This is a genomic window from Nocardia suismassiliense (genome assembly GCF_900269665.1).
Classification (GTDB): Bacteria; Actinomycetota; Actinomycetes; order Mycobacteriales; family Mycobacteriaceae; genus Nocardia; species Nocardia suismassiliense.
Genome location: NZ_LT985361.1, coordinates 1,891,459 through 2,352,831 on the forward strand (window position 1 = coordinate 1,891,459; position 461,373 = coordinate 2,352,831).

At 67.1% G+C, this 461,373-nt stretch carries 391 protein-coding genes, 6 tRNA genes and 2 pseudogenes (1 of these 399 only partly in view); 230 read left to right on the forward strand and 169 right to left on the reverse strand.

Features of this window, described 5'->3' with window-relative positions; genetic code table 11:
- Positions 1-651: AfsR/SARP family transcriptional regulator (locus DBO33_RS08500; protein ID WP_325050795.1), on the reverse strand; the 651-nt coding region annotated here is incomplete at its 3' end.
- Positions 597-1,649: an AraC family transcriptional regulator gene (locus tag DBO33_RS08505; RefSeq protein ID WP_234390736.1), complete on the reverse strand. Its 1,053-nt coding sequence runs from the start codon at positions 1,647-1,649 to the stop codon at positions 597-599. The genes DBO33_RS08500 and DBO33_RS08505, both read right to left, overlap by 55 nt.
- Positions 1,650-1,682: 33 nt before the next feature.
- Between DBO33_RS08505 and DBO33_RS08510 the strand changes: the two genes are divergently transcribed.
- From DBO33_RS08510 to DBO33_RS08520, 3 genes are read left to right on the forward strand one after another with little or no spacing between them, the layout of a single operon-like run.
- Positions 1,683-3,194: a flavin-containing monooxygenase gene (locus DBO33_RS08510; RefSeq protein WP_107654538.1), complete on the forward strand. Its 1,512-nt coding sequence runs from the start codon at positions 1,683-1,685 to the stop codon at positions 3,192-3,194.
- A 27-nt stretch (positions 3,195-3,221) separates the two neighbouring features.
- Positions 3,222-3,722, forward strand: coding sequence for an AAA family ATPase (locus tag DBO33_RS08515; protein ID WP_407670605.1), 501 nt, complete (start codon positions 3,222-3,224; stop codon positions 3,720-3,722).
- A gap of 51 nt (positions 3,723-3,773) precedes the next feature.
- Positions 3,774-4,355, forward strand: coding sequence for a hypothetical protein (locus DBO33_RS08520; RefSeq protein WP_107654540.1), 582 nt, complete (start codon positions 3,774-3,776; stop codon positions 4,353-4,355).
- Between the two features lie 63 nt (positions 4,356-4,418).
- Here DBO33_RS08520 and DBO33_RS08525 read toward each other — a convergent pair whose 3' ends face one another.
- On the reverse strand, positions 4,419-5,360 hold the full coding sequence (locus DBO33_RS08525; protein ID WP_234390737.1) for an alpha/beta hydrolase: 942 nt from the start codon (positions 5,358-5,360) through the stop codon (positions 4,419-4,421).
- A gap of 214 nt (positions 5,361-5,574) precedes the next feature.
- On the opposite strand from DBO33_RS08525, the gene DBO33_RS08530 reads away from it, so the two are divergent.
- The 8 genes from DBO33_RS08530 to DBO33_RS08565 all read left to right on the forward strand — a co-directional run bounded on the left by DBO33_RS08530 (position 5,575) and on the right by DBO33_RS08565 (position 14,361).
- On the forward strand, positions 5,575-6,171 hold the full coding sequence (locus DBO33_RS08530) for an NAD(P)H-dependent oxidoreductase (protein ID WP_107654541.1): 597 nt from the start codon (positions 5,575-5,577) through the stop codon (positions 6,169-6,171).
- Positions 6,172-6,353: 182 nt separating this feature from the next.
- Positions 6,354-7,439 carry a sugar ABC transporter substrate-binding protein gene (locus DBO33_RS08535; RefSeq protein WP_107660085.1) on the forward strand — a complete coding sequence of 362 codons (1,086 nt, stop codon included), beginning with the start codon at positions 6,354-6,356 and terminating at the stop codon, positions 7,437-7,439.
- A gap of 67 nt (positions 7,440-7,506) precedes the next feature.
- Positions 7,507-8,280: an ATP-binding cassette domain-containing protein gene (locus tag DBO33_RS08540; RefSeq protein WP_107654542.1), complete on the forward strand. Its 774-nt coding sequence runs from the start codon at positions 7,507-7,509 to the stop codon at positions 8,278-8,280.
- Between the two features lie 47 nt (positions 8,281-8,327).
- Entirely contained in the window at positions 8,328-9,512 is a 1,185-nt protein-coding gene (locus tag DBO33_RS08545) for a sugar ABC transporter permease (protein WP_234390738.1), read from the forward strand.
- Between the two features lie 25 nt (positions 9,513-9,537).
- Positions 9,538-10,746 (forward strand): ROK family protein, encoded by a 1,209-nt coding sequence (locus tag DBO33_RS08550; RefSeq protein WP_107654544.1) that lies wholly within the window; start codon positions 9,538-9,540, stop codon positions 10,744-10,746.
- 161 nt (positions 10,747-10,907) lie between these two features.
- Positions 10,908-11,717, forward strand: a complete 810-nt coding sequence (locus DBO33_RS08555) for an SAM-dependent methyltransferase (RefSeq protein ID WP_107654545.1) — start codon at positions 10,908-10,910, stop codon at positions 11,715-11,717.
- Between the two features lie 53 nt (positions 11,718-11,770).
- Positions 11,771-13,045, forward strand: a complete 1,275-nt coding sequence (locus DBO33_RS08560; protein ID WP_107654546.1) for a diguanylate cyclase domain-containing protein — start codon at positions 11,771-11,773, stop codon at positions 13,043-13,045.
- A 218-nt stretch (positions 13,046-13,263) separates the two neighbouring features.
- Positions 13,264-14,361, forward strand: coding sequence for a CSLREA domain-containing protein (locus DBO33_RS08565; RefSeq protein WP_159080151.1), 1,098 nt, complete (start codon positions 13,264-13,266; stop codon positions 14,359-14,361).
- 160 nt (positions 14,362-14,521) lie between these two features.
- Here DBO33_RS08565 and DBO33_RS08570 read toward each other — a convergent pair whose 3' ends face one another.
- Entirely contained in the window at positions 14,522-15,778 is a 1,257-nt protein-coding gene (locus tag DBO33_RS08570; protein ID WP_107654548.1) for a phthiocerol/phthiodiolone dimycocerosyl transferase family protein, read from the reverse strand.
- 277 nt (positions 15,779-16,055) lie between these two features.
- Between DBO33_RS08570 and DBO33_RS08580 the strand changes: the two genes are divergently transcribed.
- Complete coding sequence (locus DBO33_RS08580; protein WP_107654550.1) at positions 16,056-16,556, forward strand: CGNR zinc finger domain-containing protein; 501 nt, start codon at positions 16,056-16,058, stop codon at positions 16,554-16,556.
- A 4-nt stretch (positions 16,557-16,560) separates the two neighbouring features.
- On the opposite strand, the gene DBO33_RS08585 is transcribed toward DBO33_RS08580, so the two are convergent.
- On the reverse strand, positions 16,561-17,922 hold the full coding sequence (locus tag DBO33_RS08585) for a DUF2252 domain-containing protein (RefSeq protein ID WP_107654551.1): 1,362 nt from the start codon (positions 17,920-17,922) through the stop codon (positions 16,561-16,563).
- A gap of 235 nt (positions 17,923-18,157) precedes the next feature.
- Here DBO33_RS08585 and DBO33_RS08590 point away from each other — a divergent pair, with 235 nt between their 5' ends.
- From DBO33_RS08590 to DBO33_RS08615, 6 genes are all read left to right on the forward strand, one after another.
- Positions 18,158-19,516 (forward strand): flavin monoamine oxidase family protein, encoded by a 1,359-nt coding sequence (locus DBO33_RS08590; RefSeq protein ID WP_159080152.1) that lies wholly within the window; start codon positions 18,158-18,160, stop codon positions 19,514-19,516.
- Between the two features lie 236 nt (positions 19,517-19,752).
- Positions 19,753-20,088, forward strand: coding sequence for a hypothetical protein (locus DBO33_RS08595; RefSeq protein ID WP_234390739.1), 336 nt, complete (start codon positions 19,753-19,755; stop codon positions 20,086-20,088).
- A 126-nt stretch (positions 20,089-20,214) separates the two neighbouring features.
- A complete protein-coding gene (locus tag DBO33_RS08600) occupies positions 20,215-25,065 on the forward strand; it encodes a V-type ATP synthase subunit I (RefSeq protein ID WP_107654554.1) in 4,851 nt (1,616 codons plus the stop codon).
- Positions 25,066-25,109: 44 nt separating this feature from the next.
- Complete coding sequence (locus DBO33_RS08605) at positions 25,110-25,637, forward strand: hypothetical protein (protein WP_107654555.1); 528 nt, start codon at positions 25,110-25,112, stop codon at positions 25,635-25,637.
- A gap of 30 nt (positions 25,638-25,667) precedes the next feature.
- Positions 25,668-25,952, forward strand: a complete 285-nt coding sequence (locus DBO33_RS08610; protein ID WP_107654556.1) for a hypothetical protein — start codon at positions 25,668-25,670, stop codon at positions 25,950-25,952.
- Positions 25,942-26,544 carry a hypothetical protein gene (locus DBO33_RS08615; protein ID WP_159080153.1) on the forward strand — a complete coding sequence of 201 codons (603 nt, stop codon included), beginning with the start codon at positions 25,942-25,944 and terminating at the stop codon, positions 26,542-26,544. Before DBO33_RS08610 ends, DBO33_RS08615 begins: the two co-directional genes overlap by 11 nt.
- Before the next feature lie 6 nt (positions 26,545-26,550).
- On the opposite strand, the gene DBO33_RS08620 is transcribed toward DBO33_RS08615, so the two are convergent.
- Complete coding sequence (locus DBO33_RS08620) at positions 26,551-27,726, reverse strand: ROK family transcriptional regulator (protein WP_107654558.1); 1,176 nt, start codon at positions 27,724-27,726, stop codon at positions 26,551-26,553.
- A gap of 103 nt (positions 27,727-27,829) precedes the next feature.
- On the opposite strand from DBO33_RS08620, the gene DBO33_RS08625 reads away from it, so the two are divergent.
- The 7 genes from DBO33_RS08625 (at position 27,830) to DBO33_RS08655 (ending at position 33,675) form a co-directional block, all read left to right on the forward strand.
- Positions 27,830-28,912: a sugar ABC transporter substrate-binding protein gene (locus tag DBO33_RS08625; RefSeq protein WP_107654559.1), complete on the forward strand. Its 1,083-nt coding sequence runs from the start codon at positions 27,830-27,832 to the stop codon at positions 28,910-28,912.
- The gene (locus tag DBO33_RS08630) at positions 28,909-29,646 is read left to right on the forward strand and encodes an ATP-binding cassette domain-containing protein (RefSeq protein ID WP_107654560.1); all 738 of its coding nucleotides are present in this window, start codon (positions 28,909-28,911) and stop codon (positions 29,644-29,646) included. The genes DBO33_RS08625 and DBO33_RS08630 overlap by 4 nt, the downstream gene beginning before the upstream one ends.
- 49 nt (positions 29,647-29,695) lie before the next feature.
- Entirely contained in the window at positions 29,696-30,910 is a 1,215-nt protein-coding gene (locus DBO33_RS08635) for a sugar ABC transporter permease (RefSeq protein WP_107654561.1), read from the forward strand.
- Between the two features lie 107 nt (positions 30,911-31,017).
- On the forward strand, positions 31,018-31,428 hold the full coding sequence (locus tag DBO33_RS08640) for an antitoxin VbhA family protein (RefSeq protein WP_159080154.1): 411 nt from the start codon (positions 31,018-31,020) through the stop codon (positions 31,426-31,428).
- Entirely contained in the window at positions 31,425-32,000 is a 576-nt protein-coding gene (locus DBO33_RS08645) for a Fic/DOC family protein (protein WP_107654563.1), read from the forward strand. Before DBO33_RS08640 ends, DBO33_RS08645 begins: the two co-directional genes overlap by 4 nt.
- Before the next feature lie 193 nt (positions 32,001-32,193).
- Positions 32,194-33,213 (forward strand): cation diffusion facilitator family transporter, encoded by a 1,020-nt coding sequence (locus tag DBO33_RS08650; RefSeq protein ID WP_107654564.1) that lies wholly within the window; start codon positions 32,194-32,196, stop codon positions 33,211-33,213.
- A gap of 132 nt (positions 33,214-33,345) precedes the next feature.
- Positions 33,346-33,675 (forward strand): hypothetical protein, encoded by a 330-nt coding sequence (locus tag DBO33_RS08655; RefSeq protein WP_107654565.1) that lies wholly within the window; start codon positions 33,346-33,348, stop codon positions 33,673-33,675.
- A 1,286-nt stretch (positions 33,676-34,961) separates the two neighbouring features.
- Here DBO33_RS08655 and DBO33_RS08660 read toward each other — a convergent pair.
- Positions 34,962-36,371 carry an amidase gene (locus tag DBO33_RS08660; protein ID WP_107654566.1) on the reverse strand — a complete coding sequence of 470 codons (1,410 nt, stop codon included), beginning with the start codon at positions 36,369-36,371 and terminating at the stop codon, positions 34,962-34,964.
- 117 nt (positions 36,372-36,488) lie between these two features.
- Between DBO33_RS08660 and DBO33_RS08665 the strand changes: the two genes are divergently transcribed.
- Positions 36,489-38,141 (forward strand): FUSC family protein, encoded by a 1,653-nt coding sequence (locus tag DBO33_RS08665; RefSeq protein ID WP_107654567.1) that lies wholly within the window; start codon positions 36,489-36,491, stop codon positions 38,139-38,141.
- A gap of 29 nt (positions 38,142-38,170) precedes the next feature.
- Positions 38,171-38,629 (forward strand): SRPBCC family protein, encoded by a 459-nt coding sequence (locus DBO33_RS08670; protein WP_107654568.1) that lies wholly within the window; start codon positions 38,171-38,173, stop codon positions 38,627-38,629.
- Between the two features lie 6 nt (positions 38,630-38,635).
- On the opposite strand, the gene DBO33_RS08675 is transcribed toward DBO33_RS08670, so the two are convergent.
- Positions 38,636-40,231, reverse strand: coding sequence for an LCP family protein (locus DBO33_RS08675; protein WP_107660086.1), 1,596 nt, complete (start codon positions 40,229-40,231; stop codon positions 38,636-38,638).
- Positions 40,232-40,461: 230 nt separating this feature from the next.
- On the opposite strand from DBO33_RS08675, the gene DBO33_RS08680 reads away from it, so the two are divergent.
- Complete coding sequence (locus tag DBO33_RS08680; protein WP_107654569.1) at positions 40,462-41,115, forward strand: SDR family NAD(P)-dependent oxidoreductase; 654 nt, start codon at positions 40,462-40,464, stop codon at positions 41,113-41,115.
- A 444-nt stretch (positions 41,116-41,559) separates the two neighbouring features.
- Here DBO33_RS08680 and DBO33_RS08685 read toward each other — a convergent pair whose 3' ends face one another.
- The 3 genes from DBO33_RS08685 to DBO33_RS08695 form a co-directional block, all read right to left on the reverse strand.
- The gene (locus DBO33_RS08685) at positions 41,560-42,846 is read right to left on the reverse strand and encodes a cytochrome P450 (RefSeq protein WP_107654570.1); all 1,287 of its coding nucleotides are present in this window, start codon (positions 42,844-42,846) and stop codon (positions 41,560-41,562) included.
- Between the two features lie 88 nt (positions 42,847-42,934).
- The gene (locus DBO33_RS08690; RefSeq protein ID WP_107654571.1) at positions 42,935-44,326 is read right to left on the reverse strand and encodes a pyridoxal phosphate-dependent decarboxylase family protein; all 1,392 of its coding nucleotides are present in this window, start codon (positions 44,324-44,326) and stop codon (positions 42,935-42,937) included.
- Between the two features lie 66 nt (positions 44,327-44,392).
- Positions 44,393-45,607, reverse strand: coding sequence for a L,D-transpeptidase (locus tag DBO33_RS08695; RefSeq protein WP_107654572.1), 1,215 nt, complete (start codon positions 45,605-45,607; stop codon positions 44,393-44,395).
- Positions 45,608-45,865: 258 nt separating this feature from the next.
- On the opposite strand from DBO33_RS08695, the gene DBO33_RS08700 reads away from it, so the two are divergent.
- Positions 45,866-46,414, forward strand: a complete 549-nt coding sequence (locus DBO33_RS08700) for a nuclear transport factor 2 family protein (protein ID WP_107654573.1) — start codon at positions 45,866-45,868, stop codon at positions 46,412-46,414.
- On the opposite strand, the gene DBO33_RS08705 is transcribed toward DBO33_RS08700, so the two are convergent.
- Positions 46,393-46,548 carry a hypothetical protein gene (locus DBO33_RS08705; protein ID WP_199856557.1) on the reverse strand — a complete coding sequence of 52 codons (156 nt, stop codon included), beginning with the start codon at positions 46,546-46,548 and terminating at the stop codon, positions 46,393-46,395. The genes DBO33_RS08700 and DBO33_RS08705 overlap by 22 nt on opposite strands.
- Before the next feature lie 89 nt (positions 46,549-46,637).
- On the opposite strand from DBO33_RS08705, the gene DBO33_RS08710 reads away from it, so the two are divergent.
- The gene (locus tag DBO33_RS08710) at positions 46,638-46,865 is read left to right on the forward strand and encodes a hypothetical protein (RefSeq protein ID WP_107654574.1); all 228 of its coding nucleotides are present in this window, start codon (positions 46,638-46,640) and stop codon (positions 46,863-46,865) included.
- A 51-nt stretch (positions 46,866-46,916) separates the two neighbouring features.
- Positions 46,917-47,669 carry a GNAT family N-acetyltransferase gene (locus tag DBO33_RS08715; protein WP_107654575.1) on the forward strand — a complete coding sequence of 251 codons (753 nt, stop codon included), beginning with the start codon at positions 46,917-46,919 and terminating at the stop codon, positions 47,667-47,669.
- On the opposite strand, the gene DBO33_RS08720 is transcribed toward DBO33_RS08715, so the two are convergent.
- The 4 genes from DBO33_RS08720 to DBO33_RS08735 all read right to left on the reverse strand — a co-directional run bounded on the left by DBO33_RS08720 (position 47,666) and on the right by DBO33_RS08735 (position 52,560).
- The gene (locus tag DBO33_RS08720) at positions 47,666-48,316 is read right to left on the reverse strand and encodes a class I SAM-dependent methyltransferase (RefSeq protein WP_107654576.1); all 651 of its coding nucleotides are present in this window, start codon (positions 48,314-48,316) and stop codon (positions 47,666-47,668) included. The two genes, DBO33_RS08715 and DBO33_RS08720, sit on opposite strands and share 4 nt — an antisense overlap.
- A 136-nt stretch (positions 48,317-48,452) precedes the next feature.
- Complete coding sequence (gene glpD, locus DBO33_RS08725) at positions 48,453-50,132, reverse strand: glycerol-3-phosphate dehydrogenase (RefSeq protein ID WP_107654577.1); 1,680 nt, start codon at positions 50,130-50,132, stop codon at positions 48,453-48,455.
- A 38-nt stretch (positions 50,133-50,170) separates the two neighbouring features.
- On the reverse strand, positions 50,171-51,691 hold the full coding sequence (gene glpK / locus DBO33_RS08730) for a glycerol kinase GlpK (RefSeq protein ID WP_107654578.1): 1,521 nt from the start codon (positions 51,689-51,691) through the stop codon (positions 50,171-50,173).
- Between the two features lie 41 nt (positions 51,692-51,732).
- Positions 51,733-52,560, reverse strand: a complete 828-nt coding sequence (locus DBO33_RS08735; protein WP_199856558.1) for an MIP/aquaporin family protein — start codon at positions 52,558-52,560, stop codon at positions 51,733-51,735.
- Between the two features lie 253 nt (positions 52,561-52,813).
- Between DBO33_RS08735 and DBO33_RS08740 the strand changes: the two genes are divergently transcribed.
- Together DBO33_RS08740 and glpK (DBO33_RS08745) are read left to right on the forward strand one after the other, a co-directional pair.
- Positions 52,814-53,578, forward strand: coding sequence for an IclR family transcriptional regulator (locus DBO33_RS08740; protein WP_107654580.1), 765 nt, complete (start codon positions 52,814-52,816; stop codon positions 53,576-53,578).
- A gap of 30 nt (positions 53,579-53,608) precedes the next feature.
- A complete protein-coding gene (glpK, locus tag DBO33_RS08745) occupies positions 53,609-55,132 on the forward strand; it encodes a glycerol kinase GlpK (RefSeq protein ID WP_107654581.1) in 1,524 nt (507 codons plus the stop codon).
- Positions 55,133-55,221: 89 nt separating this feature from the next.
- On the opposite strand, the gene DBO33_RS08750 is transcribed toward glpK (DBO33_RS08745), so the two are convergent.
- Positions 55,222-56,532: a fatty acid desaturase family protein gene (locus DBO33_RS08750; RefSeq protein WP_107654582.1), complete on the reverse strand. Its 1,311-nt coding sequence runs from the start codon at positions 56,530-56,532 to the stop codon at positions 55,222-55,224.
- Between the two features lie 651 nt (positions 56,533-57,183).
- The gene (locus DBO33_RS08755; protein WP_107654583.1) at positions 57,184-57,429 is read right to left on the reverse strand and encodes a cold shock domain-containing protein; all 246 of its coding nucleotides are present in this window, start codon (positions 57,427-57,429) and stop codon (positions 57,184-57,186) included.
- A 447-nt stretch (positions 57,430-57,876) separates the two neighbouring features.
- On the opposite strand from DBO33_RS08755, the gene DBO33_RS08760 reads away from it, so the two are divergent.
- Positions 57,877-58,716 carry a DUF72 domain-containing protein gene (locus DBO33_RS08760; RefSeq protein WP_107654584.1) on the forward strand — a complete coding sequence of 280 codons (840 nt, stop codon included), beginning with the start codon at positions 57,877-57,879 and terminating at the stop codon, positions 58,714-58,716.
- 6 nt (positions 58,717-58,722) lie between these two features.
- Here the strand turns inward: DBO33_RS08760 and DBO33_RS08765 are convergent, their stop codons facing one another.
- The gene (locus DBO33_RS08765) at positions 58,723-60,162 is read right to left on the reverse strand and encodes a lipase family protein (RefSeq protein ID WP_199856559.1); all 1,440 of its coding nucleotides are present in this window, start codon (positions 60,160-60,162) and stop codon (positions 58,723-58,725) included.
- A gap of 432 nt (positions 60,163-60,594) precedes the next feature.
- On the opposite strand from DBO33_RS08765, the gene DBO33_RS08770 reads away from it, so the two are divergent.
- Positions 60,595-61,437, forward strand: coding sequence for an alpha/beta fold hydrolase (locus DBO33_RS08770; protein WP_199856943.1), 843 nt, complete (start codon positions 60,595-60,597; stop codon positions 61,435-61,437).
- A 38-nt stretch (positions 61,438-61,475) separates the two neighbouring features.
- Here the strand turns inward: DBO33_RS08770 and DBO33_RS08775 are convergent, their stop codons facing one another.
- Positions 61,476-62,738: a PucR family transcriptional regulator gene (locus tag DBO33_RS08775; RefSeq protein WP_159080155.1), complete on the reverse strand. Its 1,263-nt coding sequence runs from the start codon at positions 62,736-62,738 to the stop codon at positions 61,476-61,478.
- Between the two features lie 268 nt (positions 62,739-63,006).
- Between DBO33_RS08775 and DBO33_RS42620 the strand changes: the two genes are divergently transcribed.
- Entirely contained in the window at positions 63,007-63,162 is a 156-nt protein-coding gene (locus DBO33_RS42620; protein WP_159080156.1) for a hypothetical protein, read from the forward strand.
- 27 nt (positions 63,163-63,189) lie between these two features.
- Here DBO33_RS42620 and DBO33_RS08780 read toward each other — a convergent pair whose 3' ends face one another.
- A complete protein-coding gene (locus DBO33_RS08780) occupies positions 63,190-63,684 on the reverse strand; it encodes a DUF4254 domain-containing protein (RefSeq protein ID WP_159080157.1) in 495 nt (164 codons plus the stop codon).
- A gap of 384 nt (positions 63,685-64,068) precedes the next feature.
- Positions 64,069-65,013 (reverse strand): glycoside hydrolase family protein, encoded by a 945-nt coding sequence (locus DBO33_RS08785; RefSeq protein ID WP_325050703.1) that lies wholly within the window; start codon positions 65,011-65,013, stop codon positions 64,069-64,071.
- A 384-nt stretch (positions 65,014-65,397) separates the two neighbouring features.
- Between DBO33_RS08785 and DBO33_RS08790 the strand changes: the two genes are divergently transcribed.
- Positions 65,398-65,847: a hypothetical protein gene (locus tag DBO33_RS08790; RefSeq protein WP_107654588.1), complete on the forward strand. Its 450-nt coding sequence runs from the start codon at positions 65,398-65,400 to the stop codon at positions 65,845-65,847.
- A gap of 479 nt (positions 65,848-66,326) precedes the next feature.
- Positions 66,327-66,800 (forward strand): hypothetical protein, encoded by a 474-nt coding sequence (locus DBO33_RS08795; RefSeq protein ID WP_107654589.1) that lies wholly within the window; start codon positions 66,327-66,329, stop codon positions 66,798-66,800.
- Positions 66,801-66,853: 53 nt separating this feature from the next.
- Here the strand turns inward: DBO33_RS08795 and DBO33_RS08800 are convergent, their stop codons facing one another.
- On the reverse strand, positions 66,854-68,548 hold the full coding sequence (locus tag DBO33_RS08800) for a cutinase family protein (RefSeq protein ID WP_159080158.1): 1,695 nt from the start codon (positions 68,546-68,548) through the stop codon (positions 66,854-66,856).
- Positions 68,549-69,444: 896 nt separating this feature from the next.
- Here DBO33_RS08800 and DBO33_RS42625 point away from each other — a divergent pair.
- The 3 genes from DBO33_RS42625 (at position 69,445) to DBO33_RS08810 (ending at position 71,710) form a co-directional block, all read left to right on the forward strand.
- The gene (locus tag DBO33_RS42625; protein WP_159080159.1) at positions 69,445-69,615 is read left to right on the forward strand and encodes a hypothetical protein; all 171 of its coding nucleotides are present in this window, start codon (positions 69,445-69,447) and stop codon (positions 69,613-69,615) included.
- A gap of 5 nt (positions 69,616-69,620) precedes the next feature.
- Positions 69,621-70,109: a hypothetical protein gene (locus DBO33_RS08805; RefSeq protein ID WP_107654591.1), complete on the forward strand. Its 489-nt coding sequence runs from the start codon at positions 69,621-69,623 to the stop codon at positions 70,107-70,109.
- Positions 70,110-70,255: 146 nt separating this feature from the next.
- On the forward strand, positions 70,256-71,710 hold the full coding sequence (locus tag DBO33_RS08810) for a family 1 glycosylhydrolase (RefSeq protein ID WP_107654592.1): 1,455 nt from the start codon (positions 70,256-70,258) through the stop codon (positions 71,708-71,710).
- A 101-nt stretch (positions 71,711-71,811) separates the two neighbouring features.
- Here the strand turns inward: DBO33_RS08810 and DBO33_RS08815 are convergent, their stop codons facing one another.
- The 4 genes from DBO33_RS08815 to DBO33_RS08830 all read right to left on the reverse strand — a co-directional run bounded on the left by DBO33_RS08815 (position 71,812) and on the right by DBO33_RS08830 (position 77,585).
- Positions 71,812-72,258 (reverse strand): L,D-transpeptidase, encoded by a 447-nt coding sequence (locus tag DBO33_RS08815; protein WP_107654593.1) that lies wholly within the window; start codon positions 72,256-72,258, stop codon positions 71,812-71,814.
- Positions 72,259-72,500: 242 nt separating this feature from the next.
- On the reverse strand, positions 72,501-74,009 hold the full coding sequence (locus DBO33_RS08820) for an AIM24 family protein (RefSeq protein ID WP_107660089.1): 1,509 nt from the start codon (positions 74,007-74,009) through the stop codon (positions 72,501-72,503).
- A 218-nt stretch (positions 74,010-74,227) separates the two neighbouring features.
- Positions 74,228-75,637 carry an APC family permease gene (locus DBO33_RS08825; protein ID WP_107660090.1) on the reverse strand — a complete coding sequence of 470 codons (1,410 nt, stop codon included), beginning with the start codon at positions 75,635-75,637 and terminating at the stop codon, positions 74,228-74,230.
- The gene (locus DBO33_RS08830) at positions 75,630-77,585 is read right to left on the reverse strand and encodes a primary-amine oxidase (protein WP_107654594.1); all 1,956 of its coding nucleotides are present in this window, start codon (positions 77,583-77,585) and stop codon (positions 75,630-75,632) included. The genes DBO33_RS08825 and DBO33_RS08830 overlap by 8 nt, the downstream gene beginning before the upstream one ends.
- A 366-nt stretch (positions 77,586-77,951) precedes the next feature.
- Here DBO33_RS08830 and DBO33_RS08835 point away from each other — a divergent pair, with 366 nt between their 5' ends.
- The 3 genes from DBO33_RS08835 to DBO33_RS08845 are packed head-to-tail and all read left to right on the forward strand — an operon-like array spanning position 77,952 to position 81,166.
- Complete coding sequence (locus DBO33_RS08835) at positions 77,952-79,694, forward strand: N-acyl-D-amino-acid deacylase family protein (RefSeq protein WP_107654595.1); 1,743 nt, start codon at positions 77,952-77,954, stop codon at positions 79,692-79,694.
- A complete protein-coding gene (locus DBO33_RS08840; RefSeq protein ID WP_107654596.1) occupies positions 79,691-80,323 on the forward strand; it encodes a TetR/AcrR family transcriptional regulator in 633 nt (210 codons plus the stop codon). Before DBO33_RS08835 ends, DBO33_RS08840 begins: the two co-directional genes overlap by 4 nt.
- A gap of 60 nt (positions 80,324-80,383) precedes the next feature.
- On the forward strand, positions 80,384-81,166 hold the full coding sequence (locus DBO33_RS08845) for a crotonase/enoyl-CoA hydratase family protein (RefSeq protein ID WP_107654597.1): 783 nt from the start codon (positions 80,384-80,386) through the stop codon (positions 81,164-81,166).
- Positions 81,167-81,197: 31 nt separating this feature from the next.
- Here the strand turns inward: DBO33_RS08845 and DBO33_RS08850 are convergent, their stop codons facing one another.
- The 3 genes from DBO33_RS08850 to DBO33_RS08860 all read right to left on the reverse strand — a co-directional run bounded on the left by DBO33_RS08850 (position 81,198) and on the right by DBO33_RS08860 (position 83,295).
- Positions 81,198-82,145, reverse strand: coding sequence for a sensor histidine kinase (locus DBO33_RS08850; RefSeq protein WP_107654598.1), 948 nt, complete (start codon positions 82,143-82,145; stop codon positions 81,198-81,200).
- Positions 82,142-82,396, reverse strand: a complete 255-nt coding sequence (locus DBO33_RS42630) for an STAS domain-containing protein (protein ID WP_159080160.1) — start codon at positions 82,394-82,396, stop codon at positions 82,142-82,144. The genes DBO33_RS08850 and DBO33_RS42630 overlap by 4 nt, the downstream gene beginning before the upstream one ends.
- 254 nt (positions 82,397-82,650) lie before the next feature.
- The gene (locus DBO33_RS08860) at positions 82,651-83,295 is read right to left on the reverse strand and encodes a TetR/AcrR family transcriptional regulator (protein WP_107654600.1); all 645 of its coding nucleotides are present in this window, start codon (positions 83,293-83,295) and stop codon (positions 82,651-82,653) included.
- A gap of 335 nt (positions 83,296-83,630) precedes the next feature.
- Here DBO33_RS08860 and DBO33_RS08865 point away from each other — a divergent pair, with 335 nt between their 5' ends.
- Positions 83,631-84,065 (forward strand): hypothetical protein, encoded by a 435-nt coding sequence (locus DBO33_RS08865; RefSeq protein WP_159080161.1) that lies wholly within the window; start codon positions 83,631-83,633, stop codon positions 84,063-84,065.
- 60 nt (positions 84,066-84,125) lie between these two features.
- Entirely contained in the window at positions 84,126-85,718 is a 1,593-nt protein-coding gene (locus DBO33_RS08870) for a carboxylesterase/lipase family protein (protein ID WP_107654602.1), read from the forward strand.
- Between the two features lie 20 nt (positions 85,719-85,738).
- Here the strand turns inward: DBO33_RS08870 and DBO33_RS08875 are convergent, their stop codons facing one another.
- Both DBO33_RS08875 and DBO33_RS08880 read right to left on the reverse strand, forming a co-directional pair.
- Positions 85,739-86,206: a DUF4352 domain-containing protein gene (locus DBO33_RS08875; RefSeq protein ID WP_107654603.1), complete on the reverse strand. Its 468-nt coding sequence runs from the start codon at positions 86,204-86,206 to the stop codon at positions 85,739-85,741.
- Positions 86,207-86,246: 40 nt separating this feature from the next.
- On the reverse strand, positions 86,247-86,708 hold the full coding sequence (locus tag DBO33_RS08880; protein ID WP_234390741.1) for an aggregation-promoting factor C-terminal-like domain-containing protein: 462 nt from the start codon (positions 86,706-86,708) through the stop codon (positions 86,247-86,249).
- A gap of 207 nt (positions 86,709-86,915) precedes the next feature.
- Between DBO33_RS08880 and DBO33_RS08885 the strand changes: the two genes are divergently transcribed.
- The 3 genes from DBO33_RS08885 to DBO33_RS08895 all read left to right on the forward strand — a co-directional run bounded on the left by DBO33_RS08885 (position 86,916) and on the right by DBO33_RS08895 (position 89,643).
- Positions 86,916-87,887 carry a G1 family glutamic endopeptidase gene (locus DBO33_RS08885; protein WP_159080162.1) on the forward strand — a complete coding sequence of 324 codons (972 nt, stop codon included), beginning with the start codon at positions 86,916-86,918 and terminating at the stop codon, positions 87,885-87,887.
- A 178-nt stretch (positions 87,888-88,065) separates the two neighbouring features.
- The gene (locus DBO33_RS42635; RefSeq protein WP_159080163.1) at positions 88,066-88,245 is read left to right on the forward strand and encodes an RNA polymerase sigma factor region1.1 domain-containing protein; all 180 of its coding nucleotides are present in this window, start codon (positions 88,066-88,068) and stop codon (positions 88,243-88,245) included.
- Between the two features lie 108 nt (positions 88,246-88,353).
- Positions 88,354-89,643: a hypothetical protein gene (locus DBO33_RS08895; protein WP_159080164.1), complete on the forward strand. Its 1,290-nt coding sequence runs from the start codon at positions 88,354-88,356 to the stop codon at positions 89,641-89,643.
- Positions 89,644-89,665: 22 nt separating this feature from the next.
- Here the strand turns inward: DBO33_RS08895 and DBO33_RS08900 are convergent, their stop codons facing one another.
- Complete coding sequence (locus tag DBO33_RS08900) at positions 89,666-90,139, reverse strand: NUDIX hydrolase (protein WP_107654607.1); 474 nt, start codon at positions 90,137-90,139, stop codon at positions 89,666-89,668.
- Between the two features lie 235 nt (positions 90,140-90,374).
- On the opposite strand from DBO33_RS08900, the gene DBO33_RS08905 reads away from it, so the two are divergent.
- Positions 90,375-91,001: a TerD family protein gene (locus DBO33_RS08905; protein WP_267897878.1), complete on the forward strand. Its 627-nt coding sequence runs from the start codon at positions 90,375-90,377 to the stop codon at positions 90,999-91,001.
- A gap of 10 nt (positions 91,002-91,011) precedes the next feature.
- Here the strand turns inward: DBO33_RS08905 and DBO33_RS08910 are convergent, their stop codons facing one another.
- Positions 91,012-91,671 carry a chymotrypsin family serine protease gene (locus DBO33_RS08910; protein WP_107654608.1) on the reverse strand — a complete coding sequence of 220 codons (660 nt, stop codon included), beginning with the start codon at positions 91,669-91,671 and terminating at the stop codon, positions 91,012-91,014.
- A gap of 169 nt (positions 91,672-91,840) precedes the next feature.
- Entirely contained in the window at positions 91,841-93,874 is a 2,034-nt protein-coding gene (locus DBO33_RS08915) for a M3 family metallopeptidase (protein ID WP_107654609.1), read from the reverse strand.
- A gap of 401 nt (positions 93,875-94,275) precedes the next feature.
- Between DBO33_RS08915 and DBO33_RS08920 the strand changes: the two genes are divergently transcribed.
- From DBO33_RS08920 to DBO33_RS08935, 4 genes are all read left to right on the forward strand, one after another.
- Positions 94,276-96,168, forward strand: a complete 1,893-nt coding sequence (locus DBO33_RS08920) for a sensor histidine kinase (protein WP_234390743.1) — start codon at positions 94,276-94,278, stop codon at positions 96,166-96,168.
- Between the two features lie 134 nt (positions 96,169-96,302).
- Positions 96,303-96,716 (forward strand): MmpS family transport accessory protein, encoded by a 414-nt coding sequence (locus DBO33_RS08925; RefSeq protein ID WP_107654610.1) that lies wholly within the window; start codon positions 96,303-96,305, stop codon positions 96,714-96,716.
- Positions 96,717-96,754: 38 nt separating this feature from the next.
- Positions 96,755-99,592: an MMPL/RND family transporter gene (locus DBO33_RS08930; protein WP_107660094.1), complete on the forward strand. Its 2,838-nt coding sequence runs from the start codon at positions 96,755-96,757 to the stop codon at positions 99,590-99,592.
- Between the two features lie 36 nt (positions 99,593-99,628).
- Complete coding sequence (locus tag DBO33_RS08935; RefSeq protein ID WP_107654611.1) at positions 99,629-100,132, forward strand: metallophosphoesterase family protein; 504 nt, start codon at positions 99,629-99,631, stop codon at positions 100,130-100,132.
- Positions 100,133-100,144: 12 nt separating this feature from the next.
- Here the strand turns inward: DBO33_RS08935 and DBO33_RS08940 are convergent, their stop codons facing one another.
- On the reverse strand, positions 100,145-100,861 hold the full coding sequence (locus tag DBO33_RS08940; protein WP_107654612.1) for a spermidine synthase: 717 nt from the start codon (positions 100,859-100,861) through the stop codon (positions 100,145-100,147).
- A gap of 103 nt (positions 100,862-100,964) precedes the next feature.
- Here DBO33_RS08940 and DBO33_RS08945 point away from each other — a divergent pair, with 103 nt between their 5' ends.
- The 3 genes from DBO33_RS08945 (at position 100,965) to DBO33_RS08955 (ending at position 102,860) form a co-directional block, all read left to right on the forward strand.
- Complete coding sequence (locus tag DBO33_RS08945) at positions 100,965-101,441, forward strand: DUF4279 domain-containing protein (RefSeq protein WP_107654613.1); 477 nt, start codon at positions 100,965-100,967, stop codon at positions 101,439-101,441.
- Positions 101,434-101,748, forward strand: coding sequence for a hypothetical protein (locus tag DBO33_RS08950; RefSeq protein ID WP_107654614.1), 315 nt, complete (start codon positions 101,434-101,436; stop codon positions 101,746-101,748). Before DBO33_RS08945 ends, DBO33_RS08950 begins: the two co-directional genes overlap by 8 nt.
- Positions 101,749-101,846: 98 nt before the next feature.
- A complete protein-coding gene (locus DBO33_RS08955) occupies positions 101,847-102,860 on the forward strand; it encodes a M48 family metalloprotease (RefSeq protein WP_159080165.1) in 1,014 nt (337 codons plus the stop codon).
- Between the two features lie 103 nt (positions 102,861-102,963).
- Here DBO33_RS08955 and DBO33_RS08960 read toward each other — a convergent pair whose 3' ends face one another.
- Positions 102,964-104,205 carry an FAD-dependent oxidoreductase gene (locus tag DBO33_RS08960; protein ID WP_107660095.1) on the reverse strand — a complete coding sequence of 414 codons (1,242 nt, stop codon included), beginning with the start codon at positions 104,203-104,205 and terminating at the stop codon, positions 102,964-102,966.
- A gap of 71 nt (positions 104,206-104,276) precedes the next feature.
- On the opposite strand from DBO33_RS08960, the gene DBO33_RS08965 reads away from it, so the two are divergent.
- On the forward strand, positions 104,277-105,299 hold the full coding sequence (locus DBO33_RS08965) for a helix-turn-helix transcriptional regulator (protein WP_234390744.1): 1,023 nt from the start codon (positions 104,277-104,279) through the stop codon (positions 105,297-105,299).
- Between the two features lie 4 nt (positions 105,300-105,303).
- Here the strand turns inward: DBO33_RS08965 and DBO33_RS08970 are convergent, their stop codons facing one another.
- Entirely contained in the window at positions 105,304-106,323 is a 1,020-nt protein-coding gene (locus DBO33_RS08970; RefSeq protein WP_107654616.1) for an alpha/beta hydrolase, read from the reverse strand.
- Between the two features lie 950 nt (positions 106,324-107,273).
- On the opposite strand from DBO33_RS08970, the gene DBO33_RS08975 reads away from it, so the two are divergent.
- Positions 107,274-114,050, forward strand: a complete 6,777-nt coding sequence (locus DBO33_RS08975; protein WP_159080166.1) for a non-ribosomal peptide synthetase — start codon at positions 107,274-107,276, stop codon at positions 114,048-114,050.
- 134 nt (positions 114,051-114,184) lie between these two features.
- Here DBO33_RS08975 and DBO33_RS43510 read toward each other — a convergent pair whose 3' ends face one another.
- From DBO33_RS43510 to DBO33_RS08995, 4 genes are all read right to left on the reverse strand, one after another.
- A complete protein-coding gene (locus DBO33_RS43510) occupies positions 114,185-114,361 on the reverse strand; it encodes a hypothetical protein (RefSeq protein WP_199856560.1) in 177 nt (58 codons plus the stop codon).
- A gap of 23 nt (positions 114,362-114,384) precedes the next feature.
- The gene (locus DBO33_RS08980) at positions 114,385-115,065 is read right to left on the reverse strand and encodes a baeRF2 domain-containing protein (RefSeq protein WP_107654618.1); all 681 of its coding nucleotides are present in this window, start codon (positions 115,063-115,065) and stop codon (positions 114,385-114,387) included.
- 418 nt (positions 115,066-115,483) lie between these two features.
- Positions 115,484-115,819: a DUF3140 domain-containing protein gene (locus tag DBO33_RS08990; RefSeq protein WP_107654620.1), complete on the reverse strand. Its 336-nt coding sequence runs from the start codon at positions 115,817-115,819 to the stop codon at positions 115,484-115,486.
- A gap of 145 nt (positions 115,820-115,964) precedes the next feature.
- Positions 115,965-116,432 carry a nitroreductase family deazaflavin-dependent oxidoreductase gene (locus tag DBO33_RS08995; RefSeq protein WP_107654621.1) on the reverse strand — a complete coding sequence of 156 codons (468 nt, stop codon included), beginning with the start codon at positions 116,430-116,432 and terminating at the stop codon, positions 115,965-115,967.
- A 158-nt stretch (positions 116,433-116,590) separates the two neighbouring features.
- On the opposite strand from DBO33_RS08995, the gene DBO33_RS09000 reads away from it, so the two are divergent.
- The 17 genes from DBO33_RS09000 to DBO33_RS09080 all read left to right on the forward strand — a co-directional run bounded on the left by DBO33_RS09000 (position 116,591) and on the right by DBO33_RS09080 (position 132,904).
- On the forward strand, positions 116,591-118,507 hold the full coding sequence (locus DBO33_RS09000) for a hypothetical protein (protein ID WP_159080168.1): 1,917 nt from the start codon (positions 116,591-116,593) through the stop codon (positions 118,505-118,507).
- Positions 118,508-118,543: 36 nt separating this feature from the next.
- Positions 118,544-119,623 (forward strand): glycosyltransferase, encoded by a 1,080-nt coding sequence (locus DBO33_RS09005; RefSeq protein WP_107654623.1) that lies wholly within the window; start codon positions 118,544-118,546, stop codon positions 119,621-119,623.
- Positions 119,620-121,206: a DUF707 domain-containing protein gene (locus tag DBO33_RS09010; protein WP_159080169.1), complete on the forward strand. Its 1,587-nt coding sequence runs from the start codon at positions 119,620-119,622 to the stop codon at positions 121,204-121,206. Before DBO33_RS09005 ends, DBO33_RS09010 begins: the two co-directional genes overlap by 4 nt.
- 166 nt (positions 121,207-121,372) lie before the next feature.
- Positions 121,373-123,271, forward strand: a complete 1,899-nt coding sequence (locus DBO33_RS43515; protein ID WP_199856561.1) for a hypothetical protein — start codon at positions 121,373-121,375, stop codon at positions 123,269-123,271.
- Entirely contained in the window at positions 123,271-124,095 is an 825-nt protein-coding gene (locus tag DBO33_RS09020; protein WP_107654624.1) for an ESX secretion-associated protein EspG, read from the forward strand. The genes DBO33_RS43515 and DBO33_RS09020 overlap by 1 nt, the downstream gene beginning before the upstream one ends.
- A gap of 43 nt (positions 124,096-124,138) precedes the next feature.
- Complete coding sequence (locus DBO33_RS44415) at positions 124,139-124,888, forward strand: YbaB/EbfC family nucleoid-associated protein (protein WP_159080170.1); 750 nt, start codon at positions 124,139-124,141, stop codon at positions 124,886-124,888.
- 12 nt (positions 124,889-124,900) lie between these two features.
- Positions 124,901-126,577, forward strand: coding sequence for a hypothetical protein (locus DBO33_RS09030; protein ID WP_107654626.1), 1,677 nt, complete (start codon positions 124,901-124,903; stop codon positions 126,575-126,577).
- On the forward strand, positions 126,574-127,359 hold the full coding sequence (locus DBO33_RS09035; protein ID WP_107654627.1) for an ESX secretion-associated protein EspG: 786 nt from the start codon (positions 126,574-126,576) through the stop codon (positions 127,357-127,359). Before DBO33_RS09030 ends, DBO33_RS09035 begins: the two co-directional genes overlap by 4 nt.
- Positions 127,352-127,822 carry a hypothetical protein gene (locus DBO33_RS09040; RefSeq protein WP_234390745.1) on the forward strand — a complete coding sequence of 157 codons (471 nt, stop codon included), beginning with the start codon at positions 127,352-127,354 and terminating at the stop codon, positions 127,820-127,822. Before DBO33_RS09035 ends, DBO33_RS09040 begins: the two co-directional genes overlap by 8 nt.
- Positions 127,823-127,869: 47 nt before the next feature.
- Positions 127,870-128,133: a YbaB/EbfC family nucleoid-associated protein gene (locus tag DBO33_RS09045; RefSeq protein ID WP_234390746.1), complete on the forward strand. Its 264-nt coding sequence runs from the start codon at positions 127,870-127,872 to the stop codon at positions 128,131-128,133.
- 105 nt (positions 128,134-128,238) lie between these two features.
- Entirely contained in the window at positions 128,239-128,559 is a 321-nt protein-coding gene (locus DBO33_RS09050) for a type VII secretion target (protein WP_107654629.1), read from the forward strand.
- Complete coding sequence (locus DBO33_RS09055) at positions 128,556-129,902, forward strand: hypothetical protein (RefSeq protein ID WP_107654630.1); 1,347 nt, start codon at positions 128,556-128,558, stop codon at positions 129,900-129,902. The genes DBO33_RS09050 and DBO33_RS09055 overlap by 4 nt, the downstream gene beginning before the upstream one ends.
- Before the next feature lie 14 nt (positions 129,903-129,916).
- Positions 129,917-130,222: a PE domain-containing protein gene (locus DBO33_RS09060; RefSeq protein WP_107654631.1), complete on the forward strand. Its 306-nt coding sequence runs from the start codon at positions 129,917-129,919 to the stop codon at positions 130,220-130,222.
- Between the two features lie 4 nt (positions 130,223-130,226).
- The gene (locus tag DBO33_RS09065; RefSeq protein ID WP_107654632.1) at positions 130,227-131,297 is read left to right on the forward strand and encodes a PPE domain-containing protein; all 1,071 of its coding nucleotides are present in this window, start codon (positions 130,227-130,229) and stop codon (positions 131,295-131,297) included.
- Positions 131,298-131,399: 102 nt separating this feature from the next.
- Positions 131,400-132,185, forward strand: coding sequence for an ESX secretion-associated protein EspG (locus tag DBO33_RS09070; RefSeq protein ID WP_107654633.1), 786 nt, complete (start codon positions 131,400-131,402; stop codon positions 132,183-132,185).
- Positions 132,186-132,258: 73 nt separating this feature from the next.
- Positions 132,259-132,570: a WXG100 family type VII secretion target gene (locus DBO33_RS09075; RefSeq protein WP_107654634.1), complete on the forward strand. Its 312-nt coding sequence runs from the start codon at positions 132,259-132,261 to the stop codon at positions 132,568-132,570.
- 40 nt (positions 132,571-132,610) lie between these two features.
- Entirely contained in the window at positions 132,611-132,904 is a 294-nt protein-coding gene (locus DBO33_RS09080; RefSeq protein ID WP_107654635.1) for a hypothetical protein, read from the forward strand.
- A 47-nt stretch (positions 132,905-132,951) separates the two neighbouring features.
- Here the strand turns inward: DBO33_RS09080 and eccE are convergent, their stop codons facing one another.
- Positions 132,952-134,682 (reverse strand): type VII secretion protein EccE, encoded by a 1,731-nt coding sequence (eccE, locus tag DBO33_RS09085; protein WP_159080171.1) that lies wholly within the window; start codon positions 134,680-134,682, stop codon positions 132,952-132,954.
- Positions 134,683-134,763: 81 nt separating this feature from the next.
- Here eccE and eccB point away from each other — a divergent pair, with 81 nt between their 5' ends.
- Genes eccB through DBO33_RS09105 form a run of 4 tightly spaced genes read left to right on the forward strand, consistent with a single transcriptional unit; the run spans position 134,764 to position 138,121 of the window.
- On the forward strand, positions 134,764-136,164 hold the full coding sequence (gene eccB, locus DBO33_RS09090) for a type VII secretion protein EccB (protein ID WP_107660099.1): 1,401 nt from the start codon (positions 134,764-134,766) through the stop codon (positions 136,162-136,164).
- 29 nt (positions 136,165-136,193) lie between these two features.
- Positions 136,194-137,267: a hypothetical protein gene (locus DBO33_RS09095; protein ID WP_159080172.1), complete on the forward strand. Its 1,074-nt coding sequence runs from the start codon at positions 136,194-136,196 to the stop codon at positions 137,265-137,267.
- The gene (locus DBO33_RS09100) at positions 137,264-137,728 is read left to right on the forward strand and encodes a hypothetical protein (protein WP_107654638.1); all 465 of its coding nucleotides are present in this window, start codon (positions 137,264-137,266) and stop codon (positions 137,726-137,728) included. Before DBO33_RS09095 ends, DBO33_RS09100 begins: the two co-directional genes overlap by 4 nt.
- A gap of 36 nt (positions 137,729-137,764) precedes the next feature.
- Positions 137,765-138,121: a YbaB/EbfC family nucleoid-associated protein gene (locus DBO33_RS09105; RefSeq protein ID WP_159080173.1), complete on the forward strand. Its 357-nt coding sequence runs from the start codon at positions 137,765-137,767 to the stop codon at positions 138,119-138,121.
- Positions 138,122-138,142: 21 nt separating this feature from the next.
- Here DBO33_RS09105 and DBO33_RS09110 read toward each other — a convergent pair whose 3' ends face one another.
- From DBO33_RS09110 to DBO33_RS09125, 4 genes are all read right to left on the reverse strand, one after another.
- Positions 138,143-139,579, reverse strand: coding sequence for a hypothetical protein (locus DBO33_RS09110; protein ID WP_159080174.1), 1,437 nt, complete (start codon positions 139,577-139,579; stop codon positions 138,143-138,145).
- Positions 139,580-139,653: 74 nt separating this feature from the next.
- Positions 139,654-142,539: a WXG100-like domain-containing protein gene (locus tag DBO33_RS09115; protein WP_107654641.1), complete on the reverse strand. Its 2,886-nt coding sequence runs from the start codon at positions 142,537-142,539 to the stop codon at positions 139,654-139,656.
- Between the two features lie 9 nt (positions 142,540-142,548).
- Entirely contained in the window at positions 142,549-142,863 is a 315-nt protein-coding gene (locus DBO33_RS09120) for a hypothetical protein (RefSeq protein WP_135235270.1), read from the reverse strand.
- Positions 142,864-142,983: 120 nt separating this feature from the next.
- Positions 142,984-143,730 (reverse strand): MerR family transcriptional regulator, encoded by a 747-nt coding sequence (locus DBO33_RS09125; protein ID WP_107654643.1) that lies wholly within the window; start codon positions 143,728-143,730, stop codon positions 142,984-142,986.
- A 266-nt stretch (positions 143,731-143,996) separates the two neighbouring features.
- Here DBO33_RS09125 and DBO33_RS09130 point away from each other — a divergent pair, with 266 nt between their 5' ends.
- The 8 genes and pseudogenes from DBO33_RS09130 to DBO33_RS44890 all read left to right on the forward strand — a co-directional run.
- Complete coding sequence (locus tag DBO33_RS09130; protein WP_107654644.1) at positions 143,997-145,805, forward strand: serine/threonine-protein kinase; 1,809 nt, start codon at positions 143,997-143,999, stop codon at positions 145,803-145,805.
- Between the two features lie 36 nt (positions 145,806-145,841).
- Positions 145,842-147,275: an aspartate ammonia-lyase gene (locus DBO33_RS09135; RefSeq protein WP_407670498.1), complete on the forward strand. Its 1,434-nt coding sequence runs from the start codon at positions 145,842-145,844 to the stop codon at positions 147,273-147,275.
- A gap of 48 nt (positions 147,276-147,323) precedes the next feature.
- Positions 147,324-148,919 carry an MFS transporter gene (locus DBO33_RS09140; protein ID WP_107654646.1) on the forward strand — a complete coding sequence of 532 codons (1,596 nt, stop codon included), beginning with the start codon at positions 147,324-147,326 and terminating at the stop codon, positions 148,917-148,919.
- A 304-nt stretch (positions 148,920-149,223) separates the two neighbouring features.
- The gene (locus DBO33_RS09145) at positions 149,224-149,583 is read left to right on the forward strand and encodes a hypothetical protein (protein WP_107654647.1); all 360 of its coding nucleotides are present in this window, start codon (positions 149,224-149,226) and stop codon (positions 149,581-149,583) included.
- A gap of 74 nt (positions 149,584-149,657) precedes the next feature.
- The gene (locus DBO33_RS09150; RefSeq protein ID WP_107660100.1) at positions 149,658-150,317 is read left to right on the forward strand and encodes a response regulator transcription factor; all 660 of its coding nucleotides are present in this window, start codon (positions 149,658-149,660) and stop codon (positions 150,315-150,317) included.
- A 12-nt stretch (positions 150,318-150,329) separates the two neighbouring features.
- The gene (locus DBO33_RS09155) at positions 150,330-151,730 is read left to right on the forward strand and encodes a sensor histidine kinase (protein ID WP_107654648.1); all 1,401 of its coding nucleotides are present in this window, start codon (positions 150,330-150,332) and stop codon (positions 151,728-151,730) included.
- A gap of 146 nt (positions 151,731-151,876) precedes the next feature.
- The gene (locus DBO33_RS42640; protein WP_159080175.1) at positions 151,877-153,076 is read left to right on the forward strand and encodes a hypothetical protein; all 1,200 of its coding nucleotides are present in this window, start codon (positions 151,877-151,879) and stop codon (positions 153,074-153,076) included.
- A 3-nt stretch (positions 153,077-153,079) separates the two neighbouring features.
- Positions 153,080-153,526, forward strand: a pseudogene (locus DBO33_RS44890) (WXG100-like domain-containing protein); the annotation flags it as partial.
- Between the two features lie 2,019 nt (positions 153,527-155,545).
- On the opposite strand, the gene DBO33_RS43890 reads toward DBO33_RS44890, so the two are convergent.
- Both DBO33_RS43890 and DBO33_RS43895 read right to left on the reverse strand, forming a co-directional pair.
- Positions 155,546-156,067 carry a hypothetical protein gene (locus DBO33_RS43890; RefSeq protein WP_234390747.1) on the reverse strand — a complete coding sequence of 174 codons (522 nt, stop codon included), beginning with the start codon at positions 156,065-156,067 and terminating at the stop codon, positions 155,546-155,548.
- A gap of 2 nt (positions 156,068-156,069) precedes the next feature.
- Entirely contained in the window at positions 156,070-156,351 is a 282-nt protein-coding gene (locus DBO33_RS43895; protein WP_234390748.1) for a hypothetical protein, read from the reverse strand.
- A 562-nt stretch (positions 156,352-156,913) separates the two neighbouring features.
- On the opposite strand from DBO33_RS43895, the pseudogene DBO33_RS44665 reads away from it, so the two are divergent.
- Positions 156,914-158,119 (forward strand): annotated as a pseudogene (locus tag DBO33_RS44665) (hypothetical protein); the annotation flags it as partial.
- Between the two features lie 144 nt (positions 158,120-158,263).
- Here DBO33_RS44665 and DBO33_RS43905 read toward each other — a convergent pair.
- Positions 158,264-158,791: a hypothetical protein gene (locus tag DBO33_RS43905; RefSeq protein WP_234390750.1), complete on the reverse strand. Its 528-nt coding sequence runs from the start codon at positions 158,789-158,791 to the stop codon at positions 158,264-158,266.
- A gap of 2,244 nt (positions 158,792-161,035) precedes the next feature.
- On the opposite strand from DBO33_RS43905, the gene DBO33_RS09165 reads away from it, so the two are divergent.
- The 3 genes from DBO33_RS09165 to DBO33_RS09175 all read left to right on the forward strand — a co-directional run bounded on the left by DBO33_RS09165 (position 161,036) and on the right by DBO33_RS09175 (position 186,815).
- Positions 161,036-184,129 carry a C2 family cysteine protease gene (locus DBO33_RS09165; RefSeq protein ID WP_234390751.1) on the forward strand — a complete coding sequence of 7,698 codons (23,094 nt, stop codon included), beginning with the start codon at positions 161,036-161,038 and terminating at the stop codon, positions 184,127-184,129.
- A gap of 9 nt (positions 184,130-184,138) precedes the next feature.
- Positions 184,139-186,265: a WXG100-like domain-containing protein gene (locus DBO33_RS09170; RefSeq protein WP_107654651.1), complete on the forward strand. Its 2,127-nt coding sequence runs from the start codon at positions 184,139-184,141 to the stop codon at positions 186,263-186,265.
- Between the two features lie 163 nt (positions 186,266-186,428).
- On the forward strand, positions 186,429-186,815 hold the full coding sequence (locus DBO33_RS09175; RefSeq protein WP_107654652.1) for a hypothetical protein: 387 nt from the start codon (positions 186,429-186,431) through the stop codon (positions 186,813-186,815).
- 89 nt (positions 186,816-186,904) lie between these two features.
- Here the strand turns inward: DBO33_RS09175 and eccCa are convergent, their stop codons facing one another.
- From eccCa to eccD, 3 genes are read right to left on the reverse strand one after another with little or no spacing between them, the layout of a single operon-like run.
- A complete protein-coding gene (eccCa, locus tag DBO33_RS09180) occupies positions 186,905-190,942 on the reverse strand; it encodes a type VII secretion protein EccCa (RefSeq protein ID WP_107654653.1) in 4,038 nt (1,345 codons plus the stop codon).
- A 15-nt stretch (positions 190,943-190,957) separates the two neighbouring features.
- Positions 190,958-192,346: a type VII secretion-associated serine protease mycosin gene (gene mycP / locus DBO33_RS09185; RefSeq protein WP_107654654.1), complete on the reverse strand. Its 1,389-nt coding sequence runs from the start codon at positions 192,344-192,346 to the stop codon at positions 190,958-190,960.
- Positions 192,339-193,793 carry a type VII secretion integral membrane protein EccD gene (eccD, locus tag DBO33_RS09190; protein ID WP_107654655.1) on the reverse strand — a complete coding sequence of 485 codons (1,455 nt, stop codon included), beginning with the start codon at positions 193,791-193,793 and terminating at the stop codon, positions 192,339-192,341. Before eccD ends, mycP begins: the two co-directional genes overlap by 8 nt.
- A gap of 199 nt (positions 193,794-193,992) precedes the next feature.
- Between eccD and eccA the strand changes: the two genes are divergently transcribed.
- The 8 genes from eccA (at position 193,993) to DBO33_RS09225 (ending at position 203,466) form a co-directional block, all read left to right on the forward strand.
- Positions 193,993-195,810: a type VII secretion AAA-ATPase EccA gene (gene eccA / locus DBO33_RS09195; RefSeq protein WP_107654656.1), complete on the forward strand. Its 1,818-nt coding sequence runs from the start codon at positions 193,993-193,995 to the stop codon at positions 195,808-195,810.
- A gap of 492 nt (positions 195,811-196,302) precedes the next feature.
- Complete coding sequence (locus tag DBO33_RS09200) at positions 196,303-199,089, forward strand: hypothetical protein (protein WP_159080176.1); 2,787 nt, start codon at positions 196,303-196,305, stop codon at positions 199,087-199,089.
- Between the two features lie 16 nt (positions 199,090-199,105).
- On the forward strand, positions 199,106-199,888 hold the full coding sequence (locus DBO33_RS43910) for a hypothetical protein (protein ID WP_234390752.1): 783 nt from the start codon (positions 199,106-199,108) through the stop codon (positions 199,886-199,888).
- Positions 199,889-200,023: 135 nt separating this feature from the next.
- Positions 200,024-200,290, forward strand: a complete 267-nt coding sequence (locus tag DBO33_RS09210; protein ID WP_107654658.1) for a hypothetical protein — start codon at positions 200,024-200,026, stop codon at positions 200,288-200,290.
- Between the two features lie 333 nt (positions 200,291-200,623).
- A complete protein-coding gene (locus DBO33_RS42645) occupies positions 200,624-200,842 on the forward strand; it encodes a hypothetical protein (RefSeq protein WP_159080177.1) in 219 nt (72 codons plus the stop codon).
- Entirely contained in the window at positions 200,808-201,551 is a 744-nt protein-coding gene (locus DBO33_RS09215; protein WP_267897879.1) for a cyclodityrosine synthase, read from the forward strand. The genes DBO33_RS42645 and DBO33_RS09215 overlap by 35 nt, the downstream gene beginning before the upstream one ends.
- Positions 201,548-202,738 (forward strand): cytochrome P450, encoded by a 1,191-nt coding sequence (locus DBO33_RS09220; protein ID WP_107654660.1) that lies wholly within the window; start codon positions 201,548-201,550, stop codon positions 202,736-202,738. Before DBO33_RS09215 ends, DBO33_RS09220 begins: the two co-directional genes overlap by 4 nt.
- 281 nt (positions 202,739-203,019) lie before the next feature.
- Positions 203,020-203,466 (forward strand): nitroreductase family deazaflavin-dependent oxidoreductase, encoded by a 447-nt coding sequence (locus DBO33_RS09225; RefSeq protein WP_107654661.1) that lies wholly within the window; start codon positions 203,020-203,022, stop codon positions 203,464-203,466.
- Positions 203,467-203,611: 145 nt separating this feature from the next.
- Here DBO33_RS09225 and DBO33_RS09230 read toward each other — a convergent pair whose 3' ends face one another.
- Together DBO33_RS09230 and DBO33_RS09235 are read right to left on the reverse strand one after the other, a co-directional pair.
- A complete protein-coding gene (locus DBO33_RS09230; protein WP_107660101.1) occupies positions 203,612-204,337 on the reverse strand; it encodes a TVP38/TMEM64 family protein in 726 nt (241 codons plus the stop codon).
- Between the two features lie 138 nt (positions 204,338-204,475).
- Entirely contained in the window at positions 204,476-204,670 is a 195-nt protein-coding gene (locus DBO33_RS09235; RefSeq protein ID WP_107654662.1) for a DUF5708 family protein, read from the reverse strand.
- A 111-nt stretch (positions 204,671-204,781) separates the two neighbouring features.
- Between DBO33_RS09235 and DBO33_RS09240 the strand changes: the two genes are divergently transcribed.
- Positions 204,782-205,414, forward strand: coding sequence for a TetR/AcrR family transcriptional regulator (locus DBO33_RS09240; RefSeq protein WP_107654663.1), 633 nt, complete (start codon positions 204,782-204,784; stop codon positions 205,412-205,414).
- A gap of 15 nt (positions 205,415-205,429) precedes the next feature.
- Here the strand turns inward: DBO33_RS09240 and DBO33_RS09245 are convergent, their stop codons facing one another.
- The 4 genes from DBO33_RS09245 to DBO33_RS09260 form a co-directional block, all read right to left on the reverse strand.
- A complete protein-coding gene (locus DBO33_RS09245) occupies positions 205,430-205,963 on the reverse strand; it encodes a GNAT family N-acetyltransferase (RefSeq protein ID WP_107654664.1) in 534 nt (177 codons plus the stop codon).
- 46 nt (positions 205,964-206,009) lie between these two features.
- Positions 206,010-206,543 (reverse strand): GNAT family N-acetyltransferase, encoded by a 534-nt coding sequence (locus tag DBO33_RS09250; protein ID WP_107654665.1) that lies wholly within the window; start codon positions 206,541-206,543, stop codon positions 206,010-206,012.
- Positions 206,544-206,626: 83 nt separating this feature from the next.
- Entirely contained in the window at positions 206,627-207,436 is an 810-nt protein-coding gene (locus DBO33_RS09255) for an SDR family NAD(P)-dependent oxidoreductase (RefSeq protein ID WP_107654666.1), read from the reverse strand.
- Positions 207,437-207,591: 155 nt separating this feature from the next.
- A complete protein-coding gene (locus tag DBO33_RS09260; protein WP_107660102.1) occupies positions 207,592-208,218 on the reverse strand; it encodes a TetR/AcrR family transcriptional regulator in 627 nt (208 codons plus the stop codon).
- A gap of 104 nt (positions 208,219-208,322) precedes the next feature.
- Between DBO33_RS09260 and DBO33_RS09265 the strand changes: the two genes are divergently transcribed.
- A complete protein-coding gene (locus DBO33_RS09265; protein WP_107660103.1) occupies positions 208,323-208,514 on the forward strand; it encodes a hypothetical protein in 192 nt (63 codons plus the stop codon).
- A gap of 213 nt (positions 208,515-208,727) precedes the next feature.
- Positions 208,728-210,419, forward strand: a complete 1,692-nt coding sequence (locus tag DBO33_RS09270) for an SMI1/KNR4 family protein (RefSeq protein WP_107654667.1) — start codon at positions 208,728-208,730, stop codon at positions 210,417-210,419.
- Positions 210,420-210,811: 392 nt separating this feature from the next.
- On the opposite strand, the gene DBO33_RS09275 is transcribed toward DBO33_RS09270, so the two are convergent.
- A tRNA-Leu gene (locus DBO33_RS09275) sits at positions 210,812-210,893 on the reverse strand.
- A 387-nt stretch (positions 210,894-211,280) separates the two neighbouring features.
- Between DBO33_RS09275 and DBO33_RS09280 the strand changes: the two genes are divergently transcribed.
- Both DBO33_RS09280 and acpS read left to right on the forward strand, forming a co-directional pair.
- A complete protein-coding gene (locus DBO33_RS09280; protein ID WP_199856562.1) occupies positions 211,281-220,637 on the forward strand; it encodes a type I polyketide synthase in 9,357 nt (3,118 codons plus the stop codon).
- Positions 220,638-220,648: 11 nt separating this feature from the next.
- Positions 220,649-221,086 carry a holo-ACP synthase AcpS gene (gene acpS, locus DBO33_RS09285; RefSeq protein ID WP_107654668.1) on the forward strand — a complete coding sequence of 146 codons (438 nt, stop codon included), beginning with the start codon at positions 220,649-220,651 and terminating at the stop codon, positions 221,084-221,086.
- Positions 221,087-221,172: 86 nt separating this feature from the next.
- Here acpS and DBO33_RS09290 read toward each other — a convergent pair whose 3' ends face one another.
- Positions 221,173-222,279: a PucR family transcriptional regulator gene (locus DBO33_RS09290; RefSeq protein ID WP_159080178.1), complete on the reverse strand. Its 1,107-nt coding sequence runs from the start codon at positions 222,277-222,279 to the stop codon at positions 221,173-221,175.
- Between the two features lie 101 nt (positions 222,280-222,380).
- Entirely contained in the window at positions 222,381-223,001 is a 621-nt protein-coding gene (locus tag DBO33_RS09295; RefSeq protein WP_228542308.1) for a TetR/AcrR family transcriptional regulator, read from the reverse strand.
- Positions 223,002-223,243: 242 nt separating this feature from the next.
- Here DBO33_RS09295 and DBO33_RS09300 point away from each other — a divergent pair, with 242 nt between their 5' ends.
- Positions 223,244-224,539 carry a hypothetical protein gene (locus tag DBO33_RS09300; RefSeq protein ID WP_159080179.1) on the forward strand — a complete coding sequence of 432 codons (1,296 nt, stop codon included), beginning with the start codon at positions 223,244-223,246 and terminating at the stop codon, positions 224,537-224,539.
- Between the two features lie 60 nt (positions 224,540-224,599).
- On the opposite strand, the gene DBO33_RS09305 is transcribed toward DBO33_RS09300, so the two are convergent.
- Together DBO33_RS09305 and DBO33_RS09310 are read right to left on the reverse strand one after the other, a co-directional pair.
- Positions 224,600-225,364, reverse strand: a complete 765-nt coding sequence (locus DBO33_RS09305) for an ABC transporter permease (protein WP_107660106.1) — start codon at positions 225,362-225,364, stop codon at positions 224,600-224,602.
- A 5-nt stretch (positions 225,365-225,369) separates the two neighbouring features.
- Complete coding sequence (locus tag DBO33_RS09310) at positions 225,370-226,326, reverse strand: ATP-binding cassette domain-containing protein (RefSeq protein WP_107654671.1); 957 nt, start codon at positions 226,324-226,326, stop codon at positions 225,370-225,372.
- A 99-nt stretch (positions 226,327-226,425) separates the two neighbouring features.
- Between DBO33_RS09310 and DBO33_RS09315 the strand changes: the two genes are divergently transcribed.
- Positions 226,426-227,175 carry a TetR/AcrR family transcriptional regulator gene (locus tag DBO33_RS09315; protein ID WP_325050704.1) on the forward strand — a complete coding sequence of 250 codons (750 nt, stop codon included), beginning with the start codon at positions 226,426-226,428 and terminating at the stop codon, positions 227,173-227,175.
- Here the strand turns inward: DBO33_RS09315 and bcp are convergent.
- On the reverse strand, positions 227,172-227,645 hold the full coding sequence (bcp, locus tag DBO33_RS09320; protein ID WP_107660107.1) for a thioredoxin-dependent thiol peroxidase: 474 nt from the start codon (positions 227,643-227,645) through the stop codon (positions 227,172-227,174). The two genes, DBO33_RS09315 and bcp, sit on opposite strands and share 4 nt — an antisense overlap.
- Before the next feature lie 243 nt (positions 227,646-227,888).
- On the opposite strand from bcp, the gene DBO33_RS09325 reads away from it, so the two are divergent.
- The gene (locus tag DBO33_RS09325) at positions 227,889-228,110 is read left to right on the forward strand and encodes a DUF3618 domain-containing protein (RefSeq protein WP_107654672.1); all 222 of its coding nucleotides are present in this window, start codon (positions 227,889-227,891) and stop codon (positions 228,108-228,110) included.
- Between the two features lie 64 nt (positions 228,111-228,174).
- On the opposite strand, the gene DBO33_RS09330 is transcribed toward DBO33_RS09325, so the two are convergent.
- Entirely contained in the window at positions 228,175-228,471 is a 297-nt protein-coding gene (locus DBO33_RS09330) for an excalibur calcium-binding domain-containing protein (RefSeq protein WP_107654673.1), read from the reverse strand.
- A gap of 100 nt (positions 228,472-228,571) precedes the next feature.
- The gene (locus DBO33_RS09335) at positions 228,572-229,549 is read right to left on the reverse strand and encodes a pirin family protein (protein ID WP_107654674.1); all 978 of its coding nucleotides are present in this window, start codon (positions 229,547-229,549) and stop codon (positions 228,572-228,574) included.
- A gap of 59 nt (positions 229,550-229,608) precedes the next feature.
- Here DBO33_RS09335 and DBO33_RS09340 point away from each other — a divergent pair, with 59 nt between their 5' ends.
- A complete protein-coding gene (locus DBO33_RS09340; protein WP_107654675.1) occupies positions 229,609-230,073 on the forward strand; it encodes a MarR family winged helix-turn-helix transcriptional regulator in 465 nt (154 codons plus the stop codon).
- Between the two features lie 149 nt (positions 230,074-230,222).
- Here the strand turns inward: DBO33_RS09340 and DBO33_RS09345 are convergent, their stop codons facing one another.
- From DBO33_RS09345 to DBO33_RS09355, 3 genes are all read right to left on the reverse strand, one after another.
- On the reverse strand, positions 230,223-230,732 hold the full coding sequence (locus DBO33_RS09345) for a DnaJ family domain-containing protein (RefSeq protein ID WP_234390754.1): 510 nt from the start codon (positions 230,730-230,732) through the stop codon (positions 230,223-230,225).
- A gap of 84 nt (positions 230,733-230,816) precedes the next feature.
- Entirely contained in the window at positions 230,817-231,131 is a 315-nt protein-coding gene (locus DBO33_RS09350) for a hypothetical protein (RefSeq protein WP_107654676.1), read from the reverse strand.
- 188 nt (positions 231,132-231,319) lie between these two features.
- Positions 231,320-231,913, reverse strand: coding sequence for a transglycosylase SLT domain-containing protein (locus DBO33_RS09355; protein WP_107654677.1), 594 nt, complete (start codon positions 231,911-231,913; stop codon positions 231,320-231,322).
- 752 nt (positions 231,914-232,665) lie between these two features.
- Here DBO33_RS09355 and DBO33_RS09360 point away from each other — a divergent pair.
- The 4 genes from DBO33_RS09360 to DBO33_RS09375 all read left to right on the forward strand — a co-directional run bounded on the left by DBO33_RS09360 (position 232,666) and on the right by DBO33_RS09375 (position 235,733).
- On the forward strand, positions 232,666-233,025 hold the full coding sequence (locus DBO33_RS09360; protein WP_159080180.1) for a chitin binding peritrophin-A domain-containing protein: 360 nt from the start codon (positions 232,666-232,668) through the stop codon (positions 233,023-233,025).
- 186 nt (positions 233,026-233,211) lie between these two features.
- Positions 233,212-233,493 carry a polyprenyl synthetase gene (locus tag DBO33_RS09365; RefSeq protein WP_107654679.1) on the forward strand — a complete coding sequence of 94 codons (282 nt, stop codon included), beginning with the start codon at positions 233,212-233,214 and terminating at the stop codon, positions 233,491-233,493.
- The gene (locus DBO33_RS09370) at positions 233,456-234,532 is read left to right on the forward strand and encodes a polyprenyl synthetase family protein (RefSeq protein ID WP_199856563.1); all 1,077 of its coding nucleotides are present in this window, start codon (positions 233,456-233,458) and stop codon (positions 234,530-234,532) included. Before DBO33_RS09365 ends, DBO33_RS09370 begins: the two co-directional genes overlap by 38 nt.
- Before the next feature lie 34 nt (positions 234,533-234,566).
- Complete coding sequence (locus DBO33_RS09375; protein ID WP_107654680.1) at positions 234,567-235,733, forward strand: oxygenase MpaB family protein; 1,167 nt, start codon at positions 234,567-234,569, stop codon at positions 235,731-235,733.
- Between the two features lie 78 nt (positions 235,734-235,811).
- Here the strand turns inward: DBO33_RS09375 and DBO33_RS09380 are convergent, their stop codons facing one another.
- A complete protein-coding gene (locus DBO33_RS09380; RefSeq protein WP_159080181.1) occupies positions 235,812-236,726 on the reverse strand; it encodes a DUF6973 domain-containing protein in 915 nt (304 codons plus the stop codon).
- A 275-nt stretch (positions 236,727-237,001) separates the two neighbouring features.
- Positions 237,002-237,313, reverse strand: coding sequence for a hypothetical protein (locus tag DBO33_RS09385; RefSeq protein WP_107654682.1), 312 nt, complete (start codon positions 237,311-237,313; stop codon positions 237,002-237,004).
- 609 nt (positions 237,314-237,922) lie between these two features.
- Between DBO33_RS09385 and DBO33_RS09390 the strand changes: the two genes are divergently transcribed.
- Entirely contained in the window at positions 237,923-239,296 is a 1,374-nt protein-coding gene (locus tag DBO33_RS09390; RefSeq protein ID WP_159080182.1) for an FAD-binding oxidoreductase, read from the forward strand.
- 76 nt (positions 239,297-239,372) lie between these two features.
- On the opposite strand, the gene DBO33_RS09395 is transcribed toward DBO33_RS09390, so the two are convergent.
- Positions 239,373-239,855, reverse strand: a complete 483-nt coding sequence (locus DBO33_RS09395; protein ID WP_107654684.1) for an RrF2 family transcriptional regulator — start codon at positions 239,853-239,855, stop codon at positions 239,373-239,375.
- Between the two features lie 80 nt (positions 239,856-239,935).
- Between DBO33_RS09395 and DBO33_RS09400 the strand changes: the two genes are divergently transcribed.
- Positions 239,936-241,135, forward strand: coding sequence for an MFS transporter (locus DBO33_RS09400; protein WP_107654685.1), 1,200 nt, complete (start codon positions 239,936-239,938; stop codon positions 241,133-241,135).
- A 207-nt stretch (positions 241,136-241,342) separates the two neighbouring features.
- Here DBO33_RS09400 and DBO33_RS09405 read toward each other — a convergent pair.
- Positions 241,343-241,415: transfer RNA gene (locus DBO33_RS09405), tRNA-Lys, on the reverse strand.
- Positions 241,416-241,720: 305 nt separating this feature from the next.
- Between DBO33_RS09405 and DBO33_RS09410 the strand changes: the two genes are divergently transcribed.
- Positions 241,721-242,935: a L,D-transpeptidase gene (locus DBO33_RS09410; protein ID WP_107654686.1), complete on the forward strand. Its 1,215-nt coding sequence runs from the start codon at positions 241,721-241,723 to the stop codon at positions 242,933-242,935.
- Between the two features lie 198 nt (positions 242,936-243,133).
- Here the strand turns inward: DBO33_RS09410 and DBO33_RS09415 are convergent.
- Together DBO33_RS09415 and orn are read right to left on the reverse strand one after the other, a co-directional pair.
- Positions 243,134-243,206 (reverse strand) — tRNA-His (locus DBO33_RS09415).
- Between the two features lie 55 nt (positions 243,207-243,261).
- The gene (gene orn, locus DBO33_RS09420; RefSeq protein ID WP_107654687.1) at positions 243,262-243,912 is read right to left on the reverse strand and encodes an oligoribonuclease; all 651 of its coding nucleotides are present in this window, start codon (positions 243,910-243,912) and stop codon (positions 243,262-243,264) included.
- A 208-nt stretch (positions 243,913-244,120) separates the two neighbouring features.
- Here orn and DBO33_RS09425 point away from each other — a divergent pair, with 208 nt between their 5' ends.
- On the forward strand, positions 244,121-245,947 hold the full coding sequence (locus DBO33_RS09425) for a helicase HerA-like domain-containing protein (protein WP_199856564.1): 1,827 nt from the start codon (positions 244,121-244,123) through the stop codon (positions 245,945-245,947).
- A 79-nt stretch (positions 245,948-246,026) separates the two neighbouring features.
- On the opposite strand, the gene DBO33_RS09430 is transcribed toward DBO33_RS09425, so the two are convergent.
- The 4 genes from DBO33_RS09430 to DBO33_RS09445 form a co-directional block, all read right to left on the reverse strand.
- On the reverse strand, positions 246,027-247,301 hold the full coding sequence (locus tag DBO33_RS09430; protein WP_234390755.1) for a diaminopimelate decarboxylase family protein: 1,275 nt from the start codon (positions 247,299-247,301) through the stop codon (positions 246,027-246,029).
- 181 nt (positions 247,302-247,482) lie between these two features.
- A complete protein-coding gene (lysA, locus tag DBO33_RS09435; protein ID WP_107654688.1) occupies positions 247,483-248,826 on the reverse strand; it encodes a diaminopimelate decarboxylase in 1,344 nt (447 codons plus the stop codon).
- A gap of 153 nt (positions 248,827-248,979) precedes the next feature.
- Positions 248,980-249,783 carry a mycolate reductase gene (gene cmrA / locus DBO33_RS09440; protein ID WP_107654689.1) on the reverse strand — a complete coding sequence of 268 codons (804 nt, stop codon included), beginning with the start codon at positions 249,781-249,783 and terminating at the stop codon, positions 248,980-248,982.
- A gap of 70 nt (positions 249,784-249,853) precedes the next feature.
- The gene (locus DBO33_RS09445; RefSeq protein WP_107654690.1) at positions 249,854-251,212 is read right to left on the reverse strand and encodes an MFS transporter; all 1,359 of its coding nucleotides are present in this window, start codon (positions 251,210-251,212) and stop codon (positions 249,854-249,856) included.
- A gap of 178 nt (positions 251,213-251,390) precedes the next feature.
- Between DBO33_RS09445 and DBO33_RS09450 the strand changes: the two genes are divergently transcribed.
- The 3 genes from DBO33_RS09450 (at position 251,391) to DBO33_RS09460 (ending at position 254,503) form a co-directional block, all read left to right on the forward strand.
- Positions 251,391-251,948 carry a PadR family transcriptional regulator gene (locus DBO33_RS09450; protein WP_107654691.1) on the forward strand — a complete coding sequence of 186 codons (558 nt, stop codon included), beginning with the start codon at positions 251,391-251,393 and terminating at the stop codon, positions 251,946-251,948.
- Between the two features lie 21 nt (positions 251,949-251,969).
- On the forward strand, positions 251,970-254,000 hold the full coding sequence (locus DBO33_RS09455; protein ID WP_107654692.1) for an NADPH-dependent 2,4-dienoyl-CoA reductase: 2,031 nt from the start codon (positions 251,970-251,972) through the stop codon (positions 253,998-254,000).
- Positions 254,001-254,089: 89 nt separating this feature from the next.
- Complete coding sequence (locus tag DBO33_RS09460) at positions 254,090-254,503, forward strand: nuclear transport factor 2 family protein (protein ID WP_107654693.1); 414 nt, start codon at positions 254,090-254,092, stop codon at positions 254,501-254,503.
- 168 nt (positions 254,504-254,671) lie between these two features.
- Here DBO33_RS09460 and DBO33_RS09465 read toward each other — a convergent pair whose 3' ends face one another.
- Positions 254,672-255,292, reverse strand: coding sequence for a TetR family transcriptional regulator (locus DBO33_RS09465; protein WP_107660112.1), 621 nt, complete (start codon positions 255,290-255,292; stop codon positions 254,672-254,674).
- A 192-nt stretch (positions 255,293-255,484) separates the two neighbouring features.
- On the opposite strand from DBO33_RS09465, the gene DBO33_RS09470 reads away from it, so the two are divergent.
- From DBO33_RS09470 to DBO33_RS09480, 3 genes are read left to right on the forward strand one after another with little or no spacing between them, the layout of a single operon-like run.
- Positions 255,485-256,600: a ferredoxin reductase gene (locus DBO33_RS09470; RefSeq protein ID WP_107654694.1), complete on the forward strand. Its 1,116-nt coding sequence runs from the start codon at positions 255,485-255,487 to the stop codon at positions 256,598-256,600.
- Between the two features lie 22 nt (positions 256,601-256,622).
- The gene (locus DBO33_RS09475; RefSeq protein WP_107654695.1) at positions 256,623-257,771 is read left to right on the forward strand and encodes a fatty acid desaturase family protein; all 1,149 of its coding nucleotides are present in this window, start codon (positions 256,623-256,625) and stop codon (positions 257,769-257,771) included.
- Complete coding sequence (locus DBO33_RS09480) at positions 257,772-258,089, forward strand: hypothetical protein (RefSeq protein ID WP_107654696.1); 318 nt, start codon at positions 257,772-257,774, stop codon at positions 258,087-258,089.
- On the opposite strand, the gene DBO33_RS09485 is transcribed toward DBO33_RS09480, so the two are convergent.
- Positions 258,090-258,623, reverse strand: a complete 534-nt coding sequence (locus DBO33_RS09485; RefSeq protein WP_107654697.1) for a DUF4254 domain-containing protein — start codon at positions 258,621-258,623, stop codon at positions 258,090-258,092.
- 388 nt (positions 258,624-259,011) lie between these two features.
- Between DBO33_RS09485 and DBO33_RS09490 the strand changes: the two genes are divergently transcribed.
- Positions 259,012-259,338 (forward strand): hypothetical protein, encoded by a 327-nt coding sequence (locus DBO33_RS09490; protein WP_228542196.1) that lies wholly within the window; start codon positions 259,012-259,014, stop codon positions 259,336-259,338.
- Here the strand turns inward: DBO33_RS09490 and DBO33_RS09495 are convergent.
- Positions 259,335-259,997 (reverse strand): TetR/AcrR family transcriptional regulator, encoded by a 663-nt coding sequence (locus tag DBO33_RS09495; protein WP_107654698.1) that lies wholly within the window; start codon positions 259,995-259,997, stop codon positions 259,335-259,337. The two genes, DBO33_RS09490 and DBO33_RS09495, sit on opposite strands and share 4 nt — an antisense overlap.
- Positions 259,998-260,128: 131 nt before the next feature.
- Here DBO33_RS09495 and DBO33_RS09500 point away from each other — a divergent pair, with 131 nt between their 5' ends.
- Complete coding sequence (locus DBO33_RS09500; protein ID WP_234390756.1) at positions 260,129-262,186, forward strand: CocE/NonD family hydrolase; 2,058 nt, start codon at positions 260,129-260,131, stop codon at positions 262,184-262,186.
- A 62-nt stretch (positions 262,187-262,248) separates the two neighbouring features.
- Here DBO33_RS09500 and DBO33_RS09505 read toward each other — a convergent pair whose 3' ends face one another.
- The 3 genes from DBO33_RS09505 to DBO33_RS09515 all read right to left on the reverse strand — a co-directional run bounded on the left by DBO33_RS09505 (position 262,249) and on the right by DBO33_RS09515 (position 264,914).
- Positions 262,249-263,112 carry an ABC transporter ATP-binding protein gene (locus DBO33_RS09505; protein WP_407670606.1) on the reverse strand — a complete coding sequence of 288 codons (864 nt, stop codon included), beginning with the start codon at positions 263,110-263,112 and terminating at the stop codon, positions 262,249-262,251.
- A 127-nt stretch (positions 263,113-263,239) separates the two neighbouring features.
- Positions 263,240-264,067 carry an ABC transporter permease gene (locus tag DBO33_RS09510; protein WP_107654700.1) on the reverse strand — a complete coding sequence of 276 codons (828 nt, stop codon included), beginning with the start codon at positions 264,065-264,067 and terminating at the stop codon, positions 263,240-263,242.
- On the reverse strand, positions 264,060-264,914 hold the full coding sequence (locus tag DBO33_RS09515) for an ABC transporter permease (RefSeq protein ID WP_107654701.1): 855 nt from the start codon (positions 264,912-264,914) through the stop codon (positions 264,060-264,062). Before DBO33_RS09515 ends, DBO33_RS09510 begins: the two co-directional genes overlap by 8 nt.
- A 313-nt stretch (positions 264,915-265,227) precedes the next feature.
- Between DBO33_RS09515 and DBO33_RS09520 the strand changes: the two genes are divergently transcribed.
- The 7 genes from DBO33_RS09520 (at position 265,228) to DBO33_RS09550 (ending at position 271,085) form a co-directional block, all read left to right on the forward strand.
- On the forward strand, positions 265,228-265,551 hold the full coding sequence (locus DBO33_RS09520) for a hypothetical protein (RefSeq protein WP_107654702.1): 324 nt from the start codon (positions 265,228-265,230) through the stop codon (positions 265,549-265,551).
- Positions 265,548-266,948: a hypothetical protein gene (locus tag DBO33_RS09525; protein ID WP_107654703.1), complete on the forward strand. Its 1,401-nt coding sequence runs from the start codon at positions 265,548-265,550 to the stop codon at positions 266,946-266,948. Before DBO33_RS09520 ends, DBO33_RS09525 begins: the two co-directional genes overlap by 4 nt.
- A complete protein-coding gene (locus tag DBO33_RS09530) occupies positions 266,935-267,936 on the forward strand; it encodes a hypothetical protein (protein ID WP_159080183.1) in 1,002 nt (333 codons plus the stop codon). The genes DBO33_RS09525 and DBO33_RS09530 overlap by 14 nt, the downstream gene beginning before the upstream one ends.
- A 61-nt stretch (positions 267,937-267,997) precedes the next feature.
- Complete coding sequence (locus DBO33_RS09535; protein ID WP_107654705.1) at positions 267,998-268,330, forward strand: hypothetical protein; 333 nt, start codon at positions 267,998-268,000, stop codon at positions 268,328-268,330.
- Positions 268,323-268,736, forward strand: coding sequence for a MerR family transcriptional regulator (locus DBO33_RS09540; RefSeq protein WP_107654706.1), 414 nt, complete (start codon positions 268,323-268,325; stop codon positions 268,734-268,736). The genes DBO33_RS09535 and DBO33_RS09540 overlap by 8 nt, the downstream gene beginning before the upstream one ends.
- A 105-nt stretch (positions 268,737-268,841) precedes the next feature.
- Positions 268,842-269,519: a respiratory nitrate reductase subunit gamma gene (locus tag DBO33_RS09545; RefSeq protein ID WP_107654707.1), complete on the forward strand. Its 678-nt coding sequence runs from the start codon at positions 268,842-268,844 to the stop codon at positions 269,517-269,519.
- 132 nt (positions 269,520-269,651) lie between these two features.
- Positions 269,652-271,085 carry a purine-cytosine permease family protein gene (locus DBO33_RS09550; RefSeq protein ID WP_107654708.1) on the forward strand — a complete coding sequence of 478 codons (1,434 nt, stop codon included), beginning with the start codon at positions 269,652-269,654 and terminating at the stop codon, positions 271,083-271,085.
- A 21-nt stretch (positions 271,086-271,106) separates the two neighbouring features.
- Here DBO33_RS09550 and DBO33_RS09555 read toward each other — a convergent pair whose 3' ends face one another.
- Positions 271,107-273,236 carry a putative bifunctional diguanylate cyclase/phosphodiesterase gene (locus DBO33_RS09555; RefSeq protein WP_107654709.1) on the reverse strand — a complete coding sequence of 710 codons (2,130 nt, stop codon included), beginning with the start codon at positions 273,234-273,236 and terminating at the stop codon, positions 271,107-271,109.
- A gap of 119 nt (positions 273,237-273,355) precedes the next feature.
- On the opposite strand from DBO33_RS09555, the gene DBO33_RS09560 reads away from it, so the two are divergent.
- Complete coding sequence (locus DBO33_RS09560; RefSeq protein WP_107654710.1) at positions 273,356-274,162, forward strand: SAM-dependent methyltransferase; 807 nt, start codon at positions 273,356-273,358, stop codon at positions 274,160-274,162.
- A gap of 5 nt (positions 274,163-274,167) precedes the next feature.
- Here DBO33_RS09560 and DBO33_RS09565 read toward each other — a convergent pair whose 3' ends face one another.
- A complete protein-coding gene (locus DBO33_RS09565) occupies positions 274,168-274,710 on the reverse strand; it encodes a hypothetical protein (RefSeq protein WP_107654711.1) in 543 nt (180 codons plus the stop codon).
- Positions 274,711-274,876: 166 nt separating this feature from the next.
- Positions 274,877-275,698: a M15 family metallopeptidase gene (locus DBO33_RS09570; RefSeq protein WP_199856566.1), complete on the reverse strand. Its 822-nt coding sequence runs from the start codon at positions 275,696-275,698 to the stop codon at positions 274,877-274,879.
- Between the two features lie 194 nt (positions 275,699-275,892).
- On the opposite strand from DBO33_RS09570, the gene DBO33_RS09575 reads away from it, so the two are divergent.
- Positions 275,893-276,576: a PAS and ANTAR domain-containing protein gene (locus DBO33_RS09575; RefSeq protein ID WP_107654712.1), complete on the forward strand. Its 684-nt coding sequence runs from the start codon at positions 275,893-275,895 to the stop codon at positions 276,574-276,576.
- A gap of 1 nt (position 276,577) precedes the next feature.
- Here DBO33_RS09575 and DBO33_RS09580 read toward each other — a convergent pair whose 3' ends face one another.
- The 4 genes from DBO33_RS09580 to DBO33_RS09595 all read right to left on the reverse strand — a co-directional run bounded on the left by DBO33_RS09580 (position 276,578) and on the right by DBO33_RS09595 (position 279,107).
- Positions 276,578-277,591, reverse strand: coding sequence for a YdcF family protein (locus DBO33_RS09580; protein WP_107654713.1), 1,014 nt, complete (start codon positions 277,589-277,591; stop codon positions 276,578-276,580).
- Positions 277,592-277,712: 121 nt separating this feature from the next.
- Entirely contained in the window at positions 277,713-278,036 is a 324-nt protein-coding gene (locus DBO33_RS09585) for an ANTAR domain-containing protein (protein ID WP_107654714.1), read from the reverse strand.
- Positions 278,037-278,116: 80 nt separating this feature from the next.
- Positions 278,117-278,506 (reverse strand): NYN domain-containing protein, encoded by a 390-nt coding sequence (locus tag DBO33_RS09590; protein WP_234390757.1) that lies wholly within the window; start codon positions 278,504-278,506, stop codon positions 278,117-278,119.
- Between the two features lie 121 nt (positions 278,507-278,627).
- On the reverse strand, positions 278,628-279,107 hold the full coding sequence (locus DBO33_RS09595; RefSeq protein ID WP_107654716.1) for a MarR family winged helix-turn-helix transcriptional regulator: 480 nt from the start codon (positions 279,105-279,107) through the stop codon (positions 278,628-278,630).
- 75 nt (positions 279,108-279,182) lie between these two features.
- Here DBO33_RS09595 and DBO33_RS09600 point away from each other — a divergent pair, with 75 nt between their 5' ends.
- A complete protein-coding gene (locus DBO33_RS09600) occupies positions 279,183-279,860 on the forward strand; it encodes a maleylpyruvate isomerase family mycothiol-dependent enzyme (protein ID WP_107654717.1) in 678 nt (225 codons plus the stop codon).
- On the opposite strand, the gene DBO33_RS09605 is transcribed toward DBO33_RS09600, so the two are convergent.
- Together DBO33_RS09605 and DBO33_RS09610 are read right to left on the reverse strand one after the other, a co-directional pair.
- Positions 279,857-280,522 (reverse strand): hypothetical protein, encoded by a 666-nt coding sequence (locus tag DBO33_RS09605; RefSeq protein ID WP_107654718.1) that lies wholly within the window; start codon positions 280,520-280,522, stop codon positions 279,857-279,859. The two genes, DBO33_RS09600 and DBO33_RS09605, sit on opposite strands and share 4 nt — an antisense overlap.
- Before the next feature lie 142 nt (positions 280,523-280,664).
- Positions 280,665-281,351 (reverse strand): helix-turn-helix transcriptional regulator, encoded by a 687-nt coding sequence (locus tag DBO33_RS09610; RefSeq protein WP_199856567.1) that lies wholly within the window; start codon positions 281,349-281,351, stop codon positions 280,665-280,667.
- A 170-nt stretch (positions 281,352-281,521) separates the two neighbouring features.
- On the opposite strand from DBO33_RS09610, the gene DBO33_RS09615 reads away from it, so the two are divergent.
- Positions 281,522-282,277, forward strand: coding sequence for an alpha/beta fold hydrolase (locus DBO33_RS09615; RefSeq protein WP_107654719.1), 756 nt, complete (start codon positions 281,522-281,524; stop codon positions 282,275-282,277).
- On the opposite strand, the gene DBO33_RS09620 is transcribed toward DBO33_RS09615, so the two are convergent.
- The 4 genes from DBO33_RS09620 to DBO33_RS09635 form a co-directional block, all read right to left on the reverse strand.
- On the reverse strand, positions 282,274-282,768 hold the full coding sequence (locus DBO33_RS09620) for a VOC family protein (RefSeq protein WP_107654720.1): 495 nt from the start codon (positions 282,766-282,768) through the stop codon (positions 282,274-282,276). The genes DBO33_RS09615 and DBO33_RS09620 overlap by 4 nt on opposite strands.
- The gene (locus tag DBO33_RS09625) at positions 282,755-284,782 is read right to left on the reverse strand and encodes an ATP-binding protein (protein WP_107654721.1); all 2,028 of its coding nucleotides are present in this window, start codon (positions 284,780-284,782) and stop codon (positions 282,755-282,757) included. The genes DBO33_RS09620 and DBO33_RS09625 overlap by 14 nt, the downstream gene beginning before the upstream one ends.
- 142 nt (positions 284,783-284,924) lie before the next feature.
- Positions 284,925-285,740 (reverse strand): alpha/beta fold hydrolase, encoded by an 816-nt coding sequence (locus DBO33_RS09630; protein WP_107654722.1) that lies wholly within the window; start codon positions 285,738-285,740, stop codon positions 284,925-284,927.
- The gene (locus DBO33_RS09635; protein ID WP_107654723.1) at positions 285,740-287,179 is read right to left on the reverse strand and encodes an NAD(P)/FAD-dependent oxidoreductase; all 1,440 of its coding nucleotides are present in this window, start codon (positions 287,177-287,179) and stop codon (positions 285,740-285,742) included. The genes DBO33_RS09630 and DBO33_RS09635 overlap by 1 nt, the downstream gene beginning before the upstream one ends.
- 162 nt (positions 287,180-287,341) lie before the next feature.
- On the opposite strand from DBO33_RS09635, the gene DBO33_RS09640 reads away from it, so the two are divergent.
- The gene (locus tag DBO33_RS09640; RefSeq protein WP_159080184.1) at positions 287,342-287,860 is read left to right on the forward strand and encodes a DUF6301 family protein; all 519 of its coding nucleotides are present in this window, start codon (positions 287,342-287,344) and stop codon (positions 287,858-287,860) included.
- Between the two features lie 149 nt (positions 287,861-288,009).
- Here DBO33_RS09640 and DBO33_RS09645 read toward each other — a convergent pair whose 3' ends face one another.
- Positions 288,010-288,945, reverse strand: coding sequence for a LysR substrate-binding domain-containing protein (locus DBO33_RS09645; RefSeq protein WP_107654725.1), 936 nt, complete (start codon positions 288,943-288,945; stop codon positions 288,010-288,012).
- Positions 288,946-289,054: 109 nt separating this feature from the next.
- On the opposite strand from DBO33_RS09645, the gene fdxA reads away from it, so the two are divergent.
- Positions 289,055-289,384: a ferredoxin gene (fdxA, locus tag DBO33_RS09650; RefSeq protein ID WP_107660117.1), complete on the forward strand. Its 330-nt coding sequence runs from the start codon at positions 289,055-289,057 to the stop codon at positions 289,382-289,384.
- Between the two features lie 62 nt (positions 289,385-289,446).
- On the opposite strand, the gene DBO33_RS09655 is transcribed toward fdxA, so the two are convergent.
- The 6 genes from DBO33_RS09655 to DBO33_RS09675 all read right to left on the reverse strand — a co-directional run bounded on the left by DBO33_RS09655 (position 289,447) and on the right by DBO33_RS09675 (position 293,044).
- Positions 289,447-290,442: a hypothetical protein gene (locus tag DBO33_RS09655; protein WP_107654726.1), complete on the reverse strand. Its 996-nt coding sequence runs from the start codon at positions 290,440-290,442 to the stop codon at positions 289,447-289,449.
- 293 nt (positions 290,443-290,735) lie between these two features.
- The gene (locus DBO33_RS44670; protein WP_407670607.1) at positions 290,736-290,954 is read right to left on the reverse strand and encodes a DUF6188 family protein; all 219 of its coding nucleotides are present in this window, start codon (positions 290,952-290,954) and stop codon (positions 290,736-290,738) included.
- Between the two features lie 6 nt (positions 290,955-290,960).
- Positions 290,961-291,143, reverse strand: coding sequence for a hypothetical protein (locus tag DBO33_RS09660; protein WP_107654727.1), 183 nt, complete (start codon positions 291,141-291,143; stop codon positions 290,961-290,963).
- Between the two features lie 8 nt (positions 291,144-291,151).
- Positions 291,152-291,508 (reverse strand): helix-turn-helix domain-containing protein, encoded by a 357-nt coding sequence (locus DBO33_RS09665; RefSeq protein WP_234390758.1) that lies wholly within the window; start codon positions 291,506-291,508, stop codon positions 291,152-291,154.
- Between the two features lie 1,003 nt (positions 291,509-292,511).
- A tRNA-Arg gene (locus tag DBO33_RS09670) sits at positions 292,512-292,588 on the reverse strand.
- A 69-nt stretch (positions 292,589-292,657) separates the two neighbouring features.
- On the reverse strand, positions 292,658-293,044 hold the full coding sequence (locus tag DBO33_RS09675) for a DUF4345 family protein (protein WP_199856568.1): 387 nt from the start codon (positions 293,042-293,044) through the stop codon (positions 292,658-292,660).
- 82 nt (positions 293,045-293,126) lie between these two features.
- Between DBO33_RS09675 and DBO33_RS09680 the strand changes: the two genes are divergently transcribed.
- From DBO33_RS09680 to DBO33_RS09710, 7 genes are all read left to right on the forward strand, one after another.
- Positions 293,127-295,160, forward strand: a complete 2,034-nt coding sequence (locus DBO33_RS09680; protein WP_107654728.1) for a cytochrome c oxidase assembly protein — start codon at positions 293,127-293,129, stop codon at positions 295,158-295,160.
- Between the two features lie 69 nt (positions 295,161-295,229).
- Positions 295,230-296,198: a threonine/serine dehydratase gene (locus DBO33_RS09685; protein ID WP_107654729.1), complete on the forward strand. Its 969-nt coding sequence runs from the start codon at positions 295,230-295,232 to the stop codon at positions 296,196-296,198.
- 177 nt (positions 296,199-296,375) lie between these two features.
- Positions 296,376-296,867: a single-stranded DNA-binding protein gene (locus tag DBO33_RS09690; protein ID WP_107654730.1), complete on the forward strand. Its 492-nt coding sequence runs from the start codon at positions 296,376-296,378 to the stop codon at positions 296,865-296,867.
- 88 nt (positions 296,868-296,955) lie between these two features.
- Positions 296,956-298,632, forward strand: a complete 1,677-nt coding sequence (gene ettA, locus DBO33_RS09695) for an energy-dependent translational throttle protein EttA (protein WP_107654731.1) — start codon at positions 296,956-296,958, stop codon at positions 298,630-298,632.
- A 567-nt stretch (positions 298,633-299,199) separates the two neighbouring features.
- Positions 299,200-304,149, forward strand: a complete 4,950-nt coding sequence (locus DBO33_RS09700) for an NAD-glutamate dehydrogenase (protein ID WP_107654732.1) — start codon at positions 299,200-299,202, stop codon at positions 304,147-304,149.
- An 8-nt stretch (positions 304,150-304,157) separates the two neighbouring features.
- Positions 304,158-304,613 (forward strand): acyl-CoA thioesterase, encoded by a 456-nt coding sequence (locus DBO33_RS09705; protein WP_107654733.1) that lies wholly within the window; start codon positions 304,158-304,160, stop codon positions 304,611-304,613.
- A gap of 43 nt (positions 304,614-304,656) precedes the next feature.
- A complete protein-coding gene (locus DBO33_RS09710) occupies positions 304,657-305,322 on the forward strand; it encodes a hypothetical protein (protein ID WP_107654734.1) in 666 nt (221 codons plus the stop codon).
- 259 nt (positions 305,323-305,581) lie between these two features.
- On the opposite strand, the gene DBO33_RS09715 is transcribed toward DBO33_RS09710, so the two are convergent.
- Positions 305,582-305,893, reverse strand: a complete 312-nt coding sequence (locus DBO33_RS09715; RefSeq protein WP_107654735.1) for an AzlD domain-containing protein — start codon at positions 305,891-305,893, stop codon at positions 305,582-305,584.
- Positions 305,890-306,624, reverse strand: coding sequence for an AzlC family ABC transporter permease (locus tag DBO33_RS09720; protein ID WP_107654736.1), 735 nt, complete (start codon positions 306,622-306,624; stop codon positions 305,890-305,892). The genes DBO33_RS09715 and DBO33_RS09720 overlap by 4 nt, the downstream gene beginning before the upstream one ends.
- Before the next feature lie 79 nt (positions 306,625-306,703).
- On the opposite strand from DBO33_RS09720, the gene DBO33_RS09725 reads away from it, so the two are divergent.
- Positions 306,704-307,273 carry a helix-turn-helix domain-containing protein gene (locus tag DBO33_RS09725; RefSeq protein ID WP_234390759.1) on the forward strand — a complete coding sequence of 190 codons (570 nt, stop codon included), beginning with the start codon at positions 306,704-306,706 and terminating at the stop codon, positions 307,271-307,273.
- Positions 307,274-307,293: 20 nt separating this feature from the next.
- Here the strand turns inward: DBO33_RS09725 and DBO33_RS09730 are convergent, their stop codons facing one another.
- A complete protein-coding gene (locus DBO33_RS09730; protein WP_228542192.1) occupies positions 307,294-307,998 on the reverse strand; it encodes an HNH endonuclease in 705 nt (234 codons plus the stop codon).
- 232 nt (positions 307,999-308,230) lie between these two features.
- Here DBO33_RS09730 and DBO33_RS09735 point away from each other — a divergent pair, with 232 nt between their 5' ends.
- From DBO33_RS09735 to DBO33_RS09765, 7 genes are all read left to right on the forward strand, one after another.
- A complete protein-coding gene (locus DBO33_RS09735; protein ID WP_107654737.1) occupies positions 308,231-308,656 on the forward strand; it encodes a globin in 426 nt (141 codons plus the stop codon).
- A gap of 134 nt (positions 308,657-308,790) precedes the next feature.
- Positions 308,791-310,392 carry a glycoside hydrolase family 13 protein gene (locus DBO33_RS09740; RefSeq protein WP_199856569.1) on the forward strand — a complete coding sequence of 534 codons (1,602 nt, stop codon included), beginning with the start codon at positions 308,791-308,793 and terminating at the stop codon, positions 310,390-310,392.
- 813 nt (positions 310,393-311,205) lie between these two features.
- Complete coding sequence (locus tag DBO33_RS09745) at positions 311,206-313,278, forward strand: hypothetical protein (RefSeq protein ID WP_107654739.1); 2,073 nt, start codon at positions 311,206-311,208, stop codon at positions 313,276-313,278.
- Between the two features lie 854 nt (positions 313,279-314,132).
- Complete coding sequence (locus tag DBO33_RS09750) at positions 314,133-314,564, forward strand: hypothetical protein (RefSeq protein ID WP_107654740.1); 432 nt, start codon at positions 314,133-314,135, stop codon at positions 314,562-314,564.
- Positions 314,565-314,653: 89 nt separating this feature from the next.
- Positions 314,654-314,959 carry an aa3-type cytochrome oxidase subunit CtaJ gene (ctaJ, locus tag DBO33_RS09755; protein ID WP_107660122.1) on the forward strand — a complete coding sequence of 102 codons (306 nt, stop codon included), beginning with the start codon at positions 314,654-314,656 and terminating at the stop codon, positions 314,957-314,959.
- On the forward strand, positions 314,946-315,410 hold the full coding sequence (locus DBO33_RS09760) for a DUF5130 domain-containing protein (RefSeq protein WP_107654741.1): 465 nt from the start codon (positions 314,946-314,948) through the stop codon (positions 315,408-315,410). The genes ctaJ and DBO33_RS09760 overlap by 14 nt, the downstream gene beginning before the upstream one ends.
- Positions 315,411-315,588: 178 nt before the next feature.
- On the forward strand, positions 315,589-316,392 hold the full coding sequence (locus DBO33_RS09765; protein ID WP_107660123.1) for an NAD(P)H-binding protein: 804 nt from the start codon (positions 315,589-315,591) through the stop codon (positions 316,390-316,392).
- Positions 316,393-316,456: 64 nt separating this feature from the next.
- Here the strand turns inward: DBO33_RS09765 and pepN are convergent, their stop codons facing one another.
- On the reverse strand, positions 316,457-319,036 hold the full coding sequence (gene pepN / locus DBO33_RS09770; RefSeq protein WP_107654742.1) for an aminopeptidase N: 2,580 nt from the start codon (positions 319,034-319,036) through the stop codon (positions 316,457-316,459).
- Between the two features lie 112 nt (positions 319,037-319,148).
- Here pepN and DBO33_RS09775 point away from each other — a divergent pair, with 112 nt between their 5' ends.
- On the forward strand, positions 319,149-319,985 hold the full coding sequence (locus DBO33_RS09775; protein WP_107654743.1) for a phosphoribosylaminoimidazolesuccinocarboxamide synthase: 837 nt from the start codon (positions 319,149-319,151) through the stop codon (positions 319,983-319,985).
- Positions 319,986-319,991: 6 nt separating this feature from the next.
- On the opposite strand, the gene DBO33_RS09780 is transcribed toward DBO33_RS09775, so the two are convergent.
- The 4 genes from DBO33_RS09780 to DBO33_RS09795 form a co-directional block, all read right to left on the reverse strand.
- Positions 319,992-320,477, reverse strand: a complete 486-nt coding sequence (locus DBO33_RS09780; RefSeq protein ID WP_107654744.1) for an NUDIX domain-containing protein — start codon at positions 320,475-320,477, stop codon at positions 319,992-319,994.
- A 56-nt stretch (positions 320,478-320,533) separates the two neighbouring features.
- A complete protein-coding gene (locus DBO33_RS09785; RefSeq protein WP_107654745.1) occupies positions 320,534-321,778 on the reverse strand; it encodes an RNA polymerase sigma factor in 1,245 nt (414 codons plus the stop codon).
- Positions 321,775-322,176, reverse strand: coding sequence for a YciI family protein (locus DBO33_RS09790; RefSeq protein WP_107654746.1), 402 nt, complete (start codon positions 322,174-322,176; stop codon positions 321,775-321,777). Before DBO33_RS09790 ends, DBO33_RS09785 begins: the two co-directional genes overlap by 4 nt.
- Positions 322,177-322,287: 111 nt before the next feature.
- A complete protein-coding gene (locus DBO33_RS09795; protein ID WP_107654747.1) occupies positions 322,288-323,523 on the reverse strand; it encodes an NAD(P)/FAD-dependent oxidoreductase in 1,236 nt (411 codons plus the stop codon).
- A 211-nt stretch (positions 323,524-323,734) separates the two neighbouring features.
- Between DBO33_RS09795 and DBO33_RS09800 the strand changes: the two genes are divergently transcribed.
- The gene (locus DBO33_RS09800; protein WP_107654748.1) at positions 323,735-324,382 is read left to right on the forward strand and encodes a mycothiol-dependent nitroreductase Rv2466c family protein; all 648 of its coding nucleotides are present in this window, start codon (positions 323,735-323,737) and stop codon (positions 324,380-324,382) included.
- A 45-nt stretch (positions 324,383-324,427) separates the two neighbouring features.
- Here the strand turns inward: DBO33_RS09800 and DBO33_RS09805 are convergent, their stop codons facing one another.
- Positions 324,428-325,489: a M48 family metallopeptidase gene (locus DBO33_RS09805; protein ID WP_234390760.1), complete on the reverse strand. Its 1,062-nt coding sequence runs from the start codon at positions 325,487-325,489 to the stop codon at positions 324,428-324,430.
- Between the two features lie 160 nt (positions 325,490-325,649).
- On the opposite strand from DBO33_RS09805, the gene DBO33_RS09810 reads away from it, so the two are divergent.
- The gene (locus DBO33_RS09810) at positions 325,650-326,123 is read left to right on the forward strand and encodes a ribose-5-phosphate isomerase (RefSeq protein WP_107654749.1); all 474 of its coding nucleotides are present in this window, start codon (positions 325,650-325,652) and stop codon (positions 326,121-326,123) included.
- Positions 326,124-326,130: 7 nt separating this feature from the next.
- Positions 326,131-326,943 (forward strand): Fpg/Nei family DNA glycosylase, encoded by an 813-nt coding sequence (locus tag DBO33_RS09815; RefSeq protein WP_107654750.1) that lies wholly within the window; start codon positions 326,131-326,133, stop codon positions 326,941-326,943.
- An 83-nt stretch (positions 326,944-327,026) separates the two neighbouring features.
- Here the strand turns inward: DBO33_RS09815 and DBO33_RS09820 are convergent, their stop codons facing one another.
- Positions 327,027-327,977: a GGDEF domain-containing protein gene (locus tag DBO33_RS09820; protein WP_107654751.1), complete on the reverse strand. Its 951-nt coding sequence runs from the start codon at positions 327,975-327,977 to the stop codon at positions 327,027-327,029.
- 911 nt (positions 327,978-328,888) lie between these two features.
- On the opposite strand from DBO33_RS09820, the gene DBO33_RS09825 reads away from it, so the two are divergent.
- From DBO33_RS09825 to DBO33_RS09840, 4 genes are all read left to right on the forward strand, one after another.
- Positions 328,889-328,962: transfer RNA gene (locus DBO33_RS09825), tRNA-Gly, on the forward strand.
- Between the two features lie 47 nt (positions 328,963-329,009).
- A tRNA-Pro gene (locus DBO33_RS09830) sits at positions 329,010-329,083 on the forward strand.
- Positions 329,084-329,194: 111 nt separating this feature from the next.
- Positions 329,195-330,106 carry an RNA polymerase sigma-70 factor gene (locus DBO33_RS09835; RefSeq protein ID WP_107660125.1) on the forward strand — a complete coding sequence of 304 codons (912 nt, stop codon included), beginning with the start codon at positions 329,195-329,197 and terminating at the stop codon, positions 330,104-330,106.
- A gap of 107 nt (positions 330,107-330,213) precedes the next feature.
- Positions 330,214-330,687 (forward strand): flavodoxin family protein, encoded by a 474-nt coding sequence (locus DBO33_RS09840; protein ID WP_107654752.1) that lies wholly within the window; start codon positions 330,214-330,216, stop codon positions 330,685-330,687.
- 209 nt (positions 330,688-330,896) lie between these two features.
- Here the strand turns inward: DBO33_RS09840 and DBO33_RS09845 are convergent, their stop codons facing one another.
- Positions 330,897-331,562, reverse strand: a complete 666-nt coding sequence (locus DBO33_RS09845; protein WP_107654753.1) for a hypothetical protein — start codon at positions 331,560-331,562, stop codon at positions 330,897-330,899.
- A gap of 74 nt (positions 331,563-331,636) precedes the next feature.
- A complete protein-coding gene (hspQ, locus tag DBO33_RS09850) occupies positions 331,637-331,864 on the reverse strand; it encodes a heat shock protein HspQ (protein ID WP_107654754.1) in 228 nt (75 codons plus the stop codon).
- A 309-nt stretch (positions 331,865-332,173) separates the two neighbouring features.
- On the opposite strand from hspQ, the gene DBO33_RS09855 reads away from it, so the two are divergent.
- Both DBO33_RS09855 and DBO33_RS09860 read left to right on the forward strand, forming a co-directional pair.
- On the forward strand, positions 332,174-332,944 hold the full coding sequence (locus DBO33_RS09855) for a trans-aconitate 2-methyltransferase (protein ID WP_107654755.1): 771 nt from the start codon (positions 332,174-332,176) through the stop codon (positions 332,942-332,944).
- Between the two features lie 42 nt (positions 332,945-332,986).
- Complete coding sequence (locus DBO33_RS09860) at positions 332,987-334,420, forward strand: MFS transporter (RefSeq protein ID WP_107654756.1); 1,434 nt, start codon at positions 332,987-332,989, stop codon at positions 334,418-334,420.
- Here the strand turns inward: DBO33_RS09860 and DBO33_RS09865 are convergent.
- Positions 334,407-335,051: a TetR/AcrR family transcriptional regulator gene (locus DBO33_RS09865; RefSeq protein ID WP_107654757.1), complete on the reverse strand. Its 645-nt coding sequence runs from the start codon at positions 335,049-335,051 to the stop codon at positions 334,407-334,409. The genes DBO33_RS09860 and DBO33_RS09865 overlap by 14 nt on opposite strands.
- Positions 335,052-335,119: 68 nt before the next feature.
- Here DBO33_RS09865 and DBO33_RS09870 point away from each other — a divergent pair, with 68 nt between their 5' ends.
- Positions 335,120-335,515, forward strand: a complete 396-nt coding sequence (locus tag DBO33_RS09870; RefSeq protein ID WP_107654758.1) for a DUF1801 domain-containing protein — start codon at positions 335,120-335,122, stop codon at positions 335,513-335,515.
- A 4-nt stretch (positions 335,516-335,519) separates the two neighbouring features.
- Here the strand turns inward: DBO33_RS09870 and DBO33_RS09875 are convergent, their stop codons facing one another.
- The 6 genes from DBO33_RS09875 to DBO33_RS09900 form a co-directional block, all read right to left on the reverse strand.
- Positions 335,520-336,755: a serine hydrolase domain-containing protein gene (locus DBO33_RS09875; protein ID WP_107654759.1), complete on the reverse strand. Its 1,236-nt coding sequence runs from the start codon at positions 336,753-336,755 to the stop codon at positions 335,520-335,522.
- Positions 336,756-336,885: 130 nt separating this feature from the next.
- Positions 336,886-337,287 (reverse strand): hypothetical protein, encoded by a 402-nt coding sequence (locus DBO33_RS09880; RefSeq protein WP_107654760.1) that lies wholly within the window; start codon positions 337,285-337,287, stop codon positions 336,886-336,888.
- Positions 337,288-337,583: 296 nt separating this feature from the next.
- Positions 337,584-340,199: a polynucleotide kinase-phosphatase gene (locus DBO33_RS09885; protein WP_107654761.1), complete on the reverse strand. Its 2,616-nt coding sequence runs from the start codon at positions 340,197-340,199 to the stop codon at positions 337,584-337,586.
- Positions 340,199-341,845, reverse strand: coding sequence for a 3' terminal RNA ribose 2'-O-methyltransferase Hen1 (locus DBO33_RS09890; RefSeq protein ID WP_107654762.1), 1,647 nt, complete (start codon positions 341,843-341,845; stop codon positions 340,199-340,201). Before DBO33_RS09890 ends, DBO33_RS09885 begins: the two co-directional genes overlap by 1 nt.
- Before the next feature lie 71 nt (positions 341,846-341,916).
- A complete protein-coding gene (locus DBO33_RS09895; protein ID WP_107654763.1) occupies positions 341,917-342,816 on the reverse strand; it encodes a glycosyltransferase in 900 nt (299 codons plus the stop codon).
- A 167-nt stretch (positions 342,817-342,983) separates the two neighbouring features.
- On the reverse strand, positions 342,984-345,443 hold the full coding sequence (locus DBO33_RS09900; protein WP_199856570.1) for a phosphoketolase family protein: 2,460 nt from the start codon (positions 345,441-345,443) through the stop codon (positions 342,984-342,986).
- Positions 345,444-345,555: 112 nt separating this feature from the next.
- On the opposite strand from DBO33_RS09900, the gene DBO33_RS09905 reads away from it, so the two are divergent.
- The 7 genes from DBO33_RS09905 (at position 345,556) to DBO33_RS09935 (ending at position 351,944) form a co-directional block, all read left to right on the forward strand.
- Complete coding sequence (locus DBO33_RS09905) at positions 345,556-346,131, forward strand: FKBP-type peptidyl-prolyl cis-trans isomerase (protein WP_107654764.1); 576 nt, start codon at positions 345,556-345,558, stop codon at positions 346,129-346,131.
- Between the two features lie 170 nt (positions 346,132-346,301).
- Positions 346,302-347,702: a trigger factor gene (gene tig / locus DBO33_RS09910; RefSeq protein ID WP_107660127.1), complete on the forward strand. Its 1,401-nt coding sequence runs from the start codon at positions 346,302-346,304 to the stop codon at positions 347,700-347,702.
- A 180-nt stretch (positions 347,703-347,882) separates the two neighbouring features.
- Positions 347,883-348,470 (forward strand): ATP-dependent Clp protease proteolytic subunit, encoded by a 588-nt coding sequence (locus DBO33_RS09915; RefSeq protein WP_107654765.1) that lies wholly within the window; start codon positions 347,883-347,885, stop codon positions 348,468-348,470.
- A 68-nt stretch (positions 348,471-348,538) separates the two neighbouring features.
- Positions 348,539-349,210, forward strand: a complete 672-nt coding sequence (locus DBO33_RS09920; protein WP_107654766.1) for an ATP-dependent Clp protease proteolytic subunit — start codon at positions 348,539-348,541, stop codon at positions 349,208-349,210.
- A gap of 448 nt (positions 349,211-349,658) precedes the next feature.
- The gene (clpX, locus tag DBO33_RS09925) at positions 349,659-350,939 is read left to right on the forward strand and encodes an ATP-dependent Clp protease ATP-binding subunit ClpX (protein WP_107654767.1); all 1,281 of its coding nucleotides are present in this window, start codon (positions 349,659-349,661) and stop codon (positions 350,937-350,939) included.
- Between the two features lie 363 nt (positions 350,940-351,302).
- On the forward strand, positions 351,303-351,629 hold the full coding sequence (locus DBO33_RS09930; RefSeq protein WP_234390761.1) for an STAS domain-containing protein: 327 nt from the start codon (positions 351,303-351,305) through the stop codon (positions 351,627-351,629).
- Between the two features lie 36 nt (positions 351,630-351,665).
- The gene (locus DBO33_RS09935) at positions 351,666-351,944 is read left to right on the forward strand and encodes a ribosomal protein bL12 (RefSeq protein ID WP_107654768.1); all 279 of its coding nucleotides are present in this window, start codon (positions 351,666-351,668) and stop codon (positions 351,942-351,944) included.
- Between the two features lie 55 nt (positions 351,945-351,999).
- Here DBO33_RS09935 and DBO33_RS09940 read toward each other — a convergent pair whose 3' ends face one another.
- The gene (locus DBO33_RS09940; RefSeq protein WP_107654769.1) at positions 352,000-352,452 is read right to left on the reverse strand and encodes an Lrp/AsnC family transcriptional regulator; all 453 of its coding nucleotides are present in this window, start codon (positions 352,450-352,452) and stop codon (positions 352,000-352,002) included.
- A 110-nt stretch (positions 352,453-352,562) separates the two neighbouring features.
- On the opposite strand from DBO33_RS09940, the gene DBO33_RS09945 reads away from it, so the two are divergent.
- Positions 352,563-353,180 (forward strand): LysE family translocator, encoded by a 618-nt coding sequence (locus DBO33_RS09945; protein WP_107654770.1) that lies wholly within the window; start codon positions 352,563-352,565, stop codon positions 353,178-353,180.
- 278 nt (positions 353,181-353,458) lie between these two features.
- Here the strand turns inward: DBO33_RS09945 and DBO33_RS09950 are convergent, their stop codons facing one another.
- Positions 353,459-355,159, reverse strand: coding sequence for an alpha/beta hydrolase (locus DBO33_RS09950; RefSeq protein ID WP_107654771.1), 1,701 nt, complete (start codon positions 355,157-355,159; stop codon positions 353,459-353,461).
- Between the two features lie 148 nt (positions 355,160-355,307).
- On the opposite strand from DBO33_RS09950, the gene DBO33_RS09955 reads away from it, so the two are divergent.
- The 7 genes from DBO33_RS09955 (at position 355,308) to DBO33_RS43520 (ending at position 359,540) form a co-directional block, all read left to right on the forward strand.
- Positions 355,308-355,832, forward strand: a complete 525-nt coding sequence (locus tag DBO33_RS09955; RefSeq protein ID WP_107654772.1) for a hypothetical protein — start codon at positions 355,308-355,310, stop codon at positions 355,830-355,832.
- Between the two features lie 60 nt (positions 355,833-355,892).
- On the forward strand, positions 355,893-356,468 hold the full coding sequence (locus tag DBO33_RS09960; RefSeq protein ID WP_107654773.1) for a DinB family protein: 576 nt from the start codon (positions 355,893-355,895) through the stop codon (positions 356,466-356,468).
- A gap of 38 nt (positions 356,469-356,506) precedes the next feature.
- Positions 356,507-357,178 carry a DNA alkylation repair protein gene (locus tag DBO33_RS09965; protein WP_107654774.1) on the forward strand — a complete coding sequence of 224 codons (672 nt, stop codon included), beginning with the start codon at positions 356,507-356,509 and terminating at the stop codon, positions 357,176-357,178.
- A 102-nt stretch (positions 357,179-357,280) separates the two neighbouring features.
- A complete protein-coding gene (locus DBO33_RS09970; protein ID WP_107654775.1) occupies positions 357,281-357,970 on the forward strand; it encodes a PAS and ANTAR domain-containing protein in 690 nt (229 codons plus the stop codon).
- 102 nt (positions 357,971-358,072) lie between these two features.
- Positions 358,073-358,327, forward strand: a complete 255-nt coding sequence (locus DBO33_RS42650) for a hypothetical protein (protein ID WP_159080185.1) — start codon at positions 358,073-358,075, stop codon at positions 358,325-358,327.
- Positions 358,324-358,989, forward strand: a complete 666-nt coding sequence (locus DBO33_RS09975; protein ID WP_159080186.1) for an RNA polymerase sigma factor — start codon at positions 358,324-358,326, stop codon at positions 358,987-358,989. The genes DBO33_RS42650 and DBO33_RS09975 overlap by 4 nt, the downstream gene beginning before the upstream one ends.
- Positions 358,986-359,540, forward strand: coding sequence for a hypothetical protein (locus DBO33_RS43520; protein WP_199856571.1), 555 nt, complete (start codon positions 358,986-358,988; stop codon positions 359,538-359,540). Before DBO33_RS09975 ends, DBO33_RS43520 begins: the two co-directional genes overlap by 4 nt.
- Before the next feature lie 526 nt (positions 359,541-360,066).
- Here the strand turns inward: DBO33_RS43520 and DBO33_RS09990 are convergent.
- Complete coding sequence (locus DBO33_RS09990; protein WP_107654777.1) at positions 360,067-360,279, reverse strand: DUF397 domain-containing protein; 213 nt, start codon at positions 360,277-360,279, stop codon at positions 360,067-360,069.
- Complete coding sequence (locus DBO33_RS09995; protein WP_325050707.1) at positions 360,276-361,211, reverse strand: helix-turn-helix domain-containing protein; 936 nt, start codon at positions 361,209-361,211, stop codon at positions 360,276-360,278. Before DBO33_RS09995 ends, DBO33_RS09990 begins: the two co-directional genes overlap by 4 nt.
- 289 nt (positions 361,212-361,500) lie before the next feature.
- On the opposite strand from DBO33_RS09995, the gene DBO33_RS10000 reads away from it, so the two are divergent.
- Positions 361,501-361,947, forward strand: coding sequence for a DUF4254 domain-containing protein (locus DBO33_RS10000; RefSeq protein ID WP_107654778.1), 447 nt, complete (start codon positions 361,501-361,503; stop codon positions 361,945-361,947).
- Positions 361,948-361,952: 5 nt separating this feature from the next.
- Here DBO33_RS10000 and DBO33_RS10005 read toward each other — a convergent pair whose 3' ends face one another.
- Positions 361,953-362,732 carry an ESX secretion-associated protein EspG gene (locus DBO33_RS10005; protein ID WP_107654779.1) on the reverse strand — a complete coding sequence of 260 codons (780 nt, stop codon included), beginning with the start codon at positions 362,730-362,732 and terminating at the stop codon, positions 361,953-361,955.
- A gap of 2 nt (positions 362,733-362,734) precedes the next feature.
- Positions 362,735-362,941, reverse strand: coding sequence for a hypothetical protein (locus DBO33_RS42655; RefSeq protein ID WP_159080187.1), 207 nt, complete (start codon positions 362,939-362,941; stop codon positions 362,735-362,737).
- A 49-nt stretch (positions 362,942-362,990) separates the two neighbouring features.
- Here DBO33_RS42655 and DBO33_RS10010 point away from each other — a divergent pair, with 49 nt between their 5' ends.
- Positions 362,991-363,374 carry a hypothetical protein gene (locus tag DBO33_RS10010; protein ID WP_159080188.1) on the forward strand — a complete coding sequence of 128 codons (384 nt, stop codon included), beginning with the start codon at positions 362,991-362,993 and terminating at the stop codon, positions 363,372-363,374.
- A 139-nt stretch (positions 363,375-363,513) separates the two neighbouring features.
- Here the strand turns inward: DBO33_RS10010 and DBO33_RS10015 are convergent, their stop codons facing one another.
- From DBO33_RS10015 to DBO33_RS10035, 5 genes are all read right to left on the reverse strand, one after another.
- The gene (locus DBO33_RS10015) at positions 363,514-364,038 is read right to left on the reverse strand and encodes a PPE domain-containing protein (protein ID WP_107654781.1); all 525 of its coding nucleotides are present in this window, start codon (positions 364,036-364,038) and stop codon (positions 363,514-363,516) included.
- The gene (locus DBO33_RS10020) at positions 364,035-364,424 is read right to left on the reverse strand and encodes a hypothetical protein (protein ID WP_159080189.1); all 390 of its coding nucleotides are present in this window, start codon (positions 364,422-364,424) and stop codon (positions 364,035-364,037) included. The genes DBO33_RS10015 and DBO33_RS10020 overlap by 4 nt, the downstream gene beginning before the upstream one ends.
- 13 nt (positions 364,425-364,437) lie before the next feature.
- On the reverse strand, positions 364,438-365,028 hold the full coding sequence (locus DBO33_RS10025; RefSeq protein ID WP_159080190.1) for a DUF3558 domain-containing protein: 591 nt from the start codon (positions 365,026-365,028) through the stop codon (positions 364,438-364,440).
- 184 nt (positions 365,029-365,212) lie between these two features.
- Positions 365,213-366,028: a hypothetical protein gene (locus DBO33_RS10030; protein ID WP_107654784.1), complete on the reverse strand. Its 816-nt coding sequence runs from the start codon at positions 366,026-366,028 to the stop codon at positions 365,213-365,215.
- Between the two features lie 191 nt (positions 366,029-366,219).
- Positions 366,220-366,597, reverse strand: a complete 378-nt coding sequence (locus DBO33_RS10035; RefSeq protein WP_107654785.1) for a nuclear transport factor 2 family protein — start codon at positions 366,595-366,597, stop codon at positions 366,220-366,222.
- Between the two features lie 540 nt (positions 366,598-367,137).
- On the opposite strand from DBO33_RS10035, the gene mihF reads away from it, so the two are divergent.
- A complete protein-coding gene (gene mihF, locus DBO33_RS10040; RefSeq protein WP_029895202.1) occupies positions 367,138-367,452 on the forward strand; it encodes an integration host factor, actinobacterial type in 315 nt (104 codons plus the stop codon).
- Between the two features lie 176 nt (positions 367,453-367,628).
- On the opposite strand, the gene DBO33_RS10045 is transcribed toward mihF, so the two are convergent.
- The 3 genes from DBO33_RS10045 to DBO33_RS10055 form a co-directional block, all read right to left on the reverse strand.
- Positions 367,629-368,159 carry a hypothetical protein gene (locus tag DBO33_RS10045; protein ID WP_107654786.1) on the reverse strand — a complete coding sequence of 177 codons (531 nt, stop codon included), beginning with the start codon at positions 368,157-368,159 and terminating at the stop codon, positions 367,629-367,631.
- 80 nt (positions 368,160-368,239) lie between these two features.
- Positions 368,240-369,079 (reverse strand): formate dehydrogenase accessory sulfurtransferase FdhD, encoded by an 840-nt coding sequence (gene fdhD, locus DBO33_RS10050; RefSeq protein WP_107654787.1) that lies wholly within the window; start codon positions 369,077-369,079, stop codon positions 368,240-368,242.
- Positions 369,072-371,369 (reverse strand): FdhF/YdeP family oxidoreductase, encoded by a 2,298-nt coding sequence (locus DBO33_RS10055; RefSeq protein WP_107654788.1) that lies wholly within the window; start codon positions 371,367-371,369, stop codon positions 369,072-369,074. Before DBO33_RS10055 ends, fdhD begins: the two co-directional genes overlap by 8 nt.
- A gap of 852 nt (positions 371,370-372,221) precedes the next feature.
- Here DBO33_RS10055 and DBO33_RS42660 point away from each other — a divergent pair.
- From DBO33_RS42660 to DBO33_RS43915, 3 genes are read left to right on the forward strand one after another with little or no spacing between them, the layout of a single operon-like run.
- Entirely contained in the window at positions 372,222-372,866 is a 645-nt protein-coding gene (locus DBO33_RS42660) for a hypothetical protein (RefSeq protein WP_159080191.1), read from the forward strand.
- Positions 372,863-373,702, forward strand: coding sequence for a hypothetical protein (locus tag DBO33_RS10065; protein WP_107654790.1), 840 nt, complete (start codon positions 372,863-372,865; stop codon positions 373,700-373,702). Before DBO33_RS42660 ends, DBO33_RS10065 begins: the two co-directional genes overlap by 4 nt.
- Positions 373,699-376,158 (forward strand): serine/threonine-protein kinase, encoded by a 2,460-nt coding sequence (locus DBO33_RS43915; protein WP_234390763.1) that lies wholly within the window; start codon positions 373,699-373,701, stop codon positions 376,156-376,158. The genes DBO33_RS10065 and DBO33_RS43915 overlap by 4 nt, the downstream gene beginning before the upstream one ends.
- A 71-nt stretch (positions 376,159-376,229) precedes the next feature.
- Here the strand turns inward: DBO33_RS43915 and DBO33_RS10075 are convergent, their stop codons facing one another.
- The 3 genes from DBO33_RS10075 to DBO33_RS10085 all read right to left on the reverse strand — a co-directional run bounded on the left by DBO33_RS10075 (position 376,230) and on the right by DBO33_RS10085 (position 380,224).
- Positions 376,230-377,564 carry an FHA domain-containing protein gene (locus DBO33_RS10075; protein ID WP_107654791.1) on the reverse strand — a complete coding sequence of 445 codons (1,335 nt, stop codon included), beginning with the start codon at positions 377,562-377,564 and terminating at the stop codon, positions 376,230-376,232.
- A gap of 343 nt (positions 377,565-377,907) precedes the next feature.
- A complete protein-coding gene (locus DBO33_RS10080; protein ID WP_107660130.1) occupies positions 377,908-378,744 on the reverse strand; it encodes an SDR family oxidoreductase in 837 nt (278 codons plus the stop codon).
- A 64-nt stretch (positions 378,745-378,808) separates the two neighbouring features.
- Positions 378,809-380,224, reverse strand: coding sequence for an MFS transporter (locus DBO33_RS10085; protein WP_199856572.1), 1,416 nt, complete (start codon positions 380,222-380,224; stop codon positions 378,809-378,811).
- A 187-nt stretch (positions 380,225-380,411) separates the two neighbouring features.
- Between DBO33_RS10085 and DBO33_RS10090 the strand changes: the two genes are divergently transcribed.
- Together DBO33_RS10090 and DBO33_RS10095 are read left to right on the forward strand one after the other, a co-directional pair.
- On the forward strand, positions 380,412-381,083 hold the full coding sequence (locus DBO33_RS10090) for a TetR/AcrR family transcriptional regulator (RefSeq protein WP_107654792.1): 672 nt from the start codon (positions 380,412-380,414) through the stop codon (positions 381,081-381,083).
- A 106-nt stretch (positions 381,084-381,189) separates the two neighbouring features.
- Positions 381,190-381,645 (forward strand): GNAT family N-acetyltransferase, encoded by a 456-nt coding sequence (locus tag DBO33_RS10095; RefSeq protein WP_107660132.1) that lies wholly within the window; start codon positions 381,190-381,192, stop codon positions 381,643-381,645.
- 191 nt (positions 381,646-381,836) lie between these two features.
- On the opposite strand, the gene DBO33_RS10100 is transcribed toward DBO33_RS10095, so the two are convergent.
- Positions 381,837-383,387, reverse strand: coding sequence for a glycerol-3-phosphate dehydrogenase/oxidase (locus tag DBO33_RS10100; RefSeq protein ID WP_107654793.1), 1,551 nt, complete (start codon positions 383,385-383,387; stop codon positions 381,837-381,839).
- Entirely contained in the window at positions 383,384-384,004 is a 621-nt protein-coding gene (locus DBO33_RS10105; RefSeq protein WP_107654794.1) for a TetR/AcrR family transcriptional regulator, read from the reverse strand. The genes DBO33_RS10100 and DBO33_RS10105 overlap by 4 nt, the downstream gene beginning before the upstream one ends.
- 138 nt (positions 384,005-384,142) lie before the next feature.
- Between DBO33_RS10105 and DBO33_RS10110 the strand changes: the two genes are divergently transcribed.
- Positions 384,143-385,720 carry an FAD-binding oxidoreductase gene (locus tag DBO33_RS10110; protein WP_107660133.1) on the forward strand — a complete coding sequence of 526 codons (1,578 nt, stop codon included), beginning with the start codon at positions 384,143-384,145 and terminating at the stop codon, positions 385,718-385,720.
- Entirely contained in the window at positions 385,717-386,661 is a 945-nt protein-coding gene (locus DBO33_RS10115) for a diacylglycerol kinase (RefSeq protein ID WP_107654795.1), read from the forward strand. The genes DBO33_RS10110 and DBO33_RS10115 overlap by 4 nt, the downstream gene beginning before the upstream one ends.
- Positions 386,662-386,716: 55 nt before the next feature.
- Here DBO33_RS10115 and DBO33_RS10120 read toward each other — a convergent pair whose 3' ends face one another.
- Entirely contained in the window at positions 386,717-387,391 is a 675-nt protein-coding gene (locus DBO33_RS10120; RefSeq protein ID WP_234390764.1) for an AAA family ATPase, read from the reverse strand.
- A 131-nt stretch (positions 387,392-387,522) separates the two neighbouring features.
- The gene (locus DBO33_RS10125; RefSeq protein ID WP_107654797.1) at positions 387,523-388,116 is read right to left on the reverse strand and encodes a helix-turn-helix domain-containing protein; all 594 of its coding nucleotides are present in this window, start codon (positions 388,114-388,116) and stop codon (positions 387,523-387,525) included.
- Positions 388,117-388,289: 173 nt separating this feature from the next.
- Between DBO33_RS10125 and DBO33_RS10130 the strand changes: the two genes are divergently transcribed.
- Positions 388,290-389,213 carry an NAD(P)/FAD-dependent oxidoreductase gene (locus DBO33_RS10130; RefSeq protein ID WP_107654798.1) on the forward strand — a complete coding sequence of 308 codons (924 nt, stop codon included), beginning with the start codon at positions 388,290-388,292 and terminating at the stop codon, positions 389,211-389,213.
- Positions 389,214-389,345: 132 nt separating this feature from the next.
- Here DBO33_RS10130 and DBO33_RS10135 read toward each other — a convergent pair whose 3' ends face one another.
- Positions 389,346-389,660 (reverse strand): helix-turn-helix domain-containing protein, encoded by a 315-nt coding sequence (locus DBO33_RS10135; protein ID WP_199856573.1) that lies wholly within the window; start codon positions 389,658-389,660, stop codon positions 389,346-389,348.
- Positions 389,661-389,832: 172 nt separating this feature from the next.
- Here DBO33_RS10135 and DBO33_RS10140 point away from each other — a divergent pair, with 172 nt between their 5' ends.
- From DBO33_RS10140 to proB, 10 genes are all read left to right on the forward strand, one after another.
- Positions 389,833-392,508 (forward strand): valine--tRNA ligase, encoded by a 2,676-nt coding sequence (locus tag DBO33_RS10140; RefSeq protein ID WP_107654800.1) that lies wholly within the window; start codon positions 389,833-389,835, stop codon positions 392,506-392,508.
- On the forward strand, positions 392,505-393,974 hold the full coding sequence (folC, locus tag DBO33_RS10145; RefSeq protein WP_407670505.1) for a bifunctional tetrahydrofolate synthase/dihydrofolate synthase: 1,470 nt from the start codon (positions 392,505-392,507) through the stop codon (positions 393,972-393,974). Before DBO33_RS10140 ends, folC begins: the two co-directional genes overlap by 4 nt.
- The gene (locus DBO33_RS10150; protein WP_107654801.1) at positions 393,971-394,387 is read left to right on the forward strand and encodes a DUF4233 domain-containing protein; all 417 of its coding nucleotides are present in this window, start codon (positions 393,971-393,973) and stop codon (positions 394,385-394,387) included. The genes folC and DBO33_RS10150 overlap by 4 nt, the downstream gene beginning before the upstream one ends.
- 207 nt (positions 394,388-394,594) lie before the next feature.
- A complete protein-coding gene (locus tag DBO33_RS10155; protein ID WP_107654802.1) occupies positions 394,595-394,843 on the forward strand; it encodes a hypothetical protein in 249 nt (82 codons plus the stop codon).
- A gap of 147 nt (positions 394,844-394,990) precedes the next feature.
- On the forward strand, positions 394,991-395,407 hold the full coding sequence (gene ndk, locus DBO33_RS10160) for a nucleoside-diphosphate kinase (protein ID WP_107654803.1): 417 nt from the start codon (positions 394,991-394,993) through the stop codon (positions 395,405-395,407).
- 429 nt (positions 395,408-395,836) lie between these two features.
- Complete coding sequence (locus DBO33_RS10165) at positions 395,837-398,983, forward strand: translation initiation factor IF-2 N-terminal domain-containing protein (protein WP_107654804.1); 3,147 nt, start codon at positions 395,837-395,839, stop codon at positions 398,981-398,983.
- A gap of 343 nt (positions 398,984-399,326) precedes the next feature.
- A complete protein-coding gene (gene rplU / locus DBO33_RS10170) occupies positions 399,327-399,638 on the forward strand; it encodes a 50S ribosomal protein L21 (protein WP_040732804.1) in 312 nt (103 codons plus the stop codon).
- A 22-nt stretch (positions 399,639-399,660) separates the two neighbouring features.
- Positions 399,661-399,927, forward strand: a complete 267-nt coding sequence (rpmA, locus tag DBO33_RS10175; protein WP_040732806.1) for a 50S ribosomal protein L27 — start codon at positions 399,661-399,663, stop codon at positions 399,925-399,927.
- Between the two features lie 116 nt (positions 399,928-400,043).
- The gene (gene obgE, locus DBO33_RS10180; protein ID WP_107654805.1) at positions 400,044-401,498 is read left to right on the forward strand and encodes a GTPase ObgE; all 1,455 of its coding nucleotides are present in this window, start codon (positions 400,044-400,046) and stop codon (positions 401,496-401,498) included.
- Between the two features lie 94 nt (positions 401,499-401,592).
- Positions 401,593-402,729 (forward strand): glutamate 5-kinase, encoded by a 1,137-nt coding sequence (proB, locus tag DBO33_RS10185; RefSeq protein ID WP_107654806.1) that lies wholly within the window; start codon positions 401,593-401,595, stop codon positions 402,727-402,729.
- Positions 402,730-403,483: 754 nt separating this feature from the next.
- On the opposite strand, the gene DBO33_RS42665 is transcribed toward proB, so the two are convergent.
- The 3 genes from DBO33_RS42665 to DBO33_RS10210 all read right to left on the reverse strand — a co-directional run bounded on the left by DBO33_RS42665 (position 403,484) and on the right by DBO33_RS10210 (position 405,893).
- Positions 403,484-404,725, reverse strand: a complete 1,242-nt coding sequence (locus DBO33_RS42665) for a hypothetical protein (protein ID WP_159080192.1) — start codon at positions 404,723-404,725, stop codon at positions 403,484-403,486.
- The gene (locus tag DBO33_RS10205) at positions 404,722-405,096 is read right to left on the reverse strand and encodes a hypothetical protein (RefSeq protein WP_107654808.1); all 375 of its coding nucleotides are present in this window, start codon (positions 405,094-405,096) and stop codon (positions 404,722-404,724) included. The genes DBO33_RS42665 and DBO33_RS10205 overlap by 4 nt, the downstream gene beginning before the upstream one ends.
- A 92-nt stretch (positions 405,097-405,188) precedes the next feature.
- The gene (locus tag DBO33_RS10210; protein ID WP_107660135.1) at positions 405,189-405,893 is read right to left on the reverse strand and encodes an ESX secretion-associated protein EspG; all 705 of its coding nucleotides are present in this window, start codon (positions 405,891-405,893) and stop codon (positions 405,189-405,191) included.
- A 215-nt stretch (positions 405,894-406,108) separates the two neighbouring features.
- Between DBO33_RS10210 and DBO33_RS10215 the strand changes: the two genes are divergently transcribed.
- The 9 genes from DBO33_RS10215 (at position 406,109) to DBO33_RS10255 (ending at position 417,664) form a co-directional block, all read left to right on the forward strand.
- A complete protein-coding gene (locus tag DBO33_RS10215; protein WP_234390765.1) occupies positions 406,109-408,808 on the forward strand; it encodes a phosphoenolpyruvate synthase in 2,700 nt (899 codons plus the stop codon).
- Entirely contained in the window at positions 408,798-412,307 is a 3,510-nt protein-coding gene (locus DBO33_RS10220) for an AMP-binding protein (RefSeq protein WP_107660137.1), read from the forward strand. The genes DBO33_RS10215 and DBO33_RS10220 overlap by 11 nt, the downstream gene beginning before the upstream one ends.
- Positions 412,304-412,567 (forward strand): acyl carrier protein, encoded by a 264-nt coding sequence (locus DBO33_RS10225; RefSeq protein ID WP_107654809.1) that lies wholly within the window; start codon positions 412,304-412,306, stop codon positions 412,565-412,567. Before DBO33_RS10220 ends, DBO33_RS10225 begins: the two co-directional genes overlap by 4 nt.
- 70 nt (positions 412,568-412,637) lie before the next feature.
- Entirely contained in the window at positions 412,638-413,729 is a 1,092-nt protein-coding gene (locus DBO33_RS10230; RefSeq protein WP_107654810.1) for an SDR family oxidoreductase, read from the forward strand.
- Entirely contained in the window at positions 413,726-414,646 is a 921-nt protein-coding gene (locus tag DBO33_RS10235; RefSeq protein WP_107654811.1) for a nucleoside-diphosphate kinase, read from the forward strand. Before DBO33_RS10230 ends, DBO33_RS10235 begins: the two co-directional genes overlap by 4 nt.
- Before the next feature lie 17 nt (positions 414,647-414,663).
- On the forward strand, positions 414,664-415,635 hold the full coding sequence (locus DBO33_RS10240) for a ScbA/BarX family gamma-butyrolactone biosynthesis protein (protein ID WP_234390766.1): 972 nt from the start codon (positions 414,664-414,666) through the stop codon (positions 415,633-415,635).
- Positions 415,635-416,243: a nitroreductase family protein gene (locus DBO33_RS10245; RefSeq protein ID WP_107654812.1), complete on the forward strand. Its 609-nt coding sequence runs from the start codon at positions 415,635-415,637 to the stop codon at positions 416,241-416,243. Before DBO33_RS10240 ends, DBO33_RS10245 begins: the two co-directional genes overlap by 1 nt.
- Positions 416,243-417,145 (forward strand): UbiA prenyltransferase family protein, encoded by a 903-nt coding sequence (locus DBO33_RS10250; protein WP_107654813.1) that lies wholly within the window; start codon positions 416,243-416,245, stop codon positions 417,143-417,145. Before DBO33_RS10245 ends, DBO33_RS10250 begins: the two co-directional genes overlap by 1 nt.
- 147 nt (positions 417,146-417,292) lie before the next feature.
- Entirely contained in the window at positions 417,293-417,664 is a 372-nt protein-coding gene (locus DBO33_RS10255) for a hypothetical protein (RefSeq protein WP_159080193.1), read from the forward strand.
- 27 nt (positions 417,665-417,691) lie between these two features.
- Here DBO33_RS10255 and DBO33_RS10260 read toward each other — a convergent pair whose 3' ends face one another.
- Positions 417,692-418,504: a class I SAM-dependent methyltransferase gene (locus DBO33_RS10260; protein ID WP_107654815.1), complete on the reverse strand. Its 813-nt coding sequence runs from the start codon at positions 418,502-418,504 to the stop codon at positions 417,692-417,694.
- A 71-nt stretch (positions 418,505-418,575) separates the two neighbouring features.
- Here DBO33_RS10260 and DBO33_RS10265 point away from each other — a divergent pair, with 71 nt between their 5' ends.
- Positions 418,576-419,166 carry a TetR/AcrR family transcriptional regulator gene (locus DBO33_RS10265; protein ID WP_107654816.1) on the forward strand — a complete coding sequence of 197 codons (591 nt, stop codon included), beginning with the start codon at positions 418,576-418,578 and terminating at the stop codon, positions 419,164-419,166.
- On the opposite strand, the gene DBO33_RS10270 is transcribed toward DBO33_RS10265, so the two are convergent.
- Together DBO33_RS10270 and DBO33_RS10275 are read right to left on the reverse strand one after the other, a co-directional pair.
- The gene (locus DBO33_RS10270; RefSeq protein WP_199856574.1) at positions 419,163-420,257 is read right to left on the reverse strand and encodes a methyltransferase; all 1,095 of its coding nucleotides are present in this window, start codon (positions 420,255-420,257) and stop codon (positions 419,163-419,165) included. The two genes, DBO33_RS10265 and DBO33_RS10270, sit on opposite strands and share 4 nt — an antisense overlap.
- A 241-nt stretch (positions 420,258-420,498) precedes the next feature.
- Positions 420,499-423,063 carry a cytochrome P450 gene (locus DBO33_RS10275; protein WP_107654818.1) on the reverse strand — a complete coding sequence of 855 codons (2,565 nt, stop codon included), beginning with the start codon at positions 423,061-423,063 and terminating at the stop codon, positions 420,499-420,501.
- Positions 423,064-423,159: 96 nt separating this feature from the next.
- Here DBO33_RS10275 and DBO33_RS10280 point away from each other — a divergent pair, with 96 nt between their 5' ends.
- The 3 genes from DBO33_RS10280 (at position 423,160) to DBO33_RS10290 (ending at position 426,184) form a co-directional block, all read left to right on the forward strand.
- Positions 423,160-424,440, forward strand: a complete 1,281-nt coding sequence (locus DBO33_RS10280; protein WP_107654819.1) for a glycosyltransferase — start codon at positions 423,160-423,162, stop codon at positions 424,438-424,440.
- 25 nt (positions 424,441-424,465) lie between these two features.
- Positions 424,466-425,233: an ABC transporter permease gene (locus DBO33_RS10285; protein ID WP_234390767.1), complete on the forward strand. Its 768-nt coding sequence runs from the start codon at positions 424,466-424,468 to the stop codon at positions 425,231-425,233.
- 69 nt (positions 425,234-425,302) lie between these two features.
- Positions 425,303-426,184, forward strand: a complete 882-nt coding sequence (locus tag DBO33_RS10290; RefSeq protein WP_159080194.1) for an alpha/beta fold hydrolase — start codon at positions 425,303-425,305, stop codon at positions 426,182-426,184.
- A 4-nt stretch (positions 426,185-426,188) separates the two neighbouring features.
- Here DBO33_RS10290 and DBO33_RS10295 read toward each other — a convergent pair whose 3' ends face one another.
- From DBO33_RS10295 to ligD, 9 genes are all read right to left on the reverse strand, one after another.
- A complete protein-coding gene (locus DBO33_RS10295) occupies positions 426,189-427,019 on the reverse strand; it encodes a MerR family transcriptional regulator (protein ID WP_234390768.1) in 831 nt (276 codons plus the stop codon).
- Between the two features lie 42 nt (positions 427,020-427,061).
- Positions 427,062-428,567, reverse strand: coding sequence for a flavin-containing monooxygenase (locus DBO33_RS10300; protein ID WP_107654822.1), 1,506 nt, complete (start codon positions 428,565-428,567; stop codon positions 427,062-427,064).
- A gap of 5 nt (positions 428,568-428,572) precedes the next feature.
- Entirely contained in the window at positions 428,573-429,493 is a 921-nt protein-coding gene (locus tag DBO33_RS10305) for a reductase (protein WP_107660140.1), read from the reverse strand.
- A gap of 7 nt (positions 429,494-429,500) precedes the next feature.
- Complete coding sequence (locus DBO33_RS10310; RefSeq protein ID WP_107654823.1) at positions 429,501-430,406, reverse strand: SDR family NAD(P)-dependent oxidoreductase; 906 nt, start codon at positions 430,404-430,406, stop codon at positions 429,501-429,503.
- Between the two features lie 2 nt (positions 430,407-430,408).
- Positions 430,409-431,437, reverse strand: coding sequence for an alpha/beta hydrolase (locus DBO33_RS10315; protein WP_107654824.1), 1,029 nt, complete (start codon positions 431,435-431,437; stop codon positions 430,409-430,411).
- A gap of 153 nt (positions 431,438-431,590) precedes the next feature.
- Positions 431,591-432,010 (reverse strand): hypothetical protein, encoded by a 420-nt coding sequence (locus DBO33_RS10320; protein WP_107654825.1) that lies wholly within the window; start codon positions 432,008-432,010, stop codon positions 431,591-431,593.
- Positions 432,011-432,059: 49 nt separating this feature from the next.
- Entirely contained in the window at positions 432,060-432,416 is a 357-nt protein-coding gene (locus DBO33_RS10325; RefSeq protein WP_107654826.1) for a nuclear transport factor 2 family protein, read from the reverse strand.
- A gap of 143 nt (positions 432,417-432,559) precedes the next feature.
- Positions 432,560-433,510, reverse strand: a complete 951-nt coding sequence (locus DBO33_RS10330; RefSeq protein ID WP_107654827.1) for a D-isomer specific 2-hydroxyacid dehydrogenase family protein — start codon at positions 433,508-433,510, stop codon at positions 432,560-432,562.
- Between the two features lie 222 nt (positions 433,511-433,732).
- Positions 433,733-434,707: a non-homologous end-joining DNA ligase gene (ligD, locus tag DBO33_RS10335; protein WP_107654828.1), complete on the reverse strand. Its 975-nt coding sequence runs from the start codon at positions 434,705-434,707 to the stop codon at positions 433,733-433,735.
- Between the two features lie 141 nt (positions 434,708-434,848).
- Between ligD and DBO33_RS10340 the strand changes: the two genes are divergently transcribed.
- Both DBO33_RS10340 and DBO33_RS10345 read left to right on the forward strand, forming a co-directional pair.
- Positions 434,849-435,097, forward strand: coding sequence for a DUF6364 family protein (locus tag DBO33_RS10340; RefSeq protein WP_107654829.1), 249 nt, complete (start codon positions 434,849-434,851; stop codon positions 435,095-435,097).
- Entirely contained in the window at positions 435,094-435,402 is a 309-nt protein-coding gene (locus DBO33_RS10345) for a hypothetical protein (RefSeq protein ID WP_234390769.1), read from the forward strand. The genes DBO33_RS10340 and DBO33_RS10345 overlap by 4 nt, the downstream gene beginning before the upstream one ends.
- Before the next feature lie 81 nt (positions 435,403-435,483).
- Here DBO33_RS10345 and DBO33_RS10350 read toward each other — a convergent pair whose 3' ends face one another.
- Positions 435,484-437,607: a RecQ family ATP-dependent DNA helicase gene (locus tag DBO33_RS10350; RefSeq protein WP_107660142.1), complete on the reverse strand. Its 2,124-nt coding sequence runs from the start codon at positions 437,605-437,607 to the stop codon at positions 435,484-435,486.
- A 292-nt stretch (positions 437,608-437,899) separates the two neighbouring features.
- Here DBO33_RS10350 and DBO33_RS10355 point away from each other — a divergent pair, with 292 nt between their 5' ends.
- A complete protein-coding gene (locus tag DBO33_RS10355) occupies positions 437,900-439,018 on the forward strand; it encodes a GGDEF domain-containing protein (protein WP_159080195.1) in 1,119 nt (372 codons plus the stop codon).
- An 18-nt stretch (positions 439,019-439,036) separates the two neighbouring features.
- Here DBO33_RS10355 and DBO33_RS10360 read toward each other — a convergent pair whose 3' ends face one another.
- Positions 439,037-439,978, reverse strand: a complete 942-nt coding sequence (locus DBO33_RS10360; RefSeq protein WP_107654831.1) for an alpha/beta fold hydrolase — start codon at positions 439,976-439,978, stop codon at positions 439,037-439,039.
- Positions 439,979-440,017: 39 nt separating this feature from the next.
- On the opposite strand from DBO33_RS10360, the gene DBO33_RS10365 reads away from it, so the two are divergent.
- Positions 440,018-440,500: a hypothetical protein gene (locus DBO33_RS10365; RefSeq protein ID WP_107654832.1), complete on the forward strand. Its 483-nt coding sequence runs from the start codon at positions 440,018-440,020 to the stop codon at positions 440,498-440,500.
- A 40-nt stretch (positions 440,501-440,540) separates the two neighbouring features.
- Here DBO33_RS10365 and DBO33_RS10370 read toward each other — a convergent pair whose 3' ends face one another.
- The 4 genes from DBO33_RS10370 to DBO33_RS10385 all read right to left on the reverse strand — a co-directional run bounded on the left by DBO33_RS10370 (position 440,541) and on the right by DBO33_RS10385 (position 445,239).
- Complete coding sequence (locus tag DBO33_RS10370; RefSeq protein WP_107654833.1) at positions 440,541-441,764, reverse strand: RtcB family protein; 1,224 nt, start codon at positions 441,762-441,764, stop codon at positions 440,541-440,543.
- Between the two features lie 99 nt (positions 441,765-441,863).
- On the reverse strand, positions 441,864-442,934 hold the full coding sequence (locus DBO33_RS10375; RefSeq protein WP_107654834.1) for an amidohydrolase family protein: 1,071 nt from the start codon (positions 442,932-442,934) through the stop codon (positions 441,864-441,866).
- Between the two features lies 1 nt (position 442,935).
- Positions 442,936-444,306: a type I glutamate--ammonia ligase gene (locus DBO33_RS10380; RefSeq protein WP_107660143.1), complete on the reverse strand. Its 1,371-nt coding sequence runs from the start codon at positions 444,304-444,306 to the stop codon at positions 442,936-442,938.
- 54 nt (positions 444,307-444,360) lie between these two features.
- On the reverse strand, positions 444,361-445,239 hold the full coding sequence (locus DBO33_RS10385) for a ribokinase (protein WP_107654835.1): 879 nt from the start codon (positions 445,237-445,239) through the stop codon (positions 444,361-444,363).
- A gap of 69 nt (positions 445,240-445,308) precedes the next feature.
- Between DBO33_RS10385 and DBO33_RS10390 the strand changes: the two genes are divergently transcribed.
- The 11 genes from DBO33_RS10390 (at position 445,309) to DBO33_RS10445 (ending at position 457,542) form a co-directional block, all read left to right on the forward strand.
- On the forward strand, positions 445,309-446,574 hold the full coding sequence (locus DBO33_RS10390; RefSeq protein ID WP_107654836.1) for a glutamate-5-semialdehyde dehydrogenase: 1,266 nt from the start codon (positions 445,309-445,311) through the stop codon (positions 446,572-446,574).
- A 38-nt stretch (positions 446,575-446,612) separates the two neighbouring features.
- Complete coding sequence (locus DBO33_RS10395; RefSeq protein ID WP_199856575.1) at positions 446,613-447,497, forward strand: AAA family ATPase; 885 nt, start codon at positions 446,613-446,615, stop codon at positions 447,495-447,497.
- A 4-nt stretch (positions 447,498-447,501) separates the two neighbouring features.
- Complete coding sequence (locus tag DBO33_RS10400) at positions 447,502-448,929, forward strand: vWA domain-containing protein (RefSeq protein ID WP_107654837.1); 1,428 nt, start codon at positions 447,502-447,504, stop codon at positions 448,927-448,929.
- 8 nt (positions 448,930-448,937) lie between these two features.
- Positions 448,938-449,279 (forward strand): MmcQ/YjbR family DNA-binding protein, encoded by a 342-nt coding sequence (locus DBO33_RS10405; protein ID WP_107654838.1) that lies wholly within the window; start codon positions 448,938-448,940, stop codon positions 449,277-449,279.
- Positions 449,280-449,358: 79 nt separating this feature from the next.
- Positions 449,359-451,209 carry an HSP90 family protein gene (locus DBO33_RS10410; protein WP_107654839.1) on the forward strand — a complete coding sequence of 617 codons (1,851 nt, stop codon included), beginning with the start codon at positions 449,359-449,361 and terminating at the stop codon, positions 451,207-451,209.
- A gap of 3 nt (positions 451,210-451,212) precedes the next feature.
- A complete protein-coding gene (locus DBO33_RS43525; protein ID WP_199856576.1) occupies positions 451,213-453,639 on the forward strand; it encodes a hypothetical protein in 2,427 nt (808 codons plus the stop codon).
- A gap of 47 nt (positions 453,640-453,686) precedes the next feature.
- Positions 453,687-454,328: a nicotinate-nucleotide adenylyltransferase gene (gene nadD / locus DBO33_RS10425; RefSeq protein ID WP_107654840.1), complete on the forward strand. Its 642-nt coding sequence runs from the start codon at positions 453,687-453,689 to the stop codon at positions 454,326-454,328.
- 26 nt (positions 454,329-454,354) lie between these two features.
- Positions 454,355-454,771 carry a ribosome silencing factor gene (rsfS, locus tag DBO33_RS10430; protein ID WP_107654841.1) on the forward strand — a complete coding sequence of 139 codons (417 nt, stop codon included), beginning with the start codon at positions 454,355-454,357 and terminating at the stop codon, positions 454,769-454,771.
- Between the two features lie 49 nt (positions 454,772-454,820).
- Entirely contained in the window at positions 454,821-455,480 is a 660-nt protein-coding gene (locus DBO33_RS10435; RefSeq protein ID WP_107654842.1) for a histidine phosphatase family protein, read from the forward strand.
- Positions 455,481-455,979: 499 nt separating this feature from the next.
- On the forward strand, positions 455,980-456,696 hold the full coding sequence (gene octT, locus DBO33_RS44560; protein WP_107660145.1) for a diglucosylglycerate octanoyltransferase: 717 nt from the start codon (positions 455,980-455,982) through the stop codon (positions 456,694-456,696).
- A 3-nt stretch (positions 456,697-456,699) separates the two neighbouring features.
- Positions 456,700-457,542 carry a DegV family protein gene (locus DBO33_RS10445; protein ID WP_107654843.1) on the forward strand — a complete coding sequence of 281 codons (843 nt, stop codon included), beginning with the start codon at positions 456,700-456,702 and terminating at the stop codon, positions 457,540-457,542.
- 404 nt (positions 457,543-457,946) lie between these two features.
- On the opposite strand, the gene DBO33_RS10450 is transcribed toward DBO33_RS10445, so the two are convergent.
- Positions 457,947-458,729: a DUF5984 family protein gene (locus DBO33_RS10450; RefSeq protein ID WP_107654844.1), complete on the reverse strand. Its 783-nt coding sequence runs from the start codon at positions 458,727-458,729 to the stop codon at positions 457,947-457,949.
- Positions 458,730-458,879: 150 nt separating this feature from the next.
- On the opposite strand from DBO33_RS10450, the gene DBO33_RS10455 reads away from it, so the two are divergent.
- Complete coding sequence (locus DBO33_RS10455; protein WP_107654845.1) at positions 458,880-459,950, forward strand: ComEA family DNA-binding protein; 1,071 nt, start codon at positions 458,880-458,882, stop codon at positions 459,948-459,950.
- On the forward strand, positions 459,947-461,373 hold the 5' portion of the coding sequence (locus tag DBO33_RS10460; RefSeq protein WP_199856577.1) for a ComEC/Rec2 family competence protein. The gene runs 1,099 nt beyond the window's last position; the window shows 1,427 of its 2,526 coding nt (coding positions 1-1,427); the start codon lies at positions 459,947-459,949; its stop codon lies beyond the right edge, outside the window. The genes DBO33_RS10455 and DBO33_RS10460 overlap by 4 nt, the downstream gene beginning before the upstream one ends.

Here is a 461,373-nt window from a genome sequence, read left to right on the forward strand (position 1 = left end):
CCGCGGGGGGGCGGGGGGGGGGGGGGGAGGCGCCCGGGCCCGGCGCGCGCGGCGCGCCCCCCCCCCGGCAGGCCCCCCCCCCCCCCGCCCCGGCGGGGGGGGGCGCGCGGCGGCGAGCGGCCGGGGCCCCCCCCACGGCGGGGCCCCCCGCCCCGCGCGGGGGGCGGCAACCAGCCCCCCCGGGGCCGCCGCCGCGGCCCCCCCCCGCGCCCCGGCCCCGGCGGGGGGGAGCCGCTCGACCTCCGCCACATCGGTCGCCGCCGGCGGCACGCGCAGCGCGTAACCGTCCCCGATGGTTACCAGCACCGTCGACGGGCTGCGGGCTGTCCGCTCGGGTTCCAACGTCCGGCGCAACTGCGCGACGTGGGTGCGCAGCGCGGCGATCGCGCGCGGCACCGGTCGCTCACCCCAGATGCCCTCCACCAATTCGGCGGCCGTCACCGCGCTACCGGCCCGCAGCAGCAGGGCCGCCAGCACGGCGCGACGCTGGGGCGGGCCCAGCGGCAGCGGCGTCTCCCCGCGCCACGCCCTGACCTCGCCTAATACCTGGAACTGCAACAATCGACCTCCCGAACGCTGGGAGTGTAGCGCCGTGATCACGTGCGGTGGCGCGCACCGTCGCGGCGCACTGCGGTCGGTGTAGTGCCCCACCAGCGTCGGCAGCAGCGGGTGAAGGTCGACTGTTCGGACAGTCCGAGGACGGAGGCGACCTGGCTCATCGGCATGTCGGTGGTGGTGAGGTAGCGCAAGGCTTCGTCGCGGCGCACGTCGTCGAGGATGGCGGCGAACGAGGTGCCCTCCGCGGCGAGCCTGCGCTGCAGGGTGCGCGGGTGCACGGTCAATAACCGTGCGACGGCCCCGATCTCGGGCGCGAGGGTGCCGAGCAGCTGCTGCACGGTGGCGCGCACCTTGGGCACGATCGAGGCGTCGATGCCGCCCGCCTGCTCGGCCAGGAACGCCATCGCCAAGCGGTGCAGGTTATGGTCGCCGCCGCTCAGCGGCAGGTTCGGCAGATTTCGCGGCACGCGCAGCGCGGCGTACGGGCGGTTCGTCCGCACCGGTGCGTCGAAGAATTCTTCGTAGCGGGCGATCGGCACCGTCGGACGGTAGGGCAACTCGACGGACAGCAACCCGTAGTTTTCTTCGGCCAGCCGCTGAATGGTGTGGTGTACGAAGGCAAGTCCGAGATCGGTCGCCTGGATGGGTGAGGGCAACCCCGGCTCGACGCCGTACCGCAGCGCGATCACGCCGCGATCCCCGTACGGGTCCGGCTCCGTGGTCAGGGTGAGCGAGCGGGCGTGCAGGAACAGGTAGCGCGCCGAGCATTCCAGCACGTGGGTCAGCGACGGCGAGTTCCGGATGGCCAGGGCCAGCGGGCCGAGCATGTCGAGGTCTTGCCTGCGCGAGATGCGCAAGCCGAGGTCGGGGCAGTCCAGGCGCTGCGCGGCCAGGTCCAGCACCGCGGCCAGCGCTTGGTCGGGGATGAGGAGGTCGTCGGTGTCGAGCGCGGCGATGGGCAGCCCGCAGGCGGTGGCGAACTGCTCGGCATCGCCGCCCAGTTCGGCCACGGTCGCGCGGAAGCCGCGCAGGCCGGCCGACCGGATCACCGTCATGTCGCTCAGAATCAAATAGTTGTCGCGCGAAGTCAAGAATGCGGGTCTATGCGGTCTCACACTGGAGTGATGAACGAGACCGCCGTAGCCCCCGAACACCTCGATGTCGTGATCGTCGGCGCCGGACTGTCCGGCGTCGGCGCCGCCTACCGGTTGCAGACCGAGTGCCCCGGCAAGACCTACGCCATCCTCGAGGCGCGCGACGCGATGGGCGGCACCTGGGATCTGTTCCGTTATCCCGGTATCCGGTCGGACTCCGACATGTTCACCCTCGGCTACCCGTTCAAGCCGTGGCGCGAGGCGAAATCGATCGCCGACGGGCCGTCGATTCTCCGGTACATCAACGAGACCGCCACCGAGTTCGGCATCGACCGGCACATCCGTTACCAGACCAAGGTGGTCGCCGCCGACTGGTCGAGCGAAAACGCCCGCTGGACACTGACTTTGGCAGAGCGTGACGATACAGGCGCGGTATCGCAGCGCGAGCTGACGTGCAGTTTCCTGTACGCGTGCGCGGGCTACTACAACTATGACCGTGGCTACACGCCCGAATTCCCCGGCCGCGCATCGTTTTCCGGTCAAGTGGTGCATCCGCAGTTCTGGCCCGAAGACCTCGATTACACCGGAAAGCGCGTTGTCGTGATCGGCAGCGGCGCCACCGCGGTCACCCTGGTGCCCTCGATGGCCGGGCAGGCCGAGCGGGTGACCATGTTGCAGCGCAGCCCGACCTGGATCAGCGCGGTCCCCGGCCGCGACAAGCGCGCGGACAAGATTCGTGAGCTGCTGCCGCCGAACCTGGCGCACCGGGTGATTCGCACCAAGAACATCCTGTTCACCATCGGCTTCTACCAGTACTGCCGTCGCCGCCCGGCAGCCGCGCGCAAGCTTCTCACCGCGTTGACCACGCGAATCCTGAAGGACAAGAGCCTGGTAGCCGAGCACTTCACGCCCACCTACAACCCGTGGGACCAGCGCCTGTGCGCCGTCCCCGACGCCGATTTCTTCAAGGCGATGAAGAAGGGCAAGGCTGAGGTCGTCACCGACCACATCGATACCTTTGTGCCGGAAGGCATTCGGCTGAAGTCCGGCCGAATCCTGGAGGCGGACATCATCGTCACCGCCACCGGCCTGCAGATGCTGCCCTTCGGCGGCATCGTCCCGCGGGTCGACGGCCGGCCGGTCGCCCTCGCCGACCAGTTCATCTGGCAGGGCGCCATGTTGACCGGACTGCCCAACTTCGCCGTCTGCGTCGGCTACACCAACGCCTCGTGGACCTTGCGCGCCGACCTCAGCTCTCGCCTGGTCTGCAAGATCCTCAACCATATGGACCGCCGCGGTTACGCCGCCGTCGTTCCCGAGCCGGACGGCAAACTCAGCGAACAACCGCTGATCGAACTGGCCGCAGGGTATATCCAGCGCTCGATCGATGACTTCCCGCGCCAAGGTGACCGGCACCCGTGGAAAGTCCGCCAAAACTACCTGATCGACTCGGCGACCACCTTGCGCACCGACCTGAACAAAACCCTCACCGCCACTCCTAAATCGGCTGTGCGCGAGCCTGTTCCCGCTGCGGTCCGCTGACGGTCCTACCATGACCGAGTGACGGTGATTCTGGTAACTGGCATGTCCGGAACGGGTAAGTCGACCACGCTGAACCATTTGGCGCACCGTGGATACAGCGTGGTCGATACCGATTACGGCGACTGGATCGAAAACCTTTCACTACCGGACGGCATCGGTGCAGAACCTCATTGGCGCGAAGACCGCATCGATGCCTTGCTGACCCGGCACGAGGACTCCGGCGTCCCGCTTTTCCTCGCAGGCACGGTCATCAACCAGGAAGTCTTCTACCCCCGCTTCGCCGAAATAGTCCTGCTCACCGCCCCCTTACCGGTAATCCTCACCCGCATAACCACCCGCACCACCAACCCCTTCGGCAAAACCCCCGAAGAGCGCGCACAAATCGAGTCGGATACCGCCGAGATAGAACCCCTGCTCCGCGCCGGGGCCACCATAGAAATCGACACCCGAAGGTCGATAACCCAAGTGGTAGACCAACTCGTAGCGCTCGTCGGCTTCCCGTCTGCACCGGCGAGCTGCTGCGAATAAATCTGGTGCCACGTGTTTTGTATCGATGCCCTCGGGTATCGATCACTCGCCGTGGAATTGACCGCGGTGCACCACTCCCACGAGATCACTGTTGATCGAAAGGAGAGGATTCACATGGCAACACCCAGGAAAATCGGCGTTATTTCGGCCGTCGCGGCCGCGCTTGCCGCGCCGCTGGTTGCCGCACAACCTGCGGTGGCCGACCCGATCGGCGGCTGGTGCCCCGGCGGTGAGATGCGATTCAACACCAACCCGCTCGGGATGAATACCGTGCCGGCTCGGGCGGGCTTCCAGGCCAACCTCGGCGGCTGCACGGGCACGCCCGCAGCCGACGTCGCCTTCCGCAGCGAGTTCAACGGCAACGCGAGCTGCAACGATGCCCTCGGCTTCCTGGAGGGCACCCTCGAATGGGCGAACGGCGAAGTCAGCCGTGTTTCGGGTCAATGGCACGTGCCGGGCGGTAACCCCGCCGCCGCTGTCACGAACACGCTGAACATCGTGGACGGACCGGGAGCCGGCGGCAAGCTGCACGTCGACCAGGCGCCGGTAGACACCCAGCCCCTTGTCAACGCCTGCATGAACGGGACGATGCAAGGTGGCCGGATCCCCATCAACACCCTGCACTTCAACTGAGCCCCCGATAGTTGACCCCGGCGCGAGACCGACCCTGTCGGCTCCGCCGGGGTTGCCGGCCGATCAGGCGACGCCGATCGAGCTGAGGAGCATCGGGAGGGCGTTGCGCATCTGGACCTTCCAGGCATCCCAGTTGTGGCCTTGGGCGGGGACGTAGCGTTCGTCCACCCGGGCGCCCAGTTCTTGGAGGCGGTCGACGAAGCGGTAATTCTGTTCGTAGGCAAGGGATTCGACGGCGTCGCCCTTGCCGTAGGAGACGAACAGCGGGATGGTGGTGAGTTTGGCGGCTTGGCTGTACGGGTTGTTGGCGACCCAGATGTCGCGATGGTCGCGGTAGTCGCCCCAGACTCGTTTCCAGTCGGCGGCACAGCCCTGGCCGGGTTTGTCGGGGTCGCCGGGTGCGCCGGAGGCGTGCAAGGGGTCGACGTTTCCGCTGAAGCTGGCGGCGGAGGAGAACCAGCCCTGGTGGGCGGCGGCGAATTTCATGGCGCCGAGACCACCCATGGAATTGCCCGCGATGGCCCGGGTGGTGTTGGCGTGGTAGGTGGACTCGAGGATGGTGCGCACGTCGTCGAGCAGGTACCGCTCCCACGCGGGCGGACCGCCACGCCCGTCGTTGTACCAGTCGGAATAGGCGCTGCACCAGCTGGTTTCGGGCAGCACGAAGATCGCTTCCTTACCTGCGGTGAGCGCCTCGAGGTTGCCTTTGTCGGTCCAGGATTTGTGGTCGTCGAACCCGCCGTGCAGCACCCAGACGGTCGGCCAGCTGCGCGAGGATTCCTTGGTCCAGCCGGGCGGCAGCAGCAGGCGGACGACCTTTACCGACCAGTCGGGACCTTCGAGATTGGGGGAGGAGATACCGATATCGAGGATGCGGTCGCTGACCCTGGCTTCCCAGCGCACCGTGCCTGCCGCGGCGGAGGCCGGTGCTTCGACGGCGAAAGGTGCAGCGAGGCCGGCGATTACGGTGGCGATTGCCAGAATGATTCTGCTGAGTCGTGGCAACGGATGATCCTTTCCTTCGAGGATCGGCTTCGAGCGCTTCGATCCCCGAAGGGGAATCTAGAGCATCGAGACACTCTACGAATAGTGTTGTTCGCAAATTAGTAGTATCTCACTATCCCCCCACGTTCGGCCGAATGATATTGCTGGTCAGCGCATCTCGGCCGAAGGGCACCCCCACCGCCGCGGCGCTATCACCTCCGGCACAGTGTTCCGCATGCGTATAGCGGTATACCTCGCCCATCCCCGGGCCGACAGTTTCAACAGGGCGCTCTTCGATGCGGTCGTAGACGAGCTGCGGGCCCGGGCGGTCGAGGTGGTGCCGCACGACCTGTATGCGGAAGGCTTCGACCCGATGTCGTCGGCGGCGGAGACCGACACCGTGCACGGCACGCGGTCGGGTGACGAGCTGGTCCGGCAACACCAGAACGAACTGGCGGACCTCGACGCCTTGATCTTCGTGCACCCGAACTGGTGGGGCATGCCGCCGGCAATCCTGACGGGCTGGGTGCAGCGGGTGCTCACCCCTGCCGTGGCTTACAAACTGGACGACGCGTCCGGCCGGCCGGTCGGATTGCTACGACTGCAACGCGCCTTGGTGCTCAACACCTCCGACACCACCATCGAGCGAGAGCGCGACGTCTTCGGCGACCCGCTGCAGCAGGTCTGGGCGGCCTGCGTGCTGCCCTACGTCGGCGTGCACGACGTCCGGCGCACAGTTTTCCGGATGGTCACCGACTCCGTCGACGAGACGCGCGCCGCCTGGCTGCGTGAAGCTCGCGAGCTGGCCGCCGCCCTGGTGGCGGACGCCTAGGACGACCTGCGGTCGGGCAATGGCCCGATCTTGACGTGTCCTGATTGTTATCTCGAACAACAAATTGGTCGCTTGAACAGGTTGTGCTGTGGGTCACAGTCGAATATGTTGCAGCGAACAACATTCGCTCGACCTCGACCGCCCGGGCACTCCGGGGCGGTGGTTCCACGAAAGGCCCCCTCATGCGTAAGGGCATTCTCGGCGTTGCGGCCGTCTCGGTCGCCGCGCTCACTTCCTTGACTTTGACTGCTTGTGGTGACGACTCGACGGGGTCGGGCGGTGGCGGAGCCAAGATCGGGGTGATCCTGCCGGACAGCAAGACCTCGGCCCGGTGGGAGACGGCGGACCGGAAGTACCTGCAGCAGGCCTTCGATGCCGCGGGCGTCAAGGCCGACATCCAGAATGCGCAGGGCGACAAGAACGCCTTCCAGACGATCGCCGATCAGATGATGACCAACGGCGCGTCGGTGTTGCTGATGACGAACCTGGACAGCGGCACCGGCAAGGCGGTCATCCAGAAGGCGAAGGCGCAGGGCGTCACGGTCATCGACTACGACCGGCTCACGCTGGGCGGCGGCGCCCAGTTCTACGTGTCCTTCGACAACGTGAAGGTCGGCAGCCTGCTCGGCGAGGGCGTCGCGAAGTGCCTGACCGACAAGAACGCCGCCAATCCCGTGGTCGCCTACCTGAACGGCGGGCCCACGGACAACAACGCGACCCTGCTGAAGACCGGCTACGACGCGGTGCTGAAGCCGAAGTTCGACGCGGGCCAGTACACGAAGGGCCCGGATCAGGCGGTCCCGGAATGGGATAACACCCAGGCGGGCACCATCTTCGAGCAGATGCTCACCAGCCAGCCGAACATCGGCGGCGTGGTGGCGGCCAACGACGGTCTCGCCAATGCCGCGATCGCCGTGCTGAAGAAGCAGAAGCTCAACGGCCAGGTTCCGGTGAGCGGCCAGGACGCCACGGTCCAGGGCTTGCAGAACGTGCTCAAGGGCGACCAGTGCATGACCGTGTACAAGGCGATCAAGAAAGAAGCCGAGGCGGCGGCGGAGCTGGCCATCGCGCTGACCAAGGGTCAGCCGGGTCAGGCGAACGGCAAAGTGCAGGACCCGGAGGCCAAGACCGACGTGCCCTCGGTGCTGCTGGAGCCCAAGCCGATCTACGCGCAGCAGGTGAAAGACGTTGTCGCGGACGGCTATGTGACCAAGGCCGAGCTGTGCACCGGCGAGATCGCGAAACTCTGCGCGGACAACGGCATCTGATCGCACCAGCCCCTTCCGCCTTCTCGATGAGGGGACGGCGGAGGGGGCGCCTTCTAGGAGCAGCACCATGACAGACACGCCCGTAGTCGAATTACGCGGCCTGGAAAAGAGTTTCGGGCCGGTCCATGTCTTGCACAACGTCGCTTTCGCCGCCTACCCGGGTGAGGTGACGGCACTGGTCGGTGACAACGGGGCCGGAAAGTCCACGCTCGTCAAGTGCATCGGCGGCACCCACCCGATCGATGCGGGCGAATTCCTGTTCGAGGGCAAGCCCGTTCAGGTGCACAGCCCGCGTGACGCGGCCGCGCTCGGCATCGAGATCGTGTACCAGGACCTGGCGCTCTGCGACAACCTCGACATCGTCCAGAACATGTTTCTCGGCCGGGAGAAGAAGACCGGAATCGTGCTCGACGAGTATGCGATGGAGGAGCTGGCCGGAAAAACCCTGGCGAGCTTGTCCGTTCGCACGGTCAAGAGCGTCCGGCAGCAGGTGTCGAGCCTGTCCGGCGGCCAGCGGCAGACGGTGGCGATCGCCAAGGCCGTGCTGTGGAACAGCAAGGTGGTGATCCTGGACGAACCGACCGCCGCGCTCGGCGTCGCGCAGACCCAGCAGGTGCTCGAGCTGGTGCGCAGGCTGGCCGACCGCGGGCTCGCGGTGGTACTGATCTCGCACAACATGAACGACGTATTCGCGGTCTCGGATCGCATCGCGGCGCTGTACCTCGGCCGGATGGCCGCCCAGGTCCGCACCTCCGACGTGACCCACGGGCAGGTCGTCGAACTGATTACGGCAGGCCGCAGCGGCGCACTGGGCCTGGACGCGAATGGAGCAAAGGGATGAGCGCCATCTTGACTGAAAAACCAGCTACCGCACCAGTTTCCGACTTGGTGAACACTTACGTCGGACGGGTGCGCAGTGGTGACATGGGCGCGCTGCCTTCCGTGCTCGCGCTGATCATCCTGTCCTGCGTCTTCTGGGCCGCGCGCCCGGTCTTCATGTCCGAGGCCAACTTCGCGAACCTGTTCACCCAGGGCGCGGCGATCGCGGTGATCGCGATGGGCCTGATCTTCGTGCTGCTGCTCGGCGAGATCGACCTGTCGGCCGGTTTCACCAGCGGCGTCTGCGCGGCGGTGCTCGCGGTGTTGCTCACCGACCGCGGCTGGCCCTGGTACGCGGCGGTCGTGGTCTCGCTGCTCACCGGGGTGCTGATCGGGTTGACGATCGGCACCATCGTGGTGAAGATCGGCATCCCGTCGTTCGTGGTGACGCTCGCGGCTTTCCTTGCGCTGCAAGGTGTCGCGCTGAAGATCATGGACAACGGCCGCAACATCTCCATCCGCGACGACACCATCCTCGCCGTCGCGAACAAGAACGTCCCGCCGTTGCTCGGCTGGCTGCTGTACGCCGTGCTGGTCGCGGGGTTCGCGTTCGTGCAATACCGAAAGCTGCGCGCCCGCACCAAACTCGGCCTCACCGGGGAGACCGCTCCGGTGATCGTGGCGCGGATCGTGGCGGTCGCGGTGGTACTCGGCATCGCGGTGCTCGTGCTCAACGGCGAACGCAGCCGCAACCCGGAACTGCACTCGCTCAAGGGCATGCCGATCGTGGTCCCGCTGATCGCGATCCTGTTGCTGGTGTGGACCTTCGTGCTCAATCGCACGTCGTTCGGCAGGCACATCTACGCGGTCGGCGGCAACGCCGAGGCGGCTCGTCGCGCGGGCATCACCGTGGATCGCGTGAAAATCACTGCCTTCGTGCTGTGTTCGACCATGGCGGCGGTCGGCGGCCTGATCGCGGCGTCCCGCGCCAACTCCGTCGACCCCAACACCGGTGGCAGCAGCGTCCTGCTGCTCGCGGTCGGCGCGGCGGTCATCGGCGGCACCAGCCTGTTCGGTGGCCGAGGTCGCATGCTCGACGCGGTGCTCGGCGCCGCCGTGGTCGCGGTGATCGACAACGGCATGGGCCTGATGGGCTACAGCGCGGGTACCAAATTCGTTGTGACAGGATTCGTGCTGCTCTTGGCGGCCGGAGTAGACGCCTTGTCGCGCAAACGAACGCTACTTCGTAGATAACCCATTCCGCGGCGAAGGACGGTGAATGCGCGCAGCCCCATCTCCGGATGAGATCCGCAAGAGCAACTTGGCTGTGTTGCTCCGGCACGTCCATCGCGACGGACCGGTCTCGCGGGCCACGCTCGCGGAGCGAATGGGGCTGAACCGCAGCACCATTCTGGCGCTGACGGCCGACCTCGCCGCGGCCGGGCTGGTGCGCGAGGAACTGCCGGGGCAGACCGGCAAGGCGGGCCGTCCGTCGCTGGTGGTCCGGCCGGAGTCCGAGCGCGTGTACGTCATCGCGCTCGACGTCGGCGCCGACCGGCTCGCCGCTGCCCGAGTCGGTTTGGGCGGCTCGGTCCTCGACCAGGTCGAAACCACCCGCCCGCGTGGCACTTTCGATCCGGAGGACGTGATCGCCACGCTGGCAGGCATGGCCCGCGACATGATCGGCAAGGCCGCTCGCGACGCCGTGTGTGTCGGTGTGGGCGTGGCCTTTTGCGGGATGGTGCGCGAGGAGGACGGCGTCGTCCGGTACGGGCCGAATATCGGCTGGGTCGATGTGCCGTTCGGCGCGAACCTGACTCGGGAACTCGACCTCGGGCTGCGGGTCGTCGTCGGCAACAACGCCAACCTCGGTGCGCTGGCCGAGCGGGAGCGTGGCGTCGCCGCGGGCCTGTCGGACCTGATCTATCTGCACGGTGACGTCGGCATCGGGGCGGGCATCATCATGGGCGGCCAATTGCTCGGCGGGGAGGGCGGCTACGCGGGCGAGGTCGGCCACATGATCGTCAACCGGAACGGGCGGGCCTGCGCGTGCGGGTCGCACGGCTGTCTCGAGGTCGAGGCGGGCGAGCTCGGCCTGATCGCCGCCGCAGGCCGCGCCGACCCGGCGGGCCGGGCCGCGGTCGAGGCCATCGTGGAGGACGCGGCGCGCGGTGACTCGACGGCCAGGGACGCACTGCACCAGGTGGGCGACTGGCTCGGCTACGGCGTGGCCAACCTGGTCAATATCTTCAACCCGTCGATGGTGGTCTTCGGCGGCGTGCTGCGCGAGATCTACCTCGCCTCGGCGGCCCAGGTGCGCAGCCGGGTAGCGGTCGACGCTTTGCTCGCGGTCCGTGAGCGAGTGCGGCTGCGCACCTCCGCGCTCGGCGGCGACGCAACCCTGATCGGCGCCGCGGAGCTGGCCTTCACCGAGGTCCTCACCGACCCGGTGCAGACGCTGGCCAGAATCGGCGCGGCCCGCGCCTGAAACCGGAAGCGGGCCAACCGTCGTCGGCGGCGAGCTTCCCGCTGGTCACCAAACCCGACTACTATGCGCAGACCACCGTTCGGGTGATCAAGCGCACCGTGCCCGAGTGGGTCGGCCGATCCGATGGCGGTGTTCGAGCGTGAGCAATAAAGGGGTTTTCGATGGATAGGCCGGCGTGGGCGCCCGAAGGCGTGGATATGCAGCAGGCAAGCCCAGCACGGATGTATGACGCACTGCTGGGTGGTTCGCACAATTTCGAGATCGACCGCAAGGCCGCCGAGATGGGCAAGTCGCTGGTGCCGGACCTGCCCAGGTTGGCGCTGAGCAACCGGGCGTTCCTGCGCCGCGCGGTGCGGTTCCTGGCCGATTCCGGGATCCGCCAATTCCTCGATATCGGGTCGGGAATCCCGACAGCCGGAAATGTGCACGAGGTGGTGCACGCCATCGATCCCGATATCCGGGTGCTCTACGCGGATATCGATCCGGTGGCCGTCGCCCATGCGCGCGCGATTCTGCGCGGCAACAGCCGGGCCGGTGCCATCGAGGCCGACCTGCGCAAGCCGGCCGAGCTGCTCGACAAGGCGGCCGAGACCGGCCTGATCGACTTCGACCAACCGGTCGGCCTGCTGCTGGTCGCGGTGCTGCACCTGCTCGCGGACAGCGACGAGCCCATCGCCAAGGTGGCCGAGCTGCGCGCCGCCGTCCAGCCGGGCAGCTACGTCGCCATCTCGCATCTCACCTCCGAAATGCGGCCCGAGGACGCGGGCAAGCTGGGCGCCAATGCCTCCGATAAGAATCGAATTGGTATCCATTTCCGTAATCGTGAGGGAATCGTCGCTATGTTCGAAGGATGGGACCTGATCGAGCCCGGCGTGGTCGAGTTGCCGGTCTGGCGCCCGGAGTCCGAGCGAGATCTGCACGAGGCACCGGGCCGTTCGCTCGGTCTGGCCGGCGTCGGCCGAAAGGCCTGAAGCGCGAAGACGAACCAGCAGGGGGTCCCTGAGTGGGGTCGCATGAGCTAGCGATGCGGTGGGCCGAGGCGCTGGACGGCGCGGTGGCCCCCACTCTCACGCGGACCCAGATCGAAGCCATGCTCGCCGGGTTGAGCGAGGCGCTCGAAGCGGTGGTGCTCGGCACCGCCGAACTCACCGTCGCCCGCGATGCCGCCTCCGTGCTGGTCGCGGCGAACTACCGCGACGCGGTGGCGGTCAGTCGTTCGGTGGTGGTCATCTGCCACGACCTGGTGGCCGACATCTGCCCGACCACCGCCGGTCCGAACTACGAGCGGATCCGCGACCGGGCGGTGCTCACCGCCGCCGAGTTCGCGGCGGGCTTCACCGCGGCCCTGCGAACGGCGGCGCTCGCCGAACAGGAAGCCACCCTGGTGGCGACCCTGGCGGCGGCGCAGGAGGCCGAGGCCAAACGGCAGCTCTCCGAGGCCAGGTTCGCCGCCGTCTTCGCGGGCGCCTCGGTCGGCATCGGCACCATCGATGTGACCGGCAGGGTGCTCGACGCGAACCTGGCGATGGCCGAAATGCTCGGTCTGCCAGTGGAACTCATGCCCGGCCGGGCGGTGGACGAGCTGCTCGGCCCGGCGAACATCGGCTACGCCTTCGCCGAACTGCAACGGCTGCTCAGCGGGGCGTCCGACCGGTTCCGGCTGGAGACCGAGCATCTGCGCCCGGACGGCGCCATCACCACCATCGACCTGTCCATGTCGGCCGTGCGGGACAGCGCCGGGCAGGTGCGGTTCCTGATCGGGGTCGCGGTCGACATCACCGAACGCAAGCAGCTGGCCGACCGGCTGTGGCACGACGCCAACCACGACAGCCTCACCGGCCTGCCCAACCGCACCTTGTTCTTCGACCGGCTGGCGAACGCGAGCCCCCCGATCGGCGTGTGCTATCTCGATCTCGACGGGTTCAAGGAGATCAACGACGTGTGGGGACACACGGTGGGGGACAAGGTACTTCGAGTGGTCGGCGAGCGACTACGCGCGGCCGTCGGCCCGGTCGACGGACTCGTCGCCAGGCTCGGCGGCGACGAATTCATCGTGCTGATCGAAAAGTGTACGGGCGCGGACAAATTGACCGAGGTATCCGGCTGGTTGTCGCAGGCACTGGTCGAGCCGATGGAGGTGGAGGGCCATCTGGTGACCGTCGCCGCCAGCATCGGCACCGTCTTCCTCGACGACGTACCCACCGCCCCGGACCAGCTCATGCACGCGGCCGACACCGCGATGTACCGCAACAAGGCCGCGCAGACCATGCGCGAGTCGCGGTTCCGGCAGCGGAAGTAGACGGCCCGCCCGAGCAGCTGCGTCTCGCGCCGACGGCCCGCTCGATGCTGCGCTGACCAGCCGGCCTCGTCGTCCTGCCCAGTGCGATTGTGCAATAACGAAGGAACTGCCGGACCCACCACGGTGCGGGTTTCGGTTCTGTTAGAACCGAAATGACTGAGACAGTGCCGCGAACGCACTGTCGACCCGGAGTAGTCGTGCCGAGAGTGGTTGGTCGGATGAAAATCTCGTCGATATCGATGATCGGTGTCGTATTCCTCGGCACGCTGTGCGCAATGCCGGATCGCGCGGCGGCGCAGACCGGCTCGGCGGGGTCGTCGCCCGAGGTGTTCACCGTGACGACCACCGCCGACGGTGCGGCGGCGAATCCGTTCGAGGGGCGGTGCCGCACCGACGCGGGGGAGTGCACGCTGCGCGCCGCCGTGCAGGCCGCGAATGTCCGGCCGGGCAGCATCATTCGGGTGCCCGAGGGGCGGTATGTGCTGACCATCCCGCCGAATTTCTGGAATACCAACGGCCCCTTCATCGATCCGGCCACCGGCGACCTCGACGTCACCGCCGACACCACCATCGAGGGCGCGGGCCAGGACCGCACCGTCATCGATGCCGGTCATCGCGATCGCGTCATGCTGACCACCGCGCGCGTCGCCCTCTCCGGTCTGACCATCACCGGCGGTAATGCCGCCGAACACGAGATTCCGCTGTTCGAGACCGGCGGCGGCGGAATCGCGAACTCCGGCAAGCTGATTCTCGATCACGTGACGGTGACCGGGAACGCCGCCGATTACGGCGGCGGCATCTTCAACATTCCCGTCGCCGACATGAAGGTCACCGACAGCATCATCACCGCCAATGCGGCGGGCGAGGCGGGCGGTGTGCGCTGCGACAACACCTGCACCTTCACCCGCACCGAGATCAGCGACAATCATGTCGTCAACCCGCGCACCAAGTGGTACCGGTTCGGCGGATTCGCGGGCCGCGGTGGCGGACTCGACATTCGGGGCGTCGGCGAGGTGCTGCTCATCGACTCCTTTGTCCTGCGCAACAGCGCCGACGAGGGCGGCGGCGGCATCAATATCGCCCCCGCCTACCTGGACAGCCTGCCGTACCAGTTCACCGATGTGGTCAATCCCGGTATGGGCAAGCTGATCCTGCGCGGCTCGACCATCGCGCAGAACACCGCGGGACTCGGCGAGCAGAACTGCAAGAAGGTGTTCGCCGTCATCCTGTCCATCGGCGCCAACCGCAGCGACGACCACTCCTGTGACCTGACCGCCACCGGCGACGAGGTGCGCCCGGACGCGGGCGTGCGCTGAAACCCGCACAACGAGAAGGGAATCCGCCATGGGTTCGTTCAATGCAGGCGACTGGATGACGATACTCGGTCAGGCCTTCGCCTGGGTGATGTCGATGCTCGTATCCGGCGCCACCGCAGGCTCCTCCTGAGGATGCGCTATCGCGGCCGGCAGGCAAATTCTAAGCGGCGCCGACTTCGCTGACCGCGTCCAGATGCGCGGCGAGCAACCGCACCCGCCGCTTCTGCTGCGCGGTCGTCTCCACCGGATGGTGGATCTCGATGCTCAGCTGGTCATCGAACGTGCTGATGATGATGGTGCCGCTGGGTTGCTGTAGTCGATGCCCGGCCTTGTCCGGCTTCGCGATCATGACCGTGCGGAAGTCGTCGATCCGCAACCCCTCGGGCAACTGCGGCCGGTCGATGCGCCCCCAGTTGGTGGCGAGCACGATGCCGGGCGCGCGCGGCGGTGGGCTGGCGGCGATATCGGGGATGTGCAGCGGTGTCTGCTGCACGACGCCGGTCGCCAGCCCGCTGCGCAGGCCGTCGCTGATGGCGCGGCCCAGTTCGACCAGGGTCGTCCCGGCGCCGACGCTGGGCACGAAGTCGGCGAAGCCGAGAACGTTCGTTCCTTCGGTGTAGCCGATCGTGGGCGTCACCCGGTTGCGCAGGTCCACGGAGTAGGTGTAGCTGAGCTCGGTCAGCGGCAGCTCGCGCAGTTCGGCCTCGGTGAGCAGGATTGCGGCCGAGGCCAGTCCGTTGATCGTCGTCCCCTCGCGGTGCGCGAGGTCGGCGAGCGCGGCGGTCTCCTGCTTGGTCAGGCGGCAGCGTGCCGTCAGTGGCAGCAGATAGGCATCGTCCTCCGCGACGGGCGGCACGACGCGGGGTGCTTGGGCGACCACCAACGGTCGCGCCGACACCGGGAGTCCGGACATCTTCTCGACGCATCGGGCGAGCAGCAGGTCCTCCACGGCGTCCGGAAACCGGTGCGGCTCCAGCGTGGGCGTGCGCCCATGGCTGACTTCGGTGTAGCAGGCCCATAACTCGGCGAGCACGGCCAGCGAGTGACAGGCGTCCGCGATGCTGTGGTGGGTCACCAGCGTGACTCCGGTGCTGTCGCCGTCCCGGACCACGCAGAGTGCGGCCAGCGACGTGCGCTGGTCCAGCCGCGCGCCGCTGAGCAATAGTTCGGGGTTCCCGTCGACAACGGTGAATTCCGGTGCGCTGCGGGGTGATTCGACGATGACGTGCCCGCGCCCGTTGGCCTCGAGGTGGGCGCCGAACGCCGGGTAGGCGTGCACCACCGCCTCGTAGGCGGCCGAGAGCGCGGCTAAATTCAACCGACCGGACAGTCGCATCGAGTAGCCGACGAGGACCTCACTACCGGCGAAGATCTCTTCGCTCGGTGCCAACGGCCGGATGACGGTAGCCGTGGTCATGTCGAAATACCCTCCACATGAGACTGCCCATCGAGGCTAGCTCGAATGCCGGGAACTGCACGGTCTTTCGGGGTCATCACCTCTATGTGGTGTATCGCGCATACCGAACGAGCTGTTTCCCGTCGTTGCCACAACGAGACCATGCTCGGCGATCAGCCATTCCCCGCAGAGGCAGCGCAGGTAGCGGACGTATCCGTGTGCGGACACCAGCATCGGTGTCGGCCAGGAACAGGAGGGGCAGGTCAGGTCCATATGCCCAGCCTGGTGTAATGACTCAGTGCACTTCAACCCTTACGGTGGCGCGGCCGCCGAACTCGCCGCCCGGCTGGTCAACGCCGGCCGTAACCAGGATCTGCGGGAACTACTCGCCGGCTCGGGCTACAAACCGCTCGGCACGGTCACGGCCGCGCAGACCGCCGAACTGCGCCGGTGGACCGCGGAACTCGCCGCGGTATTCGACGATCCCACCGTGCACCGCCTCAACGCGTTGCTCGCTAAAACGACCAGTCAGCCTTATATCTCGACGCACGACAGCCGGCCGCCACACCTGCACTTCGCGCAGGAGACCGCGCCCGTCGACGAACGCGTCAAGGCGTACACCGCCGTCGGCCTCGCCGCACTGTTCTGCGCCGACCCGAATCGCATCGGCCGCTGCGCCCGCGCCGGCTGCGCCGAGGTCTTCGTCGACACCTCGCGCAACGGCCGCCGGCGTTTCTGCTCGACGCGCTGCTCGAACCGGGTGCACGTGGCCGAGCATCGCTCGCGGCAATCGGCCTGAGCGCTCAGTACGCCTGCTTCGCCGCCACGACGCGCCCGGATTCGATGGCGTTGCGCAACGCTCGGTGGTCGTGCCGGGTCTGGTCGGCATAAGCGACGGCGAAGTCGATCATGGCGCGGTCGAAGGTGTCGCTCGACCCGAGGTAGGCGGCGATGGCGACGCGGTCGCCGGAACGAGCGTGCGCGCGGGCGAGGGTGCGCCCGCACAGTGCCGCGTAGTCGCGCAGATAGGAGCGTGACATCTCCTCGATGTCGGCCGAACCCTTCATGTCGCGCAGTTGGCGCCAGTAGTAGTGCCGCCCGTCCGGGCCGGTCGCCCAGCCGAGAAAGATGTCGCTGGCGGCTTGGGTGAGCCGCTGCCCGTGCACCACCCGGTGGCCCTGATTGCGGAACCTGCTCGCCGCGGTGTGCGGCGCGAGAACCGACTGTTCGGCCTCCTTCACCTGCAGGAACAGCGGGCTCTTGGTCGTTCGCCCGGCCAGCAGGGCGACGAAGCAGCGGGTGCCGACACTGCCCACACCGACCACCTTGACCGCCAGGTCCAGCATCTCGTGCCGGTCGAGCAGCACCCGGCGCTCCTCGGCCACGCTGCGGCGGTAGTCGGCGAACACCCGCTGGATCATCTCGGCGTCGAACTGCCCGATCGGGATCAGCAGGGGCGGGCGGTGCCGGATGCGCGGGACCCCGTCGGCGTCCGGCTCGGTCAGCTTCGTCAGCGCCTGCAGATTGGTTCGCGTCCGCGCCTCGGCGAGCGCTTGCTCGACACCCTTGCGGCGCTTGGGTTTCCGAGCCAGCGCCGTCAATTGGTCGGCGTCGATCATTTCGTACCAGACGGCGAGTTCGCCGAGCTCGGCCAGCCGGATCATCGCCGCCCGATAGGCGCGGGCCGCGGCGCCGACCGCGGTTTCGGCGTCGGTATCGGCGAACCCGTTGGCCCGTGCGGCCACCGCGACGCTGGCCGCCAGCCGTTTGACGTCCCATTCGAAGGGGCCGGGCAAGGTCTCGTCGAAGTCGTTGAGGTCGAAGACCAGCGCGCGTTCCGGTGAGGCGAACAGGCCGAAGTTGCACAGGTGCGCGTCACCGCACAATTGAACGGTCAGCCCAGTGTCGGTCGAGGCGGCCAGATCGGCGGCCATGATCGCGGGCGCGCCCCGCAGGAACGGGAACTGCCCGGCCGCCATCCTGGCGTATCGGATGGGTACCAGCTCGGGTACCCGGGTTTCGGCTTGGCGTTCGAGCACACTGATCGGGTCCGCCCGATCGGCAGGCGGCTCCCACACCCCCAGCGCCCGCCGTCCGGCCCGCTTGCGCGCCCGCCGCCCCAGTTCGGCCGCGCCTGGTTCCACCATCGCCAAGGTTTCCGCCATCGTGCCAGTTTGTCACTCTATGGCAACCAACGAGCAAATACGACGCGGGTGTCCTGGCAAATCTGGAGCGAGTCGGACAGCACGGCCGCAGTCCCGCGTGGTGTGTTCCGGGTGCTGTCCACTAGCGGATCTGCGGCGCGGCAAGCGGGTTCGATGATCGGCACCGAGCGGTTGCGCATCGGCGGACGGTGATCAACAGTGGTGTGCAATGGCGGTGGAGCGACGGGAGGCCGGCATGGACCACACGGACGTGGTTGTCGTCGGTGCCGGATATGCGGGATTGGCCGCGGCGCGGGCAGTACGGGCGGGTGGCCGCGCGGTGGTGGTGCTGGAGGCCGCCGGACGTGCCGGTGGCCGGGCATTGACCGACCGGATCGCGGACGAGTGGGCGGTGGACCTCGGCGCCCAATGGATCTCCGGTGCCCACACCAGGTTCGCCGCGCTGGCGCAGGAGTACGGCGCAGACACCTACCCGGCACCGTGCGACGGCGCGAATCTGCTGGTCGAGGGCGCCGTCCGGCAACCCTTCCGCGGGGCCCGGCCGCCGCTGCCACCGCTCGTGCTGGTCGTGCTCGCGCAGGCCATGTGGCGGATCGAGCGGCTCGCGGCGCGCATCGACCTCGCCCGCCCGTGGACCACCCCCGGCGCCGACCGGCTCGACGCGATGACCGCGGCGACCTGGTTGCGCCGCAACCTTCCCGAGCGCCGGGCCAGGCATATCGCCGAGGTGATGGTCGGCGAGGAACTGTGCGTCGATGTCGGCAGCGTCTCGATGCTCGCCCTGCTGACCACCATCCGCGCCGCGGGTGGCGTCGAGGCGGGCGTGACAGCCGAGACGGTCACCCGCTTGTTCGTCGACGGTGCCGACGGCCCGGCCCGCGCGATCGCCGCCGAGTTGGGCTCCGCGCTGCGGCTGAACGCCCCGGTCACCTCGATTCGGCAAGTGCCGGAGGGCCTTTCGGTGCGCGGCGAGTTCGGCGAGGTGCGGGCCGGGCAGGTGATCGTCGCGCTGCCGCCCGCGCTGGCCGGGCGGATCAGCTACGACCCGCCGCTGCCGGCCGCCCGCGACCACCTGACCCAGCGGATGCCGATGGGGTCGGTGCTGAAGGCGTTCGCCGTCTACGAGCGGCCGTTCTGGCGCGACGATCGACTCACCGGCCAGGCGTTGAATCTGCACGACCCGGTCCCGATCACCTTCGACGCCACCCGCCCCGGCGGTCCCGGGGTGCTCGGCGCCTTGGTGCCGGGGCGCGCCGCGCACCGGCTGGCCGCGCTCTCTCCCGACGAACGCCGGACCATGATCGTCGGTTCGCTCGTTCGCGCTTTCGGTCGCGCGGCCCGCGATCCGATCGACTGGCGCGAGAAGGTCTGGGCCGACGATCCTTATGCCCGGGGCGGGTACGGGGCGTTCTTCCCGCCCGGTGTGCTGACCAGTATCGGTTCGGCGCTGCGACAGCCGATCGGTGCAATTCATTGGGCGGGGAGCGAAACGGCGACGGAATGGGCGGGCTATATCGAGGGCGCCATCCGGTCCGGTGAAAGCGCGGCGGCCGAGGTGCTCGCGACCGAAGGTGTCGCCGCTGTGCGCGAATAGCCGTATCAATTCCCATGTCAGCTCGCGGATTCCAGCCGTTCGCGGCGACTGGTCATCTGTCCAGTTCCGAGGGCGAATGGTAGATCGATTAATAATGCCCGTACATATTCATTTACGTTTCTCTGACGCGTCCCGCGATACCTGAAGTCAAAAAGGCGGAGCCGACCCCGGGGAATGGCGAATTGTGATCTCCGTTATGTTGACTGAGATTCCGCCGTGCGCGAACCATGGACCGCATGGCACATTCAGCAAACCTTCAGCAAAGGGTCGTGCGGCGCGGTCGCATGCTCCCGGCCGCGGTGTTGGTGTTGTGCACAGTGCTGGTCGGCGGGTGGTTCGCCGGACCCGGCTCAGCCGCCGCGGATCCGGACCTGCCCGGTTGCACCACGGACGTCTCGGTTCCCAATGAACTGACGGTGACCTGCGACCCCGGTTCCGGAGTCGGCGAGCACGCCTTCATCCGCTGTCGCGACCTGCTCGGCATGCCGCACACCCATATCGGCGCCACCATCGGCGCGGATGGCGGCTGGTCCAGGGCCAATTGTGCCCTGGCCGAAACCGGTCCGGTCTGATCCGGGCGGGGCTTGTTTCCCCGATATCGCCTTCGCGCCGGAGCCCGCGAATCGCACTACGACAGGGCCATGGGCGCATCGTAACCAGCACGTCCTTCGGGACGGGTTCACGGAGAGGCTCCAATAATGCGCGTAGTCACCAAGGATCGCCAAAGAGAAACCAAAGCGTCGGCGCGGCACCGCAAGACGGTGCAGAAATCCCGGCGCGGTATGTATGCGGCCGCGACTTTCGCCTCCATGGCGACCGCCATGATCGGCGCGGGCCACGCCTCGGCCGATATCGAGTTGCCCGCACCGCCCGCCGATCTGAACGGCGTGATCTCCGGTGCCGGTGATGTCGCTGGGCAGATGCTCGACCCGGGCCAGCAGGAAGCGCTGAACAACGCACTCGGCGCCGCGAGCGCGGCAAGTGCGAACACTCCGTTCGGCGACCAGGTGAACTCGGCTATCGACACCTACCGGGGCGGTGGCGGACCGTCGCCCGAGCCGTCGTGGGGCGGTGGTCCAGGCGCGCCGAACGAACCCGGTGCGGTCGTCTCCGAAGTGGCGGGCCGCGTCCCCGCACCGGTGGCCGACCTCGCCGCTACCGTCGCGCAAATCGCCGGATCGGGCATGCAGCTCGATCAGCTGGCCACCTGGGCGGACAAGACCTTCCCCGACGGCCCGATGCGCGGACCGGTCAACGACCTGCTGGCCTTCGTGCAGCAGGCCACCGAAATGGCCGGCACCCGGCGCAGCAGCGCGACCCCGGCCATCGATGATTTGATCGACCAGGCGCGCACCCTCTTCGGCTTCCCCAAGGACGGGCCGGACCCGGTCAAGGGTCTGCGGGATCTGCTCACTCCGACTGTGGGACAACAGAATCCGGCCGCGCAGCAACTGCCGCCCGGTCTGCTCGCGATCGCGGCGCCGGTCATCGGCCTGTTCGCGCCGCAGTTGGCGGGTCTCGCGCCGGTGCTCGCATTCCTCGCACCGTTGCTCGCCTTGGCCTCGAACCCGGCCGCCGCGATCGGCGCGGTGTTCACCCAGATCCGCGATGCCGTGCGCGGGCTGGTGTCCGATGCCAGGCAGCCCGCGGCGCTGCCGTTGCTCGCGTTGCCGGTGATCGCGCTGTTCGCGGTGGTGCCGCTGCTGTTCGCGGGCGGTATCGGGGTCGCCGCCGTACTCACCCTCGGTGCGGTGGTGCTCGGCGCGATCCTGTTGGCCCCGTTGGCGATCGGTGCGCTGGTCATCGGCGGGCTCGTGCTCGCGGTACTGGCGATCCCGGTGCTGATCGTGCTCGCGGTGATCGCGATTCCGGTGCTGCTCATCGCGATTCCGGTCGCCCTCGTCGCGTTCGCGGTGCTGGCGCCGGTCATTCTGGTGGGTGGTATCGCCGCGATCGCGGTGGCCATTGTCGGCGGAATCGCCCTTGCCGTAGTCGCTTTGGCCGCCGGGCTGGCGCTGAGTGTCGTCGGGTTCGTGGTGCTGACCGCGGCCGCGCTGCTGGCCACCGTCTTCGTGCCGATCCTCGGACTGGTGGTGGCGCCGCTCTTGTTCACCGGTGCGCTCGCCTTCCTTGTCGTCAGCCTGATCGCTACCGCGGTCGCGTTCTTCGGTGTGCTCGGCGTCGCCGGACTCGCTACCGCCGCACTGTTTGTCGGCGTCGGGCTGCTTTCGCTGCTCACCCCGTTCGGGCTCATCGCCGTGCCGATTCTGATCGCACTCGCGGCGGTCGCGCTGGTGGCGTTCGGCGCGGTCGGTCTCGCGGGCGGCGTGATCCTGGCCGTGGTGGCGCTCGCCGGCTTGCTGATTCTTTCGGTGGCCGGCGGTGCCGCGGTGACCGTGCTGCTCGCGCTTGCGGTGGTGGCGACCGCGATTCAGCTCGTTGCCGCGGCGGTGTTCTGGGCGGGGCTGTCCGCGGCGGGCATACTGTTCGCCGCGCTCGGTGCGGCGGGTGTCGCGCTCGCGGTGGTCGGCGGGTTGATCGCCACGCTCGCGCTGGTCTTCGCCGTCCCGGTGCTCGGGCCGCTGCTGGCTCCGCTGCTGTTCATCGGCCTGGTCGCCATTCCGGCGGCGCTGGGACTCGCGGTGCTGTTCGGCGGGTTCGGGTTGATCGCGTTCTCGGTATTCGCGTTGACCGGGACGGTCCTGTTGGCGATCACCGGGCTGGCCGCGGCGACCCTCGCCGCGACGCTCGCGTTCATGGTGACCATGCCGTATGCGATCCCACTGATTCTGGTTGCCGCACTGGCTTTCTCGATCATCACGGGCGCGGGTATCGGCGTGGTTGCCGCGGCGTTCACCGTGGTGACCTGGCTGGGTGGTGGCGCCATTGTGCTCGGTCTGCTTGCGTTCGCCCTCGCCGCGGTCGCCACGGTGTTCGCCGGTGGGCTGGTGGTCTCGGTGCTGTCGTTCGTGATGCTCAGCCTCGCGGCGCTGGCGCTGATCGTGATCAACCCGCCGCTCGCGCTGATCGCGCTGCCGCTGCTGTTCGGCGGGGTGCTGCTCGGCACGCTGGCGACCATCGGCACGGTGGCCGTCGTCAGCACGCTGCTCGGCGGATTCGTCGCGGCGCTCGGGCTCGGACTGGTGGGCGCGTGGATGTTCTTCGGCGTGCTGGCGCTCGGCGTGTTCTTGGCGGCGTCGGCGCTGTTCCCGCCGCTGCTGTTGGTCACCGTTCCGCTGGCGGCCGCGGCCTTCGCGGTCATGGCGGTGCTGGCGATCGCGACCCTTGCGGTCGGCGGGGCCGGTCTCGGCGCGATCCTGTTGGCGGGCGGGCTGATTTCGGCGGTGCTCGCGGTGGCGGCGGTGCTTGCTACCGCAGCGGTCGCGGTGGTCGGGTTCGCGCTCGCCGCGGTGCTGACGCTGCCCTTCCTGATCTTCGGGCCGTTCGCGGTGGTGGTGTCGACGGCGCTGTCGCCGATCATCGCGCTCGCCTTGCTCGCGGTGTGGTCGCCGGTGCTCGTTGCCGGGTTGGTGGTCGCGGCGCTCGCGGTCGGCATCGGTTTGTTCGGCCTGGTCGGGTTGCCCGTGCTGGCGGCGCTGATCGGGATCTCGGTTGTTGCCGTCACGACGGCGCTGGCGGTCACGCTGTTCGTCGGTAGCCTGCTGCTCGACTTCGCCACGCTCGGCGTCGTCGCGGCTGTGCTCGCGCCGCTGGTCGCCTTGGCCGGACTCGGTGCACTGGCGTTGCTCGCGCTTCCGGTGCTTGCCCTGCTCGCTGTTCCGGTGCTGGGCTTGGCCGCGCTGGGTGCGCTGGGTGCGCTGGCTGTGGTCGCGCTGCCGGTGCTGGCCGTGGTCGCGCTGCCGGTACTCGGGCTCGCCGCGCTCGGTGCGCTTGCCGCCGTGGCCATTCCGGTGATCGTGGTGCTCGTGCTGCCGGTGCTGGCATTGCTCGCCCTGGTGGCGGTGCCGCTGCTCGCCTTGGCCGGACTGGCCGCGCTGGCGGCGACCTTCGTCGCAGGCACGGTCGCCGGGGCAACGGCCCTCGCGGTCGCGGTGCTCGGCGCCCTCGCCATCGGCGCCCCACTGGCCTTGCTGCTGATCGTTCCGCTGCTGGCCTTGGCCGCCGCCGGCGCCCTCGCCCTGCTGGCGCTGCCGGTGCTGTTGATCGGCGGGGCCTTGGTCGCGGCAATCGGCGTGCCCCTCGCCGCACTCGGTGCGCTGGCCTTGCTCGCGCTGCCGGTCGTACTGATCGGTGGTGCGCTGATCGGCTTGGCCGCCCTGGTCGGCGTCCCGCTCGCCGCGGTGGGAGCCGTTGCACTGCTGGCACTTCCGGTACTCCTGATCGGTGGCGCACTGGTGGCAGCCGTTGGCGTCCCGCTCGCCGCAATCGGCACCCCGGTCCTGCTCGCCGGAGCCGCACTGGCCGCTCTGGTCGGCATCCCGGTACTGGTGATCGGCGGTGGCTTGGCTGCCCTCGCCGCCGCCTTCATCGCGGTGAAACTACTGATCTGCCTGCCCCTCACCCTCGGTGCCCTTGCGCTGCTTGCGCTTCCGGTCCTGCTGGTGGGCGGTGCGTTGGCCGGGTTGGTCGCACTGATCGGTGTTCCGCTCGCCGCAGTGGGCGCGCTTGCGCTGCTTGCGCTTCCGGTCCTGCTGGCCGGTGGCGTGTTGGCTGCGCTGGTCGGTGTGCCGCTGGCAGCGGTGGGCGCGCTTGCGCTGCTCGCGCTCCCGGTTCTGCTGCTCGGCGGTGGGTTGGCAGCGATCGTCGGTGTCCCGCTCGCGGCGGTCGGTGCGCTTGCGTTGCTTGCGCTCCCGGTGCTGTTGATTGGTGGTGCGTTGGCTGCGCTGATCGGCGTTCCGCTCGCGGCCGCGGGTGCGCTTGCGTTGCTTGCCCTTCCGGTCTTGTTGATCGGCGGCGGACTTGCTGCGTTGATCGGTGTCCCGCTCGCAGTGGTCGGTGCGCTTGCGTTGCTTGCGCTTCCGGTATTGCTGGCCGGTGGTGCATTGGCCGCGGTGGTTGGACTGCCGTTGGCGGCGCTCGGGCTGTTCGCGCTGATCGAGATCCCGAAACTGCTGCTCGGTGGTGCCTTGGCTGCGGCGGTTGCTGCCGCGCTGGCACCCCTTGCCGCACTGGGCGTGGCGGCGCTGATCGCCGCTCCGCTGGTCGGGCTCGCGGCGTTGATCGGTGCGCCGCTGGCCGCGCTCGGGGCTGCGGCGGCGGTGGCGCTTGCCGTCGCGATTGCCGTGCTGCTCACGCCGGGGGCGCGGGTCGGCATCATCTCCGCCATTCGGGCCGCGCTGGATCGCAATGGGCCCCTTGGTGCTTGGGGTGGTGGCACGGCGGCGACCGGAACGCAGTTCCTCGACGACATTCCCGACGACCCGAGCTTGGAGCAACTGGCGGCTTCGTTGCAGCAGCTGCTCGCTCCACTGCCGAGCGAACCCGCGCCCGCGCCGGTCGCGTTCGCCGACCTACCCTACTCCGGAAAGGGGGCTGCCGAAGCGGTGGCGCACGATCGCGCCTCGCGGCTCGTCAGCGTTTCGCTGTGACGAAACATGCACAGTGCCAAGCCATCCGACGAAGGAGAACAGACATGACGCACACATCGGAAACCCTGCACCTGGAGTACCTCTACGGCCCGCAGTGGCAGCAGGCCGTCCGCATCATCGAACGCTCCGGCCAGCTGACCGCCGAGGAACGGGAGAAGCTGAACGCCGCCTCGAAAAAGCTGATCCAGGACAAGGTTTCGGCCCTGTCCAACGGCTCCGGCCTCGAAGGCGGGCTCAGCGGACTGCTGGCCGGCCTCGGCATGGGCGCGAATGCCCAGTCGGTGGCGGCACATCCGCTGAATATCGCGACCGCGACCGCCAAGGCGTTCGGGCGATCCCGCAACGTGCAGCTCGCGGGGATGATCGCCGGTCAGGCCGTCTCGCCGACCTCGGCGGGCACCACCGGTGACCTCAGCGGCCTGCTGGAGTCGTTCGGCTCGATCGGCGCGGTGGCCGTGGTCGGACAGGCCGTCACCGCGACGGTGCTGAGCGACCTGATCGGCCAGGGCGAATTCACCCAGGCCGTCTATGACGAGCTGATGGAGCCGTGGAGCAGCACCATCGACGCGTAACCGGCGACGAATACGAAAGGGGTTGGCACCATGTTCGATTCGCGAAACATCGGTTCCGGTGGGCTCAGTACCGATGCGCTCGGTGGTCTGCTCGACGTCGGATCGGCCCCCATCGCGTTCGGCTACTACGAACGTGACGAGGTCGCCGTCGCCACCGGCGTCGAGTGGAACACCCGGTCCCGCACCGCCCCGATCGGGTGGTGGAATCGGCACCGGCAGGTACAGGCCGGGTTCGGCATGGCATTGGTCATGACCCTCGCCTTCGTGCCTGCCGTGCAGAACGCGATCCTCACGGTGCTGACCCATGCCGCATAACGCGCGTCGCAACGGAAGGCCGGCCCGCCGAGGGATAACCGCCCTCGGCGGGCCGGCCGTGGCCGCGCTGTTCGTGCTCGTGGCCGTGCTGCTGAGCGGGTGTTCGAGCTCGGGTTCGACGGACACCGTGCGCAACCGGGTCGCCGATGCAGACAAGACGGACTGCGCCCTCGGTGGCCAAGCCGTCGCCGGTCTGCGAGATACCTTCCGGCAGTTGTCCGAGCAACTCGACGGCCTCAGTCCGGCCGCGGCCCGTGGTGATTTCGGCGAGGTGAAAACTCGTGTCACCCAAGGGATGTGGCTGTCCCATCAGGTCTCGAGCACCATCGATCCGGTGGTCGACCGGATGGGCTCGCCGCTGATCGGCAGCGCCTATGGCGACGTGGCGACCGCGGGCGGCCGCTTGCACGACTCGCTGTCGGATTTCGCCGCGGTCCTGGACAACGGCCACCCGGCCCAGCCGGTCGCCGACTCGGTCACCGCCGCCCTGACCGACCTCAACTCGTCGATGGACCGTATGCGCCGCGCCTGCCCGAGCGTCTTCGCCGAACCGAAGGGCCCGCAGTACGGCCCACCGCTCAGCGCGCGTTGAGCTCGATCACGCACTGGTAGTGCGTCTTTCGAAGAGCCGATCCCTGGCGACGGAGAGGGCGCGGGAGACGGCGCCGGTGAGTACCCCGTCGTCGCCGAGCGTGCTGGCGACGATGCGGGGATGCAGCGGTCCGAGTTCGGCCATGCGGCGCTCGATGGCGTCGCCGAGCAGCTCGAGGTTGTTGCCGATCCCACCACTGAGCACCACCAGTTCCGGATCGAGGATCGCGGCGACGGCGGTGATGAGCGCGCCGATCCGGCGGCCCTCGGACTCGACCACCGCCTCGGCCCGCGAATCACCCGCGGCCGCCGCGGCGAAGATCTCCTTGGCGGAGGCGCCGGGCAGTCCGGCCTGTTCGGCGGCGCGGGCGACACCGCCTGCGGCGGCGACGGTTTCGGTCAGGCCGCGCTCGCGGGCGTCGAGTGGGGGAGCGTCGACCTCGCTGGCCGGCAGGAACGAGACCTCGCCCGCCGCACCGCTGTTGCCGACATAGAGTTCGCCGTTGATCACGATGCCCATGCCGACGCCGGTGCCGATCGAGATGAGCACGAAGTTGCGGATGCCCACGCCCGCACCGAAGGTCAGCTCGCCGAGCGCGGCGAGATTGATGTCGTTCTCGATGGTCGACTCGACCTCGAGCGCGGCCCGCAACTGGGTAACCAACCCGGCGCGGCCCCAACCGGGCAGGTTCTGCGCGTAGTCGAGGCGGCCGGTGTTCGGGTTGAGCACGCCGGGACTGCCGATCACCGCGTAATGCACTGCGGACCAGTCGATTCCGGCCTCCTCGGCGACCTGGTCGGCCAGCGCGCGCACCCGGCGCACCAGATCGGCGGCCGAACGCGCGGTGTTGCGCACATCGCGACGGCCGATGAAATCGCCGCGCAGGTCGGCGATGGCGAGGCGAATCCAGTTCCGGCCGATATCGACTCCGGCCACCACACCCGCGCGTACATTCACGTCGTAGAGCGCGGTGGTCGGTCCCGGCCTGCCGCTCAGCGAACCGACCAGCTGCACCAGACCCGCCTGCTCCAACCCCGAAAGTGCCGCCGACACTGTCGGTTTGGACAATCCACTGGCCTTGGCCAGCTCGCCGCGCGAGGCGGGACCGTCCACCCGCAGGTAGTCGAGCAGCAGCCGCTCGTTCATCGTGCGAAGGAGCTGGGGATTGCCGACCCTACTCATCAATCCTCCTGCTCATACCACTGGACACCTCCGTGTTAGTAAACTACCTTTCTTACCAACGCTCAACCGGGCGCTCTCACTCTCCTCTCGGCACGGTGACCTCATGCGTCGAATTCAGCTCCTCACCGCGGCGGCGGCCGCACTCGTCCTGGCGGCAGGCTGTAGCTCCGGCGACAGCACCAGAGACGCGAAATCGGGCGGCGACAACCCGACGATCGCGCTGCTGCTCCCGGAATCCAAGACCACCCGCTACGAAGCCTTCGACCGCCCGCTGTTCGAGGCGAAGGTCAAGCAGCTCTGCGAGAAGTGCAAGGTGCTCTACTTCAACGCCGATCAAGACGCGGCAAAACAGCAGGGCCAGTTCGAATCCGCGCTCACCCAGGGCGCCGACGTCATCGTGTTCGACGCGGTCAACGCAGATGCCGTTGCACCGCAGGTGAACACGGCGAACCAGAAGAACATCCCGGTGATCGCCTACGACCGGTTGATCTCGGGCATCAGCTACGACTACTACGTGTCGTTCGACAATGTGAAGGTCGGCAAGGTGCAGGGCGAGGCGCTGCTGGCCGAGCTGACCAAGCGCGGCACCCTGGATAAGGGCCAGCTCGTGGTGATCAACGGATCGCCGACCGACCCCAGCGCGGGCGACTACAAGAAGGGTGCGCACGAGGCGCTGGACGGCAAGGTGAAGATCGGACGCGAATTCGACACGCCCGATTGGTCGCCCGACAAGGCGCAGCAGCAGATGGAGCAGGCCATCACCGCGCTCGGCAAGGACGCGATCGTCGGGGTGTACTCGGCGAACGACGGCATGGCGGGCGGCGCGATCGCGGCGCTGAAGCGGGCAGGCTATGCGACGCTGCCGCCGTTGACCGGGCAGGACGCGGAACTCGCAGGCGTGCAACGGATTCTGACCGGCGAGCAGACCATGACCATCTACCTCGACTACCGCGCCCAGGCGGAGAAGGCCGCCGAATTGGCGGTCGCGCTGGCGTACGGCGAGAAGCCGGTGGCACCCGCGAAAACCAACAACGGCGTGACCGACATCCCGTCGTATCTGCTGGAAGCGATCGCGGTCGGCAAGGACAACATCAAGGACACCATCGTCAAGGACGGGCTGTACACCGTCGCCGATATCTGCACGCCCGATGTTGCGGCGGCATGTCAGGCCGCAGGTATCAAATGACAGCTCCCACAACGGTTCTCTCGGCGCGCGGGCTGACCAAACGCTACGGCGCGGTCCAGGCGTTGGCGGGAGCGGATCTCGAGGGGCGCGCCGGGGAAGTGGTGGCACTGGTCGGTGACAACGGTGCGGGCAAATCGACTCTGGTCAAGGCGATCTCGGGCGTGACCGTGGCCGACGAGGGCGAGATCGTCTTCGCGGGGGAGACGGTGCGGATCAACCGCCCGCAGGACGCCCAGGCCCTGGGCATCACGACGGTGTTCCAGGATCTCGCGTTGTGCGACAACCTCGACGTCGTCGCCAACCTGCATCTCGGTGCGGAGACCCGAATCTGCAGCGTGCTGGACGAAATCGAGATGGAGCGCAGCGCCCGCGATCTGCTCGCCTCGCTCGACGTGCGGATCAAGGACGTGCGCGCACCGGTCTCCGCGCTGTCCGGTGGGCAGCGGCAATCGGTCGCCATCGCACGCGCGCTGCTCGGGCGGCCGCGCATGGTGATCCTCGACGAGCCGACCGCGGCGCTCGGCGTCGAACAGACCGCGCAGGTGCTCGCGTTGATCGGCCGACTGCGCGAACGCGGCCTCGGCGTGCTGTTGATTTCGCACAACCTGGTGGACGTGCGGTCGGTCAGCGACCGCGTGGTGGTGCTGCGGCTGGGCCGCAATGCGGGTGAATTCGAGACCGCCAACGCGACTCAAGAAGATATCGTGGCAGCGATCACGGGAGCAGCTGCATGAGAGAGCGTAGCGAACGAATGATGGAGCCGAGCGCCAGCGAGGCGGAGTCATGAGTGACATCGTTGTGAAAAAAACTGTCTGGCAAGGAAATCAGGGACGCGGGTTGGCCGATGCCGCAATGGATCGGCTGCGTCGGGGCGAGGTCGGTTCGGTACCGGTCGCGATCGGGCTGGTGATCATCGCGGCGGTGTTCTACCGGCTCAACGCACATTTCCTCTCCGCGGAGAACCTCACCAACCTGGCTTTGCAGATGGCCGCGACCGGAACCATCGCGCTGGGCATTGTTTTGGTGCTGCTGCTCGGCGAAATAGACCTCTCCGCAGGCTCGGTCAGCGGTCTGACGGCCGTGGTGATGACGCTGCTCTACGTGCGCCACGGCTGGAACGTCGTCGTCGCGGTGATCGCGGCGGTGGCCGTGGGCGCCGCGATCGGCCTGCTGCACGGACTCATGCGCACGATGCTGAGCATGCCGTCGTTCGTCGTGACGCTGGCCGGGCTGATCGGCTGGCAGGGACTGATGCTGTACCTGCTCGGCAAGGAAGGCACCGTCAACCTGCCGTTCGACCGCGGCATCGCCACCATCAGCGACACCTGGCTCGCCCCCGCGCTCGGCTGGCTGCTCGTCACGCTGCTCGTGGGTGGGCATCTCACCGCGAGCCTGATCACCCGGCAGCAACGCGTGCACGCCAAACTCGATGTGCCGGCACCGATCTGGATCGTGCTGCGCTCGGGTGGCCTCGCCGTCCTGCTCGGCGCCACCGTCGCGGTGCTGAATACCGATCGCGGCGTTCCGCTGACCCTGGTGATCTTCGGCGGTCTGGTGCTGGCCCTCGACCTGATCCTGCGCCGCACGGTCTTCGGCCGCCGCATGTACGCGGTCGGCGGTAACGCCGAGGCGGCGCGCCGGGCAGGCATCAATGTCACCGGGATCCGCATCGCCGCCTTCGTCGGCTGCTCCGCTCTGGCCACCCTCGGCGGCATCCTGGCCGCCTCCCGCCTGGTCGCGGTCAACCAGAGCTCCGGCGGCAGCGACATCCTGCTCAACGCCATCGCCGCCGCGGTCATCGGCGGCACCAGCCTGTTCGGCGGGCGCGGCCGCGCCTACGCCGCCCTGCTCGGCATCCTCGTCATCCAATCCATCACGAACGGCATGCTGCTGCTCAACGTGGACTCCTCGGTGCGCTTCATGGTCACCGGCGCCGTCCTCGCGATCTCCGTCGCCATCGACTCGGTCGCGCGGCGCGGCGCCGAGGGAGCGCGCTGAGCTACGGGCGATCCAACGATCGCCCGGCGGAGGGGCGCCTGAACGCGAATCGGGTTGTCTCGCGTTCAGGTGGTCCCGCGGAAGTATCCTGCGGCAGAGCCTGTCTCATGATTGTGATCGACGCCTTCAGAAACCCGCACCGAACAACACAGCCCAACGAAGGGCAGGCAATTGTGTACACATTCGTGTACACTTTTGTTATGTTGATTGAGACGCTGTCGGTTCGGGAGGCGCGCGACCAGCTCTCCTGCATGCTCGAGCGCTTCCGTAGGGGTGACCGCACGCCCGTCGGTGTCGGTTCTCATCGCAAGACGGAAGCCGTGATGGTTCCGGTAGAGGTGTTCGAAGAATTGACTACGGAGAGAGTGCGGTCGCTGGAGCAGGCAATGGGATCCATTCGTGCTGAAGGGCTCGAGCCGAGTCCTGATGCTGAAGCGATCGTCGAGCGGTGGACGCGTGGCGAGATCACCACCGCTCAGATGCGCGAGCTCGGTCGACGCCTGCATACCGCCAGGTGACAACCGACCCCTACGTCGATCCCAACTCTGGAGTCCTGCGGAACAGACTCGGCATAGTCGATGCTGAGCGCCTGCGGCGGGTCGAGGCGGATCTGACGCTGTTCGCATTGGCTGACTTGTCGACTCGGGTGCTGCCCGGCAATTACGACCTCGATCACCTATGCGGCTTTCATCGCGAGATTTTCGGCGATATCTTTCCTTGGGCCGGCGAGATCCGAGTGGTGGGCATCGCGAAGTCCGATCCGTTTTGTCTTCCTCAGTACATTGCGAACTACTCTGCTGAAGTGTTCCGTCAGCTGGCTGGCGAGAAGTACCTGCGAGGCTTGTCTCGTGACGAGTACATCGATCGGCTGGTGTACTACTTTGCCGAGGTCAACGCCATCCACCCGTTCCGTGAGGGCAATGGCCGCACGCAGCGGGCGTTCTTCCGCCAGCTGGGTCTCGAAGCAGGTTGGCTCATCGACTGGTCCAAGTTGGAGCCGGAGGAGAATGTGCAAGCGTCCAGGGCGGCGCTGCGTGGAGACACCGGGCCGATGTCGTCTCTTTTCGAATCTCTCGTCCGTCCGGCCTGAGGTATCACCGAGATGCGATAACGCGTCGTGGCCGGTGCTCGCCAAGGGCCTGTACAACTGATCTCCCCAGCCGGCCGCAGCCCTGTGATCCAAGTCATCCCACGTAGTAGGCTGCGGTCGGCATAGGGTCGGCTAAGGTGGGTAAACAGATGCAGATATGCGCATACGTGGCGGTGATGAAAGCGGGCGGCTAATGGGACATGAACACGAGCACGGACACGGCCATGGCAACGGCCACACCCACTCGCACGGGGTGTCCGGCGATGCCGATCGCCGCTGGCTGACGGTCGCCCTGGCGCTGATCGCCGGGTTCATGTCGATCGAGGTCGTGGTGGGTCTGCTGGCGAATTCGCTGGCCCTGCTCTCGGACGCGGCGCACATGCTCACCGATGCCGCATCGATCGTGCTCGCGCTCACCGCGATTCGCATCGCCGCCCGGCCCGCGCGCGGCAAATATACTTACGGCTTCAAGCGAGCCGAGATCCTGTCCGCGCAGGCGAACGGCATCACGCTGCTCGTGCTCGCGGGCTGGCTCACCTACGAGGCCATCCGGCGCCTGCTCGATCCGCCGGAGGTGACCGGTGGGCTGGTGGTCGTCACCGCGCTGGTCGGCATCGTGGTGAATGTGGTTGCGGCGTGGGCGATCAGCAAAGCGAACCGCTCCAGTCTCAACGTGGAGGGCGCGTTCCAGCACGTGCTCAACGACCTGTACGGCTTCATCGCGACCGCCGTCGCCGGAATCGTCGTACTGCTCACCGGATTCGCCCGCGCCGACGCGATCGCCACGCTGGTCGTCGTCGCGCTGATGGTGAAGGCGGGCCTCGGCCTGGTCCGCGAATCCGGCCGCATCTTCTTGGAAGCCGCACCCGCCGGCGTCGATCCGGATGCGCTGGGCCGCCGCCTCGTCGAGATCCCCGGCGTCGACGAGGTACACGACCTGCACGTCTGGCAGATCACCTCCGGCAACGTCGCCCTGTCCGCACACGTGCTCGTCCAACCGGGCGCCGACTGCCACGGCCTGCGCCAGCAGATCGAACGCCTCCTAGACCACGACTACGAAATCACCCACACCACCCTCCAGGTCGACCACTCCCAACTCGTCGCCACCGCCGCAGGCCCTACTGCCGACCGCCTACTCCCGGTACTAGAGGAACACTGCGACGACTCCCACGGCCCCATCCACCGCGAACGCCCCGGTCTCGGCCACTCCTGAATCCACGCCGGCCGGCCGCGCATCCCTCTCGCAGGATCATCCGCTCCTGTGGGAGGGATGCACCGTCTGTGGGTCCACCCGAATATGTTGCGCGCAGTTCCAGCGCGGAAGCGCGATTGCTAACGTCGGGCAGTGCCGTCTCACTTCCACGTAACGTCGGCCCTGAACCGAGTCTCGATCACGCGCTTCGGTCTGGACTGGCGTCGTATGGGTGCCGCACCGGGCATTGCCGGCAGCCACCGGCCCGAGCAACAGGGTTGTTTCCTCGCGCTCAATGATTTCGAGGTTGAGTGGTTCGTGCGCATGAACAACACCGGCGGGCCAGTGGACGTATGGGAGGTTCACGGGATAGAAGCCGACGATCTCGTCCTATCGCCGGAGGGCCTTCACTACTTTCCGGGAACGATCGCGGCAGCTCAGCTCCGCTTGGTGCGGCGAGACGTGCCACCTGCGCGAACCTGACCGGGTCTCGCCGTTGACCCTCCCCGCACACCCAGCTCGATGCCCTTTGACGGCCCCAGCATCCTTTCGACCACCCGCCGCCTCGCGGACGTGGGACTACCAGGTGGGTATCACTGGCCGCTCGTCGGCGCTGTTGAGTACCGCGAATACGTTGGGGCGCTTCGATCCGAGCTGGCGAGGCCTGCCCATCGACGCCGACCCTGGCGCCGTCCAAGGTGCGGGCCCGAGTTCGGCCGCTTGGCCGAACACACTGTATTGCCGATTTGAGGTTGTTTCAGGTTCACCAACGAGCGTGTGCGTGATTCGCTTTAACGTGCTGGACAACCGGGCTCAGCTCGCCGTCCAATTCGGGACTTCAACCTCTTTCAAGACCGGATCATGTTTGATCCCATCTGGAGCCTTCATAGCACCGAATACTCGATGGGTCGACCGACAGCCGGAGCGCACCAGTACTCCAGACGAGGAGAAGAACGCATGATCCGGAAGGCCATGGCCGCCGTTGCGGTGAGCTTGCTCGCTACGACAGCCTTCACTGTCGCAGCGGGCACAGCGTCCGCAAAGCCGACGACAGCCAATGTGTCGTCAGTCAACGACACCGGCCAGCAGGTAGCAAAGCCGAAGCGACCAGAGGACGTTAAGACAAAAAAGGAATGCGAAAAACGAGGATGGCGATGGCAATCAGGAGAGTGCGTGGACAAACGCGTCGGCCAGCGCCCGCCGCCCGTCGATGACGATGACGATGTAGCCGACCCGGAAAGTCAACCTCCTGTGTAGTCATTGTCACTCCATCACGCAAAATTATCGAGCCCGACCGTACGGGGTCGGGCTCGACGAGTCCACCTGATATCCAGTGCTATCCCATCGGCCCGCGCGGACGCGCCTATCGGAGTATGGGGCGACTCCCAAGGCGGGGATTGACGGTCTCCTGAGTCCTCGGCGATAACGCCCGATAATGCCGCTGGCCGCGTGTTGGTCAGACGTTCAGATTGGTTGGCCGGCAGAGCCTTCCGAGTGCACCGAGATGCCAACGAGCGCGCGTTCGCGTGAACGCGGCTTCAGCCGAATACCGTGAGTCGGTGTGGGGCGGCTGAATCGGCGGCAGCTATTTGTGGAACGTCGCCGGAAGCCGCCTGCCTGAATGGAACAACAGTGCGGGCCACACCGGTGGTGTCGTCTACGTGTACTAGCCCGGAGGACATATACCGCTGAACAAGCCGGTCCACTTCCGTGAAAGTCGACCGGCTTGTTCGGTGGAATTGTGCTGCGCGGGCAGGCTTTCGGTTCGGCTAACCGACCAGGCGGGGGAAGGGGTTTTCGGCTTCGAGGAGGTAGGCGAGTTCGAGGAGGGTGTGTTCGTTGCCGCGGGTGCCGGCGAACTGGACGCCGATGGGTAGGCCCGAGGGGCTGAGGCCGGCGGGGATGGTGATCGAGGGGGTGCCGGTGATGTTGTTGATCGGGGTGAACGAGACGTAGGTGCGCAGGCGGTCGAGCAGGTCGTCGAACGGCACTGTGGGACTGAGGTAGCCGAGCTCGGGGGTTTCGTGGCCGAGGGTGGGCAGCAGGACCGCGTCGTACGGTCCGAGGGCGCGCTCGTAGGTGGCGGCCGCGGCGCGTAGTCGGTACAGGGTCAGCGGGAGACGCCATGCGCTGCGCAGGAAGTGGCGGCGCAGGCCGAGGGTGAGATCGTCGAGGCGGCCGGCGTCGAAGCTGCGGTCGGCGATCTTGCCGGTCGAGGCGACGAATGTGGCGAGCAGACCCCAATAGTGCAGAAACGCCGTCTCCAGGGCCGCATCGAACGGCAGCGGCACCGGCTCGACCCGGTGACCATGGGATTCCAGGATGGCAGTGACCTTTTCGACCGCCGACCGAATCGGACCCGTCGGCACCGGCCCACCCACGTTCTCCAGCAGCAGCGCGATACGCAGCGGCTTGGACCCCGGACCCTCGACGTAACCGATCGGCGGAAGCGCCGGGTTGCGCCAAAACTCTTCCACCGCAGCGGTATACGCCGCAGTGTCACGCACCGTCCTGGTCAGCACCCCTTCGCTGACGATATTGATCGGCAGCTTGCGCGCCATCGCCGAATCGATGTGCCGACCCCGGCTCGGCTTCAGCCCGACCAACCCGGCGCAGGCCGCCGGAATACGGATAGATCCGCCGCCGTCGTTGCCGTGCGCGATCGGCACCACGCCCGCAGCGACCAGCGCGGCCGACCCGCCCGACGAACCGCCCACCGAATACCCGGTGTGCCAAGGGTTTCGGGTCGGCGGGGCGAACGGCGGTTCGGTGGTGGCGTTGAACCCGAACTCGGGCAGCGTGCTCTTGCCGAGCACCGTCATTCCGGCACTGAGGAATTGGCGGGCATACCCACCGTGCTCCCGCGCGGGCTTGCCCTGAAACGCCTGAGTGCCGTGGTTGCTCGGCATCCCGGCGATGTCGGCATTGTCTTTCACGAACGTCGGGACGCCGTAGAGCCTGCCGGTCGGCTCGGCGGGCAGCAGCGGCTGCTCGTAACTCTCGTACGCGACGGCCGCCAATTCCTCGACCGCGCGCGCCCGGTCCGCCGCCGCCGCGGCCAGCTCGCGCGGGCTGCGTTCGCCGCTGCGCACCAGCTCGGCCAGCGCGACCGCGTCGTGCTCGCCGAGTGCGTCGTCGGCGAAGGAGTGGATGCGGGTGGTCTGCGCGTCAGCGGTCACTCCACGAATCTAGCCACGCGCGGGCACCGGGTCGACTGTCCAAGTGGCGGCCGTCACCCGCAGGTCGGCGGTCTACGGTGGAGCGGCAACCCCGCTGGACGACCAGGAAGGAAGTTGATGGTTTCGTCGGTCTCCGACCCGGTGCCGCCGCAGGGGCGGATCGGCGCCCTGCTGTTCGCGCTGCCGCCCGCGGGCCGACGGTGGAGTCCCGGCCTGCGGTCCGCCCTGGCCTTCGCACTGCCTGCCGCGGTGGTGGTAGCGCTGGGGCAGCCGGAGCACGCGCTGTTCGTGCTGTTCGGTGCCTTCGCGGTGATGTACGGGGAGCGCAGGGCGTATCGCATGCGGGCCGGCGTGGTGCTCACCGCGGGCCTGGCGTTGCTCGCGTGCTGCGGCGTCGGTGCCCTGCTCGGGCACGGGCTCGCCGGCGGACTCGGCGCCTCGCTGCTGACCGTGTCCTTGCTGACGATCGTCGCGATGGTCGCCGTCTACGCGATCGACGCGTTGCGGCTCGGCCCGCCCGGCGCGCTGCTGTTCGTGATCGCCTGCGGCGGCGCGATGATGGCCGCCGAGGCGGGCATCTCGACGGCAGCGCTGTTGTCCTGCACCGCTTTCGGCGTCGGCGCGTCGGTGCTGGCGTCGATGGCGGGCGTGCTGCGCGATCGACGCAAGCCCGAACGGGTCGCCGTCGACGCGGCGATCAACGCCGTCGACGCCTATCTGTCGGCCCGGGCAGCGGGCCGTCCCGCCATCGACCTGCGCCATCAGGCGGGCGGCGCGGTCGCGGAGGCCTGGGCGGCGGTCTACGACGCCGGGCTGCCGAGCCGGGCACCCGATTCGACGCTGCTGGCCGACCTCGTCTCGGCCCGGCGCCGACTCGCGGGTCCGGCCTATGACGACACCAACGAGCTGGTGGTCGACCCGCTGATCTCGTTCGTGCGTCCCGGTGTCTGGTTCCGGCTGCGCCGCGCGCTGTCGTTCGACTCGCACCCGGCCATCAGCGCCTTCCGGGTCGGCGTCGCCTGCCTGGCCGCCGGTGGACTCAGCGCGCTGCTCGGCCAGCCGCGCCCGCACTGGGCGGTGTTCACCGCGCTGATGGTGTTGCAGATCGGCCCCGACCGGGTGCGCGGCAAGGTGCGCGGCATCCACCGGTTCGTTGGCACGATCGTCGGCCTGGCGCTGTTCGGCGTGGTGCATCAGCTCGCGTTCACCGGTTACGCCCTCATCGCGCTGTTGGCCGCGCTGCTGTTCTGCATGGAGTTGTTCGTGCCACGCAACTACGCGCTGGCCGCGATCTTCATCACGCCCATCGCGCTGCTCGCGGTGGGCAGCACCCCGGACGGCGCCGTCGCGCCGCTGATCCGCGACCGCTTCATCGAGACCGTGCTCGGTGTGGGGATCGCGGTGCTCGTCCCACACGTCGTCGTCCCGCGTGCACACCGGCGCACCTTCCGCTGGATCGAGCAGCGGGTCGGCGCCGTCGCCCGCGACCTGCTGGAACTGTCGCGCACCGAGCCGGCCGGTGCCCCCGCCGTCGCACTGACCCAGCAACTGCAGTTCGAACTGGTCGGCGTCGCACGCAGTGGAATCGACTCGGCCACCGAAGAGCCCGCGTGGACCGCCGAGCACTGGCCCGCGCACGCCGCCACCGCCCACCTCGGCTACGACCTGCTCGCCGCCTACTGGGAGCTACCCCCTGGCGCGCTGCTGGCCGACCCGGACCGCTGGATTGCCGAATTCGACGCGTTGACGCCGGTTTCCACGCACACCTAACGAGTGCTTACTCCTGCTAGCGTTCGAGCATGCAGGACAGTGTGACAGTGCGAATGGCCGCGCCCGCCGACAAGATCTGGGAGCTGGTCAGCGATATCACCAATACCGGGCGCTTCAGTCCGGAGACCTTCGCCGCCGAATGGCTCGGTGGCGCTACCGGACCCGCCGTCGGGGTGAAGTTCCGCGGACACGTGAACCGCAACGGCTGGGGTCTGAAGTATTGGACGGTGTGCCGGATCGACGCCGCCGAGCCGGGGCGTGAATTCGCGTTCACGGTGCTCGGCCCCGGCAATATGCCGATCAATACGTGGCGCTATCGGTTCGAGCCGGTCGACGGCGGCACCGACGTCACCGAATCGTTTCAGCTGCACAGCAACCCGGTCTTGCGGGTGTACTGGCTGCTGGCCGGTCGGGCACGTCGTAAGACGAACGTCAACGGAATGCGCGAGACGTTGAACCGCATCAAGGCAGTCGTAGAACAGGCCTAGCTTCCGTCAGTTCACACAGGGGACGGTACTGCCGATCGTCGTCGTGATCGGCTTGCCCGTGTCCGGGGCAGGTTCGGCCGGGGTGGTGGGTGTGACCGTTGTGGGCGCGGTCGAGGTGGCCGCGCTCGCGGCCAGTTCGTCGGGCATGGTGAAGTCGCTGCCGAGGACGACCTGGACGTGTCCCGGCGCGACGTTCGATCCGGCGGTGGCCGTGAGTCCGCCGAGGGTTTCGGCCAACTGGGTCGCGTCCGCCTCGGCGCCGGTGCCATAGGTCACCGTGGTCGTGGTGGTGGCGCTGCCGCGGTTGCCGACCGTGCCCTCGCGATAACCGCGAGCCGTCAGCGCGGTGGACAGCTGGCCCGCCATCCCGGCCACGCTGCCCGCGTTCAGCACGTCGACCGTGCTCGTCGGCGGGCGCGCCGGGGTGGTGCTCGGCGTCTCGACGCCGAACGCGGACCGCACCTCTTTCTTGATCGCGGCCGGGTCGATGATGTTGACGTCCTGGCCGTTGATGGTGTCGTAGCGCAGCACCGGCAGCGTCCGGAACTCGACCCCGATCGAGCCCGCGGCACCGAGGCTGCTGGCGAAGTCGAGCAGGTCCCAGCCGTCGGAGAGCACCACGTCCTGGTGCGCCACCTTCATCAGCTCGTTGAGCTTGCCCAGGTTGGTCAGCGTTCCGGAATCCTTGAGCGACTTGGCGACCGAGGTGAGGTAGGCCTGCTGCCTGCGCGTCCGGTCGAGGTCGCCGTTCTCCAGGTTGTGGCGCTGGCGGACGAAGGCGAGCGCTTCGGAACCGTTGAGGTGTTGCGGCCCGGCGGGGAACACGGCGCCGGAGTAATAGCTGTCGTCGACCGCCTTGTTCAGGCACACATCGACACCGCCGAGCGCCTCGGCCAGGTGATAGAAGCCGGCTAGGGCCACCTCGGCGAAGCGGTCGATCGGCACACCGGTCAGGTTGCGGACGTGGGACACGATGGACGCCCGGCCCGCTTCCCGCCCTGCGCGTTCCAGGGTGAGCTGGTCTTTTTCGCCGTTCGCGATCAGTTTGGCTTCCGTGGCCGCTTTCTTGAGCCCGTATGCCTCCTTGATCTTGATTTTGTCGTAGCCCGGGATACCGGACGCCGAGACGTAGCTGTCGCGCGGGATGGAGAACGCGACGATCTTGCGCATATCCGCCGGAATGTGCAGCAGGATCAGTGTATTCGCGTTGTAGCCGCCGTCGTCGCTGTCGCCCGCGTGCAGCTTGTCGAGGATCTCTTTCGGGAGGGGGTTGCCGTTCTGGTCCTTGCGGGTGTCCAGGCCGATCAGCAGGATGTTGAGGTCGCCGCCCAGCGAATGCGGTGCGTCGGCGCCGATCGCGTCGGAGCGGTTGAACCCGTTGTTGAAGTCGACCTTGGCCGACCAGGCGAAGCCGGTACCGGAGAGCACCGCGAAGGCGGTGACCGAGACGAGCACCCGCACCGCATTCTTCGCGATGCTTCGGGATCGGTGCGGGGCTGCGGCTACGCGGCGGGCTTTCGGGGCGGCGCGGCGGTGCCTCGCGCGGCGTGCGGGCGGGTCGGTGACCCGGGCGAACTCGACGGTGTCATCGTCATCGCTCATCGCTGCGGACGCTCTGTCCATCGCCGCGGCGGCGGGGTCCATCGCCGTGGACTCTGTGCCTTCCGCCTTCTTCGGCACTCGTGCCACGGATTGTTCCTCGCCGTCTCGATCGCTGTCCGACTCAGTCGAGAGTACGCACGCGCGCGTAATACCCAGATCATCGCGGGTTATGTAACGGTGAACGCGGTCATCGGGCCCGCGATGATCGGGCCCGCTCTAGGCTCGAGCCCATGTCTGCTCCCGTGCTTCTCGTGCTCGGCGCCGGTCCCGGTGTCGGATTGGCCGTTGCCCGACTCTTCGCCCGTGACGATCACGCGGTGTTCCTGGCCTGCCGGCTGCCGGAGGAGGCCGAGCCGCTCGCCGCACAATTACGCGGCGAGGGTTTCGACGCGGAGGGAGTCGGCGTCGATCTGTCCGATCCGGCCGACGTGACCCGCGTGGTGACCGAGGTGGGGCAGCAGCACGGCCGCATCGATGTGCTGCATTTCAACCCGAGCATGTTCCGGCAGGCGGACCCGTTGCAGCTGTCGGTGCCGGAGCTGATCGAGGACTTCACCATCGGTGCCGCGGCATTGTTGCCCGCGGTCCAGGCGGCGCTGCCGTTCTTCGCCGAGGGCGCGCGGGTGCTGGTCACCGGGAGCGCCGCGGCGGACAAGCCATGGAATCAGGCCGCGTCGCTCGGTGTGCAGAAGGCGGCAGTCCGCAACCTGGTCACCAGCTTGGATACTACCTTGGCGCCCAAGGGTTTTCGGGCCGTCGCGGTGCAGATCAACGGCGTGCTCGGCGAGGGAGCGTTCACCAGGGACCGGGTCGCCGAGGCACTACACGCCGCAGCGATCCGGCCCCTCGACGCATGGACACCGCACACGTCCTACGACGGCTGACCAGGCGCTGTGTCGAAGTCCCCGGCGGACTTCGACACAGGACCTGAAACGGGAGAAGGCCGAACTAGTTGCCGCGTCCGTGCTTGGGCCCGACCTTCTGCGGGGGTATCCGCTCGTACGTGCAGGCTCCTCCCGCATTCGGGGGACAGCTCAGGCACTTGTAACCGGGGATTTCCCGGCCGGCGCAGGAGGCGGCGAAATACGTCGCTCCGCTCTGAACTCGATCAGCCACTGGGCTTGCTGATGCCTCGCTCATTCCGAGTCCGAGACCGGCGGCACAGACCGCGATCGCGGTGCTGACGGCAATACGTGTGAACATTGTTCTTCCCCTCCAAGGCGACTCCCCGCCGCCGACCGTGCTGTGGATTGGCAACAAATTCTGTTGTTGCCGAGTACCTTTCGGTTGATACGACGCAAGCGTATGCACGGGACCTTTCAAGATCCTTAACGGGCTGGGGCGAACCCACCTCCGCGTGGTCGTGTTGATGGCAGGATCGCGGCAAACTCGACCGGCATGTGCGCCGGGCCGCGCAGGTTCACGTGTTCGCGGTAAACCGGCGGATCCGTGGTGAGACGGGGCATTTCGACGCGTTGCGCGAACCGGGTGAGCGCTATCCGTGCCTCCAGCCGGGCCAGCGGAGCGCCGAGACAGAAGTGCGCGCCGAGTCCGAAGGCCAGATTGCGGTTGTCGCGGGCCGGGTCGAAGCGGTCCGGGTCGGGGAATCCGGCGGGGTCGCGGTGGGCGGCGGCGATCAGCATGACCACCAGATCGCCGCGCTCGACGGCGAGGTCGCCGACCGTCAGGTCGTCCGCGGCGATGCGCGGGATGAGTTGTACCGGCGGATCGAAGCGCAACGTCTCCTCGACGACGGCCTGTGCCCGTTCGGGATTCGCGCGCAGTGCGGCGAGTTCGTCGGGGCGGCGCAGCAGGGCGAGGGTGGCGTTGGCGATGAGGTTGACCGTGGTTTCGTGCCCCGCGACGAGCAGTAGTGCACAGGTGGAGATCAGCTCGTCGTGGCTGAGCATGTCCCCGGCGTCCTCGGCGGCGAGCAGCTCCGAGAGCAGGTCCGGTCCGGGGGTGGCGCGGCGGCGTTCGGTCAGCTGCTCGAAGTAGTTGCTGAGTTCGGTTCCGGCGCGCTGTATTTCGGCGGGGTCGGCGCGGAATGCGGTGGCCTGCTTCGAGGTCGGGTCCAACGTGCGGGCCAGCAGGGCCGACCAATGGCTCAGCCGCGCTTCGTCTTCCAGCGGCACGCCGAGCAGTTCACAGATGACGGTCACCGGCAGCGGGTAGGCGAACGCGGTGACGGCGTCGAATGCTCCTGCCGCCGAGTGCTTGTCGAGGATGTCGTCGACGATTTCGGTGATCCGCGGTGCGAGCTGCTGCACCACCCGCGGGGTGAAGGCCTTCGACACCAGCCGCCGCAGCCGGGTGTGGTCGGGCGGGTCGAGGAACAGGAACGACGGTTTCGCCTGCTCAGCAGTGGTTTTCGTGGCGTCGTAGATCGGCATCGAGCCGAGCTGCAGCTTCGCCAGCGAGCGGTCCACGCTCACCCTCGGGTCTCGGAGCACGGCGGTGCAGTCGGCGTGGCTGGTCACCACGACGACCGGCGCGGTGCCGATCCGGAACGGCCCGCGTTCCCGTAGTCGCGCGAACAGCGGATAGGGGTTCGACCGCACCGCCGGGTCGAGTAGACGGACGTAGTCGGCGATCGACTGATCTGCTGAGGTCATGGGACTCCCACCTGCTGGGCCCGGCGATACCGGCTGGGTCCAGCATGCGCCCAGGCAACCGGCTCGCGCCAGGACAGCGGCCGACTGATCAGGACAAGGCCAGGGCTGCTGCGGTAATGGCCTTGGCCGCCCGGTCCACGTCGGCGTCGGTCGTGCGCCAGTTGCTGAACGCGGCCCGCAGCGCCGGTTGCCCTTCGTAAACGGTTGGCGTCACGAAGGTCTCGCCGGACTCGGCAATGGCTTCGGCCAGTGCGTCGACCCGCTCGGCGGTGGCCCGGTCGGCCAGCGTGAAGCAGACGACATTGAGGCGGACCGGCGCGGTGAGCCGGAGCAGTCCGGTCGCCGTGAGCTGCTCGGCGAGGTTGTTCGCGCAGGAGATGTTGCGCCGCACGATGTCCTGGTGACCGTTGCGGCCGTACGCGGTCAGCGAGAACCAGGCGGCGAGCGCGCGCAGCCGCCGCGAGTTCTCCGGGACCAGGTGCCCGAAATCCGGGGTGCCGGTGGGCGCGGTCAGATACGCGGCGGAATTCAGGAAGACACGCAGTTGCAGATCGCGGCGCCGGGTGAACTGGACCGCCGCGTCATACGGCACATTGAGCCATTTGTGCAGGTCGACGCAGACCGAATCCGCCGCGCCGAGACCGTCGACCAGTGCGGCGTGCTCCGGCGAGAGCGCCGCGAACGCGCCGAACGCACCATCTACGTGGAGCCAGAATGGATAACGTTGGCGCAGTGCGGCAATCGCGCGCAGGTCGTCGAAGTCGACGGTGTTCACCGTGCCCGCGTTGGCCACCACGATGGCCGGCCGACCATCCAGAGCCGCGAGTGCCTCGTCGAGCTCGGCCACGTCGACAGCTTCCCGGCCCGGCAGGGTCGGCACCAGTTGCACACTGTCCCGGCCGATTCCGAGCATGGACAACGATTTGACGATGCTGGCGTGCGGCGTCCCCGACAGCACGTGCACCGGCCCGAGCGCGCCGACCCCGGCCTGCGCCACCGAGATTCCGCGCTGCTCGCCCAGCCACTCCCGCGCGATCGCCAGCCCGACGAAGTTCGACATGGTCGCCCCGCTGACGAACGCCCCGGTGTGCTGGTCCAGGCCGAACAGCCGCCCGATCCAGTCGACGGTCTGCCGTTCGAGCTCGATGGCCGTGGAGTCCTCGCCCGACATCGCGTTCTGATCGAGCACCCCGGTGAGCCAGTCGCCGGCGACCGAGGCCGGGGTGGCGCCGCCGGTGACGAAGCCGAGGTAGCGCGGTCCCGCGCTGCCGGAGAACCCCGGCTCCCATCGCTCGCGGAACAGCGCGAGTGCTCGGCGCAGGCCGATACCGTGCTCCGGAAGTTCTTCGGGCCGCACCTCTTTCGGTGCCCGCGCGACTGGCCGGGTGTCGATGCCGGTCAACAGGTCCGTCGCGGACGCGCGCACCGCGTCCAGCAGTGCGGGTAGCTCGGCCAGGTCGTTGGCAAGGTTTTCGTCCACCCTGCCGACGCTACGAGCCGGGCACCCGTCTTGTCGGGAGCCAGTCCGAAGGTGCTGGCCTTGCCGCTACTTCAGCGCGCTGCCCTGCAGCCACTGCTCCCAGGGCACGCCCCAGTCGCCGTTCTGCCAGACCTCGAGCGGCGCGCCGCCGGTATTGCGCACCTCGACCACATCGCCGGGGAGCGAGAACTCGTAGAACCAGCGCGCGTGCTCCGGGCTGAGGTTCAGGCAGCCGTGCGAGGTGTTGGTATTGCCCTGCGCCCACATGGTCGAGGCGAGTTCGTGCAGGTAGATGCCGTCGGTGCTGATCCTGGTCGCCCAGTTGATGGTCTCCTTGTAGCCGAGCCGCGAGTTGACCGGCAGCCCGAAGGTGGAGGAGTCCATGATCACCGGGTTGGCCTTGCTCATCACCGTGTAGACGCCGGGCTGGGTCCAGAAGGTGATCGTCTTGCCGCCCACCGTCTCGCTGCCGCCCATGCCCATCGAGGTCGGCATGGTGCGCACGAGTTTGCCGTTCTCGTAGACCTGGACCTGCTTGGTGTTGTCGTCGGCGATGGACACGTGCGAGGGGCCGATGGTGAACGACGCCTTGCTGTCCTCCTGGCCGTAGAGGCCGTTGCCGAGGTCGACCGCGTAGATATTCGCCGCGACATTCACCTTCGTGCCCGGCGGGTAGTACTCGCGCGGCCGCCAGTGCGCGCGGCGGTTGTCGAGCCAGTACCACGAGCCCTCGAGCTGCGGGGTTGTGGTCACCGACAGCCGTTTCTCGGCCAGCGCCCGGTCCGGGACGTCCTCGTCGAAGTGGGCCACGATGACGGCGCCGACGCCGTAGGTGCCACCGTCCAGCAGCCCGCCGGCGGTGGTTTCGAAGTAGACCTTGGTCTGGTTGTTCGGCGTCAGCGTGCTGAACGTCGAGGTCTGCGGGCCGCTGCGGCCGGTGATGGTGAGACTCTCGGCGGTGATGGTGTAGGTGTGGCCGTAACCGAGCGGTTCGGTGGGTTTCCACGCCGTCTTGTCCGGCGTCAGGATGCCCTCGAGCTGTTTGCCCTGCTCGTTGGTCATGCTGACCGAGGTCAGCATGCCGTCACCCGCGCTGACCTGGACCGGTGCGCTCGGGTCGATATCCTTCGCGCCCTGCGCCGGGGTGAAGGAGATGGCGGGCGGCGCGGGGTCGGCCGCTCCCGGCTGCTTCGACTCCGACCCTGAACAACCGGCAACCACCAGGGCGATGACCAGGATGACAATCCCGGCCACGCTGGATCGGAAGCGGCGACTCGACATGATTTCTCCTGTGTTCGCCGTGCGCTTCCCGCTGCGCACCTCTCTCGACTTTTGTCCCGTTCAGAAGTTTACCGGCCCGCGGGCGGTGCACTTCTGGCCGCATCCGCGTCGGGCGAGGGTGTCGAGGTCGTCCTATATGCGCTTATCAGCTGGTCAGTTGGCGCGATATTAACGCTAACCGTCATTGACGACCCTTGTTTGCTCATGATTTGCTGGCTCAATATTGAGCGATCAACCGGCACGAAAGGAAGGCTTGTGATGATCAGCATGACAACCGCTCCGCTGGACCGGAGACGTGTCGGCAACCGGAGCACCGGCTCCGCCGGACTTTCCGACGCGGCTGTCGAACGCGCGGCGCTCGAACGCTTCTACGAACTGCTTTTCCTGCAGGACCACGAACAGGTGCTGGACCTCGTCACCGACGATGTGCTGTTCCACGCCCCCTGGCAGCTACCCGGCATGCCGACCATGATCGAGGGGCGCGCCGAGCTGCACGAAAGCATGCTCTGGTGGAGCACCGAACTGTGGAGCCCGGGCAGCCTGTCCCGCATCACCGTGCGCCCGTTCGCCACCGCGCACGCCTGGCTCGCCAAGGTCGAGGGTGAATTCACCGCGCTGGAGAGCGAACGGCTCTATCACGCGATGGTGCTCAGCGAGGTCCGCTTCGAGGGCGGCGCGATCGCCGAGGTGCGTCAGTATCACAACACGCTCAACCAGATCATCGCGTTGGGCGCGGACGTGCCGGGCATCAATGTGCCCGGCTACGGCGTCGGCTCGAACCGCGGTCAGGCCGAGGCCGTCGCCTGATCCGCCACCGCTGATTCCCGCATGCCCGGTGCGATGATGCCCCGGCCGACCACCTCGTCGAACAGCGCGACAGCCTTGGCCTCCGCCGCCAGCAGCGCGGAAACCCGCTCGGCCTCCGCCACATCCGTGTCCATAACTGGAGCGTAGATCATCTGGTCATCAACGGTTTCCGTGCGGATTCGCCGGGTACGGCGATAGCAGGACGACAAAGGAGGTATGGCACATGGCCATCGATCAGGAGACCGGTGCGATCACCGGCACCAAAGACAAGAACTACAACCTCATCTGGTTCACCGAACAGTGCCTGAGCAACGCCCTGCGCATGGAGCTCTACGCGCAGGACGCCGAACGTGACGGCGACACCGAGCTCGGCGAGTTCTTCCGCCGCGCCCAGCACGAAAGCGTGAAGGGCGGCGAACAGGGCAAGGCCCTGCTGGCCAAGCGACTCTGACCCTGAAAATAAGACGTGCCGCGAATGCCGCCGAGGCGGACAATTCGCGGCATGCCTCTGCTGACGGAAAGTTTGGTCGCCGCCGAAAGATTTACCCGCGCAACGCAGCCCGTGCTCACCACGGGCGACGGCTTGGTCCTGCGGCCGTGGACAGCCGATGACGCGCAGGAAGTCCTGGAGGCTTTCACCGATCCGCTGATCCAACGCTGGCATGTACGCAGCGCCGACTCCCTCGCCGAGGTTCGCGAATGGATCGACGCGTGGATCGGGACATGGAGCGCCTGCGCCGCCGCCAATTGGGCGGTAGCCGATATCGGCACCGGCCGGCTCGTCGCACGAGCCTCCTTGAAGAACTTGGAGCTGGCGGGCGGGCAGGCCGAGGTCGCCTACTGGACGGCGCCCGCTGCGCGCGGCCAGGCCGTCACGCCGCGCGCGATATCCGCGCTCACCGCATGGGCTTTCGAGGTCGGTTTTCATCGCCTGGAGCTGACCCACTCGGTGGCGAACGAACGGTCGTGCCGGGTGGCGGCCAAGCTCGGTTATGCCCTGGAGGGCACGAAGCGAAGCGCCGGGTTGCACCTGGATGGCTGGCACGACATGCACCTGCATGCTCGCATCAACGGCGGGTATCCGGCGGGCATGAGTGGAGCAGAGAAGGATCGCACGACGGCCGAGGTGCAGCAGGAAGAGGCGGACTTCGCCGGCGAGCATTCGAAGCCGACGCATGCGGAGGAGCACCCGAAGGGGGCCGAGTTGGAGACCGATGAGTCGACCCCGGACGGGCACGCCGGAATGGACGACTAGACGCGGCGGATCCGAGCCTGCCACGCCACCAGGTCGATGATGCTGCCTTCCTGCCAGCCGAGGTCGGGCCGCTGTTCCAGTGCGGGTTGGGTGACTCGGCCGCGGTAGTGCGCCGGCTGAATGTCTTCCAGTTCCCAACCCTCGGTGAATGATTCGCGAATAATCGAGTCGCTGATCTGAGGTCCGAAACCGGGGCCCGCATCGGACAGCGCGAGGATATTGACCAGTCCGCCCGGTTTGCACAGCGCGTGCAGGCTGCGGACGTAGGCCGCGCGTGCGTCTGGTTCGGTACCGAAGATGTGGAAGAGGGCGCTGTCCACGATGGTGTCGAAAGTTGGTGGGGCTTCGGCAGTGCCGAGCGCGATGGCGTCGGCCACCTCGAACTTGGCAGCCGGAACATCTTGCGCGGCAGCGTTCGCGCGGGCGAACTCGATCGCGCTGGGGGACAGGTCGATACCGAGCACGTCGTAGCCCAGCTTCGACAGCAGGATCGTGTGTTCGCCTGCCCCGCAACCGGGGTCGAGCACCCGCCCCCAGATACATCCGTCGCGCTCCAGCGCGACGATCGCAGGCTGCGGTTCACCGATGACCCAGGGGGCGATGTCGTTGTCGTAGGCGGCATTCCAGAAATCGGCAGGACGAGTCATACCTCGATGATCCACCCTGAACAAGGGTTGAGGTCAACGGCTCGTGCCGGGAATTCGGTGCCGCCGGTTACCCGGTGAGCTCGATCCGCGGCCGAAACATCAGGCCTGGAACAGGAGCTCACCGGGCGTCGCGATGTCAGGCGACGGCCACCAAACGTGCGGCGTTCGCGGCCTCGTCGTCGGCGGCCTGGTAGGCGGCCAGCTCCGCCTCGACCCGGTCCCGGTAGCGGCTGAGCTCACGCTCGGCGTCGGCGGCATCCCAGCCCAGCCGGGCGCCGATCAGGAAGGCCACTTCCGGCGCGGCGAGCAGACCGCGGTCCGACGCCTCGATGGAGATGCGGGTACGCCGGGTCAGCACATCGTCGAGATGCAGTGCGCCCTCGTGGGTTACCGCGTAGACGACCTCGGCGGCGAGGTACTCCTCGGCGCCCGCCAGCGGCTCGCCCAGCGCGGGATCCTCGGCGATCAGCTCGAACAGGTCGTGCACGGCGGAGCCGTAGCGCCCGAGCAGATGCTCCACGGTCGCCTTCGGCAGCCCGCTGCGCTGCGCGAGGCTGTCGAGATCGGCGGCCATCTCCTGGTAGCCGACCGCGCCGAGCAGCGGCAGCTTCTCGGTCACCGACGGGGCGACCGCGCGACCGAGGCCCTGCACGGCGGCATCCACTACGTCGGCCGCCATCACCCGGTAGGTGGTGTACTTGCCGCCCGCGATCACGAACAGACCCGGAACCGGTTCCGCCACCGCGTGTTCGCGCGACAGCTTCGCGGTGTCGCTGGACGCGCCGGAGACCAGCGGACGCAACCCGGCGTAGGTGCCGACGATGTCGTCGCGGGTCAGTGGATCCCGCAGTACCGCGTTGACGTGATCGAGGATGTACTGCACGTCGGCGTTGCTCGCGGCCGGATGATCCTTGTCCAGCGACCAATCCGTGTCCGTGGTGCCGATGATCCAGTGCTGGTGCCACGGGATCACGAACAGCACGCTCTTCTCGGTGCGCATGATCAGCCCGGTGTCCAGGTCGAGCCGCTCGCGCGGCACCAGGATGTGCACGCCCTTGGAAGTGCGCACGTGGAACGGGAATTCGACGCCGGTCATCCGGTTCATCTCGTCGGTCCAGACGCCGGTCGCGCTGATCACCCGGCGGGCCCGCACGGTGTGCTCGCGTCCGGTCTCCAGATCGGTGACCTGCGCGCCGATCACCCGCTCACCGTCGCGCAGCAGCCCGGTGACCTTGGTGCGGGTGAGCACGGTCGCGCCGTGCTGGGCCGCGGTGCGGGCGATCGTCATGGTGTGCCGCGCGTCGTCGACCTGGGCATCGAAGTAGCGGATGGCCCCGGTCATCGAGTCCTCGCGCAGCGCGGGCGCCAATTCCAGTGCGCGCGTGCGGGTCAGGTGCCGGTGCATCGGCAGCGCCCGCGCGCCACCGATGGTGTCGTACAGGGCGACGCCCGCACCGATGTACGCGCGCTCCCAGACCCGGTGCTGCAGCGGCAGCAGGAACGACACCGGGCGCACCAGGTGCGGCGCCAGCTTGTTCAGCAGCAGACCGCGTTCCTTCAAAGCCTCACGCACCAGCCAGAAGTCGAGCTGTTCGAGATACCGCAGCCCGCCGTGGATGAGCTTGCTGGAGCGGCTCGACGTGCCTGCCGCGAAGTCCCTGGCTTCCACCAAGGTGACGCTCAAGCCGCGTGCGGCCGCATCCAGTGCCGCGCCCGCGCCGACCACGCCGCCGCCGATCACCAGCACATCGATCTCGTTGTCGCCTAGTGCCTCGACCGCGGTGGCGCGGTAGCTGGGGTCTAATCGTGCTGACATGAATCTCTCCTATTTCCAGTGATATTCGCGTCGGCGACTCAGTCGTCTACGTCTATCCAGTCGAGGGTGCGCGACACGGCCTTTTGCCAGCGGGCGTAGCCGCGTGCGCGCTGCTCCTCGGTTCCGGTGGGGTTCCAGCGTTTGTCTTCGTGCCAGTTCTGCACGAGTTCGTCGGTGTTGCTCCAGAATCCGACGGCGAGCCCGGCCGCGTAGGCGGCGCCGAGCGCGGTGGTTTCGGCGACCACCGGTCGCGACACCGGCACACCGAGGAAGTCGGCCTGCAGCTGCATGCACAGCTCGTTGGCGGTGACGCCGCCGTCCACCCGCAGCACGTCGAGCTGCACGCCGGAGTCGGCCTGCATGGCCTCGACCACGTCGCGGGTCTGGTAGCAAATGGATTCCAGCGTCGCCCGCGCCAGGTGGGCGTTGGTGCTGAAACGGGACAGCCCGACGATGGCGCCGCGCGCGTCGGAGCGCCAGTAGGGCGCGAACAGTCCGGAGAAGGCGGGCACGAAGTACACGCCACCGTTGTCGTCGACCTGCCTGGCCAGCGATTCGCTTTGCGACGCACCGGAAATGATGCCGAGCTGATCGCGCAGCCACTGCACCGCCGAACCGGTCACCGCGATCGAACCTTCGAGCGCGTACACCGGCTTGTCGTCGCCGAACTGGTAAGCGACCGTGGTGAGCAGCCCGTGCTGCGAGCGCACGATCTCGGTACCGGTGTTGAGCAGCAAGAAGTTTCCGGTGCCGTAGGTGTTCTTCGCCTCGCCGGGCCGGAAACACACCTGGCCGACCGTGGCCGCCTGCTGGTCGCCGAGCACACCGGCCAGCGGCACCTCACCGCCGAAAGGCCCGTCGGCCCTGGTCTTTCCGAACAGTTCGGGGTTCGACGACGGCGCGATGGCCGGCAGCATGGACCGTGGAATGTTGAAGATGGACAGCAGTTCGTCGTCCCAGTCGGAGGTTTCCAGGTTCATCAGCATGGTGCGGCTGGCGTTGGTCGGGTCGGTGACGTGCACCCCGCCGTCGACCCCGCCGGTCAGGTTCCACAGCAGCCAGCTGTCGGTGGTCCCGAAGATCGCCTCGCCGCGCTCGGCCGCCTCGGCGACGCCGGGCACGTTGTCCAGAATCCAGCGCAGCTTGCCGCCGGAAAAGTAAGTGGCAGGCGGCAATCCGGCCTTGTGCCGAATGGTGTCGCCATGGCCGGCGCGCTCGAGTTCGGCGGCGATGCGGTCGGTGCGGGTGTCCTGCCAGACGATGGCGTTGCAGTAGGGCCGCCCGGTCCGGCGGCTCCACACCACGGTGGTTTCGCGCTGGTTGGTGACGCCGACCGCGGCCAGGTCGCTCGCGTCGAGATCGGCCTTGGTGAGGGTGCTCTGGATGACCGCCCGGGTGCGTTCCCAGATCTCGGTCGGATCGTGCTCCACCCAGCCCGCACGCGGCAGGATCTGCTGGTGCTCTAGCTGGTGGCGAGCGATCTCGTTGCCGTTGTGATCGAACACCATGAAGCGCGTGCTCGTGGTGCCCTGGTCGATGGCGCCGACATACTGGCTCATCGTGGTCCTTTCGAAGAAAAACTACAGAGAGAAAAGGTGATTCAGAAAAGGACCTGAGAGGCCAGCCCGGCGAGCACGCCGCCCGCCAGCGGACCGAGGATCGGGACCCAGGCGTAGCTCCAGTCGGACCTCTTGCGATTGGGCCCGGGCGACCCGGTGTGTTGGGGAAGTCGTTCGGCGGAAGAACCGCCGACACCCGCACCCGCGGGCTCACGAACCGGCGCGGCGGCCACACCCTTACTTACCGGCAGCAGCGCATGCGCAAGCCGAGGCCCGAGATCACGAGCCGGATTGATGGCGTACCCCGTCGGCCCGCCGAGCGAGGCGCCGATACCGACCACCAGCAACGCCGCCGCGAGCGGGCCGAGGCCGGTCGCGGTGTGACCGATGGACAGCAGCACCAGGACGAGCGCGAAGGTGGCGATCACCTCGGTGGCGAAGTTCCAGCGCAGCCCGCGGATCGCGGGACCGGTGGCGAACACACCCAGCTTCTTCGCCTCGTCGGTCTCCTCGTCGAAGTGCCGCTTGTAGGCCACATAGGCCAGATTCGCGCCGATGAACGCGCCGACCAGCTGGCCGGTGATGTAGGCGATGGTGGTGGCGACAGTGATGTCGATGTCGGGGCCGTATTGATCGGCGCCGCTGAAGAGGACGCCGATGGTGTAGGCGGGATTGAGGTGGCCGCCGGTTTTATAGGCGACATACACCCCGGCGAGCACGCCGAAACCCCAGCCGAAGTTGATCAGTAACCAGCCACCGTCGAATCCCTTGGATTTGGTCAGCAACACATTCGCGACCACGCCGACGCCGAGTAGCACCAGCATTCCCGTGCCGAGTGCTTCACTCAGGAAGATCGAGCCGAAGTTCACCGTTGAGTCTCCGTTCGCCCTGCGGCCGCTCATGCGACCCTGCGGACCTCGACGTTACGACCGGATCGAGGAACCGGACATAGGGCACGTTCGACAATGCTGAACGGCCGGGGTGGTTGTGGGGGGCCGCTGCCGCTACTGTCGGGCGCCCGAGGGCGTCGACATGACGCACGTCACACCGGCGCGCCGGGTGTGTTGCTCGCCGTTCACCACATGTTCGACATTGTCGAATCGAGAGGTTAGGTTTCGGTTCATGCCCGGTCCGATCCAATCGATCGAACGAGCGGCGGCCATTCTGCGGCTGCTCGCCCGCGGCGCGGGCCGCCTGGGCGTCGGCGAGATCGCCGGCGCGCTCGACCTTGCCAAACCCACCGCGCACGGCATCCTGCGCACCCTGCAAGGTGTGGGGTTCGTCGAACAGGACGCGGCGACCGGCAAGTACCAGCTGGGCGCGGCCCTGCTGCACCTCGGTACCAGTTATCTCGATGCCAACGAGCTGCGCTCGCGGGCGATCAACTGGGCCGACGCGCTGGCAGCACGCACCGGCGAGGCGGTGCGCATCGGCGCGCCGGTAGACGGCAGCGTGGTGGTCGTGCACCACGTCTTCCGTCCGGACAACACCGAACAGGCACTCGAACTCGGTGAACTGCTGCCGCCGCACGCGACCGCGCTCGGCAAGGTGCTGCTGGCCTTCGACGCGGAACTCGCGGCCACGGTGCGCGCGGGCGAGCTGCCCTCGCTCACCCGCCGCACCATCGTCGACCGCCCCGCACTCAATCGAGCTCTCGCCGCGGTGCGGCAGGCAGGCTGGGCTGGGGACACCGAGGAATTCCGGCCCGGCGAAGCGGGCATCGCGGCACCCATCCGTGCGCACGGCGGACTCGTGGTGGGCGCCATCGGCATCAGCGGACCGGTCGACCGGCTCTGCGACCCGCAATTACGGCACCGTCCCGCGCTGATCGGCCTGGTGCGCGACGCCGCGCACGCGGTCTCGCGGGACCTCGGCGCCGGACACTGACACAGCTATATATGGCACGAGAGGACACGGATGACGCAGCGGTTTGTGCTCGCGATCGACCAGGGCACCACCTCCACCAGGTGCATCCTGTTCGATCAGCGCGCACGCCTGGTCGGTGTGGCACAGCGCGAGCATCAGCAGCACTATCCGCGGCCGGGCTGGGTCGAGCAGGACGCGATGGAGATCTGGCGCAATGTCGACCGGATCGTGCCGCAGGCGCTGCGCGACTCCGGTATCACCGCGGATCAGGTTGCCGCCCTCGGCATCGCGAACCAGCGGGAGACCACGGTGGTGTGGGATCGCCGCACCGGCACGCCGATCCGGCGGGCCATCGTCTGGCAGGACACGCGCACCGAGGAATTGGTCCGTGACTTCGCGGAAAAGCCTGGCGCGCAACGTATTCGAGAGATATGCGGGTTGCCGCTGGCCACCTACTTCGCCGCGCCCCGGCTGCGCTGGCTGCTGGATACCATTCCGGGCCTGCGGGATCGGGCCGAACGCGGCGAGGTGCTGTTCGGCACCATGGAAACCTGGCTGATCTGGAATCTGACCGGCGGCGTCGACGGCGGCCTGCATCTGACCGATGTCACCAATGCCAGCCGCACGCTGCTGATGAATCTCACCACGCTGACCTGGGACGCGGAGCTGCTGAGCTTCTTCGAGATCCCCGCGGCCATGCTGCCGCGCATCCAGCCGTCGACGGCGTCGTACGGCACGACCCGCCGGGTGGTGCCCGGTATCCCGATCGCCGCCGCGCTGGGCGACCAGCACGCCGCGCTGTTCGGCCAAACCTGCTTCGCGCGTGGGGAAACCAAGTGCACGTACGGCACCGGCGGCTTCCTCATGATGAACACCGGCCGCGAACTGGTGCAGTCCTCGCACGGCCTGCTCACCACCATCGGCTACCAGATCGGCGACGAGCAGCCGGTGTACGCGCTGGAGGGGCCGATCGCGGTGACCGGCTCGCTGGTGCAGTGGGTGCGCGACAACATCGGCCTGGTCACCAGCGCACCGGAGATCGAAACCCTCGCTCGCACAGTGCAAGACAACGGCGGCTGCTACATCGTGCCCGCGTTCTCCGGTCTCTACGCGCCGCACTGGCGCAGTGACGCGCGCGGCCTGATCGCCGGCCTGACATCCTATATCACCAAGGGCCACATCGCCCGTGCGGTCCTGGAGGCGACCGCATGGCAGACCCGCGAGGTGGTCGACGCGATGAACGCCGACTCCGGTTTACAGGCCCGCGCACTGCGCGTCGACGGCGGCATGACGTCGGACAACCTGCTCATGCAGATCGTCGCCGACGTCCTCGACGTGCCCGTCATGCGCCCGTTCAACGCCGAAACCGTCTCGCTCGGTGCGGCTTACGCCGCCGGGCTCGCCGTCGGCTACTGGCCGGACCTGGAGGGCCTGCGCAACAACTGGCGCCTTGCCGCGCAATGGATGCCGCAGATGGATCCGGTGCACCGCGCGGACGAGTACGAGAACTGGCAGCGCGCAGTGCAATTGACCTTCGGCTGGTTGCGCTCGAAACGACATCGGCAGGGAGCCTGACGCGCTTCGTCATCGAGCGGTGCGTTGTCAGAGAGAGATCGGCTCCGCGCCAAGCTACGTGGCGAGGGAAGATGCCCTGACCGTGTTACCTATCCGGTGCCGGCAACCGGAGCGCGCAGCGACCCCGCGATATTCGAACGGACCCGGGCGGCGGTCCGGCGCAGGCGGCCACCTTTGAGCCCGGCCTCCAGCTCCAGCCGGACGCGACCGTTGTGCAGGGCGGTGCGCAAACCTGTTGTCACACCGGAGATTTCCGGGACGGCGAAGGTGGTTCCGGTTTGGAACTTGCGCTCCGAGGCGGTCTCCGGCGCGTCGTCCGACGTGGCGATCAGGAAGCGATCCGGGACGGCGAGCTTGTGGATGGTCCGCATGGTCAGCAGGTACTGGCGCAGCAACGAACCGCTGGTGTAGGGCAGGTCGTATTTGTCGCAGAGCGCGCGAACCCGGACAGCGATCTCGGCGTAGCGGTTGCTGGGCAGGTCAGGGAAGAGGTGGTGTTCGATTTGGTAACACAGGTTTCCGCTGGCGAAGGCCAGGGTCGGGCCTGCGTCGAAGTTCGCGGTGCCGAGCATCTGGCGCAGGTACCACTCGGATTTGGTCTCGTCTTCCAGCGCGGCGGGGGTGAACTTCTCCGCGCCGTCGGGGAAGTGGCCGCAGAAGATGACCACATAGGCCCAGGCATTGCGCACGACGTTGGCGGTGACGTTGGCCGTCAGTGCACGGCGCCAGCGCTTTCCGCTCAGCGCGGGGAAGAGCACGTAGTCCTTGAGCGCCTGACGGGAGATCTTCTTCAGAAAAGCCTTTGTCACAGCGGACTTTTCGGCCTTGGTCTCGAAACGGTCCCGGTCCGCGTACAGCCCGTGCAGGCCGATGCCCCACTCGAAGGTGGTGGCCAGCAGCAGATTCTGCAGCGGCTGGAAGAGATGGCTGGGCTCCCATGGCTGGTCCCTGGTCACCCGCATCACGCCGAAGCCGATGTCGTCGTCCATGTCCAGCACGTTGGTGTAGAGGTGGTGGCGGAAGTTGTGCGAGTACTTCCACTGGGTGGACAGCCCGACCATGTCCCACTCCCAGCTGGTGGAGTGGATCTCCGGGTCGTTCATCCAATCCCACTGGCCGTGCGAGACGTTGTGCCCGATCTCCATGTTCTCGATGCTCTTGGCCGCGGCCAGCGCCGCCGTGCCGAGCAGCCAGCCCGCCTTGTTCCGGTTCGCCGCGATGATCAGTCGGGCGACGGTGTCCAGGGCGCGCTGGAACCGGATGGTGCGCCGGATGTAGGCCGCGTCGCGGCCGCCGAGCGATTCACTGACGTCACGATGGATCGCGTCGAGTTCGGTACCGAGCGCCTCGATGTCTTCCTTGCTCAGGTGCGCGTACACAGCAATGTCGGTGATGGCCATGGGTCCTCTTCGGATGGAGCGGCTGCGCAGCCGCGGGGAAGCCCGGTCGGGCCGCCGACACGGGGAGCGATCGGCGTTGCTCAGCGGAACCGAGCTCGAAGGCCGGCCGATGCGGAAGGCCGACGAGATTCTTGGTTCGACGCTACCAGCGCTTCCGATACCACCAGGTCAACAGCGGACGGCCGCCGGAACAACGGGGTATGGCCGCGCGGAATCGCGACGTTCCGGACACGACAACATCCCAGTTCGAGCGGGATCATGCGCGATCTGCGCCGCGGACAAGGTTCAATAGAGGGGATTGGCTATTCGCGGCCGATCGGAGGAGGCTCGACGGATGAGTCAGGAAAGCGGGCAAGGGTCCGGGCTGTTCAGCCATGACACCATTCCCATTCAGGTGTATACGCCTGCCGAGAGCAGTGACGTACATCATCAGCCGGTATTCAGTAGAGCCGAGGATGGCTCCGGGTCTGCTGTCGGGGAGGTCGCGCCGCCGCACGCCTGACGCCGGACATGACGCGAGCCCCCGCATCTCCTTGAGAGATGCGGGGGCTCGGGCCGTTTCGGGCCCGGCGGGACCGAAGCGCTCGCGTTCGGTTGATGCGTCGCACACCACGACCGTGGGGTGTGCGAGACATCAAGGGCTGTGCGGGTTTACGCCGCAGCGGTGGATAACAATGCCATCGGGCGTACCGCGGTGGCCTCGACGCCGCGCGGGCGCAGCTCGCAGGTGAAAACTACGGGCTGGCCCGCGGAGAGGGTTTTGAAGCCGGGGGAGTCGATGCTGGAATACTCCACAAAGACCCCGTTCGGGTATTCGGGGGATTCGAGGAAGCCGAATCCTTTGGCGGTGTCGAACCACCGGACGGTGCCGTGCACCCAGTTCTCGCCGTCGCTCATCGCGCGACCTCGAAGGCGCTCGCGCGCTCGCCGGACCCGGATTGCATCACCTGCTGCCACCAGGAGGCGAGTGGGCTCGGGTCTGGCCACACGACGGCGGGACCCGATCGGGCAGTCTTATGCGTGGATACTTTCTGCGAAGCTCTGAACTTGTCTGAACGAACCACGGTCGGACGATCTCCTCGGAGTCGGTACATTACGCGGGCATCCCCGCGTACGCCGGATGCCCGCTACTGCGTTACTCAAACTGTAAGCACCCGAACGGATATTCGCCCGAATTCCGCTTCCACTCGGTACAACGTCACATTCCGTCGTCGGCCGAACTCGGCCGCCGGAAAACAACTGGCCGAGCCCCGTGCGGGCCCGGGCAGTGGTGCGGTGCTGCCGCCGCCCGGCGCGACGGAGTGCGGTCGAGGGGCACGACGGCGCTGTACTACCGTCGCTGGCATGCGGCTTCACGTGGGCTGTGCGATGTGGACGCACCCGTCATGGCAGGAATGGCAACCGTCTTCGGGGGATCGGCTGGCCGCCTACGCCGACCGGTGCAACGCGGTCGAGGGCAACACCACCTTCTACGCGATACCGGCGCGCCGCACGGTGGAGTCGTGGGCCGCGCAGACCGCGCCCGAGTTCCGGTTCGTGGTGAAACTGCACCGATCGATCACCCATGAGCGCAGGCTGACCGGGGTCGACGAGGAGATGCGCGCGTTTCTGTCGGCGATCGAACCGCTCGGCCCGCGCGCGCACGCCCTGTGGGTGCAGTTGCCCGCCTCGTTCGGCCCGAACGATCTCGGCCCGCTCGCGCTGTTTCTGCGCAGGCTGCCGCAGCAGTACCGCTCGGCGGTCGAGGTCCGGCATCGCGCGTTCTTCGAGAACGAGCAAGCCGCCCGGCAGCTGGAAAGCGTGCTCGCCCGGGTCGGCGCCGAGTGGATACCCTTCGACACCACAACACTTTTCGACGGACTACCGGTCACCGCCGCCGAGCAGGAAGCGTGGTCGAAGAAGCCGAGGGTGCCGCGCCGGACCCGCGCCCTCACCGAATTCCCGATCGTCCGCTATCACGGCCGCGACTCGACCGAGCGCACGGTCGACGGCTGGCAGCCGTGGATCGGCACGGTCGTCGAGTGGCTGCGCGAGGGCCGATCGCCGACCGTCTTCATCCACACCCCGGACAATGCCGAGGGCGTACCGCTCGCGCGCCGCTTCCACGAGGCGGTGCGCGCCGAGCTGCCCGAGCTCGCACCGCTGCCCGAACCGGCGCCCACCGACCCGATGACCCTCTTCTGACGCGGGCTACCGGCTGCCGATGGGCTGCTGCACCAGGCCGGCGAGCAGCGTGCCCGCACCCTGCAGCCAGATCGGCCAGCTCGCGGGATCCAAGGCCATGGAGCCCTCGTCGTGGATGGCGCAGCCGGGCTGCGCGGGGACGCCGTCGAAGCGTTCCTTCAGCCACAGCAATACCCGTGCGAGGCTGTCGATTTCGAGCGTGATGTGTTCACTGAAGTGGTCGCGGGTGTACTGCACCTGGGCCTTCGGGTCACGGCAGTACTGGTCGACGAGCGCGTTCACCGGACCGACCGGCGCGATCCAGTCGGGGTTGGAGTTGAAGATGAACATCGGCATGTCGGGAACCGCATGACCCATGCGGAGCGCGTCGAACACCTTGGTGGGCACGGGATCGTTCAACGCGTTCGGTGAATCGTAAAGCCCGCTTTCGAGATTCATGAACGGCAGGATCGCGGCGGAGTACAGGCACAGCGAGTTCTTGACCGGAGCCAAGGCTTTGCCGAACGCGTTCATGTGCTGGGCGTTGTACGCGGCCAGCTCGGGATACTCCCGCTCGACGCCGAGCAGCCCCGAAAAGATCAGTCCCGAGCCGAGATTCCCGCTGGCCATCTGGTACATCGCCTTGATGTCGGCGGGGACGCCACCTTCCGACGCCCCGACGATATTGAGCTCCGGGGCATAGGACGCCGCCAGTTCGGCGGTGTGCCCGGTGGTGATCGCGCCGCCGGAGTACCCGGCGAGGCCGACCTTGGTCTGCGGTCCGAGGCCCATCGGCTCGAAGTTCTCCGCGGCCCGGATGCCGTCGAGGGTGATCCGGGCGCCGAGCGGACCGGCGGCGAAGGCGGAGTTCGGGCCCTCGTGATCCGGCATCGCCACCGCCCAGCCCGCCCCGAGCCCGGTCAGCGGAAGCACGAACTCGAACGGGATGTCGAACTGGCCGGTGATGTTGCCCGGCACCGAAGCCTGTTGCAGCACATACGATGGCGCGCAGTACTGGGCGTTCGAGTCCTGCGGGAACTGGTAGGACAGCAGCGGGCGCGGCACGCCGCCGTTGTCGCCGCGCGGCTTCATCAGCGTGGTGACCGCGGCGATCGGTTCATCCCGGGTGTTGGTCGACCGGTAGGACAACTGCCACGCGTCGATGTTGAACGGAATGGTCGAGTAGAACGCGAGATGCACCGCGCGCGCCGCGATGATCTCGCCGGGCTGCTTCGACGCCACGACCTCGGCCGGGGGTGCGTAGAACGCGGGATCGAGTTCCGGCGGGGACGGTGGAATGGGGAACGGCAGCGGCGGTTGTACCGGAACCTGCTGCGCGACAGGGTTTTGTTCGGCCGGTGCGGCCATTGCTGGTATTCCGACAGCAACCTGCACGGAGGTCGCGAGGAGGGCGACGAGAACCGCAGTGAGGAATCGCCCGAGCCGGCCCGGGATAACGGTATTCATTGCGGCTTCTTTCGCTGGTGAGCGGTGCTGATGAGATCCGATGAAGGGATCTGTCGGGCGGAGAAAGTATTCCGGCCACGACCGCGCGCCGGTGAACGGCGCGCCGCGCTTGACCCACCAGAATTTCTGTAAGGCTAAGTAACAGCAAATGCTAAACCGAGTTATAGGTCCAGAGGCAAAGTTCTAATTCACTGACCGCTGGGCTATGCACATTGCACAATTTCGAGATTCGCTGTGCGAGGAGTACGCCTCGAGCTGCCGGGATGTTGTCCGCGTGGCGACCGACCGGGCAGCGCTGGGTTGTGCTGGATGACAACCTACGGCGACAACCTTGGTGGCTGTGCCAAGAGACGGCAGCGCCCCCGCTGCCAGACTCGTAGGTGCGTTATCCCGGTTTCGGTCGATGCCATTCCCGAGGAGCTGGACGTGCCGATGCTGTCCACCATCATTCGCACGATCGATGTGCACGGCGTACCGATCGGTTATACCGACACGGGCGACCCGAACGGCCGATCCGACAGTCCCGTCATCGTTTTCGGGCACAGTCTGCTGTTCGGCGGCTGGATGTTTCGCGCACAGATCGACGCCCTGCGCCAGCACTACCGCTGCATCGCGATCGATTGGCGCGGCCAAGGCGGCACGCAGCCGACCATGGACGGCTACGACATGGACACGCTGACCACGGACGCCGTCGGGCTGATCCGCGCACTGCGTCTCGCGCCGGTGCACTGGGTCGGTATCGGCATGGGCGGTTTCGTCGGCCAGCGGGTCGCCGCCCGGCACGGCGAGCTGCTGCGGTCACTGACCCTGCTGGACACCAGCGCCGAGCCCGAGGATCCGACCAGGATCGGCAGGTACACCCGGCTCGCCTGGGCGGTGCGCTTTCTCGGCGTCGAGGCGGTGCGCGGCAAGCTCGCACGGCTGCTGTTCGGGCCTGCGTTCCTGGCCGATCCGGCCGCCGCGGACACCGTCGCCGAGTGGGCCGAACGGCTCGACCGGGTCGACAGCGTAGGCACCCGCAAAGCGATGCTCGGCGTGATCGGTCGCGCTCCGGCCGATCGCGAGGTCACCGCCATCACCGCGCCGACCCTGGTCGCGGTCGGCGGCGACGACGTGGTGACGCCGATTGCGGCGGCGTCGCGGCTCGCGGAGCTGATTCCCAAGGCGCGGTTCGAGATCATCGAAAATGCCGGGCACTGCTGTGTTCTGGAGCAACCCGCCGTTGTCACCGCGTTGATCCAAGACTTTCTCGCCGATGCCGCCGACCGGCGATGAGCTGCCTCATTCATGGGGTGTTCGGCGGTCTGCGTGGTCTAGGCGATCGCGCGGTCCGGCTGGGGCGTCAGGATTCTGTCGCCATAGGTTTGTGCGCAGCGCAGCGCCAATTCGATATAGGTGGCCCGCTCTTCGACGGAATGCCCCAGCAATTCCTCGGATTGGTTGATGCGGTAGCGGACGGTGTTGGGATGGACGTTCAATTGTTGAGCGGCGGCGGGGGCATTGCGGCCGCAGGCCAGGTAGGCCAGCAGTGTTTCGCGCAACCGGGCGGTGGTCTCGTCGGTGTTCATCAGCGCGCCCAATTCCCTTGTCGCCATGGCACGCATCGCCTCGACGCTGCCGTCACCGGTGGTGAGGCAGACCAATTCGACGTCGCTGTAGCGGATCACCGTTGCGGCGTAATCGGTGGCGATCGCCACCCGCTGTGCGGCGATGGCCTCGCGATGACTCTGCCGGAACCCGGCGATATCCGGGGCCGATGTTCCGACGGCGACGTGCAGACCGGGTTGCTCGGCCGCGGGCAGGGCGGTGAGGTCCGGCACGCCCGCCGTGGCGAGCCACGCCCACATGCCGCGCACCCCGGACGACAGCATCAGCGGTCGCGGCGCGTCGAGCAGGGTGGCGATGTCGTTGCCGAACTTCTCCAAGGTGCGCACCGGGTCCGGGGTGGCCAGCGACTCGTCGGTCCACAGCACCAGCGCGGTTTGGTAGCGGCGCAGCGAGTGGCCGAGCTGGGTCTCGGCCTGATCGACGTCGACCGCGTCGCCGCGCAGCAGCGCACCCGCGAGCCCGAACCGCCGGGCCAGCGCGCCGCGCTGCCACTGCTCGCGTTCGTCGGTGTACACCGCGACCGAGGCCTCCACGCAGGTGTCGGTCCATTCGAGCACGCGATCCCAGAACAGCAGCAGCACGGCGCTGCGGAGCTGGTCGTCCTCGATCGCCTTGTTCAGGAAGTCGGTGATGTACTGCCAGAGCATGGCCTGCCCGACTCGATAGGTGCGCATCACCACGTCGATGCCGAACCCGCGCCGCGCGACCGTGCGCGACAGCGCGAGTACCTCGGCGGGCGGATGCACCTCGAACACCTCCCGGCTCACCATGGCCAGGAAGCTGCGCCAGTGCGAGCGGGTCGCGGCATGCAACTGCTCGGCGAGTTCGGCGTCGCCGGGCAGTTGCGCGTTGACCTCGTTGATCCGGCCGTCGACCAGGTCGACCAGCTGCTGGGTCTGCTCGTCGCTGCGGGCCTGTGCCCCGAACTGGACGAGCCAGTCGAGGGCTTCCTGATCCAAGGCAGTCATAGTGCTCATTCTGCTGCCCGGCGTATCGGGGCGCGGCGCATTCGATTACGCGACGCACACTGCGTGGTTGCGGCCGGAGGTGCGTCCGATAGGTAATCTGAGTAAGCCGCGTTTCGGCGAATCTCTCCAGCAGTCGTTCGGCACATCCGATCAGCAGTGACCCCACACGTGGAGGCCGTAATGGACGGATCGGCGATCAGCGAACTATCGAGCACCAAAGAAACCTGTTGGTCAGTTTGTATTTCGGACCCGTGGGCATAACCGGCTCATGAAACCGGAGGAAGCCGCGCGCCGCTTGCTGGAGGACATTTTGGCGCGCTATACGTCGGTCGAAGAATTCATCGGCCTACTACGCGTCGACCCCCTCGTAGACACCACGGAACTGCCGCCGATATCGGCTTATCTCTGGACCATTCCCACATAACGCCGAGACCGGCGCCCGCACCACAACTCAGCGATGCCCGATCGATCGTGGTCGGCGCGTCTCGATGTCGTGCGCGAGATCGGTCCACTGGTTGGCGAGCGCGGCGAGCCGGGACCACGCCGCGTGCACGCGCTGTTCGGGCACGTTCTCGGCGGTCATCAACAGGTGGTCGGCGAGGATCTGGGCGGCGGCCATCCGGTCGATGGTGCTGCCGAGGGACTCGGCCTGCTGGTCGTCCGTGCGCCGCGGCGGGACCTGCTTGGCCACCCAATCATCGATCACGGTGACGACTTCGCCACGGCGGCAGTCGATTTCCACCAAACGGTCCGGCTGTGCGCGGCGGGTGTGATGCAACTGCGCCAACGCCCGAGCCAGTTGAATGACCAGGTGGTCGCCCGGACGGTCCCCGGTTTGTAGTCGCAATGCGGCGGACAGTTCGTGCCAGTCCGGCAGGAGCGGCCGCCGGCCGCCTTCGCCGCACATCGCCCATGGCCTCGGTCCGTCGGCGGTCTGCACGGTCACGTGACGCGGCCGGCGCGGCCTGGTGCATGCGGCTGGCAAATGCGACCGGCTCGTGCCTCACTGCACAGACTCTGCGGCATAGCGCACGCGCGAAACCGCGTGTCCCCCATCGATCGGTGTTCCGGTTGCGTGGGCAAGGTAGGCCTTCCCTAGCGACGGTCGAGGTGCATCCGGCACCAGCGACCAGCCATATCCTCTGGGTGAGGCCGGTCGTTCTGCGCGTACCCGAGATAAGGGAGCAAAGCGCCCGGCGCCGGATGCAGCTACAAGTCTCGTCGGTGACGCGGTTCACCGTAACCCTAATTCAGGTCATTCCTGGGCCGGTTTGGCCTCTTTGGTTATGTTCGGGCAATCTGCCGGTCGGCGGTCAGCGCCGAGCTGTGTCTACAAGCTGGTCTCGGGCAGCACGGTGAAGTGGCGGACGGTGCCGGACAGGTGGGGGAGTTCGGTTGGCTCGGACCAGGTTCGGAAATCGTCGCGGCTGTCGCTGTAGAAGTACCGGGGGTGGTCCTGGTTGTAGTCGTCGAAGAAGATGCGCCAGCCGCCGCCGGGGAGTGGGATGACGCACTGGCCTTCGCGCGGCGCGCCCCAGCGCGCCCAATCTCCGGTGGCGACAAACACATACGGGCCGGCCGGGTCGGCGGCGACGGCGAGTTCGACGAGTTTGCTGGTCTCGTTCTTGGTGAACGCGAAGTAGCGGCCGTAGTGGTGCACCACGGTGGTGTCGATGTAGCCGTAGCCGAAGTGGTCGCAGGTGGGGCGATCGACGGGGGTCCGGTAGCCGGCGGGCGGACCCAGCCCGGCCAGCGGCGTGAGCGGACCCCACCAGCTCAGTTCCGGGTTATCCGCCCTCATCAGATGCGGCGTGAATCGGCACCCGTCCGACAGCGACACGATCACGTTGACGTTCCCCTGCGCGTCGACCAGCCATTCCGGCGCCCAGGTCGACGTGACGCTCGGGTCCGCCACCTCGTAGTCGTACATGTGCGTCCAGTTGACGCGGTCGTCGCTGCGCGCGAAGCCGATCGTGCGGCCCTCCCATGCGGTGGTGTAGGTGAGGTAATAGGCGCCGTCGACGTGGCGGAAGAGGGACGGGTCGCGCAGCAGGCCGGTCGGCGGACGGTAGGCGGGGCCGCGCAGTAGCTGGAAGTTCGTCGCGTCGGTCGATTCGTAGACGTACAAATCGGTTTCGCTGGAATGGGTGAACGCGGTCATCGTGTACCGCACCACCGGCCCGGTGGCCGCGGCGTGCTTCAGTGCCAGCAGGCTGAGCGGCAGGCCTGCCGCCAAGGCCAGCGCGGACCTGCGACGCATCGTCACCAATGCCACATCCCGAATTATCCAACGCTGGTTGCCTCCCGCTTGCCGACACGCCGGAGGCAGTTGGGCAGCCCACTGGACGGCGATTCGCACAGCTCTACGCCGCGGCGGCCCGACGAGTCGCCCGGCGGTCCTGGGCCTGGATCGGGTCGCCACCTCGACGGGGGAACCCACCAGGCTGATCGGCATATCGAATGGCTGTGTCGGAGAACAAGTTACGGACCCGTCCTTGGTGCCCAGCCCAAGACGGCGCACCACCCGGACTGCGATTCTTTAGGCAAGCAAGAGGATCCACCCGGCAGATCGCGTCGACCGCGTCCTGGTCGCCGGTCGTGCCGAGCCGTCACGTGCCTCAGCTCGTTTGCCGAACGCCGAGTAGCTGGAGTCGGAACCATGCCCGAGCCGTCCCAGGGAGAGCGACCAACGCCCGCCCTCCCCACCGCCCGCGAACTGCTGGACGCGATGCATGACGTTGTCCCCGAACGACATCCGGCCGCGCCGATCCTGCGCGCCGCCTGCCTGCTCGCCGCGGTGGACGAGTGGATCCACCGCCATCGCGCCGCGCTCGAGGCGAGCCCGCCCACCGCGCGTCGGGTGAACGGCCCCGGGATCGAACGCGCCGCGCGCACCCTGCGCCGCTACCTGATCGAGGGAATCGCCGCCGCGGCGCCCGGCGTCGACGGTGTCGGCAAGGCCGTCGACGAACTGGCCCGCGCCTGGGTCGACTGGCGCGACCTCAGCGCCGGCGACGACCTGCCCCACCAGGTCGACACCCACCAAGCCCTGCTCGCCGCCTGTGCCGCCTACGACAAGCTGGCCGGGCACGACCCCGGCCGGACATAACGCTGATCGGGACCGCCCACATTCGTACCGCTGCGTGGAAACGTGCGAGCCGGAGCGGTGATTCGACTTCGCGTTACCTGTGCAGACGAAGCGGTGGTGCGCAACGACATGTCACTTTTTATCGAATGCAAGGTTGCGTTTATCTGGGATCGGCACGGTCAGCGGAACATTCCATCCGGAATCGCCACGGGATTGGGATCGGGTGGGTAATCTGGTCGAGTCCCATGAAGTTCGGGACAGTTCCGCAGAGTGAGTCGTGGTCGCCCCTGCGGCTCACTATCGCTGTACACAGTCCGATGAGGCCCGGGGTTTCCCCGGGCCTCATTGGTCGTTATCGGGAAATTCTGCTGTCGCAGCGACAATTCGCCCCTGATTCTCCGATCCAGACGCGCCGTCGATCCGAATATGTCGTAGTGCCGACACGTGGCGTTCAGGTGTCGGCCGCAGGTATCACATTCGCTACGACAAAGGGGTTACCTATGTTTCACAAAACCGCGATCGCCGCGGTGACCGGGCTGTTCGCTGTCACCGCGACGCTCGCCGTTGCCACCGGCGCGGCAAATGCCGCTCCGCAACAGGATTCGGGTACCACGCCGAACGCGACCACTCTGGCGCAGAACTTCGACGCCGTCGCAGAGGAAGCTGCGGCTCCGAAGGCGATGGATGACAAGGAAGGCAACGGAAAAGGCAAGGGAAAGGGTAAGGGAAAAGGAAAGGGGGAGGGGGAAGGTAAGGGCAAGGGCGGCGAGACCGGCGACGAATCGGTAGCCGTCGACACCGAACTCGCGGCGACACTCAACTCCGCATTGCGGGATTTCCTCCGGCCACCGAATGGCGGAGCGGAGCTGGGCCTCGGCGGCATACCTGTCGACAAGTGGCTCGATATGTTCCTCGGCCCCGAGTCGGGTGTCGAGGGGGACATGCCCAAGGCCAAGCCGAGCGGGTCGGAGTAGTGATCTCCCCGCGTTACTGATTCATCCGGCAACAGGCAGGTCCGCATCGCCGATTATGCGATCGGACCTGCCTGCTGTCGTTCCGGGAGAAAGTCGGTGTCCCACCCGGTACGGACGATCCTTCGGCGACCCGAGTAGAGCAGACAGGCGCTTTCGGAAAGGAGCAACGCCCAGACGAGGTGCCGACTTGTGGTGAGACGCTTGGTCTTCGCCTCTGCGGATTCCGGCCGGATGCGACCACGCGACGGATCAGTGGTGTCCACCTGCGCACCGGTACCGACCTCGATGGCCGGGTTCTTCGGTTTCCGCTGCGGGGCAGGGGTTTTGGTCGCGCTACCGGTGGAGGGCGACCGAACTTCAGGATCAGGGATGGTAACGAGCACGCTGTCGGGCTGGGCGAGCACAGGTTCGGGTTCGGCAGGCACCGGTAGCGCACGGGCGAGTTCTACGAACCAGTCGGCGATGAATTGCGCCGAGGGGCGTTCGGCGTCGACCGCGGTGACGGCATACGCGCCGTGGCGGGTTACCGCGTCGTGGTATCTGCCCCAGACTTCGGTGTCGGCGAGCTCGATGTTGTCGCTGACCAGGCGTCCGATGGCATTGAACGCCTGGGTGAGGACCTGGGTGAACCGTGGTGCGGCGGAGCGTTTGGGCATCGCGGCGAACATCTTGGTGCCGAGGGTGGCCAGGCCGGCGAGTGGATCCGTGGCGCCGATGGCCCCGATCTGGCAGACGTCTTCCGGATGCAGCACGACGCCGACGATGCTGGTCAAGGTGTTCAGCGTGATGGTAGCGATGCGCAGCGCGGCCGCCTGGCCGGTCGGGTCGTCGATCACCGACCGAGGATCGGAGGCTTCGGCGAGTCGTTCGCTGAGCGATTTTTCGCGGGACAGGACGAGGCTGCCGGGGGTAAAGCCCTGCAGATCCTTGTCGACCACGTCGGTCGCGGTTTTGCTGACGGTGGCGGCCAGCGCGTCGGTAATCGAGGACAGCGCGGTCAGCGGGTCGTCCAACGGCAGCAGCGCCTGCCCGGCGATGTTGGTGATCATGTGCAGGATCGGCGAGTTCGCGGGGGAGTCGCAGACCAGGTCGCCGTCGATGCAGAACGACGCGACCCGGCCGGTGAGCGCGCCGAAGTCGGGGGCGAGGTCGCGCAATGGTCCGATTCCGCCGCCCGCGGCGGGAGCGGGTTGAGCTTGCAGCGCGGCCAGGCCGGCGGACACCGTGCCGGGCGCGGGATCCGGTGCGTGTCTTCCGGCAGTGCCGGGGAACAGCGGTGCGCCGGGGTAGCGAGTGGGGTCGGCGAGCAAGGCGACGCCCGCGATCCGGTCGGCGGGCACGGGGGACTCGCCGCGGCCGATTTCCTGGGCGAGCAAGGAGGCGATGTGCGCGCCCTGGGAGTACCCGACAAAAGCCAATCGGGTGTCCTGGCAACGTTCCATGACGGATTCTGTCATCGCCCGCAGTTGCTGCAAGCCGCCGGTGACCGACTGCGAGTAGGGGACTTGGCCACCCGGCACCGCACCGCCGAAGCCCGCTTCATAGGGAACGTACGCGCGATTGGTCCGTTCCGGCTCGGCCGCCAGCATCGGTCGGAAGATCGCCGACAGCATGCCGCGGTCGTCCGAAGGATTCGCGTCAGGCGATGACTCGCCCGTGCCGGGAACGCCGATGGCGTACAGGGCTGGGCAGCGCAGTGATTGGCCGGGCGCGGGCTGAGCCGTGCCGGCGCCCGCTCCGGTATGCATAGCGAAGGCCGCACCTGCGACGATTGTCCCTAGTCTCCGAATACCTGTTCTGGAGAACAGCATTCGACGCACTATCTCCACCTTCACATTGCTCTGCTCGGCCCGTGGCCGGTAGTGGTCACCGAAGGTCTGCGGCGTTCGCGGTCCGGGGTGGGCTTCGGCGCCACCCCGGACCGTGTCGAATCAGCCGCCGAGAAGCGCGGTTACGACGCTGGTGAGGCCCGAGGTGAGGGCGGTGACGACGGCGGTGAGGAGCGGTGCAAGCATGTTCTCCCTTTCGTTTCCTGTGTTTTCAAGCCACCCGGTCAGTTTTCGTGCGGTCGATCCGACGCCGAGTCTGAAATGTCGGTGCCCCGTTACGAGAACTCCAGGTGGCGCGAACAACCCGGTTGGGCGTCCAACGCTGACCATGCCGGGAACCGTCAGTGGCAGGCGTCGATAGTGTCTTCGTTACCCGAGTACGTTCGGATGGAAGAATCTTCGATCGATTTTTGATCAGCCGCTGAGCTGGCAAAATGGCTGCTGCCCTGCGGCTTCGCCGGTGACGGCCGCCGCGCGCAGGTGTTTTGTCCTTTTGGGGACAGGTGCGCTAGCCTTCCTCGGCGATCCAGCTCGTGCTCTCGTTCGGCAAATGTCATCGATCCGTCAATGGCGATCACAGGAGCAGTCATGTTGAGTGGTCTCTTCGGTCTAGTGAACAGCGTGCTTGCGGTAACGGAGAACCTGGTCGGGATTCTCACCTTCGGCATTCTGGGCTAGCGGCAGGCGCGCATTTCCGTTGGCTCCGGACCGAATTCGGGCAATACGGAGATGTGCGCCCACTGCGCATTCTGAGTGGCTCCCACCGCATTCGCCGGGGTGTACCGGCGCACGAGCAACGATCGAGGAGGTTCGCTGTGACGCGTTTGTCGAAGGAATTAGCGGCTTTTGCCGTGCTGGCGATCGTAATCTACTGTGCGGCAACGGATTCGCTGGCTTTCTGGAACCAGGACGGCGTCGGCCGGGACTGGTTCGGGGTGTCCGGCGCGGGCGCTCCGCAGGTCGATGGCGGCGGGTTCCCTTGGTAGGCAAAGTGATTCCGCTACTGCCCGGTGCCGCCCATGGCACTGCGGTGCTGGAGGTCGACGACACCCGTGAGCTGCTCGCCCAAGCACGCGCCAGAGCGACCAGCGCCGCGGGCCGGGCCAGTGCCGCGAGCAGGCGTGCGGTGAACCGGGACAAGGCGGTCGACCATGTCGCGCGCGCCCACGGCGCCGCCCGTGCCGTCGCGGCCGCGAACACCACCCGCGACGCCGCATGGCACGCGTATGTCGCCGCCAACCACGCGATCAAGGCAACCTTCTACGCGGTCGCCAGTGCCGACGCGGCGGTCACCGTCGGGGACGCGGCCGCCGCCGCGCTCACCGCCGCGAAGGCCGCCGCCTTCGCCCCCGACGACATCACGGTCGCCAATGCCGCCGCCGCGGCAGAGGAGGCCGCCGCCGGTGCGAGCAACGGGGCCTATGGTGCCCCGACTGCCGTGACGATCGCCCGGATCGCCCATCGCATGTCGCCGAACTGACGCGGGGTCATCCCGGAATCGTCGGCCCGCGCAACTGCCTGGTTGCGTTGCCGAGCCTGCTTCTTATCCGTGCTCCAGGCTCTGCACTCGCCGAGAGGACCGAGCTTGCCCGAGGTTCAGCAATTAATCGGTTAAGTTCACGGTTTATGCGCACATGGACACGGCGTGCCGCGGTAGCACTCGCGGCTTCGATGGCCGCGCTGCTGGTCCCCGGCATGGGTGTTGCTCAGCCGGAGCCAACGGCGGGGGTGGCCGCGCTCGGGCCCGACTTCCTCTGGGGCGTCGCGGCGTCCGGCTTCCAGTCGGAAGGGCACGCGCCGGGCAACGGTGGCCCCGGCTCGGTTTCGGCGCATCGGGTGTCCGCGGGCAACGATGCGCCCGACAGCAATTGGGTGCGCTACATCGAGCGCCACCCCGAGTTCGACCGATATCAGAGCGCGATCGACTTCTACAACCGGTACGCCGCCGATATCGATCTGGCGAAGTCGCTGGGGGTGAAGGTGTTCCGGATCGGAATCGAGTGGGCGCGGCTGCAACCGACGAGCCGGTTGGAGTGGGACGCCGACGGCTTCCGCTTCTACGACGCGGTGATCGCCAAGATCGTCAAGGCGGGCATGCGGCCGATGCTCACCCTCGATCACTGGGTGTACCCGGGCTGGGCGTACGACGGAGCCTTCCGAGGCAAACATTCCGATTCGCCGGACACCGGCTGGGACAACCCGGAAATGGTCGAAGCCTGGCTGGCCAACATGCGCAAGGTGGTGGACCGATACGCGCCGCGAAATCCGTTGTGGGTCACCATCAACGAGCCGGTCGCCTACATCATGCACGAGGTACGCAACAACGCCACCAATCAGGGGCGGATGGAAGATCTGGTGGCCGAGGCGCACAACAAGATCTACGACTACATTCACCAGGTACGCCCCGACGCGCAGGTGACCAGCAACATCGGCTACGTCGCCGGGATCGACGATCAGGTCAACGGTGCATTGTTCGCGAAGATCGCCGATCACCTCGACTACATCGGCGTCGACTACTACTTCGCCTACGAACCGCCGGCCTCGACGCCACCCGCCACCGTCCGGTCCATCGCGGCCATCGGGTCACCCGGTATGTGGAACCTGCCGATCCGGACCGAGGGCATCTACTACGCGGTGAAACGTTATGCGGAGGAGGCGCGCAAGGTCGGCAAGCCCGATATGCCGATCTACGTGGTCGAGAACGGTATGCCCACCGAGGATGCCAACTCCGACGACGGCAATACGCCGGGGACAGGCAACTACAATCGCAGCGACCACTTGCGCGACACCGTCTACTGGTTGCAACGCGCCAAGGCCGACGGCGTGAACCTGATCGGCTACAACTACTGGAGCATCACCGACAACTACGAATGGGGCAGCTACCGCCCACGATTCGGCCTCTACACCGTGGACGTGCTGAGCGACCCCACCCTGCAGCGCCGCCCCACCAAAGCCGTCGCCACCTACACCGAGACCATCGCCGGGGGCGGAGTCTCGCCGGACTATCGGCCCACCCGTGCGCCGTCCGGTTGCGACGTCGTCGACCCGACTCCCGGCTGCGTCGATGTGGCGGCTCCGTAGCAGCCTGCTGGATCAGGCTGGGATGGCCGACTTCAGGGTTACCGAGCGCAAAAACGGGATGCCCGTCGAGGGCATCCCGTTTCGCGTGTTGAAAGATCGTGTTACTCCACGACTTCGACTATGTCGCCGGGCTCCAAATGATTGAAGGTGGCCTCGGCGGCATCGGGGTTCATCCGAATGCAGCCGTGCGACATCGAATCGAGCGGCCCGATGTGTGTGGCGATATCGCCGTCGAAGAAGACGGCGTATTCCATCGGCGCATTGTGCATTGTGCTCCAGAAATCCCGCCGCTTGAAGTCGACGTCGAAGACGCCGACGTGCGACTCGTATCCCGGCCTGCCGATCTCGATCGGCTTCGGACCGAACACGGTCCGGCCGTCCTCCATCAGCCACACTTCCTTGGTCGACAGCCGCATGCACGCGCGCACCTTCGCCGCGGTGCACGGTGCGTAGACCGGCGCGGGAGGCGGCGGCTGAATGATGGCCGGGATACCCGGTATATCGGGGCCGCCGGGCCATAACGGCTCGGCCTGCGCGGTTGCCGTCATGGCGAATCCGGCTGACGCGACCCCGGCCAGTACCGCGAATCTAGCCGCCCGATCTCGAAAACGCCTGCTGCTCGTCAAATTTCCGACCTCTCTTCGCCTTACCGCCACGCTTTGTGCCGAATGCCCAGGGTGATAGGAATGCCTCGTCGCAACGCTCAGAAATCCGAGGTGCTGCCGATCATCGCGGACGGTGCGCGTGTGGTCAATCGTGGCGCGCGAATTGTTAGCCGAACTATCCCTGGTTAACCGAACAGCCCCCCGCCGTGCCCGGCCTGCTGGCCGCCGCCGGTGCCGCCGATGAACCCGCCGGGCGGCAGCTCCGAGGGCTGCACGATGACGAAGCCGCGGCCGGAGAACGCCAGCGTGAGGCCCTCACCGGTGCTGCGCCCGAGCAGCCTGCCCAGGCCGAACGAGTCGTTGCGCTTGATCCCGGTCTGCAAACTCGACGACCAGGCCACCGCCGCTTGCGGATCGGCGTAGGTCGGCTGATCCACCTGCAAGACCACGGGCGAGCCGTGCGTGGTGATGGCGATCCGGCCCCGCCCGGTGAAGACGCAGTTGAAAAGCCCGGCGTTACTGGCGACTCCGGCCGCACCCTGCACCCGCTGGACCCGGTAGCTCAGGCTCGAGTCGAAGGCGAGCACGTTGGACCCGTTGATGGTGAGGCCGTCGCTGCCGTCGAGGTCGATGAGGTGCACGTCGGCGGCGCTGTCGGCGAGGAACAGGTCGCCGCGGCCGGACACGTTCATCAGCGGCACGCCCTCGCCGGTGAGCCGCTGGGTGATCGCCCGGCCGATGCCGCCGGAGCCCAGCGCCTTGAACTGCATGTCGCCCTGGTACGCCACCATCGAACCGGCCCGCGCCATGACCTCGCCGTTGACGGCGACCTTGATCATCTTGCTGCCCTGCTTCTGGATGCCGACGCCGGTGACCTCGGCGTGGTTCGGGTTGAACAGATCGCTCTGCATGGGCAGTGCTCCTTGCTGAGGTGAGGGCGCGACGGGCGGGGGATACGAGGGTGCGCCCTGCGGGGGATAGTTCGGTGGCGCGCCTTGGGGTGGGTAGTTCGGTGGTGCGCCCTGGGGCGGGTAGTTCGGTGGTGCGCCTTGCGGTGCGTAGTTCGGCGGTGCACCCTGCGGCGGATAGTTTGTCGGTGCGCCAGGTGGTGGATAATTCGAGGGCGCGCCCTGAGGCGAATAGTTCGGCGGTGGCGCGCCGTGGGGCGGAGGCGGTGCCTGCGACGGGTAGCCCGGCGGCGAAACCGGTGCGGCAGCAGCAGCGCTCGGCGTGGGCGCCTCGGGTTCGTCGTCGATGTTCACCCCGAACGCCGTCGCGATACCGGCCAGCCCGTTGTCGTAACCCTGCCCGACCGCACGCACCTTCCAGGCGCCGCCGCGGCGATAGATCTCCACGCACACCACGGCCGTTTCGGTGGTGAGCCCGTCCATCGGGAAAGTCAGTGTGCCCGAATCGGAGCCGATCGTCGCCTGCAACGTGCCCGCGCGGGCGAAGGTGGGCGGTCCGCTGCCGTCGAGGCTGGCGGTGACCACGACCTTGTCGACGTCGGCCGGTAGCGCGCTGGTCTGCACGTCGACCATGTCACCACGACCGCTGCCGTGCCGATAGGTGACGCCGGGTCCGACCGGCTGGTTGAAGAAGACGAAGTCGGCGTCGGATCGGACGCGTCCGTCCGCGCCGAGCAGCAGCGCCGACACGTCGACCCCGGCCGAGCAGGCGACGGTCACCGTCATGCGATCGGCTGGCGCCGGCCGGTTCTCGCCGCGCGCGAGGGCGCTCACCGGGCACCCGCGCGGTGATCGGCGCTCGGGCCGAATGGCATGGGATTCACGGCATCAAGTCTGTCCCGACTCGGCCCCGCGCGCCACCGTCCGCGCCGTACCGAACCCGGCCGCCGCACACCTTTCGACTTCCCGCAGACGAATTCGCAGGCGATTCGATCTGCGGGAGATCAAATAGTGTGCGGCTGCGCGGGGTTCGGGGCAGTGCGGGCGAGGGTGACGCCGAGCGCAAAAGTGGCTGCGACGGTGGCCAGCAGGACGATCGCGACGACGGCGGAACCACCGACCAGGGTGGTGAAGTTGTCGATGACCAGCGCTGTGATCAGCACCAGTCCGCCGGTGCCGAGCACGGGCGCGATCACCGTGTGCCAGGCCCGGCGGTCCACGCCGGTGCGGCGGAAGAAGACGATGACGGCGACGCTGGTGAGCAGCATCAGCAGCAGCATCGCCACGGTGGCCAGGCCGGACATCCAGGTGAACAGCTGCAGGACGGGGTCGGCGCCGGCGAGTGCGAAGGTGCCGAGGAGCAGCGCCGCCGACAACGTCTGGGCGAGTGCGGCCTTGTGCGGGGAGCCGTGCCGGAGGTGGATATGGCCGAGCGCCGGATGACCGATGCCGTCGCGGGCCAGCGCGTAGCCGTAGCGGGAGATCGCGTTGTGGAACGCGAGCAGGGCGGCGAACAAGCTGGTCACCAGCAGGATTGCCATGAGATCGGCGGCGGATTCGCCGAGGAACAGCCGCGCGGCGGTGAAGGTCAGGCCTTCGGGGTCCGCGCCCGCGGCCGCCGCGACGCCATCGCTGCCGAACGCGAGCACGACCGCCCAGCTGGCCACCGCGTAGAGCACGCCGATCGTGCCGACCGCGAGATAGGTGGCCCGGGGGATGGTGCGGCGCGGGTCCCGGGCCTCCTCGCCGTAGATCGCGGTGGCCTCGAACCCGATGAACGACGCGATCGCGAACATCAACGCGACCCCGGGAGATCCGTCGAAAAACGCCGACGGAGTGAAGGAGACGGTGTCGATGCCGTGCGCGCCGCCGCGGCTCAGCACGGCCGCCGACAACGCCACAATGATGGCGATCTCGACCACCAGCAGCACGCCGAGCACCTTGGCGCCGAGCTCGATATTGCGGTAGCCCAGCACGGCGACGACGGCCATCAGCGCGAAAGCGTAGAAGTACCAAGGTAAATCGGGCCCACCGTAGTGCACGACGAGCTCTTCGACGGTCGACGCCGCCAGGCCGTAGATCCCTGCCTGGATGGCGGTATATGCCAGCAGAGCCAGCCCCGCCGCACCGAGCCCTGCCCGGGGGCCGAGGCCCCGGCGGACGTAGGCGTAGAACGCACCTGCTTCGTCCAAATGGCTACTCATCGCGGCATATCCGACGCTGAACAGCAGTAGGACGCCCGCGGCGACGAGGTAGGCGGTCGGTGCGCCCGCGCCGTTGCCGAGCCCGATCATGAGTGGCAACGCGCCGCCGACGGCGGTCAGCGGCGCGGCGGCCGCGATGACGAGGAATACGATCCCGGTCACCCCGATCGAACCGAGTAATCGTGCACCGGCAGTGGATGATTCAGTCATCGGGAGCTCCATGGCAAGGACTGGTCGAGGCGGCGCAGTGGCCGGAGCCGGTGCGCGGAACATCGAGGGTGGGGTTGCGGTCGAAGAAGCCGACCGGTTCGAGCGTGAATCCGGTGTAGGCGACCGGCATGATCGGCCAGTCCTCCGGGCGCGGAAAGTGCGTGAGGCCGAACGTATGCCACACGACGAGGTCTTCGTTGTCGAGTGCCCGGTCGCCGGACACGTAGTCGGGAAGCCCCGCACCGCCGGGATGCTGATTCACGAAATCGCCTGCGGCATAGCGCTCTTTCGGGTCGTAGCGGGTAACCCAGAGGCTCTTGGTGGCGAACGTGGCCCGCTGCGCGATGGGTGACTCGTCTGCGGCGAGCAGCGTCTCTTTGCCTTCCGGGTGCAGGACGTAGGAGACATGCTGTCCCAAGCGGTTACGCACCTCGGGGTTGCTGATGTGCCAGGTGCGGCCGACCCGGTTGTCCGCGAGCCGCTGGGCCTGCGATTCGCGGATCAGCGGGGTGCGCCGCCGCGTGAAAGCGTTGCCGTGCGGGTTGTCCGGGCCGATCGGCAGCCGGACACTCTCGACCTCCGCCACCTGGTTGCGGTGTCCATCGACCATCATGTCGAGTCGCGCGCTGAACAGGTGCTGGTGATACGGCGCACCGAGACCGGGCGCCACCTGCGTGGAGAACGGGTGGTCGGCGCCGGGATAGGCGGCGGTGAACACGATTCCGGTGGCCTTGACCTCGAAACCGATGGTCCCGTCGAGGTACAGGTACCAGAAGAAGCCGTAGTCGTAGTTGCCGACCGTGGTGAAGAAGGAGATCACCAGCCTGCGCTGGCGGCGCACCTCCCGCGAGCCGGTCCACAGGTCGGTGTGCTTCCACAGCACGCCGAAATCCTCTTCGTGCAGGCAGACCGCGTTGCTCAGGACGCGCGGCCGGCCCGCCTCGTCGGCGATGACCGCGTCGAAGTAGGTGATGTCGCCGACGCAGTCGCAGCCGAGCTCGAGGGCGTTGGCGTAGCGCCCGACGAGGTATTCCCCGGTGTCGAAGTAGTTCTGCCAGGAGCGGATCGGCGACGGATCGGCGTAGGGCACCACCATCTCCGCGATGGACGCGCGATGGATGATCGGCCGGAGCCGGCCGCCGTCGTGAAAACCGATTTGGTGCAGCACAAGTCCCTCGCGCGCATCGAAACCCACTCGCACCGACCACTTCTCCCACTCGACGAGATTGCCGCGCACGGTGAAACTCGGCCCCTGCGGCTGGCTGATCTCGATCGGTTTCTGGGTGCTGCGCAATGGGCCGGTCACGCCGGGGTCGTCGAAATTGCCGGATTCCTGGGGTATGTCGACCGGCCCGGCGTCGATCACCCGCAACACCTCGCGCGTCATGACGTCGACGAAGGCGACCAGCCCGTCGATCGGATGCGCCCACGGGTGGTCCTTCGCGTGCTGCTGGTGAAACGCCAAACCGCGTAGGATTCGCCGGCCTGCCTCGCCCGGGTAGTCGAATACGCCTGCCGACAGCGGGGCGACGCGCACCTCGGTGACGTCGAGGCCGCGGGCGGCCAGCGCGGCCAGCCAGTCGGGATCGGTCGCCAGCACCGCCTCTACCAGCTCGAACTCCTCGTCGAGCACCGGCAGCTGACCGTCGACGATCGCGTCCATGGTGCGCTGCGTGAGCACCACGCGGCGGCCGAGCGACACGGTCAGGTCCACGGCGTTCGGACGATCCACGTCGTGCAGCAGCACCCGGAAGCAGCGGTCCAACGGGGTGGCGTCGGACCAGTCGTACACGGCGTACTTGTCCGGTTCGTCCAGCCCGACGTAGACGAAACGTGTTGTCGGCGTGATCAGCCCGGCGTCGGCGACGACGGCGCGCACCTCGGCGATCTCCGCTTCGGTGGGCAGCGCGAGCGGATGATCGGCACGTTCCGGTGTCGGTGTGGGCATGCGGCCCCTCCATCCTGGTTCTACGAATACGGGAAACAAGGAGTTGTTCGCTGCGGAGCTGCGTCCGGTAAGTATATTCAGCAACTATTCGGACAATTGGTAGGCATCGGGCGCGTTCGTATTGTCGATGCTTATTTGCCGACCGGGCTCGATCTGGTGAATCTGCTAGTCGTCCGTGGTAGCGAGCGGTTGTCAGGCAAAGTTACTACCCTGATCCCATATTCGTTCGGGTGAGAATGACGGGCGTTGATGACCATATTCCGAGCATGGAGTTACGCAATGGCAAATCATTGCGCGCACCCGACCCCGGTGCGGTGTGAGAACCGACCCCTTGACGGTTAGTGACCGATCGGTTGCAATGTGAGAGTGAGCTACGACACGATCATCAAGTCCGGGCGCTGGTTCGACGGCGCCGGTTCGCCCTCCGCCACGCGGCACCTCGGACTCCGCGGCGATCGTGTCGTCACGGTGTCGGCGGACCCCCTCGACGAGACGGACTGCCCGAATGTCATCGAGGCCGCGGGCAAGTGGGTCGTGCCCGGCATGATCGACATCCATACGCACTACGACATCGAGGTGCTGAAGACGCCCGCGCTCACCGAATCGGTGCGCCACGGCATCACCACGGTGCTGCTCGGGTCGTGTTCGCTGTCGACCGTGCATGTCGGGGCGACCGATGCGGGCGATCTGTTCGGCCGGGTCGAGGCGATCCCGCGGCGCCACGTCATCGAGGCGGTCGACGAGGTCAAGACCTGGCAGTCCGCGCGCGAGTACATCGCGGCGCTGGAGGAGCTGCCGCTCGGCCCGAATATCGCTGCCATGCTGGGGCATTCGGATATCCGGACCGCGCAGATGGGACTCGACCGCGCTACCCGCAAAGAGGTCCGGCCCACGCCGGCCGAACAGGCGGCCATGGAAGCGGCGCTGACCGAGGCGCTCGATGCCGGATTCGTCGGAATGTCCGCGCAGCAACTGCTTTTCGACAAGATCGACGGCGACACCTGCCGCTCGCGCACGCTGCCGTCGACCTACGCCAAGGCGCGAGAACGCCGCCGCCTCAACGCGATTCTGCGACGGCGCCGCCGCGTACTGCAGGCCGGACCCGACGTCGCCTCGGTGCGCAGTATCGCCGCGATGACGCTGAGCAGTTTGGGCATCTTCCGCAAGCGATTGAAGACGACGCTGCTCTCGGCCGCCGACATCAAGGCGAATCCGGCGCTGGTCTACATCATGGGACCGATCGCGCGCGCGTTGAACGCGCTCGGCGGCGACTTCCGCTGGCAGCACCTGCCGGTGCCGTTCGAGGTCTACGCCGACGGCATCGACCTGGTGATCTTCGAGGAGTTCGGCTCGGGCGCCGCCGCGCTGCACCTCGCCGACCAGGTCGAGCGCAACGCGCTGATGCAGGACGAGTCGTATCGGCGGCGGTTCCGCAAGGACTACGACGCCAAGTTCGGCATGCGGGTCTGGCACCGCGACTTCTTCGACGCCGAGATCGTCTCCTGCCCGGACGATTCGGTGATCGGGAAGACGTTCGGGCAGGTCGGCGTGGAGCGCGGCACGCACCCGGTGGACGCGTTTCTCGATCTGGTGGTCGCCCACGGCACCAAACTGCGCTGGCGCACCACGATTTCCAACCATCGGCCGAAGTTCTTGACCAAGCTCGGCGCAGATCCCGGTGTGCAGCTGGGTTTTTCGGACGCAGGCGCCCACCTGCGGAACATGGCGTTCTACAACTTCGGCCTCCGCTTCCTGCGTCGCGTGCACGACGCTGAGCGTGCCGGGACGCCGTTCCTGTCACTGGAGCGCGCGGTGCACCGGCTCACCGGCGAACTCGCCGACTGGTACGGGATCGACGCGGGCCACCTGAACGCGGGCGACCGAGCGGATCTGGTGATCATCGACCCGGCGCACCTGGACGACTCGCTGGACGCCTACGCCGAAAGCCCGGTCGCGCAGTATGACAATCTGTCTCGCATGGTGAATCGCAATGACGGGGCGGTCTCGGCCGTCTTCATCGGCGGTGAGTACGTCTTCGGTGACGGTACGGCCGCGCCGATCCTCGGCACCGACCGCACCGGGCGATTCCTCAGGTCCCAGGTGCGGTGACCGCGCCACCGCGCCGAACCCAGGCCCAGCGTCGCGCCGCCACGATCACCAAACTCGTCGAGGCCACCATCGAGGCGATCGCCGAGGTCGGCTACCACAACGCCTCGCTCGGTGAGATCAGCCGCCGCGCAGGCGTTTCCAAGGGCGGCATCTTCCGGCACTTCGACTCGCGGACCGACCTGGTGGTGGCCGCCGCCGAGGAGGTCGGTCGCAGGCACATGCGCGCGTTCGACAACATTCGGGTGCGTGAAAACACCGGCCACCCACTGGATTTGACGCATGTCCTGCATCGCGCCCGCAATCAGATCCGGCAGGAGACCAATACGGTCTGGTTCGAACTGCTGGTCGCCGCGCGCACCGAACCGGAGCTGCGGGCCCGCCTCGCCCCGGTCGCCCGCGCCCTGATCGACGACGTCGAGCGTGTCGCCGTCGCGGCCCTCAGCCCTGCCGTGCCCGCCGATATCGCGCGCCTGCTGGCCACCTCGATTGTGCACATGTTCGACGGCGAGGCGATCTTCCGCTCCACCTATCCCAGACCCGAGCTCGAAGACACTCGGATCGAGTACATCGCAGGCACCTTCCAGCGGCTGGCCGAGTCGAATCGGACTCCTGAGCAACCGCCTCGCTGACCTCGACCAGCCGATTATGGTCTATTGCATAATCGATAGCCGTCTTGTTGACTGAAGCCCATGGCCGACACCGTTACCGTCGAACGCGACGGACATGTCCTGCTCATCGGGCTGAACCGCCCGGACAAGCGCAACGCGTTCACCCTGGAGATGCTCGAAGCGCTCTCCCGTGCGTACGCCCTGCTCGAGCGCGACGACGAGCTGCGCGCCGGCGTCCTGTTCGGACACGGCGAGCATTTCACCGCGGGCCTCGACCTGGTCGATGTCGCGCCCGCGCTCGCCTCCGGCGCGATCACCTATCCCGAGGACGGCCTGGATCCGTGGCGGCTGAACTACCGCTGGACCAAGCCGGTGATCGCGGTGGCACAGGGTTGGTGCATGACGCTGGGCATCGAGCTGCTGCTGGCCGCCGACATCCGGATCGCCGCCGAAGGCACCCGGTTCAGTCAGCTGGAGGTCCGGCGCGGCATCTACCCGTTCGGCGGTGCGACGCTGCGGTTCTGGCGGGAAGCGGGCTGGGGCAACGCGATGCGCTGGGTGCTGACCGGAGCTGAGTTCGATGCCGCCGAGGCCTACCGGATCGGCCTGGTTCAGCAGGTCACCCCCGACGCGGCGACGGCACTCGCCGCGGCGCGCACGCTGGCCACCGAGATCGCCGAGGACTCGGCACCGTTGGGGGTGCGCACCATCCTCGCCTCCGCGCACCGCGCTCGCGACGAAGGCAATGCCGCAGCGGCCGAGCACCTGGTCGGCGATGTCACAGAACTGTTCGGGACGGCCGACGGTGCGGAGGGCATCCAGTCGTTCGTCGAGCGGCGTAAGGCGCGGTTCACCGGCAAGTAAGGCCGAAACGCCAGGCCTTGTCGCGGGCCGCTCAGGCCAGGCGAAGATCCATCTGAATCGTGGTGCCGTGCACGCCGGTATAGATGCGGACCAGGTCGGTGAGGTGGTTGACCAGCAGCAGGCCGCGGCCACCGAATTGGAACGGGGCCGGTGGCAGGCGGCCGGCCAGGGGATTGGTGATGTGGCCCGCGTCGCGGACCTGAGCGCGGAGCTGCCTGCCCTCGATCCAGAGCGCGAGCGTGCCGCTGCCGCCGCCGTGCACCACCGAGTTGGTGATGGTCTCCGCGATCACCAACTCCAGGTCGATGATCCGGTCGTCGTCCATGCCGAGGCCGCGCGCGTAGGCGCCTGCCCGGTGCCGGGTCTCGGCGAGCGTCGCGGCATCGAAGGCGAGCACGCTCGCGATGGCGGGCGGCGGGGACAACGGCTTGTTGTACGAGGCGACGATGCGGTCGGGATCGTAGGCGCTGCTGGCGCGTTCGCCGTCGCCGTCGATCAGGGTCGGGTGCGTCGCGTGCGCGTCGACCAGCACGGCCGGGTCCAGGCGTTCGGTGTCGTAGGGGCAGAGGATGGTGACCTCGCGCCCGGTGAACGCGGCGTTGATCAGCGCTTCGTGCTGGACGCACGCCGGGTACTCGGTCGCCGAGCGCCCGGCCCAGATGGGTTCGCCGATGATCCGCACGCGGCCGGTCGGGTAGGTGTCGGCGAAAGCCCGCAGCACGCCAGGAATGATCCGGCCGGGGTTGCGGCCTTCGACGGTCATGTCCATCAGCCGCACGGCCTCGGCATCGGCGCCGAGTTCGGCGCGGATCAGTTCCAGGTTGGGCCCCGGGACCGAGACCGCGACCGGTTCGTTGTTGGCCAGTCCCGCTCGGATGAAGCCCACGGTGCCCGCCAGGTACTCCTCGGTGTCGCTGTAGAACAGCGCCGGGTGCACGAAGGGATCTGCGGTGGGTAGCGGGTCGGTGGTGATGGTCATGCGCGGTCTACCTCAATTGTGGGAAGCGACGGCCAGAACAGCTCGAGGATGCGGACCAGCGTCACGGGCGGGTTGTGCAGCACGACCCGGCGCCCCTCGGCCTCATGTTTCGTGGCTTCCACCAGTATCTGGGTGCCATGGGTATCGATGAAAGTCAGCTCGGACAACTCCAGGTGGATATCGCGTGCGGCGGGTAGTTCGGCCAGCGCGCTCTGCCACGCGTCGTGCGTCGCGAGGTCAACCTGACCCACGCAGCGTAGACCAGGAGGCTTGCTGGTCGAAAACGTCCGCAACCTGGTTGTATCCGGCGAGAGAGCGGGACCTCGTTCGGCGGGTCTCGCTGGTTCGGCCTGCACCGTCGTACCACCCCTTCTGCCTATCCACGGCAGGGAAACTTATGCACAAACTTACGCCCCGTTGCGCGGCGGCTATCAGGTGGTGGGTCGGGCCCGCCGTACTGTTCGACGGCGACGTCGTGCGCGGACGATCGCTCGTAAAGTACCGGTCAGGCTGCGGGAAGGATCGACGGGTCGGTGCAGTACGCCCGCAGTCGCCACAGCATGGCGGCGCGCGACTGCGTGAACGCGGCGTCGCGGTCCAGCAGTCGTGAACGGGTGATCGCGGCGTACCCGAGCGCGTCGAGCTCGAAGGCGAGCACGCCGGGGTCGGTGTCCTTCCGCAACTGGCCGGCGTCGAGTGCGGTGCGAATGATGGTGTGCACGAACGCATCCCATTCTCGGGCGAGGCTGACGATCCGGTCGCGCACCGGCCCCGGCCGGTCGTCGAACTCGTGCTGGACGGCCACGAAGAAGCAGCCGCCGGGCAGCACCCGGCCGGTATAGAACGCCAATCGCGCCTCGTGCAGCGCCCACAACTGACGCACGCCGGCCGGGGCTTGCATGGCGGGCTGCACCACCCGCTCCGCCCACTGCAGTCGCGCGCGTTCGATGGCCGCCAACTGCAGCTCTTCCTTGTCGCGCCAGAGCGAGAACAGTCCGGACTTGCTCACGCCGGCCTCGGCGGCCACCTGACCCATGCTCAATGCGCCGAGTCCCTCGACGGAGGCGAGCGAGACAACCGCGTCCAGGACGGCCGTTCTGGATCGGTCGCCGCGCGCTCGGCGCCCGTCGGCCGGGGGCCTGTTCGTCATGTCGATATCCTTATCCAATAAGTCCGACCGATCGGGCGCAATAATGGAGATTTGCCGTGTTCGGGTGCGGCGCCGATGAGTGTCGAGTGGGCTGCCGCCCCGGGAACCTTGCGGAAGCGTACGTCCAACGATCGACGGCGAAATGGGGGATTCCCCTGAGGCGTAAACAGTTTCGTTTCGGATATCTTCGTCGTATCGGAGTCGCAGACCGAAAAATGTTGCACTCCAATGCGTTAGACGCCCTACCGCACCAGGAAAAACTTCCGGTGGGAAGGGTCTGTCTCAATCCGAACGCGATGTGTGCGTTCCCGGTGAATCAGAGGTCGATGGTGTCGATGAGAAGTGTGCGTTCCGGTGAGACCCGACGGGTGATGGTGCGGACCGTGGTTGCCGCAACCCTGGTATTGGTACCCGCTGCCGTCCTCGCCCCGGCGGCCTCCGCCAGGCCCTGTCATTCGTCCGCCGATGTCGGGTGCACCAACCCCAACGGGACTCTCAATACGGGTTTGCACCACCGTCCCGGCGGTCTCCATGACCGTCCGGACGACCTTCACGACCGCTACGGGGCGGACGGTTACGACGTCTTCGGCTACGACAGGTCCGGTTACAACCGCTTCGGTTACAACCGATCCGGCTATGACAGGTCCGGTTACGATCGGGAGGGGTACACGCCACAGGGCTGTGCCCGCAACGGCGCGGACCGTCCGAACGCCGACCCCGCCGCATGTGAACGGTGGCGGTCGCGTCCGGCCACCGGCAGCGCTTCCTAGCGGGTTGCGATAGGGCGCACTGCGGTTCAGTCGGCCGTCACTCGACAGAGAGGCTCCGCGATGCACTCTTACTGGTCCGACAAGCTCCGGTGGCGGGCACGGCGGATGGCCGTGGCGGTCGCTGCCCTCTCCGTGGTGTGCGGGGCGGTAGTCGGCTGCAACGACTCGAACGAGCAGCAGCCGACCGACGCGGCGGTCGTGCGGACCCAGTCCGGGCCGGTGCGCGGGTCGGTGACCGCGGATGTGCGCTCGTTCTCCGGAATACCCTATGCGGCAGCACCGACGGGCGAGCTGCGGTGGAAACCGCCTGCCGCACCGGCCGACTGGTCGCAGGAGCGGGACGCCACCGCACCGGGGGCGCAGTGCCTTCAGGCGGCAGGCCCGGGGCCGCTCTCAGGCAGCGAGGACTGCCTGTTCTTGAACGTGTCGACGCCGAGCGGCACGTCCGAGCGGCCGCGACCGGTCATGGTGTGGTTCCACGGCGGGGCCTTCCTCGTCGGCAGCGGCGACTGGTACGACCCGTCGCGGCTGGTGCGGACCGGCGACATGGTGGTGGTCACGGTCAACTACCGGCTGGGTGCGCTCGGCTTCCTCGGGCATCCCTCGGTGGCGCACGAGGACGGGCAGGTCGGCAATTTCGGGCTGATGGATCAGCAGGCGGCGCTGCGCTGGGTGCGCGACAACATCGCCGCGTTCGGCGGCGATCCGGCCGAGGTGACTATCGCCGGTGAGTCGGCGGGTGCGATGTCGGTGTGCGATCACCTGGTGTCGCCCGCCTCCGAGCGGTTGTTCCAGGGCGCGATCTTGCAGAGTGGTCCGTGCGAATTGCAGGCCGACCGGCAGACCGCGGTCGCCAAGAGCGAGCAATACGCGGCGACGCTCGGCTGCCCGGGCGCCGACGCCGCCACCGCGCAGTGCCTGCGTGCGCTGCCCGCGGACAAGGTCGCCGCGACGCCGTTGCAGTTCACCGGCGAGGGCGGGGAGGGGCTGCCCGGTCCGATCTTCGGTCAACCCTTGCTGCCCGAGGACCCGCTTGCCGCTTTCCGCGCGGGCAAGGCCGCGAAGGTGCCGGTGCTCATCGGCTCGAACCACGATGAGTACACCTATTTTACCGCCCGGCAGACGATCACCGCCGAGCAATATCCCCAGCTGCTGACGGCGTTCGGCCCCCGCGCCGAGGCCGTGGCCGAGCGTTATCCGCTGACCGGTTTCGACCAGCCTGCGCTGGCCTGGTCGGCGGTGATGACCGACTACCTCTTCGTCTGCCCGATCGCGGGCATGGCGCAAGCTCTGGTCCGCACGGGCCCGGTGTACGCCTATCAGTTCGCGGACCGCAATGCCGCGCCGCTGCCCGGCCTGCCCACCCCGCCGCCTTTTCCGCTGGGGGCGTCACATGCCTTCGAACTGCCCTACCTGTTCGACCTGAAGGAGGCTTCGCCGCCGGCGAGCCCTGCCCAGAAAGACTTGTCCGACAAGATGATCCGCTACTGGGCCAGTTTTGTTCGGTCCGGCGATCCGAACAGTAAGGGCCTGCCGGACTGGCCCCGGCACACCGGTGACCAGACGCTGGTTCTCGAACCGGAGAAGTTCACCACCACCGACGTATCCCGAAACCACCACTGCGATCTGTGGTCCGGCATCCCCGCTCCGTAATTCACCCGCCTGCGGAGGTGTTAACCGGGCAACGCAATGGTGGTGACACAGGTGTTGTCGCGCAGCAATTTTGGAGACGTATCGGCCGGGATGTCGTACCAGAGGTCCACTTCCACACGATTCCCGGCGCCGAGGGTGAGCTCGGTCGGTTGGCGCTTGATCGCCATCGCGTCGACACTGGGCGGGTGCGGGCGATCGGCCGCGTCGTCGAGGTGGTAGTCGCTCGGCCGGGTGGTGCGGAAGGTGTTGTCCGTGTTGGTGATTGCCACCCGAACGCGGATGAACTGGCCCTTGGGCAGCCACTCGGCGTGCGTGCCGATGATGTAGGCGATGCCGGGCTCGACGGTCACGGCGGTGACCGTCAGCTTGGTGCAGTCCTGCGGTGTGCGAACGTGTTCGGTGGTGGTGGGCGGCGGTGGCGGCGCCGGGGCCGGCTCCGCGGCGCAGGCAGTGAAGGGCAGTAGCAAGAGGGGGAGGAGCCGACGCACGGATCTAGACTAGGTGCGCCGCGTCTCGTTGTATCGCGGATCAGTACCAATGGTGCGCTTGCCAGAATTCCCAGGCACCGATGGGGCTGCCGTAGCGCTTGTTCATGTAGTCGTAGGTCCAGCGGATCTGGGTCACCGGGTTGAACGGCCAGTCGAGTCCGTGGGTGCCCATCTTGTGCGCCGGCAGGGCCTGGCCGAGGCCGTAGGCCCCGCTCTCCGGGTTGACGGCGAAGACATTCCAGCCGCTTTCCCGGGTGATGATGTTGTCGAACGCCCAGAAATGATGCGGCGGCACCATTGTCATGGCCAGCGCCTTGACGCCGGCCCTGGGTAGGGAGAGCGAGGAACCCACCGGATGGGTTTTCCAACTGCTCGACGGTGTCGCGCAGATCGGCGGCGCATCGGGGGCCGCGCAGTCGGTGGCGACGGCGTTCGCCGGGGCGGCGCCGAGGAAAATGGCACAGACGGCTGCTGCAAGGGTAGGAATGAAGTACCGCATCATCGATTCGGTCCTTTCGTATCCATGGGTGAATCTCGAAGCCGGTAGTGCTAATTCAGCAAATCACTAGTAATCGGTGATGTGGTGCAGCTGCGCCGGAGTGTCCGCGAAATGAATACAATCGCCGGTTTCGGGTATGGAGATAATTTCTGGGGTTCGCAGGGTGTGCCATCGCAACTCGGTCATACTTTTCGGCTATCGTGGCCCTTCATGGCGACTACCCCGGGTCGGACGCGAATTCCAAGCCGGCTCGCCGCGTCGGTGGTGGGGGCGATCGTGGTGCTGCTGGTTTCGCCATCGCTGGTGCCCGCGCAGGCGGCGCCCGAGCCGGCGCCGAAACCGGCGCCCAAGTCGCCGCCGGGCGCGAAATCGGAGCAGACGCCGCCGCGCATCCGCGGCACGAACTGGGCCGGTTACGTCGTCACCGGCAGTTTCAAGAGCGTCAGCGCGGAATGGGTCGAACCCGAGGTCACCTGCTCCGACACGGGCGTGATCCAGCGCGTGGTGCCGTGGGTCGGGCTGAACGGGACGCTGGTCAACGGCAAGCAGGCCTTGCCGTTGATGCAGACCGGTTCGGAAGCCATTTGCGTGAGCCCGGCGGGCGCGCTCGCCTCGCTGCCGGGATTGGCGGTCGTCAATGTGGCCAGCGCCACCGTGGCCGACAATCCGGCGTGGTTCCGCAATGCGGTCAAAGCTGCCCAGAGTATGAACAGCCAGATCGGTCAGGTCGCCTCCGACGGGTGCGCGGTGCTGGGGACCGGTTCGGCACAGGGCGCCGCGATGTGCGCTCAGCAGGCGTATCGAATGGCGCTGTGGGAGGCCTATCCGGCGAACCCGGTGATCTATCCGGACGTGAGCTCGAACCCCGGCGACACCATGCGGGCCTCCGTCAGCTTCGACGGTAGGGCGTACACCATGACGCTGGCGAATGTGACGCAGAATTGGACGCGGACCACTGTCGCGGAGTCCGATGCTCCCGCGTTGAGCGCGGAAATCATTGTCGAAGGACAGTTGAACAGCGCGCTGCCGACATTCAGTCCGATCACCTTCACCAATGTGCGGATCGACGGAAAACCGTTGACCGCATTCGAACCGGTGGGTTATTCGATCGGCGCCACGAATGGTGAGCTCGGTCCCGGGCCGATCAACGAGAACGGCACCAGCTTCACCATCGCCAAATAGTTCGCTGCTCGGCTGCCGGCGCGGCGTCTGCTGCCGAGCACGGCGTCGCCGCGCAGTGGGCTGCGGCAGTCAAATATCAAGAGTCCAGCGATATCTCAGTCGTCACCCAGGTCGCGCTGATAGCCTTGGCCGTCCCTGGGCGGACAGCCGTTCGGCCACCCGACACTGGAGACATTGCATGGCGAATCCCGGAATGAAAGAACTCATCGCGCTGGGGCACGAACAGAAGTACATCACCCACGCCGAGATCAATGAGTACGTCCCCGAGGCCGTCGGCGATCGCGATCAGTTCGTCGGTATCATCCAGATGCTGGACGCCAGGGGCATCCCCGTCTACGAATCCGATCCGGTGGAATAACGACCCGACCGATCCGGACGGCTCACAGGTTCGAATACGAACCGGCGGTGTGCGCACCCGAGGCGTGCACGCCGGACATCGTTGTCGGTGAGACCGGAAGGATGAACTGTGGTCGTTCGAGCGCGCGGTGCACGGTCGATGGTGGGAGTCTCCGCATTGCTGGCGGGAATGGTGCTGGCGGTCGCGCCGGTGCGGGCGGAGGGGTTGCCCGCGGGCTGCGCCGGTGCGGTGACGGCAGGCAACGACACCATCACCTGTTCGGACAATCTCACGGCCGGTTCGGTGCTCGACGCGGGCGACGGTGACGACACCATCGTGATCGAGGGTGACGTACTCGAGGGCGCGGCAGTATCCGGCGGCGTGGGCAAGGACAAGATCTCCGCGCGCAATGTCGGCCGGTTCCTTTGCCCGGCAGCCGAACTCGGCGCCGACGATGTCAACGGCGGCGTTCTCGATGGCGGTCCGGGCGACGACGAGATCACGGTCGGCGGCCAGGACCGGCCCGCGGCCTGCGATGCCGCCATGCAGAAAGGCCTCGGCGGCAATGTCGGACGCCACGGTGCCGTCGTGGGTGGGCCGGGCAACGACGTACTGCGAATCGGCAGTGTCGGTTACGTTTTCCAGCCAGACGCGGCCAAGCCGGAGACGACCGCCGGTGCACACGGAGGCCGGGTGTCCGGCGACGACGGTGACGACACCATCACCATCGACACCGTCAGTCTCGGCGAGCGCCCGCCGAGCGGCACCGCGCCGGACGCGCCGGACGCCGTGTTCGGCGGAGCGGGCAAGGACACGATCTCGGTCCACCGAACCGTCGGCGCCGCCGATATCTACGGTGATGCCTACGCACCCATCCCGGACGCGGCCGGTGACACCATCACGGTGGACGAGATGACCGGCGGCTGGGTCCACGGCGGACCCGGCGACGACCTGCTCACCGGCGGCACCCTCGGCGGTGCGGGCGCCGCACTCTGGGGCGACGACGGCAACGACACCATCAAAGCCGCCGATATGTACCTCGGCGCAAGCGTTTTCGGCGGTGACGGCAACGACGCACTGTCGGCGACCTCGCTCAACAAGGACCCGAGCACCCGCGCCGCCACCCTGATCGGCGGCAACGGCGACGACAAGATCGACATCGGCACGGTAGGCACCACCGACGCCGTCGTGCTCGGCGACGGCACCGACCCCACCGCGGGCGCCGACCCCAACAGCGGCACCGGCAAGGACACCATCACCGCAATCGCCAACAACGGCAGCATCTTCGGCGGCAACGACGACGACACCATCACCATCGATGTCAACAACAACCTCGTCGATGGCAGCGCGGGCACCAACACCTGCACCATCAAGGGTCAAGGTTCGCGAGGTTCGGTTATCGCCTGCGACCAGAAGTAGTCGACTGCCGCGAAACCGGTTGTCAGGGAGCAGGTTCGAACCACGCGGGTCCGTCACCCAAGGCATGCTCGATGCGCAGCAAGTCGTGCTCGGGCAAGTCCGGCAACGCCGACACCTCGAACCACCCGACTTCCAGGGATTCGTCGTCGTTGACCCGCGCCGTGCGGCCGGTAGCCCGGCACCGGATGGTGATGTCCATGAACTGGCAGATGTCACCATTCGGATAGGTGTGCGGCGGCATGGCCCGGACGTGCGCGAGACGCTCGGCGACACAGTGAACGGCGGTCTCCTCGAACACCTCTCGTACGGCGCAGGCCGCAGGCTGTTCGCCGGGTTCCGGCACCCCGCCGATGATCGCCCAGGCACCGCTGTCGGCGCGCCGCCCGAGCAGCAGCCTGCCCTCGTCATCGAAGACCACCGCGCTGACGCCAGGTAGCCACAGCAGTTGCTGACCGGCGTCGGCCCGGATGGTTCGGATGAAGTCGGGGGTAGCCATGGGGCGACAGTATTGCGCCGGACCGCCGCACCCGTCGAATCGAGAGCGTGGCGAATCTCTGCGATTGAATCCGTGGTTTGCGGGGTATGCGGCCGGTGACGGGCTGTTTCCGGGTTCGGCCGGCAGAGATGCGGGCCGAACCCGGAGTGGCGGCGCACCCCGGCAGCGTCAATGGTGACGAGCTTCTCGATGATGAGCAGGCACGGCGGGAGCGACCGGCGAGCCCTGAGTACAGTTGGAGATAGTTAGGCGTTGCGGTAGCTGGATACCGTGCTCGCCCCTGAGAAAGGGGACACGGTTGTCCTTCCCGTTGCAGAAGCCCGATGGCACCTCACCGGAGCATATTGCTGTTTCGCTGGGATGGGATCCGTCGGATCAATCGCTGCTGGTCGATTTCGACGGCACGGTAACCCCGGGCACGCGAATCGACTTGAATTCGGCGGCTTTGGTTTTCGCGGGGGAAGTCCTGGTGGACACCGTCTACCACGAGCAACTGGTCTCGCGGGACGGGGCGATCGCGCACAGTGGGGACAGCCCGATCGGGGACAGCGCGGGGGACAACGAGGTGATCACCGTCGAGCCGGCGCGGCTGGCGCCCGAGGTGACGTCGGTCATCTTCCTCGTAACTTCCTACTCGGGGCAGAGTTTCGCGCAGATCGAGAACGCCTACCTCCGGCTGGTCGACACCACCTCGGGCCTGGAGATCACCCGCTACCTGCTCAGCGGCGGCCCGCACACCGGGCTCGCGATGGGCAAACTCGTTCGCACACCGCAGTGTTGGTACTTCCTCGGCATAGGTGAGGGGATCTACGCCCACCACCTGGCCGAAGCGGTCCCGCAGATGGCGCGTTACCTGCCGTAGTGCGGGTAGGTCAGAGCGGCTGATAGCCGGCACCGACACCGCCCCGTGCGTTGAGGTCGTTCGTGATGGCGCTGATGTTGGTGCCGACCTGCGGCCCGAGGCACCCGACGCCGAGATAGGCGTTCACCATGCCGACCAGCGTGGTGCCGACCACCACCGGTGCACCGGAATCGCCTTTCATCACACACATTTGGGTCCAGGTCTCGGTGCTGGTGGCGCGCACATCGCCCCACACGACACCGCAGCTCGTCCCGCTGGTGCTGCCGCGCTTGCACACGACCGTCGGAAACTGGGCGGGCGCACCGAGATCGGTGATGGTGGTGCCGCCGACCCCGCGCACCGGACGTACGCGCTGGGCATCGAATTCGATGACCGCGTAGTCCAATGTGCGGTCGGAGTAGGCGAATCGGCCCACCGCCGCCCCGTTGGGGTCACCTTCGACCACGACGACCGAGCCCGGCTCCCCGCAGTGCCCGGCGGTCAAACCGACGAGCCGATCGGCACTGTCCCTGCCGATGGTCGTCAAGGTGCAGCCGACCTTCGAGTCGACCAGAATGCCGGAGCCACCTCCGACGGTCGGCGGGGTGTCGTCCGCTTGGGCCTGGGCAGCGGCGGTTCCGAGCAGCGCGGTTGCGGTGGCGGCGGCGAAGGCGAGTGCGGTTCGTGTCACGAGCAGGGCTCCTCTGGATCGGCTCCCCGGTGCGGTCCGGCCGGGTGTTCGCGACATTCCCGCCTCGATCGTTTCCAAACGAGCTATGTCGCAACCGAATTCACGCACCACGCGGCGATCCTCCGCAGCGTACGCCACCGGCGTGCGCTGCCGTGCCGTTCTCGGGCCCTCAGATCAGCCCGCGGCGGGCCAGCAGCGGCTCGATCTCGGGGGCGCGCCCACGGAAGGCTTCGAACGCGGTCAGCGGGTCCACCGACCCGCCCTTGGCGAGCAGCTCGCGCCGGAAGGCCGCCCCCTTCTCCCGGATCGATGCGGCACCGTCGTCGAACCAGTCCACCGTGTCCGCGTCCAGCACCTCGCTCCAGATGTAGGAGTAGTACCCGGCGGCGTATCCGCCCGCGAAGATGTGCGCGAAGTAACCCGTCCGGTACCGCGGCGGGATCGCCTCGATGGCCAGTCCGGCCTTGCGCAGCGCCTGCGCCTCGAACGCCTCCGCATCGGCCCCGGCCAGCTCCTCGGCGCCGGGCACACGATGCCAGGCCCAATCCAACAGCGTCGCACCGAGATACTCGACGGTCCGGAAGCCCTCGCCGAATCGCTGCGCCGCGGTCATCCGCTCGACCAGCTCGGCGGGCATCGGCTCGCCGGTCTCGATGTGGCGGGCATAGTTGGCCAGCATTTCGGGCCGGATCATCCACATCTCGTTCACCTGCGACGGGAACTCCACGAAGTCGCGCGGCACCTCGGTACCGGCGAAGAACGGGTAGCGCACATCCGAGAACAACCCGTGCAGCGCGTGCCCGAACTCATGGAAGAGCGTTCGGACGTTGTCCCAGGTCAGCAGCGCGGGCTCACCGGCTGGTGGTTTCACGATATTGAGGTTGTTCACCACCACCGGTCGCGTTTCCAGCAGCCGGGATTGGCTGACCAGCTCGTTCATCCAGGCCCCGCCGTATTTGGACGGCCGCGCGAAGAAGTCGCCGAGGAACAGCCCCAGCGCGCTGCCGTCCGCGTCGAACACCTCGAAGACCCGGACTTCCGGGTGATAACCGACCAGATCGGTGCGCTCGCGCAGGGTGATCCCGTAGACCTGCTCGGCGGCGAAGAACACCCCGTCGCGCAGCACCCGCTCGAGTTCGAAGTAGGGGCGCAAGGCCTCGGCGTCGAGCGAGAACCGCTCGGCCCGCACCCGCTGCGACCAGAACTGCCAATCCCACGAGCGCAGTTCGTCGTCGGTGCCGTCCGCGCGCATCGCCGCCGCCAGCTCGGTCGCCTCGCGCTCGGCGTTGGCCACCGCGGGCGGGACCAGCCGGCCGAGCATCTCCTCGACGGCCTCGGGGGTGCCCGCGGTCTGGTCGGCTACCGCGTACGCGGCGTGGTCCGGGTAGCCGAGCAGCGCGGCGCGTTCGGCGCGCAGGGCGGCGATCCGGACGGCGAGGTTGCCGTTCTCGGGCAACCCGCGCTGCAGCGAGGCCGCCATCACCCTGCGCCGCAGGTCCCGGTCCGCGAGTTCGGCGAGGACGGGCTGGTTGGAGACGTTCTGCAGGCTCAGCGCCCACGCGCCCTCGTGGCCTGCCGAGCGGGCGTTCTCGGCCGCGGCGGTCACCTCGGCGGGGCTGAGCCCGGCCAGTTCCTCGACGTTCGTCACGATCACCGTGGCGGCGTTCCTGGCCGTCACGTTGTTCTGCCCGAACTCCGTTGTCGCCGCCGCGATTTCGGTGTTGAGCTCACGTAGCCGCGTCTGGCCCGCCGCGTCCAGTCCGGCGCCCGCCCGGACGAACCGCAGGTGATACTGCTCCACCAACCGCAGTTCCTCGGCGTCGAGGTCCAGGTCGGCGCGGCGTCGGTGCAGCGACTCGATCCTGGCGAACAGATCGGCGTTCAGGTGGATGGCGTCGCGGTGCGCGGCCAGCCGCGGCGACAGCTCGGCCTCGATCGTTTCGGTCCCCGGGGTGAAGTCCGACGAAGCGATGTTGAAGAAGACGTTCGATACCCGGGTGAGCAGCGCGCCCGAGCGTTCGAGGGCCACGACGGTATTGAGGAAAGTCGGCTCCTCATCCGTGGCGGTGATCGCGGCGATCTCGGTGAGCTGCTCCGCCATGCCGCGCTCGAACGCGGGCAGGTAGTGCTCCTCGCCGATCTCGGCGAACGGCGGCAACTGGTAGGGCAGCGCGCTGCGCTCGAAGAACGGGTTGCTCGGCATAGGGAAACCCTATGCCGGAACGGCCCGCGGTCGTCGGCGGATGTGCGGAATGCGTCGCGAGGTGGCCCGTGTTCGCCGGGGTGCTCGGCCGCCTGCGCAGCACCGAGAACCTCACCGCGTCCGCCGCTCCGCTGTGCGGGAATCGACATGTCGAAAATGCTTGATTACCAGCGTGTTTAGAAATGTAACGGGCGCCTGATTTGTCCGTTCTCCGCGTTGACAGGCGGGTGGTGCGGATAGAGGCTGCACCTGACTTTCCGTGCTTACCGGGAAGCGATCGCTTCGGTACATCGGAGGAGCTGGCTGTGCGTTCACGTCGACGATCGGAAAATGCCGGTAGCAGAACGGAAATCACCATCCGTGGGTTATTGGGGCGAATTCTGATTGTTTCGCTGGTCTTGGTGTCGGTGTCGCTCGGAGTGATCGTGGTTCGGGAGGTCGGCTCCTATCGGCAGAGCGGGGCGACCGTCACCGCGGTGTCGCACGCACTGGCGGTGCAGGATCTGGTGCAGGAGATCCAGCGGGAGCGTGGCCTGAGCAACGGGTTGCTGGGTGGTGCTGCCGGGCTGGAGCAGGCATTGGCCGATCAACGAGTGCGCACCGATCGGGCGATCGACACTCTCGACGCCGGAACCGCCGGTGCGGACCAATTACGTTCGGCTCTGAACAGATTCGCGACTCTCGCGACGACTCGAGCGCAGATCGATGGCCACCGGGTCAGCAGGCAGGCGGCTTTCCAGTTCTATACCGACGGCATCACCGTGCTGAATCGGCTGACGCTCGGCCTGGACTCGGCGCGCGACGAGCAGATCCGGCATGGATTGCGAGCGCTGTACGCATTGGGTGACGTGAAGGAGCAGACGGCCAAGGAGCGCGGCTTTCTCAATGGCGTCTTCACCGCCAACGGGTTCCGGCCCGACGAGTACGGGCAATTCCTGGAGATTCGCGCCGCCAAGACGGCAGGACTTGCCGCGTTCGCGCTCTACGCGACGGACCGCCGGCAGCGGCTGCTCGACGCCGTACTGCGTGGCGAAAATGCCACTGAGGCAGCGGAATCGGAACAGATTGCCGTCGCGTCCTACACCGGACCGCTGGTACGTCCGGTGGATCCGGGGAACTGGTGGGCGCAGATGACGGCGGTCATCGATGCGCAGCGCAGCGTGCAACAGGTGATCGGTGATGACGTCCGGCAGCGCGCGACGGTGCTGCGTAAGCAGGCCGCGCTGATCCTCGGCGGTGTCCTGCTCGCGGCGCTGATCGCGGTAATCGCCGAGGCGACACTGGTTTTCGTCAGCGTGCGGGCCATCGTGCGCCCGCTGGCGCGACTGGCCGCCGATGCCGACGATGTGGCCGATCGCCGCCTGCCATGCATCATTGCCGCTTGGCAGGCGGCTGACCGTTCCCAGCCGCTCCCGCCCGAGCCGGTGCGCGCGGCACCCGGTGCCAGCACCGAAATCACCGCCCTGACAGCGGCTTTGGACGGCGTGCAGAGCACCGCCTTCGCGCTGGCGTCGGAGCAGGCGCTGGTTCGTCGCAACACCGAGGAATCCTTGGCGAATCTCGCGCGCCGCAATCAGAACCTGGTTCGCCGCCAGCTCGGCTTGATCAGCGAGTTCGAGCGCACGGAACTCGATCCCAAGGGTCTGTCCAACTTGTTCGAGCTCGACCACCTGGCCACCCGGATGCGCCGCAATGCGGAGAATCTTCTGGTGCTCGTCGGTGAGGCGAGCCCGCGACGCTGGGCCGAGCCGATCGCGCTCAGCGACGTGATCCGCGCCGGACTGTCCGAGGTGGCCGACTATCACCCGGTGGTGGTGCACCGGCTCGATGAGGTCGCGATCGTCGGCGGGGTGGTCACCGGTCTGGCGCACATGCTCGCCGAGCTGATCGAGAACGGTCTCGCCTTCTCGCCACCGGACGTCGAGGTGGAGATCTACGGCCGGACGGTCGCGTCCGGGTATCTGCTCGCGGTCGTCGATCACGGCATCGGGATGCCGTCGGACAAGCTGGCGCAGGCGAATGCGCGGCTGCGCGGCGAGCAGGACTTCGTCGTCGCGCCGACGCGTTATGTCGGGCTGTACGTGGTCGGGCGGTTGGCGCGGCGGCTCGGTATCGAGGTCGAGCTCACCGCGTCGCCGATCAGTGGGATCGTCGCGCGGTTGCACTTGCCCGCGGAGATCATCGCGACTGATCGGGGGGAGCAGATGGTAGCCGCCGCGCCGCCGAACAGTGCTGTTGCCGCGCAGCGTGCGGGCGAGGCCGGGGTGCCCGATGGGTTGATCCTGCGGGGCTGAAAAGGTGCAGGAGTGCTGGTCAACGCGCTAGCCGAGCTATGTCGTATGACATATTGTCTATGTTCGATTTTATCTGTTACCGTCCGTCACGGAAATATGCGGTCGAGAGGTTCGAACGGACAGCGGAGAAGGTCATGAAGAGTGCCTGGGTATACGGCGTGGTATTCCTGGTTTTGGGTCTGACGGCCATATTCATTGCCCGGTTGCGCTTGAGCGAGATCCCCGACCTGGCGATCGGGCATTCGAGCGCGCCGCCGGTACTGGGGCGACTCGGCGAGAAGGTCGTCGACTACGAGATCGACGGTCCGCGTGGCACACCGGTGCGGCTGTCGTATCTGGACGAGCACGGCAACGTCAACAACGTCTCCGCCGATCTGCCGTGGCGGACCTCCTTACGCACCCGGAAACTGACCCTGGCCACCGGCATCGTGGCGCAATCGGAAGCCGACCAGGTCTCCTGCCGGATAGTCATCGACGGGCAAGCCCGGGACGCGCAGGTGGCGAACGGACGGTTTGCCGCGGTCAACTGCACGGTGCCGGTGTCATGAGCGAGCGAATGATCCGTGTGCGCGCGGTGCTCGGCCGGATGCGCGGGGAGTTCTCGGTGCCGTTCGACCGGACGCTTGCCCGGCGCGCGCCGGGCCGGCCGTTGCCCGCGCGGCTGCTGTACAAATTCTCGGTGCCGATAGTCGCGGTGTGGCTGCTCCTCGCCGGTGGGCTCAATCTTCTTGTCCCGCAACTGGAGACGGTGGTCAACGGGCACGCCAGGTCCTTCCTGCCGGACGAGGCCTCCTCGGTGCAGGCGATCGTCAAGATGGGCGATTCGTTCGGCGGGGCGGGGACGAACAATTTCGTCTATGTGCTGCTGGAGGGGGACGCGCCGCTCGGCAATGACGCGCACCGGTACTACTCGGCGCTGCTCGACCGGCTGACCCAGGACAAGAAGCACGTCAACTCCGCGATGGACCTGTGGTCCAATCCGAACTTCTCCCCGGCGAGCGAGAGTTCCGACGGCAAAGCGTCCTACGTGCTGCTCAACCTGGCCGGGAATATGGGCACGGCGCTGGCCATGGAATCCACCCAGGCGGCCAGGGACATCATCGCCGGCTATCCACCGCCGCCGGGCATCGAGGTGCATCTGACGGGTCCGTCCGCGGTCGTCAACGACGAACTCGTCTCGATCAACGATTCGATGCTGCTGCTCATCGTGATGTGTGCCGGTTTGGTCGGCGCGGTGATGCTCTGCGTCTACCGTTCGCCGATCACGGTGGCGATGCCGCTGCTGACGGTCGGCATGGGTTTGGCGGTGGCCCGGCCGGTGGTGGCCTACCTCGGCGAGCAGCAGATCATCGGCGTCTCCATCTTCGCCTCCGCGCTGCTCGCGGTGATCGTGCTCGGGGCGGGCACGAACTACGGCATCTTCCTGCTCGGCAGATATCAAGAGGCCCGGCGCGCGGGGGAAGACCCCGAAACGGCGTATTACACAGCGCTGCACGGGGTTCTGCACATCATCGTCGCGTCCGGTATCACCGTCGCGGGCGCGACCGCCTGCATGTCCTTCACCAGGCTCGCCATCTTCAGCACCTCCGGCCTGCCGTGCACCATCGCGGTGAGCGTCACCCTCGCCGCGGCCTTGACGCTGGGGCCCGCCCTGCTGGCACTCGGCAGTCGGCTCGGTTTTCTCGAGCCGCGTCCGCAGTCGTCACAGCGGCGGTGGCGGCGGATCGCGACCTCGGTGGTCCGCTGGCCCGGGCCCGTTCTGGCGGCCAGTCTCGCCGTGCTGGTGCTCGCGATACTCGTGCTGCCGACGTTCGCGCCGAGCTTCAACGAGCGCATCGCGCAACCAAGCGATTCGCCGGCGAATTTGGGGATCGAAGCGGCCGATCGTCATCTGCCGCCGAACATCATGGCGCCCAGCATGTTTCTGGTCGAATCCGATCACGATCTGCGTAATCCCGGCGATCTGATCGCGCTCGCCAAACTCACCAACGCGGTGCTGAAGGTGCCCGGAGTCAGTGCGGTGCAAGGGATTACCCGGCCGTTGACGACTCCGCTGGAGGAAGGCACGCTGACCAACCAGGCGGGTTACATCGGCAACCGCTTCACCCAGCTGAAGGACATGCTCGCGCCGCGGCTCGATGACCTGACCGGCCTCGCCGGGCGCATCGACCAGTTGAACCTCACCATCAAAGGGGTGCAGGGCGCGCTCGATACCGGGAAACAGGGGTTCGCCCAAGTGAACGGCAATGCGGTCGCGTTGCAGTCGGCCGTCGCCGGTGTCGTCGAGAAGCTGAACTCCATTCGCGATACCGCCGGGCCCGCTAAACAAATGGTGAGTTCGATCCCGAACTGCCAGGACGTACGCGCCTGCCAGGCGGCGCTCACCGGGTTCTCCCTCTTCGACGATGTCGGACGGCTCGACAACACCGTCGACGGACTCGTGAGCGGCGTTCGCACTGCCGCGCAAGCACTTCCGCAGCTCGATGCCCAGGTCGCGAGCCTGCGGGAGTTCATCGGCCAGGTGAACGGCGTGCTCGCGCCGCTGCGGGGCACGCTGAATATCCTGCTCCCGCAGATCTCGGAGATCACCCAATTCCTGGACGAAGTCGGAAAGGGTTTCACCGCAGGCGATCCCAACGGATTCTTCTTCCTGCCGAGCCAAGCGTTCGACAGCCCGCTCTTCAAAAGCGCACTGCCCTTCTTCTTCTCGGCGGACGGCAAGGTGACCCGGATGATCGTGACACCGCAGATGGAGGGCTTCAGCCGGGAAGCCATGGATCTCAGTGCCAAGATCATTCCGACGGCGCTGGAGGCGATGAAAGGCACCTCACTGGCCGGCAGCACGGTCAGCATCGGCGGGCCCGGCGGCACGCTGCTCAATATCGAGGCATTCGTCCGGGAAGACTTCATCACCAGTGTGGTCGCCGCGTTCGCCTTCGTATTCTGCGTGGTGTTGCTGCTGCTGCGCAGTCTCGTCGCGGCCATCGCGGTGATCGGCACGGTCGCGCTGTCCTACCTGTCCGCTTTGGGGCTGGCCGTGCTCATCTGGCAGCACATCATCGGTAATCCGCTGCACTGGTCGGTGGCGCCGGTGTCGTTCATCTTCCTGGTCGCCGTCGGGGCGGACTACAACATGCTGTTGGTCAGCCGATTCAAGGAAGAGCTCGCGGCGGGGATCAATACCGGAATCATCCGGTCGATGGTCAATACTGGCGGGGGCGTCACCACCGCCGGGCTCGTCTTCGGCGTGACGATGTTTGCCATGCTCGTGAGCTACGCGCACAACATCGCGCAGATCGGCACCACTGTCGGCATCGGGCTCTTCCTCGACACACTGATAGTCCGCTCGTTCGTCGTGCCCGCCATCGCCGCGCTCACCGGCCGCTGGTTCTGGTGGCCGATCAATATCCTCCGGCTGCGTTGACCCGCGCCGACCGCCACCCGTGCTACACCGGACAGCATGCGGTTGCTCATCATGTCCGACACGCACGTGCCCAAACGGGCGCGCGACCTACCCGAGCAGCTGTGGCGCGCGGTCGACGAGGCCGATGTCGTCGTGCACGCGGGTGACTGGGTCGAGGTGGGGTTGCTCGATCGGCTCGAGGCGCGCGGCAAGCGGTTGATCGGCGTCTACGGCAACAACGACGGACCGCCGCTGCGGGCGCGGCTGCCCGAGATCGCCCGGGCCGAACTGGCCGGGGTGCGTCTCGCGGTGGTGCACGAGACCGGGGCTGCCAAAGGTCGCGAGCAGCGGTGCGCGCGGGACTTCCCGGACACCGACGTGCTGGTGTTCGGGCACAGTCACATTCCGTGGGACACCGTCGCGGACAACGGTTTACGGCTGCTCAACCCCGGCTCGCCGACGGATCGGCGAAGGCAGCCCGAGCATACGTATATGACGGCGACTGTTCATGCGGGACAACTGAGTCGGGTGGAATTGCACGTCATCCCGCGCGGACAATGAGGCGATTGCGCGTCAGGGCCGGGTGGCGAGATAGATCGTATTGGTCGACCGCCCCCGGGTGAGCGGGTTGTCGAAGGCGACCTCTTCCGCTGCCACGTCGGTGAATACGGATTCGAGGACGGACCGGAATTCGTCGTCCGGCGCGTCGTCGGACCACAGGGCGAACGCGCCGCCCGGGGCGATATGCGCGGACAGCGCCCGCAGGCCTTCCTGGGTATAGAAGGGCGCGTGCGGATGATGCAGCACATGACGCGGTGAGTGGTCGATGTCCAGCAGGATCGCATCGTAGGTCCGCCCCGGACGTTCCGGATCGAACCCCACCGTGCTCGCCGCCGCCGCGAAAAAGTCGGCACATACCAACGTGATTCGATCGTCCGCCGCCAACCCAGCAGTGTCAGGCAACAAATCGCGTTCGTGCCAATCGATAACCGCAGCCGAGTACTCGATCACCGTAAGCCCCCGAACCCGCTTGTCCGCCAACGCTTCCTGCGCGGTATACCCCAACCCCAACCCACCAACAAGCACATCCAGCTCCACCCCCACAGTCCGCGCAAGCCCCAACCGAGCAAGCTCACGCTCCGCCACCGTGAACAAACTCGACATCAAATACTCATCCCCAAGCTTGACCTCGAACACATCCACCCGCGCCGTCGGATCGAACCGCCGCCGCAAACTGATCTCCCCCATCGCAGTCTCCTGCCAACCCAGTTCCTCGAAGTGTGCACTCATCGCAGTGACGATAGGCGCTACGCCCCGCCCGCTGCGCGCACGGCGCGGAGGACAGGCCACAGCCGAGGGGCATGGCTGGGCTGCCTGTGGTGGAATCTGCCTCGTGAAGGTTCGGCAGTACTGCTATTTCGCGGTCAAGAGCGAGGTCGTGTCGGCGGCGGAGGTCGGTGCGTGGTTGGGGATGGATGCGGATGCGGTCTTGGTGATGGGGAGTAAGTCGGCGGAGCGGCGCATTCCGCGCTGCCACTCGTGGAAGATCATTGAACGCGACGCCGGATGCAGTGCCGATGGAATCGGTGATCAGATTCAACGCTTGGTGGAGCGGTTGAGTCCGGTGCGCGACCGGTTGATCGAGCTGACGGCGCGCGATGAGGTCAGCTCGGTGCTGCAGGTCGTTCGCTACTTCGGTGATCCGGACGGCGTCAGCGGTGCACCTGACGGCTCGTCGCCTGAGCAGGCCGGGCAATGGTCTCGGCCGTTCGGGTGGCACCTGTCGATGGCGGTGCTGGAGTTCTTGTCGGCGACTGGAACCGAACTCGACGTGGACGAGTACGACTTCAGCGATGACTCGGATGGGTGACAACGCTGGGCCATGCGACGATGCGGGTGCGCGGGCGGCGGCAATCGCGGACAACCTGAAATACCTACTGAATCAATGGGATCCGATCGGTGTGGCTGATCTGGTGGACGACGAGTATGAATGTTTGGTGGTCCCGCTGTTGATGCGGCTGGGTGCGGGGGAGGGGCGGGCTGAGATCGCTGAGTTTCTCTGGAACGACCTCGAGGAGCACTTCGGGCTGAATCCGTATCACCATCGGGAGCATTACGGGGTGGATGGGTTGGCCGATCGTCTTGTGGCGTGGTGGGCCGTCGTCGCTGCGGCATGATCGGGGCGCGGCGGGATGTGTGCGAATTGCAAGTGGATGGACATCGAACGGTCACTGCCGGTTCAGCGGGGCGGGTGGCATCCGCTGTACCGTCGGGCATGACCTCCGAAGTGATCGCTGCGGCGAATTACCCAGGCGGAACTGCTGTGGCCCGGCGGTCTGTGGCGGATCGGGTGCGGGCGTGGACGGTGCTGCTGTTGTCGGCGGTGCCGACGGCGGCGTTGGTGACGGTGTTGCTGTACGGCCTCGGCCGGGCGGCGGGAGTCGAGCTGCCGGGTGCGCTGGCGGCGGCCTGGTTGCTGGTGTGTGCGGTCTGGTCCGCGGTGTGTTCCCGCGGCTCGGACCGCCGGTGGGCGGCGCGGCTGGTCGGGCTGCGACGACCGACGTCCGATGAGACACGCAAGCTGGTTCCTGCTTTCGAGAACGCTGCGCACAAGGCCGGTGTGGCCGCCGCGTCCTACACGCTGTGGGTGCGGGAGAAGGACCGGCGGTTCGTGGTGCCGGGCCGGACGATCGCGGTGCCCGCGGAGTCGCTGCGCCTGCTCGAACCGCGTGAGTTGGAAGCTGTGCTCGCGCATCAGCTCGCGCAACGAGTGCAGGGACGACTGACGTTCTGGCAGTTGGTGTTTCGCCACTACAATCTGCCCGTCATCTGGATCGAGCGCGCGTTGATGTCGGGTCTCGGGCTGGCAGCCGTCGGCGAGGCGATCGCGCGACGGCTGCCCGCGCGGGGCTCCCGGGTTTTCTCGGTCGGCTGGACCGTGTTCAGCAGGGTGCTCGTCGCCTGCCCGGCGGTCGCGGCGACCACGGTGATCGTCGGCCTCGCGCCCGCCGTGCTGCTGCGACTGATACCCGAGGTGGTGGCGCTGGTGCTGATACCGATCGCCGACCGCATCGAATATCGGACCGATCAGATCGTGGTCGATCTGGGGTATGGGCCGGAACTGGGTGGTGTCTTGCAGCACTCACACGCGCCGCACCCCACGCGGGCACCACTGAGCCTGCTGTCGGTCTCACTGTGCTGCCCGAAAACCCCACCGAGCAAACGGATTCGGCGTATCCGCGACCGGCTCGACGAACTGGCGCGGCGGTGGAGCCCACCCAAGCAGTAGCAGGGGCTGTGGACGCCCGCCTTACGACCGTGGCACCTGCCTAGAGCCACGAGCAGGACGGCGGCCAGTACTCCACCGAGTAGTCCCGCTGGAGAACCTGCGGTCAACGCCGACGAATCCTGTTGGCAGCAGCCAGGATTGGGCCAGCCGCAACCACGGCACCACCTCCGAGTCGGGTATCGGTGGCCAGTATCCATCGAACCGTCTTCATCGCCAGCGTCAGCACCTCGCTACCGCGCAACCGCATGTCCGCCTCGAACCGACTGACAGCCACCGTGAGCGCGGTGGTACCCGCCGCGACCTCACCCAGATTCGCAACCAAACTCGCGGCATCACGGATGGCCGCACCAGCCCCCATGCCCGCGGTCGGCGGGGTCGCGTGCACGGCATCGCCGAGCGCGGTGATGACCCCGGCCGGCCAGGGCGCGAGGTCGCGTGCCCGAGTCGAGGCCGCGTTGAATCGAAACGCGGCCACACTGTCCGGGTCGGCCCGGGCAATGACCTCGAGCGAACGTTCGCTCCAGCCGACGCGACGGAACCAGGTCAGCAGCTCCTTCTGGAGCACCCCGCCGGGAGCGTCACGCATCGCGTCGGTAGCGGCGGACTCGGGAAACATGGCTCCCCAGATATAGGTAGGCCCCACCGTGACCGCCGTCCGTAGCCCGGGTGCATCGAGCACCGCGTTACCGGCCGGATCGAGATAGCCGATGTACAGCGCCGCACCCCGCGGACCGATGGCCAGCCCGGACCGCGGCCCGAGCCGCTCTCGCTGGACCGAGCTGAGATCACCGACGGAAGTCCGCCCGGAAAACCCGATGATGCCGGCGGGCGCGTTGGTCGGTCCGCCGGCCAGATAACGAGCTACCAGCGAGTGCGCACCGTCCGCTCCCACCAGCAGATCACCTCTAACAGGTGCCCCGTCCGCGAACAGCACCTGCGGTGCACCGTCTTCGGCCCGACCGACCGCGGTGACGGTCCGACCCAGCTGGAGATCGGCACCGACCGCCTCGGCCAGCAGCGTCCGCAACGTGATCCGGTCGACGTCCACACTGGCGTCGCCGCTGAGATCCCGCCCGTGCCCGAGCAAGCGTCCGCGCCGATCCCACAGCACGTCCGGTTCCCGCAACCGCAGCGCCGACGCGGAAGCCAGCAACCGTTCGAAGATCTCCGGCGCGACTAGTTCCCGCAACGCCTCCTGCGCCCGCCCATCGAGCGTGATGTGGTAACCGCCGGTCGCGGCCACGTCGGTGTCGCGGTCGAAAACCGCCACGTCGAATCCGTTTCGACGCAGACCGGCGGCCAGCGCGAGTCCGCCGATCCCACCTCCGACGACGATGATGCGCATCTTGTTTCGGCTCCTCTGGTCGATGTCGAACAACCTTCGGACGCGAGACTGCCACCGGTAGTGGACACGGAATGTCCACCATCGGTCATCATGTGGCGGTGGCCGATACCTCCCGCCGAGCGCTGCGCTTGCTGTCGCTGCTCGCCACCCGCCGCCGCTGGTCGCTGCCCGAACTCGCCGCGCGGCTCGGCGTGAGCGAACGCACCGCACGGCGCGACATCGAGACACTGCGGTTGCTCGACTACCCGATCCGCCCCGTGCACGGGCCTACCGGTGGTTACCAACTCGGCGCCGGTCACACCCTGCCGCCGCTGTTGTTCGACGACGAGCAGGCGATCGCCGTCGCAGTGGCGTTGCAAACCGCCCCGAGCACCGTCTTCGGCCTCGGCCAGGACGCCGCCCGCGCACTGGACACCCTCGAGCAGGTGATGCCCGCCAGACTGCGCGCGGCCATGGAATCGCTGCGGCTGACCAGGCTGCAAAACTATTGGGAGTTCCCGGGTCCGCCCATCGCGCCGGATGCGCTGAAAACTGTCGGCAGAGCGGTGCGCCACCAGCACCTGCTCGTCGTCGAAGCGCTGCGGGCCGACGGCACGCGCCCCGATCCGCGCGATGCCGACTTCATCCCGCCGCGCCGCATCGAGCCCCACCACCTGGTGGTCTGGGCCGGCCGCTGGTACCTGGTCGCCTACGACCTCACCGAGAGCACCTGGCGCGTGCACCGGGTGGACCGCCTGCACCTCCAGACACCGACGGGTACACCGTTCACCCCGCGAGGTCTCCCCGGCGGCGACGTCGCCCACTTCGTCATGACCAGCCACGACCGCGGCGACACCCCCGCCGAATGGCAATGCGTCGGCACCGCACGCCTGCGGCTGGCCGCCGAGACGGTGGCCCGCTGGGCGCCCGGCGGATCCGTCGTCGAATACCTCGATCCGCAGCACTGCCGGCTCACCCTCGGCGCCTGGTCCTGGGCGGGTGTCGCGGGCATCCTCGCCACCTTCGACACCGAGCTCACCGAAGTGGAGCCACCGGAACTGACAATGGCCTGCCACCGCCTGGTGCGGCGGTGGCAGGCCATCGGGAACAGCTGAGCGATCAGGCAGTCAGGCCCATACCCTGCGCCAGCAGCGGCCAGGACTTGTGCAGCGCCTCTTCCCAGTACGGCCAGTAGTGCGTGCCGACCGGGTTGAACTGGTAGGTCGCCGGGATGTTCAGCGAGTCGAGCTTGTTCTTCAGATTGGCGGTGCAGCCGTTGACGGCCGCCTCGATGATCACACCGAGACCGAGGTTTGCCACGCCCGTCGGGCCGGGCGCGCTACCGAGGTAGTAGTTGACGTCGTCCAGCATCGGGATACCGCTGCCGCTGGAGACGTAGAGCAGGGTGCCGCGCAACTTCTCCGCGTTGATCACCGGGTCGTTCGCCGCCCACTGCGGGTCGTTGGACGGACCGTACATGTTCTCGGTGTTGCCGCCCGCCCACGTCTCGGTGGCCAGTTTCACGAACTGCTGACCGGCCGGATCGGCGATCTGCGCGCAGCCGCTGTATGCGGCGACGGACTTCCACAGGCCGGGCTTGGCCTCGGCCAGCTGCAGCACCGAGGTGCCGGAGGTCGACAATCCGGCGAGCGCATTGAGGCCGGTGGATTGCAGCGTCTGGTCCAGCAGCGGGGGCAGTTCCTCGGTGAAGAAGGTCTTCCACTTGTTCACGCCGAGCGCCGGGTCGGGCTTCTGCCAGTCGGTGTAGTAGCTGCCGCGACCGCCGATCGGCGACACGACGTTGACCTGCTTGTCGGCCAGCCACTGCAGCGCGTCGGTCTGCGCCTGCCAGCTGGCGGTGCCGATGCCGCCGTCGAGGCCGTTGAGCATGTAGAGGTTCGGTGCCGACTTGCCCTCGTCGGCCGGACGCTGCACGTCGACCGGGATCTCGGTGTTCATCGCCGCCGAGTACACCTTCAGGTGCCAGGTGCGCCCCTCCTTGGTGATGGAGGTGACGGCCGACGGCTTCTGCGGTTCGGCCGAGGCGGTGGCGCCGAGCAGGCCCGCGGACAGCATGGTGGCGAGGGCGACGACGGTGGTCCGCAGAGCAGCGGTGTGGCGTAGTGCGGAAAGCTTCATCGAACGTGCATCTATCTAGTACTCCCTATGGCTTGTAGCTTCGACCGGCGCGCGGACTGCCCCAATCCCCACCCACTGCGTCTTCCGTAGCGGCAAAACTGTTACACATCGCTGCCGCTCTGTCGGACGTAGTCGGGCTGCGCTGCTCCTACTGTAAGCGGGCGCACAACCGGCCGCGCACGGTACTCAGGCCTGCAGTGCGGCCGGGGTGACTGTTGAATCCCTACGGGCACAAGCCAAGTGGGCCGAAGCGGCTTTCATTGCGTGGGGTTGCCGGTGTTCCGTTGCGGCTGGAGAGTCGCGAAGGTGCTTTTAGCAGAATGTGGCGATCATTGCTCCGCGCAAACGTAATTAAATCATCATAGTTTTCTAATAATACTCAAATGATATATATGCGGTAGATCACCTGGTTCGCCTGTATAGTAGTTGATAGCAAATGTCAGGCAATACGTAAGCAATGGGGCTATTATCTACTCGGCTTCGCAATGTTAACTATAACTGAACACGGTCGTGCACGTCGGCCCGCCCGGCGTCGGGTCTCGGCGGAGTCGTGGTGTGCTGCCTACGCACAGGCTCGAACTGGTGGCGGCGATGAATCGTCTGTTCGGCCGAAGTCTGGTGACGCGCTGAAGCCGAGTGGCGTTCAGGCGTCTTCGAGTGCGAAATGTCGACCATTTACGGTACGATTTTCTGGAAAGAGCTATTAGGCGGCTATTTCCATCGTGGACGCTCGATGTAACGTTTACCGGTCGGGATCATGATAGGAATCCGACGGCTGGGAGCGACGGCGACGTCTCCGGTCCCGAAACATCTATACGCCACTAACTGGTCACGTGACCAATAGTCGGCGGTGAACAGTGGCAATCTGCCGAGTCAGGCAATGTGTAGGAGAGATAGGTGTGAGGGATAACGCGTCCGGGCCAGTGCGGGAACCAGTACGCACGCGCCCAGTGCATACGCGGCGGCCCAAGGCGGCGACCCTGCCTCGGCTGTTGGCGGTGGCGGTGGAGTCCGACCCCGATGGTATTGCCATAACTTTTCGGGGGTCGGCGCTGCGCTATCGCGAACTCGACGATGTCTCGTCGCGGTTGGCGCGGTTATTGATCAGTCGCGGCATCGGTCCCGGAGACCTGGTGGCGGTCGCGGTCGCCTCGCCGCTCGGCGCGGTGTCGGCGATGTGGGCGGTGGCGAAGACCGGCGCGGGCTTCGTCGTGATCGACGCGCGCGCCTCCACGCAACAGGCCGAGTACCTGCTCTCCGATACCAGGCCGGTGCTCGGCTTGACCGCAGGCACACCATGGCTCGACCTCGGCTCGAAGACGAATCAGCACGGCTCGATCGACTGGCTGATGGTCGACGACCCCGGCACGCGAAGCGAACTCGCCCAGCTGCCCGGCGATCCGGTGACACACCAAGACCGCGTGCGCCCTATTCAAGACGACGACATCGCCTGTGTGACCGCAGGCTCGACTGGTGTCTTCGATGCCGTGCCCATCACGCAGGCAGCGGTGGTCGCGATCGGCGCCCGGCCGCAACGATGTCCGGAATCGCTCACCGAGTTCTTCACCACGGTGTTTCCCCGCGCCTTCGCGCCACGGCCGGCGCAGACGCTCCCGCAGCTGTTCGATGACGTGGTGGCCGCCCACCCGGACGCGATCGCGGTCAAGTTCGGCACCGAGACACTGACGTACCGGGAACTGGAAGCGCGAGCAAACAGGCTGGCGCGCAAGCTGATTGCGCTGGGTGTCGGTCCGGAGAAGCTGGTTGCGGTGGCCATGACCCGATCGCTGGACCTGGTGGTCGCGTTGCTCGCGACGGTCAAGGCCGGCGGTGCTTACCTGCCCGTCGACCCGGCGTACCCGGCCGATCGCATCGCCTACCTGCTGGCCGACGCCGAGCCGATGTGTGTGGTGACGGGGCCGGGGATCACCCTGCCCACCGCGACACCCTCGATCGAGCTGGGCGGCAGCGACTTCGGCATGGACGCCGCGCCGATCGGTGATGCGGACCGGACGGCCGCCCTCCGCCCGGAAAACCTTGCGTACGTGATCTACACCTCCGGTTCGACGGGCCGTCCCAAGGGCGTGCAGATCCCGCACCGCAATGTGGTGGCGCTGTTCGCGAACACCCGATCGCAGTTCGGCTTCGACCATCGTGACGTGTGGACGATGTTCCATTCGTACGCGTTCGACTTCTCGGTGTGGGAGCTGTGGGGCGCACTGCTGCACGGCGGCACGTTGCTCGTCGTGGACTACGAAACATCGCGGTCGCCAGCGGAATTCATCGAGTTGCTGCGCACCGAGCGGGTGACCGTGCTCAATCAGACGCCTTCGGCGTTCTACCAGTTGGCCGAGGCGGACCGCGACGCATCGGCGAACGCCGAGGTCGTTCCATTGGCATTGCGGTACATCGTTTTCGGGGGAGAGGCACTCGAGTTCCACCGGCTCGACGACTGGCGCGCGCGGCACGCCGCGACGCAGCTGGTGAACATGTACGGCATCACCGAAACAACCGTGCACGCGACCAGCCATCAGGTGTCGGCGACCAGCCGCAGCGTAATTGGTTCTGCCCTACCGGGTTTGCAGGTCTGGGTGTTGGACGACCGCTTGAACCCTGTCCCGACCGGAGTGTCTGGCGAAATCTACCTCGCGGGTATGCAATTGGCGCGGGGTTATCTCGGGCACCCGGGTATGACGGCGGGACGGTTCGTCGCGAATCCCTTCACACCCGGGGGATCCCGGCTGTACCGCTCCGGTGACCTCGCCACGTGGAATGCCGACGGCGACCTGGTGTATCTGGGTCGGGCCGATGATCAAGTGAAGGTCCGCGGGTTCCGCATCGAACTCGGCGAGATCGAGGCCGCCCTGCTCGCGTTGGCGGCGGTGCACCAAGTCGCGGTTGTCGTCCGGACCGATTCTCCGGGCGATCAGCGCATCGTCGCGTATGTGGTCGGACAGCGGGAGGTGGCGACGCTGCGCAGCGAGCTGGCCAGGGTGCTGCCCGATTACCTGGTTCCGTCGGCGTTCGTCGCCGTCGATGCATTACTGCTGACCGCACATGGCAAGTTGGATCGGGCAGCGCTACCCGCACCGGTGGTCGAGACCGCGGTATTCCGTGCGCCGGAACATCCGCTCGAGCAAACGGTCGCCGACGTGTTCGCGACGGTGCTCGGCGTCGACCGAACCGGCTTGGACGACAACTTCTTCGCCCTCGGCGGCAACTCGCTGCTGGCCACGCAGGTCGCGGCCCGGCTCGGCGCGGCACTGGACGCACGGGTGCCCGCGCGGCTGCTGTTCACCGCGCCGACGGTGGCCGCGCTGGCTGCCGAGCTGGGTCGGCTTCTTAATGCGGGCGGCCGCCGGGCACTGGTGACAGCGCCTCGGCCGGAACGGATTCCGCTGTCGATGGCACAGCAGCGCATGTGGTTCCTGAACCAATTCGATCGCAGTTCGGCGGTCTACAACATCCCGGTCGCGGTGCGGCTGACCGGCGACCTGGCGGTCCCGGCGCTGCGCCGTGCCATCGACGATGTGATAGCGCGGCACGAGATACTGCGCACGGTATATCCACAGCACGATGGTGTGGCCTACCAGTCGATCCTGCCCGCCGAGCAGGCCGTCCTCGATCTCACACCGGAACCCGTCGAGGCCGCCGCTGTGCTGTCGCGGATCATCGAGGTGGCTTCCGCCGGGTTCGATGTCGCGACCGAGATTCCGTTGCGCGCCGGCCTGTTGCGGATCAACACATCCGAGCATGTCCTAGTGCTCGTCGCCCACCACATTTGCAGCGACGGATGGTCGATGGCGCCGTTGACTCGTGACGTGATGGTGGCGTACGCGGCCAGATGTGCTGGTGCGGAGCCGGATTGGGCGCCACTGCCGGTGCAGTACGCCGATTTCAGTCTCTGGCAGCGTGCCACGCTCGGTGCCGAGTCGGACCCGGGCAGCCTGATCTCGCAACAGGCCGAGTATTGGCGCGCCACGCTGGCCGGCCTGCCCGATGAGCTCGCCCTGCCCTTCAACCGGCCGCGCCCGGCCACGCGATCGTTCGCCGGCGGGCAGGTGCTGTTCTCGATCGACCCCGAGGTGCAGCGCGGAGTGGCCGAGCTCGCCCGTGCGCAGAGCGCGACGGTGTTCATGGTGCTGCACACCGCGTTCGCGCTATTCCTGGCCCGCTGGTCGGGCACCGACGACATCGCGGTCGGCACGGTGGTCGCGGGCCGTGGCGAGGCCGAACTCGATGCGGTGGTCGGTATGTTCGTCAACACACTGGTGCTGCGCACCCGGGTCCGTGCGCAGGACGATTTCACCGCGTTGCTCGAGCAGGTCCGCGACGATGATTTGCGGGCGTTCGAGCACGCGGATATCCCGTTCGAACGGCTGGTGGAGACGTTGAACCCGGCCAGATCCACCGCCCGCAATCCGTTGTTCCAGGTCGGGTTCGCCTTCCAGAATCTGCCGGAATCCACCTTCGAGCTGCCTGGATTGCGCGTCGCCGCAGTCGATTTCGACCCCGGCATCGAGAAGTTCGATCTGTCGCTGGCCGTCGGGGAGACCGCCGCCGGCATGGCCGCGCAATTCTCCTTCGCGCGAGAGCTGTTCGACGAAGCCACCATCTGGGTGATGGCGGGTCGGTTCACGCGGTTGCTGTCCGCGATCGTCTCGCGGCCGCGGGTACCGGTGGGCGACCTCCCGCTGCTCGCCGACGACGAGTACGCCGCACTGACCCGGGTCCAGCCCGCCCAGGCGATGACGGGTGCTCTGATGCCGGATCTGCTGCTGCGTGGTGTGCGGTGGGGCCGCGACCGGATCGCGGTGCGGGACGGGGGCCGATCGATCACGTACGGCGAACTGGATGATTCATCGGCCCGGCTGGCGCGATTCCTGATCAATCTCGGTGTCGGCCCGGAACGTGTTGTCGCGCTCGCCTTCCCACGTTCTTACGAAATGCTGGCCGCAGTGCTGGCGGTCGCCCGGACTGGTGCCGCGTATCTCCCGATCGATCCGGCGTATCCGGCGGATCGCGTGCGGCACATGGTGACCGATGCGTCGGCGGTGATCGGGCTGACCGCCACCGAATACGTCGATCGCCTGCCCGAGGAGCTGACGTGGCTTATGCTCGACCATCCGGCTATCGAGGCCGGGTGCGCACGGCGGTCCGCGCGACCGATCACCGATGCCGACCGGACAGTCCCACTGCGCCCGCACAATCCGGCGTACCTGATCTATACCTCCGGTTCGACGGGTGTGCCGAAGGGCGTGCTGGTCACCCATGCCGGGCTGGCCGGGCTGATCGAGCACACGGTCGGTGTCCTGGAACTCGAGCCGCAACATCGCCTGCTGCACTCGATTTCGCCCAGCTTCGACCCGGCGGCATTGGAGTGGATGTGTGCGTTGTCGGTCGGCGCGACCCTGGTCATCCTGCCGCCTGCGGTGATCGGCGGACCCGAGTTCGCTGCGGTGCTCCGCGACGAACGGGTGACGCATTGCAGCGTCACCCCGGCCGTATTGAGCACGGTCGATCCCACCGGTGTGGCGACCGGGACCCTGTTGGTCGGCGGTGATGTCACCGCGCCGGAACTGGTGGCGAAGTGGCAGCCGGGCCGCAGGTATATCAACGCCTACGGGCCGACGGAGGTCACCATCGCCGCGACCTTCGGCGCCCAGACCGCGGGTCGAGACATCACCATCGGCGGGCCGGGGCAGGGCGTGTCCGCGTTGGTGCTGGATCGGCGGTTGCATCCGGTGCCGCCCGGTGTCACCGGTGAATTGTATTTGGCCGGTGGGACATTGGCCCGTGGCTATCGCGCGCGGGCCGGGCTCACGGCGGAACGATTCGTCGCGAATCCCTGGGGCGAGCCGGGTGCGCGCATGTTCCGCACGGGAGACCTGGTGCGCTGGTGCGTGCCGGAACAGCAGGGCGAGGCCTCCCTCGCTCCTCGGGAGTTGAAGTACGTCGGGCGTTCGGACTTCCAGGTGAAGATCCGTGGCTTCCGCATCGAACTCGGTGAGATCGACGCGGTGCTGGGCGGCCACCACAGCATCGACTTCGCGGTCACGGTCGGCCACGAAACTCCCACCGGCGAAACGGTTCTGGTGGCGTATGTGCGTGCGATACCGGGCGCGGAGTTCGATGCGGATCGGCTCACCGCATACGCCGAGCGCAGCTTGCCACGGCATATGGTCCCGGCGGTGATCATGGAACTCGACCGTCTTCCGCTGACTCCCGCCGGAAAGTTGGACCGAAAGACGTTGCCCGAGCCACGGTTCGACGCGGTAGCGTTCCGGAGGCCGTCGACGCCGATCGAAGAGCTCGTCGCGGCGGTGTTCGCGGAGGTGCTCGGTGTCGAGCAGGTCGGTGCGGACGACGACTTCTTCGCCCGCGGTGGCACCTCGCTGCTCACCTTGACCCTGCAACACGCGCTGTCGGCCCGGCTCGGTGTCGAGCTGCCGGTGTCGGCGCTGTTCAGTGCCTCCACCGTGCGCAGCTTGGCCGCACGCATAGCCGGTGAGGATGCACCGGTGCACAGTCCGGCAATGATTGCCGCCGATGCCGTACTCGGACCGGATATTTCGGGGGTCGGCATCGCGCCGATCCACCAGGGGCGCGCACGTGACGTACTGCTGACCGGAGCGACCGGTTTCGTGGGGGCGTACCTGCTACGGGAACTACTCGACCGCACCGACGCCGTCGTGTGGTGCTTGGTTCGGGCGGACACCGTCGCTGCGGGACGAGACCGGATCTACCAGGCGTTGCAGCGGTATCGGCTGTGGGGCGACGTCCCGGAGTCCCGGATCGTGCCGGTGCCGGGCGATCTCGCGGCACCGTCGCTGGGGCTGTCCGGCACCTGTCACGCCTGGCTCGCCGAACGGATCGACGTCATCTATCACAATGGCGCTCAGGTCAATCACCTCGAGCCGTACGCCCGGCTGCGAGCCGCCAATGTCGAAGGAACCCGAGAGGTGTTGCGACTGGCGACAACTCACCGGGTCAAGCCCGTGCATTTCGTCTCCACGATCAACACGGTGATGTCGACGGTCCACGCCGACGCCGCGGTCGCCGAGGACACTCGAATCGATGCCGCCGAACTGCCCGCACAGGGTTACACCGCGAGCAAATGGGCGGCGGAGCAACTGATCCTGCAGGCGGGGGAGCGTGGTGTGCCGATCAAGATCTATCGGCCTGGCCTCGTCTCCGGTGACTTGCAGGTCGGCGTGAACAGTGCCGACGACTCGTTCTGGAACATGATCCGAGCGGCGGCGATCCTCGGCATGGCTCCCGACGTGGGAGCGGCGACGATCTCGCTCGCCCCGGTGACCTATGTGGCGCGGGCCATCGTCGAGATCTCCCTCGGCACCGCACCCGACACCGCCTACCACCTGGTGAACGAGGTACCGCTCGCGATCCGAGACATCTTCGAGTGTCTGCGTCGTCACGGAATACCCATCGAGACAGCATCTCTCGACGCCGTACAACTGCGACTAGCCGAGCAGGCCAACGCCCGCTACCTGACAGGTGACGACTCGCTGGTGCGTGCCGCACTGCTCGGCGGCAACTACGCGGGCGGCACGGCCGACCTCGTGGTGGACTGCGCCAACACCAGACGGGCACTCGCGGGCAGCGCGATCACCTGCCTGCCGATCGACGCGAGCGTGCTCGACACCTATATCGGCGCCTTCATGGCATCCGGATTCCTACCTACCCCGATCGGAGCCCCCACCGAGTAGCTCCAGCGTGCGGTCAATTCACCACCCACCCGGTCCGCGATCAGCCCCCGCCTGTCCGGGCGACCGGCCGTGGATCGGTGCTGGTCGGTCGCCTGGAGGTGGACGTACTGAGCGGGATGTTTCGAAGCTGCCCGCTAAGAGTTTCGTTCGCGGACCGGGCGGTCACCCGTGATCTCGTCGTCGTCGGCGGGTGGCTCCGGGTCGCGCCATTCCTCGGCTCGGCTGGATCGGTTGCCGCGTATGGTGCCCTCGAGTTCGTGGGCGAGTTCGTCGTCCAGCTTGGGGCAGTGCTTGCTGTTTCCCCGTTCCATCGCTGTCTCCTCGATTCGTCGGATTACCGGTGCCGAAGCAGCGCGCCCACCCCTTCCGGTGGTGCGCTCGCTTCATCGACCGGAGTGATCGTGGCCCCGCAGGTCAACGCGGCCACCGGTAGTGCTTCGTCGGCACGGCAGATGCTTGCGGTCAGGGTGTCGCCTGCCGCGACGCGCGTTTCGTCGACTGGATGGATCGGCGCAGGCTCGGTCTGCACCAGACGATCAGCCAGCGCGATCCCGTTGATCAACAGCCGGTCCACGTTCGCTTCGCCCAACGCGGCGGTCGTTTCGGCCAACCCGGCTACCGCCAAACCGTCGGGCCTGCCGCGCTCGGTGGCGTATTGCTCCAGCACACGGCGCTGTTCGCGCTCGGCCGCCTCGGTGACGACCTTGTGCACCTGCTCGTCGAATTCGCCCTGATCCGCCCCGGCTGCCCTGGCGCCCGCCTCGACGGCTACCACCTCGGCACCGTGCTCGGGCAGCGCGTCGGCGAGCGCCGCACGAGAGCTCACCTCACCGCCGATCACGATGACGCGGGCATGCACCTGCTCGGCGAGTCTGCCGACTTCGTGCGCCACCTCGTCGATATTGCGGCGGATCTTCTCGTCGACCCGATGCTGAATCGACCACGCCGCCCAGCCGCCGCCGTGGCGGATCTTGTGCAGCGGATGACCCTCGCCCTGCACGGTTTCCCCGACCACCGCGCCGCGGAGTCGACGGCGTAGATATCGGAGCCGCGACGGTCGACCACCGCGACCACATGGGCGACCTGCCGGGCCGCTCGCTCGAGCAGCGGCAGCACATAGGGCAGGCGGGCGACGCGCACGATATCGCGCGGCGGCAGCTCCGGGAGCACTTCGTCGGCGAGCAGCGCCGTACGGTCGGCGATGAGCACGCGGCCGTATCGGCCCGGTACCGGCGGGGTCGCGAGTGCCGCGTCCGCCAGCAGACGGATGGTCGCTTTGTCCGCTCCGTCCGTGGTCAGCTGCTCTTCGATAGCGCGCCAACGTAAGTCGCGCTGCTGCGCGGCGTCCTCGGTGTTGTGCGAGGCATCGAGGTACAGCGAGGCGAACGGGCCGTCCCGTTCGACGATCTCGCGAAGTTTCGCATGCTGCATGGTCACGGTCCCTTCAGTGGATCGTGGCCGAGCGACATCAGCCGGTGCCGCCAATGCGCCTGGCCGGCAACCGGTTCCAAGTCGGCTCGGCGGGCATCGGTCACCTCGCGCACCACTCTGCGCATCGCCTCGGCATCCTCGGCCACCAGATCGGTGCGCCGTTTACCCAAAATGGCCAGCACCCGCTGGCCGAGCTGCGGCCCCGAGTGGTCCGGCAACGCCTCGGCGTCCGGGCCCGCGCTCGCGGTACGCAACCAATCCCGCAACTCGCGGGAAGACATATTCACGACGCGATGGAACTCGTCCCACAAATCGTCGTCGACGTGGGTTTCCGCCATCGTGCTCACCCCGTTTCCACGATCGTCCGGCAGGGTCTGGATACCCCCGCCACCTGGACTTTTCCCAAAAACTGGCTGTCTCGTCGGCATCCCTCCTTCCGTCACGGCTACTACCCGCAAGATCCGAGGCAAAACCCGGAGCGCCTCAGCCGGCGAGACGCAACCGCACCATCGGCAACGTGCCGACCGGCTTCCCGGTCGCCCGCTCGATACTGCTTCGCAGCCTCTGCCACGCGGCCGGATGGTGGCGGATGTAGTGCTCCAGCGCATCGGCCGCGTCATCCTCGTTCATCGGCGAAGCGATCGCCGGTGCGTCGCGCAGTCGGCCGGTAGAGATACGCACCTGGGGCTGCGCCCGAATGTTGCGGTACCACTGCGCTTTCGTACCGAATCCGGAGACGACGATGTATTCGCCGGACCCCGGCCGGTCGACAACCTCGAGTACGACGTACCGCTTCTCCCCGGACTTGCGCCCGACATGCTCCAGCATGAGGACGCGGGTACCGAGAACGAACCCCAGTCCGGCGCGGTAGAGCCGGATCGGCGCGCGCACCAACCAGCGGGTCTGCAGTGCGCGTGCGCCGAGGGTGGCGATCAGGTCTGCGGGGGTCATGTCTGTTTCCCTTCCCCGGAATCGAGACGGTATGGGCGGTGAGCTCCCGAGGGTTAACCGTAGGTGTCCGATTGGTGGTTCGGGTTGCGGGCGGACTGACGTACCTGGGTGCGCGTGGTTAGGTGTCCGGCAGCAGCGGCTGAGCGGGTAGGAGTGGGATGACGTCGGGTGGGCCTGGTCTCGATCAGACCGAGTGGTCTGGTTTGTTGAAGGGTGCGCAGGGCGGCAAGTTGAAGTTGCTGAAGGTGGATGCGGGGGCGTTGCGGAAGATCGTGTCGGCGTGTGAGGCGTTCGCGGCCGATATCAAGGGGTTGATCGACTTCTTGCTTCGTGAGGATAGTTTCCCGAAGTTTTCGTGGGTTTATGATAACAAGGCTGCCGGGGCGCATTCGAATGCCGCATTGGCCGAGTCTCGTGTGACGACTTTGTACAGTATGAAGATGTTGTTCGACAAGTTCGATGACAAGCGGACGGTCGAGCTGGTCGATATCTTGAAGAATCATCAGGCGATCGTCACGGTGATGGCGAATACTTTCGGTGCGGCGCACAAGTCGTTCAGTAAGACCGATGACGATAATGCGAGTATGTTTCATCCGCCGGCGCAGGGGACGAACCATTGGCCGGAGATCGCGAAGTTCCATGCGACGCCGTCGGCCGACTGGAAATCGGGGCCGGGGTTGCCGACGACAGCGGGGTCGGGAGTGAGTTTCGATAGTAATGCGAAGGGCAGGATCGAGGGTGCGATCGAAAGTGGCGACAGCCTGTCGTTGCTCGATTTTGCCGCCATCGCCGAGATGATCGAGCGGAACGGTGGCAATACGTTCTGGATGGCCGGTGAATGGAAGGCGCTGGCCACGGTCTGGCGGCGGTCGGTGCAGAAGTTCACCGACGAGGTGGATTATGTCTTCAAGAACCAGTATTGGGAGGGTGCCGGCGCCGATCGCGCGGTGGCTTTCCTGGACAAGTATCTGCAGTCCACCGATACCTTGCAGCGCGGTATGGAATCCATGTCCAATGTTATCGGTAATACGGCAAATTTCAATTTTTTCATAAAATCGCATCAGCCGCTGTACGAGCATTACAAGTATATTGCCGGCTCGGTTTCTTCGGTTCAGGATTTTACCGATGTCAATGATGTGCTGACCAGGGCGCGGACGTTCTGGGACAAGGGTGATGCGTCGAGTGCGCAGAAGGGGTATCGCGGGGGTATCACCCAGCTCGCCGGGTATATACCCACGTTCACCGACCCGAACAAGATGCTCGGTGCCAGTGGTGACTTGCCAGGCAGCTACAACTACAAGGACCCCACCGGCAACAATGGTGGTGGCAGCGGTGGCGGTAAAGGTGGCGGCGGAACCGGTGGCGGCAAAGACGGCGGCGGTAACAGCGGCGGCGGAACCGGCAGCGGTAAATCCGGTGGCGGCACCGGGGGTGGCGGCGAAGGCAAAGGCACCGGCGGTGGTGCGGGCAGCGCGGGCAGCAAACCACCTGGATCCGGCAGCAAGCCGCCGGGTTCCGGCGGCGGAACCGAATCATCTTCCCGCCCACCATCGTCGGCGAAAGAGATGGTTCCCGGTGGGGCCACCGGTCCGGTCGTCGGCGCAACCGGACCGCTGTCTGCGCTGACGAAGGCCTTGCAGCAGCTGGCATCAGGAATGATGTCCGGCCCCTCGCTGCCGTTCGCCTCGGGTCCTTGGGATGCGTCAGGACCGACTGGTGCCTCCGGCCCGTTCGGCTTCGACATCAAGCCGGCCGGTGTGGGTGGTGGCTCGGCGGGTGGTAGCGCGGCCGGGGCAGGTAAACCCGCAAATCCGTTGGAGGACAAACTGTTCCCCCGTGCTGCGGCGCCAGGCAACTCCACTGAAGCGGTGACCGCGCGGGCCGGCATGGCTCCATCGGCCGCGATGCCCTACGGCGGTTACCCGATGGGTGGCGGCATGGGCGGCGGCGCCCCCGGCGGGCAACAGCAACAGCAGCAACAGCGCAAACGCGCGGCCTACCTGGACAGTACCGAGCACCTGGAGGAGGCGGTCGGCGAAGATCCCCTGTCGGTCCGGCCCATCATCGACCGCTGACCAGCCCATCCTTCGAGCCGAAACGTGAGCTCCGCCATGCGTTTTCATGTTGTCAATTTCCCCAATACGCAGACCACCAAGCACTATCAGCCATGCGCCTACACCCAGAAGATCCGGCGTTTCGCCGGCATGATGACGGGTCTGGGCCACGAGGTGTTTCTGTACGGCGGCGAGGAGAACGACGCGGCCTGCACGGAATTCGTCACCATCGCGTCGAAGTCGGAGCAGGCCGCGTGGTTCGGCGGCAACGATCTGTACAAGGAACCCAACAACCTCACCTGGAACGCCTACGACCCGCACTGGACCACCACCAATGAGCGCGCCATCACCGAGATCGCCAAGCGCAGGCAGGATCGCGATTTCATCTGCGTGCTCGGCGGCACCTGTCAGCAGGCGATCGCGGACACCTTTCCCGAGCTGATGACTGTCGAGTTCGGGATCGGCTACAGCGGAGTGTTCGCGAACTACCGAGTGTTCGAAAGTTACGCGTGGATGCACTCCGTCTATGGTTCGCGTTCCACGGTGCCCGGCGTGATGAGCGCCCGCGGGCAATTCTACGACGCGGTGATCCCGAATTACTATGAGGTGGAAGACTTTCCGTTCTCCGATGAGAAGGACGACTACTTCCTCTTCATGGGCCGCTTGGTCGAGGCGAAGGGTATTCAGATCGCCGTCGACACCTGTCAGCGGCTCGGCGTGAAGCTGGTCGTTGCGGGCGCGGGCGTGGCGCCGCCCGCCGAGGTCGCCGAGTATGTCGGCGTGGTCGACCATGTGCGCCGGGGCGAGTTGATGAGCCGGGCCCGTGGGGTTTTCGTGCCCTCGCTGTACCTGGAACCGTTCGGCGGCGTGCATGCCGAGGCGATGCTGTGCGGGACTCCGGTGATCACCACCGACTGGGGCGTGTTCACCGAGACCGTGCAACAGGGTGTACAGGGCTTTCGCTGCCGGACGCTGCGCGAATTCTGCGAGGCCGCCGATGCGGTCGACAAGCTCGACTACCAAGGGATTCGCGACTACGCGGTGTCCAAGTTCTCCACCGATGCCGTTGCCCCGCAGTACGAGACGTATTTCGAGCGGCTCGGCACGCTCTGGGGAGAGGGCTGGTACGCCGCGTGACAAGCGGAGCAATTCGGAGGCGGCCGAGTGTATTCCGCGCGGGCGGGCGGCGCCGGAACCTGGTGGTGCTGCGGGCCGGGGACACCTCGCTGCACGAACAATGGCTCGCCGGGCCGGAGCCGCGCACCTGGGATCTGGTCGTGAGCTATTTCGGCGACGACCCGCACCGCTATCGCGACGGCGACGTGCGCAGGCTGGACCGCAAGGGTCCCAAATGGCCGGCGCTGCATCACGTGCTCACCGTCGATCTGGCCGACACGATCGAGGACTACGACTACATCTGGCTCCCGGACGACGATCTGGCCACCGACACCGCGTCCATCAATGAACTGTTCGAATACGCGGCGCGCTATCGGCTCGCGCTGTCCCAGCCCGCACTCACCGAGGACAGCTACTACTCGCACGAGATCACCCTGGTCGATCGCCGGTTCGAGCTCCGGTATACGAATTTCGTCGAGATCATGGCGCCGTGTTTCCGCCGGGATTTCCTGCTCCGCTGCCTGCCGACGTTCAACGCTACCCAGACCGGGTGGGGCCTGGATTTCCATTGGCCCAGATTCGTGCCGGACACCTCGTCGATCGCCATTGTCGACGCGGTGACCGTCCGGCATACCCGACCGGTCGGCGGCCCGAATTACGCGGCGGCCCGTGCGGCAGGGGTGAACACGTGGGCGGAGTACTACGACTACCTGATACAGCACGAGATCGATCTGACAACGACGGTGTATCGGGGAGTCGGCGCGGGGTACCGGCAACGGGCCGAGCCGACGGCGATCTGCGTCTCCGTCGACGGGCCGCAACCCGGGCTCACGGACTGGCTCGACCACCATGCGGTCCATGCTGATCTGATCATTGTCTACTCCGATGATCCGGTCGTACGCAAACTCGCACGCGACACTGAGCACCCGGTACTGGTGTGCGACACCACGATTCCCGTGGCCGATCCGGTCGAGCGTGAGCTGGCCAATATTTCTGCTGCCGTCGCGACCGCACGTGCCGCCGGTATGGCCTGGCTGCTTCCCCTCGGCCCGCGCGAACTGTTCTATGACGACGGCAGGCGCCGCTGGCAGATCCCAGGGGCCGGACAGGTCACCTTTATCGCCCACGAGGCAGTTCCGAAACCGGACCCGGTCGCCGACCCGTTCCGCGAGTGCACCTTGTTCCGCGTCAGCGGGCGCTCCGCATTCCTCGACGCGCCCGCGAATCGCAGCGCCGTCCGGCTCGATTCGGATATCGAGCCGGTCGATGCACACAGCTTCACCGGATTCACCGGCGCGAGCGGAACAGTCACCGCGCCGATGATTTTGCACTACCCATACCCGAGTTTCGAGAGCTGGCTTGTTCGGGCCACCGAGGCGGCGAGCAGCGGCGGCGCGATGGCACGCCATTTCGCGCACTACTCCCGTGACCTGCTGCAGGTGGCCGTAGCGCACGGGAGTCTCGACGGTGCCGGTGCCTGTTTCAGAGCCGAAATCCCTTGTGACGGAATGGTCAGGCGCATGGTGGAAGAAGGCGCACTGATGCGCCTGGACGCGGTGCTTCAGCGGCCCTCGGCCGTTCGCTCGACGCGACTGAGCGCGTAGGAAGCCGTCGTCTCGTGCTGGGGCGCGGGTCCCGCGACGAACCATCGCGCGGCGTTGGTTAACGGATGGTGTACGGACCGGGCTGCGGTCGCCTTACAGCGTGACCGCCTGATTGTTCGGTGCTAGAAACTCAGGGCGGACGCAGTGAATTGACGGTAGGAGTGGGATGACGTCGGGTGGGCCTGGTTTCGATCAGACCGAGTGGTCTGGGTTGTTGAAGGGTGCGCAGGACGGCAAGTTGAAGTTGTTGAAGGTCGATAGTGGGGGGTTGGGGAAGTTGGTGTCGGCGGCTGAAGGCTTCGCAGCCGACATCAAGGGGTTTATTGATTTGGTGTTGGGGGAGCATTTTGGGAAGTTTGTGTGGACGTTCGATAATAAGACGGATCCGTCGATTAGTACTGCTGCTGCGCAGCGTGTGACGACGTTGGATAGTATGAAGATGTTGTTCGATAGGTTCGAGGAGAAGCGGACTGTCGAGCTGGTCGATATTTTGAAGAATCATCAGGCGATTGTCACGGTGATGGCGAATACTTTTGTTGCGGCGCATAAGTCGTATAGCAGTACCGATGATGATAATGCGCATACTTTTGGTGCCCCGGAGAAGGGGACGGATCATTGGCCGGAGTTGTCGAAGTTTCATGCTACTGCGCCTAACACTTGGCAGTCGGGTCCGGGGTTGCCGACGACTGCTGGTTCGGGTGTGAGTTTCGATTCGCGTGCGAAGGGGCGGATCGAGGGGGCGATCGAGAGTGGCGACTTCTTCGGTCTGCTCGATTTCGCCAATATCGCGAAGGTGATCGAGAAGAATGGTGGTAATACGTTCTGGCTCGCGGGTGAGTGGAAGGCGCTGGGGGTGTTGTGGCGGCGGTCGGTGCAGAAGTTCGTCGACGAGGTCGATTTTGTTTTCAAGAATGAGTATTGGGAGGGTCGTGGCGCGGAGCGTGCGGTGGCTTTCCTGGAGAAGTATCTGCAGGCGACGGATACGTTGCAGCGGGGTATGGAGTCGATGTCGAATGTTGTCGGTAATACGGCCGATTTCAACGTTTTCATCAAGAATCGTTCATATGAGTATGAGGATTTCGACGCGTATGACGCGGGTGGTCAGGTTACCAATATCGATGGTTCTACTGATGTGAATGGTGCGTTGACCGCGATGCGGACGTTCTGGGACAAGGGTGATGCGCAGAGTAGTCAGAAGGGTTATCGCGGGGGTGTTACGCAGCTTGCGGGGTTGATTCCGGTGTTCGCTGATCCGAACAAGCTGATGGGTGCTACCGGTGATCTGCCGGGCAGTTACAACTATAAGGAGCCGACCGGTAGTCCTGGTGGTGGTACCGGTGGCGGTGGGGGTAAGGGCGGCGGCGGAACCGGCGGCGGCAACGGCGACGGCAAGGGCGGCGGAACCGGCGGCGGCAAGAGCGGCGGCGGTGAGGGTGCCGGTTCCGGTGGCGGCAAGTCCGGTGGCAGCACCGGCGGTGGCGGCGAAGGCAAAGGCTCCGGTGGCGGAACGGGTTCCGGCGGCGGCAAATCCGGTGGCGGCACCGGTGGCGGTGGCTCGAACCCTTCGGGCAATCCCGGTCAGGGCGTCGGCCCGACTGGGCCGATGGGCCCGATCGGGATAGGTGGCGGCGGCGCATCCGGTGCCGACATGATGAGTCTGTTCTCCGAAGCGCTGCAACTGATTGCGTCCGCGATACCAACACTGGTGCAGCTCGGCAATCAGCTCGCCGCCCAGCTCGGCCCGGCCTTGCAGCAGCTGGCGAAGGCCGTGGAGAACGGCACCATGACGGTGAAGCAGGCGCTGGACGAGGCGTCGGAGCGGATCGGACGGCAGGTGCACGAGCTCGAGGAGCAGCTGTTTCCCTCGGGTGCGACCGGGCCGCTCAGCGTGTCCTTCGCGCTGCCCCCTGGTGGCGCACCGCAGTTGCGGCTCGATCTTCCCGGCCGAGCCGGCGGGCACCAGCCGGAAGTGTTCGAGGACTTCACGGCTACCAGGTCGACCACCGAGGTGGCCGGCGAAACGGCGACCGGGACACCCGGCATTACGGTGGAGGGAAACCGATAGTGGAACGCACCTGGCGCCTCAGCGGCCTCGAATATCGGGTGCTGCGCGAACGACTCGTCGACCGCGATCGCAACTGGCCGTTCATCTACACCTCACCCATTCGCGGCTACTACGACTACCAGTTCGCCAAGGCGCGGGTCTGGGGTGAGTTGCAGGCGGCGTGGGACCCGGCACTGGCCGACGTGCTGGTCAAATCGCTGCGGGCCGATATCCGGCTGGCTGTCCATGCCGACGATTACAGCGCCGCCCGGGTGCTGGATGGTCGAATCGTGATGGCGGGCCGGAAGTTCGGTGATCGCGCGGTACTCATCCAGGGTTTCAGCCCGACCATGCTGGAAAGTCAGGACGAGCTGGAGATCACCGAGTGCGATGCGGCGTCGCTGACCCGTCTGCTGGTCGACAGACTGCCGCCGATGACGGCGGGCAATCAGCCGAGGGTGGAACTGCTCGATTCCGGCGGGACAACGGATCTCGATCACTGGCACGGCCGCAGCACGCTCTACGACGAGGGCGACCGCGACGTGGACGCCCGGTGCAGGCAGTGGCAGGCGGCGCCGAAGGCGACCGTCGGCCGGGTCGTGATCACCCAGGGGCACTCGAACTTCGGCCCGGCCGGCCAGGTGACGAAATGGCTTGTCTGGGAAGACCATCCGGGCGACGGCTGCTACGCCATCGGCATGGAGACACCTACCGCCGCCGTCGCGGTCGACAGCGACGGATTCCGCGCCCTCATCGATCGGCACTGTGCCGAACTCATGCTGGTCCGCGAAGACGAGTCGCGCCGCGGGGTGGCCAGGGCCAGCGTCTACGACCACGACCGATGAGCGGCGAGCAAGTCATGTGCCGCACCCAGGAGACGGAGACCCGGTGCACGGTCCGAACGATCGGCTGAGAATGGAAGTCGCCCAGGTGGTCGACGACGTGCACCGGCTCATCAGCGGGTTCGCCGAGGCCAAACGCCTGCACCAGGCGGTGACGGCGTCGGCGTCGGCCGAGCGGGAGCGAATTGTCGTGGTGGCGGACGTGTCCGGTGCCGTGATGGAGGTCGACTTCGACGACGACATCGAGGATCTCGGCTATCACCAGATCGCCCGTGGTGTCGTGCGGGCGGCGCAACAGGCGGCCGCGGCGGTGCAGCGCAAAGCCGACGAGATTCTTTCGGCGCAGCGGGCGGCGTTGCTGGGCTTGCCGAAGCTGTCGGATCTGGTCGACGGGATGCCGGACGAACAGCAGCTGCCGCCACCGCCACCGGCCTTGCTGACCCCACCTGCCGAGCGCGAGCCCCTCGCCGTCGTCAGCGAGCATGCCGACCTTGTCGAACTTCAGGAACAGCGGGCTCGGTTGTTCGCCACCGCGTCCGCCGAGGGCCGCCGGGTGACCGTCGCGGTGAACGCCGACGGCGTGCTGATCGATCTGCAATTCTCCGGCGCCATCGCCGATCTCGGCTACGACGAGATCGCCGAGGCCATCGTCGCGGCGTCGCGTGCGGCGGTGGCGGCGGTGGCACGCAAGGTCGCCGACCTCTACGCGCCGACCGTCGAGAACGACCGGCCGCGCTACCCCGGACCGGACGTCGTGCTGGCGGGCATCGAACGTCTTCGCGACCAACTGCGGTGATCGGAGAAAAACATGGCACCTGAACCGAATCCGTCCGAAGGCACGCTCTGGGCGGGCCTGCTGACCTCGGCGAAGAACGGGAACCTGAAACTCGAACCCGGCACGGCCGAACAATGTGCCCAGCACGTCGAGAACATGCTCGAAGTCGTGGTGGGCGTGCAGAACTGGATCAATCAGAACACCGCTGCGGCGAGTCCGCACATCGCTGCGTCGGTGTCGGGCCAGCTGATGTGGACGGTGTTCAGCATGAAGTTCGGCACCGAGTTGCGTGAGCGCATCGACCGGCACCGCCAGATATTGGTCGACATGGGCAATACTTTCGTCACCGCGGGTAAGCGTTATGCGCGTACCGAGGGTGAGTCGGCGGCGAGCTTCGACGACATCTCCTTCAACCCGAAGGGCACTGCGCCCAGCGGGGCCCCACCGACCGGCACCATCCCCAACAGCCCACGCAAACCCGACCCCGTGACGAAATACGACTCGTTCGGGTTCGGCCCCGAAATGGGCGGCCAGCTGGGCTGGGAAATGCTGTACATCATCTGCAATTCGATGACCCCGCAGGCAGTGGCCAATGCCGGAGAGGTGTGGCATTGGCTGTCCACCACCCTCGAAACCGGCTTCACCACCCTGCGCACCACGATCTCGTCCACCGCGGACCGGTGGCAGGGAGTCGGCTCGCAGTCGGCGATCACGGCAACCACGGGCTACACCGAGGCCTCCAAGCAGCTCACCGGTGACATGAACCTCCTGGGCGATACCTTGGTCTACACCTCGGGCTGGCTCCAGCAGACCAAGCAGACCGCGATGCCGCCGACACCGTCGCCGCCGGTGGCCACCTCCATCTCGCAGAATATGGCGAACGAACTCAACCTGATTCGGTATCAGGAGAACTTTCAGCTCTACTACTCCGACAGCTACCCGCAGACGCTGAGCCGCGTCGTGACCTTGCCGTCGCCCGATCCGGTGACGACCCCGGCGCTGTTCGTCGGCGACGAGACGCCCGGGGTGCCGATGACCGAGCCGACGACCCCGGAGGGCGAGGCGAAACCCGAAGGCGCGGGCGGTGATTCCGGTGACAAGCCGCCGGTCGACGGCGAAGGGGGCGAAGGCAGCGGTGGTGGTGACGGTAGCGGTGGCGAAGGCGGTGAGGGCGGCGGTGGCACCGGCACGGGTGGATCCAAGCCGCCCACCATCGGCAACCCCGACCCCGGACCGAAACCGCCGCCCACCAACCCGGGCAAGCCACCGAACCCGCTCGAGGGCATCGGCAACAAATCGCTGTCGCCGCTGAACAAACCGCTCGGCGATCTGTCCACCGATCCCTCGAAGAACCCGGGGATCTTCGCGAGCACGGTGCCGCCGGTCGGCACCCACACCGGAGCTCCGGTCGGCAAGGGCGGCAGTGGAATCGGCGGCAAAGGCTTTGGCGGCCGCGCCCCGGTCACCCTCGGCGCGGCGCCGAGCCCGCTGTTTCCGCGCGCCGTGGTGCCCACGGAAGCGAAGGTGGTCGGCCGGGCCGGGCCGGGCACCGGACTCCAGCCGGGCGCGCCGTACGGTGGCGTCCCCGGCAGGTCGAACCCGAACGATGAACGCGAGAAGAGGCGTTCGGAGTACCTGAACTCCACCGACCATCTCGACGAGGCCCTCGGCGAGCCCGGACGCGGAATCCGTCCGGTGCTCGACCGGTGAGCCGCACCTGGCGGCTCACCGACGTCGAGCTGATCGACTTGTGGGACAGCATGTTTCAGGACAGGCTGCCCGCTCCGCTGTTCGCGCTGTACCGCGGCGAGAGCGCCGAGGACTGGGCACGGTTGCGCGCCGAGGCCAGGGCGCGCACGGCCGATGCCGACGACGGCGCCCTGCACGACGCGCTGATCAGGGTCGCGCGGGCCGATGTCCTGGTGTCGGCCAAGGGTTTCGATCCACGGCACCAGGACCGCCCCGACGCCTTGGTTCGGGTGCTCGGTGCACGGCAGGGGGCAGTTGCCACGCTGATCAGTCAGCTGCCGGGCGAAAGTATCTGGCACAGCGGCGGGTACGTAGTCACCGCCGGTGCCGCTGATCGGCTCGCCGGCGCCATTGCCGGGGCGCTGCCCGAGCGTGCCGCGGGCCGCCTGCCCGATACGCCGTTGGTGACCGCTCCCGATGACGGTGCCACCGACCACTATTACGGCCGGTCGAAGGTGCAGGAAAGCTACGCCGATGCCGACCGGCGCAGCGCCGAATGGCTGGGAAAGCAGGCCGAGTTCCTCGGCGTCATCGAAACCCGTTTGGGTAGTTCCATTTTCGGGCCACGCGGGATCACCCGCTACCGCATCGAATGGCACGACCTGGTCGACGACGGCCGCTACGCCGTCACCGACACGGCCGGGCCGGTCGCGACGCCCGTCGACCGCCCTCGGCTGACAACCATGATCACCGCCCACATCACCACCGTGTTGCAGACCTTGGAGGACGAGCGCCGTGCCTGAGCAAACCCGAGCCGCCGACACCGATTGGTACACCGGCGCGATCCAGTCGGCTGTGCACGACGACCCGGTGTACGAAAGCGCCGAGCCCGAACCGGCGCCGGAAGCACCCGACGTGCCGGACTTCGAAACCTTCGCGACCGGTGAAGCCTCCTTGCGCGGCGGCGACATCGTCGTTACCGCAACGGATTGCGGACTCCCGACCATGGTGCGGGTCACGCCGGACCAGCTCCGCCGCGATCCGGACGACCTCGCCGACGACGTGCTGCGGCTCTGCCGGCTCGCCACCGACCGGGCGGGCGTGCGCCGGCGGGACTACCTGAGCGGCCTCGGCCTCGGCGAAGACGCATTGCGTCTGCTCGGCCTGCCCACCCAGCAGGCGGTCGAGCAGTCCGAACTCGCCGATGAGGCCGAGCACGAATACGAGCCGCGCAGCTGGCTCGATCAGGATGGGAGCACATGGTGACCGATTTCGCCGCACTCGAAGCGGATGCGACCGCGCAGATACATCGGATGCGCAAGCTCGCCGAGGACATTGCCGCGATCCGGATCGAGCACACCAGTGACGATGCGACGGTCACGGTCGTCGTCGACGGCGCGGGCAAGCTCCTCGACCTTCGCCTGACCGAGGGCATATCCCGTTTGTCACCAACCGAATTCGACGGCGCGGTAGTGAATGCGGCATCCGTCGCGGCGCAGCGTGCGCTGGCGGTCCGCGGTGGGCTGGTCGAGGACTTCAACAGCAAGGTGAACAAACAACAGCAAGGTGAACAGTAGGATCCGCGTCCCGCGCTGATCTTGCGAAAGACCGTGTGCTCGTTAGATTTCCGGGTGAACCGCCCCAGGTATCGAGTTCGCAGATCAGCCCAGGAGGGTACCGCGATGAATGTTGTCAATGTGCAGCCGCAGACATTCCGTCAATATGGCGACATTTCCGAGGGGATGGCCGCGGCGGTCGCCGTCGCCGGTGCCGTCGATCAGGCCGCGGTCGTGGCCGCCGCCGCCCCCGTGTTCGGCTTGATCGGGCAAGAGTTCCTGGTGAGTTTCGCCTACGCGCAGGCCAATCATCTGACCGCGGTAGGCGAGCTGGTGACCAACTTCGCCGGGACCGCGCTCACCGCGCGCGCCGCCGCGCAGTCCTACGAGCTGGCCGATCAAACGAATGCGGAGGCGTTCGTCCCGCCCGCGGGCGCGCAGGCATGACGGCCGCGCACCTCGCGGCGCCCCTGTCTCCGACCGTGCTCGACGCGCTCCGCAATACCCCGGTAGCGCCCTTCCTCGACCGGCCGACCGAACAGGTGCTGGCGCACATCGGGCTGCCGTCGCTGCCCCAACTGCCCGCGCTGCCGCCGCTGCCCGGCCTGCCGCCGCTGCCGACGATCGATCCGCTGAACTTGATCAAGCCGGTCACCGATCTGTTCAGCGGCTTCGGCGACGGCAATCTGGGCGCCAACGGACCGCTCGACCCGAAGACAGTGCTCCAGCAGATCACCCAATCGATCAGCACCGCAACGCAATTGGCGACGACCGGCATTCAGTTGCTGCAGCAGATGCAGAGCGCGGGCAGCCGTGCCGCCACCTCGGCCGCGGTGCAGACGGTCGCGACGTCGACCGAGATCGCCGGGCAGGCCACGCACATGAAAGGCATCACCGCGGGCGCCGCCGGGACTGTGGCCATCGGATACCTGCAAATGGCCGCGGTGGCAGCTCGATTCGCGGCGACCACCGCCGCGCTCAGCCTGACCCTGGCGACCCCGGCCGGGCAGACCGCCCTGCTGGCGTCGGCGATCGAAGCGGGTATCGAGGCGATCGCGATCACCGCACACACCAAGGGGCAGCTGGCCGGGCAGTCCGCGCAGATGGCGCAGGCGGGTAAGCCGGTGGCGGTGCGCAAGCCGACCACCCCGAAGCTGGGCAGCCTGGGTAAGTCGTCGCAGTCGCTGATGAAGGGTGTGAACCTGGGGAAGGCGACCCCTGCCCCAGGCTCGGTACAGACGTCGGGCGGGATGTCGGCGAAGTCCGCGGCGGCCAGTTCGACCACCTCGGGCGACCAGGTCGTCCAGCAACTGGTGCAACTCGTGCAGCCGCTGATCTCGGCGGCGCGCCAGGCGGGCCAGCACGTCACCGCACAGCTGCCGCCGAAACCGGCCACGGAAACTACAGTGCCGGTGCCGAATCGGCCGCCGACGGGTGCTGCGTTGAGCGCACCGATCGGGCCGCTGATGTCCACCCCGCCGGTGACCAGCGCGGCGGCACCGCTCGGTGGCTGGCAGGCGGAAACCGTCGTCGCCACGTCGTCGGGGCCGGCGCCGGGCGCCACCACCTCGACCGTCCGGTTCGCCGGGGAGGTGTTGCCGCCCCTCGTGCCCGGCATGGGCGGGCTCGCGAGCGTGGGTGATCGGTCGCGGCCGGTCGACGGGGATGCCGACGCGCTGGTGGATGCCCGGCACGTCGACGAGCTCGTCGGTGGCCCGCCCCCGGAGACCGCGGCACCGGTCATCGGCGCGGCGCCACCGAGCAAGACAGACAACCCGTACAGCTTGTAGCAGAGGAGATTTCGATGAGTCAGATCGCATTCGACGGTGAACTCGCCCGGCTGGCGGCGGGTCGCCTCGACACCCTGGCCGACGGCCTGGAGGGCACGCTGCATCGGCGCGGCGACGCGCTCAGCCCGGCCGCGGCCGGCCTCGACCCGGTGTCGCGGCAGACCGCGCAGACCATCGGCGCGGTCGGCGGGTCGTTCCAGGAGTCGTACCTCAGCGGGGTCGGCGAACTGCGCAAGATCGCCGCCAACCTGCGCTCGCACGCCGACCTCGCCGCCGTGGCCGACGGCGACGTGGTCGATTCGTTCAAGCCACTGATGTAGCGCGATGGTCGAGCCACCGCTGGCCGGGTTCACCGGCACGAACTGGGCAGCCGTGCCCGCCGAGCAGTTGGCGCACGAGCTGACCACCGGCCCCGGCGCGGCCCAGATGGGCGACGCCGGGTTGGCCTACGCCGAGTTCGCCGCCGGGCTCGGCGAGGCCGGTACGGAATTTCGCGCCATCCTCTCGGTGGTGGGCGGCGCCTGGGGATCCGATTCCAGCGAGGACGGCCTGGCCCAGCTGGCCGGGCTGTCCACGTGGTTCGACGCCATCACCGCGGCGGCGACCGACAACGCCGCGACCGCCACCCAGCAGGCCGCCTCGTACGAGCTGGCCAAACTCGCCATGCCGCCGGTGGGCGAGCTGAACGCGGCCGTGCGCTCGGCCGAGGACATGCTGCACGGCAGCCTGCTCGGCGCACCGCTGGCCGGGCTGTTCGACCTGGCCGAACGCCAGGTCGACGCGCTGCGCGAGCAGGCAGCCCAGGTAATGCGCACCTACGAGGCGGCCGGCGAGAAGCTGGCGGTGCCGTGGACGCAGGAGCTGGCACCTGCGGTGTCGGCGGGTGCCAACCTGCTCGCCGAAAAAGCTCGGGGCCAAGGCAATACGCCTGCCGCCCCGGAGCCGCCCGCCGCGACGCCGGTGCCCGCCGAGGTCGTGCACGCGCCGGCGGTGACGATCGATCTGTCCGCGCTCGACCTGACACCGCCACCGCCGACCGTGCCGGTCGGCAGCGAATCGCTGATGCTCACCCCGCTACCGCAGCCGGGCCCGGCCCTCACGCCGGTGCCGTCTTCAGGCTCGATGCCCGTCGGCACGGCCGCGGTGCCGCCGCCGATCGCGCCGCCCACCACGACACAGTCCGCGTCGCCCGCGCAGCAGTCCGCGGCCCGGGCCGGGGTCGCCGATGCGGGCGACATCGGCGAGCAGATCGTGGTGGACGCCGGATTCACCACCGCGCCAGCGGTATTGGGCGCCACTGCAGCATCGGGTGGCGGCCCGGCAGTGGTATCGGGTGGCGGTGCCATGGGGCAAGTCCGGCTCGCGGAGCCGGTGCAGCAGGAGGTGCAGTCATGATGCGCGCCGCCGAGGGCTTGCCCGCGTCACCGCACTACGCCGCTCGAACATGCTGCAGTGCAACGGCAATCAGCGCCGATCGATCCCGAGAGGGGAGGACCGATGGCGACCCTGACCACTGACGGCGCGCTCGTCGTCGCGGCTGCGCTCGGCGTGCAGACGTTCCCCGCGGTGCTCGCGCTGCGCTCCGGCCATGCCGATCACGCGGCCGCGTCGGTGGCGCGCTCCGCCGCGGTACTGGATCTGCGGGATCGGGGCCTGCTCGACGCGGACGGGGACGTGCGCGACGACGAGCTGGCCACCGCGTTGTTCGCCCTCGCCCGCCCGGAACGCGAACTGGTGCTGCGGATTCGGCGCGGTGGGGTGCTGCACCGGGTCTGTCTGGTCCGGCGTGGGCTCGACCATGCCGTCGCGGTCCGCGTCGGCGACGAACTCGACATCCGGCCCGTGTGGGGCGACGAGGACCCGGAGCTGCTGGCCCGGCCGCTGCTCGACGCGCTCGGTTCGGCCCAGCCCGCCGACATCCCGACCTTCCGCGCCCCCACCGACGAGTTGCAGCAGCGACTCGACGAGGCGGGCACCAGCGCGACCAACGCCGTGTACCAGCTCGGTATGCCGGAAGCGGAGGCGGTCACGCTGGGACTCGCACTGCGGCAATGGACTTCGCTCGCCGAGCTGGTCTGCTATGCCCACGTCGACGGCGTCGCCGTGCGCTCGCCCGCCACCGCCGCGGTGTACGACACGGCGGTGGGCCGCATCATCGCCGGCGGCAGTATCGCCGGCGACGGACGGGCCTGGACCACCCTGGCCGCAGGCAGCGATCGCCGGCTGGCCCACGCGGTCGCCGCGCAGATCGAGGCGCTGCCGCAGGGCCGCTGGATGCCGTAACCGCCGATTTCCCGATCGTCCGGAGTGATCGCTCCGGCAGTTTCACAGATCCATTCATTCGAGAGGACGTCTCATGGCCGGTGCACTTCACCTTGATTTCGCTACTTTCCAGAAGTACGCGAACGAATATGCCGCGATCATTCCCCCGATCGACAAGACCGTCGACAACCTGGGTGTCGCGGTGGAAAGCGCGAAGAGCGGCTGGGAAGGCGAGGCCTACACCGCCTTCAACAAATTCGCCACCGAACTCCAGACGAAGATCAAGGCCGTGAACGTCGACCTGGGTCTGGTGTCCGAAGCACTGAACACCGGTGAGAAGAAGGTCGCGTCGGCAGAAGACGAGAGCATGTCCGGATTCACCACGCTGAACACCAGCTACCTCTGAATCGCACCGAACACACACCAGAGAACGGGACTTCACCACCATGCTTTACGACCCCGCGAAAATCAACGCGCTGATCACCGATCTGGAAGGGTACAAGACCAATATCACCACGGAACGGACCAACGCCGACGACTCGGCGAAGAAGCTGCTCGGCCAGGCGTGGCAGAGTGGCGATGCGGGGGCTTCCGCGTCCTTCCAGCAGAAGCACAACACCCTGATGACCGATATGGACGACCTGCTGCTCATTCTCGGCAAGGGCATCGGCAATGTGCGGGCCGCGCTGGAGAAGGCGCAGGCCACCGACCAGCACGTCGCCGACGACTTCGTCTGGTAAACAGCTGACACCGAGAAAGGCCCGTCGCCGTGGCGACGGGCCTTTTCTCATGCCGTCGGAACCAGCGCTCGCGTTTCGGTGGCGGTGGCGCCGAGGTACTCGAACTCCTCCGAGATGGACACCAGCTGGACCGTCAGGTCTTCGCCCGCGGTGCGCAGTACTACCCGGCCGGGGGTGTCCGGGGATTCGATCAGCACCACGTCGGCATCCGGGATGGCCTGTGCTTCCGCTGGTTCGCGCACGTAGACCGCGGTCGCGTCCGAGACCTGCCCGGCGGCGGTGACCCCGTCGTACACGATCATCGTGGCCGCCTGGTGCGAGCCACCCGCCGATGACATGGCGAGCGCCGCGGGGGCGCCGACCTCGTCGACCAGGTGGGCCCAGGCTTCGGGCCGGACGCTGTGCACCAGAACCTGGGCGCCGACGGCCACCGAGCGCAGCACCATCAGCTGGGTGAGCCGCAGCGACCCGACGATCTCCACCCGCCGGACCGCGGGGCCGAACAGCGGAACGGCAACGCCCGCACCGGCTTCCGTCGCACCGATCACCTGACCGCAGCCGCTGACCGGCACGGTGAAGCGAGCCATCGCCGCCGGGGGACCGCTCAGTGCGGCGGACGAGTCGAGGTGGCCGCCGTCGAGCAGCACTCGCCGCTGGTTGCCGGGCAACGCGAGCAAGCCGAGATCCTCTGCGGCAGTGTCGGGTTCGGCGTCGGCCGTGCCCGTCGTGTCGCGTCGAACGAGCGCGGTCAGCGCCACCGCGGTACCCCGGCTACCCGGTGTGTTCGATTCCGACTGCGGTGTCAAGCGCAGCCTGGTGAGGACGGATTTGCCGGGCAGCGTCCAGACCGCCGACAGCACACCGGAATCGAGCCGGGCCGGTGGGATCGTATAGCCGGTCAGCTCCATGCTGTTGTTGCGCAGCGTGCGCCAGTCCTCGGACCACTGCGCCACCTCGGTGTCGTGCAACGCGGCCGCCTCCGCCGCGGCAAGCTCGGTGGCCGTCAGCACCGAAACGCGCACCCCTCGAGTGGTGAGGCGGCTCGCGACGCGGCGGGTGGCGACCAGCGCCGTCCGGATCATGCCCTCCTGATCGCCGCCCCGGTTCTCGATCGCACCCGCGTTGTCCAGCGGATCGAAGCGCAGAACCAGCCACACCGTGCGCGATGCCGCGGCGGGTAGCGGGCCGAGCAGCTTCTTGTACAGTCCGGCCACATTGTGCGGGCCATCGGTGCGGACGCCATGCGCGATCACGTCCACGGCCGCGAGCCGAATATCGAACTGGGACACGCAACCCGCCACGTCGGCCAGGGAGATGGTCGAGGGCGAGTGCACGTCGGTCGTATCGAGCAGGGTGGGCGTCACCGCGGCGCTGTCGAGCATGAGCATGGTGATCAGATAGCGGCCGTCCCAGCGCATTCCGCACCGGCTGCTGCCGGCTTCGGGTATCGGAACATCGAACGGTTCGGTGCGCGACGGGGCGGCATTCTTGCTTCGATTGCGCAACCACAGTGCGGTGCGCATGCCCAGAATTCGCCAAATGTTTGTCTTCCGCACGCGGGCCGCACCGAGCGCGGAAACCGCGATACCGGCGCCCGCCACCGCCCACGGCGGGGCGTTCCACGCGATTGCCGAGGTAGCGGCCACGGTACCCGCGGCGGCGCACGGCAATACGATGGGCAACGGCACCCTGTCGAACAGGGTGCGGCGGCACAGCGCCGGTACCGGAATTGCATTCGACTCCGCCGGGTTGGTTCCCGGAATTTGTTCGTTATTCACTCGGCCTGTCTCCATTCAGCACAAACCCTCCATTGTGCGTTAGCGTCTCACAGGTCAGCCGAAATTGCGTAAGGAGTTGTGGTGCCTGCCCAGTTGACTACCCGCGCGCAGGTGAATGGATATCGCTTTCTGCTCCAGCGTTACGGGCACGCGATGGTGCGGCGAGATGTGCGCATGCTGCACGATCCGATGCGCATCCAATTCCGGTCGCTGATCACCGGAATTGTGCTGGCGGTATTGGTCACCGCGGGCTGCGCGATATTGTCTTTTCTGCGCCCGCAAGGGCAGGTCGGCGAGGCGAAGATCGTGCTGGGTTCCGGCACCGGCGCTCTATATGCGGTGGTCGACGGAACATTGCATCCGGCGCTCAATCTCGCGTCGGCCCGGTTGATCACCGGCAGCGGTGAATCGCCGACCTCGGTCAAAGACGCGAAATTGTCGTCGCTGCCGCGCGGGCCGCTGCTCGGCATTCCCGGCGCACCATCGGCGCTGCCCGGCCCCGCCGACCGCAGCCGCTCGGAATGGACGCTGTGCGAAGACGCGACCACCGGACTGCGCAGCACCGTGCTGGCCGGCGCACCGCGGCTCGGCGCCCAAATGCGCCGTGCCGCACCGGGTGAGGCGGTGCTGGCCACGCACGACGGGGCGGCCTACCTGATCTACGACGGCAAACGCGCGCGGGGGGACAAGAACAACGATGCGATCGTTTCGGCCCTGCCGCAACTGCGTGCGCTGCGGCCACGGCCGATCGGGACCGGCCTGCTCAATGCCAGCGTGGCCGTTCCCGATCTCGCGGTGCCGGTGATCCCGCGGGCGGGTGAGCCGAGTGCGGTGCGCGGTGGCGAGTTCGTCATCGGTTCGGTGATCAGGGTGCACGGCGTCACCGGTTCGGCTCCGTACGTGGTGCTCGCCGACGGTGTTCAGCAGATCTCGGAGTTCACCGCGCGCGTGCTGCGGACCGCGAATTCCATGGGGCTCACGGCTATTCCGAAACTCTCACCGGATGCGATCAGAGGTATTCCGGTGGTCGACAGCTTGCCGGTCGACCAGTTTCCCGGTGATGACCTGACCATCATCTCCGCCGATGCCGATCCGGTGGCGTGCGTCTCGTGGACGCGTGCGGACGGCGAGCAGACCGCGCAGTTGCAGGTGTTGCTCGGCAGCAGCTTGCCGCTGGCCGGCGGGGCCGCGCCGATGACGCTCGTGGCAAGTACCGGGGCCAACGCCGCGTACCTGCCCGCGTCCACCGGTGAATTCATCCAGGTGACCGGAGTCGAGCCGGACAGCACCCGCCGTGACGCCTTGTTCTACGTCACCGACACCGGAGTGCGGTTCGGCATCCCCGACATGGCGACGGCTGCCGTACTCGGACTCACCAAACCGAAACTGGCGCCGTGGCAGATCGTCAGCCAGCTGCCGGGCGGACCGATGCTCGACCGGCAGTCGGCCCTGATCGCGCGGGACATCGTCGCCGCCGGGTGACAGCAGGCACGGAAAAGGAAGGAAGTGCGATGCCACGGATTGTGGGCAGGTATGCCGATGGTGCGCTGGTGGTGGCGGTCGGCGGCGCCTGTGTGGTCGTCGGGCCGGACCTGGTGGACGACGCCGGTCACTGCGTGACGGCACCGGAGGAGCTGCGGGTGACCCTGGTCGGCGCCGTCACGGCCGACCCCGGATTCGCCCCCGCCGACGAGCCGATGCCGGATGGACTGCTCTCCGCAGACCAGATCGCGGCGATGCTCGATTGGGAGGTCGGGTACGTCGACGGCGTGCCGGGCGACGCCGACCGGCCTGGTCTCAGCAGTGCTGAAGTCGACCTGTATCTGCGCTATCGGCACGACACCGGCGACGCCTATCCCGACAGCGCCGCGCTGGCCGTGGTGGACCGTCCGTTCTCGCTGGACGGTTTCGCGGTTACCGAGACCGACAGTGCGACAATAGCCTTCGCCCCCGAACTCGAAGAGCCACACCTGGTGGTCCAGCTCTGCGCGTCCATGGCGCAGGTGCAAGATCTGTCCGGCGCGGAGATCATCGCCGACGCGGCGACGGACCTGATCGACCGGATCAGCTATCTCGCGAAGGTGGAGGAGTTCTATCCTGCACTCGCACAGGTGGTTACGGCAGGGGCGGTGCCCGAGTTGGCGGTCGAACTCGCCGGCGGATTCACCGAGGACCAGATCCTCGACTTCGTGCAACGCTTGGTCGCTGAGCTCGATCGGCGCAGGCCCTGGCCGAAACCCGCGCTGGTGTCGGTAGATCCGGAGACCTGGCCGTCGATGGGGGCCAGCGTGCCGATCGGCTGGGTCGACCTCGCCATCAGCGACCTGGAGTGGGCGGTCAAAGCCCCTTTCGCCGACGTGCCCGACGGTGAAAACCCGTTGCTGGTGCTGCGAATACGCGGTGGGCAACTGGTCGCGCTGGTCGGTGATGCGGAACCGAACCCCACTCGGTTCCTGGTATTGCTGCCCGATGCCGCAGAACAACAGGACCCTGCGGAAGTGACGGCGTACCTGGAGCGATACGCCGGGTTGCGGGTGGAGTCAGAAGGATTGGTGGACGTGATGGCGGAGGCGATGCAGGCATGATTCGACCGGAGAACCAGCACACGGCCAGCGATGCGATCGATTTCATCGATTCCGTCGTCGGCGCGCTCGGCAAGATGACCGACATACGCTCCGCCAGTGCCGCGTTGACCGCGTCGGCGACGGTGGAGCACGGACGGATCACCGTGGTGGTCAATGCCTCCGGCTCCATCATGGAGACGGTGTATGCCGAAGGCATCGACGAACTCAGCTACGGGCAGATCGCCCGCGCCACAGTGCAGGCGGCGCAGAAGGCGGCCGCGGAGGTCGAACGGAAGAAGAAGGAACTGCTGGGTCCGCTGTCGGCGATGCGGATGGGGCTGCCGTCGATGATGGAGCTGCCCGAGGAACTGCTCGCGCTCCGCGCCCAGCTGCCCGAACCGACGCGAGCGCCGCTGACGCCACCCGCGGAGCGCGACGCAGGCGGGTCGCGCGGTAAGAGCAACCGAATCCTGGACCGTTGAGCAACACTCGGACCGCGTGTGGAAGGAAACACTCCGATGGATGACGAATTCGCCAGTGCCGTCACCGAATTCCAGGCCAAGGTGGCGCAGGTGACGCAGGTGCAGGAGGAATGCGCGCAACTCGTCGCCACCGGCTGGGCGCAACGCCGCCAGGTCCGGGTCACGGTGAATGCCGACGGGATCGCCATCGACATCAAGTTCGGCGCGGGCGTCAAAGACCTGACCTACGACGAGATCGCGGCCGCTGTCACCGAGGCCTCGCAGGACGCGGTGCGTGAAATCGCCCAGCGGGCAAAGGAAATGGTCACGCCCTTCTCGATCGACCACGGTGAGGTGCCGAATCTCGACGGGATGCTCGGTGCGATCGCTTCGCTGCGTGAGCATTTGCGTTGAGTTCAGCGGGTGGGTCCGGGCTCAGCGGGTGAGTCCGGCCAGCGCGAGCTGGGACCAAGCGCCCGGCACGTCGGTGTAGTCCTCGGTGGTGAAGGCTGCCTCTGCCAAGTCGCTTGTCACCGAGCCTGATTCGGCGGCAGTAAGCAGGTCTTCGACTGCGGGCCGGGACGCCGAGGCGCCCAGTACGGCGCACACGATGTCGGCCACTGTCGCCGGCGTCCACACGCAGGGGATCGCCGCGCCGATGGTCGTCGGCGCCGGTGACTGTCCGCTCGACCAGTTCGTGCCATCCCACCAGTAGCAGAAGGACAGCTGCCCACTGAATGCGCGGTGATTGACGACCGAGCCGTCGAGCCAATCCGGGACACCCGCGTAGTACTCCGGCAGCTGTGCGCCGTCGTTGTAGGCCGCGTCGAGCTCCGGGGCGTTCCACAGTCCGCCGGACAGGACCGCCCGGCCACGGGGGAGCAGATGCAGAGTTGAGCCGCTGCCGTCTGTTCCTTCGAAAACTGCTGTGGCACCGGTAATTCGAGGACCCCACTCTGTACCGATCGCCACCGCCGCTGCCGCCACCGTCGCCCATCGCGCCCACACCGTCTGCGCCGTCAGGAACCGGACGGAGGTCGCAGGCCCGCGATCGAGCCTGGCCTGGTTCAGCACCTGCGGCAACGGCTGCGCGCCGGCATCGACCCGCAGTCGTGCGGCCAGCCACACCGGCAGTCGCTCGCGCGGAAAGTGCTCCAGATCGGCTCGGTAGGCAGCAGTCGGGAGCAGCCGGTCGACCGGAAACGCAACATCGCCGTACCCGAATTCATAACTGGTAGTGCCTGTTCGACCGCGTACCAAGGTCACCTGCCACCACGCCCGCTCGCCCGGTGGCACCGTGATCGCTCGCAGTGCCTGAACCAGTTCCCTAGCTTCCGTCGGTATTTCAACGACGACAGGCGCGTCATCGACCAGGAACACCGCATCGCCCGACACCGCGGCCACCGTCACCGAGAACCCCAACCGCAACTGTTCCCACTGCGGCGGTGCCGCCGGCAAAAACAGGTCGGTGATGGCGGCGGCAAGCTGATCAGCAGACCGACGCATTTCGGCCGCGTAGTCCTCGGCCGGTGCTGGCGCAGTGGCAAGTTCGGTCGTGGCGGTCGGTGATGGCGAGGGCGTGAGGGAAGTGGGCGCTGTGGTCGCGGTTGAAGCGGCGGTCGTAGCCGACGCGGGCGCATGGGTGGTGGGTGGTGCGGGTGCGGCGGTCGTGGCCGCGGTGGTCGAGGAGGGAGCGGGTGCGAGGGTCGGGGGTCGAGCGGGTGCTGGGGCCGAGGAGAGGTCGGGTGCGGTGGCCGACGCGGGAAGGGTTGCGTCGTCGCCGAACTCGGTAATCAGTGTGAAGGCCACGTCGGGGCTGCTGGGCTCGTCTGTCGCCACAGCGGGGGCCTGGTCGTGGCTTTCGGTCGGCATCGGAGTCTCCTGGATCGCAGGGTTCGGGTTCCGCTGGTGCGCCGGGCTTTCCGGGTTCGGATGTCGACTGTTGTTCACCTTGTTCCCCCATACCGCCAGAAGTCGTAGGTGGGTGGCGGCAGTGCGGTGAACGGGTCGGGCATGCCGTGGTCGAGCGGGAGCTTTCTGGACTTCGGCTTGCCGCTCATGTACCCGCCGTCGAGCATTGTTCGTTCGGTGCGGATGCTGGACTCGAAGTCGGCGAGTTGTCGCTCCAGCTTGCGCTCGGCCGCCCCGGAGGCCAGCGCGAGCTCTTCGTGGCTGGTGTTCGCCGAGTCGAAGTCGTTGCGGCGCTGATCGATATCCCGCTGGAGTTGCTCCTGGTCGGCAAAGGGATGCGCGGCTCCAGCCCTACCGGGGTCGGCAGGGTGTGCGGCGTTCGCCGCTGCCGCGGCACGCCCGGCGTCTTCGAGTTCGGTCATCGACCTGCGCGCGTCGGCCAAGGCGCGCTCTCGGGCGCTGAGGGCAGCGTCGAGGTCGGCGCTGGTCCGGGTGACTTGCTGGTCGACGACGGCCAGATGCGCGGTCTGGTCCTCGATCGCGCGGTCCTGCGTTTTCAGCGTGCTCTCCAGATCAGTGATCCGCTGCCGCAGGGTGGGCTGTTGTTCGACGGACGCACTGGCATGGTCCGTGCGCGCTTGGCGCAAATCGGTGTTGGTCGTTTCCCTGGCGGTTTTGAGGTCGGCCAAGGTGTTCCGATGGTTGCCGCGCTGTTCGACCAGGTCGTTGAGTCCCTTGCCTACCGCGCTCTTGTACGCCTTGTCGACGCGAATGTCGGCGTCGCGCAGGGTCGTGAGGTGCGCGTCGGCCGCGGCCAGCTTGCTCCGCACTGTCGCCACCGTCGGGTCCTCGGTACGTGCGCCCGAGCCGAGACTGTGCTCGATGTCGTTGCGCGCAGCCACATTATCGGCCGAGTCGGTGTTCGAAGACCTGCGGTCATGCCCGGACCCGGTGGGCGTCGCGGGCCTGATCTCGGATTCCTCACCCTGTTCCCGCACACCCGAGTTCGATGTCCGGCTGCCCGTCGAGTCGCCGCCGTGGGAGTCCGTTGCGGAAGCGCTGCCGTCGGCGTTGTCGCCGTCGGAGTTCCTCGCGGAGGCGCTGCCGTCTGCGCCCCTGCCGGGGTTGTCGCCCTCGGAGTTTCTGGGGGAGTCGATGTTTTCACTGTCCGCCTGGCTCCGCCCCGAGGCGATCGGCCGACCATCGTCGGCCGAATCGCGCTGTCCAGCTGCGGAAGTGACCGCACCGTCACCATCGGAGCTCGAGCGTAGTGGCAGTGGTTGCTCGATATCCATGCTCGGCCGCGTCGGTAACGGCAACCCGGTCTCCACCACGCCACCCTGCTGGTCGTCAGCCCCCAACCGATTCTGGATGCGCGCCCGGACCGCAGCATCGGCGTCGACGGCTTCGTCCATCCGTAGCCGAGTCTGCACAACGGCATCGAGCGCGGCCGGATCGTCCGGTGCCGCGGCCGCCCGGTCCCGTGCCCGGACGTTTTGCAGTTCCGCATCGAGCACAGCCCGCCGAGCATCGGCGAGTTCCTTTATCTGGCTGCGCTGTTCGCTGACGTGCGCGTCACGATGCGCCCGTCGATCGACCGGCCCGCTCTCCGGCGCAGCCTCCCGCGACGCCGCCCGGTCCTGGGTCCGCGCCGCCTGATACCCCTGATCATCCCGTGCCCGGATCTGCGCGATCAGGTCGTCCGAGGACGCGAGCGGCCGACCGGTCGCCGGACCATCGCCGCTCGCCCCCAGGTCCGCCCGTGCTGGACTCGACTGTGCCACAACATCATCGCCCCTGGTCGCCGCCGGCTCCTGTCCGCGCATGCCGATATACCCGCGCGGCGTTCCGATCAACGAATTGCTCGCCAGTGCCCCGATGAGCCCCATCGTCGGGTCGAACGAACCGGTGAACCCCATGGCAATACCACCACCGACGAGGGTGGCGACGACCGTCGGTACCGTGCCGGACACCGTGCCGAGCCCCGCGCCCCAAACCCCGGCTGTCGGATCCTTGCCCCGGCTGGTCAAGAACCGGGCACCGTACTTGCTCACGCCGGTCGCGACGAGCGCACCCGCGTACCAGCCACCGGTGGAGGCGGCGACCGACATGCCGAACTGGGTGGCGTTGAACTCGTCGCGGTGCCCCTTCGACATCTGGATGCCCTGGATGGTGGCATCGAGTCCGCCGGCCCAGATGAGGTTGTTCGTCGCCTTCGAGATGAGGAATTGCACTGCGTCGGCAGGGAGTTCGGCCAGCGTACGCGCGGTGGTCGGCCGGAAACCGGCGTTGACGAAGGTCCGGAACAGTCCGGGGGTCGTCTTCGCGGTTAGTGCCGTCGGATACTTCGCGACCAGTCCAGCGATGCGCCCCGGTTCGTCGGTGAGCCGAGGCAGGTACCTGAGCGTCTTCACCAGGTATTCGCCCACGTGCGGAAGGTTGCCGAGCGCGGCGAGCGCCCGATTGCTCACCCGATACAGCGAGGCGCGGGTCGCCCCGATCGCCGCGGCCTCGACGGCGGGCGCGGTAGGCGGCCAGAGCCACGCCCCCGCGATCTGCGCAGCCAGCATCGTGGTCGCGAAGATGGTCATCAGTTTGGTGGCTTCCAGCGTGGTCGCCGCGTTGCGGGTGGAGCCGCCGACCTGCCGGAAGTCCGCGACGAGCCGTTCGACTGAATGATCACCGGCCTGCAACTGGTGCAACGCCGACCTGATCTGCTCCCGGCCCGCACCGGATTCGTACCCGCCGAGGGTGCGGCCCTCGGCCGTGCGAAGCACCGGAAGTACCTGCTGTTCCAGGTCTTCGGCGGCCGTCAACCAGGCTTGGGCCATGGCGAACATGCGGTCCTCGTCGCCGTCCGGCCACGCCTGGCCGACCACGTAGGTCAGAAAACGCAGTTCCTCCGGCCAATGCAGCGACATCGGCGTCGCTCAGAACGCGGTGGAATTGCCGACATCGGCGGACTCGGAGCTGTTCGCGGCCCGGATCAATCCGTTGCCGAATTCTTCGACCGTCTGCACCATTTCCCGGCCGCCGCTCAGCAGGTTGTTCCGGGAACTGCGGTAACCTTTCTCGCCGTCGGCGAACTCCTTGCCGTAGGAATCCTTGCCCCACGTTTCGGGCCCGTGCGAGCCGATGGCTTCCGACAGGGTATTCATAGTGGTCTCGAATGCGGCTTTGGCCGCGATCAATTCCGTGCCGCCTGCGCGCACATGTGCGGGGTCGACAATTATTGTTTCCGCCAAGTTACTCGCCTCACCTTCACTGCGCCCAGATTCGGCGAAATGCCTACGCCGGTAAGTGGTTCCAATGTAGGTACCACAATTCCGTGGCACAGGCCAGAGTTTCGGCGGAAGGTGAACGGATCATGTTCCGGACGCGAACATGCCGGGGATCTCGCGATCGACCACTCGTCCGACATAGCGTTCGACCAATCTGCCCACCACGGTCGCGGTGATCTCGGAGGGCCGTGTACGTACCGAGTCAAGCTGTGCCGCAAGGGCTTCCGTATCTGATTTCGCGCGATTCGAGCGCTGGAACTGCCGGACCGCGGTGCGCACGAAGATATCGGTGAACTGCCGCGCGATGTGGTCGCAGTCGAGGCGCAGCTGCTCCACTTCGTCGAGCGCGCGATCGGTGCTCACCCCGGCGTCGAGCAGCTGCTCGAAGACCTCCAGCAGGGCAGGTTCGGCTACCCGGTAGGTGCCCGGATCGACCGGTTCGTACAGGCCGGCCCTCACCGATCGGGCCAAACCGTCAGGGACAGCGGCGAATCGGTCGGCGAGGTCGGCGGCGGCGATGAGTCCGTCCGGGGTCGTTTCCTGCGACGGCGGTGGACTGGCCGCAGTGGCGACGCCGAGCACGTCGGCAAGATCCTGCCCGCGATCCCAGGCTTCGAGCAGTCCGCGTACCCCGCTGAGCGTGATGCCGCGCTCGACCAGCCGTTCCACGATGCGAATCCGGTCGAGGTGCTCCGGACCGTAGAAGCCGGTGCGGCCCTTCATCTTCGGCGGCGGCAGCAGGCCGCGCTCGTTGTAGTCGCGCAGCGTCCGCACCGTCATCCCCGACCGCTCGGCCAGATCGCTGATGGTCAACTCTGCTTCCTTCGCCATGTCTCCAGGAAACCACAGGTGAACAGTGTCTCCGGCGTGGTCCTCAGTGCTGCTCGCAGGGTTGGTGGCTGATTGAATCGTCGCATCATCGATAGCGGGAGGTCAGTACGGCTCGGCCCACGACCTCTTGTGTGTGCCATCACATAGCGGTATGTTACGTTGAACACCGGCATGATTGTTGGGCGGGAAGGCCGAATCATGACAACCGTTAGGCCACACGGTATTCCGACGGCTCCCGCAGCGCCGGAACACCGCGCCGACCAGCGATGACGAACGAGGTGCGCGGCGCGACGAAGGTACGGCCGACGGAAATAGAAGTACCGGTGCTGGAAATCCGGGAAGTGGCCGAGCACAAGCGATTCTGCTGGAAGTGCGGTCGCCCGGTCGGCCGCCACGATCAGCACGGACCCGGCCCGCTGCGGGGTACCTGCGCCCAGTGCGGGGCCCCGTTCAGCTTCCGGCCCGCCCTGCGCGAAGGTGACGTGGTCGCCGACCAGTACGAGGTCAAGGGCTGCCTGGCCTACGGCGGGATCGGCTGGGTGTTCCTGGCCAAGGACCGGCGGGTGGGCGGACGCTGGGTGGTACTCAAGGGATTACAGAATCCGCAGGACATCGACGCCCATGTGACGGCGCTGGTGGAACGGCAATTCCTGTCCGAGCTCGCGCATCCCAGCATCGTCGAGATCTACAACTTCGTCATCCACCGGGGCAGCGACGGCACCGCGGGCGGCTATATCGTCATGGAGTACGTGGGCGGCAGGTCGCTCGACTTGATGCTGGAACAGCAAGCGCCCGAACCACTTCCGGTCGCCGATGCGATCGGCTACGTACTGGAGATCCTGCCCGCGCTCGGTTACATCCACACGCTCGGACTCGCCTACAACGACCTCAAGCCGGCCAACATCATGGCCGGTCAGGACGAGGTGAAACTGATCGATCTCGGTGCGGTCTCCGCGTTGCACTCCGGCGGGAGCCTGTACGGCACTCCCGGATATCAGGCACCGGAGGTGACGAATACGGGGCCGACGGTAGCGTCCGACATCTTCACCGTCGGCCGCACGCTGGCGGCACTCACCCTGCCCGGTAAACCCACCGACCCGCTGCCGACGGACTCGCCGATCCTGCGCCGGTACCCGGCTTTCGCGAGGTTGCTCGACCGGGCGACCGCCGACGACCCCGGCCGTCGTTTCCCCTCGGTGGCGGCGCTGTCCGAGCAACTGCGTGGTGTGCTGCGAATGGTGCGCGCCCACCACGGGTTTCGCGACGACCCGTATATCTCGACGGTATTCGGTTCCGTGCGTGGCGATTTCCGCGGCTACGACCGGTTCACGGCGGCCGACCTCGCCGCCGCACTGCCGATCCCGCTGCTCGATTCCGACGATTCCGGCTGGCGGATCGATTGGTACGACGCGATCACGGCGCTGACCACCGACCGACTCGCGCAGGCATACAAGAGTTTCAGCGAGGTCAGCGCGGTGGTGCCGGGTGAGCTCATGCCATTGCTCGCGCTGGCGGCGACGGCGGAGCTGTGCGCTGACGACGCGGCCGACGAGGCACTACGGCAAGAGTGGCACCGGCTCGCTAGCGACCACTACCGCGCCGTGTGGCAGACCGACCACACAGTGGTCGCCGCGGCGTTCGGGCTGGCCAGGCAGGAACTTCGGCGCGGTGCGCCCGTCGCGGCGATCGGTCTCGTCCGGCAGGTGCGAACCGCGGTGCCGCACAATGACTTCGCGTGCCGAGCCTTCGCCCAGTTGCTTGCCGACCTGCCACTCACCGACCTCACCCAGGAACTGCTGGACGAGGCGGCGGCCGGCCTCGCGACCTTGCCCGCCGAACGGCGCGTGCTGAAACTACGAGCCACGGTCCTGCAGAGCGCGCTCGCGTGGCTGTGCGCGGGCGGGGAGCCGAACTCGCACTGCGACAAGGTCTTCGGCCATCCGTACACCGAGCGCGGCCTGCGCGACGGAGTAGAAGCGGCCCTGCGCGAACTCGCCTTCGCGACCCCGGACCGCTGGGCCCGGTTCGCCCGGGTGGACCGGGCCAATGCCGTGCGCGCCCGCACGTGGTGGTGAACGAACGATGAACAGCACGAACAACTGGAGGTATTGGTGGCTGTCGAAACCCGCATCGAAAAGGACTCACTCGGTGAGCTCGCCGTACCAGCCGCGGCGTATTACGGCGTCCACACCGCACGAGCAATGGCGAATTTCCGGGTCACCGGCTCGGCCATGAGCACCTATCCCGCTTTGATCGCCGGGCTGGCCACGGTGAAACAGGCTGCGTGCCAGGCGAACCGTGATCTCGGCCTGCTCGACGAACGCCGGTCCGCTGCCATCATCGCCGCCTGCACCGAATTGCGGAACGGGGAATTGCTCGCTCAGTTCCCGATCGATCTGATCCAGGGCGGCGCGGGCACCTCGTCGAATATGAACGCCAACGAGGTGATTGCCAACCGTGCGCTGGAAATTCTCGGCTTCGAGCGCGGGAATTACGCCGAACTCGATCCGCTGACCCACGTCAATCTCGGTCAATCCACCAACGACGTCTACCCGACCGCGATCAAGCTGACTCTGGTGACCCACCTCCGGGTCCTGAGCGTGGTACTCGGCGGCCTGGCCGACGAGTTCGACCGCAAGGCAGCCGAGTTCGCCGACGTGATCAAGATGGGCCGCACCCAGCTGCAGGACGCGGTGCCGATGACCCTCGGCCAGGAGTTCGCCGCCTACGCCACCATGGTGCGCGAAGACCGGGCTCGGCTCGCCGAGGGCTGCCTACTGCTGCTGGAGTGTCATCTCGGCGGCACCGCCATCGGCACCGGAATCAATGGGCACCCCGACTATCCGGAGCTGGCGTGCCGTTACCTGGCCGAACTGTCCGGTGAGCCGGTCGTTCCAGCGGCCGATCCGATCGAGGCGACGCAGGACTGCGGCGCCTTCGTCCAGGTGTCGGGCATTCTCAAGCGGGTCGCGGTGAAGCTGTCCAAGATCTGCAACGATCTGCGGCTCGTCTCGTCCGGCCCGGTGGCCGGCCTGCGCGAGATCAATCTGCCTGCGGTGCAGGCAGGCTCGTCGATCATGCCGGGCAAGGTGAACCCGGTGATCCCCGAGCTGGTCAATCAGGTGGCGTTCGAGGTGATCGGCAACGACCTCACCGTCACCATGGCGGCCGAGGCCGGGCAGCTCCAGCTCAACGCGTTCGAACCGGTCATCGTTTACAGCATGCTGAAGTCGCTGAGCCATCTCAGCGCCGCCGTCGACACCCTGACCACCGACTGCATCGCGGGCATCACCGCCAACCGTCAGCATCTCGCCGACGGCGTGCACAATTCGATCGGCGTGGTCACCGCGCTGGCGCCGCGCCTGGGCTACAAGGCGTGTGCGCAAGTGGCCGAACGAGCCCTCGCCACCGGCGAAATGATCTCCGACATCGTGGTTTCCGAGGGACTGCTCAGCCGGGCAGAGGTCGGCGAGCTGCTGTCGAGCCGTCGGCTGGCCGGATTGCCACCGCTGGTCATCCACGGGACGACCGACCCGGTAGTTTGATGTCCGGGGTTGGACATCTGATGTCCGGGGTTGGACAAAGGGCACGTGATGACACTGGATATGGACCCGCTCGCAGACGCCACCGACACGGCGAGCGCAGGGGTCGGGCCGATGGGCCTCGGTCGCTGGCGTCGTCGCCTGGTGCTGCTGACCCTGTGCGCCGCCGCGTTCATGATCAGCTACGACACCGCGATGCAGAGCATCGCGGTACATACGCTGTTGCGGCAGTTGGGGCATCGGCCCGACATGGCGATATCGCTGTGGCTGCCCGCGGCGCACACGCTGGCGTACGTCGGGCTGCTGCTGGTCGGCGGTGCGCTCGCTGACCGGCTCGGCGCCAAGCGGGTCATTGTCGGTGGTTATCTGGTGTATGTCGTAGGCGCCGCGCTCCATCTGGCCTGTGCGGAGAACCCGATCGGCTTGCTCATCGCACGAACGGTCACGGGTGTGGGCGCCGCGGCCATCCTGCCCGCGACGCTGGCGATGGTGGTGCTCGTCTACGGCGAAGGAAGCCGCAGGGCGCGTGCCGTCACGCTGTGGGCAGGCTGCTCCTCGGCGGGCGTGATGATGACGCTGTTCGTCACCGCGGTGGTACTGAACCAGGTGTACTGGCCACACGCGATGGCCGGGGTGGTGACCGCGAATCTGATCGTATTCGTCGGGGTGATCGTGATACTCCCTGCTGTCCCGGCGGACCCGGCGAGTCCGGTCGACTGGCCCGCGGTGCTCACCATGACGCTGTCCGGTGCACTGCTCGCGCTCGCGCTGTACCAGGCGCCCAAGTGGGGCTGGACATCTCAGGGGTTCGCGATCGCGCTGGGCACCGGGGTGGCGCTCGCGGTGGTGGCGGCGACCATTCGGCGCGGTGGTTCGCTGCCGCACGACTGGCTACTGAGTGCCGAGCCGCGCGTGCGGCTGGTGATGCTCGCGCTCGGTGGGGCGATCCTGGCGATGTTCGGCATGGTGTTCCTGGTCATTCAGTATCTCCAGGTGCTCGGCGGCCGGGTGCCGGTGGTCGCGGGCTTGGCCTTGTTCGTGCCCGCCTGCCTCGCGACCGCGATCGGCGCGAAAGTGGGTGCGGCACTGCAGCGTGCGGGGTGTGTCGTCGCCGCGGTGATCATCGGCTCGACCGCGATCATGGACGGGCTCGCCATCGGCCTGACCGCGGGGGAGCCGGGTGACCTCGTCCCGCTCGTCGCCATGGTGACGGTGACCGGCCTGGGGTGCGCCCTGGTACTCGGCATCGCGCTGGAGGTGGTGAGCGCGGTGCATCCGGCTTCGCGCACCGGCATTCCCTGGGGCGCACAGCTGATGCTCGTTCAGCTCAGTGGCTTGCTCGGGGTGGCGATCGTCGGTGGACTCGTCGATCGCGGCTATCAGGCGCGTTTCGTGGTGCCCGCCGACGTGCTGGCCATCGGCGGCGCCGCCATCGGTCGCGATCCGGTCGGCGACGGGGTGCGGGCAATAAACATCGCGGGGGATCACCTCGGTGTGCCGCTCGCCGTCGCAGTCCGCAACGCGTTCGTGGCCGGCTATCGCGAGGGCCTGCTCGCCACGATCGGGGTGATCGCGGCGGTTGTCGTCGTTATGCTCGTCGCCAGTGCGCTTGCTCGGAAATCGAACACGGCGCAGCGAAGCCGGTAGCGCGTCCGGCGATTACCGGGGGTTTGGCACCCTTCTTTTCTAGCACGCATTTAACGCGAGTAGCTGCTGCGTTAAATAATGTTCGCAGGCGGAGCCCGTGCCGCCTGTGGTCGTCGTTTGTCCAGGTAGATGCGTTGTTTCTCAAGAAACTTCACGAGTAGGCCGACTTCTAAATAGTTTCTAAAGATTCTCAACAAGTTCTCTACGATGCCTAAGCCGATGCAAATTACATCGGTTCGATTGACGAATTCGGAATTGTGCGCATAATTGTGTCCGGAGACTTACCGAAAGGCCGGGATCTGCCATGCGGAATACCGAATCCAGTACTGCCACCCATCGCACCAACCGCCGTGCCACCGCGGCGCGCCGCGGCCCGTCGCGCACCTCGGCGGAGGAAACCTTGGCGCGCTCGCGGGCCGAGCGCGCGCAGCTCGAGCAAGGTCGGCTGTTCTGGGGGAATCTCGTGGACGAAGCCGAGCGGCTGCACGAGGAACTCGGCGCGCTGCACGAGGAACTGCGTGAGGTCTATCGGCAACTGGGTGGCCTGCGCAGGCGTTTCCCCAGCCTGCCGCCCGCGCCGCGGCGGGTCGGCTACCCGCCGGTCGCCGTCGCGCCACTGGTCGGGAACGGAGCCAGGCCCGCCGCCCCGCAAGCCACCGCATGACGTAACGACCGAGTCCTCCTGCGCCTACGGTAATCTCACTACCCGGTGGTGGCTTGCGGGAAAGGTCTTGGGTGCTGCGTGTGGTAGTGGTGGAGGACGATGCCGGGATGGCCGGTGCCGTCGTCGACGGACTGCGGGCACATGGCTTCGGCGCTGTCGACCATCTGAGCCTCGGGCTCGACCTCCTGACCTCGCACACCGCCTACGACGCGGTCATCCTCGATCTCGGCTTGCCCGACCTCAACGGTTATCTCGTGCTGCGCCAACTACGTAAGGTCAGCGACGTTCCCGTCCTCGTGCTCACCGCCGAAGGCGACGAGGTCGCCGTCGTGTCCTGCCTGCGGGCCGGCGCCGACGACTACATGGTCAAACCGCCGCGGGTCGGCGAGCTGGTCGCGCGACTTGAAGCTGTGGTGCGGCGCAGGCGGGCCACCGAACCGGACTCGTCGGTCGTGGTCACCGGCGATGTCACCATGGATCTGGCGGCGCGCTCGGTCGAGGTGGCCGGGCAGCCGATTTCGTTGACGCAGAAGGAATTCGCCGTCGCCCGGGTGCTGGCCGAGCAGTCCGGCGTCGCGGTGGGGCGGGACAAGATTCTCACCGAGGTCTGGGGTGAGAAAACCGCGGCGACCTCTCGTTCACTCGATGTTCATATGGGCGCGCTGCGTGCCAAACTGAACCGGCCCGGGCTGATCGTCACGATCCACGGCTTCGGTTATCGCTGGGCGCGCTGAGAGGCTCGCCGCGTGCGCGCCCGGCTGGTAACCGCGTTCACCGCGCTGGCCACCCTTTGCATGATCTGCTTCGCCGTCGGCATCGCCAACGAACTGGCCACGAGCCGGACCCGCGGGCTGGTCATCGACCGAGTGCAGGACGCCAGCCGGTTCGGCGTGCTGGCCGCGACGACCCCGACGAGCCTGTGCGAGGAAGCGCAGAACTACCGCGACAGCACCAGCAACGGCGTGCTCATCCTCGGCGCCGACGGCATGGTGTTGTGCAATCTCGGCATGGATTTCGCCGATCCGCGAGTGCGTGCCGCGGCCCGCGAACGGCACTGGCTCGAGATGCCGCGCCCGCTGTATCCGTGGAACACCGAGCCGCTGCTGGTCGCGCAGCCGATCGGCACGCCGCCGCAGTCCGGTGGTGTGGTGGTGATCGACGTGTCGACGTCGCAGACCCGCACCGACATCCTGGTCCGCTGGACGCAGCTGGCCTGCGTCACCGCGACCGCGTTGCTGTTGGTCTCCGGCCTGGCGCTGCTGGTGTCGGGCTGGATCCTGCGCCCGGTGTCCGGGCTGTTGCGCGAGGTCGACGCGCTCACCTCGACCCTGCCGGTGCACCACGGTCCGCCCCGGCGGCAGGCGCCGATGAGCGAAGGTCCACCCGAGATCCTGCAGCTGGCGGCCGGTGTCGAGTCGGTGACGCGGGCGGTGGCCGCCCTGGCCGCCGCTGAGCGCCGGCATGTGGTCGACACCGCGCACTCGCTGCGCAATCCGCTTGCGGCCCTTGCGGTTCGGCTCCAGGCGCTACAGCCGATGCTCGCCGAAGACCAGGCCGCCGCCACCTTCGTGAGTGTAGTGAGCGAGGTAGATCGACTGACCGAGCTGCTCGACGGGTTGCTGACCGCCGCGGTCGCCGACGCCGAGCAGGACAAGCAGGCCCACCCACCTGCCGCCGGGTGCGATGCGGCCGGGGTGGCTGCGGACCGGGTCGGCGCCTGGCACGACGCCTACGTTCGCGCAGATATCACACTTGCCTTCGAATCGCTGGTCACGACGGCGAAAACAGGTGTACCCAGCAGTGCCCTCGCGCAGATTCTCGATGTGGCGCTGAGCAATTCGGCGCGTTACGCCGGGTCGGGCGCGAGCACCACCGTCACTGTCGACAGAGAAGCCGAGTCGATCGTAGTAACGATCGCCGACACCGGGGCCGGAGTGTCGCCGGACGAAATCGACCTGCTCACAACGAGATTCTTCCGTGGCGCGCAGGCGACGACCGGTGGATCGGGTCTCGGGCTGCCGATCGCCGCCACCTTGGCGGCGCAGCACGACGGGCTGTTGTTCGTCGAATCGGCGCAGCCGCACGGGCTGGTGGTGACGGTGAGCTTGCCCGCCGTCGTCGATCCGGCCGACCTTACATTTGGGTGAACTGCTGAAGGGACGGTGAACAAACCCGTTCCGGCACGCGACTTTTGCGCGCGCCACGCCACGATGAGTGGCGTGCCGCGCGGCCACCCCCGCTCCCTCCCGCGCCGCCGCGTCAGCCCGCCGCAGGACATGAGTTAGGAATCGTGATGGCATCGCAGTCGAACAACGGCCGCACGGTTCGCGTCGACCCCGAAGCCCTGATCGACAAGGGCAAAAAGCTGGCAGAGCTGCCGAGTTTGCCGAACGGGCTCTTCGAGATTCTCGCCAAACTCAACAACAACCTGCAGAGCCTCGGGCAGCCGTGGGGCGACGACAAGATGGGCAAGCAGTTCGCCGAAGGTGATCAGGGCTATCTGAAGTCGAAGGACATGTTGGTCGGCAACGCCAGCACCGGGCCCGACGCGAAAGGCGCGGTACCCGTCTACGGGCAGTTGCTGGTGAACTACGGCCGCACGATCGAAGAAGCGGGCAAGGTGTTCGGCAATGGTGACGATCTCTTTGCCGAGTGGATTCTGAAGAACTACATCGATGAGGACGCCTCGGGTGACCCCGGACCGTACAAGGGTCCGCTCAGCTCTGATCCGAACCGCAACAACGACGAGAACCAGGACGACGGAAAGAACGGTCCGACCGGACCGCCTGCTCCGCCTCCGCCGCCCGGCGGGAATCAGGGATCGGGTGGTGGTCCGGAGACCAAGACCGGTGGTGGTCCCGGACCAGGCGGGTTGGGATCGGGTCCGGGCCCCGGTGGCTCGAACGCCGGTGGGCCGAACGTCGGTGATATGACCGGTCCGCCGGTCGCGAACATGTCTTCCTCGGGGATGACCGGCCCCAACACGCCGCACATCCCGGGTCCCGGTCCCGGGCCGGGCAATCCCAAGGACGTGCTGGGCGGCATCCCGCCGAACGCGAAGAACTTCGGGCTGGAATCGGGTCTCGCCGGGGGCGTGCCGGGCGTGCTCGGGCCGAATGCGTACAAGCCGGCCATCGATCCGGTAACCGGTGCGCCAGTGGACAAGTCGGGCAGTCAAGGCGGTAAGGGCGGCGGTCCCGGTGGGCCCCTTGGGAATCCGATGCTACGGTCCACCTCCGCGTTCGACGGTGAGAAACTGGCGGGCAAGAACGGGCAGGGTGGTCCGCAGACCCGGGCGGGCATGCCCGGCACCGGAATACCGCCGGGGATGCCCGGCGGAATGCCGCCCGGCAGCCAAGGTGGCGGCTCGGGCGACGGCAAAGAGAAGCGGCGCGAGCGGCGCAAGTCGTCGCCGCAGGTCGACGAACAGAGCGAAACTCCGGATCCGGGCGATCCGTGGCAGCGCTCCGGCTGGCGCACCGGTGATCGGTAGCGGATGTCGGTTCCCGACGCGATCTCCCAGTCCGACATCGATCTGCCCGAAGACCTGCACTGGCTGAGTTGGGCCGCCGGTGGCGAATGGCCCAAGGGCAGCGAGAACGGCATGTTCGCCGTCGCCGACGCGTGGTCGGAGGCCAGCGGCGAGTTGTCGGCGTTGGTGAGCAGCATCGAAGACGCCATCAAGGATGTGCTGAAGGCGTATCCGTCGGCGGAAGAATTGAATTCGTCGATGGTGCAGACGTTGAAGCACCTCACCGACGAGTCGGAAGACGCGTCGATGCAGTCGATCGCGAAATCGATGATGGAACTTTCCAAAGCGTGCGACAAGGTCGGTTGCGCGATTCAGGAAAACAAGATCATGATCATCGTCGGGCTGGTACAGCTGGCGTACGAGCTCTTCATGGCCTTGTTCTCCCCACTCACCGCGCCCGCGACGCAGGCGGCGCTGACCGCCTGGTATCAGGTGGTCTTCCAATGGCTCAAGGCCATGATGATGCAGATGGTGATCGCCGCCCTCAATGCCATGGGCCAGCAGGTGGTCCTCAATATCCTGCTTCAGCTCGGTCAGATGGCCGCAGGGCACAAAGACAGTTTCGATGGCAAGTCGCTGGGTCAGTACGCACTCGGCGGTGCACTGGGTGGTGCGTTCGGTTCGCTGTTCGGCAAGGTCGGCGCGGATCTGTTCAAACACTTGGGCGGCAAGGTCACCAAATCCGAATTCAACAAGTGGTATCAGCGGGTAGCCACCGGCTTCGTGCAAGGTGGCGCCGGTGGTGTCGGCGGTATGGTCGGTGGTGGTCTCGCCAACCAGATGATCAACGGCGGTCCATTCGAATTCGATCCGCGCATGCTCGGCGCGGGTGTCGGTGGTGCGTTCGCCGGTGCCGGGCGTGGGTTCCGCAGTTCCAATACGTCGACGCATGTCGATGTGCCGGAGGTAGGGAATGCGGGGAAGGTTCCGCCGTCGGTGCATGCGCCGGTGGCCGGGGATGGTCCGTCCGGCAAACCGCCTGTGTCGGAAACGCCTACGACGGTGCCGCCGAAGGATGCCGGGCAGGCTGGAGCTCCGGGTGCGAAGCCGCCGTCGGCGGAGGGAAGTTCGGGCGGGAGAAGCGAATCATCCTCGGCTGCTGGTTCTTCCGGGAACCGGTCAGCGGGCAGTGAAGGGTCCGGGCGTGCCGGGGCAAGTGACGGGCAGTCCAGCGGATCGCACGATGACGGCGCGGCTTCGGGTAGGTCGTCGGCGTCCGAGGATGGGCAGTCGGTCAACAACAACGAATCGCCTTCGGTTTCCGGGAATTCCGGGGATCGGACAGCCGGTACGGACGACGGCAGTTCCGCTTCGGCACCGAAAGGCGATGGCACATCGCAGCTTTCCGCCGATCGCTCGGAATCGTCCACGAGTCAGGGCAATCGGTCGCACGGGGACCAGACCGCTCAGTCGCCGGGGGCTGCGGCTGCGGCCACGCAAGGTAGTGGGGCTTCGCAGGTAGTTGGCGCGCCGGGTGGTGGCGCGCAGAGCGTGGCTTCGAACGCTGGTGGGGGGCCGAGCGGAGCTTCGAACACCGGTGGCGCCCAGCCCGGCGTTTCGCAGACTGGTGGCGGGCAGCCGGGGGCCGCACCGGCCAACAGCGGGTCGCCCGGCACCGGCCACAGCGCGGCTGCGCAACCCGGGTCCGGGGCAGCGCCCAAGGCAGACGCAGTGGGCTCTGCGCCGCCACCCAAGGTGGAGCAGACGGGTGCGAAGCCGGCGGTGGCCGGCGCCTCGCATGCCGCACCGTCGTCCGCGTCGACCGGCGGGTCCACTCCGCCACGATCGAGCGCATCGTCCGCCGGCGCGCCGGGTGGTGGCGCGCAGACGAAGCAATTCGACACGGCCGCAACACCATCCGGCAATCGCTCGGCGGATTCCGGTCAGCAGGTCCAGGCGGGCCCGCAGACCAAGGCCAGCACGCCGGACCCACAGCCGACCGCGCAGGGCACGAAGTCGGGTCCCGAACAATCGACCGGCGACAAGACCCCACCGCTCAGCAACAAGACCTCGTCGTCCGGTGACAAGACAGCTTCGGCGAGCGACAAGGTTGCGGCGAGCGGCGACAAGGCACCACCGGTCAAAGAATCGACACCGAACAAGTCGGAGTCGAACGCCTCGCGCAGCAATGCGGCGGGCCGTCGGGATGGTGATGACGGTTCGGCTGGCTCGCCGCGAAAGACCCGTGGTGACGGTGACGAGAGTTCGGCTGCTGGTTCGCGTAAAACTCGTGGTGACGGCGATGACGGTGCGTCGACTACATCGCGCAAAACCCGTGGTGATGGCGACGAGGGTTCGCCTGGCTCGTCCCGTAAAACCCGTGGTGACAGTGACGATGGTGCGTCGACTACTTCGCGCAAGTCCCGTGGTGACGGGAGCGAGAGTTCTTCTGCTGGTTCGCGTAAGCCCGCTGGCGATGGCGGCGATGGTTCATCCAGCACCACACGTAAGGCTGGTGGCGACGGCGATGGTTCGTCCACCACTACGCGCAAGGCTGGTGGCGATGGTGACGGTTCGTCCACCGCGGCGGGAAAGACCGGTGACGGCACCGACGGGGCGACCACCGGCGCGTCGAAGTCGGAGAAGACGAGCAGTCTGCTCGCGGACCTGAAGTCCGCTATGTTCGAACCGCGGTGGCGCCTGGTCGATCCCGGTTTGCTCGGGCCGGTGTGGCCGGGCGGCAAGTCGTTCCTGCGACAGATTCTCGGGTTCCAGCAGACGATCGAGATGTTCAAGGGCAACAAGTCTCCGCACGAGGGTCGGGAGGTCTTCCGCCAACCTGAGGCCGGAATCAACGATCTGCCGCTGCGTCCGGAGTTCGGGCAGAAGAAGCCGCCGGCTACCGATAAGGACGGCGACGGTAGCGGCAAACCGGCGCCCGAGCACCGCGGTGTCGACAAGTGGGGTTCGCGCGGCCTGTACCGGCTCAACGCAGACGAGCGCGCCGAGCACCGCTACGTCGTCTCCGAAGACGGTAAGTGGACGAGAGATCCCAGCGCTCCGAACAAGAAGCCGGCCAGCGACGATTCGGACAACTCGTCCTCGAAATCGAAGTCGAAGACCGAGTCCGATGGCTCATCGAAGTCGAAGTCGGGCAAGTCGAAGGCCGAGTCCGAGGATTCGTCGAAGTCGAAGTCGGGCAAGTCGAAGACCGAGTCCGACGACTCGTCGAAGCCGAAGGCGGCACAGGGCAAGCCCGGAGACAAGGTGGTCGGCGAGAACGGCCGAACCACCATCGAGCTACCGCGGCGCGGCCCGCTGCTCAATCGCTGGGCCGAGACCCAGGCCCCGGTGATGCGAACCGTGATCGGTGACCACCACGGCCGCTGGTACATCAGCGATCTCCCGCACGAGTCGTTCCACAACGCCGGCGTGTACGTGGCGTTCCAGGCGCACTTCGTGGACGGGAAGATGACCGCGGTCGGCGACTGGGCGGGTGCTTACCACCCGGCCCCGGCCCGGATCAAAGCCGCACTCGGCGAGCTCTACAAGGGCCTCGACCACTTCGACCAGAGTGGACGCAAGTACACATCGGAAGAGGTGGAAAAGTGGCCACCGGCGGCCGAAAAGACTCCTCAGGCAAAGACGCCTGTCGTGGAAGCCGACAGCGAGCTGCGGGCCGCGTACGAGAAGGCGGTGCAGGACGATCCGTCGGTCCGGAACAACGTCGACAAGCTCATAGCGGACGCCGGGAAATCCGGTGAAGGGTCGTGGAAAGCCTACGATGCCGAGGTTTTCGAACAGGTGGCCGCCAAGCGGTATGAGGCGACGAAGGCAGCGGCCAAGGCACTGCGCGAGCACTACGAAACCCTGGTGGGCGAGGACAGGACTGGTCCACTGGCGAAGCTCGACGAAGTCGGCCTGGCGGATCTGATCAAGAACGGCTCCGATACGGATTCCCGTGTGGCACTGATGGAACTGATCCGCCGCGGTACCCAAGACGAGACCGGTCTCAAGGACGGGAAGGCGTTGCTGCATACGCAGCTCACGACGGAAATGCTGATGGAACGCGGGCCGGTCGAGATGGGTACCGGTGAGGGCAAAGAGCTGACTGTCATCGCGGGGGCGACGCGTTCGGTCCTGAAGAACGACATCGTCTACGTGATGACCAGCGCTGATCATTTGGTCCACCACATGCACCGCGAGTTCCAGAACCTGGTCGCCGGCGATAAACACCACCTCGATATCGAGGTCCGCCGCATGGATCCCGATGCGCCGTTCGAGCAGCCGACGGAAGGCAAGAAGCTCATCGTCATCGGCACGGCGGAGAACTTCGGCTTCCGCGCGGTCAAGGAAGCGCAGATGATGATCGACAAGCTCAAAGAAGCCGGCATGCCGGATGCACGCGTGCAAGAGCTGAAAGCGAAACTGGAGAAAGCGCCGACGCTCGTCGAATACAAGAAGCTGCTCGACGATGCGGCGGCGGAAATCGGATCGGACGCTCGCTTCGAACCGTTCCGGCGGGGTGAGGTGATCGTCGATGAGATGGACGACCAGATGGTCGACGTGCAGTCCCAATATGTGCTGCAGCCGTCGACTCCCAAGGACGCCGAAGACCCTGGATTCCAGGAATACAAAGAACGAGCCGAAGGTATCTGGCGGGACTTCCAGGGAGCGGTGAACGAAAAGGTCCTGCTTCCGGAGCATTTCGGAAAGGACCCGGACCATCGGGGGATATTCGACTCGCGGCTGAGTCCGGAGGGTAAGGCGGCGCTGGAATCGCATCTGGGCAGGAAGCTGACCGACGGAGAGGAGTCGGAGTACAACGATGCCGCGCAGGCCTGGTGGGGCCCCGAGCGTCGTTCCGACTATCACGTCAGCGAGAACGGCGAAGGGAAGCCCGAGAGGATCAAGATCATCTCGTCCGCGACCAACGATCAGACGCTGGACAACCCCGAGACGCAGAGTTCCAGCAGATGGTCGGGATTCGCCAAATACCTGGAACTCAAGGAGGGCATGCAGGTCACCTCCGATTCGAGACATTCGATCAGTGTCACCGGGCATCAGGTCTTCAGCTATTTCACCCGTATCACCGGCACATCGGGCACCATGCTCACCGCCTCGGAGGGCAACCCGCGCGGTGTCGAGCGCGTCTTGCACGAGGAGTTCGGCACCGGACCGATAACAAGAGTGGAAAGGTATTTCAAGTCACAGTTCCTGCTGCATGAGCCCCTGCACTTCAGCAACAAGAGCGAAAAGTTCTCGGCCATGGCCGAAGATATTCTCAACGACGCATTCGTGGAGCGCGACGGCAAACAGGTCCAGCAGGGACATCCGCAACTCATCGTCGCCATGGACAACGCCGATGCCGCGCTCTTGGGCAAGGCATTGAGCGATGCGGCCGCGGCCCGGGGCCTCGAGGTGAAATTCGATCTGGTCGACGTCGCATGGGCCGATGGGTTCAATAGCAGAAACGCGGTGGCGGAGAAGCTGACCGAGCTCACCGATGCCGCCGGTGCGCGGGGCAAGATCCTGATCGGCAACAAGATGTTGTCCCGCGGAGTCGACATCACCCCGGTCCGGGACGCTGTCGAAAGCGGCAGACTCCTGGAAAAGATCAGCGGCGGTCCGGCCTATTCGGAACGCGTGATCGAGCAGGTCCGGCGCCGCGCCGCACGTTTCGGCGATCTGAGCAAGGGCCCGGAAGAAGGTGGCACACCGGGCGAGGCCCGCCACTACATCTCACCCGAGGACTACCGCAGCCGAGCGCCGCACAAGGGCGTCAAGGTGATCGTCTCGAGGTTCGAGGAGGCTTCCGCCGAGTACAAGAACGCCGCCGAGGCACTGAAGAATGATCAGACGCCAGAAAACCAGGCGCGGCGCGACCAAGCGGACAGCGCGCTGAAGGCGGCCGAAATTCAGCTGCGGGACGTCGCCACTCCACTACAGACGGCCGCCGTAGAACAGTTCATTCTGAGCTCGCGGAATCCGGGCGTCTACTCGGCGAACGCCCCTCCGCTCCTCGGTGATACGCCGCAACTGGATTCGCGGCCGCCGATACCGAGTCCCAGAGCGACCGACAGCTCGAACTCCGCTCAGCACGGTGATCACGATTCGTCGAACGAAGCGGTCGTGCCGCCGACACCGCAGGCGAGGCCGTCCCTGAATTGGGCTGACGAGACCATCTCGCAACTCCTCGGAGAGAATCCGACAGCGTTGTCGGCCAAGGCTTTCGACAAGAGCAGCCAGATGCAGGCCACTGTCATGGTGGTGGGAGACGCGACGCAGGCGCGCTTTGTCTGGATCCGCGGCGAGGGTGTGTGGGATCTCGCCGGCACCATGACTGAATGGTCGTCCGGTGACCTCGCTGACTTGACCTACCTCTTCAACCAGGAGGGGATGACCCGAGCGCTGTTCACGGACCAACTCCCGGAGTTGTCGCCGGATGGTCGAGCCAGAGCCGCGGCGCCGGTTAACACGGAGTCGGCACGTTCCGAAACGGACCAAGTCTCGGAATCGCCGTCACTGCTCGAAAATCACACTCGCGCAGGCGCATCGGGCAACACCGAGCTGGCACGGTCAGATGGGTCGAACGGCGCGGCCACGCCGCCGGTCCCGTTGTCGACTCACCGCGCCGGTGCCGCAGAGGGTTTCGCGATCCTGAGCGACCCGGTGCGGGCATCACCACGAACCGATTCGACCAGCACGGCCCGCGATCGATCCCGTTCATCGGACCCGGCTCTCGGCACCCGCAGCGCACCGAACCGTGCCCTGCTGGACATCGAATTCGCCGCTCGCTGGTTGCTTTCCGACCATCCGGACAACGCACTCGACGCCACCGAGTGGACAATGATGGTCGACCACTACGGGGCCGGCTCGGTCGATGACCGGATGCATTCGCTGGCTCGACTGATGGGTGTGCCGGAGCAGCAGCCGTACACCACCGACACGATGCCGTCGAACTGGCACACCATCATTCGACCCGGCATGCGGTTGGTGTATCGGACGGCCAGTGGCCGCGTCCACGCGATGACGGTCGGCGCGGAAGAGGTGCTGCTGTACGACCCGGCGACCGGACCTGCCGAGCAGCGGCTCGAGCCGCATGCGGCCGTCTCGATACTCGAACAAGACAATCCAACTCATCTCGTGGTCGATTCGATCGCCGCGAGCGAGGGCCGCGTGTTCCAGAGCTTCGCGGACCTGTACTCAGCCGCCCAGCCGTCGCGGGACTTCGAGGGTGCGCCCGAAAATCCGCTTCCGGAAACCGAATTCACCAGCACCACGCCGACTCGTTCGTTGCTGCTGGCCCAACCTCTGGACTGGCCGAGTTTCCTGGCGCCACCCGGCTCGGTGGCCCGGCAGAGGTCCGGGGTTCCTTTGCTGCCGGGGTCGCATTTCGCATTGCCCGACATCGCGATTCCCCTCCCGGGCGGCACTCGTGTGCTGCGTCCACTGCACGGTGGCGTACTGCAACATTCGAAAGATTCGGCCTGGCGGCGGCAGAACGGGAATGTGCGCTACCACCTGGTAAAAGGCCTGGATGAGCACGGTAAAGATGTGTTCGAGTGGGTCGACCCCCAGGAATTGCAGGCGCGTCGATTCGAATGGGACTCAGCTCGGAATTGCTACACGCTGCGGTTGACCTTGCCCGCGAGCGTCAACGACACCGCCTCCACCTTGCGGCTTTTCGCGAACGAGCGCGTTCGGGTCGACTTCGATGACACGCGTCCTGGCTGGATCTCGCTGCATCACAGCGGTGGCCGGACATGGGTCGAAGAGTCCGCCGCCGCTAGGCTGGGAGTGCGGCGTCCCGTTCGGCGAGAACAAGCGCTGTGGGATTCCGAGCACGGACCGCAGGCCGCGGATTTGGCGCACCTGGCCCGTACACCTGCTGGTGAGCGACTCGTACGGTTCATCGAGAACGTGCCCAATGCGCTCGAGGCTATCCAGCAGTCGATGATCCAACGCGACGACGGCACCGTGGACGTGCTGGCCTACGTCGCCGCCGAGCCACGGTGGATCCGCCTGTCCCGCTGGGTCGACGCCGCTTACGCGGGGGTCGGCTTCTCCTGGCCGGCGTTGCTGCTGAGCGCACAGGCGGCGGTCGAAGCGGGCGACCTGCTGCCCCCCGAGAAGACGCCGGCTCAGGTTCCGGAACGGTCCGGGGCGGATACCGATGTGGGCATCGAGCGAGCCGGCGCGGCGCAGACAAGTCCGGTCGGGATCGTTGTCGCCGACACGCACCATAGCTCGGTGGGCATCTCCGCCACGGCGGCCGCTGGTGCCGATTCGCGGACGAGCGAGACACCGCACGTCGCACTGGATCCTGCCCAGGACATGCCACCGGAATGGTTTCCGGTGCACAGTTCCACCGACCCCTTGTGTTCTGCGCTCGCACGCGCCCTCAATCTCGACGGCTCACACGCGCTGCGTGCCGCACTCGCCGATTGGCTGGCAGAGAATCTCCGGTACTACCGGAAAGTATTTGTCCCCGACCGCTTGAAGGAGTCGCGGAAACAGGAGAGCGCGCGCCGCCACGCCTACGACGCGGCCAACTCCGCGGACCCAGCGGGAACGTCGCTGCAAGAGAAGGAATTACGAAAGCGCTACGAACGGTGGTTCCAGCGGCAGCTCGACGGCAGATTGCAGTGGGCGATGGGTAACCTGCGAGATTTCGGGACAGACTTTGACGCACGTTCTGAGGACACGGGTGGCCTGACCGAGCAGGAACTGTTGACGTTGGCAGGTGATCAATTCCGGGCGAACCTGGTTCTGCATCACCCGGAAGGGACGATCAGTCGCGGGACGGCGGACTATTGGCGTCCGACTCTGCATCTGCGGCAGTCGCTGAGCGGTCACTACGAAATCGGGATGGACTCCGACAAATCGCTATGGGCTCCTGTGCATCCGACCCCGCCTGCGGCGGCGCCGATACCGGGGGCGATACCGCGGAAGCAGATTCCGCCGGCGCTCGATCGGATGCTGGCGTCCCGGCAGCTACCGCTGCTCGATGGTGCGGTAATCGGTAAAAGGTACACCGGCGAGAACCGGCCGCTGCGCTCCCTGACTACGCTCGATCTGGCTGAATCGATCACGATCGACCGGGGCAGGCTCGAGATCGAAACCCGGACGGTCACCGTGCCCGCTCACTACATGACTCCGAAAGAACGTGAACAGCATCGGTTGTTCATAGGCCCGGGTGGCAGGCTGTACCAAGTGCGCGACGGTGCGCCGTTCCATTCTTCGGGCGCCAGGTTCGTCATGGACGAGTTCGGCAATCTGTACTCCGGTTCGACGTCCGCAGTGACCTTCCACTCCTCCTTCCTCGCGGGACGAACGGTCACCGCCGCCGGTTATCTCGTAGTCGATGACGGCCGGGTCCAGGTGATGACCGACCACAGCGGGCACTACGAACCCACTCCGCAGATGAACGACTACGCCGTGGATCTTCTTCGCCGCCAGGGTCTCGTGCTCTCGGACAGTTTCCAGCGCAGGGGAGCCGACTACGACACCCAGATGGGACTGGGCGGGCCTGTTCGCGAACGAGTCGGCGAACTGGAACGCCAAACCGCCGAAACCGCCAGGCTGGGGCGTTGGCTGGATGCACATGACTGGGTGTTGCGCAGCCGGGAGCAGAGCGCGGATACGGGGTTTGTGCGGCAGCAGTTGCGAGCGGAACGTCATCGGCTGACCGAACAGCAGAAAGATCTGGACAGCTGGAAGCGCTTGCTCGGCAGTGGGCAGGTACGCCCGTCTCATCGGCTCGATCTGTGGGCGCATCCGGAGCCGGTAGATGCGAACGACCGAATCGTGCCGCCCGGCTTCCCGGCCGACGTCGGTGCCGACGGCACCACGGCCCTGCGTCCTGACCAAGACGCGAAGCTGGCGACCTGGTGGAACGAGCACGGCCGTGAGTGGTGGAACAGTCTGCACTTCTCCGACCTGGCGCCGGAATACCAGCGCAGGCTGGTCCAGGACTTTCCGGGCTTGCGTACTTCCGTCGAAATTCCCCTCGCCGTACGCAACACACTCAATCGGGGATACCTCGAAGCGGAATTGCGGGCGGCCGCTACCGACTCCGCCGCGCACCGTTTGCCCCAAGCGCTCGGAACGTTGATCATGCTGGTCGGCGCCGAGCTCGACGCCCAGCTCGACGCCGTGCGAGCCGGGACCGCCGCCGGCCCGGTGCATCTAGTGAATTTCGATCCCGCCGGGTCCAGCGATCCGGCCTTCCATGTCGAGTCGATCTCGCTCGCGAACGAGGCGCAGCGCAAATATTTCACCGCGCCGGATAACGATGTGACAGCTCTTCCCGGGAGCATTGCGTGGCTTGCGGCGGAGCCGCCCGGAAGTCCGGATCGGACGATGCCGTACACGACCGCGAAGTTCCTCGGTTCGGACACCGGGTTGATGGTGAGCGACACCCTGCGGCGACTCGTGCATGTCGGTGCGGCGGATTCGCTGCGGGTGCTGCGCAGGCTCGACGACAACGAGGTCGAAGTCCTGTTGCCCGATGGCGGCGAGATCGTGCTCTCCGGAATCCTGCTGGCGGCGGCATTTCGGGAGGAGCAGCAAGCCGACGGTTCGACGGTGTTGTACCCGAACGGAACCGGCGTGTTCGTCCTGAACCACGCAGCGGACGGTGCGATCAACCTGCACGGTCCCGCGTTCCCGGTTCGGTCGGTCATGGAAGACGGGGACCCGATGGTGCTGTACGTCGCGGGCGCCGAAAACTCCGGCTGGTTCGAAATCGATACCAACAGGCTCGACGTCGCGGACGGCCGGGACACCCGGCCGCTGTACGGCGACAGCGGCGTGCCGGTGCCAGGCGACCTGAGTCGAGACGCGACGGGAGACGGCTACCTGACGGCGACTCTGGTCGAGTTGGCGGCATCGAATCCCGCTCTGCTCCAGGACATGATCCGCACGACTGCAACTGATAGCGGGCGTCTGTTCCAAGTGCGGTTCTTCGATCCTGAACAGGACAACTGGAAATGGGTAGCGGTCGACGACACCTTCTACACCGGCGCCGCAGGGAACATGATGTACCCGCTGACCGATCCGTCGCAGCCGTTGTGGCCCGCCGTGATCGAGAAGGCGTGGGCGGTCTTCCGCGGCGCGGAGTATCCAAGGATCAGCTCGGCCAGTACTGAAACGGAGCTGATGCCCAGCCCACAACCCTTCATCGTGTCATCGGCTGCTGTCGCCCAGCCGACCGCAGCCGACGTGCCCGGGCAGTCACAGCTCGCGCAGTCGCCGGCGGGGCGGCCGGAAGTCGTGCAACAGGCATCGTTCGAACGGCGACGGGCTCGGGACCTGCTCGGCGGTTTCGTCAGTGAGCTCGGGCGGGCGCTGCGGCGTCGTCCGCCGACGAACTCGATGGCAACTCAGCCGACCGGCTGGTGGCGCAGGCACGCCGGGCGGGCCGGGGAACTCCTTCGGCATGTCGGCCGGAATGAGCCTGTCGGCGTGGGCAACCCGGCGGTCATCGACTTCCGCGTGCCCACTGCGGCGAGCGAGCGATACGTGCCCACTCCGGTTAGCGAGCGATCACAGTCTCAGTCCGAACGGGTAGATGGCAGTCCCTTCCGGGGCGGTGCGGACGAGGCGGCGGTAGCGGGTGCGCTGAATCCAGCGGTGGAGGGGGTTTCCGCACCGGAGGGCGCGGTGTGGAAGTCGATGCCGGGCGACGGCAACTGCTTGTTCCACGCGCTGGCGGTGGTGCTGCGCATGGAAGGCGTTGACGCGCACGAAGATTTGCGCGCCGCCGTGGTGGAAGGTTTGAGCGCGCGGGCGGCCGATGACTGGACCGGGTTCTTCGGCGACTTCATGGCGGGCGAGCCGGAACACTTGCGGCACACAGAATTCGAGCGGCAGTTGGCGAACTTGCTGAGGGGCAGCGAGTTCATGGATCCTGCGGCCGAGTTGTTCATGCCGTTCGTGGTGCGCGAGCTCGGGTTGAATGTGGATATTGCCTACCCGGGCGGCGGACTGAAAGCTCTGCGCCATGGGCCCGGGTTGCCGGTGTACACGTTGTTGCGGGCGACCGGTGACGGCGACGGGCACTATCACGTCGCGGTCGACAATAACGGAGCGGCGCTCGGTGTTCCGGAGGTCGGGCGAGTCGACGCTGACGGTGTTCGCCGGTTCGATACCAATGCAGACGGTGCCGCTTATGCCGACCGCTATCTCGCTGGGATGAAGGATTTCCAGGGTCCCGCATGGTTGAAACTTCGGCAGGCAGTGCATGCCTACGAGAAGGAGACCTGGACCAACCTCATCGTGCGCAACATTGCCGGTGTCGACGCGCGGGATGCCGAAATCGGTTCATATATCGAACAACTGAAGCGAGCTGTCCGCATCGTGGAAGTTTTGAAAGGCCAGGACCATTATGACCTGCCGACGGTTGCCGAACTCGAGGAGGACAGGGCACGGCTGGTAGCGGAGGGCGCCACAGCCGAAAGCAGTGAGCACCTGAAGCTTGTCGAGGAGATCCTGAGCGATGCGTCGCGAGAGGCGCGTTTGGAGGAGCTCGGAGAGCGAGATGAGCTGTTCTACTCGCTGTTGGACTACTTCGGCTCGACTGAGGATCTGCTATGGAAGGATGTGCTGGCACAGGTCACCCTGCTCGATCAGGCCACCGGACAGCCACTGCGGCTGCACGAGCCCGTTCAGGTAGTTCGCATCGTCGGCGACATCAATTTCATGGTCGGGGCGCAGGGTCGGCCCCTGGGGAACGGCGACCCTAGGGAGCTCATCGGTACCGTCCAGACCGAACCCGGCTACCTGTCGACCTCAGTGGGCGCGGAAACGATTGTCTCCCTTGCCGATAGCTACCGCCTGGAGTTAACCGTCCGGCCCGGTGCGAACGGCATGTACATCGGCAAGGACAGCGTCGCGCCCGGCGGTGATCAACAGGAACTCCTGCTGCCCCGCGGTACCCGCTACCGGATCACCGACGTAAGGGTCGCCGCGAACGGTCAAACGATCCTCGCGGCCGAAGTATTGCCGCCGCAGGGTGTCGCGGTCGATAACCAGGAGGGCACCGCGCAACCGTACCGAGGGGGAGGCGTCAGTCAATCCACTGCGCGGGATCGCTCCGGCCGGTCCGGACCGGCGAGGCAGCAGCGCGCGGCGGATCTGCCGTCGGTGGTTGCGCCGGGGCGCGCAGCCGGCGTGCCGGTCGAACCGGTGGCCGCGCAGCAAGCCGGTTCCGGTCGGCGGCGGACCCGTGACGTGGTGGGCGATTTCGCCGGCAGACTGAGTCAGACGCTGCGGCGTCGTCGTCCGGCGACGAACCCGGCGGCCACTCTGCCGGCCGGATGGTGGCGTAGGCGCAGCGGGCGGACCAGCGAATTCGTGCCGGACGTCGGTCGGAATGAAGCTGTCCCCGTTGACAACTCGAGTGTCGCCGAGACCCGTGTGCCCACTCCGGTGAGCGACCGGTCGCAGTCGAGGTCCGAGCAGGTCGAGGAGGCACCCATCCGAGATGGCGGGGATGCGGCAGCGGTCGTCGCAACGCTGGATCCGGTGGTTGAGGGAGTCTCTGCACCTTCGGGTGGTTTGTGGAAGTCGATGCCGGGCGATGGCAACTGCTTGTTCCACGCGCTGGCGACGGTGCTGCACATGGAAGGCGCTGACGCGCATGGTGATTTGCGTGCCGATGTGGTGACGGGCTTGAGCGCGCGGTCTGAACAGGATTGGGCCGCAGCCTTCAGAGATTTTATGGTGGGGGAACAGGAGGATGTGCGGAAGCGGGATTTCGCTTTGCAGTTGGCGAATTTGCTGAGGGACAGCGAGTTCATGGATCCGGCGGCCGAGTTGTTCTTGCCGTTCGTGGTCCGTGAGCTCGGGTTGAATGTGAATATTGTCTATCCATCTGGTGTGACCGAAGGGCTGCGTCATGGGCCCGGGTTGCCGGTGTACACGTTGTTGCGGGCGACTGGTGACGGTGCTGGGCACTATCATGTCGCGGTTGCCAATGACGGTGCGGTGCTGGGTACCTCGGATGTCGGACAGGTCGGCGCCGACGGCGTGCGCCGGTTCGATACCAACGACGACGGTGCCGCCTATGCCGGCCGCTATCTCACCGGGATGAAGGATTTCCGGGACAGGAAGTGGTTCAAACTCCGGCAGGCAGTGCATGCCTACGAGAAACAGGCTGAGGTCAATGGCGTTGTTCGCAGCATTACCGATGCCGACATACGCACAGCCATCACGGAGTATGTCGAACCATTGAGGCAAGCCGTCGACTTATTGGAAGTCTTGAAAAACGGCGTAGGCACTTCCGAACTCCCGTCGGTGCCCGAACTCGAGGAGGCCCGGGCACTCCTGATGGCGGAGGAGGCTTCGGCTGACAGCAACGAGCTTCTGAACAATATCGATGAGATCCTGAACAGTTCGTCGCCGGGCAAGCGTTTGGAGGACCTCGCGACGAAGGAAAAGACCCTCTATACGTTGATGGACTACTTCCACACCACGGAAGAGTTTGTAGCGAAAAGTTTACTGTCGCAGATCGCCCTGCTCGACCAGGCCACCGGCCGGCCACTGCGGCTGCCCGAGCCTATTCAGGTAGTTCGTATCGTCAACGACGTCAAGTTCATGGTCGGTCCGCAAGGCCTCCCGCTGGAAGGCCGCGACCCCACGGAGCTCATCGATACCGTCCAGACCGAACCCGGCTATCTGTCGACCTCCGTTGGCACGGAAACGATTGTCTCCCTGGCTGGCGGCTACCTCCTGGAACTGACCGTACGACCGGGCGCCAAGGGCCTGTACATCGGTAGGGACGGCGTCGCGTTCGGCGGCGATCAACAGGAACTCTTGCTGCCCCGCGGTACCCGTTACCGGATCACCGGCGTGCGGAAGAACTCCACGACCAGCCTGACCATCCTCACGGCTGAAGTCCTGCCACCGCATAGTGCCGCGACCGGCACCCCGGAAACCACCGCGCTGCCGTACCGGGCGGGCGGCATTACCCAGTCCACCAGGCGGGATCCCTCCGGCCGGTCCGGAATTTCACATCAGGAGACCACGTCCGGGCGGACGCGGACCGGCAACGTGGTCGGGGATTCCGTCGAAAGGCTCGGGCGGGCACTGCGCCGTCGTCGTCCGGCGACGACCCCGACCGTCACCCAGCAGACCGGTTGGTGGCGACGACACCGTAGACGGACCACGGACTTCCTGCGGCGCTTCGGCAGGAATGACGCTGTCCACGTTGGGAACCCGATCGTCGCCGAAAGCCGCGTGCCCACTTCGGTGCACGAGCAGTCGCAGTCCCGGCGCGAGCTCACATCGAATCAGCCGGTGGACGAGCCGGTCGTGGTGCCGACGGCTGACGAGCCAGTGGCTGTGCCGGTGGCCGATGAGTCGATCGCGGTGCCACCGGCCGATCAGCGTGGGCAGGTCGACACCAGCGAACCGGTCGCGCCGCCGAGCACGATCGGCGCGGGGCCGGCCGCGACGCCGTTGCGGCCACACGGCCACCACGCGGGTTCGGTGACTACGGCCGAGGGTGAGATACCCGCCGTGCCGGTGTCGGACGAGGGCCCGATTCCACTGGTTCCCCGCGGTACGGTGACGGAAACGCAGCCGATCCAGCCGCGGCGGATAGAGCGTATCCAGCTGCCGGATCCAGGCTTGGTCACCGCCGACGGACGGCCGATGGTGCCGCTGCCCGGTGGCCTGTTGAACCTCGGTGGCAACGCCGCCCGGTATCGCTCGGTGGACGGCGTCAACCAGCTGAGAGTGACTGGGGCGAACGGGACCGGCTGGGTGTTCGAGACAGCATTGACGTCAGCGGGTTTCGAGTACGACGAGAGCGCAGGACAGTGGCGGCAGTTCGCTGTCGTGGAGGGCTTGAACTCGGTCGATCGGCAGGTCCCGGTGCGGTTGGCCGAAGGCGAGCAGGTCGTGCGCGGGCGTACCGGTCGTAGTGGGAACAGACCGGGGATATGGCTGACACGTTCAGACGGCCTTCCGGCGCAGGTACGGGTATTCGTCGACCAGCTCGCACAGCTGGGCCTTCCGGAGCGGTTGCGGAGGTTGTCCGGTTCGCTGTGGGACGAGACGTCCGGTCCGGTGCCCGGCGACCTGGCACACCTGCCGGATTCTCCTGCGGTAGCGCATCTTCGACGGCTGGCCGCGGCAGATCCGGGCCGGATTCAGGCCATGATCCGGGTGACCCCGGACGGCGAGGCGAGCGACGTGCACCTGATGGTAAATGGCACCCCGCAGTGGGTGCGGATGGACCGCCGCACCGCACTACCCGGTCCGGCAGCGAACCTGTCCTGGACCGGATACCCGGCCTGGCCTGCGGTTGTCCTGGAGGCATACACGGCTGCTCGAGAATGGGCCGCCCTGGAGCAGGCGCAGCACGTGGCCGAGCCGCTTACCGTGTCCGAAGCCGATAATCAGGCCGCGCCGCGCGGCACCGCTCAATTGTCCAACGACGCTGCCGATCTCACGCCGCAGGTGGAGCGTCACGTGGCACTCCGCCCGACGGGCACGACGGAGATCGATGCCGATGGCGAGAGGTGGCTGACCCTCATCGAAACCGACACCCACGTAGAGGTGCGGCGGAGCTGGTCGTGGCTGACCGAGAATCACTACGTGTTCGTGGCGGCCGGTCGCTTCCTCCATCGTGTCGCCAGTGGGCCGATCGGGTTGGCGCCCGATGTCGAACTGAACATCACGCCGGCGTTGCGGGTGAGTCCAGCCCGCGAACATGTGCTCACCGCGGCGGTCGTCGACGAGTTCGACTCCACCAGGACCTTGCCTGCGGGCGAATCGGTTCGGATCCGCGACGATATGAATCTTCCCGGACTGGTCCGGCTGGATGCGGCCGGTGGTTCGGTGGCTGTGGGGCACAATGTCATTCAGGCGATGGGCCTGCCGATTGCACATGACCTCGAAGGCCCGGTGTGGCGTGCGAGCGGGCCGTCGATACACGACCTCGCCGGTCTACCGGATTCACCCGCAGTGCGGCAGTTACGCGAACTGGTCGAATTCGAGAGCGAGATCATTACCTCGCGCATGCGGATGAACCTCGACGGAACGGTCGATGTGCACCTCATGGTCGAGGGGATGCCGCGGTGGGTACGGGTGGATCGGGTCTCCGACCAGCCGTGGGACCTACGCCAGCCGATTTGGGCAGCGCTGATCCTGCGCGCGTTCGAGGCTGTCGCGGCGGGAACGCTTCACGCGGCGTACGGTCACCGAGCTCCGCTGATGGGCGACACCGCAATGCCGGTGCCCGAGCGCAACATCGAAGAGCTCGACCTGGACACGGTGCTGCCCGACGCCGCGCACCACGACACTCTGCCGGACGATCAGCTCGAGCAACTCCGTCTCGCGGTCGGCCCGGACGGGCGGCTGTACCGAGCGGGCGACGGCAGTCTCTTCGGCACATCGGGCCGCCGCGCGGTCCTGGTCATGGACCAGAACGCCAATCTCTATGCGGCGCAACTCGTCGGCGGCGGGGATCAGCGGGTCACCCATGCGGCGTTGCTCGGAGGTGGACGCGCCGCTATAGCCGCGCAAATCGAAGCGCGGGACGGCATCATTTCAGTGATCATCGACCGCGGTGGCGAATACCCGATTACGGCGTCGTTGAACGACGCGGCCATCGGGCAGCTGATGGCGCACCTCGGTCTGCGGTTGGCACCGGATGTCCGATTCATGGCTTTCGACGCGGAAAACGCGCGGGAGGTGGATCGGACCGCGGTCAGCCTCGGTGCCCGGCTCCGGCTCGTCGGACCGGACCTGCACACCTTCCTGTCCGCCAGGCTCACCCCGTTCGAGGGCGGGTTCCTGTTGCATCAGGCCACCACCGAGACGCGCCGTTGGCTCGGCGGGCAGGACATGCTGCAGGTTACGGGTGCTGATAGGACGGGCTGGGTGGTTGCCGACATCTTGCGCGAGCACGGTTACCGCTGGCAACGGTCCACCGGGCGGCTTTACCGCAGTATGGAGATCGACGTCATCATGGCGGCGGACGGGGAGCCGCGCAGGATCACCGTATTCGACACCGACCGCGTCCTCATACCGGCTGGTCCCCACGGAACACTGCTTCGACTGCACCACGAGGGCAACGAACTGCTGGTGACCGAACAGGTTGCGGGCCAGCTCGGACTCGCTCCCCGCACCGCGCTTCGGGGCGTGCTGTGGAACGGGTCGGGGCCGCGCCTCCGAGATCTGGACCACCTGCCGAATACCGAACAGGTGCGGGGGCTTCGTACCGCGATCGCGAGCTCCCGAAACGGCATTCGGCACAGACTGCACGAAAACGCAGACGGCAGTGTCGATGTCCTGCTCGGCGAGGGACAGCAGGCGCATTGGGTGCGCGTGTCCCGCAGCACCGATCTGCCTTGGCAACCGGACAGCGACCAGCCGATCTGGCCTGCCATCCTGCTCGCGGCCATCACCATCGACAATGCGGACAACGCTGTACGGAACAGGGCACTCGATCCCCTCGACCCGCCCGGCGAGCTTCCCCCGCCCAATTCCGTTGCCGTGCCGCAAGTTGAGGATGTGGTGCCGGGTCTGTTTTCGTCGGATGCGTTGGGTGCGTTGGGTGATGTCGTGGCCGAGAGCGGATCGGCTGCCGTCCCTGTGGTTGATGTGGTGCCGCAGGTTGAGGATGTGGTGCCGGGTCTGTTTTCGTCGGATGCGTTGGGTGCGTTGGGTGATGTCGTGGCCGAGAGCGGATCGGCTGCCGTCCCTGTGGTTGATGTGGTGCCGGCTCTGTTTTCCTCGGATGCGTTGGGTGCATTGGGTGATGTCGTGGCCGAAGGCGTATCTCCCGCGGCCCCACCGGAGCTCAGAGTGGTGTCGGGAACGACCCCAGACAACAATGATGGTGCGCCGGGTAGTTCGGACAGTGTCGCCCGGCAGTTGCCGTCCGGCCCGATTCCGCTCGCGCCATTCGTGTCGAAAATGAATGACCAGCCGGTAGCGCCCGCTCCCAGCCGTATCCGGCTGCCGCAGATCGGTGTGAGCACCGATCGTGGGCTGCCGATCCTGCCGAGCGCGAATGGTGCGCTGAGATCTCCGAACCGACCATGGAACCGGTACACCGACAATGGCACGCTCAGCTACCGCGTATCCGGGTCCAATGGCGCAGGGTGGATCCGGGAAGCGGAACTTCTCGCGGCGGGTTTCCGGCTGAGTGCGGATGGCCATGCCTTCCGTCGCGCCGCCGACTTGCCCGGAATCAACGGCCCCGTCACCGTTTACGACGGCGAGCGTGTCGACATCGATCGTTCCGGCGAGCGGCCCGATGAATACGACGGGCACATGCTCCTGCAGCTGCCCGGCAGGTCGGTATGGGTCCAGGAAATCGCGGCAGCCGTGTACGGGCTGTTTCGTCCCACGCCGCTGCGCGGTCCACTCTGGGCGGAGTCCGGCCCGCAGGCCACCGACCTCGACGGTTTGGCCGGGCCCGAGGTGGCGCAGCTGCGTGAGCTCGTGGGTGACCATCCCGAGTTCCTTCGGAACATGTTCCGCGCGAACGATGATGACACCGTCGATGTCCGCCTCGTGGCGGGTGAACGGGCCCGGTGGATCCGAGTCGACCGTTTCTTCAACCGCAGTCTTGTCTGGCCGGACGATCGCCCGATCTGGCCCCTGCTCGTCCTGATGGCGAACGAACACGCGGCCGCGCACACCGCGGTGTCGGCCGCGCAGCGCCACGATCGTCGGGCTCCCACGGAGGTGATCTGGAACGGCGAGACACGAATAATCGACGGTGTCACACACTTCGACGTCATCGTCCCCACCACGCCGGAGACGAGCGGCTGGTTCACTGAAGAAGCCCTGACAGATATGGGTGGAGACAATGATCCGGGACATCGGATGTTCGTCCTTCCGCCCGCACCGACGCTGCCGCTGCACGCGGAGGCGGACCGAACAGTGCTGAGGCAGGCCGGTCCGCCGGTCTACTCGGCAGCGCTGCCCGGAGGACCGTTGTACCTGACACCGCACGACGTGGCGGACGAGGAGGCGGTCGTACGGGCACCGGTAGGTGACCGAATCGCCATGCCTGCTTGGCAATTGGTGACCGACCTCGGTGTGTCGATCCGCCCCTTCCCGGACGGTTCGCTGGTGCGCCTGGATGCCGAGATCGAAGTCGATGACGATGACACGCCGAGGACCACCGGTGAGTGGGTGTGGGTGGCCGGCGGCAACGGTCAGGGCTGGGTCGCTGCGGAGGACCTGACTCGCGCAGGATTCGAACGAGTCGGCGATTCCCTGGAATACCGACGCATGGCGAGGATCAACACCGCGGGTGGTGTGGTGACTTTGAACGACGGCGAAACCGTCGAGGTCACAACAGGTTCCGGCAACCAGGTCCGCCTGCGGCAGGTCGGCGGCGAGACCTTCGTGGTGGATCGCGCGGTGGTCGCCGACCTCGGTCTCCGGGTGCTGCGAAGGCTCGACGGCCAACTCTGGCGACCGACCAGCCCGCGCGCCGCCGACCTGAACGTCTTCACCCGGATGCCGGGCGCGGTGAACCCGGAGGCGCTGGCGCAGTTGCATGAACTCACGGCCGCCGATCCGGCTGTCGTCCGATCCATGGTCCGCGATGCCCCGGACGATGCCGGCGCGGCCGAAGTGCGCCTGGTTGTCGGCGGTCGGCCACGGTGGGTGCGAGTCAGCCGAACCGGCGACTGGCACGGTGTGCTGAACAACAGCCATGTGATGTGGCCGCACCTGATTCTGGCTGCGCAACAGCACATCGAACAGCGCTACGCCGCATCGGCACAGCAGCCCGAGCACAGCATTCAGTTCCCCGTCGAGGAGTCGCCACCCCCCGGCTACGCCGAGGTCGATGAATCGTCGGGCCTGGCGATCGAGGATGCGGTCGATTCCGACTCAACCGATACGAACGTAGTACGCCTGCGCGGTGCGGGAGTCGACGGGCCGGGTTCGGCAGCAGGAGTTTTCGCCTTCGGTGAGGTGCGGGACAGGATCGCCGGTATTCGTGCGCCGGGTGTGGATGGTGTGTGGGAGTCGCAGCCCGGTACGGGGAATTGCTTGTGGGAGGCGTTGGCGCGGGCGGTTGGTATCGATGTAGCTGATCGGGACGCACATCGGGATTTCCGGGTGGGTGTCGTGCAAAAGATGCTGGCGAACCCGGATGCGTATCTGGGTGAGTTCATGGCTTCGAAGCCTGTGGCGGAGCGTCGAGCCGAGTTCATGCAGCAGTTGCGTGAGTTGCTGGAGGATGGCACGTGGAACAGTGATGCTGCGGACTACTTGTTGCCCTCGGCGGCCGCTGCGTTGAAGTTGAATGTGGATGTGTACGACTCGAATGGTGTTGTGACGCAGCTACATTTCGGGCCGCCCATGCAGCAGTTGAATTCGTTCATGTTGAACCGTGCTGGTAGTGGTGCGCACTATTGGGTCGCGGTGCACAGGCGAAGTGGCGCGGTCGTGGACACCCTGGACTTCCAGCATGTGCCGGGCGACCTGCATGGCCGGATCGGCCATTCGACGCGGGGCGGCATGGAGGCCTCGGATAGTTCCAGCACGCAACAGCACAGCGACCCAACCCCCGCTGCCCTCGAACACGACGACTTCTCGTGGCTGGATGACGCGGATGCGGCTATCGATGCGATGGAGCCGCAGTCTGTCGCCGCTGACCTCGGGCAGATCGACCACTCCTGGGTGGATGATGCGCGTGCCACAATTGATGAACAGGAGCTATTGTCCGCAGCGGCCGTGTTCGGGAGGACTGGAACGAGCACGGCTGTTGCGAACCCGCAATTAGATCAGGTCAGCGAGTTGCTGGGCGGAGAGCCTGTGCAGATCACCATCGAGTCCGCCGAGGCGCAGTTGCGTACGCCCAGTATAGGGGTGGTCTTTCGAGATGAATCGGGCGCGTTGGTTTATGCGACGACAAGGGCAAATAAGGCGAGCACACTGCTGGGGTTCAAGCTACCTGATGGCAGGAGCACGACTACCACGTTCGATAGACTCCGACGGTTACGGGGTGTGGGCGAGGTGTGGATTCGCCGGGACGCGTTCGACTCGATTGCGTGGGAATTGCCGACGCGCAAGCAGCCCGAAATACCGCAGTTGGACCCGTCAGCCGTAGCTGCTGCTGTGGATGCCAAAGTCGTCGAGACCCGAAAATCACCGAGTGATGAGGTTGTGCCGGTACCGCTCAATACTGCTGCAGTTCAACTGCGCTGGCCCCGCACGCGGTTTATGTATCGAGATGCTGAGGGACGATGGGTTAAGGGGTCAACATCTAAACAAGATGGTATGGAATTCCGCCGATCCATGGGGGTTGAATTATACTATCGCGAGGGTGGCAGAAGTGTCAGGAAGAAGTGGGGGGTCGACAGCTTTCTGATGAACCTGGCCAACCAAGGAGTCGGCGAGATATGGCTCAGGAGGCGCGGCCCCGACGATCGGCCGGATGTCCTGCCGGGGTTGCCACCACAGGCAGATGAAGGGCAGCGGGATCGCTTGTTGCGGGCGGGTTTGCAGGAGATTTTGGTCGAGCCTTCCGGAGATTGTTTGTATGAATCGATCTTGCGTTCGTCCGGAGCACGTCTCTTGCCGCCGAGGTGGCGGAATGTCGTCGATTTGCGACGGGAGGTCATGATCTGGCTGGTGCGGCAGCAGGTGTGGGATCGTGACGAGTATGGATTACGCGGGTGGTCACGTAATCAACTGGAGGATGCCTTGCGGCCGGGAGAGTGGGCAAATCCTGTCGCAGACATTGCACCTATCGCGCTGGGAAATATGTTGTCCGAGTACGGGATCTCGCTCCAGGTCGTGTCTGGTTCGGAGTTCCGGACCGGTGCGGATGGATCGGCCGAGTTCATTCGCGAAGGCGAGGTTCAGAGCTTCGGTCCGGCGAACGGTATGCGGCTGACGGTTCTGCATGTGGGGCGAGCGCATTACAACGCGACCATAGCTATGCTGAGTGGCGATGGAGAGGCGCTGAATTCGGAACTTCTCGAGGTCCGGAAAATGTTGCGAGGTGTGCCGGTGCGGATCTCGATCGAGAGTGCAATGGAGCAGGTGCAGCGGACTGGGGTCGAGATTGTCTTCCGAGATCGTAACGAAGTGCTGGTTCGGGCGAAGACATCAATACGAAGCAGCACGAGTGCAGTTATTCTGAATTTCAAGAAACCTGATGGGAATTCCACGCAATCCTCGTTCCGTGCGCTCAGGGAAAATCATGGTGTGCGCGAGGTGTGGGTCCCTCAGGATGTCCTGGACCCGGCTGCGGGGCAGTCGCATCTCGGGGCGCAGTCCGAGGTTATTGAACGGCAACGGAATGTCGACGATCAGCAAAACGCTATCCTCTCGTTGGAGGATAGCGATCTGGGCGCTTTTGCCACTTCGGAGCTGCTGGACGATGACGACTTCACCTGGCTGGACGATCTTCTCCCGTCGGAGGGCCCCGCTGACCTAGCGGGTGAACAGCCTGTATCGATTCAGCACGCGCAGCAGCCCCCTGCGCCGGCAGCGGTGCGCGAAATAGGTGAGTGGTCCGGGGAACACGCTCAGTGGTTCGATTTGGACAGTTCAGCTACGGAGGGTCGATCCGCGACGGTGCTCGGGCCGGATGCGCGAAATCTGTTCAGCGCATTGAGTACCCGGTCGGTGCGGGAATCGGACGCGTACGACCTCGAGCAAGGATGGTCGAGTCCCACGAAGAAGCGACGCGGGGCCGCTGCCACTGATCCGGATCCGTTGACCGTCACCGACGACCCGGAGACGAACGTCGCGGGGCTGCGAGGCGGCAAAGCCGACGAATCGATCTCCACGACAATGGGTTTGCTCTCCCCTGTAGGGGGCGAGGTGCGTGCGCAGATCGGTGGTGTTCACGCGCCAGGTGCGGATGGGGTGTGGGAGTCGCAGCCCGGTGCGGGCAACTGTCTATGGGAGGCGTTGGCGCGGGCAGTCGGTGTCGACATCACCGATCGGGATGCGCATCGCGATTTCCGGGTGGGTGTCGTACAGAAGATGCTGGCGAATCCGGATGCGTACCTGGGTGAGTTCATGGTTTCGGAGCGGTCGGCGGCGGTGCGCCGGGCCGAGTTCGTGCGGCAGTTGACGGAGTTGCTGAAAGAGGGGACGTGGAACAGTGATGCCGCCGATTACCTGCTGCCGTCGGCGGCCGCGGCTTTGGCATTGAATGTGGATGTATATGACTCGGATGGTGGTGTAGCACATCTGCACTTCGGGCCGCCCGAGCAGCAGTTGAACACGTTCATGTTGAACCGCGACGATGGGGATGCGCACTATTGGGTTGCGGTCCACGGACGTGGCGGCGCTGTCGTGGATACCGTGGGCTTCGAGCATGTGCCGGGCGAGTTGTCCAGCCGCACTGAGCATTCGACACGTGGTGGAATGGATGTTGCCGGTGGCCGAGGCGCACGGCAGCGCAGCGCGGACGAGGTTGGCGCGCAGTCCCACCACGATCCGGGGCTTTCGACAACGAGCATGCCGGAAAGTCCTCGTGCCGACACCGCGGACTTCCTCGACTTCGGCGCCGATCTGGTAGCGATGTTTGTCACCGAGCCGGGTGCGACAGCAACGCAATTCGACAGTGCGGTGGTTCCGGCAGCCGTGACCTCGGATGCGCAGCCGCCAGCAGGACTGATGGTCTCGATGCCGGCGGCTCGATTCAGGCTACCGAACGACCACGTGTTCGTGAAAAAAGCGGACGGCAATTTGGCACCGATCGGTATGACCTCCACGCTGACTGAAACGGGGACGAGCATTGTCCGCGGATTGACCATTCATGAGGTTCGCCAAACCGACGGTACTTCCATGGGAATTCCCGCTGCCGTGCTGGCTGAGGCATTCGAGTACAATTCGGCGCAGAACTCCTGGAGTCCGATACGTTCCGGGTTGTTCTGTGTCGATGACACCCACACGGTCGTACAGTGGCGCGACTCCAGTGTCGCCATTCGGATGGATTACCATGTGCCGCCGAATATCGAACTGCTTCGCCCCGACGGTGGATGGTTGCCGGTCGAAATAGAGGGCACGTTGCGCATCATGACCGGTACCGCCACTGGTCCGCTGTACCTGAATGGTGGTCCACAACCGGGGGATGTTCGACAGGGCATGATCGGGGACTGCTACCTGTTGTCGAACCTGGTCGGATTGGCCGGTCGTCATCCGGATCTGATCGTCGACATGATCCGCGAGGACGTAACAGCCCAGCAGCGTACGTTCAGTGTTCGCTTCTATGATGCGGCGAACAAAAGTCCGGTGTGGGTAAAGGTGGACGACACCTTCTACCAGTCCGCTGACGGACGAATGATCTATGCGGCACACGACGCGACGCTGCCGTTGTGGCCTGCCGTGATCGAAAAGGCGTGGGCGGTATTCCGTGGTGCGGATAGGGGATACCAAGGCATTGACGGAGGGTTGAGTGGTCTGGTCGCGGGCCAATTGCGTCCGCCTCTGATGCCGGGCATTGCTGGTCGGACTCAGTCGACACACAGTGCTCAGGAAGCAGTGGTCAAGTTTTGGTTCGAGATGGACCAGGAGACGTTGACCAGCATGCTAGGTGAGAGTGCTGGGCTTGCTCAGATGATCATAAGTTGGGAAGGTCGTCAGGCGTCGGCCGAAATATTATTCGACGAGCTTGAATGCGCGAGTCTCGAGGCAGATATCGCAGTGGCGGACGTTGGCCTGATGCCATCGGATCTGCGGACGAAGGATCTCACGGAACTCGCTGCGATTGTTGATAACGAACACATGGCCGCAGCGATCATGGATGCGTTGCCGAATTGGCCGTCCGACGGTAGCGCCGACAGCAACCTCGCAAAGTTCTTGGCGGACCAGTGGAAGGCGTCGGCGGCACCACTGTATAAGTTGTTCGACGCGTGGGAAGCGGACAGCGCGCTGACAGACACCACAACGGCCGTGTGGGTGGCGGAGCGGATCGATTACTTACTGCAGCGTGGTGACACCGTAAGCATGGGGACGCGGCAGAATGCCGGAGTCGGACGCCCGACTGCCGTCCAGCTCCACCCCGAACACTCTTATTCGGTCCTTCGGGTGAACCGAGCAGCCACGGTGAACGGTGGGCTCGGCGCGCCGACGTCGGTGGTTGTGCGTGATCCGCACAGAGACGCGGAAATCACCGTGCCGGTCGAGCATCTGAATCAATTCGAAAGAATCGGCTCGTCCGGTCCGGGCACGCTGGCGATGTACGGCTTGTCGGACGGCATCGCAACGACGAGCGCAACAACGCGCCCGGCGGTAACCGAGACCGGGCCCGGGCACGCAGCCGAACCAGCCGCCGGACCACCGCTGGTCCCGCGCGCAACTCGACCCGATGTTTCGCAGTGGGGTGAAGTTGTCGTCGAAGCTCCGGCGGTCCCACGCGCGACTCGCCCGGACGTATCGCAGTCGCCAGAGGTGATTGTGCAGGGCCCGCCTGTTCCTCATGCTTCGCGACCTGACGTCTCGGGCGCATCGATGTCGGTAGTCGACGAGGTCGCGACGGATGGCGTTGAGGACGCATCACTGTCGTTGCCCGAAGGCTGGGAGTACCTCCGCGAACAGTTCGTAGCGGCGGACACCGGCTTGGTCGCGGACCGGCGGCCGGTGTTCGCGGGCACCGATATTCGGGTGCCGGAGCGCAGGACAGCGGCCGAGTGGCTGTCCTTTGACGGCGTGCGGCCAGTTGACGGAAAGCCGATGGAGCCGGACGAGGACTACGAACCGATCTCGATCGCCGATCGCGAGAAGTTCCGGATCGTGGTGGGGCCGGACGGCCGGTTGTACTCGGCGGACGGTGCGGTATTCGACACCGTGTGGGCCGCTGAACAGGGTTCGGGAAGCACGCGCGACTTCGCGGCGTTGCAGAGCGATCCGCACGTACCGGAACGGCGCGCCATGATGGTGATGGACGTGTACGGCAATATGTACGCGCTCACGAAGGAACAGCAGCGTCGATACGGCCGCAGCCAGGACATCACCCACGCGTCGCTGCTCGGCGGTGCCCCCGCCGCTGCTGCGGCAGAGATCGAGGTGCGGGCTGGAGTGCTGCGCGTCCTGGTCGATTGGGGCTCGGAATACGATTACGAGGACGAACCGACGGATATCGTTCTGGCGGAACTGAATTCGGCGGCGCTGAGTTATCTGCGTGCTCAGCGGATCGGTTTGCGGATCGACGCGGACTTCGAGCACCTGAGTTACGCGGAAGCGGCCAATATGCCGGTACCAGTACCGGCACCGTCACCGGTGGTGGACGAGGCGCGAGCACGGGAGCGCCTGCCTGCGGCAGCCGTGCGAATCCCTGATGGTAGAACGATCACTTTCGCCGCAGCCGGGGGAGTTGTGTCGTTGGCGGGAGGCTCAACGGTCGCGGTGCGCGTGGACGAGGCCGACCCCGTTCAGGTTTCGGTGCGCGAACCCGGCGACAGCGGGGTGTGGCATCGGGTCGAGCGCAAGTTGCTGACGGACGCCGGTGTGCGGGTACCGACCGTGAAACGTGTCGCCGGTCCGCTGTTCGGGCTCGACGATATGCCTCGTGCCTCCGATGTGAAGCAAGGCGGGGCTGGTACCTGCTACTTGCTTGCCGACCTCATCGGTCTGGCGGATCGGCATCCTGAGTGGGTGCGCCAGATGGTCCGTTCACGTTCCGACGGTGACTTGGAGGTGCGGTTCATCGAGCAAGACGGGAATGGACGGACGGTATCGGCAACTGGCGAAGTGCAATTCACCGAGCCGATTCGGCGTGAGGTGTGGGTTCCGGTCGATCGACGGTTCCATGCCTACGACAGGCAGATGGCTTATGCGGCTCATGAGGACGGACAGCCGCTGTGGCCCGCGGTGATCGAGAAGGCTTGGGCGATCTATCGGGGAGGAGACAAGGGGTACGCGGGAATCGAGGGTGGGGTGTCGGGGGCGACCTCGAGCGTGCTGTGGCCTGCGAATCCGCCCGGTGCGGCAGGGCGGACACTGCCGATCAGTGTGGTGGACGACCCCGCGTTCGCCCATCCGCTGATGGTGGGTCCGGATGCGTTGGCGCAGTTGACGGGAGGCAGCTACGAGGTCGCGCACGAACTGCTGGACCTGGAGCACGACTGGCACGATTACCTGGAAAAATGGACCGCTCCCGGGACATGGGACAAGGCTGTCGCTGAGTGGAGCAGGATCGCGGGGCTCGGCCTATCCGAGAGTGATGCCAGGTCGACGCATGCGCGGTGGTTGAATGCCCACGATCCGCGCACGGCCGCCGGTTTTCGCACATTCTTGGAGGAGAAGCTGGGCGCCGAGCGCTCTCAACAACTCGAGCCACAGCTGCGGCTCATATACGCGGAAATGACGAGGTGGGAATCACCGGCGCCGTTGGATGATTCGGTCGTCAGGCAGTGGGTGGCCGACCGGATTGCGAACTTGCTGCAGCGAGGCGACACAGTGATCATGAATACTCGACCTCTGCCGGACGGTGCGACAAGGCATGCCGACACCGGCCTGTCGCACAACCACGCGCACTTTCTCTCAGGCGTGGTGGTCGAGGAACAGACGGGACGTGTGACGGGATTGCGGCTGATCGACTCGAACGTGCGGCAATCCGGCGATCGGTCCCGTGATGAAGTCGTGGTTTCGCTGCGGCACCTCAACCAGTTCGCCTATCTATCCTCCGCAGGTCCGGGTACTCGATTCGCCCATGGTTTGGATAGGGTCGCGCTACCGTTTGCCCCGTACTATGTAGGTTCTCCAGAGCAAGTTCCTGCTGACTCCCACCACTCCGCCGACTTCATCGCTACGACCAGTTCGTCTGCTCCGGACGGCGTCGAAGGTACGTCGCTCCCCGAAGGTTGGGAGACCTTCCGCGCACAATTCACGGAGCCGGACACCGAACCCGTTGCGGAACAAGACAGCCGACCACTTTTCGCGGGTACCGATATCCGCGTGCCGGAGCGGAACACAACGGCCGATCGCCTGTTTACCGGGCGGCCGATGGAGCCCGGTACGGAGTACGAACCGATCTCGTTCGCCGATCGCGAGAAGTTCCGCATCGTGCTGGGACCGGACGGCCGGTTGTACTCGGCGGACGGTGCGGTATTCGACACCGTGTGGGCCGCGGAGCGCGGCTCAGGAAGCACGCTCGACTTCGAGGCTTTGCCCAGCGGTCCGAGCGCGCAGGAACGGCTAGCCGTCATGGTGACGGACGAATACGGCAATATGTACGCGGTCACAAAGGAACAGCAGCGCCGATATGGCCATGGTCGGGTCTTCACCCATGCGTCCCTGCTCGGCGGCGCTCCCGCTGCTGCCGCGGTGGAGGTCGAGGTCCGCGCAGGCGTTTTGCGGGTCATGGTCGATTCGGACGCGGAATGTGACTATGCGAACGAACCTTCCGATATGACGGACCTGAACGTCGCTGTGCTGCTACACCTCAGTGGCCAGACTGCCGGACTGCAGACCCATGACGACTTCGAGTACCTGTCCTTCCAGGCGTTCGAGGAGCTGAGCTTCGAGGAAGCGGCCGGTGAGTTCACTCCGGTTCCGACACCGGCTGCGGTGGATATGGCGCAAGCAAAGGAGCGCATTCCTGCGGCAGCTCTGCGTATCCCTGGAGACACACCGATCACCTTTGTGGCAGCCGGGCAGACAGTGACTTTGGCGGCGGGAACCATCGTCGCGATGCGGATCGATGCGGACGACCCTGCTCGCGTTTCGGTGCGCGTCCCCGGCGGTAGCGACGGTACGTCCGTGTGGCATCAGGTCGATCGCGAAGTGCTGGTAGACGCCGGTGTGCTCGTGCCGAACATGGTGCATGTCTCCGGTCCACTGTTCGGGCTCGGCGATGTGCCCCGGGCCTCCGACGTGCAGCAGGGCGGCGCTGGAACTTGCTACCTGCTCGCCGATCTCATCGGCCTGGCGGAGCGGCACCCGGACTGGGTACGCCAGATGATTCGTACCCGAACGGACGGCGACTACGAGGTTCGGTTCATCGAGCAGGACAGCGATGGCCGAGTGACCTCGGCAACCGGTGAAGTGCAGTTCACCAGCCCAGTACGGCGCGAGGTCTGGGTGCCGGTGGATCGGCGGTTCTATGCCTACGACGGACAGATGGCGTATGCGGCACACCGGGACGGGCAGCCGTTGTGGCCCGCGGTGATCGAAAAGGCCTGGGCGACCTATCGTGGCGGGAGCGAGGGGTACGCGGGAATCGAAGGCGGGTTTGCCGGCGAGACCGCGAGTTCGCTGTGGCCTGCGGATTCGCTCGGTGCTGCAGGGCGGATACTGCCGATACGTGCCGTCGATGACACCGCGTTCGCGCATCCGCTGATGTTGGGTCCGGATGCCTTGGCGGAGCTCGTGGGCGGAAGCCATGAGGTCGCGCATGAGCTGCTGGGCCTGGAACACGCCTGGCACGACTACATGGAAAGTTGGGCCGGTCATTCGACGTGGGACAAGGCCCTCGCTGAATGGCACAGGATCGAGGGGCTCGGCCTATCTCTCGGTGCTGCCAGCTCGATGATCACGCAATGGCTGAATGCCCACGATCCGCGCTCCGCTACCGGCTTCCACACCTTCTTGACGGAGACGCTCGGCTCCGAGCGCTTCCGGCAACTGACGCCACAATTGGAGCCGGTGCTAGCGGAGATGACGCGGTGGGAATCGGTCGCCCCGCTGAATGATTCGGTAGTGACGCGGTGGGTGGCCGACCGAATCGCGAATCTGCTACGGCGCGGCGACACGGTGGTCATGACTACCCGCCCGCTGCCGGGCGGTGCGAATGCGCATGCCGACAGCGGTCTGACGGCTCGGCACTCGTACTTCGTTTCGGAGGTGGTGGTCGAAGAGGAAAGTGGCATGGTGACGGGGCTGCGGCTGATCGACTCGAACGGCGATTCGTTCCGCGACGAAGTCGTTGTTCCGCTGCGGCACCTCAACCAATTCTGGACCTTGGCGTCGGCGGGTCCGGGGAGCCGGTCCGCATACGGTTGGGACAAGGTCGCGTCGACACATGGCCCTTATGAACCGGTTCCGGAAGCTCCTGCAGTGCAAGCTTCTGCTGCCGACAGCGCCGCTGCCGTCGACTTCTTCGACCCGACCGCGTTCGGCCGGTAACGCACGGCGATGATCGAGATCCCGCAGGATCTGAAATGGCTGGGCTGGTTGGTCGGTGTCGACCTGCCCGCCGGTAACGAGGACCTGCTCTTCGCCATCGGTCGGGCCTGGAGCGAAGCATCGAAATCACTTGCTGCGCAGGTCGACCCGCTGACTCAGGTGCGACGGAAAGCCAGCGGCGCGTACACCGATGGCGCGGGAGCCGAGACCATCTCCGCGTTGTTCACCGACCTGCTCGACGGCGACGCTTCGTTGGCGAAGCTGGCCGCCAACTACGACGAACTCGGTGATGCCGCTTTCGATTTCGGCACCACCGTGCAGGCGGCGAAGCTGATGATGATCGTCTCCTACGCCATGTTGGCCGTGGAGATCCTGTGGGCGTGGATGTTTCCGCCCACCGCGCCCGCTGTGGAGGCTGCGGCGATCGCAGGAACCCGATCGGGCTTGCGGCGGGTTGAGGATCTGGTGATCACGCGGATCGAGCAGGTGATATTGCGGGCTTTTGGTGCTGTGGGGCAGCAGGCTTGGACGAAGTTGGTGGTCAAGAATCTGGCTACGTACGCGGTGAAGGGTGCGGTGTCGGGTGGGCAAGCGGTGTTGGTGGACGCGGCTATTCAGGGTGGTCAGATCGCTGCGGGTACTCGGCGTCAGTTCAACGGGAATGAGGCACTGCTCTCGTTTGGCGCGTCCTATGCGAGCGGTTTGTTCGGTCGGGCAGCTGGGCATTGGGGTGGCATCGGGTTCGACGCGTCGATCGGCAGGCTCACCAACAAGCTTGGTCGTGCGGCGGATGTGGGCCGGGGTGCGGCGATCGGTGCGTTCGCCGGGGCGGTCGGCACGGTCGGCAGTTCGATGGCGTCGGCGATGAACAGCGGTAGCTGGCAGGGGGCGTTCACTGCGAGCGGGTTCGGTCTCGGTGCGTCGGGTGGTGCGTTTCGTGGTGCGGTGGCGGGTGGTGCACGTGGCCTGTTCCATCTGAACCGGGTGCCGGGCAGTGCGGCGCGCACCGGTTTTCTCCGGCATTTCCAGCTTGATGCCGAAGGGAACGTGTATGTCCCGGCGAGCCGGGCTGCGGCGGTCGGTGGGTCGGTGAGCGACCAGCCCATTCCGCGACCGGCACCGGTAGCGCGGCCTTCGGTCGACCGGTCGGTCGAGTCGACGCCGCAGCATCAGCGCAGGCTGCGCGAGCTCGATCGGCAGGACGCGGCGAACCTGCGCGAATACCAGCGGCAGGTGCGCGCTTCCCAGCCCCAATTGCGCGCTCAGCCTTCTGAATCCGTCGAGAACCCGCTGCGGGCTCGCGCACTGGGGGCCACGGACGGGCCGGAGGCGACCGACCGGCAGCCGCAGTGGGGTTCCCGCATGTCCGACCGTGCCCAGGACATGCAGAATCGGTCCGATGTGGCCCAGCAGACCGCGGATCGCGCGCAGGCAGGTGCCGACACCGTGCAGCGGCGGGCAACCATGCAACAGACAAGAGCGGCAACGGAAGACGGCGTCGCGGAGCAAGCACGGACGAACACCGAACGGGCGCAGCAGCAGTTACGTACCGCGGAAACTCGTCTGGAAGCGTTGCGCGCGAACGACTCTCCCGATACTCGGCAGGTGGAGCGGGCCGAACTACGGGTCGCCCGCGCCCGTGTCGAACACGCGAGCGCGGAGTTCGAGCAAGCCGCCGCGCGCCTGCGGGCCGACACGCACCAGCGTCGAGCCGACGACTTCCAGTCCCGCGCCGACGAATCGCAACGCAACGCCGACCTCGCCCAGCACCGCGCCGACGACCTGCGCATGGTGCGCGTCCATCCGGATGTGATCAACCGCAGCGCCGATGCCGAAGCCAAGCCGACGGTGCGCCCGATCGGCGCGGAGAACAGTTGGTGGCAGCGGGCTTTGCTCCGTAGTGAGCAACTCGGCAAGGAATACGGCACCGGTGGTCCAGGGACGGACCACTATCAACCCAAGGGCACCGATCTGCGTGCGAAGACCCGCCCCAAACTCGATTCCTATCACCAGCCGATGATCGAACCGTACATTGCGCCACCACCACCCGACCCGGCCGTGTGGGGCCCGCCGCCGAACCCTGAAACCGACTGGCAGCCACCGGATTCAGACAACCTGGACCGCGAGAACCGTTAGACGCACTCCTTCTTGCAAACGCGCGCGTGTCAGCGCGGCAAGTCGGTGTGCGAGAAATCAGAAAGTGTGCGTCTGAACCCGAAACCCATAATTTGCATAGTGTTTCGGAACCAGTCGCCCGCAATCCCGTCTCCCGCTGCCTGTACTGGCCAGAGTGGTCCGGGTGGAGCAGAGTATCGCCATCGATTCGACTACCGACCTGCATTCCGCCGCCGTGGTGATGGACAGCGTGGCCGACGCGGTCGACCGTGCGGTGCGTGTACTCGCCGACACGCTGACGCTGCTCGGTGATCCGATCACAGTGCAGCACAACGGAAGCACACCGCAATCCACGGTCACCGCAGGCAGTAGCGCCAACCCGCCGTGGGGCACCGACTCATACGGTAAGTCGTTCGCCGATGGCGAGGCCGGTTACGTGAACCTCAGCACCGACCTGCTCCAAGGCGGATTCGACCTGGCGCACACTCTGTCTCAATTCGCCCACGGAATGAGCCGGGCCGCAGGCGATCTCGACAGCACCGAGGAAGACGCCACCGCAGCGTTCTCCTGACCGCCTAGCGCGCTGGATGGCACGCGACACCAACAACCCACGTTCAGCCGGAGGTTGCTCGCGCACATCGCCGAGCAACATCCCTCCGCTCAGCTCGGCGGTGGCAGATGGCAGATCTGAATAAGATCCCGCCCCCGCGTCCGCGACACCAACAGCCCACGCCCAGGCGGATACTGAGCCGGACGAACGTCCCCGAGCAGCACACCCTCGTCCTTCGGCGTACTCATCAAAATCCCGTCCACCGACATATCCTTCATCGGCCCGAGAACCGGATCGTAAAGCGCCCGCGCCGCACCACCGGACCGGCGCGCAATGATCACATGCAAACCGATATCCCGCGCCTGCGGCAACAGATCCAGCAGCGGCACCAGCGGATTGTTCGACGCCACCATGTCGTAGTCATCGACGATCACATACACCTCGGGCCCCGTCCACCAGCTGCGCTCCCGCAGCTCCGCAGGCGTGATGTCAGCACCGGGTAGCCGCTGCGACACGAATCCCGCGACTTCCTTCAAGGTCGGAATCGAGGTCTGCGCCGAAGTGGAGTACCCGGCCAGGTGCTGCCCGTCGATCGCCCCGAGCATGGTGCGCCGGTAGTCGACCAGGATCACCCGCGCCTCGTTCGGATGCGAATTCTCCACGATGCCCTGCGCGATATTGCGCAGCAGCGTGGTCTTGCCGCAGCCGACGTCGGCGAACACCAGCAGGTGCGGCGACTCCTCGAAGTCGAGCACCACCGGCAGCAGTTCCGATTCGCTCAATCCGATCAGCACCCGCTTGTTGTCCAGGCGCATATCCAGGTCGCGTGCGGTGGTGAGCACTTGTTCGCGGTCGAGTTCGCCGGGCAGCATCCGCACCCCGGGTGCCCGGCGGTCGCCGTAGAGCTCGGCGAGTTCGGCCTTCGCGGCGACGATGCCGTCGGAGAGCGTTTCCGGGTTCACGTCGGTGTCCAGGCGGGGGAGTGCGATCAGCATGTGCAGCTTATCGCCGGTCATGCCGCGGCCCGGACGGTTGATCGGAACGTTCACCGCCGCACGGCGATCCATCTCCGAGTCGGACGGATCGCCGAGGCGCAGCTCGATCCTGGTACCGATCTGATCCTTCACATTGGGCCGGATCTCGGCCCACCGGTTCGCGCCGAGCATGAGGTGGATGCCGTAGGACAGTCCACGGGCGGCGAGGGCGAGCACCTGGCCCTCGATCAGGTCGAAATCTTCGCGGAAGGCGGCCCAGCCGTCGATCACCAGGAACACATCACCGAACGCGTCGGCAGCGAGCGGATGCGCGGCCCGCTCTTCGGGGGTCAGCAGCGCGAATTCGGCCTTGCGCTTGCGGAATTCACGCATGTTCTCGATGCCGAGTTCCAGGAAGCGGGCCTCGCGCCTGCGCAGCAGCATGCTGAGTTCGGCGACGGTGCGCCGCACCCGGTCGCTCTCCAGCCGCCCGGCCGCGGAACCGACGTGTGGCAGCCCGGTGAGGGCGGCCAGGGTGCCGCCGCCGAAGTCGAGGCAGTAGAACTGCACCTGTTCGGGGGTGTGCGTGGTGGCGGCGGAAAGGATGATGGTGCGCAGGGTGGTCGACTTGCCGGACTGCGGTCCACCGACCACCGCGACGTTGCCTTGTGCGCCGGACAGATCGATCGCGAGCACGTCACGCTTCTGTTCGTACGGCTTGTCGACGATGCCGATCGGCAGCCACAGATTGGCATTCCGGTTGACCTGGGAACGCCAATCATGATCGGGCAGCACCAGATCCACGGTCGGCGAGATGTCGAGCGGCGGCAGCCACACCTGGTGCGCAGGCCTGCCGTGCCCGGTCAGCCGATCCACCACCACTTGGAGCAGCGACCGTTCGGGTTCGGCGGGCGGCGCTTGACCGAGGAGTTCGCTGAGATCGGGCAGTTCGACCGGGATCGGTTGCTGCTCTTCCGTGCTCGGTGCGGCAGCTTCGATGGTGGCGGCGGTGAATAGGTCGACCGTCCCGGCCGTGGCCGTCGGACCGGTGGTCCGGCCTGCGACCGGCGGCACGTAGGTCCCGGACACGTAGGTGGTGTTGAACCGCAACGGATCCGACGAATCGCTCTTCAAATAGCCGGCACCGGGCTGTGCGGGCAGATGGTAGGCGTCGGTGATGCCGAGCACCTGACGGGATTCACCCGCCGAGAAGGTACGCAGGCCGATCCGGTACGACAGGTGCGAGTCGAGGCCGCGCAGCCGGTTCTCCTCCAATCGCTGTGAAGCGAGCAGCAGATGCACCCGCAGCGAGCGGCCGAGGCGGCCGATCATCACGAACAGCTCCGCGAAATCCGGTTTCTGCGATAGCAATTCGGAGAACTCGTCGACGATGATGAACAGCGCGGGCAACGGATCGAGCGGTGCCCCGCTGGCACGGGCCTTCTCGTACTCGGTGACGTTGGCGAAGTTGCCTGCCGCGCGCAGCAATTCCTGCCTGCGGGTCAGTTCACCGGCCAGTGCGTCGCGCATGCGGTCCACCATCGAGAGTTCTTCCTCGAGGTTGGTGATCACCGCGGACACGTGCGGCAGCGGATCGAGCCCGAGAAACGTTGCGCCGCCCTTGAAGTCGACCAGCACCAGGTTCAGTAGATCGGGGGAGTGGGTGGTCACCATCGACAGCACCAAGGTGCGCAGGAACTCGGACTTGCCGGAACCCGTTGCGCCGATGCACAACCCGTGCGGGCCCATGCCGTTCTCGGCGGACTCCTTGATGTCGATCTCGACCCGGGTGCCGTCGGGAGTCGAGCCGATCGGCACCCGCAACCGCTCACGGGCCGACCTGGGCCGCCACACCGTGTCCGCTTCGAGGGTCGCCGCGTCTGCGACGCCGAGCATCGCCATCAGTCCGGGGTCGGTGTTCACCTCGGCCCCGAGGTCGACAACTTGGGCGCTGGTGGCGATCCGGTAGCGCGCCATCCCACGGCCGAAAGTGGCGGCGATATCCAGGCTTACCCGGTCGGGGCCGGCGAAGTTCTCCACGGAACCACCGGTGCGGGCGCCGATCACGTCTTCCTCGACCACCAGTTGCAGCCCGCGCCGGACGGCGAGTCCGGTCTGCGGGGCGGTCAGGTCGAGCACGGTCACCGAGTCGAGGCCGGCGTCGCTGATGATGCGTTCGGCGCCGCTGACGTATCCGTCATCGATCACCACGACCAGGTGCAGCCTGCCTGCCGTGGTCGGTGCGTTGCGCAGGAAACGGCCGCGCTCCAGGAGGTCCTCCGATAACGAGGTCTCCAGTTCCGACAGCGATTCGTACAGCATGCGGGCCGACCCGATTCGGTCGGTGTCGCGTGGATGTTGCAGGTGCGGAAGCCATTTGGTCCAGCTCCACACCTCGCCGTCGGGGTCGGCGGTGACGATCGCGAAGATCATGCTGTCCGGGCCGTGAAAAGTGGCCAGCTCCATCAGCATCGACCGGACGAGCGCGCGGCCGTGCTCGCGCGGCCCCTCCACGTTCACCGCGGGGAACGCGCGCAGCGAGATGGCAGTCGGCAGGCTGTGCACCACCGAGTGTGTGCGGACGAAGCGGCGCAGCGCCACGGTCGCCACCGGCTCCAGGTCCTCCAGCGGAACAGTCTCGGGCCGAACCAGTTTGGTGGCGAGGCGATGGCTGCCGACGCCGATCCGGATGTGCCCGAAGTCGGGGTCGCTCGGCCTGCGTTCCCACATCCGGCGAGTGCCGATCAGGGCGTGCAGGTCGATCGGGTGCGGGTGGCTCCAGAACAGGGCCTCGCGCTGGGCGGTGCCGGTATTGCGGACGTCGCGGCGCAGCTGGTCGAGGTAGCGGAAGTAGTCTTTGCGTTCCTCGTTGAGCTCGGCGGCCGGCTTCCCGCCGCCGCCGGTGCGGCTGGCGAACATGCCGACCATCGACATCAGCATCATCATCGGAAACATCATGGTGAGCGGATTGGAGAACATGGACTTGCCGCCCATGGTGAACATCAGCCCCATCATGCCCACCATGGCGACCACCATCACCACCGGCAGCAGGCGCTGCCACAGCGGCGCGGGGACCGGTGCGGTGATCTCCGGCGGTGCGTTGAGGATTACCTCGCCGCCCGGTGGCCGCGGCGGTGCGATCCTGGCCAGGCGGATGAACCCCTTTGTGCCCATGGCGAATTCCTTCGGTTAGTCATCGCCCGGCAGGACGAGGGGCCTGCGCTGTTCGCGCCGGAACGGAATGGAGAGGGCGAGCACGATGGCCAGCAGCGTCAGGCAGCTCACCGCGCCCGCGAGGCCGATGCGCCGCGGCCACGGGCTCACGAAGGCTGGTGGCGTCGGTCCCGCGATCGGGATGCCCTGGGCTGGATCGCTTTTCGGGGCGGGCGGCACGACCGCGGTGAGCGCGGCGACCGGGTCGATCAGGCCGGCGCCGATCCGGGCGTCGTGGCCGCTGCCCGGGGCGTGCGCGGTGCGGATGATGCGGTCCATCACCTGCTGTGCGGAGAGGTGGGGAAAGCGGGCACGCACCAGCGCGGCGAGGCCCGCGACATACGCGCTGGCGAAGCTGGTGCCGTTCACCGGCGCCACCTGCCCGTCGGCCTGCGGAGTGCCGTTCACCAGCCCGGTGCCGCCCGGCGCGCTGTCCAGCGACATCAGATTGCTGCCCGGCGCGGCCACGGAAACCCAAGGCCCGTACAGGGTGAAGGCCGAGGGCGACCCGTCGGGCTCCACCGATGCCACCGACAGGACGTACGGCGAGAACCACGCGGGCGTCGCGATCGTAGCGACCGCATTCCATCCGGCAGTGCCGTTCTGCTCCTTGCACGCACCCTGCTGTTGCAGGTTGCCTGCTGCCGCGACCACGACGACGTTGCGGTCGTAGGCGTACCGCGGCGACGCGCCGAGCGGGCCGTCGACTGCCTCAGCGCCGACGGGCCTGCACGACACCGCGGAGATATTGATGACCGTGGCGCCGCTGTCGACCGCGTGCACCACCGCGCTGGCGAGGGTGTCGACGGTGCCGTAACCACCCGCCGACATCGCACCGGGATCGTCGGAGCGGTAACTGTTCTTGGCCTGGTAGGCCAGGCTGGTCTGGCGAATGGTGAGGATCGCGGCGGCGGGCGCGACACCGGAGAAGCCGTCGCCGCCCTCGGGGGCGGGCCGACCGGCGATGAGACCCGCCACCAGGGTGCCGTGCCCGTCGCAGTCGGCGGTGCCGTCGGAATCGGAGACGTAATCACCACCCGGTCGCACCGACAGTCGCGGATGTGGGTTGACGCCGGTGTCGATCACCGCGACGGTCTGTCCCTCGCCCCGGCTGAACTGCCAGGCGTTTTCGAGCCCGAGCGCCTTCTGCGCCGCGGGCACTCCGACGGGTGCGGGTCCGGTCCAGATCGGTTGGGAGCACAGCAGCCGCTGCTCGGACGGAACAGGCGGGGCCACTGGGGCATTCGTGATCAGCGCACCCGGATCGACCACCGGCGGTGCGATCCCTAGTGCTGCGCCGATCGGCGCAACGGCCAGAGTCAGCGTCAAGGTAACGACGACGGCCGGCCGGACGAGCTCACGCATTCCGGGCCATGGCGTAGACGTCGAGGATCCAGAAAAGGAGCGGACCGATAATGCAGATCAGCAGGTATTCGAAGATCTCGCCCGCCCGCTGCACCACCGGCGACACCTCCATGTTCGGTCCGGCCACCCCGATCAGCATGCCGAGCCCCGCCACCAACAGCAGCGCGCCCGCAGCGGGCAAGGCCAGCTCCGGCATCCGCACACCCCACAGCACCGCGGGCACAATCAAGGCCGCGCAGCCGCCGGCAACCAGTACTGCGGCCTGGGTCAGATCGGCGAAAGCCCTTCCACGCCTAGCGAGTACGACACCGACCGCGGCGGCGAGCACCGCGCACTGCCAGCGATGCTCGGTGGCCGAGGCGACGACGACGATCGTCGCGAGCACGGTGATCGCGACGATGCCGAAGATCATCCCGGACTGAAAGTCGTTGGCCCGCCGTGATCGTTCGCCGAGGCCGGCCGCCGAGGGGATGGCGGTGGCGCCGACCGCGCCGATGCCTTCGATGGTCGGCCGTGGTTCGTGGTCGCGCGGGTCGATGGCCCCGCCCGCGGTCGGTACCGGCGGCACCGGGAGCCGCGCGGCCGCGACCGCGATCCGGGAGGCGAGGGTGATGCCGAGCAACGCGAAGATGATGATCCCGGCTGCGACTTTCAACGGTGCGACGTCCCAGATCGTCACCGTGCCCGCGGCGCCGACGCCGAACGTCGCGACCGTGATGACACCGGTGAACATCGTCGTGCGCACCGGGATCGCCCGCATCGCGATCACCGCGAGCAGCAGGGTGGCGGCGGCACCGAACAGCAGGTGTGGTGCGCCGGGGCGGCCGGGCACGAATGCCGCTGTGCCACTGCCCATCAGGAGCAGCCCGCACAGGGCCAGCGCGGTGGCGGGAGCGGTCGCCGCGTACTTCTTGGCGACCAGCGCGGCGCCGATCAGGATCACCAGACCGATGCCGAGGCCAGCCGAGCCGGCCAGCACCGACCAGCCACGCGCCGCGGCGAACAGCAGCAGGAAACACGTGCCGACCACCGCCGTGATTGCGCCGCCCATCCCGGCCCGGCCCGCCGACTCACCCGACCAGCCGCTGAAGGAGTCGTCGGTCAGCCGGGCAACCGCGTCGATCACGTCATCGAACAGCGGCGGCGACTCGACCGAATCCACCGCGCGCAGCACCAGCAGGTCACCGTCGAACACCTCGGCCTCGGTGAGCGTGCGCCCCGGATCGATCGCGGTCTGACCGGGCTGGGCGAGGGTCCAGTGCTGGGCGGCGAGCGGCCCGTTGTCCTCCAGTTCGGACAGATCGGGATTGCGAGAAGCGATGAGCGCCACCACATCCGGGATGAAATTTGCGATCGCGACGGTCGCGGGCAGCACCACATCCACCTGGGTGTTGCCACCGATCACCGAGACCCGGCACAGTTGCGGCTCGATCGCCGTGGACTCCATCACGTTCGGGAAATTAACAACGGAGTCGCTCGGTCGCGCGGGCTGAGCAGTGAGTTTCCTCAGTCGTAACCCTGGTCGGGCGCTGACATGCGGTTCTGTGGCGGTGGTGGTCTCGCGCGGTTAATCCCCGGTGAATGCCGCATGCTCGCGCGCAGGGTAAGGCGTGACGCGGCACCGTATTCCGGCTACGTTGCGCCGCATGTCAGCGATTCGTTCAGCCCAACAGGTCTTCGATGCGGGCGTGCTGTCGTTGGGTCTGATGGTCGACGGCCAGCAGGCCACCAAGAACCTCGAATACGCCAAGGTGGCCTTCCGCCGGGCCACCGAGCTCGACCCGGACATGTGCGACGCGTGGCTGGGCCGCCTCGCCGCGGGGGATGCGTCGAACGAGGTGTTCGGACAGCTGCACCGCACCTCGACCACCTCGCTGATGCGGGAACAGCGCAGGCTCGGTTTGCCGCCACGCCAGCTGGCGGGTCGCTTCCAGATCGGCCAGTACATCGACTATCCGGTCGCCGGTTTCACCGAGATCTGGATCGCGCATGCCATGCGGCTGCTGGACGACAAGCAGTTCGACGAGGCCCAGCATGTGCTCGACGAACTGGACGAGCGCCGCAAGAAGATCACCGACGACCCCGATGGTGCGCTGGACGACCGCCTCTGCGCTTATGCCCGCGGCGTCCTGTACTTCACCGCTCAGCTGTGGCCCGACGTGATGGCGGTGCTCGCCGGGTCGGCCGAATGGCAGGACCAGTACATGGCGGTCGGCGCACACGTCATGGTCGGCACCGCGTGCGCGCACCTCGGTCTGTTCGGTGAGGCGACGCGCCGCCTCGAACAAGCCGAGCACGGGCCGATCCCGGCCGCCCGCACCGCGGCCATGTATTGCCGCGGTCTCGCACTGCGCGAACAAGGTAACGAGGACGAGGCGCGGTCGCTGTTCGAGACGGTGTACAGCCAGGTGCCGGGCTTCGCCTCGAACGCCCGCGCCATGAGCGATCCCACCTTCCGGATCATGGTCACCACCCGCGAGCAGATCGAATCGCGCACCAACCGTTGGGATCCCGCGACCGCGCCGTCCCTGGATGAGGCTGCCGAGCAGGAACACCAGGACCGGGCCGAGACAATTCTGGCCACCGCCCGCGCGGAACTGCAGGCCCAGATCGGATTGTCGGCGGTGAAGGTTCAGGTCGCCAAGTTGCAGTCCTCGGCGACCATGGCGAAGATCCGCGCGGAGAAGGGGCTCAGCAGCATGCCGCGCGGGCAGCACCTGGCCTTCACCGGTCCACCCGGTACCGGCAAGACCACCATCGCGCGGGTGGTCGCCAAGATCTACTGCGGGCTCGGGCTGCTCAAGACCGACAAGGTGGTGGAGACCAAGCGCTCCGATTTCGTCGGCCAGCATCTGGGTTCTACCGCGATCAAATCCAATGCGCTGATCGACTCCGCCATGGACGGTGTGCTTTTCGTCGACGAGGCGTACACACTGATTCAGCAGGGGCTCTCCGGTGGGGACGCATTCGGGCGCGAGGCAGTGGATACTTTGCTCGCGCGGATGGAGAACGACCGCGACCGGTTGGTGGTGATCATCGCCGGGTACGACGGCGAGATCGATCGCTTCCTGGCCAGCAACGACGGGCTTGCCTCTCGTTTCGCCAAGCGGGTGAAGTTCGACTCCTATTCGCCCGATGAACTCCGTGACATCGGCAAATTCATTGCCAGTAAACGTGATTCCGCACTTTCGGACGAAGCAGTCGAGATTTTGCGGGAAGCGTGTGTGCAGCTGTACGCGGCGGAACGCACCGATCAGAGTGGTCTGCCGCGGCGCGGTGTCGACATCGCGGGTAACGGGCGGTTCATCCGTAATGTGATCGAGAGTGCGGAGGAAGAACGCGAATATCGTTTGGCCATGGACGAATCCCTCGATCCACGGACCCTCGATGAAGACACTTTGATGCGGATCGAGGGGGACGATATGCGGAAGGCGCTGGATATCGTGCTCGCCACGTTGACATGACGCGTGGCGTTGCCTGCTGGAACGCCTTGTTCAGCGCGGCGCTGGAGAGGTGTTCGTCCCCGTCGGCAAACCTGGAGTCAGGTCTGCAGGCGGCTCAGGCCTGCGGTCTTAGGGCGGCGTAGAGGCACTCCGGACGGAGCTGAACAAAGCAGAGCGCAGGATGAGGGATTGACAATTCCTGAGTAAGAGGTGAGGATACTGCCAGTGCCATAGCTGCGCTCTCTCCCGCTTTCCGGGAGCTCTTCTATCCCAAAGATTTTGACGATAGTCCAACCGAAGCCCTGATCCTGACCCGGATCAGGGCTTCGGTCATTCGCAGGTCAGCCACCCTAGCTCTCGGCACCGACTGTGCTGTGCGACAGGGCAATCGGTCCGGCCACTCACATCCACACACGAGGTGACTCTGTCATGTCCAAATCTGTCGCCGAACGACGCATTCCGGCAGCTGTCCGCAGCTCGGCGAACGTGCTGTCCGAGGAAGGGAGGTAGGCAATGGACAACTCAGAGATCGCCAGGCGCTCTGCATGGTTCAACTCCGTTGCCCTGGCCATGGACAATCCATCTGCTGACCAAACCGGCGATTACGGTACGCGAGTACACAATTTCCACCGGATGACTCCGACCTCGGCAGGGCGTCTGCTCCAACGTCTCGACGCCCGCAAAGCATTGTCCATAGTCACGGAACAGATCGCCGCATCCAACGCGGCTGCGGCCCCCGTCATCTCGAGCACATTGTCCGAGATCAAGCCGGTCAGCGCGGTCACCGGGCTCGGCGCGCCTCCGGTTTCACCGGAGCAACAAATCCAGGACAACAAGGACCGGCTGGAAGAGAACAAGCTGCGGGGCAACCAGGCCCCACCGCCATCACCGCAACCAGTTCCTCCCGCCCAGACGAATCCGACCGCGCCGGTGCAGAATTCGGTGCCGCAGAACCCCTCATCTCCGGCACCAACACCGGCTACAACCCGTACCGACAAGCCAGTCGATGACAAGAACCCACCTCCCGCGCCCCCGCTTCCTGCGGCCCCGACCACCGGCCAGCCGGCAACGGCGAGCCCCAACACCACGGACCCGCTTATCGAACAGTTGCTCGGGACTACCGGCGCCATCGAACAGCCCCATGCCGAAGTCGGCTCTTTACCTTGGATATTGGCGGAAACCAAGAAGCCCCCACCACAAGTCCAACCCCCTCCGGTCGTCAACACCGCCACTGCCGACGTAACTGTCCAGCCATCAGCCTTGGCATCCCCCACTCAGGCCGAGTTGGATGCCGGCCGCGTCGAACGGATCCTGCCCGACAGTGTGGGACCGCCGGAGCGCGGCGGCACACCAGTGGAATGGACCGACGGCAACGGTACCCAGGGTTCGCTGCGGATCGACGAGTACGGACAGCGTCATTGGCGATTCCTGCAATCCAACGGCCGGCTCATCGAGGTGACAGAAGGCGGTGGTAGCGACGGAGGTGATCGGCCGTGGACCCACACCAAAATTACCGAAGCCGAGCAGCGGACACCACGCGTCGATACCTACGGCACCACTGGTGTCACTGCCTATGTCGACACCACCGATGGCGTGGACACCCGCTATCTGCGCTTTCAAGGCGGAGACTTCGGCATCGAAGAACATCACGGCGGCAGCGACGGTCAGGACCGGCCGTGGAGCAAGACTACCCAGGCCACCGATAACGGTGACTACATCACCACCAAAACCCAGAACGGCACCCGCTGGCAAAGCCCGGCGGTGGACGACAAGATCCACACCCGCTACGTGGGCAACGACGGAACCCGAGCCGAACAGGTCATTTCCCTCAACCCCTGGGAGCCTGGCTGGGGATACGTGACCTTGCCCGGCGGGGTGACTCAGAGTTTCACCACCCGCGACGGCGCGGTCACCGGTGGCAGGTACACCGCCAATGATGGCACCGGGCTGGGCGCCTACCAGGTGGTCAACGGTGTCACGACCTTTTTCGCCAGCCCGGAGAACATTGCGAAGAACTGGAACACCGAGGGCATCACTGCCTTGCGGGTAGAGATCGGTCCCGACGGCAAACCGAGAACCTACTACCGGGTGGTAAACGTCCCCGACGAGCAAGTCCGCGACGGCCAACCCGGTGATCTTCCTGGCTGGGTCAGCACTGGGTCACCAGAGAAGGGCCCAGCCTTCGAAGGACTCAGGAATTCGATCAACGTCCTCGGGGACGTCGTCGGCGAAAGACTCGTCGGACCATTCATCACGCTGTCCCACCCCGTCGCCACGTCGCAGGGCCTCATGTTCGTGCCTTACAAGCCGCCACCGGACAAACAGCACACACCAGGTGAAGTGTTCTGGGCCGTCGTCGACATCCTGACCGTCGCCACATTGTTCCTTCCGGTACCTCCGATAGCGCCCTTGCTCTCGCGTGCCGCCCTCGCCGGACGCACCGCGCTCACCGGCACTGCGACCGCGGGGCGCGCAGTGCTATCCGGTGCGGCGATAGTCGGGAAAGCGGCATTGTCCGGCACGGGAGTTATCGGGGGCGCTGCCCTGGCCGGGACGGCGGCTGTCGGGCGCGCAGTGCTGACCGGAGCAGGCTCTCTCGGTCGCCCTGCGATCGCCGGTCTTCAAAAAACAATTTCTGCTGGGGCGGCGCGCCTCGGCCCGCTGAATCGATTCTTCGGCAGCGGACTGGACGACGCCGCTCCTGTGCTGGTTCGCCACGATAACAACTTCTCTTCGACAGTCAACGATTTCGGTAGGACTCCGCTGAAGAAGTCCTACATAGATGATGGCGGAAACCTCGTGCCTGCCAACAAGGACGGCAATACAGAAGCATGGCAGCACATTTTAGGCGGCAAGAATAAAGCTGCTAAAGAAGACAGTCCCTACACGTCGTTCAGCGTCAAAGATGGCAGCGGAAAGGTTTACGGAAGTCAGGAAATTGCCATCGACGTCGGCAAACTGCAAAAGGCAATCGATAGAGGGGATGTCCACAACGCTCAGATACTTTCCCCGAAAGAAGTGCAAGCTTCATTGCAGCAGGAGATCAACAGGTTGGCCAAAGGTCAGAATATCGAGATCAACCTACCGGTCAATGCCTCACCTGATGATGTCAAACGATTCGTGGACGGGCAGGTGCATCGGCTGGCGGACGACGGCATCACCATCAGCAGGAAGGACGGCGAGCGCCTGATCGGTCGTGTACAGGCCATGCTCAACACCCGGCGAGATAACGAGTGGCTGATCAAGGGCATCGTGCCGCAGAAGTTCATCAAGGGCCCATATAATGTCACCCCGAGCTGAAGTTGTTGGAGGAAACATGTCGGACAAGTCGATTCGCGACTTGCTGTTCACAGATTTTGATGGCGCGCCGGTGGACGATCCCGATGATGTCATCCTCGAAGCGCTCGACGACCCCCGTTATCAGCAACGAATCGCGCCGCTTACGGAGTTTCTCGCGGAAGAATCGAACCCGCCTTACGAGCGCTTCCTCGCGTGCTGTGCACTGGCCTCGTGGGGCGAACGTGCCGGTTACCGCGCGATCGTCGACGCAGCGCGGGCAGGCAGCGAAACAGCATGGTACGGCGCGCTCATCGATCGCCGGTACTCTGCGGATGAAACGTTCACCCAACTAGCCGACGCCGTACGAGTCGGCAAGGACTTCGCGCGCGAAAAGTCTACCGAGATAGAGCGGTTGGCTGCCTTGCGGGCTCTGATCGGCATCGCCGACCGTCAATACTTCGACTGGCAGCTCGCCGGGGCGATCGATGACACCACAGCTGCCGCTATACGTGATGATGTGGTCGCCACAGTGCAGCGCGCCATCGCTGCGCTGACCCGTGGCGAGCGTCCGTCCTTCGACCTCGGCAGTCAGCTGGCAGGCTTGGTGGTTTCGGTCGCGACCATTGACGAGTCGACGGCCATCCAACTCGGCTACGAGCTGGCGCAAATCTCCACCTCACCGGGCACTCTCATCCGTCTCACCGCTATCAGCTCACATGGAACGAGTCCGGACAGTCGCTTGTTCGGCGAGTACCTCGGCAGCGTCGGTGATGAGCAAGTCAGGGCCGCGCTCGTGGACGCTTCCGGGAAGCCGAAATGACCGCGGCCGAGTAGCCGTGAGCTCGAGCGTGGCTTCTATACCCGCGATGGCCCCGACGGCAACGGCGATTGTGCCTAGCGGAGGTCGAGGCCGCTACTCTGGATTACGTACGGCGCGCTGGGGGAGGTAAGTGAAATGCCGCAACTGCGAAGGTTTCTCGTGGAAGCCGCGTATGCGATTCCGTTCGTGGTAGCGGTGGCATCGGTGCTGATGTTCGTACTCGGGTTCGACGGGGTATGGGTAGTCATGGTGTCGGTGCTGGTCGGCATGTTCATGGGCAAGGCCGCCGAAGGCTTGGTGGGTGTGGTTCGGGCGTATCGGTCTGCGGCGCAGCCTGTTTCATCGGAACCGGTCTGGCGGATCTGGCAGCGGCGAACGCGTCATGATGGTGATCTGCCGTAAGCACTGCGCCGTTTTCGGACGTCGTTGTCAGCGTGGGAGCTGATCGGTCAGTCCGAGTCGATCGGCGGATATGACCCAGCCTTGGCGTGGTCGCAGGAGACGGCAGGACCAGGGTGGTGGCTACTTTCAGGCGAAGACTGGGCTTATGTCGAGATCGCGGACGATGTGCTTGTCAGCGTGTCTGTCGGCATCGTGCACCGGAGATGCACCGTATATGAGGTCGCCCGCAGCTACCGAGCTGACTTGAGCAACCCGAACTGGACGCCGGATCAGTTCCGCCGGGATCCGGCCCCGACGGGCGAGCCTGGTGACCCGGCACGGAATTGTGCGATCATGAGAATTCGGCCCGCGGGTGCGCTGCGGGCGTTGGATCTCTCACCGTTGCCGAGGCCCGGTGAGCACCGCGAGGATCTGAAGCACTCGCGAGCGATGCAGGGGCTCGGGGACAACGGCGTGCACCACTGCCTCGGCAGAGCGGGTAATTCGGTAGATCCCCTTCGGCGAAAGGCGCGCAATCGTGACGTCGGCAACGCTTTCCAGATCTGCAGCTGAAGTATTGAAACCCATTGTCCAACAGGGCTTTCTGGTTCAGCCGTTCACTCGGCACTGTCAGGTGGTCCAGCACGATGGTGATCACGCGGTCATCGGTGTGTCACCAGGAAACAGTTACTTCTCGGGTCAGCGAATCCGGGATCTGGCCAAGTGGGGACTCGCCCACTTCGACCGAGTCGACATCGTCTACACCGATGTGTATGTGGCCGAAATGTTCGAAGCCACAGGGTATTCCGCGCTCGACGCCCGTCGTAAGGCAGACAAGAACATTCGTGGCGTGCGGGCCAAAATCGTTGCGGCGGTGGATGATGCTGATCCCAAGGGGACTCGGCTGTTCGCGAAAGCGATGTCGGAATTCAGGGCCAGCGAAGCGTACCGGGACTTGCACGCGGATCTCGTCAGGCGATCGGCCGACGACGAGGAATTCCGCGCCGTGTGCCATCAACTGGTGGCGCGGTTCCTGTCCTCGAAGGTGCTGGGGGGTCGCGCACCTACGCCCCGCCAGCACGAGGTGTGCCTCGACTACATCCGGGCCGAGGCCCCACTGTTCCTGGACACGCCCGCGATCCTCGGGGTGCCCTCGTCGCTGAACTGCTATCACCAACTGCTGCCGATGGCGGAACTGCTGTACGCGCGCGGGTCCGGACTTCGCGCCTCACGGAACCAGGGCCACGCCATCGTCACTCCTATCGAAGGAGCAGGCGCATGACAACCTTCGACACCTTGCTCGCTTTCCCGTTCTCCGCCCGCGGTGACCGAATTCCCCAGGAGGTCAACGCACTCCGCGAAACAACGCCTGTCCGCAAGGTACGCACCATCGCCGGTGACGAGGCTTGGCTGGTGAGCTCCTATGCCTTGTGCAAACAGGTTCTGGAAGATCGCCGGTTCTCGCTGAAGGACACCTCCGCGCCGGGAGTGCCGCGCCAGTACGCCCTCACCATCCCACCGGAGGTGGTGAACAACATGGGCAACATCACCGGTGCGGGTTTACGCAAGGCGGTGATGAAGGCCCTGAGTCCGAAATCACCTGGGCTCGAAGAGTTTATGCGGACCACGGCCACGAATCTGGTCGACGCCCTCGTCGCCGAGGGCGCGCCCGCCGATCTACGCAACGATTTCGCCGACCCGTTCGCAGCCGCCCTGCACTGTCACCTCCTCGGCATTCCACAGCAGGACGCATCCAAGCTGATGCGCAGTCTGCACATCGCGTTCATGAACTCCGCCGAACCCATCCCGGCCGCCGAGCTCAACTGGAATCGGGATATCGCGTACATGGTCGAACGTCTCGACGACCCGGAAACCTTCGGCCTGATGGCCGAACTCGCTGCCCTGCGCGATGATCCGGACTACGCGCAAGTCTCCGAACAGATGCTGGCCACCGTCGGAGTCACCTTGTTCGGCGCCGGCGTCATCTCCACCGGCGGCTTCCTCACCATGGCACTGGTGTCACTCATCCAGCATCCGGAACTGAAGGCGCAACTGCTCGCAGACCCGGCACTGATCCCCGCCGGAGTGGAGGAGTTGTTGCGCATCAACCTATCCATCGGCGACGGCCTGCCACGACTGGCGACCGAAGACGTCCAACTCGGTGACGTCCTGGTCAGCAAGGGTGAGCTGGTCCTGGTACTGGTGGAAGGCGCCAACTTCGACCCCGCCGCCTTCCCCGCACCCGAGACTGTCGACTTGAACCGCCCCAACGCCAGCGCCCACCTATCCTTCGGCGGCGGTCAACACTTCTGCCCCGCCACCGCCCTGAGCCGCAAGCACGCCCAAATCGGCCTGGAAGTCCTACTGAACCGCATCCCCACCCTCGACCTAGCCGTACCCATCGACCAGCTCGTCTGGCGCACCCGCTTCATGAAACGAATCCCAGAGCGCCTACCCATTTTGTGGTAGTCGCCGCCGTCCGATAACTCCCGTCCGAGGCGCGCCGCCTTCGACGGGAGTTGTCGGGTGAGCCCGAGGGTGAAGTCATCGAAACCTGCGTTGCTGTCGGTGAATTGACAGCCCACGACGCCGGCGGGTATCCATACGCCGCGCTCAGCTATGAAGTGTGGTGGCCGTCACAGGTGGCATGGTGTCGAGAACGATGTGTCCGCTCCGTCCCAGGGGCACGAGCGGCCACAACGGGTCGCCTGACGACGTACCAGGTTTCCGTTCCAGAGAGGACTTTCATCATGGCTGTCGCCAACGACCTCGACCGCGCCACCGACTCGCAGTGGGATTGGGTCGCTGATCAGACTCGGAAGTATCTGGCTTCAAATGGCACCGAGGGACACGAATCGAACGGTGTCTACACCCTCGTGCTGGCCACGACCGGACGCCGGACCGGCGTTGCGCGCCGCACGTGCCTGATCTACGGCACCGCAGGCGATGATTTCGTCGTCGTCGCCTCCAAAGGCGGGGCCGATGAGGATCCGGCATGGTTCAAGAACCTTCTGGCGGATCCGAGTGTCGGGGTGCAGGTCGGCGGCCGTCGATTCACGGCTCGCGCGCGGGTCGCATCCCCGGCTGAGCGGGAGTCCCTTTGGGTTCGAATGGCAGGCATCTTCCCGCTGTACGACGAATATGCGCAGAAGACGGACCGCGAGATCCCGATCGTCCTGCTCACTCCGCAGGACTGACCCACCCGCATCAACACCACCGTCCGGGCAACCGTTGGATCACTGATCGCGTGCGGCTTCCGCGTTCTCGATCGGTGGATCAGTATGCACAGCATCGGATCTAGAACACGCGGAGCTGTTCTGCCGAAGCTCGTTAGCGGTGGACCTAGGCGGCGGGGTCGCGCTTCGGACCGGCGTCCGGAACGGCGTCTCGACGTTCGCCGTGCCTACGCCAGCCGCGGTGTAATGCGACGGCACCGAGGATCGCGGTGACACACCACACCGCGATCGCGGTGTAAGCCAGGGGCGCCGACAGGTCGCCGATCGATGCGCCGAGTGCGGTGTAAACGAAGGCGCGCGGCGCCGAGCCGATGAAAGCGCCGACAGCCATCTGCCACACCGGAACGCCGAACGCGCCGAAGACATACGAGGCCAACGCGTCTGAAATCCCGGGCACGAAGCGCTGTCCGACCACAGCCCAGAGGCCGCGTCGCTCGATCTGCGCATCGATCTGCTCGGCGCGGCGGACCCCGATCAGCCTGCGCGCACTCTCGCGGCCCGCACGCCGCCCGAGCAGGCTGGCGATGACTGCCGTGCCCACGGTCGCGCCGAGCGTGACGAAGGTGCCCACGAGTGGACCGAACAGCAGACCGCTGCCCGCGGCCAGGATCGTGCCGGGGACGAAGATGGCGCCGAGGGCGGCCGAAACCACCACATAGACCAGCGGCGCGACCGGGCCGGTCGACTCGATCAGATCGCGCACGGCCTCGACGTCGATTACGCGGGCGACGGCGACGAGATAGAACATCACACACAGGAACGCGGCGAACAGCACGAGGCGGGCGATGTCCAGTCGCCGACTGATGCGGTAGGGGCTGCCGTTCTCGGTCATGATGCGGGCCATCTTGCCGCATGCCGACCGGACCCTCGAATCGACGGCGGATGTCCGCGGCATAGGGCAGCGATTCCGTTGCGGCGGTCCTGATGTCGTGCGCGCCGATATGTGGTCTATCGCTTAAAGCCCGAGGATCTACGTGAGGGATTTGCCGCCAACGGATTTGAAGAGTCCGTAGAGGACCTCCAGTCCACCGAGGACCATCAAGACGATGCCCAGCTTGGTCAGCGTGACGACCGGCGTCTCGACATCACCGGTGAACTGCCACAGCACGAAACCGATCACGAGGGTTATGCCGCCCATGAGCACGGCTTTGAATCCTGAATTCATATCCACCTCTTCAAGTAGTCCATACGACTGTACTGTACAGTCGTATGGGCCGATGAATCGTCAGGTCACGATCATCGCCACCGCGATAGTTCCCGAGCTGGAGGTCAATTTTTGACGGACAACGCGCACGCCCTGCGCCGCGCCGAGCTGCTGGAAGGCGTCCTCGATGTCGCGGCGACCCGCGGAATGGAGGCGGTGAGCGTGCGTGAGGTCGCCGCGCAAGTCGGAGTGTCCCCGGCGAAGGTGCAGTACTACTTCCGCACCAAGGATGAATTGCTGATCGCCGCATTCAGGCACGTCGAACAGCTCCTCTACGACCGCGCGGCGCAGGTGAGCAACGAGCACGGCGTGGCAGCGGCACTGCGGGCGGTCATGGTGGATTGGCTTCCGGTCGACGCGGCACGGGCGCGGTTGGTGAAGGTATGGATCGCGTTCCTCGCGCGTGCCGTCGTCACCGACGAACTCGCCGCGATCGAGTCGGCCTATCAGCGGCGCACCCAGGCGCAACTGATCGAAGCCATCGAATCCGGTATCGAATCCGGCGAATACGCGGCCGAGGTCGATCCCGCACTCGAGGCGCGACTGCTGTCCGCACTGGTCGAGGGGCTCTCGGTGCGCATGCTGACCGACCCGGTCGGTCTGCCCGCCGATACCGCTATCGCGACCCTCGACGCGCACCTGGCCGTCCACCCCAGGCGGGCAGACCGCCGCGCCCCGTCGCACGCGCAACACCGCGCTGACTGAGGTGGCTGTGGGCGCTCAGAGCCTGGGCTTCACCATGTGGACCGCACCGCTGATGTGGTTGGGCGGCAAAGGATCCGGTGTGGGCAGGAGTCGGTAGCCCGCGTTCTGATACATGCGGATGTTGCGTTCGCTGCGTGCGCCGGTGAACAGGATGAATTGCTCGACGTGCGGGGGAGCGAGGCTTTCGATCAGGCGCAGCAGGTGGGAACCGGCTCCTCGGCCGGTCAGGTCGGGAGCGACCATGAGCCGGCCGACGTGCCAGTCGCTGCCTTCGACCTGACCGCGCACCGCGGCGACCAGACGCCCGCGTTCCCGCACGACCAGAGTCGTCGATGTGGTCGCCCATGCCAGTACCTCGTTGTGGGTCTCGTGCAGTGGGGGGAGGTCGAGCATGTCGTTGAGCACTGCTTCCGGGACCCAGCAGCATCGTTGCAAGACAACGAGTTCGGCGAGATCGTCTGCGGTGAAGAGGGACAGTGTGGAGTCGGGGAGCACGTCCGACAGGGCGTCGCGGGGTAGATCTATCTGCTGCGGCGACTGTGCGGCCATGGGCGGTTCCTAACCAGTGGTGCGGATGGACAATGCGGCGTGCCAGTCAGCGCATCGGCTTGTGGAAGATGAGGAAATCGCACGGGGTGGCGAGCAGCGGCACCAGGTGCGGATAGCTCTCCTCCAACTCACCCTTACGCTCGAGGACGTACCCGAGCCGCAGATACCAGCCGCGCAGAAACTCTTTCACCGGATGCGCCCAACTGCGGGGCACCAGTAGCTCCAGCTGCGCCGTCCGCGCGCCCTGATCGACACAGTGGCGCTCAGCGAAATCTACCAGGACACTGCCGATTCCGGTGCCGCGCTGCTCGGGCGCGCACGCCAGCATGCCGAATTCGCCGATGCCATCGGCCAATTGCCGAATGCAGACGGAACCAACGATTCGGCCATCTTCATCGCGCGCCACGGCGACATGACCCTCGGTGATCAACCCGGCCAGCTCGGATGTCGTTGTGCGGCTGGCGCCGTCACGCCACAGACCCGCTTCGGCCACCTCGTACACCCGATTCACCAGGTCGGTGAGCTCCGCGAGCAGCGCGGTATCGCCCGCCGCCTCCGTCGGCACCATCTCGATGGACACCCTCGAAACTCCTTCTCGCATCGTGACGTTTCCCGCGCCCACGATCACACGGCGACGGCGGCAGCCGTGGCTTGTAGTCGGCCTTATGGCAGGCCCATGGTTCTGGTCAGCAGCGTGTCCATGGTTCGGACCGGCAGCAGTCGCTTCAGCGCGACAGTGATGTGTGCGTCGGCACCGACGAGGTAGCGCGGGCGGGGACGGCGTGCGGTGAGCGCTCGCTCGACGACGGCGGCGACCCGCTCCGGCGCTCCGGCACCAGCCTCTATCTTTTTGTTGAACCGAGTGGCGGCATCCATGGCCCGGCCGTACCGGCGCTCCGCCGTCTCGCCCATGATCGTGCGGTCTATCTGCACTGCTGCTTCGGTTTTGGCCCGATTCCGCGATGTGAAGCTACCGGGATTGACCACGACGACTGGCACACGCCAGGGCGCTAGTTCCTGGCGCAGCGAGTCCGCGATCGCCTCAACGGCGAACTTCGAGGCGCTGTAGGCGCCGAGGAGCGGGGTAGCGACGAGACCTGCGGTCGAACTGATCATGACGAGGCGTCCCCGTCCAGCCCTGATCGCAGGCAAGAACGCCTGGGTCGCGGCTACGACCCCGACAACGTTGATCTCCAGTTGCTCGCGCAAGCGGTCGAGAGGTATGTGCTCCATGGGTCCGGCGAAGGTGACTCCCGCGTTGTTGATCAAGCCGCTCAGCGGCCCGACATCCCTCGCTGCCGCAGCCAGCTGCGCAGCGTCGGTGACGTCCAGTGCTACCGGCCGGATGCACGGGTGGGCTGGCGCGTCGGCAATCCGCCGCACTCCGGCCACAACCTCATGCCCACTCTCAGCGAGTCTGACGGCAACCGCTCGACCGATGCCGCTGGAGGCGCCCGTTACGAGGAATGTCATTCTGACCTCTAGTTCGATATGCGTGTTGAAAGTGACGCGCAGGGCCCGAGTCGGTCTTTACTACTGGTCGAACCTAAAACGCGGCGACGACCGGCGAAACCGCCAGTTGGCCGAATAACTCCGCCGACTGGATGGCCGGGCCAGCCGATAGGTCCCTAGCTGAAGTCAGATCCTCGACGCCCGTTCACAAATGAGTCCAGCCGAGCGAAAACTATGTGTTCGGCTTGACCGGCAGTGATGTTGCCGGTCAGGGTCAGTCCGGCAAGGCCTGTGGACAGGGCGAGGAGTTCGCGTGCGGCCGCTGCAACGTCGAGACTGGTTGCGACCGTGCGGCTCAGAAGAAGTGCGATCAGGTCGATCAGCCCGCCGTAGCCCTGGGTCACCTGGACGGCGAGACTCGGGCGCGGCAGCGCGTGTGTCTCGAACGCCTGCATGATTCGGAACAGTCGGCGGTCGGCGGCTGTTCGCGGAATAGTCTCGGCGAGGATCGCGCGCAGCACCGCGATGGGGTCGTCGGTGCCCGCTGCCGCGACTCGCTGTTGAACTCGGTTGCCGCCGGCCTCGGTGATGCTGGTGAACGCTGCCGCGAGCAGATCGTCCTTGGTCGGGAAGTAGTGCTGGACTCGGCCGATGGAGACGCCGGCCTGCTGGGCGACGTTCCGGATGCTCACCCCTTCGACCCCTTCGGTATCCACGATCGTGAACACCGCCTCCAGGATCGACTGCCGTCGCTCGTCGTGCGCGGTACCCAGACCCCGCACTGCCGCGCCCTTGCCGCCCACCACCAACTCCTTTCCGTATCGATCGTATTGGTTTGACTCTAGTCAAAGCCGCAGCTAGCCTTGCGACATCAAAGCAATACGCTCGTATTGATAAGGGAGAAATGATGCTCGAAACACTGGGGTTGCTCCTGCTCATTCAGGGCATCGGCGGGCTGATCAACAACCTCGCGGGGGGTTCGAAGAGTTGGTTCGTACTGAACTATCTCGACCTGCCGGACTGGGCTCGGCTGGCCGGCTACCTGATCCTGATCGCCGTCAGCGCTGTGATTCTGCTGTGGCGCAAAGCTTTCCGCTGAGCGTGTCAGGCACCTGGCTATCCAAGCCCGGTCGCCGACGCTGAGATGGTCTCTGGCCGTTGATCTTCCGCAGACCCGCGCTGGTCACTTCAAACCGCGCGGGTCGCGGCGATTCAGTGCGTTGTGGGCCGGCAGGCCCGTCCCTGCCGGAGCATTACCGACCGTGGCCTCCGAGCAGGCATCGGTGTCAGAGGTGGATGTGATGATCGGACGATGCACGTTAGCCCCATCGAAGAGTCCTGGCGTCGGATCGACTCCTGGCTCGCCGCGCATGCGCCGCGCACCTTCTCATCTTTGCGCCCACCCGCCTCGCAGGCGGCCATCAGCGCCGCAGCTACCGAGTTGGGGGTGGAGTTCCCCGCGGATCTGATCGCGTATCTGCGGCACCACGACGGAGTCTCGCCCGGGGAGAGGGGTTATGTCTCCCCGGAGGAGGGCGGGTTCAGCTTTCCCGGCTTCGAGCCCTACACCCTCGCCCAGATCCTCTCCTCGGGTCGGAGCCAACAGGAGTCGTGGGTCAGGTACGAAGGGGACCCGCTGATGGAGGGCTTCTGGCACCACGATTTCGTACCCTTCGCCCGCAATATCAGTGCCGACGGGCTGGTCGTGGACTGCCGTCGAGGCGAGTCGTTCGGCGCGGTAGGCCGGCAGCGGGAGGCTGAGGGCGTGAGCTTCGGGGAATGGAGAAGCCTGGCGGCCTTCCTGGAACAGATCGCCGACTCCTTGGAGGGCGGAACCGTCATGACGGTGGGGCTGTCCTATGTGCCTGTCGTCGACGACGGGATGCTGCTGTGGGAGTACGCTCCCGAACGGCCGGCCGAGCCTCGGTCCCTGTTCGACCTCGGGCTCGTCGACCCGGTCATCGCCGCGCCGGGCCGGACGACTTCCCACGCCACGCTGAACCAGAACTGGCCCAGCGGTTACGACAATTTCTGCCTGACCTTCGCGCAGGACTTGGACGAGACCGAACTGCTGCGCCGGTTCGGCGCGCTACCCGAGACCCGGCGCCCACGGTGGCGGGAGGAGGCAGCAATTTTAGAACAGCGGCAGGACGCTCGCGTGCTGCTGCCGGTGGTCCGCGTGGGAACCCACGGCGGTTGGGCGTTCGGCATCGAGGAAGGTCTTCATCTTTTCGAGGGCATACGCGACGAGGTGCTGCGCCGTGTGTCCGGTGGCACCCGCGTGGTGTCCCTGAGCTATTGGGACGACGGCACGATCTCGGTGTCCCTTTTCGACAACGGCGAACTGGTGACGAGGTACGACACCCGATCGGCTGTCCCGCACGGCGCGGGCGACCCGTTCGAGGTCTTCCCCGGTCTGCCGACGCCCGTTCCGGAACCCACACCCGAGCAGCGGCGGGAACGGCTGCTGGCGGTGTGTGACGCGGTCGTTCGCCGCTGTGGCATCCCACTGCCACCGCCCGGCCTGGCCGGGGAACTCGACAGCGCGCGCATCCTTCCCCTGCTCCCGGACAACAACTTCGGGTACCCGGAGGACAACTTCAAGACACCCGTGCCTGACCGGTTTGCCTCCCTCGTCGACGCCGCGACGCCCGAGCGCCTGCGCCGCGTACTCGCCGCACAGATGTCGTCACTCGCCGCCGAGACCGGACTCGATACCTATGCCGAGGTCACTGCCGCACTGTCCTTGCTGAGCGAGGAGGATCACCCCGGCGTTGCCGAGGATTCCGCCCTCGACCTGCGGCTGCGCCGCGTGCATGCCGAGGCTCAAGTGATCTTCGCCGAGTGGAAGGACCGGTCTGTCTGGCAGGACCGCGCCATGGCCGCCCGCGCCCTGGCCGACGCGCTCAACCTGTCGGCCCGGGAATCTCTGGGCTTGGTCGCGGGGCTGCGTCAGGACCCCCATTGGCGGCAGGATTTTCGCAAGCAGTTGACCGACGACTGATTCCTGCTTTCGTGAGCTCGTCGACGGACGCCGCTACTTCCAGGCGAATGCTGGGCTGGCACCCTAGCGCGCAAAGGATGTGCTTGTCAGCGAATCGGCGGTCATCGTTTACCGGCGACACACCGTTGGTGGGGGCGACGTCAGCTACTCGGACAATCTGGGCGCGGCGAACTGAACGGTGGATCAGTTCCGGTGGGGGAGTTTGGCAGAACCGGCGCGGATGGTCTGTATATCCATGTGGAAGCGCCTGTGGGTATCGCAGGGGAGTGCTGCTTCCGGCAGGCGGACGGCGCGTTTGCGCTGATAAACGCGGGTAACCGGCGGTGGTGACCGGGTGTTCGAGAACCCTCGGACACCCGACCTGCGGTTGCGTCACGCGTGACGCAAAGCTGTGCGCGAGAGGGGACTTGAACCCCTACGTCCGTGGACACCAGAACCTAAATCTGGCGCGTCTGCCAATTTCGCCACTCGCGCGTGATGGTACGACCGTGCAAACTCTACCGGGCTTGACCGACTTCGCGAAGCTCCGGGCGGGCGTGGCGTACTGGTCGGTAACCCTACCAGGGATTATAACGATTAGATAACTGTCAACATGAGGAGAGCTCATGTTTCGTACGGGTTAGTAACCCGGTAGACCAGCGTGTTCAAACATGAGGAAGGGTCATGTTTGACTTCATTCTGGTACGGATGTGCACGAATACTCGGCGGTATGCCCCGTAGCCGCCGAGCAAACGTGAGGATTTCCTCATGATTTTGGCTATCCTCGCCCGTATCAGGCCCCAACGCTGAGGAACACCTGCGCACCGGAGGGAGCGGCGTGTCTCGCAGGGCGCGTCGCCAGGAAAAGGAAGTCGAATCGTCTTGACGATCAACGAGAGCACCGAGACCGGTACCGGACAGAGCGCGAAGGTTGGAGCCACCCACGGGGGTGGGGACCGCTCGCCGCTGTTGGATCGGCTGCTGAGCGGGACGCCCTACGCGCTCGCCTTCGGGGGACAGGGCGCCCAGTGGCTCGAGGAACTGGAAGAGATCGGACGCGACAGCGCGCTGGAGCCCGAATTGACCGCATTGGTCAACGAGGCGGAAGCGATGCTGGAACCCGTTGCGGCACAGCTGCTGGTGGTCCGTCCGGTCGGTTTCGATCCGATCGGGTGGATGCTGGAGGACGAACTGGTCGACACCGACCAGGGTGAGGTTTCCGCGGCCCCGTCGCCGCAGATTTTGCGATCCGCCGCCGTGTCGATGCCGGGCGTGCTGCTCTCTCAGGTGGCGGCCATGCGCGCGCTGCGCTTGCAGGGCCTGGACCCGACCGAGCAGGCGCCGGTGGCGATCGTCGGCCACTCGCAGGGCCGCCTCGCGGCGACCGCGGTCGAGGCCGGCGGCAGGCGCGATGCCGAGCTGCTGGCGATCGCGCAATTGATCGGCGCCGCAGCCGGTTTGGTGGCACGCCGCCGCGGGCTGATGCCGGTGGGCGAGCGCTCGCCGATGGTCGCGGTGTCCAACGTCGACCCCGAGCAGCTTCGCGCCGTCGTGGCCCAGGTGTCCGAGGGTGTCGACCCGGCCGCGGCCGCGGTGGTGTCCATTCGTAACGGACGCAGGCGCGCGGTGCTCTCCGGCACGCCCGCCCAGCTGGAGCGAGTACGCCAGCGCTGCGCGCAGATTCACGACGAGCAGTCCCGCGAACGCGACACCAAGGTGCGCGGCGGCGCCATCTTCGCGCCGGTCTTCGAGGACGTGTCCGTCGATGTCGCGTTCCACCACCCGGCGCTGGCCGACACGGTGGACCTGGTCACCGGATGGGCCAACCAGTGTGGCCTGGATGCCGCGCTGGCCGGTTCGCTCGCGCAGGAGATTCTGGTCGACCCGATCGACTGGGTGCAGATCGTCGACGGCATGGTTGCCGCTGGCGCGCAATGGATTCTGGATCTGGGCCCGGGCGATCTGCTGTCCAGGCTGACCGGCGGTTCGCTCAAGGGCACCGGCGTCGGCATGGTCGCCGCCGCGACCCGGGCCGGGCAGCGCAGCCTGCTCACTCCCGGTGCCGCGCCGGAGCGGTCCACGCCGTGGACGGCGTTCGCGCCGAAGCCGGTTCGGCTGCCGAACGGCCGGATCGTGGTGGAGACGGCGTTCACCCGGCTTACCGGTCGTTCGCCGATTCTGCTGGCGGGCATGACGCCGACCACGGTCGACGCGAAAATCGTTGCGGCAGCGGCGAACGCGGGCCATTGGGCCGAGCTGGCCGGTGGCGGTCAGGTGACCGAGCAGATCTTCGCCGATCGTGTCGCGGAGCTGAAGACGTTGTTGCAGCCGGGCCGCGCGGTCCAGTTCAACTCGCTGTTCCTCGACCCGTACCTGTGGAAGCTGCAGCTCGGCGGTAAGCGGCTGGTGCAGAAGGCGCGTACCGCGGGTGCCCCGTTCGACGGAGTCATTGTCACGGCGGGCATTCCGGAGCTCGAGGAGTCCGTCGCGCTCATCAACGAACTCACCGAGGTCGGCATCTCCCATGTCGCGTTCAAGCCGGGCACCGTCGCGCAGATCCGCGCGGTGCTGCGGATCGCCACCGAGGTGCCGGACTATCCGGTGATCATGCACATCGAGGGCGGCAAGGCCGGCGGGCACCACTCCTGGGAAGACCTGGACGACCTGCTGCTCGAGACCTACGCCGAACTGCGCAACCACGAGAACGTGGTCGTCTGCGTCGGCGGCGGCATCGGAACCCCCGAGCGCGCAACGGAATACCTGACCGGTGAGTGGGCCACCGCGCACGGCTACCCGGTGATGCCGCTGGACGGCGTGCTGGTCGGCACGGCCGCCATGGCGACGCTCGAGGCCACCACCGCGGCCGAGGTCAAGCAGCTGCTGGTGGACACCCCCGGCACCCCCGACTGGGTCGGCGCGGGCACCGCGTCCGGCGGAATGGCCTCGGGCCGTAGCCAATTGGGCGCCGACATCCACGAGATCGACAACGCCGCCTCGCGCACCGGCCGCCTGCTCGACGAGGTCGCCGGTGACGCCGAGGCCGTCGCCGCGCGGCGCGAAGAGATCATCGAGGCGCTCAACGCCACGGCCAAGCCGTATTTCGGTGACGTCGCGACGATGACCTACCTGGATTGGCTGGAGCGCTACATCGAGCTCGCGGTCGGTCTGGACCGCCGCAAGGATTTCGACTGCGGCAGCGACATCGGCGACGCGATCACCGACGCCACCCGTTCGGTCTGGCTCGACATCACCTGGCGTGACCGTTTCGCGGAGATGATGCGCCGCACCGAATCTCGCCTGCATCCGGCCGACCGCGGCGAGATCCCGACGCTGTTCGCCTCGGACGAGGACTTCGAGAACCCGGTCAACGCGCTCTGCACCTTGAAGGCGCAGTACCCGGCCGCCGAGCAGACCCTGCTGCACCCCGCCGACGTCCCGTTCTTCGTCACCCTGTGCAAGACCCCGGGCAAGCCGGTGAACTTCGTGCCGGTCGTCGACGGCGACGTGCGCCGCTGGTGGCGCTCGGATTCGCTGTGGCAGGCCCATGATCCGCGCTACTCGGCCGACCAGGTCTGCGTCATCCCGGGCACCGTCTCCGTCGCGGGCATCACCCGCGTCGACGAGCCCGTCGGCGAACTGCTCGACCGCTTCGAACAGGACACCGCGTACTCGCTGGTGCGTGCGGGCGTTGTGCCGGCGGCTATCGACGCGCGCCGAGTGGCGGGCGTGACCACCGGCCCGATCGACACGGTGCTGGCCGCGCCGGACATCGAATGGTCCGGCCGCACCACCGTCAACCCGGTACACCGGCTCGGCGACGTGGCCGACTGGACGGTGGACGGCAAGGGCGCCGTGCACCCGCCCAGCGGTGCCACGCTCACCGAGACCACCGGCTCGGACGCCGACAACTCCTACGTCGAGCTGACCGTTCCGCTGCTGGGTAGCAACGTGGTTCGCATCCGCATCACCGTGCCGACCACCACCTACAACGGTGGCGCTCCGGTCGTCACCGAGGCCGACGCGCACGACGCCATGACCGCGATGCTCGCCGTCGCCGCCGGGCAGGATCTGCCCGAGGTGAAGGGCAAGGTCGCCCACCTGAACATCGCGTGGTCGCCGGACCTCGTGGCCGACCACGCCGGCGTGACCGGCTCGGGTCTGCCCGCGGCACTGAGCACGCTCGGCCGCACGGTTCCCGACGTGCTGGTCGGCGCCTGCTGGCCCGCCGTGTTCGCCGTGCTGGGTGCGGCCAGGGCCGCCGACGGTGCGAGCGTTATCGAGGGCATGCTCGACCTGGTCCACCTGGACCACCAGATCGAGCTGGCGGGCGAACTGCCCACCAGCCCAAGCGTTCTCGCGGTGCGGGCGGAGGCGGGCGAGACGCTCGACACCGACCTCGGTCGCGTCGTCGAGGTGCGGGTGCGCATCGCGGGCATGCTGGACCGCCCCGAAACCGGGCTGTCCATGCCGACCGTCGCCACCCTCACCGAACGGTTCGCCATCCGCGGCCGCAATGGCGCAGGTGAACTCACCGATCCTCCGCGCGCGGCGGGCACGGTGTCCGATGCCGCCATCGACACCCCGCGGCGCCGCCGTCGCGACGTCACGATCGTGGCGCCGCGCACCATGCACGCGTTCGCGGCGGTCTCCGGCGACCACAACCCGATCCACACCAGCGACTCCGCCGCCAAGCTGGCCGGTCTCGGCAGCCCGATCGTGCACGGCATGTGGCTCTCGGCCGCGGCCCAGCACGCGGTCTCGGCGATCGACCCGGAAAGCGCTGTTCCGGCGCGGACCGTAACGGCGTGGACCACCCGTTTCCTCGGCATGGTTCGCCCCGGCGCGGAGATCGACGTGCGCGTCGAGCGCATCGCGGTCGACGCGGGCAGCGAGATCGTCGAGGTATCCTGCCGGGCCGCAGGCGATCTGGTGATGACCGCGACCGGACGGACCGCGGCGCCCAGGACGGTCTACGCGTTCCCCGGCCAGGGCATTCAGCGCAAGGGCATGGGCCTGGACGCGCGCACCCGTTCCAAGGCCGCCAAGGCGATCTGGGACCGCGCCGACAAGCACACCCGCGACGCGCTCGGCTTCTCCATCCTCGCGGTGGTCCGGGACAACCCGACCTACCTCAAGGCCCGCGGTGTCGAACACCGGCACCCCGACGGCGTGCTGCACCTGACCCAGTTCACCCAGGTCGCGATGGCCGTGCTCGGCGTGGCCCAGGTGGCCGAGCTGCGCGAGGCCGGTGCGTTCGTCGAGGGCGCGATGCTGGCCGGGCACTCGGTCGGTGAGTACAACGCGCTCGCCGCGGTCGCCGGGGTGCTGCCGTTGGAGGCGGTGCTCGAGGTCGTGTTCCAGCGCGGGTCGGCGATGCACGAGCTGGTGCCGCGGGATGCGCAGGGCCGCAGCGACTACCGGATGGCCGCCATCCGTCCGTCGCAGATCGGCCTGCCCGACGACGAGGTGATCGACTTCGTCACCGGGATCGGCGCGCAGACCGGGGAGTTCCTCGAGGTCGTCAACCTGAACCTGCGTGGCTCGCAGTACGCCATCGCGGGCACGGTCGCCGGGCTGGAGGCCTTGGAGACCGAGATCGACCGGCGCCGTGCGGAATTCGGCGGCAAGCGGGCGTTCATCCTGGTGCCCGGCATCGACGTGCCGTTCCACTCCACGGTGCTGCGCAAGGGTGTGCCGGAGTTCCGGCACAAGCTCGAGCAGCTGCTGCCCGCCGACCTGCACCCGGAAATCCTGATCGGCCGCTACATCCCGAACCTGGTGCCGCGTCCGTTCTCGCTGGAACGCGAATTCATCCAGGAGATAGCGGATCTGGTGCCGTCCGAGCCGCTGGCCGCGGTGCTCGCCGACTTCGACAGCTGGGCGGCGCGCCCGGTCGAGTTGTGCCGCGTAGTGCTCGTCGAGCTGCTGGCCTGGCAGTTCGCCAGCCCGGTGCGCTGGATCGAGACCCAGGACCTGCTGTTCACCGACACCGCGCACGGCGGCCTCGGCGTGGAGCGTTTCGTCGAAATCGGTTTGGGCGCAACGCCGACGGTGGCGAACCTGGCCAGCCAGACGCTGAAGCTGCCCGCGTTCAGCGGCGCGACGGTCGAGGTGCTCAACATCGAGCGCGAGGCGGGCATCGTCTACTCGACCGACACCGATCCCGCCCCCGTCGATGAGCCCATCGAGGAATCTGTCGAAACCGCTTCGGCCGCAACGGCTGCCGCACCGGTCGCGGCCGCCGCGCCGGTCGCCAGCTCCGGCGGACCGCGCCCGGACGACATCGCGTTCACCGCCGCCGACGCCACCCGCGTGCTCATCGCGCTGTGGACCAAGCTGCGGCTGGACCAGATCGGCCCGGTCGACACTATCGAGGGCCTGTGCGACGGCGTCTCCTCCCGCCGCAACCAGCTGCTCGTCGACCTCGGCACGGAGCTCTCCCTCGGCGCCATCGACGGTGCCGCCGACGCGGACATGGGTGCGCTCTCGGTCACCGTCGAGCGCCTCGCCCGGACCTACAAGCCCTTCGGCTCGGTGCTGTCCGACTCGATCGGTGACCATCTGCGCAAGGTGTTCGGCCCGTCCGGCAAGCGTCCGGCCGCGATCGGCGAACGCGTGAAGAAGGTCTGGGAGCTCGGCGACGGCTGGGCCAGCCATGTCACCGCCGAGATCTCCCTCGGCACCAGGGAAGGCGCCAGCGTCCGCGGTGGCGATCTCGGCGGGCTGGTCAACGGCTCGCTGGGCGACGCAGCCTCGGTCGACGCGGCCATCGACGCCGCCGTGCAGGCGGTCGCCGCCCGCCGCGGTGTCGCGGTCTCGCTGCCCTCCACCGGTGGTGGCGGCGGCGCGACCGTCGACGCGGCCGCCCTCGGCGAGTTCACCGAGCAGATCACCGGCCGCGACGGCGTGCTCGCCACCGCAGCCCGGGTCGTGCTCGAACAGCTCGGCCTGACCGAACAGGTGTCCGCGCCGGAGGCGACCGACACCTCGCTGGTCGACCTGGTCTCGGCCGAATTGGGTTCGGACTGGCCGCGTTTGGTCGCTCCCGCGTTCGACGCCCGTAAGGCCGTGCTGCTCGATGACCGCTGGGCCACGGCCCGTGAGGATCTGGCCAAGCTGTGGCTCGGCGACGACGCCGAGTCCGCGCAGCTGCCGGTCGACGGCTACCTCGGCGCGGGTGAAGCCGTTGCCGCGCAGGCGAACTGGTGGCGCGAGCGGGCCAAGCACGAGGCCCGTTCGGTGCTGGCCGGCGTGTACGAGCGCATCGCTACGGCGGCGCTGACCGCCGACGATCGCGGAATATGGTCCGCGGACACCGCGGTGATCACCGGCGCCAGCAAGGGTTCCATCGCGGCGGCGGTCACCGGGCGGCTGCTCGGCGGCGGCGCGACCGTGGTGGTCACCACGTCGAGCCTCAACGACGACCGCCTGAGTTTCTACCGGAAGCTGTACCGGGACAACGCCCGCCGCGGTGCCGCCCTCTGGGTGGTGCCCGCGAACATGGCCTCCTACCAGGACATCGACGCGCTGATCGAGTGGGTCGGCACCGAACAGGTCGACAACGCCGGCGGCGCGAAGGTCAAGACCAAGGACGCGATGACGCCGACCATGCTGCTGCCGTTCGCGGCGCCGCGGGTGGCCGGTGACCTCGCCGACGCGGGTGCCCGCGCGGAGATGGAAATGCGCGTGCTGCTCTGGTCGGTGGAACGGCTGATCGGTGGCCTGTCCACCCTCGGCGCCGACCACGACGTGGACGCGAAACTGCATGTGGTGCTGCCGGGTTCGCCCAACCGCGGCCTCTTCGGCGGCGACGGCGCGTACGGCGAGTCGAAGGCCGCGCTCGACGCGGTGGTGGCCAAGTGGCGCGCCGAGAAGTCGTGGTCGACTCGGGTCACCCTGGTGCACGCGATGATCGGCTGGGTGCGGGGCACCGGGCTGATGGGCCACAACGACCCGATGGTCGAGGCCGTGGAGCAGGCGGGCGTGCAGACCTGGTCCACCGCCGAGATGGCCGACGAGCTGCTCAAGTGGTGCACCTCGCGCGCTCGCCAGGTGACCTTGGCCGGGCCGCAGCAGATCGACCTGACCGGGGGACTCGCCAAGGCCAAGCTCGATCTGCCCGCACTGGCCAAGCAGGCCGCGGAGCAGGCCGCCGAGGAAACGGTGGAAGCCGATGCGGCAGCCACGATTTCGGCACTGCCCGCGCCGCCGACCATGTCCTCGGTGTTGCCGGTGCCCGAATGGGGCACGGTCACCACCGATCTCGCCGACATGGTGGTGATCGTCGGAGCGGGCGAGCTCGGCCCGTACGGCTCGGCGCGCACCCGGTTCGAGATGGAGGTCGAGGATCAGCTCTCGGCCGCGGGCGTGCTCGAGCTCGCCTGGACCACCGGCCTGGTCACCTGGGAGAACGATCCCAAGCCCGGCTGGTACGACGCCGAATCCGGTGACTACGTCCCCGAATCCGAGATCGCCGAGAAGTACCACGACGTGGTCGTCGCCCGCTGCGGCGTGCGCCGCTACGGCGACGACGGAGCCATGATCGACAACAGCGCGCCGCTGATGACCTCGGTGTTCCTGGACCAGGACCTGACGTTCACGGTCGGCGGCGAGGCCGAGGCCCGCGCCTTCCATGAGGCCGACCCCGAGCACACGGTCATCGCACCGGTGCCGGACGCGGCGGACTGGACGGTGACGCGCAAGGCGGGCACCGAGATTCGGGTGCCGCGCCGGGCCAAGCTGTCGCGCACCGTCGGCGGCCAGATCCCCACCGGCTGGGATCCGACCATCTGGGGCATCTCCGCGGAGATGGCGAACTCGGTTGACCGCGTTGCCCTCTGGAATGTCGTCTGCACGGTGGACGCGTTCGTCAGCTCCGGTTTCAGTCCGGCCGAGCTGATGAGCTGGGTGCACCCGAGCCTGGTCGCCAACACCCAGGGCACCGGCATGGGCGGCATGTCCTCGATGCGCTCGCTCTACGTCGACAACCTGCTCGGCGAGTCGCGGCCCAACGACATCCTGCAGGAGGCGCTGCCGAACGTGGCCCTCGCGCACGTGGTGCAGTCCTACGTCGGCAGCTACGGCGCAATGGTGCACCCGGTGGCGGCGTGCGCCACCGCCGCGGTGTCGGTGGAAGAGGGCGTCGACAAGATCCGCCTCGGCAAGGCCGAGCTGGTCGTGGCAGGCGGCTTCGACGATCTGGGCATCGAGGGCATCGTCGGCTTCGGTGACATGTCGGCCACCGCGGACTCGGCGGCCATGAGCGCCAAGGGCATCAGCGACCGGTACTTCTCCCGCGCCAACGACCGCCGTCGCGGCGGGTTCGTGGAGTCGCAGGGTGGCGGCACCGTGCTGCTGGCCCGCGGTGACGTGGCGGTGGAGATGGGCCTGCCGGTGCTCGGTGTGGTCGCCTTCGCGCAGTCCTTCGCCGACGGCGTGCACACCTCCATCCCGGCGCCCGGTCTCGGCGCGCTCGGTGCGGGGCGTGGCGGGCGCGAGTCCCGGTTCGCCGCCGAGCTGCGCAAGCTCGGGGTCGGGCCGGACGACATCGCGGTGGTGTCCAAGCACGACACCTCCACCGCGGCCAACGATCCGAACGAGTCCGAGCTGCACACCCGGCTGGCCACCGCCATCGGGCGCTCCGAGGGCGCACCTCTGTTCGTCATCTCGCAGAAGAGCCTGACCGGGCACGCCAAGGGCGGCGCGGCCGCGTTCCAGCTGATCGGTCTGTGCCAGGTGCTGGAAACCGGTGTGGTGCCGCCGAACCGGAGCCTGGACTGCGTCGACGAGAAGATGCAGGCGTACCCGCACCTGGTGTGGGCGCGCGAGCCGCTGCGCTTCGGCGAGCGGTTCCCGCTCAAGGCCGGCCTGCTGACCTCGCTCGGCTTCGGGCACGTCAACGGTCTGCTCGCGGTGGTGCATCCGGAGGCGTTCATCCAGGCGATCGACCCGCAGCGGCGCGAGGCCTACCAGCGGCAGGCGCAGCAGCGTCAGCTCGCCGGGCGGCAGCGGTTCACCGAGGCCATGTGTGGCGGCGCTCCGCTGTACGAGCGTCCGGCGGACCGTCGCATGGGTGGTGACGGCACGCCTGCCAAGCAGTCGCGCCAGCTGGAGGCGGATGTGTTGCTGTCCACCGAGGCTCGCCTCAACGCGGATGGCGCCTACCGGGCCGACGGGTTCGGGTGCGGCACCGGCCACACTGCGGCCGGTTCGGGCACGGACCGCCAGAGCAGGTCGTAGGCTCCCGGCATATGACGATCCTCGGTATCGGCCTGGACTTGGTGACCATCTCCGAGTTCGCCGAACAGCTCGAACGCGCCGGAACCACCATGCTCCGGGAAAGTTTCACCGCGGGCGAGCGGCGCTACTGTCAGAGCAAGGGGACCGATCCGGCGCGTAGTTACGCGGTGCGCTGGGCGGCGAAGGAAGCGGTGATCAAAGCCTGGGCCTCCTCCCGCTTCGCGCGCCGCCCACAGATCGGCGACAATCCGTATCCGCTGATCGAGGTGGTCAACGACGCGTGGGGCAGGCCGAGCATCAAGCTGCACGGCCTCGCCGCCGAATTCCTGCCGCGCGCACGGGTTCACCTGTCGTTGACGCACGACGGCGACACCGCCGCCGCGATGGTGGTGCTGGAAGATCCGGGTGAACTGGTCGACCTGATCGAAGGCCGGGAAACGCCCGCCTGAGCGTCAAACCTGTACAGCCGCACACCAACTGATGCTCTGCAGCCGAAAACGCTTGCGGTGCAGGACATCAGGAGGTGTGCGGCTTTTCAGCGTTCCCGGCTGAGGCGGCGACGTTGCAAAGCCCACCACGCTTCCAGGGCACGATCGGGGTCGGTGAGATCGATACCGGTCAGGTCTTGGAAGCGGCGGAGGCGGTAGCGCACGGTGTTGGTGTGCAAGCCCATCTCCTTGGCGGTGCTGTCCACCCGCATGCCGTTGCCGAGGTAGTGCGCGACGGTGTCGAGCAGCGCTGCGGCACTGTCGTTTCGGCCGAGCGGTGTGAGGTAGCGGCGGACCAATTCGTCGCCGACCTCGGTATCGGCGAGCACCGCGGGCAACAGCCCGAGATCGGCCAGCTCGTAGACGCCGGTGCGTTCGAAGGCCTCCGCGGTGGCCATCGCTCGGGTGGCACGGCGAAACGACGGCTCCATCCGATCCAGTCGGGCGGGCGGGCCGATGCCGACCGCGGTGTCGATCTCCCTGGCGGGCATGTGGTCCACCACGCCGGCGATGTCGCCGTCGACGAGGGCGAGCAGGCCGTGCGGCCGATCGCCGGACGGTGTGTGCTCGAGCAGCCGAGCCACCCGGTCCGCGGGCAGCTCGGGATGCGGGCGGGCGCGGATCGCGCGGTATTCGCGATCGGAATCCAAGCCGTATCGTTCGACCTGGACACGGATCTCGGCAGGGCTGAGCGTGCCGAACAGGATGCCGCGGACCAAGTCGGCGCGGCGCTGCTGGTCGTGGCGGGTTCGTTCGAAATCGGCATCGATATGTCCGCGCGCCACTGCGAGGATCGCGGTATCGGTGAGCGCGAGCAATTCGTTGGTCAGGCCGAGCAGTTGACTGTCGCCGATGCCGAGCCTGCGGCCGGTGACGACGACCTGGTCGATGGCGATCCGCACGGCCAGCCGCCAGCCGCGGAACATTTCGGTCACCGGGATCCCTTGGCGGCCTCGTGTTTCGCCGTGCGCGGTGAACACGGCGAGTTCGTCTGCGGTCAACTCACGCCCCTCGGCGAGCACTCGCATCAGCTGATCGATGGTGCGGCGGGTGGCGGGCGCCAGCGTTTCTGAATCCAACTGCGCATACGCGGGGATTTCCGCGCGCAGTCGCTTGATGGCCAACGCGGTCAGGTCTGCGGACCGCGCGGACATCTGAGCAAACAGCGCGCGGCGATTCGCAGACGGCCCTGGGCTGGACATACTCCTGGAGGATAGCCCCTGTTTCGGATTCAGCAACTAGGCGGCTATGCGACTCAGCGTCCGCTGGCCGAGCGTGATTCCTTCTCCGCGACCAGCAGATACGCCACCATCAGGCGCTTGAGCTCGGACACCGCCTCGGCGTGGCTCTGCTCGTCCTGCACCGAGAAGTTCAGCATCGAGTAGACGACGTGCACCAGCACCTCGGCCATCATGGTGCGCCGCGCCCGCGGGGTGCGCGGCGTCAGCGGCCGCAGCATCTGCGAGACGACCTCGGCGAACTCCTTCTCGTGGATCGCGCCCGTCGCCCGCGTCGAGGGCGTGGATTGCATGGCGAGCCACACCTCGCGCCGGGACGGGTCGTTCATCCACAGGTTCGCCAGATGGTCGACCAGCTGGTTCATGTGCCGCAGCCAGTCCAGCGACGGGATCTCGCCGTGGAAGTCGGCGAGCTCCTGCGAAACGGCCACCAGGTCTTGGCGATTCAGTTCGCAGACGATGACGTACTTGTTGGCGAAGAATTGATACAGCGTGCCGATCGGCACCTCGGCGCGCGCCGCCACCTCTTCACAGGTAAACGATTCGAACCCGACCTCGACGAGCAGTTCGCGCGACGCCTGCAACAGCGCGTCGAACTTGCGTTTACTGCGCTCCTGCGTCGGCCGTCGCCGCGGCATGAGCTCCTGTGGGTCGTCCTGCAGCTCCAACGCAGGGTCCAGACGTTGGTGCTTCGACCTGGTCTCTGCGCGTACTTCCACGTATCCAGGCTAACGGTACGGACACACCCACGACACGCGCACGGCTTCTGCGTGTTCATCTTCTGTCCGATTTCACTACCCATCCAGATCGAATGTGGCGCCGAACACATACCGAGCGCGCGTGGCTTCTGACGCGCGAACGGACCAGGAGGGCGCGACCTGTGGTAGCTCGATCAGTGGTAACTCTCGGCGTTTCCACCGAACGTGGCGCCGTGCACGCGGTAGCTTTCGCCGACACCGGCGCACGGCTACCCGAGCGCGTGCTGCTGCATCGGGTGAAACGGACACTCGGCGACGGCAAAGCGGACTTGGCGGAAGCGGTCGAGACGGCGTTGGACGAACTCGCCGCCGAACTCGGCCAGGACCACGAGATCGTGGGCGCGGCCGTCACCTACCGGGACGCCGCCGAGCGGCGCGCCATCGTCACCAGGCTGGCGTCCGGGCAGTGGCATACGGCCTCTTTGGTGTCGGCCAAGTCCGCGCATCTCAGCGTGGCCGGAATGATGACCTGGCTCGACGAATTCGATGATCTGCTGATCTGCGAGGTGGTGCCCGGCCATCAGGCCTTCACCCTCGTCGACCGCGGTCGCCGCCGGGTGCTCGCCTCGATCAGCCAGGCGGGCGGCGCGACGGCGGACTCGATGGGCGCCGCCGTGACGGCCGCCTGGGACCAGTTCGAGGCGGCGGCGGTCCGGCCGGACGCGGTGGTGCTGATCGGTTCGGCCGCAGGCAAACCCGCGGTCATCGCGGCCGTGGACGCCTTCGGCGCGCCGGTGATCCCGTGCAAGACTTCGGCCGCCGCGTCGGCCGCCGGTGCCGCGCTGTATGCGATGGCGGACGTGGACGGCGTCGGTGAGACGGAAGAACGGGTACGCCGCGTCCGTGGCGGCGCCGCGGTGTTCGCCGCGGCCAGCGTGCTCGCGGGCGGGCTGGTGGTCGGCGGTGTGTACGTCGCGGGCGGTTCGTCGCGGACGTTGCCGGGTGCGGTGGTGAAGGACGCGCACGTCACCGCCGAATCGAAGGTGGTCGTCAGCGGGTCGGGCGCGGACAAGCCGGACCGGATCCGGATCGATACGCCCCGGGTCGAGGGGCCCGTGCTGGACCGGCGCGCACCCGTCGTCGCGGCGGAGCCGGAGATAACGGTCGTCACCCTCGATACCGTCGAATCCGAGCCGCAGTACTCCGCCCAGCTGTGGGGGAGCACGCCGCAGGATCGCACGGAATCGTTGATCCCCGCCGAACCCGCACGCGACTCCGAAGCCAAAGCCACGACGCCGCTGACGTCGGGCTCTGGTGTCCCGGCGGCCACCAACAAGGTCGGCGCCCCGAACGGGTCGCTGCTCTTCCCCGGCGAGTCACCGCCCCCTCCGGCGTTCACCGCAGAGTCGTATACCTGGTGGGACAACCACTTCCGGATGATGGTGCAGTGGGCGGCTCAGCAGATCATGTCCACCTGAGCCGAAACGACCTGCGGCGCAAGGTCCGTCCCCTCCCGCAATCGGACCTTACGCCGCAGGTCAGTTCTTGGTCCTGCGCCGGAACAGCGCACCCGCGGCGAGGTATCCCGCCAGCCCGATGCCCGCGCACCACAACACGGCCAGCAGCGCGCTGTCGCCGATCGCGGTACCCATCAGCAGACCGCGCAGGGTTTCGATCACCGGCGTGACCGGCTGGTTCTCGGCGAACCAGTGCAACCCGGTCGGCATCGACTGCGGCGGGACGAAGGCGCTGCTCACGTACGGCAGGAACATGAAGAAGAAGGTGGACCCGCTGGCGGCTTCGGGATTCTTCGCGAGCAGCCCGAGTGCGGCCGCGACCCAGGACAGCGCGAGCACGAACATCGCGATGATGCCGTAGGCGGCGACCCAGCGCAGCGGATCACCGGTCGGCCGAAAGCCGATCGCCACCGCGACCAGGATTACCAGCGTGGTGGTGACCAGATTGCGCAGCACGCTTTCCACCACGTGTCCGGTCAGCACCGACGACCGGGCAATGGCCATGCTGCGGAATCGATCGATGATGCCGTTGGTCAGATCGGTGGCCAAGCTCACCGCGGTGGTGGCCGATCCGAAGCCGGCACACAGCAGAATGATGCCGGGTACCACATAGTCGATGTACGCGCCGCCGACGTTCATCGCGCCGCCGAACACGTAGGCGAACATCATCAGGATCGCGATCGGCACCGCGACGGTCGTCAGCATCGTGTCGGGACTGCGCACCGTGTGGCGCAGGTTGCGGCTCAGCATGGTGACCGAATCCTGCACGGCCAGCCGGGTATTCATGATCGTCACAGCACTGCTGCTTTCTGCGTGGTGGGGTGGCCGGTGAGGGCGAAGAACACGTCGTCGAGGTCGGGGGTGTGGATGGTCAGCCCGTCGATGGTGATCGCCTGGTCCTCGAATTGGTCGAGCAACTGTTTGAGCGTGCCGACGCTGCCGTCCGAAGGCACTTGCAACGCCAGCTGTTCGGCGTCGATCTCGGCGCCGGGCACGGCGCGGGCCGCGGCGGCCAAGCCGTGCTGGTCGGCGAAGCGCAGCTGGATGTGCCCGCCGGGGGCGAGCCGCTTCAGATCGCCCGGCGTGCCCTCGGCCACGATCTTCCCGTTGTGCAGCACCGCGATCCGATCCGCCAGCTGATCGGCCTCCTCCAGGTATTGCGTGGTGAGAAAGATCGTCACGCCGTCGGCCACCAGGTTCCGGATCACCTGCCAGAGTTCGCGGCGGCTGCGCGGGTCGAGGCCGGTGGTCGGTTCGTCGAGGAAGATGATCCGCGGCGCACCCATCAGGCTCATGGCGAGGTCGAGCCGTCGGCGCATGCCGCCGGAGTAGGTGGCGACGCGGGCATCGGCGGCGGCGGTCAGTTCGAATCGGTCGAGCAGAGCGGCGGTGCGATCGGTGATCTGCTGTTTGCCCAGATGCAGCAGCCTGCCCATCAGCCGGAGATTCTCGGCACCGGTCAGCACCTCGTCCACCGCGGAGTACTGACCGGTGACGCCGATGAGGCGGCGCACGGTATCGGCCTCGTGCGCGAGATCGTGGCCGCCGACCCGGATCGCACCACTGTCGGCACCGGTCAACGTGGCCAGGATGCGCACGATGGTCGTCTTGCCCGCCCCGTTCGGGCCGAGCAGCGAGAAGACCGTGCCCGCCGCGACTTCCAGGTCGATCCCGGCCAGCACCGTCCGGTCGCCGAAGGTTTTGGTCAACCCGCTGATGCTGACAGCGGGTGTAGATGGGACTGTCATGTGGTTCCTCGGGTCAGAACTGTGTATGAGCTAAACTTAGTTTAGACGGTACACAGTTTTTGGTCAGAGGGAAGAGGCAACGAGAAAGAGGGGTCGACAGTGGTGGACACACCGAAGGCGGTCAGCGGCGTGGCGGCGCAGGCCAAGCCCTTCGCCTTGATGTGGGGTCTGGACGAGCAGGGCACGCGCGGGCCCAAGCGCGGGCTGAGTCTCGATCAGGTGATCGACACGGCGATCGAGGTGGCCGATGCCGAAGGGGTGGCGGCGCTGTCGATGAGCCGGGTCGCCAAGCGGCTCGGCTTCACCACCATGTCGCTCTACCGCTACGTGGACAGCAAGGACACCCTGCTCGTCCTGATCTCGGATCGCGCGCTCGGGTTACCGCCGGAACTGCCGGTCGGCGTCGGCTGGCGGGTCGGGATCGAGGCCTGGGCCGCAGGCATATCCGAGGCGCTGCGACGGCACCCGTGGTTCGTGGATCTGCCGCTGGCCGCGCCGCCGATGGGGCCGTGCAACATGGCCTGGCTGGACGCGGGCCTCGGGATGTTCGCCGACACGGCCGTGCCCGAGCCGATGAAACTGCAACTCGTCATGAATGTTTCGTTGTATCTGATCGGCCGGATGCGCGTCGCCAAGGAACTGGCGGGGAGCGGGGACAACGCCGAGTACCCGGCCATGTTGAGCCGGGTACTCGACCCGCAGCGCTACCCGGCGCTGACGCGCGCCCTCGCCGCCCAGGCGTTCGACGATGACGACGTGGAGTGGGACGACGGGGGACTGCGGTTCGGTCTGGCCCGGCTGCTGGACGGCTACGAGCAGTTCGTCCGAACGTTCGAGCAGCAGTCCTAGACCGACAGGTCGCGGCGCAGCTTGGCGACGTGCCCGGTGGCCTTCACGTTGTACTGGGCGACCTCGATCTTGCCCGCCTCGTCCACCAGGAAGGTGGAGCGGATGACCCCGGTGACGGTCTTGCCGTACATGGTCTTCTCGCCGAACGCGCCCCACGCGGTGAGCACGGCCTTGTCCGGATCGGACAGCAGCGGGAAGGTGAGCTGCTCGGCGTCGCGGAACTTGGCCAGCTTCGCGGGCTTGTCCGGCGAGATGCCGAGCACGGTGAGGCCCGCGCCGTCGAGTTCGGCCAGGTTGTCGCGGAAATCGCAGGCCTGTTTGGTGCAGCCGGGGGTGCTGGCGGCGGGGTAGAAGTACACGATCACCTTGCGGCCGCGGTAGTCGGCGAGCGACACGTCCTTGCCGTCGGCGTCGGGCAGCGTGAAATCGGGGGCGGTATCGCCGGGGGAGAGTCGTTGGTTGTCGGTCACGTCCTGCACGGTAACCGACGGCTCGGACACTCTGCCGACAGACGGAACGACACTGTGCGGACCGACAGAACCGCGCCGCGCGCACCTCGGCAGCACTGTGCGGATCTATAGAACGCCGCGTGCCCCGGGTCGGCGCCGCGCGGACCGATACACTCGGCCGGGAGCTGAGGGTGACCCGCGAAGGCCGAACACGCACCGCGATTCGAGCCCCGGCGCGGCACATCAAACACAGGAGGCCTGAACGTGGCGAAGGATACCGAGCGGATCGAGCAGGAGATCGAGGCCGCGCGCACGCGGCTGGCGAGCACGCTCGACGAACTCGCGGTGCGCGCGGATCCGCAGCGGATCGCGAGCGACAGCAAGCAGATCGTGCTGCGGAAGCTGAACGAGCCCAAGGTGAAGTACAGCCTGATCGGTGCGGCCGTCGTGGTGGTCGGGCTGGTGCTGGTCAAGATCTTCCGCTGAGTCGGCGCCGAACAGCAGAACACCCGGTGTGCCTGGCACACCGGGTGTTCTTGGTTCACGGGTATCAGACCGTGGGGCAGGCGAACCCGTCACCGTCCGGATCCAGGTGCGGGCCGTAGCCCGGTTCGCCACGAAACAGTGGCGCCCGGTTGGCGCGCTTGGCGTCTTCACAGTTGGCGAAGGCACCGCCGGCCGAACCGGTCTGCGTCAGACCAGCCGAACCGGTTGCGGCCGAGCCGGTGTCGACGGCCGACGATCCGGTTCCGGAGGAACCTGAGGGAGGCTGAGCCAGCGCGGTCGGCGCCGCAAGGAGGGTCAGTCCCGCGACGGCAGCGCTGAGGGTAAGCCGGCGAACGTTCATGTATTCCTCTAAATAGTTGCTGCGATGGATAGGCGTCCGACCGGACGCCGCATCCACTGTTGTGACGCCTCGCCCGCTTGTCAACCGCGTCGGCCGAGAACTAGGGCATTAGGGGATGGCCCGCCACGTGCTCGGCGGGGATGTTTCCCATGCGTCCTGCCTGGTAGTCGTCCATGGCCTGGATGATTTCGGCGCGAGTGTTCATTACGAACGGCCCGTATTGCACAACGGGTTCTTTGATCGGCCGGCCGCCGAGCAACAACACCTCGAGGTCGCCGCTCCGATTGTGTTGGTGCGCATCGGCACTCACCGTGATCGCGTCGCCGGGACCGAAGACGGCCAGCTGTCCCTCGCGCAGTGGCCTGCGTTCGGCACCGACGGTGCCGCTGCCGGACAGCACGTACGCCATCGCCGTGAAGTGTTGCGGCCACGGCGTTTCCAGCTGTCCGCCGGGGCTGATCGAGGCGTGCGCGTAGGCGATCGGGGTGTAGGTCGAGCCGGGGCCGTCGAATCCGCCGACCGAACCCGCGATGAGCCGGACCAGTGCGCCGCCGTCGTGCGAACTGACCAGGGTCAGCTCACCGGCGCGCAGATCCTGGTAGCGCGGTGCGGCGAACTTGAGCGCGCGCGGCAGGTTCACCCACAGTTGGATGCCGTGGAACCAGCCGCCCGTCATGACCAGCTGCTCGGTGGGCAGCTCGTCGTGCAGGATGCCGGAGCCCGCGGTCATCCACTGCGTATCGCCCTCGCCGATCACGCCACCGCCGCCGTTGGAGTCGTGGTGGACCATGGCGCCGTCCATGACATAGGTGACGGTCTCGAAACCGCGGTGTGGATGCCACGGCGCGCCCTTCGCCTCGTGCGGCTCGTAGGCGACCGGACCCATCTGGTCGAGCAGGATGAACGGGTCGGCGGTGCGCAGGTCCACGCTCGGGAAGGGCCTGCGGACCTCGAACCCCGCACCCTCGCGCTGTTTCGGCGCGCTGACCACGGCGCGCACCGGACGTTCGCGCATGGTGTCGGTGGGCTGGGGCAGGCGCGGCAGGATCATGAGGTCGGGGACGGTGATGGCGGGCATCGAAACCTCCTGGGGGATTTGGTGTCCATGTCAACCAAATGTGAGTAGACTTCATTCCCATGGAGTGGCTGAGTGACGACGAGCAGGCGACGTGGTCGGCCTACATCCGCCTGCGCCAGCGGCTGGACGCGGCGATCGCGGAGGGATTGACCCGGGACGGGCTGTCCGCGGCGGACTACGAACTGATGGTCGCCCTCTCGGCCGCACCGGGTGACTGCCTGCGGGCCAAGGATCTCGCGGCCGAGGTCTGCTGGGAGAAGAGCAGGTTGTCCAAGCATCTCGCCCGCATGGACGCGCGCGGGCTCGTCGATCGGCAGCCGGTGGCGGAGGATGCGCGCGGGGTGCTGGTCAAGCTCACGGCCGAAGGCCGCCGGTTACTCGAACACGCTGCCCCGAACCACGTCCGGCTGGTGCGTGAGGTCTTCATCGACTGCATCACCCCCGAAGAAGCCCGCGCCCTCCAGTCCCTGTCCGACAAAGTACTTGTCGCAGTAGAGGAAACCCACTCCGCCGTAGGCGCCTGAGTGCTTCCAAGATCAGGGGGAACTGAGGCCGGTGTTTCCCGAGAAGCGACCTACCTTAGTTCCCCCTGATCTTGAAACGGTCGCTCAGTGACCGCTGCTGGGTCGGCGCAACCAGCTCGGGGCAGTGGCGGCTCGGGCGGGCTGTGAGATCAGTTGTTCGGCGCGGCGTTGGGGTTGCGGAACAAGCGGCGCCACCACGAGGTGGTGTTGGTGCGAGTGACTGACGAGGGGATGCTCGCGGAAGTGCCCGCTGATCGCTTCGGCCGACGCTCGGCCCGCCATTGCTCGATGATCTCCTCGGTATCGACCGGGGCGATGCGGACGTAAGGCCCGTGCGGCAGGCGCAGCCAGTCGACCACTCGCTTGTTGAGCTCACGCACGGTCTCGCGGACCTCGCGCTCGGAGTTCAGGTCGCGCACAGTCTCGGGCAGTCGTTCGATATCCCGGCGCAGCAGCAGCGACGGTGGCAGGAGCGCGTCGCCGCTCACTCCTTCTTTACGGAGGTAGCCCTTCAGCCACCAGTTCTCGTCGTCGCTGCCGCGCGGAATCGGTTTGCCCGCACCGGGCAGATTCTCGAATTCACCGCGTGCTGTTGCCTCGCGGATCTGCTTGTCGATCCACGATTCGAAGTCCAGTTTCGCTGGTTTGCGCTCGGTCATCGCGTCACCTTTGACGGCGGGTGCATTGCCATCATGCTACCGAACGGGCCGGTGCGGACGCCGAAACCGGTGTCCGGCAAGGAATCACGACCAGGGTGTGATCGGCGGCTTCACCCACAGCAGCTTGTCGTCGCTGTGCTCGCGCCGCGCCGCCGGATGGCCGGGGTGCCGGGCGGCCCAGTCGTCCTTCTCCGTCAGCAACTGCGCCACCGTCGCCCAGGTCTCCTCGGTGCTCGGTGGGTTCGTGTCGGCCGCCCTGGCGAGCTTGCGCCGGGTCGCCGCGGGCATCGCCAGCAGTTCGGGTCCGGTGATACCCAGGTGCCAGACGTAGCTCGCGAGCCGCCGGGCCTTCTCGGCGCGGCTCTTGGCCGCCGTGTCGCTGTGCGCGTAATCGGTCATCGCGGAAGTCCAAAGGTCGGTGGTGCACGACCCTATCCCGGAGGCGGGGCGAGCTGCGACGACGCCTCCCCGCGGTCGGGCGGGGAGGCGTCGTCGTTGCCTGGCCACGCGTCGCTGCTTGGCCAAGGTCGCTGCGTGGCCAAGCGATCGTTGCGCGGCCGGACAGGATGGCGTCGTTGCCGCGTGGGTCAGTACGCGCCGTTGACGTTGTCCATCGAGCCGTACGTGCGCGCCGCGTAGTTGCAGGCGGCGACGATGTTGGCGACCGGGTCGTAGATGTCCCAGGAGGTGCCCTCGACGTGGTATGCGCTGAAGGTCGGGTCGATCACCTGGAGCAGGCCCTTGGACGGGATGCCCGCGGCGGCGTTGGAGTCCCACAGGTTGATCGCCTGCGGGTTACCCGTCGACTCGCGCATCACGTTGCGGAAGATGCCGTCGTAGCTGCCGGGGATGTTGTTGGCCGCCATGACGTCGAGGGCCTGGCGGATCCAGCCGTCGAGGTTGTCCGGGTAGCTGGGGGCCGGTGCGGGCAGCGGCGCCGGGATCGGCTCGGGCACGGGGATCGGGATCGGCAGCGGCGCGGGCATGGGTGCGGGGGCGGCGACGGGCTCGGCGGCCGGGTGCTGCTCGGCGACCATCGCGATGCGGGACGGGACGCTGTCGTCGGCCACCGAGACCGCGGAGGAGGCGGCAACGGCCACGACGCCTGCGGCGGCGATGGCAAAGGTCATGCCCTCGCGAAGCGTCGAGCGGCGGAGCGGGAAGAAGCGTCTGTCAGGCATTACGAAATCGGTTCCTTTGTCGGGGAAAGTGTCGATCCGGGCGCGCGCAGGCAGCACGGATCCAAGGCGGGCACGCGGTGGGCGCTCGCCGGTACGGCTGTGTGCTGTTGTCGGGTTTTGTTGTGGGGGACGCTGTGGTCCCCGGAACGCGACGGTTCAGTGGTGCGGTGCCGGGGCGCTCACTGCGAGCCCGGCCGCGATGTCGCGCGGGACTCCGCATCCTCGATGCGGAGAGAAAGACGGCCTCTCGGCGCGCCCATTCGGCGGAAGGTTGGGGTTAGCGGGTCCATTGCCGGATCCCGATCCGCCGACCGCGGCTGGCTTGGGGCCTGCCGTTGCGGTCGTTTTCCGAATGTGTGTGAACAACTCCTCGGTGTAACCAAACTCCAGGTCGCTTTATGACCTGATCGCAGAATGGTCACGCTAGGTGAACGTACGGTAAACGAGTTGTGAATGAGAGGTGCTACCGATCTTGGAACACCTCCCTGGTAGTTGCCGAACCGTTACCTAAGCAGGGAGTTTGCTGCTAAACCGAATGTGCGACACGTCACAGAAGTTTTCGGCTAACAAACCGGACATCTGCTGCCGGACCGGGATGTTCGTCCGGATTGAGACCGGTGAGACATCGCGGAAAACGGCCAGATCACGGCATTTCCGTCGGAAGATCCGATCCGGTCGGTCTGCGGGACCGAATACAGGTGAGCCGCTAGCCGCCGATGCCTCGTGACCGGGGAGACAGGGAACCGCCGTCCATGAAATCGAACAGCCTGGCGTGCCGCACCGGCGTCCTTGCCGCTGGGACCGTGCTCGCGGTGCTGCCACCCCTCGGCGTCGCAGCCATGACGCTAGGCACCATGGCCGCGGTGGATCTGCCCGAGGGGACCGGGCGCGATGTCGCCGCTCGGCAGTACGCGGTGGTGCCGATCGAGGCGCGTTCGGACTTCTGCGACGGCAAGAGTGCGGGGCATTACGTCGATCCGGCCGACCGAGCCGTGTTCTATCGGTGCGTGAGCTCCCGAACTCAACCCATGGCGACGTATCAGTTCCGCTGTGCGGAGGATGGGTGGTACGACGAGCGGCGATTGGTCTGTGTGGGCCGAACTCCCCGCTGAAAACCCCGGCGCTGAAGTGTTGCGCCGAAGACCATGTGCAGAGCCGACATTCAAGAGGACAACTGGTTGTCCTGCGAATTTTCGGCATGTCACCAGGTCGCCGCTGCGACACTGACGGTGCCGGACCTGTTCAGCGTTTCCGGGTCGCGGTGTGGGTGCCGTTCGGGTGGACAGGAGCGTGATCGCATGTCGCAGAGGTCGAATCAGCGCGGATCCCGAGGTGAGGACGCGGTACTCCTGGCGGCGGGTCTGGCGGATCTGGCGCTCAGCCGGGTAGGCCCGGTGGTGAATCGAGCACTGGGATTTCTACGGCGGTCCGACTTGACCGGCATGGCCGGCGAGGCGGAGAGCGATCTGAAAGCGCGTGGACGGCTGGCGCTGGACCGGACCTCGCTGCTGCCGCCCGCGCACCTCGAGATCCTCGCGCAGCATGTCGTCGCGCGCGAAACCGGTTCCGGTGCGCCCTGATCGGCACGACGCCTGCGCTTTCAAGGCTCGCGTCGACGACATCCTCGAGGAGTTCGTCGGACAGGAACGCGACCAGCTGCTCGCCATCGATCCGCGACTACGTCCGGTGGCCGACCAGCTGGTAGCGGCGAGTGGGCAGGGGAAACGGCTGCGGGCGGCGTTCTGCTACTGGGGTTGGCGCGCGGCCGGGCAACCGGACAGTAACGCCTTCGTCCGGGCCGCGGCGGCACTGGAATTGGTGCACGCGGCGGCGAGCGTGCACGACGACATCATCGATGACAGCCCGCTGCGGCACGGTTTGCCCACCGCGCAGATCGCCCTGCACGAACCGCCGCACCGTGCACCGGAATTCGCGCAGACCGGTAAGGCACTCGCCATGCTGGTCGGGGATCTGCTGATGGCGTTGGCCGGGCAATTGTTCGTGACCAGTGGGCTGCCCGCGGCCTATCTGTCGCGGGCGCGCCCGCTGTGGGCGGTGCTGGCGCGGGAACTGATCGCCGGTGAGTGCCTCGAAATCCTTTGCACCGGTGCCGTTCCGGATGTGGCCGAGTCGCTGAAGGTGGTCCGGTACAAGACGGCCAAATACACCGTCGAACAACCGCTGCTCATCGGTGGTGCGCTCGGCGGCGCGAGTGACGCGCTGCGGAAAGCGTTCTCCGCGTACGGCTTACCGCTGGGCGAAGCCTTCCAGCTGCGCGACGACCTGCTCGGACTCTTCGGCGATCAAGCCCGTACCGGAAAGGCGAATCTCGACGATCTGCGCGCCCGCCGCCCCACCGCCCTGCTCGCCGAAACCTGGCAGGCGGTCGACCGCCCACAGCGCGAACAGCTGACCCGGCTGCTGGAGCACGGCGAACCCGACGACGCCGTCCTGAGCGAAGTGCGCGACCTGATGACCCAGGTCGGCGCACCCGCCCGCATCGAGCAGATGATCACCGACCGAGTTGCGGAGGCCACGCACGCCCTGGCCGACGTGCCCGCAGCCGCCGCCCGCGCGCTGACCGAACTGGCCACCGCCGCCACCACGCGCCGCTACTGACCGCACCATTTAGCCACCGACACAAGGAGTCTCGATGAATCAGACACAAACGTCGATGGACGCGCTGCGCCTGCACGGTGACGAACTCGCCGATGCCACCGTGGCCACCCTGTTCGAGCGCGGGGAGGTGGGCAAGTTCAACACCCTCATGCGCTACGTCTCCACCGCCGGTTCGCCGCTGCCCGACGACCTGCCCGAGGTCGCCCGCGAGTACCTGCACACGACCGCCGCCCCGCCCGCCTGGGTGGACTGGGACGAGATGGAGAAGGCCAGGCTGTTCTTCATCGACAACAACGTGCACATCTCCACCGCGCTGTCCTTCGCCGCCATGCCCGCCTGTTACGTCATCCCGCAGGTCGCAAAGCTGTTGTCGGCCACCCACTCCCTGGAGTATCCGTCCAAACGGATGGCCGAGACCGGACAGTTCACCGTCTACCTGATGCAGCCCGACGCCTTCGAAGCCGGTAGCCGTTTCATTCCCGCCGTGCAGAAGGTGCGGTTGCTGCACGCCGCGATCCGCCACCACCTCTCCCGCGAAAACCGCTGGGACACAGCCAAATGGGGGACACCGATCTGCCAGGAGGACATGATCGGCGGCCAGCTGCTCTTCTCGATGCTGGTCCTGGACAGCCTGCACCGCTTGAACATCCACATGAGCATCGACGGCGCCGAAGCCTACTTCTACGCCTGGCGGGTGGTCGGCGCGATGCTCGGCGTCGACCAGGAACACGCACCGAAAGACATCGAGTCCGCCCGAGAATTCCTGGACCTCTACATGATTCGACACATGGGACCGAGCCAGGAAGGCGTAAACCTCACCCGCCAACTCATCGACCTCTACGAAGAAGTCGTCCCCGGCACCCTCTTCGACCCCGTCGTCTCCGCCCTCATCCGCTACCTCATCGGCGACACCTGCGCCGACTGGCTCGAAGTACCCCGCACCGCCTGGGACACCGCCATCAAAACCGTCCCCGCCCTACTCGGCATCCTCGAAACCATCGAAGACAGTTCCCCCCTGGGCGAATGGGCCCTCGACCGCCTCGGCCACCTCACCACCTGGTTCGAACTCAGCTCCCTCACCCGAGGTCGTGTCATGCAATACGCCATCCCCGAAGAACTCAAACACGACTTCGGATTCGCGTCCGCAGCCTCACGCAGCAGCCGTTGGATCCCGCCCGACCCCACCTTCGCCACCGGTTAGCACCTGTGGCGCTGATGCCGACGGAACCGGCGGTGCGCCGCGCTGAAATCGGGTCGTGGGCGCTGCTACAAATAAAGGTCACCACCAATCGGTGGCCGATCCGATTCCGGGTTTAGGGGGGTTGGGGACCACCGGCTTCTCCGCCTGCACCACCGGCTCGTCCGGTCCGGGCGACGGAGCTCCGATTGCGCCCGCAGGTACGCGGTCGCTGAACTCGAGATCGCCGGAACGAGCGATCACTACGGTGTCGCCTTTTCGTACGGCGTCTTCGACAAGCCCGGCGAGCCGTTCTGGATCTGTCCCCGGATTGGCCAGCGCGATCTTGCGCCCTACCTCGTTGTTGTACAGATCCATCGCCTCTCGCTCCTTCGGGTTGCCAGGGAGGGCCTCATGTGCGGTGGCGAATCGCTGCGCCCATTCCGCACCCCGCACACCAACCATCAGCGCGTTCCAGTAGGCGTGCCGGAACGCATCGTTGTGGTTGTCTTCTTGGCCATGGTCCGGGAATCGTTTGTCGGCCTCCGCGAACGCGTACTCCCTCATCTGCAGGAACTGTTGCTGGCTGGTCAGCGACATTTTTTCGAGCATCTCGGCTTCGGTAACGGTGACCTGGAACGCCTTCGTTTTGCCCAGCAGCTCTGCCAGGTATCGCACCATCGGATCGCGGGGGTAATCCGTGATACCGCGGGGATCCGGGCTGACCTGGTAGTCCCGGAGTATCTGCGCCAGGCTCGGTCGGTTCTGGACGTTCTGGTCGGCTTCGGCGAGCGAGGTTGCGCCATAATCGGAGACCGTCGCATTGATCGCGGCGCCCATGGCTGTGGCGAGGATGTCATCGGTGTCGGTTGCCTGCTGGACGATTTGACTTACCGCCAATTTCAACTGCACTTGCGCGAAGTCGCGGGTTGCGTCTACCGGGGTATCGGGCGACCGATCGACGACTGCGCCGTCTGGCATGACAGCGAACTGGCGACTGTCGGCGAACGCGTCCACGTCCAATACCCGCTGCCGTAATGCTCGCACCTCGTCGGAAGCAGCGAAGAACGCACGCTGTATCGAGCTGACCTCGGCGACGAGGTGTTCGGCTCGGTCGTTCAGCGCGTCGATGGCCTTTTTGGCGGCGTCGGCGGCGTCGCCGTGCCACCGTCGCGAGAGCGCCGCCGATCTCAACTCGTCGGCTAGTCCGAGCAGTTCTTGTTTGCGGTCGCGCACACTGCGACCCGCTTCTTCGATCGCATCCGCGTTCCAATCCCTGATCTCGCCGAAGCTCACCACGGTATGCCCGTTTCCCAGGTCACCGCGAGTGCGTCTTCGGCTTCCTGTTCATTGCCCGCGTACAGATTCGCGGCGGCGGTCACCGTGTGTCCGAGTCGGTGGATATCGGTCGCCCATTGCTCGATCCGCGACTGCCAGTGCTCATGCAGCGGGCTCACCAGTGCCGCAGACCTCGATCCTGGCAATGCGCGCGCCATCGAGGTGGCCGTGGCGGCGAGGTTGATTTTCTTCGCCTCGCCGGACGCGGCGATCGCTGCCGCCGCGGAACGGCGTAGATCGTCGATCTCGACTTCGAACCCAGGCATTCCTTGAACCCCCTTTTCCACCGAACGTCTTTGCATGCGGGCCCAGTTCGAAGGGCCGCGACCTCGGCTACTGTGAGCCAGCCTGCCGGTGTTGATTCGATTGGGCGAGTGGCGGATTTGACAACATGCGAAACAAAATCGCCACCACCGGCATCCGGAATTGACTTCGCCAATCTGCCTTTCGGCTCCGACAAGCCGCGCATCGACCCGTCGGCTCCGCTGTTGTGGCGGAGTGCATGTCTCCTCGGCGAAACCGCGGCCGCGTGGCGGTCGGCGAGGTATCGGCCACCGGCTTGTGGCCGGTCGGGTAGCCGTGGGCAGTCGCGGTCCATCCACAGGTGTCGTCGCACCGAATCATCTCTGTTCGAACAACGAGGCACCGGCCGTCGCGTCAGTCTTCGCTGTCGTCGGACGGTCTCGGGATCGGTTGCAACTAGGAGGACAAACTGTGCTCGTTGCGTTGATAGGTGCTCTGCCTTCGCTGGTTGCTGGACTGCACCCGGGGACGAAGGGCCGGGCAGCGTGACACTGACGGCTGACTCCGCGGAGGCAGGTCTCACCGCACCCGGATTTTCGCGTCGCTCGCTGATCCGTGGGGCTGGTGGTCTCGTGGCAGCCGCGGCTGCGGCAACGCTGTGCTCGGGGACTGCGGCGGCAACCGTGGATTCCACCGCGTGGACCGGCTTGCGCAGTCGATTGCGTGGCACGCTCGTGCTGCCTGAGGACCGCGAATACGGTGCGGCGAAAGCGCTTTTCGACCGGCGGTTCGACGGGAACGCACCGCTCGGAGTGGTCAAGGTGGCGCAGCCGCAGGATGTACAGGCGGCGGTGTTTTTCGCGCGCGACCACGGACTGCCCATCGCCGCCAGATCGGGTGGGCACTCGTTTGTCGGCGCGTCCGCCTCCAACGGTGCACTGGTGATCGACGTCCGGGCGCTCGACCACATCAATGTCGACAATGACCAGGTCACTGTCGGTGCCGGGGTGAGCAGTCTCGCGGCGGTGACCGAGCTGGCCGAGTCGGGCCTGGCACTGCCGATCGGCGTCTGTGCGGGCGTGGGGCTTGCAGGCCTGACGGTCGGCGGCGGTCTCGGGGCCGAGGCGCGCCGCTACGGGATGACCTGCGACCGGCTGGTCGCGGCCGAACTCGTGCTGCCGAACGGCGACACGATACGAGCCGACGCGACCACCGCGCCGGATCTGTTCTGGGCACTGCGCGGTGCGGGCGGCACTACCGGCATCCTCACCTCCTTGACCTATCGCACCATCCCCGCGACGGCGAAAGACATGGTGCGACTGACATTTCCGGGTGACAAGGCAGCCCGCGTGCTCAACGGCTGGGCGCAGTGGATGCCCACGGCCGATCGTGGCGTGTATGCCAGCGTCCTCATCTCGGCGGACGACGGCCTTCGATGTCTGGTCCGGATGGTGTGCCCGGCAGGTACCGGTGCCGCGGCGGCCGCCGGCCTGAGCGCCGCGGCCGGCGTCGAGCCGTCCGCCGCGGACCACCGCACGCTGGACCACTTGGCCGCCGTACACGACCTCGACAGTGGGCGGCCGCGTCCGGGATCGATCAGGGTCGCCGGCTCCGACGTCGTCGCCCAGCTTTCGCCGGCCGCTGTCGACACCATCGTCGATGTCATCACCGCCCGTTCGGCCAGTGGCGGATCGGGTCTGGTTGTGGCCGAACCGCTCGACGGCGCCATCCAGGAGACCGCTGCCGATGCCACAGCCTTCCCCTGGCGTGCGCACGCCGCAGCATTGGAGTGGGTAGTCCGGACCCCCGACCCGGTCGATGAAGCCCATAACTGGATCCTCAGCGCAAACCGCGCCGTAGCCCCCTTCTCCGTCGGCGGATACCTCAACCACGTGCAACCCGCCGACACGGTGCTGCGTTGCTTCGCACACAACTTCCCCCGGTTGCAACTCCTCCGCCAAACCACAGACCCGGACCGTCGGCTGCGGTGGGGGATCAACGGGTAGCGGACGGATGACCGCGGTCGGGCTTTCGCGGAACTGCTCGCGGTGGACCGGGCTCGAGCGAGAGGCTGGAGGGCAGTTATCGACTTCCCGCGTTCAACCACTCGCGCAGTTCGTCGAGCGCGGTGCCTTCGCTGTCTGCGTCGATGCTGGTGGCGAGATCGGCGATGGTGATGGCGGCGAGGGCGGTGCGCCACGCGTTGTCGGCGGTGGTCATGGCACGCATGACCGCGCAACGCGTGCGGCAGCTTTTCGCCGGTAAGCCGAGTGGCCCGTTCTGCCGAATCTCGGTGCAGCGAAAGGCTGGTTCGGCTCCGTCCACCGCTTCGACCACCTGCAACATGGTGATGTTCGCGGCGGCACGGGTCAGCACATAGCCACCGGTGGGCCCCGGCACCGATCGCACGATGCCGGCCCGCGACAGCGCTTGAAGATGTTTGGCGAGATAGGCCGTGGGGACGCCGTGCAGCTCGGCCAGTCGTGCGGCGGGGATCGGAGCGAGGGCCTGGCCGAGCGAAATGCAGCAGTGCATGGCCCATTCGACACCTATGGACATCTTCATGCCGTCAGCTTATCTCGGACAACAACTATCCGAGACTGTGTTATAACTTGGACACAAAATGTCCGAGATTAAGGTTTGTCATGGCTGCTCTTCGAGACCATCCCGTTCCCACCGCGAAAGATCGTGTGGCACTGGCGTTTGCGGCGCTGGCGCTGTTCGTCGCGGCGGCCAATCTGCGCCCGGCGATCGCCGCGGTGTCCCCGCTCGTCGATCGGATTCGCGCCGACCTCGGCTTGTCCTCGACCGGGATCGCCCTGCTGACCACCGTCCCCACCCTCGCGATGGGATTGTGCGCGCCCCTCGCCGCCGCAGTAGGCCGTCGGTGGGGCCTGCAAAATGGCGTGCTGATCGGCTTGATCGTGGTCGGGATCGCCACCGCCGCACGGGGTTTCAGTGCCACCACTTGGCTTCAGCTCAGCTGTGCGGCCGCGGTCGGCGGTGGCATCGCGATCGCGCAGACGCTGCTACCCGCGGTCGTGAAGTCGCGGTTCGCCGACCATGCCGGCCTGGTGACCGGTATCTACACCGCGGGATTGGGCTTGGGCGGCGCGATCGCGGCCGGTATCAGCGCCCCGCTGGCCGACGCGCTGAACTCCTGGCCCGGCGCGCTCGCGTCGTGGACCGTACTCGCCATCGCTGGTGCGGTGCTGTGGTCGGCGGCGCGGACGGCGCTGGGGCTCGGTGCGGTGTCCGGGCCGCAGGGGCCAGCGACAACCGGTCTGCCGTGGCGCAGTGGCACCGCGTGGATGATCACGCTGCTGGCGGCGGGTAACTCGGCGCTCTACTACTGCGAATTGGCTTGGGTCGCACCACTGTTGCATGACAGCGGCTACCCCGCAGCCGAGGCGGGTTACCTACTCACCGCACTGATCTCGATCCAGGTCGTCGCCATGCTGGCAGTACCGGCACTACTCGGCGAGCGCAGAGACAAGCGCATCGGCCTCAGTGTGACCGTGACGCTGACCGCCGTCGGTTTCCTCGGACTGGCGCTGAGTCCCGCCTCGGCCACCTGGCTGTGGATCGTCGCGCTCGGCATCGGCCACGGCGGACTGTTCACGCTGGTACTCACGGTCCCGGTCTCCATGAGTCGCGACGTCGCCGAGGCGGGCCAGTACAGCGTAATGGCCTTCTTCCTCGGCTATGCCGCCGCCGCAGCGGCACCGATCATCGTCGGGGCGCTGCGCGACGGAACCGGCGGCTTCCGGCTCGCGTTCGCACTACTCGCAGCCGGCGCCCTCCTGCTACTCATCCCGGTGGCCCGAATGGTCCGCCGCGACTAGACGCGACCAGTGCGGGGGCTCAGGAGCCCACCTCAGCGAGGATGGCACCGCGCTCGACGAGACTTCGCGTGGTGGTTCGGAGGTGGCAACTACCCAACTGCGGGAGGCGTGCGGGATGACGCCGAGACTTCCGTTCCGCCGCAACCTGCGGCGGTGCTGTGAAATGAGGAAAGCCCTGATAGTTGAGCTATCAGGGCTTCTATTATGTGCGCCATCAGGGACTCGAACCCCGAACCCGCTGATTAAGAGTCAGCTGCTCTGCCAATTGAGCTAATGGCGCTTGCTCCGTGTTCCGGTGCGGGACAAACCTTAACAGGTGGCGGCGGCAGATGTGAAATCGCCTCCTGAGCGGGGGTGATGACGGTTCGGTCGCGGGTGTTAACACCGAACCGGACAGTTCGGATCTATCCGGTGTAACACGTCTGTGTCGGCGCGGGATTCGCGTTGGTGCGAGCGTCTCGGACTGGCAGAATGACCGAACGTGGTCTCGACCGTTCCGCAGGCACGGCGGGTTGAGCTGTAGGCGGTTGGGATCCGAAGCCATCGGTGTGCTTCTGATGCACCGAGACTTGAAACGGGGTTGGAATGAGCGTTGGTCATGGTCGGCGTCGGTGGATACGACATATCACCGCACCTGTCGTCGTATTCGCGGTGGCCGCGTTGGTGTTATCGGGGTGCTCTTCGTCGGACTCGGCGGATTCGTCGTCGATCGCCATCGACCGGAACCCGCTGGTCGAGCTGATCAAGCCGAAGTTGTTGTCGCCGATCAAGGACGGCGAGATGGGGGTCTCGCCGGGTGTGCCGCTGGCCTTCCAGGTCGAGGACGGCAAGCTCACCGGAGTCACGCTGACGAACGCGCAGGGTAAGCCGGTGAACGGCAGGCTGGCCGCCGACGGCCGGTCCTGGGAGACCACCGAGGTGCTCGGTTACGGCAAGGTCTACCGCTTGAAGGCGGACGCGATCGGCCTCGGCGGCGCGAGCTCCACCACGCTGAGCTTCACCACCAGCTCCCCGGACAGCCAGACCAAGCCGTATCTGCTGCCTGGCGAGGGTGAGGTGGTCGGCGTCGGTCAGCCGGTGGCGATCCAGTTCGACGAGACGATTCCGGACCGCAAGGCCGCCCAGGATGCGATCAAAATCACTACCGAGCCGCCGGTGGAGGGCGCGTTCTACTGGGTGAACAATCGCGAGGTCCGGTGGCGTCCCGAGAACTTCTGGGCGCCGGGGACGAAGGTCACCATCGACGTGAACGTGTATGGCCGTGATCTCGGTGACGGCCTGTACGGCCAGGACAACATCCATTCGTACTTCACGATCGGCGATGCGGTGATCTTCACCGCGGACGACAACACCAAGCAGGTGGTGGTCGAGAAGAACGGTGAGGTCGTCCGGACCATGCCGACCTCGATGGGTAAGAACAGCACGCCCACCGACAACGGCATCTACATCGTCAGCGACCGGCACGAGAAGATCATCATGGATTCCTCGACCTACGGTGTGGCGGTGAACTCACCGGACGGGTACAAGACGCCGGTCGACTTCGCGACGCGAATCTCCTACAGCGGCATCTTCTTCCACTCCGCGCCGTGGTCGGTCGGGCAGCAGGGTTACAGCAATACCAGCCACGGTTGCCTGAATCTGAGCCCGGCGAACGCGCAGTGGGTGTATCAGAACGCCAAGCGTGGTGACATCACCATCATCAAGAACACCGTCGGCGGAACGTTGTCCGGCGTGGACGGTTTGGGGGACTGGAACATCCCGTGGCCGGTGTGGAAGGCGGGTAACGCCGACCCGCGTTGAGCGGCAACGTCAACGGGCCATCAGCAGTAGCTGGTGGCCCGTTCGTCGTTTCTCGGCAGCCGCACACGTTGTGACATCCGCACGCGTGTCAGCGCGGCAAGTCGGTGTGCAACTCATCAGAAGGTGTGCGGCTGTCACGGGCACCGAGCAAATGAAAAAGCCCGGGTTGGAGATTTCTCTCCAACCCGGGCCTCTCAGGGTGACCGACGGGACTCGAACCCGCGACAGCCAGGATCACAACCTGGTGCTCTACCAACTGAACTACGGTCACCATCACCGGATGAACACCGGCGCCGTCGATATTAGCGTGTCACCCCTTCGTCTCCCTAATCGGTTTCCGGCGAGGCGTTGACCTGGGCCGATTCAGCGGGTCCCGCGGCGCTGCCGATCTCGGCGGCGATCTCGGCGATCTCGGTGGTGGACGGACCGGGGGGTGCGACGAACGCGGTCCGGCGGTAGTACTCCAGCTCGCGGATGGATTCCTTGATGTCGGCCAGCGCCCGGTGGGCCAGGCCCTTCTCCGGCTGACCGAAGTAGATGCGCGGGTACCAGCGACGGCACAACTCCTTGATCGAGCTCACGTCGATCATCCGGTAGTGCAGGTGGGCGTCCAGCGTGGGCATGTCCCGGGCGATGAAGCCGCGGTCGGTCGCGATCGAGTTACCGGCCAGCGGCACGGTGCGCGGGGTGGGCACGTACTGGCGGATGTAGTCCAGCACCAGCTGCTCGGCCTCGGCCATGGTGACCGTGGAGCGGCGCACCTCTTCGGTCAGCCCGGAGCGCGCATGCATGTCGACGACCACCGCGGGCATGGCGGCCAGCGCCGCGTCGTCGGCGTGGATCACCACGTCCACACCCTCGCCGAGGATGTTGAGGTCGCTATCGGTCACGAGTGCGGCCACCTCGATCAGCTTGTCGCTGTCCAGGCGCAGGCCCGTCATCTCGCAATCCATCCACACCACGTATTTATCTGACACGGCAGCAACATTAGCTGTGTCGTTTTTGCAGCGCCTGCGGCGGCGGGCGAACGGGCCTTTCGAGGGAGAAGTCCGCTCCGTCGCAGGGAGGCGAGACCTCTGGAGGGCCCCTCGGGGATACAGTTCATTCTGATCGGCACAGGCGTTTTCGGTACGACAGCAAACACTGCGTTATGCAGTTCCAGTCAGACCAGACGGAGGACGTGCGATGACCAGCCCCCAGGAGAAAGCTGCTGCGGCGCGGAAGGCTGCTGAGGAGGCGGCGCGGGTTGCGGCGGAGGCGGCTGCGGCTGCGGAAGCGGCCGAACGTGAGCTTGCCGAGCAGGAGGCGGGTGCGGACGGGGCGCAGGTGAAGGCGAAGGCAAAGGCTGAGAGCGCAGCGGCCAAAGCCGACGAGACCGCCGCTGCCGCCGCCGAAGCTGCCAGCAAGGCCGACCAGAAGAAGGCCGACGCCGCTGCGGCGAGCAAGACGGACCAGAAGGCGGACGCGACTACGACGGGCAAGGCCGACTCGGGGTCGGCGGCCGCGCAGGAGATCGCGGCCGGCTACGCCTTCGACGGGGTGGCACTGGAGCTCGGCACCGTGGTGGTCGACGGCGAGGTGGATCCGGCGGCGCGGGTGCGCATTCCGATGCGCACCATGAACCGGCACGGCCTCGTGGCAGGCGCGACCGGCACCGGTAAGACCAAGACCTTGCAGGGCATCGCCGAACAACTCTCGGCCGCAGGCGTTCCCGTGGTGCTCGCCGACATCAAGGGCGACTTGTCGGGGCTCTCGCAGCCGGGCGCGGCCAACGACAAGTTGAGCGCCCGCGCCGCCGAGACCGGCGCCGAGGACTGGAAACCGACGGGCTTCCCGACCGAGTTCGTCTCGCTCGGCACCAACGGCATCGGTGTCCCCATTCGCGCCACCATCACCTCGTTCGGCCCGGTGCTGCTCAGTAAAGTGCTCGGGCTCAACGAGACTCAGGAATCCACGCTCGGCCTGATCTTCCACTGGGCGGACAAGAACGGCCTCGCGCTGCTGGACCTCAAGGACTTGCGTGCGGTGATCACGCATCTCACCAGCGCGGAGGGCAAGGAGGATCTCAAGGGCATCGGCGGGGTTTCGGCGGCCACCGCGGGCGTGATCCTGCGGTCGCTGGTCAATCTGGAGGCCGACGGCGGCGACACCTTCTTCGGTGAGCCGGAACTGGATCCGAGCGATCTGGTGCGCACCGCGGGCGGGCAGGGCGTCATCACACTGTTCGAGCTCGGCGCGCAGGCGGCGCGGCCGGTGATGTTCTCCACCTTCCTGATGTGGGTGCTCGCGGATCTGTTCCAGACACTGCCCGAGGTGGGCGACGTGGACAAGCCCAAGCTGGTCTTCATCTTCGACGAGGCGCACCTGCTGTTCGCGGACGCGTCGAAGGCGTTCCTGGACCAGGTCGAGCAGACCGTGAAGCTGATCCGCTCCAAGGGTGTCGGCGTGTTCTTCTGCACCCAGCTGCCCACCGACATCCCGAATCAGGTGCTCTCCCAACTGGGTGCGCGCATCCAGCACGCGTTGCGCGCGTTCACTCCGGACGATCAGAAGGCACTGTCCAAGACGGTGCGCACCTACCCCAAGACCAGCACCTACGACCTGGAGAAGGCGCTCACCTCACTGGGCACCGGTGAGGCTGTGGTGACAGTACTTTCGGAGAAGGGCGCGCCGACCCCGGTGGCGTGGACCAGGATTCAGCCGCCCCGCTCACTCATGGACACCATCGGCGACGACGCGATCAAGTCGCGCGCACTGTCCAGCTCGCTGCACAGCAAGTACGGCCAGACCATCGACCGCGAATCGGCCTACGAGCTGCTCGCCGCGAAAGTCGCTGCGGCGGACCAGAGCCCGGAATCGGCCCCGGCCCCCGGTCGGGCGTCGAAGACCGACGAGGATTCCACCGCCGAGCGCATCATGAAAAACCCTGCGGTCAAGAGCTTCCTGCGCTCGGCGGCCACGGCCGCGGGCCGCGAGATCAGCCGCAGCATCTTCGGCACCCGAAAGCGCTGAAGCCGCACACTCCTTGATTTCCCGCACACGGAATCGCATGCAATTCCGTGTGCGGGAGATCAAAAGTCGTGCGGCGTGTTCAGCTCGCGTCGCGATCGAGCAGGCTGGGCTCACGGTGGACGAGTTGCGCGTAGTGCCCTTCGCGCACCGCGATCACGCGGGTGCGTGGTGCACCGTGCTGATACGCGCCGGTGCACGGCACGGCCAGCAACTCACCGGGCCGCAGATCGGCGGGCAGCCGCACGTCGGTAGCGAGGATGACATCGCCCGCTCGCCCCGCGACGGTCGCACTCACCAGCGGGCCGGTCGCCTGGCGATTCGCCACCACCGTCCCAGCGAAAGTGCCTAGCCGCGTACGTGTCTCGCTGTCTATGACGACGGAGACATGCCCGCCGTCGTTGTGCTTGACCGACAACACCCGGTACAGCGTCACCCCGGCCCGCGCCACGATCCCGCGCCCCGGTTCGAGGACGACCTTCGGCCGCGGAAAGTGCTGCCTGGCACAGGCCGCGTCGAGGGCGTCCTCGATGATCGCGGACAGTTCGGCGAGGTTCATCTCCGCGTCACCGTTGCGGTAGGCGATCGCGTGCCCGCCGCCGAGGTCGAGATCGGTGAGTATGCGGTCGTGATCGTGCCGGACCACCGCCATCTCGGCGACCAGCCGGCGAATCGCCTCGCCATAGTGATCCGGGTTGTAGATCTGCGATCCGAGGTGGCACTGGAAGCCGATCAGATCGAGCATCGGCGCGGCCAAGACCTGCGCCACGGCCTCGGCGGCGGGTTCACCGAGCGGAAAGCCCGGTCGGTCCGCCTCGTGGACAGCGTCTCCTTCGATGCCAGGAGCTAAGCGCAACAGCACCCGCTGCGGGCGGGCCGCGACGACCGCGGTGAGCAGATCGATCTCGGCGAGCGAGCTCAACACAATCCTGCCGACCCGCCGCGTCACCGCGATTTCCAGCGTATCGCGGGATAAGCCGTTGGCATGCAAAATGATTCGTTTCGGATCGACCCCGGCCGTGAGCGCGGCGGTCAACTCACCGGACGAGCACACGACCACCGATAGCCCCTCGCCGGTGACCCAGTCGGCCACCGCGCCCACCAGCAACGCTGTTGCGGCATAAGCGATCTCGGCCTCGGGAAAGGTATTGCGATACGCGCGGCAACGCTGTCGAACTTCCCGCTCGTCCAGCACCCGTGCGGCAGTGCCGTACGTCTCGGCGATGTCGGCGAGCGCGACCCCACCGACCACAATCCGGCCCTCGCCGTCGTACCTCGCATCGCTGGGCCATACCGCGGAATCCAGGTGCGCGGCAGTTCCCGACCACATCGGCGAGAAGAAGTCCACTAGCGTCACGGGTGCTCTCCTGATCCGCTCCCCGCTTTCTCCATCTGCGGGGCCTACCAAGACTTACGCCGCCGAACCGCCCGGGAGCAGTCGCTTAGCGCAACGTTGACCGCCCGCGACCCGATCTTGACGGATCGCTGACGCGCCCGACCGCGCGGCGAGCGAAACGCCGCGCGGTCCGGCGGGAGACTCAGCAGCCGACGTCGCGGCACATCAGGTCGGCGATGGTCTCCCGGCGCACCAGCTCCCGGCACTGCCCGTGCCGCACCGCGACGATCGGCGGCCGGCCGACGCTGTTGTAGGAGGAGGCCAGGCTGTGGTGGTACGCGCCGGTGGACGGCACCGCGAGCACCTCACCAGGCCGCAGATCGACCGGCAGCTGGACGTCGGTCGCCAGGATGTCGCCAGCCTCGCAGAAGCGGCCGGCCACCGTCGCGGTCATGCTTGCGCAGGTGGGGTGCCGGTTCGCGACGACAACGCTGTAGCGCGCGCCGTACAGCGCGACGCGCGGGTTGTCGCTCATCCCGCCGTCGACGGTCACATAGGTGTGTCCACCCTCGACGTGCTTGACCGAGAGCACCCGGTACAGCGTCACGCCCGCGTGCGCGACGATGGCCCGGCCCGGCTCCAGCGAGATGTGCGGGCGCGGGAAGTGCTGCCGTGCGCAGGCCGCGTCCAATGCGTCCTCGATGATCGCGGCGAGTTCGCCGAGGTTCATCTCGGGGTCGCCGGTGCGGTAGGCGACGGCGTGCCCGCCGCCGAGGTCGAGCTCGGTCAGCAGGTGTCCGTGGTCTTGCCGGACCCGCGCCATCTCGGCGACCACCCGGCGCACGGCCTCGCCGTAGTAGTCCGGGTCGCAGATCTGCGAGCCGAGGTGGCAGTGGAAGCCGACCAGGTTCAGTTTCGGCTGCCGCAGAATCCGCGCCACCGCCTCCGCGGCCGTATCGCCGCCGAGCGGGAAGCCGAACTTCTGATCGGTGACGCCGGTCTTCACCGCGGGATGTCCGTGCACGTCGATGCCGGGGGACAGGCGCAGCAGCACATTCTGCGAGTCGGTGACCAACGCCGAGAGCAACGTGATCTCGGCCAGCGAGTCGACCACGATCCGGCCGACCCCGGCCTTGATCGCGGCGGTCAGTTCGTCGAACGATTTTCCGTTGCCGTGCATGATGATTCGGCGCGGGGCGACCCCGGCGGCCAAGGCAATGGCCAGCTCGCCGGACGAGCATACGTCCACCGACAGCCCCTCCTGGGAAACCCAGTTGGCGACCGCGCGGATCATCAAGGCCTTACCCGCGTAGATGATCTCGGCCTCCGGGAAGGCTTTGCGGTAGGCGCGGCAGCGCTCCCTGACCTCGCGCTCGTCGAGGACGTAGGTCGGAGTGCCGTACTGGTCGGCGATGTCGGCCAGCGCCACCCCGCCGATGGTGATGCGACCCGCGTCGTCGTAATGCGTGTCGCGCGGCCATACGGCCGAGTCGAGACGAGAGGGCATTCCCGACTTCAGCGACGGGAAGATTTCCAGCAGCGTCACGGTGTCTCCTGTGTGCGCCCCCGCTATTCCGTATGCGGGGCCGCTGTCAGGACTACGCCGATTCCGCTGGGGCAAACGTCCAGCTTACGGCTGCTTGACGACCGGAGGCCCGATCTTGACGGATCCCTGACCCCGGTCGTGAGGTGCGTCTCGCTAGCCGCCGAGCTTCCGATAGAAGGCACCCGCGATCGGCGCGGTGACCGCGCGCGGACCGTACTGGCCCGCCACGCTCATCCCCTTGCTGATCAGTCCGGGCACCACCCGCATCTTGTTGCGGGCCAGCGCGTCGATGGACACCTTCGCCGTGTATTCCGAGGACACCCACATGAAGTCGGGCACCAGCCGGTCGACGATCGACGCATCGGCCGGGTCGGGCGCATCGGTGCGCACCGGGCCCGGTGCGAGCAGCGTGACATTGATGCCGGAACTCTTGAGTTCGCCGCGCAACGACTCACTGAAGGTATTGGCGAACGCCTTGCTCGCCGCGTACGTGGCGTTATTGGGAATCGGCATGTTCCCCGCCGCCGACCCGCTGATCAGGATGCCGCCACTGCCGCGTTCGATCATGCCCGGCAGCACGGCAAGCGTGAGGTCGTGCACCGCAACAGCATTCAGCTCCATCTGTGCGCGCTCGTAACTCGGATCGAGCTCGGCGACGGCTCCGAACGTCGCGATGCCCGCGTTGTTGCACAGGATCGAGATATTGCGCGCCGAGAGCTCCTCGACCAGCGCCGCACGCTGCGTCCGATCGGCGAGGTCCACCGCGCGCACCTCGGCGGCGATCCCGTGCGCCAGGGTCAGCCGCTGCGCCAGCTCGGTCAGCACCTCACCGCGCCGCGCAACCAAGATCAACGAATACCCGCGCGCGGCGAGTTCGGCGGCCAACGCCATGCCGATGCCGGAGGAGGCGCCGGTAACGACCGCGCGATTCTCAGAAGTAGGGGAGGGCAAGCTCACGCCAGGAGCCTATGCGATCCGCCTTTGCCACACGCACCCCTCCTATACGGCACCGGGAACGAGGGACCGCTCAGGTGAGCCGGTCGATCTTGGGCGCAGTGGCGATCTCGGTGGGGTCGGGGGAGCGAACGGGGAGCAGGGCGAGCAGGCCGAGGACGAGGACGAGCACGATGCCGATGATGCCCGCTCGGTCGGCGTCGAAGAGCCAGACGAAGAGGCCGAACAAGGTGGGGGCCAAGAAGGAGACGGCGCGGCCGGTAGTGGTGTAGAGGCCGAAGAACTGACCTTCGCGGCCGGGCGGGGCCAGCCGGGCGAGGAAGGACCGGGCGGCCGACTGGGCCGGGCCGACGAAGACGGTGAGCAGCAGGCCGAAGATCCAGAACATCAGCGGGCCGGAGACGACGAGCAGGGCGAGACCGCAGATGATCATCGAGACCAGCGAGACCACGATGACCATCTTCGGTCCGCCGCGGTCGTCGAAGCGGCCCGCGACGATCGCGCCCAGCGCCGCAACCACATTGGCGGCGATGCCGAACAGCAGCACGTCGGAGTCCGCGATGTCGTATACCCGAACCGCAAGCACCGCACCGAAGGTGAACACACCCACGAGGCCGTCACGGAATATCGCACTGGCGATCAGGAACGTGGCGGTGCGCCGATCGGTCACCCACAGCTCGCGCAGGTCGCGCGCCAAAATGCGGTACGACGCGAAGAATCCTGCGTTGGCCGTGCCGGGATCGGCGTCGGTGCGCGGCAATTCGGGCACGGTGAACAGCACCGGCAGCGCGAACGCGGCGAACCAGACCGCCGCCACGATGGCGACCAGCCGGATGTTGAGTCCGTCATCGGTCGGTATACCGAGCAGTCCGCGCGTGTCGCCCTCGCCGGCGATGAAACCGAAGTAGCAGATCAGCAGCAGGAAGATGCCGCCGAAATAACCCATCGCCCAACCGAATCCGGACACCCGGCCGACGGTCGCGGGCGTCGACACCTGACGCAGCATCGCGTTGTACGGCACACTGGCCAGCTCGAAGAACGCGGAGCCCAGCCCGAGCAGTACCAGCCCGAGCCACAGGTAGTGGTAGTCGTCGTGCACGAAGAACATCAGCGTCATCGACGCGATGCAGAGCGCGGTCAAAACAGCAAGGGAGCGTTTACGTTTCGCGGTCGCGTCGAACCGTTGCCCGCTGACCGGCGCGGTCACCGCCACCACCAGCCCGGCCAGCCCCAGCGCCCACCCCAGCCAGGCACTCGGCGAAATCCCGCCCGGCAGATCATCACCGACCTTGTCGGTCAGGTACACGGAGAACACGAACGTGAGAATCACCGCGTTGAACGCCGACGACCCCCAGTCCCACAGCCCCCATGCCGCCACCTGCCCGCGCCCGGCGGCCTGCCCCACCGTCGCCCGCGCGTCCACCTCACTCATGCCTGCACCTCGCCGGCGCTCGGCCCTGGCATGCGCGACCCGCGCTCCGACACGATTCGCTCGCCCATGCGGCGCAGCCTAATGCGATTCCGCCCGCACAACCGGGTCAACGCCCGACACGAAACCCGGGGTATGCACTCAGTTGCATAGTACTGGGTGTCACGGTTACTCTGACCGCATGGCCCTCGAGCATGCATTGCTGGTATCGCTGACCGAGCGGGCCGGCTCGGGGTATGAGCTGGCGCGCCGCTTCGACAAGTCCATCGGGTACTTCTGGAGCGCGACGCATCAGCAGATCTATCGCGTGCTCAAGCGCATGGAGGAATCCGGTTGGCTGAGCAGCGAGTCGGTGGCCCAGGACGGCCGGCCGGACAAGAAGGTCTACGCGGTGAGTGCGGCGGGCCGCGCCGAACTGGCCCGCTGGATCGCCGAACCGTCCGACACCAACACCCCGCGCAACGAGCTCGCGGTCAAGATCCGCGCCGCCGCCTACGGCGATATCGGTGCGCTGCGCACCGAGGTCGCGCGGCACCGCGACGAGCACGCCCAACGCCTCGACGTCTATCGCCTTATCGAAAAACGCGACTTTCCGGCACCGGATCAGCTCTCCGGTACGGCTCTGCACCAGTACCTCGTCTTACGCGCGGGCGTCCGCGTGGAGTCGGGGTTCATCGAATGGTGCGACGAAGTTCTGCACGCCCTGCATCCGCCCGCGATAGCCCCGCGCGGCGATTGACCGGAGAAAGGTGAGACAGGCATGAGTGCCTTCCCCCATTTGTTCGAGCCGCTCGACCTCGGCTTCACCACCCTGCGCAATCGCGTGGTGATGGGGTCGATGCACACCGGCCTGGAGGACCGCGCCTGGGACACCAACAAGCTGGCGGCCTACTTCGCCGAGCGGGCCCGCGGTGGTGTCGGCCTGATCATCACCGGCGGTTACGCACCCAACCGCACCGGTTGGCTGCTGCCGTTCGGCAACAAGCTGACCAACAAGACCGAGGCGTACCGGCACCGGGTGATCACCAAGGCGGTGCACAAGGAGGGCGGCAAGATCGCCATCCAGATCCTGCACGCGGGCCGCTACTCCTACCTGCCCGGCAGCGTCTCCGCCTCGTCGATCAAGGCGCCGATCAACCCGTTCCGGCCGCGCAAGCTCTCGGCCAAGGGTGTCGAGCAGACCATCGACGACTACGCGCGCTGTGCGAAGCTGGCCCAGTTCGCCGGGTACGACGGCTGCGAAATCATGGGCGGTGAGGGCTATTTCATCAACCAGTTCCTCGCGCCGCGCACCAACAAGCGCACCGACAAGTGGGGTGGGTCGCCGGAGAACCGGCGCCGACTCGCGGTGGAGATCGTGCGCCGCACCCGCGCCGCGGTCGGCCCGAACTTCATCATCGTATTCCGGCTCTCCATGGCTGAGCTGGTCGAGAAGGGTCAGACGTTCGACGAAATCGTCGCGCTGGCAAAAGAACTCGAAGCGGCGGGTGCGGACATCCTGAACACCGACATCGGCTGGCACGAGGCGCGCGTCCCGACCATCGTGACCTCGGTGCCGCGTGCGGCTTTCGTCGAGTTCACCGCGAAAATCACCAAGCAGGTGAACATTCCGGTGTGTGCGTCCAACCGGATCAACATGCCGGAGATCGCCGAGGAGATCCTGACTCGCGGTGACGCGCAATTGGTTTCGCTGGCGCGCCCGTTCCTCACCGATCCCGAGTGGGTCAACAAGGCCAAGCAGGACCGGGTCGACGAGATCAACACCTGCATCGCCTGCAACCAGGCCTGCCTGGACCACGCTTTCCAGCACAAGACGGTGTCCTGCCTGCTGAACCCGCGCGCCGGGCACGAGACCGAGCTGAAGCTGCTGCCCACCCGGCGCACCAAGCGCGTCGCCGTGGTCGGTGCGGGCCCGGCCGGGCTGTCCGCGGCGGTCAGCCTCGCCCAGCGCGGCCACCACGTCGATCTGTTCGAGGCCGACGACAAGATCGGCGGCCAGTTCGACATCGCGCGTCGCATTCCGGGCAAGGAAGAGTTCAACGAGTCGATCCGGTACTACCGCCGGATGCTCGAAGTCACCGGCGTGACAGTGCATTTGAACAAGCGGGTGACCGCCGCGGAACTCATCGAGGCCCGTTATGACGAGGTGGTGCTCGCCACCGGCGTGAAGCCGCGCATCCCGAACATCCCCGGTATCGACCACCCGATGGTGCTGTCCTACGCCGAACTGGTCCGCGAGGAGCGCCCGGTCGGCAAGCGCGTGGCGGTCATCGGTGCTGGCGGCATCGGCTACGACGTGAGTGAATTCCTCACCGTCGAAGGGCATCCCACGCTCAAGCTCGACGAGTGGAAGGAAGAGTGGGGCGTCACCGCCGACGACGAGCAGGTTCGTGGTCAGCTCACCAAGCCGAAGCCTTCGCCGGCCGCTCGCGAAGTCGTTCTCTTGCAACGCAAGACGACTCCGTTCGGCAAGGACCTCGGCAAGACCACCGGCTGGGTGCACCGTGCCGCGCTCAAAGCCAAGGGTGTCGACCACATCGGCGGCGTCAACTATGAACGCATCGACGACAACGGCCTGCACATCAGCTTCGGCGAGAAACGCCAACGCCCCCAACTGATCCCGGTCGACAACGTGATCATCTGCGCGGGCCAGGAGTCGGTCCGTGATCTGGAGGACGAACTGCGCGCCGCAGGCATGAACCTCTACCTCATCGGCGGCGCCGAACTGGCCGCCGAGCTGGACGCCAAGCGCGCCATCGATCAGGGCACCCGGCTCGCCGCGCGACTCTGAATGAGAGCCCGGTGTCGTCGGCGGCGACACCGGGTGACCTCGTCTGATTTCCGCCAGCGTCACGGCGGAATCTTCGCGACGCTGACCAGGTGACTCAGGACAGCAAAACCATCGTCCAAAACGCCTGGAAAGCCTTCGCCACACACGATTTCGAGCAAATATCCGCGTTCTTCACCGAAGACGCGGAGTGGCTGGCACCCCCGCAGAACGCCACCGCGGTCTTCATGCAGGGCCCCAGCCACATGATCGGCCGCGACGCCATCGCCGACTTCCTCGCCCACGGCTTCGCCAAAATGTTCGCCAAGGACGTCGTACTAACCTTCCATGGCTTCTACGCCGAAGGCGACCGCGTCATCGTGGAAGAAACCATGAGCGCCACCCTCGCCAACGGCAACGCCTACGAAAACGACTACTGCTTCATCTTCGAACTCCACGAAGGCCGCATCCACCGCGTCCGCGAATACATGGACACCGCCCGCGCCCACACCATGGTCTTCGGCTAGCCACGGACTGACGGCGCTGAGCGTGGCTCAGCGCCAAGGGGCTTTGCTGGCCAGCGTCTCACGGAGCACCTTCATGTCGCGTCGGCATTCCGCTCGGCGACCTTGTCGCGCTGGCGATCGGCGCCGGAAAGACTCGCTGATCAGGCAAGCGGACCCGCACCAGCGGAACTACCGCTCCTTCGGCGGCCACCATGCGCCCATGCCCAGCGAGATCAAGCGCATCTGCTGCACGGTGCGATCGATGATGGCGTCTCGTTCGCGGGGCAGCGCCGAGATGTAGGCGACGATGCCGTCGGTGACCGTCGCGACCAGGAGGTCGGCGGCGATCTCCAGATCCGCGTGACTCCAGGAATCCAGCGCCGGGATGCGGGAGAGGTCGGCGACGAGTTCGCGGACGATCAGTTGCAGTTCCAGCGCAATGGATTTGCGCAGTGCCGCCGACCCGCCGTGGCGTTCGCGGGTGAGGAAGCCGAACAGTTCGCGTTTCGGCTCCACCTGAGCGAAGACGAACCGCACCGTGTCGGACAGGCTCGCATCCGGTTTGCGCCGTACTTCGCGCAGCGCGAGGCGCAACGCGGTGATGCCGTCGTCGACCAGCTGCGCGCCGAGGTCGTCCAGCGATGCGAAGTGGCGGTAGAAAGCGGTCGGCACGATGCCTGCCGAGCGGGCGATCTCACGCAGGCTCAGCGCCGCGAAGCCACGGTCGGCAGCCAGTGCGAGGGTGCCGTCCAGTAGGGCCTGTCGCGTGCGCTCCTTGCGCTCGCCTCGGGTTTCTGCCTGCTCAGTCATCACGGTGAGCATACATCCGTTCACCATTCGTCTTTTCTCCAGATGTTGTTCGCGTCACATGTTTTGCCGGTTGACACCTGACCCCGGTCATCAGTCACACTAGTTGAGTGTACAGACGTGCACTGAAATTGGAACGCAACGTCGCGGCTCCTGCAAGTCGAACAGCCCCGACATAGAGGCACGGAGTAACGAATGGTGGATCTCATCAACCTGGTGCAGACCCTGACCACGCCGCATCCGCTGGACCGGTATCTGGAACTCGTGCGCCCGACCCTCACCGCGCGGGAGATGCGCGCCGAGATCATCCGGGTCGACCGTTCGGTCCCGGGGTCGGTGACCCTGACGCTGCGCCCGACCCGGCAATGGAAAGGCCACGCCGCCGGGCAGTACGTCCAGATCGGCGTGGTGATCAACGGCGTCCGCCACACGCGCTGCTATTCGCCGGTGAACCCGGCGGGCGGCCGGGGCAGGCACCTCCAGCTGACCGTCAAGGCGCACCCCGAGGGCCTGGTCTCGCAGTACTTGGCCCGCAACGCGACACCCGGCATGGTGGTCGATCTCGAACAGGCCGCCGGTGTCTTCCGGTTGGCCGACCCGCGCCCGGAGCGGGTGCTGCTGATCAGCGGCGGCAGCGGCATCACGCCGGTGCTGTCGATGCTGCGCACCCTGGCCGACGAGGGCTACCCGGGTGAGGTCGTCTTCCTGCACTACGCGAAATCGCCCGAGGTGGTTCCGCACCGTGCGGAACTCGATGCGATCGCGAAGCGGCACTCGAACTTCCGGATCGAGCTGCGGCATCCGTGGCGGCCCGACACCACCGGCGTCGACACCTCGGCGCCGTGGGTCGACGTGGCGACGGCGAAGTCGAGCGGGTACTTCGACTACGACGAATTGGAGCGGGTGGCACCGTGGTTCGCCGACGCGCACACCTACGTCTGCGGCCCGCAGTCGCTGATGGACTCGGTGCGCAAGATCTACGAGGCCGAGCAGCTCGACGATCGGTTGCACACCGAGGAATTCACCCTCTCGCTCACCCCGGTCGACGCGGACGAGGCCTTCGGCACGGTGCGCTTCTCGGCCAGCGGTGTCGCCGCGGACAACAGCGGCGCCCCCCTGCTCGAGCAGGCCGAGGCCGCCGGTCTCACCCCCGAGTACGGCTGCCGGATGGGAATCTGCTTCTCCTGCACCGCGGTTCGCCGCACGGGTTGCACCCGCAACCTGCGCACCGGCGAGACCGACAGTGACCCGGATCAGCCCATCCAGCTCTGCATCAACGCCCCTGTTGGCGACGTCGACATCGACATCTGAACCCGAGCAAAGGATTAATCGAATGACAATCCTGACCGAAACCAAAGACGGCCCGCTGGTACTGAGCCCGGACCAGATCGAGGAACTCGGCAAGGCGCTCGACGAGCTGCGCGCCAAGGTCGTCGCCGACCTCGGCGACCGCGACCGCGAATACCTCTACTCGATCATCAAGGCGCAGCGCGGTTTCGAGATCGCCGGGCGCGGCCTGATGTACCTCGGCTTCCTGCCGCCGGTCTGGTTGGCCGCCGTCGCCGCGTTGAGCGTGTCGAAGATCCTGGACAACATGGAGATCGGCCACAACGTCATGCACGGCCAGTACGACTGGATGCGTGAGCCCGGCCTGAATTCCCGTGTCTTCGAATGGGATACGGTCTGCCCGGCGGACCAGTGGAAGCACTCGCACAACTACATCCACCACACCTACACCAACATCCACAACAAGGACCGCGACATCGGCTACTCCATCCTGCGGATGGACGAGAGCCAGTCCTGGAACGTGCTGCGCCTCGGCCAGCCGCTCTACGCCTTCGCGCTGATGATGCTGTTCGAGTGGGGCGTGATGGCCCACGACCTCGAGGTCGAGAACATCGTGCGCGGCAAGCGGAAGTGGTCCGACATCAAGCGGCTCGTCACCGGCCAGTTCCGCAAGGCGGGCAAGCAGGCGCTCAAGGACTACCTGATCTTCCCGGCGCTGACCGGGCCGCTGTTCCTCAGCACGCTGGCCGGCAACGTCACCGCGAACCTGGTCCGCAACGTCTGGGCGTACTCGATCATCTTCTGCGGTCACTTCCCCACCGGCGTACAGACGTTCACCGAAGAGGAGACCGCCGACGAGACCCGCGGCGAGTGGTACATCCGGCAGATGCTCGGCTCGGCCAACATCACCGGCAGCAAACTGTTCCACATCATGTCCGGCAATTTGTCGCACCAGATCGAACACCACCTGTTCCCGGACATCCCGGCGGCCCGCTATCCGGACCTCGCGCCGGAGGTTCGCGCATTGTGTGAAAAGTACGGACTCCCGTACAACACCGGCTCGTTGAGCAAGCAGATCGGCTCGGTCTGGCTGAAAATTTTCAAGCTTGCACTGCCGCCCAGCTTGGTCAAGAGCGAACCGTCTCCCGGTGTTATCGTGATGCGTCAGCGAAAGGCAACCGAAGTGGGCGTGTGAATGATCGGGAAATTCGAAAGCAACAAGGACCTCATTCAAGAATTGACGTCCTCGGGCGCCAAACATGTCGGCAATATCGCGAGCATCATCGCGGGCACCGTCGCGGAGGTCACCAAGGAGATCGGTGAGTGGGTGACCGACGCGATCGAGATGAACGAGGCCGCCGCCGCGGCTCGGCGCGATGCCGCCGAGGCGCGGCGGGAGGTGGATCTCGAGCCCGACGATCCGGCACCCGCGGCGCCGAAGCCGCCGGTCGCTACCGACACGGAGTTCGTCGACGCCGAGGTGGTCGAGCCGGGAGTCGACGAGACCCGCTGATCACCACACCGGCAGCCTGCGCCGGTGTTCGGTGACGTCGGTGACCAGATCCCGGTAACCGTCGGTCAATTCGGCGAGCCTGCACCACTGCAGGTGGGCTTCCCCGTCCACCTGCACCGGGCGTGCCCGCTGCTGCGGTGCTCGGCGCAGAGCTCGTTGTGCCGCAACCCATTTCGCCGCCATACGATCGATCACCGCGCCGAGCGTCTCGGTATGCAGCGAGGCGCCGCCGCGGTGCTCGACATTGTCGGCCACCCACACGTCGATCTGCCCGACCAACTCGGCGCGCTGCCCGTCGATGTCCTCCACCCGCTGGGTGCACGCCGCGACCCGCCCCGGCGAGGCGTCGGGCGCGTGCGCCGCTTCGATGGCCTTGTACCGCCGCTCGTGACATTCGACGAGCTGCCGGGCGGCACTGAGCACGCTGTGCCGGCGCCGGTTCGGATCGTCGGGTTCGCGGAAGGCGCGCAAGAGTTCAGCGGGTGGCGGCAGTTCTTCTGTCCCGATACGGACGCGTGCGTATTCGGTCGGCATGTGCGTACACCCCTGCGGTATCTATCCCGATCTGGATGCGCCAGGGCCGAGGGGGATTTCGGGGAGGGGCACCCCTCGGCTCCGGCGCAGTCCCGAGCTCGGACGTCACCCCCATAGTCCACCAGCACGGCAAAGAAACCGGGAAATCCGCGACGATGCGATGAGGAAGACGGCCCGAATAATCGGGACTCTTTCAGGAAAGCGCGGTTGCCGAATCGGCGCAATAGTATGGTGTACGAAACCTAAAGCCGCTTGTAAATCGTTATGGTCCGTTACGGATCGGTCACATGAGTGCACCGTCGGTATCTCCGACAAGGATGGGCGGGCGCATGATCAGCAACCGGTTCGGCGCGGCGGCTGCGCGGTCTCGGTCGATCCGCTAGCCTCGGTGTTCGTGCCCGCCTACGTGTCATCGCCCGAGCTCACTTTCGGGTTCATGTTCGCGCTGGAAGACCCCGAGCGAATCGGAGAGGTCGTGCGCACGCTCATCGTTCGCAAGACCGTGTCGGTCTTCCGCCTCGCCAGGCTCTCCGACGACAACGGACCGCCCGAGCGTTACGTGGTGAACTGGGCAGCTATACCGCAGATTTCGATCACCACCGAGGCGCCGGCCACCGACGATCTGCAGGCCCAGCGCATCATGCTGGTCAATGCGTTCCTGAGCGAGGACGGCGAAGTGAGCCTGTATTCGGCGCAGGGCAGCGGTCCCGGCTAGGCGTCCCATTCCGGAACGCCGAACAGCGCCATGGTGATCTGGTACAGATGTGCACTCAGGGTGGGGAGCGCTTGGGCGCCAGGGCCTTCCAGGCAGTCGCGAATACGGTCGTCGACCGCGCCGATGAGTGCGTCGAATATTTCCGCCGGAATGTCCACCGGGATATCGCCTTCGGCGCGACCGATGCGAAAAGCCGCGTGCATGCGGTGCGCCAGTAACGTTTTCATCTGACGGCGCTGCTCGGCGACGACCGGCCCGGCCACCAGGCATTCGATATGCAGCGCGCGGGCGTAGATACCGTTCTCAGCCAGGACGTGCAGGTACGTCTCCAGCGTGGTGCGGATGAGTGCGCGCCACTCGCTGCGCGGGGTGGCCTGCACGCTGCCGGCGAGTTCGCCGAGCACCAGCCCGACGGCCGCCTCGAAGGCCTCGGCGAAGCAGTCGTCCCGGCCGCGGAACAGCTCGTAGAAGGTGCGCCGCGAGACGTTGGCGCGAGCCACGATGTCGCCGACAGTCGTTGCGGCGTAACCCCGTTCGGCGACCGCCTCCAGCACCCCCAGATACATCCGCATGCGTTGCGAGTGGGCCACCGCCTCCGGCGCCATGCCGTGGGTGCCACGTGGCAGGCGGCCGCGGTCGACACCGGCTTCGAGTCCCATCCCCTGAGGATAGACACCTCGCGCCAGTGATCTGACTCATACTTGTCCATTCGATGTGGTCCCGGTTACTCTCACACCCGTCATAGGTACGGCAGTGTTTTTAAGCAGGTCAGCCAGAAGGGTCGAGGTCGATGAGGACATTTCGTCGCGGGTTGGGTCGGGTCGGGGTCCTGGTTGTCGCCGCGGCCATGGCCGCGTTGTGGGTTGTGCCGAGCACCGCGGTCGCCGAATCGGCGCCGGACGGGGGTGAGCTCGGCAGGCAGTGGACGGCCGCGCACGACGGTCCGGCGAAGTACCCCGGCCCGGTGCACATCGACTTCGACGTGCCGATCACCATGAGCGACGGGACGGTGTTGAAGGCCAATATCTATCGGCCGGTCGACGCCGCGGGCAACATCGTGACCGAACCGCTGCCCACCATCCTCAACCTCACCCCGTACACGAAATTCGTGTCCCTGATCGCGGATCTCGCCCTCAACATCCCGGTGCTGTCCGACGCGCTGATCGAGCTGGTCAACCGGTTCGACTTCGCGGGCACGCCGTTCGACTCGATCACCGATTTGACCAGGGCGCTCAGCGGCGGCGCCGCGCGGACCTTCGGTGCCGACCGTAAGCTGGTGCAACACGGCTACACCTACATCGTGGCCGACGTGCGCGGCACCGGATATTCGCAGGGCGCCTGGCAGTTCTTCCAGAGCAGGGAGGGTCAGGACACCCTCGAAATGATCGACTGGGCGAGCAAGCAGCCGTGGTCGGACGGCAATATCGGCATGTCCGGCATCTCGTACTCCGGCATCAACCAATTCAAAGCGGCCGAACAGAATCCGCCCGCGCTCAAAGCGATATTCCCGGTCGAGGGCAGCACCGACACGCTCACCGATGTCGCCTTCCCCGGCGGCGGATTGGGGTTGTTCGGCCCGCTGTATATCGCGGGCGTCGACCTGATCTCGAATTTCCCGGACCCGGTCGGCATAGCGCTCGGTCACCTGGACCTGAAATGGCTACAGGATCGGGTGGCCACGCCGCTGGAGTTCTTCGACTACATCCTGATGGCCTTGTCACTCAGCGTGGATTCGGTGCCCGCGCCGCTGAAAGAACAGCTGCTGCCCGGCAGCTCGTTGCGCTCGGCGTTCACCGACAGTCATCCGGAGCGGATTCAGGTACCGACCTTCGCCTACGGCGGCTGGCAGGACATCTTCGCCTCGTCCAGTGCTCGGTCGTTCGCCGACATCCCGCTGCCGCCGGAGCGCAAGAAGCTGATCATGGGCGACACCTATCACTTCAATCCCGGTTCCGGCCTCGGCAATCCGGGCCGGCCGCCGCGGCTCGACGTGCTCCAGATGGCCTGGTACGACAAGTGGCTCAAGGGCATCGACAACGGCATCGACGAGTACGGGCCGGTCGCGCTGTGGCAGCAGGGCGGCGGCTGGACCACCGCGCCGGCGTTTCCCCGGCCCGGCATGGACTACCAGCGCATGTATCTCTCGCCCACGCCGAGCGGCACCGCGACCAGTGTCTACGACGGTTCGCTGAGCGCCGGAAAACCCGAGGGCGCAGCACGTTTGACGGTTTCCCCGGTCGCCGGCCTCACCTCGCTGTGCTCGCGGGACGCGGCGGTCGAATCCGCGGGCGTCATCGGACTGCTCAATTTCTGCGGGCGCGACGACCGCATCCACGAACTGGGTGGCCTCACCTTCACCGGCGCACCGGTCGAGCAGCCCACCGTGCTGTCCGGCCCGATCACCGTGCACCTCAACACGATGTACGACAACATCGAGGGCTATTGGGCGGTCACCGTGAACGATGTCGCGCCGAACGGTCAGTCGACGGTGCTGGCGAGCGGGCAGCTCGCGGCCTCGTTGCGCGCGGTGGACGAGGCCAAGAGCGCGAAGGACGCCGACGGCGACTACACGCACACGGTGTACAAACTGACGCTCGCCGACCGGCAAACCCTGGTGCCGGGACAACCGACCCCCCTCGACGTCGCCGTCAACCCGGTCGACGCCGTGCTACAGCCCGGACATCGGTTGCGCGTCAACGTCTTCGCGAGCAACTTCCCCCGCGGCTTCCTCGCACCGCCGATGCTGTTCGACGGCGGCATCCTGAACGCGGTGGCCCCGCAACACCTCGTGCTCGACCCGTCGGCGCCCAGCTTCGTGAACGTGCCGTTGAGCAGGCCGCTGGGTTAGCGAGGGCCGGACTGGACTCGCGCCTGCCGTCTCCCGGTACGAGTCCGGATCCGTCCGCTGAGTCAGCGGGCGGACTCGTATATCCGGCGGACCACGTCCTCGATCTCCGGTTCCTCGATGGACAGATCGCGCACCTCGGCCCGGTCGGACACCATCGCGAGCAGTTGTGCGGCGGTGGTCTGCTCCGGATCGAAGGCCAGTCGCTGGCGCATCCCGCCGGCCTCGGAGTCCAGCAGTTGCGCGCAGGGCAGGTCGTCGATATCCGGTGCGGGCTCGGCCAGGTCGACGACGAGCACGCGCCTGGCACCCACCGTGGCGGCCAGCCCGGTCAGCGATCCGTCGTAGACCAGGCAGCCGTGATCCACCACGAGCACACGGCCGCATAACCTTTCGATATCGCCCATGTCGTGCGTGGTGAGCAGCAGCGTGGTGCCGCGGTCGGCGCGTTCGGCGCGCAGGAACTCACGCAGGCGCTGCTTGGACAGCACGTCGAGGCCGATGGTCGGCTCGTCGAGGATCACCAGTTCTGGCGAATGTAGCAGCGCCGCAGCCACTTCCGCGCGCATGCGCTGGCCGAGCGAGAGCTGGCGCACCGGGGTGTCCAGCGTGTCGGCCATTTCCAGCTGCTCGATCAGCTCGTGTTTGCGCTTGCGCGCGACGTCCGGGTCGAGGCGGTGGATGGCGGCGAGGATCGAAAACGATTCGTGCAGTGGCAGATCCCACCAGAGCTGGGAGCGCTGCCCGAACACCACCCCGATCCGGGCGGCGAGTTCGCGCCGCTGCCGGACGGGTTCGAGCCCGCAGGTGCGTACCCGGCCCGCGGTCGGCACCAGGATGCCGGTGAGCATCTTGATGGTGGTGGACTTGCCCGCGCCGTTGGCGCCGATATAGCCGACCGCCGTGCCGCGTTCGATCCGGAAGGTCATCCGATCCACCGCGGTGAGCGTCTCGCGCCGCCTGCGCCAGCGGCGGCCGTCCTTGCGGTACAGGGTGAATTGTCTTGTCAGGTCCTCGATCTCGATGATCGGGTCCGAAAAGCCGGAATCCGCCACGTTATCCGCCGCCTCCCTGATAGTGCCGAGTACCGAACCGCCAGCAACTCAGGGCCAGCAGCCACACCCAGAGCACCGCCAGCGGCGACCACCAGGCCAGCCACGCGGGCAACAGCGCGGGACCGGGCAGCCGCAGCAGGGCGATGGTCGGCAGATAGGCGGTGAAGCAGACCGGAATGGCGAAGCCGAACAGCAGCCGCAGCGGGATCGGAAATACGGTGGCGGGTTGCACCGCGGCGAACGAGCCGCCGTAGGTGAAACTGTTCGTGAGCTCCGCGCCGTCGATCAGGAAGAACTGCAAGCCGGCCGCGCACACGAAAACGCCACCGAACAAAACGATACCGCTCACCAGGGTGAGCAGCACCAACAGAACGGTTTCCGGGCTCCAGTCGATGTCGTTGTGCAGCAGCCCGAATCCGAGCACCACGAGCGCGACGGCGGCGCGGGCGAAGCGGCGCAGTGAGATGTCGCTGGTGATGAGCTGGAGCAGCAGTGGTTGCGGGCGCAGATGATAGGCGTCGAGCTGACCCATGCGAATCAGCGTCGGGAGGGTGTCCAGATGACCGAAGACCACCTGAGCCAACGCGAACGTCGACTGCCCGAACCCGAACAGCAGCAGGGCGGCGTTCAGATCGAGGCCGCCGAGCACCCGGACGTTGTGGAAGATCACCCACACCTCGGCGAACTCGACCAGGCCGATCAGGAACGCGCTGAAAACCTCGCTGGCGAACGACAGCCGGTAGGACTGCTGGGCGCGGATCCGCGAGCGCAGCACCGCCGCGTACGGGGTGGCCCAGGTCCCGGCCCGCAGGGTGCCCTGCTCAACCACCCTGCACCTCCAGTTTGCGCCGCCCGGCCGCCAGCAGTAGCCGGCCCGTGCCGCCCACGACCAGCACCCAGAACACCTGCACGGCAACCACACTCACCGCCGCCGTCCCGGTGATCCGACCGGACAGCACGTCGATCGGCGCTTGCAGGATCGAGGGGAACGGCGTCGCCTGCGCGACGGTGCGCAGCCACGCGGGGAACATGTGCACCGGTACAAAGAGTCCGGCCAGGAACGTGCCGGCGACCTGATACAGCACGCGGATGCCGCGGGTCTCGACCACCCAGAAACCGATCAGCGCGACGCCGAACAGGCAGAGGAACGACAGGGCCACGGCGAGCAGCACGCTCACCGCGCCGAGCAGATAGGGGCCGGGCGTGCTCGGCATGACGAGCCCGAAGGTGAGCACGCCGATCAGCACGCTCGGCACCCCGCGCGGCAGCATGGTGGCGGCCGCCCGGCCGAGATCACCGGCGAGATAACCGAACTGGACGTCCACCGGGCGCAGGAAATCGATAGCAATGTCGCCGTTCCGGACCCGGTCGGCCAGGTCCAACGGTGGACCCATGAACTGCATCGCGCCGAGTAGCCCCTGCGAGAGCCACACGTACGCGCCGATGGACCCCTCGTCGTAGCCGCCGAAATCACCGGCGGCGCGCACGGCCGCCAGCATCACCGCCGCGCGCACGAAACCGAACACGCAGTTGGTGAAAAGGCCTGCGAACATCGCCAGCCGGTACTGTGACTGCCGTCGGAAACCCGCGCGCACGAGCTGCGTGTAGACCGCGACGGCGCGCCATGGGTGCCGGGTCGCGCCGAGCCGTCCGTCCCCGCCTGCTCTGTCGCGCACAAAGAGTCAAGCCTAAGCCTGCCGACGAGAGCGCGGAAGAGCTTCCGGATTCTTCGGTAAAAGTGCTGCGTCGGCCGACTCCGCCGCGCAGGTCCACTGCGCCGCCCGCACCGGAAGAATCGCACGCAGCGCGGGAATTCGGACGCGCCATCGGGTCGGCGGCTGCGCCAGCGCATGACATCGTGCCCGTTGGTTGCCATACTCAGGCGGAACGGACTAGCGACGATCGGACGCAGGGTGTCCAGGTCGCGCAGTAGGCTTGTCATCGAATCATGTCGCGGTAGCGAAAGACTGGGAACCCGGGAGGGGAACGGTGGACACGCTGAAGCTGGATCCGGCGGCGGTGGCCGCTTACACCGCGATCGCGGACGCGGTCTCCCAACAGTTGGCCTCGGCGGCCGCGGTCGCCTCCGGGGCGGTGAATCAAGACCAGCTGGCCGCCGACCTGGGGCTGGTCGGCGCCGATTTCGCGGCGCGCTTCGCCACGGCGGTATCCGAACACGCCCAGGCGCTGTCCACCGCAGGACAACTCGTCGGCACCTACGGTCAGATCCTGCGCGGCTACACCTCGGACATGCAGGGCATCGATACCGATACCGCGGGCGCCATCACCCGGACCGGGGAGACGCTGACATGAGAAGCCTGACCGGACTACGCAGGCGGTCCCAGGCCGCCCCGGCCGACACCGTCGCGCCCGTGACCACGTACCAGGATCCGAACGTGGACCCGCCGATCGTCGCCGCGCTGGTGCGCCCGCTGCTCCAGTTGCGCGCCAGCCTCGGCACCGGTGTCGGTACCCCGAATCAGACCGCGACGAGCGCGCTGTCGGCCGCATCCACGCAGGCCGCCGATGTGGAAGGCCCGCACCGCGACGGCCTGCACGCGCTCGAATCGACGTGGACCTCCCGCGGCGCCGACGCCGCGGTGCCCGCGCTGCGCACCACCCAGACCGAGATCGGCGAAATCTCCGACCGGGGACCGGCGTATCTCAGCGTGCTCGGCGACGCGCACGCCACCAGCGCCCGCGCCGCGCGGACGGTGGATCAGATCATCGCCGACTTCCGGCGCGACGCACGCCAGATCCTCGGCAACGCCACCGCCGCCCCGGACACCGATGCCGTGATCGCGCGGGCGACCCAAGCTTTGCGCGACGCTCTCACCACGGTCGACGTCGCGCAAACCGAGATGGACGACCACAGCAGGCGACTGGACCGGATGGGACCACTCACCGTCACCCAGCCGTCCGGCGTCACCGCCGCGCAGCCGAGCACCACGAGCCAGTTCATCCCGGGTGGCACAAGCCAATTCGTCCCCGGCACCACCGTCCCCGGCACCGTGGCGCCCGGCATCGGCGGCACCACCCAGCCCGCGGATCCGGCGCTGGCCGCCCAACTCCAGCTGCAACAGCAACTCATCAACGCGGGCGTGCAACTCGGTACCGCCGCCATCAACGCGGGCGTCGACATCGGCACGAACATCATCGACAAGATCGCCGGCGTCGGCACGCACATCGTCGACAAGGTCGCCGAGGTCGGCACGCACGCCATCGACACCGTGGCGGCCGGCGCGGACACGGCTGTCCAGGAGGCGATCCGCCCGGGCAGCACCGCCGGGGATCAGTCGAGCGGTGCGCCGAACTCGAGCGCCTCGCCGAAGCTGTTCGACTTCGGCGCGGGCGCCCGGCCGTCCACTCCGTCCTCGCCGACCGGTCCCGGCACGGTGATCCCGCCCGCGCAGCACGGCTCCGCGCCGTCGGCGAAGGTCGAGGCGCCGCCACCACCACCGGCACCGGAGTCCAGGCCCGCGCCCGCTCCGGCGCCGCAAGCGCAGGCCCCGGCGGATACCCCGTCCCGGTCGGGCAACCCGGATCAGCAGAGCCATCCGGGCACCGGCGGTGGCGTGGCATTGCCGCCGCCGCCACGCCCGGACGACCAGGAACACAAACCCAAGGACGGCCAGCTCGGCGTCACCGTGCCGACGGCCGCGGTCGCCGTGACCCCGGTCCTCGGCGACTACGACGATGACACCCTCTGACCCGAACACACCGGGTCGGCAAGAGGGGCAGGGCAATCCGTTCGACATGGGCTTGCCCATGCTGCGCACACCCACCGGCAAGGCGCGACGACGGCGGCGCCCGTCCGGCCGCCGCGCACCGGTGCGTCGCCGAGATCCGGAGGTCGCCGTGTCCGAGCCACCCACCCCGGAGCGGCCCCGGCGAACCGGCGACTGGGAGCACTGGCTCGACCCGCAGCCCGCGGTGGTCGAGCCGTCGCCGACACCGCCGGTCGAGCCGGACCGGCGGCGCACCCGCGTGGACGCGTTCACCGCCGAAGGCCCCGAGGACACCGTCAATCCGCCGCCCGCGATCATCAACCGATCCGGCATCCATCCCGGCGTCCCGCTGCGCCATCCCACCCGGCGTCGCGAACAGCCGCGCGGCGGCGGCAACAAGGTGCTCGCGGTCCTGATCGTGCTCGGTGTCGCAATCGCCGTCGTCTCGATCCTGTTCACCGCTGTCAACGGGTTCGGCACCGACACGCCTGCGGCCGATGAAACCGGTACGATCCCCGCCCGCGGCGCCACCGGAACCGCCACGACCACAACGACAACGGTGCCCGCCCAGCCGGCGGCGATCGCGACCCAGGGTTGCGAACAGAAGCGCACCGCCGACTCCGTCTCGGGCACCGACCCCGGCGGCACCGCCACCGGCCCGGACGCCATCCTCGCCTTCGAATACGCCTACTACGTGGAACGCTCCGGCTACCGGGCCCGCGCGGTGGTCGCCGACAACGCCATCGTGTCGCCCGCCGAGCAGATTCAGCGCGGCATCAACCAGATTCCGGTCGGCACCCGCTACTGCGTGCAGATCGCCCGCACCCGCGACGGCGACGACGGCCTGGCGCACTGGGAGGTCAAGCTCACCCAGCAGTACCCCGGCGAGCAACCCAAGACCTTCACCCAGCTCATCACCACCCGCACCATCGCGTCCCGCACGCTGATCACCGCGATCGCTTCGGGCTGACTCGTCGGGCGCGATATCCAGGGTTGCAATCGATACCGTGGTACGGACTTACCGTGGTTTTATGATCGACAATTCTGAAAACTGGGCCGCCGATTCGTGCACGTTGCCGACCGCCGAACAGCCCCTGCGCACCGCGGAGTTCGATCGGTTCTTCGCGGAATCGGTGCGGGAGGTGCGCCGGGTGCGCCCGACCCGGCTGGATCTGCTGATTGTTTCCGACGCCGAAGAACTCGGCCGGGATCTGGCCGCTCGCGAATCCGAGTGCTGTTCGTTTTTCGACTTCGCGTTCACCACGGTGGGCGATGATGTGGTCATGCGGATCGGCGTTCCCGACAGTCAGGTCGAGGTTCTCGATGCGCTCACGGAGCGGGCAAGGGCACGAGTACATGAATGACAAGGCTTTACGGACAGGGCAGGTCGCCGCAGCTGCCGGAGTGAATGTGCAGACCTTGCGCTATTACGAACGACGAGGACTGCTGGACGATCCCGATCGGTCGTTGGGCGGCCATCGAATGTATCCACCCGAGACGGTGACGACGCTGCGCATCATCAAGACCGCCCAGCGGCTCGGTTTCCGGCTCGACGAGGTTGCCGATCTGCTCGAGGGCACCCGCACCGGCGCCGATCTACCGACCCGTGCCGCCGCGAAACTAGCCGAAGTGGACGCGAAACTCGCCGAACTGACCGAGATCAAGACAACATTGCAAGCGGCGCTCGCCGCGGGCTGCCACGACTTGCCGACCTGCGCGGAGACCCCGTATTGCCCGATGCCGTTCGGCCACAACGACAATCGCCGTTGAACGCGAGGGCCGTCCGGCTCTTGTTTGACGGCCCGCTCTCTGCGAAGGTGGTGCGTACCTCGGATAGTTTTTATTTCTCGGTTCGATGACGAAGGCGGGGACGGCATGATGTCGGTGCTGTGGATTGTCCTGCCCTACAGTGCGCTGCTGTCCTTCATCATCGGCCATTTCTGGCGATATCGGCACGACCGATTCGGCTGGTACAGCACCGGTCCGGAAACCGACCGGGCGCAGCGGATCGGCGGGCATGCATTTCGCGTCGGAATGGCGGGCATGATCGCCGCCCGGCTCACCGATCTGCTCGTCTCCGGGCCGAACTCGCACCCCGACAATACGTTCTATGTCGTCATTGTCGCCGTCGAGGTGTGCGCCGTCGTGGTCGCGACGGTCGGCGCGGTGCTGCTGTTCGTGCCGGACATGATCGGCAGCCCGGGCCGGCCCGTGATCAGCCCGTTGGACCGCATCACCTTCCCGATGCTGGTGGCCGGTCTACTGACGCGGGTGGCGATCAAATTCGACCCCAACTCCTCCGAGAACGGCTATCGCACCGCCGAAACTCTTTTCACCTGGTTCCGGTCGTTGTTCACGCTGCACCCGAATCCCGAAGCCATGGTGCACGCGCCGTTCATCTATCAGGCTCGCGGTTTGGTCCTGATGCTGTTCGTCGCCATCTGGCCCTACACCCGTCTGGCGAGCATTCTCGCGGAGCCGGTCTACTGGTTGATCCGGCGTATTCGATCCGAACCGCCGGCCGGTCGGCCTCGCGAACTGTCTACGCCGTAGCGGACCACGCCCGGTCGGTATGCGGTGCAAAGAACTACAAGACCGACCAGTGTGCGCGATACTCGGACGCAGTGACAGCTCGCCGGGCTCTCCCGCACTTCCAGCTGTTCCCGGATGACGGAAGGCGGGCCCATGGCGCACGAGCAACTCGACGCGGGCGCATCAATCGAGCGCCGCACCATCGAGGTGATCCCCGACGCCGAACGGCACGGCACGCCCGTCAACCAGTTCACCCTCTGGTTCGGGGCGAACATGCAGATCACCGCGATCGTCGACGGTGCGCTCGCGGTGGTGTTCGGCGCCGACGCGCTGTGGGCGATCGTCGGCCTGCTCATCGGCAACATCCTCGGCGGCATCGTGATGGCCTTGCACTCGGCGCAGGGGCCGCGGCTCGGGTTGCCCCAAATGATCTCCAGCCGAGCGCAATTCGGGGTGTTCGGGGCGGTGCTGCCGCTGCTGCTCGTCATCGTGATGTACCTCGGGTTCGCCGCGACCGGCACGGTGCTGGCCGGTCAGGCGGTGAACAAGATCCTGCACATCGACAACGCGACGGTCGGCATGCTCGTCTTCGGCGCGCTCACCGCGATAGTGGCGGTGACCGGCTATCGGCTGATCCACATGGTCGGGCGCATCGCCACGGTGGTGGGCGTTGTCGGATTCAGCTACCTCGCCGTCCGGTTGTGCACCGAATACGACGTGAGCAGCTACGTCGGCGTAAAGCCGTTCGAGATGGCGACGTTCGTGCTCGCCATCTCGCTCGGCGCGGGCTGGCAACTGACCTTCGGACCCTACGTGGCCGACTACTCGCGCTACCTGCCGCGCTCGACCAGCGACCGGACCACCTTCCTGGCGACCTTCGCGGGCACCGTGCTCGGCTCCCAGTGGTCGATGACCTTCGGCGCGCTGGTCGCGGCGGTGGCGGGAAAGGCGTTCCTGGGCAACCAGGTCGGCTTCATCGGCGACCTCGCCGGGCCCGCCGTGCTCGCGCTGCTGATCTATCTGGTGATCGTGGTCGGCAAGCTGACGGTGAACTGTCTCAACGCCTACGGCGGCTTCATGTCGATCCTGACCTCGGTGACCGCGTTCAACGGGCAGTCACGCACCACGCCGTTCGCGCGGGCCGCCTACATCGTCGGCTTCACCGCGGTGTCGATGCTCGTCGCGATCGGGGCCAGCGCCGACTTCCTCGGCAACTTCAAGAATTTCGTGCTGACCCTGCTGATGGTGTTCACCCCGTGGAGCGCGATCAACCTGATCGACTACTACCTGATCTCCCGTGAACGCATCGACATCCCCGCGCTCTACGACCCCGACGGCCGATACGGCCGCTGGAACAGCACCGCCCTGGCCTGCTACACGCTCGGCGTGCTGGCCCAGATCCCGTTCCTGGCCCAGCAGCTCTACACCGGTCCGGTCACCGAAATGCTCGGTGGCGCAGACATTTCCTGGATCGTCGGCATCGTGTTCACCGCCGCCATCTACTATCCGCTCGCGCGCCGCACCAGCAATCCACCGGACCGGATGATCTATCCGACCGGCACCGTGCACAGCGCCGCCAAGCTGTGAATTATTGCGGCAGTGGGCGTTTCAGCTCAGCCGGAGATCGGACATGCTCAGCAGCGTCGTCACCTGCTCGGCGGGCATCGGATAGTGGAAGTGCCAGCCCTGGGCGGTGTCGCAGCCGAGGTCGCGGAGTTGGTCGGCCTGGTGGCGGGTTTCGACGCACTCGGCGGTGACGGTGAAGCCCAGGGCGTGCGTGAGATCGATGATCGTCTCGAGCAGCAGTAGGTCGGTGGGGCTCGCGGTGTCCGGCGTGCGGATGCGCTGGATGAAGGGTCCGGCGAGTTTGACCACGTGCAGCGGAAGTTGGCCTAGATAGGCCAGATTGGAGTAGCCGGTGCCGAAGTCGTCGATGGCGATGCGGACACCGGCGTCGGCCAACGTATGCAAGGCGCGTAAAGGCCGTCCGGTGGTTTGCATGAACGCCCGCTCGGTCAGCTCCAATTGCAGCAGGCTCGCGTCCATCCCGGTCTCGGCGATGACCTGCTGGACGTGGTCAAGCCAAGCGGGATCGGCCACTTCGGCGGCGGATACGTTGACGCTGACCGTCGGCGTCTGCGGATAACGATCGTGCCATTCGCGGCTGGCGCGACAGGCCGTCTCCAGCACCACGGAGCCGAGCGCGCCGATGTGCCCGTTGTCCTCGGCGAGGTCGACGAACCGGGCCGGGCTGAGAATGCCGAGATCCGGGTGCCGCCAGCGCACCAGCGCCTCGACCGCCACGGTCTGCCCGCTCGCCAGCGAGACGATGGGCTGATAGTCGAGGTAGAACTCGCCGTCCCGCAGCGCCGACGGCATGGCCGCCGACAGTTCGGCGCTGGTGTGTTCGCGGCGACCACGATCGGCGTCGAAGATCGCGTACCGCCCGCGGCCCGCGGCCTTGGCCCAGTACATGCTGGTGTCGGCCGCCTTCAGGAAGTCGGTGGCCGACATCCGGTCGGCGCGTTCCTCCATCACGCCGATGCTGGCGGTGACGGTCAGCTGGTGCTCGTGGACGTAGAACGGTTGCGCCAGCGCGTGCAACACCGTCCTGGCCACCCCCGCCGCTTCCTCGACGCCGGTGGAATGCGGGATGAGCACGACGAATTCGTCGCCACCCATGCGCGCGACGAGCTGATCGGCTCGGTTGACGCACGCGTTGAGCCGGGCGGCGACCTGCGCGAGCAATTCGTCACCGACCGTGTGGCCGAAGGTGTCGTTGACGGTTTTGAAGTGATCGAGATCGATATAGCAGAGCCCGACCCGAACACTGTCGGCGTAGGCCGCGGTGAGCGCGTCGAAGAAGCGGGACCGGTTCGGCAGACCGGTCAGTTGATCGTGGTGGGCCCGGTAGTGCAACCGTTCGCGCAGCGCGCGGCGCTCGGACACGTCCTCCACCAGCACCAGCGTGTACTGCGGCTGGCCGTGCTCGTCGCGGATGAGCGAGACGTTGATGTGGGTCCACACCGTGCCGCCGTCGCGATGCCGGTAGGCCTTCTCCAGTTGCACGTTGTCGTACTTGCCCGACAGCACCCCGGCGTACTTCTGCCACATGTCCGGACCGTCGTCGGGGTGGGTCAGATCGGTGACCGACAGCCGGCACATCTCCTCGGGCTGGTAACCGAGCATGCCCGCGAAGGCATTGTTGACCTCGATGATCCGTCCGGTCATGTCCGAGAGCCCGGTGCCGATCCCGGCCTGGGAGAACACCGCGCGCAGCCGCGCCTCGCTGGACCGCAGTTGCTGCTCGACCAGCCGTCGAGCGGTGATGTCGGCGGCCCGGACGCTTTCCTGCTCGGCCAGCAACCAGGCGCGGAAGGCGCGCAGATAACCGGTGGCAAAGGCGGCCAGCAACTCGGCGGCTCGATCCGCGGACACGGTGCCCGCGTCCACGAGGTAGGTGTTGAGTACGGCGAGACTGCGACCGAGCACCTCGTCACCGACGAAATGCGAGCGGGCGAGCTCACCGCCGAGTCCGGCGACTCGGTCGGTGGGTCCCGCATTCGCCGCGATGTCGACGAATTCCTTGGCCAGCGTGGTCAGCAGGGCGCGGGTTTCGGCGGAGCTCATGGGCACGACGTGATTGCGCGGCCCGCCACCGAGTGCGGCCGCCCATTTCCCGGCCAGTTCGGCGTGCGGTCCGCCAGGATCAGAACCGCTCCCGGCATCCCACGCCATAACGTCTGATCGTAGTCCGATTTGCGGAGCTCCGCCCAACTGCGGCCACTCGCGAACCCGGCTACGATGGCGATGCTTTCGTCGCTGGCAAGCGATGTTTCGAGAAGGGTTGGCGATTGATGACCAGACCGAGTTGGGCACCCGAGGGTATCGATCTGGATCGTCCCAGCGCCTCTCGCGTATACGACTACTTCGTCGGCGGCATGCACAACTTCGAGATCGACCGAATGTTGGCCCGCCAGATCGAGGAATTCACGCCCAATGTCGCGGAGACCATGCGTGCCAACCGGGATTTGCTGCGCCGGTGCGTGCGATTCCTGGTCGAGGCAGGCATCGACCAGTTCCTCGATATCGGCTCCGGCATCCCGACCGTCGGTAATGTGCACGAGGTCGCCCAGGCGGTAAACCCATCGGCCCGTGTGGTTTACGTCGACATCGACCCGGTCGCGGTCGCACACAGCCGGGCCATCCTCGACGGAAATCCCGCCGCCGCTGTCGTGCAAGCCGACATCGGTGATCCCGACGCCATTCTCGCCGACCCGGAGGTGGCGCGGCTGCTCGACTTCGACCAGCCGGTGGCCGTATTGGCGCTCGGTGTGCTGCATTTCGTGCCCGATGCGACCGATCCCGCCGGCTGTATCGCGCGGCTGCGCGACGCGATCGCACCCGGCAGTTATCTCGCGATTACCCACGCCACGGCCGACGGGCAACCCGAAGAGGTCTTGGAAGCGCAGAAGCTGTCCGGGCGCACCTCCACCGAGATCGTGCTGCGTACCAAGCCGGAGATCGCCGAATTCTTTCAGGGCTGGACCATGCTGGAGCCAGGGCTGGTGCAGCTGCCGCTGTGGCGTCCCGACAATCCGGCCGACGTCGGCGACCATCCCGAACGCTCCGGCGCGTACGGCGGGATCGCCCGCAAGGACTGAGCCGATCAGGCGATCGCGGTGCGCAGGGCGAACCAGCCGGTCGCCGGGTCGGCGAAACCGTGATAGGTCAAGCGAATTCGCTGGTCCACCTGGAAGTGCCGGTACACGGCGAGCATGGCGCGGCGGATGGCTTCCTCTTGGAAGTCCTCGGTGCGCCGGAATCCGATGGGGCGCTCGGGCAGCAGGGCGAGCCGGGTCATTTCGGCGGGATCATCGAGATCGAGCCCGACCGGTGCGGTGTCGGTGATGTGCCGGTCGTGCAGGATGGTGCGGATCTCGTGCGGGTCGGGCAGCCCGGACCGGAACGCCCGGAATTCGGTGCGCACCAGCGGGCCAGGATCGGCCTGGGTCGAGTCGGTCTGCACCAGGTCGACCAGGTCGGCATCCGGGGCCGGCGCGCCGGTGCTGGCGGCGAGCGGCGCCTGTTCGAGCAGGTGCAGAATGCTGCCGCCGGGGATCAGCGGTTCGGGCGCGAGGAACAGGGTGACGGTGGGGCAGGTGCACCCCTGGCCGAATAGGCAGATCTTCAGGTGCGATGGATCGGGCATGCCGCCTCCTCCGGGAAACGGGCCTGCTGCTGCGGCCCTGGGCGGATCGGGTCTACGAGTATGCCGATCGCGGAATTGCCGTGGCGCTCCTGCGGTCGACCGTGCCGCTGTTTCTCAGTGTAGGAGCAGGCCGCGACCTGCGGAGAAGAACGGTGAGGCCCTGTGTCTAACGCACCGGGAAGTCGAAAAATGTCTTCGGGAACGGCTCGTCCTTCAGGGTGAAATGCCACCATTCTTCGGCCAGACTGGTGAACCCGTGTTCTTCCATCAGCTCGGCCAGCAGCGCGCGGACGGCCCGCTGTGTGCCGCCGACGGCCGGATTCGCGGTGTGCGAGGCGGGGTCGAAGCAGTCGTAGCCGGTGCCGAAGTCGAGGATGTTGTCGCGGAACCGCTGCTCGGTGGGCAGGAAGCATTCGCGCAGCGGATCACCGTTCCGATACGGTTCCGGGTCGGCCGCCGGCAGGGCGACGATGGCGAGGTCCACGGTGCTGCCCCGGCTGTGCCCGGATTTCTCGGCGATGTAGCCGTCGCGGAACAGGTTCGCCTTGTCCACGGCGGGATAGAACTCTTTCTTCATCTTCACATCGCCGAGATCCTTCGCCCACGCGACGAAATGATCGACCGCGCGCTGCGGCCGATAGCAGTCGTAGGTCTTGAGCGAGAGGTTCATCGGCTGCAACTCCCGCTGCACCGCCGCCAGCGCCGCGGCCGCCTGCTTGGTCAGCAAACAGCGGGGCGCCTCGTAACCGGTCACCCGGGTGCCGAGAAAGTTGTGCTCCCCGAAATAGCGCGCATCGACCAGGATCGTCGGCTCGACGTCGGTGACGGAGACAAAGGCGGTCTCGTCGGCCATCGGCGTGGTCGCGACCGGAGCGTTGGTTTCCGCGGGCGCGTCGGGTCCGGCATCCCCGCAGGCCGCGAGGGCCATGACCAGCACACCGGCCAGCGCCGCCGATCCGAGGCGCCGCAACGACGGAACAAGGCTCATGTTTCTCCTCGCGATCAGCCTGGGGTGCAACCACATTCGCCGACGGTGACGAGCATGGCACACTCGCGATGGTCAGGTCGCGCTTCTCGCTTACGCATTCCGGACGATCTTGTCGGCCCTCGGCCGGTGTCACGAGTTCGGCGTATTTGTGGGTCGGGTTCCGAAGCACGAGCGTTTCGGCGGATACTGGAGCGGTGACGCTTGGCGACGACGTCTCACCGGAAATGGTGAGCGCGATGGAAGAGACCATCGGCATCGACGCGTGCGCCGAGCCCGGCTGGTTCCGCTTCTGGTTTGCCGACCAGCGGTGGGAATGGTCCGACGAGCTGGCGGCGATGTACGGCTACGAGCCGGGAACCGTGAAACCGACGACCGAGCTGCTGTTGTCCCATAAACACCCGGACGATCGGGAACATGTCGCGAGCTGCATCGCCGCCGCGGCGGAAACCGGTCAGCCGTTCTGTGGCAGGCACCGGATCATCGACACCAAAGACGAGGTCCGTGAGGTCGTCGTGGTCGGTGACCTGATGGTCGACGAGGACGGCACCGCGGTCGGCACGTCCGGCTACTACGTCGACGTGACCGAACGGCTCGAGGAGCAGCGGCAGGAGGTGCTCGAGGAGATCCTGCCGGAGGTGATCGAGGCGCGCGCCGTGATCGAGCAGGCCAAGGGCGCGTTGATCCTCGCCTACGGGGTGAACGCGGATCAGGCGTTCCGGGTGCTGCGCTGGCGCTCCCAGGAGACCAATACCAAGCTGCGTGATCTCGCCGCGCAGTTCGTCAACGAACTCCGGATGCTCAGCAAAGACAGCGCGGGGTTTCGCAACCGCTTCGATCACCTACTGCTGACCGTGCACGAGCGCGTCGACGCTTCCTGATTCAGTGGCCGGTCGGCATTCCGCCGGTAGCGAGGGCCAGCAGCAGCGGCAAGGCCACGAGCGTCAGACAGGTGATCGCGTTGGTCCACTTGTAGGCCACCACGATCGCGATGAACTCGCGCAGGATCGCGCTCGGCAGATAATAGAAGGCCGTGCGCGCGCCGGTCACCTCGGCGTCCAGCTTCAGCCTGCGGGCCAGGATCGCCGTGCGCAGCACATGAAAGTTGCTGGTGACCAACACCATTCGGGTCGACGTGCCGCGCTCACCGAGCAGCCGCTTGATGAAGAGCAGGTTCTCCCGCGTGGTGGTCGACCTGGCCTCGGTGGCCACGCTCTCGTCGGGTATGCCGCGGGCCCGCAGATAGTCCGCCATCGCGGCGGCCTCCGACACCGCCTCGTCGCAACCCTTTCCGCCACTGGCGATGATCACCGGGCGGCGGCCTTCCGCGAGTTCGTCCCAGTAGATCTGGATCGCCCGGTCCAGCCGGCTGGCGAGCAACGGCGAGACGCGCGCGCCGACCAGGCCCGAACCGTGCACGACGATCGCGTCCATCCCCGGTTTGTACGGCAGCCATCCGTAGAGCAGCGAATACACCACGAAGCCGGTGAAGACGAACCCGAAGTAGCTCACCGCCAGCACCAGCGACGCCAGCAGGACCGAGCGCAGGCTGCCGGTCGCGATGGCGACGCCGAGCAGCACATAGGGCACCAGCAGCACGATCCCCGGCCCGATCGAGAGCAGGTTCGCGATCCGTAATCCCTCGCGGCGCACCATCTGCATGCCGTTGGCGAGTAGCAGCCCGGCCAGTACCAGCACCACGAGCGGTGACAACACCACGAGCAGCCCGACCAGCGCGAGCGTCAGATCGATGTCGTTACCCGAGCCGAGTGCCCACGCGCCGAGCACCGCCACCCCTAGCAGCAGATAGATTCCGTTGCTCAGCCGCCGCCGGTCCAGATGGAACCGAAGTGCGAAGACACCCAACAGAACCAAGCCGACAGTGAGCAGGATCACCCGCGCACCGTAGCGGGCGCGCTGTCACCGATCGCATCGGGGGCTGGGTTGGCCCGTTGTCCGCGGACGGATTGTCCGATACGTCCCAACGGATTTCGCGCCGATCCGGTGTCGGTGCTGGTCAGAGCTCAGCGGGTGGTTTGCCCGAAGATTTGGTGCCCCCCGGGTGGGCGATGTGCAGCAAGTAGTCGACTTTGGCTCGGAGTTCCGGTGGCGCGAGGTCCAGTGAGGGCAGTTCGGCGATCAATTGCGCGGCCAGCGCACGCAGTTTGACGTTGGTCTCCTGCGAACGGCGGCGCAGCATGCTGAACGCCTGTTGCGCGTCTACCCCGTAGACCAGCATCAACGCGCCCTTCGCCTGTTCGATCACCGCACGGGCGGCCAGCAATTCAGGGGAGGCGCGCCCGAGGGACGGCTGGCCACGTTCCTCGAAAACATCGCTCATACCGGGGGACTACCCAGCCGGCCAATTGTTATGGGGCGGTTGGCCAACCTTCCCGAAAGAGATGAGGACTGGTCGGTTGGCTATCCGATGCGCTCCAGCAACCAGCCGGGTCCGACGGTGTGCGCGCCGAGCGCTGCGACGCGATCACGCAGTTCGCGATCGGCGGTTACGACGGTGATCGACCGTGTGCTGTTCTGCTCGACGGCCGCGGCGACGACGTCGACGATCGCGTCGTCGCCGGAGCTGTCTGCCAGCACCACCCGCACACCATCCACAGACGGATCCGCCGCTTTCGCTTTGCCTTCGAGCACCACGACCACCTCGACGGGTTGCTCGCGTCGCAGCGTCGAAGCGGACAGTTTCTCGAGTAATCTTCGAGCCGCTCCCGCACGATCGCGCCACCAGCCATCCGGGCGCGAGCCGATGACATTCGCCGCATCCACCACAATCAGCTGAATTCCGTCCGCCACGCGCCCAGTCTCCTCTCTGCCGGAAGGTCGGTAAGACGGCCCAGCACTGCACCCGACGAAATCGCCCGGGAACTCTTGACTCATCGCTTTTCATTTTCGGAACTGCCTGTGCTGGAACCGCTCAACGGGGACCGCTACCGAGCTGGGCAGCCGCACCTCCTGGATGGGCGTACGGGTCGGTGATCTCGCGCAGCGCGGTGAGGGCGGCGCGTAGTTCGCGCATGCGTCGGGTCCCGAGGTGCGCGGCCCATTCGGCCTCGATCCGGTCGGCGATCGAGTTCGCGAACACCGCCACCTTCTTGCCCCGTTCGGACAGCCGGACGAGACGGGCGCGACCGTCGGTCGGATCGGCCACGCGCTCCACGTACCCGGCGCGTTCGAGCTGGTCGACCAGGAATCCCGCGGTCTGCTTGGTGATCTGCGCCTGCTCGGCCAGCTCGGTCAGGCGGATACCGTCGCGGCTGATGCGCTGTGCGACCCGGCCCTGCGCCACGGTGATGTCGGTGAACCCGGCCGCATGCAGCTCGGCGAAGATCCGGTCCTCCATCGACCGGTGCGCGATGAACATCAGCAGGCCCGCGTTCAGCTCGGCGTCGGCCATTCCACTCCTTGACAATAGTACGACCCGCTGACTAATTTAGTCAGTGATGCTGACTAATGCTACCGGAGGTGCCCGATGTCGGCGAATACATCACCGCTGCTCGATCGCGAGGCCAGCTGGCGGGTCATCGAACAGCAGCGCCTCGCCATCGCCGACGTGCTCGCCGAGCTGACACCCGCGGAATGGGAGCTGCCGTCGCTGTGCGCCCGCTGGCGGATCCGCGACGTCGCCGCGCATATCGCGCTGACGCCGCAGCCGCCGTCGCTCGGCGCCCTGTTCGTCGCCGGTCTGCGCGCGAACGGGAACTACAACCGGCTCATCGACGATCTCACCGTGCGCGCCGCCGCCCGCCCGCCCGCCGAGCTGGTCGCGATGCTGCGCACGCACGCGTCGTCCCGAAAACTGCCGGGCCCCACCAACTATCGCAACATCCTCTTCGACACCATGGTGCACGGCCAGGACATCGCCATCCCGCTGGGCCGCACCATCGAGCTACCGGTCGACGCGGCCGCGACCGGCGCCACGACGGCGGCGGACATCAGCTGGCCGGTATGGAAGAAACACCGCCTCGACGGATTCGCGTTGCGCGCCACCGACATCGACTGGTCCTACGGCGAGGGCATCGACGTGCGCGGTCCGATCGCGGCGCTGCTGCTGGTGGTCACCGGCCGTCCCGCCGGGTTGGCACGATTGACCGGCGACGGCGTTCCCGCACTGGCTGATCGGCTGCGCGGCGCACCGGTGGCCGGCTAGGCGCCCTTGGTGGACGCGGACACCGCCCGGCCGGGTTCGGCGTCGTCCAGGGCTTCGTGCAGGTTCTTGATGACGCCGCGGGCCAGCGCGTTGTTACCGACACCGCCGACCACGGCGCCGATGCCCGCGGGGATGACCTTGCCGAACGCGAGCGCGCCGCGCTTGACGATGAATTGGACCAGGAACCGCTTGATCGGCGAGTCGTCCATCCGCCGGATGATCGGAAGCTTGTTGGCCAGCTTGGTATCCCACTGTTTGGCCGAGCGGCCCGCCGCGCCGAGGCCCTCGGTTCCCGCCTGGCCGAGCACGACCGCCGAGACCAGCGGCGGACGCGGGGCCGCGGCCTTGCTGCCCGAAACTTCGGTCGCGCCAACGGCATACACCGTCGAGGCCTCCAGGAAGAACACGGTGTCCGCACCGGCGGCGGCCAACCCCACCAGGGTGCCGACGCCCGGCACCGCCGCGCTGAGGCCGACGACCACGCCGCTGGCGGTCACCGCGATCAAGTAGTGCCGTCCGAGTCGGTCGACGATTTGCTCGGGGGACTCGCTCGGATGCCTGCCTCGGACGAAGCCGGTGTACTTGCGCACCAGCGGTGCCTGCGCCCGCGCCGACTTGTCGATCAACGAGACGACACCCTGATCAAGGAACTTCCGCAGCATTGCTCACAGCCCTTCCAGCCGGCTACTTCCATCGCGACATCTGTCGACCACCCTGTGGACCCGCCCGAGCCTACGGTCGTCACGCTTCGATACAGGTAATCCCCGTCACTTCAGTTCTAAACATGACGGTGCTCCAGGCGGCTCAAATCACACCGTGGCGTACCGCGTGGGCGACCAGCTGGGCCCGGCTGCGCAGGTTCATCCGCCTGGTGACGCCGTAGATGACCGTTTTCACGGTGCGTTCCGAGTAGTTGATCCGCCTGGCGATCTCTGCGGCAGTGAAACCGTCGGCGAGCAGTCGGATCACCTCGATTTCGCGCGCGGTCAGGCTCGCGGCCGTCAGTGCGTTGGGGGTGAGCACCTCCCGATGCAGTCGCTCCAATTGGCGCAGCAGTTCGCCGAGTAGATCCGGTGCGATGAGCCCGGCGCCGGCCGCCGCGGCTGCGACGGCTGCGATCACTCGGTCCGGGGTGGCGGCCGCGCGGGGGAGTATCGCTACGACGCGGCACTCGGCGACCATCAGCAGGTAGGCCGGGTCGACGTCGGAGACCACCAGGACCACCGGGCAGTCCGCCTGTTCCGCCGAATCACGCAGCAACGCAAGCGTTTCCGCGGTGACTCGGTCTGCGGCGACCACCCGTACCGCCGCGCGTGCCGTCTCGTCACCGGAAACGACCTGCACCTCCGCCCGTCCGCGCAGTGACGCCAGCACGCCCATGCGGGTGATCGGATCCGCGGCGTGCACAGCGACGCGGACCCGCCCGGACACCGCCGGATCCCGGCCGGCGCTGAGTTGCGCGGTCATGTCGACGTGCTCACTGTGTCCCATTCGAAAACCATGCGGCCGACCGATACTCAGCCGACAGGTCATCCGGTGCTCAATACCTGCCACCTCGGAAATTGAGCAGGTTCTGGTCTGGCACCTGAGCTGGCTCGGCGCCGAAGGTAGGCAGCGGCCCGTCCATCAGGGCAGGTGTTGTCGACCAGAGAGGATCGCTGATGACTGTCGTCTTCGTTCATGGTGTGCCGGAGACCGCCGACGTCTGGGATGGCGTGCGGGCCCACCTCGGCGCCGAAAGTGTCGCCCTGGCACTGCCGGGATTCGGCCGGGGCAAGCCGGATTCATTCGTCGCCACCAAGGACGGGTACGCGGCGTGGCTGGAGGCCGAGCTACGGCGCATTCCCGGTCCGATCGATCTGGTCGGCCACGATGTCGGTGCGCTGCTCGTTTATCGGATCGCCACCAATTCCGATGTCACGCTGCGTAGCTGGGTGGCTGACGGGGCGAGTGCCCTGCATCCGGACTACGGGTGGCATGAGCTCGCCAAGACCTGGCAGACCGTCGGTGCCGGTGAGGAATTCGTCCGGCAGGCCGTAGTCGCCGGCCTCGATGCTCCGGAAGGTGTTGCTACAGCGCTGCGTTCGCTCGGTGTGCCCGATGCACAGGCGCTGCGGATGCATCAGCAGTTCGACGCGCGTATGGGCCGGGCGGTGCTGGACTTCTATCGTTCCGCGGTCAACCCGTACCGCGATTGGGGGCACCAGCTGAAGCGAACGTGCGCACCGGGACTCGTCATCAACCCGGTGCACGACCGGTTCGACGACTACCTGCTCGCCGCCGAAGTGGCTCGCCAGCTCGGTGCGACGTTCTACATCATGCCGGACGCCGGACACTGGTGGATGCTCGAGCAACCTGCGGCGGCCGCAACGGCGTTGCAGGACTTCTGGGAGTCGTTGTTTCCCGGGAATCCCTAGGGGGACTTGCCCGTCCGTACCCATTCCTCGATGGCCGGCCTGGTCTGCGCGGACAGATAGCCGATCCGGCCGCCGGTGCGGTCGGGCCGGGTGAAAATGGCGGTCGGGGCCGTATCGGGGGCGGGCCGCCAGACCACGTCGGGCGGCGCGCCCCGGCTCGCCAATCCGGCGAGGCGGCGCTCCGTATCCTGTTCCCAGCAGCCGTAATACAGAACCCTCTTGGTGGCGGGTTCGGCGAAGATGCCGTCGCCGGTGGCCTGGATCAGCTCGTAGTAGGGCGGTTCGGTGCGCGACATGGCGGTGGTCAATTCGAACGACCGCGTCGCTCGATCGCCGACTTCCATCAGTGGAATGCGTTGGGTGACAGGGTCGGTGAACCGGATACCGAGTCCGTCGGCGAAACGCGCGATGGCGGCATCGAGGTCGGGTACGACGATGCCGACGCGGAAGAAGACGAGCGGTATCGGCAGGCCGACGTCAGACAAGGTCACCGGTCAATTCGTGTCGCCACAGGAGCTCGCTCATCCGCTCCACCGCGGTGGTGAGGTGGCGGCGATAGGTGCTGAAGGGCAGCCCGAGCAGCTCGGCCGCCACCTCCTGGGTGGGCGCCCCGCGGAAGTGCGCGATCGTCACCGCGCGGTGCAGCTTCTCGCCGCCGCGCTGCCCGAGCAGCCCCTGCGCCGCGTCGGCGAGGATCTCGCTCAAGGTCTTGCCGCTCTCGACGACGAGCCGACTGCGGTTGAGCGGATTGTCAGCGAGCGCCGCCGGTTGCCGCAGCGTGCGCAGGGCCTCGCGGATCGCCGCGTCGAACTCCGGGCGGGACAGCACGACCAGCTGACCTGGGGTGGGCGCGGCCCCAGCCATCGCCGCACCCGACAGCATGGACTCCGACTTCTGCTGTAGCCACGGGCCCGGGGGCTGTGCGCGCCAATCGTGAGCGAACAGGGCGTACCTGTGGTCGCCGACGGTGGGCGGCGCGGCGGTGGGCAGCATGTTGATGTCGCCGAGGTGGTCGTTCCAGTACCCGTCGTCGCGCATCACGACGAACGACCAGGCAAGCCGCTCACCGCGGATCATTTCCCCGGTCGCACGCCACTGCGCGAAAGTGGTTGCCGCGGCGGGCCGCTGATACGCCACACCATCAATGGTGAAGCGCGCCAACGCCATATATTCACCTGGTCGAAGCGGCCCGTTGGCCCGCGCGTGGTTCCACGCCTCGGCAACGACCGGATCTATCTCCAGCCCTTCGGGTTCCGCGAGTTCGAGCCAGGCCGAGAAGCCGGCGAGTTCCCCCGTGTGGGTGGAGTAGTAGACCCGGAACGCCTGGGGTTGATGGTCGAGCCAGAAGGCCGCTATCGCTACGGACTCCGGCCCTTCGTGCTGCTCGACCAGAGCCAGCACCCGTTCCCGCTCGCTCGGCGGATACGGATGGTCTTGCACGAGTCCGGTCTCGCGCCAGATATTGAACTCCGACATCTGCCGATCGGTGCGGTAGATGAAGATGAGCGCGCCGGTGGACTGGACCAACTGGGCGTGCGGCGCCGAACGCAGCTGTGCCAGATGCAGTTCCCGCATCCGGTGATGCATCTCGGCGAAACCCTCGGGGTCGCGCCATTTGAGGTCCGCTTCGAGCGCCTCCCGCACCACGTCGTGCGGGAACAGCCCCGTGGCCGTCGACTCGATGAACGGCTGCACCCGCAACCAGGCGAACAACTCGGCGGCCGCATCGCCGAATACTGCCCGCAGCAACGATTCCGAGGTGACGTAGGCGTGCGCGCACATTTCCAGTGCCTTGCGGTGCTCGGTGCTGGGTGTGTCGCCGACCAATTGGTACAGCAGCGTGGCGATGGTGTCCTGGCTCGGTTTCCAATCCGCCGCCACCGCACGGTCTTTCACGGCCACCGCCGCGGCCAGCGCGAGCGCGAGCGGGTTGCCGCCGGTGAAGCCGAGCAGGGCTTGCTGCGCACTCGCGGGCACCTGGCGCACGTGCAGGAACTCGGCGGCTTCGCTGGGTGTGAGGTTTCGCAAAGCGGTGACCTGCAGCAGATCGGCCCACCCCGGATCGGCGGCCCACAGCGGGTCCGGAGCGGCCCGTCCGGCGATCACCACGATCGCACCGACCGGCAACTGCGGGAGGAACCGTTCCCACAGCCAGCCTTCGAGGCCCTGGCACATTTCGAAAGTATCGACGAGCAGCACTGTCCCTGCCTGCTGGACCGCGATCCCCGCTGCCGCCGTGAAGCCGTCCGGTGTGCGTGTGACGGTGCGACCGTCTACTTCGACGACCGAGCGGCCGGCCCGGCGCGCCTCGCTCGCGAATCTTCGGAGCAGGGCGGACTTTCCGATGCCGCCGGGCCCGTGCAGGTAGTGGACCGGGCGGGCGGTCGCGGTGCCGGCCAGCGCCGCCCTGAACAGCTCGAGTTCGGGATCGCGCCCGACGAAGGCCCGATCGCGGCCCGCGGCCAAGCTCTGGGCCAGTAGTGCTCGGCCCTCGGTCGCACTCATAACTCTCCTTCTGGCGCGGCGGCCGTCGTGGTGACAACGCTATCGACAGTGTCCCGGACATGCATCGTGGACGATGTAATTGGGATACCTCCGGAACCTGCTTGGTTCCGGCGGTCCCACCCGAGGGTGGGACCGGCCGCGCTCATTGCCCGGAAAGGAAGTCCAGCAGCAGCTCGTTGACCCGCTCCGGCGCCTCGAGTTGCATCCAGTGACCGATGCCGTCGAGGCGTTCATAGCGCCACGACCCGCCGGCGTATTTCTCGGTGCCCGTCATCGCCTGCTCGGTCAGGTACCGATCTTCGCTGCTCCACACCCCGAGCATCGGCGCGAGCACCGGCGGCAGCGCGGGCGGCTCCACCAGCAACTGTGGCCCGGCACCGGTGCGGTACAACCCGAGGCTGGTGCTGAGTGCGCGCGGATCACGCAGCCGCTCGATGACCTCGTAGAGGTCGGGATGGGTGGCCAGCCATTGCCGGGTATTGGCGAAATCGTCCTGCGCCAACCACCTTTCGGCGATCCCGGAGAACTGGAACAGCAGGAAGTACCAGGACTTCTCGCGTTGGGCCAACCCCGCGTCCACAACGGCTGCCGGGCTGCCGACCGACAAACAGGTGAGGCTGGCCACCCGGGCCGGGTAACTCGCGGCCAGCAGGTAAGCCAGCGAGGCACCCCAATCGTGGCCGACGACATGCGCCCGTTCGACGCCGAGCTCATCGAGCACTCCGACGAGATCGGCGAGGTACTCCGCGAGCTCGTACTGCGCCAGCTCCACCGGTTTGTCCGACGCGCCGAAGCCGCGCAGATCGGGCGCGATGGTGCGGTACCCGGCGGCGTTCAGTGCGGGAACCTGATAGCGCCAGCTGGCGTGCGTGTCCGGAAAACCATGCACCAGAAGGACATCCGGTCCGGAGCCACTCACCTGCACCTGGAGTTCGATGCCATTGGTCTCGATCCGCATTACTCGGCTCCGATCGCGGCCAGCAGCGCCGTGCGGGAGGGGCCGGTCGACGGATAAGGCGCTGCGCCCGCACCCAGTTCGACGATGCGATCGACGAGACCCGGTGTGGCCAAAGCCTGTTCCGGTGAGCTCAGCATCGAGCCGACCTCACCGAACGCCCGCAATACTCCCGGATCGAGCAGTTTGGCCACCTCGATCGCCTGCCGAAAGTTCCAGTCCTGGTCGTCGGTTTCGTAACGCACGCCGTTAATTTCACCGTCGATCTGGGCGATCCGGTGCCGATCCCATGCGGCCGAAGCCTGCTGCACCGGTGTGAGGGTGGCCTCGGTGATCTCGTCGAACCGCAACGCCAGCTTCTCCAGATCCTCGAACCCGACCTCCCGCACCACATCACGCAGCAACGCCGCATGCGTCATCCCCATCGTGATACCCACGCCGAACGTCGGATTGGTTGTCGCCCAAGCATCTCCGATGCTGAGCAACCCGGTCGCCACCGGCCGTCCGTCGACCACGAACCGGCGATACCGTGATTCCATGCCCGCCATAGCGAGCACCCCGGTGATCGGTTCGCCAAAGGTGGCCCAGTGCGCCATATCCGGATACAGCGCCACCGCCCGCTGCCAGGCCGCCGGATCACTGAGCCCCCGCATCGCACGGTCGCGACCGGAAACGAACAACGCCAGCGACCACGTTCCGGCATCACCCGGCACGGAGGTGATCCCCAGACTGTTGTGATGCTCGAGCGGCCACGGCGCCTGCGCAGGCATGGAGCCGTCGGGGGAGCGGAAGTACCTGCTGTAAGCCAGGAACCCGACCTCGTCCTTCTGCTGCACCGGTGCAGGCAACCCGAGATCGGTGAGCATCGCGGCGACCGGTGAGTTACGGCCGAGCGCGTCGACGACCAGGTCGGCGTCGATCACCTCACCGTCACCCGTGCGCACGCCGATCACGCGCGTCCCCTGCCCGCCCTCGGTCAGCAAACCCACCACGGAAGTGCCACGGCGAACCGTGATCCCGGCAGTCTCCGCCGCAGCCTTGCCCAGCCCGGCCTCGATAACCGGCCGCCGAGCCGACAGCGTCTCGAACCGCTCGTCACCGGGCCCGCGGCCCCCGATGCTCGGCAGATCGAAGGCACCGCCGAGCATGTTGTGCGATACGGCACCGAGCGTCTTCAACTCGACCACCGCCTGCGGCAACTCGCGCACAAGCAGCTGATACGCGCCGGGCAGCATGATGTGCGGATGCCGAAACTGATTAACCCCCGGCCGCCGCCACCGATCCCATACACCTTCCGCCCCACCCCCCGGCTCGCCCGCGTCACGATCGAGCACCGTGACCCGCACCCCCTCCGCCGCCAACAGCATCGCCGCCGTCAACCCGGTCGGCCCGCCACCGAGCACCACAACAGTCCTCGCCTGATCTGAATTGCTTGTTCGCATGATGGATCCTTGAAAGTTGTTTCGGACTCCCGGCACGGCACTCGTCCGGCCGATGTCCACATTCGGTCCGTATGCAGCTCACTTGCCAGACCAGAACCTGCTCACTTGTCTGTGCCCAGCGCGGTTCCGCGTGATATGCCCAGTCAGACAGGAGGGTTGAAAATGGCTGATCTCAATGCAAGCAGTGGCAACTCAGTGACAGGGTGGCGCGAGTTGGCTGATGCAGAGATCGTTGATCTCGCTACCACGCTGCGTTCGTTGGTTTGGTCGTGGCGGATGGACAACCTCATGCGGTTGTTGGTGGTATTCGGCTGGCACGATCCGATCTTCGAGTCGTGCGATTGGGTCCGGTTCGACTCCGGACTCGGGCCCGGCACCTGCGATGTCATCGGCCGCGACGGCGAGGCCGAACGCATCGAGGTCGCGGTGACCACCCTCGCCGCCGATGACGCTGCCGGTCAGGCCAAGGTGCATGATGCGTTCATCCGTATGACCGCCGCGCTGACAGCAACGCTCGGAGAGCCGACCGCGAGGATCGCGGACACGATTCCCGAGATCCGATGGGCTGGCGAAGAAACCACTCTGCTGTTGACGGGTCTGTTGCAGATGGTGCGGCTGTGCTTGGTGGCCAATGCATGGCTCGCCGACTACGACGCGGCGAACGGCTTGCGAGAACAGTGAACGACCTGATCCAGGTGGCCATCTGTATGCAAGTTTGAGCTTGGTCGACGATGAGGTCACAGTGCAGCGCCGGGGATGGTGTCGGTCGATTCGACCGCCGCGCTGGTTGCGATGAGCGTCGGCAGAGCCGGAGGCTATACGCCCGGCGCCTACTGCGGCGCCCGCCGCTTGCGTGTTGCCTCTATGCGGGTGGCGAGCTCAACGAGGTCTTGTGCGGGGCCGTTGGGTGGTGTGCGGCGGTGCCAGATGGCGCGAAACTTTCGGGTCAGGACGATCGAGTCGTCCAGTGACACTTCGTGGAGGGTGCGGGCGCGTAGTTCGTGAGCGACGATGAGGCGGCTGACCACCGCGGGTGCGGCGGCGCTGCGGGCGGTGGCGAGAATCGCTGCGGCCGAGCCGAGTTCGGCTGCCGGTGGCGCCGGCGTGCCATGCATCTCGAGGGCTTGCCACACCGTATCGCGAGTGCCCGAGCCCTTCTCTCGCCATAGCAGCGGAGTGTCGGCGAGTTCGGCCAATGTCACCGCACGGCGACGGGTGGCCCATGGGTGAGTCGGTGCGACGACGACCACCAGGTCGTCGGCGACGAGTACGCGGCTGCCCAATCCGGGTGGTGGATGGGGTCCTTCGACGAAGCCGAGCTCGGTGGCGCGCTCGCGTACGGCTGTGGTCACCTGCTGGGAATTCGCCACCTCCAACGCTACCGCCAGTTCCGGCCGGATTTTGCGTAGCGCTGATAGCCAGTGCGGAATGCGATGGTCGGCAATGGTTTTCGACGCCGCGATGTGCAGGCTCGGGCGTGCGGTGTGGTGCAGGGCCGCGATACCGTCGGCCAGCGTGGCCGCGGCCGCTAGTACGGGGCGGCTGAGTTCGATGAGGGTGTGACCGGCATCGGTGAGTGCCGAACCGGTGTGCCCGCGATCGAGCAGCCGCAGGCGCAGACGACGTTCCAGCGTGCTGATGCGCATGCCGGCGGCGGGCTGGCTGATGCCGTGCCGTCGTGCTGCCGCGCCGAGGCTGCCCAGCTCTGCCACCGAGACAAGCAGATCGAGTACCTCTAGGTCGGGTGTACCCGGCGGCAGGGTCATAAGGTCACCTTATGAAGCGGTGGGTATTGACCGCTACCCGGCGGTGGGGAAGGGCACCAAGCTCGTAACTGTCCCGAGTCGCGGGCATAGGACAGTGGAGGGGAACATCATGACGTTTGTAATCGGCGCCGCCTGCGTCGACGTGCTCGATAAGGCTTGCATCGAGGAGTGCCCGATCGACTGCATCTTCATCGGTGATCGGATGGCCTACATTCAGCCCGACGAATGCATCGATTGCGCGGCGTGTGAACCGGTCTGCCCGGTCGAAGCAATCTACTTCGAAGACGACATCCCCGCCGAGCAAGAGCAATTCGTTACCGAGAACGCCCGCTTCTTCGCTGAGCCGCTGCCCGGACGGACAACACCACTCGGGCATCCCGGCGGCGGGACAGTGGTCGGTGCGCTGGGAGTCGATACCACCTATGTGCAGCAATATTGAGAGCACGTGGTTGCCGAGCGCCGTCGTGGATTCTGTCGAAGACGGTCATGTCGATGGGTGGTCTATTCGAGCCGGACGATCGTGATCCGCTCGCCGTCGGTCACTGCAAACCGCTGACCGGCGGGGTCGAGCGCCACTCGCGCTCTCCCGGAAAAGGATTCGTCCCACACGATGGAGCTGGTTGCTGGGCCAGTCGATAGGTCGGGCCATTCGGCCATCAGTGCGCCGCTTGTGGAGTCGTAGAGGCGGGGGTACTCGTGGAGCGCCAGAATGTGCCCCGCCATCGCAACGACGTCGCCCGCAGTCAGATCAAGCTGCCTGCGCCAGACGAAAGTCTTGGTGGCGGGCGACCAGCGCGCCAACATATCGGGCCCTAGCGATTCGGGATCTTCAGGAACCGCGGCCCCCGGGCAGGTGCTGATGACGAAGTCGTCGTTGTCGAGGAAGTACGCGCCGGCGACATCAGCGCTTGTCGGCGCCGATCCGCACTGAGAATCGAGTACGGCCGGTTCGGTCGATGCCCGAGACAGCTCGTAGACAGCCAACCAATCCACGGGGTGCCATACCCATCCGGCGCTGAGCAGATACCGCCCGTTGGGGGAGACCGCCAAACGGGAATGGAAGACATCCTCAGGCTCGCGATCCGTGTCGACGGTGATGCGCTCACCGCTCACCGCGACCTCGACCTCCAAGCGGTTGTAGTCCTCAGGACAATGCACCAGCCCGGTACGGCCGTCCGGAAGTGTGTACAGCGCCAACGGGTATCGATAGGCATCGGCGCAGTAGTCGCTGCGGTTGATTTCGCGGATGAGCTCACCATCGGGCTTCAGCAGCAGCCCCGTGGTGCCGGTGCTCGCTACCAGTGCGACAACATCGCGGCGTGGTGACACCGTCGCGGCATCGAACTCGGCGCCGTAGCCGCTCATCCTCGATGAACCTGAGGACCCGTCCAACGGAATCGACCGCCAGCCCGCAGCGACGTCGTACAGCCCTTCGTCAGTCCAGACCAGCGCCTTCGCACCCTCGACCGCGACCACATCCCGATGAACCTCTCGCATACGCCCAAGTCTGGCAAGCAGTTACGACGTCTATCCGGCCGGGCTTGTCGTGACCGCTGACTGCACGAGATTGGCGGCGCACTCTCGTTGCAACTGAGTTCGTCTTCGCCAGTGACGTTTTCGGGTCCGGACAAGACTGGTCGATCACCACCGGGCTCTCCGATGAGAAGACGGTCAAAACCCTTCGGAGAGTGCAGCGAAAGCTAGCCGCCGCGGTTCGGGAAGCGCTCTTCGGCCCCCGGTCACAGTGAGCGGAGCGGCATACGTGGCGCGATCCGCCCATCCGGTTTACGTCACCTGCTTTTGCGGGCAGACCAAATGGCGAACTCCCCACCCGGCAAACAAATGACCCGGGAGCCATCCAGCCCCACAATTCCCCAGGATTCATACTGGTCGTGGACAGGGACATGAATCGAAGCGCCGGAATCGAACTCGAGACTCAACCCTTCGACTTCACTGGCATCGGCTCTCGTCACGGTAGAACCAACGAGCGATTCCAGTTCGGAACTGATGTCGGCTTACTCACCGGCCGTGGCCTGTAACCGGTTCCCAGCAGGCGTCCCAAAGGCCAGGCCACCCTCGATCTGCAACTCGAACTCGTTCGGCGAACCCAGCCGAATCGTCGCCGTGAACCCTACGACTACCTCCGCTACCTGCTGTCCGACGATGACCAACTGCACGAACCGGCCCGCATCGGTCACCTGAGCACTCAGTCTCGGTCGGTGCGCTGGTCGAGGCTGTGTTGCAGGTCGGTGTTGAGCCGTTGGGCTTCGGCGAGTTGGTCTTCGAGGATGACGATGCGGCAGGCGGCCTCGAGCGGGTTGCCCGCGTCGACGAGTTCACGCACGCGCCCGGCGATACGTAGTTGGTAGCGCGAGTAGCGGCGGTGCCCGCCGGCCGAGCGTTGCGGGGTCAACAGTCGCGCGGCGTCGAGCCCGCGCAGAAAGGATTGGGTGACGCCGAGGATTTCCGCGGCACGCCCCATGCTGTAGGCGGGGTAGTCGTCGTCATCGAGTTTGTCCGAGGCGCTGGGACCGTCGGCGGGATGGTTGTTCGGTTGCTGCACAGCACCTCTCGGGAGTCAACGTCGGCAGGCCCCGGCGCGGGTGCGCCGGGGCCTGGGATTTACAGAAGAGGGGATTTGATTGACTTCAATTCCTTTCATCGGCCGTGTCGGCCGATGACCTACACCGCTCCCGACACTGTCCGGGACGCGGAACCGATAAGTGACTACTCAGTGACCACCTCCCAGATCGCCGGTCTTACTTCAGGGTTGTTCGTGTCTTGCTAGTACTTCACTGACTTCTTCGTCCCCTCCGGCGGTCCGGCCCAGTGCACCGGATTCTCTTCTCCGCCGGAGGGGGACGGTGGAACTTGCTGTTCCGGGCAGTTCACCTGCCCGGCCGCTGGACTTCTTCATGCGAACGACAGCGACTGTATATCGACTGTTGGCAAATGTCTACCTCCGGCAGTGCAGATTTTCATCCGCCACTGGAGATGATTACTTCACCGCGCCACGGCGGTTTCGCTGGGCCGAGCGCTGTCCGAGATCGACGCCGTGCCGACTCGGCTCGGACGACGTCTGCCTACAACTTTGTGGGACCACCTGCCAGGCAAGACTTTTGAGTCGCATCGAGTGGCGTCATGGGGCGCGAACCCGGCGATGACGTCGGCCAGGGCGGTGGCGGATCACGCTTGCGGCGCTGAAGTGATCGCTCACTTCGCCCTGGATGGGCCGTTGGATCCCGGCGGCTGGAAGGCGGGTCGATGCTCGTGCGGGTGCCGCCTGTATCAACTGGGCCCGGTGTGACTGCGGGGGCTGGATATGCAGTGGAACGCCGCATGGGTGATGTGGTGAGAGCTCGCCGGGTCGCGGTGAGTGACGCGCCCTTGATGGTGTCGGCGGTGGCCGGCTGCCACCTCAGATCGCACCGTTGGCGCGGGCTCCGAGTTGCGTCGGCAGTTGGGCGAGGCGTAGGGGGCTGCTCGCAATCATCCCACCTGTTTGACCACTGCATCGGGTGGGTAATCCCCCTGTGGCGCACTGTTTGTGCAGACCACAGGGGGTGTGGCGCCCCCGGCAGGAATCGAACCTGCGACCTAGGGATTAGAAGGCCCTTGCTCTATCCAACTGAGCTACGGAGGCAGTGGGTTCCACCATGGCCGACATTGGTCGTGCTGTCCAGCGCGCCAATTATAGCGACCGACCAGATGGCTAGGGGTCGAGCGTGACGGCGAGTACGAGCATTGCGGCCATGATCACCTCGAGCACCAGGTAGAACCAGACGGGGAAGAAAGCGGACGGGCTTTCGACGAAACCCGACCAGATCCGGCCGACCGCCATGCCGCCGAGCGCGGCGGCGACTGCGACACAGGCCCCGAATCTGAGGTTGCCGACATCGGCGGCGGCCAACCCGAGAATCACCGCGATGGCGATGCCGAAACCGCCGTAGACGGCTCGCACCTCGGCGCGGGCGTCCGCGCGGTCGGCGAGCAGCCCGAGTGGGTCGACGAGTTGGCTGGGCCGCAGTAGCCCGTAGACGCCCATGGCGGCGAAGAACAATGCCACCAAGGCAATCAACACGATCGACACGATCGACATTGCACCTCCGTGATTCGCCGACCACCCTATCGGTACAAACCCGACGCGGCCACGCGATAACAATCGAACTACGCTGTGTCGTATGTCGTCAGCGCAGGATCCGTCCGCTTCATCAGGTCTGGAGGTGACTCGGTCGGCGGCGACATACGCGGTGATCATCGCGCTGGCGGGGGCGATCGCGGCGGTGGTCGCGGCGCTGGTGGTCGCGTTGTCCGCGGCGCACGCGCTGAGTCTGCTCGGCATTCCGGATCCGGGCCCGCTGACCACCTACGGCCTGCCCGCGGTGCGCGCGCTCGCCGATCTGTCGGCGGCGCTGACCGTCGGTTCGCTGTTGTTCGCCGCGTTCCTGGTGCCGCCGCAGGCGAGCGGCCTGCTCGATGTCGGTGGTTATCGCGCGATTCGGCGCGCCTCGAATTTCGCGCTCATCTGGGCGGGTTGCGCCGCGCTGCTCGTTCCGTTGACGGTGTCGGACACCACGGGGCAGCCGGTCGGTGACACGCTGCGGCCGGACGGTCTGTGGCGCGCCATCGATCAGATCGAGCTGGCAGGCGCCTGGCGGACCACGGTGATCTTCGCGCTGATCGTGGCGGTCGGTGCCCGGCTCGCGTTGCGCTGGGGGTGGACGCCGGTGCTGTTCGCCGGGTCGATCGTGACGATGATGCCGCTGGCGTTGACCGGGCACTCGTCCTCGGGCGGCGCGCACGACGTCGCCACCAACAGCCTGATCCTGCACCTGGTTTCGGCTGCGGTCTGGGTCGGCGGCCTTTTCGCGCTACTGGCGCATGCACGCCGTGGTGGCGCGCACACCGACCTGGCCGCGCGGCGGTTCTCGCTGACCGCGACCCTCGCGTTCGTCACCATCGGGATCAGCGGAGTGATCAACTCCTGGGTCCGGGTGCCGTGGGACGAACTGTTCACCACCACCTACGGCAAGCTGGTGCTCGCCAAGGCCGCCGCGCTGCTGATCCTCGGTGTGATCGGCTTCGCGCAGCGGCGCGCCGCACTGCCCGCCCTCGCCGCCGACCCGGCCGATCGTGGCGCGCTGATCCGGTTCGCCGGTGTCGAGGTGCTGATCTTCGCGGCGACCATGGGGCTCGCGGTCGGCCTCGGCCGGACCCCGCCGCCACCACCGACCGCGCTCCCGACGCCCGCCGAGGTAGAACTCGGCTACAACCTGGCCGGGCCGCCGACCGTCGGGCGACTGCTGTTCGACTGGCGCTTCGACCTGATCTTCGGGACGCTGGCGATCGTGCTCGCGGTGGTGTACCTGCTCGGCGTGCGCCGACTGCGGGCCCGCGGCGACGCGTGGCCGGTCGGGCGGACCATCGCCTGGTTGTCCGGCTGCTTTGTCCTACTGATCGCCACTTCGTCCGGGGTCGGGCGGTACGCACCCGCGATGTTCAGTGTGCACATGGGCGCGCACATGGCGCTGTCCATGCTCGCGCCGATTCTGTTCGCCCTGGGCGGGGCGGTGACGCTCGCGTTGCGCGCCTTGCCGCCCGCCGGCCGCACCGGCGCTCCCGGACCACGCGAGTGGATTCTCGCCGCGGTGCACAACCCGGTGTCGCGCTTCCTGACCCATCCGATCGTGGCGTCGGTCATCTTCGTAGGCGGTTTCTACGCGCTCTACCTGGGCGGGATCTTCGACACGTACGCGGATTCGCATGCGGCACACCTGCTGATGAACCTGCACTTCCTGCTCAGCGGCTACCTCTTCTACTGGGTTGTCATCGGCATCGACCCCAAGCCGCGCCAGGTGGAACCGCTGACCAAACTCGGCATGGTGTTCGGTTCGCTGCCTTTCCACGCGTTCTTCGGTATCGCGCTGATGAGCATGACCACGGTGCTCGGCGGCTGGTTCTACCGCAGTCTCGGCCTCGACTGGAACGGCGACCTGCTCGGCGATCAGCGCACCGGCGGTAGCCTGGCCTGGGCCAGCGGTGAGGTGCCGCTCGTCGTGGTGATGCTCGCCCTGCTCATCCAGTGGTCGCGCAGCGATCGAAAGCTGGCGCAGCGCACCGATCGAGCCGCCGACCGCGACCATGACGCCGCCCTCTCCGCGCACAACGCGATGTTCGCCGAGCTGGCCAAACGCGATGGAGGGGTACACAAGTAGGGGTAGGACCATGCCTGCGGGCATGAGGTCTCAGGTCATGGTGGAGTCGAGCGTGGTCAAGGTGTGGTTGTGAACGAACGGTCCGTAGTTGTCTCCGCACACAGACCGATCGATCGGATCTACCGATCCGATGTGCGGGCCGCGCGTAAGCGGCTGGCCGGACGGATCCGCAAGACACCGGTCTTCCACACCACCGTTACTGGGCCGAACGGTCCGGTACCGGTCACCATGAAGCTCGAATACCTGCAGCACGGCGGCACTTTCAAGGTTCGGGGCAGCCTCAACGCACTACTGGCGTCCGCGGCGAGCGTCGACCAGGTGGTGATCGCGTCCGGCGGCAACGCGGGCATCGCCGCCGCGCTGGCGGCCGCGCAGCTAGGAAAGTCCTGCACCGTGGTGGTTCCGGAGTCGGCGCCGCATACCAAGGTCGCCGCGATGTGGTCGCACGGTGCCGAGGTGCTCTGGCACGGAACGACATACGCCGAGGCGCTCGACTACGCGAACGAGCTCGCCGCGGAACGCAATGCGCTGCAGCTGCATGCCTACGACCTGCCTGCGATCGTCGCGGGAGCGGGTGTGGTCGGCTTGGAAATCGAGGAACAGGTGCGTGGTCGGCCGTCGGTGCTTGCCGCGGTGGGCGGCGGCGGGCTGGTGGCGGGCATTGCGGCTGCGATCGGCCGTCGGCAGCAGGTGATCGGGGTCGAGCCGGAAGGCATTCCCACGCTGCATGCGGCATTGTCCGCGAACCGGCCGGTCGAGGTCGGGGTGTCCAGCATCGCGGCGGAATCACTGGGCGCCACCAGAATCGGCGATATCGCGATGGATATCGCGCGGCGTTATCAGGTGCGTTCGCTGCTGGTGACCGACGACGCGATTGCGACGGCCCGTGATTACCTGTGGCGCGAGTTCCGCGTCGTGGTGGAATTCGCGGGTGCGGCGGCGTTGGCGGCCGTGCAGAGCGGCGTGTACGTGCCGGCCGACGATGAGCGTCCGGTCATCGTCCTCTGTGGTGCCAACACGGATCTCTCAGTGCTGTAATCACTTTCGCATCCCTTTGCCCTGAAAGAAGCACGGGATATCCACATGCGAGAAAGTTGTCCACATTCTCGGATCGAGGCGCCCGGCCGCCCGCCGAATCGATGAGGCTGGAGACACTCCTCGAGGGGAGGAAGTCCCCGGGCAACCGCCACGGGTCGAATGCGAAGGGGCGTCATCATGTACGAGGCGAACGCGACCGTGATCGGCACCATCGTCAACAATCCGGTGAAGCGGGACCTGTCCAACGGTGAGCAGGTGCTGAGCTTCCGGATGGCGAGCAACTCGCGCCGGCTGGACCGCGTGACGGGGGAGTGGGTGGACAACGGCACCTTGTTTCTCACGGTGAACTGCTGGCGCAGGCTGGTCGCGGGCGTCGAGGGCTCGTTGCGCCGCGGCGATCCGGTCATCGCCCATGGTCAGTTGCGATCGCTGGAATATCGCAGCAAGGACGGCTCGGAACGGCGCGACCTGGAGATGCGGGCCAGCGCCGTCGGCCCCGACCTCGCGCGCTGCGTCGCCCAGGTGACCCGGTGGTCGGAGATGCGGAATACTGGAGATGGCTTCGGCGCTGAACAACCAGGGCCGGCAGGCGATGGGCCGGGGGAGAATGTCGCTGCCGCAGTTGCGGCGCCACCCCGGACAACCCACCCCGAGCACGCCGACGCCTGACCCCGGCGCGGCGCAGTTCCGGCCGCGCGTTGCGAGGGGTATCCGCCGGTTCAACTCACCGTTTCCGACACCGATAGGCTTCCTCCTTATGGCTGAGTTCATTTACACGATGAAGAAGGTTCGCAAGGCGCACGGCGACAAAGTCGTGCTCGACGATGTCACCTTGAACTTCCTTCCCGGCGCCAAGATCGGTGTCGTCGGCCCGAACGGCGCCGGTAAATCCAGCGTGCTCAAGATCATGGCCGGACTGGACCAGCCGAACAACGGCGACGCCTTTCTCGCCAACGGCGCGACGGTCGGCATCCTGCAGCAGGAGCCGCCGCTGAACGAAGAGAAGACGGTTCGCGGCAACGTCGAGGAGGGCCTCGGCGAGATCAAGGTGAAGCTGGATCGCTTCAACGAGATCGCCGAGCTGATGGCCACCGACTACTCCGACGAGCTCATGGAAGAAATGGGCAAGTTGCAGGAGGACCTGGATCACGCCGACGCGTGGGACGTCGACTCCCAGCTGGAGCAGGCCATGGACGCACTGCGCTGCCCGCCGCCGGATGAGCCGGTCACCCAGCTCTCCGGTGGTGAACGACGCCGCGTCGCGCTGTGCAAACTGCTGCTGAGCAAGCCCGACCTGCTGCTGCTCGACGAGCCGACCAACCACCTCGACGCCGAGAGCGTGCTGTGGCTCGAACAGCACCTGGCCGCGTACGCGGGCGCCGTGCTCGCCGTCACCCACGACCGGTACTTCCTGGACAACGTCGCCGAGTGGATCCTCGAACTCGACCGCGGCCGCGCCTACCCCTACGAGGGCAACTACTCCACCTACCTGGAGAAGAAGGCTCAGCGACTCGAGGTCCAGGGCAAGAAGGACCAGAAGCTGCAGAAGCGGCTCAAGGACGAGCTGGCCTGGGTGCGCTCCGGCGCCAAGGCCCGCCAGGCCAAGAACAAGGCTCGCCTCGGTCGATACGAGGAGATGGCGGCCGAGGCCGACAAGCACCGGAAGTTGGATTTCGAAGAGATCCAGATTCCGGCAGGCCCGCGCCTCGGCAGCGTGGTGGTTGAGGTCTCGCACCTGGACAAGGGCTACGGCGACCGCCAGCTCATCAAGGATCTGTCGTTCACGTTGCCGCGCAACGGCATTGTCGGCGTCATCGGCCCGAACGGTGTCGGTAAGACCACGCTGTTCAAGACCATCGTCGGGCTCGAATCCCCCGACAGCGGTGAGGTGAAGGTCGGCGAGACGGTCAAGCTGAGCTACGTCGACCAGAACCGGGCAGGCATCGACCCGAAGAAGAACGTCTGGCAGGTCGTGTCCGAGGGCCTCGACTTCATCCAGGTCGGTAATCAGGAAATGCCGTCGCGCGCGTACGTCAGCGCGTTCGGCTTCAAGGGCCCGGACCAGCAGAAGCCGGCCGGCGTGCTCTCCGGTGGTGAGCGGAACCGGCTGAACCTGGCGCTCACCCTCAAGCAGGGTGGAAACCTGATCCTGCTCGACGAGCCGACCAACGACCTCGACGTGGAGACGCTGGGTTCGCTGGAGAACGCGCTCGAGCAGTTCCCGGGTTGCGCCGTGGTCATCTCCCACGATCGCTGGTTCCTCGACCGCACCTGCACCCACATCCTGGCGTGGGAGGGCGACGCCGACAACGACGCCAAGTGGTTCTGGTTCGAGGGCAACTTCGAGGCCTACGAAGCCAACAAGATCGAGCGCCTCGGCCTGGAAGCGGCCCGCCCGCACCGGGTTACGCACCGCAAGCTGACCCGCGACTGATCGAGACCGCGGGCCGGCCAACCCCTCGGGTCGGCCCGCATCTCGGCTGTGCCTCGGCATAGCTGACTTGCTCCGGGATTCAGTCGTGCCATCGACATGACACCACGGCTAGATCCCGGCTTCCACCGAGCCGACACTTTCAGGCCCGGACCGACAGTTCGTCGCGCCACGATGAAGGACGTCCGTTATGTCTCGGATCCGGTACAACCGCACCCCACCGGCGCCCACAGCCAGTTCGAATCTCGCTAGTGTGGGACACGTGAATGCGCAGGCACAGTTCGAGCAATCGGCGGTTCCCACCGTCGACATGGTGGCCGAGCTGATCCGAGGTGCTTCGGCCCCGCTGCCGCCGCAGAAAGACCCTGTCGCGCACACCTGACGTTCGCGAGTCCGAACGATGCTGTGCCTGGATCCTTCATCCGAGCTGGGCAATCGCGTGGCGAACACCGCGGTGATGGTGAACACCCCAGGATTGGAAGGGATTTCACCCCCTCGCCTGCAACGCACAGCTACTCTCGGACCGGCGTCGCTTTGTTACGGAACCGAATCCGAGGAGTTGGCGAAAAAATGACGGTCTCGTCCGAATTGTCCAGTGCGGCGTGGGCCGCGAGTTTGCCGCAGGTACTGCGCGGCGAACTGGCGACCCTCGAGGAGGCGTATTTCCGCCACGTCGACGCTGGCGATGTGGACTGCGCGATCACCGGCATCACCCAGATCTTCCGGCGGCACATGGAATTGGCCATGCACCGCCCGGCGGGCCGGGCGTTGGTCCGGGTGTATCACCCCGACGACGGCTCCGGCCTCGGCGCGGCGGTGCAGCTGGTCACCGACGACATGCCCCTGCTTGTCGAATCGATCACTTCGTCGCTGAACAGGCTCGGCGTCAGCGTGAGCGAGGTTATCCACCCGATCTTCGAAGTCGAGCGCGATGCGGAGGGACGCCTGCAGCACGCCGCCCCGCACGAAGTGGACGGCACCAACGGTGCGACCGCACTGCGCGAATCATGGATGCACCTGCAACTGCACCCGGCCACCAGCCGGGCGCTGCTCAGCCGGATCGAATCCGGCATGCCGAACGTGATCGCCGATGTCCGCCAGGTCATCGGTGACACCGAGGCGATCAAGGATGTACAGAGCAGGCTGGCCGACGACCTGGAGCTGGCCGCCAAGTCGGGCACCGCGCCGTTCGCGGAAACCGACCTGTCCGACACCGCGAACCTGCTGCGCTGGTTGGCCAGCGGCAACTTCACCGTGCTCGGCTACGCCCGCTACCAGCTGAGCTCCGAGCAGGGGCGCGAGTCGTCCAACCCGATGCCGGGCACCTGCCTCGGCGTGCTCCGGCCCGACGTCGGCACCGATTTCCGGGTGCCGATCAACGCCACCGACCGGCCGCTGCTGATGCTGACCCAGGGTCTGGTGCCCGCCACCGTGCACCGCTCGGTGTACCCGTACTTCATCGGTGTCGCCGACTTCGACGAGGCAGGCACCATCGTCGGCGAGCACCTGTTCATCGGCGTCTTCACGGTCACCGCGGTGCACGAGAACGTGCTCGACATCCCGGTGATCGAGCGCCGGGTGCGTTCGGTGATCGAGGAGAGCGGCTTCGACCTGGAGTCGTTCTCCGGGCAGGCGATGCTCGAGGTCATCCAGTCCTTCCCGCGCACCGAGCTGTTCTCCTCCGACGCCGAGACGATGCGCCGGACCGCCCTCGCGGTGCTGAATATCGGTCTGCGCAGGCAGGTCCGGTTGTTCCTGCGCGCCGACGGATACGGCCGCTTCGTCGCCTGCATGGTCTACCTGCCGCGCGACCGCTACACCACCCGGGTGCGGCTGGAAATGCAGGAGATCCTGGTCCGCGAACTGGGCGGCGTCTCCATCGACTACTCGGCGCGGGTCGGCGAAAGTGACCTGGCCAGTGTGTATTTCACGGTGCGCATGCCCGAAGTCGAGTTCGGTGCGCCGCGCTACGCGGCACCGCCCGCGGACACCTCCGAGGCGAACCGGTTGCGCATCCAGGGCCTGCTCGCCGAGGCGAGCCGCACCTGGGAAGACCACCTGAACGACGAGGTCAGCACCTCCACCATGCTCGACCCGGCGGTCGTGCAGCGCTACGCCGAGGCGTTCCCGGATGCGTACAAGGAGGACTTCGAGGCAGGCCGTGCGCTCGCCGACATCGTCCGCCTGGAGCGGCTGCGCGAGGGTGGCATCGACCAATACCTGTACCGCAACGCGGATTCCGACCCGGGCACGTGGCGGTTCTCGCTCTACGTCGCAGGCCCCGGCATCTCGCTGAGCCAGGTGCTTCCGGTCCTGCAGAGCCTCGGTGTCGAGGTGGTCGACGAGCGTCCGTACCAGCTCGAACTGGAGCCGCAGCCCGGCGGTGACCCGAGCACCGGCGGCGAACGCTGGATCTACGACTTCGGTCTGCTGGCTCGCGCCGAGTTGCTGCGCAGCGCGCTCGACCGCGACCTGGATGCGGAACTGCTCGAGTCGTCCAAGCGGGCCGCCGTGCTGGAGGCGGAGGTTCGCGGCCTGCGCGAGCGGTTCACCGAGGCCTTCGAGGCGGCCTGGTACGGCCGCGCGGAAGCGGACGGACTCAATGAACTGGTGCTGCGCGCACGTCTGCCGTGGCGTGCGGTGTCGATCCTGCGCGCATACGCGAAGTACCTGCAGCAGGCCGGTTTTCCGTACAGCCAGGCCAACATCTGCCGGGTGCTGCTCACCTATCCGGACGTGGCCCGGCTGTTCGTGGACCTGTTCGGGGCGCGTTTCGACCCGGACAACTTCTCGGCCGAGCACGCCGCCGAGCTGGAGATCCAGGTCCGCGGCCGGATCGACGACGTGGTCAGCCTCGACGCCGACCGCATCCTGCGCGCCATCCTCAATCTGATCAGGGCGACGCTGCGCACCAACTACTACGTCACCGACGCCGAGGGCATGGCGCGGGACTACATCTCGATGAAGGTCGAGCCGCGTGAGATCAGCGAATTGCCCAAGCCCAGGCCGCAATTCGAGATCTTCGTGTACTCGCCGCGGGTCGAAGGTGTGCACCTGCGGTTCGGCTCGGTAGCCCGTGGTGGGTTGCGCTGGTCGGACCGGCTGGAGGACTTCCGCACCGAGGTGCTCGGCCTGGTGAAGGCTCAGGCGGTGAAGAACGCGGTGATCGTCCCCGTCGGCGCGAAGGGTGGCTTCGTCGTGAAGCAACCGCCTGCCGCCACCGGTGACCCCGTCGCGGACCGGCAGGCCCTCGGCGCCGAAGGCGTCAGCTGCTACCGCACCTTCATCTCCGGCCTGCTCGACGTCACCGACAATGTGGATCGCTCGACCGGCGAGGTAGTGCCGCCCGCCCGGGTGGTGCGCCGCGACGGCGACGACACCTACCTGGTGGTGGCCGCCGACAAGGGCACCGCCACCTTCTCCGACATCGCCAACGATGTGGCCCAGCGCTACGGTTTCTGGCTCGGCGACGCGTTCGCCTCGGGCGGCTCGGTGGGCTACGACCACAAGGCCATGGGCATCACCGCCAAGGGTGCCTGGGAGAGCGTCAAACGCCACTTCCAGGAAATGGACATCGACACCCAGACCGAGGATTTCACCGTCGTCGGCATCGGCGACATGAGCGGTGACGTCTTCGGCAACGGCATGCTGCTGTCCGAGCACATCCGCCTGCTCGCGGCGTTCGACCACCGGCACATCTTCCTGGACCCGAACCCGGACACCGCCGCCTCCTACGCCGAACGGCAGCGCATGTTCAAGCTGCCCCGCTCGTCGTGGGCCGACTACGACGCCTCGCTCATCAGCAAGGGCGGCGGTGTGTGGGACCGCACGGTGAAGTCGGTGCCGATCAGCCCGCAGGCGCGAAAGGCGTTGGGGCTGGCCGACGATGTCGAGTCGCTGTCCCCGCCCGAGCTGGTGCGTGCCATCCTGCTCGCGCCGGCCCAGCTGCTGTGGAACGGCGGCATCGGCACCTACATCAAGGCGAGCACCGAATCCAACGCCGACGTGGGCGACAAGTCCAACGATCTGGTCCGCGTCAACGGAAACGAATTGCGCGTCAAGGTGATCGGCGAGGGCGGCAACCTGGGTGCGACAGCGCTCGGCCGCATCGAGTTCTGCCGCCACGGCGGCAAGATGAACACCGACGCGCTCGACAACTCGGCCGGCGTCGACTGCTCCGACCATGAGGTCAACATCAAGGTGCTGCTCGACGGTGTGGTCAGCGCGGGCCAGCTGCCCGCGCCGGAACGCAACCCGCTGCTCGCCTCGATGACCGACGAGGTCGCGCGCATGGTGCTGGAAGACAATGTGGCGCAGAACTTCCTGATGGGCATGTCGCGCACCGACGCACCGCAGATGCTGAACGTGCACATGCGCCTGATCGAGGATCTCGAAGAGCGCCGCGGCCTGGACCGGGAGCTGGAGGCGCTGCCGTCGAAGGCGCAGCTCAAGCGCATGCTCGAGGAGGGCACCGGCCTGACGTCGCCGGAACTCGCCAATCTCATGGCGCACGTGAAGCTTTCGCTCAAGGCCGACCTGCTCGACACGGATCTGCCGGACAGCCCGTTCTTCGTCACCCGGCTGCCGGATTACTTCCCGACGCCGCTGCGCGACCGGTTCGGCGCCGCGATCAAGAAGCACCGGCTGCGCCGGGAGATTCTCACCACGATGATCGTGAACGAGATGGTCGACTACGGCGGCATCACCTACGCGCACCGGTTGAGCGAGGAGACCGGCGCCACGGCCACCGATTCGGTGCGCGCGTTCGCCGCGGCCACCGAGATCTTCGGCCTGCCGGAGATGTGGGCCAGAATCCGGGCGGCCGACGCCACCACCGCAGTGCGTGACCTGCTGGAACTGGAGACCAAGCGGACGCTGGACCGGGCGTCGCGCTGGTTCCTGAGCAACCGGCCGCAGCCGATCGCGGTCGGCGCGGAGATCAACCGGTACTGCCAGGACGTGCAGGCACTGGCGCCGAAGGTGCCGGGCTGGCTGCGCGGACATCACGTCGCGACGCTCACCGATCAGTCGGCCGAGCTCATCGCCCGCGGTGCGCCGACCGACCTGGCCACCGAGGTGTTCGGGCTGCTCAACCTGTTCCCGCTGCTCGACATCGTGGACATCGCCGACATCACCGATCGGGACGGCGACGAGGTCGGTGCGCTCTATTACGCGCTCAACGAGCACCTCAAGATCGACTGGTTGCTCCAGGCGGTCAGCCACCTCGAACGCGGTGACCGCTGGCACTCGCTGGCCAGGCTCGCGCTGCGCGACGATATGTACTCCTCGCTGCGCTCGCTGACCCTCGATGTGCTCTCCGCCGGTGACCCGGAAGAGAGCGCCGACGAGAAGATTGCATACTGGGAGTCGAAGAACCAGTCCCGGCTCGGGCGCGCCCGAGCGGCACTGTCGGAGTTGTTCGAGTCCGGAACCCACGATCTCGCCACGCTGTCGGTTGCGGCGCGGCAAGTGCGAAGCATGGTGAGCGGGGTGGGCGCCCAATCGGAGGTACCACGTTGACGAGCTCGTTGAACGGTAACGGGAAGGCGCACGGCGGCAACGTCGTGCTGCCCAAGCGTTTCCACACCCAGGTAGAGGTCAGATGGTCGGACATGGATGCTTTCCAGCATGTGAACCATGCCCGGATGGTGACCCTGCTGGAGGAGGCGCGGATCCCGTGGCTGCTCGAGCCCGGTAGGCCGACCGCCGCGCTCGGCACCGGCTGTGTGCTGGCCGACCTGCGGGTGAAGTATCGCGGTCAGCTGCGGCACGAGGACACGCCGCTCGATATCGCGATGTGGATCCAGCAGCTGCGGGCGGTCGACTTCACCATCGGTTACGAGGTGCGTGCCGCCAGTGCGGCGCCGGACTCGCCGGCCGCGGTGATCGCGTCCACCCAGATCGCCGCGTTCGACATGTCCGCGCAGCGGTTGCGCAGGCTCACCGATGCCGAACGCGACTATCTCGCCGAGTGGCTGGACTGATCCACATCGGTAGTCACGTAGCGCGAACGGCAGCACAGCCGTGATGGCGGAACAGCGTGTGCTGCACGTGCCCGATCCGGCGGAGCGAGAGAACCTCGCGACGTTCCTGACTCGGGCACTGCGGCTGGACCCCGCGGTGGTGGTACGTATCCGCCGCCGCGGGGAGCAGCACGTCTCGGCCTGGGTGGCAACGGGTTTCGAGGCGCTCGCGGTCCGCACCATCGTCGGCGAGCTCGGCGTCGACGATGTCACCGTCGGCGCCGACATGGTGCTGGCCGGGCTCGGCTCCGGCCTGCCCATCGACCTCGGCTATTCGATGGACTCCGCTTGGCGTGGGGCATTGCCCCCGATGGACGGTTTCAGCCACATCGACGACGTCCCGGCCCGCACCCTGGTCGAACTCGCCGAGCAGGGCGCGCGGTTGGCCAAGGAACATGGCAGCAGTCACGGCCCGCCCGCCTCGCTGCTCGACCAAGCTGTACTGACCGTCTCCGGTGGCGACATCGAGGTGGAGGTCCCGATGCGCGTCGTCTTCGCCCTCACCGCAATGGATTTCATCCCGCACTCCGGTGACAAAGCCGACCCCGCCCGCATCCTCCCCACCGAGATCGTCCGCGTCCGCGCCACCAACACCTGGCTGCGCATAGACGCCCGCTACGGTTCGGTGGCCCGCCGCCGAGGTGGCGGCATCTCCCTCTCCCCGAGCTGATCCACCGTCAGTCGCCCAGCCGGGCAACGGATTGCACGCCTCGGCATAAGGCCGCCTCCGAACCGATGCTGCGGCGACTGATCGGCGGGTTTCCCTAGGCCACACCAAGGCCGGCGCCGTCGCCAGCCGCCCAGCAGGCCAGCGGATCGCGCCGCCTGCTGCACATCGAGATCCGCACCCTCTCTTGGGATCCGCACTCGCTAGGAGCGCCACAGCCGGTGCGTCTCCCGTGAACGAGTGCGGCGGTTGCCTGCAGCGGTCAGGGGAGGCCGAGTAGGCGGAGGAGGGCGGTGGTTGCTGCGGCGGCGAGGATCACCAGCAGGATGGGTCGTTTGCGCCAGGCCAGTAGGGCGGCCACGAGAACGCCTGCGGGGAGCGCGAATCCGAAGTGGCCGGAGGCGGTGGGCAGCGCGGTGACCGCCACCAGAGCGGCGAGGAGAACGACCGCGCCGACCTCCAGCAGCTGAATTGTGCGGGCAGGGAAGCGGATACGGTCACGCAGCGCTGGACCGGACCAGCGGAAGGCGTAGGTTCCCAGAGCGAGGGCGATCATGCCCGCGATCAGCATCATTCGACACCTGATTCACACGTGGTCCGCTCGCAATCAGCAGCGTCCGATTCAGCAGTGGTTCCCTTACCACCCCAAGGCCCCACGAAGAACAAACCCGAAAGCGCCACCAGCACAGGCATTCCCGCAGGCAAGAACGGCGCACTGGCCACCGCCGCCACCGCACCCACCAGCGCCGCGCGCCGTGTCGCTATGTCCCGCAACGCCGGAACGATCAACGCGAGCAGCACCGCGGGGAACACCGCGTCCAATCCGAACGCCGCGGTATCCGGCACAAACGACCCGATCACCGCACCGAGCGCGGCACCAACTGGCCAGGCCAGCAGCACACCGAAACCGCAGGCCCAGTAGGCAGCCCGCTTCCGCTCGGCGTCGGGTTGAGCAAGCGACATCGCCACCGACTCGTCGTTCATCAGGTGCACACCCAGGAACCGCCGCCACCCGGTACCGACCACATCGGGCACCGACAACCCGTACGGCAGATGCCGAGCATTGACCACCAGCCCGGCCAGCACGGCCGCGATCGGACTGCCACCGGCCGCGACAATCCCGATGAACAGAAACTCCGCACCCCCGGCGAGCACCACGATCCCGAGCACAATGGGCAGCCACGCAGGGAGGCCGGTGGTCACCGCCGTCGCACCGTAGGACACCCCGATCACCCCGACGGCAAGGCACACCGCCGCGATCCCGGAGAACGTATCCCTGCCGAGTGTTCGCCATATCGAACGCATGTAGCTTATAGTGAACACAGCAAACCGATCCGTCAATATGGTTTCCTGTTGAGTGTTCGATCACACGATGGGAGGGCAAGTGGCACAGCGGGACTCACCGGCGCAGACACCCCAGGCGGTGATCGCTGCCGCTTTGCGCCGTGAACGCACCCGGGCCGGCCTGTCCCTCACCGAGGTCGCAAACCGCGCGGGCATCGCGAAATCCACCCTCTCCCAACTGGAATCGGGCACCGGCAACCCGAGCCTGGAAACTCTGTGGGCACTGTGCGTCGCATTGGATATGCCCTTCTCCGGCTTGCTCGACCCGCCACGCCCCACCGTTCAGGTGATTCGCGCGGGGGAGGGCCCGGTGGTCGCCGCCGCGGAATCCGACTACCGCGCGACCCTGCTGGCCGCGAGCCCGCCGAACTCCCGCCGCGACCTGTTCCGGATCACCGCCGAACCAGGCCACGCCCGCCGCTCCGAGCCGCACATCCCCGGTGTGGTCGAGCACGTACTACTCGCAAGCGGCCGCGCCAAAGTCGGCTTGATCGACGAACCCGTCGACCTGTCCCCGGGCGACTACATCTCCTACCCGGGCGATCTCCCACACGTCTTCGAAGCACTGGAGCCCGCCACCTGGGCAACCCTGGTGATCGAATACACCTAGGCCCCTGTATCGAACCGGGGCTAGGCGGCGCCTTCACCCAGGTACTGCAACCACACCGGGTCCAGATCGGCTGTCGTGGACAGCAGCCGCCAGTGCGGTCCTTTCGGCGAGACCAGCGGTGAGCGCAAGGTCCAGCCCAGTTCGCTCAGCATCTTGTCGGCCTTACGGTGATTGCACGGCGCGCAGCTGGCGACGCAGTTCTCCCAGGAGTGTTCTCCGCCCCGGCTGCGCGGGATGACGTGGTCGATGGTTTCGGCTTTGCCGCCGCAGTAGCCGCAGCGATAACGGTCGCGGTGCATGAGCGCGGCGCGGGTCATCGGGACGCGGGCCCGATACGGCACATGGACATAGGTGCGCAGGCGGATCACCGAGGGAATCGTGACGGCGGATTCGGCGGAATGGACGACCGGACCCTCGACGTCGTGATGGACGGTGTCTGCTTTATCGCAGATGAGCAAGACGATCGCGCGACGCGCGGACAGAGCGGTGAGCGGCTCGTAGGTGGCGTTCAGAAGCAGCACCCGGCGCTTCAACCAGCTCGGACTCTCGCTGTGCGGCGGTGCGGAGCGGTGCGCATGATCGGCGTGACCGTGATGCGCGCCCGGATAATGATCGGACAAGATGTGCAGCGGAGTAGCCCCCGACCCACGATTGTGGACGTCGGCGGGCTGGAGTTGTCGGTGTGTGCGCGCCTCGTGTGATCTGGCGCTGTGCCGCTGCTTCATCTGGACCTCAATTTCATGATTGGCAGGATCATGCTGTTAGCTCGGCAGAGATTGCCACCCAGTTGACCATGGAACGTCGGCTATTGCACGGTGATTTTCAACAATGTCCGGTTAACTGTGGCTGAAGAGCCGCCGGCCCGCGATTTACCGTCCCGAGAAACCGCGGTGTGGGCTGCCGATGCCGAGCGCGGGCACAATGGACGTCGGCGCATCCAGCGAATCGAGAGGGTCTATGACTTCGGGCGAGCAGACAGCAGCGGCTTCGGCAGAACAGGCGACGTCGTTCTACGACGCGGTCGGCGGGGCGGAAACGTTCCGGCGCATCGTCGCGGCGTTCTACCGCGAGGTGGCGACCGACGAGGTGCTGCGCCCGCTCTATCCCGAGGAAGATCTCGGCCCGGCCGAGCGCAGACTGCGCATGTTCCTGGAGCAGTACTGGGGCGGGCCGCGGACCTACGGCGAGGAGCGCGGGCACCCCCGGCTGCGGATGCGGCATCACCCGTTCACCATCGGTCCGCTGGAGCGCGACGCGTGGTTGCGTTGCATGCGAATCGCCGTAGCCGAGATCGAACCCGAGCTACTCGATGACGAGCACCGCAAGGCGCTGCTGGACTACCTGGAGATGGCGGCGAATTCGCTGATGAACGCCCCCTGGTGAGGGCGTTTGGCGTCAGAGCCGAGACGGGCCGAGGGTTTTCGGCGCGTCGCGGTGGACGCTGGCAATTTGCCGGAAGTTGAGATCGGTGCTCCGCCTAAGGGTTTTTGCCGCAAAACTTTGGCACTATTGCAGGTGTGACTGATACACCCGCCGTGCTGGTGCCGGCGGATCGCACCAAGCAACCATGGTGGCGGTCGGCCGTTTTCTACCAGGTTTATCCCCGATCATTCGCGGACTTCGATGGCGACGGGGTCGGTGACCTCGGCGGCGTCCGGGAGAAGCTCGGCTACCTCGAACTGCTCGGCATCGACGCACTCTGGGTGTGTCCGGTGATGACCTCGCCGATGGCCGACGGCGGCTACGACGTGGCCGACCCGCGCGATATCGATCCCCTGTTCGGCGGCCTGGCCGCCATGGACGAGCTGATCGCCGAGGCGCACCTGCGCCACATCAAGATCACGATGGACTTGGTGCCGAACCACACCAGCAGCGAACATCCCTGGTTCCTCGCGGCCCTGGAAGCCGGACCCGGCAGCCCGGAACGGGCGCGCTACCTCTTCCGGGACGGGCGCGGTCCCGGCGGCGACGCCCCACCGAACAACTGGCCGAGCATCTTCGGCGGTCCCGCGTGGACCAGGATCACCGAGCCCGACGGCACACCGGGCCAGTGGTACCTGCACATCTTCGCGCCCGAACAGCCCGACCTGAACTGGGAAAACCCGGAGGTCGCCGCCGATTTCGAGAAGACCCTGCGGTTCTGGCTCGACCGCGGCGTCGACGGCTTCCGCCTCGACGTGGCGCACGGCATGGCGAAACCGGCCGGTCTGCCCGACATGGCGGTGGCCAAATCCAGCATGCTGTCCAACGACGACGACGATCCGCGCTTCAACAACCCCGCCGTGCACGAGATCCACCGCCGCATCCGCAAGGTGCTCGACGACTACCCGGACGCGGTGTCGATCGGCGAGGTCTGGGTGAACGACAACACCCGATTCGGCGAGTACCTGCGCCCCGACGAGCTACACCTGGCCTTCAATTTCCGGCTGGCCAAGACCGACTTCGACGCCGACCACGTGCGTACGGCGATCGACAATTCACTCGCCGCGGTCGCACCGGTCGCGGCCGCACCCACCTGGACGCTGTCCAACCACGACATCGCCCGGGAAGTCACCCGCTACGGCGGCGGCACGGTGGGTGAGGCGCGGGCCCGCGCGATGCTGCTGGTCGAGCTCGCGCTGCCCGGCACGGTCTTCATCTACAACGGCGCCGAACTCGGTCTGCCGAACGTGGACGACCTACCCGACGAGGTACTGCAAGACCCGGCATGGGAACGGTCGGGGCACACCGAACGCGGCCGCGACGGCTGCCGGGTGCCGATCCCGTGGGAGGGCACCACACCGCCGTTCGGCTTCACCACCGGCACACCCTGGCTGCCGATGCCGGCCGACTGGGCCGGACGCACCGTGGAAGCCCAGCTCGAGGAACTCGGCTCCACCCTCTCGCTCTACCGGATGGCCATCGAATTACGCGGCCTGCGACCGGAGTTCAGCGGTGACCGGATCGAGTGGTACGGCAGCCCGCCCGGGTGCCTCGCCTTCCGCCGCGAGGGTGGCCTGGTCTGTGTGCTGAACGCGTCGAACACACCCACCCAGTTGCCACCCGGCGACGTGCTGCTGGCCAGTGCCGCGCTCGATGGTGGGCAGTTGCCGCCGAACACGGCCGCCTGGTTGGTCTAGCGGGCGCGGTGGTCCGCTGAACTTTTCGATGGGCAGCCCGTCGACAGACTGCGGAAGCCGCTGCGGCAGAACGATGCTGAAGGCATAGGGGTTGCGGCGTCCACTCGGACAGGTACGCGTAGTTGTGCTGGGGTGTTGCTGTGTGCAGCCACACCCCAGCATGGGCAGGGCTGCGCCCTTAGCGATTGATCGTTGCGAGCCCGTCGGCCGCCTCTACGCCGCCGGAAAGCCGCATCCGCCACGCCGAAATTTGCCTATGTGCGCGATGCATTTTTCCAATTGGACTAGTTTGCGCGGTCCAAATCTGCGTTCAGGGGGCTTGCGTTTTAGTCCAAATCGCTGGTCGGCGAGGTTGTAGTCGAACCGAACGCGGTTCGCTCTCAGCGAAGTTACACATTTGTGATTTTTGCTCTCGGGGACTGGCCGTGAGCGGTCGCGGAATGGGAGACTGGTCGGTGCCCCCAGTGCAGTGGGGGGCCGCGCTCGGCTTAACCAGCCTGTAGCGCGCAGTGCCGCGATGGTCCCGAATTCGGCTGCACCCACGATGCTTTGGGGTTCGCGAGGCACGCGAGGCTTAACGGCTGGTACCCACCTCATAGTGGATCCGGACCTCTAGCGCCGATCGAAGTGGTCGGCGCGCAGCATCGCGGCCCGCGGACTCCTTCGTTACACAGGTTGAGGAGTTGACGTGACCGGTTTTGTCGTGTCCGCCGGAGTACCGAGGTGCATGCGGCGTAGGAGAGCTGGCTGTGGCGCGTGGCTCGGTGGCGCACTACGTCGGGTTCCGGGTGGTGCTGACTGCCGTTCACCGCGGTGAGCGCCGAGGTGTCCGCGGCCGAGAAGGCAGGCGCCGAGCTGAAACTCACGCTCGATCTCGACGACGCCTCTTACGATCGACTGCGCGCGGAGTTCCTGGAGATGACCGCCGAGGCGCAGCGTTCATCGGGGTTGTCCAGGGCTGCTGTCGCGAAACGCTGTGCCGGTAAGCCCGGACGGCAGACGGTGTACAACTACGCCGGAAACCCCACCTACACGAGCTTCCCGAAGCCTGCACTGCTCGAAAAGTATTTGCAGAGCTGCGAACTCCCACCGGAGCAGATCGAGTTCGCGGTGGCCCGTTGCGCGGAGATCAGGCGCAGGTTCCCGGAGGCGGGCAAGGGAGGGCCCCGCGGAACGGAGGAGTCGGCCCGAGCCCAGGCCGACGGTGTGCACTCTCCCGGACGGAACATGAGTGCCCCCGGGCCGGTTGTCGGGCAGCGGGAAAGCCTTTCGCCGAACACCGTATACGCGGGTCCCGGCACCTCGTTGTCTGCTCAGCCGGGTGGCTGGTCGGAGTGGTGGCGTGGGCTTACCCAACGGTTTTCGCCGAGAAAGGGCTTCTCGCCGGTTGATGTCTACGGCTCCGTCGGCACGCGGTTCATCACGCCCCTGCCGGCCACACAGTACGAGCCGCATGAGTACGAACCGTGGCAGCCGAGCGATCCCGCGGTGCAGGCAGTGGGCGCCGAGTCGGCTGTGCAAGCCGACCGTTGGTGGGTCGGCAGCGTGCTGCGGGATTCGGGGGTGCGGGTCTCGCCAGGTCGAATGGCATTGCGGTTCGTTCGGGAAGAACTCGCTGACCCGCGCTCCCTCGAGAATCTCACCGCGGCGTCGCTCATCCGCAGGGCTTATGGTGCTGCGGGCATTACTGTGCGGACCCGTGCGGGCGAACAGGCCGAGGCCGGCGTGCACGTGCCGTTCGAGAACGCCGAGCCGGGTGACATCCTCATCCTGGTCGACGGCCGTGAATGCCTTTATGCGGGCAATGGACTCGCGCTGCTGTTCGCCGCGTCGGTGGGTGGATCGTACGGCTGGCTGATTCCCCGTGATCAGGTTCGCACGACACGCCGCATCACGTGGGAGTCTGTGCTGCTGACGGATCGTCCTGCGCAGAGCCCGTGCACATCAACAGTTTTCGATGCGGCTCTTTCGTCGGCTGACATCCCGCTTGGCCCGGGAGACGGTGAGCCGACGCATCAGGTGACGTTCCCGGCCGACACGGCCCGGGCTGACTCGTTGACCGAGAAGGTCATATCGGAGTACGAGGCGGTCATGGGTGTGGTGACCGAACGGGTCGAGGCCGCGGCGCGGGCCGCCGGACCGGGACCGGCCGCACTGCGGGCGATCGACCGCCTGGTCTTCCCGTACGAGGGATCGCAGGCATGGCTCGTCCGTGAGGCATTCAAGGCCATCGACTTGCCGTTGCCACCCGATATCCGGTTCGAGTTGCCGGTCATGGCGGTCGCCGTACGCCACGTCGACTTGCGTCCCGGCGACATCGTGTTCACCGAATCCGGCGTGCTCGGAATGTACGGCGGTCACGGTGAACTCGTGTATCTGGGGTCGGCGGGCACCAAGGCCACCAGTGTGCTGCAGCCCGCGTTGTACGTGGCGGCGTGGCGGGTGACCGCCGTGCCGGCGCGGACCGGTTATGGGCTGGTGAGCTCAGTGGCGGTGGTCGATCATGACGGCACCGGACGCCTCGCGCGGATCTACCGGGCCGGTGAACGACGGAGCGGCCGGCATCGCCGGGTTCCGGAAACGGCCGAGGTCGTCGCCATGGTGATCGAGGTGGTCGAGCGCGCAAAGCAGCGTGGGGTCGCCGTGCCGTTGAGCGGACGAGATCTGTTTACCGCGGCCAAGATTCGAGGCGGAGTCGAGTTCACCTCGGTGACGACCGCATGGGATCCGGTGCGGGAACCGGTGTATCCACGTGACGCTCGGCTCCGCAATATTCAAGCGGTGTCTCCTGCGGACTCCGCGACGGCCGCGGAGTTGATGATGGCGCGCTTGGCCACGGCCGCCGCGGGTCGATGGTCTGCCCGCAATCGGCCGGGGGTCGCGTAGGACCGGGCTTTCGCTGTCCGGCACTGCGACGCCGCAGAATTCTCGATCGTCTACTTTTCCGTGCAGCCTGTGCTGATGTATTTGCATTTGCAATCTCGAGTCGGTAGGCATATCGGCGGCTCGGACACTTTGCTGTATGCAGTTTGTCGAGACTGCTGTTGTCGAGTACTGCACGGTTTTCTCGAAGGAACGCCTATTGCGTCTGGAATGTCCGTCGGGCCGAACTCTGCGTTCAGGGACGGGTCACTGGTTCACGCTGGTTCTCGGGCACATTCTCTGTGCGCGAGTCGGCCGGAGTCGGATCGCTGTGCTCGACCCGTAACCCGGTGCATGGTGGACTGGTTGCCGACGCAACCGCGACGGGCGGTCGTCATGCGGGTATGGCCTGCCCTCTGGTGGAAGTTTCCAAAAGCCCAGTTAAGAGCGGTGGAGCAGAGTCCAAATCCGTCCGTTTGGTACGACCTCCGAGAGTTTGGCGGAGCTTGGTTGGAACGGTGCCGACTCGTATTTGGAATTCCAATTCTAAACGCGTCTATCGGTGTGTCTGCTATTTGGAAGCTGTCCGAGAGTCACCGCTCTATCGGACCGATTTCGCTATGGGCTGAGTCACGTCTTCTGGGAGGGTGCAAAAGGAATGTTGAAACTCGGCCGGTCTTGGCTATGCTCGTATTCGTCCTCTCGCTGGCGAAGGGTGGCAGGCCCGGTGATCTCGAATCGGGCCCGCCGCGAATTCCAGAGAAGAACTGCACGTAATCGTGCGTCGGTCGCATTCCCTGAATATTCCTGAGTTCGTGTTCCGTCGTGCTGATTCAGTGCTCGAACACGGATTCCTCACCTAGGAAGACGAAACGCAGATGCTGAATTCTCACCGCGATCCCGCGGGGGACGCCACGCGCACAGGTGATACCGGAGACCGGTTGGCCACCTCGCGCGCGCAGGACGACATCGCCGACAGTGTCCGGGCGGATGTGCCGTCCGGCCCTGCGCTGCCGGTGTCGTTCCCGGTATCGGCAGTCCCGATCGGTGCCCGACCCACGACTGCCGGCCTGATCGGTCGCACGCTGCGGCTCGATCTCCCGGTTGCGGTGGCCGGCGTGATGACGACCGCGACGTTCGCCGAGATGGTCAGCAACGGATGGCCTGACGATGTCGAGCATCGGACGCTGGCCTGCGCTGCGATCGTTTTCACCCTCCGTACCGGGTGGCGGATCGCTCGGGCACTGTGGCGGCGGTGCGGGCCGGAAGAGATCCACGTCAGCGTCCGGTTTCGACCTCCGCGCCCATGACCGGCGGGGTCGTCGCCGCGACCCGACACGAAACAGTCACAGTGCGACCAGAAGAAGAACTACTACAGAGCATCGTCTACCGTTGGACCGTGAGCATTCTCGAGACAGTGCTGATCTTCCTCGGCATCCCGCTGGTGGTCTACGGCGCGATTGCCGGATTGTCGTATCTCGGTAAGCCACTCCCCGGCGAGAAGCCTTCTCACTACGACCTCGGTCAGCAGTGGACGGCGGCGCCGGTGCTGTGGAGTGCGACCGACGAGGTGACGAACGCATTTCACCACGAAAGGGCCGAGGAGTCGCACGGCCACCACGCGGAGTCGGCGCATGGTCATCATGCGGCGCTCGAAGCCCCCAAGGCGGAGCTGATCGGAGGCCGGGCAAGTGGCAAATTCTAAGTGGCCCGCGGTAGTCGAGTCCGAACTGCCGCACGGGTACGTGGTGACCACCAGCGGACGCGTCTCCGGCGTGCACGAGGCGGGTGACGTGTTCAAGGAGGCCCCGTTCAGCGACGAAGAGCGGCTGGCCATGGACAACGTGCTCACCGAGGCGACCCGCGCGACCAAGGTGCGCTTCAACGTCTACATCGGCGATCTCGGTGCCGATCCGGCCGCTGGTGCGGACGCGATCTTCCCCTCGACCCCCGAGGCGTCCCGTTCGGTGCTCATCGCGGTCTCGCCCAACGACAAGGCGATCGAGGTCCGCTCCGGCCGCGACGTCGCCGACCGTGCGAACGACCGGGTCTGCCAGCTCGGCGTCACCGCCGCATCGAGCTCGTTCCGGCAGGGCCAGCTGATCGACGGCCTGGTTTCCGCCGTTCGCGTGATGGCTGCCGCGATCGGCCGCTGACCATCCCGCCCCAGCGGCGGAGTCACGAGTGATGCTTCCGGCGCGCTCACCCACTGGGTGAGCGCGCCGGTGGCGTTTGCGGGCACTTCACCACAAGCCCAGACGCGGAAATTTTTCTCTGCGCAAGCACCACAATTTGGGGTTGCCGCTGGGTGCGCCCGCCGCGCAGGGTGGTGAGATGAAAATTCTTGTGACAGGAGCTACCGGAAATATCGGACGGATGGTGGTCGACCACCTGCTCGCGGCGGGGGCACAGGACGTACGGGCGCTGTCGAATCATCCGGAGCGGACGAACTTTCCGGCCGGAGTGGAGGTCGTCAAGGGTTACCTGAAGCGGGTGTCGTCGTTGCCCGCCGCCTTCGAGGGGGTGGACCGGATGTATCTCGCCCCGGTCCTGGAAACCATCGACGAGGTTGTCGCGGCGGCGAAAGCCGCGGGCGTCCGGCACATCGTCGATTTGTCCGGCAACGAGTACACCGACTGGCAGCCGATCGCGCAGGCCGTGGAGAACTCCGGGCTCGACTGGACGCACCTCTATGCCGGCGAATTCACCGAGAACGCCACCATCTGGGCCGACCAGATCAAGGCCGGTGACGTGCTGCCGGACGCCTACCCGGAGGCCGCCAACGCACCGCTGGTGATGGACGACATCGCCCGCGTCGCCGCAGCCGTCTTGCTGTCCGAGGGGCACGCAGGCAAAACCTACGAACTCACCGGGCCGGAAACCTTGACCAGGGCGGAGAAGATCAACCAGCTCGGCGCGGCACTGGGCCGCCCCCTCACGATGGTGAAAGTGTCACGGGAGGAGGCGATTCAGCACTTGACACCGGTCATGGGCGAATACGCCGAGTGGTACGTCGACGGCCTCGCCACCATGGTCGAGCACCCGCAGCAGGCGAACACCATCATCGCCGACCTCACCGGCGCCCCCGCCACCACCTTCGCCCAGTGGGCCGCCGCCAATACCGCTCTGTTCCAGTGACATTCATGATCAACGGGACATGTCGGCGAAGCTAGAGCCGTCATGTCCCGTTGATCATGTTTCGCTACCGGCTGTCGAATACCCGTGCGCGCAGGGCGCGTTCGACGCCTGCCTTGCCCTCGATCACCAGACGGCGCAGCGCGGGCGGGTGCTCACCGGCCAGGAACTTGTCGGCCGCCGCGACCGCGTCGTCACTGATCGCCCAGCTCGGGTAGAGGTTGACCACCACGGTCTGGGCGACCTCGCTGGAGCGCCGCTCCCACACGCCGGGGATCGCCGCGAAGTACCGATCCACGTAAGGCGCGAGCAGCTCGGCCTGACCGGCCGGTGCGAAGCCCGCGGCGATCGCGCGGGCGGTGATGTTGGAGATGGTGTCGTCCTCCACCACCTTGGTCCAGGCCTGCTCCTTCACCGCCGCGATCGGGCGCGCGGTCGCCGCGGTGGCGGCATGCCGCTTGCCCGCCGCGGTCGGATCCTTGGCCAGCACCTGGTCGATGAACGGGGTATCGAGGCCGTCGGCGTCGATCTCGCCCGCCGCCGCCAGCGCGATCACCAGGCGCCAGCGCAGGTCGGTGTCGATGACCAGACCGGCCAGGCCGACCTTCGCCGGGTCGCCGTCGAGCAGCTCCTGCAACACCTCGGTGTGCCAGGCGGACAGCTTGGCCGCGGCGAGCGCGTTGACGAAGGCCAGCTGGTGATCCGAGCCGCCCTCGGCCTCGCGAGCCAGCTCGAGCAGCCGGTCGGCGTACACGGTCCAGCCAGTGCTCGCCGACCATTCCGGGTCGGCGTAGCTGCGCAGCGTCAGGTTCGCCTGCATCAGGAGTCGTTGCACCACACCGATTTCCGATTCCGCGCCGACGCCGCGCTGGACCAGCGCGAGGAAGTCGCGGGCCCGGAACTCGGCCTGGCGGGTCATCTCCCAGGCCGCCGACCAGGCGAGGGTGCGCGGCAGCGGCTCGGCGATATCGGCGATCCGGTTGACGAGCACGTCCAGCGATCCGGCGTCGAGGCGCACCGAGCAGTAGGTCAGGTCGTCGTCGTTGATCAGCACGAACTGACCGCTGGCCACGCCGACCAGCTCGGGCACCTCGGTGCGCTCGGCCGCCTGGACGTCGAGCTCGACGCGCTTGGTACGCACCAGCTTTCCGTCCTGGTCGTCGTAGACGCCGATGGCGAGCCGGTGTACGCGGCGCTCACCGGCGCCCGGCTCCGCGCCGCCCTGCAGGACGGCGAACGAGGTGAAGTTGCCGTCGCCGTCGACCGTGAAGTCGGGGCGCAGGGTGTTCAGGCCGGTGGTCTTGAGCCACTGCGCGCCCCAGTCGGAAAGGTCACGGCCGGAGGACTTTTCCAGCGCCGCGAGCAGATCGTCGAAGGTGGCGTTGCCGTAGGCGTGATCGGCGAAGTAGGCGCGCAGACCCGCCAGGAACGGCTCCAGTCCCACGTAGGCGACCAACTGCTTCAGCACGCTCGCGCCCTTGGCGTAGGTGATGCCGTCGAAGTTGACCTCGACGGCGGCCAGGTCGGGGATGTCCGCCGCGATCGGGTGGGTGGAGGGCAGCTGGTCCTGCTGGTAGGCCCAGGACTTCTCCACATTCGCGAAAGTCGTCCAGGCGCTGGTGTATTCGGTCGCCTCGGCCTGGCACAGCACCGACGCGAAGGTGGCGAACGACTCGTTCAGCCACAGGTCGTCCCACCACTTCATGGTGACCAGGTCGCCGAACCACATGTGCGCCATCTCGTGCAGCACGGTCTCGGCGCGCCGCTCGTAGGACGCACGGGTCACCTTGGAGCGGAAGACGTAGTCCTCCAGGAAGGTCACCGCTCCCGCGTTCTCCATCGCGCCCGCGTTGAACTCGGGCACGAACAGCTGGTCGTACTTGCCGAACGCGTAGGGAACGCCGAAGTTGTTGTGGTAGAAGCCGAATCCCTGCTTGGTCTCGGTGAACAGCCGCTCTTCGTCCATGAACTCGGCCAGTGAAGCGCGGCAATAGATGCCGAGCGGGATGCTGCCGTGCTCGTCGGTGTAGACGTCGGTCCACTGCGCGTACGGGCCGGCGATGAGCGCGACCAAGTAGGTGCTCATCTTCGGGGTGGTACGGAAAACGTGCCGGCCCGGTTCCGCGGCAAGGGTTTCCACGACCGCGCCGTTGGAGATGACCTTCCACTCCGGCGCCGCCGTCACACTGACGTCGAACGTGGCCTTCAGGTCCGGCTGATCGAAGCAGGCGAACATCCGCTTGGCATCGGCGGTTTCGAACTGCGAGTACAGGTAGACCGAGTCGTCGGTCGGGTCGACGAAGCGGTGCAGACCCTCGCCGGTGTTCGAGTACTCGCAGTCGGCCTCCACCACCAGCTCGTTGCGCTCGGCCAGGTCGGGCAGCGTGATCCCGGTGGACTCGTCGTAGCCGGAGACGTCGAGTGCGGTGCCGTTGAGCACCGCCGAACGCACGCCGCGGGCCACCAGGTCGATGAAGGTGCTCGCGCCCGGCGTCGCGGCGAAGGTGACCGTGGTCCGGGAGCGGAAGGTCTGCTCGCCCGGTTTGCCCGCACCGTCGGTCAGGTCCAGGTCGATGCGGTAGTTGTCGACCGTCACTGTCGACGCGCGTTCGATCGCCTGGTCGCGAGTCAGGTTCGGTGCGGACATAGGGCTCCTTCGGGTTCGAAGAACTAGCTCGGGCGTTCCCCACGATGCCACCTGGGTAAGGTTGCCCGCGCGGGACTTTTTACTGAACCCTATCCAGGATCGGAGCTGCGGAGTGAAGCATGTGCACGCCGGCAAGGTGCGCGACCTCTACGAGGACGGCGACACCCTGCTGCTCGTCGCGTCCGATCGGGTCTCGGTCTACGACGTGGTGCTGCCGACGCCGATCCCGGACAAGGGCGCGCTGCTGACCCAGCTGTCCAACTGGTGGTTCGACTACTTCACCGACGTGCCCAACCACGTGGTCTCCGCCACCGAGGTGCCCGCCGAGTTCGCCGGTCGCGCCATCCGGGTCAAGCCGCTGAAGATGCTGCAGGTCGAGTGCATCGCCCGCGGTTACCTGGTCGGTTCGGGGCTCAAGGAGTACCAGCGGGAAGGCTCGGTGTCCGGCGTCGCGCTGCCGCCCGGCCTGCGCGAGGGCGACAAGCTGCCCGAGCCGATCTTCACGCCGACCACCAAGGCGTCCGAGGGACACGACGAGTCCATCACCTTCGCGGACGTGGTGAACCAGGAGGGCCGCGAGGTCGCCGAGAAACTGCGCGACCTGACCCTGCACATCTACTCCCGCGGCGCGGCGCACGCCGCCGAGCGCGGCGTCATCGTCGCCGACACCAAGGTCGAATTCGGCTGGGACGGTGACACTCTCACCCTCGGCGACGAGGTCTTGACCTCCGACTCGTCGCGCTTCTGGCCCGCCGCCGAATGGGAACCGGGCCGCGCGCAGCGCTCCTTCGACAAGCAGTTCGTCCGCGACTGGGCCACCTCCACCGGCTGGGACAAGGAGCCCCCCGGCCCGGAAATCCCGGCCGAGATTGTCGAGGTCACCCGCCAGAAGTACCGGGAGGCTTACGAACTCATCACCGGTCGCGCCTGGACGGGTGTGTCTCAGTAGGCGAACTCACGCCTGGCTGAGGTAGTCCTTCAGCCGGTCGAGGAACGGCCGCTGGCCGGTGCCGAGCTTGTCGTGCGCGGTGGCCAGGTCGAACCAGTCGGCGCGGTCGATCTCCGGGAAGCTGGCCATCCGGCCGGACCGCGGCGGCCACTCCATCTCGAACGTGCCCGGCACCACGTCGGCCGGGTCCAGATCGCCCTCGACCGCCCAGACGGTGACCGCCTTCTTGCCCTTGCCGCTGCCGTACCGCACGTCGCCGAGCGGAATCCAGTCGCCGGGCGGCACGAACAGGCCGAGCTCTTCGTGGAACTCGCGACTGGCCGCCGCCCGCGCGTCCTCCAGCTCCGGCTCGTACTCGCCCTTCGGAATGGACCACGCGCCGCTGTCCTTGCGCGCGAAGAACGGCCCACCCATATGCCCGATCAGCACCTCGACGTCCGCGCCGTCGCGCCGCCGGAACACCAAAACGCCCGCACTGGTCTTATCCGTCACCCCATGCAGTCTGCCGTACGAGTCGCGGTGGCCGCGGCAACCGTCGAGCGAGCCGCTCAGCGATGCCGGAGCTGGGCGGCGCGAAGGGTGAGGTAGTGGTTCTCCGGCGCGCTCGGGGTGCGGCCCGCCGCGGTGGTGTAGCAGGCGATGGCGGTGTCGGAATTGCCCGCCATCTCGTGCAGGTGGCCGCGGACAGCGTCGAGCCGGTGGTTGCCTGCCAGCCGATCGTCGAGGGTTGCGGCGAGATCCAGCCCGGCCTCGGGCCCGTGCACCATCGCGACCGCGACGGCCCGATTGAGCGTGACCATCGGGTTGTCCGAGAGCTTTTCGAGCAGGTCGTAGAGCGCGAGGATCTTGGTCCAGTCGGTTTCCTCGGCGCTGCCGGCCTGCGCGTGCAGCACCGCAATGGCCGCTTGGATCTGATACGGACCGGAAAGTCCTTGGGCGAGTGTGCTCGTCGCCAACGTGACGCCCTCGGTGATCTGCGCGCGATCCCACAGCGCACGGTTCTGCTCGGCGAGCGGAATCAGCTCGCCCTTGGCGCCGGTGCGGGCCGCACGCCGGGCATCGGTGAGCAGCATGAGCGCGAGCAGGCCGGTGACCTCGCTATCGTCGGGCAGCATTCGATGTACGGCGCGGGTGAGCCGAATCGCCTCAGCGGACAGGTCCGCGCGCTGCAACTCCGGGCCGGACGTACTGGTATTGCCTTCGTTGAAGATCAGATACAGCACGTGCAGGACGGTGCCGAGCCGAGCATGCCATTCGGTACCACCCGGCTGCGCGAACGGCCGATCCAGCGTCGCCAGTTTCTTCTTCGCCCGCGTGATCCGTTGCGCCATGGTCGCTTCCGGCAACAGGAACGCATGCGCGATCTCCGCCGTGCCGAGCCCGCCCACCGCGCGCAGCGTGAGCGCGATGGCGCTGGCCGAGGACAGCGCGGGATGGCAGCAGAGAAAGAACATCGCGAGGGTGTCGTCCTGATCGACCGGCATCGCGTCGGGCACGTCGCGGTCGAAGGCCGTTGTCTCCCTGCGCCGCCGGGCCACCTCGGCGCGCACCGCGTCGGCCATCCGGCGCTGCGCCACCTGGATCAGCCAGCCGCGCGGGTTGTCCGGTAGACCGTCCACCGGCCACTGGGTCGCGGCCGCGAGCATGGCCTCCTGCAGCGCGTCCTCCGCGGTGTCGAAATCACCGAATCGGCGGACCAACGCACCGAGGACCTGCGGCGCCAACTCGCGCAACAGGTCCTCGGCCCTCGCCGGGAGCGGTGTGTCGTCGGGCACCACTCGCCGGTTGGTCACAGGTCGCTGGCCGGGGCGCTCAGCACCGGCCGCACCTCGATGTATTCGCCGATCGGTTTGCCACCCGGCCCCGGTGCCGCCGAGGCTTTCGCGGCGATCTCGTAGGCCCGTTCCGGGCTGTCCACGTCGACGATCCAGTACCCGGCCAGGAATTCCTTCGTTTCCGGGAACGGTCCGTCGGTCACCACCGGCGCCGAGCGGCCGTCGGAGCTGACGATGCGGGCCTCGGTCGGGCCGGCGAGCCCTTGCGCATCTACCAGCTCACCCGACTTGGCCAGTTGCTCGCCGAGGGCGCGCTGAAAGTCTATGTGCGCCTGGATTTCTTCGGGGGACCATTCGTTGATCGGTGTGTCGCAGAACGCGGGGGCGGTGTAGGTCTTCAGCAGCATGTACTTCATCGGGTCCTCTTTCCGGCTACCGAGCGATGCGCCCGTGCGGCGCGCTCGTGGTGTAGTCGGAGCCCGGCAGGTCGATTCGACGTATCTTGCCGGCTATCGAAGTGATCTGCATCACAAGGGCTTCGAGGTGTCGGCCAGCGCGTCCGGGTCGACCGGTTCGCCGGCGAGGATCAGTTCCTTGATCCGGTCGGTCACGTCCCAGACGTTCACATTCATGCCCGCGAGGATCCGGTTGTCCGAGTCGAGCCAGAACGCGACGAACTCGCGTTTGCCGACATCGCCGCGCGTCACCACCCGGTCGTAGTCGCCGGGGGCGGCGTAGCCGGTGTACTCCATGCCCAGGTCGTACTGGTCGGTGAAGAAGTAGGGCAGCCGGTCGTAACTGGCTTCCTTACCGAGCATGGTCGCGGCGGCCACGGCGGGCTGGTTGAGCGCGTTTGCCCAGTGCTCCACGCGAATTCGGCGGTTGAGCACCGGATGCTGTTGTTCGGCGATGTCGCCGACGGCGACGATGTCCGGGTCGCTGGTGGCCAGGTGTTCGTCGACGAGCACGCCCCCGTCGACGTCGAGCCCCGCCTCGGCGGCCAGTTCGATGTTCGGCTTCGCACCTACAGCGACCAGCACGGCCTCGGCGTCGATGACGGTGTCGTCGGCGAGTTTCACCCCGCTCGCCAGCCTGGTTCCGATGCCTTCCTTCGTGGTGATCTCGCTGACCTGAACTCCGAGGCGCAGGTCGACCCCGTGCGAACGATGCAGGTCGGCGAACACCTCGCCCATTTCCGGTCCGAGCGCGCCGAGCAGTGGCTGCTCCGCGCTCTCGAGCACGGTTACCTCGAGGTCGGCGGCGCGGGCCGCCGCGGCGACCTCCAGGCCGATCCAGCCTGCCCCGATGATCACGATGCGCTGTGCGGCGCTCGCGAAGAGCTCGATCAGGGTGTCGGAGTCCTCGATGGTGCGCAGCGTGTACACGTTGGGCGCGTCGGCGCCGGGGATGGACAGGGTGCGCGGGGACGAGCCGGTGGCGAGCGCCAGCTTGTCGTAGGACACCGTCGAACCGTCCGGCAGCGAGACCGTCTTCGCGTCGCGATCGAGGCCTTCGACGGTCGTGCCGACCCGGACCTCGACACGATGGTCGCGATACCACTGACGCGGTTCGCAGGTGAATTCGGCGAGCTGTTTCTTGCCCGCCATATGGTCCTTGGACAGCGGTGGTCGCTCGTAGGGCAGCCATTCCTCCGCGCCGATGAGCGTCACCGAGCCGGGAAAGTCGTTGGCGCGCAAGGCCTCCGCCAGTTTGGCCGCAGCCAGTCCGCCGCCGACGATGACGAAATGCTCATCCGAGGTCATTCGGACTCCTTGTCGAGAGGGAACCGGACTCCTGCGAATAGACCCTACTGGGGCAGGCGGCGCCGTCTCCCGAAAACGCGGGCACCGGATGGGAACGAATCGGGAGCCGGTGTGGTTGGTTCGGTATAGCGGCGGGGCACCAGCGCGCGCAGCGAGCGACATCATCGGACACAGCTACCGCCGTCGAAGATCCGATTCGAGAGGACCCGCCGTGAGTGATCAAGGCTCCGCGAAAGACGTTGCCGATTTCTGGTTCGACCCGTTGTGCCCTTGGTGCTGGATCACCTCGCGCTGGATCCTCGAGGTCGAGCAGGTGCGCGACATCGAGGCGCGATTCCACGTGATGAGCCTGGCGGTACTGAACGAGAACCGGGAGGGCCTGCCCGACCAGTACAAAGAACTGCTCGCCTCCGGCTGGGGCCCGGTCCGCGTCGCCATCGCCGCCGCGCAGGAGCACGGCGACAAGGTGCTGTCGCCGCTCTACACCGCGATGGGCACCCGCATCCACAACCGTCGCGCGGAGTACGAGCGGGACTCGCGCAAGGACTCCCTCGCCGCGGTGATCGCCGATTCGCTGGCCGAGGTCGGTCTGCCCGCCGAGCTGGCGAAGGCCGCCGACAGCACCGACTACGACGAGGCGCTGCGCAAGAGCCACCACGAGGGCATGGACAAGGTCGGCACCGATGTGGGCACGCCGACGATCCACATCAACGGCACCGCGTTCTTCGGTCCGGTGCTGTCCCGGATTCCGCGCGGCGAGCAGGCGGGCAAGCTGTGGGACGCCGCGGTGACGCTGGCGGACTACCCGCACTTCTTCGAACTCAAGCGCACCCGCACCGAAGACCCCGAGTTCGACTGAGCGATCGTGCGAGTGCCGCGTACGCGCGGCACTCGCACCTGCTTGCTACGGAACGGGTTTCGGCGGCAGCGCGGGCGCTTGGCCGTAGGAGCTCGGGTATGCCGGAGGCACGGAGCCCGCGGGCGGGGTGGGCCGCAACCACAGCTTGCCGTGCCTGCTCCGGTCGCGCAGCGCCCACATACGCCAGGTCAGCACCGGGTGCGAGGACATGGCGTTGACCATCCAGACGAAGAAACCCTTCTCCAGCGCCGCCCGGTCGGCCATCTCATCGAAGCCGACCAGCTTGTTCAGGTACTTGCCCGCGGCCAGCGTGCTCATCGCGCCGGGCGCGCCGACGTGCCGGTTGCAATAGCCGTGATTGTCGGCGGTGAACTCCTGCGCGCGGATCAGCGAGTTGCCGATGATCGGCAGGAACGGGACCAGGAACATACCCAGCTGACGCCAGTACGAGACGTGGCCCGCCGCGATATGGCCCACCTCGTGGCCGATGATGAAGGCCAGCGCGTCGGGTTCCCGTGCGGCGCCGCCGATCTCGAACAGGTCGCTGTACACCACCACGAAGCGGCGGAACCCGTGCCCGCTGGCGAACGCGTTGATCTGGCCGTTGCCGAGCACCACGTAGGCGTCCGGCGCCTTCGCCATGCCGAATCGCGCGGCCGCCTCGAGCACCATCCGGTGACCTTCGGGGAACTGGGTCGGCGACATCTTCACGCCGTTCACGCGCTGGGTCGAGTAGAGAATGCCGCGGCCGAACCAGATGAGCAGCGGCGCGAACACCAGCAGCAGCACGTACTGATCGACACTGCCGGTCACCAGCAACAGCACCGCGATCGCGTAGGCCACGACGGTCAGCGTGACCACCACGATGAGCATCGGGATCTCCCAGCTGTGCCGGGCTGGCATGCCGAACGGCGACAGTCCACGCGGCTGCTGCTGTGGCGGGATGTTCGGCGGGACCGGTGCACCGGGGTACGGGCCGTAGGTCGGCGGAACGGGGTAGGGCGGCGGCGAGCCGTAAGGCGCGTCCTGCGCCTGCGCCCACCCGGCCGGGGCATACGGGTCGGCGTGCGGGCCCGTCTGAGGGGGCTGGGGTTCGTGCGGCTGCATGGAATGAACTCTATTCAGTTGCTGGGAGCGGGAGCGGAACCTCGGGGTGTTCGCGGACACGCCGGACGTATCTCTCGATTCGCCGTTGCGGTCCACGGTGTTAATCGGGCCGTGTGCCCCTTCGCAACGAGCCGGAGCCGGGCCTGACAGAATGCCTGCCATGCGCGTATACCTCGGTGCCGACCATGCCGGTTTCGAACTCAAGAATCACGTCAAGGATCATCTGGAAAAGGCGGGCCACGAGGTGGTCGACTGCGGCGCCCTCGAATACGACGCGCTCGACGACTACCCGGCCTTCTGCATCGAGGCGGCCCGCCGCACCGTCGCCGACCCGGGCAGCCTCGGGCTGGTCTTCGGCGGCAGCGGCAACGGCGAGCAGATCGCCGCGAACAAGGTGCCCGGCGCCCGCTGCGCCCTGACCTGGAGCGTGGAGACCGCCCAGCTGGCCCGGCAGCACAACAACGCCCAGCTGGCAGGCATCGGCGGCCGCATGCACTCCACCGAGGAGGCGCTGGCCATCGTCGACGCGTTCGTCACCACCCCGTGGTCGGGCGAGGATCGCCACCAGCGGCGCATCGACATCCTGGCCGAGTACGAGAAGTCCGGCGAGGCCCCCGCGGTTCCCGCGTACTGAACCCGCTGTGCCGGAAGGTCATACGCTGCACCGGCTCGCGAGGTTGCATCACCAGCGCCTCGCGGGCGGTGTGGTGCGCGTGTCGAGCCCGCAGGGAAAGTTCGCGGCGGGTGCTGCCCGGGTCGACGGTCACCTGCTGACCCGGGCCGAGGCGTGGGGCAAACATCTACTGCACCACTACGACTCGGGTCTGGTCGTGCACGTGCACCTCGGGTTGTACGGAAAGTTCACCGAATCCGAGCTGCCGATGGGGGAGCCGATCGGGCAGGTGCGGATGCGCATGCTCGGCGCGCCGGACGGACAGCCGGGCTTCGGCACCGATCTGCGCGGGCCCACTGCGTGCGAAGTCCTGCTCGCCCCAGAGGTTTCCGCGCTGACCGACCGGCTCGGACCCGATCCGCTGCGCCGCGGCGCCGACCGCGACCGCGCCTGGCAGCGAATCCACCGCTCGCGCAGGCCGATCGGCGCGTTGCTGATGGATCAGCAGGTGGTGGCCGGTGTCGGCAACGTCTACCGGGCGGAACTGCTGTTCCGGCACCATGTTTCGCCGTACCGGCCGGGTACCGCGTTGTCCGCCGACGAGTGGGACGCGATGTGGGTCGATCTGGTCGCGTTGATGAAGGTGGGCGTGCGGGTCGGCAAGATGGTCGTGGTCCGGCCCGAGGACGACCACGGGGAGCCGTCCTACGCTCCGGACCGGCCGCGCACCTACGTCTATCGCCGCCAGGGCGCGCCGTGCCGGGTATGCGGTACACCGGTCGCGCACGCGGTCATGGAGGACCGGAATCTGTTCTGGTGCCCCACCTGTCAGCCGGACTAGCGGATCCAGGATCGGTTCCGCCGGATGGGCTGTCGCGGTCAGCGGGAATCAGGTGCCTCCGCGCTGTGCGGTGCATCAGTCCCTCAACCGGCGACGGCTTCGTCGATGACCGGCTCGTCGGCCAGCGCGAACCGCCGCCCGCCCGCCGTCTTCGCCGAGTACATCGCGCGGTCGGCCCGGCGCAGCAGATCGCTGAAGTCGCAGGGACTTCCGGGCGGACAGAACGCGGTGCCGACGCTCGCCGAGACCGGCACTGGACCCGCCGTCGACCACACCGGGTCGCGTAGCGCGGACACGATTCGGTGGGCGAGGTCGCCGAGCGTGTTGTGTGGCGGGTTGACGGCGAGCACGAATTCGTCGCCGCCGTACCGGCAGATCACCGTGTCCGGCGGGCACACCTCGCGCAGGCGGTTGGCCAGCTCGACCAGTACCTCGTCGCCGATGGCGTGGCCGTAGCCGTCGTTGATCTGCTTGAACCGGTCCAGGTCGATCAGCAGCAGTCCGACGCCGCGGTTCGGGTCCGTCGCCATCAGTCGCACCCGGTCCTGCAGCAGTGTCCGGTTGGCCAGGTCGGTGAGGGCGTCGTGGGTCGCCTCGTGCCGCAGCCGGTGCTGCAGCGCGGCGATCTCCTGTACACGTAGCGAGACCTTGGCCGAGAGGTTTTGTTCTTGCTGCGCCAGCGCGCGCTCCTGCAGCGCTTGGGCGTAGCTGTCGATGGCCTGGCTGGCGACGAGCGGCCAGCGGGTGGCGACGAGTGAGCCCGGCGCGCCGGAGGGAAAGCCGAGTAGCCAGCGGGAGGCTTGCGCGAGCATGCGTATCCGGTCGAACGGGGCCTCGGCCAGCTTGGACCCGAGCACCCGGGCCTCGGGCACCGGGAAGGGCTCGGACCTGGCCAGCCTGAGCAGGCGTTCGACGATGTCGATCAGTACCGGTTCCAGCTGTTGGGGCGCCGCGCCGGTACCCGGCTCGGCGCACACCGCACGGGCCCAGGCGCGGGCCATCGCGGCGACGGGGGGCTCGATATCGATCGACATCGAACTCACCCGACGCAGGTGGCGTCGGTACCCAGAGGCCCTGTGCTGACACAGGTGCCGACGTCACCCCGATCGTTCGCACTGCTACGCGGTTGAGTCCACCTCGCTCGGCGCACGCTCACCGCCCCCTTTCCAGATACCCCCGTCCGGCAAAAAGGATCCTAGCAAGCCACTCGGCATCAAAATACGCTGTTTTGCAACGTGTTCTCGATGCCTCGCGAATGGCGATCGGGTATGTGATCGCTACAGACGCGTCGGCGTTACACCTGGATTTCGTTCGCTGAGAAGTCGCGCCGTGACACGCTGACGACACGCTGTAGCGGTGCGTCAGGCGGGTCCCCTCGGCCACTCGCGATGCCTCGGCGCCCTGTGGCCGTGCGGTCGGCCTGCCGGGCCGCCCGCCTGGTCGTGGTGCCGAAGTAGCGGTATGAGTAGCCGAGAGTCTGCGGGTCTTCTGCCCACTGGAGGTGTGGAGCCGGTTTTTCCTGCCCACAGCACACCCGGCGGTCGGTCGCACGGCGCAATTTACTGCTAGTGCGATATCGGCGAGTCGTGATGTCCCCAAGGGTGGCATCCTCTCCGCGACCGGTCGGGCGTGACTGCTGGCCACCCCGTGGGCCACGGCTCCCCCCGACAGGAGTCGTCACGCGTCCCATATGCTCCCCGCTTCCCATCCGACACGCCCGAGTTTCCAGGAACAGAAGCCTTTTAATTTCATTTAGTTCTGGGCCGTGCGCCACGCCCTGACCGGGGCGGCTGCCATCCGGCACTTACCGGCGGCACCGCGCCGACAACCGGACACACCCCGCGCTAACCCGCTGCGCGGGGGGCTGATTGGCAATTACGAAGCAGGGTTCGGTACAGTCGGAACGCACACGACATCGTGGCGATCCCATCGATGTCGTATGCCTGCGGGTGTAGTTCAATGGTAGAACCTCAGCCTTCCAAGCTGATGGTGCGGGTTCGATTCCCGTCACCCGCTCCACACAGAATTCAGCCTCGGCGGCGGCCGACACCCGCCGCGAGGAACAACGGGGTGTAGCGCAGCTTGGTAGCGCATCCGCTTTGGGAGCGGAGGGTCGCAGGTTCAAATCCTGTCACCCCGACAGCATTAAACGGCCTCTGACCTGTGCACGAAGGTCAGAGGCTGCGCCGTGGCGGGCTATGCGGGGGTGATGGCTGTGAACCGTGCCCGCACCGGTTCCGACGGCGGCCCGATGAGCGAGCGAACCGAAGACACCAGCGAACCGGACGTGTTCGACCGGTTCCGTCCGCTGCTGTTCACCATCGCCTACGAGATTCTCGGCAGTGCGGCCGACGCCGAAGACGTGTTGCAGGACAGCTATCTTCGCTGGCGCGACGTCGACCCGGACGAGGTTGAACATCCGCGCGCCTACCTGGTGCGGATCGTCACGCGTCAATCGCTCAACCAGTTGCGGTCCGCGCGTCGTCGGCGCGAGGACTATGTGGGCAATTGGCTGCCGGAACCGATCCGGACCGAACACGATGCCAGTCACGATGTGCTGCTGGCGGAATCGGTGTCGATGGCTATGCTGCTGGTGCTGGAAACGTTGAGTCCGACGGAGCGGGCGGTGTTCCTGCTGTCGGAAGTGTTCGGCCACAGTCTGGTCGAGATCGCCGACATGATCGGCAAGTCCGACACCACCGTGCGCCAGATCGCGCACCGGGCCCGGGAACACGTGCAGGCGCGCCGCAAACGGTTCCGACCCGACGCCGACACCAATCGTGCGGTGCTCGATCGGTTCCTGCTTGCCGCGCGCACCGGCGACGTGCAGAACCTGATGGACGTGCTCGCCCCCGATGTCGTGCAGATCTCCGACGGCGGCGGAAAAGCCATTGTCGCCGGCCGCCCGATCACCGGTGCCGCGGCGGTCGCCGGCTTCCTCATCAAGCTTGCCCAGCACAGCATGGCGGGCATGGTCGTCGAGTTCGGCACCTTCAATGCGCTGCCCGCGATCCTGTTCCGGTCCGGAGAAGGTCAGCTCGACACCGTGCTGATGATCGAAATCGCCGGGGACCGCATCACCGGCCTGTACGCGGTGCGCAACCCGGACAAGTTGCGCTCCGCCGACGTGCCGCGCTCGCTCGATCGGCCGCAGGACATCTGAGAGAACCTGCGGCGTGACGGAGACCACAGCCGCCCGGGTGTCACGGTCGCGAATCGGGCGGTGTCTCAGAGCATGTCCGGTTCAACGCAACCTGAAGGAGCGTCGTCATGAAAGCCCTCATCGTGTGCACCTCGGTGTCCCATGGCAACACGAAAAAGATCGCCGACGTCATGGGGGAGGTGCTGCAAGCCCGGGTTGTCGACCCGCAGCACATCGATGCGGCCGAGCTGGCCGGCTACGACCTCGTGGGGTTCGGCTCGGGGATCTTCCTCGGTTCCTTCCACGCCCAGCTGCGGGAGTTCGTCGAGTCGCTCCCGCACGGGCCGCGCAGCACCGCATTCGTCTTCGCCAGCAGTGGTTTCCCGGACGCCGGTATGCAGCGCTTCTCCCGCCCCATGGTCCGCATGCTCGAGCAGAAGGGCTTCGAGGTGGCCGACACCTTCTCGTGCCGCGCGTTCGACACCTATGCACCGTTCAAGCTCGTCGGCGGCATCCGGAAGGGGCGACCCGACGCCACCGATCTTGCGGCCGCGCGTACGTTCGCCGAGGGACTACGAGTCCGGCTCGGCGCAACGCGCTGAAGATCCTGCCGCTTCAGGATGGTGGTGCTTCCAAAGGCCGGATCGTTCTGTCGAACTCGAATGGTGACACCTCGCCATGGCGACCAATTTCGGCGTGCAATGTCCTCCGTCGAAGCGATGGCGTCGAGCAGTGCGAGTCGGATCGGCGTTCAACGGCCAGGTTGCCGGGGCAGAGCGCCGCACGAGCAGCGACCTCGCCGATGCCGGGCTCAGACGAGGGCGGCACGGCCTTGTGCGTACTCGATGAGGCTCTCCGCGTAGGCCGATTCGTCTCGAGCCGCTAGGTACGCCCGCAATTGGACGCACGCGTCCTCCAGGTCCGGCCCTGGCCCGCGATCAGCGAGCAGCACGACGATCGCCTCCCAGACATCGCCCTGCGGATCCGGATCGGCCAGCAACTCGTCCAGATACCGGTCCGGCTCCAATAGTCGTAGCGCGCGCCGCGCATAGGCGTGCACGCGCTTGGGTAGCTCGGCACGAATGGCGTCGATGTCTGCCGCCAGCGCATGCCTGCCCGCCGTCGCCGGGTCGACGCCCAGCGACCACGGCTGGGTCAGCTCCTCCGGTATGCCCTGATCACTGATCAACCCGGGGCCGGTCGCCTGCTCGAGCGGTACGAGCGGGCGACCGAGCTGTGTATTGCGCCAGTTGCGGAATTCCCACCAGGCGGCGGGTGTCGCGTTGAGGGTCAGGCCAAACTTCAGGACTTGCTGTCCTTCGGTCCAGGTACGCAGCACCCGGGTGCGGCTGACCGACGCCACACCGCCGGGCACGACTCGCACCCACATGTCTTCCGAGCCCTGGAAGCCATAGGGCTGCAGCAGCTTCCCTGCCTCGCGCATCAGTCGGCGCAGCGCCGAATCCGGTCCGACCACTTCAGCAGACTAGCGGCACCGACCGACACAAACCGGGCACCAACCATCCCGCTGTGTTTCGCGCGGGTTCGGGGTTATTCGGAATCCAGCTGGGACTCGGATAGGTAGGTCTCTACCGGCTGACCGTTCTCATCCTCGAGCGTCACCCGGTACCACGGGCTGTCACGCACGGAGGGGTTGAGGCTGAGGTCGTTCTCGTCGTGGGCCGGCGAGTACTCCGTGTCGACTGCGACGACGACACCGTGACGTCCGATGGACACGTGGCGGACTCGGTCGCCGACAGCGAATTTGGCTTCCGTCATGATTCACGCACCTTTCCGATACAGGTCACTGTATCTGTCTTGCGTGCAACAACATTGAGGAACGACAGTCGGGGCAGGCGGGGGCGTCGGCGGCTGGGGCACGAAGCCGATCGAGGCGATCGGGTCGGCAACCATCTGTTTGCTGCGCGGCAACGAAGATCAGAGCGGACAGCTGTGCGTAGGTGATGACTACCCGAAAATGACGCATCGAAAACTGGTCGGTTTGCTTCGGGTGGACCGACGCCAGACCGCCGCCTTACAGTACAATCGTACTAAGTACGCTCGTACTGTTTACGAGAAGGGTTTCGTATGTGGGATCCGAAGAAGTACCTCGATTTCGCCGATCACCGTGCCCGCCCGTTCTTCGAGCTGATCAGCCGGATCGACGCCGAAAAGCCGCGTCGTGTAGTGGATTTGGGCTGCGGGCCGGGCAATCTCACCGGCGTGCTCGCCGAACGATGGCCGGACGCGCAACTCGACGCACTCGACTCCTCGCCGGAGATGGTGCAGGAAGCTCAGGAGCGGGGCATCAATGCCCGCGTACTCGACGTGCACGACTGGGCGCCGGACCCCGAGACCGACGTCGTCGTCAGTAATGCTGTCCTGCAATGGGTTCCGGATCACCTGAGCCTGCTCGCGGAATGGCTGCCCGCCCTGCGGTCCGGCGCCTGGTTCGCCATGCAGGTGCCCGGCAATTTCGACGCACCGTCGCACCGGGAGATCCGCGCGCTGGCGACCGAGGCGCGCTGGCAAGCCCAGCTGGCCGAGATCGCGCTGCGCAGCGCCGACGCGGTGTCCACGCCGGCCGATTATGCGACGGCACTGGCCACCGACGACACCATCGTCGACGTCTGGGAAACCACCTACCTGCAACGACTTTCGGGCCCGGATCCCGTGCTGGAGTGGGTCACCGGCACCGCGCTGCGGCCGATTCGCGCCGCGCTGGACGACGAAGACTGGCGCGAGTTCCGAACCGAGCTGGCGGCCCGGCTGCGCATGGCGTATCCGGCGAGGTCCGATGGCACAACGTGGTTCCCGTTCCGCCGGATCTTCGCGGTAGCGCACAAGTCTTCGTCCTGAGGCTGTTGCACTAGGCATACGGTCGACCGTATTGTCTCCACTATGACGGAGTTGAAACCAGCTGTCGGCACCAGTCCGGCCGTCGTGCCGTGGACTGCGGTGTCGGTGGTCATGGTCGGCATGTTCATGGCCATCCTCGACGCGTACATCGTGGTGGTGGCCGGGCCGGCGATCCGCGCGGATCTCGGTGCCACCGAGGGGCAACTCCAGTGGATCCTGGCGGGCTACCAGCTGAGCTACGCGGTCCTGATGATCACCGGTGGCCGCATCGCCGATATGTATGGGCGCAAACGGATCTTCCTGCTCGGCGCGGCCGTGTTCACGCTTTCCTCGATCGTGTGTGCCGCCGCGCCGGACCCTGGCACGTTGATCGCGGCACGGGTCGTACAGGGACTCGGTGCCGCGCTGCTGGTTCCACAGGTCTTCGCGATGATCGCCGTGCTGGTGCCGGAACGCGGCAGGCATCAGGTCTTCGGTGTGCTCGGCGTGGTGATCGGCATGGCCAGCATCGGCGGCCAGCTCATCGGCGGGTTGCTGATCAGCGCGGATCTGTTCGGTGCGCAATGGCGCGCGGTGTTCTGGGTGAACGTGCCGATCGGGGTGGCGATGATCTTGCTCGCCGCGAAACTCGTGCCGGAATCACGCGTGGCGGGGGCACGCAGGCTGGACGTTCCTGGCGTACTCGCATTGAGTACCGCGCTGTTCCTGCTCACCTTCCCGCTCATTCAAGGGCGCGAGGCGGGCTGGCCGTGGTGGACCTGGGCCTGCTTCGCGGCGAGCGCGGCCGCATTCGCCCTGTTCGCCGCGATCGAACGGCGCGTGGCCGACGCCGGTGGCGACCCACTGGTGGATCTGGCACTGTTCGCTCAACGCTCGTTCACGGTGGGCATCGTGCTCGTGCTGTGCGTGTACGCGCTGCTCACGTCTTACTATCTGGCGCTGTCGATTTCGCTCCAGGAGGGCCTCGGCATGTCGGCCCTCGGCGCGGGGCTGATGTACGCGCCCGGTGCGGCGACGTTCTTCGTCCTCGGCATGGTCGCGAGCCGCGTCGTGCCGAAATATGGTCGGCGCGTACTGGAACTCGGGTCGATCTTGATGGTGGTCGGTTATCTGTGCACCGTGGTCGTGCTGCTGTCGAGCTCGGGATTCCCGGTGGCGCTGGTGATCGCGACGATCGTGCTGCAATGCGCCGGTGGCGGTCTGCTCATCACGCCGCTGCTCAACACGGTGCTGTCCGGGGTCGGCCCGGCGGCCGTCGGCACGGCGTCGGGAGCGCTGTCGACTGCCCAGCAGATCGGTGGCGCGCTGGGCGTCGCGGTGATCGGCGCGGTCTTCTTCGCCGCGTTCCAGCCCGGCGCGGACACCGGCGTCGCGGTGGCGGGGCACGCCTTCCTGATGTCGTCGATCGCGAACTTCGCTGTCGCCATTGTTATTTCGGTGCTGGTACGGCAACTACCTGCGGTCAGGGCGAAGTGAGGAAGCCCTCGACGATGCGCCAGGCCCGGCTCATGGCGTCCTGCTCGCCCACGCGAAGCGCGGTGTTGGTGGCGCACAGCACCGCATCGATCTGATAGGCGGCGAGTTCCGGATCGACCTCGGCGATGTCGCCCGCGCGCACCGCCTCGCGCAACTCCCGCTCGAGGATGTGCACCCACGCCCGCCGATCCCGCAGGAGCGCGTCGCGCAACGGCCCCGGCCTGCTGTCCTGCTCCGGCATGTTCGCCACCCAGAAGCAGCCGCCCGCGAACAGGGGAGTCTCGGCGTAAGCGAGCCAGCTCTCGATCAGCGCCCGCAGCCGGGCGAGGCCGTGCGGGGTGGACCTGGTCGGTTCGATCACCTCGTCGACGAACAGGTCACGCGCGTAGTCGATGGCGGCCAGCTGCAAGGCTTCCTTGGTCTTGAACAGCGTCTGGATGCCCGCTTTGCTCAGTCCGGAGTCCGTGGCGAGCCTGCCGAAGCTCAAACCCGCCAGCCCGTCGAGCGAGGCGATGTCCACCGCGTGCCGCAGCACGGTCTGCCGCGTCTTCGCGCCGCGGAGCAGGCGCTTGTCGGTGATCTCGGCCGGTTCGCGCCGAGTGAGGACTGCGGAGTCGGGGCCACTTTCCATACGGTCGATCGTACTCAGGCTGGCGAGAAACGGTCATCGGACCACCGAATCTGTGCTTGGATCGGCCCATGTCCTACGCGGTCGACCCGCGCGTCGACACCTATATCGACGCGCTGCCCAGCTGGCAGCAAACGATCTGCCGGGAGGTGCGCGAGCTGGTGCACGCCGCCGATCCGGACGTCGTCGAGACCATCAAGCGCACCGTGCAGCCGTACTTCGTGCTCGACGGCAATATCTGCGCCCTGCTCGCGGCGAAGACCCACGTCAATATCTTCCTCTACGACGGAGCCATCGTTGCCGACCCCGACGGCATCATCACCGCGGGCCACGACAACAAGACCGCCCGGACCGTCGCCGTGCGCGAGGGCGAAAAGGTCCCTGCCGCACCGCTGCTCGCGATGTTCCGGCAGATCATCGCCAACAATCGCGCGGGCGGCTGGCGCAAGTTGAAACGCGAGAGCTGACCGCTCAGCCGACCGCGACGTCGAGGGTATCCGGCAGTCCGCTGGTGTCTTTCACGCCTCGGGCGGCGCGCTGGGAGAGCGCGGCGAGCACCGGCAGCCGCGCATCACCCAGCGACATGGCGTGATTGCCGAGATGATTGGTGACGAAGGCGACCGAAAGCCCGAGCCCGGGCATGGCGATGCCGCCGGATCCGCCGATACCGAAGTGTCCCAACGCTTGCCGGGTCAGCCTGGTGCCGACGATGCCACGGTGATACCCGAGCGCGAAATGTGGTGCGGCGCCGAGCACATAGTCGAACCGCCCGTTCGGTGGCATCTGCGCGATCAGCCGGGTGGTCTCCGGCCGCAGCAGGCGCCGATGGCCGATCATGCCGTCGTTGGCGATCGCGCCGTACATCTTGCCCAGCGCCCGAGCCGTGAAAACCCCGTTCCAGCCGGGCATCATCGCATCGTAGGGCTGGTCGCCGAGCGTCATGTCCGCCCAGCCGTCGTACACCGCGCCGCGCGCCGAGTGCACCGCCCGCATAGCGGCGAACGGCGCGATCATCCGGTCGAACGGCACGCGCGCGATGCCGAGGCGCGGTGACAGCTTGGCTAGTCGATGCCGCTGGTGCTGCGGGACGCCGAAGTAGAAGTCGTTGTCGCCCAGGGGTTCCGCCAGCTCGGCTCGGACCAGCTCGGGGAATGCGCGCCCGGTGGCCCGCTGTGCGATCTCCGCGACGATCGTGCCGAAGGTGAGTCCGTGGTACCCGGATGCGCGCAGCCGCAGCGGATCCGGCGCGGAGGCGGCGATGGCGGCGGCCATGGCGTCGTGGTCGAGCAGATCCGCCGGATCGTCGAGCAGGCCGCGGGTGCGCTGTAGCCCGGCGCGATGGTTCAGCACATCGCGAACAGTGATGGTGTCCTTGCCATTTGCCGCGAACTCCGGCCAGTACGCCGCCACGGGTGCGTTGAATTCGAGCACGCCGCGTTCGGCCAGCCGGTGTGCGATGGTGGCCGCGACGCCCTTGCCGGTCGAGTACGACAGCGCGATCGTATCGGTGCGCCACCGCCGGTCCCGGTCCGCCCAGCCCGCCCAGATGTCCAGCACGGGTTCGCCATGCAGGTAGACCGAGAGGGCGCCACCGCCCTGTCGCTTGCGCCGGAACATCGCGAAGAACTTCGCGGCCACGGCGGTGAAGCGGTCGTCGATGAGCATGTGCCCGGTGCTGGGCGTGCTGTCCGAACTCGCCAACGGCATGAGACTCCCTTGTCCAGTACGCCTGCGAAGCCGCCGCGGTAACAGTTGCAAGCAGCTTGCTAACACCCACGGTAACGTGTGTCAGTTACCGCGTGCAATGGGTCTGGGACAGTTGAAGCCCGAGTTCGGTCTAGGCCAGCGAGACCACCTTCGCTTGACCAGTGACGACGGTGTCTGCGCTATCGACCAGCGCAACGCGAACCTGGACGGTTTGTCCTGCCGAGAGTGGCGCATCCGTACCGGTTGTTCCAGTGAGCAGCACAACCGCGGATTGGCGGCTGCCGTCGCAGGTCACCGCCGTTTGAGTACCGGTGGCCGAGGGGCTGTCGGCCTGCGGGTCGCCCACCATGGCCCGAATCGCGGCCACGCCGGCCGAGGCTTCACAGCTGTAGTCGACCCCGATGTTGACCGGCCCGACACCACTGACATCGATGGAGTTCTCGGCTGCGGCCACGGTGGTGGCCGACGCGATAGCCAAGGCGGTGGCCCCGATGACGGTCGCGATGCGGGCGGAATGTCGAATAGTCACCATGGATCTTCGTCCTCCTGCGTAGCGGGAACAGGTCGCCGAACACACTCAGAAGAGATCGCGGCGTGGAATCAAGCCGCGGCAGAATGCTGCCTCATCGCCAGGATGGTTACCCGACTCGGCGGCGCTTCAACCGTCGCCGATGAGCGAGGGATTGCGCACCATCGCCGCCGCGCTGTCGATGATGCCTCTGCTCGTGTGGGGATGGATGGGACAGCGCTGACACCACCCAGTGCAGCGGGGCGTTCGCCGCACTAGGTGGTGTCAGCTGTCTCGGTCCACTTTCCGCCCACCGCTTCTTACAAACGCGGATCCACCGGCTCCGATTCCAGCGCGAGCACCGCGAAGACGGCCTCATGCACGCGCCACAGTGGTTCGCCCGCGGCCAGCCGGTCCAATGCCTCCAGTCCGAGTGCGTACTCGCGCAACGCCATCGAGCGTTTGCGGCCGAGGCCGCGCGTACGGAGTCGCGCCAGGTTGTGCTCGCGCAGGTACTCCGGCCCGTAGATGATCCGAAGGTATTCGGGGCCACGGCATTTCACGCCGGGCTGGACGAGCCTGCCGTCGCCCGTGGCACCCTCGGCCTTCTTGGCCCCGCGCACCAGTGCTTGCCGCGGCTTGACCACCATGCCTTCGCCGCCTGCTGCGGTCAGCTCGGTCCACCAATCGGTGGCGGCCGCCACGCTGTCCGCATCGGTCGGATCGACGAACATCCGCCCTGTCGGCGCGAACAGCTCGCTGTCGGCCGCGACCAGCCGGTCGATCAGCGCGAGATGCCAATCATGCTCACGCACGGCGTAATTCGAACCTTCGGCGGCGAGGATCTGGAACGGTGCGAGCCGAAGGCCGGCCATGCCGTCGACCGGCCAGCAGTAGCGGCCGTAGGCGTCGGTGAAGGCCGCCGCATCGTCCTTACGCGCTCCTGTGCGTGCCGCCAGGTCCGCGACGTCCAGCCCGCGTTCCGCCACCGCTGACAGCACCTCGGTGGTGGCACCGAGCGCCGCCCGGGCCGCCGTGCCGACGGCGGCGTACTGGTTGCGCAGCAAGCCGATCGCCTTCGCCGACCACGGCATGAGTTCGGTATCGAGCAGTAGCCACTCGCTGCGTAGCTCATCGAAAAGCCCCGCGGTTTCGGCGGCCGCGCGCACGCGGGCGAGCAGCGTCTCGGTGTGCACCGGATCGTCGAAGAACGGCCGGCCGGTGCGCGTATAGATCACGCCGGTGCCGCCGTCGTCCACGCCGAATCGGTCCCGCGCCGCGGCGGCCGACCGGGCAACCAGGACCACAGCGCGCGACCCCATGTGCTTCTCCTCGCACACCAGTCGGTCGACGCCCTCGGCGCGGTAATACGCGAACGCCTCCGCCGGATGTTCCAGATAGCCCGCCAGCTCCGAGGTGGCACACGGCGACATGGTCGGCGGCAGGTACACCAGCCAGCGCGGATCGATCGCGAACCGGCTCATCACTTCCAGTGCGGCGCAGGCGTTTTCCTCCTGCACACCGACCCGCCCGTGATAACGAGTCTCCACGACGCGGCGGCCGATGACGTCCGCCAGGTCGAGCACGCCGGGGTCCCGGTGCACCACGCCGCCGGCGGCAGCCGACACCACCGCGTCGGCCGCGGCTACGGTGGGCTCCAGCGGACGCGTCGGCTCGTACCAAACCGCCTCCGCCGCAACCGAAACCGGCTCACGCTCCGGATAGCGCAACGCGGACAGCCTGCCGCCGAACACTACGCCGGTGTCCAGGCACAGCGTGTTGTTCACCCACTGCAGGTCCAGCACCGGGGTGTGGCCGTACAGCACGGTGGCCCGGCCGCGATAGTCGTTGGCCCACGGATAACGCACCGGCAGGCCGTATTCGTCTGTCTCCCCGGTGGTTTCGCCGTACATGGCGAAGGACCGCACCCGCCCCGATGCCCGCCCGTGGAACTCTTCCTTCAGCCCCGCGTGCGCGACGACGAGCTTGCCGCCGTCGAGCACATAGTGGCTGACCAGTCCGCGGCAGAATTCGTGGGCCGCCTTGCGGAAGACCTCGTCCTCGCCGTCGAGCTGAGCCAGCGACTCGGCGAGACCGTGTGCCACCCGCACCTGCTTGCCGTCGAGGGCCCGGACGAGCTTGTTCTCGTGATTCCCGGTGACGCACAGCGCCGTTCCGGCCGCCACCATGCCCATGACCAGGCGCAGCACGCCGGGGGTGTCCGGCCCGCGGTCGACCAGGTCGCCGACGAACACGGCGGTGCGCCCCGCCGGGTGCCGCGCGCCGATGGCCCGGCCCGCGTCGTCGCGTTCGAGCACATAGCCGAGCTCGCCGAGCAGCGTTTCCAGTTCGCTGCGGCAGCCGTGCACGTCACCGATCACATCGAACGGCCCGGTGAGCTCGCGCTTGTCGTTCCACGCTTTCTCGTCGACGATGGTCGCCGCTTCGATGTCGGCCACGCCGCGCAGCACGTACACCTTGCGGAAGCCCTCGCGCTCCAGTCCGCGCAGGCTGCGCCGCAACTCGCGCTGCTGCCGGACCACCACGTGCGCGCCGAGCGAGGCTCGGTCCGGGCGCGCCGAATTGCGTTCCAGGCACACCGAATCCGGCACGTCGAGCACGATCGCCACCGGCAGTACGTCGTGGGCGCGGGCCACCGCGATCAGTTCCTGCCGCGACTTGGCCTGCACGTTGGTCGCGTCGACCACCGTGCGCAGGCCGCGCCGCAACCGGACGCCCGCGATGTGGTGCAGCAGCGCGAACGCCTCGCCCGTGGCCGACTGATCGTTCTCGTCGTCGCTGACGATGCCGCGGCACGCGTCGGAGGACACCACCGCGGTCGACCGAAAGTGCTTGCGCGCGAACGTGGATTTACCCGATCCGGTGCTGCCGATCAACACCACGAGGGACAGCTCGGGCACCGAGAGCTCTGCCATCACGCCACCCCTTCCCGGGTAGAAGCCACGGTGACCGTGGCGTTGTCGAACTCGACCTTGCTGAATATTGCCATTTGGGTGGGCGCCCCGAACTCCGCGTCCACCACGCCGATCGGTACGAATCGCACGGAATACCCGTGCCGCGCCGCCACACCGGCGGCCCATGCCGCGAATTCGGCCCGGGTCCACTCGAACCGGTGATCGGCATGCCGGAAAGCGCCGGCCGCCAACCCCTCCAAGCGCACATTGACCTCCGCGTTCGGCGTCGTGACGAGCACCGCCCGTGGTGCCGCCGCCGCGAAGACCGCATGCTCCAGCGCACCGAGACGCGGCGGATCCACGTGTTCGATGACCTCCATCAGCACCGCGGCGTCATAACCGCGCAACCGGGCATCGGTGTAGGTGAGCGCGCCCTGCAGCAGGGTCAGCCGCTGCGCCACACGTTCGGGCATGCGCTCGAGCCGTAGCTTGCGTTCGGCGATATGCAACGCCCGCATCGACACGTCCACCCCGACGATCTCGGTGAAGGCCTTGTCCGACAGGAGCTCTCGCAGCAGCGTGCCCTCGCCGCAACCGAGGTCGAGCACCCGACGAGCACCGACCTCATGCAGCGCGGCACGCACCGCAGCGCGTCGTGCGACTGCCAGTGACACTGTGCCCGGTGGTGTTTCAGCCACGTCGGATGCACTCGCGTCGACTACGGCGCTTCCCGCAGCGTCGATGTCGGTGGAAACGTCTTCGGCAACTGACAGTGCCTGGGCCGAAACGTCTTCTCCGTCGGCCACTTGCGCTGGCGCGGAGCTGTTTTCGGATCCTTCCGCCGCAAGGTCGCTGGAGGCAACACCTTCCGCGTCGTCCACTTCCTCCACCGCATCCAGCAACTCTGGCTCCACCTCGTCCAACTCGGCCAGCCGAGCCAACGCTGTCCGCACCAGCGACTGCCGTCGCGCCAGGTACCGCCGCGTGATCCATCCGCGCTCCGGATGCTCGGCCAGCCATCCACCACCCGCCCGGATCAGCTTGTCGACTTCGTCCGCGGCGAGCCAGTAGTGCTTCGCCCCGTCCAGCACCGGCAGCAACACGTACAGGTGGGAGAGTGCGTCCGCCAACCGCACGGTCCCGGCCAACTCCAGCCGCAGATAGTGCGAATCACCCCACTCCGGGAACGCCGGATCCAACGGCAGGGCAGTGGCGGTCACCGCCCAGCCGAGCGGCGCGAACACCCGCTCCGCGACCTCCGCCCCACCTCGGCACGGAACAGCAGGCAACTCGATGCGCAACGGCAGCGCGGGCTGCGCCAGCTCCGGGCGCAGCGGACAGCGCCCGTGCAGCGCGGTGCGGAACACCGCCCCGATCGCGACCGACAGCAGCGACGACGCCGCGTACGGCCGATCGTTGACGTACTGGCCGAGACTGAAATCCGGGGTGCCGCGCGAACGTCCGCGCACCAACCGGATCGGGTCGATCTCCAGCACCAGTGCCACCGTGCACCGGGCGGCGGTCGCCTCGGGGTACCCGACATGCGCAGTGCCGTAGGACTGTTCGAACGCCTGCACCCGGTCGGGATTCTTGTGCAGCAAGAACCCCAGGTCGGTCGCCGGCCAGTCGGCGTCCCCCGGTGGTGTGCAGGTGATCGTCAAGAGCATGCAGCGATCGTCGCCCAGTGCCGGGACCTGCGCAAGGAAGTTTCATCCCGGTCCGGAACGATTCGACCCGGTTATCCGTAGTAGGTGCGGTGGCGCAAGCTGGCTTGGAGCCTTCCGGCAAGCACACCCGCGTGCAGGGTCCACAAACCGCGCGGGAAGCGATTCCTGGTGAGCGGAATGAACGGATTGTGCAGCACCACAAGCACAATCGAGAACCACGTCGCCTGGAACGGCAATCGAGGACAGCCGGCAGCCCGATGCTTGACGTACACCTCGACGGCACCGCGCCCGTAGTTGAGCGCTTGCCGCCAGGTATCGCGGTAGGTCGTGCGCAGCCGGTAGGCGACGAGGGCATCCGCCGAATGGCCGAGGCGCAACCCCGCTTCCTGTAGCCGCCAGCTGATGTCCACGTCGTCGCCGCCGAAGAGGCTCTCGTCGTATCCGCCGACCTTGTCGAAGGCGGCGCGCCAGTACCCGGCGTTGTTGCCGTGCGCGTAGGGCAGGTAATGCGTGGGGAAGCCGTCCGCCGGCGCGGGCATCGGTCGCCAGCGTGCCACCTCCGGGGTGTTGAGCGTCGTCACCTCGACGGCGCCGCTTACCGCGTCGTAATCGGCGGCGGTCCGCACCATCGCGCTGAGCCAACCGGGATGCACCCGGTCGTCTTGGTCGACGAAGGCGAGGAAGTCACCCTCCGCCTGCGCCGCCCCGTTGTTGCGCGCGTACGACGGACCCGGTGTGGCGGAGCTGGCCACGTAGCGCAACCGCAATCGCGCGGTCAGCGGATGTCCGTCGATGTGCTCGGCCAGGCCGTCGCTGGAGCCGTTGTCGCTGATCACGACTTCGTAGGGCCCCTGGTAGTCCTGTTCGGCCAGGCCGGCGAGTTGTTCGTCCAATTCCGGCAGTCCGTTGAACACCGGGATGACCACCGAGACGAGCTCGGGCTTACGTGCAGGTACGGCTGACGCCGACATCGATTTCCCCCTTGGGCCTCGACGAAGACGCAATCGAGCAGAACCGGCAGGTGGACCGTCCCGCCCGACGGCATCGAGGAACTTGTTCGCGAACTACCCTTCAGCACAACACTTTTGAAGGTGTTCTCGGACGGCGAAGTATACGCCGGTGTTCCCGCCCGGCGGGGTCAGTACGGCCAACTCCAGTCGGCGACCTCGGGAATGTCCTCGCCGTGCTCCCTGGTCCAGGCCCGCGCCTCCCACCGCGCGTCCACCATTTCCTGACGCAACCCGGCGGCCCGCTCGCCCAGGCTCGGCACTCGATCGATGACGTCCATCACCAGGTGGAACCGATCGAGGTCGTTGAGCATCACCATGTCGAACGGTGTGGTGGTGGTGCCGCGTTCCTTGTAGCCGCGCACGTGCAGCCCGTCGTGGTTGGCCCGTCGATAGGTGAGCCGGTGCACCAGCCACGGGTAGCCGTGGAACGCGAAGATCACCGGCCGGTCATGGGTGAACAGTGTGTCGAACTCGCTGTCGGGCAAACCATGTGGGTGTTCGTCCTGCGGTTGCAGACGCATCAGGTCGACCACGTTGACCACCCGGACGCGCAGTGTGGGCAGCCGGTCCCGCAGAATGGCCGCCGCCGCAAGGGTTTCCAGTGTCGGCACGTCACCGGCGCAGGCCAGCACCACATCCGGGACGGTGCCGAGCTCATCGTTGTGTCCCGCCCAGTCCCAGATTCCGATGCCGCGGGCGCAGTGCTCGGCCGCGTCGTTCACCGAAAGCCAGTCCGCCTGTGGCTGTTTGCCTGCCACCACCACGTTGACGTAATGCCGGGACCGCAGGCAGTGGTCGTAGGTGGACAGCAGCGTGTTGGCGTCCGGCGGCAGATAGACCCGCACGATCGAGGGCTTCTTGTTGAGCACCACGTCGAGGAAGCCGGGGTCCTGATGGGTGAACCCGTTGTGGTCCTGCCGCCAAACATGCGACGACAGTAGATAATTGAGGCTCGCGATGGGCCGCCGCCACGGCACCCCCGCGCTGGCGTCGAGCCACTTGGCATGCTGGTTGAACATGGCGTCGACAATGTGGATGAACGCCTCGTAGCAGGTGAATACCCCGTGCCTGCCGGTGAGCAGGTAACCCTCCAGCAGCCCCTGGCACATGTGCTCGGACAGCACCTCGATCACCCGGCCGGTGCGATCGAGCTTCTCGTCGTACTCATCGATCTCGGCCTGCCAGTTGCGGCCGGTCACCTCCAGGATGTCCTGGAGCCGGTTACTGGCCAGCTCGTCGGGCGCGAAGGTGATGAAGTTGTCCGGGTTGTTCCGGGTGACCTCGCGCAACCAGGCGCCGAGCGCCCTGGTCGCCTCGTGCGAAGACCCACCCGGTGTGGCGACTTCCACTCCGAAATCGCGCCAGTCCGGCAGGTTCAGATCACGAACGAGCTTGCCGCCGTTGGCAATCGGATTCGCGCTCAGCCGCTGATCGCCCTCGGGCACCTGGTCGAGCAGCTCCGATACCGGCCTGCCCAGCTCGTCGAACAACTCCTCCGGGCGATAGGACCGCAGCCACTGCTCCAGTACCGCTCGATGGCCGGCGTCGGAACGCGCACCAGGCAGCGGCACCTGATGCGCGCGGAATGTGCCCTCGACGGGATCGCCGTCCACCACGGGCGGACAGGTCCAGCCCTTCGGCGTGCGCAGCACGATCATCGGCCACACCGGGCGCGCACCGTCGGTGCCGCCGCGCGCGGCACGCTGGATCTGCGCGATGCGTTCCATGCAGGTGTCCACCGCGACGGCCATCGCCTGGTGCACCGCGGTGGGGTCACTGCCCGAGACGACGATCGCCTCGTAGCCGTACCCGCGCATCAGCGAGACCAGCTCCTGCTCCGGAATGCGCGCCAGGATGGTCGGATTGGCGATCTTGTACTGGTTCAGCGCGAGGATCGGCAGCACCGCGCCGTCGCGCGCAGGGTTGAGGAACTTGTTGGCGTGCCAGCTGGTGGCCAGCGGCCCGGTCTCCGCCTCACCGTCACCGATCACGCAGAACACTGTGAGATCCGGGTTGTCCAGCGCCGCGCCGAAGGCGTGCAGCAGGGAGTAGCCGAGTTCGCCACCCTCGTGGAACGAGCCGGGCGTCTCCGGCGCGCAGTGGCTGGGCACCCCGCCGGGGAAGGAGAACTGCGCGAACAGCGCGCCCATGCCCGCGGCGTCCTGCGGAATATGGCTGTACAACTCGGAGTACGTGCCCTCCAGCCAGGCGCAGGCGTTCGGTCCCGGCCCACCGTGCCCGGGCCCTGCCACGAAGACCGCGTTCAGCCCGCGCTGCCGGATCGCCCGATTGGCGTGCACCCACACCAGATTCAAACCGGGCACGGTGCCGAAGTGCCCGAGCAGTCGCGGTTTGATGTGTTCGGCCTGCAGCGGCTCGCGCAGCAGCGGATTGGCCATCAGATATATCTGCCCGACGGCGAGGTAGTTCGCGGCTCGCCACCACGCGTCGATCGAGGTCAGTTCGTCGCGGTCCAGCGGGCCCGCGATATCCGTCAGCCGATAGGGCTGCGGGGCGACGCTCTCGCCGCCCGCGCTGCCGACATTGTCGGCGGAGGTATCGCCACCCGCGCTTGCCATGTGGGTCATGCGCCGACTCTCCTCGTCGTAGGGGGGAGAATTCCACTGCCAGCCTAGTGGCAGTCCGACGCGCGCCGGGTGACTCGGACATTCGGCGCGATGATGGTCTAGGGTCCGCCGCATGCACACACTCGGCAGGATCATCGGGATCGGCACCATGGCCGCGGCAGCGTTCACTCTGGTCGCCTGTGGATCGGACGACAAGGCGTCCTCTACTCCTTCCGCTACCGCGCCCGCGAAGAGCCTCTCCCCGACGGCACCGGCTGCGCCGACCCAGAGCAAGGGCCGGGAATGCACCGCGGAGGACATCGGCGTGAGCGGCGACTTCGGTTCCGCACCGAAGATCACCATCCCGGACAACTGCGATCCGCCCAAGACGCTGATCACCAAGGACCTGATCCAGGGCAGCGGCCCCGGCGCCGCCGCCGGCCAGCCGCTCACCATGAACTACGCGCTCGTCACCTGGTCGAACAAGCAGAAGAAGGACAGCTCGTTCGACCGCGGCACCCCCTTCCAGCTCACCCTCGGCGGCGGCCAGGTCATCCAGGGCTGGGACGAGGGACTGGTCGGCGTGCAGGAAGGCACCCGCAGGCTGCTGATCGTGCCGCCGGACCTCGGCTACGGCGCGGGCGGTCGCGGTATCGCGCCGAACGAGACGCTGGTCTTCGTCACCGACGCGGTATCGGTGGGCAAGTAGCGGCCCGAAAAGCGGCCGAGTGCAGCGCGCCCCGGCCGGTCAACTAACCTGGTCGGGATGCGTACGCCGCGTCCCTCGCCAGCCCGGCGGGTGCCGGGGTCCCGGTAGAAGTCCGGGACGACGGGGGATCGCGTCTCAACCAGAACAGACGACGAACAAGGAGCATGTCCGTGAAGAGCACCGTCGAGCAGCTGAGCCCGACCCGGGTCCGGATCAATGTCGAGGTGCCCTTCGAGGAACTGAAGCCGGACTTCGACCGCGCGTACAAGGCACTCGCCAAGCAGGTCAAGATCCCCGGCTTCCGTCCGGGCAAGGCGCCGGCCAAGTTGCTCGAGGCGCGTCTGGGCCGCGGCGCGGTGCTGGAGCAGGTCGTCAACGACGTGCTGCCCGGCCGCTACAGCGAGGCCGTCACCGCCGCCGACGTGAAGGTCATCGGCCAGCCCGAGATCGAGATCACCAAGATCGAGGACGGCGAGGAGCTCGCGTTCACCGCCGAGGTCGACGTGCGCCCGGAGATCACGCTGCCGGAGTACGAGAACATCGCGGTGACCGTCGACGCCTTCACCATCGGCGACGAGGACATCGAGGAGCAGCTGCAGTCGCTGCGCCAGCGCTTCGGCACCCTCACCGGGGTCGAGCGCCCGGTCCAGGACGGCGACTTCGTCTCGATCGACCTGTCGGCGACCGTCGACGGCGAGGACGTGCCCGAGGCGGCCACCACCGGCCTGTCCCACGAGGTCGGCTCCGGCCAGCTCATCGAGGGCCTCGACGAGGCACTGATCGGCCTGGCCGCCGGTGAGTCCAAGGAGTTCACCTCGACCCTGGTGGCCGGCGAGCACGCGGGCAAGGAAGCCGTCATCAAGGTCACCGTGCAGTCGGTCAAGGAGCGCGAGCTGCCCGAGGCCGACGACGACTTCGCCCAGCTGGCAAGCGAATTCGACACCCTCGACGAGCTGAAGGAAGACCTGCGCAACCGGGTCGAGCGCAGCAAGAAGGTGCAGCAGGCCGGCGAGATCCGGGACAAGGTGCTGGAGACCCTGCTCGAGCAGGTCGAGGTGCCGCTGCCCGAGGCCGTCGTGCAGGCCGAGATCGACGCCGTCACCCACGACGCGGTGCACGGCTTCGACCACGACGAGGCCAAGCTCGCCGAGGCACTGGAGGCCCAGGGCTCCAGCCGCGAAGAGTTCGACAAGGACGCCAAGGAGTCCGCCGAGAAGTCGGTGCGCACCCAGCTGCTGCTGGACGCCATCGCCGAGGCGGAGAACACCCAGGTCGGTCAGGAAGAGCTCACCGAGCGGATCCTGTTCCAGTCGCAGCGCTACGGCCTGGCGCCGGAGCAGTTCATCCAGCAGGTGCAGCAGGCCGGTCAGCTCGGCGCGATCTTCGCCGACGTCCGGCGCGGCAAGGCGCTTGCGGGTGTTGTCGGCAAGGTGAAGGTCACCGACTCCGAGGGCAACGTGGTGGACACCGCCGAAATGTTCGGTGCCCCTGAGGATTCGGCCCCCGAGGTCGAGGCCGAAGGCGTTGCCGAGGTCGAGTCGACCGAGACCGCCGCGGCGAAGGCTGAATAAGTGCAGAAAGCGCAGCTGAGCGCTAGCGAAGTTGCGCTGTGAGCGAAGAAGGGCGGTACCGGGAGTTCGGTGCCGCCCTGCTTCGTTAATGTTTGTGACAACGAACCAGAGATGGCCGTCGGCCAACGAGCCGGTAAGAAAAGGCAGGTATCCGTGACAGTCAATCAGGCAGGGGTCGTCATGACATCCCCGACTGCTGGTCTCAACCTCAGCGATTCGGTGTACGAGCGACTGCTTCGCGAGCGCATCATCTTCCTCGGCACCCAGGTCGACGACGACATCGCGAACAAGATCTGCGCGCAGATCCTGCTGCTCTCGGCGGAGGATGCGTCCAAGGACATCAAGCTCTACATCAACTCGCCCGGTGGTTCGGTGACCGCCGGTATGGCCATCTACGACACCATGCAGTTCGCCGAGTGCGATATCGCCACGTTCGGCATGGGCTTGGCCGCGTCGATGGGGCAGTTCCTGCTCACCGCAGGCACCAAGGGCAAGCGCCACGCACTGCCACACGCGCGGATCATGATGCACCAGCCGTCGGCGGGCATCGGTGGTTCCGCCGCCGACATCGCGATCATGGCCGAGCAGTTCGCGCACACCAAGCGCGAGCTCAACGAGCTGCAGGCGCTGCACACCGGCAAGTCCGTGGAACAGGTCACCATCGACGCCGACCGCGACCGCTGGTTCACCGCCAAGCAGGCGCTCGAGTACGGCTTCATCGATCACGTGATCGGCCATGCGAACCAGGCCAACGGCGCAGGCAACTAGGCGCCATCCGGACTCTTTCGTCCGTTCAGCGCATCAGCCGCTTTCCCACACAGACTTTGGAGACGAAGATGGCCAACCAGTTTGACCCACGCGCAGGCCTCGGCGGTATGGCACCGCAGGGCGTCCAGTCGCGCTACATCCTGCCGTCGTTCATCGAGCACTCGAGCTTCGGCGTCAAGGAATCGAACCCGTACAACAAGCTGTTCGAGGAGCGCATCATCTTCCTCGGCGTGCAGGTGGACGACGCCTCGGCGAACGATGTCATGGCGCAGCTGCTGGTGCTGGAGTCGCTCGACCCCGACCGTGACATCACCATGTACATCAACTCGCCCGGTGGCTCGTTCACCTCGCTGATGGCCATCTACGACACCATGCAGTACGTGCGTGCCGATGTCGCGACTGTCTGCCTCGGCCAGGCCGCCTCGGCCGCCGCCGTGCTGCTCGCCGCCGGTACCCCCGGCAAGCGCGCCTGCCTGCCCAACGCCCGCGTGCTGATCCACCAGCCGTCGCTCGAGGGTGGCATCCAGGGTCAGGTGTCGGATCTGGAGATCCAGGCCGCCGAGATCGAGCGCATGCGTCGCCTGATGGAGACCACGCTGGCCCGCCACACCGGTAAGGACGCGGATCAGATCCGCAAGGACACCGACCGCGACAAGATCCTCACGGCCGAAGACGCCAAGGAATACGGGATCATCGACCAGGTGTTCGATTACCGCAAGCTCAGCGCGCAGAAGAAGTGATCGCGTCGTGCGAATCGCCGACCCCGGCGGCGATTCGCTCGTAAATTGCTGTACCCCAGGGATATCCGGCCGGGAAGTGCGCCCAGTGGCGTGCTGCCCGGCCGGACTGCTCCAGTGACACGGCGGGCCCGGAAACGCTCGGGTCCACAGCCCCGATGAAACAAGCGGCCGGCGCACGAAATGGCTGCTGAACGGACGTAACGCGCTCCGGTGTCGTGAGAACTCGCACAACCCGGCGGAGAAACATGCTCGAGTTGTCGACCTCCATCGCACACACCAGGTACGGTCAACCTAGGGACCTTTGCTCCCGGTTGACAGCACTGCCTCACCCGCCGGAACCGGTCGATGCGTTTGCGATCACAGCCGGTGGCGCGGACAAGCAAGGCGGCAGATAGCTGGCAACCTGGACGGACGGTTGCACGCGGACAAGGAAGTAGGGACCCACGAGATGGCGCGCATCGGAGATGGCGGCGATCTGCTCAAGTGCTCGTTCTGCGGAAAGAGCCAGAAGCAGGTCAAGAAGCTCATTGCGGGACCAGGGGTGTACATCTGCGACGAGTGCATCGATCTATGCAACGAGATCATCGAGGAGGAGCTCGCCGAGTCCAGCGAGGTCAAGCTCGATGAGTTGCCCAAGCCCGCGGAGATCCGGGACTTCCTGGAGAACTACGTGATCGGGCAGGACACCGCCAAGCGCACGCTCGCGGTGGCCGTCTACAACCATTACAAGCGCATCCAGGCCGGCGACAAGGGCCGCGACAGCCGCGGCGAGGTCGTCGAGCTGACCAAGTCGAACATCCTCATGCTCGGGCCCACCGGCTGCGGCAAGACCTACCTCGCGCAGACGCTGGCCAAGATGCTCAACGTCCCGTTCGCCATCGCCGATGCGACAGCGCTGACGGAGGCCGGCTACGTCGGCGAGGACGTCGAGAACATCCTGCTGAAGCTGATCCAGGCCGCGGATTACGACGTGAAGCGCGCCGAGACCGGCATCATCTACATCGACGAGGTCGACAAGATCGCCCGCAAGAGCGAGAACCCGTCGATCACCCGCGATGTCTCCGGTGAGGGCGTGCAGCAGGCGCTGCTGAAGATCCTGGAGGGCACCCAGGCGAGCGTGCCGCCGCAGGGTGGGCGCAAGCACCCGCACCAGGAGTTCATTCAGATCGACACCACCAACGTGCTGTTCATCGTGGCGGGCGCGTTCGCGGGTCTCGAGCGGATCGTCTCCGAGCGCACCGGCCATCGCGGCATCGGTTTCGGCTCCGAGGTCCGGTCCAAGTCCGAGATCGACACCGCCGATCACTTCGCCGAGGTGATGCCGGAGGATCTGATCAAGTTCGGTCTGATCCCCGAGTTCATCGGGCGCCTGCCGGTTGTCGCCTCGGTGACCAACCTGGACAAGGAATCGCTGGTCAAGATCCTTTCCGAACCGAAGAACGCACTGGTCAAGCAGTACGTCCGGCTGTTCGAGATGGACGGGGTCGACCTCGAGTTCACCACCGACGCCCTCGAAGCGATCGCCGACCAGGCGATCCTGCGCGGCACAGGTGCTCGTGGCCTGCGCGCCATCATGGAGGAAGTCCTGCTGCCGGTGATGTACGACATCCCCAGCCGCGACGACGTCGCCAAGGTGGTCGTCGACTCCGACACCGTCACCGAGAACGTGCTGCCGACCATCGTGCCCCGCAAGGCACAGCGGGCCGAACGCCGGGAGAAGTCGGCGTAGTCCCCTCGACAGAGCTGAGAGAAGCCATCGCGCAGTGCGCGGTGGCTTCTTTCGTTCCAACAGGAAATAAATCTGCACCGATTAGGTGTAGGTCGGGTGTGGAATGGGTAACCCGCCTTCAGGGTTGAGCGAACAGCCTAGTTCTGGTGCTCATTGTCAGCCCGGGACGCAACGCATTGCCGGCAATAGACGTCAATTGCCGTGCGCGACAGGACCGAGATCCGCATGTCGTCAACTCTTGCTACTCCTGCAAGCCCCGCAACCACCACGTCGAGACCCGACCCCAGGGCGAGTCGAGGTGTGGCACCGAGTCGAGCAGTGTTGCCGAGTCGTACCGAACCGGAAGCTCGACTGCATGTTTCCGTGACCGCGCCGAGCGAGACAGTAACGCTGTGTGCCGTCGCGGGTGAAGTGGACTTCTATACCGTCGACCAGTTCCGGTCCCAACTGATCGGGTCGCTCAATACCGCTGCGCCACTGGTGGTCGTCGATCTGTCCCAGGTGACGTTCTTCGGCGTCGCCGGCCTGCACGTGCTGATCGAGGCGCGAAGCTGGGCCGAGCACACCGATCGCCGGATTCGGCTGGTCACCGGTCCTCGCTGTGTCGACCGGTTGCTGGCGGTCGCCGGCGATTTCGTCGCCTTCGACACCGCAGCCAACCTCGCCGAAGCGCTGCTCGGCGCCGCCTAGTTATCGGGACACGGCGGCGGTCACTACGATTCGATCATGTTTGCCCGCCGCCGCCTCGAGCGGAAGATTGATGCGCTGAACTTCAAAACGGATCTGATCCTCGAGCATCTGGGGATCCAGGAGCTGCCGCCCATGCCCGCCGAGCCGGTCCGGGTTGTGTCTTCTCACGCTCGACCCGCATCCTTCAGCTTCGCCGAGATCGACGCACTTCTGGCTGATGGCAAGAAGATTCATGCGATCAAGCGGTATCGAGAGCTGACCGGCTGCGGGCTCAAAGAAGCTAAAGACGCTGTCGAACAGCGCTATCCGTACTGAGTTGCGGTGCAGGCGAACTGAGTTGCCGCGCAGGCGGCGCTAGCGCCGGTTCTCATTACAGCGGCACCGGCCGCTCGTGCACCACATGTTTCATCACCAGCGTCGACGTCAAGTGCTGCACGCCGGGCAGCGTGGCCAGCTTCTCGTCGTAAAGCTGTTGGAACGCAGGCAGATCCGCCGCGACGATGCGCAGCAGAAAATCCGGATCTCCGAACAATCGTTGAGCCTGCAATACATGCGGTATCTCCGCGACGGCCTGCTCGAACGCGGCCACCGTCGTGCGATCCTCCTGGCGCATGGTGACGAAAACCAGCGCCTCGAATGTCAGCCCGACAGCTGCCGCGTCGACCAGCGCGCGGTAACCGCGGATCACACCGGTTCGTTCCAACTCCCGCAGCCGACGGTGACACGGCGACAGGCTCAGCCGTACCCGGGCGGCGAGTTCGGTGATCGTCAAACGCCCGTTGTGCTGTAGCTCCGCAAGAATCTTCCGGTCGACGCGATCCATGCGGAAGATCCTTCCACAAACGGTCGCTCAACTGCGAATACTTGGAATCACCTCCCCGTCGATCCCGCCTATTCTTCCTGCGGGTATTCATTCGAAGGGAGCAACTCCGCATGGCAGTCGGGTACATCGCCGCGTTCTGGACCGTCTCGGTCCTGCTGATCCTCGTGCCCGGGGCGGACTGGGCCTACGCGATCGCCGCAGGTCTGCGGGAACGTTCGGTGCTGCCCGCCGTCGGGGGACTGCTGCTCGGTTACGTCGCACTGACCGCAGTCGTCGCGGCCGGTGTCGCCGCGGTCGTCGACCGCAATCCCGTTGTGCTGACCGCACTTACCGTCTTCGGCGGCCTCTCCCTGATGTGGCTCGGCGGCACCACCCTCGCCACCGCCGGCACCCCCGCCACCCTCCCCGAACAGACCAACCCCGCCCCGTGGGGCGCCAGCGTCCTGCGCGGCATCGGCATCAGCGGCCTCAACCCCAAAGCCATCCTGCTCTTCCTCGCCCTGCTCCCACAGTTCACCGACCGCACCGGCTCCTGGCCCCTAGCCGCCCAAATCGGCACCCTCGGCCTCATCCACACCCTCAGCTGCGCCGCCATCTACCTCTGCGTCGGCACCCTCGCCCGCACCGTCCTCCGCGCCCGCCCCACCGCCGCCCGCCTGGTCACCCGCATCTCCGGCATAGCCATGATCATCATCGGCACCCTCCTCCTCCTGGAACGCCTGCTGTGAGCTGCGCCGAGTGGGTTCAGGAAAGTCTCCGAGAGATTTTGTTAACGGATTGTGGGGGAGGGGCGATGTAGTGGTTGTGGGGTTTCTTTCGGTGTCCCTCGCTGCCGCGGATTTCGCGGGTTCCGACTGTGTCGGCGGCGTGGCGGGCGCTCCGGGTTTCCTCCGGTAGGTAAAGGGTCGCGGGTGACAACACCTGCAGGCATCCGCGGTTCGTGCGATCCCTGCCCCGAGGTTGGCTTCGACGGCAACCTTGGGGCAGTTTCATGTCCAGGGGACGGTCAGCCCGGCTGGCACGGTGTGTCGGATTCGGGGATTCGTCCGTGGACGAGATAGTCCACCGCGATGATGCGGGCGCACGAACTGGTGCCGGGGATCGCTGCGGGAAATCCCTTGGGTCGTTGCGGCAGCACGAGATGACCGGGTGTGCCGACCACGGTGACCAGCCGTGCGGTGGGGATCAGCGCGCGGACGGCGCGGGCTCCCGAGATCGGCGTGACGGGGTCCCTCTCGTTGGCGATGAGCACTGCGGAGCCGATCTTGTCGTAGCCCACGGGGCTTGTGCCCGTGTGGGATTCGGGCCAGAACGCACACGCGGCGGTGAAGTTCATACCGAGGTAGGTCAACGGCGCGCGAGCGGCGAGTTGTCGTGCGGTGTCGACGATGTGATCGAGGTCGTGGCTCCATGCGCCGATATTGCAGTTGCGAGCGGTCCACCAGCCGACGCGTGAACCGGCGGCCAAGACGTCCTGGGCGAGCTCCTCCAGTAGTCGCGGGACCCGAAATGCCATGGCGGCGTTGATCTGTGCGGCAGGCGTGGGAGAGTCGACCGCGGTGCGCAAGGTCAGTAGCTTGCGTTCCAGCGCCTCATAGGGGCTGTTGTCGACGCCGAAGAACAGGGTGTTGAGATCGTTGCCGCTGAAGGTTCGATCGAACGGCAGCGCGATCGGGTGTGCGGTGAGGTCGGCGCGCAGCTTTCGCAACGCCGTGAGAACCGCGTCGGTGTTGTCGCCGAATACCGTGCCGCGCGCGGCTAGCCACGGTGCGAACCGCTGCTCGATCACGTTCTGCTGGCGCAGGACTCGTTCGGCGTAGGCTGCCGCGCTGGATACGGTCGGGTCGACTACCGAATCGAGGACCACGCGGTCGAGGCGGTCGGGGAACGTTCGAGCCAGTTCGGCGCCGAGCAGGGTGCCCTGGGAAACGCCGAGGTAGCTCCAGGTCGGGGCGCCCAAGAGCTCGCGTACCAGGTCCAGATCCCGGACGGTCTGCCAGTAGGTGATGGTTCGGGCGGTATCGGCCGGGGTGCGGTCGACGCATGAGCGCACCCAATCGCGGGCCTGCCCCAGCTGGAGTCGCACCGATTCGGTCGAGAAGTCCAGCACGTCGGTGCGGTCGTTGCGACCGGTGCCGAGCAGCAGCGGATCGCCCGAAACGTTTGCGTCGCAGACCTGGTCGGTGCTGGACAGGCGGGTGCCACGCGGATCGAAGCCCAGCAGGTCATAGGTGTCCAGCAGTTCGGGAATCGCGGCCGCCCACTCAGCCGGGTTGATCAACGAACCGGCCCCCGGACCGCCCGGGCTGGTCAGCAACTGACGTGGTCGGCCTGCCGGCTGTCGGGCGGCTAATCGTGAGATCTCGAACGTCGCGACCGGACCGGCGTCGGGTTGTGTCCAATCCAGTGGGGTGCGGACCGTCGCACAATCGAGCCTGTGGAGCAGGGGAGCGCGGACACCGGCCTCAGGATTGCCGTTCACCGCGGCGATCAGCCCGGTCTCGATGCACGGCTTCCAGTGCAAGCGCTGGTTGGCGATCTCCGCGGGGATCTGTGGTGTGCCAGCGGGGTATTCGGTGAAACGTGCTGGCGCCGGTGGGAATTCGAGATTGTACGAGCCGCTGTCCGCCGAGGCGTGCCCGGCCGCGAGCGATAGGACAACCGCCAGTAGCGGCAGCACGATGACAGGTCGCCGTGTTCGGCGCATAGTATCCCCCTTCACCCAAATGGGCCGGGCGCCAGTCTAATCAGAGATGCGCCTGGATCGCGTCCGGTCGTCGCGTCGCCGGCAATTCCGTGAACCCGATGCTCGCATTACGCTGTAGTGCAACGGTTTCGACCGACAGCAGGTCCCCATGGCACAGCTTCCGTCCATTCTCAGTGCGATTGCCGCCACCTTGGCGGCGATCCTGTCGTTCGGAACGCTGTACGTCACCGGTCGACGTGAACATCGCCGCTGGCTGCGAGACTCCCTGGTGGAGGCCTACGTGGAGTACGTCGAGGCGAGCTTCGCCACGCGCTCGCCGCGGACGCTGGAACTGCGTGCGGCGGACGACCACGCCGGATTGGCCGAGCAGAAGGAGAGTTCGGACGCCGCCTGCAGGCGTGCGATGACGAGCCTCTCCAGGCTGCGTCTGATCGCTCCGCGCGAGGTCGTCACCGCCGCAGAGCAACTGCATTTCGCCGATGTCGACGCGATGACCGTGGCGTTCAACGGCCCTGTGCCACCGGACGAAACCTGGTACGTCGCGCGTCGACACCAGCAGGAGTGCCGAGACCGGTTCATCGGCGAGGTCCGGAAATCGTTGGGTGTGGGGAAACCGGCGGACATCAGTCCCGGCAGGTCGTGGCGGTACAGCCCGCGATCCTTGAACCCGTAGGCGTGCCGACACTGAATATTGCGGACCGATTCTGTCCGCTACCGCTGTCAGGATGGCGTCATGAACGCAGACGAAATCGACTGGAACCGGACGCTGCGCGAGCAGTGGGAGTTCCACTGGAATCATCAGATCCGAGCCCGGCTCGAAGGTCTCACCGATGACGAGTACTCCTGGTCACCGGTCCCGAACGCGTGGAGCGTGCGACCGCGCGGCACCTCGACGGCGCCCGTACAAGCCGGCGCCGGAGATTTCACAATCGACTACGCCTTCCCGCCGCCGACTCCCGCACCATTCACCACGATCGCCTGGCGACTCGGTCACGTCATCGTCGGCGTGCTCGCCGCCCGCAACGCGGCACACTTCGGCGCACCGGCGGCGTCCTACGAAACCTGGGAGTACGCAGGCACCGCGGCCACCGCGCTCGACCAACTCGAAACCCAGCTCGACACCTGGTTGACCGGCGTGCACAACCTCGGTGCGGACGGACTCCGAGTTCCGGTCGGCGACAAGGAGCCTTACCCGGAGCTCGCCATGGCCGATCTGGTACTGCACATCCACCGCGAACTGATCCACCACCTGTCCGAGGTCTGCCTGCTACGCGACCTCTACCTGCACACCAAAACCGCCAGCGGATAACTACGCTGAACCTCCCATGCGACGGACAGGAGGCGGCGGTGGCCGAAACGACAGTAGCCGAGGTGCTGGCCGAGCTGTCCGCGCTCGAGGATCCGCGAGCACGCGCGGTGAACGAGAAACACGGTGACGACCACGGCGTGAACCTCAGCAAACTGCGCGCGCTCGCGAAGCAGCTGAAAACGCAGCAGGACCTCGCACGCGAGCTCTGGGCGACCGACGACACCGCCGCGAAACTGCTGGCGACCTTGATCTGCCGCCCGAAAGTCTTCGACCGTGCCGAGTTGGACGCCATGGTGCGTCAGGCGCGCACACCCAAGGTGCACGACTGGCTCGTCAACTACGTCGTGAAGAAGAACCCACACGCCGAAGAGCTGCGCCTGGCCTGGCTCGCCGACCCGGATCCCGTGGTCGCGAGCGCGGGCTGGGCGCTCACCACCGAACGCGTCGCCAAGCAACCCGACGGCCTCGACCTCGCCGGGCTGCTCGACGTAATCGAGGCGGAGATGAAAGCAGCACCGGATCGCTTGCAGTGGGCGATGAATCACTGCCTCGCACAGATCGGCATCGAGCACGCCGAGCACCGCGCCCGCGCCCTCGACATCGGCCAACGCCTCCAGGTGCTGAAGGACTACCCGACCCCACCGAACTGCACGTCCCCGTTCGCGCCCACCTGGATCACCGAAATGGTGCGTAGGCAGCAGGTCAAGTAGCGCGTCGCGCCAGCCCTGTCGATAAGCAGCCGGCACCCCAAGGGTGTAGAAGTTCGAGGCGAAAATTCGGCATCACCGCTGGTGACAGGTAATAATCGTCGGGTGACCGAGACTGTTGCACCCACCAACGGCCAGCCGAGTCTGGACGAGATTGCCGCCAGCAGCCCGTATCTGATCGGCAGCTTCCGATTCTGGTTTGCGGACCAGCGCTGGGAATGGTCCGATCAGGTCGCCCAACTGCACGGTTACGAGCCCGGCGCCGTCACGCCGACCACCGAACTGCTACTCGCGCACAAACATCCCGACGATCGCGACACGGTCGCGGAAACCCTCGCCGCCGGGGTCCGGCACGGCGAGCCGTTCTGCTCGCGACACCGCATCATCGACACGGCCGGGACCATGCACCACGTCCTGGTCGTCGGCGACCGCCTGTACGACGACACCGGCGCCACCATAGGAACCATCGGCTACTACATCGACCTGACCGACCGCCTCGACCAGAGCCACCGTGAAGCCCTCGACACCACCTTGCCCGAAGTCGTCGAAGCCCGCGCGGTGATCGAACAGGCGAAAGGTGTGCTGATGTTCGTCTACGGCCTCAACGCCGAACAAGCCTTCCGCGTCCTGCAATGGCGCTCCCAGGAAACCAACACCAAACTCCGCGCCTTCGCCACCAAACTCATTGCCGTCATCAACGGGTTCGACGGTGCACCGGTCAAAGTGCGCGCCCAGTTCGACCACCTGCTCCTGACCGTGCACGAACAACCCGACCCCCCAACCGATCCCAAATAGCGGACGGACCGTTTTCGACACCGAGCGTTGCGGTCTCAAGAATGCGCACCCGCGGGACGAGTACTGGTCATGATGCTGTTCTCGGCCTTCGATGGTGCAACCGTGGCGAGTTGGGCTGCGGCGGTTGCGTTCGCGGGGCCGCTGTGCTCGCTGATCCTGTACCGGCTGTTCGACTGTGTGCGAAACTGGCAGCGGCACTTGCTGACTCGGATGATCGTGCGCGAAGCTCCGGTCGGCACCGTGGTCAAGAGCGTCGCCCGCCGCGGCAATGCGGTGTCGACCCTTGTCATCGAGGTCGGCGACGGACCCCGGCGGCTACCCGAGCCCGCGGTGCCACGAGAGATCCGAGCCAGATGAACAGCAACCCCGAGTCTCCGGCGGACGAGCGCCAGTTCGACGAGTTGTTCCGGACCTACGCACCGGCGGTCTTCCGCTTCGCGCGGCGCGCTTTCCACGGGGACACCGACCAGGCGAACGAGGTCGTCCAGCAGGTGTTCATCGCGGTGTGGAAGCAGTACGACCGAGATTTCCGGGACAAATCGAACCGGCGGATCGTTCAGCTGATCATGCGAATAGCGGGACGGCGGGTGATCGACGTGTGGCGCAAGAATTCCAGATCCGAGGTGCTGGTGGGCGAATACCTCGACACCGATACCCCCATGCTGCTGGGACCTGAGCTCCGGCGCGATCCGCTGCAACGGGTGCTCGACGACGACGATCTCGAACGATTCCTGCAGGTGCTCAACGGCATATTGACCGAGGCCGAATACCGGGTCGCGATGCTGGCGTGGGAGCTGGGGCTGCCGGACTTCGAGATAGCGGAAGTGCTGGACTGCACGGTCTCGACCGTGCAGTCTCATAAGAGCAGGGCCCGCAAGAAGATCGAGGCGATCATGAATCCCGACCGAGCGACAGTCGCGTTCGACGGGGTCGACGAGCTGGTCGAGCTGATAGCGGAGTACCGCCAGAGCGCAGGCGAAGGCACCGATACCCAGGCAGAGGGGGTGCGGCCGGCATGAGCACCGATAAGGGCGAAGGCACCGAGCCGATCTCGATCACCGCTGCATTCGCCGAGCTGGACGGCTACCTCGCGCAGCGCGACGAGAACGTCTACGACGTGGAAGCAGGTCTGGCCGAGCTCAAGAGGCGAGTCACCGGCAAGACCGGGGCTGACGTCGATACCGAACCCAGCGAGGACGCCACTATCGACGTGCATCCCGACCTGATGGTGAACGACACGAGAATGGTCAGCGCGGTCTCGCCCGAATCGGCGTCGCGACGGGAAGGGACAGACAGCTGGATGCTGAGCTGGCTGCCCGATCGGGAGCTGACCTTCGCCGAGGCACTAGCCGGGATGGAGCTCGACCGGCTCCTCAGCGATCCCGAGCTGGCGCACGACAAGTCGAACCATGCTCGCCTCGATCTGCTCGCCGATCAGTTGGGCCTGCCCGTGGCGCAAGCGATAATCCTGCTCTCCGAGCGTTTGGTAGAGCGCATGCGCGCCGACTCGTCCACATCTGTACAGGTGAGTGGTCCACGCAAAGAACTGATCGATCGCTGGCTCGGCTGAGTGGCGCGCACTCGCCACGCTGTCCGCCACCAGCGCAAGACAGTTGTGGTCGGTGGTTGGCACTATTGCGGCAGCATGCCGGATTTTAGTTCTGTTCGGGACAGCCTGGAGGGTTTGTCCGTTGGTGATGCGCTGGGTGCGCAGTTCTTTGTGCCTGGGCGGTCTGTTAGTGAATTGATTGCCGGGCGACCGCCGGCGGGGCCGTGGGAGTGGACTGACGATACCGAGATGGCCTGTTCGGTGTATTCGGAAATTCGTCGCCTTGGGCGGGTTGATCAGGATGCGCTTGCGGCGGTATTTGCTGGTCCTGTCTCTTTTAAACATCTCCCAGCCCCCGAGACCGTACTAGAAATCGTATGCCGTCTTCTGCTTGTAAAAANGGGGCGGCGAGGGGAGATGCGTGGGGTGCCGGAGGAGTGGTTGGCGGCGCGTGAGCCGCTGCCCGCTTGGGTGGCAGAGTGAGGTAGAAGTGAAGTGCCCTCGGGTGTTTCAACGCGATCCGAGGGCGGTTCACTGCCGGACGCCTTCAGCGACTTCGGCGGTTGAACTCTCCACCGACGACTCCAGTTGTGAAGGCGTTCCATTCGTCGGGGGCGAAGATCAGTGCGGAACCGTTGGGGTTCTTGGAGTCTCGGACACCGACTGCGCCATCGGCGAGGAAGGCGACTTCCACACATTCGCCGTTGGGGTTGCTGCGGCTGCTCTTGAACCACTCAGCGCCGGTTAAATCGACGGTCACGCTAGATACTCCCTTGCTACCTGCCGGAACAGATTCCTGCTGGCCGTGGCATCCAACGCTGCCTGACGGATGCCCTCGTACGATTCATCGTAGCGTCTGACGTCATCCGGTTTTTCGAGGTAAAGGTTGCCGACCGAGCTGCCTTCGATGAAGACCACGGTGGGTTCTACCGGTTCGCCAGTCGCTGTCGTACCGAAGTCCAAGATGACGAACGGCCCTATGTAAGCCCCGCCTGGGAATCCCGCGCGGAATGGAAGCACGCGGATGGTGACGTTCGGCCTAGTGCTGATGTCGGCCAGCCACTTGAGCTGCGCCGCCATGATTCGTCGGCTACCGGAGATGCGGTGCAGTGCCGCCTCACCTATCAGCGCGTTGACCGCGGTGGGGCCTGTTTTGCGTGTCACGATGTTCTGCCGCTGCATCCTCAGCTGAATCCATCGGTCATGTTCTGCTGCATCTGCATCCGGAAGACACAGCTCCGCTAGCGCGCGAAGGTAGTCCGGCGTCTGGAATAAGCCTGGTATCAGCTCGGGATGATAAGAGCGCAATTCGACCGCGGCCGTTTCTAGTCCGACGTACACATCAAAGTCCTTCGGGATGAGGTCGCCGTACTCGTGCCACCAACTCTTGACGCTGGCCTGCCGGGCCAGCCCGGTGAGCGCTTCAGCCAGTTCGCTCGGCACCCCGTACAGATCGCACGCCGCCTGGATATCGCGCACCTTGATCCGACTGTTTTGCCCGCGCTCCAGCCGTTGCAAGCTGCTCGAACCCATCTCCAGTAGCTCAGCGGCCTTCTGCTGACTCATTCCCGCGCGACTGCGCCACTCCGTCAAATACCGACCGAGTTGCCTTCGCGGCAGGGTAGATCCGGTTTCCGGCATGAAGTCCTCCCCACTTCGGGCGGGCCGTTCGACCCGCATCGGGTAGATCATGGCAACTGCCGCGGGAGGTTTGCTGGGGATTCGGGGGAGTTCATTCGGGCCGCCCGAAGCCGCACACATCGCCACCCTGGCAGGTGTTTTGTTTGATGTGCGCCCGGTCGACGCGGTTAGGGAGTCCACCTCAAACCTAACAGTTTCGTTGTCGGCCGGGCGCACCCTTGAAACGGCGATGCGAGTCGAGGCTTTGGATGGACAACCTGATCCGAATAGTTCTGCGAGCCGGCCTTGTCGATGCCGTCACAGTGCCCGCACTGCTCTCCTGTGCCACAAGGAAGCCGCGATGCTGACCGATCCGTTGCCACCGAAACATCAACTGCTGCAAGCTTGTCGGGGCGACCTATCGGTGGATCACCCGTTGTTGCGCTTGGCGCGCGAGCTATCGGATCTGCACGACCAACGGTTGTATGCCGCACGCGAGACTCTCGCCGACCGCAGGCATATCGATCAAATCGACGTGCAGCGAGCAAGATTGGTGCGCGACATCGATCGCTGGGTCACCCTGCAACTACCGCCCTCGCACGGTGCCGCTTACATACATACCGAGACTGTCGGGGCCGTGGTCGACCGCCTTGCCCAGCTCACTGCGTGCGCCTTCGCGGCCTTGGCGAGCGCATCGCAGTGGGAGCTGGGCGACGCCTGGGAACAACTCGCCGAATTAGCCGTCGGTTATGACGATTTGGCCGCTGAGGTGTGCGCTGGACGTAGACGCCTACCGGGTGGACCGTAGCCCCTTCACCACGTGACTTTGGTCTGCTCGTTTTCCATGCGGTAGTAGCGGCGGGTCAGGTCGAGGAGGCGGGCTATTTCGTTGGTCATCGAGGTGGGGCTCATGGGAGTGGCGACGATCGGGTCGCCGGATTTGATGTAGTAGCGACCGTCGTCGGCGTAGTCGGTCCAGAGGAATCCTCGGCCGTCGGTTGTCGGTCTGGAATCCATTGCGGGTCCTGGAAATACGGTGATCTCGCCGACTGCGGTGCGATCGCGTTTGAACATGCGGTTGAGTTGATCGTTGATGCTGACCTCGTTCGCGCGACGGGAGTAGCGCTGACGGTCCGCGGCGATCTCGTCCCTGCGAAAACTGACCGCAGGTTGCTTGCCCGCCTGGGCCTTGGGCAAGGCCGACACCGCCGCTGCGGCCACCTCGCTCGGTGCGCACAAGCCCATGATCACGTCACCGCCGGTGTCTTCGGCGGTGCCAGGCAGCTGAACAAGGGTGGCGCCGGATCCGTTTCGGACTGCGCCGTGGAATCGGAACACCGCGGTGAGACCGGAACCGCCGAAAGCCTTGGATTCGACACGTGCTTCGGGCTCCAGCAACGTCGACAAGGCGAGTTCCAGATTCTCCGAATACTGGCCGAGTAGCGCCTCGACCGCCGACTCTCGTTGCCGCACAAGGTCTTCCCAGTCGACTGCGGTAGTGGGGCGGAAGGCCAGCGGGTAGGGCAGACGATCGCGATCGTAAGCCGACCAGAGGATGTCGAATTCCTGGCCGGTGAATCTCCAACTGCGCACGCTCAGTTTTCCCCGATCACCGGGGGAACAGCTTTGGTCGGCTCGCCGAGCAGTTCTTCGGACCAATCGCGGATCAAGTAATCCTTGGTCTGATGGGTGTTTTCCTCGTCGTCCTGCTTGCCGGCGGCGCCGGCCATCGGCATGCCGCTCATGCCGGGACGTCCGGCGGCGACGGTGCTTGTCCCGGTGCGGGCGGCCGCTGGGGCCACGGTCCCGGGCTGTTGCGGGCTGCCCGGGACGCTGCGACCAGGAGCAGGTGTGCCGGGAGTGCTTGGGGTGCCGGGACTTCCAGGGCTGCCCGGCGAACGCGTAGTTGCCGGACTACCCGGTGAGGTGCTGCGGCTGGGTACCGGAGTCCCCGGAGTCGTTGTGGTGCTCGGAGCGTTCGGGTTCGGCGTGCCGGCCGGAGTGGTATTAGCAGGCGACGTGGGATTGGTTGCCTGCGTGGTGGATTGCGGTGTCGTCGTGCTGGCCGGATTGGTCTGTGAGTTCTGGCCGGCGGGTTGGGTGGTCGAGTTCGGATCCTGCTTCGGATCTGCGGCCTGGTTCTCGGTTGACGCCGGATCTTGCTGTTTCGACGGATCGCCCGTGGCAGAGGATGTCGTCGGACCGGAGGAAGTCGATGGGGGAGACACCGATTGATCCGGATTGTTCACCAGCGTCGGCGAGTTCGGTACCACCGGAACGCCATTGTCGGTCTGGTTCGCGACCTGCCAATACACTGTGCGCAGCACCCGCCGCGCTTCCGCGGTTGCCTCGGTCTGGTTGTGGTCGTCGACCTTCAGCACGCCTTCGCTGGGCAGTGTCTTGCCGCGAGGTCGGGGCTGCTGTCGCTGGCGCGAGGCATAAGCGCCTGCGTTTGATGGAGACCGGTGTAGAGCTCGTTGAGCTTCACCGAGATGAGTTCGGTTGCGAGGGTGAGCTGACGCGACTGGTCGACGTACCGGCTGACGGACTCCACAGCCTGGTTCGCAGCCTGCCCTCGCCATCCGTTGGCGACGGTGGCCTTGATGGAGTCACCGAATGCACTCGACTTCTCGCGGAACGACACGCTGATGTTCTGCCACATTTGCGAGGCTTCCCACGCCTGCCCGGGTTTCATCGCCTCGACCTTGCTGACGAGGTTCTGCAGCGTGCCGGTCTCGATCGCGAACAGGTCCTCGCCAGGGTTTGTGATCGACGGCGGATCGTAGCCCTGCTCGAGATCCTGAGCGAGTTTGCCGCGGTGCGAGTAGATGGCTGTGCGTTCGTCGTTCCACTGCTGTTGAGCCGCGATAATGCGGGCTCGGTAGTCGTCCTGACTCATGAGCCGCCCTCCCCAGGGACGTCGATTGCAGCGATCTTTTGGCCCGTGGCTTCGTCGACCGCATGGTAGTTCGCGATGGCCTTGGCGAAGACCTGGCGCATCAGTTGGACTTCCTCCATGTGCGTTTGGAGTGATCCTTCGATGGACGTCCCGCCACCGGCCGCTTTCAACGAGAACTTCTGCTCGAGGATCGGGCCTGACGGCATGGCGCCGAATCCAGTGACGTGGTCGACTTCTAGCCTCATGTCGCGGAGATCATCGAGTCCGTCAAGATAGGTCTGGCACTGCGTGTCGAGATTCTTGCCGACTTCAGGGTCGAGCGAGAGTTCCCCCGCATTAGCCAGATCCAACAGCTTCTGCCAATCCTGCGCGCCGTCGGTAGCCATGATCATCCCCTTCTCAAGGCAAGAACTTTGCGAAATCATTGGCGTGCCGCTGGGCCTCATCGCACGGCTCGCCGAGTTTGCCGACCGAAAGTCGTGTATTGACTAGGAAACTCACGGTGCCGGCCTTGCTGCCCTGCGGTATCTCGACAGCGACGCTACAAGTCAGTCGCTTGTCGTCCCCGACCTTCAGGAAACGCACCCCTTTGCGGCTTCCGACGGTTACCGGCGTAAACGCCTCGTAGTCGGGACGCTGCTGAAACTGTTCCAAAGGCACATCACCCGAGAGGACAGCAAGGGTGTACCAGCGGGCCGAAGATCGCCAACTGCAAGCTTTCCAGCCGGTCGGATCTACACCGGCGACGTCCTTGGTCCGAGTCTCCAGGCTGAGTCCGCTCGCCTGCAACGCCTCATCCGGTAACGCGATGCAAGGATCCCAGATCGCCGCATCCGCATCCTTCGAACCTGACGGCTTCGCAGTAGAACTCGCCGAACTCTGCCCACTACTAGTAGGCACCCCATCCGTCGACTTCTCACACCCCGCCAACACCAACCCAACCCCGACAACCAGCGCGATCCCCCGCAGCCTGTTCCCCCTGCTGGTCATCCGTTCCCCTAACCGCCGGTGCCTGAAGTCCATCCGAGGTGGATGCGTCCCGGTGCCCACCCCCGTTACCTGCGCAAACCGTACCGTCGACCCTGCGCGACCCGCAACAACACGTGCCCATTCGAGGTCGGTCGGTACGTCACACAGCGACCAGGCGGTACCCCTACCGCCGTCTATCTGACGATTACCCGCGCGTCGCGCCGAGCAGCGTGCTGTCGTGCATCGGCCGCGGCCGATCGGGATTCTCGCGGATGTGTTCGGTGGCGCGGGTGATCGCTTGGCTGTATCGCGCACTCGCCGCATTGTGCGTCAGCAGCGCGACACCGATCATCATGGGTGCGACCGCGTGCACGCCGGCGTCGAACCACCGTGCGTCCTTGACATGCGGGTAGGTGTTCAGCCCGACAGTCAGTGCGAGCAGCACGATTTCGGCGGAGACGACCTGGCGGCGGCTGTTCAGCACGCCCCATTCGGAGAGTTTGGTGGTGCCGATCATGATGATGACCAGGCAGACGCTGATCATCGCCTCGACCAGGTAGCTGAACCAGTACAGCGGGTCGGTGATGCCGTCGGGTGCGATGTTGTGCTGCACGTTGACCGCCGACCACAGCATGCCCGCGATCACCACGCCGGCGAGCGCGCGCAGCGACCAGGCGCGATGCCGGTAGAGCGAGGCGAGCTGGGCGTGCGGGCTGGATTCGCGACGCTGGGCGGCGATGGCTTTGCGCGCCATCAGCAGGTCGCGGATGTCGGCCTTTTCGATGGCTTCTTTGGTCTGCCTGGCGCGGTCGGCGGCGGCGGAGACAGCTTCGGCGTACTTCCAGCGCTGCCCGCGATCCTGGGTGCGGATGCGTTCGGCCAGTTCACGCTCGGCCTCCAGCTCGTCCTCGGCCAGGGCCTCGGTGAGCGCGGGATCGAACTGGTAGGCCAGCCGGCCGCGGGCCCGCTCGACCCGCCTGGCCAACTGCGCGACATCGTCGAAGGGGTGTTCCTCGGGCATGCGGCTCCAAAAGTGGAAGGGCGGAACGGAACTCGACAAATCGGGAGATGCCGGGCTGCCCGATCACCGGGAGCTGGGTAGTAGCTCGCTGCGAGGGTAGCGGACAGGAGGCATCGACACCTACTCTTCATAGTCGATTCCGCGCGCCGAGGACACGCTGAAGCGCTATCTGCGCCGAAAAACCCGGCGAGTCACTCGGGTTCGATCGCCATGTCTTCCTGACTCCAGAAGGCGCGCATGCGCACGATCTTGCCTTCGTCGTCGAATTCCATCACGTCGATGGGCGAGAGGGTGAAGCGCTGACCGCCGACGCGGGTGACGACGGTGAACATGAACGCCGCCTCGTTGCCCGCGATGCGGATGGTCTCGGGCCGCAGTTCGGTCTCCCGGTCGAGGGCGGCGAGCACGTCGTAGAACTCGCGGATGGCGGCGTGCCCGTGCCGGACCGGGGTGCCGACGGGATCCTCGACGGTCGCGTCGGCGGCGTAGAGCTCGACGACGGCCTCGGTCGGACCGGAGCCGACCAGTTTCACGTACTGCTCGACCACGTCGCGGATCTGCTTGGCCATCGGAACTCCTGCCGAATTGGAACCTGTTCTAGTTCGGCAGCGTAGCAGCACAGCGGCGGGGGCGGTCAAGGATCGGTTCCGCGCTCTCGTTGCGCTGTCCACGGCGATCGATGTGGCTCGGGCCGTGGGGAATCCCCCCGAAAGTTACCTGCCCCCGTTTCCGCTGTGCTGTTGTCAGCATCCTCGCAATGGGACACGGTGACGATCGGGCAACCCCGCTCGCGCCCGGTGCCGGGGATCGTCTTTGATCCCCCGTGGCTCGCCGTTGAACCTTTATCCCGCGCTGATGCTTTCGTTAATTCTGTCGCTCTGACCGGGCACGGCGTTACCGACTGGGCGCATTCGGTCCGGTCAGCGGACCGTGGGCGGTTTTCGTCCTTTTTGCCCGCTGATTACTGCGTTCAACGGCGCGGAGCCAGGAAACTCATCGCTAACTCCGCCGAACCGATCCCGGTGTGTCGGCCTTGCACTGCCGGTGAAGTGCTGTTTACTCGGTCCGGTCAACCAGATGTTCGAGTGACGAGTGGAAGCGGAGGAGACATGGCACTGCCTACCATGACCGCGGAGCAGCGCACTGAAGCGTTGGCCAAAGCGGCAGCGGTCCGCAAGGCGCGCTCCGAACTGATCGGCAAGGTGAAGGCGGGCAAGGTTTCGGTCGCCGACCTGCTGAAGAAGGCCGACTCTGATGAGCTGGTCAAGAAGACGAAGGTCGCCGCGGTGATCAAGGCTCTGCCCGGCGTCGGACCGGTGAAGGCTGCCAAGCTGATGGATCAGGCGGAGATCCCGGAGGATCGTCGGATCGGCGGGCTCGGCGCACGTCAGCGTGCGGCGCTGCTCGATGCACTGAAGGACTGAACAGCAACAGTTCGCGGTTGATCTAACCGGGGAACGAATACTCACGTCGGTGGCGCGGCTCTGCCTCGCGAAGGACCGCCTGCTCGCGGTCCGGACGGCGTAGCTCAGCCCCCAGCCGCACAGACAATGCAAACGCCCCACAGCGCCTAGCCGGGTTGTGGGGCGTTGTCGTCGGTTCAGCGGCGGCGACGCGGGAAGCGCACGTGCACCGGCGCGGGATCGGTCATCGGGATATCGCCGCGTGGCGGTAAGAGCAGGCAGGCGAGGCCGAGGGCGATCAAGAGCGCGGCGGCGAGCAGGCTGAGGGTCAGACTGACCCCGCCCATGCCCTCGGGCCGGTGGAAGGCGTGATAAACGAAGTGCGGCAGGCTGAAGGTGAGCCAGCCGATGCCAGCCAGGCGGGCCGCCGCGGTGCTGTTGAGGACCAGCGCGCCGATGGTCACCGCGGTGAGTGCCAGGAAGAACGCGCCGACGTCGGCGGCCAGATGATGGTTGAACGGGCCGTCGGGGGAGATCCACTGCATGCCGAAGCCGGGAAAGCTGGTGTACCAGGAGTGCGGCGCGAAGGTCGCCCACAGGCCGATGACGGCTCCCTGCACGGCGAGGACCGCCAAGACGATCCGGGTGGCCAGCAGGCGGCGGCGGTGCTGTTCGAACCGCATCCGGACGCGCAGGCCCTCCTGGGTACCTTCCACCGAGAACCGCATCGGTCTCTCCGTTCCCGCCCGAACTGCTCCGACTACGTGCTGTCACGGTAAAGCGGACATCCGGTCCGGGCAAGAGCTGATCAGGCCAGCCGCGGTTTCCTGTTCGGTGAGGCGGTGATCCGGCCGCCGTGGGTGTAGACGTTCATCGTCTCGCCACGTAGGAAACCGGCCAGTGTCAGTCCCGCCTCCGCGGCGAGGTCGACGGCCAGTGAACTGGGGGCGGAGACGGCGCCGAGCATCCCGATGCCCGCCATCACCGCCTTCTGCACCAGCTCGAAGGAGGCGCGACCACTGACGATGAGCACCAGATCCCGTGCGGGTACGCGGTTTTGGCGTAGCGCCCAGCCGATCACCTTGTCCACGGCGTTGTGCCTGCCGATGTCCTCGCGTACCGCGAGCGCGGTGCCGTCCGGCGCGAACAGCCCGGCCGCGTGCAGACCGCCGGTCGCCTCGAACAGGGATTGGTTGCTGCGCAGGGTATCCGGCATCCCCGCGAGCACCTGGGTGTCCACCACCGGTCCGCCTTCGGCGATCGGATACCTCGACAGCGTGCGGACCTCGTCGAGCGCGGTCTTGCCGCACAGCCCACACGCACCGGTGGACAGGAAACTGCGGGTACGCACCGGGACCGCGGTGCGCAGGGTGAGGTCGAGGACGTTGTAGGTTTGGCGGCCGTCGTCGTCGGTGCCCGTGCAGTAGCGGGCCGCCGTGATCTCCTCGGCGACGCCGATCATGCCCTCGCTCAACAGGAATCCGTGCACCAGGTCGACATCGTTACCGGGGGTGCGCATGGTGACGGCCAGGGATTGGCCGCCGATCCGGATCTCCAGCGGCTCTTCCACGGCGAGCGTGTCGGGGCGCTGGATCTCACCCGACGGGGAGATCCGGCGCGTTCTGCGGCGGGCGGTGACTCTACTCATCAGTGGTCCGCTCGAGTCTGATGGTGACCGACTTGGACACCGGGGTGTTCGACCGTGCCGCGACATGGTCAAGGGGGACAAGGGGATTCGTCTCGGGATAGTAGGCCGCGGCATTACCGCGCGGGGTCGGGTACGCGACGAGCCGGAAACCCTTGACGCTGCGCTCGGTACCGTCGGTCCACTCCGAAATGACATCGACCAGTTCGTCTTCCGCGAAACCGAGCGCGGTGATGTCCTCGGGGTGCACCAGCACCACCTTGCGACCGCCGTGCACGCCGCGATAGCGGTCGTCGAGGCCGTAGATGGTGGTGTTGTACTGGTCGTGGCTGCGCAGCGTCTGCAGGATCAGCCTGCCCTCGGGGACCGGCGTCCAGCTGAGCTCGTTCACCGCGAAGTTGGCTTTGCCGGTGCTGGTGCGGAATTCGCGGTTGTCCCGGGGCGGGTGCGGTAGCACGAAGCCGTTGCGGGCGCGGACCCGCGTGTTGTAGTCGGCACAGCCGGGCACGACCCGGGAGATCGCGTCGCGGATGGTGTCGTAGTCGCGCCGGAACTTTGCCCACGGGACCGGATGGTCCGCGCCGAACAGGGTCAGCGCGAGATCGCAGACGATGGCGACCTCGCTGCGCAGGTGCTTGCTCACCGGCGTGAGCCGCCCGGTCGACAAGTGCACCATCGACATCGAATCCTCCACCGACACCTGCTGTTTGCGGCCGTCGCGCAGATCCTGATCGGTGCGGCCGAGGGTGGGCAGGATCAGCGCGGTCTTGCCGTGCACGACATGACTACGATTCAGTTTGGTGGAAATCTGCACGGTCAGTGCGCAATTGCGCAACGCGGCCTCGGTCACCGCGGTGTCCGGCGTGGCCGAGACGAAGTTGCCACCCATCCCGACGAACACCGACGCACGCCCGTCCCGCATGGCGCGGATGGCGTCGACCGTGTCGAGGCCGTGCTTACGCGGACTGGTGATGCCGAATTCCTGATCCAGGGCGTCGAGGAACGCGTCCGGCATCTTCTCCCAGATGCCCATGGTGCGGTCGCCCTGCACATTCGAATGCCCGCGCACCGGGCAGACACCCGCGCCCGGCTTGCCGATCATCCCGCGCAGCAGCAGCAGGTTCGTCGCCTCCTCGATGGTGGCGACGCCGTGCGCCTGCTGGGTGAGGCCCATGGCCCAGCAGATGATGATGCTCTTCGCCTCGGCCATTTGTTGTGCGGTGCGGTCCAATTCGGCCTGGGTCAGGCCCGTCGCCGCCAGCACGGTGTCGAAATCGACCGCGCGAACCTGCTTTTCGTACTCGGCGAAGCCGGCGCAATGCTCGTCGACGAACTCCCGGTCCACCACCGTGCCCGGCGCGCGGTCCTCGGCCTCGAACAACAGCCGGCCGAGGGCCTGGAACAACGCCATGTCGCCGCCGAGGCGGATCTGCAGGAAGTGGTCGGCGATGGAGACACCGGTGGTGAAACCCTTGACCGTCTGCGGGTCGCGGAAGCCGAGCAGCCCGGTCTCCGGCAGCGGGTTGATCGCAATGATCTTCGCGCCTTCGGTTTTGGCGTTCGCCAGCGCGCTGAGCATGCGTGGATGATTGGTGCCCGGGTTCTGGCCCGCGACGATGATCAGATCCGCGGCGGCGAAGTCGTCGATCGAGACCGAGCCCTTGCCGATGCCGATCGAGCTGGTCAGCGCGGCGCCCGAGGACTCATGGCACATGTTCGAGCAGTCCGGCAGATTGTTGGTGCCGAAACTACGGACCAGCAGCTGATAGAGGAACGCGGTTTCGTTGCTGGTGCGGCCGGAGGTGTAGAAGACCGCCTCATCCGGAGAAGCCAAGGCGCCCAAGTGATCCGCGACGATGCGATAGGCGTCGTCCCAGGCGATGCGGGAATAGTGGGTGTCGCCGGGGCGCAGCACCATCGGATGCGTCAGCCTGCCCTGCTGGCCGAGCCAGTACCCCGACTTGTCCGCCAGCTCGTCGATCGAGTGCGCCGCGAAGAACTCCGGCGTGACCGTGCGCAGCGTCGCCTCCTCGGCGACCGCCTTCGCGCCGTTCTCACAGAACTCGGCCGGGCGGCGATGACCGGTCGGCTCCGGCCAGGCACAGCCGGGGCAGTCGAAACCGTGCACCTGATTGACCCGCGCGAGGGTGCGAGCGGTGCGAATCACGCCCATCTCGCCGACCGCACGCTGCAACGACACCGCGACCGCGGTGACACCCGCAGCCTGCTCTTTCGGCGCGGTCACGCTCAGGGCGGACTCGTCGATGTCCTCGGTCGGACCGTTACGGTGCATAGTTCGTATTGTCCTCTTCGCGGTGTCTGAGTCGGGCAGGGGACCAGCTACTTCGATGGTATGCACTCGCGGCGATGCGGGTGCGGAACACGCTGGTTGCCCGCGCTGACCATAACGGGCGTGCGGAGCCGCGTGCGTCCCCAGATCTTGAACGTACGCACGCCGTTAATCTCCGAGGTCGGCTCGTCGGAGTTGGCTCCGCGTTGGCGCACACGGCCTTACGATGCTAGGGATCGCACGCACGATGGGCGCGGTCGTACAGAGTCCGTCAGCGCACCGGGCAGGGTCGGCGCGCGGGCGGCGGTATGCCTAGCGAGAGCATGGCCGATGGGGACGCTGGCACCAGGTGCTTCGCGTGCCGGCGCAGCGCGTCGGCAGGTGGCACAGCGGCGCGCGGGTCGGGTGCTGCTGGGGGCCATCCTGTGTGCGGGTGTGCTGGCCGGGGCTCCGGGGGCGCCTGCGGTCGGGGATTCGAAGTCGGTAGCGGTGGTCGGGGACGCGCATCGGCTGTCACCGATATCGGGACCGTGGGACGGCTCTGCCGGGCGTTACGCGCTTGCGCTGCTGGATAGCGGGGTAGACGAGCGCGTCGAGACGGGTGATCGGCCGCCGGCGGTGGTTCCGGTGCGGCAGCCGTCGAGCCCGCTACCGCCGCCGCCGGATGATGGCGGTGGGACCCGGGACGGGACGGGTGCGCCCGCTCGGCGGCCGGATGGCAGCGGTGGCCGGGACGCACCGCCACCGCAGGATGGCAGTGGGACCCATGACGGGCCCGTTTCACCCGGCCGAGCGGTGCCGCCGCCTCGGCCGCCCGATCCGTGCGATGGGTCCGATGGGCCGACCTGTGCGCCGGTGCCGCCGTCGAGTAGGCCGAGGCCGCCGGATATTACGACGCCGCCGACCACGCCACCGGAGGTCACCACGCCGCCGATCACACCGCCGGAGGTGGTGATTCCGCCGCTGCCCGAGGTTCTGCTTCCGCCGCCGCCCCCACCACCGCCGCCGCCTCCTGAAGTCGTCGAACCGCCGCCTACGCCGAACGTTGTTGCGCCACCGCGGAATCCGGTGCGCACTCCGGCGGTTGTGCCGCCCGCGCCCGAGCCGTTGCCGCTGCCGCCTCCTCAATTACCGCCTGCCGCAATGGGTCTCACGCCGTCATCGGTCGGCCCCGGGGTTGGTGTCACGGCCAGTGGTCACGGCTGTCAGCCGGGGGTACCGGTCGATGTCGCGATCGGCGATGTCGCCGTAGGTAAGACCGTGGCCGGGGTGGACGGTGCCTTCGAGGTGCCGTTGGCCACCGGTGCGATGGACGTCGGCAGGCATCAGGTGACAGCGAAGTGCGGACGCACCCTGGCGGCGCCGCTGGATGTGGTGCTGGTCGGCAGCGTCGGGTCGGGGACGTCGACGCTGACCGTGATCCTGTTCTTCCTGGTGCTCGGCGGGTGGTACTACGGCCATCGCCTCGTATCGCATCTACCCGCGCGGAGGGGCGAATGAGCGGTGGTTTCCAAGGCATTCGGGCTGTTGTCTGGCCGGTGCTGTTACTGGTTGCGCTGCTGTGGCCGGCGGCGCAGGCGGGTGCGAAGCCCGACGGGGTGGACATGTCCGCGAATTTCGATAGACGCGATATCGCGGGGACGTCGGTGGAGAAGCCGTTGCGGCTCGAGCCGGACAGCACGATCCGGGTCGCGATCGAGTTGACGAACAATACGAGTGCGCCGCTGGAGATCCGGCACGTCGACCTCGCGGGGCGGGTGCTCGGGTTGAGCTTCTTCTCGTACTCCACCGCCGTCGAATTGACCATTGCGCCAGGCAAATCCGAGTCGCTGCGGTATCGACTGGAGTTGCGTGGGCTGGCCGGGCAGGCGACCGGGCTGATCGGCGGTGAACTCGCGGTGTACGGCGCGAGTGGTATTGCGGTGGCCGAGATTCCCTTGGTCACCGATGTGCGCGGATCGTTGTGGTCGGTCTACGGGTTGTTCGGGATCGCGCTGGCTGTATTGACCGCGCTGGGCATCGCAGACGCCGCGTTGGCCATTGCCCGGCACCGGCTTTCGGCCAACCGCTGGCAGCGCGGGCTGCGGTTGCTCGCGCCGGGGCTCGGGATCGGGCTGGTGTTCGCGTTCACCGCGTCGGTGGCGAAGTGGTGGGTGCCGGATACCGGTTTGTGGCTGGCGTTCGCGGGAACGACGGCGGCCGTTGCTTTCCTGCCCGGCTACGCGTCGCCGACGCCGGAGCCGGACGAGGACGACGACGTGGATGCCGATGCTGATACCGACGAGATCGCCGACGCTCCCGCCTACCGGCTGCCTGCCGAAGGATCGGCGTCGTGACCGAACAGGACGAACTGGTGCGGGCTGCCTTGCCCGCCTACGACATCGGCGCCGAGCTCGGCCGGGGCGGGTGCGGGGTGGTGCTCGCGGGCACGCATCGCAGGCTGGGCAGGCCGGTCGCGATCAAGCAGATCCCGCCGCAGTTCGCGCACGACGAGCAGGTCCGCCGCCGGTTCGTCGCGGAGGCTCGGGTGCTCGCGGCGATCGACCATCCGCATGTGGTGCGGGTTTTCGACTATCTGGAGCACGGTGAGCTCTGCCTGCTGGTGATGGAGTATCTGCCGGGTGGCACGGTGGGCGAGCGATTCGCCACGGACGGTTACGATTCCGCGACCGCCGTCGCGATCGCACTGTCCTGCGCTGCGGGATTGGCCGCCGCACACCGGCATCGGGTGCTGCACCGTGATGTGAAGCCGGCGAATCTGATGTTCGCGGCGGGCGGGGCGGTCAAGCTCACCGACTTCGGTATCGCCAAGATCGTCGGCGGCGACGAGACATGGGTGACGAAGGCGGGCGACATCATCGGTACGCCGTCCTATATCGCGCCGGAGCAAGCACGGGGGCAACAACTTTCACCCGCCACGGATGTGTACGCGCTGGCGACGATGCTTTATCAGCTGCTGTCGGGGGTGCTGCCGTTTCCGCCGGGTGACGGTCCGCTGGCCATGTTGTTCGCGCATGCCTTCGATGAGCCGATCCCGCTGAGTGCGGTCGCTCCGAGCGTGCCGGAACCGATCGCCGCCGTGGTGATGCGTGGGTTGGCAACCGATCCCGCGGATCGGTTCGACACTGCGGAGTCCTTCGGGATCGCACTCGCACAGCCTGCCGCCTACTGCTGGGGTGAGGATTGGCTTACGCCCGTGGGGATTCCGGTGATCGGCGCGGACACTATCGTTGCCGCCGCAACCGGAAGTGGGCGGATGTCGAGTCGTGGAGCTGTTCGACACCGCCGCACACCGCCGGTCACCCCCGGACCACGACCGGGTGTCCCGCCATATCCAGCGGGCGGAACATCGCTGTCCCCCAGCGGAACTGCTGTGCCCGCTGGGGGAACTGCTGGATCACCCGGCTCGCCCTCTGGCGGACCTGGCGCGCTCTCTGGTGGAACCGGCTCATCCCCTGGCGGACCCGTTCCGCCGAATGCCTATCGGGCCCCACCGCCGTTTCGACCGGCGATGCCTGGTGGGCAGCAGGAGTCGAGCGTTCCATCGGGATCGGCCGCGCCTGGCACACCTTCGGAGCGACGTACGTCGTCGGCGTCGGACACGGAGTCCTTGTCGGCGGATCAGCCATTCGGTGCTGCCCCGCCGACCACGCCTTGGTTTCCTGGCGGGGCATCGAAATCAGCTGCGCCGTCCGAGGGATCTGGGATGCCGCCGCTGTTCGGGCCTGCGCTGGAGAGTGAGCCGCCGCGGTCGACGGCTGGGTCGGCGGGGACTGCTCCGCCAACCGTGCAGTGGTATCCGGCCGGATCGCGGCCCGAGACTGGTTCGCGGCCGCCGACTGGTCCGCGACCGGTGGGCGGTCATCCAGTGGGAGGCCGGCCTACAGGTGCGTTCCCTCCGGCTGGGGCTCGGCCACCGGTAGGGCCTGCGGCACAGGCGCAGGGTGCGATGCCGTTTCGTGGGCCGGTGACCCGGGTGCGGCCGTTGCAGCCGATGCCCGACAACGGTGCACGGCTGGCCGAGATCGATCGACGGGACCTGGTGCTCATCCAGGAGGTCGTCACCTTCAAATCGCCGTGGGTACCGTTCGCCATCGCCGCGGTCCTCGCGATTGCGGCGGTGGCGTTAGTGGTCTTGGGGTTTGGTCGTTCATCGATCGGTGGTGACTTGCCGCCGGGCGCGGTCACCCTCGGTGGAGTTGATCCGGCCACGACGCCCGTGGAGATCGATCTGACGAAGCCGATCCCGGTGCGCGTCAATGGGATCGACGCGGACGCCGCGTCGCTGAAGGTTACGGTGCTCGGGGTGCCGCTCCTGGGCGAAGTCGTGCCGTTCATACCGGGCGAACCAGGGGCCACGTTGCCCGCGCCGGTGAATCAGTACGTGATGGCGGGGCACCTCACCGGTGAGCTCGTTCTGCTGCGGAACAACAGCGAAATCGCCACCGAGCAAGTCGAATTGCATGTTGTCCAGCGCCCGGCAACCACCGTCACGGCCGCGACCGTCGTCCTGCTCGCCCTGTTCGCCCTCGCCTACCTCGAGTCGAACATGCGCCGGTTACGCAGGGGCCGCGGTGCATTCGCCAACAGTGCCGGCCTGGTGATCAGTGCCGCCCTGCTCGCCGTCGCCCTCGTCGGCGGTGCCTGGATCCTCCTCGGCCACCCACCGGCGTTAGCCACGACCGCAGGCTCCGCCACCCTAGCCGCCGCCGCAGGCCTGGCAGCATCGATCGGTGCACGTCGAATCGGCAAGCGCCGCCGCTATCTTCGTCGCGCCCGCCGTCAAAGGTGAGTCGGCTGCCGGGATGACCGTAATCGGCTGTTGAGGAACAAAGTTCGCGGCGGTTCACGCCAACGCGTGCGTCACTCGGATTCGCGGCGGTCGCCGTCCGCCTCTTCTGTTCTGCGGTAGGTGATCACGCGATCGCTGATGCGGACGCTCCAGCCGGGGCGGAGTTCGGTGGGGGAGGTGCCGATTCGGGTCCACTGGTCGGTGCCGGGTGGGGCGATGAAGGTGCCGGAGGTGGCGGTGGCGTCGCGGACGAAGACCTTGCCGCGGTCGACCGAGACGTAGGCGTGCACGCGGGAGACGTGGCGGTCGCGTTGGATCACGATGGGCGCGGCGGTGGCGGAACGGACGGAGTCGTCGGCCTGTGGGCCCCTGCCGATGACGTAGGGGCGGTCCAGAGGATAGGCCGCGCCGTTCTCCAGGATCAGGTTGCCGACGGCGTGGTCCTGCTCGGCGGCCGGGCGGACGATGCGGGCCACGCGATCGGCCGAGGTCTTGTGCAGCGCAACGGGTTCCGGTCGCGGCCCGGGTTGATGGGTTTGCGACCAGGCGAGTGGCCGATCCGCCGCGGGACGGTTGCCGATCGGTGGCCGTGGCCGCATGCGTGGCCGCGCCGATTCCGACGGCTGGCTCGTGGTGGAGGTCGCGGCCCGGGTCGACGTGGGTGCGGGCGCCGACGGGGACTGAGCCGCGCCGGACCGGGTAGCCGAGGAGGCCCGGCCGGCCGGGGCTGCCCGGATGACCGACGACACGCTCGCCGCCGCCGCGGTATCGGAGGGCGAAACCGTGGCAGGCGACGCGTCGACCGCCGCATCGGCACCGGTGGGTTCGGGTGTCGCGGCGAATCCGGCGGCGGCGGTCGGCGGCGGCTCGGCTGCCGAGCCGCCGGCGGACGGGCGGGGTGCCGCAGCGCTCTTGGCCGCCTTGCCCGCACGCTTGAGCGCGACAGTCAGGACGAAACCACCACCGGGAACCACACCGGCGCGCAGGTCGGTGCGCGGCAACGCTTTCAGCGGTTTGCCGACGTCGGTGCCGACGGTGATCCGGCGCAGTGGTTCGCGCACGATCTCGTCCACCCAGGTGAACGCGCGCGACCCATCCAGCCGCCGGGTGCCCTCCGCACCGCTGATCTCGGCGTAGACCGGTCCGCGCAGCAGGATCAGGGTGCCGTCGTCGGTCGGGGCCACCACGCCGAACGGCGGCGTCTCGGACGTGCTGCCGAAAACCACGGCGGCCAGCCGTTGCGCGAGCGCCGCGCCGGGATGCGCCGCCTCCGCGACCGCCTCGATCGCGCCCAGGATCCGGTCCGTGGAGGCGGTTTCCCCAGCCAGATAGACGACGACGCCACCGAAGCGCGCGACAAGGCCGTCACCCTGCGCGATACCAACGGTGGATGATTTGCTGCGCATCCGCGCCCTCCTTCCCGGCGCATTACCGACATTCGAAGCCAGCATAGAGCGTGTGCGCCGGGTGGATCGGCGCGCCGAGGGGCTGCGGGGCTACGTCCTGGCACTTCGTCGCTACCGATCGGAAGGATTTGCAGACCGCTGAATCCGCCAGTGCCGCCACGATTGTGGTCGGTCGGTCGGCTACGGGAACGCCACAGGCAGTGGTGGTGTTCGTCCCGTTCGGTCAGGGGCGGAAGTGTGGCGACCGTCTCGCCCGACACTCGGTTCAAATGCCGGTCCGCCCGGCGCAAACGTTTCCGACAGCCGGATGTGTGGCTGTCGGAAACGGATCAATTGCACGAGTTCACCCGGTGAACACAGCGGCGTTCTCCTCGAGCCAGCTGGTGAAGCTGCGGGCCGGTCGTCCGGTGAGGGTGCTGACGTCGTCGGTGATCGGATTCGGCACACCGTCGCAGCGTTGCCAGTACGCGAGCAGACCGTCGGCGAAGTGGGCGGGAATGTGCTCCGCCATCTGCTCTTTCCACACTTCGGGAGTCACGTGGTCGATGGCGATGGTGCGGCCGATGACTTGACCGACGCGATCGAGCTGCTCGGTGAAGGTGAGGGTCTCGGGACCGGTCAGGTGGTACCGGCCGCCCGGCGAGTCCGGCTCGGTGAGCAGGGTGTACGCGGCCTCGGCGATATCGAGCTCGTGGATCGGATCGCCGTACGCGTTCGGGTACGGCAGGCTGATCGGTTGACCTGCCTTGATCGCCCAGGCCCAACCACGGGCATTGCCTGCGAAGGCCCCCGGGCGCAGCACGCTGACGGTCATCGGGGCGTCGGCGAGTCCGAGCTCGGCGTCCAGATGCGATTTCGCGACCGGGTTGGTCGCGGCATCGGGATCGAGCACCGAGGACGACGACAGCAGGACGATGTGCTCGACACCGGCTTCGGTTGCGGCGGTGACGAATTCGCTGATGGTTGTGCCCTCCGCGTACAGGAATACCGAGGTGACATCGGTGAGGGCAGCAGGAAAAGTGGTCGGATCGGCCAGGTCACAGGCGACAGTCGGCACGTCCGCGGGAACTCGGAGCTGCTCGGGGTGGGCGGATCCGACACGGACAGCGCGGCCGTCGGCGCGCAGCAGGTCGAGCAGGTTGGTGGCGACCGCGCCGCGGCCGCCGGTAACGAGAATCATGAGAAGTCCTTGGTGAGTGGTGAATTGGTGGGGCGCGCCGGTCTGCCACGGGCGGACCGGCACATCAGTGCTCGGCCGGTGCGTTGCGCGGCATCAGCAGAACCAATGCGCAACAGACGACGGTGCTGACGGCAACCAGCACCAGGCTGACGATCAATGCGTGCGCCTGCCCCGAGCCGACGGTGTGGAAGTACACCGTGGTGACGGCGGCCGCGCCGATGGCATTAGCGAGTTGTTGCACGGCAGTGAGAGACCCACTGGCACTGCCGGTTTCCGCCTGCTCGATATCACCGATGGTGACCTGGTAGACGGTGCCGAAGCAGGTGCCCATGCCGAGCCCGAGGATCAAGACGGGCACGGCGAGCGCCCACGGTCCGACGGTTGTTCCGGCGGTCAGTGCGAGCACGAGCAGCAGACCGATGCCGATCAGTGTGATGAGCAAGCCGATCGAGATGAGGTTGCGACCGAGCCGGGCGATGAACTGATGCGCCGCGATCGAGGCGAGCACGATTCCCACCGCCAGCGGCGCGAGACCGAGCGCGGCACCGGTCGGGCTGTAGCCGAGCCCGGTTTGCAGGAACAGCGACAGCACGTAGAGCAATCCGGACACCGCGGCGAAGAACACGAGTCCGAGCAGGAGTCCCGAGGTGAAGCCCCGGTTCTGGAACAGCGTCGGCCGGATCAGTGGCTCCGCGGCGGTCAGCTGACGCCGGATGAACAGGCCGAAGCCGGCCAGACTGCCGACGAGACAGCCAAGGGGCAGTACGGTCCAACCGGTGGCCGCGCCGTCGATGAGCCCGAACAGCGCACCGAACATGGCGGTACCGAGCAGTCCCGCGCCGAGCCCGTCGATGGTGACTGTGCGGTCGCCGGTGTCGGGCGGCAGCAGGCGGTAAGCGGCGGCGAACGCGGCACCGCCCAGCCCGATATTGATCAGGAACATGGCGCGCCAACCGAGGCCGAACAGGTCGGCGTCGATCAGCAAGCCGGCCACGATCGGCCCGCCCACCGCGGAAAGGCCCAGCGCCGGGCCGAAGACGCTGAACGCCTTGCCCAGTTGTGCACGCGGGAACACCGCGGTGAGGACGCCGAAGCCCTGCGGAATCAGCAGCGCGCCGAACGCGCCTTGCACCAGCCGGGCCGCGATGATCGAGACCGGATCGAAGGCCAGGCCGCAGGCGACCGAGGCGACGGTGAACCCGGCGAGCCCGATCAGGAACAGACGGCGTTTGCCGAAGCGGTCGCCGAGTCGGCCGCCGACGACGAGCAGCACGCCGAGGGCGAGGGCGTAGCTCGCGCCGAGCCACTGGATCAAGGCCTGGCCGCCGTGCAGGTCCGCGGCGATCGTCGGCGCGGCGATGTTGGTGATCGTCGCGTCGAGTAGGTCGAGGATGTCGGCAGCGAGGATGACGGCGAGTATTGCCCACATGCGGCTGTTGACCTGGGGATTTGCCGCTGTGGACTGGGTGGGGATGGACATGGACACCTCCTTCGAGGTGGAGGGCGGCGATCGAACTTAGATCGTTACGAACGTTGTTCGTTGAGAGTGACAGTACGAAACGAACGCTGTTCGTGTCAAACGGTGTTCGTCCCACGCGTATGCTCGACGCCATGAGCGAGCGCAGAAAGCGAGCAGGCGGTTCGGCACGGCCGAGCGAGGCGTGGTCATGAATCCAACACCTGTCAGCCGCCGAGCTCGCCCCGCGAAGGCTCCACTCAGCCGCGACGTGATCATCGAAACCGGCCTGCGCGTCCTCGATCAGGACGGCCAGGCCGCGCTGACCATGCGCCGCGTCGCCCAGGAACTCGACACCGGCGCGGCCTCGCTCTACGTCTACGTCGCCAACCGCGACGACCTGATGGCCGCCATGCTCGACCACGTGCTCGGCACGATCGAGGAACCGACCGGCGGCACCTGGCGCGAACGACTGTTCGCCCTGGTCGAGTCGGCGGTCACGGTGATGAGCAGGCACGAGGGATTGGCGCTCGTCGCACTCGGGGCGATCCCGACCGGGACGAACGCACTCGTGCTCGTCGACCGGATGCTGGCGCTGCTCGCCGAGGGCGGGGTGGACGAGCGCACCAACTCGTGGGCCGTCGACCTGCTGTTCCTGCACATCACCGCGGTCGCCGCCGAACAGAGCGCCTACAACACCAAAGGGATGCGCGCCGAGGCACACCTCGCCGAGGTCCGCGAGCGCTTCGCCGCGCTGCCGGCCGAGCGCTATCCGATGATCGTGGCCCTGGGAGACACCATGATGTCGGGCGAGGGGGACCAGCGTGCCCGATGGGCACTGCGGGTGCTGATCGAGGGCATTCTCGCCACGCCCGCCACCTGATCTCTATGATGCGAAGGTGTCCGTGATCCGACCGGCGACCGAGGACGACTTGCCAGTCCTGCAGGATATCGAGATCGCAGCGGGTAGACCGTTCGCGGAAATCGGTATGACAGCCGTGGCGGAGGATGAACCGCCGCCCTTAGAAACCTTGCGCGAATTCCAGCGCGCCGGACGCGCGTGGGTCTGGACCGACGACGGCGACCACCCGATCGGTTACCTGGTCCTCGGCGTCGTCGACCAGATGGCGCACATCGATCAGGTGTCGGTGCACCCCGACCACCGCGGCCGCCGGATCGGCAAGCAGCTCATCGACCACGCCGTGTTCTGGGCCAAAGACCATGGCATGCAGTCGATCACCCTCACCACCTTCGTCGACGTCGCCTGGAACGGCCCGTACTACGAGCGCCTCGGCTTCCGCTACCTGTCCGAAGAGGAGCAGACACCGGGTCTGCACGCCATCCGCGCCGCCGAAGCCGCCCACGGCCTCGACGGCTGGCCGCGGGCCACCATGTGCGCCGATATCGATTCGTGGACGTTCGACGGATCCGTCTCGGAAACCTGAGTGGCCGCCAGCGCCTAAGTGGCCGCCGCCAGCGCCTGAGTGGCAGTTGGAAGGATCGACCGCTGCGGTATCCGCCCAGCCACAGCCGCACCCGCTTCGGCGCCCGCACGCGTGTCAGAGCGGCGAGTCTCAGTGCGGGACCTCAGAAGGTGTGCGGCTGTGGCCGCAACCTTTGGTGGTCGCGCCTGGACCTAGGTGGCCGGTGCCAAAGCGGCCACCGCGGCCGGGATGGCGGCCGCGCGGTCTTCGGCGATCAGGCCGATCCGGGTGCGGCGGTCCAGGAGGTCGTCGGCGTCGAGTGCGCCCTCGTGGGTGACGGCGAAGTGGAATTCCGCTGCGGTGACGTCTATTCCGGGTGCCACCGGTTGGGCTAGTGCCGGATTGTGCTGGGCGGCAGCGAGAACGGTCGCTGCTTCGCTGCCGTAGCGGTCGATCAACACCGGGGGTGCGTCGATGCGGTCACGAGCGGCGCCGGACACCGCGCCCACCAACGGAAGTCGTTTGGTGCGGCACGGGCCCGCGGTGAGTCCGGCGCGGGTGACGGCCGCATCGATGACGTCCTCGGCCATCTGGCGGTAGGTGGTGAGTTTGCCGCCGACGATGGTGATGACCCCGGTGGGGGAGTGCAGGACCGCGTGTTTGCGGGAGATGTCGGCGGTGCTGTCGTCGGCGGTCTTCAGTAGCGGACGCAGGCCTGCGTAGGTGCCGCGAATGTCGGCGCGGGTCAACGGTTCACGCAGTGCGGTGTTGATGGTGTCGAGCAGGAAGTCGATCTCGGTCTCGGTCGGTTTCGGTTCGTCCGGGACCGGGCCGGGGGCGTCCTCGTCGGTCAGGCCCAGGTACACACGGCCGTGCGCGGCGGGGAAGGCGAAGACGAAACGGCTGGTGCTGCCCGGCACCGGGACGGTCAGCGAGGCGGTGAGCCCGCCGAACGACGCGGCATCGAACACCAGGTGGGTGCCGCGACTCGGACGCAACTCGATGCTGGGATCGACCTCGTCGGCCCACACACCGGTGGCGTTGACGACGGCGCGGGCGCGCACGGACATGGTCTCGCCGGTCAGGGTGTCCCGGAGACGAGCCGAATTGCCGTTCACGTCAAGGGCTTCCACGCGGGTGAGGACCGTCGCGCCGTGCGCTGCCGCGGTGCGCGCCAATGCGACCACCAGCCGGGCGTCGTCGACGAGCTGACCGTCCCACGACTGGAGCCCGCCGCGTAGTCCGTCGCGGCGCACGGTCGGTGCGAGCCGCAGCGCTTCGGCGGCCGCGACCCGGCGGGAACGCGGCAGGATCGCGGCCGGGGTGCCCGCACCGCGGCGCAGCGCGTCGCCCGCCAGGAAACCCACCCGCACCAACGCGCTCTGCGCGGCTCCGATGCTGGGCAGCAGCGGCACCAGCTGCGGCAGCGGGCGGACGAGATGCGGCGCCGTGGTGCGGATCAGAATGCCGCGCTCGACGGCACTTTCGTGCGCGATGCCGACCTGACCGCTGGCCAGATACCGCAGCCCACCGTGCACCAGCTTCGAACTCCACCGGCTGGTGCCGAACGCAAGGTCGTGCCGCTCCACCAGCACGGTGCGCAGTCCGCGCGCCACCGCGTCGAGTGCGGCACCGACACCGGTTACGCCGCCGCCGATCACCAGAACGTCGATCTCGCCCCCGTCGCCGAGCTGCCGCAGCTCCCTGGTGCGGCGTTCCGCGTTGAGGGCCGAGTCGCCGGTGACAACCGAATTCCTGGTCATCGCAATGCCTTTCCGAGTTCGGTGCCGTGCCGATCGGCCGGCACGAGATAGCCGTCGAGTGCGTGGGACAGCTCCGTGTCCAGGTCGGCTCCGGCGAGCAGCGGTTCGACCGTGCCCGCCGACTGAACCGCGGATTGCGCGATCAGCAGGAGCATGGTGGCCAGCTGCTCGGGGTCGCCATCGCGAATGGACCCGTCCTGCTGACCTTCTCGGATGCCTGCGGCGAACAGCTCGATCAGCGCGCGCTGGTTGCGGCCGAGCCGGCCGAAGACGTAGGTGAGCATCAGGTCGGTGTCGGCCCGGAAGATCTTGCCGAACAACGGGTTCGAGCGAACCTTCGCAGCTCCCGCGACGATGCCGGTGACCAGCCGGGTGCGGCCGGGACCCCCGGTGGGCATGGTGGCGTCAACGATCGCGCGCAGCTCGCGGACCAGCAGCTCGGCGACCAGCGCCCCGGTGTCGGGCCAGCGTCGGTAGACGGTCGGCCTGCTGACGCCCGCGCGCCGGGCCACCTCGGTGAGCGTGGTGCGGCGCACGCCGAACTCCGCCACGCAGCGGCGGGCGGCCTCGAGGATCGCGAGATCAATGGCGGAGAGCGGGTCGTCGGGTGCGGTCAAAGGTTCACCTCGGTGAGGTCGGCTCGTTACTGCTTGACATTCTATGTCAAACTGTAACGCATGGTCGAGACGCAGAAGTACCCCGGCGACGCATCGGCTCCGGCAGAAAACTCGGGCGCAGCCGAGGCCGTGGCGAGTATGGTCTGGGATGCCTGGGGCATTCCGGCCGGACACAAGCCGTTATCGGCACAGATCCGGGGCCTGCTCACGCAGGTGTTCGCAGTGTCCGGCGACCCGGTGGCGCGCCGCGATGAGGGCGAAGTGCCACTTCGAGAGTCGGCGCTGACGCCTACCCGACGAGACGGGTTGGTCGAGGTGGTCGGCGCGCACAACGTCTCGACCGACGACCGCGACCGGTTGCGGCACGCGGGCGGTAAGAGCACCCCTGACCTGCTGCGTCGCCGTGCCGAGGGTCCGCAGGACGCCCCGGACGCCATCGTCTTCCCCGCCGATCACGACCAGGTGCTCGCCGTGCTGGCCTACTGCGCCGAGCACGCCATCGCGGTCGTGCCGTTCGGCGGCGGCACCAGCGTGGTCGGCGGCGTCGATCCGGTGCGCGGCCGCTTCGACACCGTGATCGCTGTGGACCTACGCAGGCTCGACGGAGTGTCCGATATCGACCCGGTCAGCGGCATGGCGACCCTCGGCGCCGGGCTCACGGGCCCGCGCGCGGAGGAACTGCTTCGGGCGCAAGGGCTTTCGTTGGGGCATTTCCCGCAGAGCTTCGAATTCGCCAGCATCGGCGGGTTCGCCGCCACCCGGTCGTCCGGGCAGGCCTCGGCGGGGTACGGGCGGTTCGACGACATGGTCCAGCGGCTGAAGATCGCCACCCCCAGCGGCACACTGGAACTCGGCCGTCCGCCTGCGTCGGCGGCGGGCCCGGACCTGCGTGAGCTGTTCGTCGGCTCGGAAGGCGCACTCGGTGTGATCACCGAGGTCACCGTGCGCGTCCACCCCGTGCCGGAAACCACTGCCTACCAAGGGTGGTCGTTCCCCGACTTCGAAACCGGTGCTGCCGCACTGCGTTCGGTCGTGCAGGCCGGCGCCGCACCGACGGTGCTTCGCCTGTCCGACGAGGCCGAGACCGGGGTCAATCTGGCCCGCTCCAGCGATATCGGCGGCAACGCGGTCGCCGGCTGCCTGGCCATCACCACCTTCGAAGGCTCTGCCGCGCATGTCGCGGCACGCAGCGCCGAGGCGAGCGCCTTGCTCACCGCGGCGGGTGGCACCGCGCTCGGCGAAACCCCGGCCAGGGAATGGGAACACGGCCGCTTCGGCGCGCCGTACATGCGCGATGCGCTGCTGGACGTCGGCGTGCTGTGCGAAACACTGGAGACCGCGACGACGTGGGCGAACCTCGGCACGCTCAAGGCGAAGGTGACTGCCGCGCTGACCGATTCGCTCACCGGGCAGGGCACCCCGCCGTTGGTCATGTGCCACATCTCGCACACCTACCCGACCGGTGCGTCGTTGTACTTCACCGTCGTCGCCAAGCAGCTCGATGATGCGATCGCGCAGTGGCACACGGCGAAACAGGCTGTCGGCGACGCGATCGTGGCCAACGGCGGCACCATCACCCACCATCACGCGGTCGGCACCGACCACCGCCCGTGGCTGCCCGCCGAGGTCGGCGATCTCGGGGTTCGCGTATTGCGCGCGGTGAAAGCCGAATTGGACCCGGCGGGCATCCTCAATCCTGGAAAGCTGATCCCGTGACGCAGAATTCGATCCGGACCGTGCGTGCCGTCACCGTGGTGACCAACCCGCGCGCAGGACACGAGGTCGCGGACGCGGCAATGGCACGTTTGCGGGCACGCGGTGTCGACGTCGCCGAGGTGCGCGCACCGTCGGCCGCCGAAACGGTTCGGCTGGTCCGGGACTCGATCGCGCAGGGCCACGGCGATGCGGTGGTCTGCATCGGTGGTGACGGCCTGATCAACGTGACCCTCGACGCCGTCGCGCACACGGGTGTTCCGCTCGGCATGGTCCCGGCGGGTACCGGCAACGACCTCGCCCGGGAACTCGGCGTGCCCACCGAGGACCCGGCCGCTGCGGCCGATCTAGTGGCCGACGGAAAGATCCGGACCATCGACCTCGGCCGGATAGAACCGTCCGCACCGGGATCGACACCGATGTGGTTCGTCACCGTCACCGGCACCGGGTTCGACGCCCGAGTTACCTTGCGCGCCAACGCTATGCGCTGGCCCAGGGGTCGTCTGCGCTACACCGTCGCGGCGCTGGCCGAGATCTCCGGCCGGTTCACCGTGCCCTATCGGGTCGAACTGACCGGCGCGGTCACCGAGGGGCTGACCAACCCGGGGACGGGTTCGGAAGTGGCCACCAACGCGGTGATGGTCGCGGTCGGCAATACCCGCACCTACGGCGGCGGCATGCTGATCTGCCCGGACGCGGTGCTGGACGACGGCCTGCTCGACCTCACCGTGGTCGGCGGTCTGTCCCGGGTGGAGATGCTGCGGCTGCTGCCCGCGCTGTCCGCGGGCAAACGACAGAATCACCCCGAGGTCAAGCAGTATCGCGCCGCCGAGATCACCCTGACCGCGCCCGGCGCCCCGGCGACCGCCGACGGTGAACCCGCGGGCACCCTGCCCGTCACCATCCGTGCGGTACCCAGCGCGCTGACGGTGCTGGTTCCCTGAGGAGCTGGCCTGCCCACGCCGACGGTCCGTTCTTCGGGTGGCGCGAGCGAACTTCCTACGCGGCGAAGGTGACCCGGTTCATCTGATTGATGTTGCTCCGGTCGACGATCACCAGTGACTCGGGCGCGGGTCGCATACCGCCACCGGTCCGCAGTCGCTGCATCAGCCGCTGCCAGCGAAAGCAGTGCAGCACGAAGGTCATTCGATTGGACCGTCGCCCGCGCGACTGTTGCCCGGCGCGCGCCACCGCGGCGGGCACATCGAGCAGGATCACGTGCAACTCCCTGCCGTACCCCGCGGCCCAGAGGGCGATGATCCACCGCGCCCAGCCGGTGGTGGCACAGTCGTGGATGACCACCGGTCCCTCCGTATCCCGCAGTGCCCGGCGAATTCCCGCGAAGTGCACGACATGGACAACCGGCCGCCACAGCGAATACGGCAGCCAGCCGAGCCGGTGCCGCAACCGATTCCGGGCTTGCAGCGAGTCCAGCACGAGCGATCCTTCCGGACCGCCGGAGGGGTCTTCCGCCTCGGTGGTGGCGCCGAAGAACCGGCGCAGCACCGTGCTCTTGCCCGCCCCCGGTATTCCGGCGACGACCAGCGCCGCCATCGGCGGATACTGCAATTCGTCGATGACCCGGCCGCGCAGATCGTGCACGGCATCCGGTGCGAGGAAAGACGTTATCGCCTCGGGGGAGTGTGGTGGCAGCACGACGAGCGGAGGGTTCACCTCTTCCAGAGTCCCTAGCCGGACTTGTTCCGGCAACGGGGAAAACCCTGATTTTTCACTCACATCCTCCAGCCTCCGCATCCGCGGCCGATATCGCAACAACGGACAATACGGGCGCGGTCGAATCGTGACTATCCCGTTCGGCCGCCGCGGCTGCGCGCGCGGACGTGCATGCGCTCGCCCTGGCTCCCGAAGAGGCTGAGGATTTCGACCGGACCGCGGCCGGTGGAACCGAACCAATGTGGTTGCCGGGTATCGAATTCGGCGGCTTCGCCTGGTCCGAGGACGATGTCGTGCTCGCCGAGCACCATCCGTAGCCGACCGGACAGTACGTACAGCCACTCGTACCCTTCGTGTACGCGCGGCTCCGGCTCGGTGCGGTCGGCGGGCATCACCATTTTGAAGGCCTGCAACGGGCCAGGCTGACGAGTGAGCGGAAACACGGTGATACCGTTCACCTTTCGTGCTGGGGCGTGCACGCGGGGGTCGGCGATCTTCGGTGCGGCGACGAGTTCGTCCAGCGGCACCTGCAAGGCCATCGCGATCGGCAACAGTAGCTCCAGACTGGCGCGGCGCTGCCCGGACTCCAGCCGGGACAGGGTGCTCTTCGAGATCCCGGTGGACTCCGCCAAGGCCGTCAGCGTGACATTGCGGTGCGTGCGCGCCGCCTTGAGCCGCGGACCGATATCGGCGAGCGCGGCGGCGATGGTCGGCTGGTTCTGCATGACTCCAGTGCACCTCGAATTCCCGGAAACGGCAATATAAGTTGCTGTAATCGCGACGGGACGGGCAACCTCTTCGGCGGAGGTGATCGCTAGATGAGCGAGCGAAGCGAGCGAACAATGGACACAGCCGAGCATTCGCTCGTGCCGGAGCCGAGCGTCAGCGAGGCGGAGGCATGAGCGAGATGTACGACGTAGTGGTTATCGGCGGGGGCGCGGCGGGACTGTCCGCGGCGCTGGTGCTGACCAGGTCCATGCGCACGGTGGCGGTAGTGCGAGGTGGTGCGCCACGTAACGCCCCCGCCGAGCACATGCACGGATTCCTCAGCCGGGACGGCATGCCGCCGGGCGAGCTGCTGGAGCGAGGTGCGGCGGAGGTCGCCGGATACGGCGGCGACCTGATCGAGGACATAGTAGTGAGCGTCGAAAAGGTCGACGCCGGAGAAGATTTCACCGTTCGACTGGCAAGCGGACGGACCCTCACCGCGCGGCGCATCCTGGTCGCCACGGGGCTGCGCGATGAGCTGCCGGACCTGCCCGGCGTGCGCGAGCGGTGGGGCATCGACGTGCTGCACTGCCCGTACTGCCACGGATACGAGGTGCGCAATCAACCGCTCGGTCTGCTCGGCGGTGCCGATCCGCGGGTGCCGCACCTGGCTCTGGTGCTGCCGCAGTGGTCGGCCGAGGTGACCTTGTTCCAGCACACGATGGAGTTGACCGACACCGATCGGGCCCAGCTCACCGCGCGCGGCGTCCGCATCGTCGAGGGCGAGGTCGCCCGGCTCGTCGTCGACGGCACCTTGCGCGGCGTGGAGCTGTCCGACGGACGCGCGGTGCCCTGCTCGGCCATGTTCGTCGCGCCTACCTTCGTGCCCAACGCCGACCTGCTGCACGCCCTGGGGTGTGACTTCGACGAGAAGGGCTGGGTGGTCGCCGACCCGTCCGGGCGGACCAGCGTGCCGGGCGTCTGGGCGGCGGGCAACGTCGCGAATCCCGCGGCCCAGGTCGTCGGCGCGGCGTCGGCGGGCTATTCGGCGGCCGTCGCGATCAATGTCGACCTGGCCCAAGCGGCCGCCCAGATGCCCGTTTCGACCGGTTAATCCGGAGATCGGGGGTAGAAAATGCCGGAAGCTGAGAATTGCTTATGGATTCGAGAACCCTTCCAGCTGGGACGGTAAGCTTTCTGGTGTAGGCGGAGTCTTCGGTGTCCCTCATCCACCGAAGACTCCGCCTTACTTTTTGTCCGTATCCCGGGCAATCTCGTTGTGCGGCAACCGGTGCCGCGATCCCAGTCGCCGCAGGCAGCGCACTTCCTCCTCGGTCAGCAGCAGGGCCCGCGCGATCCCGGCGAGCACCTCGTCCGAGACGTGGGTCACCCGGCCGAGCTCCAGCCGGGTGTACTGATCGACGCTCAGCCCGGCCAGCTGGGCCACCTCTTCGCGACGCAGCCCGCTCACCCGGCGTGGGTTGCCGACGGGCGGCAGACCGACTTGCTCCGGCGCGATCGACGCGCGCTTGCCCCTCAGGAATTCGCCGAGCTCACTCACGTCGGCAAGTTTCACATGACCCGAGGCTCGGCCTGCTCACCGCGCCGCGAGCCACCGGGCTCAGCCGCCGTCCGGCCGCCACCGCGCACCGAATCGCCGCACGACGGGATTGATTCCGGCGTCGCCCCGCACCCTGCGGAAAACGGTTGAGCCCGACCACTAGAATCGTCGGGTGACCAGCGCAGCCCCTGACAATTCGCGTAATCGTGCCGATGCCCTCCCCAAGAGCTGGAACCCCGGCGAGGTAGAGGCCTCGATGTACGAGCGCTGGGTAGCCGCTGGTTATTTCGAGGCCGACGCGACCAGCGACAAGCCGCCCTACTCGATCGTGCTGCCGCCGCCGAACGTCACCGGCAACCTGCACATGGGCCACGCCCTCGACCACACGATCATGGACGCCCTCACCCGCCGCAAGCGCATGCAGGGTTACGAGGTGCTGTGGTTGCCCGGCATGGACCACGCCGGCATCGCCACCCAGACCATCGTGGAGAAGCAGCTCGCCGTCGACGGCAAGACCAAGGAAGACTTCGGCCGCGAACTGTTCATCGACAAGGTGTGGGACTGGAAGCGCGAGTCCGGCGGCGCCATCCAGTGGCAGATGCGCGCCCTCGGCGACGGCGTCGACTGGAGCCGTGACCGGTTCACCATGGACGACGGCCTCTCCCAGGCCGTGCAGACGATCTTCAAGCGGCTCTACGACGCCGGACTGATCTACCGCGCCGAGCGACTGGTGAACTGGTCGCCCGCGCTGCGCACCGCCATCTCCGATATCGAGGTCAAGTACGAGGACGTCGACGGTGAGCTCGTCTCGCTGCGCTACGGCTCGCTCGACGACAACGAGCCGCACGTGATCGTGGCCACCACCCGGGTGGAGACGATGCTCGGCGACACCGCGGTGGCCGTGCACCCGGAGGACCCGCGCTACCGCGCGCTGATCGGCACCACCCTGGAGCACCCGATCACCGGGCGGCAGATCCCGATCATCGCCGACGACTACGTCGACCCCGAGTTCGGTTCCGGCGCAGTGAAGATCACCCCCGCGCACGACCCGAACGACTTCGAGATGGGGCTGCGGCACAACCTGCCGATGCCCAACATCATGGACGAGCGCGGCCGGATCATCGACACCGGAACCGAATTCGACGGCATGGACCGGTTCGAGGCCCGCGTCGCGGTGCGTGAGCGGTTGGCCGCGGAAGGCCGCGTGGTCGCCGAGAAGCGCCCGTACGTGCACAGCGTCGGGCATAGCGAGCGCAGCGGTGAGCCGATCGAGCCCCGCCTGTCCATGCAGTGGTGGGTCAAGGTGGACACGCTGGCCAAGGCCGCGGGCGACGCGGTGCGCAACGGCGACACCGTGATTCACCCCGCCAGCTCGGAGCCGCGCTGGTTCGACTGGGTCGACAACATGCACGACTGGTGCATCTCCCGGCAGCTCTGGTGGGGTCACCGCATCCCGATCTGGTACGGCCCCGAGGGCGATGTCATCTGCGTCGGCCCGGACGAGACCGCGCCCGAGGGTTACGTGCAGGACCCGGACGTGCTCGACACCTGGTTCTCCTCGGGCCTGTGGCCGTTCTCCACCATGGGCTGGCCCGACGCCACCCCCGAACTCGAGAAGTTCTATCCGACAAGCGTTCTCGTCACCGGGTACGACATCCTGTTCTTCTGGGTGGCCAGGATGATGATGTTCGGTACCTATGTCGGCAACGACTCGGTGCTGACAGCGGGCAAGGAAGGGTCGCAGGTTCCGTTCAAGGATGTGTTCCTGCACGGCCTGATTCGCGACCAGTACGGCAAGAAGATGTCGAAGTCGCGCGGCAACGGCATCGACCCGCTGAGCTGGATCAACGAATACGGTGCCGACGCATTGCGATTCACCCTGGCTCGCGGCGCGCAGCCCGGCGGCGACCTCTCGGTCGGCGAACAGCATGCGCTCGCCTCGCGCAGCTTCGTCACGAAGCTGTTCAACGCCACCAAGTTCGCGCTGATGAACGGCGCGCGCACCGGTGCACTGCCCGACCGCGCCCAGCTCACCGACGCCGACCGCTGGATCCTGGATCGGCTCGAAGAGGTGCGCGCCGAGGTGGATTCGGCGCTGGACGGCTACGAGTTCGGCAAAGCGTGCGAGGCGCTGTACCACTTCGCCTGGGACGAATTGTGTGACTGGTACCTGGAATTGACCAAGGTGCAGTTCGCCGAGGAAGGCGCGCGCGCCGACAACACCCAGCTGGTGCTCGGCACCGTGCTCGACGCGGTGCTGCGGCTGCTGCATCCGGTGATCCCGTTCGTCACCGAGTCGCTGTGGCAGGCGCTGACCGGTGGTGAGTCCCTGGTGATCGCCGCGTGGCCGCAGGCCTCCGGCGTGCCGACCGATCAGGTGTCGGCGCAGCGCATCGCGGACACGCAGCGGTTGATCACCGAGATCCGCCGATTCCGTGGCGATCAGGGCCTGGCCGACAAGCAGAAGGTGGCGGCCAAGCTCATCGGCCTCGACACCGCCGGCCTCACCGAACTGCACGACTCCGTGGCGAACCTGGCCCGGCTCACCGAACCTGGCGACGACTTTGCGGCGACCGCAACCGTCGAGGTCCGGCTGAGCGGCGCCACCGTCACCGTCGAGCTGGACACTTCGGGTGCGGTCGACCTGGACGCCGAGCGCCGCCGCTTGGAGAAGGACCTGGCCGCTGCCGAGAAGGAATTGGCGGGCACCACCGCCAAACTCGGCAACGAGGCTTTCCTCGCCAAGGCGCCGGAACCGGTGGTCGTGAAGATCAAGGACCGCCAGGAAGTCGCCGCCAGCGAGGTGGCGCGCATCGGTGCCCGGCTCGCGGAACTGAGCGGCAAATGAACCACGAACCCGAACCCCAGTACGGCGACGAGCTCCGGCACCCGGCCGCCGGACCACGGCTGAGTTCCGGGCCGTCGCCGGTCGAGCTGGCCGAAATGGCGCTGGTGGAGGCCGAACTCGACACTCGCTGGCCGGAAACCAAGATCGAACCGTCGCTCACCCGCATCGCCACCCTGATGGATCTGCTCGGCTCGCCGCAGCAGAGCTACCCGGCGATCCACGTCGCGGGCACCAACGGCAAGACCTCGGTGACCAGGATGATCGACGCGCTGCTCACCGCGCTGCACCGGCGCACCGGCCGGATCACCAGCCCGCACCTGCAGCTGGCCACCGAGCGGATCAGCATCGACAACGCGCCGATCACGCCCGCCAGGTATGTGGAGACCTACCGCGAGCTGCAACCGTTCATCGAGATGATCGACGCGCAGTCGGCCGAGGTGGGCGGGCCGAAGATGAGCAAGTTCGAGGTGCTCACCGGCATGGCTTACGCGGCGTTCGCTGAAGCACCCGTCGACGTGGCGGTGGTGGAGACCGGCCTCGGCGGCACCTGGGACGCCACCAACGTGATCGACGGCCAGGTCGCGGTGATCACCCCGATCGGGCTGGACCACACCGACTACCTCGGCACCGATCTCACCTCCATCGCGGGGGAGAAGGCCGGGATCATCAAACGCGCGCCGGAGAGCCTGATTCCGCGCGACACCGTCGCGGTGATCGCCGAACAGGACCCCGAGGCGATGGAGGTGCTGCTGCGCCGCGCCGTCGAGGTAGACGCCGCGGTGGCGCGCGAAGGCGGCGAGTTCCGGGTGCTGGCCCGGCAGATCGCGATCGGCGGCCAGCAGCTCGAACTGCAAGGCCTCGGCGGGGTGTACGACGAGATCTTCCTGCCGCTGCACGGCGAGCATCAGGCGCGCAACGCGGTACTCGCGCTCGCGGCGGTCGAGGCGTTCTTCGGCGCCGGTGCCGACCGCCAGCTCGACATCGAGGCCATCCGTGCGGGTTTCGCGAGCGTGACCAGTCCGGGCCGGCTCGAGCGGATGCGCAGCGCGCCGACCATCTTCATCGACGCCGCACACAACCCGGCGGGCGCGCAGGCGCTGGCCTCGACGTTGACTGCGGAGTTCGACTTCCGCAAGCTGGTCGGTGTGGTCTCCGTGCTCGCCGACAAGGACGCCGACGGCATCCTCACCGCGCTGGAACCGGTGCTCGACGAAATCGTCGTCACCGCCAACGGTTCGCCGCGCGCGATGGACGTCGACCTGCTCGCCGACCTCGCCGTGCAGCGCTTCGGCGACGAGCGGGTGATCACGGCGCCGACACTGCCGGACGCGCTGGAGACCGCGATCGCCATTGCCGAGGAAGTCGGCGAGTCCGGGGAGATGGTGTCCGGCGCCGGGGTCGTGGTGACCGGCTCCGTAGTGACGGCGGGCGCGACGCGTGCGCTGTTCGGAAAGGACCCCGCATGACCGAGCCCGCCGCACAACCCGATTCGGTGCCCGAACCCGCGACCGATCCGTGGAAGGGCTTCCGCGGGGTGATGGCGGGCACGCTGATCCTCGAGGCGATCGTGGTGCTGCTGGCGCTGCCGGTCGTCGGCTCGGTCGGCGGCGGGGTGACCTGGGCGTCAGGGACCTACCTGGTGGTGCTCGCCGTGGTGATGTTCCTCGGCGCCGGATTACAGCGCCGGTCGTGGGCGATGTCGTTCAATCTCGGGCTGCAGGTGTTCGTGCTGCTCGGTACCTTCATCCACCTGTCCATCGGGATCATCGGCGTGGTGTTCGCGGTGGTGTGGGGCTTCATTCTGGTGCTGCGCGCGGATGTGCGCGGGCGGATGGAGAAGGGGCTGCTGCCGAGCCAGCGGATCCAGCGGTCCTCCTGATCCGAGGACGTTCCCCTTTACCTGTACCGACTGCTGCCGCCGGCTCTTCGGCTACCCCTTTGCGCCCGCGCGATGCCCCTGTCGTCGGGGTCGAAAGTCTTGGGGTCGAGACAATTTCGGTCTGCCCAGCCGCACCGCTACTCCCTACCGTGGCCGCTGATACGGCGTCGAAGAGGGCGCCGTACGGCTAGCGAAGGAGTAGTGCTTATGAAGCGGATTGTGGCGAATAGTGTTGTGCTCGGGGCGATCGCGGTGGGCACGATGATCGGAGCGGGACAGGCGACCGCCGAACAAGGTCTGCGCTTGGAGCCTGCTGGGCCGGCGCCTGCCGCGCCGGTCGGTGCACCGGAAACCGGGTCCGCGACCGGACTGACCAAGCTGCTGTCGACTCTCTCGGGTTCCGCGGACTGTGGAATCGGTGGCAGGCCGCCGACGGGCAGCAACTTCCTTTGCTGACCTGCGCCGGAACCTTCTGATCCACCCTCGGTGCCCCGCCCCGTTCCCGGTGGCGGGGCACCGTCGTGTCCCCTGCGCCATGACGCACGCACCCCCAGACGAACGCTGGTTCGGTACCCGGCGGGGGTGCCGGTTAGAGTGTGCGCCGTGACTGAGCAGACGTTGGTACTCATCAAGCCGGACGGTGTGGCCCGTGGCCTCGTCGGCGAGGTGCTGGTACGAATCGAGCGCAAGGGCCTGAAGATCGCGGCCCTCGAGCTGAAGCATGTGTCCGAGGACCTGGCCAAGGGCCACTACGCCGAGCACGCCGAGAAGCCGTTCTTCGGCTCCCTGATCGAATTCATCACCTCCGGCCCGGTTGTCGCGGCCATCCTGGAGGGGCCGCGCGCGATCGCGGCGTTCCGGCAGCTTGCCGGCGGCACCGATCCGGTCGAAAAGGCGGTGCCCGGCAGCATTCGCGGAGACTTCGCCCTGGAGACGCAAGAGAACCTGGTACACGGGTCCGATTCGCCCGAATCGGCCAAGCGTGAGATTGCTCTGTGGTTCCCGGAGTTCCCGGCCTGAAAATAGTTTGCGAGTTGGACTCGGTCGTGCGCCGCGGTGAGCCCGCGGCGCTCGGTATGGGATACTGACATCGGCTGCTTTTGATGCCGACTGTTCGCGCAGGTACGTGGACTATCGGGGCCATCGCAGCCGGATGACACACCGCGGTTCGATGCCGATCATCGCTGCCACGGACAAAAGGCCCGGTCGCTGGGCTTGCTGTTCGCGTCGGCACGCTGGATGAGCGCTCACAACCGCGGAGTTCAGCCAACAGCCAGGCGCCGCGTGACCAGTTAGCCCAAACCGACGAACAACATGGTGATAACCGGACATGCGGGGCGAGACCAGATGACCTTGCGCTGAGCGGCGTGAGGCGAACGGACAGTGCCCCCGCGTCGGCCGCTTCACTCCTTACCGGGAGGGACGCGCCCGGGGGTCCGAGGAGACTTCGTGGCCGAAAAAGAGCCATTGGAAACAACACCACAGGATGCCGAACAATTGCCGGAGCGAATCCGAGTTCACGCACTCGCCAAGCTGCTGGGGGTAACGAGTAAGCGCATCCTGGCCAAGCTCACCGAGTTGGGGTCCGACGCGCGCAGCGCGCAATCGAATGTCGACCGGGCTATCGCGGAATCCGTCCGCGACGCGCTCGGCCCGCCGGAAGGTGACGCTCCGGCGGCGCAGGCGGCCGAGACTCCGGTCGCCAAGCAGGCCGCGACGCCGGTCGAACCCCAGCCCGAGACCGCGGCCGAGCGACCGGCCGAGACTCCGGAAGAGCCGGCCCCCGCGCCCAGCAGGGGCCACGGCGGACTGGTCTTTTCCGCACCCGAACCGCTGATCGGCCACTCCGGGTCGGAGAACCCGAACGAGGTCGCGCACCAGCCGTCGGTGCAGCTTTTCACGCACCCGGTCCGGGAAGAGCCGCACGTCGCGGCGCCGGTGGTCTTCGAGTCCGCCGCCGTCGTGCAGGCGCCGCTGTTCCTGCCGCCGGATGCCGCGGCCGCCGAGCAGACCCGCCGTAAGCGCCGCACCGAGCGCGATGTGCGCCGCGAAGAGCCGGTGGTCGAGCCGCAGCCCGAGGAAGAGCCCGAGGCGGTCGAGGACGACCAGGAGTCGGCCGACCAGAGCGATGCCGACGGTCAGCCGCGTCGCAGGCGCCGGGGCCGTCGTGGCCGTGGTCGCGGTCGTGGCGAGCAGCACAGCGACGCCGACGACGAGAACGACTCGGACGACACCGAGGACGAGCAGAACGGCGACACCACCGCCGACACCACGGACTCGACCGACGCCGCCGAGGACAACACCGACTCCGACGACGACGAGAACGAGCCGGAGGGCGCGAGCCGTCGCCGCCGTCGTCGCCGCCGTCGCAAGGTGGCCGGCGAGCCCGCCGAGGCCGAGGCCGCCGTCGCCACCGAGGACGACCCGCCGAACACCGTCGTGCACGAGCGCGAGCCGCGGAACAAGAGCCGCAGCCGCGCCAGCACGGTCGATGAGGTGCAGGGCATCACCGGCTCCACCCGGCTCGAGGCCAAACGGCAGCGCAGGCGTGACGGCCGCGAGGCCGGTCGGCGTCGCCCGCCGATCCTGACCGAGTCGGAGTTCCTGGCCCGTCGCGAAGCGGTGGACCGGGTGATGGTGGTGCGCGAGAAGGCGTTCCCGGATCACCCGACCGCCACCCAGGTCGCCGTGCTCGAGGACAACATCCTGGTCGAGCATTTCGTCACCAGCACCGGATCCGCGTCGATGGTCGGCAACGTCTACCTCGGCAAGGTGCAGAACGTGCTGCCCAGCATGGAGGCGGCGTTCGTCGACATCGGCCGCGGCCGCAACGGCGTGCTCTACGCGGGCGAGGTGAACTGGGAGGCCGCCGGTCTCGGCGGTAAAGAGCGCAAGATCGAACAGGCGCTCAAGCCAGGCGAACTGGTGCTGGTCCAGGTCTCCAAGGACCCGGTCGGGCACAAGGGCGCCCGGCTGACCACCCAGATCAGCCTGGCCGGACGTTTCCTGGTGTACGTGCCCGGCGGCACCTCCACCGGCATCAGCCGCAAGCTGCCCGACACCGAACGCAAGCGCCTCAAGGAGATCCTGCGCGACATCGTGCCCAACGACGCCGGTGTGATCATCCGCACCGCGTCCGAGGGTGTCGCCGAGGACGAGCTGGCCCGCGACGTGGAACGGCTGCAGGCCACCTGGCGCACCATCGAGAAGGCCGCCGAAGGCAAGAACGACGGTCAGCCCAAGACGCTGTACGAAGAGCCCGACCTGCTGGTCAAGGTCATCCGCGACCTGTTCAACGAGGACTTCTCCAAGCTCGTCATCGAGGGTGACCGGGCCTGGAGCACGGTCGAGAAGTACATCGGCACCGTCGCACCGGAGATGCTCGCCCGGGTCTCCCGGCACGACAACAACAACGTCGATGTGTTCGAGGCCTACCGGATCGACGAACAGCTGGCCAAGGCGCTCGATCGCAAGGTGTGGCTGCCCTCGGGCGGCACCCTGGTGATCGACCGCACCGAGGCGATGACGGTGGTCGACGTGAACACCGGCAAGTTCACCGGTTCCGGCGGCAGCAACCTGGAAGAGACGGTCACTCGCAACAACCTGGAGGCGGCCGAGGAGATCGTGCGCCAGATGCGGTTGCGCGATATCGGCGGCATGATCGTGGTCGACTTCATCGACATGGTGCTCGAGTCGAACCGTGACCTGGTGCTGCGCAGGCTGACCGAGGCGCTGGGTCGCGACCGCACCCGCCATCAGGTGTCCGAGGTGACCTCGCTCGGCTTGGTGCAGATGACCCGTAAGAAGCTGGGCACCGGGCTGGTCGAGGCCTTCTCGACCACCTGTGAGCACTGCCATGGGCGCGGCATCCTGGTGCACGCCTACCCGGTGGAGCCGTCCTCCGGCGACGACGGTGCCGCACGCGGGACCCGGGAAACCGGATCGCGCCGGCGTCGTGGTCGCGACAAGAGTGCGGCACCCGCTGCGCCGGTCGCCGTGAGCAACGGCACCGCGCCGGTCGAGTCCGAGGAGGACATCGCCGTCAAGCGGGCGCACCCGGTTGCCTTGGCGATGGCCGCGCACCACGGTGACGAGGACGAGTCGGAGGTGACCGGCCACCAGTCGGACGTCACCGAGGACGAGTCGGCCGATATCGAGCCGCTCGAGACCGAGGTCGTCACCGAAGCCGCGGTGGCTGTGCCCGCCGATGACGTGGACGCCGAACCGGCCGAGGTGGTCGAGGTCGTCGAAACCGTCACGGAGACGGTGCCGGTCGCCGAGACACCGGTCGCCGAAACGCCTGCACCGGTCGTCGAAGAACGCGCGGAATCGGCGGCACCGGCTGCTGAGGATCGTGCGGTAACCAACGGTGCGCCGGCTCCGGCCGCTCGCACCGGACGTCGACGCAGAGTCGCCCGTTCGGCCGCCGCGCCCGCCGCGGACAGCAGCGGTGCGGTGTTCGTGCTGCCGACCGCGGACCAGGCTCCGGCCCCCGCTGTCGACTTCACCGCCTCGGCTCCGGTCGAGGTGCCGCAGCGACGGCCACGGCGCCGTGCTGTGGGCCGTCCGGCAGGCCCGCCGCCTGCGGAGTCGTAGCAGCTGCGCTGACAGCTTCGACGCGGCCGGTCGCACCCTGGTGGTGCGGTCGGCCGCTTCGTCGGGTGGTGGCCACGGACGGGGCGTTTACGGCCGCACCGGAGGTGTCCGCCGCAGTGCCGGAAGGCCCCGAAACCCCACTGGCAAAGGGTTGCTCGCAGGCTGCCGACAGGCGGATTGTGTCGTTGAAGGGGTGCTCTGGTAACCTTGGTCGGTCGCTGCCTGGCGATGGGCGTTATACCACGCCCCGCGCAGCAAGCCAGCCAAGAACACATCTCGCGTCGCGCACTTGTGTCGCGAGAAGAAACATGACTGTACTTATTCGAGTGGAGGAAGCCGACCGATGGCAACGTACGCGATCGTCAAGACCGGCGGAAAGCAGTACAAGGTCGCGGTCGGTGACCTGGTGAAGGTCGAGAAGATCGAGGGTAAGCCGGGTACTTCCGTCGCCCTGGATCCGGTTCTCGTCGTTGACGGGGCCGACCTGACCACCGACGCCGCGAAGCTGGCCAAGGTCTCCGTGGCCGCAGAGGTCGTCGAGCAGACCAAGGGCCCGAAGATCCGCATCCACAAGTTCAAGAACAAGACCGGCTACCACAAGCGTCAGGGTCACCGTCAGCCGCTGACGGTCATCAAGGTCACCGGCATCAAGTAAGACATCCCGAGGAGATTCAGCTATGGCACACAAGAAGGGTGCGTCCAGCTCCCGGAACGGTCGCGATTCCAACGCCCAGCGCCTCGGCGTCAAGCGGTTCGGCGGCCAGAAGGTCAACGCAGGCGAGATCCTGGTGCGTCAGCGCGGAACCCACTTCCACCCCGGCGTGAACGTCGGCCGTGGCGGTGACGACACCCTGTTCGCCCTCGCGGCGGGCGCGGTCGAGTTCGGCACCAAGCGCGGACGCAAGACCGTCAACATCGTCGTCCCGGAGCCGGTGGAGGCTTAGGCCTTACCTCTCCAGACAACAGCCGAGCGGGTCAGGGTCGCAACCCTGGCCCGTTTTCGCGTTTCACCAGACGTACCTCTGCGATCGACCAGTCCTGAAGGAGGATGATTCGGCATATGTCCAAGTTCATCGACCGTGTCGTACTGCATGTGCGGGCCGGCAAAGGCGGACACGGGTGTGCTTCGGTACTTCGAGAGAAGTTCATGCCACTCGGCGGACCCAACGGCGGTAACGGTGGCCACGGCGGGGATGTGATCCTCGAGGTCGACCCCAACGTGCACACCCTGCTCGACTTCCACTTCCACCCGCACGCCAAGGCGGGCAACGGCAAGCCGGGCGAGGGCAGCAACCGCGACGGCAAGCAGGGCGTCGACCTGCTGCTCAAGGTGCCTGACGGCACCATGGTGCTCGACGGCGACGGCAAGGTCCTGATGGACCTGGTCGGCGCGGGCAACCGCTTCATCGCCGCCCGCGGCGGCCGCGGTGGACTCGGCAATGCCGCACTCGCCTCGAAGGCGCGCAAGGCCCCCGGCTTCGCGCTGCTCGGCGAGGACGGCGAAGAGTGCGATCTGGTGCTCGAGCTCAAGTCCGTCGCCGATGTCGGCCTGGTCGGCTTCCCGTCCGCGGGTAAGTCCTCGCTGGTGTCGGTGCTGTCGGCGGCCAAGCCGAAGATCGCGGACTACCCGTTCACCACCCTGGTGCCCAACCTCGGCGTGGTGCTCAGCGGCGACACCACTTTCACCGTCGCCGACGTTCCCGGCCTGATCCCGGGTGCCAGCGAAGGGCGCGGCCTCGGCCTCGACTTCCTACGGCACCTGGAACGCTGCGCGGTGCTCGCGCACGTGGTCGACTGCGCCACCCTCGAGCCGGGCCGGGACCCGGTCTCCGATGTGGACGCGCTGGAAGCCGAACTGGCCGCCTACAAGCCCGCGCTGAGCGCCGACGCCGACCTCGGCGATCTGGCCGATCGGCCGCGTGTGGTGATCCTGAACAAGATCGACGTGCCGGACGCCGCCGAGCTGGCCGAAATGGTCACCCCCGAATTCACCGCACGCGGCTGGCCGGTCTTCGAGATCTCGGCTGTGAGCCGAGAAGGCTTGCGCCCCTTGACCTTCGCGCTCGCTGACCTGGTTCTCCAGTATCGCGCGGCGCATCCGAAGGCCGCGCCCGCACGTCCGGTGATCCGGCCGATCGCGGTCAACGAGTCCGGCTTCAGCGTGATCGCGGATCCGCAGGAACCGGGCGGCTTCATCGTGCGCGGCGCACAGCCGGAACGCTGGGTCAAGCAGACCCAATTCGACAACGACGAGGCCGTCGGCTACCTCGCGGATCGCCTGGCCCGCCTCGGCGTGGAAGACGAGCTGGTCAAGCAGGGTGCCGAGCCTGGTGCTCCGGTGACGATCGGCAATGTGACCTTCGAATGGGAGCCGCAGATCACCGCGGGCATCGAAAGAGTGCCCACCGGCCGCGGCACCGACATTCGGCTGGAACAGGACGACCGGATCAGCGCCGCCGAGCGCAAGCACGCCTCGCGCGTGCGCCGCGGGTTGGTGCAGGACGACGAGGAGTAGCCGTGCCCGCGTTTCGATGCGTCGTTGAGCGGGAGCTTGTAGTGGTGGGTTCGGTGTCGGCGAGTGTTGTTGTTGCGCAGGGAGTTCGAGGGCGATGACGGTGAGTTCGGGTGCTGCGGCGGCGGATTCGGGGTTGAGTGAGGCCAGGCTGGCGATCGCTTCGGCGCGCCGGGTGGTGGTGAAGATCGGTTCGTCGGCGCTCACCAGTTTGGCAGGTGGGCTGGATACCGAACGGCTCGATCGGCTCGCCGATGCGGTGGAGGCGCGGATGCGCGCGGGGTCCGATGTGGTGGTGGTGTCCTCGGGCGCCATCGGAGCGGGTATCGCGCCGCTCGGATTGACCACGCGCCCACGTGATCTCGCGACGAAGCAGGCCGCGGCGAGTGTCGGGCAGCTGGCGCTGGCGCATGCGTGGGGGACCTCGTTCGCACGCTATGGCCGCACTGTCGGCCAAGTCTTGTTGAGCGCGGACGATTTCGCGCGCCGCGAGCATCACCGCAACGCGCAGCGCACCCTGGACCGCTTGCGTTCGCTCGGCGCGGTCGCCGTGGTGAACGAAAACGACACTGTCGCAACGGAAGAGATCCGTTTCGGCGACAACGACCGGCTGGCCGCGCTGGTCGCCCACCTCGTCGGCGCCGACGCACTGGTGCTGCTCTCCGATGTCGAGGGCCTCTACGACGGTGATCCGCGCAAGGGTGCCGCCAGTTTCATCCCCGAGGTGCGCAGCAGCGCCGACCTGGACGGTGTGATCGCAGGCAGCGGCGGCGCACTCGGCACCGGCGGCATGGCCTCCAAGCTGTCCGCAGCCCGCCTCGCCGCCGACGCGGGCGTGCCTGTGCTCTTGGCCGCCGCCACCGCAGCCGGCGAGGCTTTGACCAGCGGCAAGGTCGGCACCGCATTCGCCGCCCGCCCAGTTCGCCTGTCCGCCCGCAAGTTCTGGGTCCGCCACGCCGCCGACAGCCGCGGCGCCCTGCTCATCGACGAAGGCGCGGCCCACGCGGTAGCAGCCCGCCGCTCCCTCCTCGCCGCAGGCATCACCGGCTTACGCGGCCGCTTCTACGGCGGCGACGTCGTAGACCTCGTCGCCCCCGACAACCACGTCGTAGCCCGCGGCGTAGTCGCCTACGACAGCACCGAACTGTCCACCATGCTCGGCCACTCCACCGCCGAACTCCCGGACACCATGCAGCGCCCGGTAATCCACGCCGACGACCTCGTCAAGGTCTGACGCAAGGCACCCCGCCAGACCGACCACCAGTCCCCGCCGCCGCTCAACCCCTCTGCGGCTGAGCGCTCACCGCCCTGACCAACCCTGCGTCAGGCAAAGCGGTGGTCGCCGCTGGCCAACACCGCGGCGGGCGTACGGTGGTCGCGGATGGCCAAGCCTGCGTCAGGCGTGCGGTGGTCGCCGCTAAGCAACACAGCCTGCGCGCACTCGCCGACTCCGCGGGCCGAGATCCGCACCGTCTCTCGGGATCTGCACCCACTGCGGGGTGCATAGCTGGTGCGGGTCCTGAGAGATGGTGCGGCAGTTGCCAGTTGCGGTGCGTGGTTGATGAACGGGCTGTGATGCTCTCGTCGGCTGACGTCACCTCGGGCCTGTCGGCCCAGATGTTCGCACTGTTTCTCGGGGTCTGCACTCGCTGCGGGTGCGATAGCTGGTGCGTTTCCCGAGAAATGGTGCGGCAGTTGCCAGTTGTAGTGCCTGCTCATTGTCAACGGGACATGATGGCGCTCCCACTCGCACTTCTCCGCCACTATGTCCCCCTCGTCGACCGGGTACGCGCCGAGCGGGACATGGTGGCGCTCCCACCCGGACTTCTCTGCCGACATGTCCCCTTGTCGACCGGCTGCGCGCAGAGCCGGGACATTGTGGCGGGGTTTGCGCCACCGTATCCCGCCCGTAGACCGGCTGCGTGCCGAGCGGGAGATGGTGGCGGGGTTTGCGCCACCATGTCCCGTTGGTCATAAAACCAGGCTGGTTACTTCTGGGAGGGGACCACGCCGGGCTGGTTGGTGGTGGAAGGGGGTTGTGGCTGTTCGTCTTCCGAGGGGATGGGGCCGGTGACACCTGGTTGGCCACCTGGATCCGGGAGCGGCACGGGGGGTTGGGCCGGGTCTGGGATCTGTTGTTGGGGTGGTGGCGAGGGGAGGGGTGGCGGTGCTTGCTCGGTCGGCGGAGCCGGTGGTGGCGGGGGTGGGGCCTGTTGCGTCGGGGGAGGCTCCGGTGGGGGTGCCTGTTGAGTTGACGGGGCAGGCGCCGGTTGCGTGGAGGGTGGTGCCTCGGTGGTCGGCGGGGGCGCTTGCTGAGTGGTCGGTGGCGCGGGTTGCGTCGACGGTGGTGCTTGCTGAGTCGGCGGTGCCTCAGTGGTCGGCGGTGGCGTCGGCTGGGCCGACGGCGGAGCCTGCGTTGTCGGCGGTGGCGTCGGCTGGGCCGACGGCGGAGCCTGCGTTGTCGGCGGTGGCGTCGGCGTCGGGTCGGGCACTGGGCGCGGTGGTGTCGTAGTGCTCGGCGGCGCTTGCGATTCCGGCACCGAGGGTGCCGGTGCCGACGGGCGACCGTTCGGCTGCTGCCCGTCGGGGCGCTGCCCGTCCGGCTGATCCTGCTGTGGCGGTACGTATTCCGGCTGGATCGGCACCGTCCGCCGCTGCTGCGGCATGGTGGGCGCGGGTGCTACTTCCGCGGGCAACTGCGGGGGCGGCGGGAGCGCGGGAACGGCTTTGCCTGCCAGTCCGTAGGCCGGTTTGTACACCATGTTCATGGCCAGCACGGCTTCTTGGCGCAGCGCCTCCTCGGCCATCTTCGCGTCGATGACGTGCGCCGCCTCGAGTAGTCGGGCCACCGCGCCGATGGGTCCGGAGGAGCCGGGCGGGGCGACCGCGATCTTGACCGCCTCGGCCGCGGCGGCGACACCGCCCAGCCGGGCACCCACCTGACCCATGACGGCGGCCAGTTCGTCGGCCGAGGCGGCGAAGCTGCGGATGCTGGCGTACGCGGCGTCGGCGGCGGCACCCTTCCACTCCATCGAGTTCATCACGCGGTCCACGCTGCCGCGGGTGAGCGGGAAGGAGGTGCTGACGGTGCCCGCCGCCTCCAGCCAAGCGACCGAGGCGCGCAGTATCTCGGCGGCGTCGATCTGCTGGGTCTTGGCGTAGATCTCTTCGTGCCGCATCGACTCGAAGTGCTCCATCGAGCTGATGTAGTCGGGATCGGTGCCGGTCATCGCGGGATCCTCGAGGCGACGGCGCGCAGGGCGGCGGCGTTGGCGGCGTCGGCTTCTTCCAGTAACCCACCGCTGATGAGAAACGCCTCTTTCATCCGGTAGGCCGCCTCGATGTAGTGATCTAGCAACGTGGCGGCATCCCGCGCTTTGTGATTGAACCCAGCCTGTAATTGCTGCGCCGACACGAATCCGCCGAATCCGCCCAGCTCCGAGGCGGTTTCGAGGCGTTGTTGCAGATGAATGAGCCGTTCGGCCTGCTGGTCGTACATCTCGGCGCAGCGCCGGGCCGCCGCCGGATCGAATTGGACGGTGCCTGCCTGGGCCGCTTGCTTGAACCGGACGATATCGGCTCGGCTGGTCTCGATCGTCATCGCACACCCCTGAGATGGTCGGTCCGACTCAGACTAGCCCGTAGCCCTGCTCGCGGGCACCAGTGGTTATCCGTCGGCATCGGCAAACAGGGTCAGGCTCCGATGCGCTTCTGCAGTTGCGCGCCGATCTGTTCGGCCGAGGCGGGAGTGATGTGGACTTCCTTACCGGCCCGCAGGAGATACCGTCCGTCACCCTTGACGTCGAACCAGGTGTAGTGAATCGGCGGCGGCGGAGCGGGCCGATCCAGACCGGGTTCGATCCGGATATGCCCTTCGGCGCTGTGCGGTTTCAGCAGCAGCTTGCGGATGCGCGGCGCGGTCGGCTGCTGCGCGACCACCACTTCCTCGTCGCGGACGGCGTCGGTCGGCGCCACCCGGGCCGGTTCCTTGCCGGGCGGTGCGGCGGGCAGCAGTCCGGCGATCCGGTTGCCCAGCTTGCCGCTGTGCCCGATCGAGAGTCGAACACGCCCGCCGAAATCGGGGGACGAGCCGGGTTCCTGCACGGCGAGCACGGCCCGGTCGAAGATCGCCGCGGCGAGCAGCCGGATCTCGCTGCCCGGCGTGTGCGTGCCGCCGATCGCCACGATTCTGGTGTGCGGTGCCGCCAGGATGCGCAGGCAGGCGCTCAGGTCGGGGTCCGCGCCGAGCGGCAGCCGTTCCTCCAGCGTCGCGCGCAGCTTGTCGGCCTCGTCCTCGGTGCGCGGCGTTTCCAGGATGCGCAGCGGATACGGGTGCCGATCCAGGTCGGTTTCGCGCCAGAGGTGGGCGAACTCGTCCGGAGTGAAGGTCCAACTCACCGCCCGAATCACATCCTCACCGAACCCACCGAAACTGCTTTGTAGCTTAACGGTCGTCGCGCGACTCGGCGGTCGCCGCACCGAGCACCTAGGATTGTGGGCTAACACTGGGGTGAATTCTCGGATATATCCATACAACCCCTTAGTTGTGCTCTGCCCGAACGAGCCGGTGCGTGGTGCCTCGGCGTAACGATCAGGGGTGATGGGAGCATGCCGTGCAGGTGCTTGGACCATGGACCGATATCGCGACGATCGCCGCCGTCGGTGGCGGTAAAGCGCGGGGTCTGCACCGTCTGGGGGAGTGCGGTTTTCGCGTTCCGGACTGGACCGTGCTGGGCACCGACGTCTTCGCGCGGTTCACCGCCGAAGCCGATCTCGCACGGAGAGTGACCGAGGTCACACTTCTCGAAGACCTGGATGCGGCGCTCGCCGCCGGTGCCGCGATACGGGCCGACATCACCGCGACACCGCTGCCGAACGAGCTCCGCGAGCTGATCGCCGAGGCCTACGGACAACTCGGCGACGGCCCGATCGCGGTCCGGTCGTCGGTGGTCGCCGAGGACGGGCCGGAGCACTCGTACGCGGGCCAGTTCGACTCCTTTCTGAACGTCAACGGGGTCGACGCGGTGCTCGACCGGGTGCGCGACTGCTGGGCGTCGGCCTTCTCGGAGCGGTCGCTGCGCTACGCCTTCGCCAACAAGCAGCCACGAGCAGGCGCGGTCGCCGTGGTGCTGCAACGCTTGGTCGCAGCGCGGGCCAGCGGCGTGCTGTTCACCGCCAATCCGATCAGCGGTGCGCGCGACGAACTGGTCATCAGCGCCGTCTACGGGCTCGGTGAGGGCCTGGTCTCGGGTGCGGTGGACGCCGACTCCGTGGTGGTCGACAAATCCTCCGGCACGGTGCTGGAAACCGTGCTGGGGGACAAGGACCGTTCCTACGTGGCCGAGGGCGAGCAGGGTTACGCGATCAGCGCGGTCGACGCGGGACAACGCGAGCTGCCCGTCCTGACGGACGCCGAGCTCACCGAGATCACCGAGCTGGGCCGCAAGCTGGAGGTCGAGTTCGGCGCCCCGCAGGACGTGGAGTGGGCGATCGACGACGAAGGACTCTGGTTCCTCCAGTCGCGCCCGATCACCACGGTGCTCGGTGCCGCTCCCGGCGCGATCATCCGTGGCGCCGGCGAGGTGGTGCCCGACGGCGAGCAGCGAATATGGGACAACTCCAACATCATCGAGAGCTTCAACGGCCTCACCTCGCCGCTGACCTTCACCACCGCCGCCGACATCTACGGCCGCGTGTACCACGGTTACGCGAAATCCCTCCGCGTCCCCGGCGCGCAGCTGCGGCAGACCGAGCGGTGGACGCCGGTGCTGCTCGGCTACTTTCACGGTCGCGTCTACTACAACCTGCTGCACTGGTATCGGATGGTCGGCATCGCGCCGGGATACCCACTGAACCGCAAGGTGCTGGAGGCTGCCCTCGGGGTGGCCGAACCGCTGCCCGACGACATCGCGAAAACGTTGCGCCCGTTCACCTTCGGGAACCCATTGAGTCGACTCCGCTCGCGCTCGGTGACCACCCTGACCTATCTGCGGCGGCTGTTCGGCATCGACGCCATCGTCGAGCAGTTCATGACCGACTTCTACCGCGTCTACGACGAGTACGAAGCCATCGACTACACCGCGCTGTCCGGCGCCGAAGCCTATGCGGCGTACCGGAAGGTGGACCGCGACCTGGTCGAACGCTGGGGCCCGCTGATGGTGCTCGACGCGATCCTGCTGACCTGCACCGGGTTGATGTTCCTGCTCACCAAGCTGCTGCTGCCGAAGGCGCCGGAGTGGTTCCTGTACGCGGTGGTCGGCCCCGGCGCCGACGTCGAGTCCGCCGAACCCGCCCGCGCGATGAAGGCGCTGGCCGACGTGGCCCGCGCCGACCCAGACCTGACCGCACTGGTGAATTCGACTGCGCCGGAACAGATCTACCCGGCCCTGGCGAACCATCCGGACTTCCGCACCGAGGTCGACTCCTACATCGACCGCTACGGCTACCGCAGCCTGGACGAACTCAAACTGGAAACACCTGACCTGCGTGAAGATCCGGCGAGCCTGTTCATCATGCTGCGCAGCGCCCTGCCGGACGCACCGCTCGGCCATCGCGACGAGGCCGAGGAATATCTCGACGCGCATCTGCACGGTATCCGGCGCAAGATCTATGAACGCTTGCGCGGCAAGGTTTCCCGCTGTGCCGCGCATCGTGAGCGGCTGCGGTTCTGCCGGACCAGGGCCTTCGGCATGGTCAAGCGGATGATCCGGGTGATGGGCCGCGACCTGGCCGAGCGCGGCGTCATCGACGAGTTCTCCGACGTGTTCTACCTGACCGTGCAGGAGCTGCGCGGCTGCTACGAGCAGGCCGATACCACGGACCTGCGTGACCTCGTCGGCGCGCGAAAGGCGCAGCGCGCCAAGGACGCCGGACTGGTCGCTCCCGCCAGATTCGTCACCACCGGATCGACCTTCAGCCGGGCTGAACTGGCAACCCAGGGCTGGGTGCCGATCACCGATACCCCGGCCGCCGAAGCCGGGACTGTCCTCGCGGGCACACCGTCGGCCTCCGGGATCGTCGAGGGGACCGCCGTCGTGGTGGACGAGCCACGCGACGTCGCGGGTGGCATCCTGGTGGCATATCGGACCGATCCCGGCTGGGTGGCCGCACTGCCCTCGGCGTCGGCGCTGGTCATCGAGCGCGGCAGCCCGCTCACCCATGTCGCGATCGTGGCGCGGGAACTCGGGGTGCCGACGGTGGTCCAGGTCAAGGACGTCACCACCAAGGTGCGGACCGGCGCGCGGATCCGGGTCGATGGCACGAACGGGACCGTGACGGTGCTGGCCGAAGGAGATGTCCGCGATGAATCCTGACAAAGACGTTGCGGCCGTCCGCGATTGGCTAGCCACACCGGCCGAGGCGGCCGGGATCTACCTGGCCGACGAGGCCGACGGCTGGCAATATCGAAGCTACGCAGAACTGGCCGATCTCACCTGGTCGATCGCCGCGGTGATGCGGCAGCACGGGATGGGTAGTGGCGACGGCGCCTGCGTCATCATGCCGACCGGATTCCCGTGCGTCGCCGCGTTCTACGCGGTCTGGGCGTGCGGCGGGGTGTTCACGCCGGTCGCGCCGCCGATGTTCGGCGACCTCGACCAGATCATCGCGCACATCGCCGCCATTCTGACGCAGGCGAAACCCCGGTTGGTGGTCACCTCGACGGAGTTCGAGCAGCTGGTGCGGCAGGCGGCGACGGCGGCCGGGCGTACCGACGAACCCGTGGTGATCGACGCGGCCACGCTGCGCGCCCCCGAGGAGCGTGTGTTCGGCGAGCCCGACGAGTGCGCGCTGCTGCAATTCACCTCGGGTTCCACCGCCGCCCCGCGTGGCGTGCGGGTGAGCTGGCACAACCTGGCGAACAATATCGCGATGATCTCCGCCCTGGTCGAGTGGCGCAGCGGCGAGGCGATGGTGTCCTGGCTGCCGCTCTACCACGACATGGGTTTGGTCGGCGCGTTCCTCACCACCGTCACCAACCAGGGCGATCTGTACCTGATGCGCCCGGACCAGTTCGTGCGCGACCCCGCGCGCTGGCTGCGCGCGATGGCGCACGCCCAGCACTCGCCGTCGCCGTCGTTCGCGCTCGGCTATGTGGCGCACCGGGTTTCGCCGGAGGAGATCGCCGATCTCGACCTGTCCGGTTGGCGCACACTGGCCGTCGGTTCGGAGCCCGTCGAGGTGGCCGACCTCCAGTCGTTCGCGAATCTCACCGGGCCACGCGGCTTTTCGATGAGCGCCTACACCCTGGCCTACGGGTTGGCGGAGTCGACGCTGATGGTGACCTCCTCGGCGCGGCACCGCCCGATCACCGCCCTGCGCATCGACACCCCGACGCTGCGTTTCGGCGAACCCATCACCATCCTCGACCGGGAACTGCTCGACGACACCCATCGGGTGGACGGCGCGGGCTGGATCACCGGCCTCGGTTACTCGACCCCGGAGTCGACCGTCACGGTGGTCGACGAGGACGGTCGCAAGCTGCCCGACGGCACGCTCGGCGAGATGGTGGTGGTCGGCGATTCGGTGGCGCTGGGCTACTCCGACGAGTCCGAAGGCGCGTCCACCAGGATCATCGGCGGTGCGCTGTATACGGGTGACGCCGGATTCCTGCACCGCGGTGAGGTATTCGTGCTCGGCCGGATGGGGTCGAGCCTGAAGGTGCGCGGGCGCTCGGTGTTCATGGAGGACATCGAGTCCCGCGTGGCTCAGGAAACCGGAATCACCAAGGGCAAGTTGGCCGCCGTCGCGATCACCGAACCCGGCGATCAAGGGATCGCGCTGTTCGCGGAGGCCAAGGCCGGCGACTGGATCGCCGAGGCGCGCAGGATCATTCGCAGCGAGCTGGGGCCTGCGCAGACTGTCGTCATCGTCACCGGGCCGCGCGGCATCATCCGGCGCACGTCGAGTGGTAAGCCGCGCAGGCGTCATATGTGGGAGCAGTTCCGCGACGGATCGCTGACGGACGCCGTGGTGCACGAGCCGGCGGACGCCCGCAACTCCGACGCCGGTGGTTTCGACGGCGGCGCGGCTCCTCGGCCCGGCGAAAACCTGGAGCAAGCCGCGACCGACCTCCCCGAGCCAACCCTGGCGGCCGAGCGGGTCCGCCAGTTGCTCGACCGAGCGCTGGAAATTGTTGCGGTGCCAGAGGATTCGACCATCTTGTTCGAGGGTTCGCTCGCCGAAGGATTCGGGAACGCGGGATCCGATGTGGACTTCCTGGTGCTCGCGCCCGGCGCCGAGGAGTTGCCCACGTTGCCGACGGTCCTGTTCATCGACGGCCGTCGCGTCGAGGTGCGCACGCGCTCGCAAGCGCAGCTGCGCCGACAGCTCGACCAGGTGGTGAAGGCCGCCACCGTGGCCGAGCTCGACGAGGATCTGCTCAACAGGTGTCAGCGGTTCCTGCGGGCGACGGTGATTCGTCCGGGCAGCCCCGACGTCGACGAATTGCGTGCGCTGTTGCCGCACTCCACGTTCATGACCCTGATCGCGGACTGGTGGACCGCGCGCGCCGTGCAGGCCCTGCGCTACGCCGTCGCGCTGCGCACGCTGAAGGCGCGCGACGAGGCGATCGACTGGGCTCGCGACGGCTTGCTCCAGGCCATGAAGGGGTGGGCCGCCCGCAGGGGCGAGAGCTACCTGGAGACCAAATGGCTGCCGCAGCAACTGGATCGGATCGGCAGTGCCGAACTCGTCGACCGCTACCGCGATCTCAGCGATCCGGGCGCATGGGCGGGTGACGATACGCAGGGGAACTACGGCGACACACCGCAGGGCGTGCTCGGCGACGCGACAGCGCGAGCGTTGTCCGAACAGGCCACCTGGAATCAGGTGCTCGAACTCGCCGCCGAACTCGGTGTCGAGGGCGTCGCCGATGATCCCGACCAGATCGTGTTCGCCAGGGTGCCCGGCGTCACCACCTGGACCATCGGCGCGCGCGTACACGTAGTCCGCGGCGACAGTGAGGTTTTCGCGCTCTCGGACAACGGTGCCCGTGCCTGGCGTTCGGTGGTGTTCCGCCATTCGCTCGCCGCGGTTCTCGCTCGCGCACCGCACGACGACACCGCTGAACTGGCCGAGTTCGTCCGGCTCGGCTTCGTCGGCTTGCAGTGGCGCCGCGGCGAACTGCTCACGCCCGCACTGGCCATGTGTAAGCCGGTGCGGCCGTACACGCCCGTGCCGTCCGCGCTGGCACCGGCACTCGGGGTGAACGGCGCCGCGCGCGAGGACGCCATCGTGACCCTTTCACCGCTGCCCGCCCGCCGGTTCACCGAGTGCGCACTGAATTTGGTGTGGTCGAACATCGTCCTGGAGAACGCTCGCGAGGATCTTGCGGGTGCCGTCAAGAATGGGCAAGGCGCCGTCGCCGACATCGCCGCGCATCGGATGATCGCCATGGGAGTGCGAGTGATGTTGTCCGCCTTCGGCATTCACCCATTGCCAGCAGACGTCGCCCCGTCGGCGACCCTGCGCCGGCTCGTGCCGACCAACGCCGCGTCGCGTGACGAACTGCTCGCGCGGCTGGAATCGGCTCGGCAGGTGCGGTTCTCGGCACCCGGCGACCCCGTGGCCGGCCTCGCGGTCCTCGACGATTTCGTCACGCTGGTCCGCTCCATCGCCGCGGACCCGGCCGCGACGGGGTTCCCGGCCTCGTTCGACTCGCGGGAACAGTGGCGGCGCACCCTGGCCATCGGCTACGACTGGCTGCGTATCGCAGGCTATCTCGACACCGACCTGCCGCTCGACGAGGCCCGCGACCTGCTGGCCTCCGGCGGGCAGCAACCCCACCTGCGCGAAGAGACGGTGCGGTCATGACCGCCGATGCGGCGGTGGCCGAACGGGTGCGCAAGCTGGTGTACGCCATGGCACCCGACCCGCAGGGTCCGGCCGAGGACAGTCAACGGCTCATCGAGGACCTGGGTTTCGACTCACTGCGCTTGATGGAACTGACCGTGGTGCTGGAGCGGTCGTTCGGCCTGCCGCGCTACAAGCCGGAACAACTCGTCGGTGTGCGCCGGGTCGGCGAGGTCATCGGCCTGGTCGCTACCGCGCTGGCCGCAGAGGATCAATCATGAGCGCGCGAAGGAACCAGCGGCACGGCGCACTCTCGCGCATGACCACCCCGAGCGTCGGCGAGGCAGCGGTATGAGCGGGCGCGACACCGTATTGGTCACCGGCGCAACAGGCCTCGTCGGTGCGGAGGTGGTGGCCCGGCTGGCCGCCGCGAGCCGACCGGTCGCGGCTGTGCTGCACAGCAATTCGTGCATCGTCCGTAACGACGGCACCGTGCTCGGCGCGGGTAGCCCGGTCGCGGGCGACATCCGCAGCCCCGGATTCGGGCTGTCCAAACGCGATTCAGCAGATCTGTGCGAACGCGTCGGCATGATCGTGCACTGCGCCGCCACTACGGCGTTCGATGCCACCGCACAGGACTACGACGAACTCAATGTCCAGGGCACGGCCAACGCGATCGCACTCGCCCAGGCCTGGGATGTCCCGCTGGTGCACGTCAGCACGGCCTACGTGTGCGGACGGCGCGGCGGCACCATCGCCGAGGACGAACTCGACGCGGGCCCGTCCTTCGGAAACGGCTACGAGCAGAGCAAGTTCCGCGCCGAGCAGCTGGTGCGTGCGGCGGGCGAGCAAGGCCTGCGCTGGGCGATCGTGCGGCCCGGCATCGTGACCGGCGCGAGCGGCACCGGCGTGATCCGCGAGTACAAGAACCTCTACACCGTGGTCAAGCTCATGGTCGAGGGCAAACTGCGCTCGCTGCCCGGCCGGTACGACGCGACGCTCGCGCTCGCGCCGGTGGACCACGTCGCCGAGGTGATCGCCGCGGCCGTACTGGATTTCGACTCGGCGACCGGCCGCACCTTTCACGCGCTCGGCCGGGACACGCTGTCGCTGCGCGAGGTATCCGACGTGTTCGCCGAATACCCGTCGTTCGAGGTCGCGACCTTCGTGCCCGCGACGACCTTCCACGAAGACGATCTCGGCGCCATCGAGCGCGAGTACTACCGGCGCATCGGCTCGCTGTACACCAGTTACTTCGAGCGTCGGCTGGCCTTCGGCACGTCGAACGCCGAGGTGCTGCTCGGCAGATCGTCGCCGTCGACCGGAAAGGAGTATCTGCGGGTGCTGCTGGACTACTGCCTGGAATCCGGATACCTCGGCGTGCCGCTGCCGTCGATCGAAGAAGTGCTGGCGGGCAACGACTTCGGCGGAGCGGACCGGTGACGGCCCCGCTGGGTGAGCTGCTCGCCGCGCTGACGCCGCAGCGGGAAAAGGTGGCGGCCTATGTCGGCGACACTTATGTGCAGGAGACCGTGGACCAGCTCGACCGCCTCGGTGTCGATGCCGCGAAGTTCGCCACGGCACACTCGATGCTGCTGTTGAAGCCGGACGCCATTGTCGCCCGAGCCGTCGAGCCGACACTGAAGTGGCTGGCGGACAATGACTTCCGAGTCGTCTCTGCCTTCCGGGTCGCGGTCGACCGGCATTTCGCTCGCGCGCTGTGGTATTTCGCCTGGAACATCGCCTCACCCGAACGCCGACGCCTGGCCGACCTGCTCGTCGGCATCTCCGACGTGCTGGTGCTCGTCGTGCGCGGCGCGGACGCGGAACTGCCGGTCCCCGTGCGCCTCACGGCGGCCAAGGGCCCGACCGACCCGCGTAAACGTCAGCCGGGCGAACTGCGCCATCTGCTCGGCCGGCACAGCTACCTGTTGAATCTGGTGCATTCGCCCGACGATCCCGCCGATGTGCTGCGGGAGCTCGCCATCTACCTGGACGAGCAGCGCCGGGCGGCGGTGATCGCGGAGGCGGGGGCGGGTATCGACCGCTCGGCCGAGGCCCTCGCGATCGCGAACGACCTCTACGCGTGGACACCCGCTCGCAGCTTCGACCGTGCGGTCGCGGTGGAGCGGATTCTGCGTGACCTCGAAGCGGCTGGTGCCCCGGTCGCACACGGATTCGACGTCGAGGCCGACCCGGACTGCGCGCAACTGCTGTATGCCGCGTGGGCCGACGGCCGGGAACTCGATCCGTGGTCGGTAATCGTGCTCGGGTCCTATGTACTCCCGATGCGGGTCGGCACGCAGCCGCAAACGCTGCGCCCGGTATCCGCGAAAGATTGGCTGGAGGAACAACCGTGACGGCAAACGTGGAAACGGTGAAGACAGCGACTCATCTACGCACGATCTCGCGCGAGCTGGCGCACCGGTGCGCCGTGTCCGAGGTGTTCGTCACCTCGCTCGACACCGTGGCCGAGGACGAGTTCGTGGTCGGCGCCCAATTACCGAGGATGCACGCCTATTACAGCGACCACCTCGGATCGCTGGCGCTGCGGCACGACCCGCTGCTGGTGATGGAGGCCGCCAGGCAGGCGGCGATCGCGCTGACTCACGAGTTCTACGGCGTCCCTGCCGATATGGCGTTCATCGTGCGCACCTTCAACGGCACCGGCGCCGACACCCCGGCGTGGGAAATCGGTACCGCACCAGCCGATCTCGTGATGCGGGTGCGGGTGCCGCGCCGGCACCTGCGGGGTGAGCGGGTGCAGGGTCTGGACATGGTGCTCGAAATCGATTGCGGCGCGGAGCCGATGATGACCGTCGACGGTTCGTTCTCCTGGATGACGTCGCGACAGTGGACCTCGCTTCGTGCGGCCTTCCGGAAAAGCCTTGGTCTCGGTGCTTATCTGGGTGCCTCAGCGCTGGCCGATCGCGCGGTCGCGGCCGAGGTCGGGCGGGAGAACTGGCGCAATGTCGTGATCGCCGCACCAGAGGTGTCGGGCACCACCGCCCGCGCGACGCTGGTGCCCGATCTCGGCCATCCGTTTCTGTTCGACCACCAACTCGATCATGCGCCGGGGAGTCTTTTGATCGAGGCGTGCAGGCAGACCGCGCTGGCCATGGTGCTGCACCGGGCACCCCGATTGCAGTGCGTCGGCAGCGCTTTCGAGCGATTCGTAGAGCTGGACCGTCCGGCGGAATGCGTTGCGGAGATCACCGGACAGCAGGCCGACCGCACGGTGATCCACTGTGAGATCCGGCAGTGCGATGCGGTCGCGGCCGAGGTCGATCTCGAATTCGCCGACGACGAACTGGGTTTCGACGCCGAACTGCCTGCGGCCGAGCGCTGATGAGCACCGAACTACTCACCACGACCCGCTCGTTTCGCCGTCGCCTCGATCTCACCCGGCCGGTCGAGCGTCGAGATCTGCTGGAGTGCCTGGATATCGCGATCCAGGCACCGAGTGGCAGCAATCGGCAGCCATGGCGTTTCCTCGTCGTGCAGGACCCGGAAACCAAGCAGCAGATTGCGGAGTACTACCGAAAAGGCTTCGCGGCCAACCTGTCCGGACGCACACCGCGACCGGATCAACTCGGCGATCTCGCCTCCGGACGGTACCTGGCGGAGCATCTGTCCGAGGTGCCCGCGTTGGTGCTCGTCTGCTCCCTCGGCAGGCTGCCGGAGTCCGCGCCGCCACTGCGCTCGGCGAGCTTCTACGGCTCGATCTATCCCGCGGTGTGGAACTTCATGCTCGCGCTGCGTGAGCGCGGGCTCGGATCCTGCCTGACGACGGCGCATCTGGCCTACGAACGCGAGGTCGCCGACCTGCTGGGTATCCCGTTCGACGAGGTGACCCAGGTGGCCATGGTCCCGGTCGCGCACCTGCTGCCCGGTAGTGACGGGCCGGGGCGGCGCACACCGGCGGCCGAGGTGACCAGGTGGGATCGGTGGCAGTGATGAACCCACTGGCGTCCGCCGCGCGGATCGCCCGGTTCACCGCGGTGATGTACAAGCCGCACTATCTGCTGTACGGCGTGCTGTGGGTGCTGGCACTCGAAGGTACGGCTTCGCTTGTGACACAGCCGGAATCAACCTGGCGACCGACCGGGGCCACGCTGGTCCGGATAGTGGTCGTCGCGTTCGTGCTGCTGTATCTGCGCATGGTCGATGAGCAGAAGGACCTCGAATACGACCGCGTGCACAACCCGGGCCGCCCGCTGGTGACCGGCGCGGTGAGTGCGGTCGAACTTCGAGTGGCGATGGGGCTCATCGCTCTCGGAGCCGTCGCGGGCAGTCTGGCGCTGTCGGTGGGTTCGGCCGTAATGATCGCTGTCGCAATGGCTTACGGGCTGATCCTGTGGGGACTGGAGTGGCTGTTTGCGAGAGTGCGCACCAACATCATGGTGAATCTGTTCGTCACCTATCCCGTGCAGCTACTCGTCACCGGCTACGTGGTGGTCTCGGCAATCGACACCGGTGAGGTGCGCGCACAGTGGCAGGCCGCGGCGGTCGCCGGTGTGTTCGCCGGTGCCTTCCTGCAGTTCGAGTTCGCCAGGAAGACCTCGCGGGAACGCCGCCCCGAAGAGCTGCTGTACTCGAATGCCCTGGGCGCCAAGGGAAGCACCGCGGCGTCGCTGCTCTGTGCGGTCGCGGCGGTGCTGTGCGATATCGCTCTCATCCGCCCGTGGCAATACTCGTCGCTGCTCGCCTGGCTCCCCGTCCCGCTGCTGCTGATACCGGCCTTCGGCGCACTGAAGTTCCTGCGTGGTGACCGCGCCGACTATCCGCCGCTGCCCGCCGTCGTCTTCATCCTCGCGCTCTACCTCACCCTGATCGGCCAGGCCCTGACCTTGCCTTGATGCGGGAAACGGTGGCCGAGGTGACCGTCGTGTCCCGCGCGAATGCGCCTCGGGTCTGGTGGAATAGCGCCGGGGGACGCTTCACGCTGATGCGGCGACCGGGCCGGTACCGGGACGATTGTGCACACTCGTGAGGAAGGGATCTATGTGAGCGAGCGTAAGCGAGGCCGAGTCGTACGAACCCTGTTACGTCGAACCATCGGGGTCGGCTGCCTACTCGTGCTCACCTGCGGCCTGGTGATCGGCAATGCGAACGCCGCGGCCGCCGACCCTGGCGCCTGCTTCATCGATCGAGGGGTGACCGATGCCATCGCCCGCTGCCACGAGGGGTACGGATCCTCCGTGTTGCAGGTCGAATGCCTCGGTATCAGTGCCGCTTCGAGCCCGGACGGCCCGGCCTTCGGTCCCTACTCCGGCACCGATTCCGAGCCGTCCGCGGTCGGTCGGCCGATGCGCGCCTCCTGCGTGACGAGCAGCGCACTCGGCATCACCACCCGCGCTTTCGTTTCGGATACCTAGAACTTCGGTCGATGGACCGACGGGTCGTCAGGTGGCGATCCGCGCCGCGGTGACCATGATGGCCGTGTACTGCACGAGGAAGCTGCCGCCCACCGCGTCGACGGCGGCACCGAGGCCGGCCAGTACCTCGTCCAGCACGGACTGGGGGAGACGGGTGGTGGCGCCGGTGGTCGCTGAGAAATCCAGCCACTCTTCACGGGTGTACCGCTGCTGCCAGTCGAATTGCTGCCGCTGCGGCTCGCCGAAGGCGCCGGACTCGCGAATGCCGTCGGCCGCTTTGTCGCACATCGCCGCGTACATCGCGACGGGAGATGTCGCGGGCATGCGCGAGAACGGGGAGTCGGGGACCGCACCGCGGTAGACCTCGGCGAAGGTCTCCGCGAGTTCGGGCGGTGGCTGACTTACGTTCCAGAACAAGGCAAGCCGGCCGCCCGGCCGTAGCACCTCGGCCGCCTTGGCCGCGCCGGCGACGGGGTCCACCCAGTGCCACGCCTGCCCGGAGACGACGGTGTCGAAGGTTCGCCCGGCGGGGTCCCAGGCCTCGAAGGTGGCCACTTCGACCTCGGTGCCGTGGCGGCGCGCGAATTCGGCCATCCGTTCGTCGGGTTCGACGCCGAGCACGGTACAACCGGCGGCCCGGCATTGCCGGGCGACGATGCCGGTGCCGACCCCGACGTCGAGGAATTCGCGTCCCGGGCTCGCGGCGACGATCGTTTGCACCAGCGCGTCGGGATAGCGGGGCCGGGACCGGTCGTAGCGGTCGGTGTCCACGCCGAACGACTCGGCAATCTCGCGGGCCTGATGGGACTCCGGGGGTGTTGGCGACGGTAAGGTGGGCATGTGCCCACTATAAGTGGGCACATGCCCACTCTTCAACTGTTTCGGGCTGGACGACAAGGGAGAAGTACACAGTGCCAACCGGAGTGGCCATGCGCGACGTACGCGACCAGTTGTTCGACGCCGCCGAGCGCATCCTGCTGCGGGACGGGCCGAGCGCGCTGACCAGCAGGGCGGTCACCACCGAGGCAAGCTGCGCCAAGGGGGTGCTGCACCGGCACTTCACCGACTTCGACGCCTTTCTGGCCGAGCTCGTGCTGGATCGCATCGCGCGGATCGACCAGCAGGCGGTCGCGCTGCGCGAAGCCGCGGGAACCGGCACCGTCGTCGGCAATCTCAGCGGCGCGTTGACCCAGCTGTTCGGGACGGTCGCCGTGTCGATCGTCAGCCTCGTCACCTTCCGGGACGAGTTACGCGCCAGGTTGCGTCAGTCCAGGCCGACAGGCGTTCCGCTGCTGGCGGAGGCGACCGCGATGATCGCCGACTACCTCGACGCCGAGCGCGAACATGGCCGCGTCGTGGCCGAGGCCGACGTGGAAGTGTTGGCGCCCACGCTGATCGGGGCGGGGCATCTGCTGTTCGCCGACCGGACCGGCACACCGCCGACCGCCGAAGCCGTCAGCAAGGTCGTGACGACGGTCATCGCGGCGGCACTGGCGCCTTAGGCGGGTTCGGCCTCGAGAATGTTGTCCGGTGACACCGTCGGGATCACGCGCGTCAGCTTGAAACCGAAGCGCGCCAGGAACACCCGGTACTCGTCGGCGGTCCGTTCGCGCCCGCCGGTATTCACCAGCATCTCGAGATCGATGAACTTGCCGGGATGCGGGCGAGTGTGCTCGGGGACGACGAGCTCGATGATCAGCAGGCGGGCATCGGGTTTCATCGCCGCGCGAACCGTCGTGAGGATCCGTCCCGCGTCCTCCTCAGCCCAGTCGTGCAGGATGTGCTTGAGCAGGTAGGCGTCGCCACCCTGCGGTACGGCGTCGAAGAAGGAGCCGGCCTCGATCGCGCAGCGGTCGGTCAGTCCGAGCTCGGCCAGCCGGCTCGGCGCCGACTCCAGCACCTCCGGCAGGTCGAAGAGGATGCCCGTGGATCGTGGTGCGCGACGCAGGATTTCGGTGATCAGCGCGCCCTCGCCGCCGCCGACATCGACCAGGGTGTCGAAGGTGCCGAAGTCGTAGGCCGCGAGCAAGGGGGTGAGCGCTAAGCTGCCGATGCTGGTCATCGCGTTGTCGAACAGCGTGCCGAGCTCACGATCGACCCGTGCGTGCTCGAAGAACGACATGCCGTGCAGCGCTTCGCCGACCGGCTTGCCGGTGCGGACCGCGTCGACCAGATGCGACCAATTGTCCCGGTGGATCGGCGAACCGAAGAATAGGGCGGCGTCGCGCAGCGTGACGCCGGTGTCCCGTTGCAGCGCCTTGGCCATCGAGGTGAGGGCGTACCTACCGTCCCGGCGCCTGGTGAAAATGCCGTGGCTGATGAGCAATCGCAGCAATCGATGCAGCGCGTCCTCATCGGCTCCGACGGCCTCGGCCAGCTCCGCGCCGCTGCGTGGCCCGTCCGCCAGCGCATCGGCGATGCCGAGTTCGGCGGCGGCGTGGATCGCCTGCGTCAACCATCCGGCGGCCAGCAGTTCCATCACCGCCAGCTGCCCCGGCACCAGCTTGCGATAGGCGACGGACAAACCGTTGCGCACCAGCTCGACAGCCCGAACCAGCACTGGCGGTGGCATTCTCGGGTGGTCGCGTGCCATGGGAGTCTCCATCCGCTCGACGGTCCGCACTATGCCACCAAGCAGCGTACGGGCCTGTCGCTCGTCATGGGCCGGACCGGCGGCCACCCATCGACGCGGTCGGCGTGGTCAGAATCGCCAGCGGGTCGCGCCGCGCGGTTCCACCGTGGCGAGCGCCATCGCGGTCTCGGTGTGAGGTCGAAGTCGTGCGTGACGATACGGCCGCGCGGAACTCATCGGCCTTCGACGCGCTGCGCGGGGTTCACGGCCGGGTATGCAGGACCACCGGCAACCGCGATGGCGCGGCGACGAAATCACGGTTCGATGGTTTCACCTGATAGCCCGGGTCGGCGACCGGCTGCCAGCGGGCGAAGAGGGCGGCGGTGGCGAGGGTGATGGTCATCAGGGCGAAGTTGTTGCCCGGGCAGTGCCTGCTGCCGACGCCGAACGGCAGGATCGCTTTCTTGTCGATCTCCTCGACGCGACCGGGGAACCAGCGGTCCGGGTCGAAGGTTTCCGGGCTGGGGTAGTAGTGCGGGTTGTGGTGAATCATGTACGGGCTGAACACCACCATGGCGCCGTCGGGCAGCGTGGTATCGCCCAGCGTGACCGGTCCGTCCGCGGTGTGCGTGCTGACCCACGGGCCCCAGAACCGCAGCGTCTCCAGGATGACCAGCCGCAGATACGGCAGTTCCGCGACATGGTCGGGGGTGACCGGGCCCGCGCCGACGAAATCATCGAGCTCGCGGCGTAATTCGGCGGTGATCTCCGGATTGCGCATGATCTCGTGCCACACCCAGCCCAGGATCGAGGCGGTCGAGCCGACGCCGGCGGCGAGCATGAGCAGCAGCTCGTCGATGATCTCCTCGTCCGACAGGCGCGTACCGGTCTCCGGGTCGATGTGCCGGACCAGCGCGGAGAGCACATCGTGGAAATCGCGGTCGGCGCGGCGATATTCGGCGACCACGGCGCCGATCTCCGCACGCAGCCGACGGGACTTGGCGGTGAACCGGCGATTGGCGATGACGCGCCGGCGGCGCACCGGCGGCGGCAACGCGGCGCGCTGGATCACCTGGCCAAGTAGCCACGGGATGTTCTGCTGGACTTCGCGTTTCGCGTCCGCACCGAACTCTGCGGTGAACAGGGTCGAGGAGATCGTGTCCAGGACGAGGCGGTGGGCCTCGTCCACCAGGTTCAACGGCTGTCCGGGGGGTAGCGAGGCCGACCATGCATTCGCGAGATCGGCGGCGACTACCGCGTATTCGGTCAACCGGCGCTGCCGCAGCGCGGGGGCGATCATCCGGCGGCGCAGTTCGTGTGGTTTGCCGCTGAGCACATTGGACGCGCCGCGAATGACCTCCTGGATCGCGTCGCGCAGCTCCTCGCGATGGAACTCGCCCGCCTCGCCGAAACCCACCGCACGGATGAGGTCCGGGGTGGTGAGCACGTAGGCCGGTCGCGGGCCCAGATAGATCCGGACGATCGGGGCGATCTCGGCCAGCGACGTCACGAACTTCAGTCCGTCACGCAGCGCGACCACACTGTGACCGAGTAGGGGTAGTCGCCCCGGCGCGGTGGGTACATTCGGAACAGGCTGCGGCATGGTTTGTTTCGCACCTCCGACCAGATCGGCGTATATCGCGACAATCGCCTCGGTGAGGCGCGATTGCCGCGCGGAGTCGGCGTGATCGGCGAGGATCTTGCGCATCGGCGCCAATTGTTCCGGGTCGTCGGCGAGTTCGCACAGCGCGTCGGCGATCGCGGCCACCGACGGGTTGCGGGTACCGACACCGCCGCCGTCGGGCACCGTCTCGGCCAGATCCGGATCGCAGTAGACCACCGGCAGCCGCATGGCCACCGCCTCCAGCAAGGCCATGCCCTGCGTATCGAAACCCGAAGAGGGAAAAAGCAATACGTCGTGCGTCGCCATTGCGGCCAGGCACTGCGCCTGACTGACCGCACCGTGCAGCCGCACCCGGTCGCTCAGCCCGCCCGCGTCGATCGCCGCCCGCGCACGCTCCCACAGCTCGCCGGTGCCATAGATATCGAACTCGCAGTTCTCGACCAGCCGCACCGCCTCGATCGCCTCGAGCAGCCGTTTCTCCCCGGAAAGTCTGGCGCACCACAGGATTCGCAATGACCCGGTCCGTACCGGGCCGGACTCCGGCACCGAAGTCTGTGCGGCGTCGAGCAGCTCGTCATCGATGCCGTTGGAGATCACCCGAATCGGCCGGGCCAGTCCATGCGCCAGGATGCGCTCGGCAAAATGCTCGGTCGGCACGATCACCCGATCGGCGGCCTGGGCCTGAGCGACCATGGTGCGCCAGGCATGCCGCGCCGCCCGGGATTCGTCGTTGCGCGGCAAACGCCCCCGATGGGAGACGAAGCGGCCGTGCAACGCCCGCATGGTGAGCGCGGACAGGTACGGGACCGGCGAGGTGTTGGCGATGAAGACGTCGTCGCGGCTGTGCACGGTGTGCACCACGGGCAGGCCGTGTCGCCGGGCCGCGCGCAGCCCGGCGATGGCGACGCCGTAGGTGGTCTGGGTGTGCACGACGTCGATCGGGCCGCGCTCGGCGAACGCCGCGTCGATGGCCCGATTGTTCGCCGGCGTCGGCAGCACCATGGCGAAACCGTTCACCACGACGCCCCCGAGTGCGGAAAGGACCACCAGGTCCGGGTCCGGTTCGGTAGATTCCGGCGTGGGCGCGGTGAACACGGTGACGCGGTGGCCGAGCCGCTCGAGCCCGCGACGCTGGGCATGTACCGAGGTCTGGATCCCGCCGAGAGTCGCGGGATGGAAGTCCGTGAACAGCGCGACGTGCATGGGACCACGGTACGGACATGTGCGCCGCGCGGGATGCTGGAAAAACGACGAGTCGCGACAAGCGCGGGCGATGGCCCGCCGGGTACAGGAGCTGGCATGAGAGTGGCGATTCCGTTGACGGGCACCCGCGGCGACGTGCAACCCGCGGTGGCGCTCGGGCTGGAGCTGCGCAGGCGCGGCCACGACGTCCTGGTCGGCGCGCCGCCGAACCTCGTCGACTTCGCCACCCGCACCGGCCTGGCCGCCGTCAGCTGCGGACCGGACGTGCAGCAGCTCTACTCGTCCGACGAGGGCCAGCAGGCGCTGGCCGCGGGCAGCAGCTTCCGGCTGATGCAGCTGGTCGGCAAGCAGATGGCCGACTACGCCGAGCAGATGAACCGCGAGGTGATCGACGTCTGCGCGGGCGCGGACGTGATCGTGGCGACGATGCTCACCGAGGACCGGGCCGCGTCGGTCGCCGAGGCGATGCGGGTGCCGATGGTCTCGCTGCACGGCTTTCCGTGCCGGAAGAACTCCGCGTATCCGTTCCCCGGTTCGCTGCCGCCGGCCTGGCACCCGCCCGCCGTGGTGAACCGCGCCACCTGGTTGCTCGCCGAGAACCTGCGCCGCGTCGTCTTCATGCGCTACCTCAACCAGCTGCGCAAGGAACTCGGCCTGCCGCGCACCACCGCCGCGCCGGCCGACATGCTCGCGCGTGCGGGCGTGCCCGAGGTGCAGATCTACGACCGTGCCCTGGTGCCCGGCCTGGCCGAGGAGTGGGGCGAGCGCAGGCCGCTCGTCGGCTTCCTGCCGCTGGAGCGGACCGCCAGGGAGGCGCTCGGCGAGCTGGCCGCCGATCACGGGGAGGTGATCGCCTGGATCGCGGAGGGTGATCCGCCGGTGTACTTCGGTTTCGGCAGCATGCCGATCCGGGACACGCACGCCGTGCTCGCCATCGTCGAGGAGGTGTGCGAACGGCTGGGTATCCGCGGTTTGGTGAGTGCGGGCTGGAGCGATCTGGCCGCCGCCGACGCCGAAACCGGCAAGCAGGTCAAGGTGGTCGGCCCGGTCGCGCACGACATCGTCTTCCCGGTGTGTGCCGCCGCCGTGCACCACGGCGGCATCGGCACCACCTTCGAGAGCCTGCGCGCCGGGCTGCCGACGCTGGTCTGTTCGGTGTCGTTCGACCAGCCGATGTGGGGCGCGCAGGTCGAACGGCTCGGTGTCGGTGCGCATCTGAGCTTCCGCAAACTCGACCGGGAGCGGCTGGAAGCAGGAGTGCGCACACTGCTGGACCAGGGGACCGCGCAGCGGGCGAAAAACCTTGCCGGAGAGCTGCAATCGCACGCGGACGCGACGCCGCGCACCGCCGACATCGTCGAGGCTACGGCCGGGTGAGCAGGCTGACCGCCGGCGGGGCGGGATGAGCGGACCGGCGCTCGCTTGCGCGGATTGCGCCGTCATGTTCCGGCGCGCGGTGCGGCATACGCTGCGTAGCCGAGACACGCTGCTGATCTCGCTGTTGTTGCCGCTGCTGATCATGCTGTTGTTCGTGTACGTGTTCGGTGGCGCGATACAGGTGGACGAGCCCTACATCGACTATGTGATTCCCGGAATCATCCTGCTGTGCACGGGATTCGGCGCCTCGATAACTGCCACGGCGGTGGCGACCGATCTACGCACCGGCGCGGTGGACCGATTCCGGACCTTGCCGATCTTTCGGCAGGCACTGCTGGCCGGGCATGTGGGGGAGGGGGTCGTGCGCAACATGCTCGCTGTCGCCGTGGTGCTCGTGGTCGGGGTGGCCCTCGGCTTCCGTTCGCACGCAGGGTTTTTCGGGTGGCTCGGCGCGCTCGCGGTGATCGTCCTCTTCGTGCACGCGATCACCTGGATCGCGGTCGCGCTGGGCCTGCTCGCGCAAAACCCGGAGGCCGCAGGCGGATTCACCTACGCCATCATGTTCATCCCCTACGTCAGCAGCGCCTTCGTGCCGACCGCCACCATGCCGTCCTGGTTGCGCGGCTTCGCCGAGTATCAGCCCGCGACTCCGGTGATCGACACGCTCCGTGGCTTGCTCATCGGCGGTGAATGGCACAGCAGCGCAGCACTCGCGGTGCTGTGGTCCGTAGGACTCGCTGTGGTCGGCTATGCCTGCGCCGCAGTGCTTTTCGCTCGTCGGTCGCGAGTGTGAATCCTTTTTGGTGGTATGTCCGTACCATTTATATGGTACGTTGATATCACCAACACGGGAGGGGCGATCATGCCGAAGATCGGACGGTTCACCAGCGACGAGGCGCAGGCCACCTACCTGCGAAGCTACGACGCGATGGCGGCCCGGTGGCCGGTGCCGTCGACAGAGCTCGACATCGAAACATCGTTCGGGACAACACGAGTGCGTCGGTCGGGGTTCGGAGATGGTGTCCCGTTGCTGCTACTGCCGGGTATGTCGGGCAACGGCTTGGTGTGGGGCCCGTTCATCGAGGACCTGGCCCGCGACCGCATAGTGTACACCACCGATGTCATGGGCTGGGCGGGCCGCTGCGTGCAGACCGCGCCGATGCGCGACGAGACCGATATCGCCCGCTGGGCCGGCGAGGTAATCGACGGACTCGGTGCGGATCGCGTCCACCTCGCGGGCTACTCGCTCGGCGCGTGGCTGGCAGCTGTTATCGCTGCCCAGCATTCCGATCGGCTGGCGAGTCTGAGCCTGCTGGAGCCGACTCCGGCCATCTTCGGCAGGCCGCCCTGGCGGGTGCTGCGGAAGTTCATCGCCGCGGGCTTCCGCCCCACTCGGGAGAAGATGCAGAAGCTCAATGCTTGGCTCCAGCCGAGAATTCAGTTCACCGAGGAAGAATGGGAGATGATTCTGGCGGGCGTGAAGTTCCGGATGGCGCTGCCGTGGCCGCGCCCGCTCACCGACGAACGGCTGGCCGCGATCACCGCACCGGTGCTGGCCCTCTACGGAGCCGAGTCGGTCATCCATGATCCCGAGGCCGCGGCGGATAACGTGCGACGGCATTTTCCCGCGGCCGATATCGAGACATATCCCGGCGTCGGGCACGACATGCTGTGGGCGATTCCGGATCAGGTGATCTCGCGTTTGCTGGATTTCGCCGGAAAGCACGACTCGGTCCAGGTCTGAACCGTCAGGACGGGGTGTCCGGGCGCGAATCCGTCTTGGCGCGTTCGCGTTCGGCGGCGGTGGCGAGGTAGTCGCCGAGTTCCCGGCGCAGGGTGACGTCGAGCGAGCGGGCCAGCGTCGAGTGCACCGAGGCGACGGCCAGCTCGCGCATCTTGCTCAACATCGTTGTGGTGTCGGCGATTTCGCTGCTGGTCTCGGGGAGCCAGCCCGCGCCGTGCTCATCGATGATGTGCTGCTTGGCGGCGGTGATCATGATGTGGGTGATGTCGTCGATCCGGGCGGCGACCTCGGCGTAGATCTCGATGAGGGTGCGCAACTCCAGGCCGTACTCGTGCAGTTCGGCGAACGAGGTGAGCAGCTGGGTCTCGGTGAACACCACGGTGTCACCTTCCAACCGGACCAGGTTCATCTCGCGCAGCCGGTCGACCAGCTCGTCGGCCTCCGCGCCGAGGATGGTGCCGATCAGCTCGCGCGGCACCTCGAAGGTTTCGTCCTTCGCCCACGACGCGGTGACCGCGTGCTGCAAGCCGAGCACCTCGGTGAGGTCCTTGCCGGTCTCCCAGCTGGTGATGAAGTCGCCGATGTGCGCGGTGGTGAAACCGCGTTGCAGCAGCGCGTCGATCAGCCGCAGTCGCTCGAGGTGCGAATTGTCGTAGATGCTGGCCCGGCCGTCCTTGCCGACGGGCGGGGGCAGCAGGCCGCGCTCCTGGTAGGCGCGCACATTGCGGGTGGTGGTGCCCGCGGCGCGCGCGAGGTCATCGATGCGGTACTCCATCGATTCCACCTCCTCGCCCACCTGTGCGCCGGGATGCCGGCGACCGAACAGCCCGGTCATTGATCGACCGAGTCTATCGCCAAGGCCGCCGGCACCGGTCATCTAGGAAACCGCCGCGATCCGGGGCTTGCGGGCGTTGCGGTCCGCGGCGACGACCGTGTAGTCGGCGAGGTCGACGGTGCGCAGCTGATTGACGTACTGGGTGGCGAAGCCCGGATACATGGTCGCGTTGAAACCGTCCTCGGTGAGGTACCAGCTGCGGCAGCCCGAGTTCCAGGTGGTGCCGGTCAGCCTGCGCTGCATGCCCGCGTTGTAGCGGTCCTGCCGGTCCTTCCGGACGTCGAGCACGCGCAGATCCTGCTCCAGGATGGTGCCGATGGCGCTGACCAGGTAGTCGATCTGGGCCTCCATGTACACCAGCGCCGAGTTGTGGCCGGGACCCGAATTCGGTCCGAAGGTGAAGAACAGGTTCGGATACCCGGACACCGCGACACTCTTGTAGGCGTACGCGCCGCGCGACCATTCGTCGGCCAGCACCCGGCCGTCCCGGCCGACGACCGGGATCGGGGTGCCCGTCTTGGATACGTCGAAGCCGGTGGCGAAGACGATGCAATCGGCTTGGTGCTCAATACCTTCCGCGGTGCGGATGCCGTTCTCGGACAGCCTCGCGATGGGCCAGGTGATCAGCTTGCAGTTGTCCCGTTGCAACGCGGGGTAGTAGTCGTCGGTCATCAGCAGTCGCTTGCAACCCGCCCGGAAATCCGGGGTGAGCTGGCGGCGCAGCCAGGGATCCTTGACCTGCCTGCGTAATTGGGCCCGCCCGACCAGTTCGACGACCCGGGTCAGCGGCGTGTTCCAGACGACGCCGAGCGCGACCGACTCGTGCCCGTAGAACCAGGCCTGCCGGGCGAGCTGTTCGGCGGCGGGCACCCGGCGGTAGAGCTCCTTGGTCACCGCGTTGGTGCGCCGGTTGACCCGCGGCAGCACCCAGCCCGGCGTGCGCTGAAAGACTTTGACCGAAGCGGCTTTATCGACCAGCTCCGGAATGATCTGCACCGCGCTCGCGCCGGTGCCGACCACCGCGACCTTCTTGCCGGTGAAGTCGTAGTCGTGATCCCAACGGGCACTGTGGATCTTGTGCCCCGCGTAATCCTCGATGCCGCGAATGTTCGGAAAGCTGACATTGGCCAGCGGTCCCGAGGCGAGCACCACGGCGCGGGCCCGCACGGGCTCGCTGCGGTCGTCGATGGTGATCTCCCACAGTCCGGCGGGCTCGTCGAAGGCGATGCCGGACACGTTGTGGCCGAACCGGAAATGCGGTCCGAGACCGAACTCGGCCGCCATCGTCTCGATATAACCGAGGATCTCATTGCTGCCCGAGTAGGTGTGCGACCAGTCCGGGTTCGGCGCGAAGCTGTAGGAGTACAGCCGCGACGGAATGTCGCAGGCCGCACCGGGATAGGTGTTGTCGCGCCAGGTGCCGCCGATCGCGTCGCCGCGCTCGAAGATGGCGAAACTGTCGATCCCCTTCTGTTTCAGGCGAATCGCGCTGCCGATACCGGCGAACCCGCCGCCGATGATGGCGACGTCCAAGGTCTTGTTGCTCATCTGCCTCACGCCGCCGGCTCGTAGGTGACTTCCTTGACCCAGGTCGGGTCCCTGCGCAGCAGCGCCTTCGGCACCCTGGCGGTGATCTTCACCAGCGCGTCGGCGAACAGGTGGTACGGGTGGCCGCGGTCGATCACCCATCCGCCCTGCATCTTCACCAGCTGATACATCGGCAGCCTGCGCGCGAACTCGCTGCGCTCGCCGACATTGGCGTAGCGCTTGAGCGCCGAGTACAGCTTCTCCTCGTCGACGCCCATCTCGACGATGTTGTCGCGCATCTTGTTCAGCAGCGGCACGTAGCTCAGCACACCGATGATCAGCGACGGCTTCAGCCAGCCGCCGACGAGGTCGGTGGCGAGTTTGCGGATATGGGCGTGACCGAGCACGTCCATCACCGCGAAATCGACGGCCAGATGCCGGGATTCGTCGTTGTTGATCTTCTTGAAGACGTCCTGGCAGACCGGGTCGTGGATCTCGTCCATGATGAACTTGACCAGCGCGCCGTCCAGCGCGACCTCGAGCATCGGAATCACGGTGCCCAGGAACGACAGCGACATGCCGTCGGCGTACTTGTCCAGGAAGTCGATCACCAGCTTGACGTTCACATTCGGCTGCGGGATCTCGTCACCGTCGAGCATGCCCCAGCGCCGCATCAGCGCCAGTTCGGCATTGGCGTGCCGCTGCTCCTCGGCATGGAAGTAGCGGTAGATCTCGCGCAGTGTCTCGGTGGGCGCCTTCTTCGCCATGGCGGCGAAGCCGCGCGCGCCGACGTTCTCGATCCACATCAGGTCGGCCATGAACGGCTTGAGCTTGGCGTGCAGTTCGGGCGAGATCGTCTCGGCGCCCGGTGCGTCCCAGTCGATATCGGCCAGCGCCCACTGCCGGTCTTTGATCTTGGCGAGCATGTCGTCGAAGTCCATCGTGATGGCCATGTCAGACTCCTGTCTTGTCGGTGACCGAGCTGCGGTCGGTGGCGGGGGAGTTGTCCTGGGGCAGCACCCGATCCAGGAGGCCGAGGACGTAGGTGTACTGGGCGGGGAAGTAGCGCTTGAGCCGCCAGACAACGTGCGCGTCCAGCTGGGGCAGCACATACAGCTGCCCACGATCGTGGGCGTCGAGGGTGTTGCGGGCGACGTGTTCGGGCGTGAAGCCGGTCCAGCGCATCAGGGTGTCGGCCAGCCGGGCCGACTGCTGGGTGATCCGGCCGTCCTTGGCCACATTGGTTTTCACGAAGGTGGGGCACAGCACGGTGACCGCGACGCCGGTGCCGCTCAGCTCGGCCGCCATCGTCTCCGACAGCGACATCACCCCGGCCTTGGACACGTTGTAGACCGACATCGACGGTGCGGCGGCGAACCCGGCCGCGGAGGCGACGTTGATGATGCCGCCGCGCCGGGCGGCCCGCAGCTGCGGTGTGAAGACCTCACATCCGTGCACCACACCCCACAGATTGATGCCGAGCGCCCACTCCCAGTCCTCGAAGCCGACCTGGCCGACCCGCTTTCCGCCGATGCCGACGCCCGCGTTGTTGATGACCAGGCTGACCGGGCGCTCGAACAGCGATTCGGCAAAGCGCGCAAGGTTTTCCACATCCTCGCGCTGCGCCACATCGCAGCGGAACGCGTGCGCGGTGCCGCGATGTTTGCGTTCGATCAGCGCGACGGTCTCGTCGGCGCGGGCTTCATCGATGTCGGCGCAGATCACCTGCCCGCCGCGATCGGCGATCTCCAGCGCGAAGGCCCGGCCGATGCCGCTGCTCGCCCCGGTCACCACCGCTCGCGCACCGTAGCTGCGCCGTGGCCGATTGCCCAGGGGCAGCAGCTTTTCCAGTCCGAACATCGTCAGCTCACCTTCTCGGAGACAGTGCGGGCGGCCAGTGCGGTCCGCAGGAAGTCGGCCGCGCGGGCCAGGGCCTGATCGGCTTCGGGCACCAGCGTCGGCAGCGCCTGGAAGACGTGCACCTGGCCCGGCCACACCTCCAGCTCGCAGCTGCCGCCGGCGGCGCGCACCATTTCGCAGAGCGCTCGCGCATCGGCACTGAGCATTTCGGTGCCGCCGACCTGAATCAGCATGGGCGGCAGCGACATGCCCTCCGGCACGGTCAGCCGCAGTCGCGGGGTGTCGTCGGGCAGGCCCCGCGTGTAGGCGCGTGGCATGCGGCTCGCCGCCTTGGCGGAGATGAGCGGATCCCGTTGGCGCCGTTCTTGTTCGGCGGCCAGCTGCAAGGTGAGGTCGAACAGCGGGGAGAACATCACCACGGCCGCGGGCTGCGGGATGCGGCGGCGTTCGTTCTCGATGAGCAGGTCGAGCGCGAGGTGCCCGCCCGCCGAATCACCGGCGATCACCAGGTCGTCGGCGGTGTAGCCGCGGTCGAGCAGCCAGCGGTAGCCCGCCTCGACATCGTCGGCCGCCGCCGGGAAGCGGTGTTCCGGGGCGAGCCGGTAGTCGGTCAGGAAGACCGGGAGTCCGGTCTTGCGCGACAGCTGCGCGGCCAGCCCGCGGTGCGTGCGGGCGGAGCAGATGACGTAACCGCTGCCGTGGATGTAGTAGACGGCGCGCTTGCCGAAGGAGACGCCGGGCGCGCGGACCCATTCGCCGCGCACCGCCCCGGAGCGCACCGGGGTGACGGCGGTGCCGCGGGGCACCGGGCCGCCGACGGCCATGAAGGTGGCGACGAGCTTGCGGGCGAACCAGACTCCCGGGGCATTCATCGGCACCGCGTTGTTCAGCGGGCGCAACCCGAACTGCGTGGCCGCCGCGGCCAGGGTCGCCCGCGTGGAGGGTGCGGTGGGTACGCCTGTGCTTACCCACCCCGCCGGCTCCGCCGGCTGCCGACCCCGGAGGATCGAGGTCCTCGTTGACCTTGTCATGTGTTCAGAATCATCGATGAATGTGCCAGTTGTCAATGGCACATTTGTTGCAGGCTGATCGCGATAGGGTCTGACCTGCGACGACGACCGCGGCATCAGCTGGTGCGCTGGTGCCGCGGTCGACGGGGGCGGGGCTGTTCAGTTGTCGGATACTCACTGCGCTTTGCGCAGGCCCAGGTACTGCAGGGCGGCGAAACCGCCGACGGTGGCGGCCTGCATGACCGTCCAGATCGAGCCGACCAGATTCAGGTCGAGGGCGCCTGCGAGGAGGGCGGCGAGGCTGACCACGGTCCAGGCGGCGTTGCCTGCGATCACCACGCGGGTCGCCGCGGGGCTGATCGTCTGCCGGGTGCCGATGATCGCCACCGCCACGCCGTACAGCGTCAGGAAGATCCCGATCGGAATACCGAGCTCGGTGTTCAGGCCGAGCAGTGACTCCAGCGGTCCGGCGAGGGCGAGGTAGGCCAGGCCGTTGACGCCGGTGACCACGGCGTCCAAGCGGAGCGAGAGGCGAAGCAGCTGCGGGCCGGGGGCCATGACGGAGGACAGGTAGGACGGGGCGGTGGTGTTCATGACTGTGTTTTTCCTTCGGTGAATCAGTATGTGGCGGAGCAGGTTTCGATCAGGCGGCGGCGGGGACCTTGTCGAGGAAGCCGTACACGTTGGCGATGCGGCCGTCCGTGACCACGGCGACGTCGAAACCGACAACCACCGCGGGGGCGTCGGCGGGGCCGAGCTCCCAGGTGAAACGGACCTGGTCGTGGTGGGCGTCCACCGGGCCGGCCAACCGGAAGGTCCAACCGGGGAATTGTGCTTGCGCCGCGGCGATTCCGGCGTCGATGGCGTCGTGCCCGGCCACCGCCATCAGCGGGTCGGTGTAGCCGGCGGTCTCGGTGAACACCCGGGCGACGGCGGCCTTGCGGGCGGCGGCGTCGGTGGTGTTCCAGGCTTCCAGGTACTGGGCGACGATGGTGTCCATGATGAGCTCCTTCGGGGCTGTGATCTGCGGTTTCGCTGTCGTTCTTGCTGACAGGAACTACGTTATGGCCGCAGGGGGGTGCCCCGAATCAGTCATCTATAAGTACTTTTCGCCGCCGTATACGTATAGGCGGCGCGTGGGGATCAGTAGCCGCGATCCGGATCGATCGGAGCCAGCAGGTCTTTGCCCGCGACGAAGCGCTGCACGTTCGCGCCGACATGGTCGGCGAAGGCGGCCAGCCGCAACTGCGGCGGGTTCGAATCATGCGGCGTCACAATGGCATTCGGCAGCACCCAGAGCGGGTGGCCGTCCGGCAACGGTTCCGGGTCGGTGACGTCGAGACCGGCGCCGGCGATGGCGCCGGAGGCGAGCGCGGTAACTAAGGCGTCGGTGTCGACCAGACTGCCGCGGGCGATATTGATGACCCACGAGGACGGCTTCAACCTGGCGAGCACGTCAGCGTCGATGAGATGGTGCGTCGCGGGGGTGGCGGGAGCCGCGACGACGACATGATCGGTGCGGGGCCATACGCGGGAGAGGTGGTCGGTGGAGATCGTCTCGATCGTATCGGGGATGCCGGGGCCGGTGACCGGGCGGCCGGATCGGTTCACCGCGATCACCTGCGCACCCAGCGGGGTGAGCATGGGGATCAACGCCCGGCCGATACCGCCGGCGCCGACGATGGTGACCGTCTTGCCGCGCAGCGAACCGATGTGCGGGATGAAGTCCTGCTGCCGCCAGCTGGCCGCGCGTAGATGCTCGGGCAGATAACGCACTCCGGCCAGCAGCAGCATCAGCGCGTGCTCGGCCACGCTCGCGGCGAAAGCGCCTGCGGCGGAGGTGAATTGCACCTTCGGGTGGGCGGTGATGATGCCAGCGTTGAACCATTCCTCGACGCCGGCCGCGGGGAGTTGCACCCACTCGATCGTGCTCGGCAATTCGTCCGGGAACTGCCCGGGCGTGCCCGCCCAGATCAAGCCCTGCGCCTCGTTGAGGTCGGTTATCGTCGCGCCGCCGTCCACCACCGCCTTCGCCAGCAATGCGGGCGGCGGGTCGGCCGGTCCGATCGCTATCGCTACTGCCGGTCGGTTCATGGATGGACCTCCTTCGGAGCAGTACAGCGGGTTCACGCGGCGGCTATAGCAGCGCCCCAGCGACGTTATCACCGCCGCTGAGCCCCTCGCCGCGCCGCAGCGCAGAGGCCCCGCGAGGGTTCTCGGCCTCACTTACCGCGTGCACTGTTGCCTTCTGCCGACGAAGCCGCTGCTATCCGTAGCTAGCGGGGCTGTGCGCGCGGACGGTCAGATCGGCTGTGGCTAGTCCGCGTCGAGGTCGGTTTCCGCGTCCAGATCGGCGTCCACCTTGTCGCGATCCGCCCACTCCAGCAGCTGGTCGATCTCGAAGACGGCGTCGTCGATGCCCGCGTGCAGGTCGCCGAGTTCAGCGAAGCGGGCGGGCACGGTTTTCATGGTGAAGTCGCGCGGGTCGATATCGGGGATCTCGTCCCAGCGGATCGGCGTGGACACGGTGCCCGTCGGTACGCCGCGCACCGAGTAGGCGGCGGCGATGGTGTGGTCGCGGGCGTTCTGGTTGTAGTCGACGAACAGCAGCTCGGGGTCGCGGTCCTTGCGCCACCAGGTGGTGGTCACGTCGTCGGGTGCGCGGCGTTCCACCTCGCGCGCGAAGGCGAGCGCGGCGCGCCGCACCTCCTTGAAACCCCAGTTCGGTGCGATCCGGACATAGATGTGTAAACCGTTGCCGCCGGAGGTCTTCGGCCAGCCGACCGCGCCGAGTTCGTCGAGCACCTCCTGCGCGACACCGGCCACCCGCTGCACCCGTGACCACGGGCAGTCCGGCATCGGATCCAGATCGATGCGCCACTCGTCGGGGCACTCGGTGTCGGCGGCGCGGGAGTTCCACGGATGGAACTCGACCGTCGACATCTGCACGGCCCAGATGACGTCGGCCAGCTCGTGCACGCACAGCTCGTCGGCGTGCCTGCCGTAGCGGGGGAAGAAGACGCGCACCGTGGGAATCCAGTCCGGCGCGCCCGCGGGCAGCCGCTTCTGGTGCACCTTGTCCCCGGCGAGTCCCTTCGGGAAGCGGTGCAGCATGCACGGCCGGTCGCGCAGCGCGCGCACGATGCCGTCGCCGACGCTCAGGTAGTACTGCACCAGGTCGAGCTTGGTCGCGCCGGTCTCCGGGAAGTACACCCGGTCCGGGTTGGAAATGCGGATCGTGCGGTCGCCGACGTCGAGTTCGATGGCCGGCGACGCAGACTTGCTGGCCACGCGTCCGACGATAGTCGAAGCGGCATGGGCCGCGGGGGCGGAAAACGGGCCGCACACTGTGCAGCATCGTGGTATGCATGAGGGTATGAGCGGAGCGCGGCATGCAGATCATGCGGCGGCGAGCGCTGACGAGGTGGCGGCATGAGTAAAACGACGCGGGTGACCGTGACCCTGGATCCGCAGGTGGCCGAGTGGGCGAAGCAGGCCGCCGACCAGCAGAATCGCAGTCTCTCCTCGGTGATCAACGCCTCGCTGCGCACCGCGCTGGTGCACGACAGCCTGGCCAAGCTGGCCGTCGACGAGGCCGCCGAACAAGCCGCCGCCTACGACGACCTGACCATCGCCGAGGCGGCCGAAACCGACGCCCGCCGCAACCGCGGCGCGGCATGAGGCGCGGCGAAGTCTGGCGTTACTCCCCGGCACTGCGCGACGGCACCCCGCTGCCCCGGCGCATGTCGGTGGTGCTGGTCTCCGACTCGGCGGTGATCACCTCGCCGTACCGCTGGCTGCACGTCGTCCCGCTGCGCGACGCCGACCCCGGCCACGTCCTGGCCACCCACACCGAACACGGCTGGGCCGACACCCTCGAACTGCACCGCGCCTACCGCCCGTGGCTCACCGAACAACTCGGCGAACTCACCGTCGCCGAATCCGAATCCCTCGACGCCCGCCTGCGCGCCACCCTCAGTCTCTGATGTGCGTGTTCGCTGCCTGCGAACAACGACGGCGACCTCCAAGGATCACCCTGCCTGACGCTCGGCAATGACTCCAGCCGACTAGGTGACCGACGCGAGAGCGAACGGCAGAACGGCGTCCGCGCCCGCCTTGCGCAGTGCGTGTGCGGCGAGGGTGAGGGTCCATCCGGTGTCGGACAGTGCGTCCACCAACAGGATCGGGCCCTCGACGTCGGTGAGGTCGGGGACCTGCCAGGAGTCGAACAGGCCCGCGACGCGATGGGCGGAGTTGGCGGCGGACACCGGTGGGCGGTCCGGGCGGGTCGGCAGGGTGCCGAGGTCGTGCATGCGGCCCACCTCGGCGAGGCCCGCGGCGAGGGTGGCGGTCAGCACGGGGTAGCGCGGGGATTCGAGGGCCATCACCGCGGTCGGGCGAACGGCCCAATCCCAGTCGCGCAGTACGGCGATGCAGGCCTCGAAGACCTTCTCGGGGATGGGATCGTCGGGCCCGTCGAGCAGGGTGCGCAGGCGCTGACCCCAGCCGAGATCGGTGAGTCTGCCGAGCACCCGCCCGGTCTCCGCTCCGCCGGTGATCTTGCCGGACAACGGAACACCGAGCTTCGCCATGCCGGTGGGCCACTGCTTGCGCGGGCTCAGATCCAGACCCGGCCGGTCGAGCCGGGCCCGGGTGGCGGCGACCGCGTCGGCGTCCACCGTGACGTCGGGCCGGGTGCCGGTGCAGTTGTCGCAACGCCCGCAGCCGGGCGAATCAGTCTGTCCCGCAGGCAATCCGGGGTCATCGAGCTGACGACGCAGGAACTCCATCCGGCAGGCGCTGGTCGACTGGTAATCGATCATGGCCTGCTGCTCGACCTCGCGCGCCTCGGACAGTCGCTCGTAGCGTTCTGTGTCGTAGGTCCACGGCTGACCGGTGGAGATCCAGCCGCCGCGCACTCGGCGCACCGCACCGTCCACGTCGAGCACCTTCAGCACCATCTCCAACCGGGAGCGATTCAGCTCGACCAGTGGCTCCAGCGCGGCCGTGGACAACGCGCGGTCCGTGTCGAGTGCGTCGAGCACCGAGCGCACGATGTGCTCGCGCGGAAACGCAACGGAGGCAAAGTAACTCCAGATCCGCGCGTCCTCGGGTCCGGGTAGCAGCACCACCTCGGCCCGCTCGGTGGCGCGGCCCGCGCGACCGACCTGCTGGTAGTAGGCGATGGGGGAGGACGGCGCGCCGACGTGCACGACGAAGCCGAGGTCGGGCTTGTCGAACCCCATGCCGAGCGCCGAGGTGGCGATGAGCGCCTTCACCTCGTTGTTCAGCAGCGCCGCTTCCAGCGCCTCGCGTTCGGCGGGATCGGTCTGGCCGGTGTAGGCGGCGACGGTGTGCCCGTGCGAGTTCAGCACGTCGGCCAGATCGTGTGCGGCGGCGACGGTGAGGGTGTAGACGATGCCGGAGCCGGTCAGGCTGTGCAGGTGCCCGCTGAGCCAGGCGGTGCGTTCCACCGCGTCGTCGAAGCGCACCACCGCCAGGTGCAGCGACTCGCGGTCCAGCGTGCCGCGCAGCACCAGGGTGTCGGTGCCGATCTGGGTGGCGACGTCGGTGACCACCCGGTCGTTCGCGGTCGCGGTGGTGGCCAGCACCGGTACATCCGAGCCGAGATCGGCGATGAGTGTACGAATCCGCCGGTAGTCGGGCCGGAAGTCGTGGCCCCAGTCGGAGACGCAGTGCGCCTCATCGATCACCACGAGTCCGGCGTCGGCGGCGAGCTTCGGCAGCACCTGGTCGCGGAAGTCCGGATTGTTCAGTCGTTCCGGGCTGACCAGCAGCACGTCCACCTCGCCGGACGCGACCTGCGTATGGATCTCGTCCCATTCGGTGACATTGCCCGAATTGATGGTCGCGGCAACCACACCCGCCCGTTGCGCGGCGGCGACCTGGTTGCGCATCAGCGCCAGCAACGGCGACACGATGACGGTCGGCCCGCGGCCCGCCCCGCGCAACAGCTTGGCGGCGATGAAGTACACCGCCGACTTCCCCCAGCCGGTGCGCTGCACCACCAGCGCGCGGCGCCGCTGCACCACCAGCGCCTCGATCGCCGTCCACTGGTCCTCCCGTAGCCGAGCGGCCGGTCCGGCGAGTTCGCGCAGCAAATGTTCCGCGCGCTCGCGAAGGTCGGGTGCGGTGAGGTCGATCGCCGGGACATCGGTCGCCGTGGTCATGGGCTCCATCGTGCCCGACGGTACCGACACGAACCGTGCTCGTCCCGCGCGCCCGCCCCGACCGTGCATGTCGCGGTCGATACCGATCGGACTCTCGGTATCCGCCGTGATGTGGCTTACACTGCCTGGATCGCTGCTATGTCGGCCGAAATCCCCGGCCACGGCGGCGTTCACCACAAGTGAGTGCGGTTCGAAACGATACGAGGCTGCTGTCGACGCCGAGGACGAGTCGAATGAGCGAGACAACCGTGGCACGGCCCTCGGCGGAGCCGAGCGCAAGCGAGGCGCGGCCATGACCAGTTATCTGCGGCTACTGCGCGACTGGTGGCGCGACGGCGTCGACTACCGCTGGGTGGTGAACGCGCTCGCCGACCGCTCGGCGCTCGGCGTGGTGAAATTCGCGATCGGACTGTGCGGGCTGGCGACGCCGCTCATCAGCGTGCTGGTCGTGACGTCGTCGGCGGGTCCGCAGAGCATGTTCGGCCGGACGGTGCTGTGGTGCATCGTGGCGCTGGCGGCGGTGTGGGTGGTGCGCTGGTGGTGGTTGCCTTGGCCGAACCGAGTCGAATCGCTGACCTTGTGCTTGATCGGCGACGTGTGCATCACGGTGGTCTGCGTGCTGAGCCCCGGCTACGTCGTCCGGTCGGTCGGCATGATGCTGCTGCTGATCGTCGGCATCTATGTCAGCGCGTTCCACAGTCCGCAGGTGCTGGCCGCGCATACGGCCTGGTCGCTGGCTTCCGCGGTGGTGCTGTCGATTCCGCTGTTCGGGGTCGGCGACGCCGCGTCGGCGGTGATCATGATCCTCGGCATGGTCGCGGCCACGGTGGTGCCGCCGGGGTTGCAGTTCTGCTACTGGATGTTGCGCACCGACATGCTCTCCGATCCCTTGACGACCTTGCTGAGCAGGCGCGGGTTCGAGTATCACTCCGCGATGGTGGTCGGTGGCGCAGGCCCGGTGCCGGTCTGCGTGATGATGGTCGACCTGGACCGGTTCAAAGCCGTCAACGACACCTTCGGGCACGCCGCGGGCGACGAGGTGCTGGTGTGCACCGCCGACCGGTTGCAGCACGCGGCCCCGGCGCGCAGCATCGTGTCCCGGCTCGGCGGTGAGGAATTCGCGGTCGTCGCACGCCTGCCCGTCCCGAATGCGGTCGACGCCGCCGAGCGGTTGCGCGCCGCCGTCGCCGAACCCGTCGGGTCGATCGCGGTCACCGCGAGCATCGGCATCGCCGTCGCCGACGCGGGTGCCGACGGCTATAGCCGCAGCCGTCAGCTGGTGCAGGATCTGATCCGCTGCGCCGACAGCGCGATGTACCAGGCAAAACAGCGTGGCGGCAATACCGTCGTGGTCGAGCACATCACGGCGTTGCAGGGCATCGACCACCAAGATTCGACACAGCAGGTGTGAGGGCCGCTACCGCGACTTTCAGCCTTGCGAGTCGGGCCGGGAGGTGTCTGCGGCAAGGGTGATCAGGCGGGCGCGCACCAGATCGGGACGCTCTTCGGCGATGAAATGCCCGCAGTTCGTCACCCGCTCCAGGGTGTAGTCGTCGGCCTGCGCGGTTTCCGCGGCGGCGAGCGAATGGTGGATGGCACCGTCGTCGACCCCGAACAGCGCTCGAATCGGCACGGTGGCGCGGCGAGACTCGCCAGTGCGTCCCGCGCGGGGCAGTTCGCGGAGCAGGAACGTGCGATAGGTATCGGTGGCGGTGCAGGCCACCATCGGATCGCGGAACCGATCGGCATAGGCGCGCACCACTTCCGGGCCGAACTCCGCGTGGTTCTCCACACCTTTGGCGAACATCAGGTCGAGAAACCGGGTGCGCTGATGGAGAAATGTGCCGAACGCCGCGACCGGCGGTTGATAGAGCATGAACCGCCACAGATGCGGCAGCACGGTGCGCAGCGTCTGCCACGGATGCGCAATGTTCAACGCCAGGTATCCGTCGAAGCGCTCGGGTTCGCGCAACACCATGAGGTAACCGATGTAGCCGCCCCAATCGTGGCCGACGAGCAAGACCTGGTCGAGCCCGAGTTCGTCCAGCAGCGCAAGGACATCGGAGGCCACCTCGTCCTTGACCCACCGATGCGGCGCCGGCCCGGACCAGCCGTAACCGGGTAGATCAACGGCGATGATCCGCAACCCTTCCGGCGGATCGGCCAGCAGATGGCGGTAGGCGTAGTGATGCTGCGGCCAGCCGTGCAGCGCGAGCACCGGCCGACCGTCCGCGGGTCCGGCCTCGGTCACGTGGAAGCGGATGCCACGTGCGGTGACGAAGGAGCGGCGGACGCCGGGAATCGCGGGCGGATCAACTGATTCGGTCGCTGCCGGAGTTGTTGAGCCGGAATTCCGCTGCCGCTGCCGCATACTCGATGGTAACCAGCCGATCCGCGCAGGAGGCCAACCATGTCGAGCCAATATCAGCCGCCGGCGGGCTGGTCGCCGCCGGGCGCCCAGTTCCAGAGTCGCAGCGGCTTCGGCCGCACGGTGATCGGCACGCTGATCGCGCTCGCGATCACGCCGATCGGGGTCGGGCTATGCGCGCACGGCGCGCTGGACACCCGGCAGTGGGTGATCCTCGGCAGCTCGGCGGACCGCTGGGGTTCGAACTTCCAGATCATCGGCGGCGCGGTGCTGCTGTTCCTGGTCGCCGCGCTGGCGGCGTTCTCCCCGGTGGGCACGGCCATCGCGGGCCTGGTGTGGGGCCTGATCCCCGGGATCCTGCACATCCTGTTTCCGGAGGACACCTACCGGCAGATCGAGAACCTGCCCGAGCTGTCCGACGATTTCCATCTCGCACTGCACAATTGGGTACTGAACGGCTTCGCGCTACTCACCGGCATGTTCCTGGTCGGTGCGGCCTTCGCGGCCGTCCTGCGACGCAAGTGAATCGGCGCCGCGCCCACCACCCGGTGGGCGCGGCCCGAGTTCACCCCTTGACGCAGAGCACCTGCCGCAGCGTCGCGACGACGTCGACCAGGTCGCGCTGCGCGGCGATGACCTCGTCGATGTCCTTGTAGGCGGCCGGGATCTCGTCGACCACGCCCGCGTCCTTGCGCGACTCGACGCCCTCGGTCTGGGCGACCAGATCGGCGACGGTGAACTGCTTCTTCGCCGCATTGCGGCTCATCCGCCGTCCCGCGCCGTGCGAGGCCGACTGGAACGAGGCCGGATTTCCCTTGCCGCGCACCACGTATGAGCGGGTGCCCATCGAACCCGGGATCAGCGCGAGCTCGCCCGCGCCCGCCCGGACCGCACCCTTGCGGGTGACCAGCATCGGCATGCCGTCGATGAGCTCCTCGGCCACGTAGTTGTGGTGGCAGGAGATCGGCTGCTCGAAACGCACCGGACGCCCGGCGAATTCGTCGCGCACCGCGCGGCATACCAGGGCGAGCATCACCGCGCGGTTGCGTGCCGCATACTCCTGCGCCCAGGTGAGGTCGCGCCGGTAGGCCGCCATTTCCGGTGTCCCGGAGAGGAATACGGCCAGATCGCGATCGGGCAGATCGACGTTGTGCGGCAGTGTCCGCGCCACAGCCATGTGCCGCTCGGCGAGCTCCTTGCCGATATTGCGGCTGCCGGAATGCAGCAGGATCCACACCGCGTCATCCTGGTCGAGGCAGACCTCGATGAAGTGGTTGCCGCCGCCCAGGGTTCCCATCTGCTTGTGCGCCTTGCCTTCTCGCGCCTGCACTCCGTCGTCGAGCGAGGAGAACGCGCGCCAGAAGCTGTCCCAGCCCGCCCGCAGCGTCGCGGTGCTCGCGCCCAGCGCGGACACCTCGCCACCGAGCTTGGTCACGTTGACCGCGCTGTCGTGCGCGGTGAAGCCGACCGGGACGGCGGCCTCGATCCGGGAGCGCAGCGAACGCAGATCGTCCGGGAGGTCGGCGGCGGTGAGGTCGGTCTTGACACTCTCCATGCCGCAGCCGATATCCACCCCGACCGCGGCCGGGGCAACCGCGTCCTGCATCGCGATCACCGAGCCGACCGTTGCCCCCTTGCCGAGGTGCACGTCCGGCATCACGCGGACGCCGTGGACCCATTTCAGCGCGGCAATATTTCGCAGCTGCTGCAGCGCGGCCTGCTCGACCGCGTGCTCTTCGGCCCACATGAGCGTCTGCGCGCGGGTGCCGCGCAGCTCGACGGGAAACATTGTTCGATCCTTTCGTTGGTTCGTGATCAACGGTAAAGATCGACGCGGCAAGGCGCACTCGAATAAATACCTGCCGCGGGCGAGTAATTCCACTCGGTGTTACCGGGCGGGGGTGCTCGGATAAGCATCCTCGGCGTTGATATGGGCGATGCCCGCGGCCAGGCGTTCGGCGTCGGCGGTGGTGATCAGGTCCTCGGCGAGCCACTCGTCGAGCAGCCTGCCCAGGCCGCGGCGCCACCAGAACGCGCCGAGAAAATGCAGTTCGGGCAGGCCGTAACCGTCCGAGGAGTAACACAGTGAGCGGAACGGAGCGAGTTCGAGCGCCTCGGCCAGCACGGCCTGGGCGCGGTGCCCTACGTAGGGCACGGTGAGTCCGATATCCATCCGGACATGCCCGAAGGCGTGCGCCAGGTACGCGGCATTGCGATGGAATGGCCAGCAGTGCAACAGCATCACGGTGAGGCCGGTGTTCGCGGTCTTGCGGAGAAAGTCGGTGAGCAGCAACGGATCCGCGCGATACAGCCGCAGGTCGGTGTCGCCGAAACCGGTATGGAATTGCAGGGGCAGGCCGAATTCGGCGCCGATGCGGGCGCCGAGCCCGACCAGCCAGCCGAGCAGGTCCGGATCGGTGAGGCGGTGCTCGGGGAACACGGCCTTCGGTGGTCGATCGCGCAGCGGGAAATCCAACCCGCATCGGTAGGCGACGATGGACTTGAGCCCGACGGCCTGACGGGCACGGTCGCGCAGCCGGGCCTCGATCTCGTCGAACACCGCCCGCCCCGCGCCCACCTCGGCGATGACCTGCTCGGCGACCTGTTCGATCCGCACCACCTCGCGCACTTCGCCCTCGGTGAGCGGGCTGAATTCCGCTGTGCCGCCGCCGAATCCAGTGTCGATGAACCAGCTGGTGGTGCCGGTGGCGGCGAGCAGCCGGACGGCGACCTCGCGCCAGCCGAGCTCGGCTCGATGGGCCAGGTAGGCGTCGGCGCCGACGTGCGGCGGTAGGTCCAGGGCCGGTGCACACCATCGGCGCACCGCCAGTCCGATCGCGGAATCGAAGCTGCCGGTGGCGCCCTCGCCGAGCAACTGCTCGAATCCGGCGCGGTCCACATCGTGGGGAACCACGCCGTGGCAGTGGTGGTCGGTCAGGGTGAGGCCGTCGGTCAGCATGTCAGAACCGCCAACGGGTCAGCGCGACAAGCTCTTCCGGACTGCTGTCGCGGTAGCGCCCGGCCTCGGCGCGGCGCACGGTGAGCAGTGCGTCGTGCAGTTCGGGGCCCATCGCCTCGGCCAACACCCTGGAGTCCGCCAGCCGGTCGGCGGCCTCGGCGGGGCTGGTCGGCAGCCTGCGGACACCGGGGATCATCAGCTGTTCGGCGTCGAAGGTGACCGGGGCGCCAGTGATTTCGGCGGGCAGCCGTAGTTCCTCGGCGAGGCCGGCCAGTCCGGCGGCGATGATCGAACCGACGATCAGATACGGATTCCCGGTCGCGTCGAAGCATTTGACCTCGGCATTGGCCGCCCACTGCTCGGTACCGCGCACGCCGGTGATGAAACGCAGTGCCGCCTCACGGGTTTCGCGGCCCCAGCATTGCCAGGTACCCGCCCATCGCGACGGCACCAGTCGCAGAAAGCTCGCCGGATTGCCCGCGCCAACCGCGACCAGCGCGGGTAGTTCACGCAGTACTCCGGCGAGGAACGCCTCGCCCGTCCGGCGCATTCCGTACGGACCGTCGCCGGTGGCAAACAGCGGGCCGTCCTCGTCCTGCGCGGAAAAGTGCAGGTGCGCACCGGATCCGGTGCCGTCCGGATCGAGGCAGGGCGCTAGCAGCGCACGCCGGCCGTGTTGCAGGCTCACCTGCCGGATGGTGTGCCGCACCAGCACCGCGTCGTCGGCTGCGCCGACCGGGTCGGACGGTTGCACGGACAGCTCCAGCTGGCCCGGTGCGTACTCCGGATGGAATTGGTCGACGAGGATCCCTTGCCGCTCCAGTATCGCGACCAGTTCCCGCGCGTAGTCGGCCACCTGCCCGAGCCGCAGCATGCTGTAGGCGGGGCCGTGCACGGCGGGAACGAAGTCCGCGGGGTCATCGGTGCCGACAGACCATTCGGTCTCGAATGCCATGGACAGCCGGATCCCGGCCCGGCGTGCGGCCTCGTCCTGGCGGGCTGCGAAGCCACGCTGGCAGGCGGCGAAAGGGGTCCCTTCCTGGGGGTACTTGTTGGTGGGGGCCCAGGCCCACCCCGGCTGGCAGGCGAGCTCGGTCAACGCCGACAGGTCCGGGATCAGCCGCAGATCGCCGTCGGGCCCGCCCAGGTATTTGCCGACCGCCATCAGGTCGTCGAAGGCGAACGTCTCGAAGCAAGGTGAGACTCCGACCCCGTACCGCGCCGCCTGCCCCAGCCGCCGCATCGGCACCGTCTTCACCCGGGTGATCCCCGCGTTGTCGACGAAGGTCAACGCGACGATCTCGGCGTCCAGTCTGCCGATCACCGCTTCGTTGTCGCCGTCGAACGGTATGCGCTCCGGCATGGTGGACATGAACATCAACGATAGTCGGCAGACTGCCCGTCGGCGTTGCCTTTCCCCGCGGTGCTACTTCGTGGTGAGGGCGGCTGATATTTCTTCTTCGCTGGGGATCGAGGTGCTCGCGCCGAGCTTGGTGGTAGCCAGCGCGCCCGCGGCTCCCGCCCAGGTCAGCGCCCATTCGGGGCCGCGGTGCCAGGCGGCGGCCAGTGCGCCGGTGAAGGTGTCACCCGCTCCGGTGGTGTCGACGACCTCGACGCGGGGGCTCGGCTGGGACAGTTGTTCGCCGTCCGGCCCGCGATAGACCGCACCGTCGGCGCCACGGGTCACGACCACATGGGCGACCGGGTCGAGTTCGGCGCCCAGCTGTTCGGCTTCGCCCGAATTCACCACCGCCACATCGACATTCGCCCACAGTTCGGCGGGAAGATGCTGCACCGGAGACGGGTTGAGCAGCACCGTGGTGCCGTTCGCGCGGGCGTGCCGCGCGGCAGCGGCCACCGTATCGAGCGGAATCTCCAACTGGCACAGCAGAATATCGGCCGCGGCGATCACTGCGAGGTCGGCCTCGGTGAGCTCGGTCATCCGGGTGTTCGCGCCACCGACCACGATGATGCTGTTCTCGCCGCCGCCGTCCACCACGATCGCGGCCACCCCGCTCGGCCCGTCCACCGTCCGCAGCTGCTCGATCCCCACGGCCGAATCCGTCAGCGCGCGACGCAGTTCGGCGGCGAACACGTCGTCACCGACCGCCCCGAGGAACCGCACGGCACCGCCCGCCCGCTGCGCGGCGATCGCCTGATTCGAGCCCTTCCCGCCGGGCACCATCGCGAAGCCGGTGCCCAGCACCGTCTCGCCCGGCACCGGCCGTCGATCGGTGGTCGCCACCAGGTCCATATTGATACTGCCGAGCACCGCGATCGAGGGAACGTCCGTCTTTTCGGCCATGCCTCAACAGGCTAGTAGAGCCGCTACAGCGGTGGTTCCGGCCCGGCGGCGGGAAAGTAGTCTGTACGCATGACGGTAGGAACGACGACCGAGCCGGATGTGCGCGAGGTGGTGCACGAGGCCGCACGCAAGGCTCGCGTCGCGTCGCGTGTGCTGGCCCAGCTGACCACCGCGCAGAAGAACGACGCGTTGCACGCGGCGGCCGACGCGCTGCTCGCCGCGGCCGACCAGGTGCTCGACGCCAACGCCGAGGACGTGCAAGCGGCGCAGTCGGCGAATGTCGAGGAATCGCTGATCGACCGGCTGCGGCTCACCAAAGCCCGGATCGACGGCATCGCCTCCGGCCTGCGCCAAGTGGCCGGCCTGCCCGACCCGATCGGCGAGATCGTGCGCGGTTCGGTGCTGCCGAACGGGCTGGAGGTCCGTCAGGTCCGGGTGCCGCTCGGCGTGATCGGCATGGTCTACGAGGCCAGGCCGAACGTCACCGTCGACGCGTTCGGGCTGACGCTGAAGTCCGGCAACGCCGCGCTGCTGCGCGGTTCGTCCTCGGCCGCGCATTCCAATGCCGCGCTGGTCGCGGTGCTGCGGGAATCGCTTGTCGCCCACGGTCTTCCGGCCGATGCGGTGCAGCTGCTGCCCAGCGCGGACCGATCCAGCGTCACGCACCTGATCCAAGCCCGCGGCCTGGTCGACGTGGTCATCCCGCGCGGCGGCGCCGGTCTGATCAGCGCCGTGGTCCGCGATGCCACCGTGCCGACCATCGAGACCGGTACCGGCAACTGCCACGTCTACGTGCACGCCGCCGCCGACCTGGAGATGGCCGAGCAGATCCTGCTCAACGCGAAGACCCGCCGCCCCAGCGTCTGCAATGCCGCCGAGACGGTGCTCATCGATGACGCGATCGCGACCACCGCGGTGCCCAAGCTGATCGAGGCGCTGGAACGGCACGGCGTCACCGTGCACGGCGACCTGCCCGGCCTGGTGCCCGCGAACAGCAAGGACTGGGGCGAGGAGTACCTCACTCTCGATATCGCGCTCAAGGTGGTCGACGGCCTGGACGCGGCCATCGAGCACATCAACACCTGGGGCACCGGGCACACCGAGGCCATCGTCACCGGTGAGCTGGCCGCGGCCCGCGAATTCACCAGTCGAGTCGACGCGGCCGCCGTGATGGTGAATGCTTCGACCGCGTTCACCGATGGCGAGCAATTCGGCTTCGGTGCCGAGATCGGCATCTCCACCCAGAAGCTGCACGCCCGCGGCCCGATGGCGCTACCGGAGCTGACCTCCACGAAGTGGATCGTGTGGGGCGACGGCCAGATCCGGCCTGTTTAGGTAACAGGGGGCGACCAACCCCCGAGGAAGGACTGCACGTGGCCCCCATTTCCGAGACGACCCAGGAGCCGATCTTCAGCTCGGTCGACGATGTGATCGACCAGCTGGCGACCACGGGCTATCTCGCCGACAAGGCCACGGCCACCTCGGTGTTCCTGGCCGACCGGCTCGGCAAGCCGCTGCTCATCGAGGGTCCGGCCGGTGTCGGCAAGACCGAGCTGGCGCGGGCGGTCGCGCAGACCTCCGGCGCCGAGCTGGTGCGTCTGCAGTGCTACGAAGGTGTCGACGAGGCGCGCGCGCTCTACGAGTGGAACCACGCCAAGCAGATCCTGCGCATCCAGGCGTCCAGCGAAAATGACTGGGAAGAAACGAAAGCCGACGTTTTCACCGAGGAGTTCCTGCTGTCGCGGCCGTTGCTCACCGCGATCCGGCGCAGCGATCCGACGGTGCTGCTGATCGATGAGACCGACAAGGCCGACGTCGAGATCGAGGGCCTGCTGCTCGAGGTGCTCAGCGATTTCGCGGTCACCGTGCCGGAGCTGGGCACCATCGTCGCGAGCCGCAAACCCTTCGTGGTGCTGACCTCCAACGCCACCCGTGAGCTGTCCGAGGCGCTCAAGCGTCGCTGCCTGTACCTGCACCTGGACTTCCCGGACGAGGACCTGGAGCGCCGCATCCTGGCCAGCCGGGTGCCGGAACTGTCCGCCGCCGTCGCCGCCCAGCTGGTGCGGATCGTGCACGTATTGCGCGGCATGCAGCTCAAGAAGCTGCCCTCGGTCGCCGAGTCGATCGACTGGGGCCGCACGCTGCTCGCCCTCGGCATGCACGATCTGGACGACTCGGCGGTGCGGGCGACGCTCGGTGTCGTGCTGAAGCACCAGAGCGATCACCAGCGCGCCCTGGCCGAGCTGAAGCTGGCCTGAGGCGATGCCCGCGCGCTCGCAGCCCGCGCCCGACGCGGACCTGACCGCACCGCACGGGCTGCCCGGTCACCTCGTCGGGTTCGTCGAAGCGCTGCGCGAACGCGGCATTCCGGTCGGCCCCTCGGAAACGGTGGACGCGGGCCGGGTGGTGACCGTGCTCGACCTGCTCGACCGGGAGGTGCTGCGCGAGGGCCTCGCGTGCTCGTTGCTGCGCCGGACCACCCATCGCGCGACCTTCGACCGGCTGTTCGACCTGTGGTTCCCGATCGCGATCGGGCAGCGCAGCGGTGCCCGCGACGAGGTCGAGATTCCCCGGACGCCGACCGGTGACGTCGACTTCGCCGCGCTGCGGGAACTGCTCGCCGAACTGTTGACCCAGGAATCGGCCGAGGCGCAGCTCGAGGCGCTGGCCGCCCAGTTGGTCGAGCAGCTCGGTCAGTACACGTCCGCGAGTGGGGCCTCGTTCTCGGCCTATCAGGCGCTGAAAGACGTTCAGCCGCAGACCTTGCTGGCCAAGATTTTGGCCGGCCTCGCGGTCGGGCCGGATACCAGTGCGTTCGACACCGAGATCGCCCGGCGGGCCGCGCGCGGCCGGATCGACGCGTTCCGGGCGTCGGTCGAGGCGGAGACGCGGCGGCGGGTGGCCGAGCGGATCGGCCGGGAGCGGGTCGCCAGCTACGGTGTCCCGCGCCAATCCGAGGACGTCGACTTCCTGCGCGCCTCGGAATCCGAACTGATCGAGATGCGGCGCAGCACCCAGCGCCTCGCCCGCATCCTCGCCTCCCGACTCGCGGTGCGGCGCAGGCATTCCCGTCGCGGCGAGATCGATATGCGCAAGACCCTGCGTAAGTCGATGTCGACCGGCGGCGTGCCCATCGATCTGGTGAACCGCAAGCCGCGGCCCGGACGGCCGGAGCTGGTCCTGCTGTGCGACGTGTCCGGCTCGGTGGCCGGGTTCAGCAACTTCACCCTGCTGCTGGTCAGTGCGCTGCGCGAACAGTTCTCGCGGGTAAGGATTTTCGCGTTCGTCGACCAGACCGACGAGGTCACTCGGTTCTTCGATCCGCGCACGCAGCTGGACAAGGCGATGAACCGGATCTTCACCGAGGCCAAGGTCGTCGGGATGGACGGGCACTCCGACTACGGCAACGCGCTGGCCGGCTTCGCCAGAGACTTCCCGGATGCCGTCACCGCCCGCAGCTCGCTGCTGATCCTCGGCGACGCGCGCACCAATTACCGTGACCCCGAACTGGAAACGCTGCGGGGTCTGGTGCGTACCGCGAAGCATGCGCACTGGCTCAATCCGGAGATGCGCACCAACTGGGGTTCCGGCGATTCCGCCGCCGACAAATACCAACAGGTGATCGAGATGCACGAATGCCGCTCGGCCAGCCAGCTGACGGCCGTGGTGTCGATGTTGCTACCGGTGTAGGAGCCGACATGGATGGCGCGCAACTGCTCGAGTACTGCCTGGCGAAACCCGGCGCGTGGCAAGACGAGCCGTGGGAAGGCGACGTGGTCGCCAAGGTCGGGGACAAGATCTTCGCGTTCCTCGGGGACACCTCGGTGGGGCTCAAGTGTGGCCGCAGCCGGGAAGAAGCCGACGAGCTGACCCTGGTGTATCCGAATGATGTGGCGGCCTCGGCGTATATCGGGCGATACGGCTGGAATGTGATCACGCTCGGCGGTGCGGTGCCGGGTGATGAGCTGCGGGAGCTGGTCAATCAGTCCTATGACGCGATCGTGCGCAAGCTGCCGAAGTCCAAGCGGCCGACCGGCTGAAGTTCTTATAGGCCCGTTAGGCGAGACCATCAGCGTTCGTTAAGCGAACCATTGGGCGCTGCGGCAAGGATTGCCCACCATGGTGGAGAGAGCGCCCAATGGTGTGGCGGCGGTGGAGGACAGTTATACGTTTCAGGTGGATCTGCGGGGGATCGTCGACTTACTGTCTCACCACCTGTACTCCAGTCCTCGGGTGTATCTGCGTGAGCTGTTGCAGAACGCCGTCGATGCCGTCACCGCGAGGGCGCGACGAGACCGGTTGGCGCCCACCGCGATTCGCATCTGCATCGACGAGACCGGCCTGAGGATCGCCGATCCCGGAATTGGGCTGACCGAGGCGGACGTGCACCGCTTCCTGGCGACCATCGGGCGGTCGTCGAAGCGAGACGACATCGAGGGTGCGCGGCGGGAATTCCTCGGGCAGTTCGGCATCGGGCTGCTGGCCTGCTTCACCGTGGCCGAGTCGATCCGGGTGGTCACCCGCTCGGCCGACGATCCCGCGGCCGCGCCGGTCGAGTGGCTGGCCGCCGCGGACGGTACCTACTCGGTGCGTTTGCTGGAGCCGGCGGAATACCCCGAGCCCGGCACCACGGTGCATCTGACGCCACGGGTCGGCGCGGAGTCGTGGTTCGGCCCGCGCCGGGTGATCGAGCTCGCCCGTGAGTACGGGTCATTGCTGCCGTATGCGGTGACGGTCGAGTCCGACGGCGTCATCGTGCCGGTCACCGATGGACCCCCGGTGTGGCATCGCGAATATCCGTCCGTCGTCGAGCGCCGCGCGGCGTTGCTCGAATTCGGCGAGCGCGTCCTCGGCTTCGCGCCGCTCGACGTCATCGATTTGGACGCGGAACTGGCCGGCGTGAGCGGTGTCGCGTATGTGCTTGCGCAGCCGGGTAATCCGGCCGAGAGCAGCGCGCACCGGGTGTACCTGAAGGGCATGCTGCTCGGCGACGCGGTGCGCGGGGTGCTGCCGGACTGGGCTTTCTTCGTGCGCTGCGTGATCGACACCGACTCGTTGCGGCCGACGGCATCCCGGGAGGGGCTCTACGAGGACGAACGGCTCGCCATCATCCGTGAGGTGCTCGGCGATCGAGTGCGCGACTGGCTCACCGAGATCGCGGCCGAACAGCCGCAGCGACTGGCTGCGTTCCTCGCGGTGCATGCGCTCGGGGTCAAGGCGATGGCCAGGCATTCGCCGGAGTTGTTTCGGATCATGCTGCCGCACTTGAATTTCGAGACCACGGATGGCCCGCTTCCGTTGACCGAGTTCGCGCGCAAGCACCCGGTTCTCCGGGTGACCGCGTCCGTGGAAGAGTTCCGCCAGGTGGCCTCGACCGCTGCCGCGCAAGGGATCGGAATCGTCAACGGCGGCTACGCCTATGACCGTGAGCTGGTGGCGTTGCTGCCGCGACTGCTGCCCGGCGTCGAGGTGATCGACCTCGATACCGACGCCATCACGGCCGCGCTCGACCCGATCGATCCGGCCGAGGAATTGGCGTTGACGCCGGTGCTGTCCATCGCCCGCGCGGTGCTGGATCCGTTGTCGTGCGACGTGATAGTCCGTGCCTTCCACCCTGTTTCGGTGCCCGCGCTCTATCTGGACGACCGCGGCGCGCGCAACGAACGCACCAGGGCGGAGACGGCGCTGGGCGCGGACGAGCTGTGGACCGAGATCCTCGGCGCGCTGGACGCTGCCGCACCGCGCGCCCAGCTCGTACTGAACCACCACAGCCCGGTCGTGCGCAGACTGTCCCGGATCGGCGACCCGTCCTTCCTGAAGACGGCGGTGGAATCGCTGTACGGGCAGGCCCTGCTGATGACCCACCGCCCGCTGCGGGCGGCCGACACGGCGCTGCTCAATCGCGCCTTCGGCGAATTCCTCAGCTGGGCGACGCAACGTGCCGCGGGCACCGGCGAAGAGACGGAGTGACAAGTGGATACCGCCGAGATCAATGAGGCGCTCGCGCAGGTCTACTCGTTGCCGCACGGCCGACTACGCGTCGAGCGGCTGGAAATGCTTGCGGCGGCGGCGAAGTCGGCCACCGACCGGCACCTCGAAGGGCGGGTGCTGCTCGAGCTCGCCGAGCCCTACACCTATGCGGGCGAGCGTGATCTGGCTCCGGTCGCCTCCGGCAGGCTGCTGCGGATCTACGACGAGTTCCCCGCCGAGCTCGGCTCGCTCACGCACTCGGTGCACTGGTACCTCAAGTGGATGACGTGGGGGCTGATCGACAATCCCGCGGTGCCGCCGACGACGGTCTACCGATGGTTCGACGAGCTCGAAAACCGTTACCGCCAGCGCGGTTACAGCCTGCGTCCGGTGCTCGCGCTGCGCGCCGAACTGGCCAGGAAGCTGGGCGACGCCGAGCACGGTGCGCTGCTGCACGAGGAGGCGATGGCGGCGCCACGCGACGGCATGTCGGACTGCGATGCGTGCGAGCGCAACGAATGGGGCACCGGCCGTGCGGCTTTGGGCGACGATGCCGGTGCGCTCGCGCACTGGCAGCCGGTCATCGATGGCGATCGGGTCTGCGCGGAGGAGCCGCACCGAGTACTGGCGCAGGCACTGCTTCCGTTGCTACGCATCGGACGGGTCGCCGACGCACGCGGCGCGCATCTGACCGGATATCCGCTGGTCCGGCACAACGACAGCCTCCGGCCGTCGGTCGCGTTGCACATCGAGTTCTGTGCGCTGACCGGCAATGAAGGACGCGGCCTGGAGATTCTCGCTGAACACGCTCGCTGGCTCACCGATCCCGGAGCGGACGCCGGTGCCCGGCTCGCGTTCATCACCGGGGTCTGCGTGCTGCTGCGCCGGCTCGACACGCTCGGCCTCGGCTATGTGCCGATCGCGGGCGAGACGGTGAATTCGCTGCTGGCGGAGCTGGATACGGAGATCGCGGGGTTGTGTACGCGGTACGACATCCGTAACGGGAATGCTGCCGTGAGTACGGGGGTCACCGCGCGGTTGGCGAGACAGCCGCTGTTGGAACGGCTTCCGCTGGGTTTACGGAATCGGTTGCCAGGGACGTCAGCGGCAGGTTGTGATGCTGCGGATGGTGCCGCCGCGACGTCCGGTGCCGCGAGCGCGCGGGGTTCGACAGACGGGGGCACCTCGGCAGATGGTGGCGGCATCAAGGGCGGTTCGGGTCCGGACAGCGCCGTGCTGCCGGGCGATGGCACTGCGACGGGCGGTGCCGGTTCTGTGAGCGTTGCCGGCTCGGCGGGTACCGCCATTCCGGAGGGTGCGTCCCCTGCGGATGTGGCGGCTCGCACCGGTAGCTCCCCGGCGGGCGGCGTCGGTTCGGTTGATGTCGACACCGCGGCAGGTGGCGAAGCCCCCGGAGCAGGTGGCGCCGTTTCGCCGGCGGGTGGTGCTGGGAGTGGTGCGGCGCTGACGGTTGGCACTGCTCCTGGCGTTGCGCCGGCCTGGGGTTCCGCGGTGGCCGGCAGTGGTGCCACTGGTGTGAGCCGAACTGCGGTCCCGGGTTCCGATGAGTGGGCTGCCGACGTCACCGCCGAAGCGGACAGGCGAAGCGAAGCGCAGCGGCTGGCGGAGCTCGGGGCCGCTCGCCTGGCCGATGCCCCGGAACAGGCCGAGGCTCGACTGCGCGAGGCGTTGACGATCGGGTCCGGTGTGCTGCCCGCGGAACACCTGGCGCGAGTCAGCTCGCAGTTGGTCATCGCGATCGCCGGACAACCGGATCGCGAACTCGACCTGGCGGACGCGGCGGTGCGCGCGGCCGCTCGGTGGGAGGGGTTGTCCGAGCCGGACCTGCTGCACCACACCGTGATCGCCGCGCGTGCCTTCCATCGCGGTCGGCGGCACGGCGAGGCCGTCGCGCTCTTCGAGGAAGCTCTGGCGGCGAACGGGGTTCCTTATCCACCCGCCGAACTGGCCACGGTCCGCGCCCAGTTCGGCGAGTCGCTGAACGCACTGCACCGATACGACGACGCCGCCCGCCAGTTCGCCCTCGGCGCCCAGCTGGTGGAGCACGATCCCGAACGCCGCGCACTGCACGCCCAACTCGCCATGTCGGCGGCGGCCGCGCTGGACTACTGCGACCACGACGCGGCGGCGGTGGCCGCGTATCAGCGGGCGGCCGCACTGTTCGGCGAACTCGGCGACGTGGTGTCGCGAGCCCGGTGCGTGCGGTCGGCGGCTTGGTTGCAGCTGTGGGGGTCCACCGCGGGGCCGGGCCGGCCGTGGTTCGCCGCGATGCAGGCCCTGATCGCCGAGCTGGCCGAACTGGACGGCGGCTCGTCGAGCACCGAGATCGCCGAGGAACTCGCCAGGGCCCGCCGGGAGCTGGCGGAAATGCTGGACGCCGAGGACCGGGACTGGGTGGCCGGGGAGTAGCTTGCCGCTCCCGGCCGTGGGGAGCAGACCGGTTAAGCTCGGCACTCATGCAAGAGACAGGTCGGCGCGGCCGCAAACTGGGCGTGATGGGCGGCACCTTCGACCCCATCCACCACGGCCACCTGGTCGCCGCCAGCGAGGTCGCGAATCGGTTCGAGCTCGACGAAGTGATCTTCGTCCCCACCGGTCAGCCCTGGCAGAAGGCGGATAAACAGGTCAGTCCGGCGGAGGACCGCTACCTGATGACCGTGATCGCGACCGCCTCGAACCCCCGATTCTCGGTCAGTCGCGCGGACATCGACCGGGGCAAGGTCACCTACACCGTCGACACGCTGCGGGAGATGCGCAGCAAGCATCCCGACGCCGAGCTGTACTTCATCACCGGAGCGGATGCGCTGGCCAACATCCTGACATGGCAGGATTGGGCCGAACTGTTCGAACTGGCGAGGTTTGTCGGGGTGAGCCGTCCGGGGTACGAGCTGAATACCGATCATCTCGAGGAACATCTGCGTGATCTTCCGGCCGATGCGGTGACCATGGTCGAAATCCCGGCGCTGGCGATCTCGTCGAGCGAATGCCGTCGCCGCGCCGCCGAGAATCGGCCGGTGTGGTACCTCGTCCCCGATGGCGTGGTGCAGTACATATCCAAGCGGCACCTCTATGTGCCCGCAGGAGCGGAAGGTAGCTGAGTGAGCGAGCGTAGCGGGGGGCAAGCATGAGTGCGTCTGTGGAGTCGGTGGAGATCGCGCAGATCGCGGCCCTGGCGGCGGACGAGAAGCTGGCACTCGACGTGGTGGTGCTCGATGTGTCCGAGCAGTTGGTGATCACCGACTGTTTCGTCATCGCGTCCGCGCCGAACGAGCGCCAGGTGAACGCCATCGTCGACAACATCGAGGACAAGCTGCGCGACGCCGGGCACAAGCCGGTGCGGCGCGAGGGGACCCGCGAGGGGCGCTGGGCGCTGCTCGATTATGTCGACGTCGTGGTGCACGTCCAGCACAACGAGGAGCGCAATTTCTATGCGCTGGAACGGTTGTGGAAGGACTGCCCAGTGGTGCCGGTGGACGGACTCGGCACACCCGAGGCGCGGGCCGCGGCGGTGAACGGTGACGCGGAGAGCGATGCCGAGTGAACGAGCGAGTCGTCGGTAAGTCAGCGTCCAGCGTCAGAAAGGCGCGACCGTGAGTAAGTACGCCGGCGTGCGCACCCTGATCCTGCTGCGCCACGGGCAGACCGAATGGAATGCCGCCGACCGGATGCAGGGTCAGATCGACACCGATCTCACCGAACTCGGCCGCCGGCAGGCCAAAGAAGCCGCGCGCGAACTGGTTTCGCGCAATGCGATCGCCATCATCTCCTCGGATCTGCGCCGCGCCTTCGAGACCGCCTCCGCCCTCGCCGATCACACCTCGCTCGACGTGGTGCCCGATCCGCGACTGCGGGAAACCGATCTCGGCGACTGGGAGGGGCTCACCCACCTCGAGGTCGACGCCGACTACCCCGGCGCGCGCAAGGCCTGGCGGCTCGACGCCACCTTCCGGCCACCGAACGGGGAGAGCAAACTCGAGGTCGGCGCACGGTCACTGCCGGTGGTGCGGGAACTGCTCGTCGAACGGCAGGACTGGCCCGGCCGGACTATCATCCTGGTGGCGCACGGCGGGCTGATCGCCGGCCTCACGGCCGCGCTGCTCGATCTGCCGCCAGCGAACTGGCCCGTCCTCGGTGGACTGGCCAACACCAGCTGGGTGCAGCTCAGCAGTCACGGTCCGAGCATCGACCAGCCCGGCTGGCGCCTTGACGTGTGGAACGCATCGGCGAAGGTGGCCCCGGATGTCCTCTGAAGACCCGATTCGGCAGGTGCCGGACGAACTGTTCCGTAAGGCGTCGGCCAAACCGGAACGTTCGATCCCGGACGCGCTGTTCGGCCCGCCCCCGGTACCCCCGGCGGTGGAGGCTGAAGCCGCTGAGTCGGGCACGGAGGAGGGGGAGGCGCCCGGGGAACCCGAGGGTTCTGCGCCCGCCAGTTCGGTTGATCCGCCGCCGCCGGAACGGGTAGCCGGCATTGTCTCGTCCACGGCACCGTCTGCCGGCGATGAAACTGTCTCGGACGCATCCGCTGAGGGCGTTGCGGAGTCGGCAGAGGCGTCGGTTCTGATTGCGGAGCCGAGTGCCTCTCGTGAACCGCTCAGTGCCGCAGTCGGTTCGGTGGCGACTGCCGATGCGGGAGCGTCCGGTGCCTCGGCCGAGTCGGGCGCGGCTACTGCGGAATCCGCCACGCTCGATCCCGCGTCGGAGGGCGAGTCGGTTGTCGCTGCTGCCGACGCTGTCGCCTCGTCCGAGGTGGCGGCGACCGCGCGGCCCGTGCTGCTCGTGATCGCGGATTCGTTGTCCTACTTCGGGCCCAAGGGCGGGCTGCCCGCGGATCATCCGCGGATCTGGCCGAACCTTGTTGGGGCCGAACTGGATTGGGATGTCGAGGTGGTCGGGCGGATCGGCTGGACCTGCCGGGATGCCTACTGGGCGTTGATCGGTGATCCTCGGGTGTGGGCGGCGGTGCCGCGCGCCGGTGCCGTGGTGTTCGCGGTCGGCGGCATGGACTCGCTGCCCTCGCCGCTGCCGACCGCGCTGCGTGAACTGATCCGCTACGTGCGGCCGCCGGCGCTGCGCCGCGGCGTCCGGGCCACCTACACCTGGTTGCAGCCCAAGCTGTCGAAACTCGGTCGCCCCGTGGCGCTTCCGCCGAAGGTGAGCGTCGACTATTTGGAGCAGTCGCGGGAAGCGTTGGCGCACTTGCGGCCCGACCTGCCGTTCGTCGCGGTACTGCCGTCGGTGCACAACTGCGAGGCCTACGGACGCGTGCATTCCGGGCGGGAGCCCGCCGTCAAGGCGTTGCGGGCATGGTCGGCGCGGACCTCGGTGCCGCTGGTCGACCTCGGTGAAGCGGTGCGCGACAACATCTTCTCCGGTGACGCGAACCCGGACGGCATCCACTGGGGCTGGGCCGGGCATACGGCCGTGGCCAACGCGATGGTGAAGACCTTGCAGGAGGTTCGGTAGTCCGTGGCCGTCGTGGTCGTGACAGATTCGTCCGCCAGCCTCCCTGCCGAACTCGCCGCCGAGCTCGATATCGCCGTCGTACCACTGCATGTGCTGATCGGGGATCGCGCGATCCGCGAGGGCGTCGACCCCATCGACATCGACTACAGCTCCGACACCGTGACCACCTCGGCGGCGTCGCCCGGTGAGCTCCGCGCCGTCTACGAACAGGCCTGGGAGCTCAGCGGCGGCGATGGTGTTGTCGCGGTGCATATTTCGCGTCAGCTCTCCGGAACGTGGGAGGCGGGACGGCAAGCCGTTCGCGACATGGATGCGGCCGACCGGGTCCGGCTCGTCGATTCGCTCGGCGCGGGCCTGGCCACCGGGCTGCCGGTGCTGGCCGCAGCGCGCCGGGCGCAGGGCGGGGCTTCGTTGGATGTCGTGTACGACACGGCCGTCGCGGCTTCGAGTCGCGCGCGCACGTTCATCCTGGTGAACCGCACCGAACAGTTACGTCGAGGTGGCCGATTGAGTTCTGCCGCCGCGTTTTTCGGCAGCGAGCTGGTTACCAAGCCGCTGCTGCAGATCGTCGAGGGTCGGCTGGAACTTCGGGAGAAGGTTCGCACTCGGTCCAAGGCATTCGCGAAACTTGTTGCGGCAGCAGTCGATGCGGCCGGAGAAGACGGTGCCGCCGTAGCCGTACAGCACCTCGGCGCCGAAGACGCAGCACAAACCGTCGCCGCTCAGCTCCGTGACCTCGTCCCCGGCATCCGCGAACTGATCGTCGCCGAATTCGGCCCCGCCCTAGGCATCCACCTCGGCATCGGCGCAGTAGGCGTCCTAGTCCTCCCCGGCGGCTGCGCCTAGCTCTCGTTGCGCCGAACGGGACATAGGGGCGCCGACACGCCGGATGAGGCCGCCGTCATGTCCCGTCCGGTAACCGGCGGATCGGCGAGTGGTACATGGTTGCGGCGAAGTGCGAGAAGGGGTCTCCGTGGTGTGCCGCTCACGGGTCTTGCTGAGGTCCGTGTGCTGCGGGATCGCGCTCGGGTCAGTGTGGTTCGGGATTTGATCGCGCTCGGGTCAGTGTGGTGGGGGATCTGGTCGCAGTAGGTCAGTGGGGCTGCGGGATTTGGTCGCGGTGAGTCGATGTGCTGGGGATCTGGTCGCAATGAGTCAGTTTGCTGGGGAAACCTGGCCTTGGTGAGGCCAGCATGCTGGGGAACCCGACCTCGTTGATGTCAGCGGGCTGCGGGATCTGGGTCGCTGGGTCAGCGTGCTGCGGGCGCGGATTGGCGGAGGGTGTGGGCGCCGGCGCGGACGGCCGACCAGTCCGTGTCGGGTCTGCGGTCGAGGGCTCGGGAGAGCCGTCGCGCTCGGTCGTGTTGTTCGTAGGCCAACTGGGCTGAGTCGATCTCGATACCTGGTGGCGGGCCGGAGCTTTCGAATTCGCGCAGGCGTGCTGCCATCGCGGCGAGCAGGTCGCGATCGAATTCGATGACGGCCGTGCGGAATTCGTCGGTCGGGACGCTGACCCGGCCGGTCGGCGGTCCGGTGAACTCGATTTCGCTCTCCGGATCCGCCGGGTAATGCCAGGCGACGGTGACGGTGTCGGCGCTGCCGTCGACGGTTCGCCACCAGCGTAGGTGCGGGCCGAACCACAGGTAACCGGTGTCGAGCGTGCGGTCGCCGTACCAGGTCGACGCGGCGTCGACCTCAGGGGTATCCGCCCAGGACCAGTCCGTGGCTTCGGCGGCGATGAAGTCGACCAGGTCGTTCGGTACCGGCTCCAGTGCGTTCGGGAGCAGTGTGAGGACGTCCTCCCACAGCCGGGCCACGTAGTACTCGACGTAGCAGTCGTGCGGAGTCTTGTGTCGTCCGGATTGGGTGCGCAGTAACTCGGTCGTGCGGTCGGAGAAGCGGAGTAGGTGGTGGTCGCCGAGGTCGATGTAGTACCAGCCTTCGGTGAGCGCGAACCAGTGCAGAGTCCGGGACCGATCTCCGCACGGCCCGACTCGGTCCCACGGCGCCAAGCCGAAACGGAATCGGATCACGGGCCAAGTTTTGCACTTCGCACAGCGCCACGCCCGACCGATCTACCTGCCGTCGGCGAGTTGTGCACACCCCGGCAGTTGTCAACAGAGCGGGCGAATTACCTGGTCGGCCACGATCTTTCGGTGCCACCCGGAACTACCGTCGCCCTCATGCCACGACAGGACGAACGCGAACGGATCCGGCGCCGGATGAGCGCACTGACCTGCCGCGTCGGCGCCAGCCGGACGGGAATCGCGGGCGCGGCCGAGGCCGCGCAACCCCTCGGCGGTCGCCGCGCGCAGTTGGTGAGTGCGCTGCCGACGGCGCCCCGGATGTCGGGTGGACTCGGCGAATCGGCGCATGACCGCTCGCACGATGGCATCGCGCGTCCCGGACGATGGGATCTGGCAGAGCTGCCGTCCGATGACGATGAGGGCGATGGTGAGGTGCGTTCGCCGGGATGGCTGGACGAACCCGTCACCGCCGGATGGCGGGATCGCATTGTGCCGGAGCGCTTTCGGGGCATGCGGCTGGATCCGGGACGCCGGGGCATGTGCACGCTGCTGCTGGTCGGCGTGGTGGCGATGGCGATAGCCGCCGTGGTGATATTTCGCGAACGGCCCGTGGCCCGGCCCGTGCCACCGGTGCCCGCGGTGCGGACGACCGCGGACCCCGCCGTCGCGCGCTTGTCGGGTGCGGTGCCGCGGAGTGCGGCCGCCGCGCCCGGTGCCGCACCGGCGCCCGCCGAACCAGGGTCGGCAGAGGCCGAATTGGTAGTCAGCGTCATCGGTTTGGTGCAGCGCACCGGTTTGGTGCGCCTGCCCGCCGGTTCCCGGGTCGCCGATGCCCTCGCCGCGGCAGGTGGTGCACGAGACGGCGCCGACCTCGCCGGACTCAACCTGGCCCAGCGACTGCTCGACGGCGACCAGGTACTCGTCGGCCCGCCCGGCCCGAATCCCGGCCCGCCGCAACTCGGCAGCGCGACCATCAACTCGGGTGCCCGCCCTTCGGCCGCCCCGTCCGGATCCGCGCAGCCATCCACACCATCGGGCCGGGTAGACCTCAACACCGCGACAGAATCCGAACTCGACGCACTGCCCGGCATCGGCCCGGTCACCGCCAAAGCCATCGTCACCTGGCGCACCACCCATGGACGCTTCACCGACGTCGCCCAGCTCGGCCAGGTCGACGGCATCGGTCCCGCGCGCCTGTCCCGGCTGCGCGAGCTGGTGAAGGTATGAGCGCGGTGCACCGGAGTGAGCGGCAGGTGCCCGGCGGACGCGGGCAGGACGCAGAACAGGATGACGCCGATGGCGAAGCGCAGGTGCTCGATGCTCGGCTGTTGCCCGCGGCGTTGTGTTGTTGGGGGGCAACGATTGTGGCGGTGACGGCCGGGTGGGTGGCCGGGCTGTGGCTGGCGGTGGCGTTGGTCGCGCTGGCGATCGGGCTGTGGGTGCTGCTGCTGTCGGCGATGGCGCATCCGGGGGAGCGGCACCGGTCCGTTGCGGTGGTGGCGTTGGCCGCGGTGCTACTGGCGGGCGGGTTCGCGGTGGCCGCGGCGTGGCGGGAACATCGGGTGGCCACGCATCCACTGCGGGCCGTGGCGGGGGTTTCGCTGCGGATGGTGGTGACGCCCAGCGACGATCCGAAGCCGGTGCGCGGCAGTTCGTTCGGGGGCAGCCGATGGGTTGTGCGGGCAAGTCTGGACGAGTATCGGCTCGGCGCAACGACAGTGCGAGCCGGTGGCGCGGTGGTGGTGCTGGCGTCGGGCGAGGTGTGGGCGGAGCTGCTGCCCGGACAGGCCGTCGAGTTCCAGGCGCGAGTCGATCGGCCACGCGGTCGTGATCTCACGGTGGCGACGCTGGTGGCTCAGGGGCCACCGCAGGTTGTCGGCGCTTTGCCGTGGTGGCAACGCGTAGCCCATTCGATCCGCACGGATTTCGCGACCGCGGCAGCTCGGGCGTTGCCCGCGGAGCCAGCCGGGTTGTTACCCGCGCTGGTCGATGGAGACACTTCCGCACTGCCCGACGAGCTTCGTGAAGAGTTCGATGTCGCAGGTTTGGGTCATTTATGTGTGGTCAGCGGTGCCAATTTCACCATCCTGCTCGGCGCGGTACTGCTGGTAGTGCGGGTGCTGACCCTCGGTCCGCGCACCGGTGCGCTGGTCGCGGGCGCGGCGCTGGTGCTGTTCGTGATCATCGCGCGGCCCGATCCGAGTGTGCTGCGCGCCGGGGCGATGGGCGCGATCACCCTGCTGGCCTTGGTAACCGGGCGTCGAAAGCAGGCGCTACCTGCGCTGTGCGCGGCGGTAATCGGGCTGCTTGCCGTGTGGCCGGCGCTCGCGGTTTCCGTCGGCTTCGCCTTGTCGGTGTGCGCGACCGCCGGATTGATCCTGCTGGCACCGAGTTGGGCCGACTGGCTGTGCGCGCGGGGTTGGCGGCGCATCCCTGCCGAGATCGTCGCGGTGGCGGCGGGTGCTTTCGTCGTCACCACGCCGCTCATGGTCGCACTGGACGGGCAGCTCAGCTTGGTCGCGATTCTCGCGAATGTGCTGGTAGCGCCGGTCATTGCGCCGATAACGATCATCGGGGCGCTCGGCGCGGTGCTGTCCTGCCTCTGGTCGCCGCTTGCCGAACTTGTGCTGCATTGTGCTGCCCCGCCGAT

Excerpts from the sequence above, each read along its gene's own strand:
- DBO33_RS08510 (WP_107654538.1), top strand. The coding sequence starts at position 1,683 with ATGAACGAGACCGCCGTAGCCCCCGAACACCTCGATGTCGTGATCGTC.
- DBO33_RS08530 (WP_107654541.1), top strand. The coding sequence starts at position 5,575 with ATGCGTATAGCGGTATACCTCGCCCATCCCCGGGCCGACAGTTTCAAC.
- DBO33_RS08535 (WP_107660085.1), top strand. The coding sequence starts at position 6,354 with ATGCGTAAGGGCATTCTCGGCGTTGCGGCCGTCTCGGTCGCCGCGCTC.
- DBO33_RS08540 (WP_107654542.1), top strand. The coding sequence starts at position 7,507 with ATGACAGACACGCCCGTAGTCGAATTACGCGGCCTGGAAAAGAGTTTC.
- DBO33_RS08550 (WP_107654544.1), top strand. The coding sequence starts at position 9,538 with ATGCGCGCAGCCCCATCTCCGGATGAGATCCGCAAGAGCAACTTGGCT.
- DBO33_RS08555 (WP_107654545.1), top strand. The coding sequence starts at position 10,908 with ATGGATAGGCCGGCGTGGGCGCCCGAAGGCGTGGATATGCAGCAGGCA.
- DBO33_RS08560 (WP_107654546.1), top strand. The coding sequence starts at position 11,771 with ATGCGGTGGGCCGAGGCGCTGGACGGCGCGGTGGCCCCCACTCTCACG.
- DBO33_RS08565 (WP_159080151.1), top strand. The coding sequence starts at position 13,264 with ATGAAAATCTCGTCGATATCGATGATCGGTGTCGTATTCCTCGGCACG.
- DBO33_RS08570 (WP_107654548.1), bottom strand. The coding sequence starts at position 15,778 with ATGACCACGGCTACCGTCATCCGGCCGTTGGCACCGAGCGAAGAGATC.
- DBO33_RS08585 (WP_107654551.1), bottom strand. The coding sequence starts at position 17,922 with ATGGCGGAAACCTTGGCGATGGTGGAACCAGGCGCGGCCGAACTGGGG.
- DBO33_RS08590 (WP_159080152.1), top strand. The coding sequence starts at position 18,158 with ATGGACCACACGGACGTGGTTGTCGTCGGTGCCGGATATGCGGGATTG.
- DBO33_RS08595 (WP_234390739.1), top strand. The coding sequence starts at position 19,753 with ATGGCACATTCAGCAAACCTTCAGCAAAGGGTCGTGCGGCGCGGTCGC.
- DBO33_RS08600 (WP_107654554.1), top strand. The coding sequence starts at position 20,215 with ATGCGCGTAGTCACCAAGGATCGCCAAAGAGAAACCAAAGCGTCGGCG.
- DBO33_RS08605 (WP_107654555.1), top strand. The coding sequence starts at position 25,110 with ATGACGCACACATCGGAAACCCTGCACCTGGAGTACCTCTACGGCCCG.
- DBO33_RS08610 (WP_107654556.1), top strand. The coding sequence starts at position 25,668 with ATGTTCGATTCGCGAAACATCGGTTCCGGTGGGCTCAGTACCGATGCG.
- DBO33_RS08615 (WP_159080153.1), top strand. The coding sequence starts at position 25,942 with ATGCCGCATAACGCGCGTCGCAACGGAAGGCCGGCCCGCCGAGGGATA.
- DBO33_RS08620 (WP_107654558.1), bottom strand. The coding sequence starts at position 27,726 with ATGAGTAGGGTCGGCAATCCCCAGCTCCTTCGCACGATGAACGAGCGG.
- DBO33_RS08625 (WP_107654559.1), top strand. The coding sequence starts at position 27,830 with ATGCGTCGAATTCAGCTCCTCACCGCGGCGGCGGCCGCACTCGTCCTG.
- DBO33_RS08630 (WP_107654560.1), top strand. The coding sequence starts at position 28,909 with ATGACAGCTCCCACAACGGTTCTCTCGGCGCGCGGGCTGACCAAACGC.
- DBO33_RS08635 (WP_107654561.1), top strand. The coding sequence starts at position 29,696 with ATGAGTGACATCGTTGTGAAAAAAACTGTCTGGCAAGGAAATCAGGGA.
- DBO33_RS08640 (WP_159080154.1), top strand. The coding sequence starts at position 31,018 with ATGATTGTGATCGACGCCTTCAGAAACCCGCACCGAACAACACAGCCC.
- DBO33_RS08650 (WP_107654564.1), top strand. The coding sequence starts at position 32,194 with ATGGGACATGAACACGAGCACGGACACGGCCATGGCAACGGCCACACC.
- DBO33_RS08665 (WP_107654567.1), top strand. The coding sequence starts at position 36,489 with ATGGTTTCGTCGGTCTCCGACCCGGTGCCGCCGCAGGGGCGGATCGGC.
- DBO33_RS08670 (WP_107654568.1), top strand. The coding sequence starts at position 38,171 with ATGCAGGACAGTGTGACAGTGCGAATGGCCGCGCCCGCCGACAAGATC.
- DBO33_RS08675 (WP_107660086.1), bottom strand. The coding sequence starts at position 40,231 with ATGAGCGATGACGATGACACCGTCGAGTTCGCCCGGGTCACCGACCCG.
- DBO33_RS08680 (WP_107654569.1), top strand. The coding sequence starts at position 40,462 with ATGTCTGCTCCCGTGCTTCTCGTGCTCGGCGCCGGTCCCGGTGTCGGA.
- DBO33_RS08685 (WP_107654570.1), bottom strand. The coding sequence starts at position 42,846 with ATGACCTCAGCAGATCAGTCGATCGCCGACTACGTCCGTCTACTCGAC.
- DBO33_RS08695 (WP_107654572.1), bottom strand. The coding sequence starts at position 45,607 with ATGTCGAGTCGCCGCTTCCGATCCAGCGTGGCCGGGATTGTCATCCTG.
- DBO33_RS08700 (WP_107654573.1), top strand. The coding sequence starts at position 45,866 with ATGATCAGCATGACAACCGCTCCGCTGGACCGGAGACGTGTCGGCAAC.
- DBO33_RS08705 (WP_199856557.1), bottom strand. The coding sequence starts at position 46,548 with ATGGACACGGATGTGGCGGAGGCCGAGCGGGTTTCCGCGCTGCTGGCG.
- DBO33_RS08710 (WP_107654574.1), top strand. The coding sequence starts at position 46,638 with ATGGCCATCGATCAGGAGACCGGTGCGATCACCGGCACCAAAGACAAG.
- DBO33_RS08715 (WP_107654575.1), top strand. The coding sequence starts at position 46,917 with ATGCCTCTGCTGACGGAAAGTTTGGTCGCCGCCGAAAGATTTACCCGC.
- DBO33_RS08720 (WP_107654576.1), bottom strand. The coding sequence starts at position 48,316 with ATGACTCGTCCTGCCGATTTCTGGAATGCCGCCTACGACAACGACATC.
- glpD (WP_107654577.1), bottom strand. The coding sequence starts at position 50,132 with ATGTCAGCACGATTAGACCCCAGCTACCGCGCCACCGCGGTCGAGGCA.
- glpK (WP_107654578.1), bottom strand. The coding sequence starts at position 51,691 with ATGAGCCAGTATGTCGGCGCCATCGACCAGGGCACCACGAGCACGCGC.
- DBO33_RS08740 (WP_107654580.1), top strand. The coding sequence starts at position 52,814 with ATGCCCGGTCCGATCCAATCGATCGAACGAGCGGCGGCCATTCTGCGG.
- glpK (WP_107654581.1), top strand. The coding sequence starts at position 53,609 with ATGACGCAGCGGTTTGTGCTCGCGATCGACCAGGGCACCACCTCCACC.
- DBO33_RS08750 (WP_107654582.1), bottom strand. The coding sequence starts at position 56,532 with ATGGCCATCACCGACATTGCTGTGTACGCGCACCTGAGCAAGGAAGAC.
- DBO33_RS08755 (WP_107654583.1), bottom strand. The coding sequence starts at position 57,429 with ATGAGCGACGGCGAGAACTGGGTGCACGGCACCGTCCGGTGGTTCGAC.
- DBO33_RS08760 (WP_107654584.1), top strand. The coding sequence starts at position 57,877 with ATGCGGCTTCACGTGGGCTGTGCGATGTGGACGCACCCGTCATGGCAG.
- DBO33_RS08765 (WP_199856559.1), bottom strand. The coding sequence starts at position 60,162 with ATGAATACCGTTATCCCGGGCCGGCTCGGGCGATTCCTCACTGCGGTT.
- DBO33_RS08770 (WP_199856943.1), top strand. The coding sequence starts at position 60,595 with ATGCTGTCCACCATCATTCGCACGATCGATGTGCACGGCGTACCGATC.
- DBO33_RS08775 (WP_159080155.1), bottom strand. The coding sequence starts at position 62,738 with ATGACTGCCTTGGATCAGGAAGCCCTCGACTGGCTCGTCCAGTTCGGG.
- DBO33_RS42620 (WP_159080156.1), top strand. The coding sequence starts at position 63,007 with ATGAAACCGGAGGAAGCCGCGCGCCGCTTGCTGGAGGACATTTTGGCG.
- DBO33_RS08790 (WP_107654588.1), top strand. The coding sequence starts at position 65,398 with ATGCCCGAGCCGTCCCAGGGAGAGCGACCAACGCCCGCCCTCCCCACC.
- DBO33_RS08795 (WP_107654589.1), top strand. The coding sequence starts at position 66,327 with ATGTTTCACAAAACCGCGATCGCCGCGGTGACCGGGCTGTTCGCTGTC.
- DBO33_RS08800 (WP_159080158.1), bottom strand. The coding sequence starts at position 68,548 with ATGCATACCGGAGCGGGCGCCGGCACGGCTCAGCCCGCGCCCGGCCAA.
- DBO33_RS08810 (WP_107654592.1), top strand. The coding sequence starts at position 70,256 with ATGCGCACATGGACACGGCGTGCCGCGGTAGCACTCGCGGCTTCGATG.
- DBO33_RS08815 (WP_107654593.1), bottom strand. The coding sequence starts at position 72,258 with ATGACGGCAACCGCGCAGGCCGAGCCGTTATGGCCCGGCGGCCCCGAT.
- DBO33_RS08820 (WP_107660089.1), bottom strand. The coding sequence starts at position 74,009 with ATGACGGTGACCGTCGCCTGCTCGGCCGGGGTCGACGTGTCGGCGCTG.
- DBO33_RS08825 (WP_107660090.1), bottom strand. The coding sequence starts at position 75,637 with ATGACTGAATCATCCACTGCCGGTGCACGATTACTCGGTTCGATCGGG.
- DBO33_RS08830 (WP_107654594.1), bottom strand. The coding sequence starts at position 77,585 with ATGCCCACACCGACACCGGAACGTGCCGATCATCCGCTCGCGCTGCCC.
- DBO33_RS08845 (WP_107654597.1), top strand. The coding sequence starts at position 80,384 with ATGGCCGACACCGTTACCGTCGAACGCGACGGACATGTCCTGCTCATC.
- DBO33_RS08850 (WP_107654598.1), bottom strand. The coding sequence starts at position 82,145 with ATGACCATCACCACCGACCCGCTACCCACCGCAGATCCCTTCGTGCAC.
- DBO33_RS08860 (WP_107654600.1), bottom strand. The coding sequence starts at position 83,295 with ATGACGAACAGGCCCCCGGCCGACGGGCGCCGAGCGCGCGGCGACCGA.
- DBO33_RS08865 (WP_159080161.1), top strand. The coding sequence starts at position 83,631 with ATGAGAAGTGTGCGTTCCGGTGAGACCCGACGGGTGATGGTGCGGACC.
- DBO33_RS08870 (WP_107654602.1), top strand. The coding sequence starts at position 84,126 with ATGCACTCTTACTGGTCCGACAAGCTCCGGTGGCGGGCACGGCGGATG.
- DBO33_RS08880 (WP_234390741.1), bottom strand. The coding sequence starts at position 86,708 with ATGATGCGGTACTTCATTCCTACCCTTGCAGCAGCCGTCTGTGCCATT.
- DBO33_RS08885 (WP_159080162.1), top strand. The coding sequence starts at position 86,916 with ATGGCGACTACCCCGGGTCGGACGCGAATTCCAAGCCGGCTCGCCGCG.
- DBO33_RS42635 (WP_159080163.1), top strand. The coding sequence starts at position 88,066 with ATGGCGAATCCCGGAATGAAAGAACTCATCGCGCTGGGGCACGAACAG.
- DBO33_RS08900 (WP_107654607.1), bottom strand. The coding sequence starts at position 90,139 with ATGGCTACCCCCGACTTCATCCGAACCATCCGGGCCGACGCCGGTCAG.
- DBO33_RS08915 (WP_107654609.1), bottom strand. The coding sequence starts at position 93,874 with ATGCCGAGCAACCCGTTCTTCGAGCGCAGCGCGCTGCCCTACCAGTTG.
- DBO33_RS08925 (WP_107654610.1), top strand. The coding sequence starts at position 96,303 with ATGAAGAGTGCCTGGGTATACGGCGTGGTATTCCTGGTTTTGGGTCTG.
- DBO33_RS08930 (WP_107660094.1), top strand. The coding sequence starts at position 96,755 with ATGCGCGGGGAGTTCTCGGTGCCGTTCGACCGGACGCTTGCCCGGCGC.
- DBO33_RS08935 (WP_107654611.1), top strand. The coding sequence starts at position 99,629 with ATGCGGTTGCTCATCATGTCCGACACGCACGTGCCCAAACGGGCGCGC.
- DBO33_RS08940 (WP_107654612.1), bottom strand. The coding sequence starts at position 100,861 with ATGAGTGCACACTTCGAGGAACTGGGTTGGCAGGAGACTGCGATGGGG.
- DBO33_RS08950 (WP_107654614.1), top strand. The coding sequence starts at position 101,434 with ATGGGTGACAACGCTGGGCCATGCGACGATGCGGGTGCGCGGGCGGCG.
- DBO33_RS08955 (WP_159080165.1), top strand. The coding sequence starts at position 101,847 with ATGACCTCCGAAGTGATCGCTGCGGCGAATTACCCAGGCGGAACTGCT.
- DBO33_RS08960 (WP_107660095.1), bottom strand. The coding sequence starts at position 104,205 with ATGCGCATCATCGTCGTCGGAGGTGGGATCGGCGGACTCGCGCTGGCC.
- DBO33_RS08965 (WP_234390744.1), top strand. The coding sequence starts at position 104,277 with ATGTCCACCATCGGTCATCATGTGGCGGTGGCCGATACCTCCCGCCGA.
- DBO33_RS08970 (WP_107654616.1), bottom strand. The coding sequence starts at position 106,323 with ATGAAGCTTTCCGCACTACGCCACACCGCTGCTCTGCGGACCACCGTC.
- DBO33_RS43510 (WP_199856560.1), bottom strand. The coding sequence starts at position 114,361 with ATGGAACGGGGAAACAGCAAGCACTGCCCCAAGCTGGACGACGAACTC.
- DBO33_RS08990 (WP_107654620.1), bottom strand. The coding sequence starts at position 115,819 with ATGGCGGAAACCCACGTCGACGACGATTTGTGGGACGAGTTCCATCGC.
- DBO33_RS08995 (WP_107654621.1), bottom strand. The coding sequence starts at position 116,432 with ATGACCCCCGCAGACCTGATCGCCACCCTCGGCGCACGCGCACTGCAG.
- DBO33_RS09000 (WP_159080168.1), top strand. The coding sequence starts at position 116,591 with ATGACGTCGGGTGGGCCTGGTCTCGATCAGACCGAGTGGTCTGGTTTG.
- DBO33_RS09005 (WP_107654623.1), top strand. The coding sequence starts at position 118,544 with ATGCGTTTTCATGTTGTCAATTTCCCCAATACGCAGACCACCAAGCAC.
- DBO33_RS43515 (WP_199856561.1), top strand. The coding sequence starts at position 121,373 with ATGACGTCGGGTGGGCCTGGTTTCGATCAGACCGAGTGGTCTGGGTTG.
- DBO33_RS09030 (WP_107654626.1), top strand. The coding sequence starts at position 124,901 with ATGGCACCTGAACCGAATCCGTCCGAAGGCACGCTCTGGGCGGGCCTG.
- DBO33_RS09045 (WP_234390746.1), top strand. The coding sequence starts at position 127,870 with ATGCGCAAGCTCGCCGAGGACATTGCCGCGATCCGGATCGAGCACACC.
- DBO33_RS09050 (WP_107654629.1), top strand. The coding sequence starts at position 128,239 with ATGAATGTTGTCAATGTGCAGCCGCAGACATTCCGTCAATATGGCGAC.
- DBO33_RS09055 (WP_107654630.1), top strand. The coding sequence starts at position 128,556 with ATGACGGCCGCGCACCTCGCGGCGCCCCTGTCTCCGACCGTGCTCGAC.
- DBO33_RS09060 (WP_107654631.1), top strand. The coding sequence starts at position 129,917 with ATGAGTCAGATCGCATTCGACGGTGAACTCGCCCGGCTGGCGGCGGGT.
- DBO33_RS09065 (WP_107654632.1), top strand. The coding sequence starts at position 130,227 with ATGGTCGAGCCACCGCTGGCCGGGTTCACCGGCACGAACTGGGCAGCC.
- DBO33_RS09070 (WP_107654633.1), top strand. The coding sequence starts at position 131,400 with ATGGCGACCCTGACCACTGACGGCGCGCTCGTCGTCGCGGCTGCGCTC.
- DBO33_RS09075 (WP_107654634.1), top strand. The coding sequence starts at position 132,259 with ATGGCCGGTGCACTTCACCTTGATTTCGCTACTTTCCAGAAGTACGCG.
- DBO33_RS09080 (WP_107654635.1), top strand. The coding sequence starts at position 132,611 with ATGCTTTACGACCCCGCGAAAATCAACGCGCTGATCACCGATCTGGAA.
- DBO33_RS09095 (WP_159080172.1), top strand. The coding sequence starts at position 136,194 with ATGCCACGGATTGTGGGCAGGTATGCCGATGGTGCGCTGGTGGTGGCG.
- DBO33_RS09100 (WP_107654638.1), top strand. The coding sequence starts at position 137,264 with ATGATTCGACCGGAGAACCAGCACACGGCCAGCGATGCGATCGATTTC.
- DBO33_RS09105 (WP_159080173.1), top strand. The coding sequence starts at position 137,765 with ATGGATGACGAATTCGCCAGTGCCGTCACCGAATTCCAGGCCAAGGTG.
- DBO33_RS09110 (WP_159080174.1), bottom strand. The coding sequence starts at position 139,579 with ATGCCGACCGAAAGCCACGACCAGGCCCCCGCTGTGGCGACAGACGAG.
- DBO33_RS09115 (WP_107654641.1), bottom strand. The coding sequence starts at position 142,539 with ATGTCGCTGCATTGGCCGGAGGAACTGCGTTTTCTGACCTACGTGGTC.
- DBO33_RS09125 (WP_107654643.1), bottom strand. The coding sequence starts at position 143,730 with ATGGCGAAGGAAGCAGAGTTGACCATCAGCGATCTGGCCGAGCGGTCG.
- DBO33_RS09130 (WP_107654644.1), top strand. The coding sequence starts at position 143,997 with ATGACGAACGAGGTGCGCGGCGCGACGAAGGTACGGCCGACGGAAATA.
- DBO33_RS09140 (WP_107654646.1), top strand. The coding sequence starts at position 147,324 with ATGACACTGGATATGGACCCGCTCGCAGACGCCACCGACACGGCGAGC.
- DBO33_RS09145 (WP_107654647.1), top strand. The coding sequence starts at position 149,224 with ATGCGGAATACCGAATCCAGTACTGCCACCCATCGCACCAACCGCCGT.
- DBO33_RS42640 (WP_159080175.1), top strand. The coding sequence starts at position 151,877 with ATGGCATCGCAGTCGAACAACGGCCGCACGGTTCGCGTCGACCCCGAA.
- DBO33_RS43895 (WP_234390748.1), bottom strand. The coding sequence starts at position 156,351 with ATGGTGGTTCGGCCGTTCTCGCCGACCACCTTGTCTCCGGGCTTGCCC.
- DBO33_RS09170 (WP_107654651.1), top strand. The coding sequence starts at position 184,139 with ATGATCGAGATCCCGCAGGATCTGAAATGGCTGGGCTGGTTGGTCGGT.
- eccCa (WP_107654653.1), bottom strand. The coding sequence starts at position 190,942 with ATGGGCACAAAGGGGTTCATCCGCCTGGCCAGGATCGCACCGCCGCGG.
- mycP (WP_107654654.1), bottom strand. The coding sequence starts at position 192,346 with ATGCGTGAGCTCGTCCGGCCGGCCGTCGTCGTTACCTTGACGCTGACT.
- eccD (WP_107654655.1), bottom strand. The coding sequence starts at position 193,793 with ATGGAGTCCACGGCGATCGAGCCGCAACTGTGCCGGGTCTCGGTGATC.
- eccA (WP_107654656.1), top strand. The coding sequence starts at position 193,993 with ATGTCAGCGATTCGTTCAGCCCAACAGGTCTTCGATGCGGGCGTGCTG.
- DBO33_RS09200 (WP_159080176.1), top strand. The coding sequence starts at position 196,303 with ATGGACAACTCAGAGATCGCCAGGCGCTCTGCATGGTTCAACTCCGTT.
- DBO33_RS43910 (WP_234390752.1), top strand. The coding sequence starts at position 199,106 with ATGTCGGACAAGTCGATTCGCGACTTGCTGTTCACAGATTTTGATGGC.
- DBO33_RS09210 (WP_107654658.1), top strand. The coding sequence starts at position 200,024 with ATGCCGCAACTGCGAAGGTTTCTCGTGGAAGCCGCGTATGCGATTCCG.
- DBO33_RS42645 (WP_159080177.1), top strand. The coding sequence starts at position 200,624 with ATGAGAATTCGGCCCGCGGGTGCGCTGCGGGCGTTGGATCTCTCACCG.
- DBO33_RS09220 (WP_107654660.1), top strand. The coding sequence starts at position 201,548 with ATGACAACCTTCGACACCTTGCTCGCTTTCCCGTTCTCCGCCCGCGGT.
- DBO33_RS09225 (WP_107654661.1), top strand. The coding sequence starts at position 203,020 with ATGGCTGTCGCCAACGACCTCGACCGCGCCACCGACTCGCAGTGGGAT.
- DBO33_RS09230 (WP_107660101.1), bottom strand. The coding sequence starts at position 204,337 with ATGACCGAGAACGGCAGCCCCTACCGCATCAGTCGGCGACTGGACATC.
- DBO33_RS09235 (WP_107654662.1), bottom strand. The coding sequence starts at position 204,670 with ATGAATTCAGGATTCAAAGCCGTGCTCATGGGCGGCATAACCCTCGTG.
- DBO33_RS09245 (WP_107654664.1), bottom strand. The coding sequence starts at position 205,963 with ATGGCCGCACAGTCGCCGCAGCAGATAGATCTACCCCGCGACGCCCTG.
- DBO33_RS09255 (WP_107654666.1), bottom strand. The coding sequence starts at position 207,436 with ATGACATTCCTCGTAACGGGCGCCTCCAGCGGCATCGGTCGAGCGGTT.
- DBO33_RS09265 (WP_107660103.1), top strand. The coding sequence starts at position 208,323 with ATGCTCGAAACACTGGGGTTGCTCCTGCTCATTCAGGGCATCGGCGGG.
- DBO33_RS09270 (WP_107654667.1), top strand. The coding sequence starts at position 208,728 with ATGCACGTTAGCCCCATCGAAGAGTCCTGGCGTCGGATCGACTCCTGG.
- acpS (WP_107654668.1), top strand. The coding sequence starts at position 220,649 with ATGACGATCCTCGGTATCGGCCTGGACTTGGTGACCATCTCCGAGTTC.
- DBO33_RS09290 (WP_159080178.1), bottom strand. The coding sequence starts at position 222,279 with ATGTCCGCGCGGTCCGCAGACCTGACCGCGTTGGCCATCAAGCGACTG.
- DBO33_RS09295 (WP_228542308.1), bottom strand. The coding sequence starts at position 223,001 with ATGCCGCGGCGACGGCCGACGCAGGAGCGCAGTAAACGCAAGTTCGAC.
- DBO33_RS09305 (WP_107660106.1), bottom strand. The coding sequence starts at position 225,364 with ATGAATACCCGGCTGGCCGTGCAGGATTCGGTCACCATGCTGAGCCGC.
- DBO33_RS09310 (WP_107654671.1), bottom strand. The coding sequence starts at position 226,326 with ATGACAGTCCCATCTACACCCGCTGTCAGCATCAGCGGGTTGACCAAA.
- DBO33_RS09330 (WP_107654673.1), bottom strand. The coding sequence starts at position 228,471 with ATGAACGTTCGCCGGCTTACCCTCAGCGCTGCCGTCGCGGGACTGACC.
- DBO33_RS09335 (WP_107654674.1), bottom strand. The coding sequence starts at position 229,549 with ATGCCCGCCATCACCGTCCCCGACCTCATGATCCTGCCGCGCCTGCCC.
- DBO33_RS09340 (WP_107654675.1), top strand. The coding sequence starts at position 229,609 with ATGGAGTGGCTGAGTGACGACGAGCAGGCGACGTGGTCGGCCTACATC.
- DBO33_RS09345 (WP_234390754.1), bottom strand. The coding sequence starts at position 230,732 with ATGACCGAGCGCAAACCAGCGAAACTGGACTTCGAATCGTGGATCGAC.
- DBO33_RS09350 (WP_107654676.1), bottom strand. The coding sequence starts at position 231,131 with ATGACCGATTACGCGCACAGCGACACGGCGGCCAAGAGCCGCGCCGAG.
- DBO33_RS09355 (WP_107654677.1), bottom strand. The coding sequence starts at position 231,913 with ATGCCTGACAGACGCTTCTTCCCGCTCCGCCGCTCGACGCTTCGCGAG.
- DBO33_RS09360 (WP_159080180.1), top strand. The coding sequence starts at position 232,666 with ATGAAATCGAACAGCCTGGCGTGCCGCACCGGCGTCCTTGCCGCTGGG.
- DBO33_RS09365 (WP_107654679.1), top strand. The coding sequence starts at position 233,212 with ATGTCGCAGAGGTCGAATCAGCGCGGATCCCGAGGTGAGGACGCGGTA.
- DBO33_RS09370 (WP_199856563.1), top strand. The coding sequence starts at position 233,456 with ATGTCGTCGCGCGCGAAACCGGTTCCGGTGCGCCCTGATCGGCACGAC.
- DBO33_RS09375 (WP_107654680.1), top strand. The coding sequence starts at position 234,567 with ATGAATCAGACACAAACGTCGATGGACGCGCTGCGCCTGCACGGTGAC.
- DBO33_RS09385 (WP_107654682.1), bottom strand. The coding sequence starts at position 237,313 with ATGCCTGGGTTCGAAGTCGAGATCGACGATCTACGCCGTTCCGCGGCG.
- DBO33_RS09395 (WP_107654684.1), bottom strand. The coding sequence starts at position 239,855 with ATGAAGATGTCCATAGGTGTCGAATGGGCCATGCACTGCTGCATTTCG.
- DBO33_RS09400 (WP_107654685.1), top strand. The coding sequence starts at position 239,936 with ATGGCTGCTCTTCGAGACCATCCCGTTCCCACCGCGAAAGATCGTGTG.
- DBO33_RS09410 (WP_107654686.1), top strand. The coding sequence starts at position 241,721 with ATGAGCGTTGGTCATGGTCGGCGTCGGTGGATACGACATATCACCGCA.
- DBO33_RS09425 (WP_199856564.1), top strand. The coding sequence starts at position 244,121 with ATGACCAGCCCCCAGGAGAAAGCTGCTGCGGCGCGGAAGGCTGCTGAG.
- DBO33_RS09445 (WP_107654690.1), bottom strand. The coding sequence starts at position 251,212 with ATGAGTGAGGTGGACGCGCGGGCGACGGTGGGGCAGGCCGCCGGGCGC.
- DBO33_RS09450 (WP_107654691.1), top strand. The coding sequence starts at position 251,391 with ATGGCCCTCGAGCATGCATTGCTGGTATCGCTGACCGAGCGGGCCGGC.
- DBO33_RS09455 (WP_107654692.1), top strand. The coding sequence starts at position 251,970 with ATGAGTGCCTTCCCCCATTTGTTCGAGCCGCTCGACCTCGGCTTCACC.
- DBO33_RS09465 (WP_107660112.1), bottom strand. The coding sequence starts at position 255,292 with ATGACTGAGCAGGCAGAAACCCGAGGCGAGCGCAAGGAGCGCACGCGA.
- DBO33_RS09470 (WP_107654694.1), top strand. The coding sequence starts at position 255,485 with ATGGTGGATCTCATCAACCTGGTGCAGACCCTGACCACGCCGCATCCG.
- DBO33_RS09475 (WP_107654695.1), top strand. The coding sequence starts at position 256,623 with ATGACAATCCTGACCGAAACCAAAGACGGCCCGCTGGTACTGAGCCCG.
- DBO33_RS09480 (WP_107654696.1), top strand. The coding sequence starts at position 257,772 with ATGATCGGGAAATTCGAAAGCAACAAGGACCTCATTCAAGAATTGACG.
- DBO33_RS09485 (WP_107654697.1), bottom strand. The coding sequence starts at position 258,623 with ATGCCGACCGAATACGCACGCGTCCGTATCGGGACAGAAGAACTGCCG.
- DBO33_RS09495 (WP_107654698.1), bottom strand. The coding sequence starts at position 259,997 with ATGGGACTCGAAGCCGGTGTCGACCGCGGCCGCCTGCCACGTGGCACC.
- DBO33_RS09500 (WP_234390756.1), top strand. The coding sequence starts at position 260,129 with ATGAGGACATTTCGTCGCGGGTTGGGTCGGGTCGGGGTCCTGGTTGTC.
- DBO33_RS09505 (WP_407670606.1), bottom strand. The coding sequence starts at position 263,112 with ATGACCTTCCGGATCGAACGCGGCACGGCGGTCGGCTATATCGGCGCC.
- DBO33_RS09525 (WP_107654703.1), top strand. The coding sequence starts at position 265,548 with ATGAGAAGCCTGACCGGACTACGCAGGCGGTCCCAGGCCGCCCCGGCC.
- DBO33_RS09530 (WP_159080183.1), top strand. The coding sequence starts at position 266,935 with ATGACACCCTCTGACCCGAACACACCGGGTCGGCAAGAGGGGCAGGGC.
- DBO33_RS09535 (WP_107654705.1), top strand. The coding sequence starts at position 267,998 with ATGATCGACAATTCTGAAAACTGGGCCGCCGATTCGTGCACGTTGCCG.
- DBO33_RS09540 (WP_107654706.1), top strand. The coding sequence starts at position 268,323 with ATGAATGACAAGGCTTTACGGACAGGGCAGGTCGCCGCAGCTGCCGGA.
- DBO33_RS09545 (WP_107654707.1), top strand. The coding sequence starts at position 268,842 with ATGATGTCGGTGCTGTGGATTGTCCTGCCCTACAGTGCGCTGCTGTCC.
- DBO33_RS09550 (WP_107654708.1), top strand. The coding sequence starts at position 269,652 with ATGGCGCACGAGCAACTCGACGCGGGCGCATCAATCGAGCGCCGCACC.
- DBO33_RS09555 (WP_107654709.1), bottom strand. The coding sequence starts at position 273,236 with ATGGCGTGGGATGCCGGGAGCGGTTCTGATCCTGGCGGACCGCACGCC.
- DBO33_RS09560 (WP_107654710.1), top strand. The coding sequence starts at position 273,356 with ATGACCAGACCGAGTTGGGCACCCGAGGGTATCGATCTGGATCGTCCC.
- DBO33_RS09565 (WP_107654711.1), bottom strand. The coding sequence starts at position 274,710 with ATGCCCGATCCATCGCACCTGAAGATCTGCCTATTCGGCCAGGGGTGC.
- DBO33_RS09570 (WP_199856566.1), bottom strand. The coding sequence starts at position 275,698 with ATGAGCCTTGTTCCGTCGTTGCGGCGCCTCGGATCGGCGGCGCTGGCC.
- DBO33_RS09585 (WP_107654714.1), bottom strand. The coding sequence starts at position 278,036 with ATGAGCGATGTTTTCGAGGAACGTGGCCAGCCGTCCCTCGGGCGCGCC.
- DBO33_RS09595 (WP_107654716.1), bottom strand. The coding sequence starts at position 279,107 with ATGGCCGACGCCGAGCTGAACGCGGGCCTGCTGATGTTCATCGCGCAC.
- DBO33_RS09600 (WP_107654717.1), top strand. The coding sequence starts at position 279,183 with ATGTCGGCGAATACATCACCGCTGCTCGATCGCGAGGCCAGCTGGCGG.
- DBO33_RS09605 (WP_107654718.1), bottom strand. The coding sequence starts at position 280,522 with ATGCTGCGGAAGTTCCTTGATCAGGGTGTCGTCTCGTTGATCGACAAG.
- DBO33_RS09610 (WP_199856567.1), bottom strand. The coding sequence starts at position 281,351 with ATGGGACACAGTGAGCACGTCGACATGACCGCGCAACTCAGCGCCGGC.
- DBO33_RS09615 (WP_107654719.1), top strand. The coding sequence starts at position 281,522 with ATGACTGTCGTCTTCGTTCATGGTGTGCCGGAGACCGCCGACGTCTGG.
- DBO33_RS09625 (WP_107654721.1), bottom strand. The coding sequence starts at position 284,782 with ATGAGTGCGACCGAGGGCCGAGCACTACTGGCCCAGAGCTTGGCCGCG.
- DBO33_RS09630 (WP_107654722.1), bottom strand. The coding sequence starts at position 285,740 with ATGCGGATCGAGACCAATGGCATCGAACTCCAGGTGCAGGTGAGTGGC.
- DBO33_RS09635 (WP_107654723.1), bottom strand. The coding sequence starts at position 287,179 with ATGCGAACAAGCAATTCAGATCAGGCGAGGACTGTTGTGGTGCTCGGT.
- DBO33_RS09640 (WP_159080184.1), top strand. The coding sequence starts at position 287,342 with ATGGCTGATCTCAATGCAAGCAGTGGCAACTCAGTGACAGGGTGGCGC.
- DBO33_RS09645 (WP_107654725.1), bottom strand. The coding sequence starts at position 288,945 with ATGACCCTGCCGCCGGGTACACCCGACCTAGAGGTACTCGATCTGCTT.
- fdxA (WP_107660117.1), top strand. The coding sequence starts at position 289,055 with ATGACGTTTGTAATCGGCGCCGCCTGCGTCGACGTGCTCGATAAGGCT.
- DBO33_RS09655 (WP_107654726.1), bottom strand. The coding sequence starts at position 290,442 with ATGCGAGAGGTTCATCGGGATGTGGTCGCGGTCGAGGGTGCGAAGGCG.
- DBO33_RS09675 (WP_199856568.1), bottom strand. The coding sequence starts at position 293,044 with ATGTCGATCGTGTCGATCGTGTTGATTGCCTTGGTGGCATTGTTCTTC.
- DBO33_RS09680 (WP_107654728.1), top strand. The coding sequence starts at position 293,127 with ATGTCGTCAGCGCAGGATCCGTCCGCTTCATCAGGTCTGGAGGTGACT.
- DBO33_RS09690 (WP_107654730.1), top strand. The coding sequence starts at position 296,376 with ATGTACGAGGCGAACGCGACCGTGATCGGCACCATCGTCAACAATCCG.
- ettA (WP_107654731.1), top strand. The coding sequence starts at position 296,956 with ATGGCTGAGTTCATTTACACGATGAAGAAGGTTCGCAAGGCGCACGGC.
- DBO33_RS09700 (WP_107654732.1), top strand. The coding sequence starts at position 299,200 with ATGACGGTCTCGTCCGAATTGTCCAGTGCGGCGTGGGCCGCGAGTTTG.
- DBO33_RS09710 (WP_107654734.1), top strand. The coding sequence starts at position 304,657 with ATGGCGGAACAGCGTGTGCTGCACGTGCCCGATCCGGCGGAGCGAGAG.
- DBO33_RS09715 (WP_107654735.1), bottom strand. The coding sequence starts at position 305,893 with ATGATGCTGATCGCGGGCATGATCGCCCTCGCTCTGGGAACCTACGCC.
- DBO33_RS09720 (WP_107654736.1), bottom strand. The coding sequence starts at position 306,624 with ATGCGTTCGATATGGCGAACACTCGGCAGGGATACGTTCTCCGGGATC.
- DBO33_RS09730 (WP_228542192.1), bottom strand. The coding sequence starts at position 307,998 with ATGAAGCAGCGGCACAGCGCCAGATCACACGAGGCGCGCACACACCGA.
- DBO33_RS09735 (WP_107654737.1), top strand. The coding sequence starts at position 308,231 with ATGACTTCGGGCGAGCAGACAGCAGCGGCTTCGGCAGAACAGGCGACG.
- DBO33_RS09750 (WP_107654740.1), top strand. The coding sequence starts at position 314,133 with ATGCTGAATTCTCACCGCGATCCCGCGGGGGACGCCACGCGCACAGGT.
- DBO33_RS09765 (WP_107660123.1), top strand. The coding sequence starts at position 315,589 with ATGAAAATTCTTGTGACAGGAGCTACCGGAAATATCGGACGGATGGTG.
- pepN (WP_107654742.1), bottom strand. The coding sequence starts at position 319,036 with ATGTCCGCACCGAACCTGACTCGCGACCAGGCGATCGAACGCGCGTCG.
- DBO33_RS09790 (WP_107654746.1), bottom strand. The coding sequence starts at position 322,176 with ATGAAGTACATGCTGCTGAAGACCTACACCGCCCCCGCGTTCTGCGAC.
- DBO33_RS09795 (WP_107654747.1), bottom strand. The coding sequence starts at position 323,523 with ATGACCTCGGATGAGCATTTCGTCATCGTCGGCGGCGGACTGGCTGCG.
- DBO33_RS09805 (WP_234390760.1), bottom strand. The coding sequence starts at position 325,489 with ATGCAGCCGCACGAACCCCAGCCCCCTCAGACGGGCCCGCACGCCGAC.
- DBO33_RS09810 (WP_107654749.1), top strand. The coding sequence starts at position 325,650 with ATGCGCGTATACCTCGGTGCCGACCATGCCGGTTTCGAACTCAAGAAT.
- DBO33_RS09820 (WP_107654751.1), bottom strand. The coding sequence starts at position 327,977 with ATGTCGATCGATATCGAGCCCCCCGTCGCCGCGATGGCCCGCGCCTGG.
- DBO33_RS09835 (WP_107660125.1), top strand. The coding sequence starts at position 329,195 with ATGAGCGAGCGAACCGAAGACACCAGCGAACCGGACGTGTTCGACCGG.
- DBO33_RS09840 (WP_107654752.1), top strand. The coding sequence starts at position 330,214 with ATGAAAGCCCTCATCGTGTGCACCTCGGTGTCCCATGGCAACACGAAA.
- hspQ (WP_107654754.1), bottom strand. The coding sequence starts at position 331,864 with ATGACGGAAGCCAAATTCGCTGTCGGCGACCGAGTCCGCCACGTGTCC.
- DBO33_RS09855 (WP_107654755.1), top strand. The coding sequence starts at position 332,174 with ATGTGGGATCCGAAGAAGTACCTCGATTTCGCCGATCACCGTGCCCGC.
- DBO33_RS09860 (WP_107654756.1), top strand. The coding sequence starts at position 332,987 with ATGACGGAGTTGAAACCAGCTGTCGGCACCAGTCCGGCCGTCGTGCCG.
- DBO33_RS09865 (WP_107654757.1), bottom strand. The coding sequence starts at position 335,051 with ATGGAAAGTGGCCCCGACTCCGCAGTCCTCACTCGGCGCGAACCGGCC.
- DBO33_RS09870 (WP_107654758.1), top strand. The coding sequence starts at position 335,120 with ATGTCCTACGCGGTCGACCCGCGCGTCGACACCTATATCGACGCGCTG.
- DBO33_RS09875 (WP_107654759.1), bottom strand. The coding sequence starts at position 336,755 with ATGCCGTTGGCGAGTTCGGACAGCACGCCCAGCACCGGGCACATGCTC.
- DBO33_RS09880 (WP_107654760.1), bottom strand. The coding sequence starts at position 337,287 with ATGGTGACTATTCGACATTCCGCCCGCATCGCGACCGTCATCGGGGCC.
- DBO33_RS09885 (WP_107654761.1), bottom strand. The coding sequence starts at position 340,199 with ATGGCAGAGCTCTCGGTGCCCGAGCTGTCCCTCGTGGTGTTGATCGGC.
- DBO33_RS09890 (WP_107654762.1), bottom strand. The coding sequence starts at position 341,845 with ATGCTCTTGACGATCACCTGCACACCACCGGGGGACGCCGACTGGCCG.
- DBO33_RS09895 (WP_107654763.1), bottom strand. The coding sequence starts at position 342,816 with ATGTCGGCGTCAGCCGTACCTGCACGTAAGCCCGAGCTCGTCTCGGTG.
- DBO33_RS09900 (WP_199856570.1), bottom strand. The coding sequence starts at position 345,443 with ATGACCCACATGGCAAGCGCGGGTGGCGATACCTCCGCCGACAATGTC.
- DBO33_RS09905 (WP_107654764.1), top strand. The coding sequence starts at position 345,556 with ATGCACACACTCGGCAGGATCATCGGGATCGGCACCATGGCCGCGGCA.
- DBO33_RS09915 (WP_107654765.1), top strand. The coding sequence starts at position 347,883 with ATGACATCCCCGACTGCTGGTCTCAACCTCAGCGATTCGGTGTACGAG.
- DBO33_RS09920 (WP_107654766.1), top strand. The coding sequence starts at position 348,539 with ATGGCCAACCAGTTTGACCCACGCGCAGGCCTCGGCGGTATGGCACCG.
- clpX (WP_107654767.1), top strand. The coding sequence starts at position 349,659 with ATGGCGCGCATCGGAGATGGCGGCGATCTGCTCAAGTGCTCGTTCTGC.
- DBO33_RS09935 (WP_107654768.1), top strand. The coding sequence starts at position 351,666 with ATGTTTGCCCGCCGCCGCCTCGAGCGGAAGATTGATGCGCTGAACTTC.
- DBO33_RS09940 (WP_107654769.1), bottom strand. The coding sequence starts at position 352,452 with ATGGATCGCGTCGACCGGAAGATTCTTGCGGAGCTACAGCACAACGGG.
- DBO33_RS09945 (WP_107654770.1), top strand. The coding sequence starts at position 352,563 with ATGGCAGTCGGGTACATCGCCGCGTTCTGGACCGTCTCGGTCCTGCTG.
- DBO33_RS09950 (WP_107654771.1), bottom strand. The coding sequence starts at position 355,159 with ATGCGCCGAACACGGCGACCTGTCATCGTGCTGCCGCTACTGGCGGTT.
- DBO33_RS09955 (WP_107654772.1), top strand. The coding sequence starts at position 355,308 with ATGGCACAGCTTCCGTCCATTCTCAGTGCGATTGCCGCCACCTTGGCG.
- DBO33_RS09960 (WP_107654773.1), top strand. The coding sequence starts at position 355,893 with ATGAACGCAGACGAAATCGACTGGAACCGGACGCTGCGCGAGCAGTGG.
- DBO33_RS09975 (WP_159080186.1), top strand. The coding sequence starts at position 358,324 with ATGAACAGCAACCCCGAGTCTCCGGCGGACGAGCGCCAGTTCGACGAG.
- DBO33_RS43520 (WP_199856571.1), top strand. The coding sequence starts at position 358,986 with ATGAGCACCGATAAGGGCGAAGGCACCGAGCCGATCTCGATCACCGCT.
- DBO33_RS09995 (WP_325050707.1), bottom strand. The coding sequence starts at position 361,211 with ATGATCTACCCGATGCGGGTCGAACGGCCCGCCCGAAGTGGGGAGGAC.
- DBO33_RS10000 (WP_107654778.1), top strand. The coding sequence starts at position 361,501 with ATGCTGACCGATCCGTTGCCACCGAAACATCAACTGCTGCAAGCTTGT.
- DBO33_RS10015 (WP_107654781.1), bottom strand. The coding sequence starts at position 364,038 with ATGAGTCAGGACGACTACCGAGCCCGCATTATCGCGGCTCAACAGCAG.
- DBO33_RS10020 (WP_159080189.1), bottom strand. The coding sequence starts at position 364,424 with ATGGCTACCGACGGCGCGCAGGATTGGCAGAAGCTGTTGGATCTGGCT.
- DBO33_RS10025 (WP_159080190.1), bottom strand. The coding sequence starts at position 365,028 with ATGACCAGCAGGGGGAACAGGCTGCGGGGGATCGCGCTGGTTGTCGGG.
- DBO33_RS10030 (WP_107654784.1), bottom strand. The coding sequence starts at position 366,028 with ATGCCCGAGGAACACCCCTTCGACGATGTCGCGCAGTTGGCCAGGCGG.
- DBO33_RS10035 (WP_107654785.1), bottom strand. The coding sequence starts at position 366,597 with ATGGCCAAGCAGATCCGCGACGTGGTCGAGCAGTACGTGAAACTGGTC.
- mihF (WP_029895202.1), top strand. The coding sequence starts at position 367,138 with ATGGCACTGCCTACCATGACCGCGGAGCAGCGCACTGAAGCGTTGGCC.
- DBO33_RS10045 (WP_107654786.1), bottom strand. The coding sequence starts at position 368,159 with ATGCGGTTCTCGGTGGAAGGTACCCAGGAGGGCCTGCGCGTCCGGATG.
- fdhD (WP_107654787.1), bottom strand. The coding sequence starts at position 369,079 with ATGAGTAGAGTCACCGCCCGCCGCAGAACGCGCCGGATCTCCCCGTCG.
- DBO33_RS10055 (WP_107654788.1), bottom strand. The coding sequence starts at position 371,369 with ATGCACCGTAACGGTCCGACCGAGGACATCGACGAGTCCGCCCTGAGC.
- DBO33_RS10065 (WP_107654790.1), top strand. The coding sequence starts at position 372,863 with ATGAGCGGTGGTTTCCAAGGCATTCGGGCTGTTGTCTGGCCGGTGCTG.
- DBO33_RS10075 (WP_107654791.1), bottom strand. The coding sequence starts at position 377,564 with ATGCGCAGCAAATCATCCACCGTTGGTATCGCGCAGGGTGACGGCCTT.
- DBO33_RS10080 (WP_107660130.1), bottom strand. The coding sequence starts at position 378,744 with ATGATTCTCGTTACCGGCGGCCGCGGCGCGGTCGCCACCAACCTGCTC.
- DBO33_RS10085 (WP_199856572.1), bottom strand. The coding sequence starts at position 380,224 with ATGTCCATCCCCACCCAGTCCACAGCGGCAAATCCCCAGGTCAACAGC.
- DBO33_RS10090 (WP_107654792.1), top strand. The coding sequence starts at position 380,412 with ATGAATCCAACACCTGTCAGCCGCCGAGCTCGCCCCGCGAAGGCTCCA.
- DBO33_RS10095 (WP_107660132.1), top strand. The coding sequence starts at position 381,190 with ATGACAGCCGTGGCGGAGGATGAACCGCCGCCCTTAGAAACCTTGCGC.
- DBO33_RS10100 (WP_107654793.1), bottom strand. The coding sequence starts at position 383,387 with ATGACCAGGAATTCGGTTGTCACCGGCGACTCGGCCCTCAACGCGGAA.
- DBO33_RS10110 (WP_107660133.1), top strand. The coding sequence starts at position 384,143 with ATGGTCTGGGATGCCTGGGGCATTCCGGCCGGACACAAGCCGTTATCG.
- DBO33_RS10125 (WP_107654797.1), bottom strand. The coding sequence starts at position 388,116 with ATGCAGAACCAGCCGACCATCGCCGCCGCGCTCGCCGATATCGGTCCG.
- DBO33_RS10130 (WP_107654798.1), top strand. The coding sequence starts at position 388,290 with ATGAGCGAGATGTACGACGTAGTGGTTATCGGCGGGGGCGCGGCGGGA.
- folC (WP_407670505.1), top strand. The coding sequence starts at position 392,505 with ATGAACCACGAACCCGAACCCCAGTACGGCGACGAGCTCCGGCACCCG.
- DBO33_RS10150 (WP_107654801.1), top strand. The coding sequence starts at position 393,971 with ATGACCGAGCCCGCCGCACAACCCGATTCGGTGCCCGAACCCGCGACC.
- DBO33_RS10155 (WP_107654802.1), top strand. The coding sequence starts at position 394,595 with ATGAAGCGGATTGTGGCGAATAGTGTTGTGCTCGGGGCGATCGCGGTG.
- rplU (WP_040732804.1), top strand. The coding sequence starts at position 399,327 with ATGGCAACGTACGCGATCGTCAAGACCGGCGGAAAGCAGTACAAGGTC.
- rpmA (WP_040732806.1), top strand. The coding sequence starts at position 399,661 with ATGGCACACAAGAAGGGTGCGTCCAGCTCCCGGAACGGTCGCGATTCC.
- obgE (WP_107654805.1), top strand. The coding sequence starts at position 400,044 with ATGTCCAAGTTCATCGACCGTGTCGTACTGCATGTGCGGGCCGGCAAA.
- proB (WP_107654806.1), top strand. The coding sequence starts at position 401,593 with ATGACGGTGAGTTCGGGTGCTGCGGCGGCGGATTCGGGGTTGAGTGAG.
- DBO33_RS42665 (WP_159080192.1), bottom strand. The coding sequence starts at position 404,725 with ATGACCGGCACCGATCCCGACTACATCAGCTCGATGGAGCACTTCGAG.
- DBO33_RS10205 (WP_107654808.1), bottom strand. The coding sequence starts at position 405,096 with ATGACGATCGAGACCAGCCGAGCCGATATCGTCCGGTTCAAGCAAGCG.
- DBO33_RS10220 (WP_107660137.1), top strand. The coding sequence starts at position 408,798 with ATGAATCCTGACAAAGACGTTGCGGCCGTCCGCGATTGGCTAGCCACA.
- DBO33_RS10225 (WP_107654809.1), top strand. The coding sequence starts at position 412,304 with ATGACCGCCGATGCGGCGGTGGCCGAACGGGTGCGCAAGCTGGTGTAC.
- DBO33_RS10230 (WP_107654810.1), top strand. The coding sequence starts at position 412,638 with ATGAGCGGGCGCGACACCGTATTGGTCACCGGCGCAACAGGCCTCGTC.
- DBO33_RS10245 (WP_107654812.1), top strand. The coding sequence starts at position 415,635 with ATGAGCACCGAACTACTCACCACGACCCGCTCGTTTCGCCGTCGCCTC.
- DBO33_RS10250 (WP_107654813.1), top strand. The coding sequence starts at position 416,243 with ATGAACCCACTGGCGTCCGCCGCGCGGATCGCCCGGTTCACCGCGGTG.
- DBO33_RS10260 (WP_107654815.1), bottom strand. The coding sequence starts at position 418,504 with ATGCCCACCTTACCGTCGCCAACACCCCCGGAGTCCCATCAGGCCCGC.
- DBO33_RS10270 (WP_199856574.1), bottom strand. The coding sequence starts at position 420,257 with ATGGCACGCGACCACCCGAGAATGCCACCGCCAGTGCTGGTTCGGGCT.
- DBO33_RS10275 (WP_107654818.1), bottom strand. The coding sequence starts at position 423,063 with ATGCACGTCGCGCTGTTCACGGACTTCCATCCCGCGACTCTCGGCGGG.
- DBO33_RS10280 (WP_107654819.1), top strand. The coding sequence starts at position 423,160 with ATGAGAGTGGCGATTCCGTTGACGGGCACCCGCGGCGACGTGCAACCC.
- DBO33_RS10285 (WP_234390767.1), top strand. The coding sequence starts at position 424,466 with ATGAGCGGACCGGCGCTCGCTTGCGCGGATTGCGCCGTCATGTTCCGG.
- DBO33_RS10290 (WP_159080194.1), top strand. The coding sequence starts at position 425,303 with ATGCCGAAGATCGGACGGTTCACCAGCGACGAGGCGCAGGCCACCTAC.
- DBO33_RS10295 (WP_234390768.1), bottom strand. The coding sequence starts at position 427,019 with ATGACCGGGCTGTTCGGTCGCCGGCATCCCGGCGCACAGGTGGGCGAG.
- DBO33_RS10300 (WP_107654822.1), bottom strand. The coding sequence starts at position 428,567 with ATGAGCAACAAGACCTTGGACGTCGCCATCATCGGCGGCGGGTTCGCC.
- DBO33_RS10310 (WP_107654823.1), bottom strand. The coding sequence starts at position 430,406 with ATGTTCGGACTGGAAAAGCTGCTGCCCCTGGGCAATCGGCCACGGCGC.
- DBO33_RS10315 (WP_107654824.1), bottom strand. The coding sequence starts at position 431,437 with ATGACAAGGTCAACGAGGACCTCGATCCTCCGGGGTCGGCAGCCGGCG.
- DBO33_RS10320 (WP_107654825.1), bottom strand. The coding sequence starts at position 432,010 with ATGAACACCACCGCCCCGTCCTACCTGTCCTCCGTCATGGCCCCCGGC.
- DBO33_RS10325 (WP_107654826.1), bottom strand. The coding sequence starts at position 432,416 with ATGGACACCATCGTCGCCCAGTACCTGGAAGCCTGGAACACCACCGAC.
- DBO33_RS10330 (WP_107654827.1), bottom strand. The coding sequence starts at position 433,510 with ATGAACCGACCGGCAGTAGCGATAGCGATCGGACCGGCCGACCCGCCG.
- DBO33_RS10340 (WP_107654829.1), top strand. The coding sequence starts at position 434,849 with ATGAGTAAAACGACGCGGGTGACCGTGACCCTGGATCCGCAGGTGGCC.
- DBO33_RS10345 (WP_234390769.1), top strand. The coding sequence starts at position 435,094 with ATGAGGCGCGGCGAAGTCTGGCGTTACTCCCCGGCACTGCGCGACGGC.
- DBO33_RS10350 (WP_107660142.1), bottom strand. The coding sequence starts at position 437,607 with ATGACCACGGCGACCGATGTCCCGGCGATCGACCTCACCGCACCCGAC.
- DBO33_RS10355 (WP_159080195.1), top strand. The coding sequence starts at position 437,900 with ATGACCAGTTATCTGCGGCTACTGCGCGACTGGTGGCGCGACGGCGTC.
- DBO33_RS10360 (WP_107654831.1), bottom strand. The coding sequence starts at position 439,978 with ATGCGGCAGCGGCAGCGGAATTCCGGCTCAACAACTCCGGCAGCGACC.
- DBO33_RS10365 (WP_107654832.1), top strand. The coding sequence starts at position 440,018 with ATGTCGAGCCAATATCAGCCGCCGGCGGGCTGGTCGCCGCCGGGCGCC.
- DBO33_RS10370 (WP_107654833.1), bottom strand. The coding sequence starts at position 441,764 with ATGTTTCCCGTCGAGCTGCGCGGCACCCGCGCGCAGACGCTCATGTGG.
- DBO33_RS10375 (WP_107654834.1), bottom strand. The coding sequence starts at position 442,934 with ATGCTGACCGACGGCCTCACCCTGACCGACCACCACTGCCACGGCGTG.
- DBO33_RS10380 (WP_107660143.1), bottom strand. The coding sequence starts at position 444,306 with ATGTCCACCATGCCGGAGCGCATACCGTTCGACGGCGACAACGAAGCG.
- DBO33_RS10385 (WP_107654835.1), bottom strand. The coding sequence starts at position 445,239 with ATGGCCGAAAAGACGGACGTTCCCTCGATCGCGGTGCTCGGCAGTATC.
- DBO33_RS10390 (WP_107654836.1), top strand. The coding sequence starts at position 445,309 with ATGACGGTAGGAACGACGACCGAGCCGGATGTGCGCGAGGTGGTGCAC.
- DBO33_RS10400 (WP_107654837.1), top strand. The coding sequence starts at position 447,502 with ATGCCCGCGCGCTCGCAGCCCGCGCCCGACGCGGACCTGACCGCACCG.
- DBO33_RS10405 (WP_107654838.1), top strand. The coding sequence starts at position 448,938 with ATGGATGGCGCGCAACTGCTCGAGTACTGCCTGGCGAAACCCGGCGCG.
- DBO33_RS10410 (WP_107654839.1), top strand. The coding sequence starts at position 449,359 with ATGGTGGAGAGAGCGCCCAATGGTGTGGCGGCGGTGGAGGACAGTTAT.
- nadD (WP_107654840.1), top strand. The coding sequence starts at position 453,687 with ATGCAAGAGACAGGTCGGCGCGGCCGCAAACTGGGCGTGATGGGCGGC.
- rsfS (WP_107654841.1), top strand. The coding sequence starts at position 454,355 with ATGAGTGCGTCTGTGGAGTCGGTGGAGATCGCGCAGATCGCGGCCCTG.
- DBO33_RS10455 (WP_107654845.1), top strand. The coding sequence starts at position 458,880 with ATGCCACGACAGGACGAACGCGAACGGATCCGGCGCCGGATGAGCGCA.